Genomic DNA, 461,373 nt, shown 5'->3' with positions numbered 1-461,373 from the left:
GCGCATGCGCATTGCTGCCAACAAGGGCCGCAAGCTGTTCTGATTTTTCAGACTGACGCGCAATAAAAGGGCGGCCTTGTCTTCGAGACAGGGCCGCCCTTTTTTACATGATTCTTTTTTTCGGCGCTCATCGAGCAATGTCTCTGGTCTGTCCGCTTGCGCGACAACGACCCCATCCTTCAAGTCCGTCCCAACAGCGTCACCGCTTGTGAGCACAGGTTGTAAACAATACACAGCGTGGTGCCTGAGTCTTTTCTGGCGTGTTTGATCTGTAGCAGCGCACTCTTCGTCAGTGAAGCGTCTGACACATGATTGGAAAGAAACACGATGACGCGGGTGGCTTTCCTGTCGTTGAGCCGGATTCTTTGCACAATTGTGGCGAGTTCTCTCGACGCATCGATGTCACGGGCATCAATGATGTGCAGGTTGCTGACGCAAACGGGCAACTGAATATTGTGTTGGACCGTCAGGTTTGACCTCGTACGGGGGGGCGTAGGCGGATCGGGCGCGTTGTGGATTTCGCACGAGTCCGCGCATTGTGCGGCGGTATCATGAGGTACGACGCGACTCGAAATTCCGAAAGTATGGTGTGTGGTGGATCCCTCTTTGGATGTGTTGCGTTTGTTGTCGCGGTCATTGCTGTCCATGGCTTTCAAGAAAGTCGCGTCCTTACCGAAATCGGAAGGTGAATAGAGTGAGCGATAATTGAAGTTCAAAGTTATAAAAAAAAGAAATAACAAATAGAACGGAAAGCTGATCAGGAACCATACATAGATGGCGCGATCCTCACTGTTGAGGAACGGCAAGGATATCGCTGCAGATGCTTCTGAGATGCCAGCGAATATAGCGATTACCGTCATTGGATTGGTGATTTTGTTTTTTATCTTTAACATGCTTGTGCTCTTGTGTTTGGTTTTTCTCATAGATGGGTTGTTCATGTTTTGTGAGATTGTGATAGTTGAGAGGGTGTTGTTGTATTTATAGCAAAAGTGTTTGATTGAGTATAAATATCTTGTTTCAAGTGTTTGTGGGGCGTGGAGGTGCATGAAAGTTGTGAAAGAGAGTGTTATTGCTTGATGTTTCCAGTTTGCACGCGTGATCATTCTTGTTAGGTATATGTCGTCCATCCGTAATGGAGTCGGAGTGTGGAATGGCCGCTGCATGGCACAAGGGTCGTAATCTGTTACAAGTTAAAGTGGGGAATATAACGAGGGAGTTAGTGCGTTACAGCGTCGGATTTATAGAGTGAAAAGGATTTTTTGTAGGAATTATCCTCAATGGTTGTAGGGAATGTCTTTCGATGCAAGTGCATGAGAGCCCCGACATGCCACTGCGCAAGTGACTGGGATATGGTGCGTGTTCTAAAAATTCGAACAGCGAAACTGGACTTGCCCATGAATAAAGTGCTGATCGTGGATGACCATCCCGTCATTCGTCTTGCGGTACGTATGCTGATGGAACGTCATGGCTACGAAGTCATTGCAGAAACTGATAACGGTGTGGATGCATTGCAACTTGCGCGCGAGCAGATGCCGGATATTGTAATTCTGGATATTGGAATACCCAAACTTGATGGACTGGAAGTTATTGCGCGTCTGACCTCGACCGCCATGCCAATTAAAGTTCTGGTACTGACCTCCCAGGCACCTGGACATTTTTCAATGCGCTGCATGCAATCGGGAGCGGCGGGATATGTGTGTAAGCAACAGGACCTGACTGAATTGCTTAGCGCAATCAAGGCCGTTTTGTCCGGCTACAGTTACTTTCCAAATCAGGCGTTGCATACAGTGCGTACCAGTCTGGGTAATGCCAGTGAAGCAGACATGGTGGATCGTCTGTCCGGGCGCGAAATGATGGTGTTGCAACAATTGGCGCGAGGCAAGACCAACAAGGAAATCGCCGACGGCATGTTTCTGAGCAACAAAACCGTGAGTACCTACAAGACCCGCTTATTGCTGAAACTCAATGCGCGTTCACTGGTTGATTTGATCGAGCTGGCGCAACGCAATGGACTCGTCTGAATGTTTTATCAGCTGACGGGGTCATGGGCCGATCGAGTTCAGCTAGCCGCAGAAAGTGAAAAGCCTCCGTTTCGGGAGGCTTTCAAGCATCAGAGATCAAAATCGTAATCGGCCAATTGCCTTTGCAGTCGGCGCTCCTCCAGCAGGTTATCGATTGTGCGACGTTTGCTGAGGTTGGTTTTGGCCACCTCGACAACCGGTTCCGGGTCATCGGTCTCAGTGGGGGTGAAATCGTCTTCTACGTCCAATCGCTCTTTTTCGGTACTCATAAAGCTGACTCCCGGCTAAGACTGCCTTTGGCGCTCCTTATATCGGTAATGCAGCGACGGGTAAAAAAGATTTTTTCAATCGATCAATCAATAAACCTAATGCTTGATCAATCGTCCGATGTTTTGGCTTTGTACTCGCACAAATCTTCGATCCTGCAGCTGCCGCACCGCGGCTTGCGTGCCAGGCACACATAGCGTCCGTGAAGAATCAGCCAGTGGTGGGAATCGAGCAGAAATTCCTTGGGGACGAACTTCATCAGTTTCATTTCCACTTCGACAACATTCTTGCCGGGAGCGATACCGGTGCGGTTGCTGACGCGGAAAATGTGGGTGTCGACGGCCATGGTCAGTTGGCGGAAAGCCGTGTTGAGCACCACGTTGGCAGTCTTTCGGCCCACGCCCGGCAAGGCTTCGAGCTCCTCACGCGTTTGCGGTACTTCACTGCCGTGGCGCTCGACCAGTAAGCGGCAAGTCTCGATGACGTTCTTGGCTTTGCTGTTGTAGAGGCCGATGGTCTTGATGTATTCGGACAGACCTTCGACGCCCAGCGCATGTATCGCCGCCGGGGTGTTGGCTACCGGGAACAGCCTCGCCGTTGCCTTGTTGACGCCCACGTCGGTCGATTGCGCCGAAAGGATCACGGCAATCAGCAGTTCGAAAGGCGAGGAGTAGGCCAGTTCGGTTTTCGGCTCGGGATTGTCTTCATGCAGTCGGCGAAAGATCTCAAGACGTTTTGCAGCATTCATGGGCGATGCGTTTCCTTGGAAATAGAGTTCGAGCGGGTCCACGCCTGTCGGGCGGCCAGCAACAGCCCCAACAGAATCAGCGCGCCCGGAACCAGAGTTGCCAGATGCAACCCTTCACTGAATAAAACAAGACCTTGCCAATGTTCGAAGATGCCTCGGCCGAGGGTCCCCTGGCCGGCGAGCTCTCGCAACAAGGCGAGGATCAGCATCAAGGCACCGAACAGACCCGCGAGTTTGAAGCGCTCGATTCGCGACTGTCGGAAGAATCCATTGTGTTCCAATGCTACGCACTGCAAAGCGATCAGGCCGGCATAAAGCCCCAAGGCCTGATGCCATGGGAAAAACCAGCGTTGCGCGAGAATCTCGGCGCAACTGGTCAATGTAGCGGCGAGCAGCAAGCTGGCGAGTAAAGTGTTTGTCCCCGTCAGGCGCGACCGCAGCGGGCGCATGCACATGCCGTAAGCACCCACGACCAGGACGAACATCAGTACCGTTACCAGTGCGCTGGCCAATGAGCCGGTGGTGCCCAGCAGCAACATCAGCATCAATGAGTTCGCCAGCGTCGCCGACCGGGTCATGGTTCGTTCCCCAGTAATGGCACACGATGCTCATCGAAGTAGCGCAGTGCATCATGGATTGCATTGATCACCGCGCGAGACGTAATGGTCGCGCCAGCCATCTGATCAAACTGCCCCTGATCCTTTTTCAGCGCCCAACCGGAATCCGTCGGTTGATTGCTCGATTTGCCGGTAAATACCTGCAACCACGTATTCGGCCAGTCGCCCAAATGTCCGCCCAGTGCCGGGGTTTCTGTCTGCTTGAGGGTTTTCACACCGAGCAATTTTCCTTCCGCATCGATGGCGATCAGCAACTCGATGCTGCCCGCATAGCCCTCGGTCTGGCTGCGCAGCAACACCGCGACTGACTGGCCAGCCTTGGTCGCGCGATAGCCGCCGGTCAGTGTGCTGTGGCTCAAGGCGACGTTTGCCAGGACCAGCGGCTGTTCCAGCGGTTGATTGTCATAGGTCTCTGCCGCGAGCACGTCGAGCAGTTTGCGGCTGTCGAACAGACGTTGCGCAGCGGCAATCTGCGGTGCATTGCTGCGTTGTACAAAGTACGTCGCACCGACGCCGACGACGGCCAACAGCAGCAGCGTGAGCGCGCTTGTCGTCCGATTCATGGGCTCACCTGTGCTTGTCGACTGGCGGCAAACCGTTCCAGCGCCGGCACGCAGAGATTCATCAGCAACACCGCAAACGCGACACCGTCCGGATACCCGCCCCAGGTGCGAATCAGATAAGTCAGCAAGCCGACACCGACGCCAAACAGTAAGCGGGCGAGAGGACTTTTGGCGCCGGACACCGGTTCAGTAATGATGAAGAATGCGCCAAGCATGGTGGCGCCACTGAGCAGGTGAAACAGCGGCGAGCCGTGTGAGTCCGAGCCCGAGCCGTTCCAGCACAACAGACTGACCACAAACAGGCTGGCAAGCATGCCAACCGGCGCATGCCAGCCGAACACTCGTCGTTGCAGCAGGAACAGCCCGCCCGCGAGAAATGCCAGGTTCACCCATTCCACACCCTGGCCGCCGAAGCGCCCGAATGCCGGACTGGCGGCGAACAACTCATCGATGGTCAGACTTTTATTGATGCGCAGACTGTCCAGCGCTGTGGCCTGAACCCAGGCGTCCGGCGCCTGAGCGGGATTGAACACCTGCTGCACGGCGTCGAACAGCGCCAGGCCGTGAGCCGGCCAATGTGTCATCGGCTGTGGAAACATCACGATGATCAAGGCAAATCCGAGCATGGCCGGGTTGAACGGATTTTTACCCACGCCGCCATACAGGTGCTTGCCAAACAACAGACCGAAGGCGATTGCGGTCACCGTCAGCCACCATGGGCAATACGCTGGCAACGCGACGGCCAGCAGTGTCGCGCTGACCAGCGCACTGCCGTCGCTCAGCGTCGGCTGTAACGATTGGCGGCGCAGACGCATGACGCACGCCTCAACGATCAACGCGGTGCTGACCGACAGAATCAAATTGATCAACACGCCCCAGCCGTACAGCGCGAACAAGGCCAGCAGCCCCGGCAGCGTAGCGAGCAGTACCTGTCTCATCGCCTGTTGCAGGCGATCGTCCGGCGCCTCAAGGGGCGACATGGTCTTGCACCTGGCGCTCGGCGTCTTGCAGGCGGGCGCGGGCCTTGTCGAGGGTTTCGGCGGGCGTGTCGGCGCGACGTTCGAGTTTGTTGAAGTCGGCGCGGGCGTAGGCCAATTCGGTTTTCAACTGACGAAGCTGGGCGTCGATCGGGCGTTTTTCCACTCGTACAAGGTCAGGCACAGGCTGATCACTTGAGTTTTCGGCGGCGTGAAGGGCTTGCTCGGCTTCACGCAGTGATTGCTCCAGCGCCGTAATTTGCTCGGGTGGCGCTTCGGCAGTCTGGGCTTTTTTCAGCTCGGCGCGCCGCATGGCCAACTGGATCTTTGCTCGTTTCAGGTCGGCGTCCTTCGCCGGGACTGGCGTGACCGGAGCGGCGGGTGTGGCGCTTTCGAGTTTCGCCAGGGCCTGCTCGGCTGCTTCGAATTGTTGCTGCAGCACGATCAATTGCGACTGCTGCTCAAAGGTCGGCGGATGGCCGAAGGCTTTCAGCGATTTGTGCAACTGCGCGCGGCTCATCGCGACGTCGATCTTGGCTTTCTTCAACGCAGCATCAGCGGTGGCGGCTTTTTGCGCGCGCACACGCTCCAACGCAGCCTGCACGGGGTCGAGCGTTGTTACCTCAGATTGCGTGGCTTTTTTCGCCCTGGCATCGCGTTCAGCCTGTTTCTGCTGTTCTTCTCGTTGCAGGCGCGCGTTACGGCGTTCGAAACGCTGGCGAGCATGGTCGCGTTTGACGGCGCGCGCGCGTTGTTCTTCAAGACTGAATGCCAGCCCGCCCACCACCGGCAATGTGCCGAGCGGCAGTGGATGCATTTCGATGCAATCCACCGGGCACGGCGCCACGCACAGGTCGCAACCGGTGCACTCGTCGATGATCACCGTGTGCATCAATTTTGCCGCACCGACGATGGCGTCGATCGGGCAGGCCTGAATGCACTTGGTGCAGCCGATGCATTCGGCTTCGCGGATGTAGGCGACTTGCGGCGGTGCCGAACCCCGGCTGATGTCCAGTTCCAGCACCGGCACTTTCAGCAACTCGGCCAATGCCGCGACAGTTTCGTCACCGCCCGGCGGGCATTTGTTGATCGGCTCGCCGGCGGCGATGCCTTCGGCGTAGGGTTTGCATCCGGGGTGGCCGCACTTGCCGCATTGGGTCTGCGGCAGCAGGGCATCGATGCGTTGAATCAGACTCATGTTTTGATCAGTCCACTGAATCCGAGAAAAATCACTGCGATCAATCCGGCGCCGATCAGGTCGATCGGCAAGCCGCGAAAGGGCAGAGGAATGTCGTTGCCGGCCGTGCGCTCGCGCAAATCGCTGAACAGGCACAGGACCAGCCAGAAGCCCAGCCCCGCGCCAAGGCTCAATGCCGTTGCAAGCAGCAGCCCTTGATCGTTTTGCGCATTGATCAGCGCCAGCCCGAGTATGCCGGCATTGCCCAGCAACAGCGGCCACAAACCCTCGAACGGCCAGTCGGGCAGCCCGCGAGCCAGCGCTTTCAGCAGCGGTGCGATCAACAGCACGCTCAACGGCAGAAAAACGAATAGACGCAGGGCTTGCAGTTGCAATGGCACCAGCAGCCAGTGCCAGATGGCCTGACTGATTACGCCTACGATCAGCATCAGGCACAACGTCGCCAGCCCTAGCGCATGCACCTGACGGCGACTGCCCGCCAGCAGCGGATCGACGCCCAGCGGCCAGTGCAACACGAAGTTGTTGAGCAGCGCGGCACTGAAAAGCGTAAGCACAAGTTCGGTCATGGTTCTGCCGGCGAAACGGGCGGGTGTCTCTTAAGGTTAGGCATTATCCGGCAGGGTGGGCCAGATATGAAAAATCCCACCGGCATGCAGGGCACGTCGGTGGGATCGATTGGCCGCCGCGTCTTACTTGATGCGTTGACCCGGCTTGGCGCCGCTGTCCGGGCTCAGCAGGTAGATTTCTTCACCGCCAGGACCTGCCGCCATCACCATGCCTTCGGAAATACCGAACTTCATTTTCCGTGGCTTGAGGTTGGCGATCATCATGGTCAGGCGACCGTCGAGTTTGGACGGGTCCGGGTAAGCGCTCTTGATCCCGGAGAACACGTTGCGTTGCTCGTCACCGATGTCCAGCGTCAGGCGCAACAGCTTGTCGGCACCTTCCACGTGTTCGGCCTTGACGATCAGTGCAACGCGCAGGTCGATGGCGGCAAAGGCGTCGAAGTCGATTTCCGGCGACAGCGGATCCTTGGCCAGTTCGCCGTTGCCTGCCGGTGCGGCTGCGCCAGTGTCGGTCTGGCTGGCGGTCAGGTCTTCTTTCGAGGCGTCGGTCATGGCTTGCACTTTTACCGGGTCGATGCGGGTCATCAACGGCTTGAATTCGTTGAGCTGGTGGTTGGCCAGCAGGGTGGTGTGGTCGTTCCAGGTCAGCGGTGCGACGTTGAGGAACGCCTCGGCATCGGCAGCCAGCAGCGGCAGCACCGGTTTGAGGAAGATCACCAGTTGGCGGAACAGGTTGATACCGGTGGCGCAGATCGCCTGGACTTCATCCTGCTTGCCTTCCTGCTTGTTCAACGACCATGGCGCCTTGTCGGCGATCCACGCGTTGGCGCGGTCGGCCAGAGCCATGGTTTCGCGCATGGCACGGGCGAAGTCGCGGGCTTCATAGGCGTCGGCAATGCTTGGTGCGGCGGCGAGGAAAGCCTCGGTCAGCTCTGGCGCGGCATTGTTGTCGACCAGCAGGCCGGCGTTACCTTTCTGAATGAAACCGGCGCAACGGCTGGCGATGTTGACAACTTTGCCGACCAGGTCGGAGTTGACCTTCTGCACGAAGTCTTCGAGGTTCAGGTCGAGGTCATCGACGCCACGGCCCAGTTTGGCCGCGTAGTAGTAGCGCAAGTATTCCGGCGACAGGTGATCCAGGTACGTGCGCGCCTTGATAAAGGTGCCACGGGACTTGGACATCTTCTGGCCGTTGACGGTCAGGTAGCCGTGAACGTTGATCCCGGTTGGCTTGCGGTAACCCGCGCCTTCGAGCATCGCCGGCCAGAACAGGGCGTGGAAGTTGACGATGTCCTTGCCGATGAAGTGGTACAGCTCGGCGGTGGAGTCCTTGCCCCAGAACGCGTCGAAGTCCAGCTCCGGCGTGCGATCGCAAAGGTTCTTGAAGCTGGCCATGTAGCCGATCGGCGCATCCAGCCATACGTAGAAATACTTGCCCGGCTCGTCCGGGATCTCGAAGCCGAAGTACGGCGCATCGCGGGAGATGTCCCACTGTTGCAGGCCGGCGTCCAGCCATTCGGCGATCTTGTTGGCGACGGCGTCTTGCAGGGTGCCGCTGCGGGTCCAGGTTTGCAGCATCTGCTGGAAATCCGGCAGCTTGAAGAAGAAGTGCTGGGAATCCTTGAGCACCGGTGTGGCGCCAGAGATCGCCGACTTCGGATCCTTCAAATCAGTTGGCGCGTAGGTCGCGCCGCATTTTTCGCAGTTGTCGCCGTACTGGTCTTCGGTGCCGCATTTCGGGCAGGTGCCCTTGATGAAGCGGTCGGCCAGGAACATTTTCTTTTCCGGGTCGAAATACTGGGTGATCGAGCGCTGGGCAATGTGCCCGGCGTCACGCAGCTTGATATAGATCTGGCTCGACAGCTCACGGTTTTCTTCGGCGTGAGTGGAGTGGAAATTGTCGAAGTCGACCAGGAACTCGGCAAAGTCGGCGCTGTGTTCAGCCTGCACGTTGGCGATCAGTTGTTCCGGGGTGATGCCTTCTTTTTCCGCGCGCAGCATGATCGCCGAACCGTGGGCGTCGTCGGCGCAGACATAAATGCATTGATTGCCGCGATGCTTCTGGAAGCGCACCCACATATCGGTCTGGATATATTCCAGCATATGGCCAAGGTGAATCGAACCGTTGGCGTAGGGCAGGGCGCTGGTGACGAGGATCTTGCGTGGTTCGGACATGTGGGGCTTCGCTACTTGATGAAACGGAGGTCGGCCACTATAAAGCGCTGGCGCATATTTTTCACCCTGTGCACCTGTTTCCGGATACGCCAGTCACTTAATTTTCAGCCTATGAAACCTTTCTATATGAATGGGCCCCTGTGGCGAGGGGATTTATCCCCGATGGGTGGCGAAGCCGCCCCAAAACCAGACAATTCGGTAAATCAGGCAGATCGCGTTCAATGGTTTCACGACTGCTGCGCAGCCGATCGGGGATAAATCCCCTCGTCACAAAGGTTTTCCAGCTCGAGCAATCTGTTCGCCTCAAATCAATGTCCAGCGTACGATACCCGCCATCTTTTCCCAGTCTTGTTATCGGAGTTGCCCATGAGTGCCGTCACTCGCGCAGCGGTGGAAGCCGTCCTCAGCCAATACACCGACCCTTACCTGAACCAGGACCCGGTCAGCGCCGGCTGCGTGAAGAACATCGAAATCATCGGTGATCGCGTCAATGTTCAGCTGGAAATCGGTTACGCCGCCGGTCTGTTCAAAAGCGGCTGGGCACAATTGCTGCAATTGGCCATCGAAAACCTCGATGGCGTTGTGATCGCCAAGGTTGAAGTCAACAGCGTGATTGCCGCGCACAAGGCCCAGGCGCAGATTCCGGGGCTGGCCAACGTCAAGAACGTGGTCGCGGTCGCCTCGGGCAAGGGCGGCGTGGGCAAATCGACCACGGCGGCCAACCTCGCGCTGGCACTGGCTCGTGAAGGCGCCAAAGTCGGGATTCTCGACGCCGATATCTACGGTCCGAGCCAGGGCATCATGTTCGGCATCCCCGAGCGTACCCGCCCTGAGGTCAAGGATCAGAAGTGGTTCGTGCCACTCAAGGCCCACGGCGTGGAAGTCATGTCGATGGCCTTCCTGACCGACGACAACACGCCGATGGTCTGGCGTGGTCCGATGGTTTCCGGCGCGCTGCTGCAACTGGTTACGCAAACCGCGTGGGGCGATCTGGATTATCTGGTCATCGACATGCCGCCAGGCACCGGCGACATTCAACTGACCCTGGCGCAGAAAGTCCCGGTGGCCGGTGCCGTGATCGTCACTACCCCGCAAGATCTGGCACTGCTCGATGCGCGCAAAGGCGTGGAAATGTTCCGCAAGGTCAACATTCCAGTGCTGGGCGTGGTGGAAAACATGGCCGTGCACATCTGCTCGAACTGCGGCCATGCCGAGCATCTGTTCGGTGAGGGCGGTGGCGAGAAGCTGGCGACCCAATATGGCGTCGAACTGCTGGCGTCGCTGCCGTTGTCGATGTTGATCCGCGAACAGGCCGATGGCGGCAAGCCGACGGTGATCGCCGAACCGGACAGCCAGATTGCCATGGTCTATCAGGAACTGGCCCGCCATGTCGGCGCGCGGATTGTGTTGCAGGAAGCGGCAACGCCGGCCATGCCGAACATCACCATCAGCGACGATTGATCCATCAGCAACACCGGTAATCCTGTAGGAGTGAGCCTGCTCGCGATAGCGGTCGATCATTCAACACTTCTGTTGAATGTTAATCCGCTATCGCGAGCGGGCTCACTCCTACAGTTGTTTTGCGGTGGATGTTAGATGCGCAACCCGCCATCCATCTCCAGAATCCGCCCGGTGTAGTAGTCGTTCTCGAAGATGTACGCCGCCGAATGGGCGATCTCTTCCGGTTTACCCATGCGCTTGAGCGGAATACCCGACGTCATTTTCTCCAGCGCTTCCGGCTTCATCCCCAGGGTCATCTCGGTCTCGATGAAGCCCGGCGCAATGCCCGCCACGCGAATGCCATAACGCGCCAGCTCTTTTGCCCAGGTCACGGTCGCCGCCGCTACACCGGCCTTGGCGGCGGAGTAGTTGGTCTGGCCGACGTTGCCCGCGCGGGAGATCGACGAGATGTTGATGATCGCGCCGCTGTTCTTCATCTCGACCATTTTTGCCGCCACTTCACGGGTGCACAGGAACACGCCGGTCAGGTTGACGTCGATCACCGCCTGCCACTGGGCCAGGCTCATCTTGGTCATTTCGCCGTCCTTGACCTTGAGCAGCAGGCCATCGCGCAGGATCCCGGCGTTGTTGATCAAACCGTGGATCGCGCCGAAATCTGCCGCCACTTGGGCGACCATGTGCTCGACCTGTTCTTCATTGGCGACGTTGCATAGATAGCTGCGCGCCTCGACACCCTTGGCTTTGCAGGCGGCCACCGCGTCGTCGAGTTTTTCCTGGTTCAGATCGACCAGTGCCAGCTTCGCGCCTTTACCGGCGAAATACTCGGCCATGGAGCGGCCCAAACCCTGGCAACCGCCGGTGATAATGATTACTTTGTCGTTGAGTTGCATTCGCATGCCCCGATAGCAGGTCAGAGTGGTTTTCCTTGGAGAGCCTCTCGATCTGCGCCCGATGTGGCCTGGCTGCACATGAGAGTTGCCCGAAGGTGAGCGGAACTTATCCCGCACACCTGTCCGTTTTTTCGACGGATTCTATTTAAGGAGTCATAAATTGAGCGTTGAAGTGGCCAAGAATGCCCGAGAATTGCTTCTCAAGGAATACCGCGGAGTGCTGTCGACCCACTCCAAATCGATGCCCGGTTTTCCCTTTGGCTCCGTCGTGCCTTATTGCCTGGACGAGCAGGGTCGGCCGCTGATCCTGATCAGCCGCATCGCCCAGCACACCCATAATCTGCAAAAAGACCCGAAATGCTCGATGCTGGTGGGTGAGCGCGAGGCCGATGACGTGCAAGCCGTTGGTCGCCTGACCTATCTGGCCGAAGCCGAAAAACTCGAAGACGCCGCTGCCATTGAAGCCGCCGCCGAGCGCTACTACCGCTATTTCCCGGATTCACAGAACTACCACAAGGCCCACGATTTCGATTTCTGGGTGTTGAAGCCTGTGCGTCATCGTTACATTGGCGGTTTCGGCGCGATTCACTGGATCGATCAGTTGACCCTGGCCAATCCGTTCGCCGGCAAAGCTGAAATCAGCATGGTCGAGCACATGAACAGCGACCATGCCAAAGCCATCGCGCATTACGTCGACCTGGCCGGCCTGCCGAAAACCGTACCGGCGCAACTGGCCGGGATCGACACTGAAGGTATGCACCTGCGCATCGGTCAGGCGCTCTACTGGTTGCCGTTTCAAGCGCCTTGTCATACGCCGATACAAGTGCGCGAAGCCTTGGTTTCTCTGGCTCACGCTGAGGTCTGGCCAAAAAAGACAGTGGCCGACGCTTGAATTCACGAAAGGGCGACGTCATCTAAGGCTTACTGCAAGGCATTTCTTGCGTTGAGGAAATTTTGATGCGCCCTTTTTTGTTGCTCTTTCTGCTGTTTCCGGTGCTGGAGCTCTTCGTATTCGTCAAAGTGGCAGGGGCTATCGGGTTTTTCCCGGCCCTGCTGCTGATCATTCTCGGCTCGATGTTCGGTGTGTTCGTGCTGCGCGTCGCCGGTCTGGCCACGGCACTGCGTGCCCGGGAAAGCCTGAACCGCGGCGAGCTGCCTGCGCAAACCATGCTTGAAGGCCTGATGCTGGCACTGGCGGGTGGCTTGCTGATCCTGCCGGGTTTCATCAGCGATGTGGTCGGTCTGGTGATGTTGCTGCCGTTCACCCGTCGTCTACTGGCGAACAAGATGCGCCAGCGCGCCGAAGATCAGGCCATGCGCCAGCGTGCATTTGCCGACGACCTGCAACCCCGTGGCGGTCCTGCACCGCGCCAGCCTCTAGGCCGCGAGGGTGATGTGATCGAAGGTGAGTTCGAACATCGCGACAGCAAATAACCTGTTCAATGACACGGCACCTTCGGGTGCCGTGTTCGTTTATGGGCTGCTTTTGTGATCAACATTCGCGAAAAAATTTTAGCCTCGCCCTTGTAATAAGCTTATGCGCCCCTATGTAACGGTCACCGAAAGGTTTCCGACATTCGAGTCGGACAGACTTCCGCGGTTCGCTCGACGAATCGCAACCGGCGCAGGCCGGATTTGTTAAACCCGCCGGGACTACACCGGCCGATGAAAACCACAATTAGGAGAGATCGACAATGAAGCTTCGTCCTCTGCATGACCGCGTCGTTATCCGTCGCAGCGAAGAAGAAAAGAAAACCGCTGGCGGTATCGTCCTGCCAGGTTCGGCTGCTGAAAAAGCCAACCACGGTGTGATTGTCGCTGCAGGCCCAGGCAAGACTCTGGAAAACGGTGAAGTGCGTGCGCTGGCCGTTAAAGTCGGCGACAAGGTTGTGTTCGGTCCTTACTCCGGCAGCAACACTGTGAAAGTCGACGGCGAAGACCTGCTGGTAATGGCTGAGAACGAGATTCTCGCCGTACTGGAAGGCTGATTTCCCGCTCATTTTCCCGCTACTACAAAGTATTTAAGGAATATCGATCATGGCTGCTAAAGAAGTTAAATTCGGCGATTCCGCCCGCAAGAAAATGCTCACCGGTGTCAACGTCCTGGCTGACGCAGTAAAAGCGACCCTGGGCCCGAAAGGCCGTAACGTGATCATCGAGAAGAGCTTCGGCGCTCCGACCATCACCAAGGACGGCGTTTCCGTCGCCAAAGAAATCGAACTCGAAGATCGCTTCGAAAACATGGGCGCGCAGCTGGTCAAAGACGTTGCCTCCCGTGCCAACGATGATGCTGGTGACGGTACTACCACTGCTACCGTTCTGGCTCAGTCGATCGTCAACGAAGGCCTGAAAGCCGTCGCTGCCGGCATGAACCCGATGGACCTGAAGCGCGGCATCGACAAGGCGACCATCGCCATTGTCAAAGAGCTGAAAAACCTGTCCAAGCCATGCGCTGACACCAAGGCAATCGCTCAGGTTGGCACCATCTCCGCCAACTCCGACAACTCCATCGGCGACATCATTGCCGAAGCCATGGAAAAAGTCGGTAAAGAAGGCGTGATCACCGTTGAAGAAGGCACTGGCCTGGAAAACGAACTGTCGGTTGTAGAAGGCATGCAGTTCGACCGTGGCTACCTGTCCCCGTACTTCGTCAACAAGCCGGAAACCATGGTTGCCGAGCTGGACAGCCCGCTGATCCTGCTGGTCGACAAAAAGATCTCGAACATCCGCGAAATGCTGCCAGTACTGGAAGCCGTTGCCAAAGCCGGCCGTCCACTGCTGATCGTATCGGAAGACGTTGAAGGCGAAGCCCTGGCGACTCTGGTCGTGAACAACATGCGTGGCATCGTTAAAGTCGCAGCCGTCAAGGCTCCAGGCTTCGGCGACCGTCGCAAGGCCATGCTGCAGGACATCGCTGTTCTGACCGGCGGTACCGTTATCTCCGAAGAGATCGGCCTGAGCCTGGAAAGCGCCACCCTGGAAAACCTGGGCAGCGCCAAGCGTGTGACCATCTCCAAGGAAAACACCATCATCGTTGACGGTGCTGGAGTAGAAACCGACATCCAGGCGCGTATCGCTCAGATCCGTGCTCAGGTTGCCGAAACTTCGTCCGACTACGATCGTGAAAAACTGCAAGAGCGTCTGGCCAAACTGTCCGGCGGTGTTGCAGTGATCAAGGTTGGCGCTGGTTCCGAAGTCGAAATGAAAGAGAAGAAAGCCCGCGTTGAAGACGCCCTGCACGCAACCCGTGCAGCCGTTGAAGAAGGCGTGGTACCTGGCGGCGGCGTAGCGCTGATCCGTGCTCTGGAAGCTATCCTGGACCTGAAAGGCGACAACGCCGATCAGGACGTGGGTATCGCTGTTCTGCGTCGTGCTGTTGAAGCACCGATGCGTCAGATCGCTTCCAACTCCGGCGACGAGCCAAGCGTTGTGGTCAACGAAGTCAAGAACGGCAAAGGTAACTTCGGTTACAACGCTGCTACTGGCGAGTACGGCGACATGATCGAAATGGGCATCCTGGATCCAACCAAGGTGACCCGTTCGGCTCTGCAAGCTGCTTCGTCGATCGGCGGTCTGATCCTGACCACCGAAGCTGCGATTGCCGACGCACCGAAGAAAGACGGTGGCGCTGGTGGTGGCATGCCAGACATGGGCGGCATGGGTGGCATGGGCGGCATGATGTAAGCCAGCCTTACCCCCGTAACGCAAAACCCCGCTGGCGAAAGCCAGCGGGGTTTTTTATTGCCTTCGAATTGATGCTGCTCAAGACCGAGGTGCGGCCATCGCTGGCAAGCCAGGCTCCCACAGGGATTGGCAGTGATCACAGATGTTGTGGGCAGCAGTGAATCCTGTGGGAGACCGAAGTGCGGCCATCGCTGGCAAGCCTGGCTTTCACAGGGATTGCCAGTGATCACAGATGTTGTGGGCAGCAGTGAATCCTGTGGGAGCTGGCTTGCCAGCGATAGCGTCAGCTCAGACGCTGACTGGTTGTGCTTTTACCACCGCCTCAGCCTTCACCGCCGGGCGGTACAACACCCAGTAATACGACCCCAGACAAATCAGCCAGCAGAAAATCGCCGTCCACACGTTGTGCGAAAAGAAGTGCGCACCCTGCATCATCCGGCTGATCGAAAACACCGAACCCAACGCAAACGCAAAAACAAACGCCTGTCGCGCCAGACGCGGACGGCGATCACGCAGCACGAAAAACAGCGCAAACAACGTGAAGCCGGTCGCGGCATGACCTCCAGGCCAGCAACGGCCGGGCTTGTCGGTAGGCGGGCGATGATCGAGCAGTTTGCTGTAGGTCTCATGGCCGCCGAACTGCTCAAGGCTCCATGGGCATTGCACCGCAGTCACGGCTTTGACCGGTGTAACGAACGAAGTCGCCAGCCCCAGCGACAGCACCAGGCAGCCGAGTTCGCGCTTGAACGGTTTGAGCCGGTCGATGAAGAACGCACCGATGAAACCGAGGATGGCGAACACCGAGAACGCAATCACCACCTGCTTGGCGCGGTCATGCAGGATGTCCTCCAGGAAGAAACTGTGGCGACCGATGAAGTCGCCCGCGACTGGGTCGTAAAACAGCCTGGCCAGATCCATGTCCAGATCGGTCAGTTCGAGCAGTACCAGAATGACCGCCGCGACGGCGGGAATGCCCAGGCACAACCAGAAGTTCAGCGGCCTTGAAACGGGACGGGCAGAGGTCGACGCCATGGGTAATTCCTTGGTCGGTAAGTGTATTCGAAGAGCGTAAATGCGCGGAGTCTGCGCGCGATGGCGTCGCCGATTTGTTAACCGAAAGTGAAAAAAACGTTGGTTGGCGCAATGAACATCTTTATCGATAAACAACCCTACACACGCCTAGCCCTGAGCCACACTTGGCCGTAAGCTGCGCGGGCCATGACGGCCGTTACTGTGTACGGAAGAGGTGCCCATGCGAATTCTATTGGTCGAAGACAACCGCGATATCCTGGCCAATCTGGCCGATTACCTGGGGCTCAAGGGCTACACCGTCGATTGCGCCCAGGACGGTCTGTCGGGCCTGCATCTGGCGGCCACCGAGCATTACGACCTGATCGTGCTCGACATCATGTTGCCTGGTATTGATGGCTACACGCTGTGCAAACGACTGCGCGAAGATGCCCGCCGCGACACCCCGGTGATCATGCTCACCGCCCGCGATCAGCTCGACGATCGCCTGCAGGGCTTCAAGTCCGGGGCTGACGATTATCTGATCAAGCCATTTGCCTTGTCCGAGCTGGCCGCGCGCATCGAAGCGGTGATGCGTCGTGCCCAGGGCGGTGGTCGACGTGCCTTGCAGGTCGGCGATCTGAGCTACGACCTCGATACCCTGGAAGTGACCCGCGAAGGCAAGCTGTTGAAACTAAACCCGGTCGGCCTGAAGTTGCTGGCGGTGTTGATGCAGAAGAGCCCACACGTGCTGCGCCGGGAAATTCTCGAAGAAGCGCTGTGGGGTGATGACTGCCCGGACAGCGACAGCCTGCGCAGCCACGTTCACCAATTGCGCCAAGTGATCGACAAACCGTTCGCCAAACCATTGCTGCACACCGTGCACGGCGTCGGTTATCGCCTGGCCGAGGGTCGTGATGGAGTTTAAGCAAAGCCTTTCCCAGCGGATCATCATTGCCTTTGCATTGATGAGCGCACTGGTGGCCGGGGCGTTCGCGATGGGCATCGTCGCAACGGTGCACCTGGTCGAGGAAAAACTGATTTCGGCAGGGCTGGGTGGCGATTTGCAGCGCCTGTTGCTGATGGACAATGTCTCCGACTGGAGCCATCGTCCGGAACCCGATCAGTTGTTCTATTTCAGCGGCGGGCCCGGTGATTTCGAACTGCCGAAAGATTTGCGTCACCTCGATTCCGGATTCCACGAAGTCTTCCGCGAACAATTGTCGTATCACGCGATGGTCGAGATCGTCGACGGTCGGCGCTACGTGTTGCTGCAGGATCAAAGCGATTTTGAAGAGCGCGAGCGTGTGCTGTTTGCCGTGGTGCTGGTGGGCTTTGTGCTCAGTCTGGCGTTGGCGGTGTTCCTCGGCTGGGTGCTCGCGCGCAAAGTGATGGCGCCGGTGGTGCGGCTGGCACGGCAGGTGCGTCATCGCGATCAGTTACTGGGGCTGGCGCCACCGTTGGCACCGGACTACGCGGCTGACGAAGTCGGCGAACTGGCGGTGGCGTTTGACGCCACGCTGGGGCGATTGCGTCAGGCCCTGACTCGCGAGCGCTTGTTTACCAGCGACGTCAGCCACGAGTTGCGCACTCCGCTGATGGTGTTGGCCAGCTCCTGCGAGTTGCTGCTCGAGAATCCCGCGATCGATCAACGCGGTCGCTCGCAGGTCGAGCGCATTGCTCGCGCCAGTGAGGAAATGCGTGAGCTGGTGCAGACCTTCCTGATGTTGGCCCGCGCCCAACGCGAGGACTCCGGGGCATCGCCGCAACAGAATCTTGCGCAAGTGGCGGACAGCCTGCTGTGCGTATGGCGCGAACCGATCGAAAGCAAAGGCCTGACCTTGCAGTTCGAGCCCGGCAACCCTCCCGCCGACTGTTACAACGCTACGTTGCTGACGGCGGTGATGGGCAATCTGCTGCGCAATGCCTGCCATTACACCGAGCAGGGGTTCATTCGTCTGACGCTGACGGGCAATGGCTTTGTGGTCGAGGATTCGGGCGTGGGGATTCCCGAGGAGAAACGCGAGGCCATGTTCGAGCCTTTCGTGCGTGGCAGTGAAAAGCGCGGAGAAGGTCTGGGCCTCGGCTTGTCTCTTGTGCAGCGCATCTGCGAGAACCAGGGCTGGACGGTCAGCTTGAGCACGATGAAGCCCAATGGCTGCCGCTTCGAGGTGGATCTTGGCAATATCGGGCGCAAATAGTGGCTCCATGCTACTCCCGCCAACCTGTCTAAATCCTGTATAACGCTGTAATACTTTGCCGGTTTACCTGACATTTTTTTCACAACCGGATGACCTGACGCTGACACGCCGCTGCTTAAGGTGGCGTCATCAGTAACTCAGGAGTCCTGGTGATGGCCGGCCCGATCAAGCTCGATTTTTCAGAAAAGTACGACGATCAACATGCGCAGAAGTACCTGCGCAAACACAAAGAAAGTCTTGGCCGTCGCCTGTCCCACTGGCGTGACGAGCAGTTGGCCCGCAAGGCTCTGACACTCGCCGGTGAACCTGGTCTGGTGCTGGATCTACCCTGCGGTGCCGGACGCTTCTGGCCATTGCTGGCGGAAAAGCACAACCGGGTGATCATCGGTGCGGATAACTCCGAGTCAATGATCAAGACGGCACTGCAAGCTCAACCGGCCGACGTGGTGAAACGGGTACAACCCTTGCACACCTCAGCGTTCGACATCGCTTTGCCGGATAACGCCGTCGACAGCATTTTTTGCATGCGGCTGCTGCATCACATTGGTGAAGCCGAGCACCGCCGGGCGATTTTGCGCGAATTCGAGCGCGTCACCCGCGACAGCGTGATCGTTTCTTTGTGGGTCGACGGCAATTTCAAGGCCTGGAAGCGCAAACGAGCTGAGCAGGATCGTCCCAACCGCGACTACCAGAATCGCTTTGTGTTACCGGTTGCTACGGTTGAAAAAGAATTTGAACAGGCGGGTTTCCGCATTCAGGAACAACTGGACTTTATTCCGCTCTATGCGATGTGGCGGGTTTACGTATTACGCAAGAGGTAACAGGATGGCAGTGCAATTTGCAGCAGAAACGGAAGTCGCTCCCCAGGATCGCTTCGACTACTACTGGAGTCAGCGCGGTGAGTGGGTGGAAGAACCGAATGTTCGCCGTGGTGGTGAAAGTGGCGTGCAAAGGATCGTCGGCCGGGATGGCCAATTGCTCTATGCCAAACGCCAGACTGGACATATTTACCGTAGCTGGCTGCATCCGTTCGGCCGCCCGACCGTGCTGCGCGAACTCGATGCGCTGACCGGCGTCAGCAAACTCGGTGTGCGAGTGCCGCAAATCGTTTTCTGCGGCGCTCAGCCCGATCCGCAGCACAAGTGGCGTGCATTGTTGGTGACCAAGTCCCTGGACGGTTTCCAGGAACTGGAACACTGGCTGGCTGCTGCCGGTGGCCGCGATCAGTGCGGCGATGCGATCTATGAGCGTGTGCTCAAGGATCTCGCCGAAAACCTCGCGCGTATGCACAAGGGGCGCTGGCAACACAGCTGCATCTACATCAAACACGTTTTCGTACGGGTGACGGGCGAGGGCGAATCGGCAAAAGTTGAAGTGGCATTGATTGATCTGGAGAAATGCCGCCAGCGCCTGACCGCTTATCGCGCCGCCTCCCATGACATGAAACAACTGCGCCGCCATTCGTCGTTCCGCGACGCGGACTGGAAGAAACTCGTCTATTTTTACGAGACGGCGTTTGGCAGCGCTATCAAAGGTTTATAGCGATGAAACTCGAAATTGCACGAGGTTTGTTCCTGGTAGGGGCCTTGGCAGTTGCTTCACTGGCGGTGGCTGCCTGGGAGCAGCCCCGCATGCAGGTTGTTGGCGCGTCTGTAGACGATGCTCACTGCGCGGTACCACGGGTGGCGAAAGCCTCCGTGGCGACCAAACCCGACCATGATTTGTTGCTGTTCATGTTCGGACTTTCGCAAGGGATGAGGCCGCAAAGTTGAACCGATTGAAGCCCACATAAAAGGCCTCGCAGATGCGAGGCCTTTTTTTATCCTTGGGCAACGCAGATCTCTATGTAGGAGTGAGCCTGCTCGCGATAGCGGTGTGTCAGTCAATACCAGGGTGCCTGACACACCGCTTCGCGAGCAGGCTCACTCCAACAGGGTTATGCGGTTGGTTTGGGATCCGGTTTCGCCAGCAGGGTATAGATGCAAGGCAACACAAAGAGCGTAAACAACGTGCCGATCGACATCCCCGTCGCAATCACCGTACCGATATCAAACCGGCTCACCGCTCCCGCGCCGGTCGCCAGAATCAGCGGCACCATGCCGAACACCATTGCCGCCGTGGTCATCAGCACCGGCCGCAGACGAATCGCGGCGGCTTCTTCCACCGCCTCACGCGCGCTCAGGCCTTTGTCCTTGCGTAACTGGTTGGCGAATTCGACGATCAGGATCCCGTGCTTACTGATCAAGCCGATCAGCGTTACCAGCCCGACCTGGGTGTAAATGTTCATGCTCGACCAGCCGAGGAACAGCGGAATCAGAGCGCCGCAGATCGACAGTGGCACCGTCACCAGAATCACCAGCGGATCGCGGAAGCTCTCGAACTGCGCCGCCAGCACCAGAAAAATGATTGCCAGCGCCAAGGCGAACGTCACCCACAGGGCACTGCCTTCCTGCACGAACTGCCGTGACGCGCCGCCGTAATCGAACGCAAAACCGGCTGGCGCTTCTTCCCGGGCGATCTGCAATACCGTATCGATCGCTTCACCCATGCTCACCAACGGGAAGCCGGAGATCTTCGCCGCATTGAGTTGCTGGAACTGGTTGAGCTGGCGCGGACGTGCGCGGTCGCTGACCTTGATCAGCGTCGACAGGGGCAGCAACTCGCCCTGGGTGTTTTTGACGTAGTAATTGTTCAGCCAGCCCGGGTTGTCGCGATACGGCCGTTCAACTTGGGCGATGACCTTGTAGCTGCGCCCTTCGATGGTGAAACGATTGATTTCCGCCTCGCCCAGCAGAGTGGCGAGAGTGCCACCGAGGTCCTGCATCGACACGCCCATCTGCGCGGCTTTGGCGCGGTCGATGTCGACCACCACTTCCGGTTTGTCGAACGCCAGATCGAGGTCGACGAAAGCGAACTTGCCCGACTCCATGGCGCGCTTCTTGATCCGGTCGGCCACTTGCAGCAGCAGTTCATAATCGTTGGCAGTGTTGACCACGAATTCGAACGGCAAACCTTCACCGGTACCGGGCAGGGAAGGCAGGTTGAATCCAAAAATCTGCAAGCCCGGGATGGCGCCCAGTTTGCCTTGCACCTCGGGAAGGATTTCCATCTGCGTGCGGCTGCGCTCGTTCCATGGCTTGAGCAGGAAGCCGCCGATCCCCGCCTGCACACCGTTGTAGCCGTTGATCTGGAACGAGGAGTAGTACTCCGGAAACTCCTTGAAGATCTTGATGAACTCGTCGGTGTAGGTGCTCAGGTAATCAAGGTTGGTTGGCTGCGGGGCGGTGGCCATCATGAAAATGATGCCCTGGTCTTCGTCGGGCGCCAGTTCCGATTTGGTGAACTTGAGGAACACCGGAATCAGACACAGCACGATCACGGCGAACACCAGCACCACCGGCCGGGTGTTCAGCGTGCCGTGCAGCATGCTTTGGTAACGGCGTTTGAGGCCGTCAAAGATGCGGTCGAGGCGATGCGCCAGCCCGCTGGGGTTTTCCTCGTGACGCAGCAAAAAGGCGCACATCATCGGCGACAGTGTCAGCGCGACGACCCCGGAAATCACCACCGCGCCGGCCAGGGTCAGGGCGAATTCCTTGAACAGCGCACCGGTCAGCCCGGTGAGGAAGCCGATTGGTGCGTAAACGGCTGCCAGGGTGATGGTCATCGACACCACCGGCATGGCGATTTCCCGAGCGCCCTCGAGTGCCGCGTCGAACGGCGTCTTGCCTTCCTCGATATGGCGGTGGATGTTCTCCACCACGACAATCGCATCGTCCACCACCAGACCGATTGCCAACACCATCGCCAGCAAGGTCAGCAGGTTGATCGAGTAGCCCATCATCTGCATGAAGAACATCACGCCGATCATCGACAGCGGAATGGTCACCACCGGGATCACCACCGAACGCAGCGCGCCGAGGAACAGGAACACCACGACGATGACGATCAGCACCGCTTCGAACAGGGTTTTCACCACTTCGTCGATGGACGCCTGAATGAACAGTGTGGCGTCGTAGGCGATCTCGCTTTTCAGGTTCGGTGGCAGTTGAGCTTCCAGCTCCGGCATCAGCTTGCGCACTTCCTTGATCACATCAAGCGGGTTGGCCCCCGGCGTAGCCTTGATGCCGATGTACACCGAGGGGGTGCCGCCGAACGAGCTGATCGAATCGTAGTTTTCCGCACCCATTTCCACCCGTGCGACATCGCTGAGCAGCACGCGACTGTCGCCACTGACCTTGAGCGGAATCGCGGCGAAAGCCTCGGCGGATTTCAGTTCGGTGTTGGCGTTGATGCTGGTGACCACGTACTCGCCTTTCACTTCGCCGGCGGCGGAGAGGAAGTTGTACTGGCGCACCGCGTTGGTCACGTCGCTGGCGCTGAGGCCGAAACCGGCGAGTTTCACCGGGTCGAGCCAGAGGCGCATGGCGAACACCTGATTGCCGAGAATCTCCGCCTCGGCCATGCCCGGCAGGGTCGCCAGTTTTGGCTGGATCACCCGTGACAGGTAGTCGGTGATCTGCGGGTTGCTCAAGTCCTTGCTGAAGAAACTGATGTACATCAGCGCCGAGGCGTCAGCGGATTCCTTGCTCAGTACCGGGTCTTCGGCGTCCTGCGGCAGTTTGTTCTTCACCTCGTTGGCCTTGGCCAGCAACTCGGTGAACAAGCGGTCGGTGTTGGAGCCGATGCGTGCGTAGATCGAGATCACCGAGAAGTTCTGCCGACTGACCGAGGTCATGTAGTCGATGCCTTCGGCACTGGCCAGGCTCTGTTGCATCGGCTGGGTGATGTAGCCCTGAATGGTCTCGGCGTTGGCCCCGGGGTACGCCGTGGTCACGGTGATCAGGGCGTTTTCCATTTGCGGGTATTGGCGCAGCGGCAACTTGCTCCAGGCCTGAAAGCCCAGCAGCACAATCAGCAGGCTGACCACGGTGGCGAGCACCGGGCGGCGGATGAACGGATCAGTAAAAGCCATGGGGATTCCTTGATCAGTCGGCGCGGGGCGGACTGTTCTGCTCGCCGAGGGTCTTGTCGTCGCTGATGGCAATGTGTGCGCCGTTGTCCAGTTTGATCTGGCCGGCCGTCACCACTTGTTCGCCGCTCTGTACGCCCTTGTTGATCATCACCAGGCCATCGCGGCGTTCACCGGTTTCGATGAAGCGCCGCTCGGCGATCAGCACCGGTTGGCCCTTGTCGTCTTTTTCGACGCTGCCATCCTCGGCTTTTTTCTGCCCGACCACGTACAGCGAATTGCCGTAGAGGGTGTAGGTGATCGCGCTTTCCGGCACCACGACGTGGGTCTGCGGATCCGGCAGCAATACTTCGAGGCTGGCAAACATGCCCGGCAGCAGTTTGCCGTCGGGGTTGGCCAGGGTGGCGCGGACGAGGATGTTGCGCGTGGTGCTTTCGACGATAGGGTTGATCGCGCTGATTTTGCCCGGGAAGTTCTGGCCGGGGTAAGCGCCGGCCGAGACGTTTACCGGTTGGCCGATAGCGAGTTTCGGCACCGACTGCTCGGGCAGGTAGAAGTCGGCGTAGAGGCTGCTCAGGTCCTGCAATGTGGCAATTTTGGTGCCGCTGGCGAGGTAGTCGCCGACGTCGACCTGACGGATGCCGATGGTGCCGCTGAACGGGGCGAGGATGCGTTTTTTCGCCAGTGAGGCATTGAGCTGATTGACCGTGGCCCGGTTCTTTTGCAGAACAGCGGAGAGCCGGTCGTATTCGCCTTTGGAGATCGCGCGGCTGTCGACCAGTTGGCTGCCCCGGCCGAAGTCCAGTTGCGCCAGACCAAGGTCAGCCTTGGCGGTTTCCAGCAGGGCGGTTTCAACGGCGCTGTCGAGTTGCAGCAACGGTTGCCCGGCTTTGACCTTCTGCCCTGATTCGAACTTGAGCTCGGTGACGGTGCCGGCGACTTCCAGGCTCAGCTCGACGCCTTGCAACGCCTTGAGCGTGCCGACCGTGGGCAAACGCATCTGCCACGGGCGCTCGGTGGCGTTGGCCACGGCGACGCTGATCGGCGGTTTCGGCTTGGAGAAGCCCTGGATCATCGTATAGATCGAAAAGGCTTTGTACCCGCCCAGAACCAGGACGATCAGCAACACAACACCCAACATGATCAGCATGCGGCGACGCAGCATATTTCCAGTTCCTTGGATAAATCAGGTGAGACAGGCGGGCACATTACTCCGAGTTCAGGGGGGATTCCAACTGGCAGTTATTACAGGTGAGGACGGAGTGAAGAAGTCTGAACACAAAACCTGTGGTGAGGGGATTCATCCCCGATGGGCGGCGAAGCCACCTCAAAACCTGCAACCGCGGTCTGTCAATTGAACCGTGTGCGATGGTTTTGCGACTGCTGCGCAGCCGATCGGGGATAAATCCCCTCGCCACAGGTTATGAGTCGTACTCAGAACAGGTGGGTTATGCGATCAAGTGCAGATGGTTGTCCCAGAGCCCCGCCGGCAGTTCCAGCGGCTTGGCCAGCAGCTCATCTTGGCGGCAATCGTAATACCGGCAGCGGCCCTGACCGGAGGTCACGACAAAACCGTCCTTCACCGCACCAACGCCCGCGCAATCGGCCAGCGGTGCATCGAGGCGTACTTCGCCGCTGTCCAGATCCCAGATGAAAAAACGGTTGCCACGCGGCGCAGTCAGCGCCACCAGACGCAAATCGCTGTGTACCGCGACGCTGGCGGTGTAATGCCCCATCGACTGTAACTGATGGTCCGGCACCGGGAACGCCACGAATGGCTGCCCCGGACGCTTGATCGCCAGCAACTCCGAACGTTCGTGAGACGCGCCCATGAATTGCTGACCGGCGACGATGGTGCCGTCACTGGCGATCCCCAGATGCCGCACGCTGTTCATCTGCTGGGCGAGGGTTTCCTTGCTCAGCAAGGTGCCGTCGCGCTGCATCAGCACCAGGCTTGGCTCCATGGCGTTGAGGTTCATGTCGACGCGGCTTTCCGCCTCGGTCCGAATCCCGCCGTTGGCCACCACCAGGGTTTCGCCATCGGGCATCCACGAGACCTGATGCGGGCCGAGGCCGTGGGTGGAAATCTCGCCGCTGTGCACCAGCCGCTCGCCTTCAAATTTGTACACCCCGAGCAAGCCACGGCCCGGATCGGTCGTGTCGTTTTCGGTGGCGTAGAGGTACTCGCCATCCTTGTGAATCACCGCGTGGCCGTAGAAATGCCGGTTCGGCTGCGACGTCACGGTCTGCAACAATGTGCCGTCGCGCAGGTCGATCAGGTAGCTCTCGGTGCCCGGCCGGCGGGCGACAAACAACGCAATCGGCAGCGTCGGGTGGTTGATGATGTCGTGGCAACGCTGGCCGACTTCGGTGGTGAACAGCCGCGTGCCGTCGAGCCGATAACCGACGGCGTAATGCTTGCCGTCGGTGTCGTCGCGCGCCGACAGCAGCAGCGGGCTCTGATCCTTGCGTTTGAACAGCGTCCAGCCGCCCAGCGTCACTGCTCCCAGCAGCACACTACCTAAAGTCAGAGCCTGGCGTCGCAGCATGGCAGTTGCCCTCATCAGTCACCGTCGTTGGCGTTGAAGCCCAGTTGGATACCCAGCGCCTTGGCCAGTTCGCCTTCGTGCAGGCGATGGACGACGTTGAGGCTGTCGTAGATATCGTTGAGTTGCTGGCGACCGGCGTCGTCCTCGAGCATTTCGCCAAGTGAACGTTGGGTGCTGTCGAACAGTTTCAGCGAGGCGGCATAAGCGGCGTCGATCTTGTCCGCCAGCGGTTTTTGCTCGGCTGGCAACAGACCACGCAGGCCTTTGTTGTCGACGCCTTCCCATACGGTTTTGGCGGCGGCGAGGCTGGCTTCCAGCGCGGTCAGCGACGACTGGCTACGCCATGCATCGGCCTGGAACGGCTGCGGCACGCCCTTGCTCTGGCGGCCCATTGGCGTACCGAGCTTTTTCTTCAGAGTGTCGAGGGCGGTGACCTGTACACGCAGCAGATCGGCGATCGCTTCATGGGAGTCGGCGTAGCGCTGGTTCGGGAATTTGCTCATCTGCGCGAGCATGCCGTCGCTGTTGTTCCAGCTCTGCAGAATCTCTTCGGCCAGTTGCTTCTGGCGTTCGCCGATGGCGATCAGCAGCGGGCAGTACTTGGCTTTCTGTTCGGCGTTGGCGACATCAGGCTTGGCATCGAACAGGATGTATTCGTAAGCCGACAGGCCCTGAACCACCACGCTGGATTTGGCCAGGGCGGCAGCATCGATCTGCGGCTGGGCGACGACCAGTTGCTCGACCTGACGGCCAACAAGGTTTTTCTTGTCCGGCCAGAACTGCACCTGCCACGAACGGTTGCCCTCGGCCAGCGGGCCGATCAGCAAAGGTTGCAACTCGGCCCAGGCTTTCTGCGCGTGCAGGAAGTCGGCGCGAGCGGTTTCCAGGTTCTCTTTGCCTTGGCAGTAGGCGAGGGCGCTGACGGCCAGTTGCTTGTCGGCTTCGACCCAACGGGTGTAGGTCGGCAGGATCACCGATTTGGCGATGGCCGCCGAGGTGACCGCTTGCGGATCCTGTGGCGAGCAAGCGCCGAGGGCAAGCGCGGCAAGGCTGGTGAACAACAACTTGGGACGGAACATGTCGGGCTCCCGATTCTTTTAAGTGTTTAAAGTGAGTTCAGAAACGCCAGCAGCGCGGCACGCTGCTCGGCATTGAAAGCTAAAACCTGTTGCTGCGCAGCTGCAGCTTCGCCGCCGTGCCAGAGCACCGCTTCGAGCAGATTGCGTGCGCGGCCGTCATGCAAAAACTGGGTGTGGCCACTGACCGCTTGGGTCAGGCCGATCCCCCACAACGGCGGGGTGCGCCAGTCGCGGCCGGAGGCCTGGAATTCTGTGCGGTTGTCGGCCAGACCGTCGCCCATGTCGTGCAGCAGCAAATCGCTGTACGGGCGAATCACTTGATTGGCCAGTTCAGGTTCGGCCGCGTTGGCAGCGGTGGTGTATTTCGGTGTGTGGCAGGACTGGCAACCCGCCTGGAAAAACAAGTTCTTGCCGGCCAGCACTTGCTCATCGTTGACGCCTCGGCGCGCGGGTACGGCAAGGTTACGGCTGTAGAACAGCACCAGACGCAAAATGTTGTCGCTGACTTCCGGCTCGCCGTCCGGGCCATTGCCGTTCGGCGCCTGTTTGCAGGCGGTTTGCGCGGCGGTGCAGTCATCGAACGGTCTCAGACTGGTGGTGAGGCCCATGTCACCGGAAAACGCGTGAACATTCTGTTGATTGAGGTTCGGCTGCCCGGCTTTCCAGCCAAACCGGCCGATCACGGTTTTCTGTAATTCGTCATCCCAAACGCGGTTCGGCCGGCCATTGATGCCGTTTTTTTCTTTGGCCTGCGCGGTGGCATTGGCGAGGATCGCCTCTTCTGGAATCGCTTCGAGCAGGCCGAGGCCGATCATTGGCGGGGCGACGCGGGCCGAGAAACGCGTGTCCGGGTGCATCGGGCCGTAGCCGAGCTGGGTGATCTGCAACATCGGTTTGCGCAGTTCGACTTCAGTGCCGTCCTTGAAACGGATCGGCACCGGCGTGTAATCGACGCGCACCTTGCCTTCCGGAGCGACGCCGGGCACCGCCATGTCCTGGAATTGCCCGCCGTAGACTGGCTCTGGTACCACACCCACCTGCTCGATGAGTTTGGCAAACTCCGGCGCATCGGGGATCGACAGGCGCACCAGCATCGATACGGCGTTGGCGGCATCGGGCGCTGGCGGATGACCGCGACCGTCCTTGATGTGGCAGTTCTGGCAGGCGTTGGTGTTGAACAGCGGGCCGAGGCCATCGCGGGCGGTGGTGGTCGACGGCGCGATCACCCACGGGCTGCGGAAAAAGCTGTTGCCGACGCTGAAGTCCACCCGCCGCGACGGCGGCAGGTTGGCCGAGGGCAGGGAGAATGCGTTCTGATCGGTCTTGCGCACGGTCGCCGCGCCCCCCGAGCGTGCTTCACCGGGCTCGGCCTTGGTGAAACGCGGGGCGTCATCGCAGGCACTCAGGCTCAGGGCCAGAAACAGTGCGGACAAGCGAAGAGGCAGCGAGGGCATCAGACATCCTGCGGACGGGCGAAAGCAAAGGCGCAAAGTCTAACAGGGCCGGGGGGATTGAATAAGAGGAATTATCGTTTGCTTGATTTGCGGCAGGGTTTCACTCGAGACCGAGGCGCAGCCATCGCTGGCAAGCCAGCTCCCACAGGATTTGTGTTGTACCCGGAGTGTGTGAACGCCGCGAAAACTGTGGGAGCTGGCTTGCCAGCGATGAGGCCATCAGCATCACCGCAAAAAGCAGGTATGAAAAAGGCGACCCGAAGGTCGCCTTTTTTTGACGCGGACGCTGTGATCAGAATTCGTGATCAGCGTTATCCGGGTTCAGGTCGCTGATGCCCAGTTTGCCGGCAGCGGCTTCGATCGAACCGGTCTGCTTGACCAGCGAGGCGATGGCGTCGCGAACGATCTGATTGCCCGCCGTGTTGCCGGCAGCGATCAACTGGTCGTAGTGCTCACCCTTGTTGGCGTGATCGACCATGACCTGGATCTTCGCTTCGGTGGCGGCCAGATCGGCTTTCAGTGCGGTGTCGGCAGCCGGATCGGCCTTGGCCACCAGCGAAGACAGGCTGGCGCCGGTCAGTTTGGTGCCATCAACACGGGTGTACTCGCCCAGGTAAACGTTACGAATGCCTTTGGCATCGTAGAAGTGCGAGTTGTGGGTGTTGTCGCTGAAGCAATCCTGTTCGTCTTCAGGGGAGTTGGCTTCCAGGGAAACCTTCATGCGCTCGCCCGCCAGTTCGCCCAGGGACAGACTGCCCATGCCGAAGAGCATTTTGCGCAGACCGGTTTCAGCCGGCTCGGCTTCCAGGGTGGCGCGATAGTTGTCAGCCACGTTCGGCTTCCAGTTACCGACCATTTCTTCCAGGTCGCTGACCAGCAGTTGGGTCACGGACTTCAGGTAGGCACGACGACGGTCGTTGTGGCCGCCAGTGGCGCCGGCGCCTTCCAGGTAGTCGGAAGCAGGACGGTTGCCAGCGCCAGGGCCGGTACCGTTCAGATCCTGGCCCCACAGGAGGAACTCGATGGCGTGGTAGCCGGTGGCGACGTTGGCTTCGGAACCGCCCAGTTCGTTGAGGCTGGCGAGTTTTTCCGGAGTGATGTCTTTAACGTCGACCTTGTCTTCGCCGACCTGTACTTCGGTGTTGGCGATGATGTTGGCAGTGGCGCCCGGGTTGCCCAGTGCGTGCTCGTAGGATTTGTCGACGTAGTCGATCAGACCCTCGTCCAGTGGCCAGGCGTTAACCTGACCTTCCCAATCGTCGATGATGGTGTTGCCGAAGCGGAACACTTCGCTCTGCAGGTAAGGCACGCGAGCGGCAACCCAGGCAGCCTTGGCGGCTTTCAGGGTGTCAGCGTTCGGCTTGGCGAGGAACGCGTCGACGGCAGTTTGCAGGGTTTTCGCGGTGGATTCGGCATCGCTGTAAACGGCGAAGACCATGTCGGCGTAGTGTGCAACCACAGCCTTGGCAGCGGCTTCGTCGACTTTACCGGCAGCGGCTGGCGCGGCCGCTGGAGCAGCGGTGCTGGCGGCTGGAGTCGGCGTGGCCGGGGCGGCAGCCTTGTCTTTGCCTTCGCCGCAACCGGCGAGGGAAATAGCGATGGCCAGCAGACTGGCGGTAGCCAGAGGCATACGAATCATGGCGAACATCCTGCTTCGGTAATTGAATGGACTCACGCGGGGGGTGCGCAAAACTGCGACATAATGCAAATCTTTCGCATTATGTGTAAAGGGTAGTGCTTGGAAATATTTCCTATTCGTACACCTGGATCAAAAGATCTCAGCCCTTGGCAGCTTCTGCAGGGGGGCGCATTTCAAATGTGGGAGCTGTCGAGTGAAACGAGGCTGCGATCTTTTGATCTTCTAAAGAATGGCCGCATTACTGCGCTGCGCCTGCTTGAGATAAACGCTCAACTCCCGCGCCGGCAGTGGTTTGCTGTAGTGGTAACCCTGACCTTCGTGGCAACCTTCGGAGATGATGTAGCTCTCCTGTTCAGCGGTTTCCACGCCCTCGGCAATCACCTGCATGCCGAGGCTTTTGCCCAGTTGGATGATCGCGCGAACGATGGTCGCATCGTCGTCGTCATCGAGCAGATCCTGGACGAAGCTCTTGTCGATCTTGATCTTGTCCAGCGGCAGGCTTTTCAGATAACTGAGCGATGAATAACCGGTGCCGAAGTCGTCAATGGCAATCAACGCGCCGGAGCGACGCAGGCTCAGCAAATGCTGGGCGGCGGTGCTGATGTCTTCCATCAGGCCGGTTTCGGTGACTTCCAGTTCCAGGCTGCGCGGCGGCAGGCGATACATCTGCAGCAGGTTGTTGACCACCCGTGGCAGCTCGGCGTGGTGCAGTTGCACGGTAGACAGATTGACCGCCATGCGCAGATCGACGAAGCCCTGATCGTGCCATTCGCGCAACTGCTTGCAGGCCTGATCGAGCACCCATTCGCCGATGGCGATGATCGTGCCGTTCTGCTCGGCCAGTGGAATGAACAGATCGGGCGGCACCAGACCGTGTTCCGGGTGCTGCCAGCGAATCAGCGCCTCGACCCCGACCACGCGGTGGTCGCGGTAGCTGATCTGCGGTTGATAAACCAGGTAGAACTGATCGCGCACCAGTGCATCACGCAGGTCTTTTTCCAGTTCGCGACGGCGGCGCATCTCGCTGTCGACGCTGGCGATGTAGAACTGATAGCGATTGCGTGAGCGGGTCTTGGCCAGCGTCATGGTCTGCTCGGCTTTCTGCAACAGCTTCTCGGTGCTGTCGCCATCCTCCGGGAACAGGGTGATGCCGATGGTCGCGCGCAGACGGATTTCCTGATGGTCTAGGGCGAAAGGCGCCTCCAGGTCGTCGAGAATGCTCTGCGCCAGTTCCGCCGCTTCGTAAGGTTGTTCGATATCGGCCTGCACCAGCGCGAACTGGTCGCCGCCGAGCCGGGCGAGGGCGCCGAGGCGGCCGCTGTGGGCGCGCAGGCGATCGGCTAGCGCCAGCAGTAATTGGTCGCCGGTCTGATAGCTGAACTGCTCGTTGATGCCTTTGAAATCATCCAGCCCTACACACAGCACCGCGACCCGGCGTTGCAGCTTGCCGGCATCGACCAGAATCTTGTCCAGTTGCTGCTGCAATTGCTGGCGGTTCGGCAGGCCGGTGAGGAAATCGTATTGAGCCATGCGCAGCAGGCTGTTTTCCGCTTCGTGGCGCAGATGGGTATTGCGTTCGATGGATTCGAGCAACTGGTTGGCGGTGTTGATCCAGATACCCAGTTCGTTCTTTTCGTGGCCCTTGAGCTGCGGAATCTTGTGCTCGCTGGGGCGATCCGGATTGATCTCGGTAAGGTGTTCGATAATCCGCGACAGCGGTTTGGTCAGCAGCCAGTGATAGACCAGATACAGCACCAGACCCATCGCGAGTGCACGCAAAACGCCGGAAATGAAAATGATCACCGAGCTGACGATAAAACTCTCGCCATAGGTGGCGGTATCGAGGGTGATGCTCAGGTCGCCGTAATACTCGCTGTAGGGGCCGCGACCCACCAACTGCGTGGTGAAGGTGCGTTCCTGACCCAGAATAAGGTCGGTCAGCCAGCGGCTGTTGGAATGCTGCAGGTCGCGGGATTTCTGCGCGAGCATGGCTTCGTTGGGGTGACCGATGGAGGCCTGGCGCACCGCGTCGTCCTGAAACAGACCTTCGATCACTTGCATGCCCATCTCACGATCCAGGCTGTAGACGGCCTGAGTGGAGGGGTCACGGAACATGTCGAGGATGCGCTCAGCGTCGTTGGCCACGGCCTGACGGGTTTTATAGGCGTCGAAAACAATTTGCGCGCAGCTCAAGACCACGCCGACGATCAATGCCGACAGGAGCACGACCCGGAGCAACTTCACCGACAAGCTGTTCTTGAGTTCCAGCTTCAAAGGGTTATTCCTTGTTCCGTGCGGGTAGCGTCAGTTTGCCATGAGTATTGGCAATCCCGTGTTGGCAGTCAAAGGGACAATCAGGCCCCGGAGCATTCGCTGGTGGGCTTGGCCAGAATGCTGCTGTCTGGAGTATTAGCCCTATTTGTACTATGTCGGTAGTTTCGGTCCTCAACTTGAGCGCGGCGAGACAAATTTTCCTCTGTTTGATGTTAGCCCTCTGCGCTGCACCGGCAAGCAGTCGCTGCCAGCTTTCATCGTGAGAAAAACGCTATTCCCTACAGGGGCTGCCGCGGCCCGAGCCTGCGGCAGCTCCTACAGAAATCAAAGGCATAAAAAAACCCGGCATCAGCCGGGTTTTTTGTCTGGCGCGCAGCTTAAGCGGTGAAGGTTTTGCCTTCGAACTGCTCAGCGACGAACTTCCAGTTGACCAGGTTCCAGAACGCTTCGACATACTTTGGACGGACGTTGCGGTAGTCGATGTAGTAAGCGTGTTCCCAGACGTCGCAGGTCAGCAGCGGGGTGTCGCCGCTGGTCAGCGGGTTGCCGGCGCCGATGGTGCTGGCCAGAGCCAGGGAACCGTCAGCCTTTTTCACCAGCCAGCCCCAGCCGGAACCGAAGGTGCCGATCGAAGTTTTGCTGAACTCTTCCTTGAACTTGTCGAACGAACCGAAAGCCGCGTTGATGGCTTCAGCCAGCGCGCCGGTTGGTTGACCGCCGGCGTTTGGCGCCAGGCAGTTCCAGTAGAAAGTGTGGTTCCAGACCTGAGCGGCGTTGTTGAAGATGCCGCCCGAGGAAGTCTTGACGATTTCTTCCAGGGTCTTGCCTTCGAACTCGGTGCCTGGCACCAGGTTGTTCAGGTTCACGACGTAGGTGTTGTGGTGCTTGTCGTGGTGATATTCCAGGGTTTCCTTGGAAATGTGCGGCTGCAGGGCATCGTGTGCGTAAGGCAGCGGCGGCAATTCGAAAGCCATGATGATTCTCCTAATCAGGTCTGTTGCGGTGAGCGCAAGGCCGATCACGGGCGGCCAGAAATGCACCGGCGAGTTTTTACTCTTTGCGGCGCAGGGTTCGGATCATAGCACCGGGGTTGCGGCTTAACCACGCAACAACTGTGTGGGATAGAGGTTCCAGAGCTGTTTGGAATAAATCATGATGCCAATATCAACTGACCCGCCACTGTGAACATCATCAGTGCGACCACCAGATCAAGAATCCGCCAGGTACTCGGCCGAGCCAGCCACGGAGCCAGCCATGCCGCGCCCAGCGCCAGGGTGAAAAACCACAACAGCGACGCACTCGCCGCGCCCACTACATAAGCGCCCGGCACCGATTGCTGGGCGCCGAGCGAGCCGATCAGCAAAACCGTATCCAGATAAACGTGCGGATTGAGCAGTGTCACTGCCAGCGCACTGAGCATCACTGCCCGCAATGAGCGCACGGTCTGGTTCTCGCCCTGATTCATACTCTGTTTCGAGCACGCCCGGCGCAGCGCCTGGCTGCCGTACCAGATCAGGAACACCGCGCCACCCCAACGTGCGACCGCGAGTAAGGTCGGGTTCTGCGCCAGTACGGTCGCCAGGCCGAACACCCCGGCGGCCACGAGCAACGCATCGCAGGCCACACACAGCGCAGCGACCGGCAAGTGATGCTCACGCCGCAGACTTTGTGCCAGGACAAACGCGTTCTGGGTGCCGATCGCCATGATCAACCCGAGCGCCACCAACAGACCATTCATATAGCTTTGCCACATAACGGTTACTCCGCGTTGGCTGCGAGATCACGCAGCACTTGCATGGCGCGTTCGGCGTCGGCCTGACCGACGAATAGATGGTCGTGGTAGTAACCGGCGATCACGTTGCAACTGATCCCGGCCTTGCCCAGTGCAGTGGCGAACGCCGCCGTCAGACCGACGGCTTCCAGCGCCGAATGCACGTTCAGCGTGATCCACGCGGCGACGTAGTCGAAACTGAAACCGGCCTTTTCAGCGTGGGAACGTTCGAGAATCACTGTCAGGCCTTCCTGTTCGCGAAAACTGCCAACAATCTCCAGATCATTGGGCATCCGCCCGTCGCGCAGGGTGCAGAACACGTATTCGCCGGCATTGAGCTGCGGACTCATGCTGCGCAGCAAAGTGCTGAGTGAGGTTTCGCCAGCCATTGGGTAGTCCTTGATAAAGAGTGCTTGCTGGCTATTCTCCGGCTCAACGCGGTATAAGAAAAACCAATAGTGCTGATCGCTCATTAGGAAAACTGATGTTCGACTACAAATTGCTTTCCGCTCTGGCCGCCGTGGTCGAGCAGGCCGGATTCGAACGTGCCGCGCAGGTGCTGGGCCTGTCGCAATCGGCGATCTCGCAGCGGATCAAACTGCTGGAAGCGCGGGTCGGCCAACCGGTGCTGGTGCGCGGCACGCCACCGTCGCCGACGGACATTGGCCGGCGCCTGCTCAACCACGTTCAACAGGTGCGCCTGCTTGAGCGCGATCTGCAAACCCTCGTGCCGGCATTGGACGAAGAAGGATTGCCGGAACGCCTGCGCATTGCCCTCAATGCCGACAGCCTCGCCACTTGGTGGGCCGAGGCGGTGGGCGATTTCTGTGCCGAACAACATTTGTTGCTGGATCTGATCGTCGAGGACCAGACCGTTGGCCTCAAGCGCATGCGCGCTGGTGAAGTGGCGGCGTGTCTGTGTGCCAGCGAGCGCCCGGTGGCGGGCGCCCGTAGCGTTTTGCTTGGCGCGATGCGCTATCGGGCGTTGGCCAGTCCGGCCTTTATCGAACGGCATTTTCCCGATGGCGTGCGTGCCGAGCAGTTACCGCGTACGCCGGCGCTGGTATTCGGCCCGGACGATTTCCTCCAGCATCGGTACCTCGCATCACTAGGTGTCGACGGCGGATTCGAGCACCATTTATGCCCGTCCTCCGAAGGCTTCATCCGCCTGACCGAGGCCGGACTCGGCTGGGGCCTGGTGCCGGAACTGCAAGTGCACGAGCAGTTGCAGCGCGGGGCGTTGCGCGAGTTGTTGCCAGATAAACCGATCGACGTGCCTTTGTACTGGCATCATTGGCGTAACGGCGGTCAGCTGCTGGGCTTGCTGACCGAGCAATTGGTGCGTTCATCGGCGCAATGGCTGGTGCCTTGGAAACAGCCATAAGCGTCAAGTTGCAAGCGGCAAGCAAGCGCTGCGTACCGTTTTAAACTTACAGCTAGAGGCTTGACGCTTGAGGCTGCTTTTCTGTTGGAGTTTTACATGAAAATTCTGGTCACCGGCGCAAGCGGCTTCATTGGCGGACGCTTTGCGCGTTTCGCCCTGGAGCAGGGCCTGGACGTACGGGTCAACGGTCGCCGGGCCGAAAGTGTTGAACATCTGGTGCGCCGTGGCGCCGAATTTGTCTCCGGCGACCTGACGGATCCGGACCTGGTGCGCGAACTCTGCGCCGACGTCGAAGCCGTGGTGCACTGCGCGGGCGCAGTTGGCTTGTGGGGCCGTTATCAAGACTTCCATCAGGGCAACGTGCAGGTCACCGAAAACGTTGTCGAAGCCTGTTTGAAACAACGGGTGCGGCGTCTTGTGCACTTGTCGTCGCCGTCGATCTACTTCGATGGCCGTGACCACTTCAACCTGACCGAAGAGCAAGTGCCCAAGCGCTTCAAGCATCACTATGCCGCGACCAAATATCTGGCCGAGCAAAAGGTCTTCGGCGCGCAGGAATTCGGTCTGGAAACCATCGCGCTGCGTCCGCGCTTCGTCACCGGTGCCGGCGACATGAGCATCTTCCCGCGCCTGCTCAACATGCAGCGCAAGGGGCGTCTGGCAATCATTGGCAACGGGTTGAACAAGGTCGATTTCACCAGCGTGCACAACCTCAACGAAGCCATGCTCAGCAGTCTGCTGGCCGCCGGTTCCGCACTCGGCAAGGCTTACAACATTAGCAACGGCGCGCCTGTGCCGTTGTGGGATGTGGTCAATTACGTGATGCGCAAAATGGAAGTCCCGCAGGTTACCAAGTACCGTTCCTATGGGCTGGCCTACAGCGTCGCGGCGCTAAACGAAGGTGCGTGCAAGCTCTGGCCCGGGCGTCCGGAGCCAACCCTGTCGCGTTTGGGCATGCAAGTGATGAAAAAAAATTTCACCCTCGACATCAGTCGTGCCCGGCATTATCTGGACTACGATCCGAAAGTCAGCCTGTGGACGGCCCTCGACGAGTTCTGCGGCTGGTGGAAGGCTCAGGACATTCGCTGAAACGCATTGCAACGATTCGGCCGACCGGCAATGAACCGCACCGCAGGTTGAGGGTCAATCCCTGCGGCTGCGGCGGTTATACTTCGCAGCATTTAGCCATCACCGCGTTTCACAAAGGTTGCCTCAATGTCCATGCGTAATGATGCCCACGACGATTTCGATGATGTTCCGAGCTTGCGTGCCGACACCTTCGACGACGATGACATTCCGACCACCAGCCGCACCTCCGTGCACTCGCGCACGCCGCCTGTGGTCAAGGTCAAGGCCGCCAGCACCGGGCCGTTGTGGGCACTGGTGGGCGCGCTGTTCTTTGCGTTCATCGGTCTGGCCTGGTGGAGCTTCCAGCAGATTTCGCTGATGGAACAGCAACTGGTGGCGACCCAGGAAAGTTTCGCGCGTATCAGTGAGGAAGCGGCGGGGCGCCTGCAAGACATTTCCGGCAAGGTCGTGGCCAGCCAGAGCAATGTCACCAGCGATAGCGAAGCCTTGAAGCTGCAGATCAAGCAGCTGGAAGGCAAGTTGCTCGATCAGAGCAAGCAGCAGCAAGGCGTGGCCGGTCAGGCCAGCGATCTGGACAAGCGTCTGGCGCAGATGACCGCGCAGACCACCGAGCTGCAGAACGCCAATACCCAGTTGCAGGCACAGGTCAAAGCCCTTGGCGCAGAACTGGCGACGGTGAAAAGTACGCCGGCTGATACCAGCAAGGTCGATGCGCAGCTCAAGGGCTTCGATGCCCAGTTCAAGAGCCTTGGCGCGGACATCGCGGCATTGAAGAAGCAGGGCAATCCGAGCGCGGCGATTGATCGTCTGGAGCAGGAAATCGTCGTCCTCAAAAGCGAACAGGACAACCGCCCGGCAGCGCCGCAGGGTGGCGGCAACACCGCCGAATTCGACGCTTTTCGCGCTCAGATGACCCGCAACATCAATACGCTTCAGGCGCAGATCCAGAACTTGCAACAGCAGATCAATGCCCGGCCTTAACCGAACAGCATTTTTGTGGAGTGGGTAAATCCTGTGGTGAGGGGATTTATCCCCGATGGGTAGCGAAGCAGCCCCAATTCAAGCAACACATATTTTCTGACACACCGAGCTGAATGGTTGTAGGGCTGCTGCGCAACCCATCGGGGATAAATCCCCTCACCACAGATAATCCCCTTTCACCACAGGGGACTGTGTCATTTCCAGAAACCTTCTGAATATCCATACATCACCCCAACCCGTCTACGCTCTTGAAACACCAACAGGAACGAGGGATGCGTCATGGGGTTTTTGCATAAGCTGGCCTGGGTCGGCGCGGTGCTGCTGATGTGTTTCGGCCAGGTCAACGCGGCGACAACGGAAAAGGATGACAGCAAGGCCGCCATCGCCCTGCTGGAAAAAGCGCTGGCCTATTACCACGACAACGGTGACAAGGCACTCGCCGCGTTCAGCCGCCAAGGCGAATTCGTCGACAAGGATCGCTACGTGTTCGTGGTCGACACCAAAGGCGTGATGCTCGCCAGCGGCGGGCCATCGTCAGCCTTGATTGGCCGCGACGTCAGCGAAGTGCTGCCGGCGGATTTGCAGAAAGCGTTCAAGGATGCCTTGAAGGTGCCGGAAGGCAACGGCATTCAGCAGGCCGAATACCGCTGGCAGAACTGGGCCGACGGCAAGGTCGAACGCAAGCATGTGTTTTATCAGCGCATCGGCCAGCGGATTCTCGCCGTCGGTTATTACCTGCCACGGGCCTCGGCCGAGCAAGCCAAAGCGCTGCTCGACAAAGCCGCCACTGACCTGGGCAAAAACGAGAAAGGCACGCTGACGGCAATCAACTCGCTCAAGGGCGGCTACTTGCAGGACGACCTGTACGTGTTTGTCGTGGATCTCGATACCCAGCGCTACGTCGCCCACGGCACCAATCTGCGCCTGATCAACACCGACTTCAGCAAGATCAAGGACCCGGAAGGCAAACCGGTGGGCGAGCCGATTCTGGCGCTGATCGCCAAACAGGATGACGGCGAATACGAATACCGCTGGAAGAACCCGGTCACCGGCAAGATCGAGGACAAGCATGCCTACCTGAAGAAGGTCGGGCATTTCCTTGTGGCGGTGGGTTACTACAGTCCGTGAATGATCGGCCCTTGTAGGAGTGAGCCTGCTCGCGATGAGGGTGTGTCAGTCGACGTCATTGTTGTATGACACGCCCTCATCGCGAGCAGGCTCACTCCTACAGAGTTTCGTGGTGCTTGTTTTATTTGGCGCCGTGTTCGCGGCCGCGCAGCAGGTTGTTCGGCATCGCAATCGCCGCCGCCAGGCCCAGCAGCGACACCGCCGCACTGACCCACAGCAAATGCCGGAACGTTACCGCAAGCTCTGCGCGCAAGGCGTTTTGCGCCTCTCCCGGCGCGGCATTCAAACCATCCAGCAGCACATTGCCGGAATGGCCTTCGTTGATCAGCGAACTGCTCGCCAGATGGGCGAAACTCGAATCCTGCAACAACGCCAGCAACAGCGCCGACATCAATGCCACGCCCACCGCGCCGCCCAGTGAACGGAACAGATTGGTGGTGCTCGTCGCCACACCGATGTCGCGCTGTTCCACCGAGTTCTGCGTGCCGACCAGTGAAGTCGGGAACTGCATGCCACTGGCGATGCCGCTGAGCAGCATGAACAGACCGCTCATCAAGGTTGCTTCGGGCGGACTGAAGGCCATGCCGAGAATCGAGATCGGCATCAGAATCGCGCCGGTCAGAATCTGTGGTTTGTAACGGCCGGTCACCGAGGTGCGACGCCCGGCAAAAAAAGCACCGATCGGCAGGCCCATGGCCAACGGCAGCAAATGCAATGCAGCACTGTCGGCGCCTGCGCCGGTGACCGTTTGAAAGCGCAATGGCATCAGCACGATCAGCGAAATCGCCTGGAAACTGGTGAAGAAAATCGTGCACCAGCACAGCAAGGCATTGCGATTGGCGAACAGGTGCATCGGCAGCAACGGTTCGCGCGCACGCCGTTCATGCCAGACAAAAATCGCCAGCACCACTACCGCGCAAGCGAACAGCCCAAGCACTTCGCTGCTGCGCCACGAGTGGCCCTGACCGACCTCGGTGATGCCGAGCAACAACGCGGTCAGGCCGATGATCATCAGCACGGTGCCGAGGTAATCGATGATCGGTTTACGATTGGGAATCGGCAGCCCGCGCAGATTGCGATGGGCGACCCACCAGGCGCCGAGGCCCAGCGGCAAGTTGATCAGGAACACCCAGCGCCACGACAGGTATTCGGTCATGTAGCCGCCCAGCACCGGGCCGGCAACGCTCGCCATTGCATACATGCTGCTGAAGTAACCCTGATAGCGCCCGCGTTCGCGCGGCGGCACGATGTCGCCGATGATCGCCTGACTCACCGAAATCATCCCGCCGGCGCCGATGCCCTGAAGGATCCGCGCCAGCACCAATTGCTCCATGCTCTGGGCCATGCCGCAGAACAGCGACGCCAGGGTAAACAGGCCCATGCCGAACAACATCAGTTTGCGTCGCCCGTACAAATCGCCGAGCTTGCCGTAGATCGGCACCGCCACAGTCATTGCCACCATGTACCCGGAAATCACCCAGGCCAGCAGGCTGACGTCCTTGAACTGAGCGGAAATGGCCGGCATCGATACGGCGACGATGGTCTGGTCCAGCGCGCCAAGAAAGATCGCCATCATCAGCGCGACCAGCACGCTGCGAATGGCCGGTTTGGGCGTTTCGGGGTGATTGAGATTGGTCACGGGCGAACCTGCGGGCATTGATTGACCCGCAAGGCGAGGGCGAGCGGGTAAGTGCTCGCCAGTGTAAGTCGGTAGCAGGCTATTCGATAGCCTCATAAGGAAGTCCGACGTAATTTTCTGCAATGGTTTTTCGGCCCGCTTCTGAACTGACAAAGTAGTCCAGTTCCGAGGCACTGATGCGTTGGCTGAACGCATCGTGGTCATCGAAGCGATGCAGCATCGAGGTCATCCACCAGGAAAACCGCTCGGCTTTCCACACCCGGCGCAGGCAGATCTCGGAGTATTTCTCCAACAGATCGGTGCGACCGTCGCGGTAAGTCTTCAATAGAATATTGAACAACGTGCTGACGTCGCTGGCGGCCAGATTCAAACCCTTGGCGCCGGTGGGAGGGACGATATGCGCCGCGTCACCGACCAGAAACATTCGCCCGTATTGCATCGGCTCGACGACAAAGCTACGCAGCGGCGCGATGCTTTTTTCGATGGACGGGCCGGTGACCAGTTTCTCCGCAAGCTCCGCCGGCAAGCGGGTTTTCAGTTCATCCCAGAAGCGCTGATCACTCCAGTCGTCCACGTTTTCATCCGCAGGCACCTGTAGGTAGTAACGGGTGCGAACCGCCGAACGCATGCTGCACAGGGCGAAACCGCGTTCGTGGCGGGCGTAGACCAGTTCGTCGTGCACCGGTGGCGTGTCGGCCAGAATACCCAGCCAGCCAAACGGATAAACCCGTTCGAAGACCTTCAGACAATCCTCCGGTATCGATTGCCGGGCGACGCCATGGAAGCCGTCGCAACCGGCGATGTAATCGCAATCGACGCGCCAGGTTTCACCGTTCATTTCAAACGTGACAAAGGCTTCGTCGCTTTTCATGCCGTGGGGAACGACATTGCTCACTTCATAAAACGACAGCGCTCCAGCCTCCCGACGAGCGGCCATGAGGTCGCGGGTGACTTCGGTCTGGCCGTAGATCATCACGGTCTTGCCGCCGGTCAATGCCTGCAGATCGATGTGTACCTGACGCCCGTCCAGCGCCAGATCGAAACCGCCATGCACCAGTCCTTCGGCGTCCATCCGCTGACCCACGCCTGCCTGACGCAACAGCTCTACCATGCCCTGTTCAAGCACGCCGGCACGGATTCGGCCGAGGACATAATCGGGGGTCTGACGTTCGAGGATGAGGGTGTCGATGCCAGCGTTGTGCAGCAACTGGCCGAGGAGTAATCCGGACGGGCCGGCGCCAATGATGGCGACTTGGGTTTTCAGCGTTTTCATTGTTTTTATGGCTCGCAAGCTTCACGCGACCAGGGCCGGTGAATATTTTTTATGGATCGAGTGCTTGCATTTTTCCCTTGCGGGTCTGTCAATTGAAGGTGAAAACTGAGCCGATACCTGTACATTCTGCCAATCGGTGCGATTATCGCCCGCAAGACAAGAGGCCTGGATTGAAGTGATGAACAAGCCCGAGCTGCCTTCGATTCCGGTGTTCAAGCTCTACGGTGAAAGCCTGGACTGGCCGACCCCTGACTTGCTGCACTGTGAAACCATTTCCTCACGCAGTCGCGAACATCAATGGGAAATCAAACCCCACCGCCATGCTGATCTGTGTCAGCTGCTCTTCGTTTTCAAAGGTCAGGCAGAGCTTGAGATCGAAGGCCAGCGCACACAACTGCACACCCCTGCAATTCAAGTCCTGCCACCGCTGTCGGTGCATGGCTTTCGTTTTTCCGAAGACGTCGAAGGGTTCGTCGTCACGCTGGCAACGCCGCTGATCAATCACCTGCAGGCGCAACTGGGCGATGCCGTGCATGCGCTGGCCCGAGCCGAAAGCTATCCGGCGGGCAAGGACGGCGATTACTTGAACAGCCTGTTTACGGCGTTGCAGGCCGAGTACAACGGCCATCAACCGGCGCGGGAAATGCTCATGCATTCGCTGGTCAGTGTGATCATGGTCTGGGTCAGTCGTCAGGCCATCGTGCGCCATAACGCCAGCCAGCGACCACAGCGCCAGCGCGAGTACCTCAATGGGTTTATTCAACTGGTGGAAGAGACTTATCGCCAGCATGTGAAGGTAGAGGATCTCGCGCATCGACTGGGGATTTCGGTGTCGCACCTCAACGGCACCTGCCGTGAACTGGCGGGGCAACCGGCGTTGCAGATCATGCACGAGCGTCAGCTGCTGGAAGCCAAGCGCTTGCTGACGTACACCAGCATGACCATTTACGAAATGTCGGAATTGCTGGGGTTTTCCGATCCGACCAACTTCACGCGCCTGTTCCGGCGCAGGGTGGGGATATCACCGAAGGCTTTCCGCGACCGGCTGAAGGCCGAGCAGTAATTTCATAACCACCACAAAAACCTGTGAAAGCTGGCTTGCCAGCGATAGCGGTGGCCCAGTCACCTTCAATGGTGAATGTCAGACCGCAATCGCTGGCAAGCCAGCTCCCACAGGTAATGAGTCAGCCTCAGCCTCAGCCTCAGCGCAATGCGTTCAGCGTGGCATTGTGCGGAATGCAGCGCTCGAAGTTGCAGCTCGCATACTCGCGCGGCAGCTGTCGCAGCTGTTCGACCCGCCAGGCGGCGGTGCCGTACAGCGCCAGCGTGGCGGCGCAGGTGATGAAAATCGCGACGTACCTTCTTGTTTTGATGTTCATGGCGTAGACCTCTGAACGACATACCCTGCGGTATTACTTTCAGCATAGGTCAGCGGTGGGGAGTTGCCAGCGAGTGTGCTTGAGCTTGTAACCGGGCATTCAGCACGCTGATAGCCCCCCTGTAGGAGTGAGCCTGCTCGCGATAGCGGAGTGTCAGTCGGATAGAGGTTACCTGACACTCCGCTATCGCGAGCAGGCTCACTCCTACAGGGGATCGGGTTTACAGATCAACGTCCCATTGCGGATTTTCAGGAAAGCGCTCCACGAGAAAATCCAGCATGCTGCGCAGCGCCGCCGGCATGTGTTTGCGCGAGGCATAGACCGCATAGATGTTCATCTGACGCGGCTCAGCCTGCGGCAGCAAGCGAATCAACTCTCCTGAATGAATATGCACCCCGGCCTGATACGTCGGCAGCATCGCCACGCCCGCGCCGGCCAGCGTCGCGCGCAATAAGGTGCTGGCCTCGTTGGCGCTGATATTGCCCTGCACCGGTACCGAAACGGGCTCGCCGTCCTCCTCGAAATGCCACAGGCTTTTGCCGAAATACGAGTGAGTCAGGCAATTGTGCCGGCTCAATTCTTCAACTCGCTGCGGCGCCGGATGCTCTCGCAGATAGGCCGGGGAGGCGCACACCACCGAGCGGCACACGGTCAAGCGCCGGGCGATCAGGTTCGGGTCCAGGTCATTGCTGGTGCGGATCGCCAGGTCGATCCGCTCATCCACCAGATTCACCGTTCGATCGAGCATTTGCATGTCGATACTCACGCCTGGCTGGCGCTTGACGTAAGCCGCCATCGCATCGGCCAGTTGCGCCTGGCCGAACGAGGTGCTGACGCTGATCCGCAGGAGTCCGCGCGGCGCATCGTGGGGTTCGCTGACGGCGGCCTGCATGTCGGTCGACAGTTCAATCATCTGCCGGCAACGTGGCAGGATTTCACTGCCGGCTGCAGTCAGGCTCAATTTGCGCGTGGTGCGGTGCATCAGGCGCGCGCCGACCCAGTCCTCCAGCTCCGCCAGATAACGCGACACCACCGGGCGTGAGAGATCCAGATGATCGGCCGCCGCCGACTGGCTGCCCAGGTCCACCACCGTGACAAACACCCGCATTGCTTGGAGACGATCCATGATTTGCCCGCTTTTAGAAACAAACTATGTTCAAGCATCGCATTTTTTGTACTGAGTCAGGCAACTAAGCTCTGTCCCATCGCCAGACATGGCATTCGGACACGGGAGCAACAGATGATCGGTTTCACCACACTCAAACGCGTTCTACTCGCCACCGCTTCCCTTGGCTTTGCCGCGCATGCCGCCGCTGCCAACCTGACCCTGGATGTCTACAACCCGGGCACCAACGCCATCTTTCCGGTGACCTCGGTACTGGTCAGCGGCGCAAAAGACGCGATCCTCGTCGATGCGCAGTTCGGCAAATCCCAGGCCGAGCAAGTGGTGGAAAAGATCCGCGCCAGCGGTAAGCACCTGACCACCATTTACATCAGTCACGGTGATCCGGATTACTATTTCGGCCTCGACACCCTGACCAAAGCCTTCCCCGACGCCAAGGTACTGGCCTCGCAACCGACCGTGGATCACATCACCAAAACCGTCGCAGGCAAACTGGCGTTCTGGGGTCCGAAAATGGGCGCCGACGTGCCAGCGAAAACCATCGTGCCGGGCGTGCTCAAGGGCGACAGCCTGATGCTCGAAGGGCAGAAATTGCAGGTGGTCGGCCTTGACGGCAAACAACCGGATCGCAGCTTCGTGTGGATTCCATCGCTCAAGGCTGTGGTCGGTGGCGTGGTTGTCGCCGAGAACATCCATGTCTGGATGGCCGATACCCAGACCGCGCAATCCCACGCCGACTGGCTGCAAACCCTGCACTCGATCGAAACCCTCAAGCCGAAAACCGTGGTGCCGGGGCATTACCTGGGTGAAAGCAGCCGCTCGCTGGCCAGCGTGAAATTCACCGCCGACTACATTAAGGCTTTCGATCAGGAAACGGCCAAGGCCAAAGACTCCGCTGCGCTGATCGCGGCAATGAAAAAGCGCTACCCGACACTGGGCGAGGAGAGCTCGCTGGAGCTGAGCGCGAAAGTCGCCAAGGGCGAAATGCAGTGGTAAGCCGAATCTGAAAACGCAGCACTCTCAAGCCAACTGGAGAATGTCATGAGCAAGATCGCAATCATTGGTGCCACCGGCCGTGCCGGTAGCCAACTGCTGGAAGAAGCCCTGCGTCGCGGCCATAGCGTTACTGCTATCGCCCGCGATACTTCGAAGATCGGCGCCCGTGCCGGCGTGGTCAGCAAGAATGTCGATGTGCTGGATGCGGCGGCGCTGCAAGATGCCGTTGCCGGGCACGATGTCGTGATTACCGCCGCGCACTTCGCCACGGTGCCGGCCAGCGCGATTGTCGGGCCGGTGAAACAGGCGGAGGTGAAGCGTCTGTTGGTGGTCGGCGGTGCCGGTTCACTGTTGCTTCCGGACGATACGCGAGTGATCGACAGCGCAGGCTTCCCGGCGGAGTACAAAGCAGAGGCCAGTGCGGGTGCGGCGTTTCTTGAGGCGTTGCGTCAGGAGCAGGAGCTGGACTGGACCTTTCTGTCGCCGTCGGCGGAGTTTGTTGAAGGTGAGCGCACGGGGAGTTTCCGTGTCGGCCAGGATCATCTGCTGGTGAGTGCCGAGGGGCGTAGCTGGATTACCTTTGCTGATTACGCGATTGCGCTGATCGACGAAGTGGAAACGCCGAAGCATTCACGCCAGCGGTTTACTGTCGGGTACTGAGTGAATCCTTGCCCCTCACCCCAGCCCTCTCCCGAGGGAGAGGGAGCCAACCGAGGTGTATTGCTTCATACATTGACCTGAAAAACCGAGTCGATTATGGATTCAACACAGTAATTTCACGTCGGCGTATTTCTATAACATCCCCCAATCAGTCCCCTCTCCCTCGGGGAGAGGGCTAGGGTGAGGGGAAAAGCCTCAGCGCAAATGGGCCTGCTCAACCAGCCAGATCATCAATTCTTCCAGCTGCGGCGATGGCTCGGTTCCCGCAGGCACCACCACGTAATACGCCAACCCCGTCTTCACCTTCAACTCAAACGGCATCACCAGTCGTCCGGCACGCAAGTCATCGCCGATCAACGACCAGTCGCCAATCGCCACTCCTGTCCCGTGCGACGCCATCGACATCGCCTGATCCAGCGTTTCGAAATGCTGGCCCATGTTCACGTTATTGAGCTGCAACTCCGCCGCCGTCAGCCACACCTTCCAGTCCTTCGTGTCGGCAGTCGGATGTAGCAACAAGTGCTGTTGCAGATCGGCCAGCTCGGACAACGCTGGCGGGCCTTTCAACAATGCCGGTGAACAGACCGGGGTCAGTTGTTCATCGAACAGATGCAGCGCGGTCGCCGAGTTATCCGGTGGCGTTCCATAAATCACCGCCGCATCGAATTGCTCGCGTTGAAAGTCGACGCCATGCGCCAGTGTGGTGGTCAGCTTGACCGGCACATCCGGGCGCTCTTTCTGCCATTGCAGCAGGCGCGGTACCAACCAGCGCATCACACAGCTCGGCGCTTTGAGTTGCAGGGTTTCGCGTTTGAGGCCGATCTGCTCGGTGGCTTCGCTGATCAGGCCGAACACCTTCTCCACCCGTGGCAGCCATTCGCGTCCTTCGGCCGTCAGTTCCAGACCTCGGGCCAGGCGAATGAACAGCTCATACCCCAGATGATCTTCCAGCCCGGCAATCTGCCGGCTCACGGCGCCCTGGGTGATGTGCAACTGCTCGGCGGCCCGGGTGAAGTTGCAGCACTGCGCGGTGATCAGAAACGTATGCAGGGCGGGCAGGGGTGGCAGTCGTTTCATGTGGATCCAAGGTATGACGTGAGGACATGGCTAGTATGACTTTTAATCGATTGTTGCGGCTACCTGCCCACCGTTCAATGAGCCCATTGAAGGGCCCTTTGTAGGAGTGAGCCTGCTCGCGATAGCGGTGTGTCAGTCACCGTAATGTTGAATGCGAAGACGCCATCGCGAGCAGGCTCACTCCTACACAAAGGCCTTGTGTCTCAAATGAACAAGAAGGGCAATGACATGGCGACGTGTGGCGAAATACTGGTCAAGTTACTCGAAGGTTACGGGGTCGAGCAGGTGTTCGGGATTCCCGGCGTGCACACCGTGGAGCTGTATCGCGGGCTGGCCCGTTCGAGCATCAACCACGTCACCCCACGGCATGAGCAGGGCGCCGGTTTCATGGCTGACGGCTACGCCCGCACCAGCGGCAAACCGGGGGTGTGCTTCATCATCACCGGGCCGGGCATGACCAATATCACCACGGCGATGGGCCAGGCCTACGCCGACTCGATCCCGATGCTGGTGATCTCCAGCGTGCAGACCCGCAACCAGTTGGGCGGCGGCCGTGGCAAGCTCCATGAGCTGCCGAACCAGAGCGCATTGGTCGGCGGCGTTGCTGCGTTTTCCCACACGCTGATGTCGGCGTCGGAGTTACCGGGCGTTCTCGCTCGCGCATTCGCTTTGTTCCAGGCCGGGCGCCCGCGTCCGGTGCACATCGAGATCCCGCTGGACGTGTTGGTGGAAGAGGCCGATGACTTGCTCGCAAGCGTCCCGGTCAACATCGACCGCGCCGGTGCCGCACCCGCTGCCGTCAGCCGCATGAGCGAGTTGCTGGCCGGCGCTCAACGCCCGCTGATCCTTGCCGGTGGCGGTGCCATCGATGCCGCTGCCGAAATCACCGAACTGGCCGAACTGCTCGATGCTCCGGTGGCGCTGACCATCAACGCCAAAGGCATGTTGCCGTCCAGCCATCCACTGCTGATCGGCTCGACGCAAAGCCTGCTCGCCACTCGCGCACTGGTCGCCGATGCCGACGTGGTGCTGGCGATCGGTACCGAACTGGCCGAAACCGATTACGACGTCACCTTTGCCGGCGGTTTCGAAATTCCCGGCAAGTTGCTGCGCATCGACATCGACGCCGACCAGACCGTGCGCAACTATCCGCCGCACGTCGCCCTGGTTGCCGACTCGCGCAACGCCGCACAAGCGCTGCTCAGCGCGTTGTCGCACAAGCCGCTGGCCGAACGTCGCAACGATTGGGGCCAGGTGCGTGCAGCGCGTCTGCGTGATGATCTGGCCGCAACCTGGGATGCACCGACGCTGGCGCAGACCCGCTTCCTCGAGACCGTCCTGCACGAGTTGCCCGACGCCGTGTTTGTCGGCGACTCCACGCAACCGGTGTACACCGGCAACCTCACGTTCAACCCGGAGCGGCCGCGCCGCTGGTTCAACTCGTCCACCGGTTACGGCACCCTCGGTTACGCCTTGCCGGCGGCCATCGGCGCGTGGCTCGGCGGCAGCATCGAGGGCGGCACTCGTCCGCCAGTGGTGTGCCTGATCGGCGACGGTGGTTTGCAATTCACCCTGCCGGAACTGGCCAGCGCCGTGGAGGCGCGCACCCCGGTGATCGTCCTGCTGTGGAATAACCAGGGCTACGAAGAAATTAAAAAGTACATGGTCAACCGCGCCATCGAGCCGGTCGGCGTCGACATCTACACCCCGGACTTCATTGGGGTGGCCAAGGCGCTGGGCTGCGCTGCCGAAGCGATCAGCTCGGTGGAGCAACTGCGCGGCGCGCTGCGTGCGGCGACGGATCGTCAAGGCCCGACGCTGATTGAAATCGACCAGAACCAGTGGATGCAGGCGGTGAACAAATGATCAGTTTCCCAACCACCCTCGATGGCCTCTACATCAACGGCCAATGGTCTGCTGGCCGCGAGCATTTGCGGGTGATCAACCCGGCCACCGAGGCGCTGCTAACCACGGTCAATGGCGGTGACGAACAAGCCGTTCAGCAAGCCGTGACCGCTGCCACTGACGCGTTCAAGACCTGGTCACAAACCACCGGCACCGAACGCGCTGTGATCCTGCGCAACATCGCCAACGGCGTGCGCAACGGTCGTGATCACTTGATGAAGTTGCAGTCGAGCAACAATGGCAAACCGCAATTCGAAGCGGCCATCGACGTCGATGACGTGATTGCCACCTTCGAGTACTACGCCGGGTTGGCCGAAGGCCTCGACGCGAAATTCGACAGCAACGTGGCGCTGCCCAGCGACGATTTCAGTGCACGTCTGCGTCGCGAGCCGTGCGGTGTGGTCGGGCTGATCGTGCCGTGGAATTTCCCGATGGTTACCACCGCGTGGAAACTCGCGCCGGCTCTGGCCGCCGGTTGCTGCGTGGTGCTCAAACCGTCGGAAGTCACGCCGCTGCCGGAGCTGGAACTGGCGGCGATCATTGCCGAAGCCGGACTGCCGAAGGGTGTGTTCAATGTGGTCTGCGGCACCGGTCTGGCGGTGGGCGCGCCGCTGTCCGCCGATCCGCGCATCGCCAAAATCTCTTTCACCGGCAGTAACGCGGTTGGCGTTCAGGTGATGCAGCGTGCGGCGGAAACCGTGAAGGGCGTGAGCCTCGAACTGGGTGGAAAATCGTCGTTGCTGGTGCTGGAAGATGCCGACCTGGATCTGGCCGTGGAGCTGGCCTGCGGCGGCGGTTTCTTCAACGCCGGACAGATGTGCTCGGCCACCAGCCGCGTGCTGGTCGCCGAAGAACTGGAAGAAGAATTCCTCAGCCGTCTGCAAAAGCGTGCCCAGGCGATTCGCGTGGCTGACCCGTTCGATCCGGACGTGGAGATGGGCGCACTGGTCAACCAGGCGCAATACCAGCGCGTGCTCGGCCACATCGACCGTGGTCTGAGTGCCGGGGCGAAGCTGCTGTGCGGCGGCAATCGTCCGGCGCATTTGCCGCGCGGCTATTTTTTGCAGCCGACGGTGTTCACCGACGTGCCCCTCGACAGTGCGCTGTGGTGCGAAGAGATTTTCGGCCCGGTGCTGTGCGTGCGCAGTTTCCGCAACGAGGCCGAAGCGATTGCGTTGGCCAACGACAGCCAGTTCGGTCTGGTCGCCAGTGTGGTGACGCGTAACGCCGAGACCGCTGATCGTGTCGCCAACGCCTTGCAGGCGGGGCTGGTGTGGCTCAACGCGCCGCAAGTGATCTTCCCGCAGACGGCTTGGGGCGGTTACAAGCAGAGCAGCATCGGCCGCGAATTGGGGCCGTGGGGCCTGGCCGCGTTTCAGGAAATCAAACACGTGATCCGGGCGCTCTGAAACGCCCGAAAAAGGTGAGCGTATGCCTCGCAACGAGGCATGCGTTGGCGTCATGGCTTCAATGAGTTTTTATCGATAGTCAGGTGTTTTGCACGACCTCAGGATGAACCCGTCGGCAGCGCTAAAGCCCTTGTAATACGGGGCCTGGCGCGGATCCGGCCGCGCGGATGCAACGGTTGCGACCAACCTCATACTTAAAAAAACAAAGGGAGTCCGTCATGGGCGAGCACGATCTGAACAGGCGTCAATTCATTAAAACCGTTGGCGTGGCGTCGGTGGCGGCAGCCGCCATGAGCATGCCCTTCATCCGGGCGAGCGCCAGCGACACGCGTTTCGCCGGCAAGACCCTGCGTTTGCTGACCTGGTCGGATGACACCGGCCTCGCCGCACTGCGCAACATCGCTGCAACCTTCGAAGCCAAAACCGGCGCCAAGGTTATCGCCGACCGCACCGGCAGTACCTCGGAAATGGTCGCCAAACTCAAGGCCGGCGGTGACCGTCCGCAGTACGACATCATCACCCTGGCGGGCGTCGGCGCCGAAGGCCTGGCGGCTGCCGGGCTGTTGGAAAAACCCGACCTCAACCGCATTCCCAATCTGGTCGACGTGCCGGAGAAATACCGTACCGGGGCCAACGGTCACGGCATCGGCTATCTGCTGTGGTGCAACAGTCTGGTCTACAGCACCCGCACCTTGAAAGAAGCACCGGACAGTTATGCCGCGCTGTGGGACGCCGATCTGGCACCGAACATTTTCCTGCCGCCGCCGAACTGGACCGAGGCCATGGACCTGATCATCATCGCCGCGAAACTGGCCGGTGGTGACGAGCACAACATCGAGCCGGGCTTCAAGAAACTCGCTGAACTCAAGGACCGCGTGGTGACGTTGGGCGAGAACCCGAACCAGATCGCCGAACTGTTCCGCACCGGTTCGCTGGACATGGGGGGGCTGTACGCCCCGGCGTTTTTCCCCAAACAGATCCGCGATCCTAACTACGGCCTCGGCGCCACGTTCGGCATGAAGGAAGGTTTCTACACCGACCTGATGCTCTCGGTGATGCCGAAAAATCGTCCGGGCGACACTGATCTGGCCTACGCCTTTATCGACCACTCTCTCGACCCGCTGGTGCAGGGCAAGATGGCCGAAGACATCTTCAACGGACCGGTCAACGCCAAGGCGATCATCTCCGCCGAAGCGCGCAAGAGCCCGTTCATCCTCACGCCCGAGCAGATTGCCGAGAAGGCGATCATGCACGACAACGCCTTCCTGGCGACCGTGCATGACCAATGGATTCGTCGCTATACGGAAATCTTTTCTTCCTGATCCGAATACAAACCTTCAGAACACCGCAAATCCCTGTGGGAGCTGGCTTGCCAGCGATGACGGCCTTCCTGTCGACAATGATGTCACTGACAGATTGCTATCGCTGGCAAGCCAGCTCCCACAGGGGGCGCGGTGCTTTGGAGACCTGTGTTTGTCAGTTGTTTTCCATTGACGAGATCATTGCTATGGAACATCAATCCCTGACCCAACCGGTCGGCGCCGCCGACGTGCGCCCGGCGCGCGGTATTTCGCCGACCGCGCGGGCGTGGCTTTTCCTCACGCCGTCGATGCTGTTTCTCGGCGTGCTGATTGCCGCCAGCCTGCTGGTGTTGCGCATGAGCGTCGGCACCAAAGGCGCGGAATGGAGCGGGTTCAGCCTCGCCAGTTACGCGCAATTGCTCGAACCCTATTACCTGAAATCCTTGCTGCTGACCTTGCGTCTGGCGCTGATCAGCGCGGTGATCGCCGTGGTGCTGGCGATCCCGGTGGCGTACACCATGTCGCGGCTGACCTCGCCCTTTCTGCGGCGGATTTTTCTGGCGGCGGTGTTGTTGCCGCTGTTGGTCAACCTGCTGCTGCAAAGCTATGGCTGGCTGGTGATTCTCGGCCCCGGCGGGATGTTGAATCAGGCGCTGATGGGCCTGGGCCTGATCAAGCGCCCGATCATGTTGCTGTACAACCAGAACGGTGTGCTGATGGGCCTGGTGCAGACCGCATTTCCGCTGGCCGTGCTGCCGATCGCCAGCGCCATGCGCGGCGTCGCACGTTCATACGAAGAGGCCGCCGCGACCCTCGGCGCCAGTCGTTTCCAAGTGTTCCGTCAGGTGGTTTTACCGATGAGCCTGCCGGGGATCATCACTGGCGCGACGCTGGTGTTCGCCTACAACGCCAGCAGTTTTGTCGTGCCATTGCTGCTCGGTGGCCGGCGCGTGCCGATGCTCGCGGTGATGGTGCATGACCAGATCGCTCCGCTGATGAACTGGCCCGCGGCGTCTGCGGCCGGGGTGGTGCTGATCGTCACCACGCTCGCGATCATGACCTTGTCCGAATACATCACCGGCCGCCGTCGGCGCCTGCTGGAGGCTTCGCAATGAGTGCCCTGACCAAGAAGCGCATGGCGCTGCTGCCGGGCGATACCGGCAAGTTTGCCGGGATCCTTTCCGGGTTCATTTTGCTGTTGGCGGTACTGCCGATCCTGACCATGATCGTGATGTCGTTCAGCGGTGCGTCGAACCTCGACTTTCCGCCGAGCAGCTATAGCCTGCAATGGTACAAAGCGGCGTGGCACACCTTTGTGTCGCCGGACGCCAGTGATGTGTTGAGCCTCGGTCAGGCGATGACCACCAGCCTGCTGGTGTCGTGCCTGACCATGGTCTTCGCCACGCTGATCGCGGTGCCGGCGGCGTATGCGCTGACCCGCTGCGAGTTCCGTGGCAAAGCCGTGGCGCTGCAATTGATGTCGCTGCCGCTGGTGTTCCCGATGGTGGTGTTGGGCCTGGCGTTGCTGCTGGTGTTCGACAGCCTGCCGTTCCACATGACCACGTCGCGGCTGGTGATTGCCCACGTGATTCTGGCGCTGCCGTTCGTGGTGAAAAACTGCACGGCGGCGATGCTGTCCATCGGCAGTGAAGTCGAAGAAGCCGCGCGCATGCTCGGCGCCTCGCCATTGCGGGCGATTGTCGATGTGGTGGTGCCCTTGATGAAGTCGGGAATTCTGGCGGGCATGCTGCTGGCGTTCATCGTCTCGTTCAACGAATTCACCGTGACCTATTTCCTCTACACCATCGACGTCATGACCGTGCCGATCTGGATGTACAGCCGCACCGTGTCATCGCTCGACCCTACCGTGTTCTCGTTTGCCGTGCTGATCGTGCTGATCGACTTCGTCCTCATCTGGGCGCTGGAGAAGCTGGTGGGCGAGGGCGGCGTTTCCTTTTGATTTGAGGTGCAACATGACTGGTCTGATTCTGGAAAACGTCGAGAAATTCTACGGCTCGGCTTGCGCGGTACAAGACGTCAACCTGCATTTGCCGGAAGGCAAACTGGTGTGTTTCCTCGGCCCTTCGGGGTGTGGCAAAACCACTTTGCTGCGGATGATCGCCGGCCTTGAAACCCTCAGCGGCGGCGAAATTCGCCTGGACGGCGAAGACATCGGCCATACCCCGGCGCATCTGCGCAATTTCGGCATGGTGTTCCAGTCGCTGGCATTGTTCCCGCACATGACCGTCGGCGAGAACATCGCCTACCCGCTGAAACTGCGCGGGGTGAGCAAGGCCGATCAGCAGGCGCGAGTGGTGGAGTTACTGGAACTGATCCAGTTGCAGGCGATGATCGACCGGCCGGTGGCCAAGCTCTCCGGCGGTCAACGCCAACGCGTGGCGATTGCCCGGGCGATTGCTTCGCACCCGAAAATCCTCTTGCTCGACGAACCGCTGTCGGCGCTCGACGCCAAATTGCGCGAGTCGATGCAGGTGGAAATCCGCCAACTGCAACAACGCCTGAACATCACCACGATCATGGTTACCCACGATCAGCGTGAGGCCATGACCATGGCCGACATCGTCGTGGTATTGGGCGAGCACAAGGTGCAGCAAGTGGGCACGCCGATTGAAATCTATCGGCATCCGGCCAACGAATTCGTCGCTGACTTCATCGGTTCGGGCAACATCTTCCCGGCCACGGTGCTGGGCGACGGCAAGGTCAGCCTGCCGGGTGGTGATGCGCTGCAAGTGCCGATCTGCAGCAGCATTGTCGTGGGGCAGAAAGTGAAAATGCTGATCCGTCCGGAAGACCTGCAACTGTCCGCGCCGCAGGCAAGGGCGGGCAATCGTCTGCTCGGCAAGGTGACGTTCGTGCGTGATATCGGCGCGACCATCGAGACCACGGTGGAGTGTTCCGGGGTGACGTTTACGGCGTTGAGTACGCCGTGTCAGGGAATTGGCTTGGGGATCGGGCATCCGGTGTCGGTGACGTTGCCGGTGGAGGCGTGTCGGGTACTCGGTGCCTGATTTTGGATTGAGGTTGCCTTGACTGGCCCCATCGCTGGCAAGCCAGCTCCCACAGGTTTTTCGGGTGAGCACAAATTCTCTGTTCAGCACAAAAACCTGTGGGAGCTGGCTTGCCAGCGATGGCGTCAGTCGACACAGCGCAATGTCGGTATCAGACCGACAGCCGCAACCGCGCCAGATCTCTTAGCGGCGGTGCGCCAAACAAGCGGCTGTACTCGCGGCTGAACTGCGAAGGACTTTCATACCCCACCCGATACCCCGCCGCCGACGCTTCCAGCCCTTCGGCCAACATCAAACGCCGCGCCTCTTGCAAGCGCAGTTGCTTCTGATATTGCAGCGGACTCATCGCCGTCATCGCCTTGAAGCGGTGATGCAAGGTCGACACGCTGAGGTTCACTTCCTTGGCCAGATCATCAATGCGCAATGGCTGTTCGAAGTTGCCGTTGAGCCATTTGATCGCTTGGCTGATGCGGTGGCTTTGACTGTTGGCAATCGCGATCTCATACAAACGATGGCCCTGCGGACTGCGCAGCAGGCGATAGAGAATCTCCCGGCGAATCAGCGGCGCGAGCATTGCGATGTCCTTCGGTGCATCGAGCAAGCGCGCCAGACGCAGCACGGCATCGAGCATCGAACTGTCGATCTGTTCGACGTACAAACCCCGTCCAGTCGGCCGGGTCGGCACGCCCATGGGGCCGGCGTCGGCGATCAGCGCGGTGATTTCCGCCGGGTCGATATCCAGGCGAACCGCGAGGATCGGCTCCTGCGGCGAAACATTGACCACACGCCCACTCAACGGCATCGAAACCGATACCACCAGATAATTCAGCGGATCGTAATTGAAGTACTCATCGGCCAGACGCACTTCTTTGCGACCCTGCGCCATGATGCACAGCGCCGGTTGCGCGAGCACCGGGGCAAAGTCGTGGGATTGGGTGTGGCGCGACATGAACAGCGAGCCGATGGCGGTCTCATAGCTGCCATCGTCGGTGGTGTTGCGGCGGATGATTGCCGCCAGTTCCGCGCGCTGTTTTTCCATGTCGGCGTCGGGCGGGGCTTGAAAACGATCGAATGACGTCATGCACGGCATCCTCGGCAGGGGAGGTGGAATGGAGCAGAGCATATGTTTGTGCAAGCGAGAGCGGTAGACACATCCTGCGAAATGCTTGCCTGATTCTGCTTGGGCCTGGGTAGGTGGCCATCCATAGCAGGACGTAGAACGGCAAACTTGCTTGATACCCCGTGTGACAGCCATGTGACTGTGTTTTACAGGTTGTTACACCGCTTGCGTGCAGTCTCGCAGGATTGTGCAATGCGGCGGCAGGAATCGACTAACGGCGTCGGTCATCCGGCCCTTAACCTTGGATCCTGTCGCAGCCCGTCCCCCGGCTGCCACGCGACTCCCTGGGAGGGTTGAACATGTCCAAGCAGATTCCCGTCAGTCATATGGCCTTCGTTCGAGCGCGCGCCGGGCGTTCGGCGGAACTCGGTGTACGCCTCAGCGCGTTGATCGAACCGTCCCGTGCCGCCCCCGGTTGCCTGAGCTTTGCCTTGCAGCATTCGCAGTGTGATCCCGAGTTGTGGCTGGTCTCCGGGTTCTGGAGCAATCAGCAGATGATGACCGCGTACTTCAACAGCCCGTCGATGGAAATCTTCGCCGAGCTGGTGCAGGACCTGGTGGTCAACAGTCTGGATTTCCACACGTTCAAGGATGTTTCGGCGGCGCAAGCCCTCGGTCAATGCCCGGCACCGGTACACAAACTCGCCGGTTGAGGGTTTAATGTCCGGCTTAATTGACTGAGCCAGGACTTGCGACATGGCACGTAAAGAGTTCGAACACTTCGAAGCAGTATCCGCTGTCGTCCCCGTCGAACTGGGTGGCAACAAGGGTTATCACGCGGCAATCGCGGTCAAGGCCCTGGTCGATGGCGGTGCACCACGCTTTCACAAACTGCTGGATGATCAGGTGTTCCCCGGCGCCATCGCTGCCGACGAGGCCGCCATCAATGAGCTGGATAAACTCAAGGGCGTCACTGACGACGCCGAGTTGATCTGGTAACGCGTTACTTCGTTGCGCCCGGACGCCACATCTTGAACAGGGCCTCAGGCCCCAGCTGGAAATAATCCGCCGGCCCGCCGCCGCGCAGAATCGGTTCTGCCGCGGCGGTGTCGTAGATGCCGTCCTTCAACAGCCACTTGGCGATATGCACGGCGACCACTTCGCCGAGGATCAGCCAGCTCGGCACGGTCTCGCCGTCGGCACGCTGCAACTGAATGATCTGCGTGACCTTGCACTCGAAGGACACCGGGCTTTCGGCGACCCGTGGCACTGAAATCACTTTCGACGCCACCGTGGTCAGTCCCGCCAACTCGAATTCGTTGACCTCAGGCGCGACCATCGCGCAGCTCTGGTTCATTTGTTCGGCGAGTGGGCGGGTGGCGAGGTTCCAGACGAATTCGCCGGTCTGCTCGATATTGTTCAGGCTGTCTTTGCGCCCGACACTGGAGAAACCAATGATCGGCGGAATGTAGTTGAAGGCGTTGAAGAAACTGTACGGCGCCAGGTTCAACTGGCCATTGGCATCCTGCGAGGAAATCCAGCCGATGGGGCGTGGGCCGACGATGGCGTTGAACGGATCGTGGGGCAGGCCGTGGCCATTGGCGGGTTCGTAGAAGTGGATGTCATCGGGCATGGCTGGGGCTCTTGGAGATGGCTGGATCAGGTGGCCAATAGTGCAAGCACGATCAAACAATTTCCAGTCAGGCACTGATATTCCATCCAATCAAAACCCTGTGGGAGCTGGCTTGCCAGCGATGGCATTTTTTCAGCCGATGTAAATGTCGACTGACAGATCGCCATCGCTGGCAAGCCAGCTCCCACAGGTCTTTGTGCTGAGCTAAAAAATATCATTCCCCCAGAAATGACTAAGCCCGGCCGAAGCCGGGCTGTGCGCTTTACAACTGCAATCAGCTGATGGCAGCGGATTGGGTGCGGTCGTAACCGTCAGCTGCGAAAGTGGCCGAGCCGGTACGGTCATAACCGTCCTCAGCGAAGGTGGCGGAGCCGGTGCGGTCGAAGCCGTCTTCGGCGACCGTGGCCGATTGAGTGCGATCATAGCCATCGGCAGCCACCGCGGAGCCCGTACGGTCGAAACCGTCGGCAGCAAAAGTGTTGGCAGCCAGTACAGACAGGGTCAGCGCGAGGATCAGTTTGGTTTTCATGTTCGTTACTCCGGATTCGTTGGCGGGTGTGTCTTGCATGGGGTTCATGCTACGCCAACTATATTGATTAAAAAGCGCAAAATAATGCTAAAAACCATCGATTAAATAGATATTAAGAGCGACGCATTGAAAGGCTTCCATCATCAGGAGCGAACGTCGCGCAGGTAATCGATCAGGTGAGCACAGGATGAAAGCTCAGCATTAACCGCTGATTAATCGCTGTTTTCGCTGTGTGACAGATTTTTCATAGATTCCCGACCGCTTTTTCACGCGCGCAACGCCAGTCTGCCCACGGCCAGAAAACCAAGAACCGGCCGTCACACACTGGAGCGTTCCCTGCGATGAATAAACTTCCTCAAATCACCTTGGCCTTCTGGGTCATGAAAATCTGCGCGACGACCCTGGGGGAAACTGCGGGGGATTTGCTGTCGATGACGCTCAACGTCGGCTATGCCATCAGCTCGCTGATTCTGATCAGCGTGTTCGTCCTGACGCTGATCAGCCAATTGATGGCCAAGACCTACAAGCCGCTGCTGTACTGGATCGTGATTTTGTCCACCAGCACCGCCGGCACCACGATGTCTGATTTCATGGACCGCACGCTGGAGCTAGGGTATGCAACGGGCTCGATGATCCTGATTGCAATTCTGCTGGCGATCTTTACGGCGTGGCGCCTGAGCGGCGATTCGCTCAACGTCAGCAAAGTGCAGAGCTTTCGCGGCGAGATGTTTTACTGGATGGCGATTCTATTCTCTAACACCCTCGGTACAGCGCTCGGCGATTACCTGGCCGATGATTCGGGGCTGGGGTTTGCCGGTGGTGCTTTGCTGATAGGCTCGACCATCGCGGTGGTCGTGCTGCTCAAGTACTTCACGAAGATTTCCACAGTGGTGTTGTTCTGGGTGGCGTTCGTGTTGACCCGGCCGTTCGGTGCGACCTTGGGTGACTTGATGACCAAGCCCCATGAGAAGGGCGGGCTGGACTTCGGCACCATCGGTTCGTCGGCGGTGCTGGCGGGGATTCTGCTGGTGATGATTGTGGGTGCATCGTATGCGCAGAAGCGCTATGGCAAGCAGCAGGTTGCCGAGTTGACTTGATACCGGGTTGCCTCATTCGCTGGCAAGCCAGCTCCCACAGGGTGTTGTGCTGATCACAAAATTTGTGACCGCCCGAGAAACCTGTGGGAGCTGGCTTGCCAGCGATGGGGCCATAACAGCCACCGTTGCAGTGGCTGTGAACACCCGATCAGTCAGTGACGATCCGCGAATGTTTCTGGGTGTCCTTCATGGTCACGTACACCAGCAGCGACACGGCAATACACGCCGTCACGTACCAGTAATAACCGGTTTCCATGCCAATGCTCTTGAACCACAGCGCGATGTATTCGGCAGTACCGCCGAAGATCGACACGGTCAGTGCATACGGCAGGCCGACGCCCAGTGCACGGATTTCAGTCGGGAACAGTTCGGCCTTCACCACCGCGTTGATCGAGGTGTAGCCGCTGACAATGATCAGCGCCGCCATGATCAGGAAGAACGCGCCCCACCAGGTCTGGATGGTGTGCAGGGTCATCAGGATCGGCACGGTGAAAATCGTCCCCAGCACGCCGAAAGCGATCAGGATCGGACGACGACCGATCTTGTCCGACAGGCCGCCGATGATCGGTTGCAGGCACATGAACAGAAACAGCGTGGCGGCAGAAATGGTGGTCGAGTCGGAGATGCTCATGCCGACGGTGTTCACCAGGTACTTCTGCATGTAAGTGGTGTAAGTGTAGAACGCCAGCGTACCGCCCATGGTCAGACCGACCACGGTCAACAGCTCTTTGGGGTGGCGCATCAAGGTGCGCATGGCGCTTTCCTTGGACTTTTCTTTCTTGGTGAACGACTCGGTTTCTTCCATGCCGCGACGCAGGTACAGCGCCACCACTGCGCACAGTGCGCCGATGGCGAACGGGATACGCCAGCCCCATGCATACAGCTGTTCAGTGGTCAGCACGTTCTGCAGCACGATCAGTACGCCCAGCGCGATGAGCTGACCGGAAATCAGGGTCACGTACTGGAAGCTGGAGAAGAAGCCGCGACGTTCCTTGGTCGCCATCTCCGAGAGATAGGTGGCCGAAGTCCCGTACTCGCCGCCGACCGACAGGCCTTGCAGCAGACGGGCGAACACCAGCAGGATCGGCGCGCCGATGCCGATGGTCTCGTAGTTCGGGCTGAGGGCGATCAGCAGCGAACCGAAGCACATCAGGTAGACCGAGGCCATCAAGGCTTTCTTGCGACCGACCTTGTCCGCGTACAGCCCCATCAGCCAGCCACCGATCGGACGCATCAGGAAGCCCACGGCGAAGATCGCAGCGGTGTTCATCAGTTGCGCGGTGGAGGAGCCGGCGGGGAAGAATGTCTTGGCGAAGTACAGCGAGAAGGCGGCATACACATACCAGTCGTACCACTCGACCATGTTGCCGACGGAACCGCTGAAGATCGATTTGATCCGGCTGGCGGTGGTTCTTTCTTTGGCCGGCACGGCAGCCGACCCAAGTGGCAGGGCGTTGGAGTTATCCATTGAAGGATCCTTCGTTTAATTGTTTTTGTGGAGCGCGCGGGAACGCAGCCTGCGAGGGCTATAGCAGGAGGTGTGCCAACGGGGAGAGGGGCGGTTTAGAGGGGGCAGCGGAATTGGCTGAGCGGAAATCCGCTTATCGCAGAGTGTCTATGAGCGAAATATCGCTTACTCCGATCGTTCCCACGCTCTGCGTGGGAATGCCTCAACGGACGCTCCGCGTTCGGCTCTAGAGGGGACGCAGAGCGTCCCAGGCTGCATTCCCACGCGGAGCGTGGGAACGATCAATACTGCAAAAATCAGTTGCCTGGAACAAACATCTCCCGACTCAACCCATGCCGCTGCATCTTTTCATTGAATGTCCGGCGCGGCAGTTGCAACTCTTCAAGCACCGCTTTCACATCGCCCTTGTGCCGGGTCAGTGCCGCGCGCAAACACTGCGCTTCAAACGCTTCCTGCTGCGCCGCCAGCGACTGGCCCGGATCGATCCCTGGCGCCGGCTCATCAAGCCCCAGCACCTGGCGTTCGGCAACGTTCGCCAGTTCGCGCACATTGCCCGGCCAGTCGTGGCTGAGCAGGTGGCTCAACTGGCCGCCCGTCAACGGTGGAAAATTACGCCCCAAACGCTGCGCCGCACTCTGGGCGAACGATTCGAACAACAACGGAATGTCTTCCCGGCGATCCCGCAACGGTGGCAGCCGCAGTTCGGCAACGTTCAAACGATACGCCAGATCTTCGCGAAAACGCCCGGCCCGCGCTTCGTCGAGCAGATCGGGTTTGGTCGCGGCGACGATGCGCAAGTCAACGCGAATGCTCTGGTTCGAGCCCAGGCGTTCGAGTTTCTGCTCCTGCAACACTCGCAACAGTTTTACTTGCTGGGCCAACGGCATGCTTTCGATCTCATCGAGAAACAGCGTGCCGCCATCGGCGTATTCCAGTTTGCCGATGCGCTTGCCGGAGGCGCCGGTAAACGCGCCGCTCTCATGGCCGAACAGTTCGGCTTCGAACAATTGTTCAGGAATCGCCGCGCAGTTCAGCGCCACGAACGGCTTGTCCGCCCGTGACCCGAAATCATGCAGGCAACGGGCAACCAGTTCCTTGCCGCTGCCGGTTTCGCCACGGATCAGCACGTTGACCGGCAACGCCGCCAGATCCAGCACCTGCCGGCGCAAGGTCTGCATGCCACGGGACACGCCGAGCAGCGTCGCATCGAGTTTCGCGCGGTTGTCGGCCTGCTCGTGCAGGGCACGGTTTTCCAGGACCAGCCGGCGTTTTTCCAGGGCCCGGCGCAAGCTGCCGAGCAGGGTTTGCGGGCTGAACGGTTTTTCCAGAAAGTCGTAGGCGCCGTCGCGCATGGCTTCGACCGCCATCGGCACATCGCCGTGACCGGTGAGCAGAATTACCGGCAAGTCGGCGTCGCGGCGCTGCACTTCGGCCAGCAGTTGCAGACCACTGAGGCCGGGCATGCGCACGTCGCTGAGGATCACCCCGGCAAAGTGCACGGGCAGGGCGGCGAGGCATTCTTCGGCACGACTGAACAGCTGCACCTCGAAACCCGAGAGGCTCAGCCATTGCTCGACCGCATTGCGAATGCTGCTTTCGTCATCGACCACCATCACCGAGTTGAGCATCAGATATGCGCCTCCAGATCGATCGGCAAGGTCAGGGTGAACACCGCGCCGCTCGCGCCATTTTCCACACTCAGGCGTCCGCCTGATTCATGCACGATGGCGAACGAAACCGCCAGCCCCAGCCCCAGGCCATCGCCCACGGGCTTGGTGGTGAAGAACGGATCGAACACCTGGCCCAGATGTTCGTCGGGGATGCCGCCACCATTGTCGCTGACACTCAGGCGCCACAGTTGCTCGTCGGCTTCCAGACGGATTTCCAGACGTTTGCACGGTGTGCCCTGCATGGCATCGAGGGCGTTGCGCAGCAGGTTGATCAGCACCTGTTCCAGGCGGATTGCATCGCCGCGCACCCACGCCGGACGGGTCAGGTGCAGCACCAGACTGACCTGTTCGTCATGCAGGCGCGCGTCGAGCAAGTGCAGGGATTGATCAACCACTGTCGCCAGATCCAGGCGTTCGCGCAAACCGCCGGGGCTCTTGCGGGCGAAGGTTTTCAGGTGGCCGGTGAGGGCGGCCATGCGCGTGAGCATATCGTCCACCGGTTTCAGCGCCTTGTAGGCATCATCGACGCGGCCATGCTCGAGCAGCAGCCGCAGCGTCGCCAGTTGCATGCGTTGAGCCGTCAGCGGTTGGTTGATTTCATGGGCGAGGGCGGCGGACATCTGCCCGAGGGCGGCGAGTTTCGCCGACTGCACCAGGCCATCCTGCGCGGTGCGCAGATCGCGGGTGCGTTCCTCGACCAGCCGCTCCAGTTCTTCGCGGTTGCGCTGGCGGACTTTCGACAGGCGCCAGCGCTGATTGAGAAACAGCAGCAGAAACACCAGCGCCAGCCACACGCCGGCAGCCGCGAGCCCGGCGTTACGCAGGTCTTCAAAGGCCACTTGCGGACGGCGCAACAGATGCAGCGTCCAGCCTTCGGCCGTCAGTGGCAGCGACTCCCAAAGATAATCCGCCGTACCTTGCGGGCCTTCGACGCGGCGCAGATCACTGTTGTCGTCGAAGCTGCGCAGGGACAAATGAGTCAGTTGCACCAGCGACTGTTTGTCGTACTGGCGGGTGGCTTTGATCTCGGCCATGTCGCTGGCGGTCAGCGGCCGCAAGGCGCGATAACGCCAGCCGGGCTGGTTGGCAATGAAGATGATGCCGCGCGCATCGCTGACCAGCAGGGTGTCGTTGCCCTGGCTCCATTCGCGTTCCAGCTCGGGGAATTCCAGCTTGACCACCATTGCCCCGAGGAACTGCTCGTTGTCGCCCAGCACCGCACTGGAGAGAAAGTAGCCGGGAATCCCGCTGGTCACACCCACCGCGTAAAAACGCCCGGTGCCCTGGGTGCGGGTCTGGCTGAAATAGGGGCGAAAGCCGTAATTGTGGCCGACATAACTGCTCGGTAAACGCCAGTTGCTCGCGGCCACCGCAAGGCCGCTGTGATCGAGCAGTTCAAGGGTCGAGGACTGCGCCGCGCCGTTGATCTTTTCCAGTTTCAGATTGAGTGCGTTCTGTTGTTCGGCGTCGACCGGACCTGTCAGCGCCGAACGCAATTGCGGGTCCAGCGCCAGTACGGCGGGGAGGGCGCGATAGCGGTCGATCAGGGTGTGCAACGAATTGGCATAGAGCGCCAGTTGCTGGTTGGCGCGGGCCGCGTCTTCTTCCAGCGCCTGACGTTCGGCGTGGCGAATGGCAAGCGTGGCGGCCACAGCCGCACCGGCGATGATCAGCAGGGTATACAACGACAGACGCAAGGTACGGGAAGTCGGCAGCATGCTGGGTTAACGGTGGCAGTTCGGGCGGGCACGATAGCATGGGCGGGCGTGGCCCGGCGCTCTGTTCGGTCAGGCCACGGAGGTCAGGCGCAGGCACCCGTTCACGATTGTCTGAATGCTTTCAACCATGCTCATCTACTTCCTTGCCACTTGTCTGGCGTAACTCTTGTACATGGCCTGCCTGTCGCTAATGGTGTACAGCGCTCGCTCTGTCAGCGCTTCCAGGTTTTGATACTTGACTGAGCCGGCTTGTTGGTGGCCAACCGTGCCGCGGAACAGGTCGACAAAGTAATTTAAGTTCGAGCTGTAATATTCTTTCAAACCAAGTTCATTGAAAGCTGCAAGTCCGCGGTTGGCTACTTTGGTCGTGACCTCATGCAACTTCGCGAGCTCGTCGATATGGGCGTTTATTTCTTGAGGAAATAATCCCTCTTCTGCCCTGCTGCCATCTTCTGCGACCTTGGCAAGTTCCATCAGCTCTCCAACACCATAGAGCTGGGACCCCAGTACAGTAGGGACAATGTACTTGGCCGCTTCAATGAACTGACTCGGACCAAACGCCTGTGGGTTTGCGAATATATCGAGAGGAGAGCTCCCGGGAGCGGTTATCTGTTGCTGGATCGCTTCAGCGGAAATATCGGACTTATGCGGAATAATGCTTGCATTCAAAGCTTTGACATTGGATGCCACTTTGTCGATGCGAGCTGATATTTCGTCACCCACAATGTTGCCTATGGTCAGGCCCTTTAGTTCTCCCGGATTAAACGGGTCGCCCCCCGCAAAGTCATGAAACTTGTCAAATCCAATTGTTGTCGCGACAAAGTTGAGACCTGTTTTGACGGCCAGATCAATAAATTTCATCCCTATCATTGAGCGAAAGCGAGCCGGACTCGACAGGTTATCTATTTGCTGTTCAAGGATATCCATCTTCGAATTAACGCCGCTCAGGAACTTGATCGAAAACTCAATATCCGCCTTCAGTTCCGCGGGCGTTCTGTCCTCTCCATTGATATCGACATACCTCAGCGGATTATTCCCGACAAACCCATACAGATTCAGCCCGTCCACATCCCCTGCCGGGTCAGCACTTACCCAGCGTTGCAGCCACTGTGCGTAATAGCGCGCGCCATAGTAGTAAAGACCGCTGACGTCCATTTCCTTGCCGGAATAACGCACGAACTTATAGCTGACCTCGATCGCGGCAGCCATCCACGCCGTGGCACCGAACGGGTAATAGCCTTCTTCGCTGATCGTTTGCGCGTTGTGATCCAGTTCCATCGAACAGGATCCCAAATGATCCTCGAGGCTGTAGCGCAGTTGATTGTTGTCGATGTCGGCGGGAGGCGCTTTTGCCCAATGCAGGCAGCGCGCATTGCCGACGCTGATGACGTGCAGTTCTTCGCCGTTGTCCTTGCTGCGGATTTCCAGACCCGGCAGGTAGCGCACCTGAGCAAAATGTCCGGCGCCGCCGCTGAAGGTTTCATGGCGTTTGAACACCCGTTGACCCTGGCTGTAATGGTAATGCTCGGCATCATCCTGACCCCCTTCGCGGTGGATCAGCGTCACGTTTTGCAGTTCGTCGCGGGCGTTCCATTGCAGGGGCTGACCGGGTTGCACAGCCAGCAGGTTGCCGTGGCGGTCGAACAATGTGTCGAAGACAGGTTCGGCGTCGCCCGGTTGCCAGCGCACGCCACGGTTGCTGGTCGGGTCAATGCGCATCTGGCGGGTGTAGCTGGCGCCGGCTCGCACATGCACCAGTTCGGTCAGGTTGCCACCGGCGTCGTAGGTGTAGGTCTGGGTGTAGTTGAGGCGGTTGTTCGGATCGGTGGGCTGCGGTAGCCCCGGAATGTCCGAGAGCGGCCCGTCGTCGTAACCGCTGGCGCTGATCAGCCGGTACAGCGAGTCGTAGCTGAAGTCGCGGTGGCCGTCGACGAGTTGGTTGGCAAACCAGATTGGCTGGAAGGCGTGGTCTTCGATACGGGTAATGTTGCCGGCCGGGTCATAAAAGTATTCGAAGTCTTGCAGAGCCTTGGCGTCTTTGTGGCTGGACTGGCTGCGCAAGCGACCATTGGCCGGATCGTAAGTCCAGCGGCTGCGCACCCCGTTGCCCGCCAGTTGTTCGATGATCTTCCCCTCGGCGTTGTACTGCGCGTCGAGCAATACCTCTTCGCTTTTGGTCTTGCCATTGACCAGCAGTTGCACCTGCCTGAGCTGCCCGGCCAAGCCATAGTTCGACTTCTGGCGATGGTCGCCCGCATCGATCTGTTCCAGCACCGCCCCCAACGGATTGAACACGCGCCGACTGGTGAAAGCTTCGCCATCGGGAAATGAACGGGTTTCGCTCAACGGCTGGCCGGACAAGGCATAGCCATTCAGGCGTAACGCGCTGGACGGATCCTTCTGCTCCAGTAATTGGCCGCGAAGATTGAGTCCGGCATCGGCGCTGGCATCGGCGTAAATGAAGCTATCGACATCGGTTGCATCACGGCCCTCGACCGCCACCACGCGCAACTGATCATCGAAGGTCGAACGCCAATGACCGCCGCGTTCGTCCCAGCGCTGCAGCGGCTCAGCGGCCAGCCCCGGCAGGCTGAGGCGCCAGCCGGCGTCGACACTGGCGACTTTCAGTGCCTCGCCGGCCAGACCGTAAACCGTTGAGAGATTGGGCGCGGGCAAACGCGGATCCCATTGCTCCACCAACCGCCCACTCACGTCGTGGCACTGACGGCTGATCAGGGCCGTTACCTCTGCGCCCGCGACACTGCGCAAATAGCCGACCTGACGAATCGGCAGGCCCCGGCCATCACTCACCGCGAGTGAGGGCGTGCGCGAATGCACGGTGGCGGTCAACGCCGTGATCTCCGTTGTGACGGCACCGCTTCAGCGGTGTCGTTGAAGTCTTCGCTGGCGTGATACCACGGATGATACGTCTCGCGGGAAAAGTCACCCTTGGCGTTGAGCAGTTTGACCGCGCGCCCCAGCGGGTCGTAGAACAGTTGATCGTAGTGACCCAGCGTGTGCAGCGACTGGTCATTGATATAACCGTGGGCGTTGGCAAAAAACGGTCGGAACTGACGCACGGCCAGGCCTTTGTTGTTGTATTCGATGCGCTCGCTGATGCGCCAGCGCGGATCGGCATGGACTTCAACGAACTGACCGTCCTCGACAATCAACGAGCCGTCAGCGTCCACCGCATAGGCCAAGCCCGGGTCGGCCAACTGCTGGTTTTGCAGCGCTCGACCAAAACCGTCGACGCAGGCCTTGGTGATCTGGATCTGCGCCTTCACGGGGTCATCGGGGTAACGGTCGGCGCTGAGGACAACGGTGTGCACCGGTTCGCGACGGGTCGTGACGATCACCTCGCGCAATGCCTGTTCTGCCGCCGTCAGTGTGGCGAGCCCAGTGAGTCGTCGGCGGGCGCTGGCACGAATGTAGCCGCTGGGCAGGATGTCACCGCTGGCGAGCCATTCGCCGGCGGCAGGGCTGTCGGTCGGGCTCATTCCCATCCAGCTGAACAAGTCCTTGCGCAGCGTACTGGCAGCTTTTTGCACGGCATCGTGTGGCTTTTCTATCGCTGGATCGGGGCGATGATCCTCCGGACGCACGTAGTTGCTCAACGTTTCGAAACCCGCAGCCTTGCCGTATTCAGTTCCGTGGAAACTGGTCGCCAGCGGCTGGCCGGAAGGTTCGTAGATCGCCTCCTCGATATTGTCGTTGGCATCGGTGATCGTCAGCGGTTGCAGTGCGTGATAGTCGTAGGTGACCCGGGTGGTGCAGCCATTCGGCAACACGACCTGGGTGATCGCCAGTCGGTAATCATCGTATTCGGCGGTGGTGAGCCCATGGCTGGGGGTTTCGCGGTAGCTGCGCACCTGATGAAAACCTTCGATGTCGGCGTAATCGGCGAAACCGAAGGTGGATGACCACAGATTTTCTTCGGCATCGTCCGGCTCGGTCTCGAACTGCAACCGCATCGGCGTGTAACCGATATTTTTCAGTTCATCTCGGATATTGAAGGGCGGCGGCAGAACGTCGTAAGCGTCCAGCGCCGTCTTGTCCAGTTGCGCCAGTTCCAGCGGCCCCGCCAGTGCTTCGAATTCGGCGTCACCGTCGTCCAGCGGCAAACCGTCGGAGCTTAGATAACGCTGCACCGACTGCGTCGTCAGCACCCGCTGAGTGTTCCAGTGCGGCGAATCCTGATGCAGCGCGAGTTGCTCGAAACTCATTTCAACCGGGGACAATCCTTCAGGCAGGGTGCCTTTTGGCAACACCAGCGCATTGCCGCGCTGTTGCCACGGCAAGCCCAGACGCCATTGCTGGAGATTGCTGGTCAGGTTGATGTATTGCGCACGGGTTTCGCTCAGGTAGAACGATTGTTGCGCCTCGTCATGGGCGTCGCGCCACCACTGTTGTTCATCCGGGTCGCTGAACGGCGGTTGATCACGTTCAGTCAGCCTGCGCGCGTAGCTGACTGCCAATGCATGAGTCGACAGGCCGTGGTCGTTCCAGCGCAGATTGACGTCGTGGCGACACAGCGGATCGTCAATGAAACGGTCGTACTGGTAGCTGATTTTCTCCAGTACCAACGGCAGCAACACGGCGGCCGCAGAGTGACCTTGAGGTCGGACTTCACGCAACAGATAGCGCCGTTCTTCCACGGCATAGGGTGTAGCCATGCCCGGCAAGTCCATGTCCGCATCGGCATAAGTTTCTACGCGCGTAATTGAGCCAACCAGCGCCCGGGCGATCTGGTACTCACTGTCGGCGTCATGGGGGGCGATCGGTTCATCTATTTCGTCACCGGCGTGGTAGCGGCTGAACAATGTTTTGCCCAGCGGCACGGCATGCGGGTCTGCATTGAAATAGCCGTCACGCTGGCGATCCAGCGCTTGCCCGGTGTGGAACCAGGTGCACACCCGCACCGGTGCGCTGAAGCCGACGTCGTCATCCGCCGTGGCGCTTTCGCTATCGGTTTGCTGCAACTGGCCGAAGCCGCGGAACTCGCGCTCCTTGCTGTCGTAAACAGCTTCGCGCCAGGTAAACGCCTGGGTCAGACAGTTGCCAGTGATCTCATCCAGTTGCTGTTGTTTTTTGACCACTGCCACCGGAAACGGCAGGTGGGAAACCGGCAGACGTTTCAGCTTGAGGAATCGTTGTTTTTCATCCAGCCATTCCTGAGCCGAACTGCGGTAGACCACGCTGGTACTGCAACCCATGTTGTTATTGCTGGCGGTCAGCAGATAAGGCTTGGCCGCGACAAAATCGTAGCGCCAATGCTCTGGATTGATGTGCGGCACCGTCAGGATCAGGCTGGCGCAGCCCAGACCTTGCAGGTCGGCGAAACTCACCTGGCTGAAGCGGTCGTAACGCACGCCTGCGGGCCAGGGCACGATGACCGGGATCTGCTCCAGGCCGTTGCCACCGCGATTCAGATAGATCTCGAATACATCCGACTTCAGATAGATCAAGGCCGGTGCACCGGAGCCGTCGAGGTCGGCAAGGCGTACCCGTGCCGAATCGAACTGCTCGTAGGCGAAGGGCAGGGAGCTGATCTTGCGGCCTTCGCCAAACCGGCCGTGACCCAGGTTCGGCCAGCAGGTGATTTCGTCATGGCGGATGCGGCACAGTTCGGGCATGTCGCTGCCCAGCAGATGGCCAAGCAGCACCAGCTCGGTGGGCGAGTTGCTGAATAACGGCAAGCGGTCGTGGGCCGGGGTATGCGGCACGTCTTCGGCGCGGGCGAATCCTTGCTCGCGCTGGTTGGCGTACAGACGCACCGCGTGCGGGCCGATCAGGGCGATGGAGCTGAGCCCGTCACCGCTGAGGTCGCCCAGTTGCGCCAGGGTATTGAAGAACTCCAGCGGGAATGCATTGAACAGCACGAAATCGGCGAACTCGCGTTGCGCATTCAGCGTACGAAAACCGCTGGCGCCCGGTTGCGCGGTGATCCAGTCGAGGCGGCCATCACCGGTCAGGTCGGTGAGCAGTTGCTGCACCGGCCGGCTGCGATCGGCAACCGGAATCCTCTCCAGCGCTGTCCACGGCCCATAACCGATCTCATCACCGCCGGCTTCGCCACGCAGCGGCTCGCGGTAGTACCAGCATTGGTCATAGCGACAGAGAAAACCTGGAACGCCCTCACCGTAGAGGTCAACGCACTGGTAGAACCCACCGTCTTCGATGCCTGGCTGTGTGTCCATGGCGAACAGGCGTGTCGGGGTTTTATTGATCTCGAACGCGGAGTAGTCGAACTCCACCGGCGGGGTATGTTCCACGGCGCCGCTGGCATCGAAGGCCTGATAGTGGGCGGCGCTGATCTGGCTCTGGGTCCATTGAGTTGCGCTTTGTGGATTTCGGTACTCCAGCAACAGGCGTCGTACCAGCACCGGTTTGCCACGCAGGCTCACCGGGAAATGGTGAAACATCAGCACTTGCCGACAAAGCCTGCGCGTGCCGACTGCAAAGCCCTGGCCAAACGTCGAAAAAGGGTCCGGGCGAACTGGCCAGGGTAGCAAGGTGTCGCCGTCATACACCGGGACTTCCGTCAACGATGCGCTGCGTTCGCCGTAGTCGAAGATCAGCTGGAAATGCCAGTTCAGCTGCGCAGGCTGTTCCACTGTCCAGGCGTACAAATCCTTGCTGGCGGTGAAGTTGCCGTAACACACCCGCTCCAGATAGCGTTGGGCACGGTAGTCGTGAATCGGGTCGGAGTCCTGGTCATCGGCTTTGTAAGCGAAACAGATGTGCTCACCGTGGGTATTCATGCTTTCGCAAAGCAGCCAGGTGCTGATCCTGGTTTGATCACCCGGATCGGCACGACGTGAGTCAGGCGTCTTGCCATACAGATGCAACGAGCCGTCGGCGCCATGGATCAGCCATGGCGTCTTGCCATACAGATGCAACGAGCCGTCGGCGCCATGGATCAGCCAGAAGGGCGGCTGATCCTTCGTCGGTTGCCATAGCTCGCGCAGGGCAAAATCGCTTTCCACCCGGGGCCAGTAACGCACCACGCGGTGTGAGCCGATGTCCTCGCCGCCGTAATGGGTTTCGAGGCGCGACTTGAGCGAACCATCAGCCTCAAGTTCGGGCATCCACTCCTCACCGTCGGCGCCGATGATTTCATCGTGTTCGGTGTAGCGTGGCACGCCTTTGTTGGTGCGCCGGCTGATCTGCCCCAGGCCCAGATTCCAGCCGATGCCAAACGGGCCGTTGCCGGTCTGGCTGCTGTAGGTCAACGACAGCTGCGGATCCCAGCCACGCCCGGCGGACAGGGGAATCGGCAGCTCGAACGACGCAGCACCCGTCGGGCCGACGGCGCCCCAACTCTTGCCGATGGTGGCAATCGATGAGCTTTTGGCGATGGAAGGCGTAGTGATGCTCAGGTCTTGATCGGCCATGTTTCTGTCCGTTGCGCACGCTGTGATCGGGGGTGGACTGACGCTATCAAGAACCGGGCGCCGCGTAACCTGTCAGATCTGACAGGTGTGCAAGACCGTTTTGTATGCTTTATCGTGTTTTTTATCGCCAAATAGCTTATGCAAATGCGGGCACAAAAAAAGGCCGGCTCGTCATGGGACGGGCCGGCCTTCTTTTTTTCGGTGTAAGCGCTTACTGCACTTCTACCGCCAGGCTTTCGCTGATCTTCTGTTGCCAGATCGCAGGGCCGGTGATGTGTACCGATTCACCTTTGCTGTCCACCGCGACGGTGACCGGCATGTCCTTGACCTCGAACTCGTAGATCGCTTCCATACCCAGCTCGGCAAACGCCAGCACCTTGGACTTCTTGATCGCTTGCGCAACCAGGTAAGCGGCGCCGCCGACAGCCATCAGGTACACGGCCTTGTTGTCCTTGATCGCGTCGATGGCGGTCGGGCCGCGCTCGGATTTGCCGATCATGCCCAACAGGCCAGTCTGCTCAAGGATCTGCCGGGTGAACTTGTCCATCCGCGTTGCGGTGGTCGGGCCAGCCGGGCCAACCACTTCGTCACCGACCGGATCAACCGGGCCAACGTAGTAGATGAAGCGACCTTTCAGGTCGACCGGCAGGGTTTCGCCCTTGTTGAGCATCTCGACCATGCGCTTGTGCGCGGCGTCGCGACCGGTGAGCATCTTGCCGTTGAGCAGGACGGTTTCGCCCGGCTTCCAGCTCTGCACGTCTTCCGGGGTCAGGGTGTCGAGGTTGACGCGACGGGCCGACGGGCCGGCTTCCCAGACGATTTCCGGGTAGGCGTCCAGTGGTGGCGCTTCCAGCGAGGCCGGGCCGGAACCGTCGAGCACAAAGTGCGCGTGACGGGTGGCGGCGCAGTTCGGGATCATGCACACCGGCAGCGAGGCGGCGTGGGTCGGGTAGTCCATGATCTTCACGTCGAGCACGGTGGTCAGGCCACCGAGGCCCTGGGCGCCGATGCCCAACTGGTTGACCTTCTCGAACAGCTCCAGACGCATTTCTTCGATGCGGTTCTGCGGGCCACGGGCCTTCAGTTCGTGGATGTCGATGGATTCCATCAACACTTCCTTGGCCATGACTGCGGCTTTCTCGGCGGTGCCGCCGATGCCGATGCCGAGCATGCCCGGTGGGCACCAGCCGGCGCCCATGGTCGGAACGGTTTTCAGCACCCAGTCAACGATCGAGTCGGACGGGTTGAGCATGGCCATTTTCGACTTGTTCTCGGAACCGCCGCCCTTGGCCGCCACGTCCACTTCCACGGTGTTGCCCGGGACGATGGAGTAGTGAATCACGGCAGGGGTGTTGTCCTTGGTGTTTTTGCGAGCGCCCGCCGGGTCGGCGAGGATCGAGGCACGCAGGACGTTTTCCGGCAGGTTGTAGGCGCGACGCACGCCTTCGTTGATCATGTCGTCCAGGCCCATGGTGGCGCCATCCCAGCGCACGTCCATGCCGACACGCACGAACACGGTAACGATACCGGTGTCCTGGCAGATCGGGCGGTGGCCGGTGGCGCACATGCGCGAGTTGATCAGGATCTGCGCCATCGAGTCACGCGCCGCTGGCGATTCTTCGCGCAGGTAGGCTTCGTGCATCGCCTGGATGAAATCCACGGGGTGGTAATAGGAAATGAACTGCAGGGCGTCGGCAACGCTCTGAATCAGGTCGTCTTGCTTGATCACGGTCATGAGTCGCGCTCCTCTAAAAGACGGGAACATTCAATAAGGTGCCTGCGGCTTGGGTGCATCGGTCGGTCGCAAGCACCTTTCAAGGCACGCCGGGGCTGCTGGCGCGACGCTAAAAAGGCGCGGCAGTATACCGCGCATCAAAGGGGCATACACGCGCCGGCAGTCATTCGTTGGTCGCATGGCTGGGCGAATATCGGACATGGGGTTTGCACTTCAAGAGCTACCCCCTCACCCCAGCCCTCCCGAAACGTCGGACCGCCCCCAAGGGGGCGAGGGGGAAAGGGAGCCGATCTTCGTGCTATTCAAAACCTGAGTTCGGCGCGATGTTTCAGGTCGGTGTACCTCGGATAAACAACTCGGTCAGTTCCCTCTACCTCCGGGAGTGTATGTACCGGAGACATGGTGGACACATGTTCGGAGACATGGTGGACGGTTTTAGATCTTCTTACCTGCCGTAACGATCTGCAAGTTCAAGTCGATTCGGGCAATACGATGTCTACTCCAGTAGACATCGTGGATGCCATCTTCCGTCGTTTCCCGGATAGCTACTGACCTCCCATAAAAAGCTTTTCCGACTGTGTATTCACGGTTCCGCCAGTAGATCTCGCCCTTCACCTGAACCTTCCTGACCACATCCCCATCGTCGTACTCCGGCGCCGCGGGCTGCTCCTGATATTCCCGTGGGCTGCTGCTGTAGCGAGTAGCAGGCACCTGCATGTCCAACGCTTGATGTGGACGCTTCTGGTTGTAGATATCACGCCAGATATCAAACGCGCGTTGTGCACCGTTGAGATCAATAAAATGTCGGTCTCGCAGGACTTCATTTTTCAGGCTGCGGTGGAAGCGTTCCAGCTTTCCTTGGGTTTGCGGATGATAAGGTCGAGAGTGCCCGACCTTGATGCCCTGACTCATCAGCCAGACCTCCAGCGCGGTATAAACGCCAGTCTGGTCACCCCAGGGTGAACCGTTGTCCATCGTCATGCGCAAAGGCAGACCATGACGCCGAAAGACCCGGATTAGATGCTCCTGAACGGTTTCACGTCGCTCATCGAGGCAGGCCGCGATACACAGCGAAAACCGCGAATGATCGTCCAGTATCGTCAACGGATGGCAACGTCCCTGAGCCAGGCTGATATGGCCCTTGAAGTCCATCTGCCAAAGATCGTTGGGCGCTTCATGCTCGAAGCGGATAAACGGTTTAATCTCAGCGGCCTTTGAATCAACGCGTGAATGACGCTGTAAAACCGCATGCACGGTACTGACCGAAGGCATTACTGCGCCGCTGTCTTCCAGCACACGTTTGAGCTTGCGAGCGCCCCAAGCCGCGTATTCCTCACTCACGGTCAGAATCTGCTGCTCAACCTCTTCAGCGCAGCGTTTGGGTGACGTCTTCGGTCGTCGAGACTGATCGATCAAGCCCTCTGCACCTGAAGTTTCAAACCTGTTGAGCCATTTGTAGGCAGTGCTTGGGCTGATATTGAATCGGCGGCAAAGCTGCCGGACATTGGCTCCTTCTTGCCGAGCCAAATGCACGAACTCTGAACGAAGCTGCACGGTGGACACCTCTTCCCAGGACACAGGTCATCTCCTTGGTGATGAGCAATGTGTCTATTAAAAAGTGTCCACCATGTCTCCGAACACCTGTCCACCATGTCTCCGGTACATACAGGGAGAGGGCTAGGGTGAGGGGCTTTTAAAGGGGCTTTTTTGACGTCAAATTTCGAGCCCGAAAATCGGTGGTCATTTATCGACTACGCCACTAAAGTGGCAGCCGGTCTGTAGAGTAGGACACTCGGTCAGCCTCCAATCGCACGGTGAGTCAACGATTGACCCATAACGCCATTCAACGTCTTTTGCTCAAACGCTTTGCCCTCGCTGCAGCCACCTATGGATTGGCTTTGCTGCTGCTGTGGCTGGCGTTTTTCACCGGTCATTACGAGCAGTCCCTGAGTGCCATCGCCATCGGCAGCGCGCTGGTGGTGATCAGTCAGGCCGTCCTGTTCGTGCTGTTCTGGAGCGGGCGCAACCTGCGCTTCGCCGACCCCAGCCTGACCGAGGGGCAAGTCTTGCTCGGACTCGGCTGGCAGACCTGGCTGATCGCCCATCTGGATGAAGCGCGCAGTGCCTTCCTGGTGTTCTATGTGCTGATTCTGCTGTTCGGTCTGTTCCATCTGAGCCGGCGGGCGTTTATCCGCTGTGCGCTGCTGGTGTTCTTCAGCTTCTGCGCAATCACCCTGTGGGACGCTTATCACTACCGCTTGCGTGAGCCGGCACTCGCCGCCTTGCAGGTGTGCATCCTCGCCATGGTGCTGGCATGGCTGGTGATTTATGCGCGTTTCGTCCAGGTGTCGCGCCAACGCATGCGCCAGCGCCGCTTTGCCTTGCAAGCGCACCAGGACACGTTGCGCGGGATGATGCGCCAGCTTGAAGATCTGGTGGCCACCGACGAACTGACCGGCCTGTTCAACCGCCGGCATTTTCTGCGCCTGGCCTCGCGCGAGCTGAATGCGATGGACAGCGACGTCGTGCACGGCCTGGCACTGATCGACCTCGACCATTTCAAACGCATCAACGACTTGCACGGCCACGCCGCCGGCGATCAGGTGTTGCAGGCGTTTGCCGGCGTCGCTCAGGCCTGCCTGCGCGACGGCGATGTGCTGGCACGTTATGGTGGTGAAGAATTCGTCGTGTTGCTGCCCGACTGCAATGCCGAACGGCTGACCGCTTGCTGCGAGCGTCTGCGGATCGCCTTCACCGATGTCGAACTGATCGGCCTGAATGTACGCAACCTCAGCCTGTCGGCCGGCATGACCCTGTTGGCGTTGGGCGATGATCTGGATGACGCCTTGCAGCGTGCCGATCAGGCGCTCTATCGGGCCAAGCGTGACGGACGCAATCGCTGTGCGGCCGCGTGGGAGAACGTCGATGCCTGAACTTCGTGTCGCAGAACGGCAATGGTCGGTGGCGGCGGGCAGCAATCTGCTCGACGCCCTCAATCAGAACGGTGTGGCTGTGCCTTATAGCTGTCGTGCCGGCAGTTGCCATGCGTGTCTGGTTCAGTGCGTCCAAGGCCTGCCTGCCGACAATCGCCCGGATGCCTTGAGCGCCGAGCAGCGCCAGCAGGGTTGGCGGCTGGCCTGCCAGTGTCAGGTGATCGAAGACTTGCAGGTGCACACCTTCGACCCGCTCGCCGACGGTCGCCCGGCGGTGGTCGAAGCACTGGACTGGCTCAGCGACAGTGTTCTGCGCCTGCGCCTGACCCCGCAGCGGCCGTTGCGCTACAGCGCCGGGCAACATCTGGTGCTGTGGATCGATCACATTGCCCGGCCGTATTCGCTGGCCAGCCTGCCGGAAGAAGACCGCTTTCTGGAGTTCCACCTCGACTGTCGCCAGCCTGGCGAATTCAGCGATGCGGCGCGGCGCTTGCAGATCGGCGACTCGATCCGTCTCGGCGAACTGCGCGGCGGCGCGCTGCATTACGACGCTGACTGGCACACCCGACCGCTGTGGCTGCTAGCTGCCGGTACGGGCCTGGGCCCATTGTTCGGCGTGCTGCGCGAAGCCTTGCGTCAGGATCACCAAGGCGCCATCCGCGTCATTCACCTGGCCCATGATGCCGAAGGGCACTATCTGGCCAAACCCCTCGCGGCATTGGCCGCGCAGCGCGAAAACCTCAGTGTCGAGCTGTGGACAGCGGCCGAGTCAGCCGCCGCTTTGGCGCAACTGCGCCTTGTTTCCCGGCAAACCCTGGCCTTAGTCTGCGGCTCGACGGCCAGTGTCGACGCCTTCGCCCGACGCCTGTACCTGGCTGGACTGCCGCGCAATCAACTGCTGGCCGATGTGTTCTTGTCCCGTGGTTGAACGCTGAATTCATTGGTTCGAGAGATCCTGTGGCGAGGGGATTTAGCGAAACGTCGCACCGCCCCGATTGAGTCTGCAGCACTCACAATAGTCTGGGGCCGCTGCGCAGCCCATCGGGGATAAATCCCCTCACCACAGTGATCTTCGCTGGCCTGAACTGTCGAGAAATGTCATGACCGAAGCCATTTTGCTGGAACGCGAACGCGGTTTGTTGACCTTGCGCCTCAACCGCCCGGACAAGAAAAACGCCCTGACCCGCGCCATGTACAACCACTTGGCCGAGGCGTTGAAGCAGGCAGACGTTGACCCTGAAATCAACGCCGTGCTGATCACTGGCAGCAGCGAATGCTTCACCGCCGGCAACGATATTGCCGATTTCATCCAGCAACCGCCGAGTGATCTCGACAGCCCGGTGTTCCACTTCATGCTCAATCTGCTCGAATGCCGCAAACCGGTGATCGCCGCCGTGGCTGGGGCGGCGGTGGGGATTGGTACGACAATGTTGCTGCATTGCGATCTGGTTTACGTCAGCCGCGATGCGCGCTTGCGCATGCCGTTCGTCAACCTCGGGTTGTGCCCGGAGTTCGCTTCCAGCCTGATCTTGCCGCGCTTGCTAGGGCAGGCCAAAGCGGCAGAGTTGTTGCTGCTCGGCGAAGGTTTCAGCGGCGAACAGGCCGCCCAGTGGGGCATCGCCACAGAGGCGTTGGGCAGCGGCGAAGCTGCATTGGCCAAGGCACGGGAGATGGCGTTGCGTTTTGATGAGCTGCCGCCGGAAGCTGTCCGCATCAGCAAGCAATTGATGAAAGCACCGGACCGTGAGTTGATCCGTACAGTGATCGAGGAGGAGGGCGCGTTGTTCACTCAGCGACTGCGTTCGCCGGAGGCATTGGCGGCGTTGACCGGGTTTATCAAACGGCATTGAATCTTCGCTGACTGTGCCGGCCTCTTCGGGAGCAAGCTCCCTCCCACAGCAGAACGGATTTCAACTGTGGGAGGAGGCTTGCTCGCCAACAGGTCCGATCAAACACCACATCTTGTGGGGCAGTATCAAAAAAGCCCTGTCAACCACATGGCAGGGCAACCGGTTTTAAGTCAGCTACGCCCGTGAAAATGCAAACCAGACCTAGAAGATCCGTTATCCAAGCAGGCCCCGCGCAATGAAATGACGAATGACGATTCCGTCGGATTCAAACCCGAGAATCAAAACTTTATTATCTTTAAGCCATGCCAGCGATGAGGAGCGAAGCTCGAACATCAACCCGCCAGTGCCAGCGCCAAAGTCTGGATCAAGTTCACCAGCATCCGTAAATCGAGCGACAACGGTTGTTGTAACGTGATGTTCAGCTTCTGAATATCCATGGACAAGAATCTTGCCGTCGCTTTGAATCAGGGCGCCTCTCCATGCCAATCTTCGGTCAGCCAAATGGGTTATCAAGGGTAAGCCACGGTTGAATTGGATATTTTCGCTGCCGTCGACTTCTCGACTGATTAATAATCCTGACGACTCAGGGTGTTGAGTTGCACCGCCAAAAGCCAAAAGTCGATTATTGGTCTGTCGAATAGCTCCAGCAGTGCTCAGCCTATAATCTTGCGAACTGAGAATTAAATAGCCGTTGTCGGCAAAAGAAAGGTCTGTTTTCCCATCAGGCAGTAGTCTGGTGACCATCGATAATATCTGATTATATACTGGGTGGCAGAAACCACTCACCGTATACGTCCCGTCGTTTTCCAGCAATATTGACTGCACGTATGTTTCTTTAAAACCGGCGATACCCGGTATTTTTACGAAGCCGGTTTGGTTAAAGCCGGTATCAATAGCTCCATTTTCGTGGAGCCGCGCGACAACCGTATAGATTTCTTCGCGACTCCAGATGTCTTTCCACAGCATTATCTTTCCGTCAGGAAGGGCCAAGGTACCGCTGTGCTGTTGATCTTGCGATGAGCGAGGAGAGGGAGCATTTGTTGAATCGTTGTCGGTAAAGTCGATAACAACTTTGCCGTCTTCGCCAAACCCGAGATCCAGGCTGCCATCCAGATTCAGACGTACCAGACCTCGAAGCGTCGGCGGATTATAAAGAGCAGCAGTCAGCAATATTTTGCCATCTGCGAGTATGTCTATCTTGGTAGCCGCCAAATTTTTATCGTGGTTGCCGCCGTTATAAAAACTTCCACTGGCATATCCCGCAATGCCAAAGGCAGTGTCGACGATACCCTCTGAGGTCAGTCGCAGACAAAAGTAATTATTATAATTTGGCCCGTCACCGAGTGATCCCGCAATATAAATTCGCCCCATTGGGTCAGTAATGCATGTTTCGGGGTTCAATAAAACACCGTTCGGGTCCACTTTATCCAGGCGTACAGTCCCGGCCTCGCCAAAAGACGGATCAAATTGACCATCGACCAGTACTGTATTAAGAGTCATGTTCATGTCTATTGCCTTCATGAAATATCCAGGCGCGCCCAAACGCGTACCAAACAATTGGAAGGTGGGTTCAGATATCGCCTGGGAGGGTAAAGAGCGGCAGAGCCGCACTAATTGCTGGCATGGAAACGGAGCAGGAACCCCTGCGTATTTCTAGTGGTGCCCGTCTCGCCTGCAACGACTATTTTTCCATCTGCCTGCAGGACCACTGCATGGGTGAGGGGCGCCTCGTTCACCGGTGTGCTGGTCCATCCGATGTTATTGAACGTCGAATCCAACAATCCATCGCTGAGCAAGCGCACCACAACGGCTTCGGAACGTTGATCCGGGTGCTTGATCTGGCCCGCCAATACGATCTTGCCATCGGCCTGCATAACCCCACCTTTCCAGCGGGTAGTGGTGTTATCCAGGCGAGTGAGCAGTGGTTTGCCACGATTGAACTGAATATTCGCGCTGCCATCCGGTTCGAGGCTGACCAGTACGCCTTGTTCGCCATCTTCGGTGATGCCGATCCCCAGCAATCGGTTGTTCGGTTGCCCGATAACCGCCACCAGGCCTGCCTTTAACCGCGGCGCATCAGAATAAACGACAAAGCCTTTCTCGCCGAAGCTGGTATCAAGGCGACCATCGCGGGTGTATCGGGCCAACAAGGGCGTATAGGTTGACTCATCGCTGAGCATCAATCGGCCACACACCATGATGCGCCCGTTCGAGTCAGTCGACCCGCTGGCAAGTCCCACGTCCGCTGGCGTTGCACCGGGATAAAGGACTTGCACATAGCCTTTTTGATTGAAGGTTGTATCGAGCGAACCATCGCTGTTGAGCAGAAAAACGAAGGCGCGTGTATCTGCTTCATGAGTGATGACATAGTTGCGTACTACCAGGATTTTTCCGTCTGCCAGTGGTGTCACCGTGCAAGCAGAGTCTTGACTCTCGCCTTGGATGTCGAGTGCCACCTGCTCATCAATCTCTTCCGGCAGTGGCAGGATGACGTGCCCTGTGGTGCCAAAACTGCGATCCAGCCTGCCGTCAGGGTAGTAACGCGCCAGTGCAGGACTTCTGTAGGCAACCGAGCCAGTTAGGAGCAATTTCCCGTCACTGCAAATTGCAATGGATCGACCGGTGGATTCTTGTGTGCCGCCAAAAGAAGCTCGGACAATGCCGTTCGCCCCGAAGGTGTCGTCCAACGATCCATCTGGCCACATTCGACCTAGCAGGTAGCGACTATTGAGCGGATTCAACGTGCTGGAGCCACAGAAGTACAGATGACTGGATGTCGCCATTACACCCATGATGCGGTTCAGTCCCGCCTCTTGGGTATTCAAAAGAAAGACGCCGCCGTCGGCGAAGCTCTCATCAAAGGTGCCGGCCTGCCGGGTTGGTAGAGATGTACTGTCCATGTGGCACTCCTTCAGTGAACGGGTTTACGCGAGTAGCTACTTGATAGCGACTCTGGTCAACTGTCAGAACTGACAGTTGACAAACCCCTTCACGCAAAGTGATCGCAGCCTCCGCAGCGTCTGCCTGAGAAAAACAAAAGCCCCGGCATTCACATGCCGAGGCTTTCGTTTTTCGAACCACCGATCACTCGGTCCCACGCAAAACCTGTGGGAGCGGGCTTGCCCGCGTCAGACCTGCGGGTCGCCCACGTGCAGGATCTTCATGCCGTTGGTGCCGCCGGTGGTGTGGTAGCTGTCGCCCTTGGTCAGGATGACCCAGTCGCCTTTTTCCACAACGCCGCGTTTGACCAGTTCGTCGATCGCTTTCTGGCTGACTTCGTGCGGTTCCAGCGAAGCCGGATCGAACGGGATGGTGTACACGCCACGGAACATCGCGGCGCGCGCCTGAGTCTCGCGGTGTGGCGAGTAGGCGTAGATCGGCACCGAGGAACGGATGCGCGACATGATCAGCGGGGTGTAGCCACTTTCGGTCAGGGCGATGATCGCTTTGACACCCGGGAAGTGGTTGGCGGTGTACATGGTCGCCAGCGCGATGCTTTCGTCGCAGCGGGTGAATTCCTTGCCGATGCGGTGGCTGGAGGTCTTGCCGGTCGGGTGCTTTTCAGCGCCGACGCAGATACGCGCCATCGCTTGCACAGCTTCCAGCGGGTACAGGCCAGCGGCGGATTCAGCCGAGAGCATCACGGCGTCGGTGTAGTCGAGCACGGCGTTGGCCACGTCGGACACTTCGGCGCGGGTCGGCATCGGGTTCTGGATCATCGACTCCATCATCTGGGTCGCAACGATCACAGCCTTGTTGTGGCGGCGTGCGTGCAGAATGATTTTCTTCTGAATGCCTACCAGCTCGGCGTCGCCGATTTCCACACCGAGGTCACCACGGGCAACCATCACTGCATCGGAGGCCTGGATCAGACCGTCGAGGGTTTCGTCGTCGGCCACGGCTTCGGCGCGTTCGATCTTCGCCACCAGCCAGGCAGTGCCGCCGGCCTCGTCGCGCAGTTGACGGGCGTAGTTCATGTCGGCGGCGTCACGCGGGAAGGACACCGCGAGGTAGTCGACTTCCATTTCTGCGGCGAGCTTGATGTCGGCCTTGTCTTTTTCAGTCAGGGCCGGCGCGGTCAGGCCGCCACCGCGACGGTTGATGCCTTTGTGATCGGACAGCGGGCCGCCGATGGTCACCACGCAATGCAATTCTGTGGCGGTGGCGGTTTCAACGCGCATTACCACGCGGCCGTCGTCGAGCAGCAGCTCGTCGCCCACGCCGCAGTCTTTCACCAGGTCCGGGTAGTCGATGCCGACCACTTGCTGGTTGCCTTCGGTCAACGGATGGCTGGTGGAGAAGGTGAACTTGTCACCGATCTTCAGCTCGATCTTCTTGTTGGCGAATTTGGCGATACGGATTTTCGGGCCTTGCAGGTCACCGAGCAGGGCGACGAAGCGGCCGTGCTTGGCGGCGAGGTCACGCACCAGTTTCGCGCGAGCCTTGTGCTCGTCGGGGGTGCCGTGGGAGAAGTTCAGACGGGCAACGTCCAGACCAGCCAGAATCAGCTGTTCGAGAACTTCCGGCGAGTTACTGGCCGGGCCAAGGGTAGCGACGATTTTGGTACGACGGACGGACATGCAAAGACTCCTGAGTTCAAGCGCTAGCGAAGGCTACTATGCTCGAAGGGTGTAGTCATTGTTCGTTTGCACTACTTATCGTTTTCTTTATTGAACGCGACTACCGCACCAACGCGACAATCGGCGCAAACGGTTCTGAAGATTTCCGACGATGGGTCGATACAGAGCACAAGACAGGAGAACCCTCATGCGATTCGTACCCATTGCCGCCCTTGCCCTCAGCGTCCTCGCCGTGACGGGCTGCACCCGTTGGTCGATGAACCATCATTTGAACAATGCCTACAGCGCCTACGATCGCGGCAATTGCGAGCAGGTGATGCTCGAACTGTCCAAGGTCGAACGCGCCAGCCGTGCCCGCCCGTACGTGTGGCCGGAAGTGTCGATGATGCGCGGCCAGTGCCTGGAACGGCAAAAGATGTTTGTCGATGCGGCGCAGACCTATCAATTCATCATCGCCTCGTACCCCAATAGCGAATACGCCTACCGCGCCCGCGCCCGTCTGGAAACCCTGCAGAGCCTGGGTCATTACCCGACGCGCAGCGCCGCTGCCGTGGTGCGTCCGACGCGCTTTTGATGGCAGTTGTCATACAAAAGCTGGCCGGTTGTACAGCCTGAGCTATAGTCGAATCAATCGGGTTTAGAGCCGAGTCTCTAATGTGCCCGTGCAACACCTGCGACTGGCGAGTTGTCAGGTGACGGCGATTTAGCGACCGTCACACCGGAAGCGGGGAGAGCGCGTCTGCCACACAGGCGCGTTCCGAAGCAAAGGTGCGGCTCTGTGATGGAGCCTTGCATGGCGAACTGCGCATGTTTACCGACCGCCGAATCGAACGGCATCAGCTGCCGTATTTCCTCAGGGTATTCAACAGCGTCACCGACAAACCCATCGGCTTTCTCGGCAATGTGTCCGAGGACGGGCTGATGTTGATCAGCCAGTTGCCAATGATGATCGGGGCGGATTTCAATCTGCGTCTGAAAATCCCATGCGACGACGGCTGCCAGCAGGTGATCGACCTCACCGCGTGTTGCCTGTGGTGCCATGAAGACGCCACACCCCTGCATTACGATGCTGGCTTCAGCCTGCAACGACCGCCGCCGGAATACGGGCAACTGGTCGGTGCATTGAAGCAATACTTCAGTTTTCAGCCGTTGCCGGCTTCGGCCTGAGTGCTGCGGCGCCTTCACCATTGCTATCGCTGGCAAGCCAGCTCCCACAGGTTTTGCGTCGTTCACTGATGCTGTGAACCTGTGGGAGCGGGCTTGCCCGCGATGGCGTCAGTTCTGGCGCCGCCGGGTTGACAGTCAGGTCACGGCATCGCTGGCAAGCCAGCTCCCACAGGGTTTTGCGTCGTTCACTGATGCTGTGCACCTGTGGGAGCGGGCTTGCCCGCGATGGCGTCAGTTCAGGCGCCGCCGGGTTGACGATCAGGTCACGGCAATCGCCCGCTCGTTATCCAGCGCCTGCTCCGCCAGCAACAAACCCATCTCGCTCAATTGATAAATCGCCATCGCCAGATGTCGCGGCTTGTCGTCCAGGCTGTCCGCCAGATCCAGCAACAGAATGCTCACCGAGGAAAACGTTTCGTACGTCTGAATGGCCACAGCTTCGCGGTTGAGGTCGGGGGCGATCATGAACATCTGCATGCCGCGATCCACGGAATTGCGGGAGGTTGATGCGGTGGGCTTGAGGTAGTGGTCGAGAGCTTTTTCGGCGGCCTCGTGGAGTTTTTTCGATTGGGCTGATTTGTAGGGGGAAACCGAGTCGTCGGTTTCGGGGGGATTTGGCGTCTCTTTGCACATGTCGTATTTCCTTTTAATGGGGCTGCCATCGTCTCGCGACTAAACGAGGGGGTGGCGGCTGGACGCAGGTTAGTCGACCGGGAGGAATACGAAAAAACCGGCGCGCCCGAGGGCGCCCTGCGCACAGCCACCATCGAGTGCGGGGATAGGGAATACCCGACTTGATGACGCTTATGCACCTTCGTATACCTACCGGGCGACTAAACCCGACCACTGATTGGCAGCGGCACGGATCAAGTTACGGGGCATCGGCAAAGCGCACAAGCCGGCGGATTCTGAGGGATGTGTAGGCAAAGGCGCAACCCGGCGTAGCCTGCGGATGAGGACGTTGCCGGTGGGGGCAAAACGGCTTTTTTCGTACGCGACCGTTCGTCGGGACTGTCAGATTTTACAGGTGCGTAGCGCAGGTGCGGGGGCGTATTTAAAGGCTTCCGGCAAGCCATCCCGCCCCCACCCACCAGAAGGAACTGACCATGGCGACCTTTGAGGAAGAGCCTGTAGAGGGTGCATCCGATGATGCCGAAACCCTCGACTCACCGCCTTATATCCTTACACCTTCCTACGGTGAGAGCGTGAGAAACCCCGTCAAGGTCACTGGCGGTGGTCATGCGGGACGCAACGTAAAAATTATCGGGGCCTACGTAGAAACAGACTTGAGTGATGAGCGGCAAATGAAAGGAGATGGGCTATTTGAACTGACGTTCAGAAATCCCCTGCCCCCGGGAGAAACCAATTTCGGGTTCTGCAATGGGAGATGTATCCGGGCTCTTATATGTATACCGCAGTGTGGACGGTTTATAACACCTCTGCCCCCGTCATCGACCCGAAACATGCCAACCAGGTCGTCGGGCGCACATTCCAGCTCACGGGGAGTGGTTGTGCACCTTTTTCGAAGGTGGTGTGTGAGCGCCAGGATCATCAACCTATTGGTGAAGGGACCGCTGATGGCGCCGGCAGATTTTCAATACAGATCTCGACTTCAGGACAACCGAGAACTCTGAGCCTCTTCGTTTTTTGGCATCAGGACGTGAGTAGTGCTGTTTCGGAAACTGTAACGGTGCGGGTTTTGACCCCGCAGATTGAGCTTCCCGCTAACGAAGCGATTGTGGGAAAAACGCCGTTATTTCGGGGTAATGCTCTGGACGGTTCAAGCGTCACTCTTTTCAGTACTGAACCGGGCGGAACCAAGCAATACGGCCAAGCTAACGTTAGCAATGGTAATTGGTACAGACCGCCAAATGATTATTTGCCAGAAGGTCGGGTTCGGCTGCTTGTCAAAGCGCAAATGGGGGGCATTGACGTTGAGTCCGATGCGATATGGCTTAATGTCATTCATCCCCCCTTGATTCTTTACCCTGCTGCAGGCGCAGTGGTGGATACAACCTTCACAATTGAAGGTTTAAAAGGCATGCGTGGGGCTACTGTCGAGATTCTGCTCGATACGTTGGGGCACAGTGTTGTTGCCACCGGCCCGGTTATAGGGGGCACAGATGCATGGCGTGTCACTGTCCCGGACATGACGCCGGGTCCTCTGAGTCTGAAGGCAGAACAGTTTGTTGCTGGCGTCGACGAGCACTCCGGCAGAACTGATGCGCGAGCATTCAAAGTCCGCCCCGCGCCGGTCTCGAATGTCTCAATAAACACCCCCTTGACGGCTCGATAAAATTTGCGGGGAGCGGATACTCGGGGGCAACAGTCGAGATCACTCGTGTCAGTGGGCCTGATGCACCTGCGATACCTTCTGTTCCAGTGGTGGATGGCAAGTGGGAGGTCACGGTGCCCAACTGGCCTTTCGGCATTTACTCGCTCAGCATCATTCAAAAAGTTGACGACGGCGCAAGCGGCTGGATCCCTTCGGCACCCATAAGACCCGGCTTCAGTAAAGTTCTGCCTGAAGTCAGCAAGGTGATCTCCACCTCCAGCTATAAACCAACCATCAGCGGCACAGGCATGGACGGCGCCACGGTCAAGCTGTTGAACAGTGATGGGAGCATCACAGACCTGCCCGACGTTGTTGTGAGGAATACCCTATGGACAAGCACGGCACCGACGGAATGGGGCCCGACGTTTGAGCGCGTCCTTCTGATCAGGCAATCAAAGGATGCACAGACCACCAAGGGCATTAATCACACCGTCACTATCCCCCCCTTGGCCCCCGGCCTGAACGACCCGGTTGAGGATGGCCTTTCACCCAGGCTCAACGGCACGTGCTGGCCGGGAGCGGTGGTGAAGGTCAAATTCAGCGACAGCCTCGAAGAGCATCTGGCAACCGTCTCGAACGGCAACTGGGCTTTCCAGCGAGCCAAGGAATTCGCTCCGGATATATTGCATACCGTCGAGGTCTTTCAGGTCGTTGGCAAGCAAACATCAGAAAAAGCGAGCAAGACCTTCACGGTGCTCGTGGTCATGCTCAAACCGACAATCACCAAGCCGGATGCCGATTCGAAAGTCGGTCGTGTGGTCACTGTCGGGGGCGAAAACGGAATGGCGGGCGCGACGCTGCAGTTGCGAGATGTCCGTTTCGACCGTCCTCTCGGTGCGCCCAAAGTACTGAGTCAGGACGGCGTCTGGTCGATTGACCTGAGCCAACTGGATTTTGCGATCTACACCATCGATGCCCGGCAAACCCTCAAGGGCCGGCCTTCGGAGCCCAGTGACCGGCACAGTTTTGAAGTGGTGCTGTTACCCCCGGAAATTACCCAGCCAACCCCCGAAGGCAAGCTGCCCCGCACGGCGACGCTTATGGGGAAGGGCATGGTGAACGGGCGCGTCGAGGTCTTTCTGGAGGGGCGCCCCGGGCCTTGGCTCACGGACATCGCGGTGGGCGGGAACGGCGAGTGGCAAGTCGACGTCACGTTGCCAGTGGGCAGCAAAACCATCTGGGCGCGGCAAACGTTTATGGATGAAGGTGGCAAGTTGCGGGAATCGGACATTACCGCGTTGTTGAACTATGACGTCGTCCCGGCCGCGCCGTTTATCGAGACGCCGGTCGCGGACGGCCACATCGGGCGGTCGACGGTGGTGTCAGGCTTCGGTGTGCCGGGCGACAGTGTCACGGTGACAGTGGCCGCCGGCGGGCGTTCGATACAGGCCAATACACGCGTGCTGGAGGATCGCACCTGGTCGGTGACGCGGGATTTCAGCTCACTCGTGGGTGGGCGGCGCACCCTTGAAGCGGTGGCATCGTTGGGTGAGTTTGCCTCGCTCGCCGCAACGCGCCCCGTCGTGCTGGGGACTTATCTGCCCACCCTCGACGAGCCGGCGGCGGGTCGCTGGGTCAGTCATCCGCTGCAGTTTGCCGGCCGCGGCCGTAAGGGCATGGGCAAGGTGGTGAGCTGGTACAACCCGGATGTGAAGTGGGTGCCGGAGGTGCCCATCGCCAGTGACAAATGGTCCGGTGAGTCGACGCAGTCCTTGCCGGGCGCGGGCAACTGGTACCGATTCCAGCAGGACATCACTGACGGTGCGGACGGCGCGACGGTTTCCGATTGGGTCGACAGCCAACGCTTTGAAGTCGAGCCTGCGCGGCCGCCTTCGGTAGATACCTGAGTCTGCGTTTCCCGACGAACGGTCTTAAAACCTGTCAGATCTGACAGTAGACGCGAACCGCGTCCAAGCGCCAAATCGTACTCACTGAAAGCACAGCCTGGCGAAGACGCCAGGCTGTTCGGGCCAGTTGTCGACTCAAGGAACCTGATCATGGCTGATTCGCGTCGTCCCGCCCTGCAACTGTTCGCTCAGTTGTTTGGTGAGGGCCAACACGTACAAGACACCGGGCTGAAAAACCTGCAGTCCTACCTTGAGCAGGAGGGGTCGATTTTTCCTCTGGTGGAGAAGGGCGTTCAGGGCCTGATCAGGGAGCTTGAATTGCGCCCGGATGACGCAAAGCGGTTTTTGCGCAGGGCCAACAGCATGGCCACGTATGTGCGTCGCCAGTTTATCGAGCAGACCCTGACGGGCGACAAAACGGCCGCAGCACGCCCTTCGAGCGGCTTGTTGTCGATGGTTGAAGGCCCCGATTATCACAATCTGATCGGCACTGATTTTGCCGCGTTGTGCCCGGTGGATGCGCTGGAGTCGATCTTGTCGCCGGTGGCCTACCTGATCGAACTGTTGCGCTGGATTCGCGACCGCATCGAGTCTATTCCAGGGCGCGAGAAAAAATACGAACTGCATGAGCGCCGTATGGATCTGCTGCCCCTGCAGGTCGACTTCAACGCGGTGTATCAGTCGATATCGTCGGTGGACATCATCATTGCGGTGCTGGAGGCGTTCATCACCAGGAACCTGCAAGAGACGTCGATCGAGGATGGCTTGATCGAAGCCCGCTACCCCAATGGCCTGCCGTATTACCAGCACTGGGTCACGATTGACGGCGTTGTGCAGTTGCACGGTCTTTCGGTCGGGGACTTCGAGCACAAAGTTGACCTGGCGTACCCCTATTTTCTGCAAGCCAATGCCCGTGGCGCCAATACCGGTCGCGGCTTCGCCAAGGCTTCAAGGCTCGGCCCTTATCAGCGGCAATTGCTGACTGAGGAACGGGTGGATTATGAAGAAGGTCGCGAAGGTTTTTACGCCCGTAACTTCGGCACGGATGATGCCAACAATAAGTACGGCAATCTGAATCAGGTCGCTTTTTTCGGCGAACGCACAAAGTTGGGCAGCACACAAATCGAAGCCTTGTTGTCGATTCGCGATTTTGCTCCGGTGCGCTCGCCCAATGTGCAAACCTACCCCGGCAACATTCCGGAGGAGCCAGATGCGCGTGAAAGCGAGCGTTCGGGCTCGGTCTACATCAACAACAACACCGCACCGGCGTTGGGTATTTACGACGATGGCCAGGACCGCCATCGACTGACGGCAAACCCCGACACAGTCTCCGGTTTCAATCACTACGACCGGATGAACCGGATGGTGCGTCTGGCCAACTGGACGGGATTGCCTTACGACCAGGTCGATGCGTTGCTGGTGGCGGCCATCAGGGCTGTAGAGCGTGGCAATGCACCTCCCGATGGGAGCGAGATGATTATCTCGGACGGCGTAGTTCACGCCTTCGGGCTGTTTCAGACCCTGAACGAGCGCTATGGCTGCACCGCCGCTGACTTTGCCGTGTTTATCGGTGAACTGTCACTGTACGGTCGCGGCGAAGCGCTCTCGCAGTTCGACCAGATCTTCAACGGTCAGAACGGTTATCTTCAACCGCTGGTGCTCGACAATGGTCCGTTTCCCCTGTTACCGGCGCCGGGCCAGGTCGATTTGACGATCAGCCAACTGTGCAGCGGTCTGGCGATCGACCTGCAGACGTATTTTTATCTGGCAACCACGGTGGCCAGGGCTCATGGATTGACCGACACGCTGAGGCGCAGTCCGGCGATCATCTCAAGCTTTTACCGTTTGGTCAGACTGCCGCGGTTGCTCAGCATCACACCGGTTGAAGGTGTGCTGATGCTGTCGGTACTCGGCGGGGATGCATGGGTCAACGGCCTGGCAGGCATTCCACTTATCCACACCGTGCCGGGCAGCGCTCCGGATGTGCTGGAACTGATCGAAGCCATGCGCAGCGGTGAACAGTGGTCGACGCAAAACAATCCGTCGATTTTGTGGACGTTGCAACACGTGGTCGCAGCGCAACCGGCACTGGAGCCGTCCGAGCAGGATCTGCAGTTTTTTGAACAGATTCGCAACTTGTTGCCGACCGCGCTGTTATCCAACAGCACTTTTCTGATGGCGGGTGTGCCGCCGGCCGGCGCCGCTGACTGGCTGGATTTCCTGGCGACCGGCGCGGACGGTCTGGGTCCGATTGTCGATGCCGATGGCCTGCTTTTACCCTTTGACGGGACAGCGGAGCATTACTCGGCTGTTGTTCGTGAAAAAGTCACTTGGGCCGTCGAAGCCGGCTTGGGGGCGATCGATGTGCCATTGCGCCAGTCCATCATCGAAACCATGTCAGGTGTGGTTTTGCAGGTGCGGGACGCTCAGGCGTCGCTGGTCAAAGAGACGCTGGCCGTTTATGCCGGTATCGCTGTGGAACTGGCCATACCCGTTCTGAGTTGGGCCGATGCCACGGTCCATTACCTGTTGCAAGAAGTGCTTGAGCATTACGACGTGAGCGCCGAGGCATCGCGCCGACCAGCCAGCCGCAACGCCAGCCCGCTGCTTGATCTGCTGGCTGAAGTACGACGGCGCAGCGAGGTCGTAGTGACGCTGGACTTGAGCGCCACGCTATTGCTGGACTATCTGGAATATGGCCACTTGGCCTGGTTTGATCAGGCCGACAAACATGAGTTGTCGGTGCGCACACTGTATTACCTGACAACGTTGACCCGGGCATTCGACTTAAGCGAGCAACCGGCGCAAAAGCTGTTGGATTATCTGCGTCAGGTCAATGCATTGCCCACTGTCACGGGTGATGCGCGGAGGCTGGCGCAACAGGCCGCCGCTATCAAACTGGCCGATTTTTTTGGCTGGAGTGTGCAGGAAGTGCGCGAGTGCGTCAGCCGCATCGACACCACCGACCTCAAGATATTGAAGAACCTCAGTCAACTCGATCTGTTGATGCGCGTTCGTGTGCTATCGGCTGAAACCGGCATGGACGCGTTGACGATTTTTCTGGTCGGCAGTTTGCCCGAGAGCGGCGACAAAAGAGCCTATGCCGATGCCGCCGAACTCGTCCTGCTGGGTGAGCAACGTTCACGCGCATCCATGGTGCACGTGCCGGGTGATCTCAAGGCGCTGGTCAAGACCACGTGCACCGTAGAGGGTTCTTCCACGGTGGTGGCCAGAAAGCGTGGAGAGAAAGTCACCTTTAAGGTGACGCTCATCGATGCCGAGGGGAAGCCGTTGAGCGGCGTCAACGTTTACTGGCAAGCGGCCTTGGGCAACATCGAAACGGGCGCTACCGAGGTGAACGGTACGCTGCTGGCCACGTTCACTCCGGGAGCGATCATGGGCACGGACACGCCCGTGTACTGGCTGGATCTGTTTGAGCCTGAGTACGCGCCGTCCATCGATATCGTCGCCGAGTCCAGTACCCTGAATTTTCCACCAGCAGAATTGTCGCCAACGCCGTTGGGGATTGTGCCAAAAGGCCAGGAAGTCGAGCTCTATGCGCTGCTTGAGGACGCCTACGGCAACCTTGGGAAAAACTCGCTCGTGGAGTGGGAATTCGAGTCCTACGAACCCGGGATATTCACCAGCGCGACTATCCGGCCAAGGCAGGGGTTCACCGACAAGCAGGGGCTGACCCGGGTCTTTGTGTCGAGCGAAACGGGGGGCACCTTTGTTTTCAGCGTCAGAACCCAGTCTGGCGAAAGTGAAACCGTCTTCGTCAAGCCCATCACCTTCGAATGAGCAGATATCGCGGTCAACGGTATCTCTTGGCGACCGCGTGTCCCCGGGGCCTACCCCAAGGAGCAGGATCATGGCATTGAATAATATTGGCGGGCTGCTGGAAAAGCGTCGTTCGGCGCTGCTGGAATACTGCATCGGCAAAGCAGGCAGTGAGAAATACACTTTTCTGAAAACACCGGCCGATCTGTTCGAACTGCTGCGCATGGATCCGCTGGACAGCTATCAGGTGCAGAGTTCCCGGGTGGCCGAAGCGATCAGCTGTACGCAGCAATTCATTCATGCGGCGTATCGCAAGCTTGAGCCGGGCCTTGATTCGCACGAGTTCGACCCGGACGATCTTGCCGCGTGGGCGCTCTACAGCAACTACCCCGATTGGGCCGCGGTGCAGCTGATTTCGTGCTACCCGGAAAACTTCATCAATCCCTTTGTGCGTCAACGCAAGACCAGCCTGTTCAAGAACCTGGAAAACAACCTCAATCAGGCGCGTCTGAACAACGATTCCGTGCAGACCGCGCTGCAAGAGTATCTGCAAGCCTTCGAGCAGACCTGCGACCTTGAGGTGATCAGTTGCTACATGGACGGCACGACGCCTGCCAACGCCAAATACTATTTTGTCGGGCGTCAACGGGTGCAGCCTTTTCAGTACTTCTGGCGCTCGGCGGATATTGAACTCGGCCCTGACAGTGTGGCGGTCAATCCGGCTGCGTGGAGCGAATGGCAAGCCATTGAAGTTCCCATCGCTGACAAGGTGCCGAACATCCGCCCGGTGGTCTGGAATGGCCGCTTGTGTCTGGTCTGGACTGAATGGCAAGACAAGGTTGCCGGCAAGGAGCCGGGTGAGTACATTCCCAACAAACTGACCGTCAAGCTGGCGCTCATGATGCAAAACGGCCAGTGGCTGGCACCGCTGACGGTGTCTATCAAGGACCTTGAGCATGAGCTTCCGCCGGGCACCCGGTTGATCGCGAGCGTGCAAGTCGACACTCTTCACCCCAAGGGCAAGCTGGGCATTCTGGTGTCGGGCAAGGCTACGGCTGGAGACCCGTTGAGGGTACATGCGGTCTACGACGTGCTGATGCGCCCCGTACAGCGCGATTCCGGGTTCTGGCTGGATGCAGCACTCGACCGGTTTGTCAGCAATGAAACGGTTCAACATCCATTGCTCCCTGAGGTGACGGTTGTTCCCCATCCAGCAGAGGGGGTGATAGCGCCGTATCTGGAACTGGACGTCACGGCGTTGCGGGTAGGGGACAAGGATAAGCTGACGGTCAAAGGTTATTGCTGGCCCACGGGACATCGCGGTACCGCAGACATACGTCTGGGATTGGCTTTTGACGATGAAAACGTGGTTGAGGCCAAAAACCTGTCTCTCGCGGGTGACTGGAACATCGGACCTTGGGTAGGCGAGCGAGATAAAGGCTCATGGCCCAATCCGACTATATTCTCACTGGGCCCCGTAATAACCTCACCGGAGACGCAAAGAAGTCTGTTTGACCTGACGATTGTCAACCTTACGGATTTCGTCCCGCCCAGCCTGGTGAAAAACACCGTTGATGCCGCACAGTTTCTGTCTTTCAACCAGACTGGACTGGCGTTGAAATACACCCGGCTCAATTCGTTGTTTGGCCCCGAGCTGGTGCAGCGCTCGAACTATTCCGTGGCGAGTGTGCTGGACTGGGACACTCAGTTCATCCCGGAGCCGCCGCCGACCGGCCAAGTGATCAATGAGCCCAGTGGTGCCTTCAACGGTGCCAACGGTCTGTTCTTCTGGGAGATCTTTTTCCACCTGCCACATTTGATGGCCACACGCCTGCGCGACGAAGAGCGCTTCCCGGAGGCACAGAACTGGCTGCATTACCTGTTCGATCCGCAGGCACCTGCTGATCCACCCACCTCGCCTCTGCCCAATCCCAAGCCGAAGTACTGGCGCTGCCGGCCCCTGAATATCGTCAAGGAAACGGGCGACCCTGGTTGTGAAACGCAGAACCCCACGGACCCGGATGCCATCGGTTACGCGGCGCCCGCGCACTTCCAGATCCTGGTGTTCACCGACTACGTGAAAAACCTGATGGCTTGGGGCGACTGGTATTACCGACAGCTGACCCGTGACAGCCTGGTGGCCGCCAAGCTGTGCTACGTCCAGGCCGGTTTTTTGATGGGCAAGGCACCTACGGCCAACACCGGTACTCGCTGGCAACCCGAGAAGGTTCAAGACCTTCTGGAAAAAAGCAGCACCCGACCGAAGCTCGAGCAGTTTGAAAAAAACCTGAAGTTCAGCCTGGCGGATTTCCCGGTCGCCTCCGACGCCGCACCAATGCTGGGGCTGCTGGCGTGCGGGCCGTTTGAAATTCCGATCAATCAGTCGTTGCTCGACTTGTTTGCAGCGCCGGATCAACGCCTGCATAACCTGCGCAACAATCTCACCCTCGACGGCAAACCGCTGGACATTCCGCTGTTCAGCCCGCCTACGGACCCCAATCAATTGCTGCGTGACTTGGCTTCCGGTGGCGTGGCCGGGCCGAGGCCGATGGGCGGGCGGCTGGTGATCAATGCTTTCCGCTGGCGAGTGATGTTCGAGGTCGCGTTGCGCGCGGTGCAAGCGTTGCAGGATAACGGCACTCAGGTGCTGAGCCTGCTTGAACGGCGCGATCGTGCCGAGCAGGAAGAGTTGCAGCAAAACCATATGGTGGAACTGGGCAGCTACGCCGAGACGGTGCAGGAGCAGTCCATCGCTCAGTTGGAAGCGAGTGTGACGGCGTTGCGGCAAAGTCGCTCGGTGGCGCAGGAGCGCGCCGATGCTTACGCAAAACGCTATGACGAAAACGTTTCGACGATCGAATATCAGGTCATGGACAGCCTGCATCAGTCCAAGGTGTTCTCTCTGGTGGCCAGGTCGATCAAACCGGCGGGCGCGGTGCTGGCCTCGTTGCCGAATATTTTGGGCTTTTCCAACGGCGGGCATCGGCTCGAGAAACTGGCGGACGCGGTGATATTCGGTCTGGAAATCGCCTCGTCACTGCAGCAAATCGATGCCGACCGACAGAGCACCACGGAAGGTTACCGTCGTCGCCGCAGTGACTGGGCGTTGCAACGTGATCAGGCGCTGGCCGAGGTGCGGGCCATGGATGCGCAGATCGCTGCGCAGAATCACGCGGTCACCGCTGCCCGGTCCAATCTGGCGCAAACCCTCAGGGCCAATACTCAGGCGCTGACGGTTTACAACTACCTGAAAAAACGTGCGAGCAATGCCGAGTTGTTCGGCTGGATGCTCGGCCAGCTCAAGGCATTGCACTATCAGGCCTACGATGCGGTGATCAGCCTGTGCCTCAGTGCCCAGGCTTCGCTGGCCGCCGAAACCGGTGATTACGATGCGCAGATCGCGTTGCCGCAGGTCTGGCTCGACCACCGTCATGGCCTGACCGCCGGTGATCAATTACGTGGGCATCTGCTTCGGCTGGAACGTGAATACCTGCAACGCCACGAACGCCGGCTGGAACTGGTGAAAACCATCTCCCTGCGGCAGTTGTTCGACGACAAGGTTGAAGGTCAGGTCGGGATCGATAGTTGGGCCGATGCACTGGATCAGTTGCAAAAGACCGGCACGCTGGAGTTCAAACTGACCCAACTGCTGTTTGATCGTGATCATCCGGGGCATTTCTGCCGGCAGATCAGTTCGGTGGAGGTCGATCTGCCGGTTTTGACCGGGCCGTTCGAGAATGTACGGGCGACCTTGCTCCAGATCAGCAGCATGACGGCGACCCGGCCCACCACACAATCGGTCGAGTACCTGCACAATCCCGGGCTCGGGGCGCCTTCGGATGTGGTGATCAACCTGCGCGCCGCTCAGCAGATTGCATTGTCGATCGGGCTGGCCGACAACGGCCTGACGGCCATGAAACCCGATGAAGGCCTGCTCAACCCGTTCGAAAACACCGGCGCGATCTCCAGTTGGAAATTGTCTTTCCCGTGGTTCAAAAAGCCGCAGCAAACCGCGCTGCTTGAATCGATGACCGACTGCATCCTGCGCATCCGCTATACCGCCAAGGCTGGCGAACCGCCGTTTGTGCAAAAGGTTGAAGACCTGGTCACTCAGGCTGAAAACGCCAGGCTGAACCAGCAGGTCGAAGGAGTGGGCAGTCATGAGTGAGCCGGTCATCCAGGCGAAAGAAAGCCTGCTGCGCAATGGTGATTTCAACGATCTGCTTAACCACTGGATTGACAAAGGGAAAGTGGGAATACAGAAGGAGTTGTATGAGAATTTCTTAATCCCTTTTATGAATGTCGGCGTCGGCGCCTCGGCTAAACAGGATGTAATCGCCCCTAAAAAAGCCGACGCGAGCGCCAGTTACGAATTGACGTTTCTCTGCGAGCTGCGCCCTGGGGTTGAGTGGTCGGGCGATTCAGGCTGGTTGTGCATTCTTGGCGGTAGCGAAGTGTTGATGAGCATTGAGCTCAAGGCCGGCGATTCACGCAGCCTTGAGCAAGATCAAGCTCGCCTGGCGGCAGGGCAGCCGCTGGAGTTCAAACCGATCCGCTATCGGGAGTCATTGGATCAACTGAGCTTCGATAGTGACGACACACTGACTTTCGAGGTTCGCGGGGTACCGAATAATCCATCAGACAGGCGCTCGTCCGTGCTTATCACCCGGATCGACCTGCAACTGAAACTGGAGCCACTGAAACTCCAGACTATGCGCCTGGATGAGCAAGACCTGGCGCCGGATCGCACGTTGTACCTGTGTCTGGGCGCAGCCCTGGGCAACGGGATGGATGACCCGCTCGACATGCAGCACTATCTGTCGTTTGAACCGGGCGATGGCAATGCCTGGCAGGGGACAAAGATGGCCTTGACCAGTCCCGGCAATCCGATGGAAGCGGTCAAGGCCGCGCCAGATTGGGGCGTCGATCAGGCGCTGACATTGCCATGGTCGCTCGACTGCCCGTGGATGGCGGAAGACAAGACCTACGAGTTCTCGATCATCCTGTTCAACCAGTATGACGCTGAGCCTTATCCGATTGACGTGTCGTTGGGGCATCACCGTCTGGCGTTTGGCGACGAGCAGAAAGCGACCTTTTACCCCGTTCTTGAATATGCGCAGAGTGTGCGGCTGGGTGTGCAGGTCGTTTCCCATTACACCAGACAGGCGCTGGATGCCCGGACGGTGAACTGGACGAGTGCCGGGCAAGGTGTGATTGGCGCGGGTGTCACTGATGAGCAAGGCTGGGTTTTCTTTGATTTCGAGCCGAAGACGGCGGGTGATGTTGTCATCACGGCTTCGGTCGACAGCCCTTATTACGCTTCAGGCCAAGTGACGTGCGATTTTGCCGTGAAGGTGTTGGCGACCGATCCGTGGAAGGCTCTGCGGGCCGTTGTCGGAACGCAAGAAACAGCATGGGAGGCGACTGGCTACCCCAATCGGGGCAGCAACCATCCCGTCATCGTGCGCTTGCCGGCCGATAGTCCCTTGCGGGGAACGGAGTTTTCGCTGCACTGGAGCGGTGTCGGGCATGAGCAGTTGGGGGTCACGGTCAATCCGCCGCTCGAGGACCCGCTGCCATTCGACGGGGGCGATGTGCTCTGGACGCTGACCAGCGAGGATCGGCTCGACGGTCGTTTCGAACTGACCCTGCAGTGCTCGAAACTGTTGCTGCCATCACCGGGCAAACCCATGTCGCTGGCGCGCAATCGGCTCCGGGTGGGTGAGGTCCGTGAGGCCAACAAATTTCCGGTAATCGACGAAGAGGAAAGCGTGCTGCTGCGGGTGCAGGCGGTCCATTATCTGACCGCAGGCGATGGTGATCCCGTCAGCAATGCGCTGGTCGAATGGGTGACCCCCGACGGTGACGCTGTGCAGGACGTGACGGGTGCGGGCGGTTGGACCAGTTTGCTGTATACGCCCAAAAGCACAGGGGACAAGACCGTCACGGCCTATCTCAAGGCGCACCCGGACGATACAGCTGTGCAACAGGATTTTACGGTCAAACCCGTTGCCACGAGCCCATGGAAAGGTGAAGTCGAAATCCGCCTGGACGCAGTAAAGGTGGAGAGTCCGCTGGGGATGCTCTGTCGACGTGGGCAGACCCATACGCTGACAGTCGTGCCGAGGGCTGGCAGTGCCTGGATCGGACGCAACATCAGCCTGCATTGGCGCGGAAACGATCCGGCCATTGGATTAACGCCCGAAGACCTGACAACGCCGAAAGCTCTGCTGGCGGGCGGGGTGGAGTGGAAACTCGTCTCGAACAAAGACCACGGCAGTAGCGGCTTGTTTGAACTGGAGCTGCGTCTGGCCGGCCTGGCCAGCGTGCGAGAACTGTCGGGACGCCTGCTGTCCGAGGATTTGACGGAAGAAGTGGCGCTGATGCTCGATCAGATTCACGCGTCGCTGGATGCCCGAAACCTGTATCCGTGCCTGGGGGCTGTTCACCGTTTCAAGGTTTTACCCAATGCATTGAGTCCGCTGGTGGGGCTGGACGCATCACTGAAATGGTCGGGCGCTCCGGCCGACTCATTGGGGGCGACGGTTGAGCCCACGCTGGATCGCCCACAGGTGCTGAGCGACGGTGGCGCGAATTGGACGCTGGACTTTACCGCCAGTACGGCGCCTGGCGAGTTTGCCCTGAGCCTGGCGTTACCGCAGCTGAAATTCGAGGCGATCGCCAAGCCGATGACGCTGGCCCATAACCGGGTCAGGATCGAGACATGGCGGGGAGCGGCGGTCGATCCGGTCATTGGCCAGGCGCCTGCCTGGATGTGGGTTCAGGTGTATTCGCATTACACCCAACGTCCCGTGGATCAGGCGCCGGTGACCTGGACCGGCGACACCGGCCCACGCGATATCCAGACCACTGTCGATGGCTGGAGCGGTTTCGACTTTGCGCCGAAAACCGCGGGTGAGCAGCGGGTCACAGCGACTGTCATCAGTCGCTATGACGATTACCCGGATACTCGGCCGATGATGGTTAAAGCACTGGCAAGTGATCCGTGGGAGGGGGTGCTGGTCAGCTTCGACAGGCAGTCGCCCCAGCCCTTGGGCACACAGACGTTCTTCCCGCGGCGCAATACGCAGCACTGGCTGGATGTGACTGCGCCGGCTGGCAGTGTTCTGTTTGACAAGGAACTGACATTGGGCATGACCGGGACCGGTCCGGCGGAACTGGGCATTCGCTTTGAAGAGCCGAGGCTTGGGGAGCCCAGATTATTTCCTCAAGCCGGACAGACCTATTCCTTCAAGACCGGCGATTTGAAGGACGCAAGCTTTGGGTTGCGCTTCTCGTCCGCCCGGCTGGCCAGTTTGTCCCCGGTGAATGCGATGTCGCTGGGCCAGGGTGAACAGGCGTTAAAGATCGCCGAACGCCAGCGAGCCCATCAGACGTTGCTCTGGGGCACAGAGGTGTCGGAGCAGATCACTGTGATCTCGGCGATCAGCGGCAGACCGATGGTCGGGGTGACCGTGACCTGGCGCAGCCCGGATCTTGGCGTGAAGCAATCGACCAGCAATTTTTATGGGGTAGCGAAGATTGCTTTTGTGCCGACGACACCCGGGCCGCTTGAACTGACGGCGTCGGTGGGGGGAGAGCTGCATTCAGCCTCGGTGGCACTGCCGTTTTTCCTCAATGAACCTCGGAAAATCGATTCACTGACCAGCCCGCAGCCAAGTGGACCAGAGGGCGCGTGGGTCTCAGCGACCGTTAACGTGGTGTCGGCCCTGACGGGTGAGCCATTGCAGGGTGTCGAGGTGGAATGGGAATACCCGGACCGAATACTTGATTCGACCTACACCGACGAGAACGGTAACGCCGGGGTGAGGTTCCGATTGGCCGGTATCAGACGTACCTGGCTGCAAGCAGCCGTGCGCGGCGGGTATGCGGGGTGGGATGTTCAATTTCTTGAATTTGAATTGGTGCCAGTCAATGAGTAAATCAATTGAAACGGATGATTCGTCCACGCCTGATTCTCTGACCTGGAAGAAGGAATTCAGACCCCTCATCAATGGCAAGCCAGTGCGCTGGGATGACCTGAGCGTGGTGTTGATGACGGGAGAAAAGTGCACGCTGGCGCTGGAGTATGAATACAGCTACTACATCGGCGCGCCGGAAGGATTTCTCGCCCTAAATTACAAGCCGGGCGAAGAGGGGCAGGGACTGGTTTTTGATCCGCTGTTGGGGGTGGAGTGTGAAATGGCTGAGGGAAGCCTTTCCTTGAGCTGGACTCTTTCTGCCGTAGAAGGCCCTGGCGGAGCCTTTGAACTGGTATTTACCCTTCCACGGGACCCGCAAATATCGGAATCGCCGCCTGTGCCGGGGCGAGTTATTGAAAATTGGTCGGAGGGCTTCGTTCCCTGGATTAACGGGCAGCGAGTCAGTTGGTCCGATGTGAAGCTGGACTTGATGCAGGGAGAGACTTGCACGTTGGCGCTGAGCTATGAAGGCAGCTCTCTGATTGGTGATCCGGCTGGTTTTCTAGCGCTTGATTACATGCCGGGTGCAGAGGGGCAGGGGCTGGTGTTTGATCCGCCATTGGGGGTGGCGTGTGAAATGACTGAGGGAACAACTTGCTTGAGCTGGACGATCACCAGCGAGCAGGCGAGAAGGGGGCCTTTTGAACTGCAGTTTGCGCTGCCAAAGTTAGCTGATGTACCGAAGTCTCCGTCATTGCCAGGAAGATTAATTGACAGCTGGCTGGAAGGGTTCTCACCGCTCGTGAGCGGAAAGCAAGTCGAGTGGACTGACCTCAAGCTTGACTTAATGGCGGGAGAGACCATCAAGCTGGCGCTCGACTTTAAAAACAATTGGCTGATTGGTCATCCGGCTGGTTTTCTTGCACTCGAATACGCACCTGGAGCAGAAGGGCAGGGGCTGGTGTTTGATCCGCCATTGGGGACGGCGTGTGAAATGGCTGAAGGAACAAGCTCCTTGAGTTGGACGATTGCCAGCGAGCAGGGGCAAAGCGGTTCATTTGAATTGCAGTTTGCCCTGCCTGAATTTGCCACGATGCTGAAGTCACCCTCTTTGCCGGGGAGAAAAACAGATCTACAGCAAGAGCTAGAGCTTATGTTCGACGCGTTTTCCTTGAACTTTGGACGCGATGCCTATCCCTGTCACGGTGCGGTCCATAAAGTATCTTTGCGGCTAAAACCGGACAGCCCACTATCAGGCAGGCGCGTGATTTTGGAATGGGAGGGTGAAAGCGCCGAGGATCTCGGCGTGGTGGTGACCCCCGCGCTGGAGTTGGAGCAGACACTTGATGGGGAATGGCTGACTTGGGAGCTGGATTTTAAACGAAGCACCAAAAACTCAGAGTTTTCATTGAAGCTGAGTACCGGCGAGCATCAAGGGGTCACTTTGCCGCTAGCCATGTCGTTGGGGCATAACCTGGTAACGACTGAGCGCTGGCAAAGGACAATCGACATGGGGTGGGGGGCTATATGGACTTACTTCGGAATTCGTGCGACTTCCAGCTACTTGAAACAGCCGGCCCCCCTTGTTGAGGTCACTGTTAAGAGAACCGGTCTCCCACCCGTGTATCAATCCACAACAGATAAAGGCGAAGTAGAGGTACTCTCCACGGACGGCACTATTGACGGAGTTGGTATTTTGAATCGATACGACAGAAGTTACGTCTAGCCATCGTTTGGCTCTGGTTTATCGATAACGCCTCCTTGAACGAGGCGTTTTTTGTCAGTCACAAACCTCCACCCTTCTTCAGCGCCAGATACCGCGTCACCAGTTCGGCCCCCAATTCTGCGGGCCGAACATCCATCACCGGAACACCGTGGGCGACAATTCGCTCATGCAGTTCCGTGCGTTCATTGAGGTAGTTGACTGTCCCGCAATAGGCCAGCGCTTCCGGCAAGGTCTGCACCGGCACTTGGCGCAAGGTGTCGAGTGTTGTTTCGCGCAGGCTCGCCACCAGCACTCGGTGTTGCTGGCTCAGACGTTTGACGGCACCGAGCAGTTCATCATCGTCCTCATCACGCAAATTGGTCACCAACACCACCAGCGCCCGGCGTTTTTGCCGGGCCAGTAACTGGTTGATGGCCGCTTGGTAATCGGCGGGGCGCTGGGTGCTGTCGAGGTCGTATACCGCGTTGAGCAGCACGTTCAGTTGGCCGCTGCCCTTGACCGGGGCGAGGTGGCGCGGTTGATCACTGGCGAAGGTACTCAGTCCAACGGCATCGCCCTGGCGTAGCGCAACGTAGCTGAGCAGCAGGCAGGCATTGAGCGCATGGTCGAAGTGCGACAGCTCATCATCCTGACTGCGCATGCGTCGGCCGCAGTCGAGCAGGAAAATGATCTGTTGATCGCGCTCGTCCTGATACTCGCGGGCAATCGGCGTGCGTTGGCGGGCGGTGGCCTTCCAGTCGATCTGGCGCAGGCTGTCGCCTTCACGAAATTCGCGCAACTGATGAAACTCCAACCCTTGCCCGCGCCGTTGCCGCTGGCGCACGCCGAGCTGGCTGAGCCAGTTGTCCACCGCCAGCAGTTCACCGCCGTAGAGACGAGCGAAATCCGGGTAGACGCGGGTGCTGTCGATCACGTTGAGCACGCGTTTACCTGACCATAAACCCAGCGGGCTCGGCAGGTTCACTTCGCAGTGTTCGAAGCTGAAGTGACCGCGTTTGAGCGGGCGCACGCGGTAGCTGATCAGGCTGATCTGGCCGGGCTGCAATTCGACGTTCAGTGGCAGGTTTTCGAAGCTGAGGCCGTCCGGCACATGGTCGAAAATCTGCAGGTTCAGTGGCGCGCTGAAGTCGTGTTCAACGGTTAGCTGCACCTCACCCCAGCGGCCAAGCGCGAGGCTGCCGGGCATCTGCCGTTTGATCCGCACCGTCGGCAGTCGCTTGAGGCGCAACGCATCGAGCGTCGCCAGCGCCAACAGGGCCAGCAGCAATCCCCAGTTGATTGACAGCAGGCTCTCCGGGACATCGATTGCCAATGCCTGCAAGGTGCCCAGCACAAGGCCGATGCCGAGCAGGATGATCAGCCAGATCAGCAGCAGACGTGAAGGTTTCATGGCCACACGATCACCTGCCGGAGCTGCCGAATGTAGCGATCTTTTGCGTTCATAGACGCGGCGCCGGAATCTGATCAAGCAACTGCTGCAGCACCTGATCGACTTGCAGGCCCTCAATGTCCAGTTCCGGCGCAATGCGCACACGATGGCGCAACACCGCCAGCGCGCAGCCCTTGATGTCATCGGGAATCACGAATTCACCGCCGCGCAGCAAGGCCCGGGCGCGGGCGCAGCGCACCAGCGCAATCGAGGCCCGAGGCCCGGCGCCCAAGGTCAGGCCCGGCCAGGTGCGGGTGCTGCGCGCCAGGCGCACGGCGTAATCGAGCACCTGATCGTCCAGCGGCAAATCACTGGCGATACGCTGCAACGCCTGCACGTCCTTGGCTTGCAACACGGTGCGCAACGGCTGCACGTCGAGCATGTCGGCGCGGGTCGAACGGCTGACCTGGCGCACCATGTTCAGCTCCTGATCGGCATCGGGATAATCCATGCGCACCTTGAGCATGAAGCGATCGAGTTCGGCTTCCGGCAGTGGATACGTGCCTTCCTGCTCGATCGGGTTCTGCGTGGCGAGGACCATGAACGGCTGCGCAATCGGCAAGGCGCGGCCTTCCAGCGTGACCTGACGTTCCTGCATCGCTTCGAGCAACGCGGCCTGGGTTTTTGCCGGGGCGCGGTTGATTTCGTCGGCCAGCAGCAGGTTGGTAAACAGCGGCCCTTTGCGCAGCTTGAACTGCTCGGTGTGCAGGTCGTACACGGCGTGGCCGGTGACGTCGCTGGGCATCAGGTCCGGGGTGAACTGAATACGTGCGAACTCGCCGCCGAAGCAGCGCGCCAAGGCACGCACCAGCAGGGTTTTGCCCAGTCCCGGAACACCCTCCAGCAACACATGGCCACCGGCGATCAGTGCGGTCAGCACGTCGTCGATGACCGCGTCCTGGCCGATCACAGCCTTGTGTAATTCATTGCGCACGGCCTGCGCCAGTTGACTGGCACGCTGGCGCTGCTGGGCGGCGTGGCTGGCGCTGCCGGGCTCGATCTGTTCGGTCATAGCGTGTTCCTCAAGGTTTGCAGGTGGGCGACCTGGCGGCAGAAATCGGCACTGGACATCCGCCGCTTCGGCACCGGGCTCAAGGCCTGGCTGATGGCACGGGTCGGTTGCCGGGTCAGGCGCGACAACGCCAGCCATTGTTCGGCAACGTTCAATTCTTCGAAGCCGGGGTGCCGGCGTCGGGCGCGGCGCAACACGTCCTGTTGCAGGGCCTGCAACAGCGACTGCTGACCGTTGTGGCGCAGCATGAAATCGGCACTGGCGCGCAGGTGCTCCTGCAACTGGCGACGACCACTCGGCGCGGGCGCCTGAAGTGGGCCATGGCGCACACTGGCCTGCCACAACCACAGGCCGATTAACGCGAGCAGGGCGACGATGGCTTGCGGGAAGTAGCGCCAGAGCAGCGTCAGCAGGCTATCGTGCTCGATGTTGTAGATCAGCGTGACGTCGGTGTCGGCGCTTAGATACCAGAGCAGCCAGGCGTTGTCGTACTGGGCAATCGCCGTGGTTTTCCACAGCTCGGCATCGGTGACCACGGTGATCGAACCGAGGCTGTAGGGCAGTTGCATCATGTGCGTGGCCTTGGCGCTGTTGGCCCAGGCATGCGCAAGATTCTTCGGGTCGTCGAGATGAAAGTCGGTATCGAAGCCGGCGTAGGCCGGCGCGTCTTCGTCTTCCAGGTACAGTTTGGTCAGGGCGGGATACGGTTCATGGGGCAGGCCTTCGGGCGGGTCCTTCAAATCCTTGGTCAGGGCCTGATGCAGTTGCACTCGATCAAGCAGCAGATCGTTGCTTTGTCTGGTCTGCGGGTCCCACAGTGCTTCGGCGACGAACACCAGCCGCCCACCGGCGCGGGTCCAGTTCAACACTTGATCGACCTGACGCGGTGGCATCCGCGATCGGTCGTTGAACAGCAACAGTGTGTGCCCGCGCGGATCGATATCCGGCAGCACCGCGAGGCTTTCGGCATGGTCGACATGGATGCCGCGCTCACGCAGAAACATTTCTGCCGCCAGGTAGGGATTGGCCTGCGCGGCGGGTGAGGGGCCGTGATCGACTTCTTCCTGATAAGGCTTGGCGGCCATGAACAGATACACGCTCAACGCCGCCAGCAGCGCGAAGAGCAATCCGCCGAGCCACCACAGGCTGCGCCGATTCAACGCGAGACTCCGTGACCGAACAGGGCGCGCCAGCCATCGCACAGTTCCTGTTGCAGATGCGCCGCCGGTACGCGATGTCCATAGGCCATGTTCTGCCAGTGAGTGGTCAGGATGCGGCTGAAGGCGAGCAGTTCCGGTCGTTGAAGTTGTTCGACCCGCGCCAGTATCTGGTTTTCCGTGTCGGCGTCCTTGAGCGTCAGATCGAAGTCGTGGAGCAAATGGCTGAGCAGGCCTCGATAGAGCAGGCTCAGCGCGGCGCGTGGCTGACTCTGCCAGAGTTGTTCGGCGTGGGCGGCGATGTCCTCGGGCAGGGTTTCGCGGTTAAGGTCGAGACCAAAGGCCTGTTGCGGCACTGGTCTTTTCGCTCGCGCAGGCAGCGCCGGACGGCGGCTGACGAACGCTTGCAGAAACTCGCGATAGCGCCAGATCAACCAGCCGACGGCGGCAATCACTGCGCCCCACAGCACCACTTCGATGACGGTGGCCAAGGTATTGAATTGTCGGCCTTCGAGCCAGCCGAGCAGGGTTTTCAGCCATTGCGGCGCTTCACCCTCCTTGTCGGATTTGGCCGGAGTTGCCGGATCTTCGCCAAAGCGATAGCGAGTGACGGACTCCTTGTTTTTGAACGGCGGTTGTTCGAGCAAAGCCTTGATACTGTCGTGCGAGGCCTGGCTGGTCAGCGGCTGATTCAACAAGCGCGGCGTATCCGGGCTGCTGTCAGCTTCAGCGGCCCACACCGAGGGCACGTTCGGCAGCAGCAGGCACACCGCCAGCAGCACGCCGAGTACGCTGCTGTTCAGCCGTTGCCGCAAACGGCGGAACACCAGTTCGATGTCCCACGCCTCCAGTTGCGTGCGCCGGTTCAGATAGAGGCTGAAACCACAGGCCACGTAAATCGGTTCCCACACCACCAGCACCAGCGCATAGAACGCGTTAGTCAGGTGTTCCAGCCAACGCCAGTCCTGGTCTGCCGCGAGGATCAACGATTGCCAGTCCCAGTCCGTTTCGATCTGTTGCGGCAACAGCAGGTAGAACAGCACCATCATGCCGATCCACAACGCCGTTTCCAGGTGCATGCCAATGATGGTCAGCCATTGCGCGGCGCCGGCATTGCGTTGCAACAGCACGTGCAGTCGCTGTTGCCGTGCACTGCCATCCAGGCCTTCAAGTTGCACCACAGGCATCAGGAAACTGCGGCTCAGACTCAGCCGGCGCCAGGTCAGGCTGGCCAGCAGTTGCGGTTTGAGCAGGCGTGGCCACTCGCGCAGGGCTTGCCTGAGTGTCGGCGTTTCACCGAACAGGGCTTTGGACAGGATGTACAGCGGCAGGCGTTCGTACGCCGGTTTCAGCCACCAGAAGATAAACAACGCCAGTGACGGCGAATCCCAGAACAACAGGCTGAGCAAGACGAACAGCGGCAGGGTGACGATCGCCCAACTGGTCATCAACAAGCGCCGGTGTTGCTGGCTCATGAGCACGCCCAGATCCATGGCTTCCCAGGCGGTGCGCGGACGGATCACCACCGTTGCGTCACTCAGGCGCATGACGGGACCTCCCGGCGAACAGAAAATAGCTCGCCACCAACGCCCACAGCGTGGCGCCGACCAGGTATTTGGTGAGTGGGGCGACGCTGGTTTTCGATGACCAATAAGCTTCGATAAACGCGGCGATCAACAGGAACAGCATGACCCCGCAAATCAGCAGTACGCTTTTGCGCGCGGCGCGTTTCAAGGCTTCGGCGCGGTTCAGGCGTCCCGGCGCGATCAATGCCCAGCCCAGTTCCAGGCCTGCCGCGCCGGCCAGCGCAATGGCCGTCAGTTCGAAGGCGCCGTGGGCAATCACGAATGACCAGAAGGTCTGACCGAAGCCGATTTCTGTCAGGTGCCCGGCCACCGCACCGATGACCAGACCGTTATAGAACAGGAAAAACGCACTGCCCACGCCCATCAGCAAACCGCTGGCAAAGGTCTGGAAGGCAATGCCGATGTTGTGCATCACGTAGTAACCGAACATCACCCAGTCTTCACTGGCGGCGCGATCGGCGGGGCGCCCGAGGTGGCCGGCCACCGGGTCGTACATGCCTTGCATTTCACGCACCTGATCGGCAGGGATCAGGTTGTAGACCAGCTCGGGAAACACATACACCAGCACACCGACGCCAATCAGGCTGCCGAAAAACAGCAGGCACGCCACCAGCACAAAAGGCCATTCGGCGCGCACCAGTCGCGGGAAGTCGGCGAGGATGAAGCTGAGCAGGTTGGCGCCCAATCGACTGCGATGCCGGTAAAGCTGCTGATGGCCGCGCAAGACCTGCTGTTGCAGGGAATCGATGAGGAAACTGCTGTAGCCGCGCTCCTGCGCCAGTGCCAGATGCTGGCAGAGGCGTCGATAGGCTTTGGGGAAACCGGCCACTTGCGAGGTTTCCTTGCCCCGTTCGAGGCGTTCAAGGGCCAGTGCAAAACGCTCCCATTCGGCCTTGTGACGATTTTCGAAAAGGCTTTGCTTCATGTTGGCCCCAGCAGGCCGCGGGCGATACCGTTGAGTTCAGCAACGGCCTTGGGCGCGGAAATATGCAGTGGCTGGGCCAGCAGCGCTGCCAGCTCGTTTACCCGTGCCGGCGTCAGTTCGGCCTGACGTTCGGCAAAGCCGAGCAGGGCGCGTTGTTCACTGAGGGTGAGGGCAATCGGTGCGCGTCGGGGTTCCGCGGCGGGTAATTGCGGGCGGCTGACTGGCTGTTCGCTGTAGACCACCAGCGTACCGGCGGCGATATCGCCCAGCCGTTTGAAAGTCGGGTGTTGCAGGCAACTGATGGCGCCGAGAAAGTAGCCGAACGGCAGCAGATCGACAAAGCGCAGCAGGTTGCGCAGCAACGACGCCGACCAGCCGATGGGCGTGCCGTCATCGTGCACCACGCGCAGGCCCATCCATTGTTTGCCCGGCGAGCGTCCCTGGCGCAGGACTTCGAACAGCACCATGTACCACCAACTGATCGCAAACAGCAGTAACGAGCCGAGGCCCATGCCGAGCTTGCCGAGGAACGCCAGCACAATGAACAGCGCACCCATGATCAGGCCGCGCAGACCCAGATCGATCGTGAAGGCCACGGCTCGTACCATCAGCCCGGCCGGGCGCAACGGCAAGTCGATGCCTTCCGGCGTTTCGACCTGATGCCGCGTATCCAGCGGCGGGGCCAGCGGTGCTTTCCTTGGCGCTGTGGGCTCGAGCATGGGCTACCTGATGTTCGCCTGTTCGGGGTGCAAGTGGGGTCGATGCTAGCAGCCTCTCGGGGGAAAACGACATAACTATGTATTGCACAGCATGTGGCGCCAGGTGTTTGAATGACGCGAGGCTGGCCGCGACTGCGGTTGAACGCCTAGACTTCGCCGATCTTCAGTTCAGGAACCGCCCGTGACTTCCATCTTCTGGTACGACTACGAAACCACTGGCATCAATCCCCGCAGCGACCGCCCGCTGCAGGTTGCAGGGATTCGCACCGACCACGACCTCAACGAAATCGATGAGCCGGTCAATCTCTATTGCCAGCCCAGCGAAGACATCCTGCCGCATCCAGCCGCTTGCGCCATTACCGGTATCACGCCGGGCCAGCTCGCTGAAAAGGGCTTGAGCGAAGCCGATTTCATGACCCGCGTCCACGCGCAACTGGCCGCGCCCGGCACTTGCGGTGCGGGTTACAACACCTTGCGTTTCGATGACGAGATGACGCGTTACAGCTTGTATCGCAACTTCTTCGACCCGTATGCCCGCGAATGGCAGGGCGGTAACAGTCGCTGGGATCTGATCGACGTGGTGCGTGCCGCCTATGCATTGCGCCCGGACGGTCTGGTCTGGCCGACCGATGACGAAGGGCGGGTAACGCTCAAGCTCGAACGCCTGACCGCCGCCAACAACATCGATCACGGGCATGCTCACGAAGCGTTGTCGGATGTGCGTGCGACCATTGCACTGGCGCGGTTGATCCGTGAGAAGCAGCCAAAGCTGTATGACTGGCTGTTCCAGTTGCGCAGCAAGCAAAGGGTCATGGACCAGATTCGCCTGTTGCAACCGCTGGTGCATATTTCCGGGCGCTTTTCGGCGGCACGCAGTTATGTCGGGGTGGTGTTGCCATTGGCCTGGCACCCGAAAAACCGTAACGCCTTGATTGTCTGCGACCTGCACCTCGATCCGCAGGGCCTGCTTGATCTGGATGCACAAACGCTGCGCCAGCGCCTCTACACCCGCCGCGACGACTTGCTCGAAGGTGAGTTGCCAGTGCCGCTCAAGCTGATTCATATCAACCGCTGTCCGGTGGTGGCGCCATTGTCGGTATTGCGTGCACCGGATCAGCAGAGACTGGGGCTGGACATGGCGCTTTATCAGGAGCGAACACTGCGACTAACTGACGCACAACAAGTTTGGAAAGATAAAGTTGCGGCCATTTATGCCAGCGAAGATTTCACCCCGAGCGAGGATCCGGAGCAACAGTTGTACGACGGATTTATCGGTGACCGCGACCGGCGTCTATGTGAGCAAGTGAGAAACGCCGATCCTGCGCAATTGGCGCAAGAGCAATGGCCTTTCGATGACGAACGTTTGCCTGAATTACTCTTTCGATATCGAGCGCGTAACTTTGCCGATACGTTGAGTTTTGAAGAGCAGGAACGCTGGCGAATATTTTGTCAGCAGCGTTTATCCGCGCCTGAATGGGGCGCACCGAATACCTTGCAATCTTTTACAGAAGCCGCAGAGCAATGGGCGCTTAGTGCGACACCGATGCAGAAAACCGTGCTTAATGAATGGCAGAATTATGTCCAGGCATTACGCAAACGTTTGAATCTTTGAAATCGAACATGCCGGGACTAAATCCCAGGCATAAAAAAACGCCAGCATTCGCTGGCGTTTCTTTTTTCGCGGATTGCTCTGCGAAGACGTTACGGCTTAGCCCAGCAGGGTAGCCCAGCCTTCAACCACGTCACCGCCCCACTTGGCTTTCCACTCTTTCAGAGTCTTGTGGTTGCCACCTTTGGTTTCGATGACTTCGCCGTTGTGCGGGTTTTTGTATTGTTTAACTTTGCGAGCACGCTTGGTGCCGGTAGTTTTTGCTACACCGCCGCGTGGAGCTTTGGTTTTCGATTCCGGGTCCAGCAGCGCGATGATGTCACGCAGGGACTTGGAGTATTCGCCCATCAGGGTGCGCAGTTTGCCTTCGAATTCCAGCTCGGTTTGCAGTTTGTCGTCTTGCGACAGGTTCTTCAAACGGGCTTGCAGCTCTTTGATAGCTTCTTCGGTGGCGCGATATTCGTTGATCAAGGACATGATTACTACCTTAGTAGAGTGCTGGATGGCAGGGGACAGTGCCGCAATAATAGTCAGGCTGTTTCATCAAGTAAACATTTAAGCGGACTTTTTATTTAAATTAGTTACGAGAATTAGCAGCCAATTGAATGTTCAGTTAAATAGTGTGATGCAGTCATCACAGATATTCACAGTGATCTGATCAGGCACTGCCACTGCACCGCCATCACGTTGACGTTTCAGTCCGTCAAAAAGCCTGCGGCCGGGGCGATGTCCACGCCGACGTTGATCAATACTGCAGTTTTGTTGCGCAGTCGCTAGAATGGCGGCCTTTGCGAAGTTCTGGAGTTTCCCCCTCATGCGCACTTTTCGGCTGGTGATTTCTTGCCCGGACCGCGTTGGCATCGTTGCCAAAGTCAGTAATTTTCTGGCAGCCCACAATGGCTGGATCACCGAAGCGAGCCACCACTCGGATAATCAGGTTGGCTGGTTCTTCATGCGTCACGAAATTCGTGCCGACTCGCTGCCATTCGGTATCGAAGTTCTGCGTGAGAAGTTTGCGCCGATTGCCGAAGAGTTCTCGATGGACTGGCGCATCACTGACACCGAGCAGAAAAAACGCGTAGTGCTGATGGCCAGCCGCGAGTCCCATTGCCTGGCTGACTTGCTGCATCGCTGGCATAGCGATGAGCTGGATTGCGAGATCTCCTGCGTGATTTCCAACCACGACGACCTGCGCAGCATGGTCGAGTGGCACGGCATTCCTTATTACCATGTCCCGGTCAATCCGCAGGACAAGCAACCGGCCTTCGATGAAGTGTCGCGCCTGGTCAAACAGCACGACGCCGAAGTGGTGGTGCTGGCGCGCTACATGCAAATCCTGCCGCCGGACATGTGCCGCGAATACGCGCACAAAGTCATCAACATTCACCACAGCTTCCTGCCGTCGTTCGTCGGCGCCAAGCCGTACCATCAGGCGTCCCTGCGAGGCGTGAAGCTGATCGGCGCGACCTGCCACTACGTGACCGAAGAGCTGGATGCCGGCCCGATCATCGAGCAGGACGTGGTCCGTGTCAGCCACAGCGACAGCATCGAAGACATGGTGCGTTTCGGGCGTGACGTCGAGAAGATGGTGCTGGCGCGCGGCCTGCGTTATCACCTCGAAGATCGCGTGCTGGTGCACGGCAACAAGACCGTGGTGTTCTGATCGAACCCTCGCGTGCTTGAAAATCGAAGGGCCTGGGCGTTCAATCGCTTCAGGCCCTTCGCCGTTTCAGACTTGAGGAAAAGCTCATGAGCGATCCACTCGACAAAGCCACATCCAAAGCACCCGCCACCTTGGGTGAAGGCTGTTTGAGTCGTTATGACCCCGAAGACATGAGCCCTGAGGACGGCACGGAGTTTCCGGGTGCTGCCGAGTTGTGGGAGCAGGTGAAACCGGAGTCCGACGAAAGTACCGAGTCGAATTGAAAGACCGCCGTTCAATGTAGGCGCTGCCGAAGGCTGCGATCTTTCAGGCTTGACGCACCTTCATCAATTTCCTCAGCAACGGCCGCCCGAGCATCATCAAAAACACCGGCCCACCCACCACCAGATAGAAGTAGAACGTCACCACCCGCCAAATCAGAATCGCCGCTGCGGCGGTGGATTTGCCGACCATCGGCGCCAGCAGTGCCGCCGAAGTCAGTTCCGCCGCACCTGCGCCACCAGGCAACAGACTGAACTGCCCGGCGCCCAGCGAGACCATCTGCACCAGAAAGCTCCACGCCCACTGCAAATCCGCGCCCAATCCGCGTAGCGCCAGATACAGCACGCTGTAGCGCAGCAACCAGTGCACGCAGGTCAGGGCGAAGACTTTGCTCAGCGTCTGCCACGGCAGCTTCAGCGTATCGATGAACGCTGCGAGAAAGTGCAGCAGCTTGCGCGCCCAGCGGCGGCGGGTACTGGCCCGCACGTTGAGGCGGATCAGCAAGCGTCCGCTGAGGCGAATCAGTTGGCGGTGATAGCGCGCCAGCAATACGCAACTGCACAAGCCGCCGAACAGCGACACGGCGCTGACAATAAGCAACCCTTCCATACGGTCGCTGAGGTGCTGGAACAGCGCGTAAATCAGAATCCCGCTGAGGGCGCAGAGAAAGAACAGCAAATCACTGAGCTGATCCATGGCAAACACCGCGCTGCCCCGGGCCGGGCGCACGCCGCTTCGGGCCAGCAGCGCCATGATCGTCAGCGGGCCGCCACTGCCGCCGGGTGTCGCGCAGTAGGCGAACTCGGCGGCCATCACTACGCCGAGGCTTTTTAGCGGGGTGACTTGATCCCGTTGATCGCCCAGCAGTAACCGCAGGCGCAGGGTATTGATGCCCCAGCACAGCAAAATCATGCCGAACATGATCAGTAGCCAAGGCAGCGGAAAACTTTGCAGACGCGCCCAGATATCGCTGCCACCGAGCAGCAGCGGGATCAGTACGGCGGCGAGCAGGCCGACCAGCAAGACGATGCCGCGACTCATGCGGCGCGTCCCGGTTGACCGCGCTGTTGAGCGAGCCAGTTTGTTTTGGTCATTGGTACGCGTCCTTCATTCAGTAGCCTTTGCAGGGTGTTAAACCAGTAATCGCGGGAGAAGTTGTGGCGCATGTCCACCGGGTGCAAGCCTAGCCGAATCACCGGCGCCTGGCGCCAGCGTTGTTGACGCTGCTCGCTGAGGATTTTCGACAGGCCTCGACGCCAGGCGCTGCGGGCGCTCCAGACCAAGCCTGGGGCCTCGACCGGGCTGAAATCCGGCAAACGATAAAGATGTTGCGGATCGCTGGTGTAGTGCAGCGGCAGTTCGCGCAGCGCCTGGCGGGTGCCATCGCTCATCAGCCACGCCGGGGCGACGAAACCGTGCAGCGGCCAGTCGTAGCGCTGAAACACTTCGATGCCGGAACGCAGACGCGCGAGGGCGGCGCTATGGGGCAACTTATAAAACTCACCTTCATGGGTGTAAATCCGGCGCATGAACCAGTCCCGGGGCGAGGTCGGTGGCGGCCCGTCATCACTGTGAAAATAGCCGTGCAAAGCCAGTTCATCGTCACGGGCGACTCGCTCGCTGAGCATCCGGCAAAACGCGGGATGGGCGTCGAGGGCGTCGTGCCCATGAAAGTCCGGCACCACCAGCCAGGTCATGGGGATACGGCCCAGCGCATCGACGGCTTCGACAAAGGGGCGATAGTCCGCCCACGTCGAGGGCGCCACATCGTGCAGGACCAGCAGGATCGCGGGACGCTCGCAGGCTTCAGCCATTGGCCACCTTCGGAGTCGAATCGCCGAGTACCGCGTGATAGTGACCGAGCAGGCTGTCGACCACTGTGTCCCAGGCGTAATGGCGCTCGACATACTGGCGCGCCTGTTGGCCGAGGACGCGGCTGCCGCCACTGAACAGCTCACGCACGGCATTGGCCATCGCTTGCGGATTGTTCGGCGTGCAGAGCAGGCCGCAGCTGTCGTTGACGATTTCGGTGAAGGCGCCAGCCGCCACCGCGACCACGGGAATACCGCAGGCCATGGCCTCCAGGATCACCAGCCCGAAGGTTTCCTGATCGCCGGCATGTACCAGCGCATCGGCGCTGGCCATCAAACGAGCGACGGTCGGAGCCTTGCAGAACTCATCAATGACGCTGACGTTGTCCGGCACCACGGCGGGCATCGCCGAGCCGACCAACAGCAGGTGATAGCGCGGGCCAAGGCGTTGCATGCATTTGAGCAGGACTGGCAGGTTTTTCTCTTTTGAGCCGCGTCCGGCGAAGATCAGCAGGCGTGTGTCGTCACCAATACCCAATTCGGCGCGCAGCCCCGGATCGCGGGCGTCGGGGTGGAAGGTTTGCAAGTCAACGCCCAGCGGCTGCACGAAAACATTACGCACGCCGAGACCGGTGAGTTTGTCGGCCATCACCTGGCTGGGCGCCAGTACCCGGTCGAAGTTGCCGTAGAGCTTGGTGACATAGGCCTCGACGTTCGGCGTAAGCCAATGGCCCATACGATTACTGACCAGCAGCGGCAAGTCCGAGTGATAAAAACCGATCACCGGCACATCCAGCTGCCGCCGGGCATCCAGTGCCGCCCAAGCCGTGAGGTAAGGGTCGCCGACTTCGATCAGATCCGGCTGCAAATCCTGCAGGACGTTGCGCCAAGGGGCTAGTCGGACGGGGAAGCGGTAACCCTTGCCGAAGGGCAGGGCGGGAGCGGGAACCGTGTAAATGCCATCGTGTTCACCGAAATGCGCACCAGGGATCAGCAGGCTGTGGCGGATCCCCGCCTTGACGCCCAGCCGTCGGTGCTTGGCATCCAGGTAAGTGCGTACGCCACCGCTGGCCGGGGCGTAGAACATGGTGATGTCGGCGATGTGCACGGTGATCGTCCCTCCGCTGCGTTGTTCTCCCTTGGTTGACCTTTATCCAGAATAGATGTTCGGTCGGGATTACGCGGTGGGCCCCTCACCCTAACCCTCTCCCGGGGGAGAGGGGACTGATCGAGTTGTTTTTTCGAGTTACGCCGACCTGAAATACCGAGCCGAACTCAGTTTTGAAAGGCTTGAAGATCGGCTCCCTTTCCCCCTCGCCCCCTTTGGGGGAGAGGGTTGGGGTGAGGGGGTATGCTTTTGATCTTCAGATACGGAAACTGCCCACCAACTGCTTCAGGCGCGAAGCCTGCTGCTCCAGATCCGAACAAGCGCGCAACGTCGCCTGCAAGTTCTCCACGCCTTCCTGATTCAGCGTATTGATCTCGGTGATATCGACGTTGATCGATTCAACCACGGCCGTCTGCTCTTCGGTCGCCGTCGCCACCGACTGGTTCATCCCGTCGATCTCGCCAATGCGCTGGGTCACGCTGTTCAAGCGTTCACCGGCCAGGTTGGCGATTTCCACGCTGTCCTGGCTGTGGCGCTGGCTGTCGCTCATGGTGCTCACCGATTCACGGGCGCCGACTTGCAGCTCCTCGATCATGGTCTGCACTTGCTGCGCCGATTCCTGGGTGCGGTGCGCCAGATTACGCACTTCATCGGCTACCACGGCAAAACCACGGCCGGCCTCACCGGCACGCGCCGCTTCAATCGCGGCGTTGAGCGCCAGCAGGTTGGTTTGCTGGGAAATGCTGGTGATCACTTCGAGAATCTGGCCGATGTTCACGGTTTTGCTGTTCAGCGACTCGATGTTGCTGCTCGACGCGCTGAGCATGCTCGACAACTGATTCATCGCCTTGATACTGCGATCCACCACCTGCTGGCCATCTTCGGCAAGACCGCGAGCGTCGCTGGCCTGGTTCGAGGCTTGCGCGGCGTTGCGGGCGATTTCCTGGGCGGCGGCACCGAGCTGGTTGATCGCGGCGGCAACACTGCTGGTACGCGAAGCCTGCTGATCAGAGTTGTACATCGACGAGTTCGACGCCGCGACCACGCGCAGGGCGACTTCGTTGACCTGCCCGGTGGCCGAGGACACTTCGCGGATCGAACCGTGAATACGCTCCACGAAGCGGTTGAACGCCGTACCGAGAACACCGAATTCATCGTTATTGACGATGTTCAGACGTTTGGTCAGGTCACCTTCGCCATCGGCAATGTCTTCCATGGCGCGTGTCATGACGTGCAGCGGCTGGATCAGAATGCGGATCAGCATACCGAGCAGGGCAATGATGATTGCCACGGCAATCACCGTCGCGATCACCGCCGAGGTGCGGAACTGGCTGAGCATCGCGAAGGCCTGATCCTTGTCCACCGACAGGCCGATGTACCAGTTCACAGACGGCAGGCCCTTGATCGGGGCGAAGGTGACGATGCGGGTCTTGCCATCGACGGTGACTTCACTGAAGTCGCTGCTGATGCGCGGGGTGTCCTGCGGATACGCTTCTTTAAGCGATTTCATCACCAGCGCTTTGTCCGGGTGCACGAGGATCTTGCCGTCGGCGCTGACCAGGAACACATAACCCATGCCGTCGAAATCCCGGGCGGCGAGGGTGTCGACCAACGATTGCAGGCTCAGATCGCCGCCGACCACGCCAACGCTCTGACCGGCCTTTTTCGAGGCGGTGGCGATGGAGATGATCAGTTGCCCGGTGGCCGCGTCGATGTACGGTTCGGTCAGGGTCGAGGTGCTGCTGGTTTCGGCGCCTTTATACCAAGGCCGTACCCGTGGATCGAAACCGTCCGGCATCTTCACGTCCGGGCGGATGGTGAAGTGGCCGGTGGCATCGCCCAGGTAGGTGGCCATGAACGTCGAGGTCAGGGTTTTCTGCTCCAGCAGGCTGGCGACGTTGGCGGGTTCGGGATTGATGGCAATGTTCTGAGCGGCGTTCTCGACCAGCAGAATGCGGCCGCTGAGCCAGGTCTGGATATTGCCGGCGGTGACCTCGCCCATCTCGTTGAGATAGTTGTTCAGGTCATCGCGAATCGCGTTGCGCTGGAGCCAGTCGTTGTACAGCGTAAACGAGGCGAAAGCGGCGATGACGATGAGGGCGGCGGCAAGCAAAATTTTATGGCTGAAGCGCAGATTTTTGTTCATGGCTTGGGGTTCCGCTAAGGTCTTAATGTCCTGGGCGTGCTTTTATAAAGACGCGCAATATGGGCAAGGGTGAATACAAGCTGATATTTCCGTCTCTCCCTAGGGAAATGTCCGACCCGACTTTTCAGTCAGGTTCTCGCCTCTATTTATCGGCCATCGCGAAATAAAGATTAACCATTGGGTGACAAAATGCCTGACTCATCGCAACTCGTAATCGGCGCCGATCTCGCGGGGCAACCGATCGCCCAGGCCATGCGCCTGGCCAACCGCCACGGACTCATCGCCGGCGCGACCGGCACCGGTAAAACCGTGACCTTGCAGCGTCTGGCCGAAGCCTTCAGCGACGCTGGTGTCGCGGTGTTCGCCGCCGACATCAAGGGCGACCTGTGCGGTCTCGGTGCCGCCGGCAATCCGCAGGGCAAGGTCGCCGAGCGCATCGCCGGCATGCCGTGGCTCAACTACCAGCCGCAGGCGTATCCAGTGACCTTGTGGGACATTCACGGTCAGTCCGGTCATCCATTGCGGACCACGCTGAGTGAAATGGGCCCGCTGTTGATCGGCAGTCTGCTCGAACTCACTGACAGCCAGCAGTCGGCGCTATACGCCGCGTTCAAAGTTGCCGACCGCGAAGGGCTGTTGTTATTGGATCTGAAAGATCTGAAAGCGCTGCTCAATCACCTCAAGGACAATCCGCAACTGTTGGGTGAAGACGCGGCGCTGATGACCACCGGTTCCAGTCAGGCGCTGTTGCGGCGTCTGGCGACGCTGGAGCAGCAGGGCGCCGAAGCCTTGTTTGGCGAGCCGGCATTGCAACTCGAAGACATCCTGCAACCGGCGGCTGACGGTCGTGGGCGCATTCATCTGCTCGATGCCAGTCGTCTGGTACACGAGGCACCTAAGGTCTACGCGACGTTCCTGCTGTGGCTGCTGGCCGAGTTGTTCGAGCAGTTGCCGGAGCGTGGCGATGCCGACAAACCGCTGCTGGCGCTGTTTTTCGATGAGGCGCATTTGTTGTTCGGCGATACGCCGAAGGCCTTGCAGGAGCGGTTGGAGCAGGTGGTGCGGCTGATCCGTTCGAAAGGCGTGGGTGTGTATTTCGTCACCCAGTCGCCAACCGACTTGCCGGACGATGTGCTGGCGCAACTCGGTTTGCGTGTTCAGCATGGCTTGCGCGCGTTTACCGCCAAGGAGCAGAAATCCTTACGCGCCGTGGCGGACGGGTTCCGGCCGAATCCGGCGTTCGACAGCCTGTCGGTGCTGACGGAGTTGGGGATTGGCGAGGCGCTGGTCGGCACCCTGGCGGAAAAAGGCACGCCGGAAATGGTACAGCGCGTGCTGGTCGCACCGCCGCAATCGCGGATCGGGCCGTTGACCGAAACCGAGCGCACGATGCTGATTGCCGGTTCGCCGTTCAAGGGGCGCTATGACAAGCCGATTGACCGCGAGTCGGCGTACGAAATCCTGATGGGCCGCAAAGATCTGGCGCCGGAAGCTGAAACGCCCGCAGGCAAGCCGGCGGCCGAAGAGCCAAGTCTCGCCGACAGGGCAGGGGAGTTCCTCGGTACGGCAGCAGGTCAGGCGCTGAAGTCGGCGATGCGCCAGGCTGCCAATAACCTCGGTAAACAACTGGTGCGCGGTTTGATGGGTTCGTTACTCGGCGGCAGCAAACGCCGCTGATAGCACTTTGTTGGAGATCCAAATGTGGGAGCGAGCCTGCTCGCGAAAACGTTGTGCCATTCAACCCCCACGTTGTCTGACACGGCCTCATCGCGAGCAGGCTCGCTCCCACATTGGAATTGCATGCAGATTCAGAATAGAGGGTCAGGTCTTGTCTTTGGCGTGCGCCGCCAACCGCTCTAGCGCCGCGCGCAACCCCGGATCACTGATCCCGTCTGCTGTCGCCTGGATCGTTGCCGCGGCATCCGTCGACAAATCCATCGTATTGCCGACAACCCCGCGCTGCACCGTCGGCGGCTGTACCTTGAACAGAATTCGCGTCAGGCTGGCGAACTCGTCAAACATCTGCAACTGACGTTGCAGACGCTTCTGCTGATAACGCAGACGTGTCGCCCAATGACCATCGGTGACAATCAGCAACAGACTGCCTTCACGCCACGACGCCACATGGCAATGTTCGCGGGCGGCGGGTTGCAGTTGGCTTTCGAGCAGGCGTTGCAAATGCCCCAGCCGTTGGGCATGGCCGAGGATGGCTTTGAGCGGCTTGGCTTCGCGCAGGAGAACGGCGGGTGCTCTGGCCGTAAGAGGGCGAAATGCCATGATCGAACACCTGAAGTAACAGAAACGCCATGGTAGCAGAAAGGCCGAAATCACTCGCCCATTGCTTTTGCCCCCGCTTTACCCATTAAATCAACGACTAACTTCTGCCTTTCATGACTTGAAGTTGAGCAAAACGCCCCTATTTTAAGTGAGCCCCGTCAAAGCGCAGTGCCAGCATCGTGGAACATCGCCACTTTCCTCACTTCCGTTTCCGGGTAGAATGCTCGTTCGCATGCGGCCATGAGGGCTGCACGGGCGACGCTCACGGGGCCGCCCTCCATCCCTTTAGTGTGGAAGATCCTGCCGATATGTTTGCGCCTTTGTTAAAGAAACTTTTTGGAAGCAAGAACGAGCGTGAAGTCAAACGCATGCTCAAGACGGTGCAGCTCGTCAATGCCTTCGAAGAGCAAATGGTGGCCCTTTCGGACGATCAATTGCGCGCCAAGACCAATGAGTTCAAGGCCCGCATCGCCAAAGGGGAAACCCTCGACAAGCTGCTGCCAGAAGCCTTTGCGGTCGCCCGCGAAGCCGGCAAGCGCATCATGGGTATGCGCCACTTCGACGTGCAGCTCGTCGGTGGCATGACCTTGCACGAAGGCAAGATCGCCGAGATGCGTACCGGTGAGGGTAAAACCCTCGTGGCTACCCTGGGCGTTTACCTCAACGCACTGTCCGGCAAGGGCGTGCACGTTGTGACGGTGAACGACTACCTGGCCCGCCGTGACGCCAACTGGATGCGCCCGCTGTATGAATTCCTCGGCCTGACCGTCGGCGTCGTGACGCCGTTCCAGCCGCCGGAAGAGAAGCGCCAGGCGTACGCCGCCGACATCACCTACGGCACCAACAACGAATTCGGTTTCGACTACCTGCGCGACAACATGGCGTTCAGCATGGAAGAAAAATTCCAGCGCGAACTCAATTTTGCCGTGATCGACGAAGTCGACTCCATCCTCATCGACGAAGCGCGTACTCCGCTGATCATTTCCGGTCAGGCCGAGGACAGCTCCAAGCTGTACATGGAGATCAATAAACTGATCCCGCAGCTGGAACTGCACGTCGAAGAAGTCGAAGGCGAAGTCACCAAGGCTGGCCACTACACTGTTGACGAGAAGACCCGTCAGGTCGAACTCAACGAAGCCGGTCACCAATACATCGAAGACATGCTCACCCGCGTCGGCCTGCTGGCTGAAGGCGAGAGCCTGTACTCGGCGCACAACCTGGGCCTGCTGACCCACGTTTACGCCGGTCTGCGTGCGCACAAGCTGTTCAACCGCAACATCGAATACATCGTGCAGGACGGCCAGGTCGTGCTGGTTGACGAACACACCGGTCGTACCATGCCGGGCCGTCGTTTGTCCGAAGGCCTGCACCAGGCCATCGAAGCGAAAGAAGGCCTGAACATCCAGGCCGAGAGCCAGACGCTGGCTTCGACCACGTTCCAGAACTACTTCCGCCTGTACACCAAGCTGTCCGGCATGACCGGTACCGCTGACACCGAAGCGTTCGAATTCCACCAGATCTATGGTCTGGAAGTCATGGTCATTCCGCCGAACAAACCGTTGGCGCGTAAAGACTTCAACGACCTGGTGTTCCTCACGGCCGAAGAGAAGTACGCGGCCATCGTGGCGGACATCAAGGAAAGCATGGCGGCCGGTCGTCCGGTGCTGGTGGGTACTGCGACCATCGAAACCTCCGAGCACATGTCCAGCCTGCTCGTGAAGGAAGGCATCGAACACAAGGTTCTGAACGCCAAGTTCCACGAAAAAGAAGCCGAGATCATCGCGCAGGCCGGTCGTCCGGGCGCGCTGACCATCGCCACCAACATGGCCGGTCGTGGTACCGACATCCTGTTGGGCGGTAACTGGGAAGTGGAAGTGGCTTCGCTGGAAGACCCGACCCCTGAGCAGATCGCCCAGATCAAGGCCGACTGGCAGAAGCGTCACCAGCAAGTGCTGGAGTCCGGCGGTCTGCAGGTTATTGCTTCCGAGCGTCACGAATCCCGTCGTATCGACAACCAGCTGCGTGGCCGTGCCGGCCGTCAGGGTGACGCCGGTTCCAGCCGCTTCTATCTGTCGCTGGAAGACAGCCTGATGCGCATCTTTGCCTCTGACCGGGTGAAGAACTTCATGAAAGCTCTGGGCATGCAGCCGGGCGAAGCGATCGAACACCGCATGGTGACCAACGCGATCGAGAAGGCGCAACGCAAGGTTGAAGGCCGCAACTTCGACATTCGCAAGCAACTGCTCGAGTTCGACGACGTCAACAACGAACAGCGTAAAGTGATTTATCACATGCGTAACACGTTGCTGGCCGCTGATAACATCGGCGAAACCATCGCCGATTTCCGTCAGGACGTGCTCAACGCCACCGTCAGCGCGCACATTCCGCCGCAATCGCTGCCTGAGCAGTGGGACGTAGCCGGTCTGGAAGCGTCGATTGCCAGCGACTTCGGCGTGAAACTGCCGATCCAGCAATGGCTCGACGAAGACGATCACCTGTACGAAGAAACCCTGCGCGAGAAGCTCATGACCGAGCTGATGGCGGCGTACAACGAGAAAGAAGACCAGGCCGGTGCCGACGCACTGCGCTCCTTCGAGAAACAAATCGTTCTGCGCGTACTCGACGATCTGTGGAAAGACCACCTGTCGACCATGGACCATCTGCGTCACGGCATCCACCTGCGTGGTTATGCGCAGAAGAACCCGAAGCAGGAATACAAGCGCGAGTCGTTCACGCTGTTCTCCGAGCTGCTGGATTCGATCAAGCGCGACTCGATCCGTGTGCTGTCGCACGTTCAGGTTCGCCGCGAAGATCCGGAAGCCGAAGAGCAACGCCTGCGTCAGGAAGCCGAAGCGCTGGCCGCCCGCATGCAGTTCGAACACGCCGAAGCGCCTGGTCTGGATCAACCGGAAGCCTTGGGTGAGGAGGTCGATGTGGCCCTCGCCACTGCCCCGGTTCGCAACGAGCAGAAGCTGGGCCGCAACGAACTGTGCTACTGCGGTTCGGGCAAGAAATTCAAGCATTGCCACGGGCAGATCCAGTAAAACCCGTTTCAATCGCTGAAATACCCGCGCCGCGACCGGCTTCTGCCGTCGCGGCGTTTTGCCATTTAAACCATCGTCGCTGCGAGTGGCGGTGCTGACATCATTGAGTAAGGAGCGCATTCATGGCTGTTGGTCTTGGTCCTTTGCCAACGTTGCACCCGGTTGCCGGTTTTGAACTCGGTATCGCCTCGGCCGGCATCAAGCGCCCGGGGCGCAAGGATGTCGTGGTGATGCGCTGCGCCGAAGGCTCCACCGTGGCGGGCGTGTTCACCTTGAACGCCTTTTGTGCGGCGCCGGTAATTCTGGCGAAAAAACGCGTACACAACGCCGTGCGTTATTTGCTGACCAACACTGGCAATGCCAACGCCGGCACCGGCGAGCCTGGTTTGGCTGCTGCCGAGCGCACCACCGCGAAACTGGCCGAGCTGACGGGCGTCGATGCCAGCCAGATTCTGCCGTACTCCACCGGGGTGATCGGCGAGCCACTGCCGGTCGAGAAGATTGAAGGCGCACTGCAAGCCGCACTGGACGATCTCTCGGAAAACAACTGGGAAGCGGCCGCCACCGGCATCATGACCACTGACACTCTGCCAAAGGGTGCCAGCCGCCAGTTCGAACATGATGGCGTGACCATCACTGTCACCGGCATCAGCAAAGGTGCGGGCATGATCCGCCCGAACATGGCCACCATGCTCGGTTACATCGCCACCGACGCCAAAGTCTCCCGCGATGTGCTGCACAACCTGATGCTCGACGGCGCCAACAAGTCGTTCAACCGCATCACCATTGACGGCGACACCTCGACCAACGACTGCTGCATGCTGATTGCCACCGGCAAGGCTGCGCTGCCGGAAATCACCCGTGCCGAAGGCGAGTTGTTCGCCAAACTGAAACAAGCGGTGTTCGAAGTGTGCATGGACGTGGCCCAGGCCATCGTTCGCGACGGCGAAGGCGCAACCAAGTTCGTCACCGTTGAAGTCAATGGCGGCGGCAATCACCAGGAATGTCTGGACGTCGGCTACACCGTGGCGCACTCGCCGCTGATCAAGACCGCGTTGTTCGCCTCCGACCCGAACTGGGGCCGTATCCTCGCCGCTGTCGGCCGTGCCGGCGTGCCGGATCTGGACGTGAGCAAGATCGACGTGTTCCTCGGCGACGTGTGCATTGCCAGCCGTGGCGCGCGCGCTGCGACCTACACTGAAGCGCAGGGCTCGGCGGTGATGCAGCAGGAAGAAATCACCATCCGCATCGAATTGGGTCGTGGCGATTGCAGCGAAACCATCTGGACCACCGACCTGTCGCATGAATACGTGAAGATCAACGCCGAATACCGCACCTGATCCATAAGGTGGGAGCGGTTTCCGGCCTCATCGCTGGCAAGCCAGCTCCCACAGGGGTTTTTGTCGTTCACAAATATTGCGGACACCAAACTACCTGTGGGAGCGGGCTTGCCAGCGATGACGGACGACCAGACGCCAGACATTCTGGATTGTTTCCCTGACGAGAAGGCACCCAACCATGTCCCTGCACCTGATCATCGGCGACAAACTGCTTTCCTCCTGGTCCCTGCGCGCCGCCCTGGCCGTTGAACTGACCGGTGCGCCCTACACCGAAGAGCTGATCAAACTCGGCAAGCCCGACACTCGCGAGCAACTGCTCAAGCTTTCGCCGACCGCGAAGGTGCCACTGCTGAAAACCGCCCGCGGCACCATTGCCGACTCTCTGGCGATTGCCGAATACCTCGCCGAGCAGTTCCCGTCCGAGCAGCTCTGGCCAACCGATCTCTTCGCCCGTGCTCAGGCCCGATCTGCCTGCGCACAAATGCACAGCGGTTTCTTCGCCATGCGCAACCACATGCCGTTCAACCTCAGCCACGACGCACCGCTGAACCCGGTGCCGCCGGAGGTGAAGGTCGATATCGAACGCATGCTCGCGCTGTGGGCCGAATGCCGTGCCGTCGCCACTGAAGAAGGGCCGTACCTGTTTGGCCGTGTGAGCCTGGCCGATGCCTTCTTCGCCCCGATTGCAGTGCGTCTGCGCACCTATCAGGTTAAGTTGCCGGCCGCCGACGCAGCCTATGTTGAAACCGTCTACCAATGGCCGGCCTTCAAGGCCTGGCAAAAGGCTGGACTGGAGGAGTTGAATCCGTGAAACGTGTACACGTCGCCGCCGCTGTCATTCGTGACGAGGCTGGCAAAATTCTCATCGCTCGTCGTGCCGACACCCAGCATCAGGGTGGTCTGTGGGAGTTTCCCGGTGGCAAGGTCGAGCCTGAAGAGTCGGTCGAAACAGCACTGGCCCGCGAGCTGCACGAAGAGTTGGGCATTGTCGTGGGTGCTGCCCGACCCTTGATCAAGGTGCGCCACGACTACCCCGACAAACAGGTATTGCTGGATGTCTGGGAAGTGTCGAGCTTCAGCGGCGAACCCCACGGCGCAGAAGGTCAACCGTTGGCCTGGGTCACCGCGAAGGAGCTGGCGAACTACGAGTTCCCGGCTGCCAATCAGCCGATTGTGGCGGCGGCGCGTTTGCCCGCTGAATACCTGATCACTCCGGAAGACCTCGAAACGCCAGCCTTGCTGCGTGGCATCCAGAAGGCAATCGCGGGCGGGATCAAATTGATCCAGCTGCGCGCGCCGAACGGTTACGACCCCAGGTATCGCGATCTGGCAGTGGACGCGGCGGGTCTGTGCGCGGGCAAGGCGCAGTTGATGATCAAGGGGCCATTCGAATGGTTGGGAGATTTCCCGTCCGCCGGTTGGCACATCACCGCCGCGCAGTTGCGTAAATATGCGGCAGCGGGGCGTCCATTGCCGGCGGAGCGCTGGTTGGCGGCGTCTTGCCACAATGCCGAAGAACTGGCGCTGGCCGAGCAGATGGGTGTGGATTTCGTGACCCTGTCGCCGGTGCAGCCGACGCTGACTCACCCGGATGCGCAGCCGCTGGGTTGGGAGCAGGCTTCGACGTTGATCGAGGGGTTCAGTAAACCGGTTTTCTTGTTGGGCGGAGTAGGCCCGACTGAGCGCGAAAAAGCCTGGAACTGCGGGGCCCAGGGTGTGGCGGGGATTCGCGCATTCTGGCCTGATTCTTTGTAAAGGCGGCTGGCCTCATCGCCGGCAAGCCAGCTCCCACAGGTTTTTGGGTTTACACAACATTTGTGAACGACACAAAGCCCTGTGGGAGCTGGCTTGCCAGCGATGGCGTCCGTTCAGACGCTACCTCTCTGCGGGTTTCGCCGCCGGCTGCCAGAGAATCTCCGCCACCCCCTGCCGCCGTGCAATCAGCCTTGCGGCCACAAATAACAAATCCGACAACCGATTGATATACGCCAGGCCAACCCCGGCCAACGGCTCAATCGCATTCAAATGCTGACAGCGTCGCTCGGCACTCCTCGCCAGGCTCCGGCACACATGGGCCTGCGCAATCAGCATCGAGCCGCCCGGCAGAATGAAATTCTCCAGCGGCCCCAACTCTTCATTCCAGACATCAATCGCCGCTTCCAGACGCTCGATTTCCGCCGCGTTCAGCGCCTGATATTCCGGCATGGCCAACTCGCCACCGAGGTCGAACAGTCGATGCTGACAAGGCGCCAGCACCTCGATCAATTCATTCAACCCGGGCGTCGCTTCACGCTCGGCAATCAATCCGGCAAGCAGTACGCCGACCTGACTGTTCAGCGTATCGACTTCGCCAATCGCCTCGATGCGCGGGTGATCCTTAGGCACGCGGCGACCATCGCCCAGGCCGGTTTCGCCTTTGTCGCCAGTGCGGGTGTAGATCTTCGACAGGCGAAAGCCCATGGGTTACCTCGTCAGTTGATTGGTTTCGGCAGCGATGGGCAGTGGCTGGGTCAGCGGCAGGCGCAAGGTGAAACAGGTGCCTTGCCCGGGCGCCGACTGCACTTCCATCTGCCCTTTGTGATTGTTGGTGATGATGAAATACGACACGGATAAACCAAGGCCCGTGCCCTGGCCGATTTCCTTGGTGGTGAAGAACGGCTCGAACGTGCGTTTGCGCACGTTCTCGCTCATGCCGATGCCGTTGTCCTCGACCTGAATCTCCGCCCACGGCGGATTAAGCTTGGTGCGCAGAATAATCCGTCCTGGCTCGCTGTCGTCTTCGCGCTGGTGAATCGCTTGCGCGGCGTTTTTCAGCAGATTGAGCAGCACTTGTTCCAGCTCGTTGGCCGTGCCTGGCACTGGCCCGAGCGCCGGGTCGAACTGGCGGATGATCGCCTGACCCTTGAAGTCGAAACCGATGGCCAGATCGAAATCATTGCCGGCGATTTCCACCGCTTGATCGATCAGTGCCGGCAGATCGCACGGCGCCATTTGCCGAGTGCTGCGGCGGCTGAAACTGAGCATGTGCGTGACGATTTTCGCCGCCCGTGCCCCAGCCTGTTGAATACCGTCGAGCAGTTGCGGGACTTCACGCCCTTGCAGGTAACGATTGACCGTGTCCAGTTCAATGCCCAGTTGCTCGGCGGTTTCGAGGTTCTTCGGCAGCTCCGTCGACAAGCGCCGGCGGATGTTTTGCACGTTGTGCAGTATCGCGCCCAACGGGTTGTTGATTTCGTGGGCCATGCCGGCGGCGAGGCCGCCGACCGAAAGCATTTTTTCCGACTGCACCATCATTTCTTCCAGCGACAGGCGCTGGGTGATGTCGTCGATACGGATCACCACGCCACGGCCGGCACCACCCATCAGCGGGTAGAAGGTCAGGGCGTAATGCTTGGGCTCATCATCCTTGAACCAGGTAACGCGCTCGACTTTCGCCACGGTGTGTTGCTCGACGGTTTGCTTGAGTTGCGGCAGAAACGGCTTGAGCGGTTCGAAGGCGAGGAAGATCGGCTGGTTCAGCGCTTCGTCCAGCCGCGTGCCGGAGAGCGCGCTGGCTTCCTGGTTCCATTGCGTGACGTAGAGCTGCTCATCGAGGGCGATCAGCGCGGACGGCATGGAGTCGATGATGCTGTTGAGGTAGTTCTGGAAGCCGGTGAGTTTCTTCTCGATCTTGCTGCGCACCTGCACTTCCAGTTCCAGCTTGCGATTGGTGTGACGGGTTTCTTCGGCCAGCCCTTGGGCCTGATCGTAAGCCGCTTGTGAGTCATCGCGGGCGCGTTTGAGTTGCTGCTCGCGGGCTTCGATGCGCGAGAGCATGGTGTTGAACGCCTCGGCGAGGCTGCCGATTTCGTCATGATTGCCGCGTGAGGCGCGCAGGGCGTAGTTCTCTTCGCGCGTGACCTGCCGGGACAACTCTTCAAGCTGATGGATCGGCCGGGTGATCAGGCGTTTGATCTGCCGGGCAATCACCAGCCACAACAGCACGCTGAAAATCAGGATGCCCAGGCTCGCCGTCAGCGTGCCAGTGTAGAACGCCATCGGCAGCTCACTGCTGGCCACCAGCAGCAGATGGCCCGGCGCGGTCCCGGGACGGGGCAGGGTGATCAGTTGGTTGCTGCGAAACTCGGTGAGTTGCCAGGCTTCGATGTGCCGGTAGCGTTCCGGCAGAGCGAGTTTGTCACCGTGTTGCACTTGCGCGAGCCGTTCGCCTTTGCCGTCATACAGTGCGGCGGCGCGCAGCGGCGAATAGCTGTCGAGTTCCTTGAGCAGGCGTTCGGCACTTTGTGGCGATTGCAGGGCTTCACTGACCAGACTCGGGTTGGAAATCAACCGGCCGATGGTCTGCAAGGCCTGCGGGGCCATGCTTTCCTGGGAGATGTAATAGGCGGCGCTGATAAAAGTCAGGTTGGCGACCAGCAATACAGTGGTCAACAGCACCAGCAGGGCAGCCAGCAGTTTCTGGCCGACCGGCAGGTTTTCGAGGCGCTGGCGCAATGGCATCAGGGTTATCGCAGCAAAGGAACAAGTGGCCAGCGTAGCCGCTGCTCAGTCGCTGGGCAATCCAAGGCTGTGCAGATGCGCCACCAGGCGTTGCTGTAATTGATTGAGGTGCGGCAGGTTCAATTGGTGGCGCTCAGCGACTTTGCAGGCGTGGCCCAATAGATAGCTGATTTCGGTGCGGCGCTGGTTGGCCACGTCCTGATACATCGACGAGTAATTGGCGGCGGTGGCCTGGATTACCCGTTCGACTTCCTGTTGCAGATTGTCCGCCGCTGCCGGTTGGCCGCAACGCTCCAGCAATTCGGCCAGTTCCGCGCACAGTGTGGCGACTTCACAATGATGGGCCTGCAATCCGCCGTTACGGCAACCGTGCAACACGGTCAACGGATTGATCGCGCAGTTGAGTGCCAGTTTGCGCCACAGCCGCGTGAGGATGTCGGTGCTCCATTCATGGGGGATTTTCGCTGCCTCCAGATCGTCCAGCCAGATCGGCGCGACCGGATGCGCGACATCGCCGAGCCAGGTGAAACCGTGGCCGGCGAACACCACACGCCAGTCACCGTCGCGGAACGCGCCCTCGGTGCTGGAGGCGCTGATGCAGCGCGCCTGCGGCACTTTTGCGGCAACGGCGTCCTGACTGCCGAGACCGTTTTGCAACAGGATCAGCTCGGCATCGGTTGTCAGGCGCGGCGCGAGGAGGGCGACGGCCCTTTCAGCATCGTAGGCCTTGCAGGCCACCAGCAGGCGACGGATCGGTCCGGGGCTGTCCGGGGTTTCGCCGGGAACTGCATAGGTATTCGCTTGTCCCTGTTCCACGAGCGTCAAACCGCCCGCCGCGTTGTAGCTTTGCAAGCGCACCGCGTCGCGCACGATCAGCCTGACCGGCACTCCGGCCCGAGCCAGTCGTGTAGCCCAAAGTGTGCCGAGACTGCCGGCGCCGAGAACATGCCAGGGGGTAGACATCAGTTTTTTGCTCGATTGGTTGCAGGCATGTGCGGCTCGCCGTGTCGACAGGAAAAGACCCGTTATAATGAGCCCGATTTTAACCGCAAGCCAAGCGCGCTCCATGCACATCGAGCGCGCCTTTTTTATTGGAGAGATTACATGCCGTCGTTCGACGTGGTATCCGAACTGGACAAACACGAACTCACCAACGCGGTCGAGAACGCCGTGAAGGAACTCGATCGTCGTTATGACCTGAAAGGCAAAGGCAGTTTCGAGTTCAAGGAAAAGGACCTCACCGTCAGCCTGACCGCTGAAGCCGGGTTCCAGCTGGAAGCGATGATCGAAATCCTCAAGCTGGCGCTGGTCAAGCGCAAGATCGACGTGCAGTGCCTTGAGGTCAAGGACGCTTACGCTTCGGGCAAGCTGATGAAGCAGGACGCCATCCTCAAGGAAGGTATCGACAAAGAGCTGGCGAAGAAGATCGTCGGCCACATCAAGGATGCCAAGCTCAAGGTGCAGGCCGCCATTCAGGGCGAGCAGGTACGTGTGACCGGCAAGAAGCGTGACGATCTGCAAGAAGCCATCGCCGCCCTGCGTGCCAAGGAATTCGGCATGCCGCTGCAGTTCAACAACTTCCGCGACTAAGCACCTCGTTACCCTGTGGGAGACAGCAAAGCCCCTCCCACATTGAATTTATGTACACCCCGGCGGTTTTCTGCCGTTCATCCCTCGCGTGCCGAATGGCCGGAAATCAGGAGTTAAAACATGGATTTGAATGCTGAGGTAGACAACCTGGTCAAGGCATCCCAGGCGTGGATCCCGATGATCATGGAATACGGCAGCCGCGTGCTGCTGGCGGTAATCACCCTGGCCATAGGCTGGTGGCTGATCAACAAGGTCACGCAAAAACTGGGCGGTCTGCTGGCTCTGCGTAACGCTGATCTGGCGTTGCAAGGTTTCATCAGCAGCCTGGCCAACATCATTCTCAAGGTGTTGCTGATCGTCAGCGTCGCCTCGATGATCGGCGTGGAAACCACTTCGTTCGTTGCCGCGATCGGTGCTGCCGGTCTGGCCATCGGTCTGGCCTTGCAGGGCAGCCTGGCAAACTTCGCCGGCGGTGTGCTGATTCTGTTGTTCCGTCCGTTCCGTATCGGCGACTGGATCGAAGCGCAAGGTGTGTCGGGTACCGTCGACAGCATTCAGATTTTCCACACGGTGCTGCGTACCGGCGACAACAAGACCATCATCGTGCCAAACGGCAACCTGTCCAACGGCATCATCACCAACACCAACCGTCAGCCGACTCGCAAGGTTGTGTTCGATGTGGGTGTGGATTACGAAGCTGATCTGCAAAAGGCCCGTCAAGTGTTACTGGATTTGGCCAAGGATGAGCGCGTGTTGCAGGATCCTGCGCCACAGGCCGTCATTTCGACTTTGGGCGACAGTTCGATCACGGTTTCCCTGCGTGTGTGGGTGAAAACCGCAGACTATTGGGATGTGATGTTCATGTTTAACGAACAGTCCCGCGATCGTTTAAAGACTGCCGGCATTGATATCCCGTTTCCGCAACGGGTGATTCGGGTAGTTCAGGAAACTGCGGTATAGAAACAACGTTGAGAGCTGGCCCAGCGGTCAGTTAATTAATGAAAAGCCCAAGAGTTGTTCGCACTCTTGGGTTTTTTTATGGGCCAGGTAAAAGTTTGCTGGCTAATAGATAGCTGGCTAAACGTTATTGTATAAAGGTGAGTTGCCAGAGCCATAAAAAAACCGCCCACCTGAAACAGGTGGACGGTTCTTTTTAGAGCAATGCTCTGAAGTAACGCCGATTTACATCCTGATTACAGGATGTGCAGCGGGTACTCAACGATTACACGCACGTCGTTGTTGTCTGCGGTGTAGTCGGCGTTGTACGCACCGTTTGCACGATAGATCGCGCTACGCAGGCGGAACGACAGATCCTTGGCTGGACCTTCCTGCAGTACGTATTTGGTTTCGAAGTTGAACTCGTTTTCCTTACCTTCGGTGTCGGACGAGGTCTTGATGTTGTCGCCTTTGACGTAACGCGCCATGAAGCTCAGGCCAGGAACGCCGTAGGTCTTCATGTTCAGGTCGTAGCGAGCCTGCCAGGAGCGCTCGTCGCGACCGATGAAGTCGGAGATCTGGATGGAGTTGGCTACGAAGATCGTGCTGTTACCGTCCACGCCGTACAGGTAGTTGGTGTCACCGGTGGAACGCTGGTGAGCGATGGTGAATTTGTGTGCACCGATGCTGTACGCCGCTGCAAGGCTCCACAGTTTGTTGTCCAGTTCGCCGTACAGCGCCTGGCCCTGATCCTTGGTGCGGTAGCCGTTGAAGTCGATGTTCAGCGACTGCTCGTCATTGATCGGGAAGGTGTAGTTGGCGTTGATGTATTGCTTCTTGAAGTAGTCATCAACGTCCGACGCAGCAACACCGGCAACGAAGTTATCGGTGAACTGGTAGGTGGCGCCAGCGATGTTGGCGCTGGTCAGGCCCGGGGTGGACTTGCCGTTGATGCTGTCCTTGCCCATGCCGGTTTGCGAGCTCAGCGCAGTGAAACGACCTGCGGTCAGTTCCAGACCCTTGATCTCTTTGCTGGTGAGCAAGGTGCCTTCAGCGACTTCTGGCAGCAGACGGCTGTCATCGGTAGCGAATACAGGGCTGGCAACGAATTGACGACCGTACTTCAGAGTGGTGTCGGAGAGGCGGAACTTGACGGCTGCGCCAGTTTTGCCTTGAGCGTTTTCTGGCTCGTTGTCGCCATTACGGGCAAACAGACCGTTACCGGAACGACCTTCGCCACCATCCAGCTTGACGGTGCCCATGGCCATCGCGTCAAGACCAAAACCGATAGTGCCTTGAGTGAAGCCCGACTCGTAGGTCAGCAGTTGGCTGACACCAGTGTCCTGACGATAACCGCTTTTGAAACCGCCACCGTCTTTGGCAATGTTGCCGGCGCCATTACGGAAGTCACGGTTCATGTATTCCAGACGGGTTTTCAGATTCAGGCTCTGATCTTCCAGGAAACCCTTCGCGTCATCTTGAGAGGACGCTACTGCGAACTGCGAGGTGCCTGCTGCGACAGCCAGGGCGATCATGCTCCACTTCATCACGCGCATCGTGATTTGCTCCTTTGGTTTTTAGAAGAGTACTGCCGTCCCACCTGTTTTATTATCTGGGCGGCTCTTTCTTTTTGTGTCGGCGCAAACTTATATCACGCCGACATTGTTGGCGATACTTGCGAATCTAACCTTGCACCTTCTTTACGACGCTGTCGCAATTGGCTGTGTAGATGTCGCAAATTCACAGTACCGATGCAATCGGACCGACAACTTTTTCGCTGTTTTTCTAGCCTTTTGCATCGCTAAAAAAGAGTCCCTGGCAAAACACTTGAATCTCCATCGGGCAACCCTGCCACTATTTTCTTCGGGCTTAAGGCTCCCACTTCCCGTGGTGCGCTTATAGTCCATATGAGTACGAATGCAACAAGCGTGCACAAACCGCAATATCGGTGCGGTTATTTTTTAGAACGCTTGTCTTTACCTGTAAAAGCCTCATGAATACGGGGCGCCAAGCCCCTTTCTATCAGGGCTTGACGCCATTGTTTCTATGTTGTTGCCGCACAGCTTCAAGCGCGCGACAACCAAAAACGTTACCGGTTCACCCCACAAGTGAGTATTCGGCGGATGCCCGACGCACTGAGCGTAGACGCACTGTGCGGTTTTGGTGCAAAAAAATTTACCCGCTGTACCGTATTCATACAGTTCAGGCTATGGGTGCTTTGTGCTCGCCTCAGGTTTTTTCAACCATTTCAGCGTGATGCTTCCGTTTCGGGTTCTGTACTGGTGCAGGGTTTCGATAAATGTCACATCTCGGGGCGCTCAATCGGCACTGCCGTCGTGAAGGCGAGCGCTTTCGCAGGTATGCTGCCGGTCTGTCGCTTGGCGCGCCGCACTTGGGCGGGGCCGCTAAGCTCAATTATGTAGATCAGCCGGGAGTGCGCGCAGTGTTTGCTTTAGATTCACGACTTCAACAGGACACGCTGGCAATCGGCGACTTCCCGCTCTGCCGCCTGCTGCTGTCCAACGACGCCAACTACCCATGGTTCATCCTGGTGCCTCGTCGCGACGATATCAGCGAGTTGTTTCAGTTGGATGTCGCTGATCAGCAACAGCTATGGCTGGAAACCACAGCACTGGCCGAGTTGCTCAAGGACTTGTTCGATGCCGACAAAATGAACGTCGCGACTCTGGGTAACGTGGTCAGCCAGATGCACATGCATGTGATCGTTCGTAAACGTGACGACGCTGCATGGCCGGCCCCGGTCTGGGGCAGGCATCCGGCAAAGCCTTATAGCAGCGAGCAGGTGGCGGCCATCCGCGCGCGGTTGCGTGTGGTGCTGACCGAAGATTTCACCTTTGTGGAGGGCTGAATCATGAGCCTGGAACAACGTGTTACCGAACTGGAAAGCCGTCTGGCGTTTCAGGACGACACCATTCAGGCGTTGAACGACGTGCTGGTGGCGCAGCAGCGCGTGGTCGAGCGTCTGCAATTGCAGATGGCCGCGCTGCTCAAGCGTCAGGAAGAAATGGTCGGGCAGTTCGAGTCCTTCGAAGAAGAGGCGCCGCCGCCGCATTATTGAGGCGGGCACTTTCCGCCAGGCGAAAAAAAAACCGCGAACAGCACGCTGCTCGCGGTTTTTTTATGCCTTGGATCAGCGACGCGGCAGAGCGGCGATCACGTCCTCGGCTTGCAGGCCTTTGTCCCGGTTCATTACCGAGAACTCCACGCGCTGGCCTTCAACCAGAACGCGGTGGCCTTCGCCACGGATTGCACGAAAGTGCACGAAAATATCATCGCCGGAATCCCGGGAGATAAAGCCGAAGCCTTTGGACGTGTTGAACCACTTGACGGTGCCGGTATCGCGGTTGGTCATGTCGTAGTTGGTTGGCGCGGCAGCCGGTGAAGATCGATAGAAGCTGACGGCCAGGTGTACAACCACGGCAACCAGGGCAATCACCAGACTGAACAACACGGCTGGCTGGCCGGCGATGACGGGCATCGGCGCGATCAGGGTCAGGGTTTGCAGGACGACGGTCAGCACCAGAAGAGCGCTGGCCAGATTTTGCAGATGCTGGCGTGGACCTTTGTTCCAGTAAGGAATTACGGGAGCAATGATCAGGTTCAGCAGGCCGAAGAAGGCCAGGTAAAGTGCATCGGGTTGTTGCAGGTAGGGAACGGCTTCGGATTTCAAGCTAGGTATGAACGACAGCAGCAAGGCCGCTGCGCCCATTAGCAGGTGGACGATTTTCAACATTTTGATTGGCTCACGTTATGACGGCTCACAAGGAAGAGCTGAAGGCGCACGGTTCGCTTCGCAACAAAATAAGAGGCGGTAGGCACGTACACGGCATCAGCCTATGCGCAACACCCCGGAAAATGGGGCATGGCGACACACTGCCTATTTAACAGCAAAGCCTGCGGCTACTCAAATCAGCCCGGCCAGCGGCAAGGCGGCCGGTCGATTTGTCGCAGGGTGTGCGCTGATTCGGGGCTGCGGGGTGTCGACAGCCTTGCTAGAGTGGGTCTGCACCTGTTGGATGAATTCAATCGCCGTTAGGGGGTAAACATGGCAATCGATATCGGTATCAGTGAAGAGGATCGCAAGTCCATCGTCGAAGGACTGTCGCGTCTGCTGTCGGACACCTACGTGCTGTATCTGAAAACCCATAACTTCCACTGGAACGTCACCGGTCCGATGTTCCGAACGCTGCACTTGATGTTCGAAGAGCAATACAACGAGTTGGCGCTGGCCGTTGACCTGATCGCCGAGCGCATTCGCGCGCTGGGTTTTCCGGCGCCGGGCGCCTATGCCACCTATGCACGTCTTTCTTCGATCAAGGAGGAGGTCGGTGTGCCGAGTGCCGAGGACATGATCAGGCAACTGGTCGACGGTCAGGAAGCGGTGACCCGCACCGCGCGCGGTATCTTCCCGCTGCTCGACAAGGTCAGCGATGAACCGACGGCTGACTTGCTGACCCAGCGCATGCAGGTCCACGAGAAAACCGCGTGGATGTTGCGCGCCTTGCTGGAAGCCTGACCCCCGGCGCGCGGGCATGCCTTGGGCGTGCCCGCGTCGTCCGGAATCTTACCTCTGTCGTCGGCTTATCCTACGGTGATGGTCAATAAGTCATCTGGATATAACTTTGTGTCTGCGTTTTGATGAGGTCACAGGATGTGGCTTTGCAAACAGGTAGAGATGACAAAGGAGTGTCACCGATATGGTAGAGGGAGACAGGCGAGGCGACAGGATCGTCGGCTTGCCGCATGAGCTGAAATTCGATCCGTTCGCCAATGAATTCGACATGTCACTGATTCAGCCGTTGTCACGATCCGTGCGATTGAACGGCTACGCGACATGCCTGCGGCTGGAACAGATTTACTGGAATATCCTCGGCAACATGGCCGCAGACAATTGCTGTTCGATCAGTTCGCTGTTGTCCCACGTCGACCGTGAGGTGCATTTGCGTCACGGCGGGGTGAAAAATTTCAGCGCGCTGGTGCGAGTGGTGTGTGTCATGAATGGGGTCGGGGAAGCCAAATCGGCGAAACCAGCCTGAAACAGCGGTTGCAAAGGAGGTGGCGGCCTGTGCAGTCTTACGGCTGCACAGGCCGCATTTAATGGATATAATCCCGCTCTTTCGCCGCAAAGCCCTGCGCGCGGTGGCAATCTGATCGCCGAGACACCCCCATGCCGATGTACGATTACCAATGCGCTTCCTGTGGTCATCAGTTGGAAGCCATTCAAAAGATCAGCGAGGCTCCGCTGGTCGACTGCCCTGCCTGCCAGGCGCCAGAGCTCAAGAAACAGCTGTCCATGCCGGGCTTTCGCCTCAGCGGCAGCGGTTGGTACGAAACCGATTTCAAGACCGGAACCAAGAAGAACCTGGCCGGTGGCGACAAAGCTGACTAGGGTTCAAACCCAGGTTGAACGACACGCGTGAGTTTCCGGGCCGCTTCAGTGCGCCGGGATCTCCACCGAATATCGAATGACGAGAAGCGAACCATTATCATGATGCGCAGCCACTATTGCGGCCAACTGAACGAAAGCCTGGAAGGCCAGGAAATTACCCTTTGCGGATGGGTTCACCGTCGCCGCGACCACGGCGGGGTGATTTTCCTCGATATCCGTGATCGTGACGGTCTGGCCCAGGTGGTGTTCGATCCGGATCGCGCCGAGAGCTTCGCCGCCGCCGATCGCGTGCGCAGTGAATACGTGGTGAAGATCACCGGTAAGGTACGTCCGCGTCCGGCCGGTGCCACCAACGCCAACATGGCGTCGGGCATGATCGAAGTGCTGGGCTACGAACTGGAAGTCATGAACGAAGCGGAAACCCCGCCGTTCCCGCTCAACGAGTTCTCCGACGTGGGCGAAGAAACCCGTCTGCGCTACCGCTTCCTCGACCTGCGTCGTCCGGAAATGGCCGAGAAGCTGCGTTTGCGTTCGCGCATGACCACCAGCATCCGTCGCTTCCTCGACGAGAACGGCTTCCTCGACGTCGAAACGCCGATCCTCACCCGTGCGACTCCGGAAGGCGCTCGTGACTATCTGGTGCCGAGTCGTACCCACCCGGGTTCGTTCTTCGCGCTGCCGCAATCGCCACAGCTGTTCAAGCAACTGCTGATGGTTGCTGGCTTCGACCGTTACTACCAGATCGCCAAGTGCTTCCGCGACGAAGACCTGCGTGCCGACCGTCAGCCAGAATTCACCCAGATCGACATCGAGACCAGCTTCCTCGATGAAAAAGACATCATGGGCCTCACCGAACAAATGATCCGCAACCTGTTCAAGGAAGTGCTGGATCTGGAATTCGGCGAATTCCCGCACATGACCTTCGAAGAAGCCATGCGCCGCTACGGTTCCGACAAGCCAGACCTGCGTATTCCGCTGGAACTGGTCGACGTTGCCGACCAGCTCAAGGAAGTTGAATTCAAGGTCTTCAGTGGCCCGGCCAACGATCCGAAATGCCGTATCGCCGCACTGCGCGTTCCGGGCGGGGCGAGCATGCCGCGCAAGCAGATCGACGACTACACCAAGTTCGTCGGCATCTATGGTGCCAAGGGCCTGGCGTACATCAAGGTCAACGAGCGCGCTGCCGGTGTTGACGGTCTGCAATCGCCGATCGTGAAAAACATCCCTGAAGACAAGCTGAACGTGATCCTCGATCGTGTCGGCGCAGTCGATGGTGACATCGTGTTCTTCGGTGCCGACAAGGCCAAGATCGTCAGCGAAGCTCTGGGCGCGCTGCGTATCAAGCTCGGTCACGACCTGAACCTGCTGACCTGCAAGTGGGCGCCAATGTGGGTCGTCGACTTCCCGATGTTCGAAGAGAACGACGACGGCAGTTTCTCCGCACTGCACCACCCGTTCACCGCACCGAAGTGCACGCCGGAAGAGCTGGAAGCCAACCCGGCCGGCGCGCTGTCCCGTGCTTACGACATGGTGCTGAACGGCACTGAGCTGGGTGGCGGTTCGATCCGTATTCACCGCAAGGAAATGCAGCAAGCAGTGTTCCGCCTGTTGGGTATCAACGAAGCGGAACAGGAAGAGAAGTTCGGCTTCCTGCTCGATGCGCTGAAGTACGGTGCACCGCCGCACGGTGGTCTGGCCTTCGGTCTGGACCGTCTGGTGATGCTGATGACCGGCGCCCAGTCGATCCGTGAAGTGATCGCCTTCCCGAAAACCCAGAGCGCTGCCGACGTCATGACGCAAGCGCCGGGTGTGGTGGACGCCAAGGCGCTGCGCGAGCTGCACATTCGTTTGCGCGAAACGCCAAAGGCTGAGTAAGACGGGCCTGAAGGCGCATCTTCGGATGCGCCTTTTTTCTTTCTATAGAGATCAGGTCGAGATTTTTTTGTTTGTCGGCCGGCGCGGTTTTGCGCGGCGGGCAACGTTTCAAAGAGAATTCGGAGCGAGTTATGGCAGGTCATTCCAAGTGGGCGAACATTAAGCACCGCAAAGAACGTCAGGATGCCAAGAGAGGCAAGATCTTCACCAAGTGGATCCGTGAGCTGACTGTTGCGGCCCGTCAGGGTGGCGGCGATCCGGGTTCCAACCCGCGTTTGCGTCTGGCCCTGGACAAAGCGTTGAGCGCGAACATGAGTCGCGACATCATCGATCGCGCGGTTGCGCGCGGCGCCGGTGCAACCGAAGCGGACAACGTTGAAGAGCTGACCTACGAAGGTTACGGCCCGGGCGGCGTGGCGGTGATGGTCGAGTGTATGACCGACAACCGCAACCGTACCGCCGCCGCCGTGCGCCATGCGTTCAGCAAGTGTGGCGGCAACCTCGGCACTGACGGTTCGGTAGCGTATCTGTTCGAGCGCAAGGGCCAGATCAGCTTCGCGCCGGGTGTCGACGAAGACGCACTGACCGAAGCGGCGCTGGAAGCCGATGCCGATGACGTGGTCAGCCATGAAGACGGCTCGATCGATGTGTTTACCTCGTTCACCAGCTTCTACGCGGTGCGTAATGCGCTGGAGGCCGCTGGTTTCAAAGGTGATGACGCCGAAATCGTCATGCAACCGACCACCAGCGCCGAACTGGACCTGGAGGGCGCCGAGAAGGTGCTCAAGCTGATCGATATGCTTGAGGATCTGGACGACGTGCAGAACGTTTATTCGAACGCGGATATTCCGGAAGACGTAGCCGCTCAGCTCGGTTAAGAGCGACTAGGCTTCAATGTGGGAGCTGGCTTGCCAGCGATGGCGTCGGCACATCAGGCAATGATGGCGTCTGACACTCCGTCATCGCTGGCAAGCCTGCTCCCACATTTGTTTTTGTGTTATTTCGAACCCGCAGGCGTTATGACTTTAATTCTTGGTATCGACCCCGGTTCGCGTATCACCGGTTACGGCGTTGTTCGCGATACCGGGCGTGGTGGTTGCATTTACGTGGCCTCGGGCTGTATTCGCACCGGCGCCGGCGAACTGCATGAGCGTTTGCAAATCGTCTATCGCGGCGTGCGTGAAATCATTCAGACCTATGGCCCCGTGACCATGGGCATCGAAAAGGTGTTCATGGCGAAAAACGCCGATTCGGCACTCAAGCTCGGGCAGGCCCGTGGAGCTGCCATTGTCGCTGGCGCCGAAGAGTGTCTGGAAATCGCCGAATACACCGCGACTCAGGTCAAGCAAGCGGTAGTGGGCACCGGCGCGGCGAACAAAGAGCAGGTGCAGATGATGGTCATGCACATGCTCAAGCTGACCAGCAAACCGCAAATCGACGCATCCGATGCCCTGGCCATTGCCATTTGTCACGCGCATACCCGCTCCAGTCTGTTGCCGCACGGCTTGGGAACGGCACGCAGTCGTGGCGGGCGCCTGCGTCTCTGATAGCATCAGCAATCAAATTTTTCGCAAGGTGAGTTTCATGCCTGGGTCGTCGGCCTGCAGCGCACCTTCCGTCAGTCGCCAGCCCACGGCTGGCCAACGCTCAAGGATCTGAAACGTGATTGGACGCTTGCGCGGCACCCTGGCTGAAAAACAGCCGCCGCACCTGATTCTCGATGTAAACGGCCTCGGGTATGAGCTGGAAGTGCCCATGACCACGCTTTATCGGTTGCCGTCGGTCGGTGAACCACTGACCCTGCACACCCACTTGGTCGTGCGCGAAGACGCGCAGTTACTCTATGGTTTTGCCGGCAAGCGTGAGCGAGACTTTTTTCGCGAGTTGATCCGTCTCAATGGTGTCGGGCCGAAACTGGCGTTGGCGTTGATGTCGAGCCTGGAGGTCGACGAGCTGATCCGCTGCGTGCAATCCCAGGACACCTCGGCGCTGACCAAGGTGCCAGGCGTGGGCAAGAAAACCGCCGAGCGTCTGCTGGTAGAACTCAAGGATCGCTTCAAGGCCTGGGAAACCTCGCCGGCCATGTTTGCCTTGGTGCCGAACCAGCCTGACGGCCCGGCGCCGGTCAACACCGCCGAGAACGATGCTGTGAGTGCGCTGATTTCCCTGGGCTACAAGCCGCAGGAAGCGAGCAAGGCGATTACCGCCATCAAGGACAAGAATTTGAGCAGTGAAGACCTGATCCGCCGCGCCCTGAAGGGAATGATTTAAGTGATTGAAGCTGATCGTCTGATCGCCGCCGCGCACAGTCCGCGCGAGCGCGAAGAAGTCCAGGACCGCGCCATTCGCCCGGTCAGCCTGGCCGACTATATCGGCCAGCCGACCGTGCGCGAGCAGATGGAACTGTTTATCCAGGCTGCCCGTGGCCGCAGTGAATCCCTTGATCACACGCTGATTTTCGGCCCGCCGGGTCTGGGTAAAACCACGCTGGCCAACATCATTGCCCAGGAAATGGGCGTGTCGATCAAGAGCACGTCGGGGCCGGTGCTGGAACGGCCGGGTGATCTGGCCGCGTTGTTGACGAACCTTGAACCGCACGACGTGTTGTTCATCGATGAAATTCATCGCCTGTCGCCGATCGTTGAAGAAGTGCTGTATCCGGCGATGGAAGATTTCCAGCTCGACATCATGATCGGCGAGGGCCCTGCGGCGCGTTCGATCAAGCTCGATCTGCCGCCGTTTACCCTGGTCGGGGCAACCACGCGCGCCGGCATGCTGACCAATCCGTTGCGTGATCGCTTCGGTATCGTCCAGCGTCTTGAGTTCTACAGCACGGCGGATCTGGCAACGATTGTCGGGCGTTCAGCGAATATTCTCGGTCTGCCGCTGGATCCGGAGGGCGCTTTCGAAATCGCTCGTCGCGCCCGTGGGACGCCGCGAATTGCCAACCGTCTGCTGCGTCGGGTGCGGGACTTTGCAGAGGTGCGCGCCAAGGGGCACATCACCAAATCGGTGGCCGATCTGGCGCTGAACCTGCTGGATGTCGACGAGCACGGTTTCGATCACCAGGACCGGCGTCTGCTGCTGACCATGATCGAGAAGTTCGATGGCGGTCCGGTCGGGATCGACAGTCTCGCTGCGGCAATCAGTGAAGAACGCCACACCATTGAAGATGTGCTGGAACCGTACCTGATCCAGCAGGGCTATATCATGCGCACACCACGGGGCAGGGTGGTGACGCGGCATGCGTATCTGCATTTCGGTTTAAACATTCCGTCACGAATGGGTGAGATGCCCGTGGCAGACGAGTTTCTCGATGCCGTGGACGATTAATACACATTTGTTGTCGATTTATTCAGGGTTTGTACTGTCTGACGACGGTACTTTTGCGGTAAAGCCTTTGAACAATGAAAAACAGTTGCCTCGCCGGATTGGCAACCTGAGGAGTAAGCACTAGAGTATGCGCGCGCAAAACGGGCTTGAGCCGTTCGCACATCGTTGTCGCGTTTATTACGAGGACACCGATGCGGGCGGCATCGTGTATTACGTTAATTACCTCAAGTTTATGGAACGGGCTCGAACCGAGCGGCTCCGCGAGCTGGGCTTTGCTCAATCGCAGCTTGCCGGGGAGGATCTGTTGTTTGTCGTGCACTCCAGCGAAGCGCGCTACCACGCGCCGGCGCGACTGGACGACGAACTGCTGGTAAGCGCTGATGTAATCGAATTGAACCGTGCCAGCCTGCGCTTCAAACAGCAGGTCAGGCGGGCGACGGATAATGTGCTGCTCTGTGAAGGGCAGTTTTTGGTGGCCTGTGTGCGCACTAACAGTTTGAAACCCCGGGCCCTTCCCGAAGACTTGCGTGCGGCCTTCGCCGACGCGGTCGGTCCGGGTACACACTCAAAGCAGGAGATAAAGCGTGGAAGCTAACGTCGTCGACCATTCCTCCATGTGGAGCCTGGTCAGCAATGCCAGCATCGTGGTGCAGTTGGTAATGTTGACTCTGGTGGCCGCATCGGTGACCTCATGGATCATGATCTTTCAGCGCAGCAACCTGCTGCGTGCCGGTCGACGTGCCCTGGAGAGCTTCGAAGAGCGCTTCTGGTCGGGTATCGACCTGTCCAAACTGTACCGTCAGGCCGGCAGCAACCCTGACCCGGATTCGGGCGTCGAGCAGATCTTCCGTGCCGGTTTCAAAGAGTTCTCCCGTCTGCGTCAGCAGCCAGGTGTCGACCCTGAAGCGGTGATGGAAGGTGTGGCCCGGGCCATGCGCGTCGCCATCTCCCGTGAAGAAGAGAAACTGGAGCAGAGCCTGCCGTTTCTCGCCACCGTCGGTTCGGTCAGCCCGTACATCGGTCTGTTCGGTACCGTGTGGGGCATCATGAACTCCTTCCGCGGTCTGGCCAGCGCCCAGCAAGCGACCCTGGCCACCGTAGCCCCGGGTATCGCCGAAGCCCTGATCGCCACCGCGATCGGTCTGTTCGCCGCGATCCCTGCGGTCATCGCTTACAACCGTTTTGCTGCTCGCAGCGAAACCTTGCTGGGCCGCTACTACACCTTCGCCGATGAATTCCAGGCGATCCTGCACCGCAAAGTGCACACCAGCGAAGAATAAGCAGGTAATTTCCAATGGCTTTAATCGCTCGAGCTCGCAAAAAGCGCAAGCCGGTCGCCGAGATGAACGTAGTGCCTTACATCGACGTGATGTTGGTACTGCTGGTCATCTTCATGGTGACCGCGCCGATGCTCAATCAGGGCGTGAAAGTTGATCTGCCCAAGGTTTCCAGCGAAGCCTTGCCGCAGGACAACAACACTCAGGTCCTGACCATTTCGATCAAGGCTGACAAGACCTACTACTGGAACCTTGGCAGCGAAGTCGACACCGAGAAGCAGCAGGACAGGGCCATGACCCTGCCGCAAATGACCGATGCGGTGACCAAGATCATTCGCGCCGGCACCGAAGGCGGCAAGCGTACGCAGGTCTTTATCCGCGGCGACAAAACCGTTGATTATGGTTCCGTCATGGGCGCCATGGGCGGATTGCAGAAAGCCGGGGTCGGTAATGTTGGTTTGATTACCGAGGCCCCCTGATGCAGCAACTGCGAGAGCCGTCCGCCTCGGAAAGCTACTTCTGGCCTAGTGTCTGGGCGATTGTCTTGCACGTGCTGGTGTTCGGCATGCTGTTTGTCAGTTTCGCCTTCACACCAGAGCTGCCGCCGGCCAAGCCGATTGTCCAGGCGACCCTGTACCAACTGAAATCGAAAAGTCAGGCAACCACCCAGACCAATCAGAAGATTGCGGGTGAGGCGAAGAAATCCGCCGCGCGCCAGACCGAAGTCGAGCAGATGGAGCAAAAAAAGGTCGAGCAGGAAGCGGTGAAAGCTGCGGAACAAAAGAAAGAAGAAGCGGCTCAAAAGGCCGAGGAAGCCAAGAAGGCCGACGAGGCTAAAAAAGCGGACGAGGCGAAGAAGGCTGATGATGCCAAGAAAGCCGACGACGCGAAAAAAGCCGAGGCCAAGAAGGCAGAAGAGAAACAATTGGCTGATATAGCCAAGAAGAAGGCCGAAGAAGAGGCTAAGGAAGAAGCCAAGAAAGAAGCCGCTGAAGAAGCCAAGAAGAAAATCGTCGAAGACGCGAAGAAGAAAGCCGCCGAAGACGCCAAGAAGAAAGCAGAAGCTGAAGAGGCGAAGAAGAAGATCGCCGACGAAGCGAAGAAGAAAGCTGCTGCCGATGCTGCGAAGAAGAAAGCGCAGGATGCGGCACGTAAATCGACCGAAGACAAAAAGGCTCAGGCCTTGGCTGATTTGCTTTCCGACACGCCGCAGCGCCAGCAGGCCTTGGCCGATGAGCAGGGTGACGAAGTCGCGGGCAGTTTCGATGACCTGATTCGTGCGCGAGCAGCAGAAGGTTGGGCTCGTCCACCTTCGGCACGCAAAGGCATGACGGTCGTGCTGCAAATCGGCATGTTGCCGGACGGTACGGTGACTTCGGTCAGCGTGGCCAAATCCAGTGGCGACGGTCCGTTCGATGCTTCGGCAGTGGCGGCAGTGAAGAATATTGGACGTTTGACAGAAATGCAGGGAATGAAGGCGAGCGATTTCGCTCCATATCGTTCATTCAAGATGACATTCACACCTGAGGACTTAGCCTTGTGAGAAACCTTCTTCGAGGAATGCTGGTCGTGATCTGCTGCATGGCAGGGATCGCGATGGCTGATGAAAAGAACATTCTGGTCACCAGTGGTAGCGATCGGGCAACGCCGATCGCTGTTGTACCGTTCGGTTTCCAGGGCGGTGCAGTCCTGCCGGACGACATGGCTGAAATCATTGGTAACGATTTGCGCAACTCGGGCTACTACTCGCCGATTCCAAAGCAAAACATGATCAGCCAGCCAAGCCAGCCGAGCGAAATCATCTTCCGTGACTGGAAGGCGGTGGGTGCTCAATACATGATGGTTGGTAGCATCGTTCCAGCAGGCGGTCGTCTGCAGGTGCAATGGGCACTGTTCAACGTCGCCACCGAGCAGAAAGTGGCCGACGGCAGTGTCTCCGGTACTACCGAGCAGCTGCGCGACATGGCGCACTACATCTCGGACCAGTCGTTTGAAAAACTCACCGGCATCAAAGGTGCGTTTTCCACCCGTCTGCTGTACGTAACGGCTGAGCGCTTCTCCGAGAAGAACACCCGTTACACCCTGCAGCGTTCGGACTACGACGGTGCCCGCGCCGTGACTCTGCTGCAATCGCGCGAGCCGATCCTGTCGCCGCGTTTTGCACCGGATGGCAAGCGTATCGCCTACGTGTCGTTCGAACAGAAGCGTCCGCGCATCTTCATGCAGAACATCGACACCGGTCGCCGCGAGCAGATCACCAACTTCGAAGGCCTGAACGGCGCGCCAGCCTGGTCGCCGGATGGCAATCGCCTGGCGTTCGTACTGTCGAAAGACGGTAACCCGGACATCTATGTGATGAACCTCGGTTCGCGTCAGATCACCCGTGTAACCGCGGGCCCTGGCATCAACACCGAACCGTATTGGGGCAAGGATGGCTCGACCATCTACTTCACGTCCGACCGTGGCGGCAAGCCACAGATCTATAAAACCAGCGCCAGTGGCGGCGGTGCGGAGCGAGTGACCTTTATCGGTAACTACAACGCCAACCCGAAACTGTCGGCTGACGAAAAGACTCTGGTGATGATCCATCGCCAGGATGGCTTCACCAATTTCAAGGTGGCGGCCCAGGATTTGCAGCGAGGTAGTGTAAAGATCCTCACTGATAGCACTCTGGACGAGTCACCTACTGTTGCGCCCAACGGCACCATGGTAATCTACGCCACCCGCCAGCAGGGCCGGGGAGTCTTGATGCTCGTGTCCATTAATGGACGCGTGAGGCTCCCGCTTCCTACCGCTCAAGGCGAAGTCAGAGAACCGTCCTGGTCCCCTTACCTGAACTGACGCGGCGCTTTACGTTTTACTTAACACACTGGGGTTCATTAGGAGTTTCACGATGGAAATGCTGAAGTTTGGTAAATTTGCTGCGCTGGCTCTGGCCATGGCTGTAGCTGTAGGTTGCTCGTCCAAAGGCGGCGACAACGCCGGTGAAGGCGCTGTTGATCCAAACGCTGGTTACGGCGCAAACACTGGTGCCGTTGACGGTTCCCTGAGCGAAGAAGCTGCTCTGCGCGCAATCACCACCTTCTACTTCGAATACGACAGCTCGGACCTGAAGCCAGAAGCCATGCGCGCTCTGGACGTTCACGCCAAAGACCTGAAAGCTAACGGCGCTCGCGTTGTTCTGGAAGGCAACACCGACGAACGTGGTACTCGTGAGTACAACATGGCACTGGGCGAGCGTCGTGCGAAAGCCGTTCAACGCTACCTGGTACTGCAAGGTGTTTCCCCAGCTCAGCTGGAACTGGTTTCCTACGGCGAAGAGCGTCCAGTTGCTACCGGCAACGACGAGCAGTCCTGGGCTCAAAACCGTCGCGTCGAACTGCGTAAGTAATTCGATATGCGAACGTGCCGTCGTGCTGTAACTGTTCTGGCTCTCAGCCTCGCGCCGCTTGCGGCGTGGGCTGCGGTTCCTGTGGTCGATGACAACTCCGGTTATAACAATAGCGGGAGTAGTTATCCGCCTGCGGGTTACGGTACGAACGGCGCCTATGCCGGGGGAGCGGCTTCGGCCCCTGCCTCGGCACAAGGCATGCTGTTCAACCAACTGCAACAAATGCAGGATCAGATTTCGCGCCAGCAAGGCGTGATTGAAGAACTGCAGAATCAGGTTGCGCGCATGAAGCAAGAATCCCTGGAGCGATACCAGGATCTTGATCGGCGCATAGGATCCGGTGTTGCACCTGCCGCGACTCCTGAGAATTCTTCTGCCGGTGGCGATGCAAGTGCTGCTGCCGGTGCTGCCGCTGGCGCCGGGGCTGCTGCCCAGGCACCTGCTGCAGGTAGTGAGCCGGGTGATCCGGCCAAGGAAAAGCTGTATTACGATGCCGCTTTCGACCTGATCAAAGCCAAGGATTTCGACAAGGCCAGCCAGGCCTTCGCCGCTTTCCTGCGCAAATACCCGAACAGCCAGTACGCGGGCAATGCCCAGTACTGGTTGGGTGAAGTGAACTTGGCCAAAGGTGATCTGCAAGGTGCAGGTCAGGCGTTTGCCAAGGTATCGCAGCTGTATCCCAAGCATGCCAAAGTGCCGGATTCGCTGTACAAGCTCGCCGATGTAGAGCGCCGTCTCGGTCACACCGACAAGGTCAAAGGCATCCTGCAGCAGGTGGTGGCCCAATATCCGGGCACGTCCGCCGCGCAGTTGGCCCAGCGCGATCTGCAACGCATGTAACGCAGCTTTACCCGTTTGGAAGAAACCCGCGCTTGTCGCGGGTTTTTTCGTTAGAATTCAAGCCCTTTTTCTGAAACACGCTTCTTGTGATCTGCGCGTTGGCGGGATTGCCTGAAGTGCCTGACGGAGGCGGACAGCCTGTTTAGCTGTTACGCCCGTGGCGACTATGCAAGACACATTGAGAATTACCGAAGTTTTCTACTCTTTGCAGGGGGAAACGCGGACCGCCGGGCTGCCCACGGTTTTTGTGCGCCTGACCGGTTGCCCATTGCGTTGCCAATACTGCGACAGTGCCTATGCGTTCAGTGGCGGGACAATCCGCACCCTCGACGACATCCTTGAACAAGTAGCCGGGTTTCGACCGCGCTACGTCTGCGTCACCGGCGGTGAGCCATTGGCACAGCCGAACGCCATTCCTTTGCTCAAACAGTTGTGTGATGCCGGTTACGAGGTTTCGCTGGAAACCAGCGGCGCCCTTGACGTTTCGGCTGTCGATCCGCGCGTCAGTCGCGTGGTCGACCTGAAGACGCCGGGTTCGAAAGAAGCTCACCGCAACCGTTACGAAAATATCGAACTGCTGACCCCGAACGATCAGGTGAAGTTTGTCATCTGTTCGCGGGAAGACTACGACTGGGCGGTTTCCAAGCTGATTCAGTACGGACTGGATCGACGCGCCGGCGAAGTGCTGTTCTCGCCTAGCCACCATGACCTGAATGCTCGGGATCTGGCGGACTGGGTGGTGGCAGACAATTTGCCGGTACGCCTGCAATTGCAGTTGCATAAATATCTTTGGAACGATGAGCCGGGGCGCTGACATGACCGAACAACTGAACACCACCGAAAAACGTGCGGTCATCCTGCTGTCCGGCGGCCTCGACTCGGCAACCGTCGTGGCCATGGCTCGCGCCGAAGGCTATAGCTGCTACACCATGAGTTTCGATTACGGCCAGCGCTCTCACGCAGAATTGCACGCTGCTGCCCGCGTTGCCCGGGATCTGGGTGTGGTCGAACACAAGGTGATCGGCCTCAACCTGAACGGCATGGGCGGCTCGGCACTGACTGATAGCAGCATCGACATTCCGGAGGAGCTGGGTGAGGGCATCCCGGTCACTTATGTGCCGGCGCGCAATACCGTTTTTCTGTCTCTGGCGCTGGGTTGGGCTGAAGTGCTCGGCGCTCGCGACATCTTCATCGGTGTGAACGCCGTGGACTATTCCGGTTACCCGGATTGCCGTCCCGAGTTCATCGAGTCGTTCGAACGTATGGCCAATCTGGCGACCAAGGCCGGTGTCGAGGGCAATGGCTTCCGTATCCAGGCACCGTTGCAGAACTTGAGCAAGGCGCAAATCGTTCAGGCAGGCGTGAAGCTCGGTGTCGATTACGGCCTGACCGTTTCCTGCTATCAGGCCGATAATGACGGCCGCGCATGCGGCAAATGCGACAGCTGCCGCCTGCGTGCAGAAGGCTTTGCGGCAGCCGGTGTGGAGGATCCAACACCTTATTTTTGATTTTTTTCAAAAAGGTGTTGAATAGTCCTTAAAAATCAGTATTATACGCGCCACCACACAGCGGGTCGTTAGCTCAGTTGGTAGAGCAGTTGGCTTTTAACCAATTGGTCGTAGGTTCGAATCCCACACGACCCACCATATTTGGCGGTTTAGAAAATCCGGAAGGCCCACGAAAGTGAGGATTTCCGGGTTTTTTTTTGCCTGCAATTCGGGCGTCTGCTCTTTCAGCGCCAGCGGCGCTGACGCAGGTCAGAATCATCTTTTGTATCAACGGGATATTCTGTAGCCTTGCGCAGCTTCAACGCTGTCCGTGCCTGATAAAACTCACTCTCCCGGCGGTACCCTCAAGCGGTCCGGAGCCGGGTGTATACTCGACTTTCGCGCGAAAGCGCCTGCAGGTCTTGCGAACATGACGCAGATTTCCGAACGCCTTCTGGTTCAAGCCCACCTCGATGCCAAGCAGCCCAAACCGCTGACGGTCGAGGAAGAGGCTTATTACCGTTCTGCCATCGCCGCCGAGCTCAAGGCTCAGGACGCGGTGTTGGTTGCCCACTTTTATTGCGACCCGGTGATTCAGGCTCTGGCCGAAGAAACCGGCGGCTGTGTCTCCGACTCCCTGGAGATGGCTCGCTTCGGCAATGCTCATCCGGCCAAGACCGTAGTGGTCGCCGGCGTGAAGTTCATGGGCGAGACCGCGAAGATTCTCAATCCTGAAAAACGTGTGCTGATGCCAACTCTGGAAGCGACTTGCTCGCTCGACCTGGGTTGCCCGGTGGACGAGTTCTCGGCGTTCTGCGATCAGCATCCAGAGCGCACGGTAGTGGTTTACGCCAACACTTCCGCTGCCGTGAAGGCGCGGGCCGACTGGGTGGTGACATCGAGCTGCGCACTGGAAATCGTCGAAAGCCTGATGGACAACGGCGAGACCATCATCTGGGGGCCGGACAAGCATCTGGGCACTTATATCCAACGCAAGACCGGCGCCGATATGCTGCTCTGGGACGGTGCCTGCATCGTCCATGAAGAGTTCAAGTCCAAGCAGCTCGAAGACATGAAAGCGCTGTACCCGGACGCGGCAATTCTGGTGCACCCGGAATCGCCGACGTCGGTGATCGAACTGGCCGATGCCGTCGGCTCCACCAGTCAATTGATCGCTGCCGCGCAAAGCCTGCCGAACAAGACGCTGATTGTCGCCACCGACCGAGGCATCTTCTACAAGATGCAGCAGCTGTGCCCGGACAAGGTCTTCATTGAAGCGCCAACCGCCGGTAATGGCGCCGCGTGCCGCAGTTGCGCACATTGCCCGTGGATGGCCATGAATACCCTTGAGCGCACGCTCAAGAGCTTGAAGGAAGGGACAAACGAGATCTTTGTTGATCCGGCGTTGATTCCGCAGGCGATTCGGCCGTTGAAGCGGATGCTGGACTTTACGCAAGCGGCGCGGATGAAGCTGGCCGGTAACGCCTGAGGTCTTTCAGGCAACGAACAAACCTGTAGGAGTGAGCCTGCTCGCGATAGCGGTGTGTCAGATAGCAATTATGTTTGCTGACACACCGCTATCGCGAGCAGGCTCACTCCTACTGTGGTTTCTGGCGTCTGGAAATTACTTGGTCTTCTTCGGAATCCGCACCACGCGGGTGTCGGAATAGATGTCGTGCCACGTGCGCTTCTGCTTGTCGTACAGCGACCAGAAGAATCCGAGCCCCACACACAGCCACGAAGCGATCGACACCATGAAGCGCAGCAGCGCCTGCCACAGGCTGATCGCCTCGCCATTGGCGTTCTGCACGCGAATCCCCCACACCTGCATACCCAGTGTCTGCCCGCCATGGGTCCAGAACTTGGCGAAGAAGGCAAACAGCACCAGCAACAGCACTGTCGAATAGAGCGGATCGCCGTCGAGTTTGCCGGCATCGGTCATTGCTCGCAGACGTTCTTCGCCGATGATCGCCGCCTGGATCAACTTGTAAACGAAGCCGGTCACGATCAGCAGAGCGGTACACAGCAGAAAGTCATAGAACATCGCGGCCAGACGACGGCCGAGGCCAACGGGAGGAAAGTCGCCCTGGGGGGTGAGCAGGTTTTTCGACATGGCAGCCTCTGGACGCAAAATGAAGCGCCATTTTACGGATTCGCGCGCACAAAAAAGCCCCTGATATCAATATCAGGGGCTTTTTCGTTACAGAGATCAGGCTTCTGCTTGTACTTCGTCAGCCTGCATGCCTTTCTGGCCTTGCACAGCAACGAAAGTCACTTTCTGGCCTTCTTTCAGGCTCTTGAAGCCGTTGCCCTGGATAGCGCGGAAATGCACGAACAGATCCGGACCGCTTTCAGGAGTGATAAAACCAAAACCTTTCTCGTCGTTAAACCACTTGACGGTACCGCTCTGACGTTGGGACATTTCTTATTTCCTTTGACGCAATAAATTGATGACAGTCTCTTTCTCATGAAAGAGTACTGGGGCTGGTTGCAGGAGAGTAAGAAGACGTCGAACGGGATGTAGCTAACTTGTAGGCTACTGCCCAGGTCACGATTCCAAGCTGACCCATGCAAACACAGTGGACAAACTCTACGCCAACTACGGGAGAAAAAACAAGCCCCCGCAAGGGCCCGGTTTTGCTGCACTTGCTGGCAGTTAGTCGGTCCACTAGTGCAGGCTTAGACGATTAGCTTGTTCAAATCTTTTCGAACGTTATAAGCAAAGTTCATATTCGAATCGACTGTTAGAAAATGCACTTTTTTGTGGCGATTGCGTTACACATTAGTGCACGCATAACGCAATCGCGTTACTTATAGAAACAGTCAGTCAACCACGATAGTAGCGTTGTGGAACAAATGGCATTTTGCTTACAAGCATTGGCACCTTTTTCCCACGCACGATGGCCCAAACGGTTGTATCGAGGGTGACATAAGCACTGTCGAGGTAGCCCATCGCCAATGGCCCGCCCAGAGTCGGTCCGAAACCGCCGCTGCACACGCTGCCAATGATCTCGCCCGCTTCGTTGACGATCTCCGCGCCTTCACGCACTGGCGTGCGTTCTTGCGGCAGCAGGCCGACGCGTTTACGCGCGACACCGTTCTCTTGTTGAGCAAAGACTTGTTCTGCACCCGGGAAACCGCCGGCCCGTGCGCCATCAGCGCGGCGCGTCTTGGAGATCGCCCACAACAGGCTGGCCTCGATTGGCGTGGTGTCGGTGTTCATGTCGTGGCCGTACAGGCACAGGCCGGCTTCCAGACGCAGCGAGTCGCGAGCGCCAAGGCCAATGGCCTGGACTTCTGGCTCGGCGAGCAGGGCGCGAGCGAGTTTTTCCGCATCGGCGGCTGGCACCGAGATTTCGAAACCGTCTTCACCGGTGTAACCCGAACGGCTGACGAAGCAATCCACACCCAACAGTTGCACGCGGTTGAACTGCATGAAGGTCATTTTCGCGACCTCAGGCGCGAGGCGCGCCAGCACGGTAACCGCTGCTGGACCCTGCAGAGCGAGCAGGGCACGGGCTTCGAACAGCTCCGTAATGGTGCACTGATCGCCGATGTGTTTTTGCAGATGCGCCAGATCCTGATCCTTGCACGCCGCGTTGACCACCAGGAACAGTTCGTCGTTACCGAGGTTGGCGACCATCAGGTCATCGAGAATGCCGCCGGTTTCATTGGTGAACATCGCGTAACGCTGCATGCCCACTGGCAGGTCGATGATGTCCACCGGCACCAGGGTTTCCAGAGCTTTGGCGGCGTTGGCACCGGTCAGGCGAATCTGGCCCATGTGCGAAACGTCGAACAGACCGGCCTGCTCACGGGTGTGTTGATGTTCTTTCATCACGCCCAGCGGGTATTGCACCGGCATGTCGTAGCCGGCGAACGGCACCATGCGGGCGCCAAGTTCGATGTGCAGAGCGTGCAGCGGGGTTTTCGACAGTTGTTCGGTGGACATGCGTGGCTCCTTGAAAATGGGGTTCGGGATCGGGGGCAAGATCAAGAGCCCCTCACCCCAGCCCTCTCCCGGAGGGAGAGGGAGCTAGTTACGTTTCTCTCCCGGGGGAGAGTTGGTTAATCCGTTTGGCCTGGTTCGTGATCAGCATTCGATAATGTTGACCGCCAGTCCGCCGCGGGCGGTCTCTTTGTATTTGCTTTTCATGTCGGCGCCGGTCTGGCGCATGGTGCGAATGACTTTGTCGAGGGAGACGAAATGTTGACCGTCGCCACGCATGGCCATGCGCACCGCGTTGATCGCCTTCACCGAGCCCATCGCATTGCGCTCGATGCACGGCACTTGCACCAGGCCGCCGATCGGGTCGCAGGTCAGGCCCAGGTTATGTTCCATGCCGATTTCCGCAGCGTTCTCGACTTGCTGCACGCTGCCGCCGAGCACTTCACACAACGCGCCGGCCGCCATTGAGCAGGCAACGCCGACTTCACCCTGACAACCGACTTCGGCGCCGGAGATCGAGGCGTTTTCCTTGTAGAGAATGCCGATGGCCGCCGCAGTGAGCAGAAATCGCACCACGCCATCGTCATTCGCACCGGGAATAAAGCGCATGTAGTAATGCAAAACAGCAGGAATAATCCCCGCCGCACCGTTGGTCGGCGCCGTGACCACGCGCCCGCCGTTGGCGTTTTCTTCGTTGACCGCCAAGGCGTAGAGGTTGACCCAGTCGAGCACCGACAACGGATCGCGCAGCGCTGATTCCGGGTTCTTGCACAGTTGCCGATGCAGCGCCGCCGCACGTCGTTTGACCTTCAAACCACCCGGCAAGATGCCTTCGTTACGGCAACCCGCCGCCACGCAGTCCTGCATTACCTGCCAGATCTTCAGCAGACCGGCGCGGGTTTCCGCTTCCGGGCGCCAGGCGCTTTCGTTGGTCAGCATCACCTGACTGATCGACAGACCGTAGGTGGCGCAATGACTGAGCAAATCCTTGGCACTTTTGAACGGGAAGGTCAGCGGCGTGGCGTCTTCGACGATGCGATCGGCACCGGCCGCATCCTCGTCGACCACGAAACCGCCACCGACCGAGTAGTACTCGCGGCTGCGAATCTGAATGCCTGCCGCGTCGAAGGCGCGAAAAATCATGCCGTTGGGATGATAGGCCAGCGGCTTGCGGATCATCGCTAGGTGTTCTTTCTCGTTGAACGCAATGCTGTGTTCGCCGAGCAGGTTCAGGCGTCCGTTGCTGCGAATGTCTTGCAAACGCGCGGCGACGGTTTCGGTGTCGACGGTGTCCGGGTGCTCGCCTTCGAGGCCGAGCAGCACGGCTTTGTCGCTGCCGTGACCCTTGCCGGTGGCGCCGAGGGATCCGTAGAGCTCAACGCGCACGCTGGCCGTTGCACCGAGCAGGTTTTCTCGCCGCAGGCCTTCAGCGAAGCGCGCAGCAGCGCGCATCGGGCCGACGGTGTGGGAACTGGAGGGGCCGATGCCAATCTTGAACAGGTCGAACACGCTTAACGACATGAGTGGTTCTCCGGTTTCTTGTTATAGGAATTGGCGGAATATCAGGCTTGATGCGTTCCTTGTGGGAGCTGGCTTGCCAGCGATGGCGGTGTGTCAGGCAATAGAAGTGGAGACTGATCCACCCTCATCGCTGGCAAGCCAGCTCCCACAGGTTTTGCGGTGTTGTCGGGAATGGGGGCAAATGAATGCCCCCATTCCTTTAAGCGTAGCTTTCGATCGACGGGCAGGCGCAGACCAGGTTGCGGTCGCCGAACACGTTGTCGACGCGACCGACCGGCGGCCAGTATTTACCTTCGATCAACGACGCCACCGGATACACCGCTTGCTCGCGGCTGTACGGGTGGGTCCATTCGCCAACCAGCTCTGCCGCGGTGTGCGGGGCGTTCTTCAACGGGTTGTCATCCTTGTCCAGCGTGCCGTTTTCCACGGCGCGGATTTCTTCGCGGATGCGGATCATGGCGTCGCAGAAACGGTCCAGTTCTTCCTTGGATTCGCTTTCGGTCGGCTCGATCATCAACGTGCCCGCGACCGGGAACGACATGGTCGGCGCGTGGAAGCCGAAGTCGATCAGACGCTTGGCGACGTCATCGACGCTGATGCCGCTGCTGTCTTTGAGCGGACGCAGATCAAGGATGCACTCGTGCGCCACCAGACCGTTGCTGCCGGTGTACAGCACTGGGTAGTGCTCTTCCAGACGACGGGAAATGTAGTTGGCATTGAGAATCGCCAGTTGCGAAGCGCGCTTCAGACCGGCGCCGCCCATCATGCGAATGTACATCCAGGTGATCGGCAGAATACTCGCGCTGCCGAACGGTGCCGCGCAAACCGCGCCTTCTTTGCGTTCCATCTGGCCATGGCCCGGCAGGAACGGTGTCAGGTGCGACTTGACGCCAATCGGGCCGACGCCCGGGCCGCCACCGCCGTGCGGAATACAAAAGGTCTTGTGCAGGTTCAAGTGCGAAACATCGCCGCCGAACTTGCCCGGTGCGCAGAGGCCGACCATCGCGTTCATGTTGGCGCCGTCGATGTACACCTGGCCGCCGTTGTCGTGAATGATCCCGCAGATTTCGCGGATGCCTTCTTCAAACACGCCGTGGGTCGACGGGTAGGTGATCATCAGCGCGGCGAGGTGTTCGCGGTGCTCGATGGCCTTGGCACGCAGGTCTTCGATGTCGACGTTGCCACGGGCATCGCACGCAGTCACAACCACGCGCATGCCTGCCATGTTGGCGGTGGCCGGGTTGGTGCCGTGGGCCGACGACGGGATCAGGCAGATGTCGCGACGCTCATCTCCACGGCTCTGGTGGTAGGCGCGGATCGCCAGCAGGCCGGCGTATTCACCCTGCGAACCGGCGTTCGGTTGCAGCGAGATCGCGTCGTAGCCGGTGGCGGCGCAGAGCATCGCTTCCAGTTCGTCGGTCAGTTGCTGATAACCGGCGCTTTGCGCTGCTGGAGCGAACGGGTGCAGGGCGCCGAATTCGGCCCAGGTCACCGGGATCATTTCGCTGGCGGCGTTGAGTTTCATGGTGCACGAGCCCAGCGGGATCATGGTGCGATCCAGTGCCAGGTCCTTGTCCGCCAGTTTGCGCAGGTAGCGCATCAGCTCCGTTTCCGAGTGATAACGGTTGAACACCGGGTGGCTGAGGATTGGCGACTGACGTACCAGCGCAGCCGGGATGGTGCTGTGTACCGAAGCGGCCAGCGCAGCGAAGTCCGGCAGGCTCTTGCCGTCGGCGAACAGGCTCCACAGGGTTTCGATGTCAGCCTGAGTGGTGGTTTCGTCGACCGACAGGCCCAGACGTTCGGCATCAATCACGCGCAGGTTGATCTGCGCAGCGTGAGCCTTGTCGTGCAGCGCGGCGGTTTGCGCGCCGGTGGCCAGAGTCAGGGTGTCGAAGAAGCTTTCCTGCTCGACCTTCAGGCCCAGCGCGGTCAAGCCCTTGGCGAGAATCGCGGTCAGGTGATGCACGCGATTGGCAATCTGCGTCAGGCCTTTCGGGCCGTGGTAGACGGCGTACATGCTGGCGATGTTGGCCAGCAGCACTTGCGCGGTGCAGATGTTCGACGTGGCCTTCTCGCGGCGGATGTGTTGCTCGCGGGTCTGCATCGCCAGACGCAGCGCCGGTTTGCCGAAACGGTCAACCGAAACACCGACCAGACGGCCCGGCATGTCACGCTTGAATGCATCCTTGGTGGAGAAGTAAGCCGCGTGCGGGCCACCGAAGCCCAGCGGCACGCCGAAGCGTTGTGCCGAACCGATAGCGACGTCCGCGCCGAACTCGCCCGGGGCGGTCAGCAGGGTCAGGGCCAGCAGGTCAGCGGCGACCGCAACCAGCGCATTGGCGGCGTGGAAGCGTTCGGTCAGTTCGCGGTAGTCGAACACATCACCGTTGCTGGCCGGGTATTGCAGCAGCGCGCCAAAGAATGGCGTCACGTCGGTCAGTTCACGCTCATCGCCCACAACGACTTCGATGCCCAGCGGCTCGGCACGGGTGCGTAGCACGTCGAGGGTTTGCGGGTGGCTGTGGATCGAGGCGAAGAACTGGTGGCTGCCTTTGTTCTTGCTCAAACGTTTGCAGAAGGTCATGGCTTCGGCAGCGGCGGTGGCTTCGTCGAGCAGGGAAGCGTTGGCGATCGGCAGGCCGGTGAGGTCGCTGATCAGGGTCTGGAAGTTCAGCAGCGCTTCAAGACGGCCCTGGGAAATTTCTGGCTGGTACGGCGTGTAAGCGGTGTACCAGGCCGGGTTTTCCAGGAGGTTGCGCAGGATCGGCGACGGCGTGTGGCAGTTGTAGTAGCCCTGGCCGATGTAGGTCTTGAACAGCTGATTCTTGCCGGCGATCGATTTGATCATCGCCAGGGCATCGGCTTCGCTCAGACCGTCGTCCATGCCGAGCACGCTGGTGCCCTTGATGCTTTCCGGGATGACGCTGGCGCTCAGGGCTTCGAGCGAATCGAATCCGAGGCTGTTGAGCATGGCTTGCTCGTCACCGGCGCGCGGGCCGATGTGACGGGCGATGAATTCGTTGGCGGTGCCGAGTTGTACTTGGGTCATGTCAGGTTCCTCAGGCTTCGGCTTGGGCTTTGATCAGACGGTCGTAAGCGTCTTGATCCAGCAGTTTGCCGACAGCGGCGGCGTCGCTTGGCTGGAAGCGGAAGAACCAGCCTTGGCCCAGCGGATCTTCGTTGACCAGTTCCGGGGCGTCTTCCAGTGCCGGGTTCACTTCCAGTACGTCACCGTCCAGCGGCATGTACACGCCGCTGGCGGCTTTTACCGATTCCACGGTGGCGGCTTCAGCGCCTTTTTCATAAGCCTGCAGTTCAGGCAGTTGCACGAACACCACGTCGCCCAAGGCGTTCTGCGCGAAAGCGGTGATGCCGACAGTGACAGAGCCGTCAGCTTCGGCGCGCAGCCATTCGTGATCTTCAGTAAAACGCAACTCGCTCATGGAAACTCCTCAGGGGCCAGACTCGTCTGGTGGACGCGGTTGAAGGCGTGGGCAGGGAAGCCCTTATTTATGAAGGGTTCATTAGCAAGAACGCGGCCATCTTGGATTTATCTATATAAATCAGATAGTTAACTATTTTTGCGAGAGGTCAGAATCGAGCGCCTGTAGCGAAATCGCTACAGCTTAAGGCAAGGAGAAAAGCTGAAGCGGATCAAAGCCTTGCACAGCGGTGACCGGAGGAGGGTGTAGCGATATCGTTCCGCTGTAGCGCTTTCAGTACAGATGGAGGTCGTTTTTGAGCGGATTTCGAATCCGTCACATAACCCTGTGGGAGCTGGCTTGCCAGCGATAACGTCTTTACCTGTGATATTGCAGGTGACTGACCCACCGCTATCGCTGGCAAGCCAGCTCCCACAGGTTTTGCATTGTGCTCAGGGCTTGTTGGGAATGCCGTACTTGCGCAACCGATGGGCGATAGCGGTGTGCGAGGTCTGCAAGCGGCTCGCCAGTTGCCGGGTCGAGGGGTAGCTGACGTAGAGTTTTTCCAGCAGCGACTTTTCGAACGACTCGACCGCTTGTTCGAGGCTGTCGACGTCGCTGTCAGTCTGCCGCGCAACGGAGGTGCCGGCGATATCGAGATCGCCGATGTCGACCAGGCTGCTTTCGCAGATCGCGGCGGCGCGGAAGATCACGTTCTGCAACTGGCGCACATTGCCCGGCCAGCGGTTGCCGAGCAGCGCCGGATAGGTACCGGGGGCGAGGCGGCAGACCGGGCGCTGGATTTGCGCGCACGCCTGTTGCATGAAATAGCGCGCCAGCAACAGGATGTCCTGACCGCGTTCGCGCAGTGGCGGCACTTCGACGTTGAGCACATTGAGGCGATAGAACAGGTCTTCGCGGAACAAGCCTTCGCTGACCATTTTTTCCAGGTCACGGTGAGTCGCGCTGAGGATCCGCACGTTGACCTTCACCTCGCGATCACCGCCGACCCGACGGAAACTGCCGTCATTGAGGAAACGCAGCAGTTTCGCCTGCAAGTACGGCGACATCTCGCCGATTTCGTCGAGAAACACCGTGCCCTGATTCGCCAGTTCCATCAGTCCCGGTTTGCCGCCGCGCGCCGCGCCGGTGAAGGCGCCGGGGGCGTAGCCGAACAGTTCGCTTTCGGCGAGGTTCTCCGGCAGAGCCGCGCAGTTCAGCGCGAGAAACGGTGCGCTGTGTCGCGCACTGATGGCGTGGCAGGCGCGGGCCACCAATTCTTTACCGGTGCCGGTTTCACCCTGGATCAACAGCGGCGCATCCAGGGCTGCCACTCTTTGAGCGCGAGCCTTGAGGGTACGAATCGCCGGAGATTCGCCGAGCAGGGCATCGAAGCCTTCGGCGTGGTCATGGTGCAACGCCGACAGCTGTTCGCCGATGCGGTTCGGTTGATACAAGGTCAGCAGGGCGCCAGCGTCGGTGATCGGCGTGGCGTCGAGCAACAGGGTCTGGCCGTTGACGGTGATCTCGCGCAGCGGCAGACGGAAGCCGTGTTCGAGCAGGGTGTCGAGCAGGCCGGGATCGTTGAACAGTTCCGCGACGCTTTCGCCGGCCGGTTCGCGACCGTACAACGCGATCAACGCCGGATTGGCCAGCAAGACTTTGCCGGCACTGTCGAGCGCCAAAACGGGATCAGTCATCGCCGCGAGCAATGCGTCGAGTTGCAAGTGCCGACGCTGACCGGGGAGGATGTCGACCACGGTCACCGCCTCCACGCCGCGCACACGGAACAACGCGTCCTTCAGTTCTTCGAGCACTTGCGGGCTCAAGGTCGGAGCGTCGATGTAGACGTTCGGCGGGATCATCTCCACGGCATCCAGATTGAGATTGCGCCCACCGAGGATAGCCAGGACTTCCTGGGTGATGCCGACGCGGTCGATGAAGCTGACGTGGATACGCATGGGGCGGTTTTGAGTTCTGGATTGCGGAGGGTGGCAAGTATGCCTTAAATCAAAAACACCCTCACCCCAGCCCTCTCCCGGAGGGAGAGGGAGCCGACCGAGGTGTCTGGCGCTACATGTCGACCTGAAAAATCGAGTCGATTATGGATTCAGTGATGCAGGGTCAGTTCGGCGTAACTTTGAAGCATCCCCCAATCAGTCCCCTCTCCCTCCGGGAGAGGGTTAGGGTGAGGGGCTTTTAAAGGTTTACTCGAAATGCTCAAGATTGACCGGATCCCCGGAATGCATATCCAGCTGCTTGCGGATGTCTTCAAACATCAAGTCGTAATGTTTGTGAACCGAGCCGATCTGGCTGTGAGTCTTGGGAATCCCGTATTTTTCGGCGATTCGTGTCACGTCGCGGGCGAAGTTGTAAGCCTCTTCCTTGGGCAGGAAAAACGTTTCCTTCATGTCCTTGCCCTGCATGTTGCCATGCAGAGTGAACTGTATCCCTTTGCCTTTCTGGGGATCAGTGAACACTTCATAGTCGAGGCACACGTTGTAATTGACGTCGTCGTCAGTCAACGCATGTCGCTCGATATGCAAATGACCGGGTTCGAACTGGGCCATGGGTTTCTCCTTTCAAGGCATGGGAGAAGGGCAGACCTCACGCCTGCCCCCGGAGTTTCTAATTATCGATAGCTGATGCCGGGCTTCGCCGTGCTGACCCGAGTACCGGCGGTGCCCTGGACGATGGCTTCGATGTCTGCCAGCGAACCGATCACCGCAACCTTGCCAGTATGGCGCGCGAATTCGCAGGCTGCCTGAACCTTTGGTCCCATGGAACCTGCGGCAAAACCCAGTCGTTCGAGTTCGTCCGGATGCGCCTCGGCGATGGCTTTCTGGCTCGGTTTGCCGAAGTCGATGAACGCGGCGTTGACGTCGGTGGCGATCACCAGCAAATCCGCTTCCAGTTGTTCAGCCAGCAGCGAGGAGCACAGGTCCTTGTCGATCACCGCCTCGATGCCCTTGAGGTTGCGGTTCTCGTCATACATGGTCGGAATGCCGCCGCCACCGGCGCAAATGACGATGCTGCCCTTGTCCAGCAGCCACTTGATCGGGCGGATTTCGAAGATGCGTTTTGGCCGTGGACTGGCGACCACACGGCGGAACTTGTCGCCGTCGGGCGCGATGGCCCAGCCTTTTTCGGCGGCGAGTTTTTCCGCTTCGGCCTTGTCGTAGACCGGGCCGATCGGCTTGGTCGGGTTCTTGAAGGCCGGGTCGTTGGCGTCGACTTCGACCTGAGTGAGCAGGGTGGCGAACGGGACCTCGAAGTCCAGCAAGTTACCCAGTTCCTGTTCGATGATGTAGCCGATCATGCCTTCGGTTTCTGCACCGAGCACGTCCAGCGGGTAGGGGGAGACGGAGGTATAGGCCGCCGCTTGCAGCGACAGCAGGCCGACTTGCGGGCCATTGCCGTGGGCGATGACCAGTTGGTTGCCGGGATGGATCTTGGCGATTTGCTCGGTGGCGATGCGGATGTTGGCGCGCTGGTTGTCAGCGGTCATCGGTTCGCCACGGCGGAGCAGGGCGTTACCGCCCAGAGCTACGACGATACGCATGGTGCATGTCCTTCTGGAAAACAGTGAGTTCGTGCAGGACGAATGCGATCCCTGTGGGAGCCGGGCTTGCCCGCGATGGCGGTGTATCCGTCAGCATTTCTGTCGGCTGACACACCGCTATCGCTGGCAAGCCAGCTCCCACAGTGACCGTGTCGATCAATTACAGATCAGCCAGGGTCGAGACCAGAATCGCCTTGATGGTGTGCATGCGGTTTTCCGCTTGCTCGAAGGCGATGCAGGCTGGCGATTCGAACACGTCGTCGGTGACTTCGATGCCGTTGGCCAGGTGTGGATACTGCTCGGCGATCTGTTTGCCGACCTTGGTGTCGCTGTTGTGGAACGCCGGCAGGCAGTGCATGAACTTGGTGCGCGGGTTGCCGGTGGCTTTCATCAGCTCTTTGTTGACCTGGTACGGCAGCAGTTGCTGGATACGCTCGGCCCACGCTTCCACCGGCTCGCCCATCGACACCCAGACGTCGGTGTGGATGAAGTCGACGCCTTTGACTGCGGCTTTCGGGTCTTCGGTCAGGGTGATGCGCGCACCGCTTTCTTCCGCGTATTTGTGGCAGCGCTCGACCAGATCGTCATGCGGCCACAGCGCTTTCGGCGCGCAGATGCGCACGTCCATGCCGAGTTTGGCGCCGACCAGCAGCAGCGAATTACCCATGTTGTTGCGCGCGTCGCCGAGGTAGGCGTAGCTGATTTCATGGATCGGCTTGTCGGCGTGCTCACGCATGGTCAGCACGTCGGCGATCATCTGGGTCGGGTGATATTCGTCGGTCAGACCGTTGAACACCGGCACGCCGGCGAACTTGGCCAGTTCCTCGACGATTTCCTGTTTGAAGCCACGGTATTCGATGGCGTCGTACATGCGACCCAGCACGCGGGCTGTGTCCTTCATGCTTTCCTTGTGGCCGATCTGCGAGGAGTTCGGGTCGATGTAAGTGACATTGGCGCCCTGGTCATAAGCGGCGACTTCGAACGCGCAACGGGTGCGGGTCGAGGTTTTTTCGAAGATCAGGGCGATGTTGTTGCCCTTCAGGTGTTGCTGCTCGGTGCCGGTGTATTTGGCGCGCTTCAGATCGCGGGACAGGTCGAGCAGGTAACGCAGCTCACGTGGGGTGTGGTGTTCCAGGCTGAGCAGGTTACGGTTGTGAATATTGAAAGCCATGATGGATCTCCTTCGGTATCGGTTATCCCCCTGATCGCACTGGATAAGTGCGATCAGGGCTCAGAGGTTTAGTAGTCGATCGGGTCGCGGATGATCGGGCAGGTCATGCAGTGGCCGCCGCCACGACCACGGCCCAGTTCCCCGGCGCTGATGGTGATGACCTCAACGCCTGCTTTGCGCAGCAGGGTGTTGGTGTAGGTGTTGCGGTCGTAGCCGATGACCACGCCCGGTTCCACTGCCACCACGTTGTTGCCGTCGTCCCATTGCTCGCGTTCGGCGGCGAAGCTGTTGCCGCCGGTTTCCACCACGCGCAGTTTCGGCAGATTGAGAGCGGCGGCGACGGTGTCGAGGAAGTTGGTTTCTTCGCGGCGAATGTCGATGCCGCCCTGTTTGCTTTCGTCAGGGCGCAGGGTGAACGCGACGATCTGGTTGACCACTTCCGGAAAGATCGTCACCAGGTCGCGGTCGCAGAAGCTGAACACGGTGTCCAGGTGCATCGCTGCGCGGGACTTTGGCAGGCCGGCGACGATGACTTTTTCCACGGCTTTGTTCTTGAACAGGTTCAGCGCCAGTTGGCCGATGGCCTGACGGGATGAGCGCTCGCCCATACCGATCAACACCACGCCGTTGCCGATCGGCATCACATCACCGCCCTCAAGGGTGGAGCTGCCGTGGTCCTTGTCCGGGTCGCCGTACCAGATCTCGAAATCGGCGTTGGTGAACTGCGGGTGGAATTTGTAGATGGCAGTGGTCAGCAGGGTTTCCTGACGACGCGCCGGCCAGTACATCGGGTTCAGCGTCACGCCGCCATAGATCCAGCAGGTGGTGTCGCGGGTGAACTGGGTGTTCGGCAGCGGCGGCAGAATGAAGCTGGAGTGGCCGAGGAAGTCGCGGAACATCTGGATGGTCTTGCCACCGAAACTGTCCGGCAGATCATCGGCGGACACGCCGCCAATCAGGAATTCGGCGATGTGTCGCGGCTCCAGGCTTTTCAGCCAGGATTTCACTTCGCTGATCAGGCCCAGGCCCACCGAATCGGCGGTGACCTTGCGCTCAAGAATCCAGTCCAGTGCTTCCGGGATGGCGACGATGTCGGTCAGCAGGTTGTGCATTTCCAGCACGTCGATCCCGCGCTCACGCATTTTGGTGACGAAGTCGAAGTGGTCGCGTTTGGCCTGGGCAACCCACAGCACATCATCGAACAGCAGTTCATCGCAGTTGTTCGGGGTGAGCCGCTGATGGGCCAGACCAGGGGAGCAGACCATGACTTTGCGCAGTTTGCCGGCTTCGGAATGGACGCCGTACTTAACTTTTTCCGTGGTCATTGCAGTGATCCTCCAGATAACAAATCAATCAGGTGTTACAGAGTCAGGAAGCCGTCGTAGAGACCGTAGGCTGCCACCAGGGCACCGACGACCACCGCGGCGAAAATCAGCTTCTCGACGTTGGTGAAAATTGCTTGTTTGAGTTCGAGCTTGGCCTTGGCGAACAGGATCGCGCCGGGCGCATAGAGCAGGGCCGAGAGCAGCAGGTACTTGACGCCGCCGGCGTAGAGCAGCCAGACCGCGTAGATCAGGGCGATGCCGCCGATGATCAGATCCTTGCGCCGCTCGGCTGCGAAGCCTTTGTAGGTTTCGCCACGTACCGCCAGCAGCAGGGCATACGCCGCCGACCACAGGTACGGCACCAGAATCATCGAGGTGGCGAGATAGATCAGTGACAGGTAAGTGCTGGCCGAGAACAGGGTGATGATCAGGAAAATCTGCACCATCGCGTTGGTCAGCCACAGGGCGTTGACCGGTACGTGGTTGGCGTTCTCCTTGCGCAGGAACTCCGGCATGGTGTGGTCTTTGGCGGCGGCGAACATGATCTCCGCGCACAGCAGCACCCACGACAGCAGGGCGCCTAGCAACGAGATGATCAGACCGACACTGATCAGCACCGCACCCCAGTGACCGACCACGTGCTCAAGCACGGCGGCCATCGACGGGTTCTGCAGTTTGGCCAGTTCCGGTTGGGTCATGATGCCCAGCGACAGCACGTTCACCAGCACCAAAAACAGCAGCACAGTGATGAAACCGATGACGGTGGCCTTGCCCACGTCCGAACGTTTTTCCGCACGGGCCGAGAAGATGCTCGCGCCTTCGATGCCGATGAACACCCACACGGTGACCAGCATCATGTTGCGCACCTGGTTCATCACGCTGCCCAGATCGGGGTTTTTCACGCCCCAGATGTCGGCGGTGAAGATGTCCAGTTTGAACGCGAAGAGCGCGATCAATACGAACAGCAGCAGCGGCACGACCTTGGCCACCGTGGTCACCAGGTTGATGAAGGCCGCCTCCTTGATCCCGCGCAGCACCAGAAAATGCACGGCCCAGAGCAGGACAGAAGCGCCGATCACCGCGGCAACGGTGTTGCCTTCACCGAAAACCGGGAAGAAATAGCCGAGGGTACTGAACAACAGAACGAAGTAACCGACGTTGCCCAGCCAGGCACTGATCCAGTAACCCCAGGCGGATGAGAAACCCATGTAGTCGCCAAAACCGGCCTTGGCGTAGGCGTAGACACCGCCGTCGAGGTCAGGCTTGCGATTGGCGAGGGTCTGGAAGACAAAAGCGAGGGTGAGCATGCCGACAGCGGTGATGGCCCAACCGATCAGCACCGCGCCGACGTCGGCGCTGGCGGCCATGTTTTGTGGCAAAGAGAATATCCCGCCACCGATCATCGAGCCGACTACCAGTGCAACCAGTGCACCTAATCGTAGTTTTCCGGGAGCTTCAGACATTGCATGACTCCATTGCAGGAGAGAAGAGTTCACAGCGTAGGACTGTTGACTGTTCGAACAACTGACATAGATCAGTGCATGGCCACATTCCATTGTTAATGAATGACTTAGGTCTCGGGTGCAGGCATAAGGCTATTGTCTGGAAGCCCCGCCCTAGAAGGGTTTGCTGTAGGTTTTTGGGAATGGCTATTATTACTTTTGAATTATCACGCTAGTTCGTTTTCAGCTTTTGGCAAATTTTCGGCATCTGTTTTCAGTACAGAATTGATTTATTAGGATCAGCGCACAAAACTGTCTTAACGTGCTAGGCGTTAGCGTCATCGGCTATATATAAGTGGGCGTTTTTCGGTGTTATCCAATAAACGTTATTAGTGTTTATCCATTTAGTTAATGTTCGATGAACACGTCTATCTTGTGGCGAGGGGATTTAGCGAAACGTCGTATCGCCCCGATGGGTGGCGAAGCCGCCCCCATCGGGGATAAATCCCCTCGCCACAGAGAGTCACTCTCGCCACAGGTGTAAACAGGTTCTGAGAACCAGTTGTTTGGAAAAGGGAGACTGGAATGTCGCAAACCACGCAAAAGCTGCGCCTGGGTGCGTTGATCGCCCTGGTCGTGGGTTCGATGATTGGCGGGGGGATTTTCTCGTTGCCGCAGAACATGGCGGCGCGCGCCGATGCCGGGGCGATCCTGATCGGTTGGGGCATCACTGCCATCGGCATGCTGACCCTGGCGTTCGTCTTTCAAACCCTCGCCAACCGCAAACCCGAGCTGGATTCCGGCGTGTATGCCTACGCCAAGGCCGGGTTCGGCGACTACATGGGCTTCTCGTCGGCGTGGGGTTACTGGATCAGCGCCTGGCTGGGCAACGTCGGTTATTTCGTTTTGCTGTTCAGCACCCTCGGTTACTTTTTTCCGGTGTTTGGCCAGGGCAACACGCCCGTCGCCATCGGCTGCGCCTCGGTCTTGTTGTGGGCCGTGCATTTTCTGGTGATGCGCGGGATCAAGGAGGCGGCGTTCATCAATCAGGTCACCACGGTTGCGAAGATCGTGCCGCTGATCATGTTCATCGTCATCGCCGCCGTGGCGTTCAAGGCTGACATCTTCACCCGCGACATCTGGGGCCGCAGCAACCCGAGTTTCGGCGGGGTGATGGATCAGGTGCGCAACATGATGCTGGTCACCGTGTTTGTGTTCATCGGCATCGAAGGCGCCAGCGTGTACTCGGCGCGGGCGGAGAAACGCAGCGACGTCGGCCGCGCCACCGTGATCGGCTTTATCGGTGTGCTGGCGTTGCTGGTACTGGTTAACGTGCTGTCGCTGGGGATCATGAGCCAACCGGAACTGGCCACCCTGCAGAACCCTTCGCTGGCGGCGGTGCTGGAACACATCGTCGGGCCGTGGGGCGCGCTGGCGATCAGCATTGGCCTGGCGGTTTCGTTGCTCGGTGCGTTGCTGTCCTGGGCGCTGCTGTGCGCCGAGATCCTGTTTGCCACGGCCAAGGACAAGACCATGCCGGCGTTCCTGAAAAAGGAAAACGCCAACCATGTACCGGTCAATGCGTTGTGGCTGACCAACGTGATGATCCAGATTTTCCTGCTGATCACGCTGTTCTCGGCCGGCACTTACACCAGCCTGATCTATCTGGCTTCGTCGATGATTCTGGTGCCGTACCTGTGGTCGGCGGCGTACGCAGTGCTGCTGAGCGGACGCGGCGAAACCTACGAACACGCCTCGGCCGAACGCACCAAGGATCTGCTGATCGGCGGCATTGCCCTGTGCTATGCGGTGTGGTTGTTGTATGCCGGCGGGGTCAAGTATTTGCTGTTGTCGGCGCTGCTGTATGCGCCGGGGGTGATCCTGTTTGCCAAGGCCAAACATGAGCAGGGCGAGCCGTTGTTCACCACGGTCGAGAAAGGGATTTTTACCTGCGTGATCATCGGCGCCGGGCTGGCGGCGTATGGTTTGTACAGCGGGCTGTTGTCGTTGTGAGGTTGTCGCTTGAGTATCAGCCGCCGTATGACTGGGCGGCGATGTCGGGCTTTCTCGCGGCGCGGGCGGTGGTCGGGATGGAGACCGTGGTCGATGGCGTTTATTCACGCAGCATCGGCTTGAACGGTGTGCATGGCACGGTTTCGGTCGGCCCTGGTGCCGCTGATGCGCTGGAGGTGACGCTGGATTTTCCTGATTCAACGGTGCTGCCGGAGATCGTTGCGCGGCTGCGGCGGATGTTTGATCTGGATGCGGATCTGTCGTTGATGCAGCGGCATCTGGCGCAAGATCCGTTGCTGGCGCGGTTGCTCGCCGAGCGTCCGGGGTTGCGGGTTCCCGGTGCGTGGGACGGGCTGGAACTGGCGTTTCGCGCGGTGCTTGGGCAGCAGATTAGCGTGGTGGCGGCGATTCGGCTGGCGGGGAAACTGGTTGCGCAATATGGCGTGCCGTTGCGTTCGACGCTTGCGGGTTTGACTCACGTTTTTCCTCAGCCGGATGTTTTGGCCGTGGCGGATCTGGCCGCGTTGGGCATGCCCAGAAGTCGTGGGCGAACGCTGTCGGGCGTGGCACAGGCGTTGCTCGATGATCCTTCATTGTTTGAACCGAATCGCCAAGGCGGGGTGGCGCGCTTGCTGGCCCTGCACGGCATTGGTGATTGGACGGCGCAGTACATTGCGCTGCGGCAGTTGCGTGATATGGATGGGTTTCCGACCGGGGATGTCGGGCTGTTGCGGGCGCTGGAAGTACTGGAAGGGCGGCGGCCGACGGCGCGGGAATTGGCCGTTCGCGCAGAGGCTTGGCGGCCTTATCGAGGGTATGCGGCGCAGCTTTTGTGGACGTCCTTGAGCCGGGGTGACTGATCCGAAGTGTGTGCTGCCAATACTGGCCTCATCGCTGGCAAGCCAGCTCCCACAGGTTTCCGGGCGCTCACAGATTAGGGGGGCGACACGGACACTGTGGGAGCTGGCTTGCCAGCGATGGGGCCCGAGCAGTCACTACCACTGTGGGAGATGTGAACCCAATTCTGTGGCCGGCAACGCCCACTGAATCGGCGTGCCGCTGATCTGCAGCGGCGCCTGCAACCGGTGCGCCGGCCCCCACGGTGTCTGCTCAACCTGTAAACCCTGATCCTGCTCATCCTCAGCGCGCAATGCCTCACTCGTCCCCGGCCCATGCTCGATCAGCAACTTGGCAGTTCGCGCCAGTGACAAACGCGCCGAGCCACCGTTGCCAGTCTTCAAACGTTCGGTCAAAAGACGGATCGCGCTCGCCGCCATCAGATACCCGGTCGCATGATCCAGCGCCTGCACCGGCAGCGGCGTCGGTTGGTCCGCCTGCTTCCAGCGCTGCCCGGCCTCGGCGATGCCGCTGCTCATCTGCACCAGGCTGTCGAAGCCGCGACGGTTCTGCCACGGGCCGCTCCAGCCGTAGGCGTTGAGGCAGACGTCGATCAACCCCGGTGCCAGTTGCCGACGGCGCTCGGCAGCGAAACCGAGCTGCTCCAGTGCATCGGCGCGGTAGCCGTGGAGCAGAATGTCAGCGTCTTTCAGTAGATTTTCAAACACGCTGCGATCTGTCGGATCGTGCAGATCCAGCCGCGCACAACGTTTGCCGAGGGTGACTTCCGGCACCACACCTGGCTCGTTCCAGGTCGGCGGATCGATGCGCAACACATTGGCGCCGAGGCCGGCAAGAAAGCGGCTGGCGGTCGGGCCGGCGAGCACGCGGGTCAGATCGAGTACCTTGATTCCCGCCAGCGGTTGGGTCACCGAGCCTTTCCAGGTTTGAGGGTTTTCGTCCTGCTCCTGAGTGAACTGCACCAGTCGTTCGGCATTCACTGCCAGCCCCTGCGGGTGTTGTTGCCACTGTGCCCAACTGCGCATCTCGGCGGCACAGCCCTTGGCATCGACCAGCGCTTGCTCCAGGTCTTTGCTGGCCCATTGCGCGACTTTGGCTGCCATCGCCGCGCGGTCGGTACAGGCGCCGAGTACGCTTTCAGCGGCGGCGCGGTGATGCGGGGCGTTGGTGTGCAGGCGGATCCAGCCGTCCTGCGTCGCGTAGTCGCCGGCGACCGGATCCCATAGCGGCGGCAGTTGCCAGCCGATCGGGCGGATCGAGGTGGCGAACCAGAACGAGGCCAGGCGGCGATCGACTTCAACTTCGGGCAGGCGACCGGTTTGTTGATTCAAGAGTTCGCTGATGGCTTGCCCGGCGGCGGCGATACTGGCGCAGGCCAGCTCGGTGACGGCGAACGCCGAGGGCAGGGCGCCGCTGGCAGTGAACGGAATCGGCGTGCGGGGCAAGCCGAGTGCGGCTTGAATGGACGTGAGGAAATCAGTCATCAAAGGCCCTCCGGAACGAGAGGGCGATGATAGTGCAAAAACTTATCGGATCAGATGAAATCCCCGATTCCAGAGTTGCCACTTGACCCTGTGGGAGCTGGCTTGCCAGCGATAGCGGTGTGTCAGTCAGCCATGTACTGACTGATCTGCCGCCATCGCTGGCAAGCCAGCTCCCACAGTGATTTGTAGTGATTTTTGGTCGGTGGTTACACGCGGAACTGGTCCATGAGTTTCATCTGCTGACTGGCCAGCGCATTCAACTGGCTGCTGATCGCTGCCGACTCAGTGGCTTGTTCAGTCAAGGTTTCAGTCACCGTACGAATCGCCGAAACGTTGCGATTGACCTCTTCGGCCACCGCGCTCTGCTGCTCGGCGGCGCTGGCGATTTGCAGGTTCATGTCGCTGATCACGGTCACCGCATCGCTGATCTTGCCCAGCGCATCCACGGCCTGACGGATCTGTCCGGCGTTGTTGTGGGCCTGGGTCTGGCTCGAATGCATGGTCGCGACCACGCCGCGCGTACCAGTCTGAATTCGCTCGATGACCACACGGATTTCCTCCACCGAATCCTGTGTGCGCTTGGCCAGGTTGCGCACTTCGTCAGCGACCACGGCGAAACCGCGACCGCTCTCACCGGCACGGGCCGCTTCGATGGCCGCGTTGAGCGCCAGCAGGTTGGTCTGTTCGGCGATGCTGCGGATCACCTCCAGCACCGAACCGATCTGCTCGCTGTTGACCGCCAGCGCTTCGACTTCGGTCACGGCTTTGCTGACTTCGTCGGCCAGTTGATTGATGTCGCGGGTGCTGCGCTCGATGATCGACATGCCGTCCTTGGCCGATTGGTCGGCACCTTTCGCCGCGTTGGCGGCGTTCGAGGCGCTGTTGGCGACGTCGTGGGCGGTGGCGCTCATTTCGTTGGACGCGGTGGCGACCTGATCGATCTCGCGGAACTGCACTTGCATGCCTTCGCTGGTCTGACGGGCGATTTCCGAAGACTGATCGGCAGTGCCGCGCGCCTCACTGATGCTCTGTTTGATCTGCGCGATGGTCGGTTGCAGCTTGTCGAGGAAACGGTTGAACCAGTTCACCAGTTCGCCCAGTTCATCTTGCTTGCTGTAGTTCAAACGTTGAGTCAGGTCGCCTTCGCCGCTGGCGATGTTCTTCAGCATCTCTGCGACGCTGTTGATCGGCCGGGTGACGCCGGAAGCGGTGAGCCAGATCAGCAGCAAACCCAGCAGACCGGCAACCACAGCCACCGCCAATGCGGTGAGCACACCGGTTTCCTGAGCATCATCAAGTACGGCTTGCAGCTTGACCGAATCGGCCAGCAGCACCTGTTTCGGCAGATCGATGACCACGCCCCACGCGCGCGAGTTACCAATCGGATCGACCGGGTACACGGCGCGGATCAGATCGCCCTGTTCCAGAATCTTGGGCGTGCCAGTGCTGAGCAGTTGCAGCACATCCTTGCCATCGGCAGCGAGGGTGTCGCTGATTTTCTTGCCGACTTTGGCAGCGTCGGAACTGTCGGCAGCCAACACGCCGCTGCCGGAAACGATGAGCATGTGCCCGGCGTTGTTGAACAGGTTGCGCTGCGAATCCACCGCCGCCGCTTGCAGGGCATCGAGAGCGATGTCGACGCCGACCACGCCGATGGCTTTGCCGTCGACGATCAAGGGCACGGAAATGGTCGTCATGAGCATTTCCTTGCCACCGACGGTGTCGGCATACGGGTCGAGCAGGCAGGTGCGTTTGTTGTCGCGAGGGCAGGTGTACCAGCTGTTGTACGGCGTGCCGCTGAGGCTGAGGGTGGTCTTGGTCATGTCTTCTTCGACCATGATCGTGTTCAGCGCGGAACCGGCGGCGCGGCTCCAGTACGTGGCGAAACGTCCGGCTTCGTTGGACTGGCGCGCCGCATCGTTGGCGAACTCGCTGTCCTTGCCGTCCAGACCATTGGGTTCGAAGGCGAGCCAGATGCCGAGCACTTTGTCGTTGCGCTCGAAAGCGGTTTTCAGGCTCAGGTTCAACTCTTCGCGCAAGGCGCCAGCCTCCAGCGAACGCTTGGCCGCCATCACGCGCATGTCCTTGATCTGGTCGGCCAGCGCAGTGATCACCGTCAGGCTCTCGCCAAAGGTTTTCTGCACCCGCACCGCCTGCTCGGCGGCTTTGGCCTGCAGCAGGTTCTGCACACTGGCGGTGAGCAACTGGTTGCTGGAGTGGCTGACCAGTTCGTCGTTCTGGTTGGTCTGGTAGATGTTCATGCCGACGATCAGCGCAACCACGCCGAGCAGGCACAGACCGGAGAGCAGAACGATTTTCAGGCGAATGGAGAGAGAGTCGAACATGGGGCGATCTCGTGAATGAATAAACCGGTGGCCACGGGGTTTGGAGTTACCCGGTTCGCCAAATCCATTCAGCGCCATTCAATGCTCATCGGCGTGAGGCGAGGGCGCATGAGCTGGATGCCGACGAACGGTCATCGCTAAACGTTTGCGCAGGGGAAAGTGCTGCAAAGGGGATTAATTACAGGGAAGTTTCACGGGGATGAAAATGGTGTGTCTGGATATGAGGAGGTGAGAGCTTTTGTGGTGAGGGGATTTATCCCCGATGGCTTGCGAAGCAGGCCCAAAACCTGAGAACCGACTCTTTCTGACATATTGGGGTTGTCTGCCTGGTGGCTGCTGCGCAGCCAATCGGGGATAAATCCCCTCACCACAAAGACCCCATTCACTTGGTGATTGTGTGAGTCAGGAAGACGTGACGATAGATTCCGGGCGCGACCAGATCCACAGATTGCCCAAACCCATCCCGACAATCGCCAGATAAACCGGCCAGCCGTGATCGAGCATCACCAGCATCAGCGTTGCGCAGAGCAACATGCTCACCGTGGCGCTGACCTTGGCTTTGCGCGCGATGATCTTGCCGTTACGCCAGTTACTGAGGATCGGCCCGAACAACCGATGGTTTTCCAGCCAGGCACTCAGGCGCGGCGAGCTGCGGGTGGCGGCCCAGGCGGCGAGAAGTATGAACTCGGTGGTCGGCAGGCCGGGCACGACAATGGCGATCAGACCAATGCCGAGGCTGACATAGGCGAGCAGGCCGAACAGCACACGGGCGAGTTTGGAAGAGGCGGGTTGCGGCATGGGCTCGGGATTGCTGTGAGGCGAGAAGGGGATCTTACAGACTTGTGGAGATCCCTGTGGGAGCTGGCTTGCCAGCGATAGCGGTGGGTCAGGCAACATAAATGGAGACTGATCAGCCCTTATCGCTGGCAAGCCAGCTCCCACAGGGTTTTATGGTGTGCCTAGGGATCAGGCCGGTTCAGCCTCAGTGGCGTAAGCCTGTTCCAGCAGCACCGTGAAGCGGTTGAACGCGTCAATCGCGCCTTGCTCCACTTCGGCTTCTTCTTCAGCACTGAACTGCAGCGAGTCGAGCGTACGCACGAAGCTTTTCCAGCCTTCGGCGCGGCCACCTTCCGGCTCACCCAAATGACGGGCGCCAAAGGTTTCGCTCAGCTCCAGCGCCACGGCGCGTTTGATCAGGAACGCGGCACCCAGCTTCGAACCTTCGGAGACGAAGATCCAGCCCAGGGCACGGGCCTTGCTCGGGTTCTTCACCGCCCCGGCCACCGGCGCCGGGACTTCGGTGTGCAGATCCGCCAGGTCAGCCTTGGCCGCTTCAGCGCGGCAGCGAGCCGGCAGGTCAGGCACGATCGCCGTCAGTTCGGCATCGTTGTACAGCTCGACCAGTTCTGACTGGAACAGGTATTGCGCCACGACGAAACGGGCGAAGTTGGCGCGAGTCTCGAACGGCGCGTGGGCTTTGACCAGGGCGTCGAGCTTGCTGTGCGGCTCGTGGGTGATCTGGTTCAGGCGTTGTGAACGCAGGGCTTTTTCCGAAGTGGTCATGGGGTGTCCTTGATAAAAGAGGCGCTTGATAACGAGACGAACAAGAAGACGCGTGAGCGTAAAAAAACCTCACTGCGCGGTGGCTGAACACGCGCAGTGAGGTCGACGGGATCAGATGTCCCAGATCAGATTGATCGCGAAGTTGCGGCCCGGTTGGGTCAGGCGATCGAGGTTGGCCGGTTGCGTGACCGAGGCTTCGCCGACGCTGTCGTAACCGCGCACGTCATCCCACAGCCAGTATTTCTTGTCGGTCAGGTTGTAGATGCCGCCGCTGACGGTGACGTCGTCGGTGACTTTGTAATAACCGGCCAGATCAAGAATGCCGAAGCCTGGCGTTTTGAACTGACTGCTGACGCCATCCGGCGACTTGAAGTTGCTGTCGTCGACGCGATCCTTTTTCTTCACCACGGTCCAGCTCAGCAGGCCGCCGTAGTTGTCCTGGTCGTAACCCAGACCGAACACGCCGGTCAGCGGGTTGACGCTGTTGATCGGCTCGCCGTTGTCGTTGTTGCGACCGTAGGCGTAGGCAATCGAACCCTGAGTGTAGAGGCCTTGCGGGGCGCCAAACGCATCCAGATTCAGACGACCTTTGACTTCCGCACCCTTGATGGTGGCGTGCTTGATGTTGGCCGACTGGAAGGTCAGCTCGTTGCGGCCCGGGGTCACAGCGTCTTCGTTGATGAAGTCGCGATACTTGTTATAGAACACCGCCACGTCGAACGAACCCTGCTCGAAGTTACCGCGCAGACCGGTCTCATAGCTTTTGCTTTTTTCCGGATCCAGGTCCGGGTTCGGCGTCACGCTGTAGCCGGTGGTGCTGTTTTCAAAGCGGCCGTACAGCGCTTTCGCGGTCGGCGTGCGGAAGCCTTCGGCGTACTGACCGTACCAGGTGTAGTTCTCGGTCAGGGCGTAGGTCAGACCGAATTTCGGCGAGACTTTATGCCAGGTCTTGTTCTTGTCGCTGACCGTGCCCTGGCCATCCGCCGCCACAGTGTTGAGGAACTCCTGGGTGATGTGCGGCTTGAGCTGGGTGTAGTCGTAGCGCAGGCCCGGCAGGAAGGTCCAGTCGTTCCAGCTGATCTGATCCTGGGCGAACACGCTGTAAGTGTTGATGGTCGGGTCCGGGAAGTCGGTAGCTTTGGCCAACACGTCAGCAGTACTGGTCGCACCGATGGCGGTGCAGCCACGCCCGACGGCCAGGCACTTGCCGTCGCCGCTGCGCGAACCGGTGACTTTCTGTTGCTTGAGGGTGGTGCCGTAAGTCAGCACGTGATCGGTGTCACCGATGGCAAACGCCTTGTCCAGTTGCGCATCGAACACCCACTGTTTTTCCTCGTAAATCGTGTCGCGGGTGCGCAGCACTTTACGGGTCATCGGGTAGTAGAACTCTTCGGTGCTCTGGTCGGTTTTGGCGATCTGGTGGTTCAGGCTCCACTTCACGTTGTCGACCAGCAGGCTGTCGAGGGCGAAGCGGTGCTCGATGCCGAAACGCTCACGGGTGATGGTGTCGTTGCCGGTGCGCCACTGGTACATGCCACCCGGCAACATGCTGTCCGGAATGGTCGGCGCGCCGTTGAAGAACGGGCCGCCGTAGGCGCTTTTCTGATCGGTGTCGCGATCATCCTTGTACTTTTCGTAGGTCAGGCCCAGGCGCGAATCTTCGTTGTAGTTCCAGCCGATCTTGGCCAGTACGTTGGTCGCCCGGACGTCTTCCGGGTTGGCAGCGGTGCGTTCGAGGCCGGTGCCGTTGTTGCTGCCGTAGGAATCGGTTTCGTGGCCATCGCGCTGGCTGTAGTGCAGCAAACCGTCGAACTGGTCGGCCCGGCCGGCTACGGTGGCGGACTTCAGCCAGCTGTCATCGGCCGAGCTGTAACCGGTTTTCAGGCGAGCGCCGACGTCTTTGCCGGGTTTGATGATGTCGTCGGCATCAAGGGTGTAATAGCTGACCGCGCCGCCGATGGCGTTGCTGCCGTACAGCACCGAGGCCGGGCCACGGAGGATTTCCACGCGTTTGACGATTTCCGGATCAACGTAATTGCGCTGGGTCTTGGCGTAAGGGCCGTTGAAGAAACCGTCCGGTATCTCCACGCCATCGACCTGCGTGAGGATGCGGTCGCCGTCGATGCCACGGATGTTGTAGCCGCTGATGCCGCCACGCTGGCCGGCGCCGCCGACGGACACGCCCGGTTCGTAGCGCACCAGATCCTTGATGGTGTTGACATTGTTACGGTCCAGCTCTTCGCGGGTATGCACGGTGACGGTGCTCGGCACGCTGTTCACCGACTGTTCCTGGCGAGTGGCGCTGATGGTCACCTGATCCAGATTGAGTGCGCCGCTGGTGCTGCGTTTTTCCAGCACGACGTTGTTGTTGCTCAGCTTGCGGAAGCTCAGGTTGGTCCCCACCAACAGGCGCTCGAGGGCTTTTTCCGGTGGCAGCGAACCACGCACGCCCGGCGACGATACGCCCTGACCCAGCTCCGCCGGCAAACCGACCTGCCAGCCTGTCACGGCGGTGAAGGCGTTGAGGGCCGACACCAGCGGTTGCTGGCCAATCGAGAACGAGTAATCGCCCATGTTGCGCGCCGGTTGTTCGGTGGCAGCCATCAGCGGTGCGGTACCGGCCATCAGGATGGCAGCGGTCAGCAGCGACAATACGCGGGATGGGGAAGAAGTCTGGCGGGTAAGGCGTGAGGACATCGATAGCGCTCCGTGTCGCACGAATCTTTATAGGTGCTGATCCGCTTCCGAGGATGCGAATCAATTGCATTGGCTATAACGAGACGAACGGGCTTTCGCTATCGAGTAAAAATAATTCTCATTTAGTTCAAGATCACCAGCGCGGGGAATTCCTGCAAGCGCGCCGAGGTAATGTGGGCGAGGGAGCGCACCACGTCGAGCGGTTGGTCGAGGCGATAATTACCGGTTACGGCAACGTCGGCCAACTGCTCGTTGGTGTTGATGATCCAGCCCGGATAGTAGCGGCGCAGTTCGGCCAGGACCTGATTCAACGGGCAGTTCTCGAACACCAGTCGGCCCTGTACCCAGGCAAGGTCAGTGTTGGTGTCGAGCTTGGCCGGGCGGTCGAAACCGTTCGGGCCGATGCGGACACTTTCACCGGCACTCAAACGCACCCGGGCATCATTGTGAGTGGCGCGCAAATCGACGTCGCCGCGTTGCACGTTGACCTGCGCCACGCCATCCAGGTAGCGCACCGCGAACGCGGTGTCGCGCACACTCGCTCTGACCGGGCCGACATCGATTTCCAGTGGCTGATTGCGACTGGCCGCGACTTCGAAAAACGCTTCGCCCTGATACAACCGTGCGACGCGTTGTTGATCGTTGATGGTGCTGGAGAAGGCCGAATTGGTATTGAGCAGGACTTTCGAACCGTCCTCCAGTTGCAGGCGCTGACGTTCGCCGACCACGGTCAGATGATCGGCCTGAATGCGCATCGGCAGGTTACTGAAACTGAACAGACCGAGAATCAGCACGGCAGCGGTGGCCAGCGGTTTCCAGTGCGGGTGCAGACGTTTGAGGGCGGTGACTTTCGCAGGTGGCGTCGCCAGCTTCTCTGCACACTGGGCGATTTGCGGACCGTCCCAGATCGCCTGCGCCTTGGCGAAAGCCTGGGCGTTCAACGGATCAGCCGCCAGCCAGGCATGAAATTGCCGGGTCTGCTCCTCGTCCGGGCTGCCGAGCACGATGAGCCAGTCGAGTGCCTGGTCCATTGCGTTTGCAGCGTCCTGCGCCGATGAAGGCGAAGGCGAGCGGTGGGTGTCCGTCACGGTGTTTCCTCGGCAGTGTCTGCGCACGGCTGTTTTTTTAAGTGAAGCGTAAAAGTCGGGCAAGGGTAACAAAGCCCGATGACCAGTGCAGTCGATCCTGACACTTACAGAAAAGCCCTACAGCCTCAGTCGCCATTCAAGCGTTCGGCGACACCGATGCAGATCGACATGATCAGCTTGAGTTCCTTTTGCACCGTGCTGAGGGACACATTCAGTTCATCGGCGATTTCCTGATAGCTGTGCCCGTGCAGGCGGCTGAGGATGAAAATCTGCTGCTGGCGCGGGCTGAGTTGACTGAGGCTCACGTTCAAGCGCTCCAGCAGTTGTTCGGCGTGGGCGGCGTCTTCTGCGCTGCTGGCCGGGGCGGCGACGCTGTGCACGACGTCCTGCGGCACGTCATCGACCATGGTCCGCGAATGAATCTTGCGCGCGCGCAGATGATCCAGCGCCAGGTTGCGCGCAGTCTGGAAGACAAAGGGTTCGAGATGATCGATGGCCCGCTCGCTCAGCGCCCGCGTCACGCGCAGGTAGGTTTCCTGCAACAGGTCTTCAGCGGTGCTGTGATTATTGACCATCCGTTCCAGCGTACGCAGCAGTGAAGTGCGCTGGGTGAGGAAGACGTGGTTGAAGCGCGATTGACTCACGGGAGGACCTGATCCATTTTGAGCGAATGATAATGCTTATCATCTAGCTGAATGGTCAAGTACTGATTTCAAATTGGAATGATTGACCTTGTGGGAGCTGGCTTGCCAGCGATGGCGGTGGGTCAGCAGATGGATGTGCCGACCTCATCGCTGGCAAGCCAGCTCCCACAGGAATCAGGGGCGGGGGATTATTCCGCGTTGCACAGCGCCAGGCAGTTATCCAGCATGCGGTTGGAGAAGCCCCACTCGTTGTCGTACCAGGCCAGTACCTTCAGCAGTTTGCCGCTGGATTTGGTGTGGTTGGCGTCGAAGATCGACGACAGCGGGTTGTGGTTGAAGTCGCTGGAAACCAGCGGCAACGTGTTGTAACCCAAAATTTTCGAATGCTGGCTGGCCGCTTTCAGCAGGGCATTCACTTCCTCGGCGGTGGCTTCTTTCTTCAACTGAACGGTCAGATCCACCAGCGACACATTGATCACCGGCACCCGCACGGCCATGCCGGTCAGTTTGCCCGCCAGTTCCGGCAGCACCAGGCCCACCGCTTCAGCGGCGCCGGTCTTGCTCGGGATCATGTTCTGCGTGGCCGAACGCGCGCGGTACGGGTCGGTGTGGTAAACGTCGGTCAGGTTCTGATCGTTGGTGTAGGCATGAATGGTGGTCATCAGACCGCTTTCGATCCCCAGCTCGCGGTGCAGCACCTGCGCCACCGGCGCCAGGCAGTTGGTGGTGCACGACGCGTTGGAAATGATCTGGTGCGACTGGCGCAGAATGTCGTGGTTCACACCATAAACGACGGTGGCGTCGGCGCCTTTGGCCGGGGCCGAGATGATCACTTTGCGTGCGCCGGCAGTAATATGCGCAGCGGCTTTGGCACGGTCGGTGAACAGACCGGTGCATTCGAACACCACATCGATTTTTTCCGCAGCCCAAGGCAGCTCGGCCGGGTTGCGAATGGCGCTGACCGAAATGCGGTCGCCGTTGACGGTCAGGCTTTCGTTGTCATGCGCCACTTCGGCGTCGAACGTGCCATGAACGGTGTCGTATTTGAGCAGATGCGCGTTGATCGAACTGTCGCCCAGATCGTTGATGGCGACGATCTGCAAATCCTGTCGGTAGCCTTGGGTATACAGTGCGCGCAGGACATTACGGCCGATGCGGCCAAAACCATTGATTGCGATTCGAAGAGTCATGGAACAGCGCCGCCGTCGTTTTGTTGTTGGAATTACAAGATTATTCGCATAAAAATAGAAAACAAGCCTTTTTAGTGGCAATATTTTGTTTTATCTACAACGAGTGACCTGAATCAACTGGTCCGAATGGTCAAAAAAGCCGTCTGTCATTCCAACAACAACGGCGTTTGATCAGCATAGACAATCAGGTCGCCACATCCGTTAGCCTGGAGTTCTACACATGCATCCCCGCGTCCTTGAGGTCACCGAACGGCTTATCGCCCGCAGCCGCGCCACGCGTCAGGCTTACCTTGCATTGATTCGCGGAGCCGCGACGGATGGCCCGATGCGCGGCAAGCTGCAATGCGCCAACTTCGCCCACGGTGTGGCCGGGTGCGGCAGCGAAGACAAGCACAGCCTGCGGATGATGAACTCGGCGAACATCGCCATTGTTTCTTCGTATAACGACATGCTCTCGGCGCACCAGCCGTACGAAGTCTTCCCTGAACAAATCAAGAATGCCCTGCGCGAAATCGGTTCGGTCGGCCAGTTCGCCGGCGGCACCCCGGCGATGTGCGACGGCGTGACCCAAGGCGAGCCGGGCATGGAACTGAGCCTGCCGAGCCGCGAAGTCATCGCCATGTCCACGGCAGTGGCGCTGTCGCACAACATGTTCGATGGCGCGCTGATGCTGGGCATCTGCGACAAGATTGTCCCGGGCCTGATGATGGGCTCGCTGCGCTTCGGTCATCTGCCAACAATTTTCGTTCCGGGCGGGCCGATGGTCTCGGGCATTTCCAACAAGGAAAAAGCCGACGTTCGGCAGAAGTACGCCGAAGGCAAGGCGACTCGCGAAGAGCTGCTGGAATCTGAAATGAAGTCCTACCACAGCCCGGGCACCTGCACCTTCTATGGCACCGCCAACACCAACCAGTTGCTGATGGAAGTCATGGGCCTGCACCTGCCGGGCGCCTCGTTCGTCAACCCGAACACGCCGCTGCGTGATGCCCTGACTCGCGAAGCAGCGCATCAAGTCACGCGCCTGACCAAGCAAAATGGCAACTTCATGCCGATCGGCGAAATCGTCGATGAGAAGTCGCTGGTCAACTCGATCGTCGCGTTGCACGCCACCGGCGGCTCGACCAACCACACCCTGCACATGCCGGCCATCGCCATGGCCGCGGGCATTCAACTGACCTGGCAGGACATGGCCGACCTCTCCGAAGTCGTGCCGACCCTGAGCCACGTCTACCCGAACGGCAAAGCCGACATCAACCACTTCCAGGCAGCGGGCGGCATGTCGTTCCTGATCCGCGAACTGCTCGCGGCGGGCCTGCTGCACGAAGACGTCAACACCGTGCTTGGCCACGGCTTGAGCCAGTACACCAAAGAACCGTTCCTCGATAACGGTCAACTGGTGTGGCGCGAAGGCCCGGTCGACAGCCTCGACGAAAACATTCTGCGCCCGGTCGCCCGTGCGTTCTCGGCAGAGGGCGGTCTGCGCGTAATGGAAGGCAACCTCGGTCGCGGTGTGATGAAGGTTTCCGCTGTGGCGCTGGAAAACCAGATCGTCGAAGCACCGGCCATGGTCTTCCAGGATCAACAGGATCTGGCCGACGCGTTCAAGGCCGGTCTGCTGGAAAAAGATTTTGTCGCGGTGATGCGCTTCCAGGGCCCACGCTCCAACGGCATGCCGGAGCTGCACAAGATGACGCCGTTCCTCGGCGTGCTGCAGGATCGCGGCTTCAAAGTTGCGCTGGTGACTGACGGGCGCATGTCCGGCGCCTCGGGCAAAATCCCGGCGGCGATCCACGTCAGTCCTGAAGCTTATGTCGGTGGCGCTTTGGCGCGGGTGCAAGAGGGCGATATCATCCGCGTCGATGGCGTCAAAGGTACTTTGGAACTCAAAGTGGACGCCGAAGAATTTGCCGCGCGCGAATCTGCCAAAGGCCTGTTGGGCAACAACATCGGCAGCGGTCGCGAACTGTTCGGCTTCATGCGTTTGGCCTTCAGCTCGGCGGAGCAGGGCGCCAGCGCCTTCACTTCTGCCCTGGAGACGCTTAATTGAAACTGGCTTTGGTCGGTGACATCGGAGGCACCAACGCGCGGTTTGCGTTGTGGAAAAATCAGCAACTCGAATCGATTCAAGTGCTGGCCACGGCCGACCACGCCAGCCCGGAGGAGGCGATCAGCCTCTATCTGAGCGGGCTCGGTCTGGTGCCGGGTTCGATCGGTTCGGTGTGCCTGTCGGTGGCCGGTCCCGTGAGTGGTGATGAGTTCAAGTTCACCAACAACCACTGGCGCCTGAGCCGCACGGCGTTCTGCAAAACCTTGCAGGTCGAGCAGCTGTTGCTGGTCAATGACTTCTCGGCGATGGCGCTGGGCATGACCCGTTTGCAGCCCGGCGAATTCCGCGTGGTTTGCGAGGGCACGCCGGAGCCGTTGCGTCCAGCGGTGGTGATTGGCCCGGGCACTGGCCTTGGCGTCGGCACCTTGCTCGATCTCGGTGAAGGTCGTTTTGCCGCATTGCCGGGGGAGGGCGGTCACGTCGATCTGCCGTTGAGCAGTCCACGTGAAACCCAGCTGTGGCAGCACATCCATAACGAGATCGGCCATGTCAGCGCGGAAACTGCGTTGAGCGGTGGTGGCTTGCCACGGGTTTACCGGGCGATCTGCGCGGTGGACGGGCACGAACCGACGCTGGATACCCCGGAATCGATCACCGCTGCAGGATTGGCAGGTGACCCGATTGCCCTGGAAGTGCTGGAGCAATTCTGCTGCTGGCTGGGTCGCGTGGCCGGTAACAACGTGCTGACCACGGGTGGCCGTGGTGGTGTGTACATCGTCGGTGGCGTGATTCCACGCTTTGCCGACTTCTTCCTCGAAAGCGGTTTTGCCCGCAGCTTCGCCGACAAAGGTTGCATGAGCGATTACTTCAAGGGGATTCCGGTGTGGCTGGTGACGGCGCCGTATTCCGGGCTTGTCGGCGCCGGTGTGGCACTCGAACAGGCTTGATACCGAGTCGCCTTCATCGCTGGCAAGCCAGCTCCCACAGGATTGAAGACATTCTCAGGATGTGCACAAGACCTTGTGGGAGCTGGCTTGCCAGCGATGGGGCCAGAACAGACAACAAATGAAGATCGTTCCCACGCTCTGCGTGGGAATGCAGCCCGTGACGCTCTGCGTCACTGGACGCTCTGCGTCCCTTGATACATTCCCACGCAGAGCGTGGGAACGATCGGTCTACACATCAGGCATAATCCGCCCCAATTCCAACAACAAGGATGCCTTCGAAGTGAGCTCAGTCAACAAGTCGATATTGTTGGTCGATGACGACCAGGAAATACGCGAGTTGCTGGAAACCTACCTGACCCGCGCCGGGTTTCAGGTGCGTGCCACGGCCGATGGCGCCAGTTTCCGCCAGGCACTCAACGAGGCGCCGAGCGATCTGGTGATCCTCGATGTCATGCTCCCCGACGAAGACGGCTTCAGCCTCTGCCGCTGGGTGCGTCAGCATCCGCGTCAGGCGCAGGTGCCAATCATCATGCTCACCGCCAGTTCCGACGAGGCCGACCGGGTCATCGGCCTGGAACTCGGCGCCGACGACTACCTCGGCAAACCCTTCAGCCCCCGCGAACTGCAAGCCCGCATCAAGGCCTTGCTGCGCCGCGCGCAATTCGGTCAGGAACGCAACGGCAGTGAAGTGCTGGCCTTCGACGAGTGGCGGCTGGACATGGTCAGCCATCGGCTGTTCCACACCGACGGTGAAGAAGTGATTCTGTCCGGCGCCGACTTCGCCCTGCTGAAACTGTTCCTCGATCACCCGCAGGAAATCCTCGACCGCGACACCATCGGCAATGCCACCCGTGGCCGCGACCTGATGCCGCTCGATCGCATCGTCGACATGGCGGTCAGCCGTTTGCGTCAGCGCCTGCGCGACACCGAGAAACCGCCACGGCTGATCCGCACCGTACGCGGCAGCGGCTACCAACTGGCAGCCAACGTGGTTGCCGGCAATGGTCACTGATTCGCTGCGCAAACTCGCGGCCAGGGTGCCGGTGCCGCGTTCGCTGCTCGGGCGGATGCTGCTGCTGACCTTGCTCGCGGTGTTGTTCGCACAGACGTTGTCCAGCGTGATCTGGGTTTCGCAACTGCGCGCCACCCAGCTTGAAGGTCTGGTCACCAGTGCCCGCAGCCTCGCCCATTCGATGACGGCCAGCGTCAGTTATTTCCGCTCGTTGCCGGTGGCTTATCGGCCGCTGGTGCTCGACCAGTTGCGCAGCATGGGCGGCACCCGGTTCGTGGTGACGCTCAACGATAAACCGCTGGGCATGGATGTGCTGCCGGTGACGCCGCGCAAGGCTGCGGTGATGAAGGCTGTGGACGAAGTGCTGCGCCAGACCCTCGGCAATGACACGGATATTTCGGTGACATTTGTCAGCCCCGAGGACCTGCGGATTTTCAATGCCGGGTTGAAACTCGATGAACTGCCGCGCTCCTGGGCGCATTACGCGCTGACGCTGGAACCGGTAAACCCGCCAGTGCTGGTCACGCAAATTCAGATGGCGCCGGGCGAATGGCTGTACATCGCATCTTTGTTGCCGGAACCGTACACCAGTCTTGAAGAGCAAGGCCTGCCCTCGCAGCAGGTGTGGTTCATCGTCCTCACCAGTGGATTTTTGCTGCTGTTCATTGGTCTTTTGGTGCACTGGCAGAGCCGGCCGCTCAAGCGTCTGGCGCGGGCCGCACGCGACATGTCGCTGGGCGCCGACGTCGAGCCGGTGGCCGAGGGTGGCGGCAGTGAAGTGGTCGAAGTGGGCCGTGCGTTCAACACCATGCGCGAACGCATCAGCCGTTACCTGACCGAGCGCAGCCAGTTGTTCAGTGCTATCTCCCATGACCTGCGCACACCGATCACCCGCTTGCGCTTGCGCGTCGAGCTGCTGGAAGACGAAACGCTGCAAGCTAAATTCGGCCGTGATCTGGATGAGCTGGAACTGCTGGTCAAAGGCGCGTTGCAGTGCGTGAAAGACACCGATATCCACGAGAACATCGAGCCGGTGGATTTGAACCATGTGCTCGACTGCCTCGTCGAGCCGTATCTGGCGCCCAACGGCAATGGACGCGTGACGCAGCAGGGGCGGGCGTTGGCCGCGTATCCAGGTAAGCCTTTGGCGCTGAAGCGTTGCATTGGCAACTTGATCGACAACGCGCTGAAGTACGGGCAGAACGCGCATTTGCATATCGATGACGATGAGAGTGCGTTTGTCCTGCACGTCGATGATGAAGGGCCGGGGGTGCCGGAGCAGCGGCTGGAACAGGTGTTCGAACCGCACTTTCGCTTGGCGGGGCAGCAGCAGGGGTATGGGTTGGGGCTTGGGATTGCGCGCAACATTGCCCATAGCCATGGCGGTGAGGTGACGTTGCAGAATTTGCGCGAGGGTGGGTTACGGGTGACCCTGCAATTGCCGCGTTCGGCGGATTGAGGCGGAAGAGCCCCTCACCCTAGCCCTCCCGAAACGTCGGACCGCCCGGAGGGAGAGGGAACCGATTGGGGGATGCTGGATAAATACGCCGACCTGAAAGTGTTGCGCCGAATCCATAATCGACTCGGTATTTCAGGTCGGCGGAAAGCTCATTACACCTCGATCGGCCCCCTCTCCCTTTGGGAGAGGGCTGGGGTGAGGGTGGCTCTTTTGTCACGGATCAGTGACAAAACCCGCCCCCTTCGTTACAAGCCCATCCCGGCCCGTTGTTTAGACTCCCCGCAGTCATAACAACAAAAAGGCCACCCATGGATCTCTTCCAACCCGGCTTCAGCAGTTGGCTGAACGCCCCTGCCCACCAGCAATGGCTCGCCGCCGAAGGCCTGCGTCTGCTGGATTTCGCCAAGGCATCAAAACTGCCCGAAGGCTTCGGCAACCTCGACGAGCGTGGCCGTCTGCCAACCAACGCGCGAGCCGAAACCATGAACACCGCGCGCATGACCCACAGCTTCGCCATGGCTCATATTCAAGGCCTGCCGGGTTTTGCCGAACTGATCGATCACGGCATCGCCGCCCTGCGCGGGCCGTTGCGTGATGCGTTGCACGGCGGCTGGTTTGCGGTCGCCGAACACCGCGACGGCAACACCGGCAAGAACGCCTATCTGCACGCCTTTGTCGCGCTGGCCGCGAGTTCCGCAGTGGTCGCGCAGCGTCCCGGCGCGCAGGCTTTGCTGGATGACGCCATCGACATCATCGACACGTATTTCTGGAGCGAAGAAGAGGGCGCCATGCGCGAATTCTTCAATCGTGACTGGAGCGAAGAGGAAGCCTATCGCGGCGCCAACAGCAACATGCACGCCACCGAAGCGTTCCTCGCCCTGGCCGATGTCACTGAAGATCCACGCTGGCTGGTGCGCGCACAACGTATCGTCGAGCGGGTGATTCACGGTCACGCTGCCGCCAACGATTACATGGTCATCGAGCACTTCGACCGCGACTGGCAACCGCTGCGCGAGTACAACCACGACAATCCTGCCGATGGATTTCGCCCCTACGGCACCACGCCGGGCCACGGCTTCGAGTGGGCGCGGCTGTTGCTGCACCTCGAAGCGGCGCGGGTCCAGGCGGGCATGCTCACGCCGGGCTGGCTTGCCACCGACGCGCAGAAACTCTTCGAGAACAACTGCCGCAATGGCTGGAACGTCGATGGTTTGCCGGGCATCGTCTACACCCTCGACTGGAGCAACAAAGCCGTCGTCCGCCACCGCTTGCACTGGACGCACGCCGAAGCCAGCGCTGCCGCCAGCGCCTTGCTCAAACGCACGGGTGATGCGCAATACGAAACCTGGTACCGACTGTTCTGGGAATTCTGCGAGGTGAATTTCATCGACCGCTGCGACGGCAGTTGGCACCACGAACTCAATCCGCAAAACCTGCCAAGTGCCGATATCTGGCCGGGCAAACCCGATCTGTATCACGCCTGGCAAGCCGTGCTGATCCCTCGTCTACCCTTGTCACCGAGTATGGCCACTGCGCTGGCGCAGCCGTCCCAGAGCGTTCCTGTGTAACCATGTGGTGACATTCGCGCGTCCCTTCGTTACCTGCGAAGGGAATCGCCCTGTTTAAACTCCTGTGCAGCGCAAGCACCAGACTTGCAATGCATAACAACAAGAAAGGTACATCTCAGATGAATGCGATTTCTCGCCTCGCTACTGTCATTTCTGTCGCCTCCCTGTTCCCGCTCGCAATTCTGCCTCTCAGTGTGTCCGCTGCCGAATCCAAAGGTTCGGTGGAAGTCGTGCACTGGTGGACGTCCGGTGGCGAAAAAGCTGCCGTTGATGTGCTCAAGGCCCAAGTCGAAAAAGACGGTTTCACCTGGAAGGACGGCGCCGTTGCCGGCGGTGGCGGTGCGACTGCCATGACCGTACTGAAAAGCCGTGCCGTGGCCGGTAACCCACCGGGCGTTGCCCAGATCAAAGGCCCGGACATTCAGGAATGGGCGTCGACCGGTCTGCTCGACACCGACGTCTTGAAAGACGTTGCCAAAGAAGAGAAGTGGGACAGCCTGCTCGACAAGAAAGTCTCCGATACCGTGAAGTACGACGGTGATTACGTGGCCGTGCCGGTGAACATTCACCGTGTGAACTGGCTGTGGATCAACCCGGAAGTCTTCAAGAAAGCCGGCATCACCAAGAACCCGACCACCCTCGAAGAATTCTACGCCGCTGGTGACAAGCTCAAGGCTGCTGGCTTCATTGCGCTGGCTCATGGCGGTCAGCCTTGGCAGGACAGCACCGTGTTCGAAGCCGTGGTGCTTTCGGTCATGGGTGTCGATGGTTACAAGAAAGCTTTGGTCGATCTGGACAACGGCGCGCTGACCGGTCCGGAAATGGTCAAGGCTCTGACTGAGCTGAAGAAAGTCGCGACCTACATGGACGCTGACGGCAAAGGCCAGGACTGGAACCTGGAAGCGGCCAAAGTCATCAACGGCAAGGCCGGCATGCAGATCATGGGTGACTGGGCCAAATCCGAATGGACCGCCGCCAAGAAAATCGCCGGCAAGGATTACGAGTGCGTAGCCTTCCCGGGCACCGACAAGGCGTTCACCTACAACATCGACTCGCTGGCTGTGTTCAAGCAGAAAGACGCAGGCACTGCCGCAGGTCAGAAGGACATTGCCAAAGTCGTGCTGGGTGAAAACTTCCAGAAAGTCTTCAGCATCAACAAAGGCTCGATCCCGGTTCGCAACGACATGTTGAACAACATGGAGAAACTCGGTTTCGACTCCTGCGCACAAACCGCTGCCAAGGACTTCCTGGCAGACGCCAAGTCCGGCGGTCTGCAGCCAAGCATGGCGCACAACATGGCGACCACGCTGGCCGTGCAGGGCGCGTTCTTTGATGTTGTGACCAACTACATCAACGACCCGAAAGCCGATCCGGCCGACACTGCCAAGAAACTGGGTGCAGCGATCAAGTCGGCTAAATAAGCGTCGGTAGCACAGGCCCCTCCTGGGGGAGCGGGCCTTTGTGGTGAGGGGATTTATCCCCGATGGGTTGCGAAGCGACCCCGGAAAGTTGCAGCGGCGCAATATCAGACAAACCGCATGCAATGATTTTGCGACTGCTTCGCAGCCGATCGGGGATAAATCCCCTCGCCACAGGGGCCGCTCCCACAAGGGATCTCACTGTAGTTTTTATTCCCTGTACTGGATTTCCCCATGAGTTCTGTTGCTGTGTTCAGCAAAGCCTCGCCGTTCGATGCACTGCAGCGCTGGCTACCGAAACTGGTGCTGGCGCCGAGCATGTTCATCGTGCTGGTGGGCTTCTATGGCTACATCCTGTGGACGTTCGTGCTGTCGTTCACCACCTCGACCTTCCTGCCCAACTACAAGTGGGCCGGCCTTGCGCAATACGCGCGGTTGTTCGACAACGACCGCTGGTGGGTCGCGAGCAAGAACCTCGCGGTGTTCGGTGGCATGTTCATCGGCATCACCCTGGTGATTGGCGTGCTGCTGGCGGTGTTCCTCGACCAGCGCATCCGTCGCGAAGGCTTTATCCGCACCATTTACCTGTACCCGATGGCGCTCTCGATGATCGTCACCGGTACCGCATGGAAATGGTTGCTCAACCCGGGCATGGGCCTGGACAAATTATTGCGTGACTGGGGCTGGGAAGGCTTCCGTCTCGACTGGCTGATTGACCCGGATCGCGTGGTCTATTGCCTGGTGATCGCCGCTGTCTGGCAAGCCTCGGGCTTCATCATGGCGATGTTCCTTGCCGGCCTGCGTGGGGTTGATCAGTCGATCATCCGTGCTGCGCAGATCGACGGCGCGAGCATGCCGACCATCTACTGGAAAGTGGTGCTGCCAAGCCTGCGTCCGGTGTTCTTCAGTGCGGTGATGATTTTGGCGCACATCGCGATCAAGAGCTTCGACCTGGTCGCAGCGATGACCGCCGGTGGCCCGGGTTATTCCTCCGACCTGCCGGCGATGTTCATGTATTCCTTCACCTTCAGTCGCGGCCAGATGGGCATGGGCTCGGCCAGTGCGATTCTGATGCTCGGTGCGATTCTCGCGATCATCGTGCCTTACCTGTACTCCGAGCTGAGGACCAAGCGTCATGACTAGTCTCGCTGCCAAACCCGCCATCAGCCTGAGTCGCATCGCGATTTATGCGGTGCTGATTTTCGCCGTGTTCCTCTATCTGGTGCCGCTGGTGGTGATGTTGCTGACCAGCTTCAAGACCCCCGAAGACATCAGCACCGGCAACCTGCTGAGCTGGCCGACCGTGGTCAGCGGCATCGGCTGGGTCAAGGCCTGGGCCACGGTTGATGGCTACTTCTGGAACTCGATCAAAATCACCGTGCCGGCCGTGATCATATCCACCGCCATCGGCGCGTTGAACGGTTATGTGTTGTCGTTCTGGCGCTTCCGCGGTTCGCAGTTGTTCTTCGGTCTGCTGTTGTTCGGCTGCTTCCTGCCGTTCCAGACCGTGCTGCTGCCGGCCTCGTTCACCCTTGGCAAGATGGGCCTGGCGAGCACCACCACTGGCCTGGTATTCATCCATGTGGTCTACGGTCTGGCGTTCACCACGCTGTTTTTCCGTAACTACTACGTGAGCATTCCGGATGCGCTGATCAAAGCGGCACGCCTGGACGGTGCCGGGTTTTTCACCATTTTCCGCCTGATCATTCTGCCGATGTCGACGCCGATCATCATGGTCTGCCTGATCTGGCAGTTCACCCAGATCTGGAACGACTTCCTCTTCGGTGTGGTGTTCTCCAGCGGCGATTCGCAACCGATCACCGTGGCGCTGAACAATCTGGTCAACACCAGCACCGGCGCCAAGGAATACAACGTGGATATGGCAGCGGCGATGATCGCCGGTCTGCCGACCCTGCTGGTCTATGTGGTCGCAGGCAAGTATTTCGTGCGCGGGCTGACGGCCGGCGCAGTCAAGGGGTAATCATGGCTACGCTCGAACTTCGCAACGTCAACAAGACCTACGGTGCCGGCCTGCCGGACACCCTGAAGAACATCGAACTGTCGATCAAGGACGGTGAGTTCCTGATCCTTGTCGGCCCGTCGGGCTGCGGCAAGTCGACCCTGATGAACTGCATTGCCGGCCTGGAAACCATCACCGGTGGCGCGATCATGATCGGCGACCAGGACGTCAGTGGCATGAGTCCGAAGGATCGCGACATCGCCATGGTGTTCCAGTCCTATGCGCTGTACCCGACCATGAGCGTGCGCGAGAACATCGAGTTCGGTCTGAAAATTCGCAAGATGCCGCAGTCGGAGATCGACGAAGAAGTCGCACGCGTGGCCAAGCTGCTGCAGATCGAACACCTGCTCAACCGCAAGCCGGGACAGCTTTCCGGTGGTCAGCAACAGCGCGTGGCGATGGGCCGGGCACTGGCGCGGCGGCCGAAGATTTATCTGTTCGATGAACCGCTGTCCAACCTCGACGCCAAGCTGCGCGTCGAGATGCGTACCGAAATGAAACTGATGCACCAGCGCCTGAAAACCACCACGGTCTACGTGACCCACGACCAGATCGAAGCGATGACTCTGGGTGACAAAGTGGCGGTGATGAAGGACGGCATCATTCAGCAGTTCGGCACGCCGAAAGACATCTACAACGACCCGGCCAACCTGTTCGTGGCGAGCTTCATCGGCTCGCCGCCAATGAACTTCATTCCGCTGCGTCTGCAACGCAAGGACGGTCGTCTGCTGGCACTGCTCGACAGTGGCCAGGCGCGCTGCGAATTGCCGATGGGCATGCAGGACGCCGGTCTCGAAGATCGCGAAGTGATCCTCGGCCTGCGCCCGGAGCAGATTGTTCTGGCGAACGGCGAGGGCAACGGCCTGCCGAGCATCAAGGCTGAAGTGCAAGTCACCGAGCCGACCGGGCCGGACACGCTGGTATTCGTCAACCTGAACGACACCAAGGTCTGCTGCCGTCTGGCGCCGGACGTGGCGCCGCAGGTGGGCGAGAGCCTGACGCTGCAATTCGATCCGTCGAAAGTGCTGCTGTTCGATGCCAAGACTGGCGAGCGTTTGGGCGTTGCGGCCCAACCACAGACCGATGCGCGGTCTGCGAACGTGGCGCAATTCAAGGGCCGCTAAGAAATCAATGCAGGAATACGGTCATGTGGGAGCTGGCTTGCCAGCGATGCAGGCCACTCGGTTTGTCGTCGAGCCAAGTCGATGCCATCGCTGGCAAGCCAGCTCCCACAGGGGGCGGATTCCACAGGGGAGCACGCGGTGGATTGCCTGTAATCCATCGCAAATTATGTAAACCACGTTGGAAAAAAACAGTTAATAACAATAAAGACGAGGATGTAGGGATGAAAAAGAAACACGTCAATGCCCGGTTGATCTGCCAAATCTCCGCCGCGGCAGCATTGGTGCTGGCTGGTAACGCGATGGCCGCGGATGCCTTCAGCTCCGATTCCAAATGGATGACCGGCGACTGGGGTGGTGAGCGGACCAAGCTGATCGAGCAGGGTATCGACATCAAGGCCGACTACGTAGGGGAAGTCGGTGGCAACCTGCACGGTGGTTACGACAACGACAAGACTGCGCGTTACGCCGACCAGTTCGGTCTGGGTGTGGCACTCGATCTGCAAAAGCTGTGGGGCTGGGACAACACTCAGGCCAAGATCCAGCTGACCAACCGTAACGGCTACAACATCTCCAACGACCGCGTGGGCGATCCGCGTGCCGGCACCTTGAGTTCTTCGCAAGAAGTCTACGGCCGTGGCCACATGGTGCGTCTGACCCAGTTGTGGATTCAGCACCAGTTCTTCGACAACAAACTCGACGTCAAGGCCGGTTACTTCGGCGAAGGCGAAGACTTCAACACCTTCCCGTGCGACTTCCAGAACCTGGCGTTCTGCGGCTCGCAAGTGGGTAACTGGGCGACCAACATCTGGTACAACTGGCCAGTCAGCCAGGCCGCGATCCGCGTGAAGTACAACATCAACGACGAGCTCTACGCGCAGATCGGTGCGTACAACCAGAACCCGTCGCAGCTGGAACACGGCAACGGCTTCAAACTCAGTGGCAGCGGCACCGCCGGTACTGTGTTGCCGGTCGAATTGGTCTGGTCGCCGAAGGTCAACAGCCTGCCGGGCGAATACCGTGTCGGTTACTACAAGAGCACCGCTGATGCCAGCGACGTCCGTGAAGACGTCAACGGTCTCAACGCGGCAGAGACTGGCGACGCCTACAAGACCCACAGCAGCAAACACGGCTACTGGTTCGTCGCGCAACAGCAACTCACCAGCCACAACGGTGATGCGACTCGCGGTCTGAACATCGCCGCCAACGCCACGTTCCACGACAAGGACACCAACTTCATCGACAACTATCAGTCGGTGATGTTCGTCTACAAAGGCCCGTTCGACGCACGTCCGAAAGATGACATCGGTATCGGCGCGGCGCGTATCCACGTCAACGATGACGTGAAGAAAAACGCGGAGCTGCTGAACGCCTCCAACGGTGTTTCGGATTACGACAACCCGGTGTTCTCGCCGATTCGTGAAACCGAATACAACTACGAGCTCAACTACGGCATCCACGTTACCAATTGGCTGACCGTGCGTCCTAACCTGCAATACATCACGCATCCGGGCGGTGTGGATGCAGTGGACAACGCTTTGGTCGCTGGCCTGAAAATTCAGTCTACGTTCTAACGCGTCTGCGATAAGCTCCTCTCTATGTGCGCATATTTGCGGACAGCCAAGGCTGTCCGCTTTTTTTTGAGGGGCGGCAATCCCCGTAATAGATGAATTCGGAACCGTGGCAAATGCATGAGCATCCGCTACAACGCTTCTTCAAATCCCTGCGTGAACAACCGGTGTTCGCCTGGGAGCGCTATCAGATGCGCGACGTGTTGGTGATCGATCATCCGCTGTGTCAGGCGGTGTTCAGTCGTCAGGGCGCGCAGTTGCTGCACTTTCAACCGCGTGGGCAAAAGCCGTGGTTGTGGTGTGCGGCGAAGTGGCCGCATGTCGGCGCCATTCGTGGCGGCGTGCCGGTGTGCTGGCCGTGGTATGGCCGCCATCCGAGCGAAAACGCCTGGCCGTCCCATGGCTGGGCGCGCCTGCTCGACTGGAAGTTGCTCGACAGCAGCAGCGCCGAAGATGGCGTGCGTCTGCATTGGCAATTGCAGCTGTGCGATTGGCAGGTCGACCTGCACGCACATTTGGGTGAACGCATGGAATTACGCCTGAGCACCGAGCATCAGGACGACATGCCGTGCCAGATGAGCCAGGCTTTGCACGCTTACTGGCGTATTGGTGATGTCAGCGAGATAGCGCTGTCTGGGCTCGAAGGCGCGCAGGGTTACGACCAGTTGAATCGTGAAGTTTGCCAGCAGGAAGGCGAGTTACGGGTCGATGGTGGTTGCCAGCGGGTGTTCCAGCACGACGGTGAATTACAGCTCAAGGATCACGCCTGGCAACGCGAGTTGTGCATTGATACTGGCGACAGCGCGGACACGGTGGTGTGGCATCCGGGCTCACGGCCATTGTTGGGCGTGAGCTGGGATGAGATCTCGGAGTTTGTGTGTGTGGAAGCGGCGGCGGGGGCACTGATAGCCTGCACTTGGCGCCGGGGGAGAAGGCGCATTTGAGTTTGCAGGCGTGGGCTGGGGCTTAGATTATGTAGTTACTGCTGGCCCCATCGCTGGCAAGCCAGCTCCCACAGGTTTTATGGGTGTTCGCAAATTTAATGTTCGGCGCGGACACTGTGGGAGCTGGCTTGCCAGCGATGAGGCCGGACCATTCAATACAGATTCATCAGGCCTCAGTTGAACTCGTCACCCACGGGATACCGGCTCGCATTCAAACTCTCTTTGATCTTGCGCAGATGCGGCTGGAAATCCACCCCACGACGCAACGTCATCCCGGTTGCCAGCACATCCAGCACGGTCAACTGAATGATCCGCGAAGTCATCGGCATATAAATGTCGGTGTCTTCCGGCAGCGGAATGTTCAGGCTCAGCGTACTGGCCTTGGCCAGCGGCGAATTCTCCGCCGTCAGACCCAGCACCGAAGCGCCATTCTCGCGAGCGATACGCGCCACTTCCACCAGCTCACGAGTGCGCCCGGTGTAGGAAATGATCACGAACAACTCACCGGTGTGCGCCACCGAAGCAATCATCCGCTGCATCAGCACATCGGCATGCGCAGTGACCGCCAGGTTGAAGCGGAAAAACTTGTGCTGCGCATCCAGCGCCACCGGTGCCGAAGCGCCGAGGCCGAAGAAGTGAATCTGCCGCGCCTGAATCAACAGGTCGACGGCGCGGCTGATCAGGTTCGGGTCCAGCGCCTGGCAAGCACTGTCCAGGGACGCGATGGCGCTGCCGAAAATCTTCTGCGTGTAGGCCTCGGGATTGTCATCGGCTTCCACCGCACGGCTGACATACGCCGCGCCGCTGGCCAGGCTCTGCGCCAGTTGCAGTTTCAGTTCGGGATAGCCGCTGACACCGAACGAACGGCAGAAGCGATTGACCGTCGGTTCGCTCACCGACGCCGCCTGGGCGAGGGCGGCAATGCTGAAGCGGGTGGCCTGCTGCGGGTTGAGCAGGATCACCTGGGCGACTTTGCGTTCGGCCTTGTTCAGGTCTTCAAGGCGACTCTGGATCTGTTCCAGTAAATTTCGCACGCGGTCCATATGGAATTCCTAATTCACCTGCGCAAAGGTGCGCCGGGCTATGCAAATTGGGCCTTTGATATGGCCCGTGACGGTGGCCTATCCTACTGATGGCTCCGACCGACCACCACTCGGAATCTGTATTTTGCGAAAATGTTGTGGTTATTACTACATTTTCCCTTGAGTGATGCCTTGAAAAAAGGTATTTGTAGCTTAACTTGATAAAAGAACAAACATCATGCCTTCGATTACGGTTGAACCGTGCACCTTTGCCTTGTTCGGCGCGCTTGGCGATCTGGCCCTGCGCAAGCTGTTTCCTGCCCTTTATCACCTCGATGGCGCCGACCTGTTGCACGAGGACACGCGCATCATCGCGTTGGCCCGTGAAGAAGGCAGCGAGCAGCAGCACATGGCGTTCATCGCCGCCGAACTGCGCCGTTACGTCGGCAAGGAACTGGACGAAGCCGTCGCCGAGCGTTTTCTCGCGCGCCTGACTTATCTGCACGTCGACTTCCTCAAGGCTGAAGATTACGTCGCGCTGGCCGAACTGGCCGGCAGCGCGCAACGCATGATTGCTTACTTCGCCACGCCGGCAGCGGTGTACGGCGCGATCTGCGAAAACCTGGCGAAAGTCGGTCTGGCAGAAAACACCCGCGTGGTCCTGGAAAAACCGATCGGCTCCGATCTGGAATCCTCGCGCAAAGTGAATGACGCCGTGGCGCAGTTCTTCCCGGAGAACCGCACTTACCGCATCGACCACTACCTGGGCAAAGAGACCGTCCAGAACCTGATCGCCCTGCGTTTCGCCAACAGCCTGTTCGAAACCCAGTGGAACCAGAATTACATCTCCCACGTGGAAATCACCGTGGCCGAGAAGGTTGGCATCGAGGGCCGTTGGGGTTACTTCGACAAGGCCGGCCAACTGCGCGACATGATCCAGAATCACCTGTTGCAGTTGCTCTGCCTGATCGCCATGGACCCGCCGGCCGACCTGTCCGCCGACAGCATCCGTGACGAGAAAGTAAAAGTGCTCAAGGCGCTGGCACCGATCAGCCCGGAAGGCCTGACCACTCAGGTTGTGCGCGGCCAGTACATCGCCGGCCACAGCGAAGGCAAATCCGTACCGGGTTACCTTGAAGAACCGAACTCCAACACCCAGAGCGACACCGAAACCTTCGTTGCCCTGCGTGCCGACATCCGCAACTGGCGCTGGGCCGGCGTGCCGTTCTACCTGCGCACTGGCAAGCGCATGCCGCAGAAACTGTCGCAGATCGTCATCCACTTCAAAGAACCGTCGCACTACATCTTCGCCCCTGAGCAGCGCCTGCAGATCAGCAACAAACTGATCATCCGCCTGCAACCGGACGAAGGTATTTCGCTGCGTGTGATGACCAAAGAGCAGGGCCTGGACAAAGGCATGCAACTGCGCAGCGGCCCGCTGCAACTGAATTTCTCCGACACCTGGCGTAGCGCGCGGATCCCCGATGCCTACGAGCGGTTGTTGCTGGAAGTGATGAACGGCAATCAGAACCTGTTTGTCCGTAAAGATGAAATCGAAGCCGCGTGGAAGTGGTGTGACCAGCTGATCGCCGGGTGGAAAAAATCCGGTGACGCGCCCAAGCCGTACGCGGCCGGTTCGTGGGGGCCGATGAGCTCCATTGCATTGATCACGCGGGACGGGAGGTCGTGGTATGGCGATATCTGATGTGAAACTGCCTGCGGGCGTGAATGCTCACGAATTCAAGAGCCCGGTGCTGTTGGCTGAAGGTCTGGCGCTGAATGTGGCCAAGCAATTGAGCGAGGCCATTGCTGCACGCGGCAATGCCGTGCTGGTGGTGTCCGGCGGTCGCAGTCCGGTGGCTTTTTTCCAGCACCTGGCCAAGCAGGAACTGGAATGGTCGAAGGTCGTCGTCACCCTCGCCGACGAACGCTGGGTACCGGTTGAACACGCCGACAGCAATGCCGGCCTGCTCAAGCAATATCTGCTCAAAGGTCCGGCAGCCAAGGCGCAGTTTCTCAGCCTTTATAGCGCGGCGGCCAACGTCGAGCAGGCTGCTGAACAGGCCGACCGTTTGCTCGCCGAGTTGCCGCCGATTGACGTCCTGGTGCTGGGCATGGGCGATGACGGTCACACCGCGTCGCTGTTCCCCGACAGCCCGAACCTGGCCGAAGCGCTGCAAGCTGACGGCACGCGCCGTTGCTGGCCGATGCTCGCGCCGAGCGTGCCGCGTCAGCGCCTGACCATGAGCCGTGCGTTGTTGGCGTCGGCGAAGCACAAGATTCTGTCGATTTCCGGTCAATCAAAACTGACCACCCTGAATGCCGCACTGGCATCCGACGACGTCGCGGCCATGCCGGTTCGCGCGTTTCTGCAACCTACGTTAGAGATTTACTGGTGCCCATGAGCCAAGGAACAGCCGCTATGACAACCCCATCCCCGACCGTTTCCATGGCGGACAAAGTTGCCCTGATCGACAGCCTCTGCGCCAAGGCGCGGATCCTGCCGGTGATCACCATCGCTCGCGAACAGGACGTGCTGCCACTGGCCGACGCCCTCGCTGCCGGTGGCCTGACCGCGCTGGAAGTGACCCTGCGTTCGCAGTTCGGCCTCAAGGCGATCCAGATCCTGCGCGAGCAGCGTCCGGAACTGGTCACCGGTGCCGGCACCGTGCTCGATCGCAACATGCTCGCAGCGGCTGAGGCGGCGGGTTCGCAATTCATCGTCACCCCGGGCATCACCCGCGACTTGCTCGAAGCCAGTGTCGACAGCCCGATTCCGCTGTTGCCGGGTATCAGCAACGCCTCCGGCATCATGGAAGGCTATGGTCTGGGCTATCGTCGTTTCAAACTGTTCCCGGCTGAAGTCAGCGGTGGCGTGGCGGCAATCAAAGCCCTTGGCGGCCCGTTCGGTGAAGTGAAATTCTGCCCGACCGGCGGCGTCGGCCCGGCCAACATCAAGAGCTACATGGCGCTGAAAAACGTCATGTGCGTGGGCGGTAGCTGGATGCTTGATCCGGAGTGGATCAAGAACGGCGACTGGGCCCGTATTCAGGAATGCACCGCCGAGGCGTTGGCGCTGCTGGACTGATAGCAACCTTACACTTCGTTGTGTGTTCTACGGCTTTACGGTGCGCTTGGTCGGTGCACCGTTTTTTTTTTGCCCCGAAAAAAGTGGCGAATACATCCCGCGATACATAGTTACCGCACAAGCGGTTTTTTCCGGCGCTAATCTGCGTGCTTCTTATGGAAGAGAGCACGTGTCATGGATCGAGACTTCTCCGCCTCATCGCCACAACCGGTTTATCAATTGGCCCCCGAACAAATTGCCGGGCCGTATTTTCGCAATCCCAAACTCTTGCGTCGCAACATCAGCGAAGGCGCTGAAGGCTTGCCGCTGATCCTGCGCCTGACCATTGTCGATGCGATGACCGGCGAGCCCGTCAACGGCGCTCTGGTGGACATCTGGCATTGCAATGCACGAGGCGCCTACTCCGGCTGGAGCCGGCTCGACCCGGACACCGAGGTCGATGTCGAGGCCATCGGTTCGATCCCGCGCACGGACGATGACACTTACCTGCGTGGCAGCCAGTTCTGCGATCACAAGGGGCGAGCGCGGTTTACCACCATCTATCCCGGCTTCTACGCCGGCCGCGCGCTGCACATCCATGTGGCGGTGCGCATCGTTGCCGGCAACGAATACCTGGAAGAACGCAACGTCGCCTGGGTCGGCCAATTGTTCTTTCCCGAGGTGGTTTCACGTTCCGTGCTCAACGCACAAGCCTATCGCGGGCGCGCTTCATCTCCGCTGCAAAACATCGAAGACAGCCTCTATGCCGGGCAGAACGGTGAAGCATCAATCCTGACGGTCTGGCCGATCGGCCGTGACTCGCACGAGGACGGCTACTTCGGCCATCTGACCATCGGCATCGACACCTTTGCGGCGTCGTCGCAGATCAAACCCGAGGACTTCGACAAGTACACTGTCTAACCGTCTCAGCGCAGCTCGTTCAGCGCGCGGGTCAGAAACTGCATATCGGTCGCGGTGGTGGTCAGTCCCGGGGTAATACGGATACACGGCCCGCACGCTGCACCGGTGCGCACCACGGTGAACAGGTTATGGTCTTTCAGTAGCCGCTCGGCCATCACCTGTTGGTCGTCGTGGCGAGTGAAGCGCATCGCGGTGATGCCGCAGTACAGACGCGCGTCGTCCGGAGTCATCACCTCGATGCCCGGCAAGTGCCGTACGGCGCTGACCCACAGATTGCGCAGGTAGTTGAGCCGCGCACCTTTGGCCGCCGCCCCACCCAGTGATCGGTGCTCCTCGAACACCAGCGGCAGGCTCATCAGCGCCGGAATATTGGGGGTGCTGTAGGACGTGCGAGCCCGGATGTCATTGCTCGGGTAGTGCATCTCGCCCATGTCCGGATCAATGTCGGCCAGGCGTTGCGGGGCGATATAAAGAAAGCCCAGGGTCAGCGGTGCGCCGATCCATTTGTGCAGGTTATAGCCGGCGAACGCGATGCCCATGGCTTCGAGGTCGAATTCCAACTGACCGAGGGCGTGTGCGCCGTCGAGGATGATATCGACGCCATGTTCCTTGGCCATTGCCGCAATCGCCTGCACCGGCATCACCAGACCGGTGCGATGGGTCACATGGGTCAGCGCCATCAGCTTGAGCTGCGGATGACGGACAAAAGTCTCGCGATACGTCTCCAGCAGACTGTCGAAACTGGCCGGATGCGTGTGAGCGATCTCGATCACCTCGACACCGCGATGTCTGGCCAGCCAGCGCATGGCGCCTTTGACCGTGTCGTATTCGAGGTCGCTGATCAGCACCTGATCGCCCGGTTGCAGGCGGTTGTAGTTACGGATCAACGATTGCAGGCCTTCAGTGGCATTGCGGGTGAAGGCAACGCTCTGCGCACGCACGCCAATCAACTCGGCCAGTTGCGCGCGGATGTCGAGGTTATCGTGCTGCTCGAAGCGTTGGCGCACATACACCGAGTTGCTGTTGTTGATCAGCTCGATGTTGCGTTGGTACTCCTCGATCACCGTGCGCGACATGCGCCCGAAGTAACCGTTTTCCAGGTTCACGGGGCCTGGGTGAGCGTCATAACGATCAGCGAACGTTCGCCAGAAGGCTTCGTCTCGGGCGCGGCGGGTGTTATCGGGCATGATCGACAGGGCTCAAATAGAGGAGGGCGCTTCAGTGGCGCGGGGCAGGTTTGCCGTGTTTGGCGCGTAGCGGTTCGAGCAAGTCGGACAGGCCGTTGTGGTCGATCTCCTGCATCAATGCCAACAAGCCACCGAGTTCGCCGTGGGGAAAACCTTCACGGGCGAACCAGTTCAAGTAAGGCCCCGGCAGGTCGGCAATGATCCGGCCCTTGTATTTTCCGAAGGGCATTTCACGGGTGATCAGCAGTTCGAGTTTTTCGGGATTCATCGGGTTTCGTCTGGATTCAAAATCAAACTGGAAAATACAGGCATTCTGCATGCAGGCCAAATGACAGATCATGCAAATAACCGTAATACAGATAGTTCAATTATCTATAAGTCGTTGATAAATAAGGATTTACTATCAGCGAAAAAGCTGGCACGCACTCTGCAATATCCCTTGCATCTTCAACCGATCGCAAGGAATTGAAAAATGACCGACGTAAACAAAGAAGCCATCTCTGTACTCAATGACCTGATTGAAACCAGCAAGGACGGTCAGGAAGGGTTCAAGACTTGCGCTGAAGACATCAAGCATCCTGAACTGAAAACCCTGTTCGTGACTCGCTCTGCCGACTGCGCCACTGCCGCTGCTGAACTGCAAGCGGAAGTTCGCAAACTGGGCGGCGATCCGGAAACTTCCACCAGCGTCAGCGGTGACCTGCACCGTCGCTGGGTCGACGTCAAAGCCATGTTCACCGGCAAAGACGAAGAAGCGGTGCTCAACGAAGCCGAGCGCGGTGAAGACCATGCGCTGAAGGCTTACAAAGAAGCGCTTGAGAAAATTTCCAAGCACAACCTGGTAGGTATTCGTGATCTGGTTGAGCGTCAGTACCATGGCGTACAACGCAACCACGATCAGGTGAAAGCCCTGCGTAACCAGGCTCGCGCACGCTCGTAAGCGTTCGTAGCCCACAAAAAACGCCAGCTAGTCTGGCGTTTTTTTATGTGTCCGGGAAAGCAGAAGCAGAAGCCCCTCACCCTGGCCCTCTCCCGGAGGGAGAGGTGACTGACCGAGGTGGATGTTGGAGATACACCGACTTGAGCGATCTGAAGTGAACTCAGGTTTTGAAAAGCACGAAGATCGGCTCCCTTTCCCCCTCACCCCACAAATCAATCAGCCAATGCTGATCGCCGGCAACGTCGGCAATGTCACGGTCTGCTGCTTGCGCGGCGCCAGAATCTCGGCCTCGCCATCCACCACAAGTTCATCACGCTGGTTGAACACACGAGTGGCGATGCGCACACGAAACTTCGGCAGCTTCTCGAGAATTTCCAGGCGCACTGTCAGCGTGTCACCGATCTTCACTGGCTTCTGAAAGCTCATCTGCTGACCGATATAAATAGTGCCCGGCCCAGGCAACTCGCACGCCACCGCCGCACTGATCAGCGCACCGCTGAACATGCCGTGAGCGATACGCTCCTTGAACATGCTGGCGGCGGCGAATTCGGCGTCCAGGTGCACCGGATTGTGGTCGCCGGACATTGCGGCGAACAACTGGATATCGCGCTCTTCGACGGTCTTGCTGTAGCTGGCGGTCTGGCCGACTTCGAGGGCTTCGTAAGGGATGTTGGTAACCTGGGTCATCGGTCTTGATTCCTGTGACGGATTAAATGAATCCACAAAAAGTTATTCGCTGCGGTGAGGGCGGGGATGGCTCAGGGCCTGGTCGATCCAGGTCAGCACATCGGCGATCACTTCGTCGCGGTTGGTTTCGTTGAACAATTCGTGCCGCGCCTGCGGGTAGATCTGCAATTGCAGGTTTTGGCTGCCGGCCGTGCGCAAGGCATTGGCCAGATCAGTCAGACGCTTGCCTTCACTCACCGGATCACATTCGCCGCCGATTACCAGCAGCGGCAGGCCCGGGTCGATCTGGGCGAGATTGGACGCTTTGCTGATTTGCTGCAAGCCGCCGAGCAAATCGATCCACAGCTGATTGGTGCAGCGAAAGCCGCACAGCGGATCGCTGGCGTACTTGTCTACCTCGCCCGGATCGCGGCTGAGCCAGTCGAACGGCGTGCGCACCGGTTTGAATTTGTTGTTGAACGAGCCGAACGACAACCACTCGATCAACGCGCTGCGACCCTTGCCACCCTGACGCAGCTTTTCCACACGAGCGATCTGCCGTGCGGCGCCATAGAGCGCCACCGGTTGAAAGTTCGAACCACTGAGAATCGCTCCGTGCAGGCTGGCGCTGTGGTGCAGTAGATAACCCTGGGCAAGGTAGCTGCCCATGCTGTGGCCGAGCAGGATGATCGGGACGCCGGGATGTTGCTGGCCGATGTATTGGTTGAGGCTGGCCAGGTCACCCAGCACTTTGCACCAGCCGTCGTCATCGGCGAAATGCCCGAGCGTGCCGTGATCGGCAGTTTTGCCATGTCCACGCAGATCCGGCGCGTATACGCCATAGCCTTTGTCGCAAAACGTGTCGGCGAGCCGTGCGTAACGACCGCTGTGTTCCGCCATGCCATGGGCCAGCAAAATCACCGCTTTCAATGGCGCGGCCGGCAGCCACTGATTGACGAAGAGGCGGCTGCGGTCACTCGCGTCCAGCCATAGGGTGTCGTGGATCATGGCGATTCCTTTGCTCAGAGTCGAAGCATTGTATAGCGCATCTGTTGATCGCCGTCCGATCAGCCCACGCCACGGCAGGAAGATTCACACGATCAATGACGGCTGTGCCCTTATTTGCCTGATTGGCCATAACTGCTAGTGTCCGTGAAGCTCCGCTTTTTGCTTTCTGTTTTCAATGGACGAAAGAGAAATGACAGAAACGCGGCCCCGGATCGGCTCAGGTAAAGAGGACAAGAACAATGCAACCTGATTTCTGGAATGACAAACGCCCGGCCGGCGTACCGCTGGACATCGACATGGGCGAGTTCAAGTCGGTGATCGAGGTGTTTGAGCGTTCCTGCAAGAAGTTCGCGGACCGCCCGGCCTTCAGCAACATGGGCGTGACCCTGACTTATGCCGAACTCGAACGCCAGAGCGCCGCTTTCGCCGGTTACCTGCAAACACATACCGATCTGGTGCCGGGGGATCGCATCGCGGTGCAGATGCCCAACGTTCTGCATTACCCGATTGCCGTGTTCGGCGCCTTGCGCGCCGGGCTGATCGTGGTCAACACCAACCCGCTGTATACCGCGCGGGAGATGCGCCACCAGTTCAAGGATTCCGGCGCGCGGGCGTTGGTGTACCTGAACATGTTCGGCCAGAAAGTCCAGGAAGTGCTGGCCGACACCGACATTCAATACCTGATCGAAGCGAAGATGGGCGACCTGATGCCAACCGCCAAAGGCTGGCTGGTCAACACCGTGGTCAGCAAAGTGAAAAAAATGGTCCCGGCGTATTCGCTGCCGCAGGCGATCTCCTTCAAAAGCGCATTGCGCATGGGCCGCGGCTTGGGGATCAAGCCGCTGAAGGTCAGCCTCGACGATATCGCCGTGCTGCAATACACCGGCGGCACCACGGGCCTGGCAAAAGGCGCGATGCTGACCCACGGCAACCTGGTGGCGAACATGCAGCAAGTGCGCGCCTGTCTCGCGCAACTCGGGCCGGATGGGCAGCCGCTGCTGCGTGAAGGCCAGGAAGTGATGATCGCGCCGCTGCCGCTCTATCACATCTATGCGTTCACCGCGAATTGCATGTGCATGATGGTGTCCGGCAATCACAACGTGCTGATCACCAACCCGCGGGACATCGCCGGGTTCATCAAGGAGCTGAAGAACTGGAAGTTTTCGGCGCTGCTGGGGCTCAACACCCTGTTTGTCGCGCTGATGGAACACCCGGATTTCAAGACCCTGGATTTCTCCAGCCTGAAACTCACCAACTCCGGCGGCACCGCGTTGGTCAAAGCCACGGCCGAGCGCTGGGAACAGCTCACCGGTTGCCGCATCACTGAAGGCTACGGCCTGACCGAAACCTCACCGGTGGCCTGCACCAACCCGTACGGCGACCAGTCACGTCTGGGCACCGTCGGTTTACCGGTGCCGGGCACGCTGTTGAAAGTGATCAACGATGACGGCGTCGAACAACCGCTGGGCGAGCGTGGCGAGTTGTGCATCAAAGGCCCGCAGATCATGAAAGGCTACTGGCAAAAGCCTGAAGCCACGGCCGAAGTGCTGGATGCCGAGGGCTGGTTCAAGTCCGGCGACATTGCGGTGATCGATCCGGACGGCTTCGTGCGCATCGTCGATCGCAAGAAGGACATGATCATCGTCTCCGGTTTCAACGTGTACCCCAACGAAATCGAGGACGTGGTGATGGCCCACCCGAAAGTCGCCAACTGCGCGGTGATCGGTGTGCCGGACGAACGTTCGGGGGAGGCGGTGAAGCTGTTTGTGGTGGCGCGGGAAACCGGAGTCAGCCTTGAAGAGTTGAAGGCTTACTGCAAAGAGAACTTCACCGCGTACAAAGTACCCAAGCACATTGTGTTGCGTGAGTCGTTGCCGATGACGCCTGTAGGGAAAATTCTGCGGCGTGAGTTGCGCGATATCGCCTGATCGGTGAATGGCCGCGCTTAGCGCGGATCGCGGGCAAGCCACGCTCCCACGGGGATCTATGCAGACCTTGTGGGAGCGGGCTTGCCCGCGATGCTTTTGACAGGAAAACCCCCGAAATCCGGGACTTTCAAGGTGATATAGGATTTTTGCTCTAAAATGACTGCCAGAAAGTCTTGAGTCATCAATGTGACTGTAGGGGCCGCTTTTGGCTCTAGTCGACCCTCGGCAAAGCTGCTACTCTCGGCGCGCTTTGTGACTTCTCGGCCTATGTAAAAGCCAGATTCACCAATACAAAACACACACCAATAATAATCGCATCAAATGCGGTGAAGAATTCGCGTTGCTGAGGAGTGGGCTTCCATGATCGAAGACTTTTGGAAGGATAAATACCCGGCTGGAATTGCTGCCGACATCAATCCAGACGAGTATCCGAACATTCAGGCAGTGTTGAAGCAATCCTGCCAACGCTTCGCCAACAAACCGGCTTTCAGCAACCTGGGCAAGACAATCACCTACGGTGAATTGTATGAATTGTCCGGTGCGTTTGCCGCGTATCTGCAACAGCATACCGATTTGCAGCCCGGTGATCGAATCGCCGTGCAATTGCCCAACGTTCTGCAGTACCCGGTAGCCGTCTTCGGTGCGATCCGCGCCGGGCTGATCGTGGTCAACACCAACCCGCTGTATACCGCGCGGGAAATGGAACACCAATTCAACGACTCCGGTGCAAAAGCGCTGGTGTGCCTGGCGAACATGGCGCACCTGGCCGAAACCGTGGTGCCGAAAACCGGTGTCAAACACGTCATCGTCACCGAAGTCGCCGACCTGCTGCCGCCGATCAAGCGCCTGCTGATCAACAGCGTCATCAAGTACGTGAAGAAAATGGTCCCGGCCTATCACCTGCCCAAAGCCGTCAAGTTCAACGACGTGCTGAGCAAGGGCCAGGGCCAGCCAGTGGCCGAAGCCAACCCGGACAGCGGTGATGTTGCCGTGCTGCAATACACCGGCGGCACCACCGGCGTGGCCAAAGGTGCGATGCTGACCCACCGCAACCTCGTCGCCAATATGTTGCAGTGCAAGGCGCTGATGGGCTCCAACCTCAATGAAGGTTGCGAGATCCTGATCACGCCGCTACCGCTGTACCACATCTATGCGTTCACCTTTCATTGCATGGCGATGATGTTGATCGGCAACCACAACATCCTGATCAGCAACCCGCGCGACCTGCCGGCGATGGTCAAGGAACTGTCGAAGTGGAAGTTCAGCGGTTTCGTCGGCCTCAACACGCTGTTCGTGGCGCTGTGCAACAACGAAGGTTTCCGCAAGCTGGATTTTTCCGCGCTGAAAGTCACCCTGTCCGGCGGCATGGCCCTGCAACTGGCTGCCGCCGAACGCTGGAAAGCCGTGACCGGTTGCCCGATCTGCGAAGGTTACGGCATGACCGAAACCAGCCCGGTCGCCACGGTCAACCCGATCCAGAACATCCAGATCGGCACCATCGGCATTCCGGTGCCATCGACCCTGTGCAAAGTCATCGACGATAACGGTGTCGAGCAGCCGCTGGGCGAAATCGGTGAGCTGTGCGTCAAGGGCCCGCAAGTGATGAAGGGCTACTGGCAGCGTCAGGAAGCCACTGATGAAATGCTCGACAGCGAAGGCTGGCTGAAAACCGGCGACATCGCGCTGATCCAGCCGGACGGCTACATGCGCATTGTCGATCGCAAGAAAGACATGATTCTGGTCTCCGGTTTCAACGTCTACCCGAACGAACTGGAAGACGTGCTGGCAACTCTGCCGGGCGTGTTGCAGTGTGCCGCGATTGGTGTGCCGGACGAGAAGTCGGGTGAGGCGATCAAGATCTTCATCGTCGCCAAGCCGGGCGTGACGCTGACCAAGGAAACGGTGATGGAGCACATGCGCGCCAACGTCACTGGCTACAAGGTGCCGCGTTCGGTGGAATTCCGCGACGCGCTGCCGACCACCAACGTCGGCAAGATCCTGCGTCGCGAATTGCGCGACGAAGAGCTGAAGAAGATCAAGGCGAAGAACGCCGCATAAAACAAAAAGCCCCGCCGATGCGGGGCTTTTTGTTGGTGCAGAGCAGGGCTTGGATTTGATCGTTCCCACGCAGAGCGTGGGAACGATCATCGTGCAAATCCTACTGACGGAACGGCGCGAAATTCACGTTGGTGCCGGCCGGACGCATGTCCTGCAAGTAAGAATCCTTGTCCGCACTCAACTCCAGGCTCAAAGCAGCCTTGCGCTTGCCCTCGTTGCGAATCACCAGACCTTCAAGCTTTTCACGCAGAAACACCGTCGGCACCTTCAGGTGCAGCAGTTCGTCGGTCGCCGGCGTGTGCATCAGCAGGTGAATCCACTCGTACTGACCAACGGCCAGGCGTGACACCGGCAGGTCGAACCACCAGATATTGCGGTTACGGTTGAGTTCGGCGAAGTGGCAGTTGTTGGAGCCGAGCACAGCGCCGCCCAGTTCCTGGTTTCTACGGGCAATGGCCTGCTTTTTATCGAGTTTCATAACATTCCTGCGGGATCTGATCTTTGGCGCACGGCGCCCATAGGTGCGCATTCTCGGGGCTGGGCGGGTAAACATAAAGCCCAACCTGCGCAGAGCGACGAAAAGAACCACCGAAAAATAAATGAAACTCCGCGCAAACCCGGCCGGTCAATCATTACGTACTGACTTTTCCCCCTAATTGCACCAAGGAGAAACACCATGAGTAGCACAGGCGATAAAGTAAAAGGCATGGCCAACGAAGCGGTCGGCAACGTCAAGCAAGGCGTCGGTAAAGCCACCGACAACCCCAAGCTGCAAACCGAAGGCAAGATTCAAGAGAAAAAAGGCGAAGCCCAGCAAGCGGTTGGCAAAGCCAAAGACGCTGTGAAGAAAACCGTCGACAAGGCGTAATCGCGTCTTGAACGAAACAGCGAAGCGGCCATCCAAGGATGGCCGTTTTTGTGTCAAAAGCCTGCGCTGACCCCACCAAGGGTCGCCAAGTAGGCTACCGTGAGGTAAAAAACGGCCCCTGAGTCGCCACGACTTCAACCTGTATTGCGGCGAAAGGAGACGCGAATGATATTTCCGGACATGAAAGGTCTGCCCCTGCACCGGGTGATGGTGCGCACGGTCACTGAATTCGTCGACGACGAGATGTCGACTTATGCATCGGCACTGGCCTACCAGATGCTGTTCTCGCTGTTCCCGTTCATCCTGTTTCTGATTGCCCTGATTGGTTTCCTGCACCTGCCGGACTTCTTCTCCTGGCTGCGTCTGCAATCGGAACTGGTGTTGCCGCCGCAAGCGCTGGAGCAGGTCAACCCGGTGATCGACCAGTTGCAACAGTCCAAGGGCGGCTTGCTCTCGGTCGGTATCGTTATCGCCTTGTACACCGCTTCAGCGGGCGTGCGGCTGATGATGAGCGCCATGAACGCCGCTTATGACGTGGTCGAAGGCCGGCCGGTCTGGAAGCGTTTTCCGCTGTCGATTTTCTACACTGTCGGCATCGCCGGCATGCTGCTGGTGGCTGCTGCACTGATGGTGCTCGGGCCGCAGGTGATGGGCTGGATTGCCGCGCAGGTTGGCCTGGAAGAAGTCATCGTCACTGTCTGGACCATCGCGCGCTGGCCGGTGATCGTGATTTTGATGATGGTCGCCGTGGCCCTGATCTATTACGTGATGCCCGACGTCAAACAGGAATTCCGTTTCATCACGCCGGGTTCGGTATTGGCCGTGGTGGTGTGGATCATCGCTTCGTTGGGTTTCGCGTTCTACGTGAAAACCTTCGCCAACTACAACGCGATGTATGGCAGCATCGGCGCGATCATCGTGCTGTTGCTGTATTTCTACATTTCCGCGGCGGTGTTGTTGCTCGGTGCGGAGATGAATGCGGTGATCGAGCACATGTCCAGCGAAGGCAAGGACGAGGGCGAGAAAGTCCCCGGCGAACTGGACGAACATCCCAAACAACACGTCTCGGGCCTGGGCCGCGATCACTCGCTCAAGCCGGACACTGACGAAGTCTGATCATGATCCGTGAAATCCTCAAAATGGGCGATGAACGCCTGCTGCGTATCGCTCCGCCCGTCCCGCCGGAAATGTTCGACAGCCCCGAGTTGTGGCAACTGATCGACGACATGTTCCAGACCATGGAAAGCGTCGGCGGCGTCGGCCTGGCCGCACCGCAGATCGGTGTCGACCTGCAACTGGTGATCTTCGGTTTCGAGCACAGCGAACGTTACCCGGACGCCGAAGCAGTGCCGCAGACAATACTGATCAACCCATTGATCACACCGTTGAATCCGTTGATGGAGGAGGGCTTTGAGGGCTGCCTGTCGGTGCCGGGTTTGCGTGGTGCGGTGGAGCGTTATCAGCAGATTCGCTATGAAGGGTTTGATCCGAAGGGCCAACCGATTGTGCGGGTGGCTTCGGGTTTCCACGCGCGCGTTGTGCAGCACGAATGCGATCATTTGATCGGCCGGTTATACCCGTCGCGCATCACCGACTTCAGCAAGTTCGGCTTCACCGAAGTGATGTTCCCCGACCTCGATCCAACCGCCGACGATTAACCCAGGCCAACACATTCCCTTTGTAGGAGTGAGCCTGCTCGCGATAGCGGTCTGTCAGTCACCGAAAATGTCACTGACACACTGCTATCGCGAGCAAGCTCACTCCTACAGGGTTTTGCATCAGATTGAAGGTTTGCGCTCCATCGCGATCATCGGCTTGCTCCGCGCATACCGGCTCAATCGCTCCGCCATCGCCTGCGGCAGGGCCGGGTCGAACCTGAACCCGCGCCGCTCATAAAACCCGCGCAAATCCGGATGACAGAACAGCCACACTGGCTCCGTTACATCCTGCAGCGCCGCAGCGATCAACTGTGCGGCAAGCCCCTGTTCACGACACGCCGGATCAACAAACAACCCCGTCAACCATTGCCCGCCCGCCACCGGCCGCAAACACAACGCCGCGACAATGTCGCCACGCCGGGCCACCCACAAGTGTGCATCGCGCACGGCTTTCATCGAGGATTGATGGCTGCGGTAAAACTTGTTCATCAACGGCCAGAGAGACTCGTCGAGCAGGCTGTATTGGGTATCGGGCATGGGATCGGACTGTCGGTGGGCAAAGCGCCGATTATAAAAGAACGCGCGCCTCGGGATAGGTGTATACCTGAGCCTACAGCCCTGTGAGTGGAGTACCCATCATGTCCAAAGGTTTGAATTCCAAGAAAGCCGACAAGAAGAAACCGGCCAAGACCGCCATTGAAAAACGCGCGGAGAAAAAAGCCAAGAAAGTCGACATTTTCGGCCATTGATCGCACCCATCAGGAGCCCGGTTCTCGGGCTCCAGCCTGAATCCGAAAAATAATCTGCAGGATTCATCGACGTCGTTGCACAGAAGGGCAAGATCCCGTTTCGAGCAACGCCATGCCCCATTACTTCGACGCCGCCCATCGCGAGCAAATCGACACCCTGCGACAACGCTTCACTGCCCGCACCGAGTGGCCGACCTGGCTGTTGCTGATCGGCGTGTATGGCGCCTGGTTCGCCATCGTCCTCAACAGCGATTGGCTCGGTCGTGGCTGGAGCACCGTGCTGCTGGTTCCGCTGCTGGTGCTGTGGTTGTCGGTTCAACATGAACTGCTCCACGGGCATCCGACCCGCTCGACCTTCGTCAACAAAGTCCTCGGTTATGCGCCGTTTGCGGTGTGGTATCCGTACACGCTGTATCGCGACAGTCATTTGTTGCATCACCGCGATGAAGACCTGACCGTTCCCGGTGTCGATCCGGAAAGTCGTTACCTGACGGCGGCGGGCTGGCAGGGCAGTTCGTTGTTTGAGCGCGGCCTGCATTGGCTGAACAAAACCGTCCTCGGTCGATTCGTGATTGGTGCGCCGCTGGGGCTCTTGGCGCTGGCGAGTGAGGAACTGCAACGGCTGAAGAACGGCGAGCGGCAGGCGTGGCTGATGTGGCTGACTCACGGCGCGTTCACGTTATTGATGCTGTGGTTCATCGCCCGCTACAGCGCCTTGCCGGTGTGGCATTACCTGCTGCTGATCAGTGTGCCGGCGCTGTCGATTGCAATGATCCGCTCCTACTATGAACATCGTCCGCACGCGCAACCTGAGCAACGCACGGTGCTCAACGAAGCCGCATGGCCGTGGCGCTGGCTGTTTCTGAATCTGAATTTTCATCTGGTGCATCACGACCTGCCGGGGCTGGCGTGGTACGACTTGCCGCAGGCATACCGGATGCGCCGTGAGCAATGGCTGGCGCGCAGTGGCGGGTTTCTGGTGCGAGGGTATGGGCAGTTGTGGCGGCGGCATGGTTTCAAGCCGATCGACAGTCCGCAGCATCCGTTTCACTGACCGCACGGCCACCGCTAAACCCTGTGGGAGCGGGCGTGCCCGCGAAGGCGATCTGTCTGAAAACAATGATGTTGGATGTGCTGGCCTCTTCGCGGGCAAGCCCGCTCCCACAGGGTTATTTATGGGTAGGGAAGGATGGGGATGACCCAACACCACATAGAGCTTCTGATGTATGTCGCGCCTGAGCCCATCCGTGCAGCGAACGAGCGCTGGATTTCACGCATCCTCGAACACTTGGGCGTGATTCGTCTGAACGCGGAAAACCTGTCGCTGCCGGAACTATGGCTTTCGCCGGATTTGCTGCTGACCCAAACCTGCGGTTATCCCTTGATGACGGCGCTACGCGGCAAGGTCCGAATCGTCGGCCGTCCTCGTTACGAACTCCCCGACGCCAGCGCCGGCAACCATTGCAGCCTGATCCTCTGCCGCGCCGATGACCCGCGCAAAATCCTCGCGGACTTTCGCAACAGTCGCGGAGTGATCAACAGCGAGGATTCCAACAGCGGCATGAACCTGTTGCGCCAACGCCTGGCGCCGTTGCAGCAGAACGGCCAGTTTTTCGCCTCGGTCGGCGTCAGCGGCGGACACCGCGAGAGTCTTCGCTGGTTGCGCGAAAATCTTGCCGATCTGGCCGCCATCGACAGCGTGACCTACGCCTGTCTTGCACAGTACGCACCCGAGGAGGTCAGCGGATTGCGGTTGGTGGCGCGCAGTGCCTTCAGCCCGACGCTGCCGTTCATTACCGTTGCCAATGCCACGGATGAGCAAGCCGAGCAGTTGCGCCGAGTGATGAATCAATCACTGCGTGAGCTTCCCGACGTCGCACAGACATTGGGGCTGGTTGAAGTGCTGTCGGCCACTGAAAGCGACTATCGGGTGATTCTCGATTATCAGCGTGAGGCTGAAGATTTGGGTTACGGCCGCTTACGCTGAAAGATCAAAAATGAATATAAAAATAAGATTTAAATATTATTAATGCATAAGGCGCCTTGCTACGATCGCGCCACCGGAACACCGGACATTCAGCGACCCTTTACCAAGGAGCCCTTATGTCCGGCGCCGATCTGTCTCACCGCCAGCAACTCGACAAGCTGTTCCGTGCCCACTATCACTGGCTCTGCTGCTACCTGCGCCGGCATCTGCATGACGCAGCCAGCGTTGAGGACATCGCCGCCGAAACCTTCGCGCAACTGCTCGAAGCCCCCAGCCTGACCGCGATCCGTGAACCTCGCGCGTTGCTCACCACCGTCGCCCAACGCCTGTTATATCAACGCTGGCGCCGCGCCGACCTGGAGCGCCGTCACCAGCAGCAGATCGATGTGGATTACGCCGCCTCGCCGGAAGACATCGCGCAATTGACCCAAACCCTCAGCCGCCTCGATCACAGCCTGCAACGGTTGCCGGGCAAAGTCCGCTCGACCTTTCTGCTCGCACGCATCGATGGCCTGACCTACCCGCAAATCGCCGCCGAACTGGGCATCTCGCAGCGTTCGGTCAGCGTGTACATGACCCGTTCCCAGGCGCTGTGCGAGCGCCACAGTGCCAATCAATTCCTACAAGACAAGAGGTCTGCATGAGATCGATCAAAACCCTGCTCGGCGGTTCGCTGCTGGCACTCAGCCTGAGCGTCGGCGCCGTTTCTGCGGCGGAGCAAACCGCACCGATTCACTTCGGTGACATCACTTGGGAGAGCGGCAGCTTCATCACCGAAGTGCTGCGCCTGATTGTCGAGAAAGGCTACGGCTACTCGACGGATACGCTGCCGGGCAGCACCGTCAGTCTGGAAGCAGCGCTGGCGAAAAACGATATTCAGGTGATCGGCGAGGAATGGGCCGGGCGCAGTCCGGCGTGGGTAAAAGCGGCCAATGAGGGCAAAGTCTTTGGTCTCGGCGACACAGTCAAAGGCGCCACTGAAGGCTGGTGGGTGCCGGAGTACGTGATCAAGGGCGACCCCGAGCGCGGGATCAAGCCATTGGCGCCGGAGCTGAAATCAGTGGCGGACCTGCCGCGCTATAAAGACGTGTTCCGCGACCCTGAAGACCCGAGCCGTGGACGTTTCCTCAACAGCCCGACCGGGTGGACCTCGGAGATCGTCAACAGCCGAAGCTCAAGGCCTATGCCCTGAACGACAGCTTCGTCAATTTCCGCACCGGCTCCGGCGCGGCGCTGGATGCCGAAGTGGCGTCGTCGATCAAGCGCGGCAAACCGGTGCTGTTCTACTACTGGTCGCCGACGCCACTGTTGGGTCGTTTCAAACTGGTGAAGCTTGAAGAGCCGCCGTTCGATGCCGAAGCCTGGAAGACTCTGGCCGACGCGAACAACCCGAATCCGAAAGGCACGCGCTCGATGCCGGCGAGCCTGGCGATTGGCGTATCAGCACCGTTCAAGGCGCAGTATCCGGAACTGGTGAAGTTTTTTGAAAAAGTCGATTTGCCGATTGATCTGCTCAACCAGACGCTGGCCGGGATGAGTGAAAAACGCCAGCAACCGCGCGTGGTAGCAGAGGCGTTTTTGCGTGATCAGCCGCAAGTCTGGAAGCCATGGGTGCCGGGTGACGTAGCTGACAAGGTGAGTGGAAGTCTGTAAGTCATTTCTGTTGTTTTTGTAGTGTTTGTAATGGCCTATTCACTGGCAAGCCAGCTCCCACAGAAATTGCACTCATTTGAGATAGTGCAGAACCCTGTGGGAGCTGGCTTGCCAGCGATTGTGTCCGCCTCGCCAAAACCTCCCCGCGCTGAACCGATTCTTGTGCAAAAAGTGCCAGATACTGGCCGACTAGTGGCCTTGCGCAAGGCTTTGCGCTGTCTATGCTCACACATAACTAACTATGTCGACCGTCATGCCAAACATGCCGCGCGTACAGCGTTAGCCCGTGATTCATGCTGCCAGAGTGCGCAATCCGAGGCACCGACACTGAACCAACAAGGAGCATCATTTAAATGGAAGTTCTTCAACACGTTAGGGCTGGCCCGCGAGCGGGCTATCAAGAGAAGGATGTCTTGATTAGAGCGTCGCTGCATGGACTCTCCGATTGATCATCATTTATCACCTGACAACTTCCTCCCGTGGAGGAATGCGTGTGCCTGTTCTGTGGAACGTAGTGGTGGATTCTGAAAGACCTGAACTTTCATCAAATCAAAAGACCGCGCTGAAGGTGATACAACCATGTTCAACCTACATCACAAGGCTGACCTGCAGGAAATCGAGCGATTCAGTTGTGCGCTGACTGAGGCCAACGCCAAGTTGGCCGCGATCAGCCGTTCGATGGCAATGATCGAGTTCACCCCCGAAGGTATTGTTCTGGATGCCAACGAGAACTTCTGCAAAACCATGGGCTACAGCGCTGAAGAAGTGCGCGGCAAGCATCACCGGATATTTTGCGAGGAAGTCTTCTATCGCAGCGAGGAGTACGCCAAGTTGTGGCGCGATCTCGCTCGGGGCGAGCCGATCAGTGGGACTTTTCTGCGCTTGAACAAAAGCGGCAAGGAAGTCTGGCTCGAAGCCAGCTACATGCCGGTGTATGGCCCGGACAAGCAAGTCAGAAGTGTGATCAAAGTGGCGTCGGACATTACCGCGCGGATCAACAAGGAACATGAAGAAGAAAGCATGCTGGCGGCCATCGGTCGCTCGATGGCGGTGATCGAGTTCACCCCGGAAGGCAATGTGATCAGCGCCAACGAAAACTTTCTGCGCACCATGCAATACACACTGCCGGAAGTCGTCGGCCATCACCACAGCCTGTTTTGCCATCGCGCCGAGGCCGAGTCAGCGCAATACAAGGCCTTCTGGGCCTCGCTCAATCGCGGCGAATATCACTCGCACCGTTTCGAGCGCAAGAACAAGTCCGGGCAGATGGTTTACCTGGAAGCGTCGTATAACCCGCTGTTCGATGCGAAAGGCCGGCTTTACAAAGTGGTGAAGTTCGCCAGCGACATCACCCATCAAATGACCACGCTGCAAAACGCCGCGGAATCGGCCCACAGCACTTCGGTACAAAACGACGCCTGCGCGCAAAAAGGCTCACAGGTCGTGCAGCAAACCGTGCAGATCATTCAGGACATTTCCCGCGACCTCAACGAAGCCGCGGTCAGCATCGATGCGGTCAGCAAACAGTCGGACATCATCGGCACCATCGTCCAGACCATTCGCGGTATCGCCGATCAAACCAATCTGCTGGCGCTGAATGCCGCCATCGAAGCGGCTCGAGCCGGTGAGCATGGGCGTGGATTCGCGGTAGTGGCGGATGAGGTGCGCAGCCTCGCAGCCCGTACCAGCCAGGCGACGCTGGAAATTGTCGAAGTGGTGCGCAAGAACCATGATCTGTCACTGAGCGCGGTGTCGAGCATGCAATCGAGCCTGAGTCGCACCGGGCTCGGGGTGGAACTGGCGAACGAGGCGGGGGAGGTGATTCTGGAGATTCAGCAGGGGTCACGGCATGTGGTCGATGCGATCAGCCAGTTCAATGAGACGCTGCAACTGAACTGATGAAGGTATAAGCACAGCCCCGCCAATGCGCGGGGCTGTGGGCTGACAATTTAAACAACAGGCTTAGTGTATTCCTGCAGTGAAAAAGTCCCGTGGATATCTCCACGCAACCCAGGGCTTTCAGTAGGTACGGCGGTGAACCGGAAGCTGCCTTTAATGAAGGTTTTTTCGAAATCCACTTCGTCTAACGTAAATTCGCCTTCCGTAGCCATCCAGGATTCAGCTGTGTTTCTTGGGTTATAAAACGAGTGGCCCGGTTCCATAGCATATTTACCAACCTTGATTGGACCGCGTATGTCAATCCGGCAACCCCAAGGCAACTCGCTGGGATCATCGTAGTTCCATCCTCGCAGTGTCAGAGAGTTCGAAGATAATTCCACGCTATGTATCTTGGTTGGCACCACAATCTCTTCGCCACCGTTTTCTCGCGCTCTCAAATTGAAGCGCCCACTGGCTTTGGTTTTTTCGCTCATGACCTGTCTTCCTTGTCTGTTAATCGAGGGCATTGCCCCCAGCCGGATGGCAGGTCGATGTTTACTCGGTTCACCCAGAGCGTCTACTGTCAGAAATTACAGGTGGCGGGGTTTATGCGACGAGTGGTCTACCTGCTGAAAATAAAAAAAGTCCCTTTCAGGACTTTTTTATCAAACACGTAGCGATCAAAGCGCGGCGAGAAACTTGTCCGCCAACTTGTCGCTGTCCTTCACGTCATTGACGTTTTCTTTCTCGGACTGCGCCAACTTCATCTTGTCCTGCATGCGCTCGGCGATCTCCTTGCCGATTGCCAGTTGTTTCTCTGGCGGCATGTTCTGGATGTCTTCTTCGGTAATGCCCAGATCCCGGAGGATGTTGTCGCGCAGACGCTGTTCCGGCGACTTGCTCATGTAGTCCTTGAACTCGTCGGTAGCCGAAGGAGTGGCTTTGGTCGCGTCGGAGATATCGGTGGCTTGCAGGTTGACGCGGGTCTTGGCGAACGCTTCGTCGACGTTGTCGCTGATGCGCGTCGCCTCGGCAACTTGCTGAGTAGCGATCTGCGTAGCCGAATCCTGGACCTTGTCGGTCGCGTCGGTGGCTTGCGCCTGAGTCTGGTTCTGCAACGTCTGCAGCATGGCACCGTGCAGGCCGCCCTGCAGACCGGCTGCGGCGGTGGAGGTGGCGTCGTCATTCAACTGCTTGGGCAGATGGATGATTTGCTGATGTTTGGCACTGACCAACATGATGAATTGACCTGTAGGTAATTGCTGACTGCCGTACAGCAGCAATTAACGTGCCCGTCCCGCAAGTGCTTGTATTTCAAAAGGTTGGTCAACAAGCCGGCGATGAAAAGCGGTCAGCCGTTGCCGATAGACGGCAGAAGATGACCGCCGGTCCTCAGCGATGGGCAATGTTCTCCAGCGCCAGATTGCGCGTGCGCGGGCCGAAGTAGCCGATGGTCAGCATCACGATCAACATGCTGCTGACAATGAACGCCAACACCCCGGGCGTACCGAAATTGTCGAGAAACAGGCCGATCAACAGACTGCTGAATACCGTCGACAAGCGACTGAACGAATAGCAGAAACCCACCGCCCGGGCGCGGATATTGGTCGGGAACAATTCGCTCTGGTAGGAGTGATAACTGAAGCTCAGCCAGGCGTTGCAGAAGGTGATCATCACCCCACAGAAGATCAGTCCGAACGCACTGGTCTGCAGGGCAAACAAAGTACCGAAGGTCATGGCGCCAAGGGCCGAGCCGACAATCTGCCATTTGTTCTCGAAACGGTTGGCGAACTTCACGAACAGCAACGGCCCGAGCGGGTAGGCGAGAGTGATGATGAAGGCGTACATCAGGCTGTGAGTAACGCTGACGCCCTGGCCGGAAAGCAGCGCCGGCAGCCAGTTGCCGAAGCCGAAGAAACCGATGGCCTGGAAGATGTGGAAGACGATCAGCATCAGCGCTCGCCGGCGATAGGGCGGCTGCCAGATGTCGGCGAAACGGCCCTTGCCTTCAACGTCCACGGGGACGGCCTCGGGGGCATCCAGCGGTTTACCGTGATCTTTCTCGCAACGAGCTTCAATGCCGTCGAGAATCCGATTGGCCTCATCGAAACGGCCATGCTGAGCGAGCCAGCGCGGCGACTCCGGCAGACGCTTGCGCAACCACCAGATGAACAGCGCAAACACCGCGCTGGCCAACACCACCCAGCGCCAGCCACTGACGCCGAACGGCGCCTGCGGTACCAGCCACCACGACATCAACGCCACCGCCGGTACCGACAGGAACTGCACGAAAAACGCGAAGGCAAACGCCGAGCTGCGCATGCGCTTGGGCACCAGTTCCGAGAGGTAGGCGTCGATGGTCACCAGTTCGATGCCCAGACCGATGCCCACCAGAAAACGCATGCAGATGATCCCCAATGCCGAACTCTGAATGCCCATCAGCACCGTTGCGACCGTGTACCAGACCAGCGCGAAGGTAAAGATGGCGCGGCGGCCAAAGCGATCCGCCAACGGGCTGAGCAGACTGGCGCCGAGGAACAGGCCTAGGAAGGTCGCCGAGGCAAAAGCTGCCTGATCGGAGAAACCGAACACACCCTGATTGCCGGTGGCGAAGATGCCGTCGCGGATCAGACCGGGGCTGATATAGGCGGTCTGGAACAGGTCGTAGAGTTCGAAAAATCCACCGATCGACAGCAGCGCCACCAGTCGCCAGATCGTCGCGACAGCCGGGAGGCGGTCGATGCGGGCGGACACCTGGGCGGCGCGAATCGGGTCGATGCCGTCGCTTTGCGCGGCGGCGGGGGCGTGAGCAGTCATGGGCTGATCCATTTTTTATTGATGGAAAAGCTTAGCCTGCTATCGGAGTTCATGGATTGTGAATATCGGCGGTTTATCCGGATAAACCGCTGATTTCTCGCAATATCTGTTTACGAATTAACGATTTATGCCGCAGCGGTCGAATCCGGTAGCGCTGAGGCTGGCAAGCCGAACACTCGATCAAACAGCCAGTTGAAGGCAAACGTGTAGCAAGGAATGAAGATGATCAGCGCCAGATCCAACAGAAATGCCTGCACCAGACTGATGTTCATCCACCAGGCGATCAACGGAATGAGGAACACGATCAGCGTCAGTTGAAACCCGATGGCGTGGGCAATCCGCCGTTTCACTGTGCGGGTGCGCGACGGTTGACGGCTTTCCCAGTGCTCGAACAGCGAGGTGTAAATGAAATTCCAGGTCACGGCGATGGTGGTGATGATCACCGCCAATGGCCCGGTGCTGCCCGGTGACGTCCCGGACAACAACGCCAGGCCGAGGGCGGAGAAGGTCATGCCGATCACTTCGTAGAGCGACACGTAGACCAGTTTGCGTTTGACGCCTTGCATGGGGGTTTGCCTCTTTCTTCAAATTCATTGGCCAGCGGGGCTGGCGCAGGCGACGAAAGATAGCTTCAATAGTGCTGACAGAAAAAGTCAGTAGCTTTCAGTTTTATTGATAGGTGGTAGGCGTGAATTTCAACAGCGACAGCATCGAACTGTTCCTCGCGGTGATAGAGCGCGGCTCGTTTTCCGCCGCTGCCCGTGCGCTGGGCAAAGTCCCGTCGGCAGTGAGCATGGGCATCGGCAATCTTGAGGCGGAACTCGGTTATCCGTTGTTCGACCGTAGCCACCGCGAACCGCAGCCGACGGCGATGGCATTGTCATTGGTGCCGCATGCGCGGCTGATCGCCGAGCAACTCAAGCAATTGCGGGTGCACGCGGTGGAGTTGTCGTTGGGCCTGGAGAGCAAGCTGTCGATCGGTGTGGTGGCGGACATCGACCGTCGGCGCTTGCTGGCGGCGATCAAGGTGATGACCGAGCGCCATCCGCTGCTCGACATCGAAGTGCTGACTGCACCGCAGGATGACGTGCTGGCGATGCTGCACAGTGGCCGTGTCAGCGTGTGCCTGGCGTTTGCCGGGTTGAGCGTGAACGTGCTGGAGCAGTTTCAGTTTGTCGGCAGCGAGCGAATGATCGCCACACTGGCGGCGGACAGTCCGTTGTTGCAGGGGAAGGGTTTGTTTTTGGAGGATCTGGTGCACGTCCGGCAGATCTTCGTCGCCAGCCGTGATTTGCCGATCAGCGATACACGGCCGCTGGTGGCGCAATCGCACTGGCGCACCGACAGCCTTGAGACGGCGATGGAAATGGTCGAGGCGGGATTGGGCTGGGGCAACTTCCCACTGTCGGTGGTGCAGCCGTGGCTGGACAGCGGCCGCTTGAAACGGCTGAATTTTCGCAACATCGAAAACGGCCTGGTGCTGCCGGTGCATGCCGTATGGCTCAAGAGCCAGCCGCTCCAGAAGGGCGCATTGGCACTGGTTGAATTACTCAGCCATTAGAAACAGTGAATATCCAATGTGGGAGCTGGCTTGCCAGCGATAGCGTCGTGTCAGCCAACCATTTATCGACTGACCTGACGCCATCGCTGGCAAGCCAGCTCCCACAGGGATTGCGATTGCCCCCTGGGTTTGTGAGTGCCACAAAAAATGTGGGGTCAGGTGCTTTCGCGGATTTTCAGTTCGAAGCCCATGTCTTCCACCGGCCGCGCCACGCTGTTGCCGGCCATCAATGTCAGCATCTGCTCGGCTGCGCGCCGGCCGATCGCCTCGCGCGGGGTGTTGATGCTGCTCAGGCGCGGCACCATGTGCTCGGACATCGGCAGATCGTTGAAGCCGAGAATCGCCACTTGCTCGGGAATCTTGATCCCGATACGCAGCGCTTCGAGCAGTGCGCCCTGCGCCAGGTCGTCGTTACCAAAGAAGATCGCATCGACATCCGGATGCGCCGCGAGCAATTGCAGGAACAACTCACCGCCTAAACCAACTGAAGAGGAGCGCGGTGTCAGCACTTCCAGATCCGGGTCGTACTTGCCGGCCTTCTGCAGGGCTTTGCGGAAACCTTCGCCGCGCAGCAATGTGCGCTGATCGAGTTGTGCGCCTATATAAGCCAGACGCTTGCGCCCGCGAGAAAGCAAATGCTCGGCCGCGGTTTCACCGGCACTGAGTTGCGAGAATCCCACGCAATTCACCCCTGCCGCACTGTCCAGTTCCATCATGTAGACGCAGGGAATATTGCTGGCCTCGAGCATTCGTCGCGAACTTTCGGTGCGATCAAACCCGGTCAGCAGAAAGCCGCGTGGCTGATAAGCCATGTAGTTGCGCAACAGGTTTTCTTCTTCATCGCGCGAGTAGTGGAAGTTGCCGATCAGCACTTCGAAGCCCTTGGGCGTCAACACCCGATGGATGGCTTCCAGCGTATCGATGAACAAGAGGTTGGATAACGAGGGCACCAGAACCACCACCGAATGGCTCTGCGCCGAGGCCAAAGCGCGGGCGGCGGGGTTGACCACGTAGTTGAGTTCACTGGCGGCTTTTTGCACTTTCTCCACAAGTTCAGTGGCCACGGTGCTGACCCCGCGCAAGGCGCGCGAGGCGGTAATCGGGCTGACGCCGGCCAAACGGGCAACTTCATTCAGGGTGGGACGGCCGGTGGTGCGGGTATTTTTATCGTTTTTAGGGGTGGTCATCGGGCGGCTTGCCAAACAAAAATCAAGGCACTAAGGTAGCGCTGTCCTGATGCAGCTGTAAATGCGTAAGCGAGGTCCTGCCTGATCTTCGCTTTTTGGCGCTGGGAACAAAACCTGCTGCAACCCAAAAAAACGACAAGAAGGCGTCGGCAACTTCTGCCTGTGCACTAGAGTCATAGCTAGCAAAGGTAGCGCTGTCTGCGCGCTGAGGTGTTATATGAGTCATCCCATCACCGCCCTGGTCATCATGGGCGTTGCCGGTTGCGGCAAGACGTGCGTCAGCGAGGCCCTGTGCCAATTGAGCGGCGCCACTGCCATTGAAGGCGATACTTTCCATCCGGCCGCGAACATCGAAAAGATGAGCGCGGGGATCCCCCTGAACGACGACGACCGTGCCGGCTGGCTCGACAGCCTGTGCGATGAACTGCGTCGCGTCGATGCGCTGGGCGAACACCCGGTGCTGACCTGCTCGGCCCTTAAACACAGTTATCGCGAAGTGTTGCGCAGCGCCTTGCCGGGCCTGGGCTTCGTGTTTCTTGAGCTGACCCCTGAAGTCGCGGCCGACCGCGTGTCCCATCGTCCGGGCCACTTCATGCCGGCCACGTTGATCGAAAGCCAGTTCGCCACCCTCGAATCGCCTAAAGGCGAGCCGTTGACCCTGGCGTTGAATGCCTCGATCCACAGCGTTGAAGAACTGGCGTCCCAGGCTCATGTCTGGTGGCAGGCCCACGGTTTGAAGCAGGCGGTATGAGTGTGTTGAAAGAGCTAGCGCTGTCCTCACGAATTCTGTTTAACCCGCTTTAATAACAACAACAAGCCAGGAGACACCCCCAATGTTTGGCATGTCCCACGACGCCTACCTGCTGCTCGATGCAGTAGTGACGGTGATCGGACTTATCATCCTGATCACCAAGTTCAAGATTCATCCATTTATCTCCCTGACCATCGCGGCCGCGTTCCTCGGCCTGACGTCCGGCATGCCGATCGGCACGATCATCAAGGCGTTCCAGGACGGCTTCGGTGGCGTGCTCGGTTTCGTCGGCATCATCCTCGCGCTGGGCACCATGCTCGGCAAAATGATGGCTGAGTCTGGCGGTGCCGATCAGATCGCGCAGACCCTGATTCGCGCGTTCGGTAAAGACAAAGTCCAGTGGGCGATGATGTTCGCCGCGTTTCTGGTGGGCATTCCGTTGTTCTTCGAAATCGGCTTTGTCCTGCTGATTCCGCTGGTGTTCATCGTCGCGCGCCGCACCGGTGTGTCGATCATCAAGATCGGTATCCCGCTGCTCGCCGGTCTGTCTGCCGTGCACGGTCTGGTGCCACCGCACCCGGGCCCGCTGCTGGCCATCGGCGTGTTCGGCGCCGACATCGGCAAGACCATTCTGTACGGTCTGATCGTCGCGCTGCCGACGGCAATTATCGCCGGTCCGATCTTCGGTACGTTCATCGCCAAGCACATTCCCGGTCATCCGAACCAGGAACTGGTCGATCAACTGGCCCGTGAAAACGATGACTCGGCGAAACTGCCGAGCTTCAGCATCACCCTGATCACCGTGCTGCTGCCGGTGTTCCTGATGCTGCTGAAAACCTTTGCTGACGTGGCGCTGCCGGACGGTCATTTCTTCCGCACCTGGATGGACATGATCGGTCACCCGATCTCGGCACTGCTGCTGGCGTTGCTGCTGTCGCTGTACACCTTTGGCCACAAACAGGGCATCGGTTCTCAGCAGATGCTCAAGTGGCTCGACGCGAGCCTGGCGCCGACCGCCGCGATCATTCTGATCATCGGTGCCGGCGGCGGCTTCAAGCAGATGCTAGTTACCAGCGGCGTGGGCGACGTGATCGGCCACATGGCGGTCAGCGCGCAGATCTCGCCGATTCTGTTGGCTTGGCTGGTAGCTGCGGTGATCCGCATTGCAACCGGTTCGGCGACCGTTGCGACCATTACCGGTGCAGGCATTGTGGTGCCGGTGGTGGGGATGATTCCGGGCGTCAACCGTGAGCTGCTGGTGCTCGCGACGGGTGCCGGTTCGCTGATCCTGTCCCACGTCAACGACGCCGGTTTCTGGTTGGTGAAGCAGTACTTCAACATGACCGTCGCTGAAACCTTCAAGACCTGGACCGCGATGGAAACCATCCTCTCCATCGTCGCGTTGGGCTTTATCCTGCTGTTGTCGCTGTTCGTGTAACCGACCTCGCAGGCACAAAAAAACCGCAGCGATGCGGTTTTTTTGTGGGCGGATTTCGTGGTTTGCGGATCGTTCCCACGCTCTGCGTGGGAATGCAGCCCGGGACGCTCTGCGTCCCAAAGCGGACGCAGAGCGTCCATTGAGGCATTCCCACGCGGAGCGTGGGAACGATCCCAGGTGGGTCAGTTATTTGGTAACTAAGCCATCCGCCCGGAACATCCCGCGAATCCCGCGCACGGCCTGACGAATCCGGTCCTGGTTTTCGATCAGCGCAAAACGCACGTGATCGTCGCCATACTCACCAAAACCCACCCCCGGCGAGACGCAGACCTTGGCCTCGGCCAGCAGCTTCTTGGCGAACTCCAGCGAACCCAGATGCGCATACGCCTCGGGAATCTTCGCCCAGACATACATCGACGCCTTTGGATTCTCGACCATCCAACCCAGCTCATGCAGGCCTTTGACCAGCACGTTGCGGCGCTGACGATATTGCTCGGCGATATCGCGCACGCACTGTTGATCGCCTTCCAACGCAGCAATCGCCGCGACTTGCAGCGGGGTGAAGGTGCCGTAGTCGTGATAGCTCTTGATCCGCGCCAGAGCGTTGACCAGTTCCGGATTACCGACCATGAAGCCGATGCGCCAGCCGGCCATGTTGTAGCTCTTGGACAGGGTGAAAAATTCCACCGCGATGTCCTTGGCGCCCGGCACCTGCATGATCGACGGGGCTTTCCAGCCGTCGTAGACGATGTCAGCGTAGGCCAGATCATGAATCACCAGCACGTCGTATTGCTTGGCGAGGGCGATCACCCGTTCGAAGAAATCCAGCTCCACGCACTGCGCGGTGGGGTTGGACGGGAAGCCGAGGATCATCATTTTCGGCTTCGGGATCGAGCCGCGAATCGCTCGTTCCAGCTCGGCGAAGAAGTCTACACCGGGCACCAGCGGCACCGAACGCACCTGCGCGCCGGCAATCACCGCACCGTAAATGTGAATCGGATAACTCGGGTTTGGCACCAGCACCGTATCGCCCTGATCCAGGGTCGCCAGCATCAAATGCGCCAGGCCTTCCTTGGAACCGATGGTGACGATGGCTTCGCTTTCCGGGTCGATGTCGACCTCGTAGCGTTGCTTGTACCAGTTGGAAATCGCCCGGCGCAGGCGTGGAATGCCCTTGGACGTGGAATAACCGTGGGTGTCTTCGCGTTGAGCGACTTGTACGAGTTTTTCGACAATGTGCGGCGGCGTGGCCCCATCGGGGTTGCCCATGCTCAAGTCGATGATGTCTTCACCACGACGCCGCGCGGCCATCTTCAGCTCGGCGGTGATGTTGAAAACGTAAGGGGGGAGTCGATCTATGCGCGCAAAGCGGCGCGGCGAACCTTGTTCGGCCATTGTTGCCTCGGATAACGTAAGCGCCCGGAACCGTCCGAGCGACGCTGGTCACTGCGGTGACCTGTTGGCGAAGATAAGGGCTGTGATGGCAGACTGTCCAGCCTGTGCGTAAACAAATTTTCCCAAGGAAATCGGTAGATGGAATTCACCAGCGGCTTCTTGCTGAGCCTTTCGCTGTGCCTGGACATTGGCGTGGCCAACATCGCAATGATCACTTTGGCGATGCAGCGTGGTTACTTTCAGGGCTTCGCGCTCGGCCTCGGCACCTGCGTTGGTGATCTGATTTATGCGGTGCTGGCGCTGGCCGGGATGACCGTTTTGCTGCAATACGAAAGCGTGCGCTGGGTCCTGTGGATCGGCGGTTCGGCGCTGCTGATCTACTTTGCGGCGAAGATGATTTATTCGGCGATCCATCACGAGGCGCAGTTGGCGGCGACGGCCGAAGTGGGGCAGAACTCCCATCGCAAGGAGTTCTTTCGCGGGATCTTCCTCGCGATGTCCTCACCGAGCGCAATCCTCTGGTTCGCCGCCGTCGGTGGCACGCTGATCGCCCGTTCCGGTGGCGGTGGCCCCCTAAGTTCGGCGTTGTTCCTTGGTGGTTTTCTCTGCGCGGGGCTGCTGTGGTCGGCCGGTTTGTGCTTCGCCGCGAGCCACGGCGGCAAGCTGTTGGGTGACAAGCTGTTGCGCTATTCCTACATGGCATCTGCGGCGATCTTCTGCTATTTCGCGGTGTACGTGATCGTATCGGGTTATAACGAGTTTGTCGGGTCCGGTGCCGTCGAGCAGTTGCATTCGCTGTAACCGTGCGAATTGGTTTTGGCTTTCTATACTCCCAGCCGAACCCCTTCTTTGTTCCAGGAGTCGAGTCATGGATGAGCAAAAACGCGTCGAAGTGGCTGAACCTCGCTTCGAACATGGACACTTTCTGCTGATTGCAGGTTTTCGCGGTCGATTTACCCAAGACACCGCAAAGGACATCCCCGCGCTGTGGGAAAAGTTCTTGCCGCACCTGGGAAAGATTCAGGGACAAAAAAACGAAGTGACCTACGGGGTTTGCAGCAACTTCGACGGCAAGGGTGGCTTCGATTACATCGCCGGGGTGGAAATCAGCAAACTCGATGACCTCGACCAGAAGGTCTACCAGTGGGTCGAAGTGCTGCCCCGGCAGTACGCGGTGTTTGAACACAAAGGGCCGCTCGATCAGTTGCCGCAGACCCTGCAATACATCTACAAAACCTGGCTGCCAAGCTCTCACTACGTGGAACTCAACGCCCCTGAGCTGGAACGCTACAGCGCCGATTTCAATCCGAAGCTGCACACCGGCAAGCTGGAAATCTGCGTGCCGGTCGACAGCAAAAGAGCCTGAGCACACAACAATGAGGCGGATCAATGATCCGCCTCATGCTTTCACCGCTGTTTACGGCGCGCCCGCAACAGGTCGATGCCCAGGGTGATAAAGCCGAACGTACTGATGCCCAACACCATCAACAGACCGATTTCAACGCTGCTCATAAACGGTTTCCCCCAAGGGTAATCAGAGACACTCCACAGCAATAGCCGCCCCTGGACCTGAAGAAAAGCGCTTATACGCAGGCTTTACGCTGCCCGCACGGATCGATATGAACACCTTATTCCTTTAAGCTGGGCGCACTTTTTCCGCTGATTTCCGAGCTGCCATGAACACCGTCATTCGCAACGTCACCGCTGCCGACCTGGACCGCTGCTACGCCATCGAAACCGTTGCCTATGAAGGCGACGAAGCCGCCACCCGCGAAAAGATCGCCACGCGCATTGCCACCTGGCCCGAGGGCTTTATCGTGGCCGAAGTGGATGGCGTGGTCGCCGGTTTCGTCAACTCGGGCGCGGCGTTTGATGTGCAGATGTCGGACGAGGCGTTCAAGGAACTGATCGGCCACGATCCGGCGGGGCCGAACGTGGTGATCATGTCGGTGGTGGTGCACCCGGATTATCAGGGCCAGGGCCTGGCCAAGCGCTTGATGGCCGAATTCATCGACCGCATGCGCGGGATGGATAAAGCGACGATTCACCTGATGTGCAAGGAAAAGCACATTCCGCTGTATGCCGGGTTTGGCTTCGCCTACATCAAACCGTCCGAGTCCGACCACGGCGGCATGGCGTGGCACGAGATGATCCTGACTCTGTAAGACATCACACATAACCTGTGGCAACACATAACCTGTGGGAGCTGGCTTGCCAGCGATAGCGGTGGTTCAGTCGACATCAATGTTTGATGTGCCGACGCCATCGCTGGCAAGCCAGCTCCCACAGGGTTCTGCGTTGTTTGTAGTTCAGCGTTTAGTAGAGCGTGTCGAGTACCCTTTTTGGCGCTTCACGGTCGTACGTGTCGGCGTCGAACTGGCCATCGTTCAGACGTTTGTGAAAGGCGCCAGCCGTCGGCAACGCCGAACGCGGCAGGTGGGTCTCGGGGTTCCACGCATCCGAGCGCACAAACGCTTTCGAACAATGGAAAAACGCCGCTTCCACTGTTACCAGCAACACGGTTTTCGCCGGTTTGCCATTCACTGCAAAGCTTTCCAGCAACTCAGGATCAGCACTGATCTGCGCCGTGCCATTGACTCGCAAGGTCTCGCCAATCCCCGGAATGATGAACAGCAGCGACACCCGTGGATCGTGCAGCACATTGCGCAAGGTATCGATGCGGTTATTGCCCGGGCGGTCCGGCAGGGCCAGGGTGCGTTCGTCGATGATGCGCACAAACCCCGGCGCATCGCCACGGGGTGAATTGTCGAGGCCATCGGCGCCGACCGAGCTGACCACCACCAAGGGCGAGACGCGCACCATCGCCTGATAGTCGTCGTTGAGAAAGGTGATCTGCTTGCGCACCGCACGCTCGTGCGGCAATCCGTAAATAGCTTCCAGTGCTTCGATTGAATCGATCATCGTGCATCCCCTTGATGACTTAAAAGAACATTCCCATGCGCCGCTCGTAACCGATTCGACCTTTGTATGCTTCGCCGCTGTCGACGAAACCGTATTTGGCGTACAGCGCGATCGCCGCCTCGTTGTCGGCGTCCACCGACAATTCCAGCCCCTTGATCTCTGGCCATGCCTCGCGCGCAACTTGCGGTAGGGCTTGCAGACAGGCCTTGCCGTAGCCTTTGCCCTGGGCGCGATGATCGACCTGCAACGCATGCAGCGTGGCGCTGTGTTCGTCGGCCCAGGCGGGCAACACCGGCGGGCGCTTGAGCAACAGAAATGCCACCGGCACTTCCTCAGCCAACAGCGCAAAGCCTTTCACGCCAGGGCCGGGTTTCGACAGCAACGTGTGCAGGGCGCCATGAATATCGCCGGAGAACTTGATTTGCTCGGGGTGGATCTCAATCGCCTCGACCTGCTGACGCTGTAAAGCGTTCAGGCTGTCGTACGGCACGAGTTGGGCTGACACGGGAATTTCCTTTTTCCTACAAAGATGAGTCTCGGATTCTAGCGATTTTGTCTTCGGCGGAAATTTTTTGTTTCGTCTGTCGATCTGTCCAATGGCCGAACGACTAAAGGTGTCTTCACAACAAAAACACGGAGAACACCATGAGCGCACAAAGCGAAATCCAGACCCTGATCAATACCTACCGCGAAGCGGTCATGACCAAGGATGTGGAAACGGTCATGGCGCTGTACGCCGACGACATCGTCTCTTTCGACGCGATCAAGGCCCTGCAATTCAAAGGCAAACCGGCCTACCGCGCGCACTGGGTGGCCTGCATGGAAATGTGCCCCGGCCCGCACATTTTCGAATTCCACGAAATCGCCATCGAGAGCGCCGACAACATCGCCTTCGCCCACTGGGTGGCCAATTGCGGCGGCACCAATGACAAAGGCGAAACCCAAAGCTGCTGGATGCGCGTCACCGCCTGCTATCGGCAAGTCAGTGGGCAGTGGCGGATCGTCCACGAGCACTGGTCGGCGCCGTTCGATCCGATGAGCGGCGCCACCCTGTTTGATGTGCAACCCTGATCTTCAGCCATAGTTGATCCGTTCGAATCGGGAGAACGCCATGAAATATCTATGCCTGGTCTACAGCGATGAGCGCCTGCTGCATTCATCGCCCGACAGCCCGGAAGACGCCGAATGCTGGGCCTACGCCGAGTCGATTCAGGGCAGCGGGCGGATGGTCGCGGCCGAAGCGCTGGAGTCGGTGCAGACCGCCACCACGGTGCGCATGCGTAACGGCAAACTGTCGATCACCGACGGTCCGTTCGCTGAAACCAAAGAGCAGTTGGCGGGGTTTTACCTGATCGATGCCAAGGATCTCAACGAAGCGATTCAGGTGGCCGGCAATATCCCGGCAGCGCGAGTCGGCAGCGTCGAAGTGCGCCCCGTGCGGCAGTTGAATGTCTGAGGTCCGGGCGCGGGTCGAGCAGGTCTACCGCGAAGAATCGCGGCGGATCCTGGCGACGCTGATTCGCCTGCTCGGCGATTTCGACCTCGCCGAAGAAGCCTTGCATGAGGCGTTCTTCGTCGCGGTCGAGCGCTGGCAGCGCGACGGCGTACCCGACAACCCGCGCACCTGGCTGGTGTCCACCGGGCGCTTCAAGGCGATTGATGTGTTGCGCCGACGGGCGCGCTTCAAGGCTTCGCAACCGTTGTTGCTGGCGCAACTTGAAGCGTTGGAGCAGTCCGACTGGAGTGGCGAAGACGTGGAAGACGATCGTCTGCGGCTGATCTTCACTTGCTGTCACCCGGCGCTGGCGGCGGATGCGCAAGTGCCACTGACCTTGCGTGAAGTCTGCGACCTGACCACCGAAGAAATCGCCCGGGCGTTTCTCTCGGCACCGGCGGCGATCGCCCAGCGCATCGTGCGGGCGAAAGCGAAGATTCGTGACGCGAAAATCCCCTACCAGGTTCCGAGCCTGAGCGAATTGCCCGAACGCCTCGACAGTGTGTTGCGGGTGATTTATCTGGTGTTCAACGAGGGCTATTCGGCGTCGATGGGCGCGGAAGTGACGCGTGAGGAGCTGACCCGCGAAGCGATCCGGCTGGGGCGGTTATTGATGGAGTTGTTGCCGGAACCGGAGGTGATGGGGCTTCTGGCGCTGATGCTGTTGCATGAGTCGAGACGGCCGGCGCGTACCTCGCCCAGTGGTGAACTGGTGCTGCTGGATGATCAGGATCGCGCGCAGTGGGATGCCGAGCTGATCGCCGAAGGTTGTGCGCTGGTGGAACGGGCGCTGACTACGCGGCGGTTCGGGCCGTATTGTTTGCAAGCGGCGATTGCGGCGGTGCATGCCGAAGCGCCGACGGCCGCGGAGACGGATTGGCAAGAGATCGTCGGGCTGTATGACGTGCTGCTGCGGGCGGTGCCGTCGCCGGTGATCGAGTTGAACAGGGCGGTGGCAGTGGCCAAGCGTGATGGGGCGCTGGCCGGGTTGCGATTGATCGAAGGGATTCTGGATCGCGGTGAACTGCAGGATTACCACCTGGCGCATTCGGCGCGGGCGGAGTTTTGTCGGCAGTTGGGCAGGGTGGAGGAGGCGCGGGCGGCATACCTCCGCGCTTTGGAATTAACCCGACAAGAGCCCGAGCGGCGATTTATCGAGGCGCGCCTGTCGCAATTGGATTGATCCGAAACCTTCAATGGCAGTGCCGACCCTTTCGCGAGCAGGCTCGCTCCCACATTTGGAATGCATTCTCCTGTGGGAGCGAGCCTGCTCGCGAATGGGGTCACCCCTATTCCAGCATCTTGCTCAGCAACCAGCTCCCCGCCGGCCCCGGTGGGTACAGCCGCGACCACAGCGCATCGACAAACACCGGTTTCGGCCAGCCGCGCACGTTCAATTCCACCAGCGTGTCATTGCCGAAACGCTCCACCAGCCAACGCGGCAGCGGTGCCCAGCCGAAACCCATTTCGGCCATTTCCATCAGCATCAGGTAGCTCGGCGCCGACCACACACGGCCTTTTGCGCGACTGTCGTACGGATTGATGATCGTCGCCAGGCGCAGTTCGCGATGTTGTTCCAGGATGGTTTGATCGATGTTTTCCAGTGTCGTCAGCGGATGCTCAGGGCTGACAAACAAGGCGATATCGGTGCGCTCGGCGACAGTCGATGTCACCAGGTCTGGCGGATAAATATCCTGCATTTCGGCAAAGGCCAGATGCGCCCGGCCGCGCTGGACCAGCTCGATCAAGTCATCGCACTCAGCAATCAGGCATTCCAGCTCCAGATCCGGATAACGCTGCTCGAACTCCATCAGCGCCGCTTCGAAACGCGCCGATTGGTAGGTGTCGGACAGCGCCACCGTCAGTTTCGGCTCGACGCCCTGGGACAATTGCCGCGCAGTCATTTCCAGACGGCTGTTGGCCGCGAGAATCGCCTCGGCTCGCTGCAGCATGACGTGGCCGGCCGGGGTCAGGGTCGGTTTGCGGCTGCTGCGGTCGAACAGCACCAGGTCCAGATCAATTTCCAGGCTCGCCACCGCCGCACTGATGGTCGACTGACTGCGCCCCAGTTTGCGTGCCGCTGCGGAAAACGAGCCTTGGGTTGCCGCCTGGACAAACGCCAACAGCACTTCTTGGGAGGCCATGAACTATCGCCTTGATCGATGGTTATTGGTTATGAAGTATCGGTGTGAGGGCAGATCATGGCAACCATCTTCACTCAAGGAGTCAGGCCATGACTGCCAACAAGTCCCTCACTGAACGTATCTTCCAGGCCATCGGTTTCGAGCTGCTGGCGATCATTATCTGTACGCCGCTGCTGGCGTGGATCATGCAAAAACCGCTGCTCGACATGGGCGCGGTGACGGTGTTGATCGCGTTGCTGGCGCTGGCCTGGAACGTGGTGTTCAACCGCTTCTTCGACCGCATGCTTGAGCGCATGAACATCGCGCACAACGCTTGGGTGCGGGTGGTGCACGCGTTGCTGTTCGAGGGTGGTTTGATCGTGATGGGTGTGCCGCTGATTGCGTGGTGGCTGTCGGTCAGTCTGTGGCAGGCGTTTTTGCTCGACGTTGGTGTGCTGTTGTTCTTCCTGCCGTACACCTACGTGTATCACTGGGGCTATGACGTGCTGCGTGAGCGCTTGATGACCCGCCACGCCTGTGAGGGTTAACTAAAACCTGTGGCGAATGTAAAACCTGTGGTGAGGGGATTTATCCCCGATGGGGCGCGTAGCGGCCCTTCTTTTGATCCAGAAAGGAGGGGCCTGCTGCGCAGTCCATCGGGGATAAATCCCCTCGCCACAGAGGTATCACCGCGCTGGATAAGTTAGAGGAACATCCCGCCCGATGCTTCAATCCGCTGGCCGTTGATCCACTGCCCACCGTCCGACAACAGCAGCGCCAACGCCCCGCCAATGTCATCCGGCTGACCGGCCCGGCCCAGCGCCGTGTTGCTGGCAACCATCGCGTTCAATGCCGAATTGTCGCGCACCGCGCCGCCACCAAAGTCCGTCTCGATCGCCCCCGGCGCCAGAATGTTCACGCCGATCTGCCGCGCGCCCAGCTCCTTGGCCTGGTATCGGGTCAGCACTTCCATCGCACCCTTCATCGCTGCGTAGGCGCCGTAACCCGGCAGGCTGAAGCGGGTCAGGCCGCTGGAGATGTTGATGATCCGCCCGCCGTCGTTGATCAGCGGCAGCAGTTGCTGGGTCAGGAAAAACGGTCCTTTCAACTGAATGTTCATCAGCAGGTCGAACTGCTCTGGCGTGGTCTCGGCAAACAGTGCATGTACGCCAATCCCGGCATTGTTGATCAGGAAATCGAAGCGCTGACGATCAAACTGCTGCAGCGCCTGTTCGACTCGCGCGGCGAAATCGGCGAAGCCTTCGCTGCGGCCGACATCCAGTTGCAGCATCACGGCTTTGCCGCCGAGTGCTGCGATTTCGCTCTCCAGCGCCTGGGCTTCATCGGCGCGGCTGTTGTAGGTGCCGATGATGTCGATGCCCTGGGCGGCGAGGTGCAGTGCGGCGTTCTTGCCCAGGCCACGACTGGCGCCGGTGATCAATGCGATTTTGCGGTTCATGGGACTTCCTCGGGTGCAGTGGAGTAGATGGATCAAAGTTTATTTATCCGCTCCGAGGTGATAAACAGGCTGAAAGCGGAATCACTGGTCGGTTAATCCGAACAATCAACAGGTGGCCCATGAACAAACTGGAACTGCTGCGCACCTTCGTTCGGGTCAGCGAGTTATCGAGTTTCACCCTCGCCGGAGAAAACCTCGGCCTGCCGCGCTCTACGGTGTCCGAACACGTGCAGGCGCTGGAAGCCTTGCTCGGCACGCGGCTGTTGCAACGCACCACGCGCAAGGTGCAAGCGACGCAGGACGGGCTGGTGTTGTACGAGCGCAGCAAGGATTTGCTCTCGCACATGGACGAAATCGAAGGCTTGTTTCGTCAGGACGAGGCCTCACTGACCGGTCGCATTCGTGTCGACATGCCGAACATTCTCGCCCGGCGCGTGGTGATGCCACGGCTGCCGCAATTCATCGATCGCCATCCCAATCTGGAGATGGAAATCAGCAGCACCGACCGCCGCGTCGACCTGCTCAGCGAAGGTTTCGATTGCGTGCTGCGCGTCGGCGCGCAGCCGGACCAGTCAGTGGTGGCGCGGCATCTGTGCGACGTCAACATGATCAACTGCGCCAGCCCTGCTTACCTTGAACGTTATGGCGTGCCGCAGACGCTTGAGGATCTGGCGCAGCATCTGCTGGTGCATTACGTCGGTGTGTTGGGCTCGCGTTCGGAAGGGTTTGTCTATGAGGAGGCGGGGCAGACCCGCCGCGTACCGATGGCCGGCAGTGTGACGGTCAACAGCACCGATGCTTATGAGTCGGCGTGTCTGGGCGGCTTCGGGATTGTGCAGGTGCCCAATACCGGCCTGCACTCATATCTGCAAACCGGTGAGTTGGTGGCGGTGCTGCCGCAGTTCAATGCGCCGGCGATGGGGGTTTCATTGTTGTATGCGCGGCAACGGCATTTGCCGCTGCGGGTGCGGGTGTTCATGGATTGGCTGGGCGATGTGATTCGCTCCGCTCTCTGACCAACACCCGGAACACTGTGGGAGCGGGCTTGCCCGCGATGGCGCCGGCACATTCAGCATTGATTTAGCTGATACACCGCAATTGCGGGCAAGCCCGCTCCCACAGGGATTTTCCTTGTTCAGAAAATCTGAGTGAACAGCCAATACAGGCTGCCGGACAGCAGGATGGCGGCGGGAAGCGTCAGCACCCAGGCCATCAGCAAATTGCGGATGGTCTTCATCTGCAAGCCGCCGCCATTGGCGACCATGGTCCCGGCCACGCCCGAGGACAACACATGGGTGGTCGACACCGGCAAGCCGAACATATCGGCGGCGCCAATGGTCAGCATCGCCACGGTTTCCGCCGATGCGCCCTGGGCGTAAGTCAGGTGGGTCTTGCCGATTTTTTCACCCACCGTCACCACAATCCGCTTCCAGCCAACCATGGTGCCCAGCCCCAGCGCGATGGCCACGGCGATCTTCACCCACAGCGGAATAAACCGCGTGGCGTTGTCGATCTGCTGCTTGAACAGTTGCAGCTTGCTGCTGGTGTCAGCGTCGAAGTTGCCGACCTTGTTCTTGTCCATCAGGCGAATGCTTTCGCTGGCCAGGTACATGTCGTTGCGCACGTTGCCCATGGCCTCAGCCGGAACTTTCGCCAGCGAGCCGTAGCCTTTGACTTCTTCGCCGATGTGCCCGGTGAGGGCGGCGAGGGCGGGGATCAGCTGCGGCGTGGCTTCCTTGCTGCGCACGTAATCGGAGAGCACTGCGCGGGGATCGGCCGGTGTCGGCAGCGGCGCACTGTTCACCAGCGCTTGCTGGGTGACTTGCGCGACGGCGGCGAACTGCAACGATTGCTCTTCTGGCATGGTGCGGTTCAATGCGTAGGCCATCGGCAAGGTGCCGACCAGAATCAGCATGATCAGGCCCATGCCTTTTTGGCCGTCATTGGAGCCGTGGGCGAAAGACACGCCGGTGCAGGTGAGGATCAGCAAACCGCGAATCCACCACGGCGGTGGGGTGTTGCCTTCCGGTGCCTTGTACAGCGAACGGTTCTTCACGAAGGCGCGCAGCGCCAGCAGCAACAGCGCCGCGCAACCGAAACCCACCAGTGGCGACAGCAGCAACGCGTAACCGATCTTGGTTGCCTGCGCCCAGTCGACACCGCTGGTGCCGTCGCGTCCGTGCATCAAGGCATTGGCCACGCCGACGCCGATGATCGAGCCGATCAAGGTGTGCGAAGACGAGGCCGGCAAGCCCAGCCACCAGGTGCCGAGGTTCCACAGAATCGCGGCGATCAGCAGGGCGAAAATCATTGCGAAACCGGCCGACGAACCCACCTGCAGAATCAACTCCACCGGCAGCAAAGCGATAATGCCGAACGCCACCGCGCCGCTTGAGAGCAGCACCCCGAGAAAGTTGAAGAACCCCGACCAGACCACGGCCACATTCGGCGGCAACGAGTGGGTGTAAATCACCGTGGCGACGGCGTTGGCGGTGTCGTGGAAACCGTTGACGAACTCGAAGCCCAGCGCAATCAACAGCGCCACGCCGAGCAGCAGGAATGGCGTCCAGGTGGTGACCACCGTGCCGAGTTCGTGCATGTCGTGCATCAGGCTGTAGGCGGTGAACAGCATCCCCATCGCCAGCACGGCGAAAAAGATCACGTAGGTAAACGGGCCGGTTTTCTTGTCCAGAGCCGGCCTGCCGCTGGGGGCGGACGCCTGGCGGGTGGTCAGGGAGGGAGTAGCCATGAGCGGACAATCCTGAGCGAGGGAAGGAATGTCGCCCATGATCGTTGCTAAATATTACAGAGAGACTGCGTCAGGTCAGTGTTTGGATGAATAGCCCTGCCGTCGGTCTACTGCTCGTTCCCACGCTCTGCGTGGGAACGCCGCCCGGGACGCTCCGCGTCCCTGTGACGCAGAGCGTCACTTGATGCATTCCCACGCAGAGCGTGGGAACGAGCGTGTGGAGACGTCAGTAATCGCCGCGTTTACGAAACGCCCAACGCCCGGCAATCACCGTAAACGTCGCCACCAGCGCCACCAATATCCAGAACCCCTCCGGATCCTGCGACAACGGCACGCCGCCGACATTCATCCCGAAAAAAACCGGCAATGATGTTGATCGGCAGCGCCAGCACCGTCACCACGGTCAGGGTGAACAGCGTGCGGTTGCTCTGTTCGTTGAGGTTGGCGGCGATCTCTTCCTGGAGCAGTTTGATCCGCTCGCCGAGCGCGGTGAGGTCGTTGATGATCAGTGCGAACTCCTCGGTGGATTTGCGCAGCTCCTTGACGTCCTCCTTCTGCAACCACGGCGGCGGACGATTGAGCAGGCGCAGTAAGGAACCCGGCTCCAGCGCCAGCAGCCGCTGCAAGCGCACCAGCACCCGGCGGTTGGCGCCGAGTTCGGCGCGGTTGGTCGACAGCCGCGAGGAGAGCAATTCATCCTCGACCTGATCGACGCTCAGGCTGGTCTTGCGCACGATCTGCGTCAGCACTTCGCCCTGATCGCGCAGCAAGTGCACGAGCAGTTCCGACGGCGAACGAAAGCGCTCGCCGGCCTTCACCGACGAGCGCAGTTTGTCCACCGAGTGCAACGGTTGCAGGCGCGCGCTGACAATCAACTTGCTGCGCACGCAGACCCACAGCGTCGAGACGTCCGAGGAAACCATACTGCTGAGGTTGAACACCACGTCGTTGACCACCGCCAGCAACGCCGAATCGACATGCTCGATGCGCGTCGAACGCGAGCCTTCGTGCAGCGCCTCGAAAAATTCTTCGGGCAGTTGCAGATGACTTTTCATCCAGCGCTCACAGGCAGCGTGCGCCAGGTTCAGGTGCAGCCAGAGGAATTCACCGCTGTCGCTGTCGTCCTGCAAACAACGCAGAGCCGTCGCCGAATCGACTTCGCGGCCACGCTCACCGGGCAGGAAACGGAAACCGTAGAGCAAGCCAAACAGGTCAGGATCGCGATGGCTGGTATCGAGGCTGTGGTTCATGAAGGCTCGCTGCGAAGAGGGCGCGTCGATCGCGGGAATGGCAGGTTCACTGAGCCGGATCATCGCAAGCGCACATGACACTTGTGTGACTGAAAAATGACGTCAGATCAATGTCTTACCGGCGGTCGGATTTTCTTCAAGAAGCGCTCTGGCACGCCGATCACGCTTAGGTTACGTTGCGCGCGCTTGGCCATCAGCCAAGGCTCGCCGACATGGATGTCCGGCAAAATCCCACGCCTCACCGGGCGTGCCTCATCCCTGTCCTGAGTATCTTGCGATGCTGCAAAAATCCCTGAGAGCGCAAATTCTCGCCCTGCTGAGCGGCAGCCTGCTGGCGATGCTGTTGATCGCGCTGGCCTGTTTCCATTTCCTGTCCAACGGCGTGCAGAGCTACAGTCAGTTGATCGCTGGCCCGTTGCACACCTCGCAACTTATCGACGAGGCCAACCTGCAATTCAAGGTGCAGGTACAGGAATGGAAAAACGTGCTGCTGCGCGGCAAGCAACCGGCAGACCTGGCCAAGTATTGGGGCCAGTTCGAGGATCGTCAGCGCGATGTGCAGAACATCCTTGGTGAACTGGCCAGCCAGAAGGGCATCGAGCCGAGCCTGAAAAACCGCATCGAGCGTTTGCGCGAAGAGCATCGCCAGCTAGGCAGCGCCTACCAGAAGGGCCGCGATGCCTACGTCGCTGCCGGTGGCGATCCAACGGCGGGCGACACCGCCGTCAAAGGCGTCGACCGTGCGGCCAGCGATCAGATGAGCGAACTGGTCAGCGAACTGCGCAAACAGGGCACCGAACAGTCGGTGCAGATCAGTGCCGAGGCCGATCGCACCGTATGGCTCGGGCTGTTGGTAATGCTTGCTTCGGGCCTGCTGATTGGCCTGCTGAGCCTGTGGCTGGTCAACCGTAATCTGGTTGAGCCGATCCGCAAACTGATTGACTACGTCACTCAACTGAGCCGCGGCAAACTCGCCGAACGCGTGGTCAGCGACCGTCAGGATGAACTCGGCAACCTCGCCGCAGCCGCCAACACCCTGCGCGATTTCCTCGCCGACACCTTCGCCCGTTTGCAGCGCAGCGCCAGTGATCTGGACAGCGCCAGCGGCGAGTTGAATGCGATCGCCACGACCATGGCCGGCGGCACCAACGAGCAGTTCAACCGCACCGATCAAGTGGCCACGGCGATGAACGAAATGTCTGCCACCGCTCAGGAAGTGGCGCGTCACGCCGCCGATGCAGCGCGGGCCGCCGACGATGCCGACCAGTCCGCCCAGCAGGGTGAAAAGGTCATGCAGAGCACCATCCACAGCATCACCCAGATGCGCGGCGAAATCGCCAACACCGCCACGGTGATCCGTCGTCTGGAAGCGGACAGCGGGCGCATCGGCAAGGTGCTGGAAGTGATTCGCGGCATTGCCGAGCAGACCAATCTGCTGGCGCTCAACGCGGCGATTGAAGCGGCGCGGGCGGGTGAGGCCGGGCGTGGTTTTGCCGTGGTCGCTGACGAAGTGCGCAATCTGGCGCAGCGTACGGCAGAGTCGATCATCGAGATCAATCAGATCATCCAGAGCGTGCAGACCGGCGCGGTGGACGCGGCCCAAGCCATCGACAGCGGCCAGACCCGCAGCGACGAAAGTGTCGAGCAAGTGACTCAGGCGGGCGCGATGCTTGAGCGCATCACCCATGCCGTGGAGGCGATTCGCGACATGAACCGCCAGATCGCGACGGCGGCAGAAGAACAGACGTCGGTGGCCGAAGATATTTCTCGCAACCTGACCGAAATCACCTCGATCGCCAGCACCAACCTCGACAATGTCCAGCGCACCGAAAGCGCCAGCCAGAACCTGCATGGTCTGTCCGGGCAACTGAACGAAGTCACCGCGCGCTTGAGCGCCTGACGCGATTGAATGTGTACCGGTTCGGATACCGAGTCGGTACACAGTCGATCTCAAGTTGAGCTGACCACCGACGATGACCGGTTATTCATAACCGGCATTGGAGCCTTCCCATGGTCAGCATCACCTCCGTTTCGATCACTCAACCCGTCGCTACCTCGGCCAGCAAAGCCGCAGTCAGCGACACCAGTGAAGAAAACTCCACCAGCGCAGTCGCCAGCACTGGCGCCGCCAGCGATGCACCGAAAGCGGCGGGCGGCGCAGCGCCTTCTGGCGATAGCAGTTCCAGCAGCAGCGATGAATCGGACACGGTGAAAGAACTGCGCAAGCAGATTGCCGAACTGCAGAAGCAATTGCAGGAACAGCAGCAAGCGTTGCAAGCGTTGCAAGCGGCGCAGGCGAAGCAGGAAAGCGCGGATGCCAAGGCGACTGAAGTGGCGGCGGCTCAGGCGCAAATCACTGCCACTTCCGCCTCCCTGTCCACCGCAACAGCCTCATTGTTGCAGGCGTTGCAGGATACCGATTCAAGCACCTCGGGTTCGCTGGTCAGCACTTCGGCGTAAACCCTGCAGGAGCTGCGGCACGCTCGTTTCACTCGACAGCTCCTACAGAATCTGGATCGGCCATAAATCCTACGGCAGGCAGAAAAACCTGTAGGAGTGAGCCTGCTCGCGATGACGGTGGGTCAGCAACGGTGATGTCGACTGATCCACCGCCATCGCGAGCAGGCTCACTCCTACAAGGGATTTGTGCGGGCATGAAAAAGCCGCACGATCGATGGATCGTGCGGCTTTGGATGGGCGTTGAATCAGGTGTCTTGCTTGTTGCTCAGCACCTTGCCGGTGGTGGCGTCGAAGTCGACGTCGAACTCTTTGCCATCAGCGGTTTTCAATTCAACTTCGTACTCATACCCGTTGAAGTGGTTATCCAGATCGGTGTCGGTGATGGTCGCACCCGGATGCAGTTTCAGTGCTTCGGCGTTCATCGACTCCAGCGACTTGATCTTGCCGGACTTGACCAACTCAGGGATCTGATCGACGCGGACGTCAGCCTGGGCCAGGCCAGCGGTGAGGGTCAGGGCAGCGGCGGTAAACAGGGCAGTCAAAGTTTTCATCGGTTCAATCCTTTAGTGTTTGTCTGAGCGGGTGTGCTGTTTCAGTGAGTTCAGATTAACCAGCGCAACTTAACTCACCCTTAAAACCGCCCGTTCGATTGCGTCGTTTGTTCAATTACCCCGCGCCGGGAGATTTCATGCTGTGCCTTCGATCAATGGAGGTGCACATGAAGCGTTTGATGGCCGGGTTGTACGCGCCGTTGTTCTGGGGCGGCTTTATCGGACTGGGTGTGTGGCTGGCAGAGGTCTCGACACTGTGGTTGTTGCCGCTGTTTATTGCCGCGCTGGCGGTGTCGTTCATCGCCGAGTGGGCGCTGCCTTACGAGGTGTACTGGAATCGTGCGGCCGGTGATCGTCGGCGCGACATCCTCCATGCGCTGGTCAACGAAGCGTTGAGTGCCTTGGGGTTGCTTGCACTACCGGGACTGGTCGTCGTGCTGGCGATTGACGGTGTGTGGCCAAGAGGCTGGCCGTTGTGGTTGCAACTGGGGCTGGCGATTGTCATTGCCGATGCCGGTATCAGCCTGATGCATTACGCCAGTCATCGCGTGTCGTGGCTGTGGCGATTACATGCCGTGCATCACAGTGTTGAACGTTTATACGGCTTCAACGGTTTGATGAAGCATCCGTTGCATCAACTGCTCGAAGCCTCGGCGGGGCTGTTGCCGTTGCTGGTGCTGGGCATTCCGTTGCAGGTCGCAACGCTCTTGGCATTCGCCATTGCGATCCAACTGTTGTTGCAACATTCGAATGTCGATATGCGCCTCGGCTTTCTGCGCTGGATCTTCGCCTGGGCACCACTGCATCGTTTCCATCACATGAAGTACGGGCGAGCCGGCGACGTTAATTTCGGGCTGTTCTTCACCGTGTGGGACTGGCTGCTGGGCACCGGTTTCTACACCGAGGATTACCGCATCGGCCAAGGCGATCTGGGGATTGGCAGCCGCCCGGATTTCCCTCGCGACTATGTGGCGCAATTGCTCGATCCGTTTGAAACGGTGACGTCGAGTCGCGAACCGCAAGTGCCCGATGCGCTGCGCCGCTGACTCAGTCGAGCAGTGTCAGGTCGATGTGTTGCAAGGCCTGGCGCGCGGTGACGCCGAAGAGTTTTTTCAGGCTGCGCGAGAAGTGCGCCGAATCGGCGAAACCTGCGTTGTGTGCAGCGGATGTCACTGACTCGCCCGCCAGAATCGAGGCCATCGCCCTGCGCAGACGCCGCCACAACACCAGCCTGCGCACCGGCAAACCGACCTGACTGACCAACAGTCGCTGCAACTGGCTCAGGGATAAATTCGCCGTATCGGCCACGGCGCGGGCGGCGACTTTATCGGTCAGTGAAGCGTCCAGCGCCGCTAGCGCACGTTCGATGCGCGGGTCACTCAGCGAACGACGCGGGCATTGGCGTATCGCCAGATCAAGCGCAGGCAACGTCAGTTCGGCGTTAAACAACGCCTCACGCAACGTGGGCGCAGCAAACAGCAACGGTTCGGCATAAACGGTAAACAGCGGGTCCGGCGCTTCAACAATCGCATGGCGCACGTTTGAGGCAATCAACAGCTGCGAGACGCTGAGGGTTTCGCCATCGAGCAACACCGTTACGGGGCGCTCGGGGGCAAGAATAATCTGGTGGGCATAGTGGGAATGGGGCGCCGTGCGCCCCGACACTCCGTGGATCAGGCCATAGTCGTGCCCCAGCCAGAGGCGGCCCGTCCACTCGGTGTGTGTGGTCACTCAGAAACCGTTGTTCTTCAACACCTGATCGACACTGGCAGCGGCCGGGCGTTTATAGAACTTCAACAGTTCGCTGGCGCGGTTGGTGAAAATGCCATCGACGCCTGCGGCCATGACTTTCTCGAAGTCCACTGGCTCGTCGACGGTGTAAACGTGCACCAGCAGGCCCTGATCGTGGGTGTACTTATTCATCCACGGTTGCACCAGATCCGAATAGCTCTGATCGCCGCCCTTGGTCAGCTTCGCCGAAGGACCGGTACCGATTGCACCTTGAGCCTTGGCGTAATCCACCCACTGCTTGAATTCGGCTTCGGACTTCGGTTCCTGTTTACCGTAGAAAACGTTCTTGTCCTTCTCGCCGGAGTCGGCAAAGGTCACCTTGGATTTCGGCTCGATGCTGCCTTCGCCGACCCACAGAAGAAGGATCTTCGGCACTTGCGGCATTTCCTTTTGCAGCAGTTCGAGGCTGTTTTTCTCGAAGGTTTGCAGGATCACCTTGCCTTTGCCCTGACCGACACCCAGTGCGCTTTTCGCCAGTTTCGAACCGGCCGGGCTCAGCCAGCCGCGGTCCTGAAGTTTCTCTTTCAGGTCTTTCTCGATGCCTGGGAACAGTTGCGGCTCTTTGGTCTCGATGTACAGGCCCGGCTTATGCTGCGGATTGGCCTGGGCGATGTCGATGATTTCATCGAGGGTCAGAATTTTCAGCCCGGCGTAGGACGGGCGTGCGCGATCCGGGTAGGACTTGTTGTACCAGCTACCGGCGTCGAGGGTTTTCAGTTCGGCCATGGTGAAGGCTGTGGCCGGGCTGTCCTTGCGCTCGGGGAACTTGGTCGCGACGTCGGTGGTGCGCTGCAGGTTGTTGTCGTGCAGGGCGAACAACACGCCATCCTTGCTGCGTTGCAGGTCCATTTCCAGATAATCGGCACCCAGGTCGCGCGCCAGTTTGTAGGAAGCGGCGGTGGATTCCGGAGCATCGAACGACGCGCCACGGTGGGCGATGACCGCCGGGTGCGGAATGCCGTGGGCGGCGGCCAGCGCATCGACATCGGCGGCGTGCGCCTGACCGATACCGAGCAGCAGGCTCAGCATGAGGGCGCTTTTGGTGAAAGTGGCGGGCATGTTCGAGTTCCTTTCGCAGGGCATTTTCAAAGACGTACCTTTTAACAACTGAATCGATTGCGTGCTATCGCCAGACCGACATAAACGTATTAAAAGCGATTTTTCCTGCACTTTTGTGGCGCCGTTTGCAGTACGCTTGCCCACGGCAGACGTCCCGGCAGAGGGCGCGCCTACTGTTTCGCCCTGCGTGTAAACCATCGATCAACATTTCGTGAGGTTTACCATGCGCATCACCTCCCAACTCATCTGCCAGGCAGCCGACGACCTCAAGGGCTTTGTCGGCCTCAACCGCAAGACCGGTCAATACATCGTGCGCTTCAGCGAAGATTCGTTCGGCATGGACGTGGCGGATGACGGCATCATTGCGACCAGTGAATTTGTCTGGGCGCGGGTATCGGAAACGACCATGACCCTTAAACGTGAGCTTATTCAGTTGCTGCTGGATCAGAATATCGATGACCGTATCAACATCACCGAGCCGTTGCGGGTTTACATGAGCAAGGTTGAAGTGCCGGAGATTGTCGCGGTGCGCAGTCTGGTGCGGGGCTGAAGGTTTTTGCGGTGAAGCTTCTGGCCCCTTCGCTGGCAAGCCAGCTCCCACAGGTACAGCGTGACCTTCAGAGCCACGCAATACCTTGTGGGAGCTGGCTTGCCAGCGATGAGGGCAGTGACTGCACAGCATGCTCACTGGCCGAAGCGATACTCCCGCTCAACCCGACACACCCGCGTCTGAAACGCCGAATACCAGACCTCCCGCCCACGTTCCTGAATCACCCGATGCTCGGGATGGTTGCGCCACGCCAGAATCGCCGACTCACTGTCCCAGTACGAAATCGTGATCCCGACCCCGTCCGCCCCGCGAATCGAGTCGATGCCGAGAAATCCCGGCTGTTCGCTGACCAGTTCCATCATGCGCTCGGACGCCTCGGCGTAACCGTTGTCGCCCTCGGTGCGGGTCGAGGTGAAGATCACCGCAAAACATTCTGGTTTCATCGACTTTGCTCCGTGCAGGCTTCGATAAACGCTCGCACCAGTGGCGGCATCTGGCCCTTGAGCGCTGCGCGTTCCGGTTGGAACAGCGTGGCGACAAAGAACGGGTGGTTTGCGAGTTCGATCGCCCGCAAGTCGCCCGCCGAATCGTGCCCCACGGCTTGTAGCTGATTGTTTAACAGATCACGCTCGAACTGCGGATTCACACCGAAGCGGCAGCGATAGCCTTCACGAATCTCGGACGTTTCGTACGCCTTGGCGATCAACGAACCGCGCACCAGATGAATGCTGTCCACGGCTTCCACCAGCGAACAGGTCAGTGGCGTGAGCACGGCTCTTGCGGAATCGGGCGAGGTTTCGCCATGTTCGGCATCGGCCCAGCCCAGTACATTGCGGGAAAATTCCAGAACGGCATGCTGAAAACCACCGCAGGTGCCGAGGAAAGGACGCTGTTGTTCGCGGGCAAAACGGATCGCCCGCAGCGCGCCGTCTTCGCTTTTATAGGGGCTGGCGGGGACGCACCAGAAACCGTCGAAGTCTTGCAGCGCGGTGTTGGCGTCGATTTGGTCAGTGGCCAGCCAGCGGAAAGTCAGTGGACGGTCGAGGTGTTCGGCCACCTGCCCGAGTGCCATGGGAATGGCCTGGTGGGCGGTGACTTGCGGGTCGTAATCGCCGATCAGGGCGATGGAAATGGCCATGGGATTTCCTTTTCTAAACTCGGTGAGTTGAAACTTATCTGTGGTGAGGGGATTTAGCGAAACGTCGCACCGCCTCCGATCGGCTGCGAAGCTGTCGTTGCTCTTGAAATTATGGGGCCGCTTCGCAGCCCATCGGGGATAAATCCCCTCGCCACAGATTTTGGGTTTGGCTCAGAGAGAACATGATTGTCGGTTGTTGGTGACCACTATAGATTGGCGCTCACGCACTCAATATGGGCGTTTCCCCAAGTGATTAATGCAGCGACGCACTATCGGCTCGACTACCCGGATCTGGCGCTGATCCTCGCGCTGGTGCGCGGTGGCTCGCTGGCCCGCGCTTCGCAACTTTTAAAAGTAGACGTCTCGACCGTGTTTCGCGCCGTGCGCCGTCTCGAAGCCGCCCTCGGTCAACAACTGTTCGAAAAAAGCCGTGCCGGTTACTTGCCGACGACGCTGGCGCAGACGCTCGCCGAGCAGGCCGAACGCGCCGAACAAGCCCTCGAAGCTGCGCGGATCGGTGTGGAGCAGGGCGGTGAAGTGGTCAGCGGCACGGTGCGCCTGACCTGCACCGACTCGGTGTTGCAGGGTTTGCTGCTGCCGGCGCTGGCGCAGTTCATGCCCAACTACCCGGCGCTGACCATCGAGTTGAGTACCTCCAACGATTTCGCCAACCTTAGCCGTCGTGACGCTGACATCGCCCTGCGCCTGACACGCACACCGCCGGAGCATCTGGTCGGACGGCAATTGGCGAAGATTTCCTACCGGGTCTGCGCCAGCGAACGCTATTTACAGCACGTCGACGCGTCAGATCTGGCCGCGCTGACCTGGATCGCCCCGGACGACTTTCTGCCCGATCACCCGACCATCGCCTGGCGTCGCCAGCAGTTGCCCGGTGTGACGCCGGGTTATCGTTGCAACAGCATGCTTTCAGTCACGGAACTGGTGCGGGCCGGCCTCGGAGTTGCGGCGTTGCCGGATTTTCTGATCACCGACGGTTTGCGGGCCTTGAGCGAACCCTTGCATGGTTACGACACCGCGCTGTGGCTGCTGACACGCCCGGATTGCCGGGCATTGCGTTCGGTGGTCACGCTGTTCGATGAACTCGGGCGGGCGCTGCGTCTGCCCTGATCAGCGTTGCGGGTTCTGACACACATGCGCGTGCAGCTCGCGCGTCAGGCCTTCAATGCGTTCGGTCAGGCTTTTGGTCATCTCGGTGAGGCGCGTGTTCTGCTCCAGCAACTCGAGCAATTGCGCGGAGTTTTTCGCAGCCTCCGCCTGGCGTTCGGTGTTGGCTTGCGCCAGTGCTTCACGGTGTTGCGCGTCGGCGTCCGATTGCGCCTTGTCGCGTGCAGCCTGACGGGTTTGTGCCAGCAGGATCAGCGGCGCGGCGTAGGCCGATTGCAGGCTGAACGCCAGATTCAACAGAATGAAGGGATAAACGTCGAATGTGGTCACGCCAAATACGTTGAGGCTGACCCACAACACCACGATCAGGGTTTGCGCACCGAGAAACATCGGCGTGCCGAAGAACCGCGCGAACGCCTCGGCACGCAGGGCGAAGTTGTCGTTGCCGAAGGTGGTGGCCAAATGGGCGTGCGGGCGATGGAAGCGCAGGTGATCGACAGGGGCGGGTGTTTCGGTTTTCTCGGAATTCATGGCGCTCTCGGCAGGGCATTGGGACGTCGCGTCACTATAGCCCTGCGCGCGTCGCCGAGTGACTCAACGCCACGCTGATAGTGTTGCGGCCGGTATGTTTGGCGGTGTACAGCGCCTTGTCGGCGTCATCCAGCCAGGCAATCGCATCACTGTAGTTCGGCTGAAAACGAGCCAGACCGATACTCAGGCTGACGCGCATTTCCGGCACATCCGGATGGCGGTATTGATCCAGTGCCTGACGCAGTTGCTCCATCAAAGACTCTGCTTTGTTCAGCGGCAGATCCGGCAGAATCACGCAGAACTCATCACCGCCGTAGCGCCCGGCCAGTTCACCGGCATCGAGCAGACGTTTAAGTTCGCGGCTCAATTGCTGCAGCACCGCATCACCGACGATATGGCCGTAGCTGTCATTGATCAGCTTGAAATGGTCGATATCAATCAGCGCCAGAATCGCTTGCGTATTGTGCTGACGGCATTGCTGAAACTTCAGGTGCAGCAGGTCTTTCCAGGCACCGTGATTGAGCAATCCGGTCAGGCTGTCGGTGCGGCTCAGGGCGCTCAACGTGCGTTTGTGCTGGGCCAGTTTGATTGCCAATTGGTAACAGACCATGCCCACGGCCAGCGGATACAGCGTGAGCATCGGCAAGCAGGCCCAGACCTGGGTTTGCGTCATCATCGGGTTGAACTTGAAGCCGAAGATCAATCCACCGAGCAGTATGCCCGCGACTTGAGTAATGGCACCCAAGACAAACAGACGTCGACCACCGGCAGCGACGTTGTTCATGGTCATCATTGACAGGATGGTCACGGCGGTCAGCGGATTGAACTGACAACACGCGGCCCAGAAACCGCCGCACAGCGAGTCATACAACAGGTTGCGGCGTTCGGCCTGATAGGGGAATGCCGAGCGGGTCGATACTTGAAAGGCCAGATGCGGCCAGATAAAACCGTTGAACACCAACAGTAGCCACAGCCAGGTCGGCATGTTCAGCGGATACAGTGCCGCGCCGACGCTGAAAAAACCAACACCGAGACCGATGGCCCGTGGCAGATAGATGCGTCTGGCGAATGACAAGCCTTTGCCGCGTTGGTTTTCCATGATGTCCTGCGCGCAATTCATCCTGAAATACTTTGCAGTATCTTTTTCAGGTCGACCGTCCGTCGGTCGATTGTCGGACATTGTCATTTATTCCAGCGGGAATAATCAGTGTCCTTCCGAGCCATTTAATCGATGAGACGCGCAAGACAGGACCGTTTTAGAGCTGATAGCGCGCCAGAAACATCTCCAGCGCCGATTCGGCCACCGCATTCTGCATCTCGGCATCCAGCGGTGGCTGACCCAGCGACATCTGCGGCCAGAACCCAAAGGTTTTGAGCAACCCCTGCACCTGATGCGCGGCAAATTGCGGATCAACCGGTTTCAACCGGCCATCGGCCTGCGCGGCGCGAATCCACACGGTCAGTGCTTCCTCGCGTTCGCCCATACGCTCGACCATGTTTTGCGCACGCTTCGGAGAATGAATCGTCGCCGCAATCGCCACCCGCGCCAGGGTCAGAAAGTTTTCATCCGCCATCATCTGCACCTTGGCCAGCAGCATCTGCCGCAACTGATCGCGCAGTGGCTGTTCAGGGTCATAGGTGACCGACTGTTCCGCGCTGATCCGCGTCCACAATTGATTGAGAATTTCGGCGAACAGCTCTTCCTTGCTGGGGAAATGGTTGTACACCGTGCGCTTCGACACCCCGGCGGTAGCCGCGATCTTGTCCATGCTGGTGATCTCGAAACCGTTGGCACGAAATTCGGCAATCGCCGCCTGAATGATCGCTTCGCGTTTACGGTCGGTGAGTCGCTGTGGAGCTGTCATAAGTACGCTTCGGCAGGTCAATAATGAAATTACACTTGGCAGTTTACTTGTCGGCAGCTTTGATGCAACCTAGAAACTACACCGACCAGTGTAATGTTGCGTTAATCCTCGCAACTTAAAAAACAGAAAGTTCGGCTGATGCGTGCGTGCCTTGGCCATTTATCGTCCCACCGTGAAATACCGCGAATTGCGCGGTTTTTCTGGAGTCATTCAGTCATGGCCAATCCAGTTTCCCTCCCGGATAAAATTTCCACGCCTGAAGCCTCTCGACAGGATCAAGGGCTGTTCCGCAATCATGCGCCAGTGCAACGCGAAGGTTTGCGCAAGATGCTGCGCATCATGTGGAACATGATCTTCCACAAACCGCGCAACACCCGGCCAGCCGCGCCGATTCCGGTACAACCGCTGACCCGTGAAGACCTGCTCGCGGCGCCAAACCACAGCGTCTATCGCCTCGGTCACTCTACCTTGCTGCTGAAGATGCAGGACAAATTCTGGATCACCGACCCGGTCTTCGCCGAGCGCGCCTCGCCGGTGCAATGGGCCGGCCCGAAACGCTTTCACCAACCACCGATCAGCATCGATCAGTTGCCGCCGATCGAAGCGGTGATCCTGTCCCACAACCACTACGACCACCTCGATTACGAAGCCGTGCTCAGGCTGGCGGTGAAAACCAACCTGTTCCTGACGCCGCTGGGCGTCGGCGACACCTTGATCAAGTGGGGTATCGATGCCAACAAGGTCCGCCAGTTCGACTGGTGGCAGGGCACCGAAGTCGCCGGCATTCGCTTCATCGCCACGCCGTCGCAGCACTTCTCCGGTCGTGGTCTGTTCGACGGCAACAGCACTCTGTGGGCCTCATGGGTGATGATCGACGGCGACACCCGGATCTTCTTCAGCGGCGACAGCGGCTACTTCGACGGCTTCAAGCGCATCGGCGAACAGTACGGCCCATTCGACCTGACCCTGATGGAAACCGGCGCCTACAACGTCGAATGGCCGCACGTGCACATGCAACCCGAACAAACCCTGCAAGCCCACCTCGACCTCAAGGGCCGCTGGCTGTTTCCGATTCACAACGGCACGTTCGATCTGGCGATGCATGCCTGGCATGAACCGTTTGACCGGATCCTGGCGCTGGCCTGGGAGCGCAGCGTTTCGATCACCACGCCGCAAATGGGTGAAGCGTTCAACATCGCTCAACCACAACGCGGGGATGCGTGGTGGTTGGGGGTTGAAGGGGAGAGTGGGGCGGTGGTGCAGAACGCTTGATATCAATCAGTTAAGAGCTGATGTTGATCTTGTGGTGAGGGGATTTATCCCCGATGGACTGCGCAGCAGGCCTTGTTTGGGGCCGCGTCGCGGCCCATCGGGGATAAATCCCCTCACCACAACTGCTTACTCAGCAAGTGCTCACTCAGCCATCGCATAATCCCCACGCCCGGCCGTTTCCGAAGCCATCGCGTTCAAACTCGCACTGCGTCCCGGCGCAAATCCGGGAAAGAACACCAATCCGCGCGATTCAAACCGATACGCCAGCGCCAAACGCGCCGCATCCGCCACCTCTTGCTGCGCTTCAAACCGCAGAATGTCGTCCACCGAAACCTCAGCTTCCCGCGATAGCTGATCCACGCTCCAGCCCAGCATCGCTCGGGCCTGCACGCAGTGAGTCGGGGTGAACTGGAAAAGGGCAATGCGTTCGAGGATGTGGTTCATCGCAAGAGAGGCCATGGTGTGCTCCGGGCTCAAGAGTGCTGATTGAAAATGTACTGTGTTTTTGTACAGTTGTTTTCGACCGGGATCAAACGCATTTTTTGATTTGCGCTAATTTGCCGCCTCCAACCAGACGGACGGTGGCTGGCCGAGAATGCGCCGGAACATCGTCGAGAACGCCGCCGGGCTTTCATAACCGAAGTCCAGCGCAATACGCGTCACCGCTTCACCCGCGGCCAATCGCGCCAGCGCCTGCACCACACAGGCCTGTTGCCGCCATTGGCTGAAGCTCAACCCGGTCTGCTGGCGAAACAGTCTGTTGAATGTGCGCAAGCTTATGTGTAACTGCTCGGCCCAGTGCTGTGGCGACTGATGGGCGTTCGGCTGATGAAGAAAGTTCTGACACAGCGTGAGGAGTTTTCCGTCAGATGGCAGCGGAATATGCAACGGTAAAGGTGCGCTGCGTTGCAGTTCATGCAGTAACAAATCGATCAATACACCATCGCGACCGCTCGGGTCATACGTCAGCGGCACCTCCACCGCCTCCATCAGCAAGTGCCGCATCAACGGCGAGACATTGATCACTTGGCAGCGCTCCCCCAGATCCACGGCACCCGGTTCGATATACACACTGCGAGTGCTCACCCCCAGCATCAACACCTCATGCGCCACCCCCGGCGGAATCCACACCGCCCGCTGTGGCGGCACGATCCAGTTGCCATCATGGGTGCTGACCTGCATCACCCCGGTCGCGCCGTACAGCAACTGCGCCCGCCGATGCGTATGAAAAGGCAGCAAGTGACCGTGGGAATAATCCGTACCGATCGCCACCACCGGGCGTGGTGTGTCATCCAGCAGATTGATCGAGACATTGCGCATCTAGGGGCACTCGGCGGTTGGCGTAAACGCAAACATTATTGGCTGACTTGCTGAAGCAGGCCAAGTACTGACGCTCTATCGTCGACCGCTCCCCACCCACGGACGACGCGCCATGTTCTATCTTCTGCTGACACTCTTCGGCTGCCTGACCGGCATCACCGCTGTGCTCTTTGGCTTCGGCGGCGGCTTCGTCGTCGTACCGCTGCTGTATCGAATGCTCACCGCCAGCCACGGCGCCGACGACCCGGTTGGCCAATCGGCAATGCACATCGCTGTCGCCACCTCGACCTGCGTGATGATCGTCAATGCGCTCATCGCCACCGACAAACACCGCCGCGCCGGTAACCTGATCGGTCATTACCTGTGGCCGCTCGGCGGCTTCATCGGACTGGGCGCGGTTATCGGTGCGATAGCAGCGGTGTGGGTCAGCGGTGAAGTCATCCGCTATGCCTTCATCGCCTACCTCGGCGTGACCATCATCGACTGCTTGCTCAGACGCGGATTCCTCACCCGCACCGAAGGCGTCATCCCACGCCGACTTGGCAATACAGAAACGTCCGGCGGAGGTGTAGGCATCGGCGCCATCGCGACGTTTCTTGGTGTAGGAGGAAGCGTCATGACCGTGCCGCTGTTGCGTCGTTGCGGGCTGAGCATGTCCCAGGCAACGTCCATGGCCAATCCGCTCAGCGTACCGGTGGCAGTGGCCGGAACGTTGACGTACATGGCAATGGCCGGTTTCAGCGAGACAGACCTCGGAACATGGTTCGTCGGGTATGTGGACTTGCTGGCGTTTGCGGTGCTGACGCTCGGCTCGTTGTTGGGGATTCGACTGGCGACGCCGTGGATCGGACGGATACCGGATCGGGTGCATGCGCGGGTGTATATCGGTCTGCTCATGATGGTGATGATCAGCATGTGTTTGAGCTAATAACGAAGACGCTCGATTCCCCCGCACAACCTCGACATAATCCACGGCTATTTTTCGCGGGCAGTTGCTCGTTTATTCAAGGATGAAGTGATGTTCCGAGGACTGTTGCGCCTTTTCGCTGTTCTTTTACTGACGGGGTTGTTTGTCTCGACGGCAACTTGGGCCGACAACGGTGCGCAGGTCTACACCGGCACTTTGGGTAAAGCGGCCATTGTCCTCGAAATAAATCCTCGCACTGGAGACGGTCGTTACTTCTATAAGAAATACCGCAAGGATCTGCCACTCGACGGTGCCCTGGACGGGGAAACACTGGTGCTGGAAGAAGGTTCGCGAATGGAAGACTCGCGCCCGACCCTTCGTCTGCAGCCGACAACTAATGGTTGGAGTGGCGAGTGGACAAGTACTGCCGGTAAGACCCTGAAGATCGACTTAGAGCCAGCCGTCATCCCCGAAGTACCCGCCGATGCCTTACCCTTTTTCATCACACTTCACGATAAGTACCCTTACGAATATCTGCGGCTGCAAGGCGTCACACTCAAAAAAGGCAAGACCGACACTTTCATGGGCTACACGCTGCAGTGGTGGACCGAGCCGAAGACGGACACTTCCCTGTTTGAAGTGGTGTCCGGTTACTCCCTCGAAGAGCGTCGACGTATCAACCAAAAATTGATGGCGCGTTTGTGGGGCGAAGTGTTGTCTTCTTATGGTTGTTCCGGAAGTTACGCGCAGTGGAGCCAGCCACTGTGGATGTCGTCCACCGTGATGAGCGTGCGGATTTCATCGGACTATTACTGCGGTGGCGCCTATCCGGATCAAAGCCACGACGCGCTCAACATCGATACCAAGACAGGCAAGCTTCTGACCCTTGATGATGTTTTGTGGGTGGGGCAGGGCAAGCCGTTGCACTACGAGGAATATGAAGATTTCGCTGCGGGCTCACCCGGCTCTTCGACAGCGTGGTCGAACTACCGCGCCACTGAACTGGCACCTTGGTTGGTCGCACAGTTGCTGAAACTCTACCCAACCGAAATGACCGTCACCTCCGAGGGTGAAAACGATTGCGGCTACGACGAGGATTATCCCTGGCATTATCCGGGTTGGCACTTCACGGAACAGGGCATCAAGATCGAGCCATCATTTGCCCACGTCGCGGCGGTCTGCGGATTCGTGGACTGGAGCGTTCTGCCGTACACAATCGTCAAACAACATCCGGGCGGGGTTGCACTGCAACTGCCTTGAGGTGGCGTTATCTTTCAAGCGCAGACCCTCGATTACCAAGCGTAACCCCGCCATAATCGCCGCGAATTTATCCGTGCCAATCCTCCAATGCCGGCACGGCCTCCGCCTCTTTCAAGGATCGATCAATGCTCAAGGGACTGATGCGCCTGGCAACCTGCGCCGCTGTGCTGTTCTCGCTGCTATCCTTCGCGCACGCCGAAGATAATCGGATGGTGTTCACCGGCACGTTGGGCAAAATGCCGATCGTCTTCGAAGTCGATATTAGTGACCCGGAGCAAGTCACCGGTCGCTACTTCTATGAGAAATTTCACCGCGATCTAGAGCTTAACGGCACTTATAAAAATGACGTCTTGCTGCTCACAGAGGGCAGCAATCGTATGGACCCGGACAAGCCATTACCGACCCTCAAACTGAAACCGATTGAGGCCGGCTGGAAGGGCGAATGGCAAAACGCTAAAGGCAAAAAACTGCCCGTACTGGTCACCGATACGCCACTTCCCGAAGTACCGGCGAATGCATTGCCCTACATCGCCAAGTTGCCCAAGAGCGAGCCCTACGAATATCTACGGCTTCAGGGCCTGAAACTCAAACCCGGGAAAAAGCAGGACTTCATGGGCTACTCCCTGCAATGGTGGGAAGAGCCTGATACCAAGATGTCCATGTTCAGCATCGAATCCGGGATGCCAAAAGAAGATCTGCAACGGGTTAACCAGCAGTTGCTCGGACGCTTGTGGGACGAGGCCATCAGTTACTACGGTTGCCAGTTGCGAGGTCGCGGTTACGCCGAATTCCTACAGGACGTCACCCCGACATTTATCTCGCCCAGCGTCATCAGCCTGAACATTTCCACCAGTTACGACTGCGGCGGCGCGCATCCGGACTTCGGCGATTCCCCACTTAACATCGATGTGAAAACCGGCCATCCGTTGTCGCTCGAAGACGTGCTCTGGGTGGGCGAGGGGCAGCCAATCCTTCACGCTGATCGTTACAGAGGCGGTGACCAGCCGTTGACCGAGGCCGAAGATGCAGCGCGCTCAAAGTACCAAAGCGAAGTCTTCAAGCCGTGGCTGATCAAACAACTCACCGCGCTGTACCCGGATGAAATGAAGAAACCGGCGGAAGGCGTTGATGAAAGTTGCGACTTCACCAATGAAGACAACTGGAGCTATTCCAACTGGCACTTCACCGAAAAAGGTTTGTACATCGGCGCGTACTTCGCCCGCATAGACCGAGACTGCGATTCACCCGACTGGTCGATCCTGCCGTACTCACTCGTCAAACAACACCCCGGCGCCGTCAAACTGCAACTGCCCCAGGGCTAACCCTCACTCCAGACCCGGCGCTTCACGAATGATGAAGTGATCCAGGTTCTCGATATTGGCATTGAAGACCTCGAAAGGCTTTTCGGGGTTCTTCTTGCCAGGCACCTGCTTCAACTCCGGCGTCACCCCATAGAAGAAACAGAACAACGCCTTGTCGCTATCCGCCGCGTGCTTGATCTCTTCCAGAAACGCCTTGCGCTTGCGGTAGTTGTCGATCAGCTTCTTGTTCAGATAAACGCTGACCGGATACGGCTTCTTCTTACTGTCCTCGGGTTTCTTGAACCAGACCTTGTCCTCGAAATCGATACGAAAACTGGCACCGCTGTGGAAGTCCTCGATCTTCTTGATCCGCCCCCAGTAAATCAGCCCCTTGTTGTCCGTCAGATACTCAATCTTCTTGAAGAACGAACTGTACGGCGCCGAATGCTCACCGACCTTCAACGGCATGCGCTTGAGCAACTCCTTGTCCGCGAAGTTGGAAACAAAACACTCCACCGGATGCGCAAACACACTGGTCTTGTCCGGCGCCGACTCACGACTCGCCGACTCTTTACCACTCACCGCCGCCACCCGCACCGGATCATCCCGCAACACATCCGCCGCCACCGCTGGCGCGACAGGCTTGCGCACATACTCACGCCGGGTGAGCAACAACTCTGAAGGGAAATGCTCCTCACGCCCGTCATCCACCTCGCCATCCGCCGTCTCAACGCCAGGCGCCGACGCCTTCAAACTCACATACGGACAACCCGCCACATGCTGCGTAGTTGGCAGATTTTTGAAGTGCGGCGTGCGCACGTAATTCACGTTCTTGGCGTTGAAAGTACCCAACTCATTGGAAGCCTCGAACGCCGAACGACAGGCATCGTTGGGGCACTGGAAGTGTTCGTTCGCGGAATCGAAGGCCACCGTCTCATCGAAATTGAGATCGCGAACATCATAGATCGACAACTTGTCGTCGAGGCTGAGGCAGTAGGCGAGATCGAATTTCATGGTAGGGCTCGGATCCTTGAGTGGGGGAGGGGTAGTAATGATGGGGAAAACGATCATTTGTAGACAGAGCACAATCCGGAAAAGCTCCTTGGATATGCCTAGATCCAGACACCGTCGCTCGATTCCTGTTTCTTGGGTGTGTCAGGCCTACCGATAACTGATGGCATGAAAAATAGCCTTGGTAGGAAAAAATAGATTCCTACAGAGGTTGCAACACCGCTTGTAAGATAGTACTTAATCTCCGTAGGAATAGTCGTCATTTGACCATTCAGCAGGCAAGAAAATTGAGAAAAAATCAACAGTTGTAAGAATTTTTTGATCCTGCCGCAGGGAAAATTACAACTGTTGATACTAACCATATTGAAAAATACTAGCGCGGAGTACTTCTTATGAAAGGGATTGAGGCTGGAGCTAGCTCGATGGTGGAAATTTTTGAGAAGGAGGCTTGCTACCGTTCCCCTCTCTTTCAGCGGCAGTACGTTTGGGGCAAGTCTCAGATTAGTGAACTTTGGGATGACATCACGCAAATTGTGGAAGGCGTTGAATCCTCGAGATTTTTAGGTGCGGTTGTTTTCGATATAAAAAGTGCTGGTAGGGCATTCAATGCCGACGATATAGAAATCATTGATGGGCAGCAACGTTTGTCTACCATCTATTTTTTTATTATTCAGTTTGGTCTGCTTGCTGAAAAATATGGTCTTAACGATGTAGCCAAAGATTTGTTCGAGAAGTATGTTCTGATTCAGAAAACAAAACAGCGTGGGGAGCCCAAGATCCTTCCTACTCTGCTTGATTTGCGGCAATTAAATAATGTTCTTCGCGAAATTCCTGATAAATACTCTGCGAAATCTTTATTTGATCATGGTGATAAAGCTGGTCGTATAAAGGACGCGAATATAGAAATCGGAAGGTTGATTGAAAAATCCTGCCTGGATGAAACAGGCAGTTTTAGCGAGGAACTCTTTGAGAAGTACCTTGTTGTGCTGCTTGAAAGACTGCAAGTGGTAACTATTTACTTGGGGGATGATCAGGATCCTCACCAGGTTTTTGATAGTCTCAATGCAAAAGGGATAAAGTTAGACAGTAAGGATTTGATCAGAAATTTGGTTTTTCAGAAGACTTTGGAGAATCCAGAAGCTACTGAGATGGTCTATCGCTCTTACTGGTTGCCCCTTGAAGAATCAATGGGTGATCATTTTGAAAATTATTTCTTTCCTTTTTCGTTGTCAGATACTCCATCCACAACCAAGTCAAAAATGCTCACTACCCTTAAAGCTAGATGGAAAGATTGGAGTGCACTAGATATCATCAAGGATATTAAGCGCCATAAGGATATCTATCTTTGTTTTGTGGGTGGGGACGCGGAGTTGTCTGAGGCGCAGCAAAGGTATGAGTTGTCTGTCCGTACATTGGATTCAATTGTTAGCCTGAAGCGCATAAAAATGCCTACGTCAGTGCTGCCATTTGTTTTTAGGCTTTTTAGCTTGGTGGCGGAGGATAAGCTAAAGCAAGATATATTTGCGACTTACTTGGAGTTAGTCGAGTCGTTCTTAGTGCGTCGTGCTATTTGCGGTTATGAGCCCACAGGCTTGCATGCATTATTCAAAGATATGTTTAATAAGATATGTGATAAAGGTGGGTGTAATAAGCCGGCCCTATTTATGGATATAATTTCTGAAAATAAAACGGTTGTATTTCCTGATGATGAAATGTTTTTCGATGCGATCTGTAATAAGCCTCTTTATTCTAGGAAAATAAGCAAGTATGTGATAGTGGAGTATGAGAATGGATTTGATGGGGATCCAATCTCTCATTCTCAGCCAATGACTATCGATCATGTTATGCCTCAGAATTCATCTAACTGGAATGTTGATGATGGCGAGCATAGTCGTTTTTGTGATACGTGGGGTAACTTGGTCCCGCTCAGTAGCCCTTCAAACTCTAAAAAGAGCAATAGGAGTTGGGAGGATACTCAGGTAATTTATCGTGATGAGACTTTGTATAGAACACCAAAAACGATATCTAATTTAAAAGAGTGGAATATCGAGATGATTAAAAAGCGCGGCGCAGATATCGCGGCTTGGGCCTGTGAGCGTTGGACTAAGCAAATTTAGTGCAGGATGAGGTTTTTAGGTGGGAAGGATGACTGCCATTCTTCCTTCTTGCTCTTGTTTTAATCTTGTTATCTTTTTATAGCGCTCAGCAGTGAATTCAAGCTTATCGCTCGAGTGATGACAGCGTTGGTGAAAGTTAGGACATAGCGCAACAACATTCGATGGGCGATCTGATCCATTCTCCGAGAGATGCTTAACGTGGTGCACCTCCAAAAAAGGCTCACCACTCTTTTCAAACGGTGCGGGGTTGCCACAACCTTCGCACCTACCATTAGCCTGCTGGCGAACCCAAGCCCTTAATTCAGGATCTCGAAGATATGTCTTTTTTTTGCATTCAGCCTGTACCGGATTCTTGATGCCTTTTGGTACATACAGAAACGCCTGACTCTCAAATTTTGCTGCCCGGCGCTCCAATAGTTCTTCATCCGCAGTCGGAGCAGAATCTTCAGGCGTCAAAATAATAGAAGCATTTAGCGCCATGCGAATGCTGCGCGCCACATTCGCGCCAACATTCTTGGCAGGTTTGTAGCCTTGAATACGCTTTCTATCCATCTCAGCCAACACGGTAGAAATGTTCTGCATCCGGAACTCGACAGAGCCTTTAGTCCGACCGGCTAACGGGCCTTCACGCAGGATTCGATTTTCCTCAGTCTTGACGAATTTCTGGCCGCTCTGCTCGCGTGCAAGCATCTTGAGATAGGCATCGACTGCCGCCTGAATCTCGACCTCACTCCAATCGCTGTTACTTTTATCCGTGTCCATACAATCGCCGAGGGTTGAAAACCCTCGGACGATACTTAGTGGCCATCACCTCTGTCTACGAAAAATCCTACAGAAAAAAGCGACAGATCCTGCGCGATCCTACAAAACCATCCCTAGCCCATCGAGTGCTTCGAGGACTGAAACACCTGCGCAACCCGTCGCCACCAGGGTTTCTCTAGAGAAGTTCGTCGTGGCTTCTGATCGTTCAACAGGTAAGGCATATCCCTTAGCCGAATCCACCCCTCATCCCGCCAATGCAGCAAACTCAACGACATCTCTGGCCAATCCAACAAACTCAACATTGGCCGATTTGAATCTCCCGAATCCGCAGCGTCGCGCAAGGTAGGCACTACCTCATTGGTCAGCCACTCACGCAACAGCCGATTCCCCGGAACGTAGTGATAGACCAGCAGCGCATACACCCCGGATTCACTAAGCATCAGATGCTGTTCTGGTTCTCGAAAGTACTCAATCCACATAATGCGGCGTTGATCGCTATCTAGCTTATTGACCACCCGGTCATTCAGATGAAAACCAATCAAGCGGCCGACATCGCGGGCGGAAAACCAAGGCTGGTTTTCCCATAGAAGGGCATGTAAAAAAAGATTGTGGCGAGAGAAGACGGTTGCCGAGCATGGATCAGACATATCTATGACCTCTACGTTATGGATTTTGGGAGGGCCTGACCCCAACGTAGAGTGGACTTAAGAAATCCCAACGAGCAGAGCAGTTGCCACCGACGAATTACGCGTCTGTGTCACTGACCAAGCTTTCTACGTTGGGCGTTTCTTAGGCACCTGCGATAGAGCTTAGTAGTGCTCTTGGCAGGCTTCAATGGGAAGCGACTGTAAGTGCTGTAGGAGATTGAACGCTGTGACGTAGGCGTAAAAAGGATTACCAATCGCCCATAAAAAAGCCCCGATCAGATCGGGGCTTTTAGCTTTCTCGACTCGTCGACTCAGGCAGCAATCGTCAAATCGTGGCGAGCGAGACTATTAGTTAGTCCCAGCTCAGAGCACCACCAGTCTGATACTCAATCACTCTGGTCTCAAAGAAATTCTTCTCTTTCTTCAAGTCCATAATCTCACTCATCCAAGGGAACGGATTCGTAGTCCCCGGATACTCTTCCTTCAAACCAATCTGGCTCAAACGACGGTTAGCGATGAACTTCAGGTAGTCCTCCATCATCGCCGCGTTCATACCCAACACCCCGCGAGGCATGGTGTCACGTGCGTATTCAATCTCCAGCTGCGTACCCTGCAGAATCATCTGGGTCGCTTCTTCTTTCATCTCGGCATCCCACAGGTGTGGGTTTTCGATTTTGATCTGGTTGATCACGTCGATGCCGAAGTTCAGGTGCATGGATTCGTCGCGCAGGATGTATTGGAACTGCTCGGCGACGCCGGTCATTTTGTTGCGGCGGCCCATGGAGAGGATTTGGGTGAAGCCGCAGTAGAAGAAGATGCCTTCCAGAACGCAGTAGTAGGCGATCAGGTTGCGCAGCAGCTCTTTGTCGGTGTCTGGGGTGCCGGTTTCGAACTTCGGATCGGAGATCGAACGGGTGTACTTCAGGCCCCAGGCTGCTTTTTTAGCAACCGATGGGATCTCGTGGTACATGTTGAAGATTTCGCCTTCATCCATGGCCAGCGATTCGATGCAGTACTGGTAGGCGTGGGTGTGGATCGCTTCTTCGAAAGCCTGGCGCAGGATGTACTGGCGGCATTCCGGGTTGGTGATCAGGCGGTACACGGCCAGGACCAGGTTGTTGGCAACCAGGGAGTCGGCGGTGGAGAAGAAGCCGAGGTTGCGCATGACGATGCGGCGCTCGTCGTCGGTCAGGCCTTCCGGGTCTTTCCAGAGGGCGATGTCGGCGGTCATGTTGACTTCTTGCGGCATCCAGTGGTTTGCGCAACCGTCCAGATACTTCTGCCAAGCCCAGTCGTACTTGAATGGCACGAGTTGGTTGAGGTCGGCGCGGCAGTTGATCATGCGCTTTTCGTCAACGGCGACACGGGCGGAGGCGCCTTCGAGTTCGGCGAGGCCTTCGGCGACGTCGAGGGAGTTCAGTGCAGCCTTGGCGCGGGCCACGGCGGCCGAGTCGGCGGCGGTGACGGCGCGGGCTTCGAGTGCCGCAGCACCGCCGGCGTTGTCGAGGCGGTCCATGTTGGCTTCAGTAGCGTGGCCGGCGTTGGCGCCTTTCACGGTTGCTACTTCACTGTCTTCTTTGTCGAATTCGTCCCAGCTCAGCATGACGTGTCGTCTCCTGCGTGAGGGCCTGTCGCCCGTGTGAAACCTGATTGGTTGGTTTTTCACACGGTCGTACAGACCGCGTTGGATCTAAAGGAATCGTTCTTTGCAGCAGCTAAACGCAGGCATCAAACAGAATTTTGTACGGGTTTCCGAGAGCCTCTGACGGGCGCAGATCACGTTGAACGCGACTGCGGGGCTTCAGAATGGCTTTTGATCCCTGTAAGGGAATATTGCTGACCCGATTAGGGCGGCATTATAGGGAAAAAAACACGGCTGTGCTGAGGCGAATCCGCGCATGGAGCGGTCGGGGAGGGTGGTTTTTCGATGAGAGCGTGGGTTTACAGGGCTTTGCCGGGGATAGATTTTTTTTCGTAAAAATCTCGCAAATGCGGAATCGCTCAAAAAACGAACAAAAATTCACGGTTTTTACTACATCTAGTGTTTTGCAAGCACTTTTGACGACTCCAGACACAACTGAGCCCGACCGAAGTCGGGCTGGAATCGACCCTCAATGTTGCGCGGAGAGATCCAATTCGGTGCAGTCTCAAATCATCAATTGGTGCAGCCGTTGCCCATGACGCTGTAACGCAGGATGTGCCGCTGACCCTTGGAGTCGTCGTATTCCATTTTCATCGGAACAACTTCGCAGACATTTGGCACTTCGCTCATGGATACAACGTTGGCGATGTCCAGGTGGGTCGAGTAAGTGTATTCCTCGATAGCTGGTTGTTGCTGTGCGACATCAGTCGGGACCTCGTCTGCCATGGCGGTTGCGCACAGACTGCTGAGGGCCAGAACCAATAAAGCTTTCATTTCAGATTTACCTTTTTGAGGTCGAGTGGGGTCACGCAACCTTTTTAGGGTTGCGTGTGGAACTTCATCGTTTGCAGTTATTACTTGAGAGCTGGATTAACGGCCTTCGTGGGGGCTGTAACGTTGTTAATCGCGTTTGCCTTGTCGGCGAGGTGAATTTTAGGGAGATGGGGTGGGGGTAAACAGAGCGGGTTTTGATAAACACCTTTGGCAGATTTGGTAACAATCCCTTGAGATGGAGATTGATAGCCGGGTGTTTTGTCTGTGGGACCGAGTTGTCTGAATCGCTGGCAAGCCAGCTCCCACAGGGGTTGCGTGATATTCGGGAGGGGTGTTCGCGGGCCGACTTGGGGATGTCTGGATGTTTTGTAGGGGCTTGTTACTACCATCGTCGAATGGTTCTATGGGCCCGGCCCCGTTACAACAGGGTCATACAAAAACAACTATTACACCGAGGTAGGAAAGATGAGTGCGGCTTCTCTGTATCCCGTTCGTCCCGAGGTTCTGGCTAACACGCTGACTGACGAGGCGACCTACAAAGCCATGTACCAGCAGTCGGTCGTCAACCCTGACGGTTTCTGGCGCGAGCAAGCCAAGCGTCTCGACTGGATCAAGCCTTTCACCACGGTGAAACAGACGTCGTTCGACGATCACCATGTCGACATCAAGTGGTTTGCCGACGGCACCCTGAACGTTTCCTACAACTGCCTCGACCGTCATCTGGCCGAGCGCGGCGATCAAGTCGCGATCATCTGGGAAGGCGACGATCCTTCCGAAAGCCGCAACATCACCTACCGCGAACTGCACGAACAAGTGTGCAAACTGGCCAACGCCCTGCGTGGTCAGGACGTTCACCGTGGCGACGTGGTGACCATTTATATGCCGATGATTCCCGAAGCCGTGGTCGCCATGCTGGCCTGCACCCGGATTGGCGCGATTCACTCGGTGGTGTTCGGCGGTTTCTCGCCGGAAGCCCTGGCCGGTCGCATCATCGACTGCCGCTCGAAAGTGGTGATCACCGCTGACGAAGGTATTCGTGCCGGCAAGAAGATTTCCCTCAAGGCCAACGTCGACGACGCACTGACCAACCCGGAAACCAGCAGCATTCAGAAAGTCATCGTCTGCAAGCGTACCGGCGGCGACATCAAGTGGAACCAGCATCGCGACATCTGGTACGAAGACCTGATGAAAGTGGCGGGCACCGTCTGCGCGCCGAAAGAGATGGGCGCGGAAGAAGCGCTGTTCATCCTTTATACCTCCGGCTCCACCGGCAAGCCGAAGGGCGTGCAGCACACCACCGGCGGTTATCTGTTGTATGCGGCGATGACTCACGAGCGCGTGTTCGACTACCGTCCGGGCGAAGTTTATTGGTGCACTGCTGACGTCGGCTGGGTCACTGGCCACAGTTATATCGTCTACGGCCCGCTGGCCAATGGCGCGACCACGCTGCTGTTCGAAGGCGTGCCGAACTACCCGGACATCACTCGGGTGGCGAAGATCGTCGACAAGCACAAGGTCAATATCCTCTACACCGCACCGACCGCGATCCGCGCGATGATGGCCTCGGGTCAGGCTGCGGTTGAAGGCGCGGATGGCAGCAGCCTGCGTCTGCTCGGTTCGGTGGGTGAGCCGATCAACCCGGAAGCGTGGGACTGGTACTACAAGAATGTCGGCAAGTCGCGTTGCCCGATCGTCGATACCTGGTGGCAGACCGAAACCGGCGGCAACATGATGAGCCCGCTGCCGGGTGCGCATGCGCTGAAGCCGGGTTCGGCGGCGCGGCCGTTCTTCGGTGTGGTGCCGGCGCTGGTCGACAACCTCGGTAACATTATTGAAGGCGAGGCTGAAGGCAATCTGGTGATTCTCGATTCGTGGCCAGGTCAGGCGCGTACGCTGTATGGCGATCATGATCGTTTCGTTGATACCTACTTCAAGACGTTCCGGGGCATGTATTTCACCGGTGACGGCGCGCGTCGTGATGCCGATGGTTACTACTGGATCACCGGGCGTGTCGATGACGTGCTCAATGTGTCGGGTCACCGCATGGGCACGGCGGAGATCGAGAGCGCGATGGTTGCGCATCCGAAGGTTGCCGAAGCGGCGGTGGTTGGGGTGCCGCATGACATCAAGGGGCAGGGCATTTATGTCTATGTCACGTTGAAGAATGGCGAGGAGCCGAGCGAACAGCTGCGTCTGGAGTTGAAAAACTGGGTGCGCAAAGAGATCGGGCCGATTGCTTCGCCGGACGTGATCCAGTGGGCACCGGGGCTGCCGAAGACCCGTTCGGGCAAGATCATGCGGCGGATTCTGCGCAAGATTGCTACGGCGGAATACGATGGGTTGGGGGATATCTCGACCCTGGCGGATCCGGGTGTGGTGCAGCATTTGATTGATACGCACAAGACGATGAATGTTGCTTAAGCGTTAGAGGCATGGAGCCCTGTCCGGTGATGCCGGGCGGGGCTTTTTTGTGTCTGCTGTTTTTGTGGTGGCTGGTCTGGCCCCATCGCTGGCAAGCCAGCTCCCACAGGGGGTGTGGTGTTTCGGAGATTTCAGTTTCGGCGCAAATGTGGGTTGGCTGGTCTGGACCCATCGCTGGCAAGCCAGCTCCCACAGGGGGTGTGGTGTTTCGGAGATTTCAGTTTCGGCGCAAATGTGGGTTGGCTGGTCTGGCCCCATCGCTGGCAAGCCAGCTCCCACAGGGGTTGTGGTGTTTCGGAGATTTCAGTTTCGGCGCAAATGTGGGTTGGCTGGTCTGGCCTCATCGCTGGCAAGCCAGCTCCCACAGGGGTTGTGGTGTTTCGGAAATTTCAGTTTCGGCACAAATGTGGGTTGGCTGGGTTGGCCTCATCGCCAGCAGGCTAGCTCCCACAGGTTTTGTGGTGTGTCGGATATTTCGGTGCCAGCACAAATCCCTGTGGGAGCTGGCTTGCCAGCGATAGCAATTTGTCAGGCGCCGGTGTAGTCCGCTGTCGGAACGCGTACTCACCCAACCAATAATTATCGATTTGCGCCGTAGGACATTTCCCGCTGTTACCCAAGCTCATCCACGTAACCGAATGTGTAACCGCCCGCATCAAACCGGGGCAAAGGGAAACGCATCGCCCCGTTTTAGAGCCTCAAAACCCCCGGTGAAAAATAAGACACAACGCTGCGCTTGCCGGATTAGAAGGGTTTGCGAATAATAGGCCCGCAATTTGCAGCATAGATCGGTTCACAATCGTTCGCTCTTGCATGAATTTGCAGGGCTGTCAATGCGCCCAAGTCGCTTTCTCTGTGCATCTGTAATTAGTTGTCGCATTGAAGAAATATCGGCTTCGGGCCTGTCGTTAGAATGCCGATCACTCGCTCATCGTGGCTGACGTTGAAACCTCCGACGGTTTCAATGGGAAATTTCCCACCGATGCAGCAACCGATTTCCCGATTCACCCATTCGCATATTGGGCTGTCGCTCACTCTGCCGTTTTTGCCCTTTACCGATGGAGTCCCAAGATGAAGAAACTTGTGCTGCTTGGCGCCCTGGCACTGTCCTCCGTGCTGTCGCTGAATTCCTTCGCTGACGAAAAACCTCTGAAGATCGGTATCGAAGCGGCTTACCCTCCGTTCGCCTCGAAGGCGCCGGATGGCAGCATCGTCGGTTTCGACTACGACATCGGCAACGCCCTGTGCGAGCAGATGCAGGTCAAGTGTGTGTGGGTCGAGCAAGAGTTCGACGGTCTGATCCCGGCACTGAAAGTGCGCAAGATCGACGCGATCCTGTCGTCCATGTCGATCACTGAAGATCGCAAGAAGTCCGTGGACTTCACCAACAAGTACTACAACACCCCGGCGCGTCTGGTCATGAAGGCCGGCACTCAGGTCAGCGAAAACCTGAGCGAGCTGAAGGGCAAGAACATCGGCGTACAACGTGGTTCGATCCACGAACGTTTCGCCCGCGAAGTCCTGGCCCCGCTGGGTGCCGAGATCAAGCCATACGGTTCGCAGAACGAAATCTACCTCGACGTGGCCGCCGGTCGCCTCGACGGTACCGTGGCTGACGCCACCCTGCTGCAAGACGGCTTCCTGAACACCGATTCCGGCAAAGGCTTTGCCTTCGTTGGCCCGCAGTTCACCGACGTCAAATACTTCGGCGACGGCGTAGGTATCGCAGTGCGCAAGGGCGACGCCCTGAAAGACAAGATCAACGCAGCCATCGCGGCCATTCGCGAAAACGGCAAATACAAAGCAATCCAGGACAAGTACTTCGCCTTCGATATCTACGGCAAGTAACACGTCTCTGCGACAAGTCCGAAATGGCGCAAGCAACAGGATCTCTGCGGTTTGCGCCATTTTTTCATCCCAACTTTCGAGGACCTGAATCATGTTGAAAGGCTACGGGGCTGTCATCCTCGATGGCGCATGGCTGACGCTTCAGCTCGCCTTGTCGTCCATGGCTCTGGCCATCGTTCTCGGGCTGATCGGTGTTGCACTGCGCCTGTCGCCAGTGCGCTGGCTGGCCTGGCTGGGCGATCTGTATTCCACGGTGATCCGCGGGATTCCCGATCTGGTACTGATCCTGCTGATCTTCTACGGCGGTCAGGACTTGCTCAACCGCGTGGCACCGCTGCTCGGCTATGACGATTACATCGACCTGAATCCGCTGGCCGCCGGTATCGGCACCCTCGGTTTCATCTTCGGTGCATACCTGTCGGAAACCTTCCGGGGCGCGTTCATGGCGATCCCCAAAGGCCAGGCCGAAGCCGGCATGGCGTACGGCATGAGCAGTTTTCAGGTGTTCTTCCGAGTGATGGTGCCGCAGATGATTCGCCTGGCGATTCCCGGCTTCACCAACAACTGGCTGGTCCTGACCAAGGCCACCGCGCTGATTTCCGTGGTCGGTCTGCAAGACATGATGTTCAAGGCCAAGCAGGCGGCAGATGCCACTCGCGAGCCTTTTACCTTCTTCCTCGCAGTGGCGGCGATGTACCTGGTGATCACCAGCGTGTCGTTGCTGATCCTGCGTCAACTTGAGAAGCGCTACTCGGTAGGCGTAAGGGCGGCTGATCTATGATCTTCGACTACAACGTCATTTGGGAGGCTCTGCCGCTGTACCTCGGCGGCCTGGTGACCACCCTCAAATTGCTCGCGCTGTCGCTGTTTTTCGGTCTGCTGGGCGCGTTGCCTCTGGGCCTGATGCGCGTCTCGAAGAACCCGATCGTCAATGGCGCCGCGTGGCTGTACACCTACGTGATTCGCGGCACGCCGATGCTGGTGCAACTGTTCCTGATCTACTACGGTCTGGCGCAGTTCGAAGCGGTACGCGAAAGCTTCTTGTGGCCGTGGCTGTCCAGCGCAACGTTCTGCGCGTGCCTGGCCTTCGCGATCAACACCAGCGCCTACACCGCTGAAATCATCGCCGGCAGCCTCAAGGCTACGCCGAACGGTGAGATCGAAGCGGCCAAGGCCATGGGCATGTCGCGCTTCAAACTGTACAAGCGCATCCTGCTGCCATCGGCCCTGCGTCGGGCGCTGCCGCAGTACAGCAACGAAGTGATCATGATGCTGCAGACCACCAGTCTGGCGTCCATCGTGACCCTGATCGACATCACTGGCGCGGCACGTACCGTCAACGCGCAGTTCTATCTGCCGTTCGAGGCGTACATCACCGCTGGCGTGTTCTACCTGTGCCTGACCTTCATTCTGGTGAAGCTGTTCAAGCTGGCCGAGCGTCGCTGGTTGAGCTACCTCGCGCCGCGGAAGCACTGATATGGAACGCATCGACCACGTTTTACCGTGGAGCCACCTGGGCAGCGAGCGCAAGATTTCGGTGTTCCGCTTCGGCAGTGGCGAGCGCAAGGCCTACATTCAGGCCAGCCTGCACGCTGACGAATTGCCGGGCATGCGCACTGCCTGGGAGCTGAAAAAGCGCCTTGGCGAGCTCGAAGCCAAAGGCTTGCTCAACGGTGTGATCGAGCTGGTGCCGGTGGCCAATCCGTTGGGGCTTGGGCAGTTGCTGCAAGGCAATTTCCAGGGCCGTTTCGAGGCGGGCAGCGGCAAGAATTTCAACCGTGATTTCGTTGAGCTGAGCGCGCCGGTAGCGGCGGCTTTGGTTGACAGTCTCGGTGACGACCCGCACGCAAACATTCGCCTGATCCGTCAGGCGATGGCCGATCACCTCGCGGCATTGCCCGAGGCGAGCAGCCAGTTGCAAGGCATGCAGCGCGTGTTGCTCAGCCATGCCTGTAACGCCGATGTGGTGCTCGACTTGCACTGCGACGCCGAAGCCGCGCTGCATATGTATGCGCTGCCGCAGCACTGGCCGCAGTGGCGTTCGCTGGCGGCGCATCTGAATGTGAAGGTCGGCTTGCTGGCGGAAGATTCCGGCGGCAGCTCCTTCGACGAGGCTTGCTCGCTGCCGTGGCTGCGTCTGTCGCGGCAGTTCCCGGACGCACAAATTCCGCTGGCGTGCCTGGCGACGACCATTGAGCTGGGCGGTCAGGCCGACACTGGTCGCGCTGATGCCGAGGCGTATGCTGAAGGCATTCTCGCGTTCCTTGCCGAGCAAGGCCTGATCACCGGCGAGTGGCCGAATGCGGCTCACGAACCGTGCGAAGGCATGCCGTTCGAAGGCACCGAACTGCTGTTCGCGCCGCACCCGGGCGTGGTGAGTTTTCTGCGTAAACCCGGCGAATGGGTCGAGGCCGGTGACGAGATTTTTGAAGTGATCGACCCTGTGTCCGATCGGGTCAGCACGGTATGTGCTGGTACGTCCGGGGTGCTGTTTGCCATTGAACGGCTGCGCTATGCCCAACCCGGTTTCTGGCTGGCCAAGGTGGCGGGGCGCGAAGCGCTGCGTCACGGGCGCTTGCTCAACGACTGACTGACTGTTTTTGTGAGAACCGACCGCATGTACAAACTTGAAGTCCAAGACCTGCATAAACGCTATGGCAGTCACGAAGTGCTCAAGGGTGTTTCCCTGAAAGCGGCAGCCGGCGATGTGATCAGCATCATCGGCTCCAGTGGCTCCGGCAAAAGTACTTTCCTGCGCTGCATCAACCTGCTTGAGCAGCCGCACGCGGGCAAGATCCTGCTCAACAACGAAGAGCTCAAACTCGTGGCGAACAAGGACGGCGCGCTGAAAGCCGCTGATCCGAAACAGCTGCAACGCATGCGTTCGCGCCTGTCGATGGTGTTCCAGCATTTCAACCTGTGGTCGCACATGACCGCGCTGGAAAACATCATGGAAGCGCCGGTGCATGTACTGGGCGTGTCCAAGGCTGAAGCCCGCGAGAAAGCCGAGCACTACCTGAACAAGGTTGGCGTGGCTCATCGCAAAGACGCGTTCCCTGGGCACATGTCCGGTGGCGAGCAGCAGCGTGTGGCGATTGCCCGTGCGCTGGCGATGGAACCTGAGGTGATGCTGTTCGACGAACCGACTTCGGCGCTCGACCCGGAACTGGTTGGCGACGTGCTGAAGGTCATGCAGGCGCTGGCTCAGGAAGGCCGGACCATGGTTGTGGTGACCCACGAAATGGGCTTTGCCCGCGAAGTGTCGAACCAGTTGGTGTTCCTGCACAAAGGTGTTGTTGAAGAAAGCGGCAACCCGCGCGAAGTGCTGGTCAATCCGCAATCGGAGCGTTTGCAGCAATTCCTGTCGGGCAGCCTCAAGTAAACAGAACTGCCGATATGCACCGGAATAGTGCATGCTTCGCAGCCTGAAGGCTGGCTACAATCCCTGTGGGAGCTGGCTTGCCAGCGATAGCGGTGGGCCAGATGACATTTCTGGTACAGATACACCGCCATCGCTGGCAAGCCAGCTCCCACAATGGGTCTGCGTCGGCTTTGAGATTTGTGTTCATTTCCGGGCTAGCATTGGCCCATGCCTTCATCATTGTTTTTCGTTTCGGATCGCCCGCCCATGACTGCCCATCGAATTGGTTTCCTGATTTGGCCCAGCACTAAAGCTCTGACTTTGGCGCTGGCGGAGGAGGCTTTGCGTGTTGCGCAGCGGGTGCACCCGGACGTGGTTTACGAATTGTCTTTTCTGCAGGCCGAGTCGCCGGTCGAAGGCGCCTGGCAATTGCCCGGCGAACCGTGGGCCGGCAAGCTCGAAAACTTCCAGAAACTGTTCCTGCTGGCCGATGAGCCGCCGACTGCACTTGCCTCGCCACTGAGCAGCGCGCTCAAGCAACTGGTGCGTGCCGGTTGCGTGATCGGTGGTCTGTCTGCCGGCGTGTATCCGTTGGCGCAACTGGGCTTGCTCGACGGTTATCGCGCTGCGGTGCACTGGCGTTGGCAGGATGATTTCGCCGAGCGTTTCCCGAAAGTCATCGCCACCAGTCATCTGTTCGATTGGGACCGTGATCGCCTGACCGCGTGCGGCGGGATGTCGGTGCTTGATCTGTTGCTGGCGGTGCTGGCCCGTGATCACGGCGCAGAATTGGCCGGTGCCGTCTCGGAGGAACTGGTGGTCGAACGCATCCGTGAAGGCGGCGAGCGTCAGCGCATTCCATTGCAGAACCGCCTCGGCTCCAGTCACCCGAAACTGACGCAAGCCGTGTTGCTGATGGAAGCCAACATCGAAGAGCCGCTGACCACCGACGAAATCGCCCAGCACGTGTGCGTGTCCCGTCGGCAGCTGGAGCGGATCTTCAAGCAATACCTCAACCGTGTGCCGAGCCAGTACTACCTGGAACTGCGCCTGAACAAGGCCCGGCAGATGTTGATGCAAACCAGCAAGTCGATCATCCAGATCGGCCTGTCGTGCGGCTTCTCCTCGGGGCCGCATTTCTCTAGCGCCTACCGCAATTTCTTCGGTGCCACGCCACGGGAAGATCGCAACCAGCGGCGCAGCAGCAGCCCATTCGAATTGTCGTCGGTGCCACCCGAGCGAGGCTGAGCCGCGTCGGGTGGGGGGCGGCCATTAATCCCCAGGCCGCGGAACCCTTAACGAACGCCAACCCGTTGTAGGCCATAAGGCCTCGAACTCGTCCTCCGTCTCGGCGATTTGCTGGCGCCAGAGTCGCGGTGCATCCAGCCTGGCTCCACGTACTTGTGCGTAGTCTGCAAGTCGTTTGCGCGCCACCTCCGATAACGGGTTGCCGCTGAAGTCGAAGTCGGCAGTCAGTCGGTGGTCACCGCGCAAAAACTCGATCGGCAACTCAATGATCGCGTTGTTGGATAGATCGGCGTGAGTGAGCGTGATCCTTTCGAACAGCGCCGGCCATGTCTCGGTGAGTCCGGTATTGCTCAGATCAAGGTGAGTCAGTTGCTGCATGCGACTGATGTCCGGCGCCCGTCCCAACGGATTGTTGCGCAAGTTCAAATTGCCCAGCTCTTCAAGGGCGCCGAGTGCGGTCGCGGCTTCTTCCGTCAGGCTGATGTTGCATTCGGGCAGATTCAGCAGCGTGAGTTGCTTCAGGCCAAAAACCTCGGCGGGAATACTGCCCAGTTCAAAGCCGCGCATTTTCAGGCTCTGCAGATTGGGGAAGTGGCCGAGCCAGCCATCGGCTTTTGGTGCAATCGCTGCGGTGCTGGTCAGATCCAGTTCGAGGATATGCCCGAAGTCTGCTTGCAAGGCTGGCAGGTCACCGATGAACGACATCTCCAGATTCAAGACGAATTCCGACTGTGTTGCTGATGACTTGCGCCGCCAGGCGTCTTCCAGGCGGCTCTTCACCTGCATTCTTTTGTACTGCTCCTGCAGCAGTGGCTCTGTCTCCAGGGGGAGCTGTGTGACGGGATCAGACACGGCGGCATTCATCCAGCTTTCAAGTTCGCTGATGAGGCTGTTCAGTTCGGTTTTTCGACGCGCCAGCTCAAGGCGTCCGTCGGCCAATGTGCTGGGCAGACCGTAGACCAGATCGCTGGCCTGGGTTTCGGACAGATGCGGGTACAGCGCTTGTGCGAGCTCAATATCTGGTTGTTCGGCCAGTACGCAAAGATCGCTGCCGGTACGTTGGTAATAGGCCTTGATCTGCTCGCGGGTCGCTGGCGACAGCGGGTTATTGTCAAGATCAATGCCTTTGCTGATGGAGTCGGGAAGGTTGAAGAGCGTGTCAGGCAGCTCGGTTATCCGGTTGTCGTTCAATAACGCGGTCTGGAGGTCAGCAAGCTGCGTCAGGCCGGTTGGGACACTATCGATCCCGGTTCCGGCAAGGTCGAGGTAACTCAGTGCCTTGAGTGGGGAGAGGTCAGGCGCCACGGCAAGTGGATTGTGGTACAGGTCAAGCCCCACCAGGCGTGGCAAACCCGCCAGTGCGACTTGCGCCTGAGCGTCGAAGACCACGCCGCATTTGCTCAGCACCAGAGTCTGGAGCTGGGGCATGCGGGTCAGCGCCTGCGGCAAGCGGCCCAAGGCAAAGTCGCGCATTTCCAGGCCAGTCAAACCCGGGAAGCAGTTCAAGAAGGCGTCGGGGACGTTCTGCGTCGATTTGCCCAGCAGCGACAATTGCGTGACATGACTGAAGTCGGCCGACAACGCCGGCAGATCACCGTTGAACGTCAGATCTGCGATAAAGGTATTGGAGCGCAACTCCAGATTGTCAGCTCGCCGCTGACGCCAGAACTGCTGCAGTTTGCTGCTGAACTCGTTTCTGGCGCTGCGTTCGCTGGCCATGTCGTCTGCGCTGATCGCCTGGCCGGTTTGTGGGTCATGCTCGGTAATAGCTCGTGTCCAGGCATCGAGCTCGCGGTTCATCCGGGCGATTTCACCTTCCCATTGCAGCAGTTGGGCACGACCGGCATCCAGTGTGCCCGGCAGGGAGTAGAGCATGTGGCTGGCGTCGCCATCTTGCAGTGCCGGAAAAAGTGCGCGTGCCCGGGCCAGGTCGGCGGGATCGGCCGAAACACCAAGATCGCAGGCGTGCTCAAGGTAAAACGCCTTGATCCGCTCACGACTGGCTGCCGACAGCGGGTTGCCATACAGATCGACGCCGTCGGCCAGATCGAGGTCAATCTGAAAAAATGCTGCAGGCAATTCAGTGATGCGGTTGCTGTCGAGCAGGGCGGTTCTGAGATTGGGATGATCAGCCAGACCGTTGGGCAGGTCGGCGATGCTGCAGTTGGACAGACGCACGTCATTGAGTCTCGGCATGGTCGCCAGATCGGGCGCCAGGCCCAGCGGGTTTTGACTCAGATCCAGGCGTTCAAGCTCGGTCAGCGATGTCAGCGTATTCTGGCCTTCGGCGGTCAGGGTGATCTGACAATTGTGCAGGTTCAGGTCTTTGAGTTCCGTCATGCGGCCAATGGATGTCGGCAGTTCGGACAGCTCGAAATCGCGCATCTCGAGTGTTTGCGCGTTTGGAAATAGATCGAGAAACGACTCGACGCCTTGTAGCGCGGGATTGCCCCTGAGGGCCAGATCCGAGACGTGGCTGAAATCCACTGTGAGCACGGGCATCTCGCCCATGAACGGCAAAGTCGTGGATAAATCCGTATCGCGTGCCCCGGAAATAGCCGAACGATGAGCCCAGAACTCCTCCAGCTTTTGTTTGAAGTTCAAGCGGATCGCGTACTGGTCGAACACTTCAACGGCTGTGAGGACTTCGCCATTGACGGGATTATGGATGGGAACCTGAGACGCCCATGTGGCGAGTTGGGCTTTCATTGTGTCGAGTTCGGCTTGCCAGCGATCGAGATGGAGATGGCCATCGTTCAGGGTGCCGGGCAAGTCATAGATCATGTCGCTGGCCTCTTGCGCATCCAGCGAGGGGAACAGTTTTCGGGCCAGGGCAATGTCCGCCGCGTCGGCCAGCACTTCGAAGTCGTTGCCGTGCTTGCGGTAGTAGGTTTTTATCTGTTCGCGGGTTTCTGGCGTTAACGGGTTGTCGGCAAAGTCGAAGCCGTCACTGCGATTGGAGGGTAGCTCGAACAGGGCTGCGGGCAGCTCGGTGAAGGCGTTGCCACTGAAGATCATTGTGCGCAAGTGCGGGTGGTCGGTGACACCGCCGGGCAATGTCGACAGACCCGTGTTGGCCACATCGAGATAAGTCAGTTGGGGAAGCAGGTTGAGGTCGGGCAGCGTGCCTAGCGGGTTGTTGCTCAGTTCGAGTGTTTCCAGATGGGGCATGGCGCAGAGCGCGTCCTGATTTTCCGGTGTCAGCACGACGGCGCAGTCTTTCAGTTCCAGTGTGCTCAGGCGCGGCAGGTGGATGATCGAGGTGGACACCGGCTCCAGATCGAAATGACGCAAATGCAACGCCTCCAGGTTTTGAAAACGCTGCAGAAATGCCGTCACGGATGAAGCGCTTTTATTGCCGGTCAGGCTCAGTTTGGAGACGTGGCTGAAATTGGCGGCCAGCGTTGGCATGTCGCCGGCGAACTGGACCTGTGCTTCCAGATGACTGCTGCGGACGCTGGGCCGATGCGCGTCTCTCGTGCCCCAGAATTGTTCCAGCGTCTGAGCGAATCGCTCGCGGTGCATGACTTCGCTGGCCTGTTCGTTGATGTTCAGCAATTGACCGTTCGAGGGATTGCGTTTGGGGGTGTCGCGGCTCCATTGCGCGAGATCAGCTTTCATCTGACTGAGTTCGGCCTCCCATTGGGTCAATTGCGTGCGCCCTTGATCCAGCGTTCCCGGCAGTTGATAGAGCACGTCGGTAGCCTCGGCAGGCTCCAGTGTCGGAAACAGGGCAACCGTGCGGGTGACGTCGGCTTCTTCAGGCAGCACGCCAAAGTGTTTTGTGGTGCGCTGATAGTGGGCTTTCACGCGCTCACGTGACGCTGCGCTCAGCGGGTTATCGGCGAAATTGAACCCGTCACTGAGCAGACTATTGAGGGTAAACAGCGCGTCCGGTATTTCAGTGATGCGGTTGCCGGCAAATTTGCCGGTGACCAGGCGCGGGTGGTGTAACAGATTGGCGGGGGGTTCGGTGATACCGGTATTGGTCAGGTTGATGAAACGCAGCGATGTCATCGGCTGGATATCGGGCGATGTGCCCAACGGGTTGTCCTGCAGATCGAGAAAAGTCAGCTCCGGCAGTGACGCCAGGAGAGTCTGGTCGGCAGCGCCAAGGCCCAGGCTGCAATCGCGCAGAATCAGGTGCCGCAGAATCGGCATGGCGGTGATCGCGGGTGGCAGCTGTGGCAAGTTGGCGCTTTGCACGTCGAGATACATCAGTTTGGGGAAGCGTTGCAAAAATGGTTCCAGGCCTCGGGTGGCTTTACTGCCATTGATTGTCAGCGTGGTGACATGGCTGAAGTCGGCGTCGAGTGAGGGCAGGTGGCCAAGAATCGGATCGGTGATCTGCAGCATGTACCCGGCGGGTCCGCGGGTCTGTTTGCGCCAGCAACGCTGGATGAGGGATCTGAGCATCGAACGACTTTGCAGGGCCGCGCGGCGCTGAGTCGGCGTCAACGGCAGACCGGTCTGCGGGTCGGTGAGCGGCACGTCGAGCGCCCAGAGGCGCAGGTCGTCACAGAGTTTTCGGTACTCGCGATCAAGGCGTGAGAGTTCGCCGCGCACTCCGCCGGGGAGCCCTTGGTGCTCGTCAATGAATGCCTGTATTTCGGCGAGCGAATCGCTGGGGTAGATCTCGCGTACTCTCTCTTCCAGCGTGCGCGGCGCCTCTCGGAACAAAGGGCGATAACCCTCGACACCGAGCAGGCGCAATGTATCGATCACCGGTTCCGGCAGTGGCGGCTGGGCCATCGCCACCCGCAGTTCGCCGCGCTCCAGCGGATTTGCCCGAATCGCCTGTTTCAGTCTGCCGGCGTCGCCGATGTGCAGGTCCAGCGCCTGGCGCTCGGCATCCGGCAAGGCGCGGAGGACGCTGGAAAAGAAGTCGCCGTCGGCACTCAGTTCCTGGCCGCGATCGTCAAAGGGCTGATAGCGGCCATCGGCTTTTCGCACCAGTACTTTTTGCTCGCGGGCCTGGGCGGGCCCGGTACTGTCGAGTATCGGGCCTTCATAAAAACCGTCACGTATTTCGATGCGCACTTGTCCGCTCCAGCCGGGCAAACGTTGCAGGCTGTGCAGCGCGAGGGTGTCGGTATCCGCATTGCTCACGGAGTCCAGTTCCAGGCCTTCATAGGCGCGGCTGATGCGTACTTGCTGACTGGCCTGCTGCACCAGTTGCTGCTGACGCTCGGGCAGTTGCCCTTCGCTGATGCTCAGCAGCTCTGCGGTGTTGGCGGTGTCGAGCAATTCGCGGGTGACGCTGGCCGGTAGCAGCGGCTCATAGTGGCGGATCGGTGCGGCCAGCGGATCGGCGGTGGTCTCCAGTTGCTGGTAGCGGGATTCGAACATGGCGCAGCGGTGTTGCCGCGCGAATTGACTCAGTTGTCTGCGAAGTGCCTGCGTGCGCACATCGAGCGCAAGCGTCGGGCCACCGAACGATTCTCCCAGCAGACCTTTGACGTCTTGCTCATCAAGGGACTCAAGCAAGTTCTTCAGCAAGTCAGCGTCTTGTGCGCTGTTCTGGCGAACGGTGATCGTCGGCAGCGCTTCGTCACTGGATGATTGCCAGATCAGCTCGCCCTGGCTGTCTAAGTAACACAGGCGTTTGCCGCTCGGCCATGCGCCGTGTTCTGTCAGCAGTTGCAGTTGTGTCAGGGGATCGGCATCGCGGTAATGCTCGGCGCTGTCCAGTTGCTCGATGAAGACTTGTAGATCCTGATCGATCTTGAAGCGTTTGATGGTATCGGCCAGCAGGGGCGGTACGGACTCCTGATCAATGTGCATTTTGCGCAGGGCGTCTTCGTTATAGCCGCTGACGTGCAAAATGCGTTCTTGCTGAGCCGGTTCGAAAGATTCGACCGAATGGCCGATCCGGCGCAAGGCCGTGGGTTGGTCCCAGGCTAGCGGCTGTTCGAGTTCGCTGTGCCAGGCGCCTTCGCCGTTGTGTCGCAACAACGGTTTGTAAGCCTCGGGGCGCGTGGGGTGCTCAATGCGGAACTGACCGGGAATCGAGCCTTCACTGACCGCGAAGTGTGCGTCTTCCAGCGCCAACAGGTGTTTGCCCTGATGCGGATGCAGGCCGCGCGCGTCTGGCCGTGAGTCTGGCGCGGGAGGGGCGTTGTGCTCGTAGCGGGTCAGGTCCGGTTCCCAGTAACGGGGAGGGCCGCCGGGCCGTTCCACGGGTTTGAAGCGGTCGATGAACGTGACAATTTCCTTCGGCAGAACCTTGCGGTATTCGCCCATGCCGATCATGCCGCCTGCGGCAAAGGCACCCAGTTGAACCAGGGATTCGACCGTGCCCATCAGGTGTTCGAACGCCTCACTGGTTTTCGCCTGCGTCCAGTCGATGATGCCTTCGAACGCCTCGTTGAGCAGTTGATAGGCCATGTAACTCATCATCAACTCGCCCAGCCCGGGCACGAATGGCGCAATCACGAAAGCGGCTGTTTCGATGATGGAGGTCGCGATATTGACCAGAGAATCCCAGCGTGCCCAACGGGCTCTGCTGTCGACCGTTGCGGTGGGGATGGCGATCACTTTCGCGTCGTTGAGAATCTTGTTCAGTTTTGCCTGATACGAATGTCGCCACAGTTCAGCAGGGATCGCTGCGCTGACCAGCTGCAAGTCGGGTTTGGCGATGGGCTCCTCTCGCCACGCGGGTAGGGAGCTGCCAGGTTCGGGTTTGTGCCATTTGATGCGAGCCAGGCGTTGCTGCAGGTCGGCAAAGAAGAAACCGCTGCGTTCCTGATCGATAAACCGGCTGAAGAAGCGCTGATAGTCTTTCGTACGCAACTGGCGGGTGAGTTCGGCTTCCATGGCGGCCGAGGAAGCGTACTCCTTGATCGGGTGCTCCGGGTCATCCGGAACGTAGGCAACAACCCGGCTGATGTGCCGGGGCGTGTAGGCATCCGGAGCGAAGACCAGAATCCCGGTCAGCGGTGCCGCCATCATCGACACGTCGTGACACAGCAGAGTCTGGCCGTCGAGCCGCATGCCCTGCACGCCATCGAGCAAGCCGTTGATCAGGCGAAAGCAGTTCTCGCTGAGGTCGCCGCTCATGCGGGCCCATTGCAGGGCGGCTTTGAGTGCCGCTTGCTGGCTCGTGGTCACTTTCCGTTGCAGTGCCGCAGCAGCGGCCGGATCGTTGAAGCCGAGATGTTTTTTCAGATAAGTCTGGTATTGAGCGCCGATGTCCAGCGTTCTGCACAGCTTGATGAAGGCGCTGACGCTCAGCTTGCTGTTGATCGCAGGCAGCGTTTCGAACTGCCCGCTGGCGGACGGTTGGGTGATGAAGGTGGATTCGCGCTCATAGGCGTCATCTTTGGTTTCGGCGTCTTCGAAGTTGTGCAGTGCCGCGTCGAGTAACGAGACCGTCCAGGCGCGAGCTGCGCCGGTTTTGATCGCAAACCATGGCGTCGTGGCGGGAACGTAGAGGCGCAGAAAGGTCTTCCTGACATCCAGATCCAGACCGCATGCGGTTTTCAGGGCTGCTTTGAGCAGCGGTTCGGCGAAGGCGTTGACGTCTTGCAGGTGTTTGAGTTGTTGATCAACCTCACTCTGAGCGCGCCAGTGTGCGGCGCCAAGCGCCTGCAATTGCTGGTGTTGCCCGACTGGCGCAGCCTGCAGCGAGGCCGGCAGTGCGGGCTGACTGCTGCGCAGGGCCAGGCGTACGCGGGGCGAGGCTTTGCCGAGCCAGTCGGGAATGGTATTTACCAGGTGCAAGTAGTGTTCGTCGGGATGTTGCGCGTCGCTCGTGTCGATCGGGGCTGCCGGTTGCTGTCCTTCGGGCAATTGCATGTGCCATTCCTTTAGCGTTGGAAGAGCTGACAGCAAACCAGCCAGTGGCGATCAACGTGCGGTACATATTTATGCCGGTGACAACCGGCTGAATTGATATCCTGCGCGGCCTGCCGCAAATCGGCGATGCCGGTTTAAACTGCGCCTTTGCGACGCTATATGTCGCATTGCCGTAAACCCGGGAAAATCCGGGGTTTGCGCTATAAGAAGTTGTCGCTTGGCGACAAGGCCGGGCTGAAAACTGTCCTTACAATCCCCCCATCGCTCGCCAGTTTCAGGCGGGTGGCCCTCATCAGGAGACTCCGATGTCCGTTGAGCACGCTGCGGTAGAACGCGCCGATTTCGACCAGGTTATGGTTCCCAACTACGCGCCTGCCGCTTTCATACCGGTGCGTGGCGCCGGTTCCCGTGTCTGGGACCAGAGCGGCCGCGAGCTGATCGACTTCGCCGGCGGCATCGCCGTCAACGTATTGGGCCACGCGCATCCGGCGCTGGTCGGTGCCTTGACCGAGCAAGCGAACAAGTTGTGGCACGTTTCCAACGTGTTCACCAACGAGCCGGCCCTGCGTCTGGCGCACAAGCTGATCGACGCCACGTTCGCCGAGCGCGTGTTCTTCTGCAACTCCGGCGCCGAAGCCAACGAGGCCGCGTTCAAGCTGGCCCGTCGCGTGGCGTTCGATCGTTTCGGCAGCGAGAAGTACGAAATCATCGCCGCACTGAACAGCTTCCACGGACGCACTCTGTTCACCGTTAACGTCGGTGGCCAGTCGAAGTATTCCGACGGTTTCGGTCCGAAAATCACCGGCATCACCCACGTTCCATACAACGATCTGGCAGCACTGAAAGCCGCCGTTTCCGACAAGACTTGCGCAGTGGTTCTGGAGCCGATCCAGGGCGAGGGCGGCGTACTGCCGGCCGAACTGGCTTACCTGCAAGGTGCCCGTGAACTGTGCGACGCGAACAACGCGTTGCTGGTGTTCGACGAAGTGCAGACCGGCATGGGCCGTACCGGCCACCTGTTCGCCTACCAGCATTACGGCGTGACTCCGGACATCCTCACCAGCGCCAAGAGCCTGGGGGGCGGTTTCCCGATCGCGGCCATGCTGACCACCGAAGCGCTGGCCAAGCATCTGGTCGTCGGCACCCACGGCACCACTTACGGCGGCAACCCGCTGGCGTGCGCCGTCGCCGAAGCGGTGATCGACGTGATCAACACCCCTGAAGTGCTGAGCGGCGTCAACGCCAAGCACGACAAGTTCAAGACCCGCCTGCAGCAGATCGGCGAGAAATACGGCCTGTTCACTCAGGTGCGCGGTCTCGGTCTGTTGATCGGTTGTGTGCTGAGCGAAGCCTGGAAAGGCAAGGCCAAGGACATCTTCAACGCCGCTGAAAAAGAAGGCCTGATGATTCTGCAGGCCGGCCCGGACGTGATCCGTTTCGCGCCGAGCCTGGTGGTCGAAGACGCCGATATCGATGCCGGTCTGGACCGCTTCGAACGCGCTGCCGCAAAACTGACGCAAGCCTGATAGACCTTTCGACGCCTGAGCATTTCAGGCGTCGATCAAAATTTTTGATACCGGGCAGATTCAACTGTCGGATTGAACCTTTGTGGTGAGGGGATTTATCCCCGATGGGCAGCGAAGCGGCCCCCAAAATCTTGGGGCTGCTGCGCAACCCATCGGGGATAAATCCCCTCACCACGGGGCTCACTCCTACAAGGTCCAGTGTTTTTTCTTCTGCAAATTTATAAGAGAAAAGGAGTGACACCATGCTGGTGATGCGCCCTGCGCAAATGGCTGATCTGGGCGAGGTACAGCGTCTGGCTGCGGACAGCCCGATTGGTGTCACTTCCTTGCCGGATGACGTGGAACGTCTGAGCGACAAGATCGCTGCGAGCGAAGCCTCGTTTGCCGCCGAAGTGAGCTTCAATGGTGAGGAGAGCTATTTCTTTGTCCTCGAAGACACCGCCACCGGCAAACTGGTCGGTTGTTCGGCCATTGTCGCTTCGGCCGGTTATTCCGAGCCGTTCTACAGCTTCCGCAACGAGACCTTCGTCCACGCCTCCCGCGAGCTGAAGATCCACAACAAGATCCACGTGCTTTCGCAGTGCCACGACCTGACCGGCAACAGCTTGCTGACCAGTTTCTACGTGCAGCGCGAACTGGTGGGGTCGCCGTGGTCCGAGCTCAACTCCCGTGGCCGTCTGTTGTTCGTTGCCAGCCACCCCGAGCGTTTCGCCGATTCGGTGGTGACCGAGATCGTCGGTTACAGCGACGAGAATGGCGACTCGCCGTTCTGGGACGCCATCGGGCGCAACTTCTTCGACCTCAACTACGCCGCGGCCGAGCGTCTGTGCGGTCTCAAGAGCCGTACGTTCCTCGCCGAACTGATGCCGCATTACCCGATCTATGTGCCGCTGCTGCCGGACTCCGCTCAGGAAGCGATGGGCCAGGTGCACCCGCGTGCGCAGATCACCTTCGACATCCTGATGCGCGAAGGCTTCGAGACCGATCACTACATCGACATTTTCGACGGCGGTCCGACCCTGCATGCACGTGTTTCGGGGATCCGTTCGATCGCCCAGAGCCGCGTGGTGCCGGTGAAGATCGGCGAGCATGTCAAAGGTGCCGGGCGCCAGTATCTAGTGGCCAATGCGCAGTTGCAGGATTACCGCGCCGTGCTGCTTGAACTGGATTACGCGCCGGGCAAACCGGTGACTCTGGATCTGGAAGCGGCCGAAGCCCTTGGCGTCGGTGAAGGTGCCAGCGTGCGCCTGGTGGCGGTTTAACGCCTTAGCGAGTTTCACGGGTGGCGAGAGCGGCCCGTTTGAGGAGATAGCATGATTGTTCGTCCCGTACGCAGCAGCGATTTATCCGCGCTGATCGAGCTGGCCCGCAGCACCGGCACCGGCCTGACTACCTTGCCGGCCAACGAAGAACGCCTGGCGCATCGGGTCGGCTGGGCCGAGAAGACCTTTCGCGGTGAGGCCGGCCGTGGCGATACCGACTACCTGTTCGTGCTCGAAGACGACGACGGTCGCGTGGTGGGGATTTCCGCCATTGCCGGCGCAGTCGGTCTGCGTGAGCCTTGGTACAACTTCCGTGTCGGCCTGACCGTCAGCGCCTCGCAGGAGCTGAACATCTATCGCGAGATTCCGACGCTGTTCCTCGCCAACGACCTGACCGGCAACTCCGAACTGTGCTCGCTGTTCCTCCACGCCGATTACCGCAACGGCCTCAACGGCCGCATGTTGTCGAAGGCGCGGATGCTGTTCATCGCCGAGTTCCCTGAGCTGTTCGGCAACAAGATCATCGCCGAGATGCGCGGTGTGTCCGATGAAGCCGGGCGCTCGCCGTTCTGGGAAAGTCTGGGCCGGCATTTCTTCAAGATGGAATTCAGTCAGGCCGATTACCTGACCGGTGTCGGCAACAAGGCCTTCATCGCTGAACTGATGCCGAAGTTTCCGCTGTACACCTGCTTCCTGTCCGAGGATGCGCGAGGCGTGATCGGCCAGGTGCACCCGGACACCGAGCCGGCGCTGGCGATGCTCAAGAGCGAAGGTTTCAGCTATCAGGGTTACGTCGACATCTTCGACGCCGGCCCGGCCATCGAATGCGAAACCAGCAAGATCCGCGCAGTGCGTGACAGTGAAGCGCTGGTGCTGGCCGTGGGGACGCCGGGCGACGACGCCACACCGTTCATCATCCATAACCGCAAGCGCGAAGACTGCCGCATCACTGCTGCGCCGGCCCGTCTGGCCGCCGGTACTTTGGTCGTTGATCCGCTGACCGCCAAACGTCTTCAACTCAGCGCGGGCGATCAAGTGCGCGCCGTAGCGTTGTCCGCGGCACGGGAGTCGAAATAATGAATTCGCTATACATCGCAGGTGAGTGGCTGGCCGGTCAGGGCGAGGCTTTTCAATCGCTGAATCCGGTGACCCAGCAAGTGCTGTGGTCGGGGGAGGGCGCCACTGCCGCTCAGGTCGAATCCGCCGTGCAAGCAGCACGTCAGGCATTCCCGGGTTGGGCACGCCGTACCCTGGAAGAGCGCATCAGCGTCCTCGAAGCGTTCGCTGCCGCCCTGAAAAACCACGCCGACGAACTGGCCCGCACCGTTGGTGAAGAGACCGGCAAGCCGCTGTGGGAAGCCGCGACCGAAGTGACCAGCATGGTCAACAAAATCGCGATTTCGGTGCAGAGCTACCGCGAGCGTACCGGCGAGAAGAGCGGCCCATTGGGCGACGCCACCGCCGTGTTGCGCCACAAGCCGCACGGCGTGGTGGCGGTGTTCGGCCCTTATAACTTCCCTGGCCACTTGCCGAACGGTCACATCGTGCCGGCGCTGCTGGCCGGTAACAGCGTGTTGTTCAAACCAAGCGAGCTGACCCCGAAAGTCGCCGAGCTGACGGTCAAGTGCTGGATCGAAGCCGGTCTGCCGGCAGGCGTGTTGAATCTGCTGCAAGGCGCGCGCGAAACCGGCATCGCGCTGGCGGCGAACCCGGGCATCGACGGTCTGTTCTTCACTGGCTCCAGCCGTACCGGCAATCATCTGCATCAGCAATTCGCCGGGCGTCCGGACAAGATTCTGGCGCTGGAAATGGGCGGCAATAACCCGCTGGTGGTCGATCAGGTCGCGGATCTGGATGCGGCGGTCTACACGATTATTCAGTCGGCGTTCATCTCGGCGGGTCAACGCTGCACCTGCGCGCGACGTCTGCTGGTGCCGCAAGGCGCGTGGGGTGACAGCTTGCTCAAGCGTCTGGTTGAGGTCTGCGCGACTATTGAAGTGGGTGCGTTCGATCAGCAACCGGCGCCATTCATGGGCTCGGTGATTTCCCTCGGCGCGGCGAAAGCGCTGATGGATGCCCAGGCACATCTGCTGGCCAACGGCGCCGTGTCGTTGCTGGCGATGACTCAGCCGCAGGCACAAGCCGCGCTGTTGACGCCGGGCATTGTCGATGTGACGGCGGTGGCCGAGCGCTCCGACGAAGAGCTGTTTGGCCCACTGTTGCAAGTGATCCGCTACGCCGATTTTGAAGCGGCGATTGCTGAAGCCAACAACACCGCTTTTGGTCTGGCCGCCGGTTTGTTGTCGGATTCCGAAGCGCGTTACCAGCAGTTCTGGCTGGAAAGCCGCGCCGGTATCGTCAACTGGAACAAACAACTGACCGGTGCTGCGAGCAGCGCGCCGTTCGGCGGTGTCGGTGCGTCGGGCAACCATCGCGCCAGCGCCTACTACGCAGCGGATTACTGCGCGTACCCGGTGGCCTCGCTGGAAACGCCGAGCCTGGTGTTGCCGGCGGCTCTGACCCCAGGCGTGAAAATGGCGTGATGCCAATCGCTGGCAAGCCAGCTCCCACAGGGATTGAGGTGTACACAGAATCTGTGAACACCACCGAACTTGTGGGAGCTGGCTTGCCAGCGATGGCCGCAACGCGGTCGCACTGAACAGTTAGTTACTGAAGCCTATAACAACAGATTCTCGTGGAGCCTCGCTGATGAAATCCTATGAAGTCAATTTTGACGGTCTAGTGGGGCCGACCCATAACTACGGTGGTCTGTCCTACGGCAACGTTGCATCCCAGAGCAACAGCCAGCAGTCTTCGAATCCGAAGGAAGCGGCGCTGCAAGGTCTGGCGAAAATGAAAGCGCTGATGGAAATGGGCTTTCAGCAAGGCGTGCTGGCGCCGCAGGAACGTCCGGACGTGGCCGCTTTGCGCCGTCTGGGTTTCAGTGGCACCGACGCGCAAGTGATCGAACGCGCCGCCAAAGAAGCCATGCCGCTGCTGGTCGCCAGTTGCTCGGCGTCGAGCATGTGGGTGGCCAACGCCGCCACGGTCAGCCCGAGTGCCGACACCGCTGACGGTCGCGTGCATTTCACCGCCGCCAACCTCAACTGCAAATACCACCGCAGCATCGAGCACCCGACCACCAGCCGCGTGCTCGGCGCGATGTTCGCCAATCAGCAGCACTTCGCCCACCACGCGGCATTGCCGGCGGTGGCGCAGTTCGGCGACGAAGGCGCGGCCAACCACACGCGTTTCTGCCGTGAGTACGGCGAGGCCGGTGTCGAGTTCTTCGTGTTCGGTCGCAGTGCTTTCGACAATCGTTATCCAGCACCGCAAAAGTACCCGGCGCGCCAGACCCTTGAAGCGTCGCAAGCGGTCGCGCGTCTGCACGGTCTGCGTGAGGACGGCGTGGTTTACGCCCAGCAGAACCCGGCCGTGATCGATCAGGGCGTGTTCCACAACGACGTGATCGCAGTGGGTAACGGCGAGGCGCTGTTCTATCACGAGGACGCGTTCCTAGACATCGAACAAATGCTCGCCGAACTGCAAGGCAAACTCGCCAAGGTCGGCGGCAATTTCCAATCGATCTGCGTGCCGCGTTCGGCGGTAACCGTGGATGACGCCGTGCGTTCGTACCTGTTCAACAGTCAGTTGCTGTCGCGCCCTGACGGTTCGATGCTGCTGATCGTGCCGCAAGAGTGCCAGGCCAACGAGCGCGTGTGGGCTTACCTGCAAAGCCTGACCAGCTCCGGCGGTCTGATCCGCGAAGTGAAGGTTTTCGATCTCAAGCAAAGCATGCAGAACGGCGGTGGCCCGGCGTGCCTGCGACTGCGCGTCGCGCTGAATGAAACGGAACTGGCGGCGGTCAACCCAGGCGTTATCATGACGGCCCCGTTATACGGTTCGTTGACCGCATGGGTTGAAAAGCACTACCGCGACCGCCTGAGCGAAACCGATCTGGCGGACCCGCAGTTGCTGCTTGAATGCCGGACGGCACTGGATGAACTGACGCAAATCCTTAAACTGGGCGCGGTTTATCCATTCCAGATCAATTGATGGCCGGCGCGCCGCCTGAACGCGGCGCACGGCTTGTCTCCCCAAGAGAGTAAAAACATGAGCGATTCCCTGCAGCTGATCCTTGAAGACACCGACGGCACGCAACTGCAAACCTCGTGCACCCGCGTCGCGGTCATGTGGCAAGGCAAAGAGCTGTGGATCCAGCAGGACGGCCGTGGCCAACTGCTGATCGGCGTGGACGTTGAAGAAGGTGACGCGGAATACGCCAACCTGCTGCTGCGCCCATTGGCGACTAATCTGGTAAGTCTGCAACTGGAAATGGAACCGGCTGACGTCGGCGACGACGAAGACCACGTGCACGGCCCGGATTGCAACCACGATCACTAAGGAAACCGCTCTATGCTCGCCCTCGGCAAACTGCTTGAACTGACCCTCGCCGGCCGCGAACCGGCGGAGAAGACTCAACTGACTGTCGAAGGCGTGCGCATGCGCTGGTTGAGCGAAGGGGCGCTGGAAGTCCGGCCCCCGGAAGCTCGCGACAATGGCCTGGATCTGCTGCTGTCGGCAGGCATTCATGGCAACGAAACAGCACCGATCGAGTTGCTCGACCGGTTGCTGCACGACATCGCTCGTGGCGATCTGAAGCCACGTGCTCGCATTCTGTTCCTGTTCGGTAATCCCGAGGCCATTCGCAAAGGCGAGCGCTTCATCGAGCAGGACGTCAATCGGCTGTTCAATGGCCGTCATGAACAAACAAGCGGTTCTGAAGCCATACGCGCCTGTGAGCTGGAGCGGTTAGCGGCGAGTTTCTTCAGCCTGCCAAATCGCCAGCGTCTGCACTATGACTTGCACACGGCGATTCGCGGCTCGAAGATCGAACAGTTCGCCTTGTATCCGTGGAAAGAAGGTCGTCAGCATTCCCGCCGGGAACTGGCGCGTCTGCATGCGGCGGGCATGGAAGCGGTGCTGTTGCAGAACAAGCCATCGATCGTGTTCAGCTCGTACACCTACGACAAGCTCGATGCCGAGTCCTTCACGCTGGAGTTGGGCAAGGCTCGGCCATTCGGGCAGAACGACGGGGTCAATGTGTCGCTGCTGGAAACCCGTTTGAAACAGATCATTGAAGGCAATGAGCCGGAAATGGCTGAAGCGCAGTTGGATGGTTTGCAGCTATTCAGCGTGGCGCGGGAAATCATCAAGCACAGCGATGCCTTCCGCCTGAACCTGCCGCAGGATATCGAGAACTTTTCCGAGTTGGAGATGGGTTACGTGCTGGCCGAAGATCTGGCCAATACCCGTTGGGTCATCGAGGAGGAGGGCGCACGCATCATCTTCCCTAATCCCAAGGTCAAGAACGGCCTGCGCGCGGGCATCCTGATCGTGCCGACCAGCGACGAAAATCTCGCCTGAGCTGATCGCCATAAAACCCTGTGGGAGCGGGCTTGCCCGCGATGGCGTACGGTCAGTCGACATCTATCGCGACTGATCCACCGCTATCGCGGGCAAGCCCGCTCCCACAGGGGAAGAGTGAGACCAGAGATCTCACTCAGCGTCTTTAGACCGCTACAGCATGTGGCTCGGTGCGGCGCAGTGCGCGAACCTTGCGCAGCGTATCCGCGCAAGTCCGTGCTGCTTCCTGACCCTTGTGTACAAAGTGTTCGAAGAAGAACTTCTGATGTTCTTCGCCGGCATGGAAGTGGTGCGGGGTCAGGGACACCGAGAACACCGGCACTTCGGTTTCCAGCTGTACCTGCATGAGGCCGCTGACCACCGATTGGGCGACGAACTCGTGACGGTAGATGCCGCCGTCCACGACGAGGGCTGCCGCGACGATACCGGCATAACGACCGGTCTTGGCCAGCAGTTTGGCGTGCAGGGGCATTTCAAAGGCGCCGCCGACTTCAAAGAAATCGATGTCCGATTCCTGATAACCCTGAACAAGCATTTCGGCGAGGAAGCCTTTGCGGCTCTGGTCGACGATTTCCTTGTGCCAGCAGGCCTGGATGAACGCAACGCGCTCGCCGTGTGGGTGTTTGCTTTTGCTGTCGATAGCGGTGGGTTGCATGTTCTGACTCCTGTTTGTGTGAAAAACAGGGCGTTATGAATCGAAAGGGATTCAAGGGTACGCACGAGCGCAGAAGCGCGCGGACGGCCCTTTGGCGTTAATCCCGTTCTCTCTTCATCCGGACTATGACCGTCGGCCCCGGAATCACACCGGGTCTGCTGACCTTGTCGCCGTCCACCGCCTAAGCCGTGTTCGTCACCAAGCGCTCGCGGGCTATGCGCATTGCGCGCAATTACCGCCGGTGGGGAATTACACCCCGCCCTGAGAACGTTTACGCCGCCCTTTTTTCGGCGGCGCAGCGTTTTTAACACAGATTGTGTGTCTGTGCATTGCGCCTTTCTGATGATTGCTATCGAGTTTTCTGAACGCTGATATGGTGTTTTCCTGCGCCAAGGGTTGATTAATCGGCGCAATGACCGCAGTAATTCACCTTCGTAAAGGGATTTTCCCTGCTGACTTTGAGGCCAGGTTCATGAGCGTTATCGATCTTCGCAGCGACACCGTCACTCAACCGACTCCCGCCATGCTCGACGCGATGACCGCGGCGGCCACCGGCGATGATGTGTATGGCGAAGATCCGACGGTCAATCGTCTGGAAGCCGAACTGGCAAAACGACTGGGTTTCGCCGCTGCGCTGTTCGTGCCGACCGGCACCATGAGCAACCTGCTCGGTTTGATGGCGCACTGCGAGCGCGGTGACGAGTACATCGTTGGCCAACAGGCGCACACCTATAAGTACGAGGGCGGCGGCGCAGCGGTGCTCGGTTCGATTCAGCCGCAGCCGCTGGAGGTGCAGGCCGACGGCTCGCTGGATCTGGATCAAGTGGCCGCCGCGATCAAGCCGGATGACTTCCACTTTGCCCGCACCCGACTGCTGGCGCTGGAAAACACCATGCAAGGCAAGGTGCTGGCGCTGGAGTATCTGGCCCGGGCACGCAAGTTCACTCAGGACAACGGTCTGCAGCTGCACCTGGACGGCGCTCGCTTGTACAACGCTGCGGTCAAGCTGGGCATTGATGCCCGGCAAATCACCCAGTATTTCGATTCGGTGTCGGTGTGCCTGTCCAAAGGCCTTGGCGCGCCGGTTGGTTCGGTGCTGTGCGGCTCGGTCGAGTTGATCGGCAAGGCGCGGCGCCTGCGCAAAATGGTCGGCGGTGGTATGCGTCAGGCCGGTTTGCTGGCAGCAGCAGGGCTGTACGCGCTGGATCACAATATCGAGCGTCTGGCCGATGACCACGCCAACGCGCAGTTTCTCGCCGAAGGCTTGCGTGGTGCAGGCTTCAGTGTCGAGCCGGTACAGACCAACATGGTTTACGTGCAGATGGGCGACAAGGCCGAGGCGCTCAAGGCGTTTGCCGCCGAGCGCGGGATCAAATTGAGCGCTGCCGCTCGTCTGCGCATGGTCACGCACATGGACGTCAATCGCTCGCAAATCGAGCAAGTGATCGCGACATTCGTCGAGTTTTCGCGCAAGTGACAGCGTTAGCCGTCCAATTGACCGTTTCTATCGTATAAACACGCTGTACCCCGCGCGCAGGGCCGATATAATGCGGCCCTTTGCCGTCGCTTCGTCTGTTGACGTTTCGAACAGGCCTTTGGCCGCAGCCTCCGTGGAAGAACCTAATGAAAAGCGCAGAAATCCGTGAAGCCTTCCTTCGCTTCTTCGAAGAGCAAGGCCACACCCGTGTAGCCTCCAGCTCTTTGATTCCGGGCAACGACCCAACCCTGCTGTTCACTAACGCGGGGATGAACCAGTTCAAGGACTGCTTCCTGGGCCAGGAAAAACGTGCGTACACCCGTGCGACCAGCAGCCAGAAATGCGTGCGCGCCGGTGGCAAGAACAGCGACCTGGAAAACGTCGGTTATACCGCTCGTCACCACACGTTCTTCGAAATGCTCGGTAACTTCAGCTTCGGTGACTATTTCAAGCACGACGCGATCACCTTCGCCTGGACCTTCCTCACCGGCGTGCTGAAACTGCCGAAGGAAAAGCTCTGGGTTACCGTCTACGCCTCCGATGACGAAGCGTATGACATCTGGACCAAACAGATCGGTGTGCCGGTCGAGCGCATGATTCGCATCGGCGACAACAAAGGCGCGCCGTACGCTTCCGACAACTTCTGGACCATGGGCGATACCGGCCCGTGCGGCCCATGCACCGAGATTTTCTACGATCACGGCGACCACATCTGGGGTGGCCCACCGGGCTCGCCGGAAGAAGATGGCGACCGTTACATCGAGATCTGGAACAACGTGTTCATGCAGTTCAACCGCACCGCCGATGGTGTGTTGCATCCGTTGCCAGCGCCGTCGGTCGACACCGGCATGGGCCTGGAGCGGATCAGTGCGGTGATGCAGCACGTCAATTCCAACTACGACATCGACCTGTTCAAGAATCTGCTGAAGGCCTCGGCTGAAGCCATCGGCTGCGAGAATGGCGACCAGTCTTCGCTGAAAGTCGTTTCCGACCACATTCGTTCGTGCGGTTTCCTGATTGCCGACGGCGTGCTGCCGTCCAACGAAGGCCGCGGTTATGTGCTGCGCCGGATCATTCGTCGCGCCTGCCGTCACGGCAACAAACTGGGCGCCACTGGCAGCTTCTTCTACAAGATCGTTGCGGCACTGGTTGCCGAGATGGGCGAAGCCTTCCCGGAACTGAAGAAGCAGCAGAGCAACATCGAGCGCGTGCTCAAGGCTGAAGAAGAACAGTTCTCCAAGACCCTGGAGCACGGCCTGAAGATCCTCGAGCAGGATCTGGCAGAACTCAAAGGTACCGTGGTGCCAGGCGACGTGGTGTTCAAACTCTACGACACCTACGGTTTCCCGATGGACCTGACCGCGGACATCGCCCGCGAGCGCGGCCTGACCGTTGACGAAGTCGGCTTCGAGCGTGAAATGGAAGCCCAGCGTGTTCGTGCGCGTTCGGCCAGCTCGTTCGGTCTGGACTACAACACGCTGGTCAAGGTTGATGTGGCCACTGAGTTCACCGGCTACACCGACACCAGCGGTTCGGCAAAAATCGTCGCTATCTATAAAGAAGGCAAGTCGGTCGACGTCTTGAATGAAGGCGAAGAGGCGGTGATCGTGCTGAACCAGACGCCGTTCTACGCTGAATCCGGCGGCCAGATCGGCGACTGCGGTTATTTGCAAGCGGGCAACGCCCGTTTCGACGTACGCGACACCACCAAGACCGGCGGCGCCTTCCTGCACCACGGTGTGCTGGACTCGGGCAGCCTGACTATTGGCGCGCCAGTGGAAACCCACGTCGATGCCGAGGTGCGTCACGCCACTTCGCTGAACCACTCGGCCACCCACTTGCTGCACGCTGCACTGCGTCAGGTTCTGGGTGAGCACGTTCAGCAGAAAGGCTCGTTGGTGGACAGCCAACGCCTGCGTTTCGACTTCAGCCACTTTGAAGCGATCAAGCCTGAGCAAATCAAAGCGCTGGAAGACATCGTCAACGCCGAGATTCGCAAGAACTCCGCGGTTGAAACCGAAGAGACCGACATCGAAACCGCCAAGAACAAAGGCGCCATGGCGCTGTTTGGCGAGAAGTACGGCGACAACGTGCGCGTGCTGAGCATGGGCGGTGATTTCTCCGTCGAGCTGTGCGGCGGTATCCACGCCAACCGTACCGGCGACATCGGCCTGCTGAAAATCATCAGCGAAGGCGGTGTGGCTTCGGGCGTGCGTCGTATCGAGGCAGTCACCGGTGCTGCGGCACTGGCCTACTTGAACGCTGCTGAAGAACAACTCAAGGAAGCGGCCAACCTGGTCAAGGGTAGCCGCGACAACCTGATCGACAAGCTGTCCGCCGTGCTGGAGCGCAACCGCGCGCTGGAAAAGCAACTGGAGCAATTGCAGGCCAAGGCTGCCAGCGCCGCTGGCGACGATCTGTCGAACTCGGCAGTCGACGTCAAAGGCGTGAAGGTTCTGGCCGCGCGTCTGGATGGTCAGGACGGCAAGGCGCTGCTGGCGCTGGTCGATCAGCTGAAAAACAAACTCGGCCGCGCAGTGATCCTGCTCGGCAGTGTCCATGAGGAAAAGGTCGTTCTGGTTGCAGGCGTAACCAAAGACCTGACTGGCCAACTCAAAGCCGGTGATTTGATGAAACAGGCTGCTGCGGCAGTGGGCGGGAAGGGCGGTGGTCGTCCAGACATGGCGCAGGGCGGCGGTATCGATGCCGGCGCGCTGGATGGCGCACTGGCGCTGACCGTTCCATTCGTCGAGCAGGCTTTATAAGACGGCCCGTCGAGCCCGCAGTCTAGTGGCGGGCCCGGCGGCTGTTCGAGTGATTATTGGGCGCCCTTCATGGGCAGAGGCGGCTTTGAAATGGCTTTGATCGTACAGAAATTTGGAGGCACCTCGGTCGGCACTGTCGAGAGAATCGAGCAGGTCGCCGACAAGGTTAAGAAATTCCGCGATGCCGGCGATGACCTGGTGGTTGTGCTGTCTGCAATGAGCGGCGAAACCAACCGTCTGATCGATCTGGCCAAGCAAATCAGTGGCGAGGCTCAACCGGTTCCGCGTGAACTGGACGTGATCGTTTCCACCGGTGAGCAGGTGACGATTGCCCTGTTGGCCATGGCGCTGATCAAGCGCGGTGTGCCGGCGGTGTCGTACACCGGTAATCAGGTGCGGATCCTGACGGACAGTGCGCACAATAAAGCGCGTATCTTGCAGATTGATGACCAGAAGATTCGCGGTGATCTGAAAGCAGGTCGCGTGGTGGTTGTCGCCGGTTTCCAGGGCGTCGACGAGCACGGCAACATTACCACCCTCGGTCGCGGCGGTTCCGACACCACGGGTGTGGCACTGGCGGCAGCGCTGAAAGCCGATGAATGCCAGATCTACACCGACGTCGATGGTGTCTACACCACCGACCCGCGTGTGGTGCCGGTCGCTCAGCGTCTGGACAAGATCACTTTCGAAGAGATGCTGGAGATGGCCAGCCTCGGTTCCAAGGTGTTGCAGATCCGTGCGGTGGAATTCGCCGGCAAGTACAACGTACCGCTGCGCGTACTGCACAGCTTCAAGGAGGGTCCGGGCACCCTCATTACTATTGATGAAGAGGAAACCATGGAACAGCCGATCATTTCCGGCATCGCTTTCAACCGCGATGAAGCCAAGCTGACCATCCGTGGCGTGCCAGACACCCCCGGTGTGGCGTTCAAGATTCTCGGCCCGATCAGTGCCGCGAATATCGAAGTCGACATGATCGTGCAGAACGTTGCGCACGATAACACCACCGACTTCACCTTCACCGTGCACCGCAACGACTACCAGGCCGCACAGACCGTGCTGGAAAACACCGCTCGCGAGATCGGTGCCCGGGAAGTGGTAGGCGACACCAAGATTGCCAAGGTCTCGATCGTCGGCGTCGGCATGCGTTCCCACGCAGGCGTGGCCAGCCGCATGTTCGAATCCCTGGCAAAGGAAAGCATCAACATCCAGATGATCTCGACTTCGGAAATCAAGGTTTCCGTGGTGATCGAAGAGAAGTACCTGGAATTGGCTGTGCGCGCGCTGCACACGGCTTTCGAACTGGATGCGCCTGCCCGTCAGGGTGAGTGATTCCGCTTCACTGAAGGGCGCGGTTTGACCGCGCCCTTTATTTTTTGAATGGCGCGAGCCCTGAACTGTTCTTTTGCTCGCGCTGGTCAATACTCAGGCATGTAGGGCTACGATCGCTCCGGTTGTAGGTCGGGTGCCTTTTTTTTGCAGACTGTTGTCCCTGAACTGAATTGCGTGAGGAGAAAGGTATGCTGATTCTGACTCGTCGGTGCGCAGAAAGCCTGATTATCGGTGATGGCGAAATCACCGTGACCGTGCTCGGCGTTAAAGGAAATCAAGTGCGCATCGGTGTGAACGCTCCGAAAGAGGTTGCCGTGCACCGTGAGGAAATTTACCTGCGTATAAAGAAAGAGAAGGACGAAGAACCAAGCCATTAATTTTTATCGATTTTTATGTTTGCAAACGGGGAAAAGGTTGGTTAAGATACGCCCCGTGTTGCGGAGAGCTGGCCGAGTGGCCGAAGGCGCTCCCCTGCTAAGGGAGTACACCTCAAAAGGGTGTCGGGGGTTCGAATCCCCCGTTCTCCGCCATTATTTGCTTAGTACGTTGTAATCTGGCTTTTTCGGTAAGTTGTTGAAATTTATAGAAAAAGTGGTTGGAATAGAGATTAGACGGGCTATAATGCGGCGCAACAAAATGCACTCGTAGCTCAGCTGGATAGAGTACTCGGCTACGAACCGAGCGGTCACAGGTTCGAATCCTGTCGAGTGCACCATTTAAGAGTCAGTTACAGCAATGTAAGTGGCTTGGCTTCAACCAGGTGTGATCTGGTCTAACAAGCACAAATGCACTCGTAGCTCAGCTGGATAGAGTACTCGGCTACGAACCGAGCGGTCACAGGTTCGAATCCTGTCGAGTGCACCATTTAAGAGTTGGTTGCAGCAATGCAAGTAACTTGGCTTCAGCCAGTTGTGGTCTGGTCTAAAAACACAAAATGCACTCGTAGCTCAGCTGGATAGAGTACTCGGCTACGAACCGAGCGGTCACAGGTTCGAATCCTGTCGAGTGCACCATATACCGAAAAGCCCGCGTTTAACGCGGGCTTTTTGCTGTCCGGGATTTGGCTTTTCCTTTCACGCATCCTCTCTCATCAAAATCGACTTGAGCACTTCGGCCTCGCTTGAGGTCATACCGGTAGCTCGTGGTCGATGTCCGAATGTTGACCTTGTCCGGTTTGCCCAGCGCGCTCTCGACATCCTGCTGACTCATGCCGGCAATGATGCGGCGATTGATGATCGCTTCCCGGCGTTGCCTGGCGTCGATCAGATTTCCGCATTGATCTTCTGTGCGACCAACAACGCCTGCTTCTCGGCCATTGGTTCTCATAGCGGATATTTCTTCGTGGTTGTGCTCCGGCATGATCGCCACGACCGATCCGGGCAGGTAAGGGTGAGCTTCCTGCACGGAGCGCCGTTCGCCGCTCGCGCAACTCATTGAGGTGAACGTGATGCTGCCGTCAGCGGCCTCGCAGCGGTGAAGGGTGGTGGCGGCCCCGGCGGGCGGCAGGCAGAGCAGGCTGCTCAGTACAAAACGAGATGTTTTCGATGGCATTCGACGTCCTCCATGACGATCTATGCTCAAGGGTAGTCGCTACATTTTTCACTGCCCGTGTGTTTTCTTTTCAGGATGAGTCGTCGCATTTGCATGGATCAGGAGAGCGCTCAGGTTTGTTTCGCAAGCGCTTGTTTCGGCCACGATTTTTTAACGTTTAAAACCGTCAGGCGGTGTATCATTGCGCCCGTCAGCCCCGCCGGGGCTTATGGAAAACCTCCATGGACTTACCCAGTAGTTACTCAGTACCTCGTTTCACCAATCATGAATTGACTGATTGATCCTTCCGGCGTGCCCCGCTGCTGGGAGTGGAGTTCGCCTATGTCTGAAATCGAAGTAAAGAAAACACAGGAAAGCCTGCAGGATCGCCTGGCTCAAGTCGTTGAGCTGCTGCAGCGCCAACGGGTCGTCGAAGACCTGACTCATCGCCAGGAAGGCGCGCATCACGACCGGGTTGAAAACCTGGTTCACCGGCAAAATCTCGTCGAGTTGCAACGCAAGCTCGATGATCTGCACTCCGCCGACGTCGCCTACATTCTCGAAGCCTTGCCGCTGGACGATCGTCTGACGCTCTGGCAACTGGTCAAGGCTGACCGCGACGGCGACATTCTTCTCGAAGTATCCGATTCGGTCCGTGAAACGCTGATCGCCGACATGGACGATCACGAGCTCCTGGCGGCCGCCAGGGACATGGACGCCGACGAACTTGCTGACCTGGCCTCCGAGCTGCCGCGAGACGTCGTCCATGAGCTGATGGAGAGTCTGGATAACCAACAGCGTGAGCGCGTGCGATCGGCCTTGTCCTATGACGAGGAGCAGGTCGGTGCGCTGATGGACTTCGAGATGGTGACCATTCGTGAGGATGTCAGCCTCGAAGTGGTTCTGCGCTATCTGCGTCGTCTCAAAGAGCTTCCCGGCCATACCGACAAACTGTTTGTGGTCGACTACGACGGCGTGCTCAAGGGCGTGCTGCCGATCAAGCGTTTGCTGGTCAACGACCCGGACAAACAGGTTGCTGAAGTCATGGCCAGCGATCCGGTGAGTTTCCACCCGGACGAAGATGCCTACGACGCCGCTCAGGCGTTCGAGCGTTACGACTTGATCTCCGCCCCGGTGGTCGACAAGAACGGCAAGCTTATCGGCCGTCTGACCATCGACGAAATGGTCGACCTGATTCGTGAGGAGAGCGAAAGCGAAGTCCTCAACATGGCGGGTCTGCGTGAAGAGGAAGACATCTTCGCGTCGGTGTGGAAATCGCTGCGTAACCGTTGGGCGTGGCTGGCGGTCAACCTGATTACCGCGTTCGTTGCGTCCCGGGTGATCGGCCTGTTTGAAGGTTCGATCGAGAAGCTGGTAGCGCTCGCGGCGCTCATGCCGATCGTGGCGGGTATCGGTGGCAACTCCGGTAACCAGACGATCACCATGATCGTGCGTGCCATGGCGCTCGACCAGGTCAGCACCGGTAACACGTCGCGTCTGATGCGCAAAGAGTTGGCGGTCGGGCTGATCAATGGTCTGGTCTGGGGCGGGGTCATCGGTGTCGTCGCCTACCTGCTTTACGGCAGCTGGTCGCTGGGCGTCGTGATGACTGCGGCAATGACCCTCAACCTGTTGCTGGCGGCGTTGATGGGTGTATTGATCCCGATGACGCTGGCGAAGATGGGGCGCGACCCGGCAATGGGGGCCAGCGTCATGATCACTGCAATGACCGACAGCGGTGGTTTCTTCATCTTCCTGGGGTTGGCGACGATCTTCCTGCTCTGATTCGCTGCAATGCAAAAGCCCGCCGAATGGCGGGCTTTTTTGTGCCTGTCTGATGGGTGATTGGTAACCTGTGGCGAGGGGATTTATCCCCGATGGACTGCGCAGCAGTCCCTCTTTTTGGGGCCGCTTCGCAGTCCATCGGGGATAAATCCCCTCACCACGAATGTGTGCCTGGCGGCTAACGTGTCGAATCGCAGGCAAAAAAAAGCCAGCACTTATGCTGGCTTTGAGCTGTTCGGTGTGGCTCAGGACGCGTCTGCGGCCATTTCAGCGTCGTGGGCGATCAAGGACACCAACGCGTTCTGCTGACGGTGAGACAGTTGACGGAAGCGTTGCAGCAGCTCGCGCTCGTGCAACGACAGCTCCGGGCTGTCCAGGCGCATGCTCAGCTCTTCGCCCAGTGCGCCTTCCTGAATAAGACTCTGCTCAAGGCGCGCAATGATCTCGGAGTTCATGCTGCGATGATGATTGCGAGCCACCTCGGCAATGCGTTCACGCATTCCGTCTGGCAGACGTACGACAAACTTGTCAGCCGTACGGCTGGAATAAATTGCCTGTTTCAATGGGCGCATATATTTAACCGGTTAGTTCAGGGGAGCGGTTCTCGGAATTGGCCGCAGGATGTGTGGTAGGACAAGCATCCGCGCCAAATGGTTCAACCTGAATTGTTAAGAGGCCGGCATCATGCCTCAAAATTGCCAGATCATTGGCGTCAATTCTGTGACAAATATTGAGCCGGGTAAAGGCGTAATGCCAGCACCAATTATCAGAAATGCGGACTGGTTTGAAAACTTTGCCTTCACCCGCATGACTGACCGCTTCCAAGTGCACATCAGTTGATGTCCGAAGACCTCAGAGCGTGCATGCTATGCGGCTTTCGATCCTTGTTCCTTACCTGTACAGGATAGTGGCAATTTGCCGATTTACTAGCGCTGAAGCATGCCGGAGGGCGTTTTCAAGATGGATGGCAGGCTTATTTATCTGATGGGACCGTCCGGCTCAGGCAAGGACAGCCTGATTGAGGCCGCCCGTGAGCCACTTCGTGCGTTGAACTGCGAAGTGATGCGTCGAGTGATCACGCGCTCAGCGGAATCGGTGGGCGAAGACGCAATTGGCGTGACGCCAGAAGAGTTCGAACAGTGCCAGCGGGCAGGCGATTTTTCCCTCGCCTGGCAGGCCAATGGCCTCGCCTATGGCATTCCCGCACAAATGGACGAGTGGTTGAAATCCGGGCGACATGTATTGGTGAATGGTTCTCGCGCCAACCTACGGCAGGCACTTGAGCGCTACCCGACACTGCTGCCGGTTTTATTGACGGTGAAGGATGAGGTCTTGCGTGAGCGACTGCTCAGACGGGGCCGCGAGACGCTGGAGCAAATCGACGCGAGACTGGCCCGCAATACGCTGTTCAAGGACAGGCGATCAAGTGATGAGCCCGTCCACCTGATCGATAACTCGGGCGCCTTGGCAGACGCCGTCAATCAACTGCTGAAATGGATAAAAATCAACGCAACACCGGATCAAATTTGATCTTGCGCCCGGCGACCAGCGCCAGCACGAACAACACCGCAAACACGCCACAACCAACCAGGGGCAGGGTGATTTCGGTTTCCTCGAACAGCGAAAAATGCACAACGCCACTCAATAAGGCGAGGATCAGAAATCCTGCTGCTGATTTGGACATGCTGTACTCCTGAAAATATTTCAAAAAACCAGACGTTCGGAAACGTGTGCTGACATTGCCTGCTGCGGCTCGCTGACCGCTTGAGGCGCGAAGCTCTGCGCGTTCAACACCGCCAACTGCGGCGCTCGCTGCACCTGCAAGTAATGCGGCATGCGTTGGGCGACCGGCTCGGCGCGCTCCGGAACAAAGTGAGGACCGACCAAAACCGTCAATGCGATTGCGTTTGCAAGCAAGAGAGTGCTGTTCATGGCGCGGTGCTCCGATTGTTCTCGATGAACAGACAAAGCAGCCGTCGTGCCAACAGTCTAACCGCTGTTAAGTCCTTTAAAAACAAGCATTTGGCAGAGTTTTTCGGATTGACGAGGTTGCACTCTGCAATGATGGCGTTTTGCGGTAGTGCAAAATGCACGGTAAAACTTCCCGCAGGATTGCAGGGCGCCTGCCTACACTTAAAAAGCCCTACGGACGACATGACAAATCGGGGCCCTGCCGTTAACATGCACGCCGTCCGTCGCGTGGCGTTCAGCCGCGACAACCCTGTGTCTCAGTAGCTCAATTGGATAGAGCATCCCCCTCCTAAGGGGAAGGTTGGCAGTTCGAACCTGCCCTGGGACACCATATAATTCGAGGCTTCCCGCCGTTCTCCCCACCATCTCTTAGCTTCTGTGGTTACATGGTGGGTGCAATTGGTGATCAAAGTCGCTTTTGACCTTTAGAGGTTGCTTATGCCAAATGCTTCCGAAGGATCACCGTTAGTTAGCGTCTTCATCTCATATTCGCACGACAGCCGAGATCATAAGGAATGGGTTGAGGTCCTTGCTAGACGGCTTGAGTTCGATGGAATTCACGTCATTCTTGATCAATGGGATCTTCCATCCGGAGGGGATCTTCCGCGCTTCATGCACTCCATGGCATCCGCGGACAAAGTGATTGCCGTTTGCACACCTACCTATGTCTCCAAAGCCGACTCAGGCAAGGGAGGGGTTGGATACGAAGCAATGATTCTCACCGCACAGCTCATGAGAAATGTAAAACTGGAGAAAATCATCCCAGTCGTCCGTGTACCTGTCATAGATGGGGATAGCGTGCCGATATTTCTCACTTCTAAAGTGTATGTCGATTTCCGGAATGATCCTGAATTTGAGCAGAGCTATGCTGATTTGATTCTTGATATCTATGATCAGCGAATAAATCGGCGTCCGGTGCGCGGCCAGAGTCCGTTTCAAAGCCTTTCGCCCTCGACAGTCGCTGCCGCAGCTATTCGTTCTATGGAAGAAAGCAAATCACAGGCTTCGGCACCATTGGCTACCGACGGCCTGGAAAAATTGGTTGCAGGTTTATCCGGTTTTGCGTCATCAGATCTGGAGGGGGTCGTAGATTTCGACTACTCCAACAACAATGGCGAATTTTTATGCGGCTTTGGGAAGCTAGACTTCCTCACTAAATGGAGCAGCGCTTCTAGCACCTCGATTCACGTCTACAGCGATCCTCACAACATTGCTGGCGTGGCGATTGCGAGAGGTGCGAAGGAAGCTCGAGAAGTCGTTAATCCACAGAGCTGTGATTTTTCCTCTCGTACACGCACCCCTATGATCGGTGAAGTAGTCGTCTTCAAAAATACAAATGGATTTTTTATGGCTGCTAAGATCGAGAAGATAGAAAGCTCTAGTAGAGGTAGCGTAAACGATAGGCTGGTGTTCTCTTACGCCGTTCTGTCTCAGATGGGTTCTATCAGGGCAGGCTGAGTCAATACTGACTGTTTTATCCTAAGCACCGTAGTTGTTGAGCAGTTAGCGTGCCTAGCCGTGGCGCGAATACCCAGGCCGGCGTAGAGCAGTTCAGAAACGCGTTTGTGTAGATCCTGATCGACTGGTCGCCCTTGGTACTTACCTGCGGCTTTTGCTTTTTCGATGCCCTGGTCCTGTCGTTCGCGCCGCTGCTCGTAATCCTTGCGTGCAATCGCCGCCATCATCTCCACTAGCATTGAGTTAATCGCGCCCAGCATCCGGCCGGTGAACTCATCGCCCTTGGTGTCCCGCATTCCCAGGTGGCTGGTCGGCAGGTCGAGTGCGACGATGCGCAAACCCTTGGAATCGACCACAGCCTTGAGCTTCTGCCAATCATCCACAGGAAGGCGCGAGAGGCGGTCTATCGACTCCACCAGCAGTACGTCAACCTTGCGCGCATCTTTGAGCAGGCGTAGCAACTCAGGCCGATCTGCCGACGCGCCGCTGGCGTTCTCCAGGTACACACTGGCGATTACCTTGTTGTGGTCGGTGGCGAATTGCTCGAGTGAAGCCCGGGCAGGCCGGCATCCTGCTCTTCAGTCGATGCTGGGAGGTATGCGCGGATGAACATGATGTGCTGTCCGTATCAGTTAAGGTGTTCTGCTAATAATGTTGCACTATGAGTGTCACTTATCGAGCGGAATGCGCAAATAAACACGAATTTTCGCGTATCAGCTCAGGCACACCTTAAGTGCTACACGAAACAGGATGGAGCGGGACTGAAATAGTTGGTTTTGGCGGATCGGAAGGAGGGATTTTTGTTGCAGTAATTCGATACTAGGCAAAGTGATACAGCAGCTCAGGCGAACGATTCGTTCACCCTAAATCTGAGGTCGGGTGCGGGGGGGGGGGGGGGCACTGGCGAGTGGTGGGACTTCCTCAATTTGAGGAACACTCCCTAAAGGGGGAAGTTGAACGACCCGACCTCAATTGGGGGCTGGACCTGCCATCCCATTCCGGTAGGGCAGGTGTCGTGACACGTTTTGCGAATTATGAAAACATGTCGCGTACCAATGACCAACTTCGGATCTTGCGAGGGACAGGTTTACTCCGTCGGTGGAAACCTTCCCTCAATAGGCCTGACCCTTCAATGGGGAAATACCCCTGAACGGTGGGAATTTCGAACCACGGAGAAATCCTCGGTGGTTCGCGGCCAGGGCAAAGTGAGGGAATCTCAGTTTGGTCTGGATCACTCAAATGTGAGCCAGTCATTTCGTAAAGCGAGTCTCTAGCACCTGGCCAGACGCTTCATCGATCCGGCAACTGCAGCCAGCAAAGTTCCCAACCCACAGCGGCTCCTCGTTCGTCACGTCGGTATAGGCATCAACGGCCCCCATTCCAATAGCTGGCGCGCGCCATAGAAGATTGCCGGAGCGGTCATAGCAGAAGAGGTTTCGAGCAGGGATATCCCTCTCAAAGGCCATCCAGTCGAATATCACCATCACTCGCTCGTTGATCAGCACCGCTTGGAGGGCGGGGTACTCACCGTCAAAACTTATCCCGTTGCCGAATATCTTTTTACCACTGACGTTGAGTTTCATACGTTTTCTTCCTGCCCACCTGCATTTACTCCAGGCGAAATTCCCACCATATCCGGAAATGCGTTTGACCTGTTCCAGCCTGCTGTCAGATTGGAGTGTTCGTCGGTCCTGCATCAAGTGCAATTTTCTCAATTTCTTCTCGATAATAAGCACAAAATTCAATACTTTTCTTAATTAAATAATAAAGATTGACGTATGGGTCTACAATGTTGCCTGTGCTTTTAAGCTCTGGATCTTCGGTTTTTTCTGAGATTATTTCTGCGGCAATGCTTGCTAGTATTTTATCACCGGCATTTGTTGTTTCATTTTTAATTATCAATTCTGAGCAGTCAAGGCTGTTGCTAAAATAGATGAATTCTAAGCATGCTGACTGTAGTGCTGGCCATTCCCTTGCAGGTGCAAAGTTTAGCATGTCTTTGATTGCAGATATAAATAGGTGGAGCTCTCTGAAATAAGCTACGACGGCGCTGGTTTGATAGGAATCCTTCTGAAGTAAAGACGGTCTATGCAAGTCCTTCATGTCGCTGAATGAAAGCCGTAGTTTTTCGACTCCATTTAGGCCCAGCATAGCGTCAAAAGAATAGCGATCTCTGCTTGATAGAGGAGAGCAGACTGTCCAAGCCCTTAAGACGTACAGCTTAAGGTGGTAGCTCACGATCGAATCTTGGTTCAGCATTAAGGCTTGGCTATTCTTGAAGTGCTTAAGATTCGATTCGTAATCTTGTTTTGTGCGCTCGGCTTTAGCAGAGCGCTCTGAAATTGTATAGGAGCATGCATTAAGGAATAGACCGGCGCAGAGCGCGCCCATTATAACTTCGAATGCTACTAGAAGCTTGGTAAGAGTCGTTAAAGGATAAATATCTCCAAATCCTAAAGTGGTTATCGTTACAATGCTGAAGTACAGAAAGCTCCAGAAGTCGGATGGAGAGTTATAAAACTCTTTGTCGCCAATGCAATAATATATTGCGGCAAATACTGGCATGAGAGTCAGAAAAAAAATCCCAATATAAATTGGTCGAACAAAGAAGCCGGCAATTTGCTCTTTCATAAAATCCTTTTTGCGTAGGTGATAGGGTGATTTTACCTGAGTCTTTAGACCGATCGCATGAGTCTCATTGAATTCAATAGCTGCCACGCTGCTACTGCTATTTATTTAGATCCACCCCCAAAGTGACGGTAACCTGGCACCCTAGCTTTATGTTGATAGCATTCGAATGGGGCGTAGTTGGTTACTGACTAGATTTTCGTAATGTTCATTGGCGGCCAACCGATCATGACGGAGAAAGTTTCCGGTCTGACTGCAATCGGACACTGGTGCGCATTGTCGCTGCGGCGCGAGCCCAGGGTAACGACGCGATCGGTGCCTGCTATCTTCGTGCGACATCAGATTCATGACTCTGAGATCTGTCGTTGTAGCCCTCGAAGGGACGAAGAGTCGAGTTGGTCACGCTCATACTTTCCATGCTTCGGGGATGAATCCAGGCCTTTCGATTAAAGAAACTATTTCTTCGCTGGAAGCCGTAGGTGATACCCATACGAGCGCTTCCATCGTTGCAGAACCATTCAATATCTGCTGAAAAACTGCGCGCGCGGCATTGTCATTTGACGCAATTATCGCGTTCTGATCTACAGCAGCGTCAACAATATGGGCGTCTTTTTCTGCGATCCGCTTGTTTTCTTCAGATATTGCCGCAACGCGTATTTCATTCGCGACTGATTCAGTAGGTTTTACTCGTAATATCTTCTTTTTAGCTGTCATTGATGAAAGCCAGCTTGCCGAAAATTTTGAACGGTGTTTTTTCCACTCTTCAGATAAAGTGGGGCAGAATATTGCAATTGTTTCCGACTTGATCATAGCCTGCATGACATTTCTTGCCCCTTTCGAACTCGGGACCTCGCTTAGTCCGGCACATCTTGCAACATCTGCGTCTAAGACAAACCGCTCACATTTAATTTTCATTGTTAGCTGCCTCTTCGACTGCATCGAGATATTCTTGCTCTACATCTAGTGCGATGCTGTCGAAGTCTTCGGGCCAGTCACCAAATGCACCATATTTATCTAGAGTGGCCTGTGTTATTTCTGTTTGTCCTGTTGTCGGATTTTGAACAAACCAGTTGAGATTGACTGAATCGCCATCCATTTCGCCTTTGGCAACAAGAATCTGAACTCCTCGTATTAAGATTGAGCTGTGCGTTTCAATAACAACGTCGATGCTATCATTCGAAACTGCTGAAGCGATTATTTTAGATAATTCGTACTGTGCTCTCGGGTGTAGGTGTAGTTCCGGCTGCTCAATGTAAACGACTTGCCCCTTTTTCGCTGCGAGTAATGCTACGAGAACAGGCAAGGTTTGCGAAACACCGAAACCTACGTCGGCGATATTCACGTAGTCAGCTGAGTTACCACCACAACCTCTATGTCTCGATATTTTTACTTCGAGTCTCGTTTCGTTGATGGATGAAACTTCAATTGCTGAGGCCAATCCAAGCTGATTTAGCCATTCGATTAGCTTAAAGAATTTTGGCTTTAAGCGTGGCGTTGTTTTCCACTTATAAATAATGCTGGCGACATATCTTTCAAATGAGCCTGGGTATAAAGACTCTGATGAGGCAACCCTATATGATCTTTCAGGGTTTCCTCGCAAACCGGGTACGTGAATAAGATTTGTGGCTATGTTTATGAGCCTTTGTGCAGGTGCAATACCTGCTCCAAATGGAGTTGTTTTTTTCGAGATCTGCATTTGTATCTCGAGGAAACAACGATCTCGCACAACCTTCCAAATTAATCCAGGAATAGATTGGAATAATGTTTTGAAGTGTTCGAATTGTTTATTGTCTAGGATTTTCTTAATTTCTGAGGACTTCAAACCTAGATATAGGTGAAGGCCATCTTTAAAGTGCTCGCTTTCGTCATAGACACTGTCTATGGTGATTCCCCGCTTAGGAGTGAATTTATACACTGCCCTAGTGTAACCTTTGTCTGTACGGACTGATACGGAGAAATGAGCTGGTTTTGTTTCGGGGACTTTAGATACGATCTCACTTGAGTCGGTGAGTCGTACGTTAGGGCCGTCAAGTAATAATGAGCCCGCGTCAAAATCGTTTTCTAATGACTGCTTTATTAGTAGTAGAGGCTGCATGAAGCTTGATTTTCCGGAACTATTTGCTCCGGATAATATAGTTAGCCCCCCAACGATTATCGATCGTTCGTCTGCAATAGACTTATATCCTTCAACGGAAATCTTCATAAACATCCTTATCTATAATATACCTATGGAGGCATTCTGCTATCAAAGCTGAAAAAAAAACAAGCGGCTTGCTTCAGGATTTTTGTCTTTAGTCATTAAAAGTTTTGTGCGGCGCTGACAATACGTCCGCTTCCATCTCCTCGCACGTCTTGCCCGAGAATTGCGCTTTTTAACAACTTCGTAGGTCTTGTGCATGTGTATGAATCTAGTCCAGCTCGCCCTCGATTAACTGCCCGTCCACCTCAATCAGGCGCTTGATCAGACCTTACTCACAAGCCTTATCTCTCTCCGCTCGCCACTTGTTCGCACTCTCACGTTCTGCACGAGCTTCTTCTTGACGGGCGTCGAGTGCTTCCCGAAGTCGTTTGGTCTCTTCAGCATCTAAGTAGCGGACCAGTCCCATCGAGTCGACCTTTAAGGCTTTGAGCCTGTCCATCGGGTGGGCATCGATGTACTCCCATTCAACGGCTCTGCTGAATACGCCGCTGATTGAGCCCATCTTCCTGTTGACCGTCGACGGCTTATTGCCTGACTGCATCCATCCCGTACGGATCTGGTCCAGGTCGCAGCCAGTGATTGCATCGAGACGCTGGGGCATGATTGCTTTGAAGTTGTGGTCGAGCGTGTGCAGGGTTTTCTCATACCCTTTGTGGTGCGCTTTGAACCAAGGCATATATATGTCATCGATAAACTCGCGTAAGGAAGGGAGGGTAGCGCCTCTTCGTCCTTGGGTAACGGCTAGCGGTTCCCCCAGGGTTCTTGCCTCTGCAAGATATTGAGTAGCCTCCGCTCGCGCTTGCTCCAACGTCAGTATGCCAATGCGACCCAATGTCTTCTTGCGGCCCCTGGCCCAGGTCACTACATAGGACTTGGCGCCCGCGGCAGTGACAAGCACGAACAGACCGCTAACGGTGGTATCGTGGACCTCATATTCGTGGCCGGTTATCTGCAGGGACGCCAGCAACTTGGCGGTGAGCTTTTCTTTCAGTTTGTTAGCATGGGTGCATTCTGGGTGCAAAAAGAACTATACGACGTCGTTTTTACGGACACAACCGGATGAAAATCCCAATGAATGCGGGGTTTTGCTAGTGTTTACAGGCGCTTGGATAGCCCTCCTAAGGGGAAGGTTGGCAGTTCGAACCTGCCCTGGGACACCATATGATTTCGGCCTGTTCAGGCCCTTCTTCTGACGGCTACGTTTATCTGCATCAGCCGCGTGGCAGCAGAAGAAGCAAATAAAGCCCCTTTCAGGATGATCCGGAAGGGGGCTTTTTCGTATTCACTGCCGTTTAAGGATGATGCCAATGGATGGCCTGAAAGTATTACTCATCGCTGCGCTAGTGGGGTTATCGCTGATTCAACCGTCACTATCCTTCGCGGATAACGTCAACGGGAAGAATCTTTATTCGCAGCGATGCGCCATGTGCCACGGCGGCGATCTCAAGGCATCAGGCCCCTTGGCGAAAAAAAGCAATCCACCGACGCCCGATCTGACAACCTCGGCTTTCAAACAACGCCTGAAGGATTATCCGGGCGTTATCGTGTCATCCGTCATTCTTCGCCCAAACGGGGACTTGATCCCCAGAACATTGCGCGAGAACGCTGTGAAGGTACCGCCACACGTTTGGACAGTTCAGGATTTTCGCGATCTGAATCAATACATGACGGCTGTGATTGCAAAAAGTCGATGACGTTCAGATGAAAAAAGCCCCGCACGGAGTCATCTGTCGGGGCTTTTTCATGGGGCAGGCGCCAGGGCTATTCCTCAGCACCACCTCCGGGTTTGCTGATGGACGTGCTGATCGTGGTCATGCGCCGACGTCCATTGACCTTGTAATCGCGCTCCTGGTCTATCGCGCCTGGCTTGCGCAGAGTCACTTGCGCATACAGGCCATCCTTTGCGCTGTAGGTGCCGAACCAGTTATTCAGTCGCGCAATAAAGCATTCGCTACCGATGATCACCGGGAAGTCGGCGACTTGCTCGATGGCGTAATAGCCTGCGCCGTAACCGTAATATTCCTCGCTGTCGGTGGCGGACGGAGGAATCGGGCACATGGGCTTTCGCTCTTGCCCGGTGTCGGAGGTTTCTTCCTCGACTGTAGCCAAGCCTTGGGTGAGTGCCCGGTGTAGGTCTGGTTTCAGTTTATAAGTGCTTTTGTGCTGATCATCAGGCTGAGTGCGAGGGATGCTCAGTTGATAGCGATAACGAACCGTCAGCTTGGGCACCAAGTGATTCGGTTGCCACGGGCTGAGCAGGTAGATGTTATCGACGCCGTACCAGCTGTCACGATAGGCGGCGTAGACCTTGCCGCGAAGGCTGATCCAGTTCACAGACTGGTTGGACCCACGCTCGTTGATGGAGTAGAGGGAGCCGCCAATGGATTCGCCGTCGGACGCCTGGGTTCTGCGGGTGAACCGGTCGCCATCACGGTGAAAGATTTCCACGAACGTGAACAGGCCGGTGCCACCGGTGTAGGTCTGAACGATAAGGTCGCGTTGCCCGTCATTGTCCAGATCCAGCAGGGTGAACGACGTTGGGCCCTGAGCAGTTTCAGCCTCGAAGTCCGTGGCGCTCAAAGCTTTCCACTCGTCGGGGGAAACACCCTTGGGGATGCGCTTAGGGATGTGGGTTTTATCAGAGAACTGATCGTCGTCAGGCTCTGAGGAAAACAGCGTCTCAGGGCTTTTTATCGTCAGTGAAGCGAGCGTCCGTTCCAGAGCAAACTCCGGATCATTTTGACTGGCCGCCTGAATACGCTTTTGCAGATCATCCAGTACCTCTTTGTCGACGCCGGTCGGCTGCTGGGCGACAACTTCAGCCCACTGCGCCTGCAAACTTTTCAGCTGTTCGCGATAACGCTGATCCAGGCACGAAACATCCTCAGCGCACTCATTTCGCGTTTTCAACCAAAGCCGTTGCGTGCTCTTCAGTTGCGCTCGAGTCTCGACGGAAGCCTTCATCAGATCCCGATAAACCTCGCCCATCTGCGTATCCAGTTCATACAAAGCGGTATTGGCACAAATAGTCTTTTCGACGGCGTTCGCCGCTTTTGTGCAGTCCATTCCGGTCGCCATGGCGTGCTGGATAAACAGCAGCGCACAAGCGGACACGATGTAGCGTCCTTTGAGGTACACGAGGTCAGCCTTGTAGTGGGAAGTTGCCAGGCGCGCAGGGTAATCGCTGCGCAAGGAATCTTGAAGCGTGCGCTTCAGGGAACGGCACTTCTGGCCGATAACCCGAACGGCTCTTGCAATCTCATCGGCCGCGTGTGAAATCGCTTGATAGCATTTGGCCTCCAGCTATCATCTGCGCGCCTGAAAATTGCCTCGGTTCATCTACTTCAATTGCCTGGAAATCCTCGATGCTGTCGTATCACCAAAAGAGTTTTCTGATCGTCGATGATTTCTCGGATTTCCGCAGTTCCGTGCGCTCGATGCTGCGTGAACTTGGGGTCAAGGACGTGGACACCGCCGACACCGGCGAGCAGGCGCTGAAGATGTGCGCGCAGAAGTCCTACGATTTCATCCTGCAGGATTTCCACCTCGGCGACGGCAAGAAGAACGGCCAGCAGGTGCTGGAAGACCTAATGCTGGAAAAGCTCATCAGCCATGAAGCGGTGTTTGTCATGGTCACCGCCGAAACCAGTCAGGCGATGGTGCTCAGTGCCCTGGAACACGAGCCGGATGCCTACCTGACCAAACCGTTCAACCGCTCAGGCCTGGCTCAGCGGCTGGAGCGTCTGGAGCAGCGCAAGACGTTGCTCAAACCTATTCTGCAAGCCCTCGACCGTGGCAAACCGGTCGAGGTGCTCAACGCCTGCATCGCCCTGTGCAAACAGGACATTCGCTATTCGCCGCTGTGCCTGCGCTATCGCGCCGATGCCTTGCGCGATTTGAATCAGAACGAAGCGCTGGAACGCCTCTACGACAGCATCATTGCTGATCGTCCGTTGCCGTGGGCGTTTGCCGGACTGGGCAAGTTGTTGTTCAAGCGCGGACAAGTTGCGCAAGCCAAGGGCGTTTATGAGAAGGCGCTGAAGGTGTTCCCGATGATGCCGGCGCTATACGACGGCATGGCCGATGTGCTGGTTTCCGAGGGCGATACCAAAGGCGCGCAACGGGTGCTGGAAGAGGCGATTCGGTTGTCGCCGCTGGCGGTGCGTCGACAGGCGTTGCTCGGTAAGCTGGCGATGGCCAACGAAGATTTCGACACCGCTTCGCGGGCTTACCGCCAGGCTGTATCGCAGGGCGCTCAGTCGCGTTTCAAGGACCCGGAAAGCAACTTGGGCCTGGCCCATGCGCTGATCAGCAAGGGCAGCGAGCGCGGTCTCGATACGCGCACGCGGCTGGAGATCAACACCACCCTCAGCGCGGTGGCCAAGGAGAACCCGAGCGACCCCGGTTTGCAGATTCGCGCGCGTTTGATGAAGGCCACTAGCCTGTTGCTCAACGACGCCGAAACCGCCGACAAGCTCACCGAGCAAGCGCTGATGCGTCTCGACGGCATGGAGCAGTTCATGAGCCCGGAAGCGGCGCTGTTGGTCGCCAAGCAATTGCAGATGCTCGGTCAGGCCGAGGCGGGCACCTCGATGCTCAAGAGCTGCGCGGAAATCTACGGCGACGATCCGGCGGTGATGAAAGACATCGCCAAGCTCACCGATGACCCGACTATCCTCAGTTCCAGCAACGCTGCCGCCGACCTCAACCGTCAGGGCGTGCGCGTGTACAAGACCGGCAACCTGGTGGAGGCCCGCGAGGTGTTCCGCAAGGCGCTGAAGATGCAACCGAAGAACATCAGTATCGCGCTGAACATGGCCCAGTCGCTGCTGCACGGCACCGATACCAGTGTGCCGTCGGCGGAGCTGGAAGAATGTCGGGCCTGCCTGAAAATGGTCGGCCTGATGCCCGACACCGACGCGCGTTTTGCGCGTTATCAGAAGCTGAAAAGCAAGGCGTTTGGCGAATGAACCAAGACGAGCAATCTCTGGATTTTTCCACGGTGATCGCCTCCACCGTCCACGACATGAAGAACTCCCTGGCCATGCTGATGCAGGCCCACAGTCAATGGCTGGCGCGTTTGCCCGAGGGGCAGCGCAATGGCGCGGAGCAGGGCGTGATCGACTTCGAATTTGCCCACCTCAACGGCATGCTGGTGCAGTTGCTTGGGCTGTATAAGCTCGGCGTCAACCAGATGCCGTTGCAGCCGGCGTATCACGAACTGGATGATTTCATCGAAGCGCAACTGGCGGCGCATCAAGAGGTATTCGCCAGTCGCGGGATCATCGCCACTTATGAAGTTGATCCGCTGAGTCCGCTGGGATTCTTCGATCGCGAACTCATCGCCTCGGTGCTCGGCAACTGCATCAACAACGCGATTCGTTATGCTCGCGAATCGTTGCTGATTACCGTCAGCGACGAAGCCGGGCAACTGGTGCTGAGCATCAATGATGATGGCGACGGTTATCCGCTCGAGATGCTCGAACGTCAGGCCGATTACGTGCAAGGCATCAATCACAGCAGTGGCAGTACGGGGCTGGGCTTGTATTTCGCCAACCGCATCGCCGCGCTGCATCAGCGCAACGGCGTCGAAGGGCGTACCGAAATCAGCAACGGCGGCCCGTTGGGCGGCGGGGTGTTTAGCCTTTATTTACCGTGACGCGGGATTTTGTTTGACGCTGCTTGATATTCCGAACAGCCGGAGCCTATTTTGTACGGGTCGCCGTTCGCGGCTCGCACAATAACAAGGATTGCGTCATGACAACCGATGGCCAGCGTTCACTCGCACAGCGACTGACCGGCATTGATGAGATTGAATGTGTTACGCCGGATTTGAACGGCGTACCACGGGGCAAGGTGATGACCGCCGAGGGTTTCCTCGAAGGGCGGCGTTTGCAGTTGGCGCGGGGTGTGCTGCTGCAATGCATCATGGGCGGTTATCCGGCAGCGCGGTTTTACGGCAGCGATGACGGCGATCTCGCTCTGATTGCCGAACCGACCCAGATCCATCCTTTGCCGTGGAGTGATGATCCGCGTGCCCTGGCCATTTGCGACGCCGATGAATTGACTGGCGAAAGCTCCAATCTGTCGACCCGTGGTCAACTCAAGAAAGTCATTGCCCGTTATGCCGAGCGAGGCCTGGCGCCAGTGGTGGCGACCGAACTGGAATTCTTTGTCTTCGCGCCGAACACCGATCCGACTCAACCCTTCCGTCCGCCAGTCGGTATCGATGGTCGTCGCGAGGATGGCCAGTCGGCCTTCAGTGTCAGTTCCAACAACGGACTGCGGCCGTTCTTCAATGAAGTCTATAAATGCATGGCGGCCCTCGGCCTGCCACGTGACACCTTCATGCACGAAATGGGCGTCAGCCAGTTCGAGATCAACCTGTTGCACGGTGATCCCCTGTTGCTGGCCGACCAGACTTTTTTGTTCAAGCACCTGCTCAAAGAAGTTGCGCTCAAACATGGCCTGACCGTGGTGTGCATGGCCAAGCCACTGGCGCACACGCCGGGCAGTTCAATGCACATTCACCAGAGCCTGGTCGACATCGCGACCGGCAAGAATGTCTTCAGCGATGAGCGTGGCGAACCGACCGCAATGTTCCGCCACTTCATCGGCGGACAGCAGGCCGGCATGGCGGATTTCACCGCGCTGTTCGCCCCGAATGTGAACTCCTACCAGCGCCTGTGCCATCCGTATGCGTCGCCGAACAATGCTTGCTGGTCCCACGATAACCGTGCGGCGGGATTGCGGATTCCTGCGAGTTCGCCGGTTGCCCGTCGGGTCGAAAACCGTTTGCCGGGCGCCGATGCCAATCCGTATCTGGCCATCGCCGCCAGTCTGGCCGCCGGTTTGCATGGCATCGAACAGGAGCTTGAGCCGAGCGAAGCGATTCAGGGTGAATTCGAGGTGCCGGACAATCTTGCACTGCCGTGTACCTTGCATGCCGCGCTCGAACGTCTGAAACGTAGCCAATTGGCGAGGGAACTGTTCGGGCAGGAGTTCATCGAAGGCTACATCGCTTCGAAGACCATGGAGTTGACCAGCTTCTTTGATGAAATCACTCCCTGGGAACGACGTGTTCTAGCAGCCCAGGCCTGACGTAACGTCGCCATCGGGCTATCGTTCTGGTAGCCCGATATTTACTGCAAGGAGCCGCTCGGAACGCCGATGCGCCAAATCTGGAAATCCTTTCGAGCGCTGTATTTCGCCTCGCTGATGATGTTGATCGGCTCAGGCCTTCTATCTACTTACCTGGCATTGCGCCTGGCCGCTGACCATGTTGACGGACTGTGGGTCGGTGCGCTGATGGCGGCCAACTATTTCGGTCTGGTGCTGGGCGGCAAGATCGGCCACCGGTTGATCGCCCGGGTCGGGCATATCCGCGCGTATTCGGCGTGTGCCGGGATTGTCGGCGCGGCGGTGCTCGGGCATGGTCTGGTGGATTGGTTACCGGCCTGGCTGGTGCTGCGGACCATTGTCGGTCTGGGCATGATGTGCCAATACATGGTGATCGAGAGCTGGCTCAATGAGCAGGCTGACGCCAACCAGCGCGGCCTGGTGTTCAGTGGCTACATGATCGCTTCGTATCTGGGGCTGGTGTTGGGTCAGTTGATTCTGGTCATGCATCCCGGCCTAGGGCTGGAGTTGCTGATGCTGGTCGCGCTGTGCTTTGCGCTGTGTCTGGTGCCGGTGACGCTGACCCGGCGGATTCACCCGGCACCGTTGCATCCGGCGCCAATGGAGCCGCGCTTCTTTATCAAGCGCGTGCCGCAATCGTTGAGCACGGTGCTCGGTGCGGGGCTGATCATTGGCTCGTTTTATGGTCTGGCACCGTTGTATGCCTCGCAGCAAGGCTTGTCGACCGAGCAGGTCGGTCTGTTCATGGGTAGCTGCATTTTTGCCGGACTGCTGGTGCAGTGGCCTCTGGGCTGGTTGTCTGACCGTTACGACCGCGCGCTGCTGATCCGCTGCTTTGCCGGGTTCCTCGCAGTGGCGGCGTTGCCATTGGCGATCCTGCCGCAGGTGCCGCTGGAAGTGCTGTTTGTGGTCGGCTTCCTCTGTTCGCTGGTGCAGTTCTGTTTGTATCCGCTGGCCGTGGCATTTTCCAACGACCACGTCGAAGGGGATCGCCGAGTGTCGCTGACGGCGATGCTGCTGGTGACGTACGGAGTCGGTGCCAGTATCGGTCCGCTACTGGCGGGTGTGCTGATGAAGTTTCTCGGCAGCCAGAGCCTGTACGCGTTCTTCAGCTTCTTCGCGATGGTGCTGGTGTGGCGGATCCGTCCGAAAGCCGTAACCAACCTGCATCAGGTCGACGATGCACCGCTGCATCACGTCGCGATGCCGGACAGCATGTCGAGTTCGCCGCTGGTGGCTGCGCTGGATCCGCGTGTTGATGAGCAGGTGGTGCAGGAGCAGATGCAGAATACGGTGACGCCGGAACCTGAGCCCGAGCCAGAACCTGAGAAAGAACCTGAGTCTGAGGTGGTAGCAGGCCCGGATGACGATAGCGAAAAACCCGCGCCGGATATCAGTGGTGCCAGGCCTTAACGAGCGCCGACGGAATTCCCCTGTGGTGAGGGGATTTATCCCCGATGGGACACGAAGTGGCCCCGGCCCGGGCTACCGGATTTCACTGATACAGCGCATTGAATGGTTTGAGGGCGCTTCGCACCCTATCGGGGATAAATCCCCTCGCCACAAGTAATCATTCGGAATCGGGTATTTTGTTGGAAATAAAAAAGGGCAGTCCCGCCAAGGACTGCCCTTTCTATTTATGCCGATGCGTTCGATTCAGAGATCGTCTTTATCGAAGCGCCGGGCTTCACGCTGCAACTGATAAACGAAACGCTCAACGTTGCGTGCAGCCTGGCCGCTGATGTTGTGGAAGCGCAGGCCGGCGAAGGTGATGTTGAGTTTTTCTTCGAAGTGCAGATACCGCAGTTCAACCGAAGCCGGCTGGTTGCCGAACAACGGCGGGGCGATCATGCGGTCGTAGACCTGGCCAAGTTGCAGGCGGTCAGTGATGTCGCCTTCGAAACGCAACTTGCAGCCAGTGGCGGAAATATCCAGCAACTTGCCGTTGATCGGCGCCTTGAGCTTCTCGCCGCCCAGTTCGACGCTGACCAGATCGGTCAGTTTCAGTGCGGCGCGGAAAGCGTTACGGCGCTGGTGGTAAACCACCTCGGTCGGTAGCTCGCCGGTATAGAAGCGGTCACCGTCGGACTCTTCAATGTTCAGCGTGCCGGTGCATTCCCAGGCAATGCGTACGCCTTCATGGAAACCTTCGACCCTGAACGGTTCGCCGGCGAGCAGGAAGCGTTCGCCATCGCGCGGGATCATTTCGTCGAGGGCAATCGAGGCGCTGTCGCGGTCGACTTTGATCAGGTAGCTCTGGAAGCGCTGGCTGCGTTCGTGGAACGTGATGATCAGCGGGTCGTGGCTATCTTGCAGTTGGCGCAGGTTGCTGGAGATTTCCAGTGGCGTGGTGAGCACCTTTGGTGGCTGCGGAGCATCATCCGCGCTTAGGGCGTTTGGCACGTTTTCTCAATCTCCAGACAAAATTTGACGATGGCTAGCCAGCATTTTGCCAGCATGTTTCACGGGTTGATAGTGCGGGCCCGTCGAATGGCTCACGCCTGGCTGAGCGTACGTGGCTTGGTAGGTTTGGCGAAAGTGCCGCTGGCGTCATACAGCGCTGGCGGTTCGCCGCCGGTGAGGATTTTCAGCTGATTGGCCGTGGTGGCCTGCTGGATCTGGATCGATTGGCCATTCTTGACATTGGCGGCCTGGCACTGAGCGATGAGATCGGTCAATGCGTCACCTTGCGTCAGCAACTGCGCGCCGATGCTCGACTGGCTGGCCAGTTGCTCGAGACCTTGGCGATCCGTCGACAGGCCAAGGCTGGCGAGAATTTCGCTGCGTTTGCGGCCATGCTGTTCAAGCAGAATGATCAACGCCTGTTTGCGCGCCAGAATTTCTTCCAGCAGTGGCATGTCACGACCGTGCAAGGCGAGGGACTCGGTTTGCAGTAACTCCAGCAAATCTTGAGCTGGAGCAAAGTCGTCGTTGATCAGTTGCAGTAAGTTAGTGTCGTGCATGGCTGGCCTTGGGTTTTAAGCGTCCAAAAGCCTGGCGCCGGCGAAAGCCTAGCGCTGGGCTTCGAAGTTGAGCAGTTTGCTGGCTACACGGTTGCTGTCGACTTTATAGCTGCCATCGGCAATCGCGGCTTTCAACTCAGCCACACGGGCTTTGTCGACAGCAGGCTGATCGCGCAGCTTGTCAGTGACCTTCTGCAACTGTTGAGCCTCATTACTGAGGTGTACCGATTCCCCGCTTTTTACGGTGCTGGCCGTTTCGGCCGGGGTATTCAGCGGCGCCGAAGTGCCGGTTTCGGCGGTTTCCTTGGCGTTGCTGGTACGTGTACTGCCCGTAAGGGACGAGGAGCTGTTCAAACGGCTGAAATCGATGACCATGATAAAAAACCTCTGGGAATTTGGACGCTTGCCATGTTTTCGGCCATCCCCTGGAAAACTTTAGGCTCATTTGCCAATGAGTCTGCATGCGCCGTCGCGTGTCCTGCTGCGGCACAGTTTAGGGAAGCGACGGGGTCCGCGCCAGTTTTCTCATGAGTGTTTTACATGGCGACTTCCACCTGGCCCGGCGCGGTGACTTGCGCCTTGATGACGCGTTGGGAGTTGAGGTTTTTCACCCGGATCTGTTCTTTCAAACCGCCATTGGCCAGTGCTTCGCCGGGCATGCGCACGGCAAGCGTGCCGCTGCGGGCGGTGATGACCACTTGATCGCCCTTGCGCACGACTTCTGCCTGTTCGAGGTGGACCAGGGTAATGACCTGATCGGCGACCGTTGGTCGGGTTAATTTTTGCCCGATCGCTTCGTCTACCGAGGTCAGAAAACCTTGATTGATCACGCTGATGTCGCGTTCACGCAAGGTCACATCCTGCGGCTCGATAATCCCGGCGCGTTTGAGTGGTCGGGTGGTGGTCACAATCTCGCGAAACAGGCGGACTTGAGCGGGCACGAACACGGTCCAGGGCGAGCTGCCTTCACAGCGAACCTTGACGGTTACCCGGCCCAGCGGACGTGCCGGACTCTCCAGCGACGCTGTCAATTCCTTGTCGCACATAGGCATGCGCATACGGGGGTCGAGCTGGTTGACTTCGATTTCGTAACGGCCTTCCGTTTGACTGGTAGCCAGATAGTCTTCTACGGTGAACTCAAGAAAGCCCTGAGTGACGCCGATAAGCATGTCAGGCAAGGTAACCGCATCAGCAATGGCAGGGCTGCCAGCGAAAAAGAAGCAAACGGCGGACACCGCGCAAAGCCCTCTGCGAAGGGGAGATGTCAGGCGTCGAAAAAATGTCGTTTGAGCGTTCATACGAGTTAAAAAGCAAGCGCCGTGCCGTTTAGCAATGAATGTGCGTCGCAACAACACTTGGCGTTGGTGTAGGAGTCTGGGCATGGCTGGTGTAATGGATTCGGTGAACCAGCGCACGCAACTGGTAGGGCAGAATCGCCTGGAGCTGTTGTTGTTCCGTCTCGACGGTCAGCAGCTCTACGGCATCAACGTGTTCAAGGTGCGGGAAGTGCTGCAATGCCCGTCACTGACGTTGATGCCCAAGTCCAGTCCTGTCGTGTGCGGGGTGGCGAATATCCGGGGGGCGACCATTCCGATCCTTGATCTGGCAATGGCCACCGGCTCGGGTGCGTTGAAAGACAAGAAAAACCCGTTCGTGATCATCACGGAGTACAACACCAAGACCCAGGGTTTCCTGGTCCGCTCGGTGGAGCGCATCGTCAACATGAACTGGGAAGAGATTCATCCACCACCCAAGGGTACCGGTCGCGATCATTACCTGACCGCTGTGACTCGGGTGGACAATCAGTTAGTCGAAATCATCGACGTCGAGAAAGTGCTGGCGGAAGTCGCACCGACGCCGGAAGCGATTTCGGTCGGCGTGGTCGATGTCGAGACCCAGACCAAGGCGTTGTCGCTGCGGGTGCTGACGGTCGATGACTCGTCGGTGGCGCGCAAGCAGGTCACGCGTTGCCTGCAGACGATCGGCGTCGAAGTGGTGGCGTTGAACGACGGCAAGCAGGCGCTGGATTACCTGCGCAAGTTGGTCGACGAGGGCAAGAAGCCGGAAGAAGAGTTCCTGATGATGATCTCCGACATCGAGATGCCGGAGATGGACGGGTACACCCTGACGGCGGAGATCCGCGGCGACGCGCGCATGCAAAAGCTTCATATCATCCTGCATACTTCGTTGTCCGGGGTATTCAATCAGGCGATGGTCAAGAAAGTCGGTGCTGATGACTTCCTGGCCAAATTCCGTCCTGATGACCTGGCATCCCGGGTAGTCGACCGGATCAAAGCAGCAGATATCAGCTAGGGGCCTTTTGCCCCTGGCGGTCAACACGATTTAAGAGGCGGCATCATTGTCTACGGGTAATTTGGATTTCGAACAGTTCCGGGTATTCCTGGAAAAAGCCTGTGGCATTTTGCTCGGTGAAAACAAGCAGTACCTGGTCTCGAGCCGTCTCAACAAACTGATGGAGCAGCAAGGCATCAAATCCCTGGGTGAGCTGGTACAGCGCATCCAGACCCAGCCGCGCAGCGGTTTGCGCGAGCAGGTGGTCGATGCCATGACGACCAACGAAACCCTGTGGTTTCGTGACACCTATCCGTTTGAAGTCTTGAAGAACAAGGTGCTGCCCGAGGCGATCAAGGCCAGTCCCAACCAGCGTCTGCGGATCTGGTCGGCGGCGTGCTCGTCGGGTCAGGAACCGTATTCGCTGTCGATGTCGATCGACGAGTTCGAGCGCAGCAACCTCGGTCAGTTGAAGATGGGCGTGCAGATTGTTGCGACTGACCTGTCCGGCCTGATGCTGACCAACTGCAAGACTGGCGAGTACGACAGCCTGGCGATCGGTCGCGGTTTGTCGCCGGAACGCCTGCAGCGTTACTTCGACCCGAAAGGGCCGGGGCGCTGGGTGATCAAGGCGCCGATCAAGAATCGGGTGGAATTCCGCTCGTTCAACCTGCTCGACAGCTACGCAAGCCTGGGCAAGTTCGACATCGTGTTCTGCCGCAACGTGCTGATTTACTTCTCCGCCGAGGTGAAGAAAGACATCCTGTTGCGCATTCACAGTACGTTGAAGCCGGGCGGTTATCTGTTCCTTGGCGCTTCCGAAGCGCTGAACGGTTTGCCGGATCATTACCAGATGGTCCAGTGCAGCCCGGGGATCATTTACCAGGCGAAGTGATTGCATCGGCAACACAAAAAACGGGAGGCCCTAAAGGCTTCCCTTTTTTATGCCTGGCGTTCAAGCCGGAATCACCGCAAAACCCTGTGGGAGCGGGCTTGCCCGCGATAGCGTCGTGTCAGTCGATTTAAATTAACCAGACATACCGCCATCGCGGGCAAGCCCGCTCCCACAGGGTTCAGTGTTGGCTGATAGAACGTAGGCAAGCGGCAGAAAAGCGGCATGCGGCGGAAACCGGTTGCCGCTTTTCTGGCATTGCCGCTTTGCCGGCACCGCGCAAACCCCCGGTTTTCGGGCGTTTCTCGCATTGGCACGGCGCTTGCTAAAGCTCAGTTACGAAAAACCGGTCACCCGAAGGTTCCCGACATGAGCATCAGTTTCGATAAAGCGCTCGGCATTCACGAAAAGGCTCTTGGCTTCCGCGCCCAGCGTGCCGAAGTCCTGGCGAACAACATCGCCAACGCCGATACCCCGAACTACAAGGCTCGGGATCTGGACTTCTCCAAAGTGCTTGAAGCACAGACCCAGAAGAACGCCAACGGCACCATCGCCCTGAACATGACCAACAGCCGTCACATCGAGGCTGAAGGTCTGGGCAATGGCGACGAATCGCTGCTGTATCGCACGCCGATGCAACCGTCGATCGACCAGAACACCGTGGACGCTCAACTGGAACAGTCGAACTACGCGGAAAACGCCGTTGGCTTCCAGGCCAGCTTCACCCTGCTCAACAGCAAATTCAAAGGGCTGGTGTCAGCCCTGCGCGGAGAGTAATCCATGTCCCTGTCCAGCGTTTTCAACATTGCCGGCAGCGGCATGAGCGCACAGACCACGCGTCTGAACACCGTGGCCTCGAACATCGCCAACGCCGAGACCGTCTCGTCGAGCATCGACCAGACCTATCGCGCCCGTCACCCGGTGTTCGCCACCATGTTCCAGGGTGGCCAGAACAGCGGCAGCAACTCGCTGTTCCAGAGCCAGGATGCCGCCGGTCAAGGCGTGCAGGTGCTCGGCGTGGTCGAAGACCAGAGCAACCTCGAAGCGCGTTACGAGCCGAACCATCCGGCCGCCGACGCCAAGGGCTACGTCTACTACCCGAACGTCAACGTGGTGGAAGAAATGGCTGACATGATTTCCGCGAGCCGGTCGTTCCAGACCAACGCCGAAATGATGAACACCGCCAAAACCATGATGCAGAAGGTGCTGACCCTCGGTCAGTAATAAGGGGCGACTGTCATGAGTGTTACCGATTCCACCGGCACCCTGAGCCTGAAGGACATCCTGGCGAACTCCTCGAAAAAAACGAGCAGTACGACCACGGGTGGCATCGCCTCGGCCACCAACAGCGCCACTGGCGGCAAGGCGCTGGGCAAGGATGCGTTCCTGCAACTGCTGGTTACCCAGCTGAAAAACCAGAACCCGCTCGATCCGCAAGACAACAGCGCGTTCGTTGCGCAGTTGGCGCAGTTCAGCAGCCTGGAAGGCATCACCACGCTGAACTCCACCGTGAGTGGCCTGGCCGGCAACTACAACTCTTCGCAAGCGTTGCAGGCATCTTCGCTGGTGGGTCGCAACGTGATCGTGCAGACCAACAGTGCGCAGCTCGATGATCCGAGCAAAGGCCTTACCGGTTCGTTGAACCTGTCGACGTCCATCGCTGGCGGCACCGTGACCGTTACCGACAAGGATGGCAAAGCCGTACGCGTCATTGATCTGGGCAGTCGCGCGGCCGGCAACGCCAGCTTCACCTGGGATGGCAAGGACAAGGACGGCGCGCTGGTGCCTGCCGGAACTTACACCTTCAAGGCCAGTGCGCCGATCAATGGCACCGCGACGGACCTGGCGACCTACCTGCCAGCCACGGTCAGCAGCGTGACCATCAGCCAGACCGGTGGCGAGCTGATGCTCAACCTCGCTGGCAAGGGCACCGTTGCCCTGTCCAAAGTACAAACCATTGGTATATAGAGCCGACTAACCGGCACAAAGGAGTGGAATATGTCTTTCAATATCGGCCTTAGCGGTCTCTATGCAGCCAACAAGCAACTGGACGTGACCGGCAACAACATCGCCAACGTCGCGACCGCCGGTTTCAAATCGTCCCGTGCAGAATTCGAAGACGTTTACTCGGCCACTCGCCTGGGTAGCGGCAGCAAAGTGATCGGTAACGGCGTGCGCCTGGCCAACGTTTCCCAGCAGTTCACCCAGGGTGACATCAACAACACCGGTAACGTGCTGGACATGGGCATCAACGGTTCCGGCTTCTTCACCATGAGCAACAACGGTTCGATTTCCTATACCCGTGCCGGTACGTTCAAGGTCGACAACGCCGGTTACATCACCAACACCGACTACACCTCGCGTCTGCAGGGTTACGGTGTGGATGCCAACGGCAAGATCATCAACGGCGTATTGACCGACCTGAAAATCGATACCTCGAACCTGGCGCCGAAGTCGACTTCCCTGGTGACTTCGAGCATCAACCTGAACTCGAAGGCACCGGTGATCGTTGATACGGGCGCCACCGCCGTCAAGTTTGATCCGAGCAAGCTTGAGACATACACCAAGAGCTTCAGCACCCCGATCTATGACACGCAGGGCAACTCGCACGTCATGGATCAGTACATGGTCAAGACTGGCGAGAACACCTGGAAGGTTTACACGTTGGTAGATGGTCGTAACCCGGATGCAGCCGGTAGCGATCCAACCAAGGTCGATCCGGTTGCTTCGACACTGACATTCGATTCGTCCGGCAACTTGCTTCAGGTCAGCACGCCAAATCCGGCGGATGCCACGAAGCCGATCATCAGTAGCGACCTGACGCTCAAAGGCTGGGTACCGGGCAACGTGATCAACGGCGCCTTTGTGCCTAACGGCGCAGCGGCGAACACGAAGGGCGTGACCATTTCGATGGCCAAGACCACTCAGTACAACGCTGACACTGCGCGTTCGATTCCGACTCAGGATGGTTACGCCACTGGCCAGATCACTAACCTGACCATCGACGGCACCGGTACGTTGTTCGCCAACTTCAGCAACAACCAGAGCAAGGCCATCGGCCAGGTTGCGTTGGCGAGCTTCACCAACGAACAGGGCTTGCAGGCGATTGGCGGTACCAGCTGGAAGGAGACTTTCGCTTCGGGTATCCCGGGTTACGATGCGCCGGAAACCGGTACTTTGGGTTCGATCGCGTCTAACTCGCTGGAAGAGTCGAACGTTAACCTGACCAATGAGCTGGTTGATCTGATCAAGGGTCAGAGCAACTATCAGGCGAACGCGAAGACTATTTCGACTCAGAGCACCATCATGCAGACCATCATTCAGATGACCTGATTCGGGTTTTTGGTTGTTCAAGGAGCCCCTCTTTTTGAGGGGCTTTTTTTGGGGTGGGTTTTGGGTTTTGGGGGTATATCCGTTGCTGCGGGTGTTGCTGATTAGGGTTCCGCCCTTACGGCGGGTCACTTTTTCCAGACGCCGAAAAAGTAACCAAAAAGGCTTTACCCTGACGTACGGCCCTCGCTGTGGCTCGGGTTCCTTCGCTGCGTGATCGATCCGGGGGTCATCGCCTCCGGTTTGCTTCGCTGCACCTCCTCTCGATGTGTTTGGCTTCGCCAAACGGTCGCTGCGCTCCCACCCCGGATCAATCCCTCCGCTCAGCCTTCCGACGGGCGCTTGAGATCAAGAGCGGTACTCGAGCTAACGCTCATTGTGTTGAGTGGGGCGGCATGCGCCGCGTGCGGGGGTGTACTCATTTTTTTGTGGGAGCTGGCTTGCCAGTGATGGCGGCCTGACAGCCGACCTGTTTCTGTCGGTTGTACTCCACCCCTGTGGGAGCTGGCTGCCAGTAGTGGCGGCCTGACAGCCGACCTGTTTCTGTCGGTTGTACTTCACCCCTGTGGGGGCTGGCTTGCCAGTGATGGCGGCCTGACAGCCGACCTGTTTCTGTCGGTTGTACTCCACTCCTGTGGGAGCTTGCTTGTCAGTGATGGCGGCCTGACAGCCGACCTGTTTCTGTCGGTTGTACTTCACCCCTGTGGGAGCTGGCTTGCCAGTGATGGCGGCCTGATAGCCGACCTGTTTCTGTCGGTTGTACTCCACCCCTGTGGGAGCTGGCTTGCCAGCGATGGCGACCTGACAGCCGGCCTGTTTCTGTCGGTTGTACTCCACCCCTGTGGGAGCTGGCTTGCCAGTGATGGCGGCCTGACAGCCGACCTGTTTCTGTCTGTTGTACTTCACCCCTGTGGGAGCTGGCTTGCCAGCGATGGCGACCTGACATTCGACAAAGCTCTGGCGGTTGTACTCATGCCTTGTAGGCACTGCCGAAGGCTGCAATCTTTTGATTGGCTTTGGCTTTGGCTTTGGCTTTGGCTTTGGCTTTGGCTTTGGCTTTGGCTTTGGCTTTGGCTTTGGCTTTGGCTTTGGCTTTTGATCTTGATTTTCAGGCCCATCGGCAGGCCGAGCGGAGGTGTTCATCCGGGGGGTAGGCGCGCAGCGCCGTTTGGCGAAGCCAAACACATCGAGAGGAGGTGCAGCGAAGCAAACCGGAGGCGATGCCCCCGGATGGACACCGTAGCGAGGGAACACTGAGCCTAAGCGAAGTGCCGTACGTCCGGGAGCAGCCTTTTTGGTTACTTTTTCGGCGTCTGGAAAAAGTGACCCGCCGTAAGGGCGGAACCCTAATCCGCAACACCCGCAGCAACGGATATGCTCACAACCCCCAAACCCCAATCCCCTAAACGGCCTCTAATATCAAGAGCTGCTGTCGAGCCGACGCTCATCCCGTCGAGTGGTGGACAGCAGAAGGGGTGGGAGCTTTGCTCGCTGCCAGCGACGGCGGCCAGTCAGCCAGCCCAGATCTATCTGGCTCAACACTGATGCAAAAAAAAGCCCCCGACAAACCAGAGGTCAGTCAGGGGCTTTTTTCATTCAGGTGTCTTTCGGCACCTGAAAGTGCTCAGCTTATTGGCAAGCTTCGCAATCCGGCTCGTCAATCGCGCAAGCCTTTGGCACTGGCGCCGGACCGGCTGGAGCGGCCAGAACCGAATCGTCACCGTGGTTGCCGCCGCTGGAAACAGCGTTCAGCTTGCCGGTGTTGATGGTCGACTTCTCGGTGCTGGTCGCGGCCAGGGCACGGAGGTAGTAAGTGGTTTTCAGACCACGGTACCAAGCCATGCGGTAGGTCACGTCGAGCTTCTTGCCCGATGCACCAGCGATATACAGGTTCAGCGATTGAGCCTGGTCGATCCACTTCTGACGACGGCTGGCGGCGTCAACGATCCACTTGGTGTCCACTTCGAAGGCAGTCGCGTAGAGCTCTTTGAGTTCTTGCGGGATGCGCTCGATCTGCTGAACCGAACCGTCGTAGTACTTCAGGTCGTTGATCATGACCGAGTCCCACAGACCGCGAGCCTTGAGGTCGCGAACCAGGTACGGGTTGATCACGGTGAATTCGCCCGACAGGTTCGATTTCACATACAGGTTCTGGTAGGTCGGTTCGATCGACTGCGATACGCCAGTGATGTTGGCGATGGTCGCGGTCGGTGCGATGGCCATGATGTTGGAGTTACGAATGCCTTTCTGTACACGGGCGCGAACCGGTGCCCAGTCGAGGGTTTCGTTCAGGTCAACGTCGATGTACTTCTGGCCGCGTTGTTCGATCAGGATCTGTTGCGAATCCAGTGGCAGGATGCCTTTGGACCACAGCGAGCCGTTGAACGTCTCGTACGCGCCACGCTCGTCGGCCAGGTCGCAGGACGCCTGGATCGCGAAGTAGCTGACCGCTTCCATCGACTTGTCGGCGAATTCGACGGCAGCGTCGGAACCGTAGGCGATGTGCTGCAGGTACAAGGCGTCCTGGAAGCCCATGATGCCCAGACCAACCGGACGGTGGCGGAAGTTGGAGTTCTTCGCTTGCGGCACCGAGTAGTAGTTGATGTCGATCACGTTGTCGAGCATGCGCACGGCAGTGTTCACGGTGCGTTGCAGCTTGGCGGTGTCCAGCTTGCCATCCACGATGTGGTTTGGCAGGTTGATCGAGCCCAGGTTGCAAACGGCGATCTCGTCCTTGTTGGTGTTCAAGGTGATCTCGGTGCACAGGTTCGAGCTGTGAACCACGCCGACGTGCTGCTGCGGGCTACGCAGGTTGCACGGGTCTTTGAAAGTCAGCCATGGGTGGCCGGTTTCGAACAGCATGGAGAGCATTTTGCGCCACAGGTCTTTGGCCTGGATGGTCTTGAACAGCTTGACCTTGCCCGGGTACTCGGTCAGGGCTTCGTAGTACTCGTAGCGCTCTTCGAAGGCTTTACCGGTCAGGTCGTGCAGGTCCGGAACTTCGGATGGCGAGAACAGGGTCCACTTGCCGTCATCGAAGACACGCTTCATGAACAGGTCAGGGATCCAGTTGGCAGTGTTCATGTCGTGGGTACGACGACGATCATCACCGGTGTTCTTGCGCAGCTCGATGAACTCTTCGATGTCCATGTGCCAGGTTTCCAGGTAGGCACAGACAGCGCCTTTGCGCTTGCCACCCTGGTTAACGGCGACGGCCGTGTCGTTCACGACTTTGAGGAACGGAACCACACCTTGCGACTTGCCGTTGGTGCCTTTGATGTACGAGCCCAGTGCACGTACCGGCGTCCAGTCGTTGCCCAGGCCGCCAGCGAATTTCGACAGCATGGCGTTGTCGTGGATCGCGTGGTAGATGCCCGACAGGTCGTCCGGAACGGTGGTCAGGTAGCAGCTCGACAGCTGTGGACGCAGGGTACCGGCGTTGAACAGTGTCGGGGTCGAAGCCATGTAGTCGAACGACGACAACAAGTTATAGAACTCGATCGCACGATCTTCTTTCTGCTTCTCTTCGATCGCCAGGCCCATGGCCACACGCATGAAGAAGATCTGTGGCAGCTCGAAACGCACGCCATCCTTGTGGATGAAGTAGCGGTCGTACAGGGTTTGCAGGCCCAGGTAGGTGAATTGCTGATCGCGCTCGTGGTTGATCGCCTTGCCCAGTTTTTCCAGGTCGAAGGTGGCCAGCACAGGGTTCAGCAGTTCGAACTCGATACCTTTGGCGATGTAAGCCGGCAGCGCCTTGGCGTACAGGTCGGCCATTTCGTGATGGGTGGCGCTTTCGGCGACTTCGAGGAAGTTCAGGCCTTCGGCACGCAGGGTGTCCATCAGCAGGCGGGCGGTCACGAACGAGTAGTTCGGCTCGCGCTCAACCAACGTACGGGCAGTCATCACCAGAGCGGTGTTGACGTCGGTCAGAGCCACGCCGTCGTACAGGTTTTTCAAGGTTTCGCGCTGGATCAGGTCGCCGTCGACTTCTTCCAGACCTTCGCAGGCCTCGGTGACGATGGTGTTCAGGCGGCCCATGTCGAGCGGTGCCAGGCTGCCGTCGGCGCGGGTGATGCGGATCGACGGATGCGCGTTGACCGCTTCTTCGGCCGGGGCGTGGGCAGCGCGTTCTTTCGAACGACCGTCACGATAGATCACGTAGTCGCGAGCAACTTTCTGCTCGCCGGCACGCATCAGGGCCAGTTCGACCTGGTCCTGGATTTCTTCGATGTGGATGGTGCCGCCCGATGGCATGCGACGCTTGAAGGTCGCGGTGACCTGTTCGGTCAGGCGGGCAACGGTGTCGTGGATTCGCGACGAAGCGGCAGCGGTGCCGCCCTCAACTGCGAGAAACGCTTTGGTGATAGCGACGGTGATCTTGTCATCGGTGTAAGGAACGACAGTGCCATTACGCTTGATCACGCGCAGTTGACCAGGCGCGGTGGCTGCCAGATCCGAAGTCGAATCGGCGGCCTGCGGCAAGGTGCCCTGCGGGTTCTCGCGAGTTGTGTCGGTTTGCATGGGTGTCTCCACGTTCTCTATGTTTGTTTGGGCACCATCACGGTGCCCACCGTTCCGTCCTGAAGCACTACAACCGGCACGCGCCGGGCATAACGACTTCGGGACAGTTCAGGAAGGGGGCCTTGTGGGCGCCGCTTCCATGCCGAAGTCTTCGGTTCGCGCGATCCGCGTCAAACCGCATTCCTTTCGGGGCGCAGTTTCAGACTGCAACACCCGTACCGTTATCGTCGTTGCCGACTGAAAAACGGTAGCCATCCGCAGGCGCGGTTTGGGCTTGTGAAAATACGTTTGGTTCAACCCGACAATGGCAATAAAAAGCCTTGAATTCACTGTCCGGTTTGTGTTTGGTTTTTTGTCTCAACCCCTACATGTAGGGTTTTTTTGAGCGCGGGCTACAAGATAATGCGTTTTGGGGGGCTATTGCAATGTATAGCCTGTGGATAAACCTGTGCGTAAATTGTGTGCGAAACGGCGAATTCGCGTGTAGGCCGCGAACCTGCTGAGCTAGACCGTTTGTCACTGTTTTTTCACCGGGAAAAACGCTTCAGCGGATTTTTAAGGGCGCGAACCCTATCACAAAAAACCGCCTTGTCCGAACGCATTTACCGACTTGTGTTCTGGCTGTACGCCGTTTATACAATCGGGCCATGCGCAGGCATATTTTTCCTCCAGAAACATGACAAATGATCAGGATGATCTGGCACCACGCATGCTTTTGCAGGAGCTGATCCAAGCGATCCCTTCTATTAATAAAAACAGCAAGCAGAGGTCACCGGTGGAGCAACAAGCCTTTCAGGTATTGATAGTCGAGGATGATCAGCGTCTGGCCGAACTCACTCGCGACTACCTGCAAGCCAATGGACTGCGCGTCGAAATCGAAGGCAACGGTGCACTGGCGGCGGCGCGGATCATCAAGGAGCAACCGGATCTGGTCATCCTCGATCTGATGCTGCCCGGTGAAGATGGCCTGAGTATCTGCCGCAAGGTGCGCGACCGTTATGACGGGCCGATCCTGATGCTCACGGCGCGTACCGACGATGCCGATCAGATTCAGGGGCTTGATCTTGGTGCCGACGATTACGTCTGCAAACCGGTGCGCCCACGCCTGTTGCTGGCGCGGATTCAGGCGCTGCTGCGACGCAGTGACTCACCGGAGCCCGTCGCGGAAAAAAGCCGTCGACTGCAATTTGGGCCACTGGTGGTGGACGACGCTTTGCGCGAAGCCTGGTTGAGCGACAACGGCATCGAGTTGACCAGCGCCGAATTCGATCTGCTCTGGCTGTTGGTGTCCAATGCCGGGCGAATTCTGTCCCGGGAGGAAATCTTCACCGCGCTGCGTGGCATCGGCTATGACGGCCAGGATCGCTCGATCGATGTACGCATCTCGCGCATCCGCCCGAAAATCGGCGATGACCCCGATCACCCGCGCCTGATCAAGACCATCCGCAGCAAAGGCTATCTGTTTGTCCCCGAAGCCTGCGTCGACCTGCCGCTGTGAACTCGATCTTCCTGCGCATTTACGGCGGCATGTGCGCCGCACTGATTCTGGTGGCGGTGCTCGGCGTGCTCGCGCTGAACCTGCTTAACCAGGTGCGCAGCGAGCAATACCGCGAGCGCCTGGCCCATGGCACGTTCTCGCTGATGGCCGACAATCTGCAACCGATGAACGAAACCGAGCGCCATCGCGCGCTGCTGGTGTGGGAGCGTTTGCTCGGGATTCCGCTGGCGCTGAAAAAGTTTGCCGAGACCGATCTCGATCTGACCCAGCGCACCCGGGTCCAGCGCGGTCAGGCGCTGGTGGAGCAGACCGGGCCGCATGCAGCAAAGGTCTACCGGCTGGTCAGCGACAAGGAACAACTTGTGCTGGTAGGAGAGGTGCAGCAGATCAGCGAGCAACTGGCCCGCGCGACGATTTACCTGTTGGCCGATGAGCTGGTGCGCGTACCCGTGGGCGAGCAGCCCAAGCGGTTGGCGCAAATAAAGGAAGAGAAGGGCTTCGGATTCGATCTGCGCCTGGTCACGGTGAACGACGCCGACATGGATGAGGATCAGAGTCGTCGCGTGGCTGAGGGCGACACGGTGATGGCGTTGGGCAAGGGCGGCGATTCGATCCGCGTGTTTGCCGGCATGGTCGGCACGCCTTGGGTGCTGGAAATCGGCCCGCTGTATCAGATGAATCCGTATCCGCCGGAGTGGCTGGTGTTGATCGCCGCGCTCGGCCTGAGTTTGATCGGCCTTATCGTTTATCTGTTGGTGCGCCAGCTCGAACGGCGTTTGCGCGGCCTTGAAGCGGCGGCCACACGTATCGCCAAGGGCAGCCTGGAAACCCGTGTGCCCGCGCGCGGTGCCGACTCGGTCGGACGCCTGGCCTCGGCGTTCAACAAAATGGCTGAGCACTTGCAGCAGTTGCTGGCGATCCAGCGTGAACTGGTGCGCGCGGTATCCCACGAGTTGCGCACGCCGGTGGCGCGCTTGCGTTTCGGTCTGGAGATGATCGGTTCGGCGACCACCCCGCAAGCGCTGGAAAAGTACCGTGAGGGCATGGATCACGACATCGAAGACCTCGATAAGCTGGTCGATGAAATGCTCACCTATGCCCGGCTGGAGCAGGGCTCGCCGGCGCTGACGTTCCAGCGCATTGATCTCGACGCGCTGGTCAATCAGGTCATTGAAGAACTGGCGCCGCTGCGCGCCGAGGTCACGGTGCAGCGCGGCTTGTGCCTGTCTGCAGCTGATAACGACGACGCCTGGGTCGAGGCCGAGCCGCGTTATCTGCATCGGGCGTTACAGAATCTAGTGAGTAACGCCATGCGCCATGCGCGTTCCAACGTTACGGTGAGTTATCAGGTTGGGCAGCTGCGTTGCCGGGTGGACGTCGAGGACGACGGGCCGGGTGTGCCGGAAGTGGCGTGGGAGCGAATCTTCACGCCGTTCCTGCGTCTGGATGACAGCCGTACCCGGGCGTCAGGCGGACATGGCTTGGGCTTGTCGATTGTGCGGCGGATCATCCATTGGCATGACGGCCGCGCAATCATTGGCAAGAGCAAGAGTCTGGGTGGGGCTTGCTTCAGCCTGAGCTGGCCGAGGAATCAGGAGCGCCGCTGAATCGTGGATAGTAGTGCTGGCCCCATCGCTGGCAAGCCAGCTCCCACAGGTTTCAGGGCGTACATCAAGTCTGTGTCCATCACCGGCACTGTAGAGCTGGCAAGCCAGCTCCCACAGGTTTCAGGGCGTACATCAAGTCTGTGTTCATCACCGGCACTGTGGAGCTGGCAAGTCGGCTCCCACAGGTTTCAGGGTGTACATCAAGTCTGTGTTCATCACCGGCACTGTGGGAGCTGGCTTGCCAGCGATGAGGCCCCGACAGACGATAAAGATTTCAGGCCGCAATGCTGACCAGACTCAACAACTGCCCATCCTGCACCCCGAACTGCGCATCCAGCTCTGTGCCGTTGCGCCATTCGTTCGACAAGTCCGTCAACAAGCGCAAGCGCACGTGGCCCTGTTCCGTCCACTCCAGCACTTCCGCGTGCTCGAAGTAAAAGCGCTTCTGCACGATCGGGTAAAGCGCCTTGAACAGGCTTTCTTTCACCGAAAACGTCAGCGTCACCCACAGTGCCAGTTGCTCCCTCTCACCGGCGGCCATGCGCCGCATTTCTGCCGGTATGAGGATTTCCCCGGCGAGACGCTCGGCGCGTTCGGTGTTGAGCAGGTTTTCCAGATCCATGCCCAGACCGCGCCAATGCTGCTTGTTGGCGACAATCGCTGCCGCACGACCGGTGCTGTGAGTGATCGAACCGCAGATATGTGCCGGCCACACCGGCGCGCGATCTTCGCCGATCGCCGGGACCACTGCAGTGCCTTCCAATTGCTGTAACGCCGCGCGGGCGCAGATGCGCCCGGCGAGAAACTCCGCCTGGCGCTTGGCCACCGAGCGTTGAATGCTTGGCGGTGGCTCGATAGCGCTGCGCTGGAAATCATCACCGAGCAGTTGTGACGGATCGAAGTGAGTGCTGAGCAGCACGGTGTCAGGCAACACCGTCGGCATTGGCCAGTGGGTATCGAGCGGGGTGCAGCAAGCGGGCAGGGCGGGGGTAGGATTCATGGCAGGCATTTTGCCGTTTGGCAGTCAAACTGGGTAGAGGCACTGATCGTTCCGATGCTCTGTGTGGGAACACCTCAATGGACGCTCTGCGTCCGCTTTGGGACGCAGAGCGTCCCGGGCTGCATCCCCACGCGGAGCGTGGGAACGATCAGGTGCGGGCGGGTCAGCTGAAGATCTTCTGGAGGAACGCTTTCATGTCCGCCCAGGATTTTTCATCGGCAGCCTTGTTGTAGCCGATATCCGGGCCGCCGTGCTCGCCGTGGCTCAAGCGATCGGCATCCGGATTGGTAAAGCCATGCTTGGCACCGTCAAGACTGACGAACTTATAGTCTGCACCGGCCTTGTCCATTTCCGCTTTGAAGGCGCTGACGTTGTCCGGCGTGACCATGCTGTCCAGGGCGCCATGTTCCACCAGAATCTTCGCCTTCACACTGCCGGGTGTGGCCGGGGTCTTGGTCGCCAGTGCACCGTGGAAACTCACCACACCGGCCAGCGGTTCACCCTGGCGCGCCGCATTCAGCACTACGCCACCGCCGAAGCAGTAACCAATGGCCGCGAGTTTGTTCGCGTCGGTCTGCGGTTGTTTCTTCAGCAGGTTCAGCCCGGCCTCAAAACGTTTGCTGGAGGCCGCCGCATCCTGGGTTGCCGCCTGCATGAACGCCATGGCGTCTTTCGGGTGCTCGGTGTTCTTGCCCTCGCCGTACATATCAATCGCCAGCGCGCTATATCCCAGCTCAGCCAGGTCCCGTGCGCGGCGCTTGGCGTACTCGTTCAAGCCCCACCACTCATGCACCACGACAATCCCCGGGCGTTTGCCTTTGATGGCGTCGTCGTAGGCGTAGTAGCCAATCAGCTGTGTGCCGTCGGCACTTTGATAGGGGATTTCTGCGGTCTTGATCGCAGCCTGAGTGAGGCTGCTGACAGCGAGGAACGTGAGGGCGAGGAACAGGCGCATATCGGTCTCCTTGGCGAAAAGTGCTCAGAACAGCCTAGTCGATTTGGTTCAGGCCAGGTTCAGAGAGTGTTCAGGGGCGGTACAGGGGAGGGTCAGTAACCTTGCGCCATACCCAAACAGCACTGTGAAAGAGGAAATCCCATGACTCGTTTTAATAAACTGCTGCTGGCATTGACCGTAATGAGCGCCAGCGTCGCGGCCCAGGCCGACACCACTTCAAACTTCGCCGGCCTGACCTTCGGCCAGACCAGTGACAAGATCGACAAATCCCATGCTCTGAACAACAACCTCGATCACCCTAACGCCACCGGCGCGATCGACGGCAACAACACTTACGGCGTACGCCTCGGCCAGCAAAACTCGCAGGGCCGCTACTACGCGACTTACGACAACGTGTCCGGTTCGCACAATGGCATTAAACTGCGCCAGGAAAACCTGCTGGGCAGCTACGATCTGTTCTACCCGGTGGGCAGCACCACCAAATTGTTCGGCGGCGCGACGGCGGGTTTGACCAAGTTGACCCAGGAGTCGCCAGGCTATAGCCGCGACAGTGACATCGGTTACGCGGTCGGCGGCCAGTTCGGTGTGATGCAGCAAGTTTCGCAAAACACTTCGGTGGAACTCGGTTACCGTTACCTGCGCAGCAATGCCAGCACCGAGATGAGCGAACGCGGTGGCAGCAAGCAAGGCTCGCTGGACCTGACCAGTAGCGCGCAGACTTACCTGTCGGCCAACTACTTTTTCTAAAGTGTTGCCGCCAGGCTAAATGTGGGAGCGAGCCTGCTCGCGAAGGCGATGTGTCAGTCGACATCTTCATTGACTGATCCACCGATTTCGCGAGCAGGCTCGCTCCCACAGGTGTGTTTTTGGAGATTCTGATTTGCCCGGGAGAGCGATATGAAACTGTTGGTTGTCGAAGATGAAGCGCTGTTGCGCCATCACCTGCAAACCCGTCTGACGGAGAGCGGCCACGTGGTCGAGTCCGTGGCCAATGCCGAGGAGGCGTTGTACCAGACCGGACAGTTCAACTTTGACCTGGCGGTGATCGATCTCGGTCTGCCGGGCATGGGCGGTCTCGACCTGATCCGCCAGTTGCGCTCGGGCGGCAAGACCTTCCCGATCCTGATCCTCACCGCACGTGGCAACTGGCAGGACAAGGTCGAAGGCCTCGCTGCCGGCGCCGACGACTACGTGGTCAAACCCTTCCAGTTCGAAGAACTCGACGCGCGCCTGAATGCCTTGCTGCGCCGCTCCAGCGGTTTTACCCAGTCGACCATCGTCGCCGGCCCGCTGTTGCTCGACCTCAATCGCAAGCAGGCGACACTCGACGAGCAACCGCTGGCGCTGACCGCGTACGAGTACCGCATCCTCGAATACCTCATGCGCCATCACCAGCAAGTGGTGCCCAAGGATCGCCTGATGGAGCAACTCTATCCGGACGACGACGAGCGCGATCCGAACGTCATCGAAGTGCTGGTCGGCCGCTTGCGCCGCAAACTCGAAGGACCGGCCGGGTTCAAGCCGATCGACACCGTGCGCGGCCTCGGCTACCTGTTCAATGAGCGCTGCACTTGATTCGTTCTCTTCGCGTCCGGTTGATGCTCGCCGCCACCACGTTGGCGGTGTTGTTCATGCTCGCCTTGCTGCCGGCCATGCAGGGCGCATTCAGCCTCGCGTTGCAGGACTCGATCGAGCAGCGCCTGGCTTCGGACGTCACCACGCTGATCTCGGCTGCGCGCATTGAAAACGGCAAACTGGTCATGCCTTCGCAGTTGCCGGATGAGCGTTTCAACCTCACCGACTTCCGGCTACTCGGCTATATCTACGACCGTGAGGGGCATCTGGTCTGGCGCTCGAAAGCCACTCAAGAGGAACAGATCAACTACAAGCCGCGTTACGACGGCCTCGGTAACGAATTCGCGCGAATTCGTGAGGCCAGCGGTCAGGAGTTCTTCGTCTACGACGTTGAAGTGAAACTCCTTGGCGGTAAAAGTGCGGCGTTCAGCATCGTCGCCCTGCAACCAGTGCGCGAGTACGAAACTACCCTTGAAGGCTTGCGCGAAAATCTTTATCTGGGCTTCGGCGCAGCGTTGCTCGTTTTGCTGGCGCTGTTGTGGATCGGCTTGACCTGGGGCCTCAAGGCCTTGCGTCAACTCAGTCAGGAGCTGGATGAGATCGAGGGCGGCACGCGTGAAAGTCTCACTGAGCAACACCCGCGCGAGCTGTTGCGTCTGACGGGCTCGCTGAACCGATTGCTGCTGAGCGAGCGGCAGCAGCGCAGTCGTTATCGCGATTCTCTGGATGATTTGGCGCACAGTCTGAAAACGCCGTTGGCGGTGTTGCAGGGGGTCAGTGAGGACATGGCGCAACGGCCCAAGGATCTGGATCAGGCCTGGGTGCTGCAGAGCCAGATCGAGCGTATGAGTCAGCAGATCAGTTATCAGTTGCAGCGGGCGAGTTTGCGTAAAAGCGGTCTGGTGCGGCATCAGGTGCGCTTGCAACCGGTGCTTAAAAGTCTGTGCGATACGTTGGACAAGGTGTATCGCGACAAGCAGGTGCGGGTGGCGTTTGATTTGCCGGAGCATTGTTATGTGCCGATCGAGCAGGGCGCTTTGTTGGAAATGATGGGGAATTTGCTGGAGAACGCGTATCGGCTGTGTCTGGGTGAGGTGCGTATCAGTGTGCGTGAGAGCCTGGCCGGGATTGACTTGTGTGTCGAGGATGATGGGCCGGGGGTGCCGCCGGATCAGCGGGCGCGGATTCTGGAGCGTGGGGAGCGGTTGGATCGGCAGCATCCGGGGCAGGGGATCGGGTTGGCTGTGGTCAAGGATATTATCGAGAGTTATAACGCGAAGTTGATGTTGGGGGATTCGCCGATGGGGGGGGCGGCGTTTCGGATTCATTTTCCTGCGGTTTGAGGGGGGGGGCTGGGTTTGGGGGCATATCCGTTGCTGCGGTAACGGCTTCCTATGGTTCCGCCCTTACGGCGGGTCACTTTTTCCAGACGCCGAAAAAGTAACCAAAAAGGCTTTACCCTGACGTACGGCTCTCGCTGTGGCTCGGGTTCCTTCGCTCCGGGATCGATCCGGGGGTCATCGCCTCCGGTTTGCTTCGCTGCACCTCCTCTCGATGTGTTTGGCTTCGCCAAACGGTCGCTGCGCTCCCACCCCGGATCAATCCCTCCGCTCAGCCTTCCGACGGGCGTTGAGATCAAAAGCGGTACTCGAGCTAACGCTCATTGTGTTGAGTGGTGGAGATCAAGAGCGGTACTTGAGCTAACGCTCATTGTGTTGAGGGGTGAGAAGCGTGCGGTCGGCTTTGGTTTTGTGTTGGGTTTGCCCCTCACCCCAGCCCTCTCCCCTAGGAGAGGGAGCCGATTTGTGAATCTTTCAGAATCTGAGTTCGACTCGGTGTTTCAAGTCGGTGTAGCTCTCCCAAACACCTCGGCCAGTCCCCTCTCCCTCCGGGAGAGGGCTAGGGTGAGGGGCTCTTGATTTGGCTGTTGATCTGGCTTTTGATCCTGCTCTTGATCTTCAGCCCCATCGGCAGGCCGAGCGGAGGTGTTCATCCGGGGCAGGCGCGCAGCGCCGTTTGGCGAAGCCAAACACATCGAGAGGAGGTGCAGCGAAGCAAACCGGAGGCGATGCCCCCGGATGGACACCGTAGCGAGGGAACACTGAGCCTAGGCGAAGTGCCGTACGTCCGGGAGCAGCCCTTTTGGTTACTTTTGGGGCGTTTGCCAAAAGTGACCCGCCGTAAGGGCGGAACCCTAATCAGCCGTTACCGCAGCAACGGATATGCTCCCAAACCCCAAACCCCAAACCCCAAACCCCAAACCCCCAGAAATCCCAGACAAACAAACCCACCTCCGAAATCCACGGTATTCCAGAAGGCGAGATCTCGAAGACACCTCACTGCTCCTGCGCCCGATAAGCCCCCGGCGTCACCCCCGTCCACTTCTTGAAAGCCCGATGAAACGCCGACGGCTCGGAAAACCCCAGCTGCTCGGCAATCTGTTGCAACGACAGATCCGCCCGCCCCAGATGATAAATGGCGATATCCCGCCGCAACTGATCTTTCAACTCCTGAAAACTGCTGCCTTCCTCGCGCAAATGCCGACGCAGTGTTTGTGGACTGATGTGCAGGTGCGCCGCCACGGCTTCCAGATCCGGCCAACGATTAGTGTCACTGCTGAGCAAACGACGCAGGCGGCTGCTGAGACTGTCGCCGCCGTCGGGGCGCGAGAGCAGGTCGGCGGGAGAGCGCTCAAGGAAATGCTTGAGCGTGCGTTCGTCCTGCAACAACGGCATGTGCAGGTAACGGCTGTGAAACAGCAGACTGCTTTGATCCGCTGAAAACACCAACGGGCAGGGAAACAGCAGGTCGTATTCTGCGCCGTGCGCAGGTTTCGCGTAGCTGAACGTCGCCTGCTCCAGGCGGATGCGCTGGCCGATCAGCCAACTGCCGAGGCGATGCCAGATCACCAGCAGGCTTTCGGTGAGGAAGTGATCCGGGTCCCACAACTGTGAATCATCGAGGCTCAGGCGCACCCATTCGTCTTCGCGGCTCAGGGTCAGGCGCGGGGCGTCGGGGAATAGGCTATAAAACAATAAGCCGCGTTGCAGGGCTTTTTCCAGATTGCGGCAATGAATCGAGGCGTGGCACATCATGGCGAAGCTGCCGGGTTTGCTCGGTGCCATGCCGAACCCCAGGTATTCGTCGTCCAGTGCCAGCCACAGGCTCTGGATCAATCGGGTGAACTGCTCCGGGGCGATGCGCGCACGGGGCTCGTCGAGCAATTCAGGGCTGATCCCCAGTTCCAGCAGCAGGCCCGAATAATCGAATCCGAGGCGGCGCGCACCACCGAGGGCGGCACGGGCGAAATGACTGGCGATGGTGCGTTCGCGCATAAGCGGCAAATCCTTCCTCTGGCGCCGGATGGTAGCCGGGGGTGAACCGGGCAACAAGGCGGATTTCCGCCAAATTGTAGGACGAGATCGGGCGAGTTGGCGGAAATCCGCCACACTGGAGTAACCAGACGGTGACAAAAACGACCCTGTAATCCCTGATATCAAAAGGCTTGCTACGAAACGCACCAAAGTGGCACGACGTTTGCGATAAGAGCGACAGAAGCGTGCGTTGATCCGGCAGGAAAAAGCGTCGCTCGACACAACAAATCCCTCCAGTGCAGGAGGGTTCGCAATTCAGGTTTCGCGGTCAGCAGATGGATGCTGCCACGCGGGACGCTTGAGGAATCTTGCAATGACGACTCGTCAGCCACTGTACAAATCCCTGTATTTCCAGGTGATCGTCGCAATTTGTATCGGTATCGCGCTCGGTCACTACTACCCGCAATTCGGCGTGGCGGTAAAACCGCTGGGTGACGGGTTCATCAAACTGATCAAAATGATCATCGCTCCGATCATCTTCTGCACCGTGGTCAGCGGCATCGCCGGCATGCAGAGCATGAAGTCGGTCGGCAAGACCGGTGGTTACGCACTCCTTTACTTCGAAATCGTTTCGACCATCGCCCTGCTGGTCGGTCTGGTCGTGGTCAACGTCGTGCAGCCGGGCAACGGCATGCACATCGACGTGGCCACCCTCGACGCTTCGAAAGTCGCTTCTTATGTAGCAGCCGGTGCTGACCAGAGCGTTGTCGGCTTCCTGCTCAACGTGATCCCGACCACCATCGTCGGCGCGTTCGCTACCGGTGACATCCTGCAAGTGCTGATGTTCTCGGTGATCTTCGGTTTCGCCCTGCATCGCCTGGGCGACTATGGCCGTCCGATCCTCGACTTCATCGATCGCTTCGCTCACGTGATGTTCAACATCATCAACATGATCATGAAGCTCGCGCCAATCGGTGCCTTCGGTGCGATGGCATTCACCATCGGTGCCTACGGTGTCGGCTCGCTGGTGCAGTTGGGTCAGTTGATGATCTGCTTCTACATCACTTGCCTGGCGTTCATTCTGATCGTGCTCGGCGGTATCGCGCGCATGCACGGTTTCAGCGTGCTGAAGATGATCCGCTACATCCGTGAAGAGCTGCTGATCGTACTCGGCACCTCGTCGTCGGAATCGGTACTGCCACGCATGCTGATCAAGATGGAGCGTCTGGGCGCGAAGAAATCGGTCGTGGGTCTGGTGATCCCGACGGGCTACTCGTTCAACCTCGACGGTACTGCGATCTACCTGACCATGGCGGCGGTGTTCATTGCTCAGGCAACTGACACGCACATGGACATCACCCATCAGATCACGCTGCTGGTGGTGTTGCTGCTGTCCTCCAAAGGCGCTGCCGGTGTGACCGGTTCGGGCTTCATCGTGCTGGCGGCCACGCTGTCGGCTGTGGGTCACCTGCCGGTGGCCGGTCTGGCGCTGATCCTCGGTATCGACCGCTTCATGTCCGAAGCACGCGCACTGACCAACCTGGTGGGTAACGCCGTTGCGACCATCGTGGTTGCCAAGTGGGTGAAAGAGCTGGACACCGATACCCTGCAAGCCGAGCTGGCTTCGGGTGGTCGCGGTATCGCTGATACCCGTCCTGAAGACGACCTGGGTGTGGCTGAAGGCCCGACGCCGAGCAACGTCAAGTAAGTAAAAAACCGGCATCACTGCGATGCCGGATTGTGAAGAGCCCTTGTGGTGAGGGGATTTATCCCCGATGAATTGCGCAGCGGCCCCTTCTTTGACTGAAAAGAAGGGAATACTGCGCAGTCCATCGGGGATGAATCCCCTCGCCACAGGGGTTTTTTCTTGCCTGCGATTTGAGCGTAACGGTCACACTCGCTGACATTTCCGGTGATTGCCGTACGCGGTATCGCTGCCTAGGCTGAGTGCATCGCCCAAGGAGTTCGCCCATGTCTGCACCGCTGGCCTCACTGAAAATCCTCGACTTCTCGACGCTGCTGCCGGGGCCGTTCGCCTCGCTGTTGCTGGCCGACATGGGCGCCGAAGTGTTGCGGATCGAGTCGCCGACCCGTCTGGATCTGCTGCGGGTGTTGCCGCCTCACGATCAGGGCATGTCGGCCAGTCATGCCTATCTCAATCGCAACAAGCGCAGCCTCGCACTCGACCTGAAACAGCCCGAGGCACTGGAGGTGGTCAAGCAACTGCTGGCCGACTACGACATCGTCCTCGAGCAGTTTCGCCCCGGCGTGATGGAGCGTCTGGGCCTGGGTTATGAGGCGCTGAAGGCGATCAACCCGAAGCTGATCTACGTGTCGATCACCGGTTACGGCCAGACCGGGCCGTACAAGGATCGCGCCGGGCACGACATCAATTATCTGGCGCTGGCGGGGTTATCGAGTTACACCGGCCGCGCCGACAGCGGGCCGTTGCCGCTGGGCATGCAGGTGGCGGATGTTGCCGGTGGTTCGCTGCACGGGGTGATCGGGCTGCTGGCGGCGGTGATTGCCCGCCAGCACACCGGGCAGGGCACGCATCTGGACGTGAGCATGACCGACTGCGCGTTCAGCCTGAACGCCATGGCCGGTGCCGGGTATCTGGCTTGCGGCGAGTCGCCGGGTCGGGAAGATCAGATGCTCAACGGGGGCAGCTTTTACGACTACTACCGCTCTCGCGACGGGCGCTGGATGTCGGTAGGCAGTCTCGAGCCTGGGTTCATGCATCAATTGTGCACGGCGCTGGGTCGCCCGGAGTTGGCGGCGCAAGGCTTGTCGCCCAAGCCTGAGCAGCAGCGGGCGTTGAAATACGCGCTGACGGTCGAATTCGAAAAACATGACTTTGCCGAACTGTGCGAGATGTTTGCCGGGATCGATGCGTGTGTCGAGCCAGTATTGAATCTGGGGGAGGCGGTGCGCCATCCACAGTTACAGGCTCGGGAACTGGTGACCCAGGTGCCGCGCGGGGATGGCACGACCCAGGCGCAAATGGCGTGTCCGTTGAAATTTTCCGAGGCGTTGCCGGCGCCACGGCATGTTGGCGCGGGGGTGGGGCAGCATACGGATCAAGTGTTGGGGGAGTTGGGGTTCAGTGCTGAGCGGATTGTCGAGTTGCGTGCATCCAAGGTGATTCTTTAGCGTCTGTGTTGGCCCTATCGCTGGCAAGCCAGCTCCCACAGGTTTTGTGTCGGACATGGTTTATGTGGCCACCTCGGACACTGTGGGAGCTGGCTTGCCAGCGATGGGGCCAGTCAGGTCACTGCAAAACTGACTATTCCACGCGCATCTCACCACTGAACACCAAAGTGCTCCGACACCGCCGGCACAAATACCGCCGCCCCTGCCGCACCAGGCTATGGCGCTGCGCCGAAAACGGAAAATCACTGTCGGCACACGGGCACTTATAGATATAGCGGGTCACGCTGCGGCGTTTGATTGCATACGTGTGGCAGCGATCCGGCGGCAGTTCGTAGACGCCACGCATGATCAGTTGCCACTCCTCGCCATGGGGCTGGATGCGGTCGCCGAACAGTTGATGGGCGATCAGGTGCGCGACTTCGTGGGCCACGGTCTGTTTGAGGAAGTGTTCGGTGTTTTCCCGGTACAACTGCGGGTTGAAGCGCAGCAGGTTCTCGTGCAGATGCGCGACCCCGGCTTTTTGCCCGCGCAGCTTGAGGCTCACCACGGGGCGTTGGAAATGACGTTTGAAAAAGGATTCAGCGAGTTGGTAACAGTCTTCGACGCGGGTATTGAGTTGCTCGGGCATGCTTGATGGATCTCCAGAGGCGTCGAGTATGCCGCAACCCTGTGGACTTGCGAATCGCCGAACTGCCGAATGGTCATCAGCGATACGAGAAGGCCGCCTTGCGGCGGCCTGTATTGGCAGATCTTGTTTTTCTCGGAGAGTCATTGCGTCAGTTGGTGTACACGGGCCCCACGCCCAGGCCCCAGACGATCACGGTGAACGCCATGATGGCCACCAGCACCACCAGACCCACCGCCAGCACCGAGCTGGAAAACAGAAAACCTTCGTCCGACGGAATATTCATGAAGGTCGGCAGCCCCACATACAACAGATACACCGTGTAGCAGATGGCCGCCGTGCCGACGATCATCCCCAGCCACATATGCGGATACAGCGCCGCCAGCCCGCCGACAAACAACGGTGTCGCGGTGTAGGTGGCAAACGCCACGCAACGGGCCAGACTCGGGTTGGCGTCGTAGGTGCGGGCCATCCAGTGCACAAACGCGCCCATCACCGCGACCCCGCCGAGCATCGCCAGATACGACATGACCGTCATCCAGATGGCGCTTTCGACCGTGAGCATGACCGGCGCGCGATTGCCGATCACCCAACCGACCTGCGTGGTGCCGATGAACGCCGAGACAGCGGGGATCGCCGCCAGAATCAGCGTGTGTGTCAGGTACATATGGCTGATGCTTTCCTCTTGGTCGCCACGGATTTCCTTCCATTCCTGATCGGGGTGGGTAAAAAGTCCCACTACGTGATGGATCATGCCAGTCACTCCTCTTGTTATTGCCATCGCCCCCCAACGGAGCGCCTACGGGCCAATGAGGCCGAGCAAATTCAGGTCTTCAGATGTGTGCGACCTTATGTCGCAGTATAGAAAGGACTTAACCGCACAGGGACTAGGGGCTTAGAGCAAATCGCGCTGTAAACAGGGGGCTTAATCGCCGCAGGCTCTTGGTATCAACTCTTGGTTATCCTGGAAATACATTTGTGGTGAGGGGATTCATCCCCGATGGGGTGCGAAGCAGCCCCAAAACCTCAGAACTCTATTTTCCCGATACTTCGCGGTGGATGGCTTGACGACTGCTGCGCAGCCGATCGGGGATGAATCCCCTCGCCACAGAGGGCAATGCAGACCTCGGAAGAATGGGACAGACCCACGGCCCTTCGCCCCCACGACGTTTTTGCGTAAAATGCCGGCCCTTCGTCACACCTCACGGATTTCGCGTCATGGGCACTCTTACGGTCAACCAGAACAAACTGCAAAAGCGCCTGCGCCGCCTGGCCGGGGAAGCGGTCGCCGACTTCAACATGATTGAAGACGGCGACAAGGTCATGGTCTGCCTGTCCGGAGGCAAGGACAGCTACACCATGCTCGACGTGCTGATGCACCTGCAGAAGGTTGCACCGATCAAGTTCGAGATCGTCGCGGTGAACATGGACCAGAAGCAGCCGGGCTTCCCCGAGCACGTGCTGCCGGCCTACCTCAAAGAGCTGGGCATCGAGTACCACATCGTCGAGAAAGACACTTACTCGGTGGTCAAAGAGCTGATCCCGGAAGGCAAGACCACCTGCTCGCTGTGCTCGCGCCTGCGTCGTGGCACGCTGTATACCTTTGCCGACGAAATCGGCGCGACCAAAATGGCCCTCGGTCATCATCGCGACGACATCGTCGAGACGTTCTTCCTCAACATGTTCTTCAACGGCACCCTCAAGGCGATGCCGCCGAAGTTGCGCGCCGATGACGGCCGCAACGTGGTGATCCGTCCGCTGGCGTACTGCAACGAGAAGGACATCCAGGCCTACTCGGACCTCAAGGAATTCCCGATCATCCCGTGCAACCTCTGCGGTTCGCAGGAAAACCTGCAGCGTCAGGTGGTCAAGGAAATGCTTCAGGACTGGGATCGCAAGACCCCGGGGCGAACTGAAAGCATCTTCCGCAGTCTGCAGAATGTGGTGCCGTCCCAACTGGCCGACCGCAACCTGTTCGACTTCACCAGCCTGAAGATCGATGAGACGGCGGCTTCGCGCTTCGTCAATGTCGTAAACCTTTAAACACAAACTGTAGGAGTGAGCCCTGTGGTGAGGGGATTTAGCGAAACGTCGCACCGCCCCGATGGACTGCGCAGCAGACCCAAGCTCTTCTCGGGGCGCTTCGCGCCCCATCGGGGATAAATCCCCTCACCACAGGGCTCACTCCTACATTGGATTTTCGTTTCATTTCCCAGGAGAGGGCATGCGCGATTACAAGTGGCTGCACGAATACTGTCTGAACCGCTTTGGTTCGGCGGCTGAACTGGAAGCCCATCTGCCCGTTCCCAAGACCCCGGCGCAATTGCGCAAAATCAGCGACGATCGCTACCTCTCGACCATGGCCCTGCGCGTGTTTCGTGCCGGGCTCAAGCACAGTCTGGTGGATGCCAAGTGGCCGGCCTTCGAAGAAGTGTTCTTCAAGTTCGATCCGGAAAAAGTCGTGCTGATGAGTGCCGAACATCTTGAACGGCTGATGCAGGATGCGCGGATCATCCGTCACCTGGGCAAGCTCAAGAGCGTGCCGCGCAATGCGCAGTTCATTCTGGATGTCGAGAAAGACAAGGGCAGTTTCGGCGCGCTGATCGCCGACTGGCCGGTGACCGACATTGTCGGCCTGTGGACCTACCTGAAAAAACACGGCCATCAACTGGGCGGACTATCGGCCCCACGGTTTTTGCGCATGGTCGGCAAGGATACCTTTGTGCCGAGCTATGACGTGGTCGCGGCGCTGAATGCGCAGAATATCGTCGACAAGGTGCCGACCAGTCTGCGCGATCTGACGATTGTGCAGGATGCATTCAACCAGTGGCATGAACAGAGCGGCGGGCGGGCGATGAGCCAGATCTCGATGATGCTCGCGTACACCGTGAATCATTAAGACCGCGTCGCCCCAATCGCTGGCAAGCCAGCTCCCACAGTTTTTGTATTGATCACATTATTGTGTTTCAACACAGATCCTGTGGGAGCTGCGGTGCGACGATTCGACTTGCCAGCGATGGCGTCGGCTTAGGCGACGCTGATCTCGCCCTCGCCAGCCAGTTTGCGATTCAACTGATACCGCCACCGCACATACAGCAGCGCTGAGCAGAACACCGCCAGGCTCGCGACCATCTCCAGCACACCAAACATCTGCCGGTTCGGGTCATACGCCGCCAGTGCGCCTTTGATGAAATACAGATTCACCACAAAACACATCCACGAATGCCCACGGGCGCTGCCCATGATCATCGCCGGGGCGAGGACCAGCCACGGGATCAGCTCGACCAGCAGAATCACCCACGGTCGGGCGCCATGCAGGTCGGCGAATACCAGATAGTAGGCGGCGAGCAGTCCGGCCAAAGCAAAGAAGCTCAGCAGGCTGATCACCCGCATCGCCTTCACTCGCGGCTCAAGCCACTCGATGGAGGGCAGGATTTTCGGCTTCTTCGCCACCGTCAGCCCTCCAGTTTCTGCGCAGTCTTGGCCAGACGCAGGCCCAGCGCCCGGCACAGTGCGACTTCGTGCTGATCGAGGCCACTTTTACCATCCGCCCCAGCGTGATGGCTGGCGCCGTACGGTGTGCCGCCGCCCTGGGTTTCCAAGAGCGCCGATTCGCTGTAGGGCAGGCCGGTGATCAGCATGCCGTGGTGCAGCAACGGCAGCATCATCGACAGCAGCGTGGTTTCCTGGCCGCCATGCAGGCTAGCGGTGGAGGTGAACACGCCGGCCGGTTTGCCGACGAGGGCGCCGGTCAGCCAGAGGTTGCTGGTGCCGTCGAGGAAGTATTTGAGCGGTGCAGCCATGTTGCCGAACCGGGTCGGACTGCCGAGGGCCAGACCGGCGCAGTTCTTCAAGTCATCGAGGGTCGCGTAGAGCGCGCCTTCGTCCGGGATGTCCGGGGCCACGGCTTCGCACTCGGTGGAGATCGCCGGCACAGTGCGCAAACGCGCTTCGAGGCCGGCCTGCTCGACACCACGGGCGATCTGCCGGGCCATCTCGTTGGTCGAGCCGCTGCGGCTGTAATACAGAACCAGAATGTACGGCGCGCTCACGGCAGCAACTCCAGGACCTGCTCCGGTGGACGGCCGATGACGGCTTTGTCGCCGACTTCCAGAATCGGTCGTTCCATCAGCTTGGGATGGGCCGCGATCGCTTCGATCAATTGTTTCTCGGTGAGACTGGCGTCGGCCAGGTTCAGGGTTTTGTATTCATCTTCCCCGGTACGCAGCAACTGCCGTGCGCTGATCCCGAGCTTGCCGAGCAGGGCCTTGATCTGTGCGGCGTCCAGCGGGGTTTCGAGGTAGCGCACGACGTTTGGCGTCAGGCCGCGGGCTTCAAGCAGTTCCAGCGCGCCGCGGGATTTCGAGCAGCGCGGATTGTGATAAAGCGTCAGATCGGTCATGGCGGGTCGCTTCTGGCGTAAAGTGGCGGCTATTCTAACTGTGCAACGCGCAATCCAGAACCTCGGGAGGCGATGGGTCGCAGGCGTATTCAAATTTTCACAAGGAACAGGACATGACACGGCGATTGGCAGCGGCATTGACGATAATCGGGGCGTTGATGCTGGGGGGCTGCGGCAATGACTATGGTATCGACCAGAACGGTCAGAAAGTGGCGTCCGAGCGCCTCGACAAACAATGGGTGGTGATCAACTACTGGGCTGAATGGTGTGGCCCGTGCCGCACGGAAATCCCTGAACTCAACCATTTGGCGGATGAACTCAAGAGCAAGAATGTCGGTGTATTCGGGGTCAACTTCGACAACGTGCAGGGTGTAGAACTGAAAGACGCCAGTGAAAAACTCGGCATCAAGTTCACTGTACTGGCGCAGGATCCGGCGGAGTTGTTCGACTTGCCGCGCAGTGAGGCCTTGCCGGTGACGTACATCATCGACAACAAGGGCAAGGTGCAGGAGCAGTTGCTGGGGGAGCAGACAGCGGCGGGGGTGATGGCCAGGCTTGAGGCGTTGCAGGCGAACAAATAGCCTTCAAAAGCCCCTCACCCCAGCCCTCTCCCTGTATGTACCGGAGACATGGTGGACACATGTTCGGAGACATGGTGGACGGTTTTAGATCTTCTTACCTGCCGTAACGATCTGCAAGTTCAAGTCGATTCGGGCAATACGATGTCTACTCCAGTAGACATCGTGGATGCCATCTTCCGTCGTTTCCCGGATAGCTACTGACCTCCCATAAAAAGCTTTTCCGACTGTGTATTCACGGTTCCGCCAGTAGATCTCGCCCTTCACCTGAACCTTCCTGACCACATCCCCATCGTCGTACTCCGGCGCCGCGGGCTGCTCCTGATATTCCCGTGGGCTGCTGCTGTAGCGAGTAGCAGGCACCTGCATGTCCAACGCTTGATGTGGACGCTTCTGGTTGTAGATATCACGCCAGATATCAAACGCGCGTTGTGCACCGTTGAGATCAATAAAATGTCGGTCTCGCAGGACTTCATTTTTCAGGCTGCGGTGGAAGCGTTCCAGCTTTCCTTGGGTTTGCGGATGATAAGGTCGAGAGTGCCCGACCTTGATGCCCTGACTCATCAGCCAGACCTCCAGCGCGGTATAAACGCCAGTCTGGTCACCCCAGGGTGAACCGTTGTCCATCGTCATGCGCAAAGGCAGACCATGACGCCGAAAGACCCGGATTAGATGCTCCTGAACGGTTTCACGTCGCTCATCGAGGCAGGCCGCGATACACAGCGAAAACCGCGAATGATCGTCCAGTATCGTCAACGGATGGCAACGTCCCTGAGCCAGGCTGATATGGCCCTTGAAGTCCATCTGCCAAAGATCGTTGGGCGCTTCATGCTCGAAGCGGATAAACGGTTTAATCTCAGCGGCCTTTGAATCAACGCGTGAATGACGCTGTAAAACCGCATGCACGGTACTGACCGAAGGCATTACTACGCCGCTGTCTTCCAGCACACGTTTGAGCTTGCGAGCGCCCCAAGCCGCGTATTCCTCACTCACGGTCAGAATCTGCTGCTCAACCTCTTCAGCGCAGCGTTTGGGTGACGTCTTCGGTCGTCGAGACTGATCGATCAAGCCCTCTGCACCTGAAGTTTCAAACCTGTTGAGCCATTTGTAGGCAGTGCTTGGGCTGATATTGAATCGGCGGCAAAGCTGCCGGACATTGGCTCCTTCTTGCCGAGCCAAATGCACAAACTCTGAACGAAGCTGCACGGTGGACACCTCTTCCCAGGACACAGGTCATCTCCTTGGTGATGAGCAATGTGTCTATTAAAAAGTGTCCACCATGTCTCCGAACACCTGTCCACCATGTCTCCGGTACATACACTCCCGGAGGGAGAGGGGGCCGACCGCAGTGTCTTGCGACCTACATCGACCTGAAAGACCCAGTCGATCAGGTCATCGGTGAGGCTGCATCAAGTCGATTATGGATTCACCGACACAGGATCAGGTCGGCGTACCTCTCCAATATCCCCCAATCAGTCCCCTCTCCCTCTGGGAGAGGGCTAGGCGGGCGGCGTTCCGATGAGGGCTTTGGCTGTCTGAGGGTCAACCCTCTTCCAGCCACCAGCGCAACGGCTTGCCTTGCGCCGGCCAGAAGCGCATCTGTTCGATCGGCGAAATATCCCAGCGCTCGACCTGCTCCAGCGCCTGAAGGAAGCGTTGTTCCTGCTCCATCAGTGCTGGCGCGCACAGCTTGCGGGTCTTGCCGATCTTGCCGAAGCTCAGCTTGTCACCATCGAGGGTGTACGGCGCGAACCAATGGTTGCAGCCGCCGTTGCCGTAGGCGCGGCCATCATCGCCGAGGGTCACGGTCAGATGGCTGTAATCCATCAATGGCCGTTCGCCGATCCACTCCAGAATGTAGCTGCGGTTCTGTTGCAGTTGCACAGGCTCCGCGGCGCAGCCCGCCAGGCCAACACCGACCAGAGCGGTCAGGGCAAGGCGTTTCATCACGCAGGCTCCTGGCATTTCGGGCACAGATGTTTCTCGCCAACGGCTTTCCAGCCCAACTCGGCAATGCGCGCCGTGGCGGCCGGTTTTTCTGCGGCTTTGCCCAGCTTGGCGTCTACTGCGAACTCGAAGCTCAGCTCTTTGGCGCAGCTGTCGCAGTTGACCTGCCAGGTGTGAATCGCCAGTTCGCCGAACACCGGGCCCGTGGTCATCGCGGTCCATTGGCCTGGCGGGTTGATCAGGTGGCGGACGGTTTCGACGGTCAGGCGCATGGACAAGTCCTTGCTGCCTTTGAGGGTGACCAACAGGGCGTCACCGATGCGGATCGAGCCACCGTTGCCGGTGACCTGATAGCGGCCCGGTACAAGGGCGCGGCATTCGGTGAGGGTGTGTTGCGGGTTCATCAGGTTGTAGCGGAAATCGTGTTCGACCATGGGTCCTCCAAATATGCGCGACATGCTAGCACGGGCCACGTTGCAAATTGACGTGCGCTTGCGACCTTCGATCAGGTTCAAATCGACCTTGGCCCATGGCAAACTGCCGCCCTCGACTCTGAAGGAACGGAACATGGCGCTGATCGAATGTTATGAATGTAAGCGCAGCATCAGCTCGCAAGCCTCGGCGTGCATTCATTGCGGGGCGCCGATGGCGCAACAACAGGCCGACGCGCAGAGCGCCGGGGCACCGGCTAAGCCTGCGACGATTTCTTTCGGCAGTCTGCCGCGCAACAGGACTGTGGCCGAGGCTGCTGTCATCGCGCCTGAAAGTCCAGAGCCGTTACCGAACATCATGCCGGCAGCGGCGGGGCAACGGCGTCAGCAACCGGCCGCGCAAGCAGCCGTGACGCATATCAATGAGGATGGCAGCCGCCCGGTGGAAGGCTGGCTGAAGATCATGGTGTTCCTGTTGCCGATGGTGTTTGTCTGGTTCCTGCTGCGCAGTGGTCACTCGGCAAAACAACGCCTGTTCGGTTTTGGCTGGCTGGCGCTGCTGATTCTGGCGTCCTCCCTTAAGTAAGCGCTAAAGCGCTTAACCCTCGACCTGGTTCTGCGGTGACCCCGCGGCCCAGGTCGCGATATTGTCCAGGGTCGTCGCAGCAATCGCGCCCAGCGCCTCGCGCGTCAGAAACGCCTGATGCGCGGTGATGATCACATTCGGAAAGGTCAGCAAGCGCGCCAGCACGTCGTCCTGCAACGGCAGGTCGGAGCGGTCCTCGAAAAACAGCTGCGCCTCTTCCTCATACACATCCAGACCCAGATAACCCAGTTGCCCGTCCTTCAAGGCATCGATCAGCGCCGGGGTGTCCACCAGGCCGCCGCGACCGGTGTTGATGAGCATCGCCCCCGCCTGCATGTGCGCCAGTGAGTCGCGGTTGATCAGGTGTTTGCTCTGCTCGTTGAGCGGGCAGTGCAGGCTGATGATTCGCGACTGCGCGAGCAACTCCTGCAGGCTCAGATAACGGGCACCCAAGGCCAGCACCTGAGGATTCGGGTACGGGTCGTACGCGAGCAGTTCACAACCGAAACCGTGCATGATTTTCGCGAAGGTGGCGCCGATCTGCCCGGTGCCGACGATGCCGACCGTCTTGCCGACCAGATCGAAACCGGTCAGGCCATGCAGACTGAAATCGCCTTCACGGGTGCGGTTGTAGGCGCGGTGCAAGCGCCGGTTGAGGGCGAGGATCAGGGCCACGGCATGCTCGGCCACCGCATGCGGCGAGTAGGCCGGGACACGCACGACGTCAAGGCCCAGGCGTTTCGCCGCGGCCAGGTCGACATGGTTGTAACCGGCCGAGCGCAGGGCGATCAGGCGTGTGCCGTCGGCCGCCAGACGCTCCAGCACGGCGGCGCTGAGGTCGTCGTTGATAAAGGCGCAAACCACTTCGTGATGTTCGGCCAGTGCGGCAGTGTCGAGACTCAGCCGCGCCGGTTGAAAATGCAGTTCGATACCCGCCGGGCAATCGGCACCGAGGAAACTGTCGCGGTCGTAGGTCTGGCTGCTGAAAACGATCGTGCGCATGAAATCCTCCTGGAGCATCGACTCGGGTGGCATAAACCAAGTCAACTTTATCGGTGTTCGCGCTGGCCGGTATTGCGCTGGGTCAGGCGCTGATCTTCGCTTGCGCGGCGAGGCGATTGATCGCCCGTTCCAGCTCATCCAGCGCCGTCGACGCTTTCGGGTCGTCCTGTTTGAGCAGGGTTTCGCTGCGCTGACAGGCGGCGCGCAATTGCGGGACGCCGCAGTAACGCGTGGCGCCGTGCAGGCGATGCACGCGTTCAATCAGAGCATTCTGGTCGTGGCTGTCGCGTGCCGTGCGAATGGCTTCGCGGTCGGCTTCCAGCGAGGCCAGCAGCATCGCCAGCATGTCCGCCGCGAGGTCCGCCTTGCCAGCGGCCAGACGCAAGCCTTCCTCGTGATCGAGCACCGGCAATTCGTGATTGCCCGCCGCGCTGTCACTGACCCGCTCCGGCGCCTGATTGCGCAGGGCCAGACCGGTCCATTTCAGCACCACCTGTGCCAGTTGCCGCTCGCTGATCGGTTTGGTCAGGTAGTCGTCCATGCCGCTTTGCAGCAACGCACGTTTTTCGTTGGCCATGGCATGCGCGGTGAGCGCGACGATCGGCAGGGGTGTGCAATGCCGTTCGCTCTCCCACTGGCGAATGGTTTCGGTGCTTTGACGCCCGTCCATGCCGGGCATCTGGACGTCCATCAACACCAGATCGAAGGATTCGGTCTGCACCGCTTTGACCGCTGCGTATCCGCTTTCCACCGCGAGAACCTTGGCGCCCATGTCTTCGAGCAGCGTTTGCACCAGCAACAGATTGGCCGGGTTGTCATCGACACACAGCACCTTTGGTGCGCGACTCGACAATGGTTCGTTCGGCTCGTTGCGTGGTTGGCGCGGGTTGGCCAGATCCGACAGAGCGCGGCGCAATTTGCGCGTACAGGCCGGTTTGGCTTGCAGCTGGCTGTGCGGGTTGGGCACCGATAGATGGAACAGTGTCTGTTCGGTGGTCGGGCACAGCACCAGCACTTTGCAGCCGAGGTGTTCGAGGTCCCAGATGTGCTGGTTCAGGCGTTCCGGCAGTATGTCGTTGCTGGTGATGCCGATTACCGCCAGATCGATGGCCTGATCGGTCTGATGCGCGCCGGTGACGCCATTCGTCAGGCTTTCCAGGGTGTTGAACGGCGTGACATTGAGGCCGCAGTCTTCCAGTTGATGCTGCAAGGCCTGACGCGCCAGTTCGTGGTTTTCCAGCACCGCTACACGGCGTCCGAGCAACGGCGCCGAGGGCAGGTCTTCGGCGTCGTCACGGGTTTTCGGCAGGCTCAGGCTGATCCAGAATTCCGAGCCTTCGCCCGGCGTACTGTCGACGCCGATCTCGCCGCCCATCTGTTCGATCAGGCGCTTGGAGATCACCAGCCCCAACCCTGTACCGCCGGGCTGACGCGACAGCGAATTGTCGGCCTGACTGAACGCCTGGAACAACGCGCGCACGTCCTGATTCGACAGGCCGATGCCGGTGTCCTGAATACTGATGCGCAGTTGCACGCTGTCTTCGTGTTCTTCTTCGAGCATCGCCCGGGCGACGATGGTGCCTTCGCGGGTGAACTTGATCGCGTTGCTCACCAGGTTGGTGAGGATCTGCTTCAGGCGTAACGGATCACCGACCAGCGACAGCGGCGTATCGCGATAAACCAGGCTGACCAGCTCCAACTGCTTGGCGTGAGCGGCGGGGGCGAGGATGGTCAGGGTGTCCTGCAACAGATCGCGCAAGTTGAACGGAATGTGGTCGAGCACCAGTTTGCCCGCCTCGATTTTGGAGAAGTCGAGGATCTCGTTGATGATCCCGAGCAGGCTGTCAGCGGATTTTTCGATGGTGCCCAGATAGTCGAGCTGGCGCGGGGTCAGCTCGCTTTTTTGCAGCAGATGCGTGAAGCCGAGAATGCCATTGAGCGGCGTGCGAATCTCGTGACTCATGTTGGCAAGGAATTCGGATTTGATCCGGCTCGCTTCCAGCGCTTCTTTACGGGCCAGATCCAGCTCGATGTTCTGGATTTCGATGGTTTCCAGGTTCTGCCGGACGTCTTCGGTGGCCTGATCGACGCTGTGCTGCAGTTCTTCGCGGGCGTTCTGCAAGGTGCCGGCCATGCGATTGATGCCCGACGCCAATTCATCCAGCTCCTGACTGCCGAGCGGTGGCAGGCGGGTTTCCAGGTGGCCATCCTTGAGTTGCGCGACAGCCTGTTTGATCTGGCTCAGCGGACGATTGATGGTGCGGCCCATGCGCAAGGCGAGCAGCGCAGCACCGGCAAGCCCGGCGGCAATCAGCAACAGGCTGGCGAACAGGCTGCGATAACCGCGCAGCAGCATGCCGTTGTGTGACAGTTCCAGTTCGACCCAGCCGAGCAGACGGTCGGATTCTTCGGGGATCAACTCGCCGGCGAGGTTGCGGTGCTTGCCGAACACCGGCATCAGGTAGCGGGTCGCGTCATTGCCGCTGCGCCGTTGCAAGTGCGCGCTGTCACCGCTCGGTGCCTGATTGAGCATGGTCGGGCCGGCGTGGGCCAGCGGCGAGCGGTCCGGTGCGAGAAAGGTCACTGCGCGCACATCGGGTTGTTCGAGGGACTGAGTGGCGATGCGCTCCAGCAAGTCGCTGTTGCCATGACCCATGGCGGGTGCCACTAACGGTGCGAGTTGCTCGGCGATCATTTCGCCGCGCTGCATCAATTGGGTCTGCAGGTCGGACTGCTGCGTCCAGGTGAAATAACCACCCAACACCAGCGCCATCAGGCTGGTCGGCAACAAGGTCAGCAACAACACGCGACCTTTGATTCCCAGTTTCTTGAGCACGCCTATCTCCTGCATCCCGCTGATCCGTTGACTCATGCGTGCATCCGGCACGCGACATTGGCGCAGTGTAGCGATTTGCTCGCGGGCAATCTCCGGAAAAATACTCTCGTCTGCTGTCCGCCAGCGCAGGCGCGTTCGTCCGACGGCGCAACCTTGAGTTGCCCGCTGCCCGGCAATCTTGAATAATCGCGCTCAACTGAGAATTACTTGCAGATACTCATGACTCCTGTTTCCGTTGGCCAGCCACGCATACTTTCCATCGAGGACGATCCGGTTCTGGGTGCCTATGTTCACGAACATCTGGGCCGCAGCGGCTTTCAGGTGACCTGGTGTCAGAACGGTCAGGAAGGCCTGAACATCGCCAGGCGCCAGGTGTTCGACGTGGTGTTGATGGACATTCTGTTGCCCGGGCTGGATGGCCTGAACCTGCTGACTCAACTGCGCCAGAGCCACTCGACGCCGGTGCTGCTGATGTCGGCCCTCGGTGCCGAGGCCGATCGCATCAGTGGTTTCCGTCTGGGCGCCGACGATTACCTGCCCAAGCCGTTCAGCATGGCCGAACTGCATGTGCGCATCGAAGCGATCCTGCGGCGGGTGGCCCTTGATCGTCGTCCCGCAGCGCTCGCTGTGCCGGTGGCTACGGGCACGCTGCACTTTGACGATGAGCAATGTGATGTGTTCTTCCGCGAGCAAGCGGCCGGCCTGACTCGCAGCGAATTCCGCCTGTTGGAAACCCTCAACCGTAATGATGAAGAAGTGCTGAGCAAGGCTTTCCTTTATCAGCACGTCCTGCAACGCGGCTACGCCGCGCACGACCGCAGTCTCGACATGCACATCAGCCAGATCCGCCGCAAACTCAAAGCCATCGGCTACACCGAGCGGGAAGTGCGCACGGTGTGGGGCAAGGGTTACGTGTTGAGTGCCGCTGATGAAAATGTCTGAGCTGCCGGGACGGCACTCGTTGTTCTGGAAACTGGCCTGTCTGCTGGTAGCGTTCTGTTTGTTGATGATCTGGCTCAGTTGGTCGTGGGGCCGGTACATGGAGCAGCGCAACCAGTTCCTCTCCGACGAGGCGCGCGGCACGCTGGCGCGTTATGCCGCGCAAGCCGAGCAGGCGTGGCAGCGAGGCGGGCGCAGCGGCGTCGATGACTGGTTGCAGAGCATGGAGTTGCGCGAGGCCAGTTGGGTCGGCGTCATCGGCGGCAATTTGCAGTCGCTTAGCAGTGACCCATTGAATGAACAGGAAATCCAGCACCTGACCTTCTTGCGCGGCCTCGACTGGCCGATTCACAAACAGGGCCGGCCGTGGCTGCGCATCCCGTTTCCCAAGGATCCGTCCGCCGGCAGTCTGGTGATCGAATTGCCCGAACGCTTTGTGCCGGGCAAATACCGGGTGTTCTGGCGAGTCATCACCAACGGCGTGATTCCCGGGCTGTTCACTTTATTGTTGTGCGTCGGGCTGTACCGCTTGCTGGTGGTGCCGCTGAACAACCTGCGTGAGCAGGCCAATGCCTGGCGCGCCGATCAATTGAATGTACGGCTGTCGAGCGGCATCACCCAGCGGCCGGACGAGCTCGGTGAACTGGCCCGGGCGTTCGACTCGATGTCCGAACGCCTGCAAACCACTGTCGCCGTGCAACAGCAATTGTTGCGTGATCTGTCACACGAACTGCGAACCCCGCTGAGCCGACTGCGCGTGGCCAGCGAAAGTGAGCAGGGTTTGCCGCAATTGCGCGAGCGCATCGGCCGCGAAGTCGACGGCATGCAACGGCTGGTCGAAGACACGTTGCAACTGGCCTGGCTCGATACCGACCGTTCGCCACTGCCAGACGAAGCGATTCAGATCCAGGCCTTGTGGGAGATGCTCACCGACAACGCCTGTTATGAAAGTGGCTGGCCGAGTCTGCAATTGCAGTGCGCGGTGGAAGCGTCGTGCTGGGTGCGCGGCAATCTCAATACCTTGGCGCAGGCGCTGGAGAATATTTTGCGCAACGCCATTCGTCATTCGCCTGAGGGCGGGATTGTGCGTCTGGATGGCCGGCGAGATGGCGATTACTGGCATCTGTGGCTGGAGGATCAGGGCGGCGGGGTGGCTGACGGGGATCTCGAGCGGATCTTTTCGCCGTTCACCCGACTGGACGGATCACGTCCGGGGGACGGTGGGTTTGGGCTGGGGTTGAGCATCGCGCGCAATGCGGTGCAGCGCCAGGGTGGGCGTCTTTGGGCGCAGAACAGCGAAGCGGGGTTGCGGCTGAATCTGCGGTTGGTGGCTGATGATGGTGCCGTCAGCCCCGACGCCATCGCTGGCAAGCCAGCTCCCACAGGTTCCAGCAGCGTTCCACCAATCTTCGCCCAACACCAAACTCTGTAGGAGCTGTCGAGTGAAACGAGGCTGCGATCTTTTGATGTTGTTAAGGGGCAAGATCAAAAGATCGCAGCGGTCCGCAGTTCCTACATGAATGCCTATCACCCTGTAAGAGCGAGCTTGCTCGCGATGTAGTCCGTTGGTGGAGGCCAATCCTGCGAGTATGCAGGAGCGCTCGCCTTCTTTTGTACGACATTTCCCAAGCTGTATCAGCGGTCATTTTTAGCGTCCTGAACGGTTTAGGCTCGTGCCTCAGCTGATCTCCAAGGAATTGCGCATGACTGTATCCAGCCTTACTGGCAGCCCGGATGGCGAACGCTTCAACGAAGTGCTCGCGCTGATTCACAGTGCCAGGCATAAGGCCATGCAAGCGGTCAATACACAGCTGATTGAGCTTTATTGGCAGGTGGGGGCGCACATCAGTCGCAAGATTGAGCAGGCGGAGTGGGGGGATTCGGTGGTGGGGCAATTGGCCGATCATCTGGCTCTGACACAACCGGGGTTGCGAGGGTTCACTCGGCGCAATTTGTTTCGGATGCGCCAGTTCTATGAGATTTATCGAGGCGATCAGAAAGTGTCAGCACTGCTGACACAATTGCCTTGGACTCATAATTTACTCATTTTTACTCAGAGTAAGCTCTCTGAAGAGCGCGAGTTTTATCTGCGGATGGCCATTCAGGAGAAGTGGTCTACAAGAGAGTTGGAGCGCCAATTCAAAACGGCTCTGTTCGAACGAAGCGTCACCAACCCGGCGAAAGCTTCCGCGGCACTGAAACAAGCCCATCCCGCAGCACTCGAGATTTTCCGTGATACCTACATGGTCGAGTTCCTCGATCTGCCCTCTGCTCATTCCGAAACCAATTTGCACCAAGGCCTGCTATCACGCCTCAGGATCTTCTTGATCGAACTTGGTCGCGACTTCTGCTTTGTCGGTTCCGAATATCCATTGCAAGTCGGTGGCCGGGATTTCTCTCTCGATCTTCTGTTTTTCCACCGGGGGCTTAACTGTCTGGTGGCCATTGAACTCAAGGTCGGGCGCTTTGAACCGGAGTACCTCGGCAAGATGGATTTCTATCTTGAGGCACTAGATCGCAATGTCCGCAAGCCCCACGAAAACCGGGCCATCGGTTTACTGCTGTGCGCCAGCAAGGAGGACGAGGTCGTCGAGTACTCTCTCAATCGCAGTCTTTCCCCGGCATTGATCGCGCAATATCAAACCTGCTTGCCGGATAAACAACTGCTTCAAGCCAAACTGCATGAGTTTTACGCGTTGGATACCGCGCACCCGGAAAACGTTGGCTAGCCTCTCCTTATTCCCATAAACCATAAGCACCGCACTTTGCGTGATATGGCCTGCGCGGGTTTGCCGGTATGATAGGCGCCCCCGCACGTCTGGATTGCGAATACGCCATGACCCTGCAGTACCCAACCATCGCCGATTGCGTCGGCAACACTCCGCTGGTGCGTTTGCAGCGCCTGCCCGGTGCCACCAGCAACACCCTATTGCTCAAGCTCGAAGGGAACAACCCGGCGGGTTCGGTCAAGGATCGTCCGGCGCTGTCGATGATCACCCGTGCCGAACTGCGCGGGCAGATCCACGCGGGCGATACGCTGATCGAAGCGACCTCGGGCAACACCGGGATCGCCCTGGCCATGGCCGCCGCGATCAAGGGTTACAAGATGATCCTGATCATGCCGGACAACTCCAGCGCCGAGCGTAAAGCGGCGATGACCGCGTACGGTGCCGAGTTGATTCTGGTCAGCCAGGAAGAGGGCATGGAAGGCGCGCGCGATCTCGCGCAGCGCATGGAAGCCGAAGGCCGTGGCAAGGTGCTCGATCAGTTCGCCAATGGCGATAACCCTGAAGCGCACTACACCACCACCGGCCCGGAAATCTGGCGTCAGACCCAGGGCACCATCACTCATTTCGTCAGCTCGATGGGTACTACCGGCACCATCATGGGCGTGTCGCGCTACCTGAAAGAGCAGAGCGACAACGTGCAGATCGTCGGTCTGCAACCGATGGAAGGCTCGGCCATTCCCGGCATCCGTCGCTGGCCGCAGGAATACTTGCCGAAGATCTATCAGGCCGACCGCGTCGACCGCATCGTCGACATGGCGCAAAGCGAAGCCGAGGACGTCACTCGTCGTCTGGCCCGCGAAGAAGGCATCTTCTGCGGCGTGTCCTCGGGTGGTGCGGTGGCAGCGATGCTGCGCCTGTCCAAGGAAGTTGAAAACGCGGTGATCGTCGCGATCATCTGCGACCGTGGCGACCGTTATCTGTCGACCGGCATTTTCGACGCGCCCAACTGATGGCCAAGCACGAGAGAGGCCTGCGCTTCCAGCCCACCGGCGGCAGCAAGGCCCCGCAAATCCCGACCGGCAAAAAACAGCGCTTGACCATCGAGCGTCTGGCCAATGACGGTCGCGGTATCGCGTTTTTCGAAGGTAAAACCTGGTTTGTCCTCGGCGCCCTCGCCGGTGAAGAGGTCGAGGCGCGGGTGCTCGGCGCCCACGGCAAAGTGGTCGAGGCGCGCACCGAACGGGTGTTCAAGGCCAGTGAGCTGCGCCGCCCGGCACCGTGTCAGCACGCCGGCCGCTGCGGCGGTTGCAGTGTTCAGCATTTGCCCCACAGCGAACAGCTTGCCCTGAAACAGCGCATGCTCGCCGAGCAATTGGCGAAGGTTGCCGGTGTCGAACCGCAAGAGTGGGCAGCGCCGTTGACCGGCCCTGAGTTCGGCTATCGCCGTCGTGCCCGCATTGCGGTGCGCTGGGACATAAAGGCGAAAAAGCTCGATGTCGGTTTCCGCGCCGCCGGCAGTCAGGACATCGTCGCCATCAGCGAATGCCCGGTGCTGGTACAGCCCTTGCAACCGATCATGACCCGGCTGCCGGAGATGCTTCGTCGCCTGAGCAAACCGCAAGCGCTGGGCCATGTCGAGTTGTTCAGCGGTTCATCGCTGGCGGTGCTGTTGCGGCACATGGCGCCGTTGTCCGAAGCGGATCTGACGATTCTCAAGGACTTCTGCCAGTTCCATGAAGCGCAACTGTGGCTGCATGGCGAAGGCGAACCGCAACCGGTCGACATCACCCAGTCGCTGGGCTATCGCCTGGAGCAGTGGGGGCTGGATCTGGCCTGGCGGCCGGGAGATTTCATTCAGGTCAACGCCGGGGTCAACGAAGCGATGGTCGCGCAAGCGCTGGACTGGCTGAAGCCGACTCGCGATGAGCGTGTACTCGATCTGTTCTGCGGCTTGGGCAACTTCGCCTTGCCGCTGGCCCAAAGCGTGCGCGAAGTGGTGGCGGTGGAGGGCGTGCAGACCATGGTCGATCGCGCCGCCGCGAACGCCGCTAGCAACAATTTGCATAACACAAAGTTTTTTCAAGCCGATTTATCCCAGCCTTTGACCGATGCCCAGTGGATCGGAAACGGCTTTTCTGCGGTACTCTTGGACCCACCGCGTGACGGTGCTTTCGAGGTGGTGCGCAAGCTTGCGACCCTGGGTGCCAAGCGGTTGGTATATGTGTCGTGCAACCCTGCAACTCTGGCGCGCGATACGGTCGAATTGATCAAGCAGGGCTACCGGTTAAAACGTGCCGGGATTCTCGATATGTTTCCTCAGACGGCACATGTCGAGGCCATGGCGTTATTTGAAGCGAGCCAGGATGGCTCGTCTGAATCCGTCTGATCTGTCCGCGCAGCGCTCGCTTTAGCCCCGCGAGCGCAAACGGGCAACGAAGGTCAGCGATTTGACGCATTGAATCTGCGTCGTAGGGAAGGTAAAGCAAGATGGTACAGGTGAGAGCACACCAGCCGATCAACACTGACGGCAGTATCAATCTCGAGGCTTGGCTCGATCACGCGGTCAGTGTCGATCTGGCACTGGATCGCGAAGCCTTGAAAGAAGCCTGCGAGTTCGCTCGCGAGGCCGAACAACAGTCCAATGCCAAGAAGAATCTGTGGGCCGAAGGCTCCGGCAGTTTCAGTACTGGTCTGGAAATCGCCGAGATTCTCGCCGACCTCAAGCTCGATCAGGATTCGCTGGTCGCCGCCGTTCTTTATCGCGGTGTCCGTGAAGGCCAGATCGAACTCGCGGCCGTCGGCCAGCGCTTCGGCCCGGTGGTGGCCAAACTGATCGACGGCGTGCAACGCATGGCCGCGATCAGTGCCAGCCTCAGCCCGCGCCAGTCGATGGTCATGGGTACGCAAGGGCAGGTGGAAAACCTGCGCAAGATGCTCGTGGCGATGGTCGACGATGTGCGTGTCGCGCTGATCAAACTGGCCGAACGTACCTGCGCCATTCGTGCGGTGAAAACTGCCGACGACGAAAAGCGCAACCGCGTCGCCCGGGAAGTCTTCGACATCTATGCGCCGCTCGCGCACCGCCTCGGCATCGGCCATATCAAATGGGAACTGGAGGACTTGTCCTTCCGTTACCTGGAACCTGATCAATACAAACAGATCGCCAAGTTGCTCCACGAGCGACGGCTGGATCGTGAGCGTTTCATCGCCGACGTGATGACCCAGCTCAAGGACGAACTGCAGGCCACCGGTGTCGACGCCGACATCAGCGGCCGGGCCAAACACATTTATTCGATCTGGCGCAAAATGCAGCGCAAGGGTCTGGAATTCAGCCAGATCTACGACGTTCGCGCCGTTCGTGTGCTGGTGCCGGAAATGCGCGACTGCTACACCGCGCTTGGCATCGTCCACACGTTGTGGCGGCACATCCCGAAAGAATTCGACGACTACATCGCCAACCCGAAAGAGAACGGCTACCGCTCGCTGCACACCGCGGTGATCGGCCCGGAAGGCAAAGTGCTGGAGGTGCAGATCCGCACCCATTCCATGCACGAAGAAGCCGAGCTCGGGGTTTGCGCGCACTGGCGCTACAAAGGTACTGACGTCAAATCCGGCTCCAATCACTACGAAGAGAAAATCTCCTGGCTGCGTCAGGTGCTCGAGTGGCACGAAGAGTTGGGCGACATCGGCGGTCTGGCTGAACAGCTGCGGGTCGATATCGAGCCGGATCGGGTGTACATCTTCACCCCCGACGGTCATGCCATCGACTTGCCGAAAGGCGCGACGCCGCTGGACTTTGCCTACCGCGTGCACACCGAGATCGGCCACAACTGCCGTGGCGCGAAGATCAACGGGCGCATCGTGCCGCTCAACTACAGCCTGCAGACCGGTGAGCAGGTCGAGATCATCACCAGCAAACACGGCACACCGAGCCGTGACTGGCTGAACTCCAACCTGGGTTACGTCACCACCTCGCGGGCACGGGCGAAGATCGTTCACTGGTTCAAATTGCAGGCCCGCGACCAGAACGTTGCGGCCGGTAAAACCCTGATCGAGCGCGAACTGACGCGTCTCGGTCTGCCTGCGGTGGATTTCGACAAGCTGGCCGACAAGGCCAACATGAAAACCGCCGAGGACATGTTCGCCGCCCTCGGTGCCGGCGACCTGCGTCTTGCGCAACTGGTCAACCTGGCGCAGCAACTGGTCGAGCCGGAACGCGGCAACGAACAGCTGGAACTGATTCCGCGCAAAGCCACCGGGTACAAACCGGGCAAGCGTGGCGACATTCAGATCCAGGGCGTCGGCAACCTGATGACCCAGATGGCGGGTTGCTGCCAGCCGCTGCCGGGCGACGCGATTGTCGGTTACATCACCCAGGGCCGTGGCGTGAGCATTCACCGTCAGGACTGCGCCTCGGTGCTGCAACTGGGCGGGCGTGAGCCGGAGCGGATCATTCAGGTCAGCTGGGGCCCGGTGCCGGTGCTCACCTATCCGGTGGACATCGTCATCCGCGCCTACGACCGTTCCGGTCTGCTGCGCGACGTCTCGCAGGTGCTGCTCAACGAGCGGATCAACGTGCTGGCGGTCAACACCCGCTCGAACAAGGAAGACAACACCGCGCTGATGTCGCTGACCATCGAGATCCCGGGGCTGGACGCGCTGGGACGCTTGCTGGGGCGGATTTCGCAGTTGCCGAACATCATCGAAACGCGGCGTAACCGCACTCCGTGAACATGGCTTCGACCCAATGTGGGAGCTGGCTTGCCAGCGATGCAGACAACTCGGTCTTTCCGGAGAGCCGAGCTGACGCCATCGCTGGCAAGCCAGCTCCCACAGGGTTTTGTGGTGAGAAAGAAAAATGATGTACAGCCTTGAAGACCTGCTGCACCTGATGAGCCGCCTGCGCGATCCGCAGTACGGTTGCCCGTGGGACATCAAGCAAACCTACGCAACCATCGTCCCGCATACCCTCGAAGAAGCCTACGAAGTGGCCGACGCCATCGAGCGTGGTGATTTCGATCACTTGCAGGGCGAGCTTGGTGACCTACTGTTTCAGGTCGTCTATTACAGTCAGTTGGCCCGGGAAGAAGGGCGTTTCGAATTTGCCGGGGTGATCGACAGCATCACCCGCAAGCTGATTCGTCGGCATCCGCATGTGTTCCCGACCGGCGATCTCTACGCGCCGCTGGATGTGCCGCGATTGACTGAGGAGCAGGTCAAGCAGCGCTGGGAGGAGATCAAGGCCGAAGAACGCGCCGAGAAATCCGCCGCGCCCGAGCAACTGTCGTTGCTCGATGATGTGCCCGCAACGCTGCCGGCATTGTCCCGTTCAGCCAAATTGCAGAAGCGCGCCGGGCAGGTCGGTTTCGACTGGCCGGATGCCTTGCCCGTGCTCGACAAAGTCCGCGAAGAGCTCGATGAAGTGCTCGAAGCCATGTCCGAAAACGATCCCCAAGCGGTGGCGGAGGAGATCGGCGACCTGCTGTTTTCCGTGGTCAATCTGGCTCGGCACCTGAAGGTTGACCCGGAAACCGCACTGCGTGGCGCCAATGGCAAATTCGAAAGACGTTTCCGTTTTATCGAACAGGCATTGCGCGACACCCACCGTCCCATAGAAGATTGCACCCTCGAAGAGTTGGACGCCCTGTGGGGTGAAGCCAAACGTCAGGAAAAGAATTTGCCTAGCTGCGGCTGAGCAACTGCCCAAGTGAGTAAGCACATGAGTATTTCCCTTCGCGATCAGTTGCTCAAAGCAGGTCTGGTCAACCAAAAGCAGGCCAAGCAGGTCAGCAAGGACAAGCAAAAGCAGCAGCGTCTGGCCCACAAAGGCCAGATCGAACTGGATGACTCGCAGCAGCGCGCCGCTCAGGAAGCCATGGCCGAGAAGGTCAAGCGCGACCAGGAGCTGAACCGTCAGCAGAAAGAGAAAGCCGAGGCCAAGGCCCGGGCTGCGCAGGTCAAGCAGTTGATCGAAGTCTCGCGTCTGCCGAAGCTGACCACCGAGGACTACTACAACTTCGTCGACGACAAGAAGGTCAAGCGCATCTCGGTCAACACGCTGATGCGCAACAAGCTCAGCAGCGGTTCGCTGGCGATCGTCCACCATGCCGGTGGTTACGAAGTGATCCCGCGTGAAGCGGCCCTGAAGATCCAGGAACGCGATCCGCAGCGTATCGTGCAACTCAATGTACAGACTGAAGAGGTCAGCACCGAGGACGATCCGTACGCGGCCTATCAGATCCCTGACGATCTGATGTGGTAAATCGATAAAGCTGTAACAACGAAAAACCCCGCTCATGGCGGGGTTTTTCGTTTTCAATGCTGTGGTTGAATCAGGCGGATTTCAGATCCCGTTGCTGCTCTTGCACTTCCAGTTCGGCCTTGTAGTTGTGGGCGTCGATTTCGTTGTGGAACATCCCGACCAGCAAGTCTTGTTGATGCACATCCCAGATACGGATACCGGCGGCTACGCCTTCGTGGGACATGTGTGAATCGTCGCGTTCAGTTACTTTTACAGTCATCTGCTAGCTCCAAATCTCAAGTTATCTGCAGCAAGGCGTGTGCAGGACTCTTTTATATGATTTGTTAGCTTGCTAAGTAAACGCTTGATTCGTGCAACGTATTCTTGCGTAAAACGCAACAGTGCTGCAGGCCGCGTAATCCGCGACATTCGGTCGCAGGGCGGTAAGTTTCATGACAGAAGTTTCATTTTCAGAACACCCCGAGAACCCTGTGGGAGCTGGCTTGCCAGCGATAGCGGAGTGTCAGACAACATAGATATTGCCCGTGCTGACGCCATCGCTGGCAAGCCAGCTCCCACAGAGATCGGTGGTGTTCCCGCTACTTTCTGCAGGCGAAAAAAAACGCCCCGATCCAGTCGGGGCGTTTTCATGTGTGGCTCAAGCCTGGGGAATTACTTGCCTTCCCAGCGCTTCAGTACCAGCGTGGCGTTGGTGCCGCCGAAGCCGAAGCTGTTGCTCATCACGGTGTTGATGGTGGCGTTCTCGCGGGTCTTGGTCAGCACCGGCAGATCGGCCACTTCAGGGTCCAGCTCGTCGATGTTGGCGGAACCGGCAATGAAGTTGCCTTCCATCATCAGCATGCAGTAGATCGCTTCGTGAACGCCGGCGGCGCCCAGGGAGTGACCGGACAGGCTCTTGGTCGAGCTGATCGCTGGAGCCTTGTCGCCGAACACTTCACGCACACCTTTCATTTCCGCAACGTCGCCGACCGGAGTCGAAGTGCCGTGGGTGTTCAGGTAGTCGATCGGGGTATCAACGGTGGACATCGCCATCTGCATGCAGCGGATCGCGCCTTCGCCACTCGGGGCAACCATGTCGTAGCCGTCGGAGGTCGCGCCGTAGCCAACGATTTCCGCGTAGATTTTTGCGCCACGGGCCAGAGCGTGTTCCAGCTCTTCAACCACAACCATGCCGCCACCGCCAGCAATGACGAAACCGTCACGGTCGGCGTCGTAGGCGCGCGAGGCTTGTTCCGGGGTGTCGTTACGCTTGCTGGACAGTGCGCCCATTGCGTCGAACAGGAACGACTGGCTCCAGTGCTCTTCTTCACCGCCACCGGCGAAGACGATGTCCTGTTTGCCCATCTGGATCTGTTCCATGGCGGTACCGATGCAGTGAGCACTGGTGGCGCAGGCAGAAGCGATGGAGTAGTTCAGGCCTTTGATCTTGAACGGCGTGGCCAGGCAAGCGGAAACGGTGCTGCTCATGGTCCGCGTTACACGGTATGGGCCAACGCGCTTCACGCCTTTCTCGCGCAGGATGTCCAGCGCTTCCATCTGGTTCAAGGTGGACGCACCACCCGAGCCGGCAATCAGACCGGTACGCGGGTTGGACACTTGCTCTTCGGTCAGGCCGGAGTCAGTGATCGCGTCTTTCATGGCCAGGTAGGCGTAAGCCGCGGCGTGGCCGACGAAACGATAGATCTTGCGATCGATCAGTTCTTCAAGGTTGAGGTCGATGGAGCCGGAAACCTGGCTACGCAGACCCATTTCAGCATATTCCGGGTTGAACCGGATGCCAGGGCGGCTTGCACGCAGGTTAGCGGAGACGGTCTCTTTGTCATTGCCCAGGCACGAAACGATGCCCAGACCAGTGATAACGACGCGGCGCATGCGAATAACCCTTAGAAGTTGTCAGTGGAGGTGAACACGCCGACGCGAAGGCCTTCGGCGGTGTAGATTTCGCGACCGTCGACAGTCACCGAACCATCGGCGATGGCCAGGTTCAGCTTGCCCTTGAGGACGCGTTTGATATGAATGTTGTAGGTGACTTTCTTGGCGGTCGGCAGGACCTGGCCGAAGAATTTCACTTCGCCCGAACCCAGCGCACGGCCACGGCCCGGCAAGCCTTGCCAGCCGAGGAAGAAGCCAACCAGTTGCCACATGGCGTCCAGGCCCAGGCAGCCCGGCATCACCGGATCGCCCTCGAAGTGGCACGCGAAGAACCACAGATCAGGGTTGATATCCAGCTCGGCGACCAATTCACCTTTGCCGTACTTGCCGCCTTCTTCGCTGATCAGAGTGATGCGATCGACCATCAGCATGTTCGGGGCGGGCAGTTGCGCGTTACCTGGGCCGAACAGCTCACCGCGACTGCAGCGCAGCAGATCTTCCCGAGTAAAGGCGTTTTGTTTGGTCATGCGAGCTCCTCAATAATCCCATGCGGCAGGTGGGGCAAATCTTCCCGACCGTTCGAAGCGTTCATGCCTCGAACCGGCAGCCTACTCATAGACTATTGCGTTGTGGTGAAAGTCACAGCACCAAGGACATGAATGTACACTTGTGCACTGAAATTTTTATTCAAGCCCCTTTTGAGGCTCATTCGGGTGCCTAAGACTGCCGCACTTTCGCTTTTCACGCCAGTCGCAGATGGTGGAAAGACCATCACTACGACACCCACCGCTGCAGAATCTGCTGCAGATCATTACGTTTGAACGGCTTCGCCAGATAATCGTTCATCCCTGCAGACAGACAGGTTTCGCGGTCTCCCTGCAAAGCATTGGCAGTCAGCGCGATGATCGGCACGTCGTTGCGCCCGGCCAGCTGGCGAATCTGCCGGGTGGCCTCATAGCCATCGATGATCGGCAAACGGCAGTCCATCAAAATCACTTCGAAATCATTGCCCTCGGCACTGCGCACTGCCTGCGCGCCGTCGGTGGCGACACTGACAGTAAAGCCCAGGCTGCGCAGCATTGCTTCAATCACGGTCTGGTTGACCGGGTTGTCTTCCACCAGCAACACATTGCGCCCCTCGCCGTGGCCATTGCCGTTCAGCGCACGGGGGGCGGCCAGTTGTGGCAACGCCTGCTTATAAAGAGCCAACGGAATTTCCAGGGTGAATACCGAGCCGCGACCTTCCTCGCTCTGGGCACGCAAGGTGCCGCCCATGCGTTCGGCGAGGGTGCGGGCGATCGACAGGCCGAGCCCGGTGCCGCCGTAGCGCCGCGAAATCGAGCTGTCTGCCTGCTGGAATGCGTTGAACATCGATTCCAGGCTCTCGGACGAGATGCCGATGCCGCTGTCGCGCACCGAGCAGGTGAACCACAGCAGCTCGTGATCGAGCGACTGCCATTGCGCCTCGATGCTGACCCGGCCCTGCTCGGTGAACTTCAGAGCATTGCCGACCAGGTTGACCAGGATCTGCCGGATCCGCGTCGGATCGCCCTGTACCTGCAAACCGCGCATGTCCTCGGGAATCCGCAGATTGAGGGCCAGGCCACGTTGCACCGCGCTGTGCTGGAACGACTGCGCGCAGGCGCCGATCAGTTCGGCGAGGTTGAACGGAATGTGCTCAAGCTCCAGCTCCGAACGCTCGATGCGCGAGAAGTCGAGAATATCGTTGATCACCTTGAGCAGATGCTCGGTGGACTCGGAGGCGAGGGCGGCGTATTCGATCTGCTCCTCGGTCATCTCCGTGGTTTCGAGTAATTGCAGCATGCCCAGCACACCGTTCATGGGCGTGCGCAATTCATGGCTCATCATCGCCAGGAAGTCGGATTTGGCGTTGTTGGCCTTTTCCGCTTCTTCGCGGGTCTGGATCAATTGCGCCATGGCCTGCTGCTGTTCACGGCTGGCCTGTTCCAGCGCCTGGGCGAGGTTGTTGATGTGCTGCGACAACGCACCGAGTTCGGTGTCATCGACGATCGGCAGCGGGGTTTTATAGTCGCCGTCCTGAATCGCCTTGACCGCGTTGCCGATATCGCGAATCGGCTGCGAGAGACTGCCGGCCAGACGTCGCGCCAGCACAAAGGTGAAGAGCAGGGCGAACAACGCCAGAATCCCTGCCTTGAGCAGGATTTCCTGCTGACGCTGACTGAACGCATCGTTGGACAGACCGACGATCACCCGCCCCAGATAGTCCTCGCTGGCCCCGCCGTTGCTGACTTTGGCGTCCTGGAAGAAGTCATTCTGCAAGGCAATCCGTTGCAAGCGCACCGGCGCTTGAAACACTTCAACCTGATGCGGTCGGCTGTGGGCGTTCGCGGGTTGTTCGACATACACCAGAATGCGGTTGGCGCTGTCCTGCACTTCCAGAAAACGCACGTTGGGCGTCGCCAGCGTGGCCTTGAGCAGGCTTTCGAGGACTTCGTTGTTACCGGAAATCACCCCGTACTCGGTGGCGGGCGCCAGTTGGTTGGCGATCAGTTGGCCGGTGTGGTTCAGCTCCTGGCGCAAATCCTGAATGCGCACAAAGGTAAAGAAACTGATCAACAACAAGGTCAGCAACAGCGCCGGGCCCAGACTGATCAGCTGGGTGCGGGTGTTGATGTCCCAACGACGACGGAAACTCATGGGCGGCTTTCTCCTTCAGCCAACGCGCTGGCAACAGACGCTTCATTCAGTGGTTCGATTCCAAGAGAACGAGCCACCTGGGCATTACTTGAGACTTTGAAAGATGCGGGATAAAGCGTGCGCGGCCAGTTGGCGGGTGGCTGGTCGAGCAAATGGTCGAGCACACTCAGCCAATCGTTCTGGTCGCTGTAAGTGCTGGCCAGGCTGCCGGCTCGGACAAACGCGGCGTTCGGGCCAATCAGCGCCATTTGTCGTGAGTAGCTGCTGAGCAGCAGGTTTTTCGCGGTTTTCGGGTTGTACAGATCGGGATCGTCGAGGCCCAGCAGCACGTCGCTGTTTTTCAGCACCGTTTGCAAGGGGCGACTGTCGTGGGTGTTGTCCCAGCGCTGGCTGACGATTTCCAGATTCAGTGGCTGCGCCGCCAGAAGCAGCTCTTTAAGGAGAAACTCGCTGTGCTGGTCGAACAAAACGCCAACTCGACGCGCCTGCGGCAGGATTCGCCGGATCAATTGCAGTTGTCGGCCCAGCGGTGGATCGCTCCACAACAGGCTCAAGCGGGATGGCTGAGCCGAGCCGAAACGTTGACGGGCTTGCAGGCGACTGATGCGCAACACCAGCGTCGCCGGGCCCTGGGATTCTTGCAGGCGCCAGTCGAGGCTCGGCAGATCGAGCAGGATAAGGCGCAGGCTGGCCGGCAATTTACCCGGCGCCGGCAGGCTGGCCAGTGGCTGGAAGCGGACGGTGTCGGTCGGGCGCAGCTCACTCAGCGCCTGCACGAATGCTTGCACACCGGGGCTTTCTTCGGCGCCGGTCAACAGAATGTCGGCGGCCTGCACCGCCACACCGTGCAGCCACGCAGTCAGAAACAGACACAACCCGGCCAGCCATTGAGCCAGAGTTGGCGTCTTGCGCGGCATGCCGTAGCGCACCTTAGAATTCCAGCTCGGCGCTGAAGTACAGCACGCGGCGCTCGTCGTAATTGTTGTCGACGAAAGTGGTCGGCTCATGGTCGAGACGTTGTTGCAGCACGCCGGCCAATTGCACTTGAGCCTTGCCCAGCGCAATGCGCTTGGCGATCCGCGTGTCGACCCGCTCGAAGCGGTAGCCGTTGAGCGCATTGTCGCCGTAATAGAAGAGGGCACTGTTCCAGCCATGGCCCCAGTCGCGCAGCCAGCCGGCGGAACCGCTGTTGCTGGCGGTGAATTGCTGATCCAGCGGATTGCTCGCCTCGGCATCGACGTAGGCGTAGGTCAAACGCAGGCGGTCGACGGTGCCCAGGCGCCAGTCTAGCTGGGTTTCGGTGCCGCGAAAGCGTGAGCTGTTGGCGTTGCTGGCGATGTATTGGTTGTTGCGCAGCGGTTCGCTGATCATCCCGGTGATCTCGTCGTAGAACAGCTTCACGTCGAGCGCCAGACCCAGATCGGCGAAATAGCCGTTGTAGCCCAGCTCCCGCGAGCGCATGTGTTCCTGATCGAGATCGCCGGGGCCGCGAGTCTTGACGAAGTAACGCGCCGAAGACTGGCCGTAGGCCGAGGGACGCAGCTTGCTGACCTGATAGCTCCAGTTGACGTTGTTCTCGAACATGTCCGGCGAGCGAATCGCCTCCGAGTACACCGCGCGCAGACTATGGCGCGGATTGATCAGGTAATTGACCGCGAAGCGTGGCGTCAGTGAACTGCCGATCAGTTGCGTGTCTTCGAACATCGCACCGCCCTGCAACAGCCAGTGTTCACTGGCGCGCCATTCCAGTTGGCCGAACGCGCGCCAGGTGGTGTCGTCCAGCGTGCCGTTGAAGTAAGTCTCGGAATCAGCCCGGTCGTAACGATAGTTCATGCCGCTGACCAGACGCACGCTGTCGGACAGGCTGAGGGTGTCTTGCAGTTCGAGGTCGTAGCGTGATTCGCGGGCGCTCTGGTCAATGTCGCCGCACAGAGTCTGGCTGGCGCCGTTGCGCCATTGATCGAGTACGCGGTTGGCCAACGCCATTTCCTGCGGCGTACCGGGGGCGGCGCCCGGGCCGGTGAAGCGGGTGATGTTGCGTGCCAGACGTTCGGTGTAATTCGGGTTGAGCTGCCACAGTTGCGTCAGCTCCGGGCTGAACGACACCTCGGCGTCGCAGGCACGCCAGGTTTGCTGACGATCCCAGTGCTGAGCCGAACCTTGGATATAGAGGCTGTGCTCCGGGTTGATGTCGAGATTCCAGCGCACCGAACCGGCGTAGTCCTTGGCCACCACGTCGGAATTGTTCCCGGCGGCGGTAATCCCCGAGAACACCGGCCGGTACGTGTAGGGCCGCTGGTTGCTGCCATCCTTAGCGTTGACCTGCCAGTCGAGGCTCTGGTTGTCGCTGAGGGTCTGGCTGACGGCGAGGCTGAAGCGGTTCAAGCGGCGGCTGTCACGGTAATCGGCACCGCTGCGGTCGCGGTCGAATCCATCGTCTTCCTGGCCGGACAGCGACAGGCGCAGATCGCCGCCATTCCAACCGGTGCCCTGGCTGGCATAGAAGTCATTGATGCCGCGTTGGCCACGGGTGTACTTCAGGCGCGTGCCGTGGCTGTCCGCCGGGTTGCGGGTGATGATGTTGACCACTGCCATCAGTGCGTTGGCGCCGTAGCTGACGGTGTTCGGGCCGCGAAAGACTTCGATGCGCTCGATGTCCTCGATGGCCACCGGAATGTCGCTCCAGTCCACCGTCGCCAGGCCTGCGCGATAAACCGAGCGGCCATCGATCAGCACCTGCATGCGCCGCGCTTCGGTGGCGTTGGTGCCGTGGTAATTGACCGCCGCCTGATTGCCGCTGATGTTGCCGACCATCATCCCCGGCACCAGCCGCAGCAGTTCACTGATGTCGCGGGCACCGCTGGCGTTGATCAATTCGCTGTCGAGTACGGTCATGCTCCCCGGCACTTCTGCGGGCGTCTGCTTCAGACGCGTGGCGGTCAACACCTGCGGCAGCGCTTCGCTGTCCATGAACAGGTCGTCCGCCTGCAACAACGGGCTGAACAACAGCGCGAGCAGCAGGGAGGAACGCGGTGGGAGAGCGGCAAAAAACACGACACAGCCTATAGAGCTAAGAATTGGCGCGCATGTTAACCGAGGGCAGCGACTTTTCCAGTCACGTTAGAGGCATTTTCCTAGGTTTTATTGGTCTTCTTCCTACAAGTGTCGGTAATTGACGCGGGGGCTGGCCGCGACCGGGTCGCCCCGTATAATGCCGGCATCGCCACTGGTATGGATTAACGGATTGCATATGACTGAACAGCGCCCGATTGCGGTCCTGGGAGGCGGAAGTTTTGGAACCGCCGTGGCCAATCTTTTGGCCGAGAACGGCCATCAAGTCCGGCAGTGGATGCGTGATCCCGAGCAGGCCGAGGCCATCCGGGTCAATCGCGAAAACCCGCGTTACCTCAAAGGCATCAAGATTCTGCCGGGGGTGACCGCCGTCACTGACCTGCAGGAAACCCTCGACGCCTGCGACTTGTGCTTTGTCGCGCTGCCGTCCAGTGCCTTGCGCACGGTGCTGGCGGCTCACGCCGAGCGCTTGCGCGGCAAGATGCTGGTCAGCCTGACCAAAGGCATCGAAGCCCACACCTTCAAACTGATGAGCCAGATCCTCGAAGAGATCGCCCCGCAAGCGCGCATCGGCGTGTTGTCCGGACCGAATCTTGCGCGGGAAATCGCCGAGCATGCGCTGACCGCCACGGTGGTCGCCAGTGAAGACGAAGAACTGTGCAAACAGGTGCAGGCCGCATTGCATGGCCGCACCTTCCGCGTGTACGCCAGTGCTGATCGTTTCGGTGTCGAGTTGGGCGGGGCGCTGAAAAACGTTTACGCGATCATTGCCGGCATGGCGGTGGCGCTGGAGATGGGCGAAAACACCAAGAGCATGCTGATCACTCGCGCCTTGGCCGAAATGACCCGGTTTGCGGTGAATCAGGGCGCCAACCCGATGACCTTCCTCGGTCTGGCCGGTGTTGGCGACTTGATCGTGACGTGCTCGTCGCCGAAGAGCCGCAACTATCAGGTCGGTTTCGCCCTGGGCCAGGGCCTGAGTCTTGAGGACGCGGTGTCGCGCCTCGGTGAAGTCGCCGAAGGGGTCAACACCCTGAAAGTGCTCAAGGCCAAATCCCAGGAGGTGGGCGTGTACATGCCGCTGGTCGCCGGGCTGCACGCGATCCTGTTTGAGGGGCGCACGCTGGAACAGGTCATCGGTCTGCTGATGCGGGCCGAGCCGAAAACCGACGTCGACTTTATTTCCACCAGTGGTTTCAACTGATTCAGCAGGGAGTGAGCCATGAACGATCCGAAAACCGAAGCCAAGTACGAATCCATCCTGCTGCGGGTGTTGTGGATGATCGTCTACATATTGGTCTGGCAGGTGGCGCAGTTTATCCTCGGCGCGGTGGTGCTGGTGCAGCTTGTATATAGACTGATCTATGGCGCCCCGAGCGCCAGCCTGATGAACTTCGGCGACAGCCTGAGCCAGTTTCTGGCGCAGATCGGCCGCTTCGGCAGTTTCCACAGCGACCAGAAACCGTGGCCGTTCGCCGACTGGCCAACGCCGCGTACGCCGGAAGGTGAGGCGCCACACGTCGTGCCGCCAGCACCGCACCCGGCCCGCGATGAGGAGCCCAAGCTATGAAACTCTGGGTGTTGCGTCACGGTGAGGCTGTGCCTTACGGCTCGTGTCCTGACTCCGAGCGGGAACTGACTGATCACGGTCGCAAAGAAGCCTTGAACAGCGCCGCTCACCTGATCGGCCAGCCGCTGACGGCGATCTACGCCAGCCCCTATCTGCGCGCGCAACAGACCGCGCAGATTGTTCGCGAGGCGTTGGGTTTTGAACCGGAGATCCGTACGGTCGATTGGCTGACGCCGGAGGTCGATCCGGACCGGGTGGCCGAACAACTGGTGTCGGTGAGCAATGTGCTACTGGTCAGCCACAACCCTTTGGTGGGCAATCTGCTCAGCTATCTGCAGCATGGCGCCGGCTATCCGCCGGAGAAGGTCAGCACCGCTGGCCTGGCTGAGCTGGAACACAGCGAGTTGCTGATCGGTTCGATGAAGCTCAACAGCCTCAAGCACCCCTGAGATCGAGTCGCCTTCATCGCTGGCAAGCCAGCTCCCACAGGATCTTTTGTGAACTTGAATTGAAAGATCACACTGAGTCTGTGGGAGCTGGCTCGCCAGCGATAAGGCCTGCAAATCCGATGAAATTATTTGTTTGAATTTTCCAACCAAGCACTTGCTTGGTTGACTACGCTTGCTCCAGACCCAAAAAACAGGAGCGAGTCGCATGTCTGCCGCATTCCGTTTGCCGCTGGACGTGTTTTACGAACGCGAGGCCCGGCATCCGCGCCAACGCTTTCTCGTACAGCCCATCGGTGGCGGGCAGGTCGAGACCCTGACCTGGGCCGACGTCGGCCATCAGGCCCGCTGCGCCGCGCACTGGCTGCGCGCGCGGGAGTTGCCGCCCGGCAGCCACATCGCTCTGATCTCGAAAAACTGCGCACACTGGATCATCGCCGACCTCGCCATCTGGATGGCCGGGCATGTTTCGGTGCCGCTGTATCCCAATCTCACCGCCGACTCGGTGGCCCAAGTGCTCAAGCATTCGGAAAGCGTGCTGGCGTTTATCGGCAAACTCGATGACTGGCCCGGAATGGCGAAAGGCGTGCCCGCCGATTTGCCGACCATCAGCTTGCCGCTGCATCCACCAGGCGAGTTCGATTTCAACTGGGCGGACTTGCAGCGTTGCTCGTCGATTCAGGACGATCCGCGTCCTGCCGCTGAACAACTGGCGACGATCATCTATACCTCCGGCACCACCGGCCTGCCCAAAGGCGTAATGCACAGCTTTGCCAATCTCGGTTTCGCCACGACCCGTGGCACGCAACTGTTCGGGCTCAATGAGAACGACCGGCTGCTGTCATACCTGCCGCTGTGCCACGTTGCCGAGCGCATGTTCGTTGAACTGGCATCGATCTACACCGGGCAGACAGTGTTCTTTGCCGAAAGCCTCGACACCTTCATCACCGATCTCAAGCGCGCGCGGCCAACCGCGATGTTTGGTGTGCCACGGATCTGGACCAAATTTCAGATGGGCGTCTACAGCAAGATCCCGGCGAAGCGTCTGGATTTTCTCCTTGGCCTGCCGTTCATTGGCAAGCGGGTAGGGCACAAAGTGCTGGCGGGGTTGGGGCTGGATGCCTTGCGCGTGGCTTTGTCCGGCGCGGCGCCGGTGCCACAGACCTTGCTTACCTGGTATCAGAAACTCGGCCTCGATGTGCTGGAGGTCTACGGTATGACCGAGAGTTGCGGTTATTCGCATATCTGCCTGCCGGGCCAATACAAGCAGGGCTGGATCGGTAAACCGTGCCCGGATGTCGAGGTGCGTATCGACGCGTCCGGCGAGGTGCAGGTGCGCAGTCAGGCGAACATGCTGGGCTACTTCAAAGAACCACAGAAGACCGTCGAAACGCTCACCGAGGACGGCTTCCTGCGTACCGGCGACAAGGGCGAACAGGATGCCGAAGGACGTTTGCGCCTGACCGGTCGGCTCAAGGAAATCTTCAAGACCAGCAAGGGCAAATACGTCGCCCCGGCACCCATTGAAAACCGTCTGGCGGTGCATTCGCGGATCGAACAGGTGTGTGTGGTCGGTGATGGCTTGAGTGCGCCGTTGGGTTTGTGTGTGCTGTCGACGGTCAATCAGGAGGAGGGCCGGGCGAGTCTGCATTCGAGTCTGGAGAAACTGCTGGAGGAGGTCAACGCCGTGCTCGACAAGCACGAGCGTCTGCGGCGACTGGTGGTGGTCAAGGACAGTTGGGCGGTGGAAAACGGCTTTCTCACGCCGACCCTGAAAATCAAGCGTAACGTTATCGAAGACACCTACGGCGCCCGCTTCGAAGAATGGAGCGAGCGCAGCGAGGCGGTGCTGTGGCAGGATTGAGCGTCGACCAAAACAACAAAGGAAGTCTGCGATGAGCCTGTGGCGTACCACTCCCGACATCGAGCAGTTGAACGCAATCCAGAAAAACACCATCGGCGAAGTGCTGGATATTCGCTTTGAAGCGTTCGATGAAGAGTCGCTGACCGCGAGCATGGTCATCGACCATCGCACTCATCAGCCTTACGGCTTGCTGCATGGCGGCGCGTCGGTGGTGCTGGCGGAAACCGTCGGTTCGATGGCCAGTTATCTGTGCATCGATGCCAGCAAGTTTTACTGCGTGGGGCTGGAAATCAACGCCAACCATCTGCGTGGTTTGCGCAGTGGCCGGGTGACAGCGGTGGCCAAGCCGATTCATATCGGCCGTACGACGCACGTCTGGGATATCCGTTTGACCAGTGATGAAGGCAAGGCCAGCTGTGTGTCACGCCTGACCATGGCGGTGGTACCGCTGGGTGAGCAGCCGCCGGCACGGTAATTGCCGATTTGCCCATGGCGTTGACCTGACTGTCATCATTCCTGGCAGTTACGGTCATTGCCGCAGAACGTGGTCTTGCGGACAATCAACGCCACGTTTCCCGTTCATGGATTTGCCTGTATGTCGCAACCTATCTTTTTCGCCCACGCCAACGGGTTCCCTTCGGGCACCTATGGCAAGTTGTTCGCGGCGCTGGCGCCCGAGTATCGGGTTGCGCATCTGCAACAGCATGCGCATGACCCGCGTTTCCCGGCGGATGACAACTGGTACAACCTGGTCGACGAGTTGATCCACCATTTGCAGCAGCAGGATCAACCGGTGTGGGGTGTCGGTCATTCATTTGGCGGCGTTCTGCACCTGCACGCGGCGCTGCGTTGCCCTGAGTTGTATCGCGGTGTGGTGATGCTCGATTCCCCTGTACTGACCCGCAGTGATCAGTGGGTCATTCGCGCCGCCAAACGCTTTGGTTTCATCGACAGGCTGACCCCGGCCGGGCGCACCCTGGGGCGCCGTGAGGAGTTTGCCGACCTCGACAGTGCGCGCAGTTACTTCGCTGGCAAGTCGCTTTTTCGCGGTTTCGATCCGGAATGCTTCGACGCTTACCTGCAACACGGTTTACATCCGGTGGGCGACAAGCTGCGCCTGCGTTTCGACCCAGCCACCGAGATCAGCATCTATCGCGGCGTGCCGCACACAAGCCCAGGCCGTACCCGGCAATTGAAAGTGCCGCTGGCGGTGGTGCGCGGGCACAAAAGCAACGTGGTCATGCGCCATCACACTCGTTTCGTGTCGCGCATGCCGCAAGGTGAGGCGCTGAGCATGCCCGGCGGGCACATGTTTCCCCTTGAGCGCCCGCAAGACACCGCACGGTTGCTGAAAAACCTGTTCACCCGCTGGGAATCCCGTCAGGACAAGGATTGCGCATGAGCCCTGTTTTCGAAGAAGTGCGCCTGAGCCTGCCGCATATCGAACTGGCGGCGCATTTGTTCGGACCCGAGGACGGCTTGCCGGTGATCGCCCTGCATGGCTGGCTCGACAACGCCAACAGCTTTGCGCGGCTGGCACCGAAGCTCAAAGGCTTGCGCATCATTGCGCTGGACATGGCCGGGCACGGGCACTCCGGGCATCGGCCCAATGGCGCTGGCTATGCGCTGTGGGACTACGCGCATGATGTGCTGCAAGTCGCCGAGCAACTGGGCTGGACGCGTTTCGGCCTGCTCGGGCACTCGATGGGTGCGATTGTCTCGCTGGTGCTGGCGGGATCGTTGCCCGAGCGGATCACGCATCTGGCGTTGATCGATGGGGTGATTCCTCCTACAGATAAAGGCGAAAACGCTGCCGAGCGCATGGGCATGGCTCTGCAGGCACAGCTGGATCTGCGCGAGAAGCGCAAACCGGTCTACAACACCCTCGACCGCGCCATCGAAGCGCGGATGAAAGGCCTGGTGGCGGTCAGTCGTGAAGCCGCCGAGTTGTTGGCTCAGCGCGGCTTGATGCCGGTGCCCGGTGGTTACACCTGGCGGACCGACAACCGCCTGACCCTGCCATCACCGCTGCGCCTGACCCAGGAGCAGGCGATGGCCTTCGTTCAGCGCATCACTTGCCCGGCGCAACTGATCGTCGCCGCCGACGGCATGCTGGCCAAACACTCTGAACTGCTGGAGCGTCTACCCTTTAGCCGGGAACAGCTGGCAGGTGGGCACCATTTGCACCTGAACGATGAGGCCGGCGCGGATCTTGTCGCAGACTGTTTCAATCGCTTCTTCGCCATTCCTTGACTTGCCGCGGGCAACTGTCGAGGCTGGGCGGGTTGAAATGGGAGACAACCACGATGGATTTCTATACCGCTACGACCCCGAACCGCCAAGCCATGCCGATCCGATGAGCCTGACCAAGCGATCACTCAGTCTGCTGGCACTGTGCTGTTTCAGTTCCGTTTCGTTCGCCGCCGATGTGCCGGGCAGTCAGGATCTGCAGATCGTGCCGCGCCTGGCCGATGCGCAAATCGTCGACTATCGCCCGCCGGTGGAACTGGAGCGGATCTACCCGTTGGGCGCGATCCGCAAGATCAGTGGCCAGTTGCGTTTCGACGGTCAGGTGACTGCCCGTGGCCAGACCACTTCGGTGACCTACGAGTTGCCGCCCGAACATTCCGCCACCGAAGCCTTCACCGCCGCCCGCGAGGCCCTGCAAAAGCAGGACGCCGAGTTGCTGTTCTGGTGCCAGGCGCGGGACTGCGGCGAAAGCAGCCTGTGGGCCAACGAGGTGTTCGGTAATTCCAAGTTGTACGGGGCTGACGAGCAACAGGCCTATCTGTTGCTGAGGCTGGCGGCACCGAAGGACAACACGCTGGTGGCGCTTTACAGCATTACCCGCGGCAATCGCAAAGCGTATCTGCATGTCGAACAGTTCGAGGCCGTTGCGCCGCTGGGTGAGTTGCTGCCGACGTCGGCGACTTTGTTGCGCCAACTGAAAAGCACCGGTGAACTGGATTTCCCTGATCGCGTGAATGATCCGGATGACACCTGGCTACGCCTGATTTCCCGTGGTCTTAATCTCGATACGACGTTGCGCGTGACGGTGTCCGGGCCGAAAGCCGAGGCCTGGCGACAGGCCCTGATCAATCAGGGCGTGCGCGCGGCGCGGATGGAAACCGGCAGTGTCGACGGCTCTGGCTTACGCATCGATCTGTTGCGATAAGCTCTATCGGGCGAGCACGCGCGCTGTGTTCGCCTATTCTTGGCCTGACTGATTTTTTCGAGACTCTACATGCTCAATAACGATCGACTGCTGGTGCAGATCCTGCTGCTGGTGTTGTTTGGTGCCAGCCTCTGGGTGATGGCGCCGTTCTGGTCGGCGCTGTTCTGGGGCGCGGTGCTGGCGTTTGCCAGTTGGCCGCTGATGCGGCTTCTGACCCGGCTGCTCAATGGCCGAGAGTCGCTGGCTGCGGCGATCCTGACCCTGGGCTGGATGTTGTTGGTGGCGGCGCCATTGGTCTGGCTGGGGTTCAACCTCGCCGATCATGTGCGCGATGCCACCGCCTTCATCAAAGACGTGCAGGTCGATGGATTGCCGGAAGCGCCGGCCTGGCTTGGTACCTTGCCGTTGGTGGGTGAGCGACTGGTCGGGATCTGGGACAGCATCGATCAGCAGGGCGCGGCACTGATGGTGTCGATCAAGCCTTATCTGGGGCAGGTCGGTAACTGGTTGCTGGCGCGCAGTGCGCAGATCGGCGGCGGGATTCTCGAGCTGACGCTGAGCATTGTCTTTGTGTTCTTTTTCTATCGCGACGGGCCGCGTCTGGCGGCGTTTGCTCATCGGTTGCTGGAGCGTTTGATTGGCGAGCGCGCCGGGTATTACATCGAGTTGGTGGCTGGCACGGTGCAGCGGGTGGTGAACGGGGTGATCGGTACGGCGGCGGCGCAGGCGGTTCTGGCGTTGATCGGGTTTTTGATTGCCGGGGTGCCGGGGGCGCTGGTGTTGGGGATCGTCACGTTTCTGCTGAGTCTGATTCCGATGGGGCCACCGTTGGTGTGGGTGCCGGCTACGGCTTGGCTGGCCTGGAAGGGTGAGTATGGGATGGCGGTGTTTTTGGGGATCTGGGGGACGTTTATCATCAGTGGTGTGGATAACGTTCTGAAGCCGTATCTGATCAGCCGGGGCGGGAATCTGCCGTTGGTGATTGTGTTGCTTGGGGTGTTTGGCGGGTTGATTGCGTTTGGGTTTATCGGGTTGTTTATCGGGCCTACGCTTTTGGCTGTTGCTTATAGTTTGTTGACGGATTGGAGTAAGAGTCAGGCTCGGGTTTAGGTGGGGTTTTTTTGGGGGGTTGTGAGCATATCCGTTGCTGCGGGTGTTGCTGATTAGGGTTCCGCCCTTACGGCGGGTCACTTTTTCCAGACGCCGAAAAAGTAACCAAAAAGGCTTTACCCTGACGTACGGCCCTCGCTGTGGCTCGGGTTCCTTCGCTCCGGGATCGATCCGGGGGGCATCGCCTCCGGTTTGCTGCGCTGCACCTCCTCTCGATGTGTTTGGCTTCGCCAAACGGTCGCTGCGCTCCCACCCCGGATCAATCCCTCCGCTCAGCCTTCCGACGGGCGCTTGAGATCAAGAGCGGTACTCGAGCTAACGCTCATTGTGTTGAGTGGGGCGGCATGCGCCGCGTGCGGGGGGGGACTCATTTTTTTGTGGGAGCTGGCTTGCCAGTGATGGCGGCCTGATAGCCGACCTGTTTCTGTCGGTTGTACTCCACCCCTGTGGGAGCTGGCTTGCCAGTGATGGCGACCTGATAGTCGACCAAGCTCTGGCGGTTGTACTCCACCCCTGTGGGAGCTGGCTTGCCAGCGATGGCGACCTGATAGTCGACCAAGCTCTGGCGGTTGTACTCCACCCCTGTGGGAACTGGCTTGCCAGCGATGGCGACCTGACAGTCGACCAAGCTCTGGCGGTTGTACTCCACCCCTGTGGGAGCTGGCTTGCCAGCGATGGCGACCTGACAGTCGACCAAGCTCTGGCGGTTGTACTCATGCCTTGTAGGCACTGCCGAAGGCTGCAATCTTTTGATCTGCTTTGGCTTTGGCTTTTGATCCTGCTCTTGATCTTCAGGCCCATCGGCAGGCCGAGCGGAGGTGTTCATCCGGGGGGTAGGCGCGCAGCGCCGTTTGGCGAAGCCAAACACATCGAGAGGAGGTGCAGCGCAGCAAACCGGAGGCGATGCCCCCGGATGGACACCGTAGCGAGGGAACACTGAGCCTAAGCGAAGTGCCGTACGTCCGGGAGCAGCCTTTTTGGTTACTTTTTCGGCGTCTGGAAAAAGTGACCCGCCGTAAGGGCGGAACCCTAATCAGCAACACCCGCAGCAACGGATATGCCCCCAAACCTGAAGTTTTCGGTGTCTGCAAAAAAGTGACCCGCCGTAAGGGCGGAACCCCAAGCAGCCATCACCGCAGCAACGGATATGCCCCCTAAACCCAAATTTTTCGTCGTCTGCAAAAAGTGACCCGCCGTAAGGGCGGAACCCTAATCAGCCATCACCGCAGCAACGGATATGCTCCCCAAACCCAGATGCATACCAATTCCCATGTAGGAGCAGCCTCCGGCAGCTCCTACACAAGATTCATTTACGTAGCAACATTGAGATATTTGCCCACCGGCGCGGCGCTGGTAAGCGAATACTGCCTACTCAGATTGGCAATCATGCGGTTCAGCGCTTCGGCCGTGGTCTGCGCACTGGCCGTCTCTTCATCCGACGGACGCTCACGCCCCGCCTGTAACGCGGCCTTCAATTCATCACTGCTCACACCACCACTACTGTCGCTATCCAAAACCTTGAGCAGCGCCGCACTGGTATCAGTGCTGGTTGTCGAGGTGCTGTCACTAACCTGCAACGCGCTACTCAATTCGCTGGCGGTGACGCTGCCATCACCATCGGCATCAAGCTGGCTGAACAGTTCGTCGCTGTTGACTTGTGGTGGAGGCGGCGGTGGCGTCAGGCTGGCGGTGAGTTCGTCCTGACTGACGGTGCCGTCCTTGTTTTTGTCCAAGGCCGAGAAGATTTCGTTGCTGTCGACGGTGCTGCCAGCGCTGGTGAGGCCGCTGCTCAGTTCGTCGCCGCTGATGGCGCCTTCGCCATCGGTGTCGAGGGCGCTGATCAGGGCGTCGGCGAGGTCGGTGTTCGGGGCCTGATCTCGTGGCGGTGGCGGCGCCATGGCGGTCATTTCTTCGGCGCTGAGGTTGCCGCTGCCGTCGCTGTCCAGATCGCCGAATTGTTTGCTCAGGTTGACCAGCAGACCATCGTCGGACTTTTGCGACAAGGCGCTGTTGAGTTCGTCTTGATCCACCGCGCCGTCGCCGTTGCTGTCGAGCTTGGCGAACAGTTGTTTTTGCAGTTGCTGGCTGCGCGCGTTTTGCGTGGTGGTGCTGCTGGTGCTGGTATAGCTCGTGTAGTTGCTGACGCTACCGATCATCGGGCTCACTCCTTGGACGGTAAACCGGTGGGCGTACCGGCTTATGCAGCCTCAAGGGGCAAGTTGTCGTGGGTATGTGGGGTTTGTACCGGTGGGTACACAGATCTTTAGATTCTTGGCAGGCGGATGATGGCGGTCAGGCCGCCGCCCGGGGTTTCTTCCAGATTCAATTGCCCACCCAGACGCTGAGCCGCTTCCCGGGCGATGGTCATGCCCAATCCCACGCCACCGGAATTGCGGTTGCGCGAACCTTCCAGGCGATAGAACGGCTCAAACACCGCCTCACGTTTGTCCTCGGCAATCCCTGGCCCATGATCGATCACACGGATCAGCAGTTGCTCGCGCTGATCCAGCAGTTCGATGCGTGCCTGGCCGGCATAGCGCAGGGCGTTGTCCATCAGGTTGTTGATACACGAGCGCAGTGCCATCGGTTGCACTGGCAGTGGCGCGCAATGGCCGCTGACTTGCACGTCTGCGCCTTGATCCTGGGCGTTTTCGCACAGCGATTCGACCAGCGCCTGCACGTCCATCAGTTGCAGCGCTTCGCTGGTACGTTGTTCGTGCAGGTAGGTGAGGGTGGCGTCGAGCATGCCGATCATGTCGTTGAGGTCCTGACGCATCTGACTTTGCAGCTTGTCGTCGCTGATATTTTCCAGACGCAGTTTCAGCCGCGACAGCGGTGTGCGCAGGTCATGGGATACCGCACCGAGCATGCGCGCGCGTTGCTGGACCTGTTCTTGAATGCGTTGTTGCATCAGGTTGAAGGTATGCGCGGCTTGCCTTGCTTCTCGAGGGCCGGACTCATCGAGCGGGGGGCTGTCGAGGTCTTCGCTGAGGCGCTCGGCGGCGTCGCTGAGACGCTGGATCGGTCGGCTGAGCAGTTTGGCGCCGTACCAGGCAGCGATCATCAACGAGACAAACTGAAAGGTCAGCGGCACGATCGGCCCGCCAAACCAGGGGCGCGGCGGGCGTGGCGGATAACGTGGATCCGGGGGCGGTCGCTGCCCCTCGGCGTTTTGCGAAAACTCCGGCGGAGGTGGTGGCGGAGGCGGGCCGTAGTGGTGGAACCAGGCGAAGGCCAGCAGGTGCGCGAGGACGATCGCCACGAACAGCACGCCAAACAGGCGACCGAACAGCGTGTCGAAGCGCGCCCGCATCAGCCGATGTCCCGCGCGTCGAACAGGTAACCCTCACCGCGTACGGTTTTGATCAGTTGCGGAGCCTTCGGATCGTCGCCAAGTTTTTGCCGCAGGCGCGAGACGAGCAGGTCGATGCTGCGGTCGAAGGCTTCGATCGAGCGGCCACGGGCGGCGTCGAGCAACTGTTCGCGGCTGAGCACCCGGCGCGGGCGTTCGATGAATACCCAGAGCAGGCGGAATTCGGCGTTGGACAGCGGCACGACGAGGCCATCGTCAGCGATCAACTGGCGAAGGACGCTGTTCAAGCGCCAGTTATCGAAGCGAATGTTGGCCCGTTGCTCGGTGCGATCGTCGCGTACCCGACGCAGGATGGTCTGGATGCGAGCGACCAGTTCACGGGGTTCGAACGGTTTGGCCATGTAATCATCGGCGCCCAGTTCCAGACCGATGATGCGGTCGGTGGGTTCGCAACGGGCAGTCAGCATCAGGATCGGGATGTCCGATTCGGCGCGCAGCCAGCGGCACAGCGACAAGCCGTCTTCGCCGGGCAGCATCAGATCAAGCACGACGACGTCGAAGTGCTCGGCCTGCATCGCCTGACGCATCGCCGCGCCGTCGGTGACGCCGCTGGCGTGGATGTTGAAACGCGCGAGGTAATCGATCATCAGCTCACGGATCGGCACGTCATCGTCGACGATCAGGGCACGAATGCTCCAGCGCTTGTCGTCTTTGGGCTCATCAGTTGCGGTCGTTTGGGTGTTGTGCATGGGGCTGTTCATCTGCCAGTTGGCCGCCAACCACAAAGATGGGCTGCGAGGTGGTGGTTTCAGCATAGGCGTCCAGCCGAAGGGCGGGAAGTGCTGATGTAAGGACGTGTTGCGGCTGGCGAGGCTAGCGTGGGCGCTTGTTGGCGGCGTGTCGGTTGTGTATCGAGTTCGACACAATAGCAGCGAGCGCTATGCTGATCACGGCCGGGGCGACGATTTACCGATCATCGGGTGCCGCGCCGCCGCCGGTTCCGCTACAATGCGCGCCGATTTCGACTTGCCTGAGAGCCCATCCATGTCCGCCTGCCAGACTCCTATCATCGTCGCCCTGGATTTTCCCACCCGTGACGCCGCACTGAAGCTGGCCGACCAGTTGGACCCGAAACTGTGCCGGGTCAAAGTGGGCAAGGAATTGTTCACCAGTTGCGCCGCCGAAATTGTCGGTACCCTGCGTGACAAGGGTTTTGAAGTGTTCCTCGACCTGAAATTCCACGACATTCCCAACACCACCGCGATGGCTGTGAAAGCTGCCGCTGAAATGGGCGTGTGGATGGTCAACGTACACTGCTCCGGCGGCATGCGCATGATGGCGGCCTGCCGTGAAGAGCTGGACAAGCGCACCGGCCCGCAACCGCTGCTGATCGGCGTGACTGTGTTGACCAGCATGGAGCGTGAGGATCTGGCCGGCATCGGCCTGGATATCGAGCCGCAAGAGCAGGTGCTGCGTCTGGCGGCGCTGGCCGAGAATGCCGGGATGGACGGTCTGGTGTGCTCCGCGCTGGAAGCCCAGGCCCTGAAAACCGCCCACCCGTCGTTGCAATTGGTGACCCCGGGGATTCGTCCGGCGGGCAGCGCGCAGGACGATCAACGCCGCATCCTGACCCCGCGTCAGGCGCTGGATGCCGGTTCCGACTATCTGGTGATCGGCCGTCCAATCAGCCAGGCCGCTGACCCGGCCCAGGCATTGGCTTCGGTAGTCGCCGAAATCGCCTAAGCAAATACCGCAACACCCTGTAGGAGTGAGCCTGCTCGCGATAGCGGTCTGTCGGTCAACATTACCGTTGTTTGACAGATCGCTATCGCGAGCAGGCTCACTCCTACATTTGTTTTGTGGTGGCCTTAAACTTTGAGCACCAACTTGCCAAAGTTCTCGCCGCTGAACAATTTCATCAGCGTCTCCGGGAAGGTCTCCAGTCCTTCGACGATGTCTTCCTTGCTCTTGAGTTGCCCCTTGGCCATCCACCCGGCCATCTCCTGCGCGGCACTTGCGTACTGCGCCGCATAGTCCATCACCACAAAACCTTCCATTCGCGCGCGATTGACCAGTAGCGACAGATAGTTGGCCGGGCCTTTGACCGCTTCCTTGTTGTTGTACTGGCTGATGGCACCGCAGATCACCACCCGCGCTTTCGGCGCCAGGCGACTCAGCACGGCGTCGAGAATCTCACCGCCCACGTTATCGAAATACACGTCCACGCCTTTCGGGCATTCACGCTTGAGCCCGGCCAACAGGTCTTCGTTTTTGTAATCGATGGCGCCGTCGAAGCCCAGTTCATCAATCAGGTATTTGCACTTGTCAGCGCCGCCGGCGATGCCGACCACGCGGCAGCCTTTGATCTTGGCGATCTGCCCGGCAATGCTGCCCACCGCACCGGCTGCACCGGAGAGCACCACGGTGTCACCCGCCTTCGGTGCGCCGACATCGAGCAAAGCGAAGTAGGCGGTCATGCCGGTCATGCCCAGCGCGGACAAATAGACCGGCAGCGGCGCCAGTTTCGGATCGACTTTGTAGAAACCTCTGGGCTCACCGAGGAAATAATCCTGCACGCCAATGGCACCGTTGACGTAGTCCCCGACCGCAAACCCCGGATTGTTCGACGCGACGACTTTGCCTACGCCCAGGGCGCGCATGACTTCGCCGATGCCGACCGGCGGGATGTAGGATTTTCCCTCGTTCATCCAGCCGCGCATGGCCGGATCGAGGGACAGATATTCGTTCTTGACCAGAATCTGTCCCGCCGCCGGCTCGCCCACCGGTACTTCCTGATAAGTGAAGGTCTCGCGGGTCGCAGCGCCCACCGGGCGCTTGGCGAGCAGGAACTGGCGATTGGTCTGGTTGGTCATGGCAGGCACTCGAATTGAATGAAGCCTTGTTGATAGACCTTCAGTGACGATGTCGCAAGGTTGGCTGATGCGGCGAATGCACGTCGATCCAGTGCAGTGATAGTCACCGGCATGGGTTTATCACTGCGGCGCATGGGCGCCTAGACAGCCCTCTGATAGTGCTGACGCCCTACGGACCCCTGTGGCTATGCTGTGTTGCATAAAAGCTCCCCTGCATCTATCCGTTCGAGGACATAACAATGAGCATGACGTTTTCCGGTCAGGTTGCCGTAGTCACCGGCGCCGCCAACGGCATTGGCCGGGCGACCGCCCAGGCATTTGCCGCCGAAGGCTTGAAAGTCGTGGTGGCGGATCTGGACGCTGCCGGGGGCGAAGGTACGGTGGCGCTGATTCGTACAGCCGGTGGCGAAGCGACCTTCGTGCGTTGCAACGTCACCGTCGAAAGCGAAGTGAAAAATCTGATGGACGAGGTAATCAATACCTACGGCCGTCTCGACTATGCCTTCAACAATGCCGGGATCGAAATCGAGAAAGGCAAATTGGCAGAAGGCTCGATGGACGAGTTCGACGCGATCATGGGCGTCAATGTCAAAGGCGTCTGGCTGTGCATGAAATACCAGCTGCCACTGTTGCTGGCGCAGGGCGGCGGGGCGATCGTCAACACCGCCTCGGTGGCCGGGCTCGGTGCGGCGCCGAAAATGAGTATTTACGCGGCATCGAAGCACGCGGTGATCGGCCTGACCAAATCGGCGGCCATTGAATACGCGAAGAAGAAAATCCGTGTCAACGCAGTGTGTCCGGCGGTGATCGACACGGACATGTTCCGCAGGGCCTACGAGGCCGATCCGAAGAAGGGCGAGTTCGCCAACGCCATGCACCCGGTCGGGCGTATCGGCAAGGTCGAGGAGATCGCCAGCGCCGTGCTGTACCTGTGCAGCGACGGTGCGGCATTCACCACCGGTCATTCGCTGGCGGTGGACGGCGGCGTTACCGCGTTCTGAACCCTGTCGCTGGAAGAAGCCCGCATTCGTGCGGGCTTTTTTATGGGCCGCGTTCAGTTCCCTTAAACGCCTAAACAATGTGTATCAAATGATTAGATCGGTCGCTTTTGGCGGCGTTGTCGCACAGCCTGTGCGGCGCGGCTGTGATTAACTGCCGCCAGCAAAACGGACAGGAGTTTGCTTGCTCATGGAATTGAGAATTGATCGACAGGCAATGGTGCCGGTCGTGCAGCAGATTGTTGACGGATTGACTGAATGGATCTTGCAAAGCGGGGTACCGCCGGCCACTCGCTTGCCCTCCGTTCGGCAAATTGCCAAGGGTAATCTGCTCAGTCAGTCATGTGTCGTCGAGGCCTGCGAGCGGTTGGTATCGCAGGGCGTTCTGACCACGCGCCAAGGCGCAGGTTTTATCGTCGCAGCATCGCCATCGAAGCAGAGCGAAGAGGAAGAATCGTTGCCGTTCGAGGGACGCCATGCCTGGTGCGATGTGGTGTGCGGCGCTGCCGGCGGCTTGAAACTGGGTGCTGGCGGCTTACCGGAGAGCTGGCGCGAGCCCGACGATCTCAGTTACGCGTTGCGTGAAGTGGCGCGCACCGACATGGCCAGTCTGTTCAACTACAGCACGCCCCTGGGGCTGCCGGCCTTGCGCGAACAAATTGTCAAACGCCTGAAACTGTTCGGCATCGAAGCGCGCAGCACGCAATTGCTCAGCACTGGCGGCGCCAGTCACGCGCTGGATCTGATCGTTCGAACCCTGTTCAAGGCCGGCGACTGTGTGGTCGTTGAATCCCCGGGTTATGCGCCACTGTTCGACCTGTTGCGCCTGCATGGCATCCGCATGCTTGAAGTGCGTCGCACACCGAGCGGGCCGGATATCGAGGCGCTTGAAGCGCTGCTGCGGCAATTTCGGCCCGTCGCGTTGTTCATCAACAGCCACCATCACAATCCCACTGGCAGTTGCCTGACACCGGCGGTGGCCCAGCGCATCGTGCAATTGAGCAAGACCTACGATTTGCGCCTGATTGAAGACGACGTCTACGCGGACTTGCACACGGGCAATGGCACGCGTCTGGCCGCGCTGGATGATGAGGGGCGGGTGATTTACGTGGGCAGCTTTTCCAAGACGTTGAGCAGCTCGTTGCGAGTCGGGTTCGTGTACGCCGACAGCGAGTTGGTTGCGCGACTGGCTCAGGTCAAGATGGTCAGTGGTCTGGGTGGCTCAAGGTTTGCCGAGGCCGTGCTGGCCAGCCTGATGGCGACGGGTGCCTACCGCAAACTGGTGCAGCGCCAGCGCCAGCGCCTGAATGCCGATCGCGCTGCGGCGTTGCAGGCACTGGAGGATGCCGATTGGGAGATATTCGGCAAACCCTGCGGTGGCTTGTTTATCTGGGCGCGTTCGCGGATGGCCGATCAGGCCGGGGTGCGCAGACAGGCTCAACGCTGCGGCGTACAGCTATCGGCCCCGGATGCATTCAGTCCCAGTGGCGAGGCCGGCGAGTGGTGCCGTATCAACGTGGCTTACGCCTGTGATCCGCGGGCTCGACTGTTTTTTCGCAATACCGGTGTGGATCGACCTCAAGTGTTCTGAAAACGACGCGGGCGTAGCTTTTTGCCATTATTCCGACGCCAGAGACTTGTGCTGGTTCATGGCCATTGCGACTCTTCGTCAACTGACTATGGCAGGGGACTACGCGCAATGATTTCGGCCGTGCAAGGACGTTTTGCCAACCTCGGTATGGCGAAAAAACTGGGTATCGGGTTTGTACTGGTGCTGCTGTTGACCGCGCTGGTCGCCGCCATTGGCGTCTGGTCCCTGCAGACCATCAGTCAGCGCTTCGACGGGCTCAAGCAGATGTCATCGCTCAATAGCGGTCTGCTCAAGGTGCGCCTGCTCGAACAGGAATACGCCTTGCGCGGTAACCCGAAAACCGCGGATGCCTTGCGCGAAGGGCTTGATGGGCTCATCGCCAAGGCCAACGAACTCAAAGCGCAGTCGTCGGCCAATGTGCCGGTCATGACCGATGTCGAACAGTCCCTGGGTGCCTATCGCAAGGCGTTCGATGAGTTCGTCTCCTTGACCCAGGCCAAGGATCTGGCGCTGGAAATGGCCAGTTGGTCGGTATCCAGCGTAGCCAACAACCTCGACGTGTTGCAGGCCGGGCTGGCCGATGACGGTGCGTATACCTTGAAGGACACTGAGGGCAAGGATGGCGCGCAGTTCATCGAACAGGCCAGTCAGGTCAGTCAGGTGTCGAGGTTGATGCTACAAGCGATGAATGAAGCGCGGATCCGTCTCGATCAAAGCCGCAAGGGCGATGCCGACAGTGCCGGTAAGGGCAATATCGAACAGGCCGCGCAGGCCCAGGCCCAGGCCGAGGCGCTGAAATCCACGATCAAGGACGAGGGTTATCTGACGGTGCTCAATGAAGTCTCCGGGCACATCGCCGGGTTCAACGACAAACTGGCCGAGTACACCGGACTGCTGGCTCAGGAAAAGACTGTTTACGAACAGCTGCATCAGCGCGCTGCACAAGTGATGGACCGGGTGGATCAGGCTTACGTCGCCGAAGACGGGGCCATGCAGGCAGAGCTGAAAAAGAACTCGGTGCTGATTCTCGGTTCTTCGGCGCTGGCGCTGCTGGTCGGGCTGCTGGCCGCGTGGGTGATCACGCGTTTGATCGTCGCGCCGTTGCGCAGCGTGATCGAAGTCGCGCAACGGATTGCTGCGGGTGATTTGAGTGCCACAGTTGACGTCAGCCGACGTGACGAAATTGGCCAGTTGATGTTGGCGATGCAGCAGATGGGGGCGGGGTTGAGCACGATTGTCAGCGGGTTGCAGGCCGGCATTGAACAACTGGCCAGTTCCGCGCAATCGTTATCGGCGGTGACCGAGCAGACCAATCTTGAGGTCAGCAGTCAGAAGGAAGAAACCGAGCAGGTGGCCACGGCCATGAACCAGATGACCGCTACCGTCCACGATGTTGCGCGCAATGCTGAAGAAGCGGCGTTGGCGGCGCAGACGGCGGACGGCAAGGTCGAGAGTGGTCAGCAGGTGGTGCGCCAGAGCATGGCGCGGATCGAGCAATTGGCGGATTCGGCGACGTCGGCCAGTTCCAGCATCGAAAGCCTCAGTGCCGAAATCCAGAATATCGGTACGGTGCTGGAGGTGATCAAAAGCGTGGCCGAGCAGACCAACTTGCTGGCGTTGAATGCGGCGATCGAGGCTGCGCGGGCCGGGGAGCAGGGCAGGGGGTTTGCGGTGGTGGCCGATGAGGTGCGTGCGTTGGCGCGGCGTACGCAGCAATCGACCGAGGAGATCGAGCGGTTGGTCAGTGCCTTGCGTGCGGCGGCGCATTCGTCGGTGCAGCAGATTCAGAGCAGTGGTGAGTTGGTGAAGCTGGCGGTGAGTGATGCGCTGCAGACGGAAAGCGCGTTGGGGAGTATTGCGGCGGCGGTGTCGTTGATTCAGCAGATGAATCAGCAGATTGCGGCGGCGGCCGAGGAGCAGAGTTCGGTGGCTGAGGAGATCAATCGCAGTGTGACGAGTATTCGCGCGAGTGCTGATCAGTCTTCGTTGGCGATGCGCGGGAATGCGGCTTCGAGTATTGAGCTGGCGCAGTTGGGGAGTGAGTTGCGCGGGATGGTTGGGCATTTTCGGCTTTGACTTGGCGGCCTGTGGGCCGACCATGTTCTTGGGGTTTGGGGGTATATCCGTTTTTTGGGTGATGGCGGCTTAGGGTTCCGCCCTTACGGCGGGTCACCTTTTCCAAACGCCGAAAAGGTAACCCAAAAGGCTTTGCCCTGACGTTCGGCCCTCGCTGTGGCTCGGGTTCCTTCGCTCCGGGATTGTTCCGGGTGCATCGCCTCCGGTTTGCTTCGCTGCACCTCCTCTCGATGTGTTCGACTTCGTCGAACGGCGCTACGCGCCTGCCCCCCGGATCAATCCCTCCACTCAGCCTGCCGACGGGCGTTGAGATCAAGAGCGGTACTCGAGCTAACGCTCATTGTGTTGAGTGGTGAAGGTCAAAAGCGGTACTCGAGCTAACGCTCATTGTGTTGGGTGGTGAAGGTCAAAGGCGGTACTCGAGCTAACGCTCATTGTGTTGAGTGGTGAAGGTCAAAAGCGGTACTCGAGCTAACGCTCATTGTGTTGGGTGGGGCGGCATGCGCCGCGTTTGGGATGTACTCATTTCTTTGTGGGAGCTGGCTTGCCAGCGATGGCGGCCTGATAGCCGACCAAGCTCTGGCGGGTGAGCCGGCTTCAAATTGTGGGAGGGGGCTTGCTCCTGAAGAGGGCGGTTTGGTCAGCGAGGGTCTGGCGGTCGGAACTTTCAGTGCACAAAAAAGCCACCTTTCGGTGGCTTCTCTTCAGCATCTGTTATCAGTCGTAGATCACTTTCTTTTTCCAGTCTGCATCCGCCTCAACATCTTTGAGGCCGGCTGTCAGTTGGTTCTCTTCACCTTCTACCGGTGCAATTTTGTCCATCACTTGGGCGTTGGCGCGGGCGAGGAGTTTTTCCAGGTATTGCAGTTGTTCGGAGTAGATCTGCGGGTTCTGCTGTTTGCGCAGGTATTGCACGCCGCGTTCGAAGGCGAGGCGGGCCTGGCCTGGCTGGTTTTGTTGCAGGGATTGTTGGCCGAGGTTGTTGAAGAACTCGATGTGCAGCAGGACCAGAATGTGGCGGACTTCGCGCACCCAGTGTTTGGCTTCGTTCGGTGGCAGGAAGCCGTCATGGGCGGCGCGGGTGATCTGGCCGTGCAGGGCTTCGAGGAGGAAGCGTACGTCTTTGGCTTTGGCTTCGGTCAGGATCGGCGCGGGCGGGTTGTTCACGGGGATCGATTCACCCTGGGCGACCAGTGCGCTGAGTTCGCCGATGCGTGCCTTGGTGGTTGCGCTGGTTTTCTCAAGGTTCAGCAGGCGCTGGCAGACGTTGAGTTCCAGGCGGGTCAGCAGCAGCTTGAGTGCCGGGGTCATGAACTGGCCGGGAAAGGTTTCGGTCAGTTCGCCACAGCGGCGCAGGCGGTCGTTGAGTTCGACTTTGGTGCGGGCCTTCTCCAGTTTGTTGTTTTCCACCACATGGTTCATGTAGCCAATGGCGATCAGAATTGCGATCCCGGCTATGACTAGCAGGGTGATCATGAGTGGTGTCACCGGTAAGACCTCTTTATAGGGTTCGCATGCGAGTGTAGTGGCTGGGCATTTAGGCGCCTAGCACCGCTCGACGAGTTGGATCGGCTGGTCAATCTGTATCGGCCGCGTGCTGCTTATATGAATGCTGGCGCTTGATATGCAGATTGCCATCACTGTGCGCGGACTATAACGTCTTGGCGACTGCCGGAATATAGGCGTCAATCGTCGGTCGACGGAAAAGCCTGCCTGGCCCCGTAAAGCAGGTCGAAGTCATTGATTTAAATAAATTTATATCTGGGGGTTGACGACCTCCCAATCCATCCATAGAATGCGCGCCACTTGCAGCGTAAAGCACACAGCGAAGCGCAGCAGGGAGTGAATGTTGTAGTGTGTCCCCTTCGTCTAGTGGCCTAGGACACCGCCCTTTCACGGCGGTAACAGGGGTTCGAGTCCCCTAGGGGACGCCAATGCGGGAATAGCTCAGTTGGTAGAGCACGACCTTGCCAAGGTCGGGGTCGCGAGTTCGAGTCTCGTTTCCCGCTCCAATTTTAAACAGCAGTGCTTTCGGGCGGTGCTGAGTGAAACCAGAACCAAGTCTTCGGATACGGATCTGGACACCGAAACACACACCATGTGTTCCGGGTAGCGTGTCCCCTTCGTCTAGTGGCCTAGGACACCGCCCTTTCACGGCGGTAACAGGGGTTCGAGTCCCCTAGGGGACGCCATTTGCGGGAATAGCTCAGTTGGTAGAGCACGACCTTGCCAAGGTCGGGGTCGCGAGTTCGAGTCTCGTTTCCCGCTCCAAATTCAAAAACGCCGCTCAGTGAGCGGCGTTTTTATTAGTGAAAGTTGTAGCCTGTCCCCTTCGTCTAGTGGCCTAGGACACCGCCCTTTCACGGCGGTAACAGGGGTTCGAGTCCCCTAGGGGACGCCATTGCGGGAATAGCTCAGTTGGTAGAGCACGACCTTGCCAAGGTCGGGGTCGCGAGTTCGAGTCTCGTTTCCCGCTCCAAATTCACAAAAACGCCGCTCAGTGATGAGCGGCGTTTTTGTTTGTGCGTTTTTTGTATTTCTGCCCTCTGTTACAAATCTCCTACAGCGAAAACGAAAAATCCGGAAGCGTCCGACAGCCAGCGCAAGGTTGATTCTGGGATAACGATCCCGTCGTCGGCTCCCGTGGCCGATCCCGTTTATCGCCTCTCAGGATCTTCTCTTAATGTCATTGATATCTGCATCTCGTGGCGCTCTGCCCGAGGTTCGTGCAACGGCGCTTCTGGCGCTGCCGTTGGTCGTGGGGCACGTGTGTGCCGGATTGATTGCCTTCGTTGACAATCTCATTGCCGGCAATCACGGCACAGACACCTTGGCCGCCGTGACGCTTGGCACCGCGCTGCTGTGGCTACCGATGCTGGTGCCGATTGGCACGTTGATCGCGCTCACGGCCTCGGTGGCGCGCTTGTCTGGCGCTGATCGCCTGTCTGAGATTGGCCCGATTTTTCGCCAGGCTTTGTGGCTGGCGTTGTCGATGGGCCTGCTGATGTTTGTCTTCCTGAGTATCGCGCCGGTGCTGCTGGAGCCTGCCGGCATCGCCGAGGAGATGATTCCCGGGGCGCAGGCCTTTTTGCACGCGGTGCGTTGGGGGAGTCCGGCGCTGACGTTGTTTTTCTGCATGCGCTATTTATGCGAAGGGATGCACTGGATGCGCCCGACGATGATTTTCAGCTTCGGCGGGCTGTTGGTCCTGGCACCTCTGGGGTATGTGCTGACCAACGGCAAGCTCGGGTTTCCCGAGTTGGGCGCGCAAGGTCTGGGCATCGCGTCGGCGATCATGATGTGGCTTCAGGCACTGCTGTTTGCCGGGTATCTTTGGTACGGCAAACGTCTTGCGCATTTGCAGCTGTTCGCCCGTTTCGATCCGCCATGCCGTGCGGCAATCGCCGATTTGTTGAGGACGGGCATGCCGATTGGCATTGCCATCCTGATGCAGGGCAGTCTGTTTATTGTCACGTCGTTGTTGATCGGGCGGCTGGGATCGACTTTTCTTGCAGCTCATCAGATTGCGGTGAACCTGGCTCAGTTGTGTTTCATGATCCCGGTCGCCGTGGCCGAGGCGACGACAGTGCGCGTCGGGCATGCATTGGGGCGCGGTGATTTCAAGGGTGTCAGGCAGGCCGCATGGGCGGGGTGTGTCATCGTCCTCGCGGCCCAAAGTGTGTCGGTGCTGATACTGCTGTTGGGCAATGAAGCGATCGCCAGTTTGTACAGTTCGGACATCGCCGTGACCGCGTTGGCCTCGACGCTGTTGTTATACGCCGCAGCACTGCAATTTCCCGACGGTTTGCAGATGTTGTCCGCCGGCGCGTTGCGCGGTTTGCAGGACACTCGCATACCCATGTGGATCGCGATCTTTTGCTATTGGGGAGTGGGCGTACCGCTGGGTGTCGGATTGGCCTTTGGCCTGGAGTGGGGTCCGCAAGGCATCTGGTCAGGTCTGATTACCGCGTTGACGCTGGCAACAGTGTTGATGGGCTCGCGGTTTATTCATAGCAGTCGGGTCAGGTTAGCGCCCGGCAGTTGAAATGAAAAAGGCCCGCCGATGAAAGTCGGCGGGCCTTTTGCGTTGCAGGGCAAATTACCAGGACAGCATCAGTCGACCGGCAAACAGAATCAGCACCACGCCCATCGTGCGTTCGAACCAGTGGCCCATGCGCATGAACAGCAAGCGCACTTTGTTGCTGGAGAAAAACAGCGCGACGATCACGAACCACAACGCGTTCACAAAGCACATCCACAAGCCATAAAACGCCTGGATCTGCAGCGGCGTACTGGCGCTGATGATCGTGGTGAAGATCGCCAGAAAAAACAGCGTGGCTTTGGGGTTGGTGGCATTGGTCAGGAAACCGGTGCTGAAGGCTTTGAACAAGGTTTGTTCAGCGACCGGCTCATCGGTGCCTTTGTCACCTTCAAGTGTCGATTTCGGTTTGCTGCGCAACAGGCTGACACCCAGATACAGGATGTAGGCACCGCCAATCACTTTAGCGACCGTCAGCAACCACGGGGTGGTGTGCATCAATGCGCCAACGCCGAGCAACGTATAGAGAACGTGTACGGAAATCCCCGCACCGATGCCCAGCGCCGTGCAGATTCCCACCAGTCGGCCAAAGCGCACGCTCTGGCGAATGGTCACGGCGAAGTCCGGGCCGGGAGCGACCACAGCGAGGAAATGAATGGTGGCCAGCGCCAGAAACTCGCCCAGGTAATTCGATAACATCTCAGCTCCAGAAAGTCAGGGGTGAAGCATTGCCGCGATAGCCGACAAAGAAGGACAGGCTCAGGCGCGGATCCGCCACACCCGGCGTCACCGAGTGCATGCAGCGCGAATTGAACATGATGAAATCACCGGGTTCGGGGCGCACCTCAAGGGTGGGCGGGCCGAGCAGCGCCGGGTCGATGCCGTAACTGTCGCCACGCATTTCGTCAAACTGATCCGGGGTAATGTCGTCGTCCCACATTTGCAACGCACCGCCCTCGGTCGGCATGTTCAGATAGACGTTGCAGGCGAACTGCGCTTCGAGGCTGCGCGCCTGAAAGCTCTCCGGCGCGTCCTTGGCGAAAATGTCGTGATGGGCGAGGAAGCACACGCCGGGTTTCACCACGCGAGACAGGCCGACATACATTTTGCGCCCGTAGAGGTTTTCCAGATGCGCACCGGCCGGCCAGGATTCGTCGAGCATGCAGCGCAGCGTGTCGACCGGCGAGGAGTAGGGCGCACAACGATTGCGCAGTTCGGCGATGTTGCTGGTAGCGCGTTCGAAGTAATCCTCGATCAACAGCGGCTGGTTTTCCGCCTCATAAAACGCCATGCCGATACGGCCGATACTCGGTGCGTTGATGTAGCCCTCAAAGCCTGGAGCGAGAATCTTGTCGCCAATCTGGATCGCCAGCGGTTCGGGCAAAAAGCCTTTGACGCGGATGGCGAGGACTTCTTCGTTGGCCAGTTTTTTTATGCACGTCTCATCGAGACGCTCGACGTCTAGCATCATGTTATTTAGGTCCATCTATCGATAGTCAACGGAACCGGCGAGCGCGGTTCCCCGGCGCCGGACGCTGCGCGGGCAGCGTCCGAAATGCTCAATCCACGCTGTAGTGGACGGACAACGTGCCTTTCTTCTGCGAAAGGGACGCGATCGTGACTGTGCCCAGATCCTTCAGGCTACGTACATGGGTGCCACCGCAGCCGTAGGCAGGCAGATCACCAAAGCCGATTTCCCGCGCGCCTTCGCGCAGCGAAGTCAGGCGCGGCAGATCGTGCTCAATCCACTGGCCGATGCCGTGTTGAACGCTGTCTGCGTCAACTTCCTGAGCGGCGTCACCCGGCTTGAATTGCACCCGGCCCTCGTCCGGCCAGTGGTGTGCCTTGATCGGCGTCCAGCCCAGCGCTTGCACGAAATGCCCGATCAGGTGCCCGGCCGAGTGCATGCGCGTGTTGAAGCAGCGACGCTGTTCATCGATGCGGATCATGGTCATGCCGAGTTTCACCGGACGATCAACGTAATGAATGATCCGATCGGGTTCCTGGACGACGCGCAGTACCTGGCTTTCGCCGATCCAGCCGGTATCGCAGGGTTGGCCGCCACCTTGCGGATGAAACAGCGTGGCGCGCAGCACTACGGCAAATTCGTTCTCGTGGGGCGTGCAGTCGAGGACTTCCACATTGGCCTTGAGGTCATCACTATGGAAAAAGAGGCGAAGCGTCATATTCCATGCCCTTATTAAAGTTTCTATTTTTATTATATGAATCGTGTAATAACGTGATAATCCGTTCAAACATCAAAGGACTTGTGCGCTGTGAGCATAAATCTCCCGCTCCCCCTGCTCGGCGAGATGGCGATCTTCGTCAAGGTCGTGGAGGCCGGCAGCTTCTCTGAAGCGGCACGGCAGCTCGGATCTTCACCGTCGGCGGTGAGTCGCAGCATTTCGCGATTGGAAAAGGCCTTGGCCACGCGCTTGCTGCAGCGCACCACGCGCAAGCTGCGCCTGAGTGATGGCGGTGAAGAGGTGTTCAAGCGCTGTCAGGAGATGGTCAGTGCGGCCAAGTCAGTGATGGAGATCAGTGGCCAATTCACCCATGAAGCCGAAGGACTGGTGCGGGTCAGTGTGCCGAAGGCGGTGGGACGATTTGTCATTCATCCGCACATGCCTGAATTTTTGCGCCGTTATCCCAAGGTCGATGTCGAGCTGCTGCTGGAAGATCGGCAGGTCGATCTGATCGATGATCATGTCGATCTGGCGATCCGCATTACTGATCGCCCTCCGGCCGGGCTGGTCGGGCGGCAACTGCTGACCATCGATCATTTGCTCTGCGCCACCCCGCAATACCTCGCCGAACACGGCACGCCGACGCATCCACATGATTTGCTCAATCACAGCTGCATCTATCTGGGCGAAACCCCGAGCGATGCGCGCTGGAAATTCAAAAAGGGCAGCAAAGTGGTGACGGTTGGGGTGCGCGGGCGGTATGCGGCCAACCACACGGGCGTGCGTCTGGGCGCGGTGCTGCAGCACATCGGTATTGGCAGTCTGCCGTATTTCACCGCGCGCTATGCGCTGGAGCAGAAGTTGGTGGTGCAGGTGCTGCCGGACTGGACGTTTCTGGCGTCCTACCACGGAGGGCTCTGGTTGCTGCATTCGCCGACGCGTTACCTGCCGCCGAAGCTGCGGGTATTTATCGATTATCTGGTGGAGTGCCTGGAGAAAGAACCGACCCTGAGCAAGCCAGGCAAGTCGGGTGGCGTGATCAACGCCGCGATGGCTTATGAGTTGCCGGAGAGTGAGGGGCTGCTTTAACCGCGCAGATAAAAAAGGCCCGCATGGACAACTATGCGGGCCTTTTCATGAGCAGTTGAAAATCAGTGCTTGCTGTCCTGAGCGGACATGGCCATCAACTGTTTTTCCTGATTCCAGTCAAACGGCTCATCGTTCTGTTCGGCTTCGTAGCGGCGTTCTTCCAGTGCCTGATACATGTCGATCTCTTCATCGGACAGGTAATGCAGGCAGTCGCCAGCGAAGAACCACAGCAGATCCCGCGGGATCAGGTGAGCAATTTGCGGGTAACGGGTAATCACTTGAGTCAGGATGTCCTGGCCCAGGTATTGGCTTTCGATCGGGTCGATCGGCAGGGACGCCAGCAGTTCATCGAAGCGCTCGAGGAACAAGGCATGGCTTTCTTCGGGAACCTGTTCGGCCTCACCTACGGCGACCAGGATACTGCGCAGATGGTCGAGCAAAACCAGATGATCGGCAACGACGTTGGACACGAGATAAGTCCTCAAGAGCAAAACGGGCGCAGGAGTATAAAGCTCCCGCGCCCATTTTTCACAAATAACAGCTACGTGGCTGTCGGGATCAGCGGACTTTACCCTCCGCCTGTTTCAGCTCTTCCTTGTCGAAGTCATCGACATCGATCACCTTGCGTCGCGCCGCTTCGGCTTCGCGCAGGCTCTGCGCTTCTCCGGGTTGCAACACCCCGGCTTCCAGCGCCGCGTCGATGGCATGCTCGCCTGCGACCGGTTTGACCTGACCGCTTTTCAGCGAGGTGTGCAGCTTTTTATGCAGCGGTTGCGCAGCGTTCAGCAGATCGCTGGCGTGTTGCAGCGCACCCACCGCATCGTCTGGCGATTGCGGGCGATAGCAGCCAGCGAGCAGTTCTTCCAGCGCCGGATCACCCTTGGCCCGGCCGATCACGCCGGCCACTTCGGCACCGAGTTTGTCCGATGGTCCTTTGTGACGACGGCCGAACGGGAACACGATCACCCGTAGCAGACAGCCGAACACCTTGTTCGGGAAGTTGCTCAGCAGTTCATCCAGCGCGCGCTCCGACTGGCCGAGGCTTTCCTCCATGGCCCAGCGGAACAACGGCTCCATGTACGCCGGCGAATCCAGGTCGTGGTAGCGCTTGAGCGCGGCAGAGGCCAGATACAGGTTGCTCAACACATCGCCCAGGCGGGCTGACAGACGTTCGCGACGTTTCAGTTCGCCACCCAGCAGCATCATGCTGAAGTCGGCCAGCATCGCGAAAGCCGCAGCCTGGCGATTGAGTGCGCGGAAGTAACCCTGGCTGATCTTGTCGCCAGGCGCATGTTCGAAGTGGCCGAAACCAAGGTTCAGCACCAGCGTGCTGGCCGCGTTACTGACGGCAAAACCAATGTGTTTGAGTAGCAGGCCATCGAATTCTTTCAGCGCCTGATCCTTGTCTTCCCGACCGGCCAAGGCCATTTCCTTGAGCACGAACGGATGGCAACGAATCGCGCCCTGACCGAAGATCATCAGGTTGCGCGAGAGAATGTTCGCGCCTTCCACGGTGATGAAGATCGGCGCACCGTTCCAGCTGCGTCCCAGGTAGTTATTCGGACCCATGATGATCGCCTTGCCACCGTGTACATCCATGGCGTGGCTGATGCACTCGCGACCGCGTTCGGTGAGGTGGTACTTGAGGATCGCCGACAACACCGACGGTTTCTCGCCCAGATCCACCGCATTGGCGGTCAGCATGCGCGCGGCGTCCATCATCCAGGCGTTGCCGCCGATGCGCGCCATCGCTTCCTGAATCCCTTCGAAGGCCGACAACGGTACGTTGAACTGCTCACGAATCTGCGCGTACTGCCCGGTGACCAGGCTGGTGAACTTGGCGGCACCCGTGCCAACGGCGGGGAGCGAAATCGAACGCCCGACCGACAGGCAGTTCATCAGCATCATCCAGCCTTTGCCGAGCATTTCCTGACCGCCGATGAGGAAGTCCAGCGGGATGAACACATCCTTGCCGGAGTTCGGGCCGTTCATGAAGGCTGCGCCCAATGGCAAATGCCGACGGCCGATTTCTACGCCAGCGGTATCGGTTGGAATCAGCGCGAGGCTGATGCCGAGGTCTTCCTTGTCGCCCAACAGGTGATCCGGGTCATAAGCCTTGAAGGCCAGGCCGAGGAGGGTGGCTACCGGGCCAAGGGTGATGTAACGCTTTTCCCAGTTCAGGCGCAGACCAATGACTTCCTGTCCCTCCCACTGGCCTTTGCAGATGATCCCGGTGTCGGGCATCGCGCCGGCATCGGAACCGGCGAGCGGGCCGGTGAGGGCGAAGCAGGGAATATCATCGCCGCGGGCCAGACGCGGCAGGTAGTGATTGCGTTGTTCGTCGGTGCCGTAGTGCAGCAGCAGCTCGGCCGGGCCCAGAGAGTTAGGGACCATGACCGTTGATGCGAGGTCGCCGCTGCGGGTCGCGAGTTTCATTGCTACTTGCGAGTGGGCGTAAGCGGAGAAACCTTTACCGCCGAATTCTTTTGGAATGATCAGGGCGAAGAAGCCGTGTTCCTTGATATGGGTCCACGCTTCGGGCGGCAAATCCATCGACTGGCCAATCTGCCAGTCAGTGACCATCGCGCAGAGTTCTTCGGTCGGGCCATCAATGAACGCCTGCTCCTCTTCGCTCAATTGCACCTTGGGATAGGCGAGCAGCTTGTCCCAGTCCGGCCGGCCGCTGAACAGTTCTCCGTCCCACCACACCGTGCCGGCATCGATCGCGTCGCGTTCGGTCTGCGACATCGGCGGTAGGGTTTTCTGGAACCAGTTGAACAGCGGGGCGGTGAAATGTTTGCGGCGCAGGTCAGGCAGCAGCAACGGTGCTGCGACCACCGCCAGCACAATCCAGAAAATCAGCAGCAGCCAGCCCGGTGCGTGACTGAATATACCCATCGCCAGCAGGTAAACGGCAACGATGCCCAGCGCGGGCAGCGGGGCGATACGCCGGTGGGCGAGGTACGCCACACCAATGATCAAAACCAGTATCCACAACAACAGCATATTCAGTCCTCCGTGAACCAAGGCAAATCGACCCTCCAGAGCTTAGACGGCATCTGCAAAACCGGGTGGTCAGAGCAAGGTGATTGATATCGTGGGAAACCCCGGATGGTTTTCGTAGGTTCGGTGGGCAACACGTGTGGGAAATCGTTCGCCGATCCCGCGTCTTTGCGTCCAAGTTTGGCCGAAACGTCGTTATCTCTGTGCTTGAGCTGTCGTTAGACTCGGGACTCACCCAGGAGATCTGTCGTCATGCGCGAGTATCTGAGTCCCGGCCGCTTCATCGATAGTGACCACCCGGCGGTGGTGGAGTTCGCCGAACAACATCGTGGTGCCAGCCGCGATCCGCTCGAGCAGGCGATCAATCTGTATTACGCCGTGCGCGAGGCGGTGCGATACAACATGTACACCTTCAGCCGCGACCCGCAGACCTTGCGCGGCAGCTACGCGCTGGCAGCCGGTGAGAGTTATTGCGTGCCTAAAGCCACGCTGCTGGCCGGTTGTGCGCGGCATTGCGGGATCCCGGCGCGCATCGGTCTGGCGGACGTGAAAAACCATCTGTCGACGCCGCGCCTGCTGGAGCTACTGAGAAGCGAAGTGTTCGCCATGCACGGTTACACCGAGCTGTTTCTGAATGATCGCTGGGTAAAAGCCACACCTGCGTTCAACCAGAAACTCTGCGAAATGTTCAACGTTGCGCCGCTGGAGTTCGACGGCATCCACGACAGCGTTTTCCACCCGTACAACAGCGATGGCGCGTTGCTGATGGAGTACCTGGTCGATCACGGCCAGTTCGCCGATGTACCGGAAACCTTGTTCTTCGAGCATCTGCAAAAATGCTATCCGCACCTGTTCAACGATCAACAGACGCCCCTGTCGGCTGACATGCGCAGTGATGTCGGCGGTCGCTGAACCGGCGTATGCTGCTTGGCCACTTGATTTGAAAAGAGGCGGTCATGCTGAAAATCTGGGGACGTAAGAACTCATCGAATGTCAGGAAACCGCTGTGGGCTGCCGAGGAACTTGGCCTGGCCTATGAGGCGATCAATGCCGGTGGTGCGTTCGGTGTGGTCGACACGCCCGAGTACCGGGCGATGAACCCGAACGGGCGGGTGCCGGTCATCGAAGATGATGGTTTCGTGCTCTGGGAATCCAACGCCATCGTCCGCTATCTGCTGGCCAGGCATGCGCCGAACACGGCGTGGTATCCCGCCGATCCGCAAGCGCGGGCCATCGCTGACAAGTGGATGGACTGGACCACCTCAAGTTTTGCAGGGCCTTTTCGCACCGTGTTCTGGGGCGTTCTGCGCACCCCGGTCGACAAGCAGGACTGGCCTGCGATCAACGCCGCCATCAAAGAATGCAATGAGTTGCTGAACATGGCCGATCAGGCTCTGGCCAGTCAGCCATACTTGTCCGGCAGCGAAATCGGCATGGGCGACATTCCCCTCGGCAGTTTCATTTATGCCTGGTTCGAGATGCCCATCGAGCGCGCCCCGCAACCGCACTTACACGCCTGGTACGAGCGGCTGAAGCTGCGTGCGGCGTATCAAAAAGCGGTCATGACCGCGTTGACTTGATAATAACTATCGACACACTTGACTGTACTTGTGTGGCGAGGCCAAGCACCATTGCGTTCATGCGCCGCGGTTGCATCCCTCGCCGCCCGCCCTTGTTTATCCCTTCCTTTCCTTCATGGTGCGTAAATCAGATATGAGTTCCGCTCTGTCCATCCGGCAGCTAACCAAAACCTACGGCAACGGGTTCCAGGCCTTGAGTGGTATCGATCTGGACGTCGCCGAAGGTGACTTTTTCGCCTTGCTCGGCCCCAACGGTGCCGGCAAATCCACGACCATCGGCATTCTCTCCACCCTGGTCAACAAGACCAGCGGCACGGTGAATATCTTCGGCAATGACCTGGACAAAAATCCGGCAGCGCTCAAGCGCTCGATCGGCGTGGTGCCCCAGGAATTCAACTTCAATCAGTTCGAAAAGACCTTCGACATCGTCGTGACCCAGGCCGGTTACTACGGCATTCCGGCGAAGATCGCCAAGGAACGCGCCGAGCAGTACCTGACTCAGTTGGGCCTGTGGGACAAGCGTGATGTGCCGTCACGGTCGCTGTCCGGCGGCATGAAGCGGCGGCTGATGATCGCCCGTGCACTGGTGCATGAACCGCGCCTGCTGATCCTCGACGAACCGACTGCCGGGGTGGACATCGAATTGCGCCGTTCGATGTGGACATTCCTCACCGAGCTGAACCAGAAGGGCATCACCATCATTCTCACCACGCACTATCTGGAAGAGGCTGAGCAGCTGTGCCGCAACATCGGCATCATCGACCACGGCACGATTGTCGAAAACACCAGCATGCGTCAGCTGCTTGGTCAGTTGCATATGGAAACTTTCCTGCTCGACCTGAAAGGTGATCTGGCTACCGCGCCGCAACTGGTCGGCTATCCGTCGCGCCTGGTGGATGCGCACACGCTGGAAGTGCAGGTCGACAAGTCGATGGGCATTACCGCGTTGTTCGGTCAGTTGGCGTTGCAGAACATCGAAGTGCTGAGCCTGCGCAACAAAACCAATCGCCTCGAGGAGCTGTTCGTGTCCCTGGTGGAGAAAAATCTGTCGAAGGTGGCGGTATGAGTTCCGAATTCCGTCCCAATCTCGTCGCGCTCCAGACCATCGTTTACCGTGAGGTCAAACGCTTCACGCGGATCTGGCCGCAGACCCTGCTGCCACCTGCGATCACCATGGTTCTGTACTTCGTGATCTTCGGCAACCTGATCGGCCGGCAGATCGGCGACATGGGTGGCTTCACTTACATGGAGTACATCGTGCCGGGGCTGATCATGATGTCGGTGATCACCAACTCCTATGGCAACGTGGTGTCGAGTTTCTTCGGCAGCAAGTTCCAGCGCTCGATTGAAGAGTTGATGGTTTCACCGGTGTCGCCGCATACGATATTGATCGGCTACGTCTGTGGTGGCGTGCTGCGTGGCCTGATGGTCGGCGTGATCGTGACGATTCTGTCGCTGTTCTTCACCCATCTGCAGGTGCATCACCTCGGCGTGACCATTCTGGTGGTGGTGCTGACAGCGACGATCTTCTCGCTGCTGGGCTTCATCAATGCTGTGTTTGCACGCAACTTCGATGACATCTCGATCATCCCGACCTTCGTGCTGACGCCGCTGACCTATCTGGGTGGCGTGTTCTATTCGATCACGTTGCTGCCACCGTTCTGGCAGACCGTGTCGCTGGCCAACCCGGTGCTGCATATGGTCAATGCCTTCCGTTACGGCATTCTGGGCGTGTCGGATATTCGCATCGGTATCGCGATCACCTTCATGCTGGTGGCGACGGTGGTGTTGTATTTCGGCTGCGCGCGCTTGCTGGTGAGCGGGCGCGGGATGCGTACCTGATACCCAAACCGCGGCGCTGCTATCGCGGGCAAGCCCGCTCCCACAGGGTTTGGTGTCGGTCACAAAAAATCGAGCAACCCGGATCATGTGGGAGCGGGCTTGCCCGCGATGGCGTCTTACCAGACGCCACACAGTAAAACGGCCTCCCATTGCGGAGGCCGTTTTGCATTCAAGACATTCGTTTCTTCTTGCGCCGCGCCCACTGCCGCGCCACCCACCAGCGCCAGTACATCATCACCACGAAGTAGGCGAGGGCGCCAAGCACCAGCCCGACGACTACGGAACCCAACAAAAACGGTTGCCACAACGTCGACAGTTCGCCGCTGATCCATTCCCACGTCAGCTCATCCGGCAGATGCCGTGCGGGCACATCCATCAACCATGCTCCGGCCTGATACGTACAGAAAAATACCGCCGGCATGGTGATCGGATTGGTCAGCCACACCAGGCTGACAGCGATCGGCATATTGCCGCGAACGATGATGGCCAATGCGGCCGCCACCAGCATCTGCGCCGGAATCGGCAGGAATGCCGCAAACAATCCGACCGCCATCGCACGGGCAACCGAGTGGCGATTGAGGTGCCAGAGGTTCGGGTCATGCAGCAACTTGCCGAGAAAGCGTAAGGATTTGTGTTCCCTGATGCTCGTCGGGTCGGGCATGTAACGTTTGAATAAGCGCCGGGGCATAAGGCTTCTCGGTCGGTTAAGGCGGCAAGTATGTCTGGATTCTATGAACCGCCCATTCAGACTTTGTGACAATTGTTGACGACGCTCGTGCCCGACACCCGCTATGCCTAAGGCAGGGACTCTCAAGGACGGGCTTATGCGCACAGGGATGATGGCGCTGGCAGTCGGTCTTCTGGCTCCGGTTTTTATGTCGGCGTTACCGCCGGTCTGGTTGATGGTGTTGCTGCCGGTTGTGGGTTTGATGTTGCTGCCGTTTCGCAGCTACCCGCTGGCGTTTTTGCTGTTCGGCTTTACTTGGGCCTGTATCAGCGCGCAATGGGCCTTGAATGACCGGTTGTCCGTTGAGCTGGATGGAGAAACCCGCTGGGTCGAAGGGCGGGTGATCGGTCTGCCGCAGCACAGCGATGGCGTGGTGCGATTCGAATTGGCAGATGCACGCTCGCGTCACGAAAAACTGCCGACATTGATGCGCCTGGCCTGGTACGCCGGGCCGCCGGTCAACAGCGGCGAGCGCTGGCGTCTGGCCGTCAAACTCAAACGCCCGGTGGGTTTGCTCAATCCTGATGCGTTCGACTACGAAGCCTGGCTGCTCGCGCAACGCATCGGCGCAACCGGCACGATCAAGGATGGCGAACGTCTGACAGCCGCGCGCGGGGCCTGGCGCGATGGCATTCGCCAGCGCTTGTTGACGGCGGACGCGCAAGGCCGGGCCGGGGCGCTGGCCGCGTTGGTGCTGGGTGATGGCTCAGGACTCAGTCGCGAGGACTGGCAGATTCTGCAAGACACCGGCACCGTGCATTTGCTGGTCATTTCCGGTCAGCACATCGGGATGCTCGCGGCGCTGATGTACTTGCTGGTCGCAGGTCTTGCCCGTTATGGGCTGTGGCCGCTGCGCTGGCCGTGGCTGCCATGGGCTTGTGGTCTGGCATTCGCGGCGGCGCTCGGTTACGGGCTGCTCGCCGGGTTCGATGTGCCGGTGCGACGCGCCTGCGTGATGGTCGGCCTGGTGCTGTTGTGGCGCCTGCGCTTTCGCCATCTCGGTGCGTGGTGGCCGCTGTTATTGGCGTTCGACGGCGTGCTGTTGCTGGATCCGCTGGCCAGTCTACGTCCTGGTTTCTGGTTGTCCTTCGCCGCGGTGGCGGTGCTGACTTTCACCTTTGGCGGGCGCCTCGGGGCATGGCGCTGGTGGCAGACATGGACGCGAGCGCAGTGGCTGATTGCGATCGGTCTCTGTCCTGTGTTGTTGGCGCTTCACCTGCCAATCAGCCTGAGCGGGCCGTTGGCGAATTTGTTGGCGGTGCCCTGGATCAGTCTGCTGGTGCTGCCGCCGGCATTGCTCGGGACTTTGCTGTTACCGGTGCCGTATGTCGGCGAATGGCTGCTGTGGCTGGCGGGTGGTTTGATCGATTGGTTGTTTCAGGGCTTAGCCGTGATCGCCGGGCAATGGCCCGCGTGGATTGCACCGTCAATTCCCGTGTGGGCGTTGCTGATTGGCAGCCTCGGCGCCGTGCTGTTGCTATTGCCGCGTGGTGTGCCGATGCGTCCGTTGGGCTGGCCCCTGCTGCTGGTACTGGTAGCGCCGCCACGCGAGAAACCGGGCGAAGGATTGGCCGACATCTGGCAACTCGATGTCGGCCAGGGCCTGGCGATTGTGGTCCGTACCCGTCACCACGTCTTGCTCTATGACGCCGGGCCGCGTTTCGGGGATTTCGATCTCGGTGAGCGCGTGGTGCTGCCAGCCTTGCGCAAGCTGAATGTCGAGAAACTTGACCTTATGCTGCTCAGTCACGCGGATGCCGATCACGCCGGCGGCGCATTGGCCGTGGCGCGTGGTTTGAAAGTGAATAGAGTCATCAGCGGCGATCCACCGGGACTGTCTGCTGAACTGAACGCCGAAACGTGTGAAAGTGGCCAGCAATGGCAGTGGGACGGTGTCAGTTTTCAACTCTGGCAATGGACAGATGCCCATGACAGCAACCAGCGTTCCTGCGTGTTGCAGATCGAAGCCAATGGCGAGCGCCTCTTGCTGACGGGCGATATCGACACTCACGCCGAACGTGTTTTGCTGCAAAGCCCTCTGGCTGTTGAAACGCAATGGCTGCAAGCACCGCACCATGGCAGCCGCAGTTCCTCATCCATGGCCCTGCTCAAGACATTGAAACCTCAGGCCGTGCTGATTTCTCGCGGTCACGGCAACTCGTTCGGCCATCCGCACCCGACGGTTCTGGCGCGGTATCGCAAACAAGGCCTGCGCATTTACGACAGTGCCGAGCAGGGTGCCATTCATCTGCAATTGGGTACCTTCAAAGCGCCATGGGCGATGCGCCAGCAGCCGCGTTTCTGGCGCGATCCGCCCGCACTGGCCCGTTGATCGGGCGCGCGCGACTGCGACATCACGGTCGTCGGCGCGGCGGGTCCTGATCGCGAACCGGTATGGTAAAGTGGCGCACTTTTTCGAGGGGACTGTCACTGTGTGGGAATTGGTCAAATCCGGCGGCTGGATGATGTTGCCGATCATTCTGAGTTCCATCGCGGCCATGGCGATTGTCGCCGAGCGCCTGTGGACCCTGCGCGCCAGTCGCGTCACCCCCGAGCATCTGCTGGGCCAGGTCTGGGTCTGGATCAAGGACAAACAGCTCAATAAAGAAAAACTCAAGGAGTTGCGCGCCAATTCGCCGCTGGGGGAAATCCTCGCTGCCGGTCTGGCCAACTCCAAGCATGGTCGCGAGATCATGAAAGAGTGCATCGAAGAGGCCGCCGCTCGGGTCATTCACGAGCTCGAGCGCTACGTCAATGCTCTGGGCACCATCGCCGCGATGTCACCGTTGCTCGGTCTGCTGGGTACGGTGCTGGGCATGATCGATATTTTCAGCGCCTTCACCGGTTCCGGCATGACCACCAATGCTTCGGTCCTGGCCGGTGGTATCTCCAAGGCGTTGATCACCACAGCCGCAGGCCTGATGGTCGGTATTCCGGCGGTGTTCTTCCACCGTTTCCTGCAACGCCGCATCGACGAGTTGGTGGTGGGCATGGAGCAGGAAGCGATCAAACTGGTTGAAGTGGTGCAGGGCGACCGTGACGTCGATCTGGCTGAGGGCCGCGCGTGAAATTCCGTCGCAAGCCTCGGGAAACGATCGACATCAACCTCGCGTCGCTGATCGATGTGGTGTTCATCCTGCTGCTGTTTTTCGTCGTGACCACTACGTTTACCCGCGAAACCCAGTTGCGCGTTGATCTGCCGGAAGCCGTCAGCGGCTCGCCGGCCGAAGATCAGCAGCTCAAGCAGATCGACGTGGCCATCAGCGCCGAAGGGGTGTTTTCGGTGAACAACAAGGTTCTGCCGAAAAACGATCTGGCGACTCTGATGGACGCCATGCAGAAAGAATCCAACGGTGATACCAACATGCCGTTGTCGATCAGTGCCGACGGCAAGACTCAGCATCAATCGGTGATCACCGCCATGGACGCGGCCGGCAAGCTCGGTTTCAGCCATTTGCGCATGACCACGGTCGAGGCGGCGCCCAAGTCCTGATGAGCCTGTCCGATCGTTTGCTCGCCGCGTGGTATCAGGGGCACCCGGCCCTGGCGCTGCTGCGGCCGCTGGAAATGCTCTATCGCCGCGTCGTAGTGAGCAAACGACAGCGCTTTCTTGATGGCCAGGGCGAGATCTATCAGCCGCCAGTGCCGCTCATTGTGGTCGGCAACATCACTGTCGGCGGTACTGGCAAGACGCCGATGATCCTCTGGCTCATCGAGCATTGCCGCCGCAGCGGTTTGCGTGTCGGCGTGGTCAGCCGTGGCTACGGTGCCAAACCGCCGCAGTTGCCCTGGCGAGTGGAGGCCGAGCAGAGCGCTGATATTGCCGGCGACGAACCCCTGTTGATCGTCCAGCGCACCGGCGTGCCGCTGATGATCGACCCTGATCGCAGCTCCGCCGTCAGAGCCTTGCTCGCCAGCGAACCGCTGGATCTGATTCTGTCCGACGACGGCATGCAGCATTACCGCCTCGCACGGGATCTGGAACTGGTGCTGATCGATGCCGCCCGTGGCCTCGGTAATAAACGTTGCCTGCCGGCTGGGCCGTTGCGCGAGCCGATCGAGCGCCTGCAAAGTGTCGACGGCGTGCTGTTCAATGGCGCGACGGCTGATCGTGAAGACGGTTTCGCCTTTCGTCTGCAACCCACGGCGCTGGTCAATCTGCGCAGCGGCGAGCGCCAGTCGCTCAAGCATTTTGCGCCGGGGCAGAGCGTGCACGCGGTGGCCGGGATCGGCAATCCGCAACGTTTCTTCAATACCCTCGAAGCGCTAGACTGGCGAGCAATCCCGCATGCGTTTGCCGACCACGCCGAATACAGCGTGCAGGCCTTGAATTTCACACCGTCATTGCCAGTGGTGATGACCGAAAAGGACGCGGTGAAGTGCCGTGTCTTCGCTTCTGCCGACTGGTGGTATCTGGCGGTCGATGCCGTGCCGTCGCCGGCCTTCGTGGCCTGGTTCGACACACAGCTGATGCGCCTGTTGCCGGATCGTCTTTTGCCTTAACTCTTCTATCCAGGGAATGTTCATGGACACCAAATTGCTCGACATCCTCGCGTGCCCGATCTGCAAAGGCCCGCTCAAGCTCAGCGCCGACAAGACCGAGCTGATCAGCAAAGGCGCCGGCCTGGCCTATCCGATCCGTGACGGCATCCCGGTGATGCTCGAAAGCGAGGCCCGTACCCTGACCACTGACGAGCGTCTGGATAAATGACCACTGCCTTCACCGTTGTCATTCCGTCGCGTTTCGCCTCGACCCGCCTGCCGGGCAAGCCGCTACTGGACATCGCCGGCAAACCGATGATCCAGCACGTCTGGGAACAGGCGAGCAAAAGCAGCGCCGCCCGCGTGGTGGTTGCGACTGACGATGCGCGCATTGTCGAGGCCTGCAAGGCCTTTGGCGCCGAAGTGGTGCTGACCCGTGAAGATCACAACTCCGGCACCGATCGTCTGGCTGAAGTTGCGGCGAAACTGGGCCTTGAGCCCGACGCGATCGTGGTCAACGTGCAGGGCGATGAGCCGCTGATCCCGCCGAGCGTGATCGATCAGGTCGCCGCCAATCTGGCCGCCCACACTGAAGCGCGCATGGCCACCCTGGCCGAGCCGATCGAAGATGTGGAAACCCTGTTCAACCCGAACGTGGTCAAGGTCGTCAGCGACATCAATGGGCTGGCGCTGACTTTCAGCCGAGCCACCTTGCCGTGGGCTCGCGACGCGTTCGCCAAGAGCCAAGAGCAATTGCCCGAAGGCGTGCCGTACCGTCGCCACATCGGCATTTATGCCTACCGCGCCGGGTTCCTTCAGGACTTCGTCAACTGGGGGCCGTGCTGGCTGGAAAACACCGAATCCCTCGAGCAACTGCGAGCCCTGTGGCACGGCGCGCGCATTCATGTGGCTGATGCCTTGATCGCGCCGCCAACCGGCGTCGACACCGTCGAAGACCTTGAGCGCGTTCGACGCCTGCTGGAGGCCTGATGCGCGTTCTGTTCGTGTGCCTGGGCAACATTTGCCGTTCGCCCACCGCCGAAGGCGTATTGCGCCACAAACTGCGGGAAGCAGGGCTGGCGGATCAGGTCGAAGTGGCCTCTGCCGGCACCGGCGACTGGCACGTCGGCAATCCACCGGACAAACGCAGTCAGGCTGCGGCCAAACTGCGCGGTTATGATTTGTCGGCGCAGCGCGCCCAGCAGGTCAGCCGCGCCGACTTCGCCAGCTACGACCTGATTCTGGCCATGGACAGCAGCAACCTGCGCAATCTCAAGGCGCTGCAACCGTCCACCGGCAAAGCCGAACTGGATCTGTTCCTGCGCCGCTATGCCGGGCTGGTCGATGAGGTGCCGGATCCGTACTACGACGGTGATCAGGGCTTCGAGCAGGTGCTGGACCTGATTGAAGCGGCGTGTGACCAATTGCTGATCGAAGTGAAGGGCCGGTTATGAGTTTGCAGGTACAAGCGCAGGTTTCGCTGAAACCGTTCAACAGTTTTGGCGTCGACGTTAACGCACAACTGTTCGCCGAGGCCTACAGCGACGCAGATGTACGTGAAGCGCTGGCTTATGCCACAGCGCACGACGTGCCATTGCTGGTGATCGGCGGTGGCAGCAACTTGCTGCTGACCGCAGATATTCCCGCGCTGGTGCTGCGCATGGCCACTCGCGGAATCCGCGTGATCAGTGATGACGGCAGTCGCGTGGTGATCGAAGCCGAGGCCGGCGAACCTTGGCATGCCTTTGTGCAGCACACCTTGGCGTCGGGTTTTTCCGGTCTGGAAAACCTAAGTCTGATTCCCGGCACCGTCGGCGCCGCGCCGATGCAGAACATCGGCGCTTACGGGGTCGAGATCAAGGATGTGTTCGCCGGGCTTACCGCGCTGGATCGCCATACTGGCGAGCTGCGTGATTTCAGCCTGGAAGAATGCAACTTCGCCTACCGCGACAGCCTGTTCAAGCAGCAGCCGGGACGCTGGTTGATTCTGCGGGTGCGGTTTGCGCTCGACCGCGTCGCTCATTTGCATCTGGAATATGGCCCGGTGCGTCAGCGCCTGACCGAGCAGGGCATTGAACAGCCAACACCCACCGACGTCAGCCGCGCAATCTGCAGCATCCGCAGTGAAAAACTGCCGGACCCGGCGGTGCTCGGCAATGCCGGCAGCTTCTTCAAGAATCCGTTGGTGTCTGCGGCACTGGTCGCGCAGATCAAGGAGCAGCATCCGGATCTGGTCGCCTACGCGCAACCGGATGGGCAGATGAAACTGGCGGCGGGTTGGCTGATCGAGCGTGCTGGCTGGAAAGGTTTCCGTGAGGCCGATGCCGGCGTGCATAAATTGCAGGCGCTGGTGCTGGTCAACTACGGCGCAGCCACCGGCCTGCAACTGCTGGATCTGGCGCAACGCATCCAGAAAGATATTGCCGAACGTTTCAATGTCGAGCTGGAGATGGAGCCCAATCGTTATTGAGACTACGCTTCAGGTCGGTATCCAAAGCCCTGCACTGATAAAAAAGTGCAGGGCTTTTTTGTTAATCGCGGGTTAACGTAGCCAGCTAACGATAACCGTCATTTGCTCCATCAAAGGCCCGGTGCAGACGTCGCCGTCAGCACGAGAGAGCCTGTGCCAACCACATATCAGTCAGCGATGACCCCTGTGGCGAGGGAGCAAGCTCCCTCGCCACAGGATCAGTGTTCAGCTTCACTGATGTGTATCGGCCGATTAGCCTGAGTCGATCTGCGCGAACCACACCGCTGATTTCCGGCGGCAGATTGCTCGACCCCATAACCACTAGAAATATGCGGGCGTGCCCATGATTACCCTGAAACTCAACGGTCAAGACCATCCCCTCGATGTCACCGAAGACATGCCCCTGTTGTGGGCAATTCGTGATGTCGCCGGTTACAACGGCACCAAATTCGGCTGCGGCATGGGCCTGTGCGGCGCCTGCACCATTCATATCGATGGGTTGCCTGCACGCAGTTGCATCACGCCGATTGGCTCAGTGGTCGGGCAAAACGTCACCACCATCGACAATCTTCACGCTGACCCGGTCGGGCAAATCGTTCAGCAAGCCTGGCTCGACACGGCTGTCGCGCAATGCGGTTTCTGTCAGGGCGGGCAGATCATGTCCGCCACGGCGTTGCTCAAGACCAACCCCAACCCGAGCGACGAGCAGATCGAAGAAGCGATGGTCGGCAATATTTGCCGTTGCGGCACCTACAACCGGATCAAAACCGCGATCCGTCAGGCCTCCACTCATCTGAAGGAGGTCAAGGCATGAGCCGTCTTCCGAACGATTTCGCCCTGAGCAATCTCAGTCGCCGAGGCTTTCTCAAAGGTGTCGGCGCAACCGGTGCGCTGGTGCTGGCCGCCAGTTGGGGCTGGCAGGGTGCGCTGGCCGACGAGAAGGAAAAGAAATTCGGCGCCGATGGCATGCCCAACGGCTGGATCGATGATCCGAAGGTCTACGTCAGCATTGCGGCCGACGGTACGGTGACGGTGGTGTGCAACCGTTCGGAAATGGGCCAGGGCGTGCGCACCAGTCTGACCATGGTGGTTGCCGACGAACTTGAGGCTGACTGGGCTCACGTCAAAGTGCAGCAGGCCCCGGGCGATGAAGTACGTTTCGGCAACCAGGACACCGACGGTTCACGCAGCATGCGTCACTGGTACGAGCCGATGCGTCGCTGCGGCGCCGCTGCCCGAACCATGCTTGAGCAAGCCGCCGCCGACCGGTGGAAAGTGCCTGTTGGCGAGTGCCATGCGCAACTGCACAAGGTCATTCATAAACCGTCCGGGCGTGAGCTGGGTTATGGCGAACTCGCCGCCGCGGCCAGTGCGTTGACGGTGCCGGCGCGTGACAGTCTGCGGCTCAAGCAGCCGTCGGAATTTCGCTACATCGGCAAGGAAGGCAACAAAGCCATCGACGGTGACGACATCGTCAACGGCCGCGCGGTGTACGGTGCCGACGTGCATTTCGACGGCATGCTCTACGCGACCATCGCCCGTCCGGCAGTGTACGGCGGCAAGGTCAAATCGCTCGACGACAGCGCCGCGCTGAAAGTCCCGGGTGTGCTTAAAGTGATTCAGATCGAAAACCGTCCGTTGCCTTCGGAGTTCCAGCCATTGGGTGGCGTGGCGGTCGTCGCGAGCAATACCTGGGCGGCGATCAAGGGGCGCGAGGCGCTGAAGATCGAATGGGATGATGGCCCGAACGCCAGTTACGACTCGATTGCCTACCGCAAGGAGTTGGAAGCCGCATCGCTGAAGCCCGGCAAAGTGGTACGCAACACCGGCGATATCGACAAGGCCTTGAGCGGCGCTGCCAGCAGCCTTGAGGCTTCTTACTACCTGCCGCATCTGGCGCAGGCACCGATGGAACCGATGGTTGCCATTGCCCGTTACAACAATGGGGTTTGCGAAGCCTGGGCGCCGAGTCAGGCGCCACAGGTCACCCGTGAGCGGATCGCCGAACGCCTCGGTTTGCCGTTCGATAACGTCACCTTCAATGTCACGCTGCTGGGTGGCGGTTTCGGGCGCAAGTCGAAGCCTGACTTCGTCGTTGAAGCCGCGATCCTCGCCAAGGAATTTCCGGGCAAAGCGCTGCGGGTGCAGTGGACGCGCGAAGATGACATCCACAATTCGTATTTCCACACCGTGTCCGCCGAATACCTGAAGGCCGGGATCGGCAAGGACGGCATGCCGTCCGGCTGGCTGCATCGCACCGTCGCGCCAAGCATTACCGCACTGTTTGCCCCGGGCATGAACCATGAGGCGGCGTTCGAGCTGGGCATGGGTTTTACCAACATGGCTTATGCCATCCCCAACGTGCGTCTGGAAAATCCCGAAGCCACTGTGCACACGCGGGTCGGCTGGTATCGCTCGGTGTCGAACATCCCCCACGGTTTTGCGATCCAGAGTTTTGTCGATGAACTGGCGCACAAGGCCGGTGTTGATCCGTTGAAGTACCAGATCAAACTGCTCGGCCCGGATCGACAGATCGATCCGCGCACCCTGAGCGAAGAGTGGAACTACGGTGAATCCCCCGAGCGTTATCCGATCGACACCGGGCGTATGCGCACCGTGCTGGAAACCGCGGCCAAGGCAGCCGGTTGGGGGCGTCAATTGCCCAAGGGGCGTGGCCTCGGTCTGGCGGTGCATTACAGTTTCGTCACCTATGTGGCGGCGGTCATTGAAGTCGAGGTCAAAGACGATGGCACGCTGATCGTGCACAAGGCGGACATCGCCGTGGATTGCGGGCCGCAGATCAACCCTGAGCGCATCCGTTCGCAGTTCGAGGGTGCCTGTGTCATGGGCCTCGGGAATGCGGTGCTGGGTGAGATCAGCTTCAAGGACGGCAAGGTGCAGCAGGATAACTTCCATATGTACGAAGTCGCGCGCATGTCGCTCGCGCCGAAGGAAGTCGCGGTGCATCTGGTGACGCCGCCGGGCGATGTGCCGTTGGGCGGCGTTGGTGAGCCGGGTGTGCCGCCGATTGCGCCGGCGCTGTGCAATGCGATCTTCGCGGCCACCGGTCAGCGTATTCGCAATCTGCCGGTGCGTTATCAGTTGCAGGGCTGGCAGAAGGCCAAAGCCTGATGGACAGCGCTGATCTCAATGTTCTGCGCAGCGTGCTCGAATGGCGCCGCGCCGGTCAGCGGGTGGTGTTGTTCAGTGTGGTGCAGACCTGGGGCACCGCGCCCCGGGCTCCCGGCGCCATGCTCGCGTTGCGCGAGGACGGCGTGGTGATCGGCTCGGTGTCGGGCGGGTGTGTCGAGGATGACTTGATTGCCCGCCTGCACGACGGACGGATTGCCGCTGACGGGCCGCCGGTGCAATTGATCACCTATGGCGTCACGCGGGAAGAGGCGGCGCGCTTCGGCTTGCCGTGCGGCGGTACGTTGCGTCTGACCGAGGAGCGGGTCGGTGATCCGGCCTGGGTCGCCGAGCTGTTGGCGCGTTGCGAAGCCCATGAGATCGTCGCCCGTGAGCTGAATATCGAAACCGGTGAAGTGGTTCTGACGGCCGCGAGCAAATCCGACTCGCTGGAATTCGACGGCAAGACCCTACGCGCGATTTATGGCCCGCGCTGGCGGCTGCTGTTGATCGGTGCCGGTCAGTTGTCGCGGTACGTGGCGGACATGGCGCGGTTGCTGGATTTCGAGGTGCTGATCTGCGATCCACGCACCGAATTCGTCTACGGTTGGGAAGCGCACCACGGTCGTTTCGTCCCCGGCATGCCGGATGATGCGGTGCTGAGTATCCAGACCGATGAGCGCACGGCGATTGTCGCGCTGACTCACGATCCACGGCTGGATGACATGGCGTTACTCACAGCGCTGGATTCGCCGGCCTTTTATGTCGGAGCGCTGGGCTCGCGGGTCAACAGTCAAAAACGCCGGGAGAACCTGGCTCAGCTAGGCTTGTCGGAACAAGCCATCGCTCGTTTGCACGGGCCGATCGGCTTGCACATCGGCAGTCACTCGCCGGCAGAAATCGCTTTGTCCTTGCTGGCGGAAATCGTCGCGATCAAGAACGGGGTCGAGTTGAAACAGAAGAAAACAGTGGAGGGCGCATGAGTCGATCGATCGGCGTGGTGGTGCTGGCAGCGGGCGAGGGCAGCCGCTTCCGCCAGGTTGCCGGTGCGGACAAGGACAAGTTGCTGGCCGATTGCACCGGGCGCGATGGCGCCGTGCGTTCGGTGATCGAGCAAGTGTTGGTGAATCTGCCGGCCAGTCTCGACAAGCGCGTGCTGGTGACCACTGAAGCGCGGCCGCAGGCAATGCGTATGGCTCAGGCGTATGGGTGTGAGGTGGTTTCGATCGAGTCTACCGGGATGGGCGACAGCATTGCAGCCGGTGTGGCGGCGTGCCCGGAAGTGGATGGCTGGTTGATCGTGCTGGGGGATATGCCGTTTATCCTGCCGTCGAGTATCGAGCGGGTGGTGGCGGCAATGGCTGACGATGCGGTGAGCGTGCCGGTTCAGGCTGGCGAGTTTGGGCATCCGGTGGGGTTTGGGCGTTCGTTTGGTCCGGGCTTGCTCGCGTTGAGCGGTGATCGCGGGGCCAGGCCGTTGTTCAAGCAGGGGCGGGTGGTTGAGGTTTCAGTGGATGATCCCGGAGTGTTGTGGGATATCGATGTGCCTGAATCTTTGGTCTTCCCTTAATACTGAGCCAAGCATAGATCCCCTGTGGGAGCGAGCCTGCTCGCGAATACGGTGGCTCAGCTACATGAATATTGCCTGGCACACCGCTTTCGCGAGCAGGCTCGCTCCTACCATGGTTCGGGGTTGTGCTGATATTGGAGGTATAAAAAAGCCCCGCCAGGCTTTCACCGGGCGGGGCTTTTTATTGGCTTTTGGAATCAGACGAGAGGTTTAGGCTCGTGTTCTTTTTCCTGGGCCTCTTCGTGTTGCTCTACCGCGTCCTGAACGGAGCGTGGAGCTTCAGCGATGACCGATTCAACAACGGCTTCTTCAGCAACCGGGGCAGGCGCTGCCTCGACCACTTCAGCAACAACGGCTGGCTCGGCAGCAACCGGAGCAGCAGCGGCCGCCAGTTCGGCTTCTTTCGCCAGACGCTCTTCTTCACGCTTGCGACGACGCACTTCACGTGGATCGTTTGGCGCGCGACCATTTGGCGTCAGGGCGCTGGCTGGAGCTGGCTCAGCCACCGGGGCTGGAGCTTCGGCAGCCACTGGCGCTTCGACCACCGGTGCTTCAACGACTGGCGCTGGAGCAGGTTCGGCAACCTTGGCTTCTTCAACCACTGGCGCTTCGAATGCAGGCGCTGGTGTTTCAGCGACGGCTGGCTCGGCAACCCAGTTGAATGCGGTTTGCTCTTCGCGAACTTCACGCACGGTTTCGGTCACGGTTTCAGCGACGGTTTCGACAACCGGCTCTGCAACAACGACTGGTGCCTCTTCGACTTCAGCAGCAGGTTGAGCGAACGCTTCAAACTGCGACTGGGCTTCGCGAACCGGAGCCACTTCAACCTCTGGAGCAGCAGTCACTTCTACTGGAGTGGTTGCTTCAACAGCGGGAGCTTCAACAACCGGTGCTTCAACTGGAGCGGTTTCCAGCGTCGCGGCAGTAGCGCGTTCAGCTTGCTCGTGAGCTTGGGCTTCTGCCGGAGCGCTGATCACGGTGCTGGCAACAGCAGCGGTAACAGCGAGGCCAGCAGCCAGATCGGCAGTGCTTGGCGCTTCAACGTTTTCGCCGGTTTCGGATTCGGATTCTTCCGAACCTTCGATCACGTTGCCGTTGGCATCACGCTGACGCTCACGACGGTTGCTGCGACGACGCTGGCCGCGGGAGCGACGACGTGGACGATCGCCTTCGGCGTTCTCCGAACCGTCTTCCGGCAGTTGCTCTTCATTGCTGATGACTTCTTCTTCAGCAACGACAGCAGCGGCTTGCTCAGGACGCGGTTGACGCTCTTCACGCGGCGGACGCGGTGCGCGTTCTTCACGTGGCTGACGGGCCGGACGCTCTTCAGCGGTCACGGCTGCAGCGGCGGCAGCAACTGGAGCAGCGTCCAGAGGTTCGCGCAGTTCACGTACACGTTCTTCACGCTCGCCACGAGGCTTGCGATCTTCACGCGGAGCGCGCGGTGCACGTTCTTCACGCGGAGCACGTGGCGCGCGTTCTTCGCGGGCTACTGGCGCTTCGGTGCGGGCTTCACGAGGCTCGCGGACTTCACGGGCTTCACGTGGCGCACGCTCTTCACGCGGCTCGCGTGGGGCGCGTTCTTCACGTGGAGCGCGCTCTTCGCGCGGCTTGCGTTCTTCATCGCGACGACCGTTACGGTTGCGGCTCTGTTGACGACCGTTGCGACGCTCTTCGTTACGGGCCGGACGTTCGGCGGCTGGTTTTTCAACCACAACCGGAGCGGCTGGTTCTTCTTTGGTCGCGAACAGGCTGACCAGCGATTTCACCAGACCTTTGAACAGGCTTGGTTCTGGCGCAGCAACCGGAGCAGGCGCTGGGGCAACAGGTGCGGCAGCTTCGGTCGGAACCGGAGCGTTGGCACGGGCCGGAGCGGTCTTGACCGCGGCTTCCTGACGAACCAGGGTGCGGGTCGCAGCGGCTGGCTGGACTTCTTCGACTTCGGCAGCGGCGGCAGCGATTTCGTAGCTGGACTGGTTCGTCGCGGCTTCCGGGCTGTCGTCACGCAGACGCTGAACTTCGAAGTGCGGGGTTTCCAGGTGATCGTTCGGCAGAATGACGATGCGAGCACGGGTGCGCAGTTCGATCTTGGTGATCGAGTTACGTTTTTCATTGAGCAGGAACGCCGCCACCGGGATCGGCACTTGAGCGCGAACTTCGGCAGTGCGGTCTTTCAGGGCTTCTTCTTCGATCAGACGCAGGATCGCCAGCGACAGCGATTCAACGTCACGGATGATGCCGGTGCCGTTGCAACGCGGGCAGACGATGCCACTGCTTTCGCCCAGCGATGGACGCAGGCGCTGACGGGACATTTCCAGCAGGCCGAAGCGCGAGATGCGGCCGATCTGCACGCGAGCGCGGTCGGCTTCCAGGCATTCGCGGACTTTCTCTTCCACGGCGCGCTGGTTCTTGGCAGGGGTCATGTCGATGAAGTCGATGACGATCAGGCCGCCGATGTCGCGCAGGCGCAACTGGCGAGCGATTTCTTCAGCCGCTTCAAGGTTGGTCTGCAGGGCGGTTTCTTCGATGTCGCTGCCTTTGGTGGCGCGCGCCGAGTTGATGTCGATGGACACCAGGGCTTCGGTCGGATCGATGACGATGGAGCCGCCGGAAGGCAGCTCAACGACGCGCTGGAAAGCGGTCTCGATCTGGCTTTCGATCTGGAAACGGTTGAACAGCGGAACGCTGTCTTCGTACAGCTTGATCTTGCTGGCGTACTGCGGCATCACCTGGCGTATGAAGGTCAGGGCTTCGTCCTGGGCTTCAACGCTGTCGATCAGCACTTCGCCGATGTCCTGGCGCAGGTAATCGCGAATGGCGCGGATGATCACGTTGCTTTCCTGGTAGATCAGGAATGGCGCGGAGCGATCCAGCGAGGCTTCTTTGATGGCGGTCCACAGTTGCAGCAGGTAGTCGAGGTCCCACTGCATTTCTTCGCTGCTGCGGCCCAGGCCGGCAGTGCGCACGATCAGACCCATGTCGGCCGGTGCAACCAGGCCGTTCAGCGCTTCACGCAGTTCATTGCGCTCTTCGCCTTCGATGCGACGGGAAATGCCGCCGGCACGCGGGTTGTTCGGCATCAGCACGAGGTAACGACCGGCCAGGCTGATGAAGGTGGTCAGGGCGGCGCCCTTGTTGCCACGTTCTTCTTTTTCGACCTGAACGATAACTTCCTGGCCTTCGCTCAGGACGTCCTTGATGTTGACGCGGCCTTCAGGGGCTTTCTTGAAGTATTCGCGGGAGATTTCTTTGAGGGGCAGGAAGCCGTGGCGCTCGGAGCCGAAATCGACAAAGGCAGCCTCAAGGCTTGGTTCGATGCGAGTGATACGGCCTTTATAGATGTTGGCCTTTTTCTGCTCGCGTGCACCGGATTCGATGTCCAGGTCGTAGAGGCGTTGGCCATCTACCAGTGCAACACGCAACTCTTCGGGTTGAGTTGCGTTAATCAGCATTCTTTTCATGTAGTACCGTCGGTTTCCGGGCTGCCGGAAACGGCGTTCGGCACACACGACTTCTCACGGTCGGTGTCAGGTGCGTCGGGAGTGGTTGGCCATTCCCGTGTCCAGCGATGTACGACCAATTGGGCCGATACCGCGACGTACGCGTCCTGCTTGCTGTGGCTACTTAAGCACTCAGTCAGGAGGAGGAATCAACCGTGGCTGTGGACGAGATGAAGCGTCTTGATAAAGCCTATTGCTACACAGTCCAGCGGTTGTGCATCTCCACCCTACACGTATCCCTGATAATTCGGGTGCTGCCGCGCGCAGAATCCGCAGCGGGTTGGCATTTACCGTGAGCTCCGAAAGGGGAGGTCACGCATCATGGCTAATTCAGGCGGTGTTTCCGAAGCGTTCGCTCGGGGTCATCTGCAGCTGACTGCACTTTGTGAACTGGCCTCGAATATTTGCCTGCCGGGCGAGTAAAAACTCTGCTCGGCGGTGTGATTCAGGCCTCATGTCACCTGCGCTTGTTACAACCGCAAACTCCACCGTTACGTAGCGAAAGCCCCGTAGGACGGCCTCGCGTCCTGGTGAATTGCGTTGGTCAGGGCCGGTTTTTGACCGTGGTGCCGCTGTCCAGGCCGCTTTTGGCGGCGTTCGCGACTATAGCAGCAATGATTAAGTGCTTCAATTCCATAAAAATTGTTATCATCCGCGGCATGACAACTACTGCCCCTTCGACTCCAGGCGTTCAATTGCTTGAAGTCTCGCCGGAGTATGCCGGCCAACGAATCGACAATTTCCTCCTCGCCCGGCTCAAAGGCGTGCCCAAGACCTTGATTTACCGCATTTTGCGTAAAGGCGAAGTGCGTGTGAACAAAGGTCGGATCAAGCCCGAATACAAGCTGCAGGCCGGCGATATCGTGCGCGTGCCGCCGGTTCGCGTGCCTGAGCGCGACGAGCCGGTGCCTTTGGCGCAAGGTCTGTTGCAACGCCTGGAAGCCTCGATTGTCTACGAAGACAAAGCCCTGATCGTGATCAACAAGCCCGCCGGCATTGCTGTTCACGGTGGCAGTGGCCTGAATTTCGGTGTGATCGAAGCCTTTCGTCAGTTGCGTCCCGATGCCAAGGAACTGGAGCTCGTTCATCGCCTCGACCGCGACACCTCCGGCCTGCTGATGATCGCCAAGAAACGCAGCATGCTGCGTCACTTGCACGAAAAGCTGCGTGGCGACGGCGTCGACAAGCGCTACATGGCGCTGGTTCGCGGTAACTGGGCGACCTCGATCAAGCAGGTCAGTGCGCCGTTGCTCAAGAGCAATCTGCGTTCAGGCGAACGCATGGTCGAAGTCAACGACGAAGGCAAAGAAGCCCTGACCGTGTTCAAGGTGCTGCGCCGCTTCGGCGACTTCGCGACTATGGTCGAGGCCAAGCCTGTCACCGGCCGGACCCACCAGATTCGTGTGCACACCCTGCACGCCGGGCATTGCATCGCCGGTGACAGCAAGTACGGCGACGACGATTTCACCAAGGAAATCCGTGATCTGGGTGGCAAGCGCCTGTTCCTGCATGCCTACATGCTGACCGTGCCGCTGCCCGATGGCGGCAAGCTGACCTTGCAGGCGCCGGTCGATGAAATGTGGGCCAAGACAGTGGAGCGATTGAGTGCGCCCATCTGATTACAAACTGCTGATTTTCGATTGGGACGGCACGCTGGCTGATTCCATTCATCGGATCGTCGAGGCGATGCATTCGGCGTCCGAGCGTTCCGGTTTCGAGTTGCGCGACGATTTTGCCGTCAAAGGCATCATCGGTCTGGGCTTGCCCGAGGCAATTCGCACGTTGTATCCCGAGATCAGCGATGCGGAAATGATCGCGTTTCGCGAGTATTACGCCGATCACTACATCGCTGCAGAAGCTGTGCCCTCGCCGTTGTTCGAGGGTGTCGTTGAGTCGATGGCATCCTTTCGTGAGCAGGGCTATCACCTGGCCGTCGCGACCGGCAAGAATCGGCGCGGACTGGATCGGGTGCTCAAGGCCAATGGCTGGGAAGATTATTTCGATATCACCCGCGCTGCCGATGAAACTGCCAGCAAGCCACACCCTCTGATGCTGGAGCAGATCCTTGCGCATTGTGGTGTGCGTGCCGATCAGGCGCTGATGGTAGGGGATTCGTCCTTCGATCTGCTGATGGCGCGCAATGCGGGCATGGCATCTGTGGCGGTCAGTTATGGCGCGCAATCGATCGAATCGCTGCAGCAGTACGAGCCGCGCCTGTCGATCGACCGTTTTTCCGAATTGCATGCCTGGCTGGGTCAGCGGGCTTAATACGATTTTGCTGGGGTGGATGGCATGACCGATGAATGGAAGGCGCCGGCCAAGGCAGAGGCCGACGGCGGTGACGAGAAAAGCTGGAAGCTGTTGGAAAAGACCCTGCTGGCCGGCGTCCAGGAGCAGCGTCGTTCGCGGCGTTGGGGGATCTTCTTCAAGCTGCTGACGTTTGTTTATCTGTTTGTTGCGCTGATCCTGTTCACGCCGTTGATGGACATGGAAAAGAGCGCCACCCGTGGCCCGAACTACACCGCGCTGATCGACGTTACCGGCATGATCGCCGACAAAGAACCGGCCAGTGCCGACAACATCGTCGGCAGCCTGCGTGCTGCGTTCGAGGACAAGAAGGTCAAGGGTGTGATCCTGCGCATTAACAGCCCGGGTGGCAGTCCGGTGCAGTCGGGTTACGTCTACGACGAGATCAAGCGTTTGCGCGGTCTGCATCCGGATACCAAGGTCTATGCGGTGATTTCCGATCTCGGTGCGTCCGGTGCGTATTACATCGCCAGCGCGGCAGATCAGATTTACGCCGACAAGGCGAGCCTGGTCGGTTCCATCGGCGTAACAGCAGCGGGTTATGGTTTTGTCGGCACCATGGAGAAGCTGGGTGTCGAGCGCCGTACGTACACGTCGGGTGAGCACAAATCGTTCCTTGATCCGTTTCAGCCGCAAAAGCCGGAAGAAACTGCGTTCTGGCAAAGCGTGCTGGATACCACGCACAAGCAGTTCATCAATAGCGTCAAGCAGGGTCGTGGTGATCGTCTGAAAGACAAAGAGCATCCGGAGCTGTTCTCCGGGCTGGTCTGGTCGGGCGAGCAGGCGCTGCCGCTGGGGTTGATCGATGGTCTGGGTAACGCCAGCTCTGTTGCGCGTGATGTGATTGGCGAGAAAGAGCTGGTGGACTTCACTGTTCAGGAGTCGCCATTCGATCGCTTCTCGAAGAAGCTTGGTGCAAGCGTGGCTGAGCAGTTGGCGATGTGGATGGGTTTTCACGGGCCTTCGCTGCGCTAAGAAATCGCGGCATGGAAAAACCGGCCTTGATGGCCGGTTTTTTGTGGCTCAGGGAATCTGCACGCCTTCAGCCAGCAGCATGTCGATCAGGCGAATCAGCGGTAGGCCGATCAGGCTGGTGGCGTCAGGGCCTTCGGTGGATTGAAACAGGCTTACGCCGAGGCCTTCAGCTTTGAAGCTGCCAGCGCAGTCGTAAGGTTGCTCGATGCGTAAATAGCGCTCGATGCGCGACTGATCGAGCTGGCGCATGTGCACGGTGAAGGGCACGCAGTCGATCTGACATTGGCCAGTCTGGCTGTTGAGCAGCGCCAGGCCGGTCAGGAAGGTCACGCTGGCACCGCTGGCGGCCAAAAGCTGTTCGCGGGCCTTCTCGAAGGTGTGCGGCTTGCCGATGATCTGCTCGCCGAGCACTGCCACCTGGTCCGAGCCGATAATCAGATGAGCGGGGTGGCTGTCAGTCAGCGCCCGGGCTTTCTGTTCGGCGAGACGTTTGACCAGTTCGATGGCCGACTCGCCCGGGCGGTGACTTTCATCGATATCCGGTGAACTGCAGAGGAACGGCAGGTGCAGACGGGCGAGCAGTTCCCGGCGATAAGTCGAGCTTGAAGCAAGTAATAAAGGCAGCATTCGCGTCTCCTGAGGCAGGTGCGAATTCTAACGGAGGCACGCAAGTGACGGACAGGGCACAATTTCCTTTGACATGGGTGGGTGCATCCCTATAATGCTGCGCCTATGTTGAATGACCCGATTCCACCTCACGTTGACCCGCGCAAATTGGCTGACCGTGGCACCACCCTTCAAGGTGAACTGCTGCTGGCCGATTTGAAGAGACTCTGCGACCCGCTTTCCGACGATGTCGGTACGGTGCAGGCGAAATTCGTTTTTGAACGAGATGAACGTAAATCTGTGGTGATCCACAGCTTTATCGACACCGAAGTCAAAATGGTTTGCCAGCGTTGTCTTGAGCTGGTCACCCTGCCGATCCATAGCGAATGCAGTTACGCTGTGGTGAAGGAGGGTGCGAATACCCAGTCGTTACCGAAAGGTTATGACGTGCTGGAACTGGGCGAAGATCCATTGGATCTGCAGTCACTGGTCGAGGAAGAGCTTCTGCTTGCCTTGCCTATTGTGCCTGCTCATCATCCGGAAGAATGCCAGCAGCCGGCGGGAGCAGATGAGCCCGAACCGAGCGAGGACGAGGTAACGCGGTCCAACCCGTTCAGTGTATTGGCGCAGTTAAAGCGTGACCCAAACGTTTAGGAGTTAATCAATTATGGCTGTTCAGCAGAACAAAAAATCCCGCTCTGCCCGTGACATGCGCCGTTCGCACGACGCTCTCGAGGCTAGCACTCTGTCTGTAGAAAAAACCACTGGTGAAGTTCACCTGCGTCACCACGTATCGCCAGAAGGCGTATACCGTGGCCGTAAAGTGATCGACAAGGGCGCTGACGAGTAATCACTTGTCCGCTCAAGTCATCGCGATTGACGCAATGGGCGGGGACTTCGGTCCCCGCAGCATTGTTCAGGCCAGCCTTGCTTGCCTTTCTGCTACGCCCTCGCTGCACCTGACCCTTGTCGGTCAACCCTCCCTTCTTGAAGAATTGATCAACGGCCAATCGGCTGCCGATCGCGCGCGCCTGACGATTGTTGCGGCGAGCGAAGTCATCACCATGGACGAAAAACCGACCCAGGCGCTGCGTGGCAAGCCGGATTCGTCGATGCGTGTCGCCCTTGAGCTGGTGCGCGATGGCAAGGCGCAAGCCTGCGTCAGTGCCGGCAATACCGGTGCGTTGATGGCCTTGTCGCGGTTCGTTTTGAAAACTCTGCCGGGTATTGATCGTCCCGCCATGGTTGCCGCGATCCCGACGCAAAAGGGTTATTGCCAGTTGCTCGACCTTGGCGCCAACGTCGATTGCAGTGCTGAGCATTTATTGCAGTTCGCGGTGATGGGCTCGGTGGCAGCGCAAACGCTGGGTATCGCTCGTCCGCGCGTGGCGTTGCTGAATATCGGCACCGAAGACATCAAGGGTAATCAGCAGGTAAAACTGGCGGCAACGCTGCTGCAGGCTGCTCGTGGCATCAACTACATCGGGTTTGTCGAGGGCGATGGTCTGTATCGCGGCGAAGCGGATGTGGTGGTCTGTGACGGTTTTGTCGGCAATATCCTGCTCAAGTCCAGCGAAGGGTTGGCAACGATGATTGCTGCACGGATCGAAGCGCTGTTCAAAAAGAACTTTGCCTCGCGTGCGGTCGGCGCCTTGGCGTTGCCGCTGATGAAACGCTTGCAGGCTGATCTGGCGCCGGCGCGACATAACGGCGCAAGCTTTCTCGGCTTGCAGGGTATTGTCGTGAAAAGTCACGGTTCGGCCGGGGTTCAGGGCTTTCAGAGTGCGATTCAGCGCGCATTGATCGAGATTCAGGAGAATCTTCCCGAGCGCCTCCACGGTCGTCTGGAGGATTTGTTGTCTTAGGCGTTTTCGTCCGACAATGCTTAAATGTGACCGCCCGGTTCAAAGGGCCATCCAACTGTCAGTTTCTTGCGTCCCCAAGCGGGGCGTCATTTTCCGACGACAAGATCATTAGGGGCTTGTTACATGTCTGCTTCCCTCGCATTCGTCTTTCCAGGACAGGGTTCGCAGTCCCTCGGCATGCTGGCCGAGCTGGGCGCGGAACATCCGCTGATCCTCGAAACTTTCCAAGAAGCCTCTGCTGCTCTGGGCTATGACCTGTGGGCGTTGACCCAGCAGGGCCCGGAAGAGCTGCTCAATCAAACCGATAAAACCCAACCGGCCATTCTGACCGCCTCGATTGCCCTGTGGCGTCTGTGGCTGGCGGAAGGTGGCGCGCGTCCGGCATTTGTTGCCGGTCACAGCCTGGGTGAATACAGCGCACTGGTCGCTGCCGGCAGCCTGACGTTGGCTGACGCGGTCAAGCTCGTTGAGCGCCGTGGTCAACTGATGCAGGAAGCGGTTCCAGCGGGGCAGGGCGGCATGGCTGCCATTCTCGGTCTGGAGGACGCTGATGTGCTGGCAGCCTGCGCTGAAGCGGCGCAGGGTGAAGTGGTCAGCGCCGTCAACTTCAACTCGCCGGGCCAAGTGGTCATCGCCGGTGCCAAGGCTGCCGTCGAGCGCGCCATCGAAGGCTGCAAGGCCCGTGGCGCCAAACGTGCCATGCCGTTGCCAGTAAGCGTGCCATCGCACTGCGAGCTGATGCGTCCGGCGGCTGAGCGCTTTGCCGAATCCATCGCCGCCATCGACTGGCAGGCGCCGCAGATCCCGGTGGTACAGAACGTCAGCGCACAAGTGCCGGCCGATCTGGAAACCCTCAAGCGTGATCTGCTCGAACAACTCTACAAACCAGTACGCTGGGTCGAATCCGTTCAGACCCTTGCAGCCAAGGGCGCGACCAATCTGGTCGAGTGCGGCCCGGGCAAAGTCCTGGCCGGCCTGAACAAGCGTTGCGCCGAAGGCGTTGCGACTTCCAACCTCAATACCCCAGACGCTTTCGCTGCCGCTCGCGCAGCGCAAGCCTGAATCAGGAGAAACTTGCATGAGTCTGCAAGGTAAAGTTGCACTGGTCACCGGTGCAAGCCGCGGTATCGGCCAGGCTATCGCACTGGAGCTGGGCCGTCAGGGCGCCATCGTGGTTGGCACCGCGACTTCCGCCAAGGGCGCCGAGGCGATTGCTGCCACGCTGAAAGAGCATGGCATTCAGGGTACTGGTCTGGAACTCAACGTCACCAGCGACGAGTCGGTCAGCAAAGTCATCGCAAGCATTCAGGAGCAGTTCGGTGCGCCGGCAATTCTGGTCAATAATGCCGGCATCACCCGCGATAACCTGATGATGCGCATGAAAGATGACGAATGGTATGACGTCATCGATACCAACCTGAACAGTCTGTATCGCCTGTCCAAGGGCGTTTTGCGCGGCATGACCAAGGCCCGTTGGGGTCGAATTATCAGTATTGGCTCGGTGGTGGGTGCCATGGGCAACGCAGGCCAAGTAAACTATGCAGCCGCCAAGGCCGGTCTGGAAGGTTTCAGCCGTGCAATGGCGCGTGAAGTCGGTTCGCGTTCGATTACGGTCAACTCGGTAACCCCAGGGTTTATCGACACCGATATGACGCGCGAGCTGCCTGAAGCACAGCGTGAAGCCTTGCAGACGCAGATTCCGCTGGGTCGTCTGGGACAAGCTCAAGAGATCGCGTCTGTGGTCGCTTTTCTTGCATCCGACGGTGCGGCATACGTCACTGGGGCTACAATCCCGGTGAACGGTGGGATGTACATGTAAGTAAAATGTGACGGATTGCTTCAAAAAAATGTCATACGAGCTGTCTAAAATCCGTTATAAAGCTGCAATCTATTTATAGGCAGAGGGCCGTAGGGTTTGAGGAGTGAAGCTTTCAGTTGAAAAGCTGAAAAGTCTTTCTATACACTTACCCACTGGCCAGCTGCCTGAATTTGTCCATTAGGAGTGAAAACAAGGTATGAGCACCATCGAAGAGCGCGTCAAGAAAATCGTTGCCGAGCAACTGGGTGTTAAAGAAGAAGAAGTAGTTAACACTGCTTCCTTCGTAGAAGACCTGGGTGCCGACTCCCTTGACACCGTTGAGCTGGTGATGGCTCTGGAAGAGGAATTCGAGACCGAAATCCCTGACGAAGAAGCTGAGAAGATCACTACTGTACAAGCTGCAATCGACTACGTTACTAGCCACCAGGCGTAATAGTTTGTAATCGTTGCTTGCTGTCATGGAAAAACCGCACTGCCATCATGGCGTGCGGTTTTTTCTTTAGGCCTGATGCAAAATCGTCATTTGAAAAAGGAGAGTGCTGTGTCGCGTAGACGCGTCGTAGTCACCGGTATGGGTATGTTGTCGCCACTGGGCACGGATGTGCCGAGCAGTTGGCAGGGCATTCTGGCTGGCCGCAGTGGCATTGGTCTGATCGAACACACCGACCTTTCTGCCTATTCCACCCGCTTTGGCGGCTCGGTAAAGGGCTTCAATGTCGAGGAATACCTGTCGGTCAAGGAAGCGCGCAAGCTCGACCTGTTCATTCAGTACGGCCTCGCCGCCGGCTTTCAAGCCGTGCGCAATGCCGGACTCGAAGTCACCGACGCCAACCGTGAACGCATTGGCGTGGCCATGGGTTCGGGGATCGGCGGTCTGACCAACATCGAAGAAACCAGCCGAACTCTGCATGAGACGGGCCCGCGTCGAATCTCGCCATTCTTCGTGCCAGGCTCGATCATCAATATGATTTCCGGTTTCCTGTCCATTCACCTGGGGGCACAGGGACCTAACTACGCCATCGCCACGGCGTGTACCACCGGTACGCACTGCATCGGCATGGCGGCCCGCAACATCATGTACGACGAAGCCGACGTGATGATTGCCGGCGGTGCTGAAATGGCCGCGTGCGGTCTGGGCATGGGCGGCTTTGGTGCTTCCCGTGCACTCTCGACACGCAATGACGAACCAACCCGCGCCAGCCGTCCATGGGACAAGGGCCGTGACGGTTTCGTGCTGTCCGACGGCGCCGGGGCACTGGTGCTCGAAGAGCTTGAACACGCCAAAGCGCGCGGTGCGACCATCTACGCCGAATTGATCGGTTTCGGCACCAGTGGCGATGCGTTCCACATGACCTCGCCTCCTGCCGACGGTGCCGGTGCTGCACGCTGCATCACCAATGCGCTGCGCGATGCGAAGATCAACGTTGATCAAGTGCAATATATCAACGCCCACGGCACCTCGACCCCGGCCGGCGACCTTGCCGAAGCCAACGCGATCAAGTCGGTGTTCGGTGAGCACGCCTACAAACTGGCGGTCAGCTCCACCAAATCGATGACCGGTCACCTGCTGGGTGCGGCGGGCGCGGTCGAGGCGATCTTCAGCGTGCTGGCGATCAACAGCCAAGTGGCACCGCCGACCATCAACCTTGATGAGCCGGACGAAGGCTGCGATCTCGATTTCGTGCCGCACACGGCGCGCAACATGGACATCGATGTCGTGCTGTCCAACTCCTTCGGTTTTGGCGGTACCAACGGTACCTTGGCATTCCGCCGGTTCGCGGGCTGATGGACGGCTGGGTCGACGGTCAACCGGCTGACGCTCTGTCGCTGAAAGATCGCGGCCTGGCTTACGGCGATGGTCTGTTCGAGACCATCGCCGTGCATTGCGGTCAGCCAGTGCTGTTGGATCGACACCTGACACGTTTGGCTGAAGGCTGTACGCGTCTGGCCATCACGACTGATATCGAGCTGGTTCGCCATGAACTGCTGAACTACGCGGCCGCGATGGGGGAGGGCGTGCTCAAGCTCATCCTTACCCGTGGCGACGGCCTGCGTGGTTATGCGCCCGATCCTGCGGCGCAGGCCCGACGTATTCTGCAAGGCAATCCGCCTGTGGTTTATCCCGCTGTACATGCTGAACAAGGCATTCGCCTGTTTCCGTGCAACACGCGCTTGTCCAAACAGCCATTGCTCGCCGGGCTCAAACACCTCAATCGCCTTGAACAGGTTCTCGCCCGCGCCGAATGGCAGGACAGCGAGCATGCCGAAGGCTTGATGCTCGATCAGGCCGGTCGGGTCATTGAAGGCGTATTCAGCAATCTGTTCCTGGTGCGTGACGGTGTGTTGATTACCCCTGATCTGAAACGCTGCGGCGTGGCCGGGGTGATGCGTGCCGAAATATTGTTTCAGGCCGATTCATTGGCCATCCCCACTCAAATGGCCGACATCAGCCTTGAACAGCTGCAACGGGCCGATGAAGTCTTCGTCTGTAACAGCGTGTATGGCGTCTGGCCGGTACGCGCCTACGCTGCACTGAGCTGGCCGGTTGGCCCGCTCACCCGTAAACTGCAAACCATTGCCCGCGCCCTACTGGATGCCTGATTTGTGAGACGTAAACTTTTGCTGTTGCTGGAAACCGGACTGGTTCTGGCAGGGCTGCTGTTGGGCGCCAGCGCCTGGAAAATTCACAGTGCACTGGAACAGCCTCTGAACATCACGCAGGAAGAACTGCTGGATGTGCCGAAAGGCTCTACACCGACCCGAACCTTTCTCGGACTTGAAAGCGATGGCATCATCAAGGACGCGTTCTGGCTGCGGATTTACTGGCGCTTCAATCTCGCCGGTACGCCGATTCATACCGGCGAATACCGCATGCAGCCGGGCATGACCGTTAACGGTCTGATCGACTTGTGGAAGCGTGGCGAAGTGGTTCAGTACAGCCTGACGCTGGTCGAGGGCTGGAATTTCCATCAGGTGCGCGCCGCGCTGGCGAAAGACGAGAAAATCGAACAGACCCTCAATGGTCTGAGCGACAGCGAAGTGATGGCGAAGATTGGCCACAAGGGCCTGTTCCCGGAAGGCCGCTTCTTCCCCGATACCTACCGCTTTGTGCGCGGGGTCTCCGATACCGAGCTGCTGAAAAAGGCCTTCGACCGTCTCGATGAGGTGCTGGCCAAGGAGTGGGAAAAACGCTCCGTCGACGCGCCTTACAAGGAACCTTATCAAGCGCTGATCATGGCCTCGCTGGTCGAGAAAGAAACCGGTGTGCCACAGGAGCGCGGCGAGATTGCCGGGGTCTTCGTGCGCCGCATGGCGCTGGGGATGCAGTTGCAGACTGACCCGACGGTGATCTACGGTTTGGGCGATCGCTACACCGGCAAACTGACCCGCGCTCATCTCAAGGAGCCGACCCCGTACAACACCTATGTGATTCCCGGTTTGCCGCCGACGCCGATTGCGATGGTCGGGCGTGAAGCGATTCACGCGGCGCTGAACCCGGTGGAAGGCACCAGCCTGTATTTTGTCGCACGCGGCGACGGTAGCCATGTGTTCTCGGATGATCTGGATGCGCACAACAGTGCGGTGCGTGAATTCCAGCTCAAACGACGTGCGGATTACCGCTCCAGCCCGGCGCCGGTCACGACGCCCGAAGCGGCTCCGGCGACTGATGAAGCAATTCCCGCGGCATCCCCGGACACCGCGCCGGAAGCGCTGCCACAGGTTGCGCCGCAGGAGTCTGCACCGACTCCGGAAGCCGCTGCTCCACAAAACGCGCAATGACTTTGAATTAAGGACTGCCTGTGACTGGCTTGTTTATTACCCTGGAAGGCCCGGAAGGCGCCGGCAAAAGTACCAACCGCGAATACCTCGCCGAGCGCCTGCGCGCCGCTGGTATCGAAGTGGTGCTGACCCGCGAGCCCGGCGGCACGCCGCTGGCCGAACGCATTCGCGACGTGCTGCTGGCGCCGGCCGACGAAGTCATGAACCCGGACACCGAGCTGTTGCTGGTATTCGCCGCACGCGCCCAGCATCTGGCCGAAGTGATTCGTCCGGCACTGGCCCGTGGCGCTGTCGTACTCTGCGACCGTTTCACTGATTCGACCTATGCCTATCAGGGCGGCGGCCGTGGTTTGTCGCTGGAGCGTATCGCCGCACTGGAAGCCTTCGTACAGGGCGATCTGCGACCGGACCTCACACTGATTTTTGATCTGCCGGTGGAAATCGGCCTGGCCCGTGCCAGTGCTCGTGGTCGCCTCGACCGCTTCGAACTGGAAGGCCGGGCATTTTTCGAAGCGGTGCGCAGTGCGTTCCTCAGGCGTGCTGAAGCCGATCCTGCGCGCTATGTGCGCATCGATGCCGGTCAGCCGTTGGTCAAGGTTCAGCAATCGCTGGATACCTTGCTCCCGAACTTGCTGGAGCTGGCCCGTGGCTGAGGCCTATCCATGGCAGGACAGTCTCTGGCAGCAACTGGCCGGACGTAGCCAGCACGCGCACGCGTATCTGATGCACGGCCCGGCGGGAATTGGTAAACGCGCGCTGGCCGAGCGACTGATGGCCAGCCTGTTGTGCCAGCGCCCGACACCCGAGGCGTGCGGCGAGTGCAAATCCTGTCTGCTGCTCAAGGCCGGCAGTCACCCGGACAATTACATCCTCGAACCGGAAGAGGCCGACAAGGCCATCAAGGTCGATCAGGTGCGCGATCTGGTCAGTTTCGTGGTGCAGACCGCGCAACTGGGTGGGCGAAAAGTGGTCTTGATCGAGCCGGTCGAGTCGATGAACATCAACGCCGCTAATGCCTTGCTCAAGAGTCTTGAAGAACCTTCGGGCGATACCGTTCTGCTGTTGGTCAGCCATCAGCCGAGCCGTTTGTTGCCGACCATCAAGAGCCGTTGCGTGCAGCAAGCCTGTCCGTTGCCGGGTGAGGCGATGAGCCTGCATTGGCTGGCGCAGGCGCTGCCGGACTGTTCCGAAGAGGAACGTGTCGAACTGCTGACGCTGGCCGCCGGTTCGCCGTTGATGGCGGTCAGTCTTCAGTCCCAGGGCGTCCGCGAGCAGCGCGCGCAAGTGGTTGAAGGGGTGAAGAAGTTGCTCAAGCAGCAGCAGTCGCCGACGCAACTGGCCGAGGAGTGGAAGAGCATTCCGATGCTGCGGCTGTTCGACTGGTTCTGTGACTGGTCGAGCCTGATCCTGCGCTATCAACTGACTCAGGACGAAGCTGGCCTCGGTCTGACTGACATGCGTAAAGTCGTGCAGTACCTGGCGCAGAAGAGTGCGCAGGGTAAAGTCCTCGAGATTCAGGACTGGATTCTCGCCCAGCGGCAGAAAGTCCTGAGCAAGGCCAACCTCAATCCGGCGCTGCTGCTGGAAGCATTGCTGGTGCAATGGGCGGGATTGCCTGGTCAAAGATAGGAATGTGTACCTAGACTCTGAACATCAGCAGTGGAGGTCAACATGAATGAACCGATAAGCCCCGGGCCGCGCAACGGCATTCTGTCCCTGACCATCAAGGACAAGTCGGTGCTTTACGCCGCTTACATGCCGTTCATCAAGAACGGTGGCCTGTTCATCCCGACCAACAAGAGCTACAAGTTGGGCGACGAGGTGTTCATGCTGCTGAACCTCATGGAGGAGTCGGAGAAGATTCCGGTGGCCGGCAAAGTCGCCTGGATCACCCCGAAAGGTGCGCAAGGTAACCGCGCTGCGGGTGTCGGCGTGCAGTTCAACGATGGCGACAACACCGCCCGCAGTCGCATCGAAACCCACCTGGCCGGAGCCCTCAAGTCCGACCGTCCTACTCATACGATGTAAGTAGCCGTCTTTTTTATGCTCGTAGATTCCCATTGTCACCTTGATCGCCTCGACCTCGCCGCCCACGACGGCTCGCTGGATGCCGCACTCGATGCAGCCCGGCAGCGCGGAGTAGGGCACTTTCTGTGCATCGGCGTCAGCGCCGACAACGCCGCCGATGTCAAAGCCCTGGCTGAGCGTTATGCCGATGTTGATTGCTCGGTCGGCGTGCATCCACTGGACGTGCAGCCGGGCGCAGCCCCTGCACTGGACTGGTTGCTGCACGAACTCAATCACCCGAAAGTGGTGGCGATCGGTGAAACCGGTCTGGACTATCACTACGAACCGGAAGCCGCCGAACTGCAGCAGGAGTCTTTTCGTCTGCACCTGCAAGCGGCGCAACAGACCGGCAAACCGGTGATCATCCACACCCGTGGCGCCCGCGCCGATACCCTCGAACTGCTGCGTGAGGCGGCTTTGCCTCAGGCCGGTGTGCTGCACTGCTTCACGGAAGACTGGGACATGGCCAAGGCGGCGCTGGATATGGGTTATTACATTTCCCTGTCGGGCATTGTCACTTTCCGCAATGCCGATGCGCTGCGTGATGTGGCGAGCAAGGTCCCGGCGGATCGCCTGCTGGTGGAAACCGATTCGCCGTATCTGGCGCCGATCCCTTATCGCGGCAAACCCAACCTGCCGCAGTACGTACGTGAAGTAGCGGAGTTTCTGGCGATGTTGCGTGGGGAAAACTACGAGCGTTTTGCCCAGCAGACCACCGAGAACTTCAAGCGGTTGTTCCCGTTGGCTCATGTAAAAGCCTGAATCGCAGGCAAAAAAAACCCGGGTTCTGGGGGGTGAATCCGGGTTAAGACCATTAGGAGTAAAACAAAGGCACGCGGTCCCTTGGTACCTTTATCGGCGCGGCACTTGGGGGAGATGCCGCCCGACAGTTGAAGTATTGATCAGTCTGGCGTGCAGTCCAGTTAGCCGGTCGGGGTTTTTAAACAAATTTGGAATACGTTCGCTTCAGTTGAGTTCTCATTGCGCCCAAAACGTTCTCAAAACGAACAAGAAACACAGATATGGTCGGATGATCCGTGCATTTTTGTGCAAGTTAGGCATAATACGCGGCTTCGAATTTTGACCCTTCAGACCTTTTCTTATGCACAAAGAACCTCGTAAGGTCCGTGAGTTTCGTCGCCGCGAGCAAGAAATTCTCGATACCGCGCTCAAGCTGTTCCTCGACCAAGGTGAAGACAGTGTCACCGTCGAGATGATTGCTGATGCCGTGGGTATCGGCAAAGGCACGATCTACAAGCACTTCAAATCCAAGGCCGAGATCTATCTGCGCCTGATGCTCGATTACGAGCGCGATTTGAACGAGCTGCTGCATTCGGCCGATGTCGATAAGGACAAGGAAGCGCTGTCCCGTGCCTACTTCGAATTCCGCATGCGCGACCCGCAGCGCTATCGCCTGTTCGACCGCCTCGAAGAGAAGGTGGTCAAGGGCAATCAGGTGCCGGAAATGGTCGAGGAGCTGCACAAGATCCGTGCCTCGAACTTCGAACGCCTGACCCTGTTGATCAAGGGCCGCATCAGCGAAGGCAAGCTCGAAGATGTTCCACCGTACTTCCACTACTGCGCGTCCTGGGCGCTGGTGCACGGCGCCGTGGCGCTGTATCACTCGCCGTTCTGGAGCAACGTGCTGGAAGATCAGGAAGGTTTCTTCCAGTTCTTGATGGACATCGGCGTGCGCATGGGCAACAAGCGCAAGCGTGATCCGGAAACGCCGAGCAGCTGAATCATTCAGCAGCCTTATTGCGCCATGATTTCGCTACATGGCGCAGTACCGCAGGAATATACTCAGGCATAGGGCTTGCTAAAACTTGAATTCTGAGTCAAGTTTTAGCCGCTCGATTTTCCATCGCCGGAGTGATCATGATCGTTGACCGTCAAGGCAGGCGTTTTCGCAATTTGCGCATCAGCCTGACCTCAGCCTGCAATTACGCGTGTACCTACTGCGTGCCCAATGGCAAGCGGCTGGTCGCTGCGCAGGATGAACTGTCGGCCGAGGCCATGGCGCGCGGCGTGGCGTATCTGATCGAAGCCGCTGGCATCGAGCGTTTGCGCATTACCGGTGGCGAGCCACTGGTCAGCCCCAAACTCGAATCGTTCATGACCGCCGTCGGCAAGATGGGTCTGGACGACATCAGCCTGACCACCAACGGTCAACTCCTCGCGAAAAAACTGCCGCTGCTGGTGGATGCCGGTTTGCGCCGGATCAACGTGTCCCTCGATACCCTCGACGCCAATGCGTTTCGCAGCATCGCTCGTGGCGGCGATCTGGCCACCGTGCTCGATGGCATGGACCAGGCGGCAGCGGCGGGGATGAAGATCAAGGTCAACATGGTGCCGTTGCGCGGGCAGAACCTCGATCAGGTGATGCCGCTGCTTGATTACTGTCTGGCGCGTGGCTATGAACTGCGTTTCATTGAGCTGATGCGCATGGGCCATCTGGCCAAGGACTCCAATGCCTTCCTGCAACAGTTCGTCAGCCTGCAACAATTGCTGGAGCTGATCGGCGAGCGCTATGAGTACGCGCAAACCGACGCCCCGGTGGACGCCACCGCCGTGCGTTACGCCATTCCCGGGTTGGGCAACTTCGGTGTGATCGCCAACGAAAGTGTGCCGTTCTGCCGGACCTGCTCGCGACTGCGTCTTTCGTCAACTGGTTGGCTGCATGGCTGCCTGTCGTCGAGCAACCGTCACTATGTCGGGGATCTGCTGGACAAGCCGCGTCATCAGGCTTTGCCGGCGCTCCAGCGTCTGCTGGTCAAAGCCTTGGGCGACAAGCAGGAAGTGGCGTTCTCTGGCGGCGCGACTGTCATGAAGATCATCGGCGGCTGATTGTGGTGAGGGGATTTATCCCCGATGGGTTGCGGAGCGACCCCAAAACCATCTTCCTGATTCTGTCTGGCTCACCATAGATACCGAAATTACGACGGCTGCGCCGCCGAGCGGGAGCAAGCTCCCTCGCCACAAAGGCTTCATTTCAGGCTTTTGGGGCGTCATTTCAAATTCGATACCTGCACATTTTCAAGGACTGGCGCAAAAGCTGCATCCAACGGCCATTCGCCGGTTTTCCGTCACCGGCCACTGGAGGAATAGGATGCGTAGCCTGGTTTTGCTGCTGGCCGTTTTGGCGCTTGGCGGCTGTATGACTGTCAGCGATATGGCCGAAGGCACTCGCTATCAGATGAGCGATGCGGGGCTGCTCGATCATAGCGACAGTCGCCGCGTGAACAACTTCCGCATTCAACCGGATTCGTTTATCTACATCGCCCAAGGCGCGTTCGCACCGCCGGGTGGTTCGTATCCGCGACCGAACGTGGTGGCTGAAGAGGCCTTCAAGGGCTTCGTCGAATACTTCCCGATGGTCCGCCGCGCTCGTGCGCCGGAAGGCCTTGATCAGGCCATGGGCGAAGCTCGCGATGCCGGTGCGCACTACCTGCTGTACACGCGTTTCGCCAAGGCTGACGACCGCATCGGCAACTCCGATGAGTGGCTCGACGAGGAAGCTGTGGATCGCCTCGGAATCGATGGCGGCGTGATTCAGATCATGTTGATCGAGACCAGCACCCAGTATTTGATTGATACTGCACGGATCAAGAGTCGTGGCGGTTTACTGACGTTCCACGACAACAAGCCTGAAGACCTGATCGGCCCGCCGCTGGCTCAATACGCGCGCAGCCTGCTGGGAGTCGGCGACCAATAATTCAAGGAGTACGCCATGAGTGGCCCGCAAAAAGCCAATGACCTGTTGGGACAGATCCCCAAAACCAAAGGCCTGCCGCCGGTGCACTTGTGGAATCCGGACTTCTGCGGCGACATCGACATGCGCATCGCCCGCGACGGCACCTGGTATTACCTGGGCACGCCGATCGGGCGCAAGCCGATGGTCAAGCTGTTCTCGACGATCATTCGCCGCGATGGCGATGATTACTTCCTGATCACCCCGGTCGAGAAGGTCGGGATCAAAGTCGACGATGCGCCGTTTGTGGCCATTGCCGTCGAGGTTGAAGGCGAGGGTGAGGCGCAGCTTTTGCGCTTCACCACCAACGTTGATGAAACTGCCGAGGCCGGGTCCGAGCACCCGATCCGGGTAGAGATTGATCCGACGACGCAAGAGCCGGCGCCTTACGTGCATGTACGCACTAACCTCGAAGCGCTGATTCACCGCAACGTGTTCTATCAACTGGTGGAACTGGCGGTGAGCCGTGAAATCGATGGCCAGCGCTGGCTCGGGGTGTGGAGCGGCGGCGAGTTCTTCCGCATCGGCCTCGAACCCTGACAAACGCACAACCCCCCTGTAGGAGTGAGCCTGCTCGCGATAGCGGTGTATCAGTCACCATAAATACCGACTGATCTACCGCTATCGCGAGCAGGCTCACTCCTACAGGGGGTTTGTGTTTCAGCTGAAAATCCCGATTGACTGTTATTCGTATGATGATTAGCTTGGGTGCCCATCGCAAACAGCTTTGAGGTATCCATGTCCAGCAGCTTTCATGCCTCAACGGTCGACTGGCTCGGCAGCTGGATTGCCGCCGGGCAGGTCAAACCGGGCCAGACCATCAAGGTCGAAGCCGATCTGGGCGAGCAGCTTGGCGTCAGCCGCACGGTCATTCGCGAAGCGATCAAAACTCTCGTTGCCAAAGGCATGCTCGAAGTCGGGCCGAAGGTCGGCACCCGCGTGTTGCCGGTGCGGCGCTGGAACCTGTTCGATCCGCAAGTCGTCGGTTGGCTGTCACGTAATGGCTTACCGGAAAATTTTGTCGATGACTTGCTCGACCTGCGTCGCACCATTGAACCGATGGCCGTGCGCTGGGCTTGTGAGCGCGCGACGCTGGAACAGATTGAAGCGGTGCAACTGGCTTACAACGCCCTTGAGCGCGCCGTCGACAGCGGCATCGATTACAACCGCGCCGATCAGGCCTTCCACGAATGCATTCTTGCCGCCAGCCATAACCAGTTCATCGAACAAATGGTCCCGGCCCTCGGTGCGTTGCTAGCGGTGTCGTTTGAAGTTTCTGCCGCCGATCCCGATGAACTGCGCCGCACCCTGCCGATCCACAAAGACATGGCCGACGCAATCGCCGCCCGGGATGCCGCGCGAGGCGTGTGGGCCTGCATGACCCTGATCGACAATGCCGACTTGGCGATCAAACGTTTTTACCCGAAAGTCATGGCCGATAAAAAAGCCAGTTAATGCAAATTCGCCTGTGGGAGTGAGCCTGCTCGCGATAGCGTCGTATCAGGCAAAGCAGCTTCGACTGATCCACCGCGATCGCGAGCAGGCTCACTCCTACAGTAAAAACAAGAAAAATGGAGACAGTTATATGCCGTGGACCGCCGTCACCCAGCACCGCGCCCAACTTGGCGAAGGCCCGTTCTGGGACGCACCAACCCAAGCGCTGTACTGGGTCGATATCGCCGGTAAACAGGCCCTGCGCCTGATCGGCCAGAACGTGCAGATCTGGCAAATGCCCGAACACATTTCCGCGTTCATCCCATGCAACAGTGGCGATGCGCTGGTGACCCTGAGCAGTGGCGTTTACCGCCTCGATCTCGACTCCCCTGGACTCGAACCGCGCCTGACCCTGTTCTGCGTCGCCGACCCGCAACCGAGCAATCGTCCCAACGAAGCTCGCTGCGACGCGCAAGGCCGGTTATGGCTGGGCACCATGCAAAACAACATCGGCGAGCAGGGCGAAGATCTGCCGATCACACGCCGTTCCGGTGGATTGTTCCGTGTCGACCCCGATAAACGTGTCACGCCGTTGCTGCGCGGTCTGGGGATTCCCAACACGCTGCTGTGGAGCGACGACGGCACCACGCTGCTTTTCGGTGACAGCCTCGACGGCACGCTCCATCGCTACTTCATTCACGCCGACGGCAATCTCGATGCCGCACAAGTCTGGTACGGCCCGGATCAGCAGGGCGGCCCGGACGGTTCGGCGCTGGATGCGGAGGGCTATGTGTGGAATGCCCGTTGGGACGGCAGTTGCCTGCTGCGCCTGACGCCTGAAGGCAAGGTCGACCGCAGGATTGATCTGCCAGTCAGCCGCCCGACCAGTTGCGTGTTCGGCGGTGAAGACCTGAAAACCCTGTACATCACCAGTGCCAAGAGTCCGCACAACCATCCACTGGATGGCGCGGTGTTGTCGATGCGCGTGGATATTGCCGGAAAACTCTGTACGCGATTCGCTGGATAAATCCCAAAATATGGGATGCAAAATTATATATTGAGATTATTTGGCGGTCGGGTTTATAGTCGGCTCCAGCAGTAACACGCACTCACACTTAAAAAGAACAAAACAGGTGAAGTGATGCAGCGAATGTCTATCGCACTCCCCAATGGAGTCCGCGTCTCGCAACGGTTCGATGCCGTCAGCGACGCCTGCCTGTTTTGTTTCAAACGCCTTCCAGACCGGACATCGGCAGATGCCCGGTTTTTTTGCGCTTGCGAACAGGAGTCCTGATCCATGGCTGAACCTCTTTCCCTGCCGCCGGTGCCCGCACCGCCGAAGGGTGAGCGTCTGCAAAACAAGGTCGTGCTGTTGACTGGTGCTGCCCAAGGCATCGGTGAAGCCATCGTTGCAGCCTTTGCCTCGCAACAAGCCAAACTGGTGATCAGCGACATTCAAGCGGAAAAGGTCGAGAAAGTCGCCGCCCAATGGCGCGAACAGGGCTTTGACGTGCAGGCACTCAAGACTGATGTGTCACGTCAGCAGGATCTTCACGCTATGGCCAGACGTGCAGTCGAACTGCATGGCCGCATCGACGTGCTGGTCAACTGCGCCGGGGTCAATGTGTTCCGTGATCCACTGCAAATGACCGAAGAAGACTGGCATCGCTGCTTCGCCATCGACCTCGACGGCGCCTGGTATGGCTGCAAAGCAGTGCTGCCGCAGATGATCGAGCAGGGCGTCGGCAGCATCATCAACATTGCCTCGACCCATTCCAGCCACATCATCCCCGGTTGCTTCCCGTATCCGGTGGCCAAGCACGGCTTGCTTGGACTGACCCGCGCACTCGGCATCGAATATGCGGCCAAGGGCATTCGCGTCAACGCCATCGCCCCGGGCTACATCGAAACGCAACTGAACGTCGATTACTGGAACGGCTTTGCCGACCCGCACGCCGAACGCCAACGCGCCTTTGATCTGCATCCGCCAAAACGCATCGGTCAGCCGCTGGAAGTGGCGATGACGGCAGTGTTTCTGGCTAGCGACGAAGCGCCGTTTATCAATGCTTCATGTATCACCATCGATGGTGGTCGTTCGGTGATGTACCACGACTGAACACTGCGGCTTCCATGCGGATAAATCCGCTTGAAATCCAATCATCATACGATATGACTATTTTCAACAGGCTTTGCAGAACCTTGCTTTAACGCTTTTCAAAATTTGCTCAAAAAAATAACAAGGAGTCAGCTTATGAAACGTCGTTTCGGGATTCGTACCCTGTGCAGTGCCGCCCTGGCGGTCACCGCGTTCAGCCTGAGCAGTGCGCTGCTCGCTGCCGATACCGTGAAAATCGGTTTTCTGGTCAAGCAGGCGGAAGAGCCGTGGTTCCAGACCGAATGGGCTTTCGCCGAGAAAGCCGCGAAGGACAAGGGCTTTGAACTGATCAAGATCGCTGTACCGGACGGCGAGAAAACCCTCTCGGCCATCGACAGCCTCGCGGCCAACGGTGCCAAGGGCTTCGTGATCTGCCCCCCGGACGTGTCGCTCGGCCCGGCCATCATGGCCAAAGCCAAGCTCAATGACCTCAAAGTCATCGCCGTCGATGACCGTTTCGTCGACGCCAACGGTAAGTTCATGGAAGACGTGCCGTACCTCGGCATGGCCGCGTTCGAAGTCGGCCAGAAGCAGGGCAACGCGATGGTCGCCGAAGCCAAGAAGCGTAACTGGGACTGGAAAGACACCTATGCGGTGGTCAACACCTACAACGAACTCGACACCGGCAAGAAGCGCACCGACGGCTCGGTGAAATCCCTCGAAGACGCCGGCATGCCGAAGGACCACATTCTGTTCGCCGCGCTGAAAACCCTCGACGTGCCGGGCAGCATGGACGCCACCAACTCGGCGTTGGTGAAACTGCCGAGTGCGGCGAAGAACCTGATCATTGGCGGCATGAACGACAACACCGTGCTCGGCGGCGTGCGCGCCACCGAAGCCGCCGGTTTTGCCGCGACCAATGTGATCGGCATCGGCATCAATGGCACTGACGCCATCGGCGAACTGAAAAAGCCTAACAGTGGCTTCTTCGGTTCGATGCTGCCAAGCCCGCACATCGAAGGCTACAAGACCGCCGAGATGATGTACGAGTGGGTCACCACCGGCAAAGAACCGCCGAAGTACACGGCCATGGACGACGTCACCTTGATCACCCGCGAGAACTTCAAGCAAGAGCTGGAAAAAATCGGCTTGTGGAACTGACGTCGCAACGGCCCGGACAGCCGGGCCGTCTGATCGTGTGAAGAGGTGGTTCAAATGCACGCGCAAGTACAGACAAATGACAACAGCGGCGGCAGTCTGCGCTTCAACGGGATCGGTAAAACCTTCCCCGGTGTGAAGGCGCTGGACGGCATCAGCTTCGTCGCCCATCCAGGACAAGTCCATGCACTGATGGGTGAAAACGGCGCCGGCAAATCGACCCTGCTGAAAATCCTCGGCGGCGCCTACATTCCGAGCAGCGGCGAGTTGCAGATCGGCGAGCGGACGATGGCCTTCAAGTCCACCGCCGACAGCATCGGCAGCGGCGTCGCGGTGATTCACCAGGAGCTGCATCTGGTGCCGGAAATGACCGTGGCCGAGAACCTGTTTCTCGGTCACCTGCCGGCCAGCTTCGGCCTGATCAATCGCGGTACGTTGCGCCAGCAGGCGTTGGACTGCCTCAAAGGCCTGGCTGATGAGATCGATCCGCAGACCAAGGTCGGCCGCTTGTCGCTCGGCCAGCGGCAACTGGTGGAAATCGCCAAGGCGCTGTCGCGCGGCGCCCATGTGATTGCCTTCGACGAACCGACCAGCAGCCTCTCGGCCCGCGAAATCGACCGGTTGATGGCGATCATCGGGCGCCTGCGTGACGAAGGCAAAGTCGTGCTTTATGTCTCCCATCGCATGGAAGAAGTGTTCCGTATCTGCGACGCGGTGACGGTGTTCAAGGACGGCCGATTCGTACGTACCTTCGACGACATGAGCCAATTGACCCACGATCAACTGGTGACCTGCATGGTCGGCCGCGACATTCAGGACATCTACGATTACCGCCATCGCCCACGCGGCGCAGTGGCGCTGAAAGTCGACGGCCTGCTCGGCCCGGGCCTGCGTGAGCCGATCAGTTTCGAGGCGCATAAAGGCGAGATTCTCGGCCTGTTCGGGCTGGTCGGGGCAGGGCGCACCGAGTTGTTTCGCCTGCTCAGTGGTCTTGAGCGCAACACCGCCGGCCGTCTTGAATTGCGCGGTCATGAACTGAAACTGCGCTCACCGCGCGATGCCATCGCAGCCGGAATTTTGCTGTGCCCAGAAGACCGTAAAAAGGAAGGGATCATTCCGCTCGCCAGCGTTGCCGAGAACATCAACATCAGTGCGCGCGGAGCCAACTCCGGCCTCGGCTGCCTGATTCGCGGGCTGTGGGAAAAGGGCAACGCCGACAAGCAAATCAAGGCGTTGAAAGTGAAAACCCCGCATGCCGGCCAGCAGATCAAATTCCTCTCCGGCGGCAATCAGCAGAAGGCCATTCTTGGCCGCTGGTTATCCATGCCGATGAAAGTCCTGCTGCTCGACGAACCGACCCGTGGCATCGACATCGGTGCCAAGGCCGAGATTTACCAGATCATCCATAACCTCGCCGCCGAGGGTATTTCGGTGATCGTGGTGTCCAGCGACCTGATGGAAGTGATGGGCATTTCCGACCGCATTCTGGTGCTCTGCGAAGGCGCCCTGCGCGGCGAAGTCAGCCGTGACCAGGCCAATGAATCCAACTTGCTGCAACTGGCTTTGCCGCGCCACCGCGCTGACGGCGTGGCGAACTGAGAGGTGACTATGATGACAACCCAGAAAGAAACCCTGCCGACCGAGCGCAAACCTTTGGATATGCGGCGCTTCCTCGATGACTGGGTCATGCTGTTGGCAGCCGTCGGTATCTTCGTGGCCTGCACGCTGCTGATCGACAACTTCCTTTCGCCGCTGAACATGCGTGGTTTGGGCCTGGCGATTTCCACCACCGGGATTGCCGCGTGCACGATGTTGTACTGCCTGGCGTCGGGGCATTTTGACCTTTCGGTGGGTTCGGTGATTGCTTGCGCCGGCGTGGTCGCGGCGGTGGTGATGCGTGACACCAACAGCGTGTTTCTCGGCGTCAGCGCAGCGTTGGTGATGGGTCTGATTGTCGGGCTGATCAACGGGATTGTGATTGCCAAATTGCGGGTCAATGCGTTGATCACTACGTTGGCGACCATGCAGATTGTTCGTGGCCTGGCGTACATTTTTGCCAACGGCAAAGCGGTGGGCGTGTCGCAGGAATCGTTCTTCGTCTTCGGTAATGGTCAGTTGTTTGGTGTGCCGGTGCCGATTCTGATTACTATCGTCTGCTTCCTGTTTTTCGGCTGGCTGCTGAATTACACCACCTACGGGCGCAACACCATGGCCATTGGTGGCAACCAGGAAGCGGCGCTGCTGGCGGGCGTTAACGTCGATCGCACCAAGATCATCATCTTTGCCGTGCACGGTGTGATTGGTGCGCTGGCCGGGGTGATTCTGGCGTCGCGGATGACGTCCGGGCAGCCGATGATCGGCCAGGGTTTCGAGCTGACGGTGATTTCGGCTTGCGTGTTGGGCGGGGTGTCGCTGAGCGGCGGGATCGGGATGATTCGGCATGTGATTGCCGGGGTGTTGATTCTGGCGATTATCGAGAATGCGATGAACCTGAAGAACATCGACACGTTTTATCAGTATGTGATTCGGGGTTCGATTTTGCTGTTGGCTGTGGTCATCGATCGACTGAAACAGCGCTAGATCCATTCTCTCCGAGTTGGCTTCAGCACTTAAACCTGTGGGAGCTGGCTTGCCAGCGATTGGGGCGGGTCATTCAACATCAGTTCTGAATGTGCCGCCGCTATCGCTGGCAAGCCAGCTCCCACAGGGATTTGCGGTTAAAGCAGAATTTACGGTTCGACGCATAACCTTTGTAGGAGTGAGCCTGCTCGCGATAGCGTTCTTTCAGTCACATCGATGCTGAAAGTGCCGACGTCATCGCGAGCAGGCTCGCTCCCACAGGGAATCGCATCAAGTCCCGCCTTTTGTCACCTTCCCCAAATATTCCTTGCCCGCCCTGGCCCGTTTCGGTTATCACTTTGTACATGATTAGACAGGTACGATTTGACAAGAAACAACGGGTGGTCGACGAACTCGTCCGGCGCATCGAAAGCGGCCTTATGGAGGACGGCTTTCTATTGCCCGGCGAGCATCAGTTGGCTCAGGAATTCAAGGTCAGCCGCGGCACGCTGCGCGAAGCGCTGGCCGAACTGAAGCGGCGCAATTACATCGCCACGCAAAGCGGTGTCGGTTCCATCGTCACGTTTGACGGTGTGGTACTCGACCAGCGTAGCGGCTGGGCGCAGGCGCTGGCCGACAGCGGGGCGCTGATCAACACCGAAGTGCTGCGTCTGGAAGCCGTGACCCGGCCCGATCTGCTGGCCGTTTTCGGCACTGAGAAATTCATTACCCTCGACCGTCGCCGCCGTGCCAATGACGGCACGCTGGTGTCCCTCGAACGCTCATTGATGCCGGCCACCGGCGGCCTGGAAAGCCTGCCGCGCGTCGGTCTGATCGACAACTCCCTGACCATCACCCTGGCCGCCTACGGCTACATTGGCGAGCGCGGCGATCAGTGGATCGGCGCTGAACCGCTCAATGCCGAAGATGCTGAACTGCTTGGCCGTCCGCTCGGCACAGTGTTTCTCAAGGCTCTGCGCACCACTTACGACCGACAGAACCGCTTCATGGAGCAGGTCGAAAGCCTGCTCGACCCGGTGCACTTCCGTCTGCACCTGCAATTTGGAGAATCGAAATGACCGCGCTCAACCGTGCCCTCGGTGCGTTTTATGGCCTGGCCCTCGGTGATGCGCTGGGCATGCCGACGCAATCGCTGAACCGTGAAACGATCAAGACCCGCTTCGGCACAATCACCGATCTACAGGATGCCGGGCCGCTGCAACCGATTGCCGCGAACATGCCCAAAGGCTCGATCACCGACGACACCGAACAGGCCATTCTGGTTGGCGAGTTATTGGTCGAAGGCAAGGGCCGCATCGAACCGGCAATCCTTGCGCAACGCTTGATCGAGTGGGAAGCGGCGATGCAGGCCAAGGGCTCGCAGGACCTGCTCGGCCCGTCGACCAAACGTGCCATCGAAATGATCCTCGCCGGTCATTCGCCGGAAGAGGCTGGGCGTTACGGCTCCACCAACGGCGCGGCGATGCGCATTACTCCGGTGGGGATCGCGGCAGATGTGGCTGATCCCGAGCGCTTTATTGCGGCGGTGGTGCAAGCCTGTCAGGTGACCCACAACACCACGCTGGGGATTTCCAGTGCGGCGGCAGTGGCGGCGGTGGTCTCTGCCGGTATCAACGGCATGGACCTGGGCGAGGCGTTGAACCTCGGTCAGCAAATCGCTCAGCAAGCCGAAGCGCATGGGCACTGGGTGGCGGGTGGACGTATTGCTTCGCGGATCAGTTGGGCGCGCACCATCAGTGTCGATAGCGACAAGGCGCTGCTGGCGGATCTGCTCTACGACGTGATCGGCACTTCGGTGGCGTCGCAGGAGTCGGTGGTGGTGTCGTTTGCGCTGGCGCAGCAAGTGGCGGTCGGTGAGATGACTGCGTTCGAGGCGTTGTGCATGGCGGCGAGTCTGGGTGGTGACACCGACACCATCGCGGCGATTCTCGGTGCAATGCTCGGGGCCTGCCTGGGTCTTGGGAGTTGGCCGGTGCCGATGATTGAAACGGTCAAAGCGGTCAATCATCTGGAGCTTGAACCGTTGGTGCAGGGGCTGCTGGCTTTGCGCTGATTGAACTGACGCCATCGCTGGCAAGCCAGCTCCCACAGGGATAGTGCATACCTTAAGGTTCACTCTGGACCTGTGGAGCTGACTTGCCAGCGATAGGTGCACCGCAGATTTTATTTTTCCAACCCGCAATGGATCGCACAGACAGGCCCAGGACGGCCGGGATGTCTTGTCGTCATGCGTCATTGCCACAACCACAAAAAAGGCAAACAGGAGCATTTTTCATGAGTTCATCAAACGCCGGGCAAAGCGCCGGGCAACTGGAAACCCGCGGCATCGAACCGGTGCCGGAAGCCGAGTGCAACGGGCATCCACTGCAACTGTTCTGGGTCTGGTTCGCTGCCAACATTTCCATTCTCGGTTTGCCGCTGGGGGCCACACTGGTCGCGTTTCGCGGGCTGGCGATCTGGCAGGCGATCATCGTGGCGATAATCGGCGCCGCCGGTTCGTTCGCCGTGGTCGGGATCATCTCGATTGCCGGTCGTCGTGGTCGCGCGCCGAGCCTGACCTTGTCGCGTGCGATCTTCGGCGTGCGCGGCAATATCGGCCCGACGCTGGTCTCGCTGATGTCGCGACTGGGCTGGGAAACCGTCAACACCACCACCGCCGCCTTCGTGCTGCTGTCGCTGTGCTCGATCCTGTTCGGCTCGCCGGTCGAGGCGAAAAGTGCGCCGCTGCTGACGCTGATCTTCATCGCGATTTTTGTGCTGCTGACCTTGTCGGTTTCCGGCCTTGGCCACGCCACGTTGCTGGTGATCCAGAAGTGGGCGACCTACGTGTTCGGCGCGCTGAATATTCTGGTCGGCGGTTTCCTCTGCGCCACCATCGACTGGAGCGCGGTGTTCAACGCCACGCCTGCACCGATGAGCGCGATGATCATCGGCATCGGCACCATGGCCGCCGGTACCGGTATCGGTTGGGCCAACGCAGGTGCCGACATGTCGCGCTATCAGCACCGCAGTGTCAAAGCCGTGCGCCTAGTCGCTTCCGCCGCGTTTGGCGCGGGCATCCCGCTGGTGCTGCTGATCACCCTCGGCGGTTTGCTGTCGGTAGGCAACAATGATCTGGCCTCGGCGACTGACCCGATCGTGGCGATCCGCGACATGCTGCCGACGTGGATGGCCGTGCCGTACCTGATCACCGCGTTCGGCGGCCTGCTGCTGTCGAACAACCTCTCGGTGTACTCCGCCGGTTTGACCACGCTGACCCTGGGCCTGAAGGTCAAACGCGTCTACGCCGTGGTGGTCGACATCGTGGCGATCTTCGCTGGTTCGATCTACTTCATGCTGATCGCCGACAGCTTCTACGGCCCGTTCATTACCTTCATTTCCCTGCTGGCGGTGCCGATCACCGCGTGGGTCGGGATCTTCGTGGTCGACCTGATTCATCGTCACTACTACAGCGCCAACGATTTGCTCGATGTCAGCCCAAGCAGCGCTTATTGGTATCGCGGCGGCATCGAGTGGCGCGCGTTCGGCGCGTGGGCGATTGCCATCGTGCTCGGTTTCAGCTTCACCACCATTGGCACCACCGCTGAAAACGTCTGGTTCAAGGGCTTTCTGTCCGACTCGTGGCTGGGCCACAACGGCCTCGGCTGGATCGTGACGTTCGTGGTCGCCGGTGGCATTTATCTAGTCCTCGGCGGGGCGAAAGATCGCCGTGCCGCGCAAGTCGAGAACGCACATGCCTAAGATGTTGCACACCGGCCAGGTCATCATTGACCTGGTCATGGCCGTGGAAAAACTGCCGCAGATTGGTGGCGACGTGCTCGCGCAATCCGCCGGTTTCGAGGCCGGTGGCGGTTTCAACGTGATGGCGGCAGCGGTGCGTAATGGTTTACCGGTCGTCTACCTGGGTCGCCATGGCAGCGGTCGTTTCGGCGATCTGGCGCGGCAGTCGATGAACGCTGAGGGCATTCACATCGGCATCATTGAGCCTGCGCAGCGCGACACCGGTTTGTGCGTGGCGCTGACCGATGCGTCGGCCGAGCGCAGTTTCATTTCTTACATCGGCGCCGAAGGAGAGGTGACGATTGATGATCTGAACAGCGTCGCGGCCGAAGCGGGCGATTACGTTTACCTCAGCGGCTACAGCCTGTTGCATGAGGGCAAGGCGCAGGCGCTGCTTGACTGGACGCTGGCGCTGCCGGACTCGATCAACGTGGTGTTCGATCCGGGCCCGCTGGTGGAGTCGCCGGATTCGCCACTAATGCAGGCATTGTTGCCGCGCATTGATGTGTGGACCAGCAACAGTGTCGAGGCTTTGCGCTTTACCGGCGCTGAAGATATCGGCTGCGCACTGGATCGTCTCGCTGAGCACCTGCCCGACGAGGTGCTGATGGTGGTGCGCGATGGGCCGCAGGGGTGCTGGATTCACCAGCGGGGCGAGCGGCGGCATGTACCGGGATTTGCCGTAAAAGCAGTAGACAGCAATGGTGCCGGGGATGCGCATGCCGGGGTATTTGTGGCCGGGTTGGCGCGGGGTTTGTCTGCCCATGAAGCAGCCCGGCGGGCGAATGCCGCGGCGGCACTGGCAGTGACACGCTGGGGGCCGGCCACTTCGCCGGGGAGCGCTGAGGTTGATGCGTTAATCAGCAAGACTTTCGGTGACTGAACCGCCGCTATCGCTGGCAAGCCAGCTCCCACAGGTTTTTGTGGTGAACTCAGTATTTGTGTACAGCCGTAATCCCAGTGGCAGCTGGCTTGCCAGCGATGGGGCCAACAGCGGCACTGCAAAATTCTGACCTGGCCAGCCCTGCCTAAAGATCTGGCCGTCCGCCGCACACGCGGCGAACGGCCCGGGAGCTACTGCAGCTCGAGTTTGCGCGCCGCTTCAACGCCGGCAGCGCTGAGCTTGATCGGCAGGTTCAACGAGTGTTCGCCGGCCTCGTTACAGGTCACGTGTCCGTGGTGAATCAGTCCGCGATCCTGCAAGGCGGCGAGGGCACTGGCCACGACTTTCTCGCCCCGATAATTGTCCAGCACCTCCTTGCCCAAGCCGCTCGGGTGGGCGTGCAGCAGACGAGTGAGGACTTCTTTTTCCAGGTTTTTATCGACGTTCATGGTTACCTCTTCATGGATTGAATAGGACGCTCGCGTCGGCGAACTACTGACCGGAACCTTCAGAGCCCGAGCCACCGGTGGTGGTTTTCGAGCCGATGCCGGGACCGGTGTTATCCGGTGCTGCAGGGGAGTCAGGGGTGTTCATGCCGCCTTGACGACCCGGGTCACTGCCTTGCGTGCGCGGATCGGTGCCGGTGGCGGGGGACTGGTTGATCAAGGGGACGCCCGAGCCATCGGTGTTCATGCCGGGGGCACTGTTGATGACGGGGGCTCGTGGCGGGGTCGGGTCGGTAGGGCCTGTGCCCGTTGCTGTCGTGGAGGCGGCGAAAACCGCGGGACAGAGCAGGGCGCTGAATACGAAAGCGGTCAACCTTGACGGGATCATAGGGCTTCTCCAGTGATTGGAATCCTTACCCTCCGTTGGTCTGCTCTCGTTATGGATTGGTGCCTCATGAACGACGAACGGTCTGACTCGCTGCCACGGTTTTGACGTTGATCCGCCGCCAGAACAAACGCCCGACGGTGATCAGCCAGTTCGCCAGCGCAACCAGCAGCACGGTCAACAACAACGTCGTCATGCCATGTTCAACAATGATTTTCCCCGCCAGCAAGGGAAAGCCGAACACGCCGATGAAGTACGAAAGACTGAACAGCAGCAAGGCCTGCGATGTGGTGCCGGTTGGCGCTTCGTTGGCGGCGAGGCCATTGATCACCGAATAAGTGAGGCCGTAACCGACGCCGAGCATCAGCGCTGCCAGCAGATAACTGAAAGCGCTGTGTACGCCAAAAGCGAACAGCACAATCGCAGCCAGCATCAACCCCGACAGCAGGCACGACGCACGCAGCGGGTCACGCTTGACCACGAAGCCTGCGATCAGCATCCGGCTGCTGATCGCCGCGCTCATGAACCCGAGGAAGAACAGCGAATAATCCAGCGAGCGGGCGGCGGCGTAACTGGTCTGAAAACTCGACAGACCGCCGAACACGCAGCCACCGAGGCCGACCATGATGATCGGGAACAGCGCGCGTGAACCCAGCACTTGTGTGGTTGCGCGCCAAGTGATTTTTGCCGCGCTGGAGGTTTGAGTACTGTGCAATCTCGAGCCGAGCAGCCAGAACAACAGCACGCCAATCAGACTCGCCAACGCGGCCAGATAAAACGCCGATGTCACCGGCAAACCCATGGCACTCGCCGCCCGCCCGAGCAACGGGCCGCTGCCGATGCCGGTCATCATGCTGCCCGACAGCAAGGCGAAATACCTGGCCCGCTGCGCCGGACTCACCAGGCTCGCGACAATGATTGGCCCCAAGGTGTAGAACACGCCCCAGCCCAGGCCCAGCAGCAAGCCGAAAAACAACAACAGCAGGCCACACCCCGGCGTCAGCGCAAAGCCCAGACTGGCCGCCACCAACAGCACGCCGAACAACGCAATCGAACGTGCCGCACCGAGCAGATCCGAGAGATGCCCGGACACCAGCACCGCCACAAACGTGCTGAACATCGCCGCCGAAATCACACTGCCGGCGTCGTGTTCGTTGCCGCCGCGAGAGCTGATCAACAACGACAGCAAAAACGTCGAGCCGTAGGACAGCGACAACAGATAACTGGCGAGACAGAACAGGCCGAACAGCTTGCCTGAGACCTGAGGTGTGGCTGGCGACATGACGCGGTTCCTTCAGCGGAAAAATTCAGCGTCATCTAGATAACACGTCAGGCGCAGGGCTTAGGTCCGAGGTTGCTGAAGTCAGGATCGTCGTGCGCCGGAGTAACGCGCTAGACGATGCCGATCTCTTCCTTGAACTGCTCCATGAAACCTTTCAGGCGTTGATGGCGGTCTCGCGCCAGGCGCTGGCCGGCGGCAGTCTGGAAACCCTCGGCGAGGTGCAACAGTTTGGTCTGGAAATGATCGAGGCAAAAACGCTTGTCATCGTAGTCGCGTTGTTTCGCTTCAGGATCCACGGGGTCGTACAGCGCAGAACCCATGCGCCCGGCGACGTAGAACGTGCGGGCGACGCCGAGCATGCCCAGCGAGTCGAGACGGTCGGCGTCCTGGACGATTTTTGCTTCGAGGGTCAGCGGGGTGATGTTGGCGGAGAAACTGTGGGCTTCGATGGCGTGGGCGACTTTGCTGATTTGTTCGCCCGGCCAATTCATCTCGGCGAGTGCCACCGAAGCTTTTTCCGCCGCCAGCCGCGAGGCCTGCGCGCGCAGCGGCGAGTTCTTTTCGACGGCGACGCAATCGTGGAGCAGCACGGCCGCCAGCAACACCTCCAGGTCGCCACCTTCCTCAGCGTGCAAAGTGCGCACGTTGTGCCAAACACGCTGGAGATGCGCGAGGTCGTGGGCACCGTCGTCTGAGGGTTCCAGAGCGTGGGGCAGCAATTCGGCGGCGAGATCCATCAAAGGTGCAAAAGCTGTAGCTGACATAGACATCCTGTTTATGGTCTGAGTAAAACTCGGTGGCGAGGGAGCTTGCTCCCGCTGGGTTGTGTAGCGGCCCCGAATCCCATCGATGTGGAGGATCAGGCAGATCGCATTTCCTGGATTATGCCTGCTTCGCAGCCAAGCGCGAGCAAGCTCCCTCGCCACAAAAGCAATGCGGCCTTAGTATGGCGTTTTCCTTTTCCGACAAGGCCCGTCCATGACGATCGAAATCCGCCCGGCGACCCCCAGCGATGCACCGCAAATCCTCGCCTTCATCACTGAACTTGCGGATTTCGAAAAGGCCCGTCACGAAGTCATCGCCAGCGTCGCCGACATCGAACGCAGCCTGTTCGGCGAAGGCGCCACCGCCCACGGCCTGATCTGCCTGCGCGACGGTCTGCCGATCGGCTTCGCCGTATTTTTCTTCAGCTATTCGACTTGGTTGGGCAGCAATTGCCTGTACCTGGAAGATCTCTACATCACCCCCGAGCAACGCGGTGGCGGCGCCGGTAAAACCCTGCTGCGGCACCTGGCGAAAATCGCCTGCGACAACGACTGCGGGCGCTTCGAGTGGAGCGTGCTGGAGTGGAACACCCCTGCCATCGATTTCTACAAATCCCTTGGCGCGCAGCCGCAGGAAGAGTGGGTGCGCTATCGCATGGATGGCAAAGTGCTGCGCGAGTTTGCCGAGGGCTAAAGTGCCGCAATGGCAATCCGCTATTGATTCGATTGTCGCCAGTGCTCTGGTCCGGCATTCTACGCGCGCATTTTTGCGCGCTCACGGACGACACCTGCACTGCTTCTGGAACCCTTTCTCCACGCCCGTGGAGCCTTCGCTGGGTCAATGAGTGACCGGTAATGTGCGGACATACAGGGAGTGATGCCATGAAGTGGTTACTGGTGAGCGTTGTGTGCCTGTTCTGCGTGTCCTGCGCCCGATCCCATGATATTCGGCCGGCGGTGTTAGCGTTCGACTCGATCAGTAGCGGCCACACCATCAGTGGTTACTACCTTGTGCGCTTTCATTCGGATACGGAACTGCTTGAACTGTTCGCCCGCGAAAAGAATGCCCGCAGTTTCGACCAGGTATTTGTTTGTGCACTGGCCGATGATACGGATTTTTCCGTTGGACACACGATGGCTCAAGCGGCGATGGGATTGATCGAAGAAAACGGGCAATCAACGCCAGGATCCGGCTTTGATTATCTGGCGCGTGTTTCTTTCAGAAGTCATACCGCCAGATACCGCAGTTCAGAGTATCTGAGTAAGAGTGCCTTGAAAGGGTTGTTGCAAGGCAAACAAAGTATCCCTTGCAAGGTGGTCGTTATGGCAACCGGTTACAAGGCGTATTACACACGGTCGTTGTTTATGCCGGTGGCAGAAATATTGTCTGTTTTGAAGGCTGATGGAGCCGAGTGAGTAATTACTGCGCGCTTATCTGCAATCGTCGTAGTCAGGTATTTCAGGTGTTCATTTAATTGACAGGATGTTGGGTTGAAAAGGTATTTAGGGATTTGTTTTTTGCTTTGCAGTGCCTGCGCCGAAAGACCAGAGATTGCGCGATCCGACATCGAGTTTGTTGCCATGGCGTATGTGCCCGGGAATGGCACCATTGAAGTTCGATTTGCTTCAGAGGCGGACTTGATGAATATCCTCAAGAGTGATTCGAAGACGATTCAGGACGGCAACACGTTGACGTGTTATCTGGATGCAAGACTCGATTTTCATGAGAGACACGGTCAATCGAACTTTCTAATCGGTGCCGTGGATGAACTGGATCGCCAGGGTGCACTTGGCAAACATCAATATTCGGCCCGTCTGGCATCGGTGCACAGCGATCATGAGGACGGCTCGAATACGTTTCTTTCACCGGAACAGCTCTTGGCTTTTTTACGAGAGCGCAATGCCTTGGCCTGCCGGTTCAGTGCCTCGGGGTATTTTTCCGAGTCTTACCAATCCCATCCTGTCGGTATTGCAAGTTCCGAGTTTGCGCGCGTTATGGAACAGAGGGTCAAACATTGAATTTGCGTATCGCGAAGTGGCTGTTGATGGGTGGTTTTTTACTGTGTTCATCGTGCCTGCACCTCAATGTCCCCCCCGCCAGGCTTGAGTTTGTCTCGATCAATCACGAGAGATATTCCTCCTATACCCTGCGTTTCACCTCAGATCGAAACCTGATTGATTTGTATGAGGATCATGGTCGAAGAGGTCAGATCGGCACCTGGATTAAATGCTCGTTGAATGGTGATCCGGACTTTTCCGTCGAACATGAAATCGTTTTGGAAGCGTCGGGAATCGTCAGTGGCATGCGCCTGATCGAGGACGATCGTCGGTATGAGATGTTCGCCAATATCAGCGTCGAGAATCACGCCATCAATGACGGCCGCAACTACATCAGACCGGTCGAGTTGTTGCAGATCCTCAAGCCGCAGGAGAAGAGGGCGTGACGAGCATTGACCGATCGACGAAATGGATTGATGTCGACCCATGATATGAGGGCGACTGACTCGATGTGCAGCAGGATCTGGCGGTGGTTGCTTTGGCTTGGTCGGCAGTGCGCAATCTCGGAAAAGGGATGAGTCGCTATTGCATGGATAACAAGGTCCTGCGCTAGTTTTCCGAGGACTGAAGTCGATGATGGCAGTTTAATGCTGTTTCGATTGTCGCCAGCGCTCTAGTCCGGCATCCTATGCGCCATTTTTGCACGCTCATGGATGACACCTGCAATGCCTTTGGCACAATTTCTCCACGCCCGTGGAGTATTCGCTTCGTCAACGAGTGACCGGCGATGAGCGGACTGCGGGCGTCAATGCGTCTGTATGGCCTGGTGAAAAACTCAGGCTCGACCGACAACCCCCAACGTCAGCCAGTCGACATTCTGTGCATGACAAATCGTACGGGCGGTACCGCCATTCGTGCGTTCGTTTCATGCCTTGATGCCGAGTTGATGACGCGCAGTGCCGGGCTCGACGGTTACCGCGTGATACCGCTGCGCACCTTCGATCCAACGGCGTTTATCGACGCTCATCAAGGCTGGCTGATGCTGCACATCTGTTGCGGTTTCGTCGCCCCTGTCGGGCATCCGCTGCTCAAGGACGATGCGTTGATGCCGATGGGCTGGTACGTCTATTCCGAGATCGGTCAGTGGACGGCCGGACATCATTTGGACCTCGGCACGCAAATGGCCGATCTGCTGCAATCAACGTACGAGCGCAATCACCTGCGCAACTACAACGCCTGGCTCAACGAGCTGGACGATGCGACGCCTGCGGAGCTGGCGTGGCACGTCGATGAAGCCTGGCGACATCTGCAAACCGCTGCAACCCCAGACAGCCGTGAGCATTGCCACGCACTGTTCGACCCCGTCGACAACCGCTGGCGCTTCGCCGCGACCGACATCGATATCCATCAGCCGCATCCGGAATCTCTGAAGCAAGGAGCTTTGAATTGAGTGGTAAACCCGCCGCCCGCGTCACCGACCCGACCGACTGCCCACTGCCGGGCCATGGCACCAACCCGATCGTCTCCGGTTCGCCGAACGTCTTTTTCGACGGTCTTGCTGCTGCGCGTATGACTGATAAATCTGCGTGTGGCAGTCCGATTACCGGCGCTGTCTCCGGCACTGTGTTCATCAACGGCCTGAACGCCGCCACCCTTGATAGCACCGGCGGGCACGGCAATGTCGTAGTCGGAGGTTCGGGGACGGTGATTATTGGCCAGAGTGGCGGAGGGGCGGCGTTTAGTGGGTTGCTGCCGATGCCGGTGCATTTTACCGACAGATTGCAGGTGGTGAATGAGGCGACGGGAGACCCCGTGCCCGATCACCCCTACACGATTCAGCGCGGTGACGGCAGTGAAGAGCATGGCGTTACGGATGCTTCGGGATTTACGCATACCGTCAGTTCGCATTTACCTGAAACTATTAAATTATTTGTTGAGTGATTGATATGGCAGGAGAAAATGCGCCAGGCGTGGAGCCTTTGGCTAAAAGGGACGTGGGAAACGTTGAGTTAACCAAGCCAGAAGATAAGTGCGTCAAAGTCATTGCTATCAGCATGAAGAAAGTCTTTATCTTGTTTGTCGGTGGTGCGGGAGATCAGGAGCGTTACTACGTCAGCGGGCCAAACTGGAACGTGAGTCATGTTCGCACCAAAGTAGAGGCTGATGCTGACGCGTTATGTTATTTGTCGAAATGCGATATGAAAGCATTGGCCTATAATAAGTTCTTGACGGATGAAGATCTGGCAAAAAACGTATTGGTCGAGGTTCCTGATAAAACTACGCCTGTTTATATCATCGGGCATAGTTTGGGCGGTTGGAACGGTGCACACCTCTCCAGTGTTTTGACCGATAAGGGTTACAAAGTCAAAATGCTGATCACCATAGACCCCGTGGGACAGGGAAAAATCGTTTACGGAATTTCAACCATTTACAGGCGAAAACCGGAACCAAAGGCGGAGTTCTGGATAAATATCCGTGCGGCGAAAATCAACAATCGAGACATATCTGATACTGTCGCGGACTTTGGTGAGCAATGGGAGATAACTTCAGGTCCCAATGTCAGTGGTCGTGTTGATGTCAACCACGCCGATGCGGATATCATGTTCGATCAAAAACTGGATGGAGGAAAGTCCGCTCGTCAACTATTGGCAGAATCGATACTCGGCTATCTCAGGGAAAAATAAACTGTGAACAGATTTTTTTTAGCGCTTGCCTTGTTACTGTGTTGCTCATGTTCCTCGAATCATGGCAGGCCAATTGCTGCGCTTGATTATAAGAGTGTTTCAATTTCCCCAAGCAGAAGTTCTTTTTTCATAAGCTTCTCAAGTAATACGGATCTATTGGGATTGTTTAAGTCTAAAATTGGCGAGGGACTGGTTTGTACCTTGGGCGATGATCTGGATTTTTCCATTGGGCATTATCAGAAGCTCTACGGTAACGGTATCGTTGAGACGAGTGAAAACGCTTCGAAAGGAAAGTATATCGCTCGGGTTATTTTTCGAGAGACCGGAGAAGTGCAGGGTAAGGAGCGTATTCTTGATGGTGATGCTCTGCACAGAGCTTTAATGGCGAACGATTTTGTTGTGTGTACCTTCAGAGTGCATACAACGAAATATAAAACCTACTTTTCGGAGTTTATGCGTATCCCTTCCAAAGACTTTCTAGAAGAACTCGTTCGATCAGAGTGACTAAGCTGACTTATTTGCTCTCTGGATAAAGAAGTCGAATTTGAGTGTATCGCGATCGGACTGTGTATTTAGCGAGTGATCTTGAAGAGTCATTTCAGCAGTTTGAACCGTGTGCGTGATTCAGGATGAACACAGCGAATGAAGCGAAATATCTACAAGGTTTTATTGGTTGCGGGTTTTTTATTGTGTACATCATGCCTGCACCTCAATGTCCCCCCGCCAGGCTTGAGTTTGTCTCGATCAATCACGAGAGATACTCCTCCTATGCCCTGCGTTTCACCTCAGACCGAAACCTGATTGATTTGTATGAGGATCATGGTCGACGAGGTCAGATCGGCACCTGGATTAAATGCTCGTTGAATGGTGATCCGGACTTTTCCGTCGAACATGAAATCGTTTTGGAAGCGTCGGGAATCGTCAGTGGCATGCGCCTGATCGAGGGCGATCGTCGGTATGAGATGTTCGCCAATATCAGCGTCGAGAATCACGCCATCAATGACGGCCGCAACTACATCAGACCGGTCGAGTTGGTGCAGATCCTCAAGCCGCAGGAATACATTCCGTGCAAGGTAGCTATCACAGCATTTCCGTTCGTGGCGTATTACTCGAAAGTCATGTACATGCCTACGTCGCGGTTCATTGCTGCAATAGAAAATCCCCGTGTGGCACCACCGCGTATTTCCCTCAAACAGTCTGACCGACCGAGGTCATTGCTGCCGCTTGCATCCGTGTGCATCGTGCGCTGGCGTTATGAACTGGCGCTGGGATATGACCAGATTGATCGCCTCGGGCTCTGTAGCGATGTGCCCTACGCCGGCATGCTCGCCTCGTTCGCACCGAGCAAGACGAAGTTGCGGATTGTTTCAGGTTCAGAGGAAACCCCGGCACCCTTTGCGGCATACACCATCATCCGCGGTGACGGACGTCTGGAGCCTGGAATAACTGACGAGAAAGGCCGTACGCATGAGGTTGGATCCATTGAGAACGAAACGTTGAGGGTCATCATCAACAAGAATCTCGACGTTGTTGAGCGATGGACTCCCTGGACCGATTCAGTCCCATAATATGGGATGCAAAATTACATATTGAGATTTTACGTTTAGGAGGTCTATAGTCCGTCGCACTCACTGCCAAAAACAAAACAGGTGAAGCGATGCTGGCGCAATTGATCGCGCTCGATTGGGGGACGACCTCATTACGTGCTTACAAACTCGCGGCGGACGGCTTGGTGCTGGAACAGCGCGCGCTGTCCTGCGGGATCATGCAACTGCCCAAGACCCCGCGAGTCATCAACGGTCGCGAATGCACCGACGGTTTTGAACTGGCCTTTGATGAGGTGTGTGGCGACTGGCTCGATGCGCAGCCGGATCTGCCGGTGATCGCTTGCGGCATGGTCGGCAGCGCGCAGGGCTGGCGTGAAGCGGTCTACTGCGAGACGCCGGCAAACGTCGCCAATCTCGGAAACTCCCTACAAACCGTGGTCAGTCTGCGCGGCACCCGCGTGCACATCGTGCCGGGTGTGATTCAGCGTTCGCGTTTGCCCAATGTGATGCGCGGTGAAGAAACCCAGGTCCTCGGTGTCCTGCAAAATTTGCCGGTCGCGGCGGGCAGCGACTTGTTGATCGGCCTGCCGGGAAGCCATTCGAAATGGGTGGAAGTGGTCGATGGCCGCATCACGCATTTCGACACCTTCATGACCGGCGAAGTGTTCGCCGTGCTCAGCGAACACAGCATTCTCGGCCGTACCCAACAGCAAGGCGCGACGTTCGATGGTCAGGCGTTTGACCGGGGCGTGCAGGTTGCGCTGTCGGCGGACGGTGAACTCGGCGTGCTCTCGAATTTATTCAGTGCGCGAACGCTGGGCCTGACCGGTGAACTCAGCCCGACGGCGCAAGCGGATTACCTGTCCGGCCTCATGATTGGTCATGAACTGGCGGCACTCGCCACGGTTCAGCGGCATCGACGCAACAGCGTGCATCTTCCTTCGATCATCCTCATCGGTAACGCGCAACTCTGCGCGCGCTATAGCCGAGCCCTTGATGCTTGCGGTTTCGCCAAGGTGACGCTGGCCGAGCAGGCCACCGAGCGTGGACTGTGGCAACTGGCGCTGGCCGCCGGACTGATCGATTCCTCATCCCGTTAACCCTGACTGGAGGTCTGACATGCTCAAGCAAGCACTGGCACAAAACGGTCTGATCGCGATCTTGCGTGGCCTGCACCCGCAGGAAGCCGCCGCTGTCGGAGAAGTCCTTTACGCAGCCGGATTTCGCGTCATTGAAGTACCGCTCAATTCCCCTTCGCCGTACGAAAGTATCCGCATCCTGCGCAAGACCTTGCCCGCCGATTGCCTGATCGGTGCCGGCACGGTGTTGACTGCGCAACAGGTCGAGCAAGTGAAAGAGGCCGGTGGCCAGGTGATCGTCATGCCGCACAGCGATGCCAAGGTCTTGCGCGCGGCGAAAGCGGCGGGCCTGTACCTGTCGCCGGGTGTTGCCACGCCGACGGAGGCGTTCGCGGCGCTGGAGGAGGGCGCGGACATTCTCAAGTTGTTCCCGGCCGAGCAGATGGGCCCGGCGGTCGTCAAAGCCTGGCTCGCGGTGTTGCCGTCCGGAACGGTGCTGGCGCCGGTCGGCGGGATCACACCGGACAACATGCAGGCGTTTATCGACGCCGGGGTGAAAGGCTTCGGACTGGGTTCCGGGCTGTTCAAACCGGGCATGACGCCGGAGCAGGTTGCGGTCAATGCCAAGGCGTACGTGGCCGCGTGGAAGGCTCTTCGCTAAGACTTTTTGGCGCTGCGTGCGCTGCATCCAAATAAGAGAGACAAGCAGATGAAAATCACCAAACTCACCACCTTCATTGTCCCGCCGCGCTGGTGCTTCCTCAAGGTCGAAACCGACGAGGGCGTCACCGGTTGGGGCGAGCCTGTGGTTGAAGGTCGCGCGCACACCGTTGCTGCTGCCGTTGAGGAATTGTCCGACTACCTGATCGGCAAAGACCCACGCAACATCGAGGACATCTGGACGGTGTTGTATCGCGGCGGTTTCTACCGTGGCGGCGCCATCCACATGAGCGCGCTGGCCGGTATCGACCAGGCGCTGTGGGACATCAAGGGCAAGGCCCTCGGTGTCTCGGTCAGTGATCTGCTCGGTGGTCAGGTGCGCGACAAGATCCGCGTGTATTCGTGGATCGGTGGTGACCGCCCGGCCGACACCGCACGTGCGGCGAAAGAGGCGGTGAGCCGTGGTTTCACTGCGGTGAAAATGAACGGCACTGAAGAGCTGCAGTTCCTCGATACCTTCGAAAAAGTCGACCTCGCCTTGGCCAACGTTGCCGCCGTGCGCGACGCAGTGGGACCGAACGTCGGCATCGGTGTTGATTTCCATGGTCGAGTGCACAAGCCGATGGCCAAAGTGCTGATGAAGGAACTCGACCCGTACAAACTGATGTTCATCGAAGAGCCTGTGCTCAGCGAAAACTACGAAGCGCTGAAAGAGCTGGCACCGTTGACCAGTACACCGATTGCACTCGGCGAGCGGCTGTTCTCGCGTTGGGACTTTAAACGCGTGTTGAGCGAAGGCTACGTTGACATCATCCAGCCGGACGCCTCCCACGCGGGCGGCATTACCGAAACCCGCAAGATCGCCAACATGGCCGAAGCCTACGACGTGGCGCTGGCGTTGCATTGCCCGCTGGGGCCGATTGCGCTGGCGGCGTGTTTGCAGCTGGACGCAGCTTGTTACAACGCGTTTATCCAGGAGCAAAGCCTGGGCATCCATTACAACGAGAGCAACGACTTGCTCGACTACGTGAAGGATCCGCGCGTGTTCGATTACGACAAAGGCTTCGTGAAGATCCCGAACGGCCCGGGCTTGGGCATCGAGATCAACGAGGAATACGTGATCGAGCGCGCGGCGGTCGGCCACCGCTGGCGTAACCCGATCTGGCGCCATGCCGATGGCAGCTTTGCCGAGTGGTGAGTCTGCCCTGATACACCGAAAGTCTTTGTGGGAGCTGGCTTGCCAGCGATGACGGCGGCACATCCAGCATTGATGTGACAGTTACATCGCCATCGCTGGCAAGCCAGCTCCCACAGTTTGATCTCCATGGATGGGTGATTTGCGTCATGACCTCAAATAAACATAAGAAGAGGCATCTCTCATGCAACCGCAAACCCTCACCGGGCAGGCGTCTTTAGTCACGCCCAGCCGCAAGCGGTTTTTCATCATGGTGTTGCTGTTTATCACCGTGGTCATCAACTACCTCGACCGCAGCAACCTGTCGATTGCCGCGCCGGCCCTGACCAGTGAGCTGGGTATCGATCCGATCCATGTCGGCCTGATCTTTTCCGCGTTCGGCTGGACTTACGCGGCCATGCAGATCCCCGGCGGCTGGCTGGTCGACCGGGTGCCGCCGCGCATTCTTTACAGTGTCGCGTTGTTGCTGTGGTCGCTGGCCACCGTGATGCTCGGTTTTGCTGCCAGTTTCATCGCGCTGTTTGTGCTGCGCATGGCGGTCGGGGCGCTGGAAGCACCGGCGTATCCGATCAACAGCCGCGTGGTGACGACGTGGTTTCCTGAGCGTGAACGCGCCACGGCGATTGGTTTTTACACGTCGGGGCAATTTGTCGGTCTGGCGTTTCTCACCCCGGTGCTGGCTTGGCTGCAACATGAATTTGGCTGGCACATGGTGTTCGTCGCGACCGGTGCAGTGGGCATCATCTGGGCGGTGATCTGGTACGCGGTGTATCGCGAGCCGCGGGATTTCAAGGGCGCCAACGATGCAGAAATCGATCTGATCCGCGAGGGAGGCGGCCTGGTGGATATCCAGGCTGAGACCGCCAAGGTCAAAGCCAAATTCAGCTGGACCGACCTCGGCATCGTCCTCACTAAACGCAAGTTGTGGGGCATCTATCTCGGCCAGTTCTGCCTCAACTCGACGCTGTGGTTTTTTCTGACGTGGTTCCCGACCTACCTGGTGAAATATCGCGGCATGGACTTCATTAAGTCTGGCCTGTTGGCGTCGCTGCCATTTCTTGCCGCGTTTATCGGCGTGTTGTGTTCGGGGTTCTTTTCCGACTTTTTGATCCGTCGTGGTTATACCGTCGGTTTCGCACGCAAGTTGCCGATCATTGGCGGGCTGCTGATTTCCACTTCGATCATTGGCGCCAACTTCGTTGAGTCAACGCCGCTGGTGATTGCGTTTCTGGCCCTGGCGTTTTTCGGCAACGGTCTGGCGTCGATCACCTGGTCGCTGGTTTCGACCCTCGCGCCGGCGCGTCTGCTCGGCTTGACCGGTGGGGTGTTTAACTTCATCGGCAACCTGTCGGCGATTGCCACGCCGATCGTGATCGGTTTCCTCGCCAGTGGTGATTCCTTTGCCCCGGCGATCACCTACATCGCGGTTCTCGCACTGATTGGCGCTTTGTCCTACGTGCTGCTGGTGGGCAAGGTCGAGCGTATCGAGTTGTAGTGGTCAGCATCGGGCGACCATAATGCCGCCCGTTCCCTCGCTCAACGGTAAAGGCTGGATATGCAGGAAGACGCCCCGGAAAAAACCAAGGACGCCGCGCCCACCGGCACCCAGACGCTATTGCGCGGCTTGGGTGTGGTGCAGGCCGTGGCGAGTGGCGCCCGTGATCTCAAAGAAATTGCCCGACTGATCGGTACCACGCGCAGCACCACCCATCGTCTGGCCAGTTGCCTGGTCGACGAGCGCTACCTGCGCGTGGTGCCGCAAGTCGGTTATCTGCTCGGGCCGAAGCTGATCGAGCTGGGTTTCCAGGCGCGCGAAGAGTTGCCGCTGGTGAGTCTGGCCGGGCCGTATCTGGACGAGTTGTCGGCGTTGACCGGCGACACGGTGCACTTGGGCATTCGTGAAGGCGACGAAGTGCTGTATCTGCTGAAGAATCCGGGGCGCAACGGCCCGGAAATGCGTTCGCGGGTCGGCCATCGCATGCCGCTGGCACGGACCGGTATCGGTAAGGCGTTGATGCTCGATGACTCGCCGAAAGATTGGCAGCGTCTGTACGACATCAGCCTGCCGGCGGGTGGGAAAAGTCAGTTCTGGCCGCAGCATCCCCAGCAGTCGTGGGAACAGCTTGAGCAGCGCATGATCGAGTACGTCGCGGGTGGCTACGCGTTCGATCTGGAGGACAACGAACCGTCGATCCGCTGCGTGGCGGCGCCGATTCGGGATGCGAGCAAGGGCATCGTGGCGGCGATCAGTATCGCCAGCACCGTGCCGTACATGCCGCTGGAAAAAATGGCCGAGCTGATCCCCCTGATCAAAGGGGTCACAGCCCGGCTTTCGGCGGAACTCGGTCTGAAGATTTAAACCTTGAGCGTCGCCATGTCGATCACGAAACGGTACTTCACGTCACCGGCGATCATTCGGGCGTAAGCCTCGTTGATCTGGCGGATGTCGAGCATTTCGATGTCGCAGGTGATGTTGTGTTCAGCGCAGAAATCCAGCACTTCCTGGGTTTCTGCGATGCCGCCGATCAAGGAACCTGCCAGCACTCGGCGGCTCATCACCAGTTTGCCAGCGTGTACCGGCGGATCAACCGGCTCGATCAGGCCGACCAGAATGTGCACGCCGTCAAAACGCAGGGTGTCGAGGTACGGGTTGAGATCGTGCTGTACCGGGATGGTATCGAGCAGGAAGTCAAAGTAACCGGCAGCGGCTTTCATTTGCTCGGCATCGGTGGAGACGATTACGTGATCGGCACCCTGACGGCGACCTTCTTCAGCCTTGCTCGCTGAACGGGTGAACAGCGTGACTTCGGCGCCCATGGCCTTGGCGAACTTGATGCCCATGTGGCCGAGGCCGCCCATGCCGAGAATCCCGACCTTGTCGCCGGCCTTGACGCCGTAGTGCTTGAGCGGCGAGTAGGTAGTGATGCCGGCGCAGAGAATCGGTGCGGCGCTGGCCAAAGCCAGTTTTTCCGGAATGCGCACGACGAAGTGCTCGCTGACCACGATGCTGTCGGAGTAGCCGCCCATGGTGTTGCTGCCATCGACCCGATCCGGGGTGGCGTAAGTCATGGTCGGACCTTCGAGGCAGTATTGCTCAAGGTTCGATTGGCAGGCTTCGCAGGTGCGGCAGGAGTCGACCATGCAGCCAACGCCGACCAGATCGCCTACCTTGTGTTGTGTGACATTCGCACCGATCGCGGTGACTTTTCCGACGATCTCATGGCCTGGCATCAACGGGTAAACGGCGATGCCCCATTCGTTGCGCGCCTGGTGGATGTCGGAGTGGCAGACGCCGCAGTAGAGGATTTCGATGGCGACGTCGTCAGCCCGTGGGCTGCGGCGTTCGAACTTCATCGGGGCGAGGGGCGTGGTGGCCGATTGGGCGGCATAGCCGATGGCGGTGTACATGTGGAACCTCGCAAAAGCAGTGACAAGTGAGGCGGCGCATTCTGGGCGCCGACTGACGGTCCGGCCATGACGATTCCTCCGGGTCTCATGCCTAATCCTCCGGCATGCGGGTTTGCTCGGTCGCATTGGCAAAAGGATCTGCGATGATGCTTTCATCCCTTTTTCCGTGATTTTTGTGAAGAACATGTCGATGCAATTGACCCGTCACCTTGATGCCAATGCCACGCTGGTTTCGCTGATCGAACCGCTGGCGCTGCGCGATGGTTACAGCCAGACCGGGTTGCCGGGAGTGCAGGTGCTGCGTGCCAGTTGCGACGTTGCCCGTGGCCCGCACATTTACGAGCCGAGCCTGATGATCATCGCCCAGGGCAGCAAACTGGCGTTTCTCGGGCCTCGAACGATGGAGTACGGTGCCGGGCATTATCTGATTCAGGCGCTGCCGGTGCCGTTCGAGTGCGAAACTTTTGCCTTGCCGGATGCGCCATTACTCGGCGTCTCTATGGCGATTGATCGCGTCTTGCTGGGCGAACTGGTGCTGGCGATGGGGCTGGCGCCGGGGCGACACATCCCGGCGCAAACGCCGGAGTCGATGACTTCGGTGGTGCTCGACGATGACATGCGCGGCTGTGTCGAGCGCTTGCTGAGTTGTCTGCACGATCCGCTGGAATGCCAGATTCTTGGGCCGGCGCGAGTGCGTGAGTTGCTGTTTACGGCATTGCGTGGGCCGCAGGCCGATGTGTTGCGTGCGCTGGTCGAGCAGCAGGGGCAGTTTGCGCGGGTCGCAGCGTCGATCAGTCATCTGCATGCGCATTACACCGAGCCGTTGAATGTCGAGACCCTGGCCGGTTGCGCGAACATGAGTATTTCGACGTTTCATGAGCATTTCAAACGCAGCACGTTGTTGTCGCCGGTGCAGTATCTGAAGCGTTTGCGGTTGTTGAAAGCGCAGACGTTGTTGGTAGCTGAAGGGCTCGGTGTGGCGCAGGTGGCGCACCGTGTGGGGTATCAGAGTACGTCGCAGTTCAGTCGCGAGTACAAGCGCTATTTCGAGCGCAGTCCGGGTGATGAGCGCGCTGCTTGAGGATTTACACAGTCCGTGTGGGAGCTGGCTTGCCAGCGATGAGGTCGGCACATTCAACATAGATGTCGCTTGATCCACCGCCATCGCTGGCAAGCCAGCTCCCACAGGTGTTGATGTGATGCACTGAACCGCAGGCAACAAAAAGGCCCCCATTTCGGGAGCCTTGATGTTCAGCGCTTCGACTTACATGTTTGGATAAGTCGGGCCGCCGGCGCCTTCCGGCGTGACCCAGGTGATGTTCTGCGAAGGGTCCTTGATGTCACAGGTCTTGCAGTGCACGCAGTTCTGGGCGTTGATCTGGAAGCGTTTCTCGCCATCTTCCTTGGTGATCACTTCGTAGACGCCGGCCGGGCAGTAGCGCTGCGCCGGTTCGTCGTACAGCGGCAGGTTCTTGCTGATCGGGATGCTCGGATCGGTCAGCTTCAGGTGGCACGGCTGTTCTTCTTCGTGGTTGGTACCGGAGATGAACACCGAGCTGAGTTTGTCGAAGCTGAGTTTGCCGTCGGGTTTCGGGTAGTCGATCTTTTTGCAGTCGGCTGCCAGCTTCAGGCAAGCGTAGTCCGGCTTGGTGTCGTGAAGGGTGAACGGCAGTTTGCCGCCGAAGATGTTCTGGTCCAGCCAGTTGAAACCACCGCCGACGATGGCGCCGAACTTGTGGATCGCCGGGCCGAAGTTGCGGCTGGCGAACAGTTCGTCGTAGAGCCAGCTCTTCTTGAACGCGTCGACGTAAGTGGTCAGCTCTTCGGTGCCATCCTTCTCGGCGAACAGCGCGTCGGCCACAGATTCTGCGGCGAGCATGCCCGACTTCATTGCGGTGTGGCTGCCTTTGATCTTGGCGAAGTTCAGAGTGCCCAGGTCGCAACCGATCAGCGCACCGCCCTTGAAGACCATTTTCGGCAGCGAGTTCAGGCCACCTTTGCAGATCGCGCGGGCGCCGTAGCTGACGCGCTTGCCGCCCTCCAGGTACTGAGCCAGCACCGGGTGATGCTTGAGGCGCTGGAATTCGTCGAATGGCGACAGGTAGGTGTTGCTGTAGGACAGGTCAACGATCAGACCGACCACCACCTGATTGTTTTCCAGGTGATAGAGGAACGAGCCGCCGGTGTTTTCAGTGCCCATGATGTCCAGCGGCCAGCCGGCGGTGTGTACTACCAGACCTGGCTGATGTTTGGCCGGGTCGATTTCCCAGATTTCTTTCAGGCCGATGCCGTAGTGCTGAGCGTCGGCATCGCTGTCGAGGTTGAAGCGCTTGATCAGTTGTTTGCCGATGTGGCCACGGCAGCCTTCGGCGAACAGCGTGTATTTGCCACGCAGTTCCATGCCCGGGGTGTACAGGCCTTCTTTCGGATTACCTTC

General features: G+C 59.0%; 409 protein-coding genes, 12 tRNA genes, 8 pseudogenes and 1 riboswitch (2 of these 430 only partly in view). Of the genes and pseudogenes, 259 read left to right on the top strand and 170 right to left on the bottom strand.

What is annotated here, in order from left to right:
• Positions 1 to 43, top strand: partial view of an argininosuccinate synthase gene (locus KI231_RS23360; RefSeq protein ID WP_003227714.1) — the 3' end only. The gene continues 1,175 nt to the left of window position 1, outside the view; the window shows 43 of its 1,218 coding nt (coding positions 1,176-1,218); its start codon lies off the left edge, out of view; it ends in the stop codon at positions 41 to 43.
• Between the two features lie 136 nt (positions 44 to 179).
• On the opposite strand, the gene KI231_RS23355 is transcribed toward KI231_RS23360, so the two are convergent.
• Positions 180 to 893, bottom strand: coding sequence for a hypothetical protein (locus tag KI231_RS23355; RefSeq protein ID WP_213026460.1), 714 nt, complete (start codon positions 891 to 893; stop codon positions 180 to 182).
• Positions 894 to 1,394: 501 nt separating this feature from the next.
• On the opposite strand from KI231_RS23355, the gene KI231_RS23350 reads away from it, so the two are divergent.
• Positions 1,395 to 2,021, top strand: a complete 627-nt coding sequence (locus KI231_RS23350) for a response regulator transcription factor (protein WP_007916656.1) — start codon at positions 1,395 to 1,397, stop codon at positions 2,019 to 2,021.
• Positions 2,022 to 2,110: 89 nt separating this feature from the next.
• Here the strand turns inward: KI231_RS23350 and KI231_RS23345 are convergent, their stop codons facing one another.
• From KI231_RS23345 to metG, 8 genes are all read right to left on the bottom strand, one after another.
• Complete coding sequence (locus KI231_RS23345) at positions 2,111 to 2,290, bottom strand: PA3496 family putative envelope integrity protein (RefSeq protein WP_103305487.1); 180 nt, start codon at positions 2,288 to 2,290, stop codon at positions 2,111 to 2,113.
• Positions 2,291 to 2,397: 107 nt separating this feature from the next.
• Positions 2,398 to 3,036 (bottom strand): endonuclease III, encoded by a 639-nt coding sequence (gene nth, locus KI231_RS23340; RefSeq protein WP_213026459.1) that lies wholly within the window; start codon positions 3,034 to 3,036, stop codon positions 2,398 to 2,400.
• Entirely contained in the window at positions 3,033 to 3,614 is a 582-nt protein-coding gene (locus KI231_RS23335) for an Rnf-Nqr domain containing protein (protein WP_213026458.1), read from the bottom strand. The genes nth and KI231_RS23335 overlap by 4 nt, the downstream gene beginning before the upstream one ends.
• A complete protein-coding gene (locus KI231_RS23330) occupies positions 3,611 to 4,216 on the bottom strand; it encodes an RnfABCDGE type electron transport complex subunit G (protein ID WP_213026457.1) in 606 nt (201 codons plus the stop codon). The genes KI231_RS23335 and KI231_RS23330 overlap by 4 nt, the downstream gene beginning before the upstream one ends.
• On the bottom strand, positions 4,213 to 5,196 hold the full coding sequence (locus tag KI231_RS23325; protein ID WP_213026456.1) for an RnfABCDGE type electron transport complex subunit D: 984 nt from the start codon (positions 5,194 to 5,196) through the stop codon (positions 4,213 to 4,215). Before KI231_RS23325 ends, KI231_RS23330 begins: the two co-directional genes overlap by 4 nt.
• Entirely contained in the window at positions 5,183 to 6,391 is a 1,209-nt protein-coding gene (gene rsxB, locus KI231_RS23320) for an electron transport complex subunit RsxB (protein WP_213026455.1), read from the bottom strand. The genes KI231_RS23325 and rsxB overlap by 14 nt, the downstream gene beginning before the upstream one ends.
• Positions 6,388 to 6,957: an electron transport complex protein RnfA gene (locus KI231_RS23315; RefSeq protein WP_213026454.1), complete on the bottom strand. Its 570-nt coding sequence runs from the start codon at positions 6,955 to 6,957 to the stop codon at positions 6,388 to 6,390. Before KI231_RS23315 ends, rsxB begins: the two co-directional genes overlap by 4 nt.
• Positions 6,958 to 7,080: 123 nt before the next feature.
• Positions 7,081 to 9,132 carry a methionine--tRNA ligase gene (gene metG / locus KI231_RS23310; protein WP_213026453.1) on the bottom strand — a complete coding sequence of 684 codons (2,052 nt, stop codon included), beginning with the start codon at positions 9,130 to 9,132 and terminating at the stop codon, positions 7,081 to 7,083.
• 366 nt (positions 9,133 to 9,498) lie between these two features.
• Here metG and apbC point away from each other — a divergent pair, with 366 nt between their 5' ends.
• Positions 9,499 to 10,593, top strand: a complete 1,095-nt coding sequence (apbC, locus tag KI231_RS23305) for an iron-sulfur cluster carrier protein ApbC (protein ID WP_103305495.1) — start codon at positions 9,499 to 9,501, stop codon at positions 10,591 to 10,593.
• A 131-nt stretch (positions 10,594 to 10,724) separates the two neighbouring features.
• Here apbC and KI231_RS23300 read toward each other — a convergent pair whose 3' ends face one another.
• Complete coding sequence (locus KI231_RS23300) at positions 10,725 to 11,483, bottom strand: SDR family oxidoreductase (protein WP_213026452.1); 759 nt, start codon at positions 11,481 to 11,483, stop codon at positions 10,725 to 10,727.
• A gap of 160 nt (positions 11,484 to 11,643) precedes the next feature.
• Between KI231_RS23300 and KI231_RS23295 the strand changes: the two genes are divergently transcribed.
• The 4 genes from KI231_RS23295 to groL all read left to right on the top strand — a co-directional run bounded on the left by KI231_RS23295 (position 11,644) and on the right by groL (position 15,167).
• Positions 11,644 to 12,375: a HugZ family pyridoxamine 5'-phosphate oxidase gene (locus KI231_RS23295; RefSeq protein WP_103305496.1), complete on the top strand. Its 732-nt coding sequence runs from the start codon at positions 11,644 to 11,646 to the stop codon at positions 12,373 to 12,375.
• Between the two features lie 65 nt (positions 12,376 to 12,440).
• Complete coding sequence (locus KI231_RS23290; protein WP_103305497.1) at positions 12,441 to 12,917, top strand: FxsA family protein; 477 nt, start codon at positions 12,441 to 12,443, stop codon at positions 12,915 to 12,917.
• 260 nt (positions 12,918 to 13,177) lie between these two features.
• The gene (locus KI231_RS23285; protein ID WP_003227685.1) at positions 13,178 to 13,471 is read left to right on the top strand and encodes a co-chaperone GroES; all 294 of its coding nucleotides are present in this window, start codon (positions 13,178 to 13,180) and stop codon (positions 13,469 to 13,471) included.
• Between the two features lie 49 nt (positions 13,472 to 13,520).
• Positions 13,521 to 15,167: a chaperonin GroEL gene (groL, locus tag KI231_RS23280; RefSeq protein ID WP_103305498.1), complete on the top strand. Its 1,647-nt coding sequence runs from the start codon at positions 13,521 to 13,523 to the stop codon at positions 15,165 to 15,167.
• A 288-nt stretch (positions 15,168 to 15,455) separates the two neighbouring features.
• On the opposite strand, the gene KI231_RS23275 is transcribed toward groL, so the two are convergent.
• Positions 15,456 to 16,199, bottom strand: coding sequence for a phosphatase PAP2 family protein (locus KI231_RS23275; protein ID WP_103305499.1), 744 nt, complete (start codon positions 16,197 to 16,199; stop codon positions 15,456 to 15,458).
• Between the two features lie 220 nt (positions 16,200 to 16,419).
• On the opposite strand from KI231_RS23275, the gene colR reads away from it, so the two are divergent.
• The 5 genes from colR (at position 16,420) to KI231_RS23250 (ending at position 20,148) form a co-directional block, all read left to right on the top strand.
• On the top strand, positions 16,420 to 17,103 hold the full coding sequence (gene colR / locus KI231_RS23270) for a two-component system response regulator ColR (protein WP_103305500.1): 684 nt from the start codon (positions 16,420 to 16,422) through the stop codon (positions 17,101 to 17,103).
• Entirely contained in the window at positions 17,093 to 18,376 is a 1,284-nt protein-coding gene (locus tag KI231_RS23265) for a sensor histidine kinase (RefSeq protein ID WP_103305501.1), read from the top strand. The genes colR and KI231_RS23265 overlap by 11 nt, the downstream gene beginning before the upstream one ends.
• Positions 18,377 to 18,528: 152 nt before the next feature.
• Positions 18,529 to 19,197: a class I SAM-dependent methyltransferase gene (locus KI231_RS23260; RefSeq protein WP_103305502.1), complete on the top strand. Its 669-nt coding sequence runs from the start codon at positions 18,529 to 18,531 to the stop codon at positions 19,195 to 19,197.
• A 4-nt stretch (positions 19,198 to 19,201) separates the two neighbouring features.
• Positions 19,202 to 19,918 carry a lipopolysaccharide kinase InaA family protein gene (locus KI231_RS23255; RefSeq protein ID WP_103305503.1) on the top strand — a complete coding sequence of 239 codons (717 nt, stop codon included), beginning with the start codon at positions 19,202 to 19,204 and terminating at the stop codon, positions 19,916 to 19,918.
• 2 nt (positions 19,919 to 19,920) lie between these two features.
• Complete coding sequence (locus KI231_RS23250) at positions 19,921 to 20,148, top strand: hypothetical protein (RefSeq protein WP_034153490.1); 228 nt, start codon at positions 19,921 to 19,923, stop codon at positions 20,146 to 20,148.
• A gap of 164 nt (positions 20,149 to 20,312) precedes the next feature.
• On the opposite strand, the gene KI231_RS23245 is transcribed toward KI231_RS23250, so the two are convergent.
• From KI231_RS23245 to KI231_RS23200, 10 genes are all read right to left on the bottom strand, one after another.
• Complete coding sequence (locus tag KI231_RS23245) at positions 20,313 to 23,348, bottom strand: multidrug efflux RND transporter permease subunit (protein ID WP_213026451.1); 3,036 nt, start codon at positions 23,346 to 23,348, stop codon at positions 20,313 to 20,315.
• A gap of 13 nt (positions 23,349 to 23,361) precedes the next feature.
• Positions 23,362 to 24,510, bottom strand: coding sequence for an efflux RND transporter periplasmic adaptor subunit (locus tag KI231_RS23240; RefSeq protein WP_213026450.1), 1,149 nt, complete (start codon positions 24,508 to 24,510; stop codon positions 23,362 to 23,364).
• A gap of 283 nt (positions 24,511 to 24,793) precedes the next feature.
• Entirely contained in the window at positions 24,794 to 25,894 is a 1,101-nt protein-coding gene (locus tag KI231_RS23235; protein ID WP_213026449.1) for a DUF1513 domain-containing protein, read from the bottom strand.
• A 14-nt stretch (positions 25,895 to 25,908) separates the two neighbouring features.
• Positions 25,909 to 26,973 (bottom strand): imelysin family protein, encoded by a 1,065-nt coding sequence (locus tag KI231_RS23230; protein WP_213026448.1) that lies wholly within the window; start codon positions 26,971 to 26,973, stop codon positions 25,909 to 25,911.
• A 26-nt stretch (positions 26,974 to 26,999) separates the two neighbouring features.
• Positions 27,000 to 28,427, bottom strand: a complete 1,428-nt coding sequence (locus KI231_RS23225) for a di-heme oxidoreductase family protein (protein ID WP_213026447.1) — start codon at positions 28,425 to 28,427, stop codon at positions 27,000 to 27,002.
• A 292-nt stretch (positions 28,428 to 28,719) separates the two neighbouring features.
• Entirely contained in the window at positions 28,720 to 30,066 is a 1,347-nt protein-coding gene (locus tag KI231_RS23220) for an imelysin family protein (RefSeq protein ID WP_103305509.1), read from the bottom strand.
• A 222-nt stretch (positions 30,067 to 30,288) separates the two neighbouring features.
• Complete coding sequence (locus KI231_RS23215; protein WP_103305510.1) at positions 30,289 to 32,340, bottom strand: putative bifunctional diguanylate cyclase/phosphodiesterase; 2,052 nt, start codon at positions 32,338 to 32,340, stop codon at positions 30,289 to 30,291.
• A gap of 377 nt (positions 32,341 to 32,717) precedes the next feature.
• On the bottom strand, positions 32,718 to 33,314 hold the full coding sequence (locus tag KI231_RS23210) for a superoxide dismutase (protein ID WP_007918933.1): 597 nt from the start codon (positions 33,312 to 33,314) through the stop codon (positions 32,718 to 32,720).
• Positions 33,315 to 33,490: 176 nt separating this feature from the next.
• Entirely contained in the window at positions 33,491 to 34,093 is a 603-nt protein-coding gene (locus KI231_RS23205) for a LysE/ArgO family amino acid transporter (protein ID WP_103305512.1), read from the bottom strand.
• 5 nt (positions 34,094 to 34,098) lie between these two features.
• Positions 34,099 to 34,500, bottom strand: a complete 402-nt coding sequence (locus tag KI231_RS23200; RefSeq protein ID WP_213026446.1) for an ACT domain-containing protein — start codon at positions 34,498 to 34,500, stop codon at positions 34,099 to 34,101.
• Between the two features lie 95 nt (positions 34,501 to 34,595).
• Between KI231_RS23200 and KI231_RS23195 the strand changes: the two genes are divergently transcribed.
• The 4 genes from KI231_RS23195 (at position 34,596) to KI231_RS23180 (ending at position 38,693) form a co-directional block, all read left to right on the top strand.
• The gene (locus tag KI231_RS23195; RefSeq protein WP_213026445.1) at positions 34,596 to 35,495 is read left to right on the top strand and encodes a LysR family transcriptional regulator ArgP; all 900 of its coding nucleotides are present in this window, start codon (positions 34,596 to 34,598) and stop codon (positions 35,493 to 35,495) included.
• Between the two features lie 96 nt (positions 35,496 to 35,591).
• Entirely contained in the window at positions 35,592 to 36,584 is a 993-nt protein-coding gene (locus KI231_RS23190; RefSeq protein ID WP_103305515.1) for an NAD-dependent epimerase/dehydratase family protein, read from the top strand.
• A 126-nt stretch (positions 36,585 to 36,710) separates the two neighbouring features.
• The gene (locus KI231_RS23185) at positions 36,711 to 37,565 is read left to right on the top strand and encodes an ATPase (RefSeq protein ID WP_213026444.1); all 855 of its coding nucleotides are present in this window, start codon (positions 36,711 to 36,713) and stop codon (positions 37,563 to 37,565) included.
• A gap of 279 nt (positions 37,566 to 37,844) precedes the next feature.
• Entirely contained in the window at positions 37,845 to 38,693 is an 849-nt protein-coding gene (locus KI231_RS23180) for a cache domain-containing protein (RefSeq protein WP_103305517.1), read from the top strand.
• Positions 38,694 to 38,814: 121 nt separating this feature from the next.
• Here KI231_RS23180 and KI231_RS23175 read toward each other — a convergent pair whose 3' ends face one another.
• Both KI231_RS23175 and pobA read right to left on the bottom strand, forming a co-directional pair.
• The gene (locus KI231_RS23175) at positions 38,815 to 40,332 is read right to left on the bottom strand and encodes an MDR family MFS transporter (protein WP_213026443.1); all 1,518 of its coding nucleotides are present in this window, start codon (positions 40,330 to 40,332) and stop codon (positions 38,815 to 38,817) included.
• 79 nt (positions 40,333 to 40,411) lie between these two features.
• Positions 40,412 to 41,605: a 4-hydroxybenzoate 3-monooxygenase gene (gene pobA, locus KI231_RS23170; RefSeq protein ID WP_213026442.1), complete on the bottom strand. Its 1,194-nt coding sequence runs from the start codon at positions 41,603 to 41,605 to the stop codon at positions 40,412 to 40,414.
• A gap of 178 nt (positions 41,606 to 41,783) precedes the next feature.
• Between pobA and KI231_RS23165 the strand changes: the two genes are divergently transcribed.
• Positions 41,784 to 42,668 carry a helix-turn-helix domain-containing protein gene (locus KI231_RS23165; protein WP_103305520.1) on the top strand — a complete coding sequence of 295 codons (885 nt, stop codon included), beginning with the start codon at positions 41,784 to 41,786 and terminating at the stop codon, positions 42,666 to 42,668.
• Positions 42,669 to 42,807: 139 nt separating this feature from the next.
• Here KI231_RS23165 and KI231_RS23160 read toward each other — a convergent pair whose 3' ends face one another.
• Positions 42,808 to 42,984, bottom strand: coding sequence for a hypothetical protein (locus KI231_RS23160; RefSeq protein WP_007912636.1), 177 nt, complete (start codon positions 42,982 to 42,984; stop codon positions 42,808 to 42,810).
• A gap of 220 nt (positions 42,985 to 43,204) precedes the next feature.
• A complete protein-coding gene (locus KI231_RS23155) occupies positions 43,205 to 44,110 on the bottom strand; it encodes a LysR family transcriptional regulator (RefSeq protein ID WP_213026441.1) in 906 nt (301 codons plus the stop codon).
• Between the two features lie 114 nt (positions 44,111 to 44,224).
• Here KI231_RS23155 and KI231_RS23150 point away from each other — a divergent pair, with 114 nt between their 5' ends.
• Together KI231_RS23150 and KI231_RS23145 are read left to right on the top strand one after the other, a co-directional pair.
• Positions 44,225 to 45,103, top strand: coding sequence for an MBL fold metallo-hydrolase (locus KI231_RS23150; RefSeq protein WP_103305522.1), 879 nt, complete (start codon positions 44,225 to 44,227; stop codon positions 45,101 to 45,103).
• A 45-nt stretch (positions 45,104 to 45,148) separates the two neighbouring features.
• Positions 45,149 to 45,763, top strand: coding sequence for an NAD(P)-dependent oxidoreductase (locus tag KI231_RS23145; protein WP_213026440.1), 615 nt, complete (start codon positions 45,149 to 45,151; stop codon positions 45,761 to 45,763).
• Positions 45,764 to 45,958: 195 nt separating this feature from the next.
• Here KI231_RS23145 and KI231_RS23140 read toward each other — a convergent pair whose 3' ends face one another.
• A complete protein-coding gene (locus tag KI231_RS23140) occupies positions 45,959 to 46,840 on the bottom strand; it encodes a LysR substrate-binding domain-containing protein (protein WP_103305524.1) in 882 nt (293 codons plus the stop codon).
• A gap of 228 nt (positions 46,841 to 47,068) precedes the next feature.
• Between KI231_RS23140 and KI231_RS23135 the strand changes: the two genes are divergently transcribed.
• From KI231_RS23135 to KI231_RS23110, 6 genes are all read left to right on the top strand, one after another.
• Positions 47,069 to 48,706, top strand: a complete 1,638-nt coding sequence (locus KI231_RS23135) for a 5-guanidino-2-oxopentanoate decarboxylase (RefSeq protein ID WP_213028831.1) — start codon at positions 47,069 to 47,071, stop codon at positions 48,704 to 48,706.
• Positions 48,703 to 50,154: an aldehyde dehydrogenase family protein gene (locus KI231_RS23130; RefSeq protein WP_213026439.1), complete on the top strand. Its 1,452-nt coding sequence runs from the start codon at positions 48,703 to 48,705 to the stop codon at positions 50,152 to 50,154. Before KI231_RS23135 ends, KI231_RS23130 begins: the two co-directional genes overlap by 4 nt.
• A 218-nt stretch (positions 50,155 to 50,372) precedes the next feature.
• Positions 50,373 to 51,476, top strand: coding sequence for an ABC transporter substrate-binding protein (locus tag KI231_RS23125; protein WP_213026438.1), 1,104 nt, complete (start codon positions 50,373 to 50,375; stop codon positions 51,474 to 51,476).
• A gap of 185 nt (positions 51,477 to 51,661) precedes the next feature.
• A complete protein-coding gene (locus KI231_RS23120; RefSeq protein ID WP_103305527.1) occupies positions 51,662 to 52,570 on the top strand; it encodes an ABC transporter permease in 909 nt (302 codons plus the stop codon).
• Positions 52,567 to 53,415 carry an ABC transporter permease gene (locus KI231_RS23115; RefSeq protein ID WP_213026437.1) on the top strand — a complete coding sequence of 283 codons (849 nt, stop codon included), beginning with the start codon at positions 52,567 to 52,569 and terminating at the stop codon, positions 53,413 to 53,415. Before KI231_RS23120 ends, KI231_RS23115 begins: the two co-directional genes overlap by 4 nt.
• 13 nt (positions 53,416 to 53,428) lie before the next feature.
• The gene (locus KI231_RS23110; protein WP_213026436.1) at positions 53,429 to 54,484 is read left to right on the top strand and encodes an ABC transporter ATP-binding protein; all 1,056 of its coding nucleotides are present in this window, start codon (positions 53,429 to 53,431) and stop codon (positions 54,482 to 54,484) included.
• 151 nt (positions 54,485 to 54,635) lie between these two features.
• Here the strand turns inward: KI231_RS23110 and KI231_RS23105 are convergent, their stop codons facing one another.
• Complete coding sequence (locus tag KI231_RS23105; RefSeq protein WP_213026435.1) at positions 54,636 to 55,565, bottom strand: AraC family transcriptional regulator; 930 nt, start codon at positions 55,563 to 55,565, stop codon at positions 54,636 to 54,638.
• A 338-nt stretch (positions 55,566 to 55,903) separates the two neighbouring features.
• Between KI231_RS23105 and KI231_RS23100 the strand changes: the two genes are divergently transcribed.
• On the top strand, positions 55,904 to 56,257 hold the full coding sequence (locus KI231_RS23100; protein ID WP_213026434.1) for a putative quinol monooxygenase: 354 nt from the start codon (positions 55,904 to 55,906) through the stop codon (positions 56,255 to 56,257).
• Between the two features lie 43 nt (positions 56,258 to 56,300).
• Positions 56,301 to 56,543, top strand: a complete 243-nt coding sequence (locus KI231_RS23095; protein WP_207983792.1) for a hypothetical protein — start codon at positions 56,301 to 56,303, stop codon at positions 56,541 to 56,543.
• A gap of 4 nt (positions 56,544 to 56,547) precedes the next feature.
• Here the strand turns inward: KI231_RS23095 and KI231_RS23090 are convergent, their stop codons facing one another.
• Positions 56,548 to 57,177, bottom strand: a complete 630-nt coding sequence (locus KI231_RS23090) for a flavin reductase family protein (protein ID WP_095121359.1) — start codon at positions 57,175 to 57,177, stop codon at positions 56,548 to 56,550.
• Positions 57,178 to 57,451: 274 nt separating this feature from the next.
• Entirely contained in the window at positions 57,452 to 57,706 is a 255-nt protein-coding gene (locus KI231_RS23085; protein ID WP_103306413.1) for a hypothetical protein, read from the bottom strand.
• 341 nt (positions 57,707 to 58,047) lie between these two features.
• On the opposite strand from KI231_RS23085, the gene KI231_RS23080 reads away from it, so the two are divergent.
• Positions 58,048 to 58,803 carry a COG4705 family protein gene (locus tag KI231_RS23080; RefSeq protein WP_103306414.1) on the top strand — a complete coding sequence of 252 codons (756 nt, stop codon included), beginning with the start codon at positions 58,048 to 58,050 and terminating at the stop codon, positions 58,801 to 58,803.
• Positions 58,804 to 58,951: 148 nt separating this feature from the next.
• Here KI231_RS23080 and KI231_RS23075 read toward each other — a convergent pair whose 3' ends face one another.
• The 7 genes from KI231_RS23075 to KI231_RS23045 form a co-directional block, all read right to left on the bottom strand.
• A complete protein-coding gene (locus tag KI231_RS23075; protein WP_103306415.1) occupies positions 58,952 to 60,271 on the bottom strand; it encodes an MFS transporter in 1,320 nt (439 codons plus the stop codon).
• A gap of 296 nt (positions 60,272 to 60,567) precedes the next feature.
• A complete protein-coding gene (gene mifR, locus KI231_RS23070; RefSeq protein WP_213026433.1) occupies positions 60,568 to 61,899 on the bottom strand; it encodes a two-component system response regulator MifR in 1,332 nt (443 codons plus the stop codon).
• Positions 61,899 to 63,659 (bottom strand): sensor histidine kinase, encoded by a 1,761-nt coding sequence (locus tag KI231_RS23065; RefSeq protein ID WP_103306417.1) that lies wholly within the window; start codon positions 63,657 to 63,659, stop codon positions 61,899 to 61,901. Before KI231_RS23065 ends, mifR begins: the two co-directional genes overlap by 1 nt.
• 135 nt (positions 63,660 to 63,794) lie before the next feature.
• A complete protein-coding gene (locus tag KI231_RS23060) occupies positions 63,795 to 66,509 on the bottom strand; it encodes an RHS repeat domain-containing protein (RefSeq protein WP_213026432.1) in 2,715 nt (904 codons plus the stop codon).
• Complete coding sequence (locus tag KI231_RS23055) at positions 66,506 to 71,056, bottom strand: SpvB/TcaC N-terminal domain-containing protein (RefSeq protein WP_213026431.1); 4,551 nt, start codon at positions 71,054 to 71,056, stop codon at positions 66,506 to 66,508. Before KI231_RS23055 ends, KI231_RS23060 begins: the two co-directional genes overlap by 4 nt.
• Positions 71,057 to 71,267: 211 nt before the next feature.
• A complete protein-coding gene (locus tag KI231_RS23050; RefSeq protein ID WP_016773454.1) occupies positions 71,268 to 72,791 on the bottom strand; it encodes a fumarate hydratase in 1,524 nt (507 codons plus the stop codon).
• Positions 72,792 to 73,226: 435 nt separating this feature from the next.
• Positions 73,227 to 74,369, bottom strand: a complete 1,143-nt coding sequence (locus KI231_RS23045; RefSeq protein WP_213026430.1) for an IS481 family transposase — start codon at positions 74,367 to 74,369, stop codon at positions 73,227 to 73,229.
• Positions 74,370 to 74,617: 248 nt separating this feature from the next.
• On the opposite strand from KI231_RS23045, the gene KI231_RS23040 reads away from it, so the two are divergent.
• The 3 genes from KI231_RS23040 to KI231_RS23030 all read left to right on the top strand — a co-directional run bounded on the left by KI231_RS23040 (position 74,618) and on the right by KI231_RS23030 (position 77,574).
• A complete protein-coding gene (locus KI231_RS23040) occupies positions 74,618 to 75,724 on the top strand; it encodes a GGDEF domain-containing protein (protein ID WP_213026429.1) in 1,107 nt (368 codons plus the stop codon).
• The gene (locus KI231_RS23035; RefSeq protein WP_103306421.1) at positions 75,717 to 76,652 is read left to right on the top strand and encodes an iron-sulfur-binding ferredoxin reductase; all 936 of its coding nucleotides are present in this window, start codon (positions 75,717 to 75,719) and stop codon (positions 76,650 to 76,652) included. The genes KI231_RS23040 and KI231_RS23035 overlap by 8 nt, the downstream gene beginning before the upstream one ends.
• Before the next feature lie 172 nt (positions 76,653 to 76,824).
• Complete coding sequence (locus tag KI231_RS23030) at positions 76,825 to 77,574, top strand: enoyl-CoA hydratase-related protein (RefSeq protein WP_213026428.1); 750 nt, start codon at positions 76,825 to 76,827, stop codon at positions 77,572 to 77,574.
• 213 nt (positions 77,575 to 77,787) lie between these two features.
• Here the strand turns inward: KI231_RS23030 and KI231_RS23025 are convergent, their stop codons facing one another.
• From KI231_RS23025 to pyk, 3 genes are all read right to left on the bottom strand, one after another.
• On the bottom strand, positions 77,788 to 79,080 hold the full coding sequence (locus KI231_RS23025; RefSeq protein WP_213026427.1) for an NHL repeat-containing protein: 1,293 nt from the start codon (positions 79,078 to 79,080) through the stop codon (positions 77,788 to 77,790).
• A 104-nt stretch (positions 79,081 to 79,184) separates the two neighbouring features.
• Positions 79,185 to 80,474 (bottom strand): delta-60 repeat domain-containing protein, encoded by a 1,290-nt coding sequence (locus KI231_RS23020; RefSeq protein ID WP_213026426.1) that lies wholly within the window; start codon positions 80,472 to 80,474, stop codon positions 79,185 to 79,187.
• Between the two features lie 228 nt (positions 80,475 to 80,702).
• Positions 80,703 to 82,154, bottom strand: a complete 1,452-nt coding sequence (gene pyk / locus KI231_RS23015; RefSeq protein WP_103306425.1) for a pyruvate kinase — start codon at positions 82,152 to 82,154, stop codon at positions 80,703 to 80,705.
• A gap of 187 nt (positions 82,155 to 82,341) precedes the next feature.
• On the opposite strand from pyk, the gene KI231_RS23010 reads away from it, so the two are divergent.
• A complete protein-coding gene (locus KI231_RS23010; protein ID WP_007951249.1) occupies positions 82,342 to 82,728 on the top strand; it encodes a tetratricopeptide repeat protein in 387 nt (128 codons plus the stop codon).
• A gap of 233 nt (positions 82,729 to 82,961) precedes the next feature.
• Entirely contained in the window at positions 82,962 to 83,321 is a 360-nt protein-coding gene (locus tag KI231_RS23005; RefSeq protein WP_103306426.1) for a PilZ domain-containing protein, read from the top strand.
• A 258-nt stretch (positions 83,322 to 83,579) separates the two neighbouring features.
• Here KI231_RS23005 and KI231_RS23000 read toward each other — a convergent pair whose 3' ends face one another.
• The gene (locus tag KI231_RS23000; RefSeq protein WP_213026425.1) at positions 83,580 to 83,954 is read right to left on the bottom strand and encodes a DUF6124 family protein; all 375 of its coding nucleotides are present in this window, start codon (positions 83,952 to 83,954) and stop codon (positions 83,580 to 83,582) included.
• Positions 83,955 to 84,726: 772 nt separating this feature from the next.
• Here KI231_RS23000 and KI231_RS22995 point away from each other — a divergent pair.
• From KI231_RS22995 to KI231_RS22970, 6 genes are all read left to right on the top strand, one after another.
• Complete coding sequence (locus KI231_RS22995; protein WP_213026424.1) at positions 84,727 to 85,617, top strand: Ig-like domain-containing protein; 891 nt, start codon at positions 84,727 to 84,729, stop codon at positions 85,615 to 85,617.
• Between the two features lie 113 nt (positions 85,618 to 85,730).
• On the top strand, positions 85,731 to 87,503 hold the full coding sequence (locus KI231_RS22990; protein WP_213026423.1) for a hypothetical protein: 1,773 nt from the start codon (positions 85,731 to 85,733) through the stop codon (positions 87,501 to 87,503).
• Between the two features lie 150 nt (positions 87,504 to 87,653).
• Positions 87,654 to 91,304 carry a Tc toxin subunit A gene (locus KI231_RS22985; protein WP_213026422.1) on the top strand — a complete coding sequence of 1,217 codons (3,651 nt, stop codon included), beginning with the start codon at positions 87,654 to 87,656 and terminating at the stop codon, positions 91,302 to 91,304.
• Between the two features lie 70 nt (positions 91,305 to 91,374).
• The gene (locus KI231_RS22980; protein WP_213026421.1) at positions 91,375 to 95,451 is read left to right on the top strand and encodes a Tc toxin subunit A-related protein; all 4,077 of its coding nucleotides are present in this window, start codon (positions 91,375 to 91,377) and stop codon (positions 95,449 to 95,451) included.
• Positions 95,444 to 99,226 (top strand): transthyretin-like family protein, encoded by a 3,783-nt coding sequence (locus KI231_RS22975; protein WP_213026420.1) that lies wholly within the window; start codon positions 95,444 to 95,446, stop codon positions 99,224 to 99,226. Before KI231_RS22980 ends, KI231_RS22975 begins: the two co-directional genes overlap by 8 nt.
• Positions 99,219 to 100,931 (top strand): hypothetical protein, encoded by a 1,713-nt coding sequence (locus KI231_RS22970; protein WP_213026419.1) that lies wholly within the window; start codon positions 99,219 to 99,221, stop codon positions 100,929 to 100,931. Before KI231_RS22975 ends, KI231_RS22970 begins: the two co-directional genes overlap by 8 nt.
• 58 nt (positions 100,932 to 100,989) lie before the next feature.
• Here KI231_RS22970 and KI231_RS22965 read toward each other — a convergent pair whose 3' ends face one another.
• Genes KI231_RS22965 through KI231_RS22940 form a run of 6 tightly spaced genes read right to left on the bottom strand, consistent with a single transcriptional unit; the run spans position 100,990 to position 107,759 of the window.
• Entirely contained in the window at positions 100,990 to 102,321 is a 1,332-nt protein-coding gene (locus tag KI231_RS22965; RefSeq protein WP_213026418.1) for a DUF58 domain-containing protein, read from the bottom strand.
• A 49-nt stretch (positions 102,322 to 102,370) separates the two neighbouring features.
• A complete protein-coding gene (locus tag KI231_RS22960) occupies positions 102,371 to 103,372 on the bottom strand; it encodes an AAA family ATPase (protein ID WP_201237031.1) in 1,002 nt (333 codons plus the stop codon).
• The gene (locus KI231_RS22955) at positions 103,369 to 104,532 is read right to left on the bottom strand and encodes a DUF4350 domain-containing protein (RefSeq protein ID WP_213026417.1); all 1,164 of its coding nucleotides are present in this window, start codon (positions 104,530 to 104,532) and stop codon (positions 103,369 to 103,371) included. Before KI231_RS22955 ends, KI231_RS22960 begins: the two co-directional genes overlap by 4 nt.
• Positions 104,529 to 106,076 (bottom strand): DUF4129 domain-containing protein, encoded by a 1,548-nt coding sequence (locus tag KI231_RS22950; protein ID WP_213026416.1) that lies wholly within the window; start codon positions 106,074 to 106,076, stop codon positions 104,529 to 104,531. Before KI231_RS22950 ends, KI231_RS22955 begins: the two co-directional genes overlap by 4 nt.
• The gene (locus tag KI231_RS22945) at positions 106,063 to 107,040 is read right to left on the bottom strand and encodes a stage II sporulation protein M (RefSeq protein ID WP_213026415.1); all 978 of its coding nucleotides are present in this window, start codon (positions 107,038 to 107,040) and stop codon (positions 106,063 to 106,065) included. Before KI231_RS22945 ends, KI231_RS22950 begins: the two co-directional genes overlap by 14 nt.
• Entirely contained in the window at positions 107,037 to 107,759 is a 723-nt protein-coding gene (locus KI231_RS22940) for an RDD family protein (RefSeq protein WP_103306439.1), read from the bottom strand. Before KI231_RS22940 ends, KI231_RS22945 begins: the two co-directional genes overlap by 4 nt.
• A 181-nt stretch (positions 107,760 to 107,940) precedes the next feature.
• On the opposite strand from KI231_RS22940, the gene sbcB reads away from it, so the two are divergent.
• Positions 107,941 to 109,371: an exodeoxyribonuclease I gene (gene sbcB, locus KI231_RS22935; RefSeq protein ID WP_213026414.1), complete on the top strand. Its 1,431-nt coding sequence runs from the start codon at positions 107,941 to 107,943 to the stop codon at positions 109,369 to 109,371.
• A gap of 96 nt (positions 109,372 to 109,467) precedes the next feature.
• Here the strand turns inward: sbcB and mvaT are convergent, their stop codons facing one another.
• Complete coding sequence (mvaT, locus tag KI231_RS22930; protein ID WP_103306441.1) at positions 109,468 to 109,845, bottom strand: histone-like nucleoid-structuring protein MvaT; 378 nt, start codon at positions 109,843 to 109,845, stop codon at positions 109,468 to 109,470.
• A 337-nt stretch (positions 109,846 to 110,182) separates the two neighbouring features.
• On the opposite strand from mvaT, the gene purU reads away from it, so the two are divergent.
• Both purU and KI231_RS22920 read left to right on the top strand, forming a co-directional pair.
• Complete coding sequence (purU, locus tag KI231_RS22925; protein ID WP_007912774.1) at positions 110,183 to 111,031, top strand: formyltetrahydrofolate deformylase; 849 nt, start codon at positions 110,183 to 110,185, stop codon at positions 111,029 to 111,031.
• A gap of 86 nt (positions 111,032 to 111,117) precedes the next feature.
• Positions 111,118 to 111,294, top strand: coding sequence for a hypothetical protein (locus KI231_RS22920; protein WP_177431453.1), 177 nt, complete (start codon positions 111,118 to 111,120; stop codon positions 111,292 to 111,294).
• A gap of 43 nt (positions 111,295 to 111,337) precedes the next feature.
• On the opposite strand, the gene gpgF is transcribed toward KI231_RS22920, so the two are convergent.
• The 5 genes and pseudogenes from gpgF to KI231_RS30415 form a co-directional block, all read right to left on the bottom strand.
• Positions 111,338 to 112,333, bottom strand: a complete 996-nt coding sequence (gene gpgF / locus KI231_RS22915; RefSeq protein WP_103306443.1) for a glucosaminyl phosphatidylglycerol flippase — start codon at positions 112,331 to 112,333, stop codon at positions 111,338 to 111,340.
• Entirely contained in the window at positions 112,330 to 113,106 is a 777-nt protein-coding gene (gene gpgD, locus KI231_RS22910) for an N-acetylglucosaminyl phosphatidylglycerol deacetylase (protein ID WP_213026413.1), read from the bottom strand. The genes gpgF and gpgD overlap by 4 nt, the downstream gene beginning before the upstream one ends.
• Entirely contained in the window at positions 113,099 to 114,211 is a 1,113-nt protein-coding gene (gene gpgS / locus KI231_RS22905; protein WP_213026412.1) for an N-acetylglucosaminyl phosphatidylglycerol synthase, read from the bottom strand. The genes gpgD and gpgS overlap by 8 nt, the downstream gene beginning before the upstream one ends.
• A 256-nt stretch (positions 114,212 to 114,467) precedes the next feature.
• On the bottom strand, positions 114,468 to 115,232 hold the full coding sequence (locus tag KI231_RS30420) for a methyl-accepting chemotaxis protein (RefSeq protein ID WP_371043227.1): 765 nt from the start codon (positions 115,230 to 115,232) through the stop codon (positions 114,468 to 114,470).
• Between the two features lie 93 nt (positions 115,233 to 115,325).
• Positions 115,326 to 116,357, bottom strand: a pseudogene (locus tag KI231_RS30415) (HAMP domain-containing protein); the annotation flags it as partial.
• A 189-nt stretch (positions 116,358 to 116,546) separates the two neighbouring features.
• Between KI231_RS30415 and KI231_RS22895 the strand changes: the two are divergent.
• Complete coding sequence (locus KI231_RS22895; protein ID WP_213026411.1) at positions 116,547 to 118,034, top strand: helicase HerA-like domain-containing protein; 1,488 nt, start codon at positions 116,547 to 116,549, stop codon at positions 118,032 to 118,034.
• A gap of 144 nt (positions 118,035 to 118,178) precedes the next feature.
• Here KI231_RS22895 and KI231_RS22890 read toward each other — a convergent pair whose 3' ends face one another.
• Positions 118,179 to 118,634, bottom strand: coding sequence for a DUF721 domain-containing protein (locus KI231_RS22890; protein ID WP_213026410.1), 456 nt, complete (start codon positions 118,632 to 118,634; stop codon positions 118,179 to 118,181).
• A gap of 308 nt (positions 118,635 to 118,942) precedes the next feature.
• Here KI231_RS22890 and secA point away from each other — a divergent pair, with 308 nt between their 5' ends.
• The 4 genes from secA to KI231_RS22870 all read left to right on the top strand — a co-directional run bounded on the left by secA (position 118,943) and on the right by KI231_RS22870 (position 124,773).
• Positions 118,943 to 121,678 carry a preprotein translocase subunit SecA gene (gene secA / locus KI231_RS22885; RefSeq protein WP_103303940.1) on the top strand — a complete coding sequence of 912 codons (2,736 nt, stop codon included), beginning with the start codon at positions 118,943 to 118,945 and terminating at the stop codon, positions 121,676 to 121,678.
• A 122-nt stretch (positions 121,679 to 121,800) separates the two neighbouring features.
• The gene (gene argJ / locus KI231_RS22880) at positions 121,801 to 123,018 is read left to right on the top strand and encodes a bifunctional glutamate N-acetyltransferase/amino-acid acetyltransferase ArgJ (RefSeq protein WP_134176729.1); all 1,218 of its coding nucleotides are present in this window, start codon (positions 121,801 to 121,803) and stop codon (positions 123,016 to 123,018) included.
• A 178-nt stretch (positions 123,019 to 123,196) separates the two neighbouring features.
• Positions 123,197 to 123,829: a glutathione S-transferase family protein gene (locus KI231_RS22875; protein WP_213026409.1), complete on the top strand. Its 633-nt coding sequence runs from the start codon at positions 123,197 to 123,199 to the stop codon at positions 123,827 to 123,829.
• Entirely contained in the window at positions 123,826 to 124,773 is a 948-nt protein-coding gene (locus KI231_RS22870) for a Nudix family hydrolase (protein WP_213026408.1), read from the top strand. The genes KI231_RS22875 and KI231_RS22870 overlap by 4 nt, the downstream gene beginning before the upstream one ends.
• Before the next feature lie 120 nt (positions 124,774 to 124,893).
• Here the strand turns inward: KI231_RS22870 and KI231_RS22865 are convergent, their stop codons facing one another.
• From KI231_RS22865 to KI231_RS22855, 3 genes are read right to left on the bottom strand one after another with little or no spacing between them, the layout of a single operon-like run.
• Entirely contained in the window at positions 124,894 to 125,478 is a 585-nt protein-coding gene (locus KI231_RS22865; protein ID WP_213026407.1) for a cob(I)yrinic acid a,c-diamide adenosyltransferase, read from the bottom strand.
• A 3-nt stretch (positions 125,479 to 125,481) separates the two neighbouring features.
• Positions 125,482 to 127,518 (bottom strand): sensor histidine kinase, encoded by a 2,037-nt coding sequence (locus tag KI231_RS22860; protein WP_213026406.1) that lies wholly within the window; start codon positions 127,516 to 127,518, stop codon positions 125,482 to 125,484.
• Between the two features lie 45 nt (positions 127,519 to 127,563).
• Complete coding sequence (locus tag KI231_RS22855; RefSeq protein WP_213026405.1) at positions 127,564 to 128,481, bottom strand: putative 2-dehydropantoate 2-reductase; 918 nt, start codon at positions 128,479 to 128,481, stop codon at positions 127,564 to 127,566.
• Positions 128,482 to 128,622: 141 nt separating this feature from the next.
• On the opposite strand from KI231_RS22855, the gene KI231_RS22850 reads away from it, so the two are divergent.
• Both KI231_RS22850 and KI231_RS22845 read left to right on the top strand, forming a co-directional pair.
• A complete protein-coding gene (locus KI231_RS22850; RefSeq protein ID WP_008080210.1) occupies positions 128,623 to 129,108 on the top strand; it encodes a YajQ family cyclic di-GMP-binding protein in 486 nt (161 codons plus the stop codon).
• Positions 129,109 to 129,228: 120 nt separating this feature from the next.
• The gene (locus KI231_RS22845) at positions 129,229 to 130,068 is read left to right on the top strand and encodes a mechanosensitive ion channel family protein (RefSeq protein ID WP_103303947.1); all 840 of its coding nucleotides are present in this window, start codon (positions 129,229 to 129,231) and stop codon (positions 130,066 to 130,068) included.
• 233 nt (positions 130,069 to 130,301) lie between these two features.
• Here the strand turns inward: KI231_RS22845 and KI231_RS22840 are convergent, their stop codons facing one another.
• A complete protein-coding gene (locus KI231_RS22840) occupies positions 130,302 to 131,600 on the bottom strand; it encodes an OprD family porin (RefSeq protein WP_103303948.1) in 1,299 nt (432 codons plus the stop codon).
• 887 nt (positions 131,601 to 132,487) lie between these two features.
• Between KI231_RS22840 and KI231_RS22835 the strand changes: the two genes are divergently transcribed.
• On the top strand, positions 132,488 to 132,913 hold the full coding sequence (locus tag KI231_RS22835) for an HIT domain-containing protein (protein WP_103303949.1): 426 nt from the start codon (positions 132,488 to 132,490) through the stop codon (positions 132,911 to 132,913).
• A gap of 3 nt (positions 132,914 to 132,916) precedes the next feature.
• A complete protein-coding gene (locus KI231_RS22830; RefSeq protein WP_103303950.1) occupies positions 132,917 to 133,123 on the top strand; it encodes a SlyX family protein in 207 nt (68 codons plus the stop codon).
• A gap of 72 nt (positions 133,124 to 133,195) precedes the next feature.
• Here the strand turns inward: KI231_RS22830 and KI231_RS30170 are convergent, their stop codons facing one another.
• Positions 133,196 to 133,798 (bottom strand): cold-shock protein, encoded by a 603-nt coding sequence (locus KI231_RS30170; protein ID WP_103303951.1) that lies wholly within the window; start codon positions 133,796 to 133,798, stop codon positions 133,196 to 133,198.
• Positions 133,799 to 134,110: 312 nt separating this feature from the next.
• Between KI231_RS30170 and KI231_RS22820 the strand changes: the two genes are divergently transcribed.
• From KI231_RS22820 to nadA, 19 genes are all read left to right on the top strand, one after another.
• Entirely contained in the window at positions 134,111 to 134,581 is a 471-nt protein-coding gene (locus KI231_RS22820; protein WP_103303952.1) for a Dps family protein, read from the top strand.
• A 181-nt stretch (positions 134,582 to 134,762) separates the two neighbouring features.
• A complete protein-coding gene (locus KI231_RS22815; RefSeq protein ID WP_213026404.1) occupies positions 134,763 to 135,101 on the top strand; it encodes a ribbon-helix-helix domain-containing protein in 339 nt (112 codons plus the stop codon).
• A 131-nt stretch (positions 135,102 to 135,232) separates the two neighbouring features.
• Positions 135,233 to 135,454: an FmdB family zinc ribbon protein gene (locus tag KI231_RS22810; protein WP_103303954.1), complete on the top strand. Its 222-nt coding sequence runs from the start codon at positions 135,233 to 135,235 to the stop codon at positions 135,452 to 135,454.
• 99 nt (positions 135,455 to 135,553) lie between these two features.
• On the top strand, positions 135,554 to 137,329 hold the full coding sequence (aspS, locus tag KI231_RS22805; protein WP_103303955.1) for an aspartate--tRNA ligase: 1,776 nt from the start codon (positions 135,554 to 135,556) through the stop codon (positions 137,327 to 137,329).
• Between the two features lie 131 nt (positions 137,330 to 137,460).
• Positions 137,461 to 138,207: a YebC/PmpR family DNA-binding transcriptional regulator gene (locus tag KI231_RS22800; RefSeq protein ID WP_007912738.1), complete on the top strand. Its 747-nt coding sequence runs from the start codon at positions 137,461 to 137,463 to the stop codon at positions 138,205 to 138,207.
• Positions 138,208 to 138,348: 141 nt separating this feature from the next.
• Positions 138,349 to 138,876: a crossover junction endodeoxyribonuclease RuvC gene (gene ruvC / locus KI231_RS22795; protein ID WP_103303956.1), complete on the top strand. Its 528-nt coding sequence runs from the start codon at positions 138,349 to 138,351 to the stop codon at positions 138,874 to 138,876.
• A gap of 115 nt (positions 138,877 to 138,991) precedes the next feature.
• Positions 138,992 to 139,600 carry a Holliday junction branch migration protein RuvA gene (gene ruvA, locus KI231_RS22790; protein WP_003227522.1) on the top strand — a complete coding sequence of 203 codons (609 nt, stop codon included), beginning with the start codon at positions 138,992 to 138,994 and terminating at the stop codon, positions 139,598 to 139,600.
• The gene (gene ruvB, locus KI231_RS22785) at positions 139,601 to 140,662 is read left to right on the top strand and encodes a Holliday junction branch migration DNA helicase RuvB (protein ID WP_047599519.1); all 1,062 of its coding nucleotides are present in this window, start codon (positions 139,601 to 139,603) and stop codon (positions 140,660 to 140,662) included.
• Between the two features lie 127 nt (positions 140,663 to 140,789).
• Positions 140,790 to 141,257: a tol-pal system-associated acyl-CoA thioesterase gene (gene ybgC, locus KI231_RS22780; protein WP_077574280.1), complete on the top strand. Its 468-nt coding sequence runs from the start codon at positions 140,790 to 140,792 to the stop codon at positions 141,255 to 141,257.
• Positions 141,247 to 141,942 (top strand): protein TolQ, encoded by a 696-nt coding sequence (tolQ, locus tag KI231_RS22775; RefSeq protein WP_008080223.1) that lies wholly within the window; start codon positions 141,247 to 141,249, stop codon positions 141,940 to 141,942. Before ybgC ends, tolQ begins: the two co-directional genes overlap by 11 nt.
• A 23-nt stretch (positions 141,943 to 141,965) precedes the next feature.
• Positions 141,966 to 142,418 (top strand): protein TolR, encoded by a 453-nt coding sequence (gene tolR / locus KI231_RS22770; RefSeq protein ID WP_161806672.1) that lies wholly within the window; start codon positions 141,966 to 141,968, stop codon positions 142,416 to 142,418.
• Positions 142,418 to 143,482 (top strand): cell envelope integrity protein TolA, encoded by a 1,065-nt coding sequence (tolA, locus tag KI231_RS22765; protein ID WP_103303958.1) that lies wholly within the window; start codon positions 142,418 to 142,420, stop codon positions 143,480 to 143,482. The genes tolR and tolA overlap by 1 nt, the downstream gene beginning before the upstream one ends.
• Before the next feature lie 17 nt (positions 143,483 to 143,499).
• Complete coding sequence (gene tolB, locus KI231_RS22760) at positions 143,500 to 144,780, top strand: Tol-Pal system beta propeller repeat protein TolB (RefSeq protein ID WP_171057245.1); 1,281 nt, start codon at positions 143,500 to 143,502, stop codon at positions 144,778 to 144,780.
• 52 nt (positions 144,781 to 144,832) lie between these two features.
• Complete coding sequence (gene pal / locus KI231_RS22755) at positions 144,833 to 145,330, top strand: peptidoglycan-associated lipoprotein Pal (protein WP_003178634.1); 498 nt, start codon at positions 144,833 to 144,835, stop codon at positions 145,328 to 145,330.
• Positions 145,331 to 145,336: 6 nt separating this feature from the next.
• Positions 145,337 to 146,170: a tol-pal system protein YbgF gene (gene ybgF, locus KI231_RS22750; RefSeq protein WP_213026403.1), complete on the top strand. Its 834-nt coding sequence runs from the start codon at positions 145,337 to 145,339 to the stop codon at positions 146,168 to 146,170.
• A gap of 166 nt (positions 146,171 to 146,336) precedes the next feature.
• Positions 146,337 to 146,984 carry a 7-carboxy-7-deazaguanine synthase QueE gene (gene queE, locus KI231_RS22745; protein WP_103303960.1) on the top strand — a complete coding sequence of 216 codons (648 nt, stop codon included), beginning with the start codon at positions 146,337 to 146,339 and terminating at the stop codon, positions 146,982 to 146,984.
• Between the two features lies 1 nt (position 146,985).
• On the top strand, positions 146,986 to 147,678 hold the full coding sequence (gene queC, locus KI231_RS22740; protein WP_103303961.1) for a 7-cyano-7-deazaguanine synthase QueC: 693 nt from the start codon (positions 146,986 to 146,988) through the stop codon (positions 147,676 to 147,678).
• 62 nt (positions 147,679 to 147,740) lie between these two features.
• A tRNA-Lys gene (locus KI231_RS22735) sits at positions 147,741 to 147,816 on the top strand.
• Positions 147,817 to 148,087: 271 nt separating this feature from the next.
• On the top strand, positions 148,088 to 149,146 hold the full coding sequence (gene nadA / locus KI231_RS22730; RefSeq protein ID WP_213026402.1) for a quinolinate synthase NadA: 1,059 nt from the start codon (positions 148,088 to 148,090) through the stop codon (positions 149,144 to 149,146).
• A 135-nt stretch (positions 149,147 to 149,281) separates the two neighbouring features.
• Here nadA and KI231_RS22725 read toward each other — a convergent pair whose 3' ends face one another.
• The 12 genes from KI231_RS22725 to arcD (KI231_RS22670) all read right to left on the bottom strand — a co-directional run bounded on the left by KI231_RS22725 (position 149,282) and on the right by arcD (KI231_RS22670) (position 164,073).
• Entirely contained in the window at positions 149,282 to 149,770 is a 489-nt protein-coding gene (locus tag KI231_RS22725; RefSeq protein ID WP_103303963.1) for an RDD family protein, read from the bottom strand.
• 96 nt (positions 149,771 to 149,866) lie between these two features.
• Complete coding sequence (locus KI231_RS22720; protein ID WP_003175786.1) at positions 149,867 to 150,079, bottom strand: cold-shock protein; 213 nt, start codon at positions 150,077 to 150,079, stop codon at positions 149,867 to 149,869.
• 405 nt (positions 150,080 to 150,484) lie between these two features.
• Positions 150,485 to 151,609 (bottom strand): glycine cleavage system aminomethyltransferase GcvT, encoded by a 1,125-nt coding sequence (gcvT, locus tag KI231_RS22715; RefSeq protein WP_213026401.1) that lies wholly within the window; start codon positions 151,607 to 151,609, stop codon positions 150,485 to 150,487.
• Positions 151,610 to 151,750: 141 nt separating this feature from the next.
• Positions 151,751 to 153,127 carry an L-serine ammonia-lyase gene (locus KI231_RS22710; protein WP_213026400.1) on the bottom strand — a complete coding sequence of 459 codons (1,377 nt, stop codon included), beginning with the start codon at positions 153,125 to 153,127 and terminating at the stop codon, positions 151,751 to 151,753.
• Between the two features lie 199 nt (positions 153,128 to 153,326).
• Positions 153,327 to 156,179: an aminomethyl-transferring glycine dehydrogenase gene (gene gcvP / locus KI231_RS22705; protein ID WP_213026399.1), complete on the bottom strand. Its 2,853-nt coding sequence runs from the start codon at positions 156,177 to 156,179 to the stop codon at positions 153,327 to 153,329.
• Positions 156,180 to 156,189: 10 nt separating this feature from the next.
• Positions 156,190 to 156,573, bottom strand: a complete 384-nt coding sequence (gene gcvH / locus KI231_RS22700) for a glycine cleavage system protein GcvH (RefSeq protein WP_103303967.1) — start codon at positions 156,571 to 156,573, stop codon at positions 156,190 to 156,192.
• A gap of 431 nt (positions 156,574 to 157,004) precedes the next feature.
• Complete coding sequence (gcsR, locus tag KI231_RS22695) at positions 157,005 to 158,513, bottom strand: transcriptional regulator GcsR (RefSeq protein WP_103303968.1); 1,509 nt, start codon at positions 158,511 to 158,513, stop codon at positions 157,005 to 157,007.
• 246 nt (positions 158,514 to 158,759) lie between these two features.
• Positions 158,760 to 159,122, bottom strand: a complete 363-nt coding sequence (locus KI231_RS22690; RefSeq protein WP_103303970.1) for a DUF5064 family protein — start codon at positions 159,120 to 159,122, stop codon at positions 158,760 to 158,762.
• A gap of 62 nt (positions 159,123 to 159,184) precedes the next feature.
• The gene (gene arcC, locus KI231_RS22685; protein WP_213026398.1) at positions 159,185 to 160,114 is read right to left on the bottom strand and encodes a carbamate kinase; all 930 of its coding nucleotides are present in this window, start codon (positions 160,112 to 160,114) and stop codon (positions 159,185 to 159,187) included.
• 160 nt (positions 160,115 to 160,274) lie between these two features.
• Positions 160,275 to 161,285 (bottom strand): ornithine carbamoyltransferase, encoded by a 1,011-nt coding sequence (locus tag KI231_RS22680; protein WP_064588896.1) that lies wholly within the window; start codon positions 161,283 to 161,285, stop codon positions 160,275 to 160,277.
• A gap of 68 nt (positions 161,286 to 161,353) precedes the next feature.
• On the bottom strand, positions 161,354 to 162,610 hold the full coding sequence (gene arcA, locus KI231_RS22675) for an arginine deiminase (protein WP_213026397.1): 1,257 nt from the start codon (positions 162,608 to 162,610) through the stop codon (positions 161,354 to 161,356).
• 35 nt (positions 162,611 to 162,645) lie between these two features.
• Positions 162,646 to 164,073 carry an arginine-ornithine antiporter gene (gene arcD, locus KI231_RS22670; RefSeq protein ID WP_103303973.1) on the bottom strand — a complete coding sequence of 476 codons (1,428 nt, stop codon included), beginning with the start codon at positions 164,071 to 164,073 and terminating at the stop codon, positions 162,646 to 162,648.
• Between the two features lie 564 nt (positions 164,074 to 164,637).
• On the opposite strand from arcD (KI231_RS22670), the gene arcD (KI231_RS22665) reads away from it, so the two are divergent.
• Positions 164,638 to 166,065 (top strand): arginine-ornithine antiporter, encoded by a 1,428-nt coding sequence (arcD, locus tag KI231_RS22665; RefSeq protein ID WP_103303974.1) that lies wholly within the window; start codon positions 164,638 to 164,640, stop codon positions 166,063 to 166,065.
• On the top strand, positions 166,062 to 166,925 hold the full coding sequence (locus KI231_RS22660) for a DNA-3-methyladenine glycosylase family protein (protein ID WP_213026396.1): 864 nt from the start codon (positions 166,062 to 166,064) through the stop codon (positions 166,923 to 166,925). Before arcD (KI231_RS22665) ends, KI231_RS22660 begins: the two co-directional genes overlap by 4 nt.
• A gap of 135 nt (positions 166,926 to 167,060) precedes the next feature.
• Here the strand turns inward: KI231_RS22660 and KI231_RS22655 are convergent, their stop codons facing one another.
• The 9 genes and pseudogenes from KI231_RS22655 to gap all read right to left on the bottom strand — a co-directional run bounded on the left by KI231_RS22655 (position 167,061) and on the right by gap (position 177,934).
• On the bottom strand, positions 167,061 to 168,407 hold the full coding sequence (locus tag KI231_RS22655; RefSeq protein WP_213026395.1) for a CoA transferase: 1,347 nt from the start codon (positions 168,405 to 168,407) through the stop codon (positions 167,061 to 167,063).
• Between the two features lie 206 nt (positions 168,408 to 168,613).
• A complete protein-coding gene (locus KI231_RS30410; RefSeq protein ID WP_371919311.1) occupies positions 168,614 to 169,369 on the bottom strand; it encodes a methyl-accepting chemotaxis protein in 756 nt (251 codons plus the stop codon).
• Positions 169,370 to 169,471: 102 nt separating this feature from the next.
• A pseudogene (locus tag KI231_RS30405) lies at positions 169,472 to 170,479 on the bottom strand (methyl-accepting chemotaxis protein); the annotation flags it as partial.
• 675 nt (positions 170,480 to 171,154) lie between these two features.
• Positions 171,155 to 171,550 carry a YbaN family protein gene (locus KI231_RS22645; protein ID WP_213026394.1) on the bottom strand — a complete coding sequence of 132 codons (396 nt, stop codon included), beginning with the start codon at positions 171,548 to 171,550 and terminating at the stop codon, positions 171,155 to 171,157.
• A 168-nt stretch (positions 171,551 to 171,718) separates the two neighbouring features.
• The gene (locus tag KI231_RS22640; protein ID WP_103303979.1) at positions 171,719 to 172,315 is read right to left on the bottom strand and encodes a biliverdin-producing heme oxygenase; all 597 of its coding nucleotides are present in this window, start codon (positions 172,313 to 172,315) and stop codon (positions 171,719 to 171,721) included.
• Between the two features lie 111 nt (positions 172,316 to 172,426).
• Positions 172,427 to 175,012 carry a TonB-dependent receptor gene (locus KI231_RS22635; protein WP_213026393.1) on the bottom strand — a complete coding sequence of 862 codons (2,586 nt, stop codon included), beginning with the start codon at positions 175,010 to 175,012 and terminating at the stop codon, positions 172,427 to 172,429.
• Positions 175,013 to 175,134: 122 nt separating this feature from the next.
• The gene (locus KI231_RS22630; protein WP_213026392.1) at positions 175,135 to 176,100 is read right to left on the bottom strand and encodes a FecR family protein; all 966 of its coding nucleotides are present in this window, start codon (positions 176,098 to 176,100) and stop codon (positions 175,135 to 175,137) included.
• Between the two features lie 125 nt (positions 176,101 to 176,225).
• A complete protein-coding gene (locus KI231_RS22625; RefSeq protein WP_103303982.1) occupies positions 176,226 to 176,744 on the bottom strand; it encodes an RNA polymerase sigma factor in 519 nt (172 codons plus the stop codon).
• 188 nt (positions 176,745 to 176,932) lie between these two features.
• Positions 176,933 to 177,934 carry a type I glyceraldehyde-3-phosphate dehydrogenase gene (gap, locus tag KI231_RS22620; protein ID WP_103303983.1) on the bottom strand — a complete coding sequence of 334 codons (1,002 nt, stop codon included), beginning with the start codon at positions 177,932 to 177,934 and terminating at the stop codon, positions 176,933 to 176,935.
• 220 nt (positions 177,935 to 178,154) lie between these two features.
• Between gap and edd the strand changes: the two genes are divergently transcribed.
• The 11 genes and pseudogenes from edd (at position 178,155) to KI231_RS22565 (ending at position 192,067) form a co-directional block, all read left to right on the top strand.
• Entirely contained in the window at positions 178,155 to 179,981 is a 1,827-nt protein-coding gene (gene edd / locus KI231_RS22615; protein WP_213026391.1) for a phosphogluconate dehydratase, read from the top strand.
• The gene (locus KI231_RS22610; protein WP_103303985.1) at positions 179,978 to 180,928 is read left to right on the top strand and encodes a glucokinase; all 951 of its coding nucleotides are present in this window, start codon (positions 179,978 to 179,980) and stop codon (positions 180,926 to 180,928) included. Before edd ends, KI231_RS22610 begins: the two co-directional genes overlap by 4 nt.
• 280 nt (positions 180,929 to 181,208) lie before the next feature.
• On the top strand, positions 181,209 to 181,940 hold the full coding sequence (locus KI231_RS22605) for a response regulator (RefSeq protein ID WP_008082801.1): 732 nt from the start codon (positions 181,209 to 181,211) through the stop codon (positions 181,938 to 181,940).
• The gene (locus KI231_RS22600; RefSeq protein ID WP_103303986.1) at positions 181,930 to 183,399 is read left to right on the top strand and encodes an ATP-binding protein; all 1,470 of its coding nucleotides are present in this window, start codon (positions 181,930 to 181,932) and stop codon (positions 183,397 to 183,399) included. Before KI231_RS22605 ends, KI231_RS22600 begins: the two co-directional genes overlap by 11 nt.
• Before the next feature lie 308 nt (positions 183,400 to 183,707).
• Positions 183,708 to 184,967, top strand: coding sequence for a D-mannose isomerase (locus KI231_RS22595; protein WP_103303987.1), 1,260 nt, complete (start codon positions 183,708 to 183,710; stop codon positions 184,965 to 184,967).
• A 119-nt stretch (positions 184,968 to 185,086) separates the two neighbouring features.
• Entirely contained in the window at positions 185,087 to 186,388 is a 1,302-nt protein-coding gene (locus KI231_RS22590) for an ABC transporter substrate-binding protein (RefSeq protein WP_213026390.1), read from the top strand.
• A 231-nt stretch (positions 186,389 to 186,619) separates the two neighbouring features.
• On the top strand, positions 186,620 to 187,528 hold the full coding sequence (locus tag KI231_RS22585; protein ID WP_003227452.1) for a carbohydrate ABC transporter permease: 909 nt from the start codon (positions 186,620 to 186,622) through the stop codon (positions 187,526 to 187,528).
• Positions 187,521 to 188,366 (top strand): carbohydrate ABC transporter permease, encoded by an 846-nt coding sequence (locus tag KI231_RS22580; protein ID WP_103303989.1) that lies wholly within the window; start codon positions 187,521 to 187,523, stop codon positions 188,364 to 188,366. The genes KI231_RS22585 and KI231_RS22580 overlap by 8 nt, the downstream gene beginning before the upstream one ends.
• A gap of 2 nt (positions 188,367 to 188,368) precedes the next feature.
• Positions 188,369 to 189,529: an ABC transporter ATP-binding protein gene (locus KI231_RS22575; RefSeq protein ID WP_213026389.1), complete on the top strand. Its 1,161-nt coding sequence runs from the start codon at positions 188,369 to 188,371 to the stop codon at positions 189,527 to 189,529.
• A gap of 221 nt (positions 189,530 to 189,750) precedes the next feature.
• A complete protein-coding gene (locus KI231_RS22570) occupies positions 189,751 to 191,100 on the top strand; it encodes a carbohydrate porin (RefSeq protein ID WP_213026388.1) in 1,350 nt (449 codons plus the stop codon).
• Positions 191,101 to 191,213: 113 nt separating this feature from the next.
• Positions 191,214 to 192,067, top strand: a pseudogene (locus KI231_RS22565) (D-hexose-6-phosphate mutarotase).
• Positions 192,068 to 192,214: 147 nt separating this feature from the next.
• Here KI231_RS22565 and KI231_RS22560 read toward each other — a convergent pair.
• The gene (locus tag KI231_RS22560; protein ID WP_177431396.1) at positions 192,215 to 193,075 is read right to left on the bottom strand and encodes a MurR/RpiR family transcriptional regulator; all 861 of its coding nucleotides are present in this window, start codon (positions 193,073 to 193,075) and stop codon (positions 192,215 to 192,217) included.
• Positions 193,076 to 193,301: 226 nt separating this feature from the next.
• On the opposite strand from KI231_RS22560, the gene zwf reads away from it, so the two are divergent.
• The 4 genes from zwf to KI231_RS22540 all read left to right on the top strand — a co-directional run bounded on the left by zwf (position 193,302) and on the right by KI231_RS22540 (position 197,051).
• Positions 193,302 to 194,768, top strand: coding sequence for a glucose-6-phosphate dehydrogenase (gene zwf / locus KI231_RS22555; RefSeq protein WP_103303994.1), 1,467 nt, complete (start codon positions 193,302 to 193,304; stop codon positions 194,766 to 194,768).
• Entirely contained in the window at positions 194,755 to 195,468 is a 714-nt protein-coding gene (gene pgl / locus KI231_RS22550; RefSeq protein ID WP_213026387.1) for a 6-phosphogluconolactonase, read from the top strand. The genes zwf and pgl overlap by 14 nt, the downstream gene beginning before the upstream one ends.
• 17 nt (positions 195,469 to 195,485) lie before the next feature.
• Positions 195,486 to 196,151 (top strand): bifunctional 4-hydroxy-2-oxoglutarate aldolase/2-dehydro-3-deoxy-phosphogluconate aldolase, encoded by a 666-nt coding sequence (locus KI231_RS22545; RefSeq protein ID WP_007969324.1) that lies wholly within the window; start codon positions 195,486 to 195,488, stop codon positions 196,149 to 196,151.
• Positions 196,152 to 196,325: 174 nt separating this feature from the next.
• The gene (locus tag KI231_RS22540; protein ID WP_213026386.1) at positions 196,326 to 197,051 is read left to right on the top strand and encodes an intradiol ring-cleavage dioxygenase; all 726 of its coding nucleotides are present in this window, start codon (positions 196,326 to 196,328) and stop codon (positions 197,049 to 197,051) included.
• 5 nt (positions 197,052 to 197,056) lie between these two features.
• Here KI231_RS22540 and KI231_RS22535 read toward each other — a convergent pair whose 3' ends face one another.
• Both KI231_RS22535 and KI231_RS22530 read right to left on the bottom strand, forming a co-directional pair.
• On the bottom strand, positions 197,057 to 198,238 hold the full coding sequence (locus KI231_RS22535; RefSeq protein ID WP_213026385.1) for an aminotransferase class V-fold PLP-dependent enzyme: 1,182 nt from the start codon (positions 198,236 to 198,238) through the stop codon (positions 197,057 to 197,059).
• 31 nt (positions 198,239 to 198,269) lie between these two features.
• The gene (locus tag KI231_RS22530; protein ID WP_003227425.1) at positions 198,270 to 198,506 is read right to left on the bottom strand and encodes a DUF3820 family protein; all 237 of its coding nucleotides are present in this window, start codon (positions 198,504 to 198,506) and stop codon (positions 198,270 to 198,272) included.
• A gap of 204 nt (positions 198,507 to 198,710) precedes the next feature.
• Here KI231_RS22530 and KI231_RS22525 point away from each other — a divergent pair, with 204 nt between their 5' ends.
• Complete coding sequence (locus KI231_RS22525; RefSeq protein ID WP_103303998.1) at positions 198,711 to 199,178, top strand: ferritin-like domain-containing protein; 468 nt, start codon at positions 198,711 to 198,713, stop codon at positions 199,176 to 199,178.
• Positions 199,179 to 199,394: 216 nt separating this feature from the next.
• Here KI231_RS22525 and KI231_RS22520 read toward each other — a convergent pair whose 3' ends face one another.
• Both KI231_RS22520 and KI231_RS22515 read right to left on the bottom strand, forming a co-directional pair.
• Complete coding sequence (locus KI231_RS22520) at positions 199,395 to 199,865, bottom strand: MaoC family dehydratase (RefSeq protein ID WP_003227420.1); 471 nt, start codon at positions 199,863 to 199,865, stop codon at positions 199,395 to 199,397.
• Positions 199,866 to 199,907: 42 nt separating this feature from the next.
• Positions 199,908 to 200,852, bottom strand: coding sequence for an alpha/beta hydrolase (locus KI231_RS22515; RefSeq protein WP_103303999.1), 945 nt, complete (start codon positions 200,850 to 200,852; stop codon positions 199,908 to 199,910).
• Positions 200,853 to 201,091: 239 nt separating this feature from the next.
• Here KI231_RS22515 and fadD2 point away from each other — a divergent pair, with 239 nt between their 5' ends.
• Together fadD2 and fadD1 are read left to right on the top strand one after the other, a co-directional pair.
• Entirely contained in the window at positions 201,092 to 202,780 is a 1,689-nt protein-coding gene (gene fadD2 / locus KI231_RS22510) for a long-chain-fatty-acid--CoA ligase FadD2 (protein ID WP_213026384.1), read from the top strand.
• Positions 202,781 to 203,140: 360 nt separating this feature from the next.
• Positions 203,141 to 204,838 (top strand): long-chain-fatty-acid--CoA ligase FadD1, encoded by a 1,698-nt coding sequence (gene fadD1 / locus KI231_RS22505; RefSeq protein WP_103304001.1) that lies wholly within the window; start codon positions 203,141 to 203,143, stop codon positions 204,836 to 204,838.
• Positions 204,839 to 204,938: 100 nt separating this feature from the next.
• Here fadD1 and KI231_RS22500 read toward each other — a convergent pair whose 3' ends face one another.
• Complete coding sequence (locus KI231_RS22500) at positions 204,939 to 205,316, bottom strand: hypothetical protein (RefSeq protein WP_103304002.1); 378 nt, start codon at positions 205,314 to 205,316, stop codon at positions 204,939 to 204,941.
• 198 nt (positions 205,317 to 205,514) lie between these two features.
• Here KI231_RS22500 and KI231_RS22495 point away from each other — a divergent pair, with 198 nt between their 5' ends.
• The 3 genes from KI231_RS22495 to def all read left to right on the top strand — a co-directional run bounded on the left by KI231_RS22495 (position 205,515) and on the right by def (position 207,364).
• Positions 205,515 to 205,706 (top strand): CsbD family protein, encoded by a 192-nt coding sequence (locus KI231_RS22495; protein WP_103304003.1) that lies wholly within the window; start codon positions 205,515 to 205,517, stop codon positions 205,704 to 205,706.
• A 165-nt stretch (positions 205,707 to 205,871) separates the two neighbouring features.
• Complete coding sequence (locus tag KI231_RS22490) at positions 205,872 to 206,822, top strand: YihY/virulence factor BrkB family protein (protein WP_103304004.1); 951 nt, start codon at positions 205,872 to 205,874, stop codon at positions 206,820 to 206,822.
• A 2-nt stretch (positions 206,823 to 206,824) separates the two neighbouring features.
• Complete coding sequence (gene def / locus KI231_RS22485) at positions 206,825 to 207,364, top strand: peptide deformylase (protein ID WP_103304005.1); 540 nt, start codon at positions 206,825 to 206,827, stop codon at positions 207,362 to 207,364.
• Positions 207,365 to 207,484: 120 nt separating this feature from the next.
• Here def and KI231_RS22480 read toward each other — a convergent pair whose 3' ends face one another.
• On the bottom strand, positions 207,485 to 207,901 hold the full coding sequence (locus tag KI231_RS22480) for a GNAT family N-acetyltransferase (RefSeq protein WP_213026383.1): 417 nt from the start codon (positions 207,899 to 207,901) through the stop codon (positions 207,485 to 207,487).
• A 324-nt stretch (positions 207,902 to 208,225) separates the two neighbouring features.
• Here KI231_RS22480 and KI231_RS22475 point away from each other — a divergent pair, with 324 nt between their 5' ends.
• From KI231_RS22475 to KI231_RS30395, 6 genes and pseudogenes are all read left to right on the top strand, one after another.
• Entirely contained in the window at positions 208,226 to 209,167 is a 942-nt protein-coding gene (locus KI231_RS22475; protein WP_213026382.1) for a fatty acid desaturase, read from the top strand.
• Positions 209,168 to 209,308: 141 nt separating this feature from the next.
• Positions 209,309 to 210,100 carry a phosphate/phosphite/phosphonate ABC transporter substrate-binding protein gene (locus tag KI231_RS22470; RefSeq protein ID WP_213026381.1) on the top strand — a complete coding sequence of 264 codons (792 nt, stop codon included), beginning with the start codon at positions 209,309 to 209,311 and terminating at the stop codon, positions 210,098 to 210,100.
• Positions 210,101 to 210,216: 116 nt separating this feature from the next.
• Positions 210,217 to 210,744, top strand: coding sequence for a sigma-70 family RNA polymerase sigma factor (locus tag KI231_RS22465; RefSeq protein ID WP_213026380.1), 528 nt, complete (start codon positions 210,217 to 210,219; stop codon positions 210,742 to 210,744).
• Positions 210,741 to 211,753: pseudogene (locus KI231_RS22460) on the top strand (ABC transporter substrate-binding protein). The gene KI231_RS22465 and the pseudogene KI231_RS22460 overlap by 4 nt, the downstream one beginning before the upstream one ends.
• Positions 211,754 to 212,332: 579 nt before the next feature.
• Positions 212,333 to 213,109, top strand: a pseudogene (locus KI231_RS30400) (PAS domain-containing protein); the annotation flags it as partial.
• A 3-nt stretch (positions 213,110 to 213,112) separates the two neighbouring features.
• Positions 213,113 to 213,652, top strand: a complete 540-nt coding sequence (locus KI231_RS30395; protein ID WP_224787096.1) for a methyl-accepting chemotaxis protein — start codon at positions 213,113 to 213,115, stop codon at positions 213,650 to 213,652.
• Between the two features lie 50 nt (positions 213,653 to 213,702).
• Here the strand turns inward: KI231_RS30395 and KI231_RS22450 are convergent, their stop codons facing one another.
• The 4 genes from KI231_RS22450 to KI231_RS22435 all read right to left on the bottom strand — a co-directional run bounded on the left by KI231_RS22450 (position 213,703) and on the right by KI231_RS22435 (position 217,014).
• Entirely contained in the window at positions 213,703 to 214,125 is a 423-nt protein-coding gene (locus KI231_RS22450; protein ID WP_213026378.1) for a hypothetical protein, read from the bottom strand.
• 186 nt (positions 214,126 to 214,311) lie between these two features.
• On the bottom strand, positions 214,312 to 214,869 hold the full coding sequence (locus tag KI231_RS22445; RefSeq protein ID WP_213026377.1) for a hypothetical protein: 558 nt from the start codon (positions 214,867 to 214,869) through the stop codon (positions 214,312 to 214,314).
• 154 nt (positions 214,870 to 215,023) lie between these two features.
• Positions 215,024 to 216,448: an MFS transporter gene (locus KI231_RS22440; protein WP_213026376.1), complete on the bottom strand. Its 1,425-nt coding sequence runs from the start codon at positions 216,446 to 216,448 to the stop codon at positions 215,024 to 215,026.
• Positions 216,449 to 216,573: 125 nt separating this feature from the next.
• A complete protein-coding gene (locus KI231_RS22435) occupies positions 216,574 to 217,014 on the bottom strand; it encodes a PACE efflux transporter (RefSeq protein WP_103304016.1) in 441 nt (146 codons plus the stop codon).
• A gap of 122 nt (positions 217,015 to 217,136) precedes the next feature.
• Between KI231_RS22435 and KI231_RS22430 the strand changes: the two genes are divergently transcribed.
• Complete coding sequence (locus KI231_RS22430; RefSeq protein WP_103304017.1) at positions 217,137 to 218,009, top strand: LysR family transcriptional regulator; 873 nt, start codon at positions 217,137 to 217,139, stop codon at positions 218,007 to 218,009.
• A gap of 155 nt (positions 218,010 to 218,164) precedes the next feature.
• On the opposite strand, the gene gntR is transcribed toward KI231_RS22430, so the two are convergent.
• Positions 218,165 to 219,196 carry an HTH-type transcriptional regulator GntR gene (gene gntR, locus KI231_RS22425; RefSeq protein ID WP_213026375.1) on the bottom strand — a complete coding sequence of 344 codons (1,032 nt, stop codon included), beginning with the start codon at positions 219,194 to 219,196 and terminating at the stop codon, positions 218,165 to 218,167.
• A gap of 217 nt (positions 219,197 to 219,413) precedes the next feature.
• Here gntR and KI231_RS22420 point away from each other — a divergent pair, with 217 nt between their 5' ends.
• Complete coding sequence (locus KI231_RS22420) at positions 219,414 to 219,947, top strand: gluconokinase (RefSeq protein ID WP_103304019.1); 534 nt, start codon at positions 219,414 to 219,416, stop codon at positions 219,945 to 219,947.
• 82 nt (positions 219,948 to 220,029) lie between these two features.
• A complete protein-coding gene (locus tag KI231_RS22415) occupies positions 220,030 to 221,385 on the top strand; it encodes a GntP family permease (RefSeq protein ID WP_103304020.1) in 1,356 nt (451 codons plus the stop codon).
• 186 nt (positions 221,386 to 221,571) lie between these two features.
• Here KI231_RS22415 and alaC read toward each other — a convergent pair whose 3' ends face one another.
• Positions 221,572 to 222,780, bottom strand: coding sequence for an alanine transaminase (gene alaC / locus KI231_RS22410; RefSeq protein WP_187679334.1), 1,209 nt, complete (start codon positions 222,778 to 222,780; stop codon positions 221,572 to 221,574).
• 138 nt (positions 222,781 to 222,918) lie between these two features.
• Between alaC and KI231_RS22405 the strand changes: the two genes are divergently transcribed.
• The 3 genes from KI231_RS22405 to KI231_RS22395 all read left to right on the top strand — a co-directional run bounded on the left by KI231_RS22405 (position 222,919) and on the right by KI231_RS22395 (position 224,945).
• Positions 222,919 to 223,581, top strand: a complete 663-nt coding sequence (locus KI231_RS22405) for a LysE family translocator (protein ID WP_095121253.1) — start codon at positions 222,919 to 222,921, stop codon at positions 223,579 to 223,581.
• A gap of 67 nt (positions 223,582 to 223,648) precedes the next feature.
• Positions 223,649 to 224,146 carry a GyrI-like domain-containing protein gene (locus KI231_RS22400; RefSeq protein WP_103304024.1) on the top strand — a complete coding sequence of 166 codons (498 nt, stop codon included), beginning with the start codon at positions 223,649 to 223,651 and terminating at the stop codon, positions 224,144 to 224,146.
• A 310-nt stretch (positions 224,147 to 224,456) separates the two neighbouring features.
• Positions 224,457 to 224,945: a GNAT family N-acetyltransferase gene (locus tag KI231_RS22395; protein ID WP_103304025.1), complete on the top strand. Its 489-nt coding sequence runs from the start codon at positions 224,457 to 224,459 to the stop codon at positions 224,943 to 224,945.
• A gap of 151 nt (positions 224,946 to 225,096) precedes the next feature.
• Here the strand turns inward: KI231_RS22395 and KI231_RS22390 are convergent, their stop codons facing one another.
• The gene (locus tag KI231_RS22390) at positions 225,097 to 225,702 is read right to left on the bottom strand and encodes a pyridoxamine 5'-phosphate oxidase family protein (protein ID WP_213026374.1); all 606 of its coding nucleotides are present in this window, start codon (positions 225,700 to 225,702) and stop codon (positions 225,097 to 225,099) included.
• A gap of 19 nt (positions 225,703 to 225,721) precedes the next feature.
• Entirely contained in the window at positions 225,722 to 226,207 is a 486-nt protein-coding gene (locus KI231_RS22385) for a GNAT family N-acetyltransferase (protein WP_213026373.1), read from the bottom strand.
• Positions 226,208 to 226,347: 140 nt separating this feature from the next.
• Here KI231_RS22385 and KI231_RS22380 point away from each other — a divergent pair, with 140 nt between their 5' ends.
• The 3 genes from KI231_RS22380 to KI231_RS22370 are packed head-to-tail and all read left to right on the top strand — an operon-like array spanning position 226,348 to position 228,380.
• Entirely contained in the window at positions 226,348 to 226,773 is a 426-nt protein-coding gene (locus tag KI231_RS22380) for a YybH family protein (protein ID WP_213026372.1), read from the top strand.
• 40 nt (positions 226,774 to 226,813) lie between these two features.
• The gene (locus KI231_RS22375) at positions 226,814 to 227,158 is read left to right on the top strand and encodes a YciI family protein (RefSeq protein ID WP_008081988.1); all 345 of its coding nucleotides are present in this window, start codon (positions 226,814 to 226,816) and stop codon (positions 227,156 to 227,158) included.
• Positions 227,151 to 228,380, top strand: a complete 1,230-nt coding sequence (locus tag KI231_RS22370; RefSeq protein WP_213026371.1) for an RNA polymerase sigma factor — start codon at positions 227,151 to 227,153, stop codon at positions 228,378 to 228,380. Before KI231_RS22375 ends, KI231_RS22370 begins: the two co-directional genes overlap by 8 nt.
• Before the next feature lie 106 nt (positions 228,381 to 228,486).
• Here KI231_RS22370 and KI231_RS22365 read toward each other — a convergent pair whose 3' ends face one another.
• A complete protein-coding gene (locus tag KI231_RS22365; RefSeq protein WP_103304031.1) occupies positions 228,487 to 229,341 on the bottom strand; it encodes a LysR family transcriptional regulator in 855 nt (284 codons plus the stop codon).
• A gap of 89 nt (positions 229,342 to 229,430) precedes the next feature.
• Between KI231_RS22365 and KI231_RS22360 the strand changes: the two genes are divergently transcribed.
• Positions 229,431 to 229,868: a multidrug/biocide efflux PACE transporter gene (locus KI231_RS22360; RefSeq protein ID WP_213026370.1), complete on the top strand. Its 438-nt coding sequence runs from the start codon at positions 229,431 to 229,433 to the stop codon at positions 229,866 to 229,868.
• 155 nt (positions 229,869 to 230,023) lie between these two features.
• On the opposite strand, the gene KI231_RS22355 is transcribed toward KI231_RS22360, so the two are convergent.
• Positions 230,024 to 230,779, bottom strand: coding sequence for an SDR family NAD(P)-dependent oxidoreductase (locus KI231_RS22355; protein WP_213026369.1), 756 nt, complete (start codon positions 230,777 to 230,779; stop codon positions 230,024 to 230,026).
• Positions 230,780 to 230,898: 119 nt separating this feature from the next.
• Between KI231_RS22355 and KI231_RS22350 the strand changes: the two genes are divergently transcribed.
• Complete coding sequence (locus KI231_RS22350; protein WP_213026368.1) at positions 230,899 to 231,795, top strand: LysR family transcriptional regulator; 897 nt, start codon at positions 230,899 to 230,901, stop codon at positions 231,793 to 231,795.
• A gap of 119 nt (positions 231,796 to 231,914) precedes the next feature.
• Here KI231_RS22350 and KI231_RS22345 read toward each other — a convergent pair whose 3' ends face one another.
• Positions 231,915 to 233,528 carry an inorganic phosphate transporter gene (locus KI231_RS22345; RefSeq protein WP_103304035.1) on the bottom strand — a complete coding sequence of 538 codons (1,614 nt, stop codon included), beginning with the start codon at positions 233,526 to 233,528 and terminating at the stop codon, positions 231,915 to 231,917.
• 226 nt (positions 233,529 to 233,754) lie between these two features.
• Positions 233,755 to 234,778, bottom strand: a pseudogene (locus KI231_RS22340) (transporter).
• Between the two features lie 277 nt (positions 234,779 to 235,055).
• On the opposite strand from KI231_RS22340, the gene KI231_RS22335 reads away from it, so the two are divergent.
• Both KI231_RS22335 and KI231_RS22330 read left to right on the top strand, forming a co-directional pair.
• Complete coding sequence (locus KI231_RS22335) at positions 235,056 to 236,678, top strand: methyl-accepting chemotaxis protein (protein ID WP_213026367.1); 1,623 nt, start codon at positions 235,056 to 235,058, stop codon at positions 236,676 to 236,678.
• A gap of 110 nt (positions 236,679 to 236,788) precedes the next feature.
• On the top strand, positions 236,789 to 237,238 hold the full coding sequence (locus tag KI231_RS22330; RefSeq protein WP_213026366.1) for a hypothetical protein: 450 nt from the start codon (positions 236,789 to 236,791) through the stop codon (positions 237,236 to 237,238).
• Positions 237,239 to 237,483: 245 nt separating this feature from the next.
• Here KI231_RS22330 and KI231_RS22325 read toward each other — a convergent pair whose 3' ends face one another.
• The gene (locus KI231_RS22325; protein ID WP_007917758.1) at positions 237,484 to 237,789 is read right to left on the bottom strand and encodes a PepSY domain-containing protein; all 306 of its coding nucleotides are present in this window, start codon (positions 237,787 to 237,789) and stop codon (positions 237,484 to 237,486) included.
• Between the two features lie 167 nt (positions 237,790 to 237,956).
• Here KI231_RS22325 and KI231_RS22320 point away from each other — a divergent pair, with 167 nt between their 5' ends.
• Positions 237,957 to 238,835: a sterol desaturase family protein gene (locus KI231_RS22320; RefSeq protein ID WP_213026365.1), complete on the top strand. Its 879-nt coding sequence runs from the start codon at positions 237,957 to 237,959 to the stop codon at positions 238,833 to 238,835.
• Between the two features lies 1 nt (position 238,836).
• Here the strand turns inward: KI231_RS22320 and KI231_RS22315 are convergent, their stop codons facing one another.
• Together KI231_RS22315 and KI231_RS22310 are read right to left on the bottom strand one after the other, a co-directional pair.
• Complete coding sequence (locus KI231_RS22315; RefSeq protein WP_213026364.1) at positions 238,837 to 239,520, bottom strand: helix-turn-helix domain-containing protein; 684 nt, start codon at positions 239,518 to 239,520, stop codon at positions 238,837 to 238,839.
• Entirely contained in the window at positions 239,521 to 240,639 is a 1,119-nt protein-coding gene (locus KI231_RS22310) for a glycerophosphodiester phosphodiesterase (protein WP_213026363.1), read from the bottom strand.
• Positions 240,640 to 240,862: 223 nt separating this feature from the next.
• On the opposite strand from KI231_RS22310, the gene KI231_RS22305 reads away from it, so the two are divergent.
• Positions 240,863 to 241,189, top strand: coding sequence for a DUF2025 family protein (locus tag KI231_RS22305; RefSeq protein ID WP_103304041.1), 327 nt, complete (start codon positions 240,863 to 240,865; stop codon positions 241,187 to 241,189).
• A 134-nt stretch (positions 241,190 to 241,323) separates the two neighbouring features.
• Here KI231_RS22305 and KI231_RS22300 read toward each other — a convergent pair whose 3' ends face one another.
• Positions 241,324 to 241,632, bottom strand: coding sequence for an antibiotic biosynthesis monooxygenase family protein (locus KI231_RS22300; protein WP_213026362.1), 309 nt, complete (start codon positions 241,630 to 241,632; stop codon positions 241,324 to 241,326).
• On the bottom strand, positions 241,629 to 242,327 hold the full coding sequence (locus KI231_RS22295; protein WP_213026361.1) for a CTP synthase C-terminal region-related (seleno)protein: 699 nt from the start codon (positions 242,325 to 242,327) through the stop codon (positions 241,629 to 241,631). The genes KI231_RS22300 and KI231_RS22295 overlap by 4 nt, the downstream gene beginning before the upstream one ends.
• 249 nt (positions 242,328 to 242,576) lie before the next feature.
• On the opposite strand from KI231_RS22295, the gene KI231_RS22290 reads away from it, so the two are divergent.
• The gene (locus tag KI231_RS22290; protein ID WP_502937188.1) at positions 242,577 to 243,455 is read left to right on the top strand and encodes a LysR family transcriptional regulator; all 879 of its coding nucleotides are present in this window, start codon (positions 242,577 to 242,579) and stop codon (positions 243,453 to 243,455) included.
• Here KI231_RS22290 and KI231_RS22285 read toward each other — a convergent pair whose 3' ends face one another.
• From KI231_RS22285 to KI231_RS22275, 3 genes are all read right to left on the bottom strand, one after another.
• A complete protein-coding gene (locus KI231_RS22285; RefSeq protein WP_103304045.1) occupies positions 243,456 to 243,983 on the bottom strand; it encodes a DUF1003 domain-containing protein in 528 nt (175 codons plus the stop codon).
• A gap of 34 nt (positions 243,984 to 244,017) precedes the next feature.
• A complete protein-coding gene (locus tag KI231_RS22280; protein WP_213026359.1) occupies positions 244,018 to 245,082 on the bottom strand; it encodes a diguanylate cyclase in 1,065 nt (354 codons plus the stop codon).
• 157 nt (positions 245,083 to 245,239) lie between these two features.
• Positions 245,240 to 245,848, bottom strand: a complete 609-nt coding sequence (locus KI231_RS22275; protein ID WP_213026358.1) for a TetR/AcrR family transcriptional regulator — start codon at positions 245,846 to 245,848, stop codon at positions 245,240 to 245,242.
• 216 nt (positions 245,849 to 246,064) lie between these two features.
• Here KI231_RS22275 and KI231_RS22270 point away from each other — a divergent pair, with 216 nt between their 5' ends.
• Entirely contained in the window at positions 246,065 to 247,120 is a 1,056-nt protein-coding gene (locus KI231_RS22270) for an MBL fold metallo-hydrolase (protein WP_103304047.1), read from the top strand.
• 141 nt (positions 247,121 to 247,261) lie between these two features.
• On the opposite strand, the gene KI231_RS22265 is transcribed toward KI231_RS22270, so the two are convergent.
• The gene (locus KI231_RS22265; protein ID WP_213026357.1) at positions 247,262 to 247,579 is read right to left on the bottom strand and encodes a helix-turn-helix domain-containing protein; all 318 of its coding nucleotides are present in this window, start codon (positions 247,577 to 247,579) and stop codon (positions 247,262 to 247,264) included.
• 93 nt (positions 247,580 to 247,672) lie between these two features.
• Complete coding sequence (locus tag KI231_RS22260; RefSeq protein WP_213026356.1) at positions 247,673 to 248,440, bottom strand: AraC family transcriptional regulator; 768 nt, start codon at positions 248,438 to 248,440, stop codon at positions 247,673 to 247,675.
• 112 nt (positions 248,441 to 248,552) lie between these two features.
• Between KI231_RS22260 and KI231_RS22255 the strand changes: the two genes are divergently transcribed.
• The 3 genes from KI231_RS22255 (at position 248,553) to KI231_RS22245 (ending at position 251,929) form a co-directional block, all read left to right on the top strand.
• Positions 248,553 to 249,368, top strand: a complete 816-nt coding sequence (locus KI231_RS22255) for a sulfite exporter TauE/SafE family protein (RefSeq protein ID WP_213026355.1) — start codon at positions 248,553 to 248,555, stop codon at positions 249,366 to 249,368.
• 90 nt (positions 249,369 to 249,458) lie between these two features.
• Complete coding sequence (locus KI231_RS22250) at positions 249,459 to 250,607, top strand: hypothetical protein (RefSeq protein ID WP_213026354.1); 1,149 nt, start codon at positions 249,459 to 249,461, stop codon at positions 250,605 to 250,607.
• Between the two features lie 125 nt (positions 250,608 to 250,732).
• A complete protein-coding gene (locus tag KI231_RS22245; RefSeq protein ID WP_213026353.1) occupies positions 250,733 to 251,929 on the top strand; it encodes a hypothetical protein in 1,197 nt (398 codons plus the stop codon).
• Positions 251,930 to 251,932: 3 nt separating this feature from the next.
• Here KI231_RS22245 and KI231_RS22240 read toward each other — a convergent pair whose 3' ends face one another.
• Positions 251,933 to 252,922 (bottom strand): hypothetical protein, encoded by a 990-nt coding sequence (locus KI231_RS22240; protein ID WP_213026352.1) that lies wholly within the window; start codon positions 252,920 to 252,922, stop codon positions 251,933 to 251,935.
• Between the two features lie 389 nt (positions 252,923 to 253,311).
• Between KI231_RS22240 and KI231_RS22235 the strand changes: the two genes are divergently transcribed.
• Complete coding sequence (locus KI231_RS22235) at positions 253,312 to 255,036, top strand: DUF262 domain-containing protein (RefSeq protein ID WP_213026351.1); 1,725 nt, start codon at positions 253,312 to 253,314, stop codon at positions 255,034 to 255,036.
• Between the two features lie 15 nt (positions 255,037 to 255,051).
• On the opposite strand, the gene KI231_RS22230 is transcribed toward KI231_RS22235, so the two are convergent.
• The 4 genes from KI231_RS22230 to KI231_RS22215 form a co-directional block, all read right to left on the bottom strand.
• Positions 255,052 to 255,798: an HNH endonuclease gene (locus KI231_RS22230; RefSeq protein ID WP_213026350.1), complete on the bottom strand. Its 747-nt coding sequence runs from the start codon at positions 255,796 to 255,798 to the stop codon at positions 255,052 to 255,054.
• A gap of 113 nt (positions 255,799 to 255,911) precedes the next feature.
• A complete protein-coding gene (locus KI231_RS22225) occupies positions 255,912 to 256,445 on the bottom strand; it encodes a BRO-N domain-containing protein (RefSeq protein ID WP_213026349.1) in 534 nt (177 codons plus the stop codon).
• A 352-nt stretch (positions 256,446 to 256,797) separates the two neighbouring features.
• Entirely contained in the window at positions 256,798 to 258,048 is a 1,251-nt protein-coding gene (locus KI231_RS22220; RefSeq protein ID WP_103304059.1) for a ribonucleotide-diphosphate reductase subunit beta, read from the bottom strand.
• Positions 258,049 to 258,600: 552 nt separating this feature from the next.
• Complete coding sequence (locus KI231_RS22215; RefSeq protein WP_003227290.1) at positions 258,601 to 258,861, bottom strand: DUF2790 domain-containing protein; 261 nt, start codon at positions 258,859 to 258,861, stop codon at positions 258,601 to 258,603.
• Between the two features lie 465 nt (positions 258,862 to 259,326).
• On the opposite strand from KI231_RS22215, the gene acs reads away from it, so the two are divergent.
• From acs to argR, 7 genes are all read left to right on the top strand, one after another.
• Complete coding sequence (acs, locus tag KI231_RS22210) at positions 259,327 to 261,282, top strand: acetate--CoA ligase (protein WP_103304060.1); 1,956 nt, start codon at positions 259,327 to 259,329, stop codon at positions 261,280 to 261,282.
• A gap of 1,071 nt (positions 261,283 to 262,353) precedes the next feature.
• Positions 262,354 to 263,130 (top strand): L-arginine-binding protein AotJ, encoded by a 777-nt coding sequence (aotJ, locus tag KI231_RS22205; RefSeq protein WP_103304061.1) that lies wholly within the window; start codon positions 262,354 to 262,356, stop codon positions 263,128 to 263,130.
• A gap of 91 nt (positions 263,131 to 263,221) precedes the next feature.
• Positions 263,222 to 263,911, top strand: a complete 690-nt coding sequence (locus KI231_RS22200) for an ABC transporter permease (protein ID WP_103304062.1) — start codon at positions 263,222 to 263,224, stop codon at positions 263,909 to 263,911.
• Positions 263,908 to 264,606, top strand: a complete 699-nt coding sequence (locus KI231_RS22195) for an ABC transporter permease (RefSeq protein WP_103304063.1) — start codon at positions 263,908 to 263,910, stop codon at positions 264,604 to 264,606. Before KI231_RS22200 ends, KI231_RS22195 begins: the two co-directional genes overlap by 4 nt.
• Before the next feature lies 1 nt (position 264,607).
• Positions 264,608 to 265,720 (top strand): M14 family metallopeptidase, encoded by a 1,113-nt coding sequence (locus KI231_RS22190; RefSeq protein WP_213026348.1) that lies wholly within the window; start codon positions 264,608 to 264,610, stop codon positions 265,718 to 265,720.
• A gap of 27 nt (positions 265,721 to 265,747) precedes the next feature.
• Positions 265,748 to 266,512, top strand: a complete 765-nt coding sequence (locus KI231_RS22185; RefSeq protein ID WP_003227281.1) for an ABC transporter ATP-binding protein — start codon at positions 265,748 to 265,750, stop codon at positions 266,510 to 266,512.
• Between the two features lie 246 nt (positions 266,513 to 266,758).
• Entirely contained in the window at positions 266,759 to 267,739 is a 981-nt protein-coding gene (argR, locus tag KI231_RS22180) for a transcriptional regulator ArgR (RefSeq protein ID WP_213026347.1), read from the top strand.
• A gap of 24 nt (positions 267,740 to 267,763) precedes the next feature.
• Here argR and KI231_RS22175 read toward each other — a convergent pair whose 3' ends face one another.
• Entirely contained in the window at positions 267,764 to 275,536 is a 7,773-nt protein-coding gene (locus KI231_RS22175) for a leucine-rich repeat domain-containing protein (protein ID WP_213026346.1), read from the bottom strand.
• 305 nt (positions 275,537 to 275,841) lie between these two features.
• Between KI231_RS22175 and KI231_RS22170 the strand changes: the two genes are divergently transcribed.
• The 7 genes from KI231_RS22170 to astE all read left to right on the top strand — a co-directional run bounded on the left by KI231_RS22170 (position 275,842) and on the right by astE (position 283,751).
• Positions 275,842 to 277,062 carry an aspartate aminotransferase family protein gene (locus KI231_RS22170; RefSeq protein WP_213026345.1) on the top strand — a complete coding sequence of 407 codons (1,221 nt, stop codon included), beginning with the start codon at positions 275,842 to 275,844 and terminating at the stop codon, positions 277,060 to 277,062.
• Between the two features lie 242 nt (positions 277,063 to 277,304).
• Entirely contained in the window at positions 277,305 to 278,324 is a 1,020-nt protein-coding gene (gene aruF / locus KI231_RS22165) for an arginine/ornithine succinyltransferase subunit alpha (RefSeq protein WP_103304068.1), read from the top strand.
• 51 nt (positions 278,325 to 278,375) lie between these two features.
• The gene (gene astA, locus KI231_RS22160; protein WP_213026344.1) at positions 278,376 to 279,401 is read left to right on the top strand and encodes an arginine N-succinyltransferase; all 1,026 of its coding nucleotides are present in this window, start codon (positions 278,376 to 278,378) and stop codon (positions 279,399 to 279,401) included.
• On the top strand, positions 279,398 to 280,867 hold the full coding sequence (gene astD / locus KI231_RS22155) for a succinylglutamate-semialdehyde dehydrogenase (RefSeq protein ID WP_213028830.1): 1,470 nt from the start codon (positions 279,398 to 279,400) through the stop codon (positions 280,865 to 280,867). The genes astA and astD overlap by 4 nt, the downstream gene beginning before the upstream one ends.
• A gap of 166 nt (positions 280,868 to 281,033) precedes the next feature.
• Positions 281,034 to 282,380: an N-succinylarginine dihydrolase gene (gene astB / locus KI231_RS22150; RefSeq protein WP_213026343.1), complete on the top strand. Its 1,347-nt coding sequence runs from the start codon at positions 281,034 to 281,036 to the stop codon at positions 282,378 to 282,380.
• Between the two features lie 57 nt (positions 282,381 to 282,437).
• Positions 282,438 to 282,728, top strand: a complete 291-nt coding sequence (locus KI231_RS22145; RefSeq protein WP_016983958.1) for a hypothetical protein — start codon at positions 282,438 to 282,440, stop codon at positions 282,726 to 282,728.
• Between the two features lie 12 nt (positions 282,729 to 282,740).
• On the top strand, positions 282,741 to 283,751 hold the full coding sequence (gene astE / locus KI231_RS22140) for a succinylglutamate desuccinylase (protein WP_213026342.1): 1,011 nt from the start codon (positions 282,741 to 282,743) through the stop codon (positions 283,749 to 283,751).
• A 145-nt stretch (positions 283,752 to 283,896) separates the two neighbouring features.
• On the opposite strand, the gene KI231_RS22135 is transcribed toward astE, so the two are convergent.
• Positions 283,897 to 284,406 carry a 6,7-dimethyl-8-ribityllumazine synthase gene (locus KI231_RS22135; protein WP_103304073.1) on the bottom strand — a complete coding sequence of 170 codons (510 nt, stop codon included), beginning with the start codon at positions 284,404 to 284,406 and terminating at the stop codon, positions 283,897 to 283,899.
• 101 nt (positions 284,407 to 284,507) lie between these two features.
• Positions 284,508 to 284,679, bottom strand: a riboswitch (FMN riboswitch).
• A 199-nt stretch (positions 284,680 to 284,878) separates the two neighbouring features.
• Between KI231_RS22135 and ltaE the strand changes: the two genes are divergently transcribed.
• From ltaE to KI231_RS22095, 8 genes are all read left to right on the top strand, one after another.
• Positions 284,879 to 285,883, top strand: coding sequence for a low-specificity L-threonine aldolase (gene ltaE / locus KI231_RS22130; protein WP_213026341.1), 1,005 nt, complete (start codon positions 284,879 to 284,881; stop codon positions 285,881 to 285,883).
• A gap of 146 nt (positions 285,884 to 286,029) precedes the next feature.
• Entirely contained in the window at positions 286,030 to 288,648 is a 2,619-nt protein-coding gene (gene alaS, locus KI231_RS22125; RefSeq protein ID WP_213026340.1) for an alanine--tRNA ligase, read from the top strand.
• 90 nt (positions 288,649 to 288,738) lie between these two features.
• Entirely contained in the window at positions 288,739 to 289,980 is a 1,242-nt protein-coding gene (locus KI231_RS22120) for an aspartate kinase (RefSeq protein ID WP_016773595.1), read from the top strand.
• A gap of 188 nt (positions 289,981 to 290,168) precedes the next feature.
• Complete coding sequence (gene csrA, locus KI231_RS22115) at positions 290,169 to 290,357, top strand: carbon storage regulator CsrA (protein ID WP_002554426.1); 189 nt, start codon at positions 290,169 to 290,171, stop codon at positions 290,355 to 290,357.
• Between the two features lie 62 nt (positions 290,358 to 290,419).
• Positions 290,420 to 290,510, top strand: a tRNA-Ser gene (locus KI231_RS22110).
• A gap of 108 nt (positions 290,511 to 290,618) precedes the next feature.
• Positions 290,619 to 290,695: transfer RNA gene (locus KI231_RS22105), tRNA-Arg, on the top strand.
• Positions 290,696 to 290,767: 72 nt separating this feature from the next.
• Positions 290,768 to 290,844: transfer RNA gene (locus KI231_RS22100), tRNA-Arg, on the top strand.
• A 72-nt stretch (positions 290,845 to 290,916) separates the two neighbouring features.
• Positions 290,917 to 290,993, top strand: a tRNA-Arg gene (locus tag KI231_RS22095).
• A gap of 19 nt (positions 290,994 to 291,012) precedes the next feature.
• Here KI231_RS22095 and KI231_RS22090 read toward each other — a convergent pair.
• Entirely contained in the window at positions 291,013 to 291,531 is a 519-nt protein-coding gene (locus KI231_RS22090; protein WP_213026339.1) for a cell envelope protein SmpA, read from the bottom strand.
• Positions 291,532 to 291,852: 321 nt separating this feature from the next.
• Between KI231_RS22090 and mgtE the strand changes: the two genes are divergently transcribed.
• The gene (mgtE, locus tag KI231_RS22085; RefSeq protein ID WP_103304077.1) at positions 291,853 to 293,295 is read left to right on the top strand and encodes a magnesium transporter; all 1,443 of its coding nucleotides are present in this window, start codon (positions 291,853 to 291,855) and stop codon (positions 293,293 to 293,295) included.
• 245 nt (positions 293,296 to 293,540) lie between these two features.
• Here the strand turns inward: mgtE and KI231_RS22080 are convergent, their stop codons facing one another.
• On the bottom strand, positions 293,541 to 293,867 hold the full coding sequence (locus KI231_RS22080) for an Arc family DNA-binding protein (RefSeq protein WP_003178899.1): 327 nt from the start codon (positions 293,865 to 293,867) through the stop codon (positions 293,541 to 293,543).
• 388 nt (positions 293,868 to 294,255) lie between these two features.
• Here KI231_RS22080 and phnN point away from each other — a divergent pair, with 388 nt between their 5' ends.
• Positions 294,256 to 294,825 (top strand): phosphonate metabolism protein/1,5-bisphosphokinase (PRPP-forming) PhnN, encoded by a 570-nt coding sequence (gene phnN, locus KI231_RS22075; protein ID WP_213026338.1) that lies wholly within the window; start codon positions 294,256 to 294,258, stop codon positions 294,823 to 294,825.
• Here the strand turns inward: phnN and KI231_RS22070 are convergent.
• Entirely contained in the window at positions 294,800 to 294,979 is a 180-nt protein-coding gene (locus tag KI231_RS22070) for a PA3371 family protein (protein WP_103304098.1), read from the bottom strand. The genes phnN and KI231_RS22070 overlap by 26 nt on opposite strands.
• A 20-nt stretch (positions 294,980 to 294,999) precedes the next feature.
• Positions 295,000 to 295,227 carry a hypothetical protein gene (locus KI231_RS22065; protein WP_213026337.1) on the bottom strand — a complete coding sequence of 76 codons (228 nt, stop codon included), beginning with the start codon at positions 295,225 to 295,227 and terminating at the stop codon, positions 295,000 to 295,002.
• A gap of 293 nt (positions 295,228 to 295,520) precedes the next feature.
• Between KI231_RS22065 and KI231_RS22060 the strand changes: the two genes are divergently transcribed.
• Positions 295,521 to 295,597 (top strand) — tRNA-Arg (locus KI231_RS22060).
• 107 nt (positions 295,598 to 295,704) lie between these two features.
• A complete protein-coding gene (locus KI231_RS22055; RefSeq protein ID WP_213026336.1) occupies positions 295,705 to 296,724 on the top strand; it encodes a toll/interleukin-1 receptor domain-containing protein in 1,020 nt (339 codons plus the stop codon).
• On the opposite strand, the pseudogene KI231_RS22050 reads toward KI231_RS22055, so the two are convergent.
• The 6 genes and pseudogenes from KI231_RS22050 to KI231_RS22025 all read right to left on the bottom strand — a co-directional run bounded on the left by KI231_RS22050 (position 296,697) and on the right by KI231_RS22025 (position 302,519).
• Positions 296,697 to 297,337, bottom strand: a pseudogene (locus KI231_RS22050) (recombinase family protein). The gene KI231_RS22055 and the pseudogene KI231_RS22050 sit on opposite strands and share 28 nt — an antisense overlap.
• Positions 297,338 to 297,974: 637 nt before the next feature.
• Positions 297,975 to 298,307, bottom strand: coding sequence for a DUF7957 family protein (locus KI231_RS22045; RefSeq protein WP_213026335.1), 333 nt, complete (start codon positions 298,305 to 298,307; stop codon positions 297,975 to 297,977).
• 85 nt (positions 298,308 to 298,392) lie between these two features.
• A complete protein-coding gene (locus tag KI231_RS22040) occupies positions 298,393 to 299,442 on the bottom strand; it encodes a potassium channel family protein (protein WP_213026334.1) in 1,050 nt (349 codons plus the stop codon).
• 315 nt (positions 299,443 to 299,757) lie between these two features.
• On the bottom strand, positions 299,758 to 300,171 hold the full coding sequence (locus KI231_RS22035) for a hypothetical protein (protein WP_213026333.1): 414 nt from the start codon (positions 300,169 to 300,171) through the stop codon (positions 299,758 to 299,760).
• Between the two features lie 85 nt (positions 300,172 to 300,256).
• A complete protein-coding gene (locus tag KI231_RS22030) occupies positions 300,257 to 301,555 on the bottom strand; it encodes an AAA family ATPase (protein ID WP_213026332.1) in 1,299 nt (432 codons plus the stop codon).
• A 265-nt stretch (positions 301,556 to 301,820) separates the two neighbouring features.
• Positions 301,821 to 302,519: a site-specific integrase family protein gene (locus KI231_RS22025; RefSeq protein ID WP_502937325.1), complete on the bottom strand. Its 699-nt coding sequence runs from the start codon at positions 302,517 to 302,519 to the stop codon at positions 301,821 to 301,823.
• 349 nt (positions 302,520 to 302,868) lie between these two features.
• Here KI231_RS22025 and KI231_RS22020 point away from each other — a divergent pair, with 349 nt between their 5' ends.
• Positions 302,869 to 303,246, top strand: coding sequence for a c-type cytochrome (locus KI231_RS22020; protein WP_213028829.1), 378 nt, complete (start codon positions 302,869 to 302,871; stop codon positions 303,244 to 303,246).
• 67 nt (positions 303,247 to 303,313) lie between these two features.
• Here the strand turns inward: KI231_RS22020 and KI231_RS22015 are convergent, their stop codons facing one another.
• Positions 303,314 to 304,690, bottom strand: coding sequence for a lysozyme inhibitor LprI family protein (locus KI231_RS22015; RefSeq protein WP_213026331.1), 1,377 nt, complete (start codon positions 304,688 to 304,690; stop codon positions 303,314 to 303,316).
• Between the two features lie 227 nt (positions 304,691 to 304,917).
• On the opposite strand from KI231_RS22015, the gene KI231_RS22010 reads away from it, so the two are divergent.
• The 4 genes from KI231_RS22010 (at position 304,918) to KI231_RS21995 (ending at position 310,105) form a co-directional block, all read left to right on the top strand.
• Positions 304,918 to 306,522: a tetratricopeptide repeat-containing response regulator gene (locus KI231_RS22010; RefSeq protein WP_103304079.1), complete on the top strand. Its 1,605-nt coding sequence runs from the start codon at positions 304,918 to 304,920 to the stop codon at positions 306,520 to 306,522.
• Positions 306,519 to 307,211, top strand: coding sequence for a sensor histidine kinase (locus KI231_RS22005; protein ID WP_213026330.1), 693 nt, complete (start codon positions 306,519 to 306,521; stop codon positions 307,209 to 307,211). Before KI231_RS22010 ends, KI231_RS22005 begins: the two co-directional genes overlap by 4 nt.
• Before the next feature lie 200 nt (positions 307,212 to 307,411).
• Positions 307,412 to 308,653 (top strand): glutamine synthetase family protein, encoded by a 1,242-nt coding sequence (locus KI231_RS22000; RefSeq protein ID WP_213028828.1) that lies wholly within the window; start codon positions 307,412 to 307,414, stop codon positions 308,651 to 308,653.
• Between the two features lie 69 nt (positions 308,654 to 308,722).
• On the top strand, positions 308,723 to 310,105 hold the full coding sequence (locus tag KI231_RS21995) for an MFS transporter (protein ID WP_213026329.1): 1,383 nt from the start codon (positions 308,723 to 308,725) through the stop codon (positions 310,103 to 310,105).
• Positions 310,106 to 310,348: 243 nt separating this feature from the next.
• Here the strand turns inward: KI231_RS21995 and KI231_RS21990 are convergent, their stop codons facing one another.
• The 4 genes from KI231_RS21990 to flgA form a co-directional block, all read right to left on the bottom strand.
• Positions 310,349 to 311,095, bottom strand: a complete 747-nt coding sequence (locus tag KI231_RS21990; RefSeq protein WP_103304083.1) for a flagellar brake protein — start codon at positions 311,093 to 311,095, stop codon at positions 310,349 to 310,351.
• A 92-nt stretch (positions 311,096 to 311,187) separates the two neighbouring features.
• Positions 311,188 to 311,655 carry a flagella synthesis protein FlgN gene (locus KI231_RS21985; protein WP_213026328.1) on the bottom strand — a complete coding sequence of 156 codons (468 nt, stop codon included), beginning with the start codon at positions 311,653 to 311,655 and terminating at the stop codon, positions 311,188 to 311,190.
• Between the two features lie 48 nt (positions 311,656 to 311,703).
• Positions 311,704 to 312,030 (bottom strand): flagellar biosynthesis anti-sigma factor FlgM, encoded by a 327-nt coding sequence (gene flgM / locus KI231_RS21980; RefSeq protein WP_103304085.1) that lies wholly within the window; start codon positions 312,028 to 312,030, stop codon positions 311,704 to 311,706.
• A gap of 161 nt (positions 312,031 to 312,191) precedes the next feature.
• Positions 312,192 to 312,953 carry a flagellar basal body P-ring formation chaperone FlgA gene (flgA, locus tag KI231_RS21975; RefSeq protein ID WP_103304086.1) on the bottom strand — a complete coding sequence of 254 codons (762 nt, stop codon included), beginning with the start codon at positions 312,951 to 312,953 and terminating at the stop codon, positions 312,192 to 312,194.
• A gap of 82 nt (positions 312,954 to 313,035) precedes the next feature.
• Between flgA and KI231_RS21970 the strand changes: the two genes are divergently transcribed.
• The 6 genes from KI231_RS21970 to flgE all read left to right on the top strand — a co-directional run bounded on the left by KI231_RS21970 (position 313,036) and on the right by flgE (position 318,172).
• Entirely contained in the window at positions 313,036 to 313,968 is a 933-nt protein-coding gene (locus KI231_RS21970) for a chemotaxis protein CheV (RefSeq protein ID WP_103304087.1), read from the top strand.
• A gap of 46 nt (positions 313,969 to 314,014) precedes the next feature.
• Entirely contained in the window at positions 314,015 to 314,842 is an 828-nt protein-coding gene (cheR, locus tag KI231_RS21965) for a protein-glutamate O-methyltransferase CheR (protein WP_103304088.1), read from the top strand.
• A gap of 366 nt (positions 314,843 to 315,208) precedes the next feature.
• A complete protein-coding gene (gene flgB, locus KI231_RS21960; protein ID WP_053122819.1) occupies positions 315,209 to 315,616 on the top strand; it encodes a flagellar basal body rod protein FlgB in 408 nt (135 codons plus the stop codon).
• Between the two features lie 3 nt (positions 315,617 to 315,619).
• A complete protein-coding gene (flgC, locus tag KI231_RS21955) occupies positions 315,620 to 316,063 on the top strand; it encodes a flagellar basal body rod protein FlgC (RefSeq protein WP_003227217.1) in 444 nt (147 codons plus the stop codon).
• A 15-nt stretch (positions 316,064 to 316,078) separates the two neighbouring features.
• Positions 316,079 to 316,807 carry a flagellar hook assembly protein FlgD gene (gene flgD, locus KI231_RS21950; protein ID WP_103304089.1) on the top strand — a complete coding sequence of 243 codons (729 nt, stop codon included), beginning with the start codon at positions 316,079 to 316,081 and terminating at the stop codon, positions 316,805 to 316,807.
• A 30-nt stretch (positions 316,808 to 316,837) separates the two neighbouring features.
• Entirely contained in the window at positions 316,838 to 318,172 is a 1,335-nt protein-coding gene (flgE, locus tag KI231_RS21945; RefSeq protein ID WP_103304090.1) for a flagellar hook protein FlgE, read from the top strand.
• Between the two features lie 1,626 nt (positions 318,173 to 319,798).
• On the opposite strand, the gene KI231_RS21940 is transcribed toward flgE, so the two are convergent.
• Positions 319,799 to 322,693 carry a ribonucleoside-diphosphate reductase subunit alpha gene (locus KI231_RS21940; protein WP_213026327.1) on the bottom strand — a complete coding sequence of 965 codons (2,895 nt, stop codon included), beginning with the start codon at positions 322,691 to 322,693 and terminating at the stop codon, positions 319,799 to 319,801.
• A gap of 775 nt (positions 322,694 to 323,468) precedes the next feature.
• On the opposite strand from KI231_RS21940, the gene KI231_RS21935 reads away from it, so the two are divergent.
• Entirely contained in the window at positions 323,469 to 324,191 is a 723-nt protein-coding gene (locus KI231_RS21935; RefSeq protein ID WP_213026326.1) for a response regulator, read from the top strand.
• A complete protein-coding gene (locus KI231_RS21930) occupies positions 324,188 to 325,798 on the top strand; it encodes an ATP-binding protein (protein ID WP_103307389.1) in 1,611 nt (536 codons plus the stop codon). Before KI231_RS21935 ends, KI231_RS21930 begins: the two co-directional genes overlap by 4 nt.
• A 274-nt stretch (positions 325,799 to 326,072) precedes the next feature.
• Here KI231_RS21930 and KI231_RS21925 read toward each other — a convergent pair whose 3' ends face one another.
• Together KI231_RS21925 and KI231_RS21920 are read right to left on the bottom strand one after the other, a co-directional pair.
• On the bottom strand, positions 326,073 to 326,798 hold the full coding sequence (locus KI231_RS21925; protein ID WP_213026325.1) for a 4'-phosphopantetheinyl transferase family protein: 726 nt from the start codon (positions 326,796 to 326,798) through the stop codon (positions 326,073 to 326,075).
• Between the two features lie 163 nt (positions 326,799 to 326,961).
• The gene (locus tag KI231_RS21920; RefSeq protein ID WP_213026324.1) at positions 326,962 to 327,753 is read right to left on the bottom strand and encodes a dienelactone hydrolase family protein; all 792 of its coding nucleotides are present in this window, start codon (positions 327,751 to 327,753) and stop codon (positions 326,962 to 326,964) included.
• Positions 327,754 to 327,894: 141 nt separating this feature from the next.
• Between KI231_RS21920 and KI231_RS21915 the strand changes: the two genes are divergently transcribed.
• From KI231_RS21915 to KI231_RS21905, 3 genes are all read left to right on the top strand, one after another.
• Complete coding sequence (locus KI231_RS21915; protein WP_103307386.1) at positions 327,895 to 328,500, top strand: putative outer membrane beta-barrel protein; 606 nt, start codon at positions 327,895 to 327,897, stop codon at positions 328,498 to 328,500.
• 150 nt (positions 328,501 to 328,650) lie between these two features.
• Positions 328,651 to 329,328, top strand: a complete 678-nt coding sequence (locus tag KI231_RS21910) for a response regulator transcription factor (RefSeq protein ID WP_008079190.1) — start codon at positions 328,651 to 328,653, stop codon at positions 329,326 to 329,328.
• Positions 329,325 to 330,671: an ATP-binding protein gene (locus KI231_RS21905; protein ID WP_213026323.1), complete on the top strand. Its 1,347-nt coding sequence runs from the start codon at positions 329,325 to 329,327 to the stop codon at positions 330,669 to 330,671. The genes KI231_RS21910 and KI231_RS21905 overlap by 4 nt, the downstream gene beginning before the upstream one ends.
• Before the next feature lie 993 nt (positions 330,672 to 331,664).
• Here KI231_RS21905 and KI231_RS21900 read toward each other — a convergent pair.
• Entirely contained in the window at positions 331,665 to 332,663 is a 999-nt protein-coding gene (locus tag KI231_RS21900; protein ID WP_213026322.1) for an AraC family transcriptional regulator, read from the bottom strand.
• Positions 332,664 to 333,015: 352 nt separating this feature from the next.
• Here KI231_RS21900 and KI231_RS21895 point away from each other — a divergent pair, with 352 nt between their 5' ends.
• Both KI231_RS21895 and KI231_RS21890 read left to right on the top strand, forming a co-directional pair.
• Positions 333,016 to 334,350, top strand: a complete 1,335-nt coding sequence (locus tag KI231_RS21895) for a dicarboxylate/amino acid:cation symporter (RefSeq protein ID WP_103306885.1) — start codon at positions 333,016 to 333,018, stop codon at positions 334,348 to 334,350.
• A 263-nt stretch (positions 334,351 to 334,613) separates the two neighbouring features.
• Positions 334,614 to 335,795, top strand: coding sequence for a CaiB/BaiF CoA transferase family protein (locus KI231_RS21890; protein WP_213026321.1), 1,182 nt, complete (start codon positions 334,614 to 334,616; stop codon positions 335,793 to 335,795).
• Between the two features lie 133 nt (positions 335,796 to 335,928).
• On the opposite strand, the gene KI231_RS21885 is transcribed toward KI231_RS21890, so the two are convergent.
• The gene (locus KI231_RS21885; protein WP_213026320.1) at positions 335,929 to 336,423 is read right to left on the bottom strand and encodes a SprT family zinc-dependent metalloprotease; all 495 of its coding nucleotides are present in this window, start codon (positions 336,421 to 336,423) and stop codon (positions 335,929 to 335,931) included.
• A gap of 148 nt (positions 336,424 to 336,571) precedes the next feature.
• On the bottom strand, positions 336,572 to 337,174 hold the full coding sequence (locus KI231_RS21880) for a Yip1 family protein (RefSeq protein WP_007917515.1): 603 nt from the start codon (positions 337,172 to 337,174) through the stop codon (positions 336,572 to 336,574).
• Positions 337,175 to 337,638: 464 nt separating this feature from the next.
• Here KI231_RS21880 and ttcA point away from each other — a divergent pair, with 464 nt between their 5' ends.
• A complete protein-coding gene (ttcA, locus tag KI231_RS21875) occupies positions 337,639 to 338,463 on the top strand; it encodes a tRNA 2-thiocytidine(32) synthetase TtcA (protein WP_103306883.1) in 825 nt (274 codons plus the stop codon).
• 181 nt (positions 338,464 to 338,644) lie between these two features.
• Positions 338,645 to 339,319 carry a DNA-3-methyladenine glycosylase I gene (locus tag KI231_RS21870; RefSeq protein ID WP_213026319.1) on the top strand — a complete coding sequence of 225 codons (675 nt, stop codon included), beginning with the start codon at positions 338,645 to 338,647 and terminating at the stop codon, positions 339,317 to 339,319.
• A 128-nt stretch (positions 339,320 to 339,447) separates the two neighbouring features.
• Here the strand turns inward: KI231_RS21870 and KI231_RS21865 are convergent, their stop codons facing one another.
• Genes KI231_RS21865 through arsC form a run of 3 tightly spaced genes read right to left on the bottom strand, consistent with a single transcriptional unit; the run spans position 339,448 to position 340,822 of the window.
• Positions 339,448 to 339,873, bottom strand: a complete 426-nt coding sequence (locus tag KI231_RS21865) for a DUF2069 domain-containing protein (protein WP_213026318.1) — start codon at positions 339,871 to 339,873, stop codon at positions 339,448 to 339,450.
• Between the two features lie 2 nt (positions 339,874 to 339,875).
• Complete coding sequence (gene wrbA / locus KI231_RS21860; RefSeq protein WP_103306881.1) at positions 339,876 to 340,472, bottom strand: NAD(P)H:quinone oxidoreductase; 597 nt, start codon at positions 340,470 to 340,472, stop codon at positions 339,876 to 339,878.
• Positions 340,469 to 340,822: an arsenate reductase (glutaredoxin) gene (arsC, locus tag KI231_RS21855; RefSeq protein WP_103306880.1), complete on the bottom strand. Its 354-nt coding sequence runs from the start codon at positions 340,820 to 340,822 to the stop codon at positions 340,469 to 340,471. Before arsC ends, wrbA begins: the two co-directional genes overlap by 4 nt.
• A gap of 113 nt (positions 340,823 to 340,935) precedes the next feature.
• Here arsC and KI231_RS21850 point away from each other — a divergent pair, with 113 nt between their 5' ends.
• Positions 340,936 to 341,403 (top strand): TlpA disulfide reductase family protein, encoded by a 468-nt coding sequence (locus KI231_RS21850; protein WP_213026317.1) that lies wholly within the window; start codon positions 340,936 to 340,938, stop codon positions 341,401 to 341,403.
• Positions 341,404 to 341,487: 84 nt separating this feature from the next.
• On the opposite strand, the gene KI231_RS21845 is transcribed toward KI231_RS21850, so the two are convergent.
• The 3 genes from KI231_RS21845 to KI231_RS21835 all read right to left on the bottom strand — a co-directional run bounded on the left by KI231_RS21845 (position 341,488) and on the right by KI231_RS21835 (position 343,781).
• On the bottom strand, positions 341,488 to 342,630 hold the full coding sequence (locus tag KI231_RS21845) for an IS481 family transposase (RefSeq protein ID WP_213026316.1): 1,143 nt from the start codon (positions 342,628 to 342,630) through the stop codon (positions 341,488 to 341,490).
• Positions 342,631 to 342,942: 312 nt separating this feature from the next.
• Positions 342,943 to 343,347, bottom strand: coding sequence for an META domain-containing protein (locus KI231_RS21840; RefSeq protein ID WP_103306878.1), 405 nt, complete (start codon positions 343,345 to 343,347; stop codon positions 342,943 to 342,945).
• A complete protein-coding gene (locus KI231_RS21835) occupies positions 343,347 to 343,781 on the bottom strand; it encodes a hypothetical protein (RefSeq protein WP_103306877.1) in 435 nt (144 codons plus the stop codon). Before KI231_RS21835 ends, KI231_RS21840 begins: the two co-directional genes overlap by 1 nt.
• 133 nt (positions 343,782 to 343,914) lie before the next feature.
• Between KI231_RS21835 and KI231_RS21830 the strand changes: the two genes are divergently transcribed.
• On the top strand, positions 343,915 to 344,364 hold the full coding sequence (locus tag KI231_RS21830; RefSeq protein WP_213026315.1) for a hypothetical protein: 450 nt from the start codon (positions 343,915 to 343,917) through the stop codon (positions 344,362 to 344,364).
• Positions 344,365 to 344,376: 12 nt separating this feature from the next.
• Here KI231_RS21830 and KI231_RS21825 read toward each other — a convergent pair whose 3' ends face one another.
• Entirely contained in the window at positions 344,377 to 345,366 is a 990-nt protein-coding gene (locus KI231_RS21825; protein ID WP_213026314.1) for a 2-hydroxyacid dehydrogenase, read from the bottom strand.
• An 82-nt stretch (positions 345,367 to 345,448) separates the two neighbouring features.
• On the bottom strand, positions 345,449 to 348,202 hold the full coding sequence (locus tag KI231_RS21820; protein WP_103306887.1) for a response regulator: 2,754 nt from the start codon (positions 348,200 to 348,202) through the stop codon (positions 345,449 to 345,451).
• A 219-nt stretch (positions 348,203 to 348,421) separates the two neighbouring features.
• Between KI231_RS21820 and KI231_RS21815 the strand changes: the two genes are divergently transcribed.
• The 8 genes from KI231_RS21815 (at position 348,422) to KI231_RS21780 (ending at position 358,132) form a co-directional block, all read left to right on the top strand.
• Positions 348,422 to 349,144 carry a response regulator transcription factor gene (locus KI231_RS21815; RefSeq protein ID WP_103306874.1) on the top strand — a complete coding sequence of 241 codons (723 nt, stop codon included), beginning with the start codon at positions 348,422 to 348,424 and terminating at the stop codon, positions 349,142 to 349,144.
• A complete protein-coding gene (locus KI231_RS21810) occupies positions 349,131 to 350,573 on the top strand; it encodes a sensor histidine kinase (protein WP_213026313.1) in 1,443 nt (480 codons plus the stop codon). The genes KI231_RS21815 and KI231_RS21810 overlap by 14 nt, the downstream gene beginning before the upstream one ends.
• Positions 350,574 to 350,844: 271 nt before the next feature.
• On the top strand, positions 350,845 to 351,870 hold the full coding sequence (locus tag KI231_RS21805) for a PDDEXK nuclease domain-containing protein (protein ID WP_213026312.1): 1,026 nt from the start codon (positions 350,845 to 350,847) through the stop codon (positions 351,868 to 351,870).
• 107 nt (positions 351,871 to 351,977) lie between these two features.
• Positions 351,978 to 352,880, top strand: a complete 903-nt coding sequence (gene cysM, locus KI231_RS21800; protein WP_053122764.1) for a cysteine synthase CysM — start codon at positions 351,978 to 351,980, stop codon at positions 352,878 to 352,880.
• Positions 352,880 to 354,256 (top strand): 23S rRNA (uracil(1939)-C(5))-methyltransferase RlmD, encoded by a 1,377-nt coding sequence (gene rlmD, locus KI231_RS21795; protein ID WP_103306870.1) that lies wholly within the window; start codon positions 352,880 to 352,882, stop codon positions 354,254 to 354,256. Before cysM ends, rlmD begins: the two co-directional genes overlap by 1 nt.
• A 101-nt stretch (positions 354,257 to 354,357) precedes the next feature.
• Positions 354,358 to 356,601 (top strand): GTP diphosphokinase, encoded by a 2,244-nt coding sequence (gene relA / locus KI231_RS21790; RefSeq protein WP_007917476.1) that lies wholly within the window; start codon positions 354,358 to 354,360, stop codon positions 356,599 to 356,601.
• Positions 356,602 to 356,731: 130 nt separating this feature from the next.
• Positions 356,732 to 357,565 carry a nucleoside triphosphate pyrophosphohydrolase gene (gene mazG / locus KI231_RS21785; RefSeq protein ID WP_103306869.1) on the top strand — a complete coding sequence of 278 codons (834 nt, stop codon included), beginning with the start codon at positions 356,732 to 356,734 and terminating at the stop codon, positions 357,563 to 357,565.
• Between the two features lie 24 nt (positions 357,566 to 357,589).
• Entirely contained in the window at positions 357,590 to 358,132 is a 543-nt protein-coding gene (locus tag KI231_RS21780; protein WP_016987455.1) for a DUF2058 domain-containing protein, read from the top strand.
• Between the two features lie 70 nt (positions 358,133 to 358,202).
• On the opposite strand, the gene KI231_RS21775 is transcribed toward KI231_RS21780, so the two are convergent.
• From KI231_RS21775 to KI231_RS21750, 6 genes are all read right to left on the bottom strand, one after another.
• Positions 358,203 to 358,391, bottom strand: a complete 189-nt coding sequence (locus tag KI231_RS21775; RefSeq protein ID WP_007917473.1) for a hypothetical protein — start codon at positions 358,389 to 358,391, stop codon at positions 358,203 to 358,205.
• Positions 358,392 to 358,783: 392 nt separating this feature from the next.
• The gene (gene fabB / locus KI231_RS21770) at positions 358,784 to 360,004 is read right to left on the bottom strand and encodes a beta-ketoacyl-ACP synthase I (RefSeq protein WP_007968959.1); all 1,221 of its coding nucleotides are present in this window, start codon (positions 360,002 to 360,004) and stop codon (positions 358,784 to 358,786) included.
• Positions 360,005 to 360,015: 11 nt separating this feature from the next.
• Positions 360,016 to 360,531, bottom strand: coding sequence for a 3-hydroxyacyl-[acyl-carrier-protein] dehydratase FabA (gene fabA, locus KI231_RS21765; protein ID WP_003227150.1), 516 nt, complete (start codon positions 360,529 to 360,531; stop codon positions 360,016 to 360,018).
• 247 nt (positions 360,532 to 360,778) lie between these two features.
• Positions 360,779 to 362,683, bottom strand: coding sequence for an ATP-binding protein (locus tag KI231_RS21760; RefSeq protein WP_213026311.1), 1,905 nt, complete (start codon positions 362,681 to 362,683; stop codon positions 360,779 to 360,781).
• Entirely contained in the window at positions 362,680 to 363,612 is a 933-nt protein-coding gene (locus tag KI231_RS21755; RefSeq protein ID WP_213026310.1) for an ABC transporter substrate-binding protein, read from the bottom strand. The genes KI231_RS21760 and KI231_RS21755 overlap by 4 nt, the downstream gene beginning before the upstream one ends.
• Before the next feature lies 1 nt (position 363,613).
• Entirely contained in the window at positions 363,614 to 365,737 is a 2,124-nt protein-coding gene (locus KI231_RS21750) for a TonB-dependent receptor plug domain-containing protein (RefSeq protein WP_213026309.1), read from the bottom strand.
• 196 nt (positions 365,738 to 365,933) lie between these two features.
• On the opposite strand from KI231_RS21750, the gene KI231_RS21745 reads away from it, so the two are divergent.
• The 9 genes from KI231_RS21745 (at position 365,934) to KI231_RS21705 (ending at position 373,920) form a co-directional block, all read left to right on the top strand.
• Positions 365,934 to 366,959, top strand: coding sequence for an NAD(P)H-dependent glycerol-3-phosphate dehydrogenase (locus tag KI231_RS21745; protein ID WP_213026308.1), 1,026 nt, complete (start codon positions 365,934 to 365,936; stop codon positions 366,957 to 366,959).
• Positions 366,960 to 366,977: 18 nt separating this feature from the next.
• Positions 366,978 to 367,325, top strand: a complete 348-nt coding sequence (locus tag KI231_RS21740) for a DUF4389 domain-containing protein (protein WP_103306864.1) — start codon at positions 366,978 to 366,980, stop codon at positions 367,323 to 367,325.
• A complete protein-coding gene (gene sixA / locus KI231_RS21735) occupies positions 367,322 to 367,774 on the top strand; it encodes a phosphohistidine phosphatase SixA (protein ID WP_213026307.1) in 453 nt (150 codons plus the stop codon). The genes KI231_RS21740 and sixA overlap by 4 nt, the downstream gene beginning before the upstream one ends.
• Before the next feature lie 205 nt (positions 367,775 to 367,979).
• Positions 367,980 to 369,635, top strand: coding sequence for an AMP-binding protein (locus tag KI231_RS21730; protein WP_213026306.1), 1,656 nt, complete (start codon positions 367,980 to 367,982; stop codon positions 369,633 to 369,635).
• 31 nt (positions 369,636 to 369,666) lie between these two features.
• Positions 369,667 to 370,110, top strand: coding sequence for a hotdog fold thioesterase (locus tag KI231_RS21725; RefSeq protein WP_008087813.1), 444 nt, complete (start codon positions 369,667 to 369,669; stop codon positions 370,108 to 370,110).
• Positions 370,111 to 370,230: 120 nt separating this feature from the next.
• Positions 370,231 to 371,037, top strand: coding sequence for an alpha/beta fold hydrolase (locus KI231_RS21720; protein ID WP_103306861.1), 807 nt, complete (start codon positions 370,231 to 370,233; stop codon positions 371,035 to 371,037).
• Positions 371,034 to 371,888: an alpha/beta hydrolase gene (locus KI231_RS21715; RefSeq protein WP_103306860.1), complete on the top strand. Its 855-nt coding sequence runs from the start codon at positions 371,034 to 371,036 to the stop codon at positions 371,886 to 371,888. Before KI231_RS21720 ends, KI231_RS21715 begins: the two co-directional genes overlap by 4 nt.
• Before the next feature lie 103 nt (positions 371,889 to 371,991).
• The gene (locus KI231_RS21710; protein ID WP_213028827.1) at positions 371,992 to 372,810 is read left to right on the top strand and encodes a DUF4892 domain-containing protein; all 819 of its coding nucleotides are present in this window, start codon (positions 371,992 to 371,994) and stop codon (positions 372,808 to 372,810) included.
• A 69-nt stretch (positions 372,811 to 372,879) separates the two neighbouring features.
• Positions 372,880 to 373,920 carry an AI-2E family transporter gene (locus KI231_RS21705; RefSeq protein WP_213026305.1) on the top strand — a complete coding sequence of 347 codons (1,041 nt, stop codon included), beginning with the start codon at positions 372,880 to 372,882 and terminating at the stop codon, positions 373,918 to 373,920.
• A gap of 367 nt (positions 373,921 to 374,287) precedes the next feature.
• On the opposite strand, the gene KI231_RS21700 is transcribed toward KI231_RS21705, so the two are convergent.
• From KI231_RS21700 to KI231_RS21685, 4 genes are all read right to left on the bottom strand, one after another.
• Entirely contained in the window at positions 374,288 to 374,746 is a 459-nt protein-coding gene (locus KI231_RS21700) for a hypothetical protein (protein ID WP_213026304.1), read from the bottom strand.
• A 484-nt stretch (positions 374,747 to 375,230) separates the two neighbouring features.
• Positions 375,231 to 376,076: an EF-hand domain-containing protein gene (xopAW, locus tag KI231_RS21695; protein ID WP_213026303.1), complete on the bottom strand. Its 846-nt coding sequence runs from the start codon at positions 376,074 to 376,076 to the stop codon at positions 375,231 to 375,233.
• A 107-nt stretch (positions 376,077 to 376,183) separates the two neighbouring features.
• On the bottom strand, positions 376,184 to 377,233 hold the full coding sequence (locus KI231_RS21690; RefSeq protein WP_213026302.1) for a sensor histidine kinase: 1,050 nt from the start codon (positions 377,231 to 377,233) through the stop codon (positions 376,184 to 376,186).
• On the bottom strand, positions 377,233 to 377,982 hold the full coding sequence (locus tag KI231_RS21685; protein WP_064120678.1) for a response regulator: 750 nt from the start codon (positions 377,980 to 377,982) through the stop codon (positions 377,233 to 377,235). The genes KI231_RS21690 and KI231_RS21685 overlap by 1 nt, the downstream gene beginning before the upstream one ends.
• A gap of 295 nt (positions 377,983 to 378,277) precedes the next feature.
• Here KI231_RS21685 and pyrF point away from each other — a divergent pair, with 295 nt between their 5' ends.
• Positions 378,278 to 378,976, top strand: a complete 699-nt coding sequence (gene pyrF / locus KI231_RS21680) for an orotidine-5'-phosphate decarboxylase (protein ID WP_213026301.1) — start codon at positions 378,278 to 378,280, stop codon at positions 378,974 to 378,976.
• Between the two features lie 125 nt (positions 378,977 to 379,101).
• Here the strand turns inward: pyrF and KI231_RS21675 are convergent, their stop codons facing one another.
• The gene (locus KI231_RS21675; RefSeq protein WP_213026300.1) at positions 379,102 to 380,106 is read right to left on the bottom strand and encodes an NADP-dependent oxidoreductase; all 1,005 of its coding nucleotides are present in this window, start codon (positions 380,104 to 380,106) and stop codon (positions 379,102 to 379,104) included.
• Between the two features lie 239 nt (positions 380,107 to 380,345).
• Between KI231_RS21675 and KI231_RS21670 the strand changes: the two genes are divergently transcribed.
• From KI231_RS21670 to KI231_RS30385, 4 genes and pseudogenes are all read left to right on the top strand, one after another.
• Positions 380,346 to 381,107 (top strand): SDR family oxidoreductase, encoded by a 762-nt coding sequence (locus KI231_RS21670; RefSeq protein WP_007917441.1) that lies wholly within the window; start codon positions 380,346 to 380,348, stop codon positions 381,105 to 381,107.
• A gap of 187 nt (positions 381,108 to 381,294) precedes the next feature.
• Positions 381,295 to 382,695, top strand: a complete 1,401-nt coding sequence (locus KI231_RS21665) for an aminotransferase-like domain-containing protein (protein ID WP_103307381.1) — start codon at positions 381,295 to 381,297, stop codon at positions 382,693 to 382,695.
• Between the two features lie 108 nt (positions 382,696 to 382,803).
• Positions 382,804 to 383,862: pseudogene (locus KI231_RS30390) on the top strand (HAMP domain-containing protein); the annotation flags it as partial.
• Positions 383,863 to 383,889: 27 nt separating this feature from the next.
• Entirely contained in the window at positions 383,890 to 384,771 is an 882-nt protein-coding gene (locus KI231_RS30385; RefSeq protein ID WP_475231212.1) for a methyl-accepting chemotaxis protein, read from the top strand.
• A gap of 717 nt (positions 384,772 to 385,488) precedes the next feature.
• On the opposite strand, the gene KI231_RS21655 is transcribed toward KI231_RS30385, so the two are convergent.
• On the bottom strand, positions 385,489 to 386,247 hold the full coding sequence (locus KI231_RS21655; RefSeq protein WP_177431482.1) for a hypothetical protein: 759 nt from the start codon (positions 386,245 to 386,247) through the stop codon (positions 385,489 to 385,491).
• 382 nt (positions 386,248 to 386,629) lie between these two features.
• Here KI231_RS21655 and KI231_RS21650 point away from each other — a divergent pair.
• The 7 genes from KI231_RS21650 to KI231_RS21620 all read left to right on the top strand — a co-directional run bounded on the left by KI231_RS21650 (position 386,630) and on the right by KI231_RS21620 (position 388,816).
• Positions 386,630 to 386,705: transfer RNA gene (locus tag KI231_RS21650), tRNA-Glu, on the top strand.
• Between the two features lie 2 nt (positions 386,706 to 386,707).
• Positions 386,708 to 386,783 (top strand) — tRNA-Gly (locus tag KI231_RS21645).
• A gap of 104 nt (positions 386,784 to 386,887) precedes the next feature.
• Positions 386,888 to 386,963: transfer RNA gene (locus KI231_RS21640), tRNA-Glu, on the top strand.
• 3 nt (positions 386,964 to 386,966) lie between these two features.
• Positions 386,967 to 387,042, top strand: a tRNA-Gly gene (locus KI231_RS21635).
• 54 nt (positions 387,043 to 387,096) lie between these two features.
• Positions 387,097 to 387,172 (top strand) — tRNA-Glu (locus tag KI231_RS21630).
• Positions 387,173 to 387,174: 2 nt separating this feature from the next.
• Positions 387,175 to 387,250: transfer RNA gene (locus tag KI231_RS21625), tRNA-Gly, on the top strand.
• A 204-nt stretch (positions 387,251 to 387,454) separates the two neighbouring features.
• The gene (locus tag KI231_RS21620; RefSeq protein ID WP_103307427.1) at positions 387,455 to 388,816 is read left to right on the top strand and encodes an MATE family efflux transporter; all 1,362 of its coding nucleotides are present in this window, start codon (positions 387,455 to 387,457) and stop codon (positions 388,814 to 388,816) included.
• Between the two features lie 54 nt (positions 388,817 to 388,870).
• On the opposite strand, the gene KI231_RS21615 is transcribed toward KI231_RS21620, so the two are convergent.
• The 3 genes from KI231_RS21615 to KI231_RS21605 form a co-directional block, all read right to left on the bottom strand.
• Positions 388,871 to 389,509, bottom strand: a complete 639-nt coding sequence (locus KI231_RS21615; protein WP_213026298.1) for a LysE family translocator — start codon at positions 389,507 to 389,509, stop codon at positions 388,871 to 388,873.
• A 1-nt stretch (position 389,510) separates the two neighbouring features.
• Positions 389,511 to 390,281, bottom strand: a complete 771-nt coding sequence (locus KI231_RS21610) for a 2OG-Fe(II) oxygenase (RefSeq protein ID WP_201237217.1) — start codon at positions 390,279 to 390,281, stop codon at positions 389,511 to 389,513.
• A gap of 88 nt (positions 390,282 to 390,369) precedes the next feature.
• Positions 390,370 to 390,996 carry an alanyl-tRNA editing protein gene (locus tag KI231_RS21605; RefSeq protein WP_103307274.1) on the bottom strand — a complete coding sequence of 209 codons (627 nt, stop codon included), beginning with the start codon at positions 390,994 to 390,996 and terminating at the stop codon, positions 390,370 to 390,372.
• A 90-nt stretch (positions 390,997 to 391,086) separates the two neighbouring features.
• On the opposite strand from KI231_RS21605, the gene KI231_RS21600 reads away from it, so the two are divergent.
• Positions 391,087 to 392,085: a LysR family transcriptional regulator gene (locus tag KI231_RS21600; protein WP_213026297.1), complete on the top strand. Its 999-nt coding sequence runs from the start codon at positions 391,087 to 391,089 to the stop codon at positions 392,083 to 392,085.
• Between the two features lie 62 nt (positions 392,086 to 392,147).
• On the opposite strand, the gene KI231_RS21595 is transcribed toward KI231_RS21600, so the two are convergent.
• Positions 392,148 to 392,555, bottom strand: a complete 408-nt coding sequence (locus KI231_RS21595; RefSeq protein WP_103307272.1) for a PA2817 family protein — start codon at positions 392,553 to 392,555, stop codon at positions 392,148 to 392,150.
• A gap of 88 nt (positions 392,556 to 392,643) precedes the next feature.
• Positions 392,644 to 395,091, bottom strand: coding sequence for an acyl-CoA dehydrogenase (locus KI231_RS21590; RefSeq protein ID WP_213026296.1), 2,448 nt, complete (start codon positions 395,089 to 395,091; stop codon positions 392,644 to 392,646).
• A gap of 249 nt (positions 395,092 to 395,340) precedes the next feature.
• Between KI231_RS21590 and KI231_RS21585 the strand changes: the two genes are divergently transcribed.
• From KI231_RS21585 to KI231_RS21570, 4 genes are all read left to right on the top strand, one after another.
• Positions 395,341 to 396,000, top strand: a complete 660-nt coding sequence (locus tag KI231_RS21585) for a transglutaminase-like domain-containing protein (protein ID WP_213026295.1) — start codon at positions 395,341 to 395,343, stop codon at positions 395,998 to 396,000.
• Positions 396,001 to 396,044: 44 nt separating this feature from the next.
• Positions 396,045 to 396,668 carry a glutathione S-transferase family protein gene (locus KI231_RS21580; protein ID WP_213026294.1) on the top strand — a complete coding sequence of 208 codons (624 nt, stop codon included), beginning with the start codon at positions 396,045 to 396,047 and terminating at the stop codon, positions 396,666 to 396,668.
• Between the two features lie 133 nt (positions 396,669 to 396,801).
• Complete coding sequence (locus KI231_RS21575; protein ID WP_213026293.1) at positions 396,802 to 397,734, top strand: ABC transporter ATP-binding protein; 933 nt, start codon at positions 396,802 to 396,804, stop codon at positions 397,732 to 397,734.
• On the top strand, positions 397,731 to 398,510 hold the full coding sequence (locus tag KI231_RS21570; RefSeq protein WP_103307267.1) for an ABC transporter permease: 780 nt from the start codon (positions 397,731 to 397,733) through the stop codon (positions 398,508 to 398,510). The genes KI231_RS21575 and KI231_RS21570 overlap by 4 nt, the downstream gene beginning before the upstream one ends.
• Positions 398,511 to 398,679: 169 nt before the next feature.
• Here KI231_RS21570 and KI231_RS21565 read toward each other — a convergent pair whose 3' ends face one another.
• A complete protein-coding gene (locus KI231_RS21565) occupies positions 398,680 to 399,198 on the bottom strand; it encodes a DUF2062 domain-containing protein (RefSeq protein WP_103307266.1) in 519 nt (172 codons plus the stop codon).
• A gap of 136 nt (positions 399,199 to 399,334) precedes the next feature.
• Here KI231_RS21565 and KI231_RS21560 point away from each other — a divergent pair, with 136 nt between their 5' ends.
• The 12 genes from KI231_RS21560 to KI231_RS21505 all read left to right on the top strand — a co-directional run bounded on the left by KI231_RS21560 (position 399,335) and on the right by KI231_RS21505 (position 410,888).
• On the top strand, positions 399,335 to 401,569 hold the full coding sequence (locus KI231_RS21560) for a DNA internalization-related competence protein ComEC/Rec2 (RefSeq protein ID WP_213026292.1): 2,235 nt from the start codon (positions 399,335 to 399,337) through the stop codon (positions 401,567 to 401,569).
• A gap of 100 nt (positions 401,570 to 401,669) precedes the next feature.
• On the top strand, positions 401,670 to 402,305 hold the full coding sequence (gene pocA / locus KI231_RS21555; protein WP_007908216.1) for a flagellar polar localization protein PocA: 636 nt from the start codon (positions 401,670 to 401,672) through the stop codon (positions 402,303 to 402,305).
• Complete coding sequence (gene pocB / locus KI231_RS21550; protein WP_103307264.1) at positions 402,302 to 402,730, top strand: flagellar polar localization protein PocB; 429 nt, start codon at positions 402,302 to 402,304, stop codon at positions 402,728 to 402,730. Before pocA ends, pocB begins: the two co-directional genes overlap by 4 nt.
• Entirely contained in the window at positions 402,730 to 403,740 is a 1,011-nt protein-coding gene (lpxK, locus tag KI231_RS21545) for a tetraacyldisaccharide 4'-kinase (protein WP_213026291.1), read from the top strand. The genes pocB and lpxK overlap by 1 nt, the downstream gene beginning before the upstream one ends.
• 22 nt (positions 403,741 to 403,762) lie before the next feature.
• Positions 403,763 to 403,948 (top strand): Trm112 family protein, encoded by a 186-nt coding sequence (locus tag KI231_RS21540; RefSeq protein ID WP_003174668.1) that lies wholly within the window; start codon positions 403,763 to 403,765, stop codon positions 403,946 to 403,948.
• Entirely contained in the window at positions 403,945 to 404,709 is a 765-nt protein-coding gene (gene kdsB / locus KI231_RS21535; RefSeq protein WP_213026290.1) for a 3-deoxy-manno-octulosonate cytidylyltransferase, read from the top strand. Before KI231_RS21540 ends, kdsB begins: the two co-directional genes overlap by 4 nt.
• Positions 404,709 to 405,173, top strand: a complete 465-nt coding sequence (locus KI231_RS21530; RefSeq protein ID WP_213026289.1) for a low molecular weight protein-tyrosine-phosphatase — start codon at positions 404,709 to 404,711, stop codon at positions 405,171 to 405,173. Before kdsB ends, KI231_RS21530 begins: the two co-directional genes overlap by 1 nt.
• Entirely contained in the window at positions 405,170 to 406,189 is a 1,020-nt protein-coding gene (gene murB / locus KI231_RS21525; RefSeq protein WP_213026288.1) for a UDP-N-acetylmuramate dehydrogenase, read from the top strand. Before KI231_RS21530 ends, murB begins: the two co-directional genes overlap by 4 nt.
• Before the next feature lie 343 nt (positions 406,190 to 406,532).
• Entirely contained in the window at positions 406,533 to 407,003 is a 471-nt protein-coding gene (locus KI231_RS21520) for a (2Fe-2S)-binding protein (protein ID WP_213026287.1), read from the top strand.
• Positions 407,000 to 409,321, top strand: a complete 2,322-nt coding sequence (locus tag KI231_RS21515; RefSeq protein ID WP_213026286.1) for a xanthine dehydrogenase family protein molybdopterin-binding subunit — start codon at positions 407,000 to 407,002, stop codon at positions 409,319 to 409,321. The genes KI231_RS21520 and KI231_RS21515 overlap by 4 nt, the downstream gene beginning before the upstream one ends.
• Entirely contained in the window at positions 409,321 to 410,301 is a 981-nt protein-coding gene (locus KI231_RS21510) for an XdhC family protein (protein ID WP_213026285.1), read from the top strand. The genes KI231_RS21515 and KI231_RS21510 overlap by 1 nt, the downstream gene beginning before the upstream one ends.
• Entirely contained in the window at positions 410,298 to 410,888 is a 591-nt protein-coding gene (locus KI231_RS21505) for a nucleotidyltransferase family protein (RefSeq protein WP_213026284.1), read from the top strand. Before KI231_RS21510 ends, KI231_RS21505 begins: the two co-directional genes overlap by 4 nt.
• 197 nt (positions 410,889 to 411,085) lie before the next feature.
• On the opposite strand, the gene rne is transcribed toward KI231_RS21505, so the two are convergent.
• A complete protein-coding gene (gene rne / locus KI231_RS21500) occupies positions 411,086 to 414,349 on the bottom strand; it encodes a ribonuclease E (protein WP_213026283.1) in 3,264 nt (1,087 codons plus the stop codon).
• Between the two features lie 698 nt (positions 414,350 to 415,047).
• On the opposite strand from rne, the gene rluC reads away from it, so the two are divergent.
• From rluC to sppA, 3 genes are read left to right on the top strand one after another with little or no spacing between them, the layout of a single operon-like run.
• A complete protein-coding gene (gene rluC / locus KI231_RS21495) occupies positions 415,048 to 416,007 on the top strand; it encodes a 23S rRNA pseudouridine(955/2504/2580) synthase RluC (RefSeq protein WP_103306709.1) in 960 nt (319 codons plus the stop codon).
• Positions 415,994 to 416,656 carry an HAD-IA family hydrolase gene (locus tag KI231_RS21490; protein WP_213026282.1) on the top strand — a complete coding sequence of 221 codons (663 nt, stop codon included), beginning with the start codon at positions 415,994 to 415,996 and terminating at the stop codon, positions 416,654 to 416,656. The genes rluC and KI231_RS21490 overlap by 14 nt, the downstream gene beginning before the upstream one ends.
• A gap of 24 nt (positions 416,657 to 416,680) precedes the next feature.
• A complete protein-coding gene (gene sppA / locus KI231_RS21485; RefSeq protein ID WP_103306707.1) occupies positions 416,681 to 417,670 on the top strand; it encodes a signal peptide peptidase SppA in 990 nt (329 codons plus the stop codon).
• A gap of 48 nt (positions 417,671 to 417,718) precedes the next feature.
• Here sppA and KI231_RS21480 read toward each other — a convergent pair whose 3' ends face one another.
• Positions 417,719 to 418,297 (bottom strand): Maf family protein, encoded by a 579-nt coding sequence (locus KI231_RS21480; RefSeq protein WP_213026281.1) that lies wholly within the window; start codon positions 418,295 to 418,297, stop codon positions 417,719 to 417,721.
• A gap of 105 nt (positions 418,298 to 418,402) precedes the next feature.
• On the opposite strand from KI231_RS21480, the gene KI231_RS21475 reads away from it, so the two are divergent.
• The 27 genes from KI231_RS21475 (at position 418,403) to KI231_RS21345 (ending at position 443,488) form a co-directional block, all read left to right on the top strand.
• A complete protein-coding gene (locus KI231_RS21475) occupies positions 418,403 to 418,930 on the top strand; it encodes a YceD family protein (protein ID WP_038364482.1) in 528 nt (175 codons plus the stop codon).
• 13 nt (positions 418,931 to 418,943) lie between these two features.
• On the top strand, positions 418,944 to 419,126 hold the full coding sequence (gene rpmF, locus KI231_RS21470) for a 50S ribosomal protein L32 (protein WP_003179396.1): 183 nt from the start codon (positions 418,944 to 418,946) through the stop codon (positions 419,124 to 419,126).
• 4 nt (positions 419,127 to 419,130) lie between these two features.
• A complete protein-coding gene (gene plsX / locus KI231_RS21465; protein WP_103306705.1) occupies positions 419,131 to 420,141 on the top strand; it encodes a phosphate acyltransferase PlsX in 1,011 nt (336 codons plus the stop codon).
• Positions 420,142 to 420,264: 123 nt separating this feature from the next.
• Positions 420,265 to 421,203 (top strand): ACP S-malonyltransferase, encoded by a 939-nt coding sequence (gene fabD / locus KI231_RS21460; protein ID WP_213026280.1) that lies wholly within the window; start codon positions 420,265 to 420,267, stop codon positions 421,201 to 421,203.
• A 16-nt stretch (positions 421,204 to 421,219) separates the two neighbouring features.
• Positions 421,220 to 421,960, top strand: a complete 741-nt coding sequence (gene fabG, locus KI231_RS21455) for a 3-oxoacyl-ACP reductase FabG (RefSeq protein ID WP_025113014.1) — start codon at positions 421,220 to 421,222, stop codon at positions 421,958 to 421,960.
• Between the two features lie 196 nt (positions 421,961 to 422,156).
• On the top strand, positions 422,157 to 422,393 hold the full coding sequence (acpP, locus tag KI231_RS21450; protein ID WP_003175607.1) for an acyl carrier protein: 237 nt from the start codon (positions 422,157 to 422,159) through the stop codon (positions 422,391 to 422,393).
• A 108-nt stretch (positions 422,394 to 422,501) separates the two neighbouring features.
• Entirely contained in the window at positions 422,502 to 423,746 is a 1,245-nt protein-coding gene (gene fabF / locus KI231_RS21445; protein ID WP_064120373.1) for a beta-ketoacyl-ACP synthase II, read from the top strand.
• Positions 423,746 to 424,561, top strand: a complete 816-nt coding sequence (gene pabC / locus KI231_RS21440) for an aminodeoxychorismate lyase (RefSeq protein WP_213026279.1) — start codon at positions 423,746 to 423,748, stop codon at positions 424,559 to 424,561. The genes fabF and pabC overlap by 1 nt, the downstream gene beginning before the upstream one ends.
• Positions 424,562 to 424,564: 3 nt before the next feature.
• Positions 424,565 to 425,740 carry an endolytic transglycosylase MltG gene (mltG, locus tag KI231_RS21435; RefSeq protein WP_213026278.1) on the top strand — a complete coding sequence of 392 codons (1,176 nt, stop codon included), beginning with the start codon at positions 424,565 to 424,567 and terminating at the stop codon, positions 425,738 to 425,740.
• Positions 425,741 to 425,760: 20 nt separating this feature from the next.
• On the top strand, positions 425,761 to 426,393 hold the full coding sequence (tmk, locus tag KI231_RS21430; protein ID WP_103306701.1) for a dTMP kinase: 633 nt from the start codon (positions 425,761 to 425,763) through the stop codon (positions 426,391 to 426,393).
• The gene (locus KI231_RS21425; protein WP_213026277.1) at positions 426,386 to 427,369 is read left to right on the top strand and encodes a DNA polymerase III subunit delta'; all 984 of its coding nucleotides are present in this window, start codon (positions 426,386 to 426,388) and stop codon (positions 427,367 to 427,369) included. Before tmk ends, KI231_RS21425 begins: the two co-directional genes overlap by 8 nt.
• Before the next feature lie 42 nt (positions 427,370 to 427,411).
• Complete coding sequence (locus tag KI231_RS21420; RefSeq protein WP_213026276.1) at positions 427,412 to 427,768, top strand: PilZ domain-containing protein; 357 nt, start codon at positions 427,412 to 427,414, stop codon at positions 427,766 to 427,768.
• A 15-nt stretch (positions 427,769 to 427,783) separates the two neighbouring features.
• Positions 427,784 to 428,569, top strand: coding sequence for a TatD family hydrolase (locus KI231_RS21415; protein ID WP_103306698.1), 786 nt, complete (start codon positions 427,784 to 427,786; stop codon positions 428,567 to 428,569).
• A gap of 340 nt (positions 428,570 to 428,909) precedes the next feature.
• Positions 428,910 to 429,548 carry a TetR/AcrR family transcriptional regulator gene (locus KI231_RS21410; protein WP_007908276.1) on the top strand — a complete coding sequence of 213 codons (639 nt, stop codon included), beginning with the start codon at positions 428,910 to 428,912 and terminating at the stop codon, positions 429,546 to 429,548.
• 137 nt (positions 429,549 to 429,685) lie between these two features.
• A complete protein-coding gene (locus KI231_RS21405; RefSeq protein ID WP_103306697.1) occupies positions 429,686 to 430,654 on the top strand; it encodes a GTP 3',8-cyclase MoaA in 969 nt (322 codons plus the stop codon).
• Between the two features lie 262 nt (positions 430,655 to 430,916).
• Positions 430,917 to 431,522: a DUF4823 domain-containing protein gene (locus KI231_RS21400; protein ID WP_093435410.1), complete on the top strand. Its 606-nt coding sequence runs from the start codon at positions 430,917 to 430,919 to the stop codon at positions 431,520 to 431,522.
• 15 nt (positions 431,523 to 431,537) lie between these two features.
• A complete protein-coding gene (locus tag KI231_RS21395; protein ID WP_213026275.1) occupies positions 431,538 to 432,098 on the top strand; it encodes a DUF1285 domain-containing protein in 561 nt (186 codons plus the stop codon).
• A 198-nt stretch (positions 432,099 to 432,296) separates the two neighbouring features.
• Positions 432,297 to 433,013 (top strand): FadR/GntR family transcriptional regulator, encoded by a 717-nt coding sequence (locus KI231_RS21390; protein ID WP_213026274.1) that lies wholly within the window; start codon positions 432,297 to 432,299, stop codon positions 433,011 to 433,013.
• Positions 433,014 to 433,143: 130 nt separating this feature from the next.
• Positions 433,144 to 434,019 carry an SMP-30/gluconolactonase/LRE family protein gene (locus KI231_RS21385; RefSeq protein ID WP_213026273.1) on the top strand — a complete coding sequence of 292 codons (876 nt, stop codon included), beginning with the start codon at positions 433,144 to 433,146 and terminating at the stop codon, positions 434,017 to 434,019.
• A 270-nt stretch (positions 434,020 to 434,289) separates the two neighbouring features.
• Positions 434,290 to 435,108, top strand: a complete 819-nt coding sequence (locus tag KI231_RS21380) for an SDR family oxidoreductase (protein ID WP_213026272.1) — start codon at positions 434,290 to 434,292, stop codon at positions 435,106 to 435,108.
• A 135-nt stretch (positions 435,109 to 435,243) separates the two neighbouring features.
• A complete protein-coding gene (locus tag KI231_RS21375; protein ID WP_103306692.1) occupies positions 435,244 to 436,248 on the top strand; it encodes a substrate-binding domain-containing protein in 1,005 nt (334 codons plus the stop codon).
• 54 nt (positions 436,249 to 436,302) lie between these two features.
• Complete coding sequence (gene araG / locus KI231_RS21370; protein WP_213026271.1) at positions 436,303 to 437,844, top strand: L-arabinose ABC transporter ATP-binding protein AraG; 1,542 nt, start codon at positions 436,303 to 436,305, stop codon at positions 437,842 to 437,844.
• A gap of 12 nt (positions 437,845 to 437,856) precedes the next feature.
• The gene (araH, locus tag KI231_RS21365; protein WP_103306713.1) at positions 437,857 to 438,825 is read left to right on the top strand and encodes an L-arabinose ABC transporter permease AraH; all 969 of its coding nucleotides are present in this window, start codon (positions 437,857 to 437,859) and stop codon (positions 438,823 to 438,825) included.
• A 344-nt stretch (positions 438,826 to 439,169) separates the two neighbouring features.
• Positions 439,170 to 439,883, top strand: a complete 714-nt coding sequence (locus tag KI231_RS21360) for a GntR family transcriptional regulator (RefSeq protein ID WP_103306690.1) — start codon at positions 439,170 to 439,172, stop codon at positions 439,881 to 439,883.
• On the top strand, positions 439,880 to 440,878 hold the full coding sequence (locus KI231_RS21355; protein ID WP_213026270.1) for an ADP-ribosylglycohydrolase family protein: 999 nt from the start codon (positions 439,880 to 439,882) through the stop codon (positions 440,876 to 440,878). The genes KI231_RS21360 and KI231_RS21355 overlap by 4 nt, the downstream gene beginning before the upstream one ends.
• 221 nt (positions 440,879 to 441,099) lie before the next feature.
• Positions 441,100 to 442,566, top strand: a complete 1,467-nt coding sequence (locus tag KI231_RS21350) for a purine-cytosine permease family protein (RefSeq protein ID WP_213026269.1) — start codon at positions 441,100 to 441,102, stop codon at positions 442,564 to 442,566.
• Positions 442,559 to 443,488 carry a PfkB family carbohydrate kinase gene (locus KI231_RS21345; RefSeq protein ID WP_213026268.1) on the top strand — a complete coding sequence of 310 codons (930 nt, stop codon included), beginning with the start codon at positions 442,559 to 442,561 and terminating at the stop codon, positions 443,486 to 443,488. The genes KI231_RS21350 and KI231_RS21345 overlap by 8 nt, the downstream gene beginning before the upstream one ends.
• A gap of 191 nt (positions 443,489 to 443,679) precedes the next feature.
• On the opposite strand, the gene KI231_RS21340 is transcribed toward KI231_RS21345, so the two are convergent.
• The 4 genes from KI231_RS21340 to KI231_RS21325 all read right to left on the bottom strand — a co-directional run bounded on the left by KI231_RS21340 (position 443,680) and on the right by KI231_RS21325 (position 446,365).
• A complete protein-coding gene (locus KI231_RS21340; protein WP_213026267.1) occupies positions 443,680 to 443,937 on the bottom strand; it encodes a hypothetical protein in 258 nt (85 codons plus the stop codon).
• A 43-nt stretch (positions 443,938 to 443,980) separates the two neighbouring features.
• Positions 443,981 to 444,322, bottom strand: coding sequence for a hypothetical protein (locus tag KI231_RS21335; RefSeq protein WP_213026266.1), 342 nt, complete (start codon positions 444,320 to 444,322; stop codon positions 443,981 to 443,983).
• A gap of 64 nt (positions 444,323 to 444,386) precedes the next feature.
• Positions 444,387 to 445,601, bottom strand: a complete 1,215-nt coding sequence (locus KI231_RS21330) for an MFS transporter (protein ID WP_213026265.1) — start codon at positions 445,599 to 445,601, stop codon at positions 444,387 to 444,389.
• 110 nt (positions 445,602 to 445,711) lie between these two features.
• Positions 445,712 to 446,365: an HD domain-containing protein gene (locus tag KI231_RS21325; RefSeq protein WP_213026264.1), complete on the bottom strand. Its 654-nt coding sequence runs from the start codon at positions 446,363 to 446,365 to the stop codon at positions 445,712 to 445,714.
• A 214-nt stretch (positions 446,366 to 446,579) separates the two neighbouring features.
• Here KI231_RS21325 and KI231_RS21320 point away from each other — a divergent pair, with 214 nt between their 5' ends.
• From KI231_RS21320 to KI231_RS21255, 14 genes are all read left to right on the top strand, one after another.
• Positions 446,580 to 447,059, top strand: coding sequence for a GNAT family N-acetyltransferase (locus tag KI231_RS21320; RefSeq protein WP_103306682.1), 480 nt, complete (start codon positions 446,580 to 446,582; stop codon positions 447,057 to 447,059).
• Positions 447,060 to 447,247: 188 nt separating this feature from the next.
• Entirely contained in the window at positions 447,248 to 447,781 is a 534-nt protein-coding gene (locus tag KI231_RS21315) for a hypothetical protein (RefSeq protein WP_249412068.1), read from the top strand.
• A gap of 75 nt (positions 447,782 to 447,856) precedes the next feature.
• Positions 447,857 to 448,384 (top strand): hypothetical protein, encoded by a 528-nt coding sequence (locus KI231_RS21310; RefSeq protein ID WP_213026263.1) that lies wholly within the window; start codon positions 447,857 to 447,859, stop codon positions 448,382 to 448,384.
• Complete coding sequence (locus KI231_RS21305) at positions 448,381 to 448,809, top strand: hypothetical protein (protein ID WP_213026262.1); 429 nt, start codon at positions 448,381 to 448,383, stop codon at positions 448,807 to 448,809. The genes KI231_RS21310 and KI231_RS21305 overlap by 4 nt, the downstream gene beginning before the upstream one ends.
• A gap of 341 nt (positions 448,810 to 449,150) precedes the next feature.
• A complete protein-coding gene (locus tag KI231_RS21300; RefSeq protein ID WP_213026261.1) occupies positions 449,151 to 449,813 on the top strand; it encodes a hypothetical protein in 663 nt (220 codons plus the stop codon).
• Positions 449,810 to 450,304 (top strand): PAAR domain-containing protein, encoded by a 495-nt coding sequence (locus KI231_RS21295; protein ID WP_213026260.1) that lies wholly within the window; start codon positions 449,810 to 449,812, stop codon positions 450,302 to 450,304. Before KI231_RS21300 ends, KI231_RS21295 begins: the two co-directional genes overlap by 4 nt.
• A 5-nt stretch (positions 450,305 to 450,309) precedes the next feature.
• Positions 450,310 to 451,047, top strand: coding sequence for an alpha/beta hydrolase (locus tag KI231_RS21290; protein ID WP_213026259.1), 738 nt, complete (start codon positions 450,310 to 450,312; stop codon positions 451,045 to 451,047).
• A 201-nt stretch (positions 451,048 to 451,248) separates the two neighbouring features.
• A complete protein-coding gene (locus tag KI231_RS30085) occupies positions 451,249 to 451,551 on the top strand; it encodes a hypothetical protein (RefSeq protein WP_249412067.1) in 303 nt (100 codons plus the stop codon).
• A 125-nt stretch (positions 451,552 to 451,676) separates the two neighbouring features.
• Positions 451,677 to 452,615 carry a hypothetical protein gene (locus tag KI231_RS21280; protein WP_213026257.1) on the top strand — a complete coding sequence of 313 codons (939 nt, stop codon included), beginning with the start codon at positions 451,677 to 451,679 and terminating at the stop codon, positions 452,613 to 452,615.
• A gap of 89 nt (positions 452,616 to 452,704) precedes the next feature.
• Positions 452,705 to 453,694, top strand: a complete 990-nt coding sequence (locus KI231_RS21275) for a 2-dehydro-3-deoxygalactonokinase (protein WP_213026256.1) — start codon at positions 452,705 to 452,707, stop codon at positions 453,692 to 453,694.
• 19 nt (positions 453,695 to 453,713) lie between these two features.
• The gene (locus KI231_RS21270; RefSeq protein ID WP_103306678.1) at positions 453,714 to 454,334 is read left to right on the top strand and encodes a 2-dehydro-3-deoxy-6-phosphogalactonate aldolase; all 621 of its coding nucleotides are present in this window, start codon (positions 453,714 to 453,716) and stop codon (positions 454,332 to 454,334) included.
• A 48-nt stretch (positions 454,335 to 454,382) separates the two neighbouring features.
• Positions 454,383 to 455,531, top strand: coding sequence for a galactonate dehydratase (dgoD, locus tag KI231_RS21265; protein WP_007908327.1), 1,149 nt, complete (start codon positions 454,383 to 454,385; stop codon positions 455,529 to 455,531).
• Positions 455,532 to 455,712: 181 nt separating this feature from the next.
• Positions 455,713 to 457,023 carry an MFS transporter gene (locus KI231_RS21260; RefSeq protein ID WP_103306677.1) on the top strand — a complete coding sequence of 437 codons (1,311 nt, stop codon included), beginning with the start codon at positions 455,713 to 455,715 and terminating at the stop codon, positions 457,021 to 457,023.
• Positions 457,024 to 457,083: 60 nt separating this feature from the next.
• A complete protein-coding gene (locus KI231_RS21255) occupies positions 457,084 to 457,887 on the top strand; it encodes an IclR family transcriptional regulator (protein WP_103306676.1) in 804 nt (267 codons plus the stop codon).
• Here KI231_RS21255 and KI231_RS21250 read toward each other — a convergent pair.
• Positions 457,884 to 458,936, bottom strand: a complete 1,053-nt coding sequence (locus tag KI231_RS21250) for an NAD(P)-dependent alcohol dehydrogenase (RefSeq protein WP_103306675.1) — start codon at positions 458,934 to 458,936, stop codon at positions 457,884 to 457,886. The genes KI231_RS21255 and KI231_RS21250 overlap by 4 nt on opposite strands.
• Positions 458,937 to 459,126: 190 nt before the next feature.
• Here KI231_RS21250 and KI231_RS21245 point away from each other — a divergent pair, with 190 nt between their 5' ends.
• Entirely contained in the window at positions 459,127 to 460,017 is an 891-nt protein-coding gene (locus tag KI231_RS21245) for an AraC family transcriptional regulator (RefSeq protein WP_213026255.1), read from the top strand.
• 183 nt (positions 460,018 to 460,200) lie between these two features.
• Here KI231_RS21245 and KI231_RS21240 read toward each other — a convergent pair whose 3' ends face one another.
• Positions 460,201 to 461,373, bottom strand: the 3' portion of a protein-coding gene (locus KI231_RS21240; protein ID WP_103306674.1) for an electron transfer flavoprotein-ubiquinone oxidoreductase. 492 nt of this gene lie beyond the right edge of the window; only the last 1,173 of its 1,665 coding nucleotides appear in the window; the start codon falls outside the window, past its right edge — the gene reads right to left on this strand; its stop codon occupies positions 460,201 to 460,203.

Source organism: Pseudomonas sp. Seg1, from assembly GCF_018326005.1.
Classification (GTDB): domain Bacteria; phylum Pseudomonadota; class Gammaproteobacteria; order Pseudomonadales; family Pseudomonadaceae; genus Aquipseudomonas.
The sequence above is the reverse complement of the archived record's forward strand: the minus strand, read 5'-3'. Positions and strand labels throughout refer to the sequence as shown.

Coding starts and splice junctions, on each gene's coding strand:
- KI231_RS22300 (WP_213026362.1), bottom strand. CDS start 241,632: ATGAAACCAGAATGTTTTGCGGTGATCTTCACCTCGACCCGCACCGAG.
- xopAW (WP_213026303.1), bottom strand. CDS start 376,076: ATGATCGGTAGCGTCAGCAACTACACGAGCTATACCAGCACCAGCAGC.
- KI231_RS21580 (WP_213026294.1), top strand. CDS start 396,045: ATGCTGAAAATCTGGGGACGTAAGAACTCATCGAATGTCAGGAAACCG.
- mgtE (WP_103304077.1), top strand. CDS start 291,853: ATGTCTGAAATCGAAGTAAAGAAAACACAGGAAAGCCTGCAGGATCGC.
- fabG (WP_025113014.1), top strand. CDS start 421,220: ATGAGTCTGCAAGGTAAAGTTGCACTGGTCACCGGTGCAAGCCGCGGT.
- aotJ (WP_103304061.1), top strand. CDS start 262,354: ATGAAGAAACTTGTGCTGCTTGGCGCCCTGGCACTGTCCTCCGTGCTG.
- KI231_RS23000 (WP_213026425.1), bottom strand. CDS start 83,954: ATGTGCAAAGAGACGCCAAATCCCCCCGAAACCGACGACTCGGTTTCC.
- argR (WP_213026347.1), top strand. CDS start 266,759: ATGACTGCCCATCGAATTGGTTTCCTGATTTGGCCCAGCACTAAAGCT.
- KI231_RS22995 (WP_213026424.1), top strand. CDS start 84,727: ATGTATACCGCAGTGTGGACGGTTTATAACACCTCTGCCCCCGTCATC.
- KI231_RS21480 (WP_213026281.1), bottom strand. CDS start 418,297: ATGCTGCCTTTATTACTTGCTTCAAGCTCGACTTATCGCCGGGAACTG.
- KI231_RS22570 (WP_213026388.1), top strand. CDS start 189,751: ATGAAAAAGAAACACGTCAATGCCCGGTTGATCTGCCAAATCTCCGCC.
- KI231_RS21475 (WP_038364482.1), top strand. CDS start 418,403: ATGTTGAATGACCCGATTCCACCTCACGTTGACCCGCGCAAATTGGCT.
- KI231_RS22090 (WP_213026339.1), bottom strand. CDS start 291,531: ATGCCATCGAAAACATCTCGTTTTGTACTGAGCAGCCTGCTCTGCCTG.
- KI231_RS21250 (WP_103306675.1), bottom strand. CDS start 458,936: ATGTACACCGCCATCGGCTATGCCGCCCAATCGGCCACCACGCCCCTC.
- KI231_RS22265 (WP_213026357.1), bottom strand. CDS start 247,579: ATGGCCTCTCTTGCGATGAACCACATCCTCGAACGCATTGCCCTTTTC.
- KI231_RS21520 (WP_213026287.1), top strand. CDS start 406,533: ATGATTACCCTGAAACTCAACGGTCAAGACCATCCCCTCGATGTCACC.
- KI231_RS23210 (WP_007918933.1), bottom strand. CDS start 33,314: ATGGCTTTCGAATTGCCGCCGCTGCCTTACGCACACGATGCCCTGCAG.
- KI231_RS21715 (WP_103306860.1), top strand. CDS start 371,034: ATGAGCCCTGTTTTCGAAGAAGTGCGCCTGAGCCTGCCGCATATCGAA.
- KI231_RS23250 (WP_034153490.1), top strand. CDS start 19,921: ATGAAACTCGAAATTGCACGAGGTTTGTTCCTGGTAGGGGCCTTGGCA.
- KI231_RS21350 (WP_213026269.1), top strand. CDS start 441,100: ATGAGTTCATCAAACGCCGGGCAAAGCGCCGGGCAACTGGAAACCCGC.
- KI231_RS23075 (WP_103306415.1), bottom strand. CDS start 60,271: ATGGATAACTCCAACGCCCTGCCACTTGGGTCGGCTGCCGTGCCGGCC.
- KI231_RS22940 (WP_103306439.1), bottom strand. CDS start 107,759: ATGCTCGAGCCCACAGCGCCAAGGAAAGCACCGCTGGCCCCGCCGCTG.
- KI231_RS23195 (WP_213026445.1), top strand. CDS start 34,596: ATGTTCGACTACAAATTGCTTTCCGCTCTGGCCGCCGTGGTCGAGCAG.
- KI231_RS22375 (WP_008081988.1), top strand. CDS start 226,814: ATGAAATATCTATGCCTGGTCTACAGCGATGAGCGCCTGCTGCATTCA.
- pyrF (WP_213026301.1), top strand. CDS start 378,278: ATGTCCGCCTGCCAGACTCCTATCATCGTCGCCCTGGATTTTCCCACC.
- KI231_RS21775 (WP_007917473.1), bottom strand. CDS start 358,391: ATGACTGTAAAAGTAACTGAACGCGACGATTCACACATGTCCCACGAA.
- KI231_RS23285 (WP_003227685.1), top strand. CDS start 13,178: ATGAAGCTTCGTCCTCTGCATGACCGCGTCGTTATCCGTCGCAGCGAA.
- KI231_RS22185 (WP_003227281.1), top strand. CDS start 265,748: ATGTACAAACTTGAAGTCCAAGACCTGCATAAACGCTATGGCAGTCAC.
- flgE (WP_103304090.1), top strand. CDS start 316,838: ATGTCTTTCAATATCGGCCTTAGCGGTCTCTATGCAGCCAACAAGCAA.
- KI231_RS22840 (WP_103303948.1), bottom strand. CDS start 131,600: ATGCGCGTGATGAAGTGGAGCATGATCGCCCTGGCTGTCGCAGCAGGC.
- KI231_RS21720 (WP_103306861.1), top strand. CDS start 370,231: ATGTCGCAACCTATCTTTTTCGCCCACGCCAACGGGTTCCCTTCGGGC.
- KI231_RS22640 (WP_103303979.1), bottom strand. CDS start 172,315: ATGACCACTTCGGAAAAAGCCCTGCGTTCACAACGCCTGAACCAGATC.
- mvaT (WP_103306441.1), bottom strand. CDS start 109,845: ATGTCCTTGATCAACGAATATCGCGCCACCGAAGAAGCTATCAAAGAG.
- KI231_RS21620 (WP_103307427.1), top strand. CDS start 387,455: ATGTCATTGATATCTGCATCTCGTGGCGCTCTGCCCGAGGTTCGTGCA.
- KI231_RS22325 (WP_007917758.1), bottom strand. CDS start 237,789: ATGAAAACTTTGACTGCCCTGTTTACCGCCGCTGCCCTGACCCTCACC.
- KI231_RS23145 (WP_213026440.1), top strand. CDS start 45,149: ATGAGCAAGATCGCAATCATTGGTGCCACCGGCCGTGCCGGTAGCCAA.
- KI231_RS22500 (WP_103304002.1), bottom strand. CDS start 205,316: ATGAAACTCGATAAAAAGCAGGCCATTGCCCGTAGAAACCAGGAACTG.
- rluC (WP_103306709.1), top strand. CDS start 415,048: ATGACAACTACTGCCCCTTCGACTCCAGGCGTTCAATTGCTTGAAGTC.
- KI231_RS23260 (WP_103305502.1), top strand. CDS start 18,529: ATGGCCGGCCCGATCAAGCTCGATTTTTCAGAAAAGTACGACGATCAA.
- KI231_RS23035 (WP_103306421.1), top strand. CDS start 75,717: ATGCCTGAACTTCGTGTCGCAGAACGGCAATGGTCGGTGGCGGCGGGC.
- KI231_RS23030 (WP_213026428.1), top strand. CDS start 76,825: ATGACCGAAGCCATTTTGCTGGAACGCGAACGCGGTTTGTTGACCTTG.
- KI231_RS23085 (WP_103306413.1), bottom strand. CDS start 57,706: ATGAAAACCAAACTGATCCTCGCGCTGACCCTGTCTGTACTGGCTGCC.
- KI231_RS23325 (WP_213026456.1), bottom strand. CDS start 5,196: ATGTCGCCCCTTGAGGCGCCGGACGATCGCCTGCAACAGGCGATGAGA.
- KI231_RS23230 (WP_213026448.1), bottom strand. CDS start 26,973: ATGTTCCGTCCCAAGTTGTTGTTCACCAGCCTTGCCGCGCTTGCCCTC.
- KI231_RS23315 (WP_213026454.1), bottom strand. CDS start 6,957: ATGACCGAACTTGTGCTTACGCTTTTCAGTGCCGCGCTGCTCAACAAC.
- kdsB (WP_213026290.1), top strand. CDS start 403,945: ATGACCACTGCCTTCACCGTTGTCATTCCGTCGCGTTTCGCCTCGACC.
- KI231_RS21685 (WP_064120678.1), bottom strand. CDS start 377,982: ATGCACAACACCCAAACGACCGCAACTGATGAGCCCAAAGACGACAAG.
- pal (WP_003178634.1), top strand. CDS start 144,833: ATGGAAATGCTGAAGTTTGGTAAATTTGCTGCGCTGGCTCTGGCCATG.
- KI231_RS23110 (WP_213026436.1), top strand. CDS start 53,429: ATGACTGGTCTGATTCTGGAAAACGTCGAGAAATTCTACGGCTCGGCT.
- flgB (WP_053122819.1), top strand. CDS start 315,209: ATGAGCATCAGTTTCGATAAAGCGCTCGGCATTCACGAAAAGGCTCTT.
- ruvC (WP_103303956.1), top strand. CDS start 138,349: ATGACTTTAATTCTTGGTATCGACCCCGGTTCGCGTATCACCGGTTAC.
- KI231_RS21510 (WP_213026285.1), top strand. CDS start 409,321: ATGGACAGCGCTGATCTCAATGTTCTGCGCAGCGTGCTCGAATGGCGC.
- KI231_RS21825 (WP_213026314.1), bottom strand. CDS start 345,366: ATGCGCACGATCGTTTTCAGCAGCCAGACCTACGACCGCGACAGTTTC.
- KI231_RS23335 (WP_213026458.1), bottom strand. CDS start 3,614: ATGACCCGGTCGGCGACGCTGGCGAACTCATTGATGCTGATGTTGCTG.
- astB (WP_213026343.1), top strand. CDS start 281,034: ATGAAATCCTATGAAGTCAATTTTGACGGTCTAGTGGGGCCGACCCAT.
- KI231_RS23005 (WP_103306426.1), top strand. CDS start 82,962: ATGTTTACCGACCGCCGAATCGAACGGCATCAGCTGCCGTATTTCCTC.
- KI231_RS22450 (WP_213026378.1), bottom strand. CDS start 214,125: ATGAGCGAAAAAACCAAAGCCAGTGGGCGCTTCAATTTGAGAGCGCGA.
- KI231_RS22490 (WP_103304004.1), top strand. CDS start 205,872: ATGATATTTCCGGACATGAAAGGTCTGCCCCTGCACCGGGTGATGGTG.
- aruF (WP_103304068.1), top strand. CDS start 277,305: ATGCTGGTGATGCGCCCTGCGCAAATGGCTGATCTGGGCGAGGTACAG.
- KI231_RS22495 (WP_103304003.1), top strand. CDS start 205,515: ATGAGTAGCACAGGCGATAAAGTAAAAGGCATGGCCAACGAAGCGGTC.
- KI231_RS22240 (WP_213026352.1), bottom strand. CDS start 252,922: ATGAAATTCGATCTCGCCTACTGCCTCAGCCTCGACGACAAGTTGTCG.
- KI231_RS23065 (WP_103306417.1), bottom strand. CDS start 63,659: ATGCTGCCGACTTCCCGTACCTTGCGTCTGTCGTTGTATACCCTGCTG.
- KI231_RS21325 (WP_213026264.1), bottom strand. CDS start 446,365: ATGTCAGCTACAGCTTTTGCACCTTTGATGGATCTCGCCGCCGAATTG.
- KI231_RS22330 (WP_213026366.1), top strand. CDS start 236,789: ATGGTCAGCATCACCTCCGTTTCGATCACTCAACCCGTCGCTACCTCG.
- KI231_RS21835 (WP_103306877.1), bottom strand. CDS start 343,781: ATGGTCGAACACGATTTCCGCTACAACCTGATGAACCCGCAACACACC.
- KI231_RS23190 (WP_103305515.1), top strand. CDS start 35,592: ATGAAAATTCTGGTCACCGGCGCAAGCGGCTTCATTGGCGGACGCTTT.
- fabA (WP_003227150.1), bottom strand. CDS start 360,531: ATGACCAAACAAAACGCCTTTACTCGGGAAGATCTGCTGCGCTGCAGT.
- KI231_RS22195 (WP_103304063.1), top strand. CDS start 263,908: ATGATCTTCGACTACAACGTCATTTGGGAGGCTCTGCCGCTGTACCTC.
- KI231_RS21780 (WP_016987455.1), top strand. CDS start 357,590: ATGAGTATTTCCCTTCGCGATCAGTTGCTCAAAGCAGGTCTGGTCAAC.
- KI231_RS22540 (WP_213026386.1), top strand. CDS start 196,326: ATGGATCGAGACTTCTCCGCCTCATCGCCACAACCGGTTTATCAATTG.
- KI231_RS22245 (WP_213026353.1), top strand. CDS start 250,733: ATGCTCAAGGGACTGATGCGCCTGGCAACCTGCGCCGCTGTGCTGTTC.
- fadD2 (WP_213026384.1), top strand. CDS start 201,092: ATGCAACCTGATTTCTGGAATGACAAACGCCCGGCCGGCGTACCGCTG.
- KI231_RS22280 (WP_213026359.1), bottom strand. CDS start 245,082: ATGGAAAACCAACGCGGCAAAGGCTTGTCATTCGCCAGACGCATCTAT.
- KI231_RS30395 (WP_224787096.1), top strand. CDS start 213,113: ATGACCACGCTGCAAAACGCCGCGGAATCGGCCCACAGCACTTCGGTA.
- gpgF (WP_103306443.1), bottom strand. CDS start 112,333: ATGAGTCGCGGCATCGTCTTGCTGGTCGGCCTGCTCGCCGCCGTACTG.
- KI231_RS21745 (WP_213026308.1), top strand. CDS start 365,934: ATGACTGAACAGCGCCCGATTGCGGTCCTGGGAGGCGGAAGTTTTGGA.
- KI231_RS21375 (WP_103306692.1), top strand. CDS start 435,244: ATGAAACGTCGTTTCGGGATTCGTACCCTGTGCAGTGCCGCCCTGGCG.
- KI231_RS22445 (WP_213026377.1), bottom strand. CDS start 214,869: ATGTTGGTCAGTGCCAAACATCAGCAAATCATCCATCTGCCCAAGCAG.
- relA (WP_007917476.1), top strand. CDS start 354,358: ATGGTACAGGTGAGAGCACACCAGCCGATCAACACTGACGGCAGTATC.
- KI231_RS21330 (WP_213026265.1), bottom strand. CDS start 445,601: ATGTCGCCAGCCACACCTCAGGTCTCAGGCAAGCTGTTCGGCCTGTTC.
- KI231_RS21850 (WP_213026317.1), top strand. CDS start 340,936: ATGACACGGCGATTGGCAGCGGCATTGACGATAATCGGGGCGTTGATG.
- rlmD (WP_103306870.1), top strand. CDS start 352,880: ATGGCCAAGCACGAGAGAGGCCTGCGCTTCCAGCCCACCGGCGGCAGC.
- KI231_RS22690 (WP_103303970.1), bottom strand. CDS start 159,122: ATGGCCCAGTTCGAACCCGGTCATTTGCATATCGAGCGACATGCGTTG.
- KI231_RS22285 (WP_103304045.1), bottom strand. CDS start 243,983: ATGAATTCCGAGAAAACCGAAACACCCGCCCCTGTCGATCACCTGCGC.
- KI231_RS22725 (WP_103303963.1), bottom strand. CDS start 149,770: ATGTCGAAAAACCTGCTCACCCCCCAGGGCGACTTTCCTCCCGTTGGC.
- KI231_RS21530 (WP_213026289.1), top strand. CDS start 404,709: ATGCGCGTTCTGTTCGTGTGCCTGGGCAACATTTGCCGTTCGCCCACC.
- KI231_RS21675 (WP_213026300.1), bottom strand. CDS start 380,106: ATGACCAACCAGACCAATCGCCAGTTCCTGCTCGCCAAGCGCCCGGTG.
- KI231_RS22580 (WP_103303989.1), top strand. CDS start 187,521: ATGACTAGTCTCGCTGCCAAACCCGCCATCAGCCTGAGTCGCATCGCG.
- KI231_RS23235 (WP_213026449.1), bottom strand. CDS start 25,894: ATGCTGCGACGCCAGGCTCTGACTTTAGGTAGTGTGCTGCTGGGAGCA.
- flgM (WP_103304085.1), bottom strand. CDS start 312,030: ATGGTCATCGATTTCAGCCGTTTGAACAGCTCCTCGTCCCTTACGGGC.
- KI231_RS22985 (WP_213026422.1), top strand. CDS start 87,654: ATGGCTGATTCGCGTCGTCCCGCCCTGCAACTGTTCGCTCAGTTGTTT.
- KI231_RS22415 (WP_103304020.1), top strand. CDS start 220,030: ATGTTTGGCATGTCCCACGACGCCTACCTGCTGCTCGATGCAGTAGTG.
- KI231_RS23200 (WP_213026446.1), bottom strand. CDS start 34,500: ATGGCTGGCGAAACCTCACTCAGCACTTTGCTGCGCAGCATGAGTCCG.
- zwf (WP_103303994.1), top strand. CDS start 193,302: ATGCCTTCGATTACGGTTGAACCGTGCACCTTTGCCTTGTTCGGCGCG.
- KI231_RS21665 (WP_103307381.1), top strand. CDS start 381,295: ATGGAATTGAGAATTGATCGACAGGCAATGGTGCCGGTCGTGCAGCAG.
- KI231_RS23055 (WP_213026431.1), bottom strand. CDS start 71,056: ATGGCCGATCAAGACCTGAGCATCACTACGCCTTCCATCGCCAAAAGC.
- pgl (WP_213026387.1), top strand. CDS start 194,755: ATGGCGATATCTGATGTGAAACTGCCTGCGGGCGTGAATGCTCACGAA.
- gcvH (WP_103303967.1), bottom strand. CDS start 156,573: ATGAGCGAGTTGCGTTTTACTGAAGATCACGAATGGCTGCGCGCCGAA.
- KI231_RS21840 (WP_103306878.1), bottom strand. CDS start 343,347: ATGAAACGCCTTGCCCTGACCGCTCTGGTCGGTGTTGGCCTGGCGGGC.
- KI231_RS22235 (WP_213026351.1), top strand. CDS start 253,312: ATGAAAGGGATTGAGGCTGGAGCTAGCTCGATGGTGGAAATTTTTGAG.
- KI231_RS22470 (WP_213026381.1), top strand. CDS start 209,309: ATGACCCAACACCACATAGAGCTTCTGATGTATGTCGCGCCTGAGCCC.
- KI231_RS23105 (WP_213026435.1), bottom strand. CDS start 55,565: ATGACGTCATTCGATCGTTTTCAAGCCCCGCCCGACGCCGACATGGAA.
- rpmF (WP_003179396.1), top strand. CDS start 418,944: ATGGCTGTTCAGCAGAACAAAAAATCCCGCTCTGCCCGTGACATGCGC.
- KI231_RS22225 (WP_213026349.1), bottom strand. CDS start 256,445: ATGTCTGATCCATGCTCGGCAACCGTCTTCTCTCGCCACAATCTTTTT.
- KI231_RS22230 (WP_213026350.1), bottom strand. CDS start 255,798: ATGGACACGGATAAAAGTAACAGCGATTGGAGTGAGGTCGAGATTCAG.
- KI231_RS22475 (WP_213026382.1), top strand. CDS start 208,226: ATGCCCCATTACTTCGACGCCGCCCATCGCGAGCAAATCGACACCCTG.
- KI231_RS22980 (WP_213026421.1), top strand. CDS start 91,375: ATGGCATTGAATAATATTGGCGGGCTGCTGGAAAAGCGTCGTTCGGCG.
- KI231_RS22310 (WP_213026363.1), bottom strand. CDS start 240,639: ATGCCCGCCACTTTCACCAAAAGCGCCCTCATGCTGAGCCTGCTGCTC.
- KI231_RS21710 (WP_213028827.1), top strand. CDS start 371,992: ATGAGCCTGACCAAGCGATCACTCAGTCTGCTGGCACTGTGCTGTTTC.
- KI231_RS22320 (WP_213026365.1), top strand. CDS start 237,957: ATGAAGCGTTTGATGGCCGGGTTGTACGCGCCGTTGTTCTGGGGCGGC.
- KI231_RS22035 (WP_213026333.1), bottom strand. CDS start 300,171: ATGCAGGCTATGATCAAGTCGGAAACAATTGCAATATTCTGCCCCACT.
- KI231_RS22440 (WP_213026376.1), bottom strand. CDS start 216,448: ATGACTGCTCACGCCCCCGCCGCCGCGCAAAGCGACGGCATCGACCCG.
- KI231_RS22590 (WP_213026390.1), top strand. CDS start 185,087: ATGAATGCGATTTCTCGCCTCGCTACTGTCATTTCTGTCGCCTCCCTG.
- KI231_RS21410 (WP_007908276.1), top strand. CDS start 428,910: ATGCACAAAGAACCTCGTAAGGTCCGTGAGTTTCGTCGCCGCGAGCAA.
- KI231_RS22535 (WP_213026385.1), bottom strand. CDS start 198,238: ATGCCCGATAACACCCGCCGCGCCCGAGACGAAGCCTTCTGGCGAACG.
- KI231_RS23050 (WP_016773454.1), bottom strand. CDS start 72,791: ATGACCGTGATCAAGCAAGACGACCTGATTCAGAGCGTTGCCGACGCC.
- KI231_RS23140 (WP_103305524.1), bottom strand. CDS start 46,840: ATGAAACGACTGCCACCCCTGCCCGCCCTGCATACGTTTCTGATCACC.
- queE (WP_103303960.1), top strand. CDS start 146,337: ATGCAAGACACATTGAGAATTACCGAAGTTTTCTACTCTTTGCAGGGG.
- KI231_RS22585 (WP_003227452.1), top strand. CDS start 186,620: ATGAGTTCTGTTGCTGTGTTCAGCAAAGCCTCGCCGTTCGATGCACTG.
- KI231_RS23255 (WP_103305503.1), top strand. CDS start 19,202: ATGGCAGTGCAATTTGCAGCAGAAACGGAAGTCGCTCCCCAGGATCGC.
- metG (WP_213026453.1), bottom strand. CDS start 9,132: ATGTCCGAACCACGCAAGATCCTCGTCACCAGCGCCCTGCCCTACGCC.
- KI231_RS21300 (WP_213026261.1), top strand. CDS start 449,151: ATGAGCGGACTGCGGGCGTCAATGCGTCTGTATGGCCTGGTGAAAAAC.
- KI231_RS22645 (WP_213026394.1), bottom strand. CDS start 171,550: ATGCCGCAACCCGCCTCTTCCAAACTCGCCCGTGTGCTGTTCGGCCTG.
- KI231_RS21925 (WP_213026325.1), bottom strand. CDS start 326,798: ATGAATCCTACCCCCGCCCTGCCCGCTTGCTGCACCCCGCTCGATACC.
- KI231_RS22595 (WP_103303987.1), top strand. CDS start 183,708: ATGGATCTCTTCCAACCCGGCTTCAGCAGTTGGCTGAACGCCCCTGCC.
- KI231_RS22855 (WP_213026405.1), bottom strand. CDS start 128,481: ATGTCTACCCCCTGGCATGTTCTCGGCGCCGGCAGTCTCGGCACACTT.
- KI231_RS21670 (WP_007917441.1), top strand. CDS start 380,346: ATGAGCATGACGTTTTCCGGTCAGGTTGCCGTAGTCACCGGCGCCGCC.
- pabC (WP_213026279.1), top strand. CDS start 423,746: ATGGACGGCTGGGTCGACGGTCAACCGGCTGACGCTCTGTCGCTGAAA.
- gpgD (WP_213026413.1), bottom strand. CDS start 113,106: ATGGCTGAAGCCTGCGAGCGTCCCGCGATCCTGCTGGTCCTGCACGAT.
- KI231_RS22055 (WP_213026336.1), top strand. CDS start 295,705: ATGCCAAATGCTTCCGAAGGATCACCGTTAGTTAGCGTCTTCATCTCA.
- KI231_RS23125 (WP_213026438.1), top strand. CDS start 50,373: ATGGGCGAGCACGATCTGAACAGGCGTCAATTCATTAAAACCGTTGGC.
- KI231_RS21415 (WP_103306698.1), top strand. CDS start 427,784: ATGCTCGTAGATTCCCATTGTCACCTTGATCGCCTCGACCTCGCCGCC.
- KI231_RS22170 (WP_213026345.1), top strand. CDS start 275,842: ATGTCCGTTGAGCACGCTGCGGTAGAACGCGCCGATTTCGACCAGGTT.
- edd (WP_213026391.1), top strand. CDS start 178,155: ATGCATCCCCGCGTCCTTGAGGTCACCGAACGGCTTATCGCCCGCAGC.
- mazG (WP_103306869.1), top strand. CDS start 356,732: ATGTACAGCCTTGAAGACCTGCTGCACCTGATGAGCCGCCTGCGCGAT.
- KI231_RS23100 (WP_213026434.1), top strand. CDS start 55,904: ATGTCCAAGCAGATTCCCGTCAGTCATATGGCCTTCGTTCGAGCGCGC.
- KI231_RS21275 (WP_213026256.1), top strand. CDS start 452,705: ATGCTGGCGCAATTGATCGCGCTCGATTGGGGGACGACCTCATTACGT.
- pobA (WP_213026442.1), bottom strand. CDS start 41,605: ATGAAAACGCTGAAAACCCAAGTCGCCATCATTGGCGCCGGCCCGTCC.
- nadA (WP_213026402.1), top strand. CDS start 148,088: ATGACGCAGATTTCCGAACGCCTTCTGGTTCAAGCCCACCTCGATGCC.
- KI231_RS22945 (WP_213026415.1), bottom strand. CDS start 107,040: ATGAAGCAAAGCCTTTTCGAAAATCGTCACAAGGCCGAATGGGAGCGT.
- aspS (WP_103303955.1), top strand. CDS start 135,554: ATGATGCGCAGCCACTATTGCGGCCAACTGAACGAAAGCCTGGAAGGC.
- rne (WP_213026283.1), bottom strand. CDS start 414,349: ATGAAAAGAATGCTGATTAACGCAACTCAACCCGAAGAGTTGCGTGTT.
- ttcA (WP_103306883.1), top strand. CDS start 337,639: ATGGGCACTCTTACGGTCAACCAGAACAAACTGCAAAAGCGCCTGCGC.
- KI231_RS22600 (WP_103303986.1), top strand. CDS start 181,930: ATGGTCACTGATTCGCTGCGCAAACTCGCGGCCAGGGTGCCGGTGCCG.
- KI231_RS22970 (WP_213026419.1), top strand. CDS start 99,219: ATGAGTAAATCAATTGAAACGGATGATTCGTCCACGCCTGATTCTCTG.
- KI231_RS22360 (WP_213026370.1), top strand. CDS start 229,431: ATGACTGCCAACAAGTCCCTCACTGAACGTATCTTCCAGGCCATCGGT.
- KI231_RS23160 (WP_007912636.1), bottom strand. CDS start 42,984: ATGAACATCAAAACAAGAAGGTACGTCGCGATTTTCATCACCTGCGCC.
- KI231_RS23130 (WP_213026439.1), top strand. CDS start 48,703: ATGATCAGTTTCCCAACCACCCTCGATGGCCTCTACATCAACGGCCAA.
- KI231_RS22895 (WP_213026411.1), top strand. CDS start 116,547: ATGCCTGACTCATCGCAACTCGTAATCGGCGCCGATCTCGCGGGGCAA.
- apbC (WP_103305495.1), top strand. CDS start 9,499: ATGAGTGCCGTCACTCGCGCAGCGGTGGAAGCCGTCCTCAGCCAATAC.
- KI231_RS22720 (WP_003175786.1), bottom strand. CDS start 150,079: ATGTCCCAACGTCAGAGCGGTACCGTCAAGTGGTTTAACGACGAGAAA.
- KI231_RS21810 (WP_213026313.1), top strand. CDS start 349,131: ATGAAAATGTCTGAGCTGCCGGGACGGCACTCGTTGTTCTGGAAACTG.
- KI231_RS21920 (WP_213026324.1), bottom strand. CDS start 327,753: ATGCGCCTGTTCCTCGCCCTCACGTTCCTCGCTGTCAGCAGCCTCACT.
- KI231_RS21725 (WP_008087813.1), top strand. CDS start 369,667: ATGAGCCTGTGGCGTACCACTCCCGACATCGAGCAGTTGAACGCAATC.
- tolA (WP_103303958.1), top strand. CDS start 142,418: ATGCAGCAACTGCGAGAGCCGTCCGCCTCGGAAAGCTACTTCTGGCCT.
- KI231_RS21395 (WP_213026275.1), top strand. CDS start 431,538: ATGAGTGGCCCGCAAAAAGCCAATGACCTGTTGGGACAGATCCCCAAA.
- acs (WP_103304060.1), top strand. CDS start 259,327: ATGAGTGCGGCTTCTCTGTATCCCGTTCGTCCCGAGGTTCTGGCTAAC.
- KI231_RS22875 (WP_213026409.1), top strand. CDS start 123,197: ATGTCCCTGCACCTGATCATCGGCGACAAACTGCTTTCCTCCTGGTCC.
- KI231_RS22820 (WP_103303952.1), top strand. CDS start 134,111: ATGGCAATCGATATCGGTATCAGTGAAGAGGATCGCAAGTCCATCGTC.
- KI231_RS22960 (WP_201237031.1), bottom strand. CDS start 103,372: ATGACCGAACAGATCGAGCCCGGCAGCGCCAGCCACGCCGCCCAGCAG.
- KI231_RS21270 (WP_103306678.1), top strand. CDS start 453,714: ATGCTCAAGCAAGCACTGGCACAAAACGGTCTGATCGCGATCTTGCGT.
- KI231_RS21255 (WP_103306676.1), top strand. CDS start 457,084: ATGCAGGAAGACGCCCCGGAAAAAACCAAGGACGCCGCGCCCACCGGC.
- KI231_RS22975 (WP_213026420.1), top strand. CDS start 95,444: ATGAGTGAGCCGGTCATCCAGGCGAAAGAAAGCCTGCTGCGCAATGGT.
- KI231_RS21910 (WP_008079190.1), top strand. CDS start 328,651: ATGAAACTGTTGGTTGTCGAAGATGAAGCGCTGTTGCGCCATCACCTG.
- KI231_RS21655 (WP_177431482.1), bottom strand. CDS start 386,247: ATGATCACCCTGCTAGTCATAGCCGGGATCGCAATTCTGATCGCCATT.
- KI231_RS21605 (WP_103307274.1), bottom strand. CDS start 390,996: ATGACGCTTCGCCTCTTTTTCCATAGTGATGACCTCAAGGCCAATGTG.
- KI231_RS22530 (WP_003227425.1), bottom strand. CDS start 198,506: ATGAATCCCGAAAAACTCGAACTGCTGATCACCCGTGAAATGCCCTTC.
- KI231_RS22215 (WP_003227290.1), bottom strand. CDS start 258,861: ATGAAAGCTTTATTGGTTCTGGCCCTCAGCAGTCTGTGCGCAACCGCC.
- KI231_RS23205 (WP_103305512.1), bottom strand. CDS start 34,093: ATGTGGCAAAGCTATATGAATGGTCTGTTGGTGGCGCTCGGGTTGATC.
- flgD (WP_103304089.1), top strand. CDS start 316,079: ATGAGTGTTACCGATTCCACCGGCACCCTGAGCCTGAAGGACATCCTG.
- KI231_RS23180 (WP_103305517.1), top strand. CDS start 37,845: ATGGGGTTTTTGCATAAGCTGGCCTGGGTCGGCGCGGTGCTGCTGATG.
- astE (WP_213026342.1), top strand. CDS start 282,741: ATGCTCGCCCTCGGCAAACTGCTTGAACTGACCCTCGCCGGCCGCGAA.
- sppA (WP_103306707.1), top strand. CDS start 416,681: ATGACCGATGAATGGAAGGCGCCGGCCAAGGCAGAGGCCGACGGCGGT.
- KI231_RS21575 (WP_213026293.1), top strand. CDS start 396,802: ATGAGTTCCGCTCTGTCCATCCGGCAGCTAACCAAAACCTACGGCAAC.
- KI231_RS22305 (WP_103304041.1), top strand. CDS start 240,863: ATGCGCATCACCTCCCAACTCATCTGCCAGGCAGCCGACGACCTCAAG.
- acpP (WP_003175607.1), top strand. CDS start 422,157: ATGAGCACCATCGAAGAGCGCGTCAAGAAAATCGTTGCCGAGCAACTG.
- KI231_RS22545 (WP_007969324.1), top strand. CDS start 195,486: ATGACAACCCCATCCCCGACCGTTTCCATGGCGGACAAAGTTGCCCTG.
- KI231_RS22390 (WP_213026374.1), bottom strand. CDS start 225,702: ATGATCGATTCAATCGAAGCACTGGAAGCTATTTACGGATTGCCGCAC.
- KI231_RS23120 (WP_103305527.1), top strand. CDS start 51,662: ATGGAACATCAATCCCTGACCCAACCGGTCGGCGCCGCCGACGTGCGC.
- sixA (WP_213026307.1), top strand. CDS start 367,322: ATGAAACTCTGGGTGTTGCGTCACGGTGAGGCTGTGCCTTACGGCTCG.
- araG (WP_213026271.1), top strand. CDS start 436,303: ATGCACGCGCAAGTACAGACAAATGACAACAGCGGCGGCAGTCTGCGC.
- KI231_RS21340 (WP_213026267.1), bottom strand. CDS start 443,937: ATGAACGTCGATAAAAACCTGGAAAAAGAAGTCCTCACTCGTCTGCTG.
- KI231_RS22145 (WP_016983958.1), top strand. CDS start 282,438: ATGAGCGATTCCCTGCAGCTGATCCTTGAAGACACCGACGGCACGCAA.
- KI231_RS21280 (WP_213026257.1), top strand. CDS start 451,677: ATGAACACAGCGAATGAAGCGAAATATCTACAAGGTTTTATTGGTTGC.
- KI231_RS22850 (WP_008080210.1), top strand. CDS start 128,623: ATGCCGTCGTTCGACGTGGTATCCGAACTGGACAAACACGAACTCACC.
- pyk (WP_103306425.1), bottom strand. CDS start 82,154: ATGTCCGTCCGTCGTACCAAAATCGTCGCTACCCTTGGCCCGGCCAGT.
- KI231_RS21565 (WP_103307266.1), bottom strand. CDS start 399,198: ATGCCCCGGCGCTTATTCAAACGTTACATGCCCGACCCGACGAGCATC.
- KI231_RS22370 (WP_213026371.1), top strand. CDS start 227,151: ATGTCTGAGGTCCGGGCGCGGGTCGAGCAGGTCTACCGCGAAGAATCG.
- KI231_RS22270 (WP_103304047.1), top strand. CDS start 246,065: ATGGCCAATCCAGTTTCCCTCCCGGATAAAATTTCCACGCCTGAAGCC.
- nth (WP_213026459.1), bottom strand. CDS start 3,036: ATGAATGCTGCAAAACGTCTTGAGATCTTTCGCCGACTGCATGAAGAC.
- KI231_RS22000 (WP_213028828.1), top strand. CDS start 307,412: ATGACCGCCGAGGGTTTCCTCGAAGGGCGGCGTTTGCAGTTGGCGCGG.
- araH (WP_103306713.1), top strand. CDS start 437,857: ATGACAACCCAGAAAGAAACCCTGCCGACCGAGCGCAAACCTTTGGAT.
- KI231_RS21985 (WP_213026328.1), bottom strand. CDS start 311,655: ATGCACGACACTAACTTACTGCAACTGATCAACGACGACTTTGCTCCA.
- KI231_RS22295 (WP_213026361.1), bottom strand. CDS start 242,327: ATGGCCATTTCCATCGCCCTGATCGGCGATTACGACCCGCAAGTCACC.
- KI231_RS21585 (WP_213026295.1), top strand. CDS start 395,341: ATGCGCGAGTATCTGAGTCCCGGCCGCTTCATCGATAGTGACCACCCG.
- phnN (WP_213026338.1), top strand. CDS start 294,256: ATGGATGGCAGGCTTATTTATCTGATGGGACCGTCCGGCTCAGGCAAG.
- KI231_RS23135 (WP_213028831.1), top strand. CDS start 47,069: ATGGCGACGTGTGGCGAAATACTGGTCAAGTTACTCGAAGGTTACGGG.
- KI231_RS21405 (WP_103306697.1), top strand. CDS start 429,686: ATGATCGTTGACCGTCAAGGCAGGCGTTTTCGCAATTTGCGCATCAGC.
- KI231_RS22655 (WP_213026395.1), bottom strand. CDS start 168,407: ATGACTGATTTCCTCACGTCCATTCAAGCCGCACTCGGCTTGCCCCGC.
- rsxB (WP_213026455.1), bottom strand. CDS start 6,391: ATGAGTCTGATTCAACGCATCGATGCCCTGCTGCCGCAGACCCAATGC.
- KI231_RS21315 (WP_249412068.1), top strand. CDS start 447,248: ATGAAGTGGTTACTGGTGAGCGTTGTGTGCCTGTTCTGCGTGTCCTGC.
- KI231_RS22365 (WP_103304031.1), bottom strand. CDS start 229,341: ATGGCCTCCCAAGAAGTGCTGTTGGCGTTTGTCCAGGCGGCAACCCAA.
- KI231_RS22635 (WP_213026393.1), bottom strand. CDS start 175,012: ATGTCCTCACGCCTTACCCGCCAGACTTCTTCCCCATCCCGCGTATTG.
- KI231_RS22335 (WP_213026367.1), top strand. CDS start 235,056: ATGCTGCAAAAATCCCTGAGAGCGCAAATTCTCGCCCTGCTGAGCGGC.
- KI231_RS21870 (WP_213026319.1), top strand. CDS start 338,645: ATGCGCGATTACAAGTGGCTGCACGAATACTGTCTGAACCGCTTTGGT.
- KI231_RS21610 (WP_201237217.1), bottom strand. CDS start 390,281: ATGATGCTAGACGTCGAGCGTCTCGATGAGACGTGCATAAAAAAACTG.
- tolB (WP_171057245.1), top strand. CDS start 143,500: ATGCTGGTCGTGATCTGCTGCATGGCAGGGATCGCGATGGCTGATGAA.
- dgoD (WP_007908327.1), top strand. CDS start 454,383: ATGAAAATCACCAAACTCACCACCTTCATTGTCCCGCCGCGCTGGTGC.
- KI231_RS22920 (WP_177431453.1), top strand. CDS start 111,118: ATGAGCGATCCACTCGACAAAGCCACATCCAAAGCACCCGCCACCTTG.
- KI231_RS23355 (WP_213026460.1), bottom strand. CDS start 893: ATGTTAAAGATAAAAAACAAAATCACCAATCCAATGACGGTAATCGCT.
- KI231_RS23165 (WP_103305520.1), top strand. CDS start 41,784: ATGAACAAGCCCGAGCTGCCTTCGATTCCGGTGTTCAAGCTCTACGGT.
- KI231_RS22830 (WP_103303950.1), top strand. CDS start 132,917: ATGAGCCTGGAACAACGTGTTACCGAACTGGAAAGCCGTCTGGCGTTT.
- KI231_RS21895 (WP_103306885.1), top strand. CDS start 333,016: ATGACGACTCGTCAGCCACTGTACAAATCCCTGTATTTCCAGGTGATC.
- KI231_RS21885 (WP_213026320.1), bottom strand. CDS start 336,423: ATGCCCGAGCAACTCAATACCCGCGTCGAAGACTGTTACCAACTCGCT.
- KI231_RS21970 (WP_103304087.1), top strand. CDS start 313,036: ATGGCTGGTGTAATGGATTCGGTGAACCAGCGCACGCAACTGGTAGGG.
- KI231_RS21730 (WP_213026306.1), top strand. CDS start 367,980: ATGTCTGCCGCATTCCGTTTGCCGCTGGACGTGTTTTACGAACGCGAG.
- alaC (WP_187679334.1), bottom strand. CDS start 222,780: ATGGCCGAACAAGGTTCGCCGCGCCGCTTTGCGCGCATAGATCGACTC.
- KI231_RS22010 (WP_103304079.1), top strand. CDS start 304,918: ATGCTGTCGTATCACCAAAAGAGTTTTCTGATCGTCGATGATTTCTCG.
- KI231_RS22395 (WP_103304025.1), top strand. CDS start 224,457: ATGAACACCGTCATTCGCAACGTCACCGCTGCCGACCTGGACCGCTGC.
- KI231_RS21245 (WP_213026255.1), top strand. CDS start 459,127: ATGCAATTGACCCGTCACCTTGATGCCAATGCCACGCTGGTTTCGCTG.
- csrA (WP_002554426.1), top strand. CDS start 290,169: ATGCTGATTCTGACTCGTCGGTGCGCAGAAAGCCTGATTATCGGTGAT.
- KI231_RS23150 (WP_103305522.1), top strand. CDS start 44,225: ATGATCGGTTTCACCACACTCAAACGCGTTCTACTCGCCACCGCTTCC.
- KI231_RS22005 (WP_213026330.1), top strand. CDS start 306,519: ATGAACCAAGACGAGCAATCTCTGGATTTTTCCACGGTGATCGCCTCC.
- KI231_RS22860 (WP_213026406.1), bottom strand. CDS start 127,518: ATGCCATTGCGCCAGCGCCTCGAAAACCTGCCGGTCGGCCAGAAACTG.
- arcD (WP_103303974.1), top strand. CDS start 164,638: ATGTCGCAAACCACGCAAAAGCTGCGCCTGGGTGCGTTGATCGCCCTG.
- KI231_RS21900 (WP_213026322.1), bottom strand. CDS start 332,663: ATGCGCGAACGCACCATCGCCAGTCATTTCGCCCGTGCCGCCCTCGGT.
- KI231_RS22120 (WP_016773595.1), top strand. CDS start 288,739: ATGGCTTTGATCGTACAGAAATTTGGAGGCACCTCGGTCGGCACTGTC.
- KI231_RS22345 (WP_103304035.1), bottom strand. CDS start 233,528: ATGGCTACTCCCTCCCTGACCACCCGCCAGGCGTCCGCCCCCAGCGGC.
- cysM (WP_053122764.1), top strand. CDS start 351,978: ATGACCCTGCAGTACCCAACCATCGCCGATTGCGTCGGCAACACTCCG.
- KI231_RS21890 (WP_213026321.1), top strand. CDS start 334,614: ATGTCTGCACCGCTGGCCTCACTGAAAATCCTCGACTTCTCGACGCTG.
- KI231_RS22190 (WP_213026348.1), top strand. CDS start 264,608: ATGGAACGCATCGACCACGTTTTACCGTGGAGCCACCTGGGCAGCGAG.
- KI231_RS21760 (WP_213026311.1), bottom strand. CDS start 362,683: ATGAGTTTCCGTCGTCGTTGGGACATCAACACCCGCACCCAGCTGATC.
- KI231_RS23220 (WP_103305509.1), bottom strand. CDS start 30,066: ATGATTCGTATGCCTCTGGCTACCGCCAGTCTGCTGGCCATCGCTATT.
- KI231_RS21540 (WP_003174668.1), top strand. CDS start 403,763: ATGGACACCAAATTGCTCGACATCCTCGCGTGCCCGATCTGCAAAGGC.
- arsC (WP_103306880.1), bottom strand. CDS start 340,822: ATGACCGATCTGACGCTTTATCACAATCCGCGCTGCTCGAAATCCCGC.
- KI231_RS21335 (WP_213026266.1), bottom strand. CDS start 444,322: ATGATCCCGTCAAGGTTGACCGCTTTCGTATTCAGCGCCCTGCTCTGT.
- fabB (WP_007968959.1), bottom strand. CDS start 360,004: ATGCGCCGCGTCGTTATCACTGGTCTGGGCATCGTTTCGTGCCTGGGC.
- KI231_RS22080 (WP_003178899.1), bottom strand. CDS start 293,867: ATGCGCCCATTGAAACAGGCAATTTATTCCAGCCGTACGGCTGACAAG.
- KI231_RS21830 (WP_213026315.1), top strand. CDS start 343,915: ATGGCGCTGATCGAATGTTATGAATGTAAGCGCAGCATCAGCTCGCAA.
- KI231_RS21560 (WP_213026292.1), top strand. CDS start 399,335: ATGCGCACAGGGATGATGGCGCTGGCAGTCGGTCTTCTGGCTCCGGTT.
- KI231_RS23265 (WP_103305501.1), top strand. CDS start 17,093: ATGGAGTTTAAGCAAAGCCTTTCCCAGCGGATCATCATTGCCTTTGCA.
- arcD (WP_103303973.1), bottom strand. CDS start 164,073: ATGTCTGAAGCTCCCGGAAAACTACGATTAGGTGCACTGGTTGCACTG.
- KI231_RS21915 (WP_103307386.1), top strand. CDS start 327,895: ATGACTCGTTTTAATAAACTGCTGCTGGCATTGACCGTAATGAGCGCC.
- KI231_RS23115 (WP_213026437.1), top strand. CDS start 52,567: ATGAGTGCCCTGACCAAGAAGCGCATGGCGCTGCTGCCGGGCGATACC.
- KI231_RS21290 (WP_213026259.1), top strand. CDS start 450,310: ATGGCAGGAGAAAATGCGCCAGGCGTGGAGCCTTTGGCTAAAAGGGAC.
- KI231_RS23240 (WP_213026450.1), bottom strand. CDS start 24,510: ATGCTGCGTCGCCGCATGCTGATCATGTTGGGTGTTGTGTTGCTGATC.
- gcsR (WP_103303968.1), bottom strand. CDS start 158,513: ATGCGTATCCACGTCAGCTTCATCGACCGCGTCGGCATCACCCAGGAA.
- KI231_RS22200 (WP_103304062.1), top strand. CDS start 263,222: ATGTTGAAAGGCTACGGGGCTGTCATCCTCGATGGCGCATGGCTGACG.
- lpxK (WP_213026291.1), top strand. CDS start 402,730: ATGAGCCTGTCCGATCGTTTGCTCGCCGCGTGGTATCAGGGGCACCCG.
- murB (WP_213026288.1), top strand. CDS start 405,170: ATGAGTTTGCAGGTACAAGCGCAGGTTTCGCTGAAACCGTTCAACAGT.
- KI231_RS21320 (WP_103306682.1), top strand. CDS start 446,580: ATGACGATCGAAATCCGCCCGGCGACCCCCAGCGATGCACCGCAAATC.
- KI231_RS22350 (WP_213026368.1), top strand. CDS start 230,899: ATGAACAAACTGGAACTGCTGCGCACCTTCGTTCGGGTCAGCGAGTTA.
- KI231_RS21345 (WP_213026268.1), top strand. CDS start 442,559: ATGCCTAAGATGTTGCACACCGGCCAGGTCATCATTGACCTGGTCATG.
- flgA (WP_103304086.1), bottom strand. CDS start 312,953: ATGAACGCTCAAACGACATTTTTTCGACGCCTGACATCTCCCCTTCGC.
- KI231_RS22030 (WP_213026332.1), bottom strand. CDS start 301,555: ATGAAGATTTCCGTTGAAGGATATAAGTCTATTGCAGACGAACGATCG.
- KI231_RS22575 (WP_213026389.1), top strand. CDS start 188,369: ATGGCTACGCTCGAACTTCGCAACGTCAACAAGACCTACGGTGCCGGC.
- KI231_RS22525 (WP_103303998.1), top strand. CDS start 198,711: ATGACCGACGTAAACAAAGAAGCCATCTCTGTACTCAATGACCTGATT.
- KI231_RS21740 (WP_103306864.1), top strand. CDS start 366,978: ATGAACGATCCGAAAACCGAAGCCAAGTACGAATCCATCCTGCTGCGG.
- KI231_RS23080 (WP_103306414.1), top strand. CDS start 58,048: ATGAATAAACTTCCTCAAATCACCTTGGCCTTCTGGGTCATGAAAATC.
- KI231_RS22420 (WP_103304019.1), top strand. CDS start 219,414: ATGAGTCATCCCATCACCGCCCTGGTCATCATGGGCGTTGCCGGTTGC.
- gcvP (WP_213026399.1), bottom strand. CDS start 156,179: ATGACCCAAGTACAACTCGGCACCGCCAACGAATTCATCGCCCGTCAC.
- KI231_RS21940 (WP_213026327.1), bottom strand. CDS start 322,693: ATGCAAACCGACACAACTCGCGAGAACCCGCAGGGCACCTTGCCGCAG.
- KI231_RS22275 (WP_213026358.1), bottom strand. CDS start 245,848: ATGACAGCTCCACAGCGACTCACCGACCGTAAACGCGAAGCGATCATT.
- mifR (WP_213026433.1), bottom strand. CDS start 61,899: ATGCTCAACTCGGTGATGGTGGTCGATGACGAAAGCAGCATTCGCAAT.
- KI231_RS23245 (WP_213026451.1), bottom strand. CDS start 23,348: ATGGCTTTTACTGATCCGTTCATCCGCCGCCCGGTGCTCGCCACCGTG.
- ybgC (WP_077574280.1), top strand. CDS start 140,790: ATGCGCGCGCAAAACGGGCTTGAGCCGTTCGCACATCGTTGTCGCGTT.
- ybgF (WP_213026403.1), top strand. CDS start 145,337: ATGCGAACGTGCCGTCGTGCTGTAACTGTTCTGGCTCTCAGCCTCGCG.
- KI231_RS22810 (WP_103303954.1), top strand. CDS start 135,233: ATGCCGATGTACGATTACCAATGCGCTTCCTGTGGTCATCAGTTGGAA.
- KI231_RS22890 (WP_213026410.1), bottom strand. CDS start 118,634: ATGGCATTTCGCCCTCTTACGGCCAGAGCACCCGCCGTTCTCCTGCGC.
- KI231_RS22465 (WP_213026380.1), top strand. CDS start 210,217: ATGTCCGGCGCCGATCTGTCTCACCGCCAGCAACTCGACAAGCTGTTC.
- KI231_RS21400 (WP_093435410.1), top strand. CDS start 430,917: ATGCGTAGCCTGGTTTTGCTGCTGGCCGTTTTGGCGCTTGGCGGCTGT.
- gcvT (WP_213026401.1), bottom strand. CDS start 151,609: ATGTCCACCGAACAACTGTCGAAAACCCCGCTGCACGCTCTGCACATC.
- KI231_RS23345 (WP_103305487.1), bottom strand. CDS start 2,290: ATGAGTACCGAAAAAGAGCGATTGGACGTAGAAGACGATTTCACCCCC.
- KI231_RS23300 (WP_213026452.1), bottom strand. CDS start 11,483: ATGCAACTCAACGACAAAGTAATCATTATCACCGGCGGTTGCCAGGGT.
- arcC (WP_213026398.1), bottom strand. CDS start 160,114: ATGCGTATCGTCGTAGCTCTGGGCGGTAACGCCCTGCTCCGCCGTGGC.
- KI231_RS21700 (WP_213026304.1), bottom strand. CDS start 374,746: ATGAACACCTCCGCTCGGCCTGCCGATGGGCCTGAAGATCAAGAGCAG.
- KI231_RS22260 (WP_213026356.1), bottom strand. CDS start 248,440: ATGCGCAATGTCTCGATCAATCTGCTGGATGACACACCACGCCCGGTG.
- fadD1 (WP_103304001.1), top strand. CDS start 203,141: ATGATCGAAGACTTTTGGAAGGATAAATACCCGGCTGGAATTGCTGCC.
- alaS (WP_213026340.1), top strand. CDS start 286,030: ATGAAAAGCGCAGAAATCCGTGAAGCCTTCCTTCGCTTCTTCGAAGAG.
- KI231_RS22435 (WP_103304016.1), bottom strand. CDS start 217,014: ATGCAAGGCGTCAAACGCAAACTGGTCTACGTGTCGCTCTACGAAGTG.
- KI231_RS21615 (WP_213026298.1), bottom strand. CDS start 389,509: ATGTTATCGAATTACCTGGGCGAGTTTCTGGCGCTGGCCACCATTCAT.
- KI231_RS21360 (WP_103306690.1), top strand. CDS start 439,170: ATGATTAGACAGGTACGATTTGACAAGAAACAACGGGTGGTCGACGAA.
- KI231_RS23185 (WP_213026444.1), top strand. CDS start 36,711: ATGTCCATGCGTAATGATGCCCACGACGATTTCGATGATGTTCCGAGC.
- KI231_RS22135 (WP_103304073.1), bottom strand. CDS start 284,406: ATGCAACCCACCGCTATCGACAGCAAAAGCAAACACCCACACGGCGAG.
- KI231_RS22175 (WP_213026346.1), bottom strand. CDS start 275,536: ATGCAATTGCCCGAAGGACAGCAACCGGCAGCCCCGATCGACACGAGC.
- KI231_RS23330 (WP_213026457.1), bottom strand. CDS start 4,216: ATGAATCGGACGACAAGCGCGCTCACGCTGCTGCTGTTGGCCGTCGTC.
- KI231_RS30410 (WP_371919311.1), bottom strand. CDS start 169,369: ATGCAAGTGCAGTTCCGCGAGATCGATCAGGTCGCCACCGCGTCCAAC.
- fabD (WP_213026280.1), top strand. CDS start 420,265: ATGTCTGCTTCCCTCGCATTCGTCTTTCCAGGACAGGGTTCGCAGTCC.
- KI231_RS30420 (WP_371043227.1), bottom strand. CDS start 115,232: ATGTACAACTCTGATCAGCAGGCTTCGCGTACCAGCAGTGTTGCCGCC.
- secA (WP_103303940.1), top strand. CDS start 118,943: ATGTTTGCGCCTTTGTTAAAGAAACTTTTTGGAAGCAAGAACGAGCGT.
- KI231_RS21590 (WP_213026296.1), bottom strand. CDS start 395,091: ATGCTGTTGTTGTGGATACTGGTTTTGATCATTGGTGTGGCGTACCTC.
- KI231_RS21805 (WP_213026312.1), top strand. CDS start 350,845: ATGACTGTATCCAGCCTTACTGGCAGCCCGGATGGCGAACGCTTCAAC.
- KI231_RS22865 (WP_213026407.1), bottom strand. CDS start 125,478: ATGGGCTTTCGCCTGTCGAAGATCTACACCCGCACTGGCGACAAAGGC.
- gap (WP_103303983.1), bottom strand. CDS start 177,934: ATGACTCTTCGAATCGCAATCAATGGTTTTGGCCGCATCGGCCGTAAT.
- groL (WP_103305498.1), top strand. CDS start 13,521: ATGGCTGCTAAAGAAGTTAAATTCGGCGATTCCGCCCGCAAGAAAATG.
- KI231_RS21505 (WP_213026284.1), top strand. CDS start 410,298: ATGAGTCGATCGATCGGCGTGGTGGTGCTGGCAGCGGGCGAGGGCAGC.
- gntR (WP_213026375.1), bottom strand. CDS start 219,196: ATGACCACCCCTAAAAACGATAAAAATACCCGCACCACCGGCCGTCCC.
- KI231_RS21380 (WP_213026272.1), top strand. CDS start 434,290: ATGGCTGAACCTCTTTCCCTGCCGCCGGTGCCCGCACCGCCGAAGGGT.
- KI231_RS21815 (WP_103306874.1), top strand. CDS start 348,422: ATGACTCCTGTTTCCGTTGGCCAGCCACGCATACTTTCCATCGAGGAC.
- purU (WP_007912774.1), top strand. CDS start 110,183: ATGCGCACTTTTCGGCTGGTGATTTCTTGCCCGGACCGCGTTGGCATC.
- KI231_RS22515 (WP_103303999.1), bottom strand. CDS start 200,852: ATGATCCACGACACCCTATGGCTGGACGCGAGTGACCGCAGCCGCCTC.
- KI231_RS22250 (WP_213026354.1), top strand. CDS start 249,459: ATGTTCCGAGGACTGTTGCGCCTTTTCGCTGTTCTTTTACTGACGGGG.
- KI231_RS23020 (WP_213026426.1), bottom strand. CDS start 80,474: ATGGACAGTACATCTCTACCAACCCGGCAGGCCGGCACCTTTGATGAG.
- astA (WP_213026344.1), top strand. CDS start 278,376: ATGATTGTTCGTCCCGTACGCAGCAGCGATTTATCCGCGCTGATCGAG.
- KI231_RS21880 (WP_007917515.1), bottom strand. CDS start 337,174: ATGATCCATCACGTAGTGGGACTTTTTACCCACCCCGATCAGGAATGG.
- KI231_RS21355 (WP_213026270.1), top strand. CDS start 439,880: ATGACCGCGCTCAACCGTGCCCTCGGTGCGTTTTATGGCCTGGCCCTC.
- argJ (WP_134176729.1), top strand. CDS start 121,801: ATGGCTGTTGGTCTTGGTCCTTTGCCAACGTTGCACCCGGTTGCCGGT.
- KI231_RS30170 (WP_103303951.1), bottom strand. CDS start 133,798: ATGTTGAAAATCGTCCACCTGCTAATGGGCGCAGCGGCCTTGCTGCTG.
- KI231_RS23025 (WP_213026427.1), bottom strand. CDS start 79,080: ATGAACATGACTCTTAATACAGTACTGGTCGATGGTCAATTTGATCCG.
- KI231_RS21390 (WP_213026274.1), top strand. CDS start 432,297: ATGTCCAGCAGCTTTCATGCCTCAACGGTCGACTGGCTCGGCAGCTGG.
- flgC (WP_003227217.1), top strand. CDS start 315,620: ATGTCCCTGTCCAGCGTTTTCAACATTGCCGGCAGCGGCATGAGCGCA.
- KI231_RS23225 (WP_213026447.1), bottom strand. CDS start 28,427: ATGCCCTCGCTGCCTCTTCGCTTGTCCGCACTGTTTCTGGCCCTGAGC.
- KI231_RS22065 (WP_213026337.1), bottom strand. CDS start 295,227: ATGAACAGCACTCTCTTGCTTGCAAACGCAATCGCATTGACGGTTTTG.
- KI231_RS23350 (WP_007916656.1), top strand. CDS start 1,395: ATGAATAAAGTGCTGATCGTGGATGACCATCCCGTCATTCGTCTTGCG.
- KI231_RS21260 (WP_103306677.1), top strand. CDS start 455,713: ATGCAACCGCAAACCCTCACCGGGCAGGCGTCTTTAGTCACGCCCAGC.
- KI231_RS22070 (WP_103304098.1), bottom strand. CDS start 294,979: ATGTCCAAATCAGCAGCAGGATTTCTGATCCTCGCCTTATTGAGTGGC.
- KI231_RS22480 (WP_213026383.1), bottom strand. CDS start 207,901: ATGCCCGATACCCAATACAGCCTGCTCGACGAGTCTCTCTGGCCGTTG.
- KI231_RS22710 (WP_213026400.1), bottom strand. CDS start 153,127: ATGTCGTTAAGCGTGTTCGACCTGTTCAAGATTGGCATCGGCCCCTCC.
- KI231_RS22400 (WP_103304024.1), top strand. CDS start 223,649: ATGGATGAGCAAAAACGCGTCGAAGTGGCTGAACCTCGCTTCGAACAT.
- KI231_RS22950 (WP_213026416.1), bottom strand. CDS start 106,076: ATGCGCCTGAGTGACGCAACGGTGGTGATCCGTCCGCGCACCGCCTGG.
- KI231_RS22405 (WP_095121253.1), top strand. CDS start 222,919: ATGGAATTCACCAGCGGCTTCTTGCTGAGCCTTTCGCTGTGCCTGGAC.
- KI231_RS22680 (WP_064588896.1), bottom strand. CDS start 161,285: ATGGCTTTCAATATTCACAACCGTAACCTGCTCAGCCTGGAACACCAC.
- KI231_RS22520 (WP_003227420.1), bottom strand. CDS start 199,865: ATGACCCAGGTTACCAACATCCCTTACGAAGCCCTCGAAGTCGGCCAG.
- KI231_RS21570 (WP_103307267.1), top strand. CDS start 397,731: ATGAGTTCCGAATTCCGTCCCAATCTCGTCGCGCTCCAGACCATCGTT.
- KI231_RS22220 (WP_103304059.1), bottom strand. CDS start 258,048: ATGCTGAGCTGGGACGAATTCGACAAAGAAGACAGTGAAGTAGCAACC.
- KI231_RS22800 (WP_007912738.1), top strand. CDS start 137,461: ATGGCAGGTCATTCCAAGTGGGCGAACATTAAGCACCGCAAAGAACGT.
- arcA (WP_213026397.1), bottom strand. CDS start 162,610: ATGACCACGGAAAAAGTTAAGTACGGCGTCCATTCCGAAGCCGGCAAA.
- KI231_RS21385 (WP_213026273.1), top strand. CDS start 433,144: ATGCCGTGGACCGCCGTCACCCAGCACCGCGCCCAACTTGGCGAAGGC.
- KI231_RS22815 (WP_213026404.1), top strand. CDS start 134,763: ATGGTAGAGGGAGACAGGCGAGGCGACAGGATCGTCGGCTTGCCGCAT.
- KI231_RS22965 (WP_213026418.1), bottom strand. CDS start 102,321: ATGAAACCTTCACGTCTGCTGCTGATCTGGCTGATCATCCTGCTCGGC.
- KI231_RS23090 (WP_095121359.1), bottom strand. CDS start 57,177: ATGCCCGATGACATCCACTTCTACGAACCCGCCAATGGCCACGGCCTG.
- colR (WP_103305500.1), top strand. CDS start 16,420: ATGCGAATTCTATTGGTCGAAGACAACCGCGATATCCTGGCCAATCTG.
- KI231_RS23155 (WP_213026441.1), bottom strand. CDS start 44,110: ATGGATCGTCTCCAAGCAATGCGGGTGTTTGTCACGGTGGTGGACCTG.
- KI231_RS22045 (WP_213026335.1), bottom strand. CDS start 298,307: ATGAAACTCAACGTCAGTGGTAAAAAGATATTCGGCAACGGGATAAGT.
- def (WP_103304005.1), top strand. CDS start 206,825: ATGATCCGTGAAATCCTCAAAATGGGCGATGAACGCCTGCTGCGTATC.
- KI231_RS21515 (WP_213026286.1), top strand. CDS start 407,000: ATGAGCCGTCTTCCGAACGATTTCGCCCTGAGCAATCTCAGTCGCCGA.
- KI231_RS23275 (WP_103305499.1), bottom strand. CDS start 16,199: ATGGCGTCGACCTCTGCCCGTCCCGTTTCAAGGCCGCTGAACTTCTGG.
- KI231_RS21705 (WP_213026305.1), top strand. CDS start 372,880: ATGCTCAATAACGATCGACTGCTGGTGCAGATCCTGCTGCTGGTGTTG.
- KI231_RS21690 (WP_213026302.1), bottom strand. CDS start 377,233: ATGCGGGCGCGCTTCGACACGCTGTTCGGTCGCCTGTTTGGCGTGCTG.
- KI231_RS22255 (WP_213026355.1), top strand. CDS start 248,553: ATGTTCTATCTTCTGCTGACACTCTTCGGCTGCCTGACCGGCATCACC.
- KI231_RS23290 (WP_103305497.1), top strand. CDS start 12,441: ATGCGCCCTTTTTTGTTGCTCTTTCTGCTGTTTCCGGTGCTGGAGCTC.
- KI231_RS23095 (WP_207983792.1), top strand. CDS start 56,301: ATGGCACGTAAAGAGTTCGAACACTTCGAAGCAGTATCCGCTGTCGTC.
- KI231_RS21420 (WP_213026276.1), top strand. CDS start 427,412: ATGAATGAACCGATAAGCCCCGGGCCGCGCAACGGCATTCTGTCCCTG.
- KI231_RS22845 (WP_103303947.1), top strand. CDS start 129,229: ATGGATTTGAATGCTGAGGTAGACAACCTGGTCAAGGCATCCCAGGCG.
- KI231_RS23010 (WP_007951249.1), top strand. CDS start 82,342: ATGCGATTCGTACCCATTGCCGCCCTTGCCCTCAGCGTCCTCGCCGTG.
- KI231_RS21995 (WP_213026329.1), top strand. CDS start 308,723: ATGCGCCAAATCTGGAAATCCTTTCGAGCGCTGTATTTCGCCTCGCTG.
- KI231_RS30385 (WP_475231212.1), top strand. CDS start 383,890: ATGTTGGCGATGCAGCAGATGGGGGCGGGGTTGAGCACGATTGTCAGC.
- ltaE (WP_213026341.1), top strand. CDS start 284,879: ATGAGCGTTATCGATCTTCGCAGCGACACCGTCACTCAACCGACTCCC.
- KI231_RS22355 (WP_213026369.1), bottom strand. CDS start 230,779: ATGAACCGCAAAATCGCATTGATCACCGGCGCCAGTCGTGGCCTGGGC.
- queC (WP_103303961.1), top strand. CDS start 146,986: ATGACCGAACAACTGAACACCACCGAAAAACGTGCGGTCATCCTGCTG.
- KI231_RS22380 (WP_213026372.1), top strand. CDS start 226,348: ATGAGCGCACAAAGCGAAATCCAGACCCTGATCAATACCTACCGCGAA.